A 461373-nucleotide genomic window follows, 5' to 3' on the forward strand; every position below is an offset into this window, starting at 1 on the left:
CATCACCATTTTGCGCCACAGGCTGCGTTTCGGACGTAACGCTGCGTCGATCACCGCTTCAACTTGCCCCTCTTCTTCCTGCGCTTCGTCGAGCGTGGCCGGGGCAAAATTTTGCGCCTGATTTTCGTCAAAGGTCTGCTGCGCCCTGAATTTTGGATTCTGATCGACCTCCAGTGGACCGTCGAAATCAATACGTGGTTTTAACGGTTCGGTCATCGCAATTTATCTCCTATTAAAAATTCCAGCGCAGCATCAAGACGAATATGCGGCAGCGGTTTGTCGACATCCATCACCTGCGGACGAAACGCCTCAAACTGGAAGCCTTGCTTATCCCAGAACGCCTGACCAGGTAAACGCGCGGGAACTTCGCCAGGATAAACCGTGAGCGGTGCGCCATCGCTGAGTCGATTACCGCGCAGCGCCGGGATTTTCTCACCGTTAACATCAATAATGCCGCTGGTGGTCGCCTGAACTGACGCCAGCCCCAGGCAATCCATGCTGATCCCTTCGAACGCCGCATTTTGCCAGGCATCCTGAATTAGTTGTTGCAGTAATGAAACCATATTGGCGTGCTGATCGATGGTCACATGGTCTGCTTTAGTGGCAGCAAACAATAGCTTATCGATAACCGGCGAAAACAAACGCCGGAACAGGGTTCGCTGCCCGTAGTGGAAACTTTGCATCAGCTGCGTCAGCGCCAGACGCATATCATTAAATGCCTGTGGCCCACTGTTGAGAGGCTGCAGGCAATCCACCAGCACAATCTGGCGGTCAAAGCGCAGAAAATGATTCTTATAGAACCCCTTCACCACTTTCTCGCAGTAATAATTAAACCGCTCGCGCAGCATTCCGGCATTGGTGTGCTTATCGGCCTGCGCCAGTTTGGACTCGCCCCAGGCATCGACATCCGGCCACGGGAAGAATTGCAGCGCGGGCGCACCTGCCATATCTCCCGGCAAGACAAAGCGCCCAGGCTGAATAAAGTGCAACCCCTGCTGTTTGCAGTGATGGAGATAATCGGTCCACGCGGCGGCAATGTCTGCCAGCCGGTTTTCGTCGGCAGGCGCTAGCGGGTCCAGCCCTTCGCACATCATTCGCCATTTCGCCGACCATTCGCCGCGCTGACCATTGAGTAAGCCCGTCATCTGGCGCGACCAGCTTAAATAGTCCTGCGCCAGCATCGGCAGGTCGAGCAACCATTCGCCGGGGTAATCCACAATTTCCAGATACAGCGTGGAGGTGTCCTTAAAGTGGCGTAGCAGCGAATCGTTCGATTTAAAACGTAACGCCAGGCGAATTTCACTGACGCCGCGCGTAGGCGTCGGCCAGGCGGGAGGATCGCCATATAACTGCGCCAACCCTTCATCATAGGTGAAGCGCGGAATGCCAAAGTCACGCTGGGGAATGCGTTTTACGCCCAGCAGGCGCTCTTCACGCACCGCACTTAAAAGCGGCAAACGTGCTCCGGCATGAATATTGAGCAACTGATTAACCATCGCGGTGATAAACGCTGTTTTGCCGCTGCGGCTAAGTCCAGTTACGGCGAGGCGCAGATGTCTGTCGACACCCCGATTCACCAGCGCATTAAGTTCATTTTTAAGTCGCTTCATTGCTGTCCTGTGCTGCTCTGAAGACCAGAAAAAAATCATTCGTAAGGATATGAATGTGGGGGCCAGGCCATTGATTATCAACTGCCCGTGTTGTCATCGACGGGCGAACTCCATAAGATGTGCAACATTCACGTTCGGACGGAGTTCCTGACCTATGTCCCCTACTATTTATGATATTGCCAGGGTTGCAGGCGTATCAAAATCCACCGTATCACGCGTGCTGAATAAGCAAACCAATATCTCCCCGGAAGCGCGCGAAAAAGTGTTACGGGCCATTGAAGAATTACAGTATCAACCAAACAAGCTGGCACGCGCGCTGACCTCTTCGGGTTTTGATGCCATTATGGTGATTTCTACCCGTTCGACCAAAACTACGGCGGGTAATCCGTTTTTCTCGGAAGTTTTACATGCCATCACCGCCAAAGCTGAAGAAGAAGGTTTCGACGTGATATTGCAGACGTCGCACAACCTGGCAGAAGACTTACAAAAATGCGAAAGCAAAATTAAGCAGAAAATGATTAAAGGCATTATTATGCTAAGTTCGCCAGCGGATGAGTCATTTTTTGCCCAACTCGATAAATATGATATTCCGGTGGTGGTAATTGGCAAAGTTGAAGGTCAATATGCCCATGTTTATTCTGTCGATACCGATAATTTTGGCGACAGCATTGCGTTGACCGATGCGTTAATTGAAAGTGGGCATCAAAATATTGCCTGCCTGCATGCTCCGCTTGATGTCCATGTTTCGGTTGACCGCGTTAATGGCTATAAGCAAAGTCTGGCTGCGCATAATATTGCAGTGCGTGATGAATGGATTGTTGACGGCGGTTATACCCATGAAACAGCCTTGCAAGCCGCACGGCAATTATTAAGCCAGTCGCCGTTGCCAGAAGCCGTATTTGCCACTGACAGCCTGAAATTAATGAGCATTTATCGTGCGGCAGCAGAGAAAAATATTGCTATTCCGCAGCAGTTAGCGGTGGTGGGTTATAGCAATGAAACACTGTCATTTATTTTAACGCCTGCACCGGGCGGCATCGATGTTCCGACGCAGGAGTTAGGGCAACAAAGCTGCGAGTTATTATTCCGCTTAATTGCCGGAAAACCGTCACCACAAAATATTACCGTTGCCACGCATATGTCGTTGAAATAAATGCATGCCGGATTTGGCGCTCGCACCGCATCCGGCAATTTAACCCATTATCAGAACGAGTAATTTACGCCGACACCTGCATAATGGAATTTATCGCTGTCGCCTTCGTCGTGATCCTGCCACTCAAACGCGTATTCCAGCGAAACGGAAAGACCATTCTGGAAATCATAACCGTAAAATAACCCCACACGGTTAAAATCATGGCCTTCACGTTCAATATCATCCTGCCAGTCCCAGTTACTCCAGCGATCCAGCCCAATGCGCGTATACGGCGTCACCGAGTGGTTGCCGAGCGTCAGCGGCAAATAGGCACGAATTTCTTGCGTGGAAAACTCACCGTTATTGCGGCTGTCGTCCATATTGAAGCCGCGCTCGAGATAATAGTTCACTCGCAAAGCAACCGTTTCGTTGAAGGTATATTGCAGACCTGTTTCCGTTTCGACTCGGGTATCAGCGTAACCGGTCGTGTTCAGATCGTTGGCAAATTTATACATCGATAACCAACCGTTGAAACGTAAATCGTCAGTCAGTTTCACATCCCAGTCTGGCACGATTTTCCAGCGCTGCATATTCGCCGTGTCTTTACCCGGTTCATCAACGTAGTGATAACCATAATTACGGAAACCGCCGGTCAGTCCGAAACTGAAATCATCGCTTTCGAGGAACTGATAATGCACCTCCAGCTCCGGGCGATCAAACCACGTTCCACGTTTACCCGCGCTATAATCTACCGGCCCTTCCTGATAATAGGCCAGAGAAATTCTCCACGGCCCGTTGGCGGCATTAAAATAGACAGAAGGCTCCGCAAGCCCATCCATATCTTCGCCATAACCCTCGACGTTTTCTATTTCGTACATCGCGCCGATATTAAAGTGCCAGTCGTTCTTTTCCTCGGCCTGTGCGCAGGCCATTCCCGCACACATCACCAGTGCGGTACAGGGTAATAACTTTTTCATTATTGTTCCTTGTATTATCCTGAGGGAATGCCTTCCCCCTGTATTTAGCGAATTGCTATTTCCGTTTCTGCATCAAAGAAATGACATTTAGTCATATCAAAATGAATAGTGATATTTTCTCCTGCATGATAATCATTTAACGCACCAGCACGGACCACCAGTTCGTGCCCCCCAACCGTGGTGTAGAGCATAAATTCAGCACCGGTTAATTCTGCCACGCTAATTTTGGCGGAAATGTTATTTTCCTCTTGCGCGTCCGGATGAATATCTTCCGGGCGTATTCCCATCACGATGGGCTTATGCAAACTTTCCTGTGTTTTCAGAACCGCTAATTTCTCTTCGGGAATGGTTAATTTAAGCGTTTCAGTAACGAATTTATCGCCATCGATCGTGCCGCGAATAAAATTCATCGCCGGTGATCCAATAAATCCGGCAACAAACATATTCGCCGGTTGGTTATAAACCGTTTTCGGCGCACCTACTTGCTGAACAATCCCATCCTTCATAATCACAATCCGCGTCGCCATGGTCATCGCTTCGGTCTGATCGTGGGTAACGTAGATCATGGTGGTGTTCAGTTTCTGATGCAGCTTGCTGATCTCTGCGCGCATTTGTACGCGCAGCTTGGCATCAAGGTTAGAGAGCGGTTCATCCATTAAAAACACGCCCGCTTCGCGCACAATCGCCCGCCCGAGCGCCACACGCTGGCGTTGCCCGCCAGAAAGCGCCCCCGGCTTGCGTTTCAGGTACTCACGCAGGCCGAGAATTTGCGCCGCCCAGTTCACCCGCTCATCAATCACCTCTTTGGCGATTTTTTGCATCTTCAGGCCAAACGCCATGTTGTCGTAGACCGTCATATGCGGATACAGCGCGTAGTTCTGGAACACCATCGCAATATTGCGCGCTTTGGCTGGAACGTCATTCATTCGTTTGCCGTCGATCAACAGATCGCCGCCGCTGATCTCCTCAAGCCCGGCAATCATGCGCAGGGTGGTCGATTTACCGCAGCCCGACGGGCCGACAAAGACAATGAACTCTTTATCGGCAATTTCCAGGTTGAAGTCCTTCACCACATGCACCTGGTTATCGTAGATTTTTTGAATATGTTGTAACGAAAGCTGAGCCATGTTGATTCCTTTGCTATACGTTTTGCCAGAAGGCCGATAACCGCGGCCAGGTGAGTGATTCCGTTGAGGGCAACAATAATTGCGCCCCGGTTAAGCCTGCGCCGATCCCCACCGAGCGCATACCGCTGGCGTTAATGGCGTCAATGCCCGCCTGCGCATCTTCAATGCCGATACATGCCTGCGGCGGCACGCCCAGTCCGGCACAGGCGGCGAGAAAGATTTCCGGGTCCGGTTTCGAGTTTTTAAGCTGTGAGGCATCCGCGCAGAAGGTGAAAAACTCGCGCAGCTCCAGCGCTGCTAAAATCGTCGGCGCATTCAGGGAGACAGAAGCCAACCCAACCGGAATCTGCTGTGCACGGAGATCTGCCAGCAAATTGCGAATGCCGGGCAGCACAGCATTAACCGTCAGTTCGCGCAGTGAGTGGACGTAGAGCAGATTTTTGCGATACGCCAGTTGCGCCCTCTCCTGCGGGTTAAAGTCGCCCTCTTTGCCCCCGTGTTGCAGAATGCGCCGCAGAGACTCATCGCGGCTGATCCCTTTTAGGGATTCGTTAAACTGCGCATCAATGCTGATGCCAATTTCAGCGGCAATCTGCTGCCACGCCTGGAAATGCAGATGCGCGGTATCGGTGATTACACCATCCAGATCGAAAATTACCCCTTGCAGTTTCATTCATCCTCCAGATGCGTGGTAGCGGTCCCATTGAAGGGCAAAATAAAATCACCCAAACAGAAAACAGATTCTTCAGCCACAGATATAAGCTGCCCGTTCAAACGCAGTGAAACGGGCGCAGAAGTTCGAATCGCAATACGCTGCGCGTCGAGAGTGACCTGTAATTCGCAGCCCTGCCAGAACAGAGGGAAAGACAACTGTTGCCACTGCACAGGTAACGCCGGATTCAAATTTAATTCACCGTCACGCACGCTCACCCCGGCAAAACCCTGAATCGCCCCCAGCCAGATAGCGCCAGTTGCGGCAGCATGGATACCGTCGTCGCAGCTATGCGGGTCAGCACCGAGATCGATTTCAGTCCCCTCCCGCCAGAACTGATAACTTTGCGCCAACAGGCCACAGCGTGCGGCAACAATGCCGTGGATCGCTTTACTCAGTGAAGAGTCGTGAATGGTGCGCGGTTCATAAAATTGCAGATTGGCAAGACACGATGCCGCTGAGTACTGCTCCGGCAGCATGTAATTGAGCATCACCACATCAGCTTGTTTGAGGATCTGCATCTCGTTCACTTCTGCGCGTGAATAATCCAGCAGAATGGTTTGCTTCCCCGCCGCCGCTTTGTATTTCGCCAGATTAATCGCTGGTTTCGCCATAAACGAATCATCCTGCGGCAAAACGCCGTCGGGCTGAATTTCTGGCAGCCGCAGTTCTTTGAGGAATATTTCGGCACGATGAATAAATGCGTCGTCGCTACAACCAAACTGACGAGCGATATTCAGCGCCTGCTGGACGTTGTAATACGCCATATAGCTGGTGAAGGCGTTATTATTGACATGTTCGGTATATTCGTCTGGCCCAATAACATTGTGAATTTCCAGACGATCGTTCACCCCCACAGCGCGGCTAATCCAGAACTTTGCGCTTTCCAGAAGTAGCGCCATACCTTCATGAGCAATGAAACTTTCATCCCCCGTGGTCTGCCAGTATTGAACAACCGCCCAGGCGATATCGGCGACCAGATGATGTTCCGCCTGCGCCGAGGCCACTTTTTGCCGCAGCCCGGTGCGAATGTTAATGGCGGCAAATTCCGGCGTCTCTTCTTCGCCGCTGCGCGCGCTTTCCCACGGAAATAGCGCGCCCTGCCAGCCGTTGCGTCGCGCTTTCTCCTGCGCGCCTGGCAAGTTGTGCCAGCGATAACGCAGTAAACTTCTGGCAATCGTCGGTTCGCTAAACAGATGGAACGGCAGTAAAAATACTTCCGTATCCCAGAAAACGTGGCCTTTGTAGCCTTCCCCGGTCAAACCTTTTGCCGCAATACTGCTGCGCTCGTCGTGAGCAGGCGTCATGATGCGTAGGTGATAAAGCGCATAATCTAACGCTTGCTGATCGTGCGCATCGCCACCGTTTACCGTGATACGACGTTTCTGCCACCATTGACGCCAGTTTTCTGTGGATGCTGCAAGAAGTTGGTCGTAACTCTGCTGTACACACATTTCAAGCTGACGAAGCGACGCACTGCCCCACTCGTCTAAAGCGACGTGCCTGTCATCCCGCCAGTCGATCCACACCAGTTTTTGCAGCGTCAGCGTTTCGCCTGCGTGAAGTTGCGCACTGGTATGTTGCAGCAAGCGGCGCTCTTTGGCGGTATAGCATTGCTGCACATCACCGCTCACCTTACAGCAACAGCTGATGGCCACATCACTGCGCCCATCCTGGGTGGTGTAGATCCCCTGCATCAGATGCTGACCAAATACCCGCACCTGGGTTTCGTCGAGATGTTGGCGACCGTGGTTGGTTTGCGTGGCGTCAATGCCTGTTGAAATCAGCACTAACGCGTCGGCGTCCAGTGGCGTAATAGTGATTTCCAGCGCAATGAGCGGCAGTTGGTCTGCCGAAACAAAGCGACGGCTGACGATGGTGTAACGCGCGCCGTTACTGGTACACCAGACAACGTTGCGGCGTAATTCGCCACTGGCAAAGTCAAGCTCACGCTGCCATGTTTCGCGGGATAACGAGAAAACCTCACCATTTATGGCAATCTCCATCCCCACGACATCAGGCAGGTTCACCAGTTCGTTGATTTCACCCTTACCCGCCCGATGATAAAGCCCTGCCAGATACATGCCGCGCGTCTGGCGCGTGTAATCTTCTTCATGGCTGGCGCGAAGCCCAAGATAGCCGTTCCCCTGCGCCATCAGTGAAGCATATTTGTTCAGGGTATGCTGGCTGAAATGGGGTTCTGATAACGTTACTGGCCTGGTCATAATTCCACACGCGTCCCTGTTTCTGCGGATTGATACAACGCCGCCACCAGTTGCTGGATGATGTATCCCTGCTCGGCGTCGGCTATCATCATGGGCTTGTCCTGTACGTGATTGATAAAGGCTTCCATACTGCGCAGATGACGGTTGTCGTCTGCCATTTCCCGTTGCATCAGCGTCATTAACTCACCGCTGTTATCGGTATAGATATGCGCCGGAAACAGCGTCGCCCCCGCTTTATCGCCACAAAAGCTGACGTTCATAATCGACTGTTCGCGGATGTTGAGTGCAAATGAGGTCTCAAGCCACAGAATGCCGCCGTTATGAAATTCAATGGTGCCAAACAGCGAATCTTCGACGCTGTAGGTTGCCGGGTCCCACTTGCCAAATTGACCGCAGCTCTTTTGTGTGCCGATCTTTTGAAAGCTATGCGCAGTCACGCTTTTCACCGCTGGAAAACCCAGCACATACATCGCCGCATCCAGCATATGAATGCCGATGTCGATAAGCGGGCCACCGCCCTGCAATTCTTTATTGGTAAAGACACCCCAGCCGGGAACACCGCAACGACGCAGGGCGCGGGCGGTGGTAACGTAAATCTCTCCCAAAACGCCGTTGGTCACCTGTTCACGCAGCTGTTGCGTATCGAGCGCAAAACGATGGTGAAAGTCGTAGGCCAGCACCTTGCCCTGTTTGCGCGCGGTATCGCACATTTCCCGCGCCTGTTCTGGCGTCATGGCGGGCGGTTTTTCGCACATCACATGGCAGCCCGCTTCCAGCGCCATCAGGGTATGTTCGTAATGAAAACGGTTAGGTGAGCAGACGCTAACCACATCAGGTTTCACCGCCAGCAGCATGGCCTGCGGATCGTCCCACACGGATGCATTACCGTATTTATCTGCCAGCGCCTGCGCCTGGGAAAGGCGGCTATCACAGACAGCCACCAGTTCCAGATCGTTGCGGGTGCAGTAGTACGAAGCATGAACTTTATCCGCCACCTGGCCCGCGCCTATGATCGCGACCCGCAGCGGAGAGCTTGTCATTGCACTTTTCACAAAGACCTCTTAGCAGGTACGCAACCAGGCCAAAGAATCACGGTACGCCTGGGCAGGATCTTCTGCCCGGATACGCCCTTCGTACACCACATAGCCCTGATAGTTATCCACGCGTAGCTGTTCAAACAGCGCGTGGAAATCCAGGGTGCCGCTGCCCGGCTGGTAGCGATGGTTATCCGCAATATGCACATGACCGAGCAGGTCGCGGTTGTCATGCAGCGCCTGCGCCAGGTTATCTTCTTCGATGTTCATGTGATAGAAATCGCCGATAATCTGTACATGTTTAAGATCGTTTTCGACGATGTAACGACGAGCATCGGCGAGAGTATTGATCATATGATCCTGATAGCGATTTAACGGTTCGAGATACACCACGGTTCCGGTACGCGCGGCTACCTGTTCCAGTACGCGCAGGGAATCACTCACCATTTTGCGGTCGCCGTCCAGGCTGCGCGGCGAGGTCATCGGCGGTAAGCGGAAGGTAAACATGCCCCATGCAGCCGGAACGACGATACCTTTACCGCCCACTTCTGCCAGCGCTTCAAGAATGCGTTCGATCTCTTTTAAGCCATTAAGACGACGCTCTTCGATAAAGTCGCCAATCCAGCCGTCATAGCCACCGCAGGCGGTGGTCACCGGTAAACCGGTTTCTTTGATCGCCGCTTTGACTTCTTCGAGATTGTTGACCAGCAGTTTGCCGTCGATCTCAAAACCATCGAAACCCATCTCTTTGATATAACGAAATTTCTCCAGAATGTTTTCCGGAAAGAACGCCTGATTCTGTGTGCCGATTTTCATTTTTTTCATTCCTTTGAATTAAAACGTAACGCCCATTTTGATGCTCTGTTCCGGATGCTGGTCGACATACTGCATGTAACTTTCCGGGCTATTGGCAAAGGTCACCACCGGGTCGATTAAATCTTCACAATTGAGATAACCGTTCATCAGCAGTTCCCAACAGGTTTCTTCGATACGTTTGCGGCTCCAGCGCGGATAATCCGGGTTCGGCTCGCTGCACGCACGGGAGAAAACAATTTTGGCGTTATTGAAATGCGCTTCGCGTCCGAGGTTAAAACCTTCGGCAAACGGTTTGGCAAACGCGACATACGAGATGGTGCCGCCATAAGCCAGACCTCGTAGCGCCGATTGCAGCGCGTCGGCATAGCCGCTGGTTTCGATAATCACATCGGCACCCTGCTTGCCGGTTAGCGTTTTGATCTCTTTGCCTACGTCAGTGCCAATGGGGTTAAGGCAGAAATCCGCACCGTGGCGACGAGCAATATCACAACGATGGGCAATAGGATCGACGCCAATCACCACCGACGCGCCAGCGCGTTTCGCCAGTTGGATGGCAATTTGACCTATCGCGCCAAGCCCCACCACCACTACAAAATCCCCTACGCGTACGTTGGCATCGCGCACGCCGCTCATGGCAAACTGCGCCGGGTCGTAACAGACGGCGTTTTTCCAGGAGCTGCCTTGCGGCATTTTGCGCAGCTTGTAGTTATTCACTGCGTTAATGATGACCGTCTCGGAGAGCGGGCCGTAGCCGCATACGCTGTCGCCCACCGCGTAGTCGGTAACGTCGCTGCCGCACTCGATAATGTCGCCAACCACCATGTTGCCAAGCTGGAATTTGCCAAACTCAATGCCGCGTGGCGCATCTGCCGGACGCGGGGTGAACATCTGCCATTCGCCGTTAAAGTCTTCATCGATAAACGGGCTGGCGGCGCGGAAGTCGACCACTTCCGTTCCGTGTTTCGGTGCGCCGAAACGCACGCGGATCTTAACTTCATTGGCTAAAATCGCCCGATCTTCATACTCAACCAGCGCAGCAACACGCGGTGCTGTGGCTACTAACTTTTTCATGTAAAACTCCTTGTAAAGAAACTGGCCGCTTTAGCCCTTCACGCCACCGGCGGTCAAACCACTCTTAATAAAACGTTCCGAAAGCGCATACATAATCACCACCGGCAATGCGGTCACCAGTGAGGCCGCCATCATCCGTCCCCAGATGTAATCAGGCGTACTGAACAGCGCGTTCAGGCCCACCGGTAAGGTGAAATTGCTGGCGCTGGAGAGGAAAATCGACGCAAACAGATAGTCGTTCCATGCCACCATAAAGCAGTAGACGAACACGGATATCAGCCCCGACATCGCCAGGGGCACGGTGATACGGAAGATGATTTGCAGACGGTTGAGGCCATCCATCATCGCCGCTTCTTCGATCTCATCAGGGATGGTGTCGAAGTAGCTTTTCAGCATAAACACGGCGGTGGGCAGGGTTTGCGTCACCATGGTAATGATCAGCGCCATCTCGGTGTCGTAAATGCCAAGCGCGGTGATGATTTTGAACAGCGGCACCACCAGCAAAATGCCAGAGAACATATACACCGTGTAAAAGCTGGCGTTGATGGTCATCCGGCCTTTAAAGCGCAGGCGGGAAAGCGAGTAAGCTCCGAGAATGCCGAGAAATACCGCCACCACGGATGAAACCACAGACACCACCATGCTGTTACGGAAGTAGTCGACAAACGGGAAAATCATCGGGTTAAAAATGTCGACGTAATGCTCCAGCGTCCACTGTTGCGGCAGCAGCGTAGGATGCAGCGATATCGCCTCTTTCGCGCTCTTAAACGAGGTCATCAGCATCACAAAAAACGGAAACAGCGTGATGATGAGAAACAGCGCCAGCCCGCAGTAAAAACCGATACGACTGAGTGTGCGTTTATTTGTTGCCATTGAGGTTCACCCGTTTCCTGGTCAGCAGAATGACAGCGAAAATAATGATGAAGAGCACCACCGAGATCGCCGCCGCTTTCCCTAAGTCATTAAAGGCAAAGGCGGTTTTGTAGAGATAGACACCGAGAATATCGACCTTGGTCGTCAGCAGATAAACATCCGCGAACATGTAGAACATCCAGATGGTGCGCAGCGTCACCACCGTCGCCAGGACCGGCATAATCGCGGGCAGCGTGACGATACGAAACCGTTGCCAGGCATTAGCGCCATCCATCTCTGCCGCTTCGTACAACGATTTATCAATGGTCTGCAAAATCGCCAGAAACGAAATAAAGGCATAGGGGAAGTAGCGCCAGATGGCGAACAGCACCACCAGCACAAAGCTACTGCCCGGATTATCGAACCACAGCGGTGCCTGCTCATAGAGATGCAGAAGATCGACGCCGAGGTAGTTCACAATGCCGTAACCGTTGTTGAACATGTATTTCCAGGCGAACACCAGCGAAATAGACGGCGTTACGTAGGAGAGGATCACCAGCGAACGCGCGGTTTTGCGCAGGCGGAACTCGCGGTTGAAAAACATCGCCACGGCCAGCCCGAGCACGGTGCTGCCCGCCACCACCAGCGTGGTATACCAGACCGTCATCCACAGCGAGTGCCAGAAGCCGGGATCGGAGAGAATACGCACGTAGTTGCTTACCCCAACAAACGTTGACTCGATGTTGGGATTGAGCGGCAGACGTAAAAAACTGATTTCGATATTCGACACCATCGGCCACGCCACCAGACCGCCCAGCAGTAATAAGCTGGGCGCGAGAAGCAACAGCGCAAAGGGCATATCGGAACGACCTGAAAAAAGCCTGTTCATTGCGGATTCCTGTCCTGGGTTTAGTGCTGTTCAACCAACTCATCCAGCTTTTTCTGGCTCGTTTGCAGCGTGGTAGAGAGGTCGGCTTTACCCACGGTGACGTTATGCACCATGGAGCTCACCACGCCAGAACCCGTCACATCGCCCATGCGGGTAAAATTTTTATCCCCTACTGCGCCAAAGACCTGAATATTTGGCAGTTCGCTGATTAACTGATTTGGCAGCTCACCCAGCGCCTTAATAACGTCGTTGTCTTTCCAGGTGGCGGTAGTGACAACCGCTTTGTTCACCGGCAGCGCCGCGCCTGGCGACATCATCACCCAGTCGGCAATGTTGTCTGCCTGCTCCATAAAGGTGACAAATTTTTCAGCCGCTTCGGTCTCTTCAGTCTTTTGCCCGGCGGTAATGGTCAGCGAGGTCAACATGCCGTAGACCGCAGAGTTTTTCTCCGTTGGCACCACGAAACCGACGTTTTTCGGATCGCCTTCTTTAATCACAGCCGGAAGGATATAGGTGGAGTAAATCGCCATCGGCGCGGTGCCGTTCATAAAGGCATCTTTCACTTCCATGATGTCGTTAGAACCCGGCATGGTGTTGGCGGCAAGGTCGCGGTAATAGGTCAGCGCCTGCATCATCTCTGGGGTATCAAGGGTGATTTTGCCTTCTGCGTTAAAGACGTTGGCCTGGTTGGATAAGGCAAACTGGGAAAATGATTGTTCCGTCAGCACACTTTCTGCCGTAGGCAGCGCAATACCGTATTTTTTATTCGCTGGATCATTCAGTTTCTGCGCGACATCCAGCAGTTGCTGCCAGTTTTTCGGCTCCTCCAGCCCGGCTTTTGCCAGCACATCTTTGCGATACCAGATGCCGCCAATCCAGGCGCTGACCGGAACACCGGTCCATGCGCTGCCATCTTCGGTGCGCACAATCCGCAGAACGCCATCGTAGAACGCGCCTTCACCCACGTTGCTGATGACCGTGGCAACCGCTTTACGATCGATAAGCTGCTCTTTGTCCATAACTTTGGCGTAGTCATGGCTGGTTTCGATCACTTCCGGCAGCGAGCCGCTACGTGACAGGGTTATGACTTTGGTGTTATAGGCATCTTCTTCCACTGGCACTTGTTTAACGGTGATGCCCGGGTTTTCTTTTTCAAAACGGGCAATCAATTTACTGATAACGGCCTGACGCTCCTGCTCCACCGAAGAATGCATAAATTCGATGGATACATGGGTTTTATTTTCTTCTTTACAGCCTGAAATCAGGGCGCAGGAAACCAGTGCTGATAACAGCACGATTTTTGATTTAATCATGAGATGTTCCTTTTTTATTTAATCCACATAACCTGCCAGGGGCGCAGCGTTATTTCATTACCCAATATATCAACTTCACTAATCAGATCCCGACCGTGCAGATCAGTAATATTTATATGCTGAATATTTTCACTGACATTAAACAATCCTGTCAGACAATTACCATCCGCGTTGTTTCTTTGAATACGCATTACGGATGAATTAACCGTATCGATGGTAAAATCATTATCCGGATGAAACTCGTTATGACTGCAACGAAGTGTAATTAAACGCGACAACTGATGATATACCGCATGCCTTAATGTATCTTCATCGTTCAGTTCTCGGGTTATCTCTTCATTGTGATATTTTTTACGGTTAATCGCACGGTTATATCCCAGTTTTTCGACACCTGCGTAATCATTACGCGAGCCAAGAATACTTTGAATATATATCGCTGGCACACCGGGGAAACTTAACAAAATCGCATGGGCAAGGATAAACCTGGCGCAACGTTCTACATCGCTACTCTCGCGGCGGCTTAACGCATCCATATAGGTCACATTTATTTCATACGGGCTACGCGTACCGTCGGGATTATTTTTCCAGTTTACTAATGCCCCTTCCTGCTGTAATGCCTCGACCAGCGCTAATATTTCGCTTTCGGGTAACAAGCCACGCAGTGGGTTCAGCCCGATGCCATCGTGAGAGGCGAGGAAGTTAAACCAGGTGGTGTTGCTGGAAGGTAGTGTCAGGTTTTGCGCCCACGCACAAAGCGCCTCAACGTTCTGTTTTTGCACCGCATGCAGCACCAGTGGCGGCAGCGAGAACTGGTACACCATATGTGCTTCGTCATCGCCTTCGCCAAAGTAAGCAATGTTGTCTTTATGCGGAACATTGGTCTCGGTAATGATCACTGTACCTGGTGCTACGTCATCAATAATCGACCGTAACAGCTTGATAATCAGATGTGTTTTTTCCAGATGGATGCAGCTTGTTCCCGGCTCTTTCCACATAAAGCCAACGGCATCCAGACGGACGTATTCCGCGCCCTTTTCCAGATAACACAGCAATACATCCACCATCGCCAGCAACACTTCAGGGCTACGGTAATTGAGGTCAATTTGATCGTCGCTAAAGGTGGTCCATAAATGGCGCGTGGAATTATCATCCATTTGAAACGGTGTTAATAGCGGTAACGCACGCGGACGGGTGACGGCGCTGAGATCGGTTTGCGGATCAACAGCAATAAAAAAATCTTCAAAACCTGGCTGCTGTTGTAAATAGTTTTTAAACCATTCACTTTTTGCCGACATATGGTTGCAGACAAAATCAAACATTAAATGACTGCATTCACCGAGTTGCTGAATATCCTGCCACTCCCCCGCTTCACTGGCGACCTGATGATAATCAATTACCGAAAAGCCATCATCAGATGACCATGGATAAAACGGCAACAAATGAACATGTGAAAAAATGCTTTGCAGCCATTGATGGTAAAACTGATTAAATGTGGGTAGTGGTTTTAAATCATTACTGTGAAATTGATCAGCATAGGTAATTAACACGACATCACTTTCATCCCAGTGTTTTTTACGTCGCTGTGTAATTAATCGTTTCGCACTCTCAAGACGCGTTACAAGTTTCTGTAAATGAGTTGCGGTAAATGTTCCACCGTAGATTTCGTCCAGGTAATCCGTAATTTTCTGTTTCATGTTGCCTTTCCGTGGTAGCGGTCCCATGAAACGAGAGACTACTCCGCAGAAAATAAACTGTCAATTGAGCACAAGGGTTTTAGTCACGCAGGAAATCATTTTTTACCAGGGAAAAAGCGTATTTGTGAGCTGACGCAAATAATCTATGGGGATGTAAATAAGGTGTGACAGAAAAAGTAAACGGCGCATAAGCGCCGCTTAGGGTGGATTCTTTTAACCTTTGACCTTCGGCATTGCGATGTCTTTCAGGCCACCGGCGTTCTCAACGTGGGTATATCCCATCTCGCTAAGGATCTCTTTTGCCTGCCCTGACTGGCGTCCGGCATTGCAATACACTTTCACGGTGTCGTTTTTATCCGGAACGGCGGTGGCAATGCGCTCTTTTACTTCCTTCAGGGGAATATTGATGGCCCCCTGAACGTGCTCTTGCTGATACTGCTCAGGAACACGAACATCGATCCAGTGTTCAGCGGCGAAAACGGGCAGTGAAAACACCAGTGTCAGAGCAAGTAAGCCTTTTTTAAACATGTAAGCGTCCTTCTATGGATGAAAATTGCCATCCATAATATGCCTTAGCTTTAACAATTTTTGCGAAACTCCCCTCACCTTTTATAACGCTGCGCCAGTTTATTGGCAGCCCGACTTAACAGCGGTTCCAGCGCCACGGCCAGCAACATTTTCAGTGGTCGGCGAGCAACTGATTTTATCGCCCAGCCAGCTACACCCGCCGGGCCATAGCGCAGTGCGGTAAGAAGTACCAGCTTGCCTGCTAATTTGAAACCAGGCTTCACCTTTTGCCCGGCCTGTTGCCAGCGAGTATTCATAACTTTCCTCACAGTTGACGGAAACGGCTACGTAACGTGAAAGTATCGGAAGTGACATAACGTTCCATCTCGCGTAAACGCGTTTCACTTGCCGCCAGTTCACGGTCGACTTCATCCAGCAATTCGCTGCTGGAAGGTAGCTGCTCACCAAAGGCCATGTTGTCCGGCATTGGATCAAGCGCAAATGACAAAATGATGTAAGCAACCAGGGTAAACAGCGCCAGACCGAAGAAAATCGACAGCACCACCAGGATACGCACCAGTTTTACTGGTACATCAAAATAGTTGGCAATCCCGGCGCAGACGCCGCGTACCATGCCCCGCTGTGGAATACGCCATAATTTTTTATTGAGATTAATGCCCGCCATTAGCGATCCCTCCAGTTCGGATGTTCTGCATCAAGAATGGATTCCAGCGCCTGAATACGTTCGCGCATCCGTTTTGCTTCATCAGCCAGTTGCGCTAATCGCTGCTGCTCACTTTGCGACAATTCACTGCGACCAGAACGATTGCTGTAATGCAGCCATAACCAGATCGGTAAAACAAACAGCACAAAAATGGTTAACGGAATAGCCAGAAATAGCGCGCTCATAAGGACTCCTTAGACGATGAGCGGCGGCGCGTTCGGACGCCGCCTGGATGTTATTATTGATTGTCTTGCTTCATTTTGGCTTTTAATTGTGCCAATTGTTCGCTGATTGCATCATCGGCTTTCAGTTCGGCAAACTGATCGTCCAGCGATTTTTGTTTACCGAAGCTGTGGCTTTCTGCTTCCGCTTCCATCTGGTCAATTCGACGTTCGAAAGATTCGAAACGAGCCATTGCTTCATCCAGTTTGCCACTGTCCAGCTGACGACGCACATCGCGCGACGAGTTTGCCGCCTGATGGCGTAACATCAATGCCTGCTGGCGAGCGCGTGTTTCGCTCAATTTGTTTTCCAGCTCGCCGATCTCTTTCTTCATGCGTGCCAGCGTATCGTCCACCAGCGTCACTTCATGTTCCAGGCTCTTAATCAGATCGGTCAGTTTCTGTTTTTCAATTAACGCCGCACGCGCCAGATCCTCTCTCTCTTTCAGCAGCGCCAGTTCGGCTTTTTCCTGCCATTCAACTTCACGCGCCGACGCTTGTTCAATACGGCGAGTCAGCTGTTTCTTTTCTGCCAGCGCACGCGCCGAAGTAGAACGCACTTCAACCAATGTATCTTCCATCTCCTGGATCATCAGACGCACCAGTTTCTGTGGATCTTCCGCTTTCTCTAACAGAGCGTTGATGTTGGCATTCACGATGTCGGCAAAGCGAGAAAAAATACCCATAATGTTGTCCTCTTGATTTCTGCGTTCAGGATTGTCCTGCTGAACTATTAATACAATTTGCGTGCCAATTTTTTATCTTTTTGATTTATAAAGATCTGATTGAAGAATCAACAGCAACATGCCAGGATGAGTTAGCGAATTACACTAACAAGTGGCGAATTTCATCATGGCAGAATACAAAGATAATTTACTCGGTGAGGCGAACAGCTTTCTCGAAGTGCTGGAACAGGTTTCGCATCTCGCACCGCTGGACAAACCGGTGCTCATCATCGGCGAGCGCGGCACAGGTAAAGAGCTGATTGCCAGCCGTCTGCATTATCTCTCCTCCCGTTGGCAAGGGCCGTTTATTTCCCTTAACTGCGCGGCGTTAAATGAAAATCTGCTGGATTCCGAACTGTTTGGTCACGAAGCGGGCGCGTTTACCGGTGCGCAAAAACGTCATCCAGGGAGATTTGAACGTGCCGACGGCGGTACGCTATTTCTTGATGAACTCGCTACGGCACCGATGATGGTGCAGGAGAAATTATTGCGCGTGATTGAGTACGGTGAACTGGAGCGCGTTGGCGGCAGCCAGCCATTGCAGGTGAATGTGCGGTTGGTATGCGCGACGAATGCCGATCTCCCGGTGATGGTCAATGAAGGTACTTTTCGCGCTGACCTGCTCGACCGGCTGGCTTTCGATGTAGTGCAACTGCCGCCCCTGCGCGAGCGCGAAAGCGACATTATGCTGATGGCAGAACACTTTGCCATTCAGATGTGTCGGGAAATCAAGCTGCCTCTGTTCCCGGGGTTTACGGAGCGCGCCAGAGAAACATTGCTGAATTATCGTTGGCCGGGAAATATTCGTGAATTGAAAAACGTGGTGGAACGTTCAGTGTATCGCCACGGTACCAGCGATTATCCGCTTGATGACATCATTATTGATCCCTTTAAACGGCGTCCGCCTGAAGACGCTATCGCCGTTTCAGAAACCACCTCGCTTCCAACACTGCCGCTGGATTTACGTGAGTTTCAGATGCAGCAGGAAAAAGAGTTGCTGCAACTCAGTTTGCAACAAGGGAAATATAACCAGAAGCGCGCGGCTGAATTACTGGGGTTAACCTATCATCAGTTCCGCGCGTTGTTGAAAAAGCACCAGATTTAGCGAAGTTGGGCAATACAACTTGCCGGATGCGGCGTGAACGCCTTATCCGGCATACATAATCAATACGTTGTTTGCAGGCCTGATAAGCGCAGCGCATCAGACATTATTGCGTTGGGCTATTAATCGCTCAGCGCATCCTGCAAAATTTTCATTGCCTCATCGAATTGCGCATCCGGGATGGTCAGCGGATACAGGAAACGAATCACGTTGCCGTATGCGCCACAGGTCAGCAGAAGCAGCCCCTGCGCCAGCGCGCGTTGCTGGATTTTCTGTGCAATCGCCGCTGACGGCTCGCCCGTTTGCGGATCGTTAAACTCTGCCGCAATCATAGACCCCAGACCGCGTACCGCCGCGATGGCCGGAACGCTTTCTTTGGCATCAATCAACGTGTTTGTCAGGCGCTGGCCCAGTTGATTCGCGCGTTCACAGAGTGATTCTTTGTCGATAATGTTGAGCACAGCGTGCGCGGCAGCCACCGCCAGCGGGTTCCCGGCGTAGGTGCCACCCAACCCGCCCGGCGCGGGCGCGTCCATAATATTCGCGTTACCGACCACGCCCGAAAGCGGCATCCCGCCCGCGAGGCTTTTCGCCATCGTCATTAAGTCCGGCTTATCGGCGTAGTGATCCATGGCAAAAAGTTTTCCGGTACGCGCAAAGCCGCTTTGCACTTCATCGGCAATCATCACAATGCCGTGCTCGTCGCACAGACGGCGAATGGCAGCAACCAGCTCTTTTGGTGCAACGTTGAAACCGCCTTCGCCCTGCACCGGTTCGAAAATAATCGCCGCCACCTGCTTCGCTTCAATGTCCGATTTAAACAAGAGTTCGATGGCGTCGAGGGAGTCCTGCGTTGAAACGCCATGTAAATCTGACGGATAAGGTACGTGATACACCGAACCGGGGAACGGGCCGAAGCCGATTTTGTACGGCGCGACCTTTCCGGTCAGCGCCATGGTCATATATGTACGACCGTGGAAGCCGCCGCTAAACGCAATCACGCCAGGGCGTCCGGTATGGGCGCGGGCGATTTTCACCGCGTTCTCAACCGCTTCCGCACCGGTGGTGAAGAACGCAGTTTTAGCCTGCCCGCTCACCGGGGCAAGGGCGTTAATTTTCTCCGCCAGGGTGACGTAGCTTTCGTACGGCACAATCTGATACGCCGTGTGGGTAAACTGTTGCAATTGCTGCTCCACCGCCGCGACCAGATCAGGGTGGCGATGCCCGGTATTCAGCACCGCAATGCCTGCGGCGAAATCGATATATTCGTTGCCCTCTACGTCCTTCAGCGTGGCGTTTTCTGCCGACTGGGCGAAGAAGTTACACATCACGCCAACCCCGCGTGGGGTAGCAGAAAGACGACGCTGATGGAATTCATTGTTGCTCATGTTTCACACCTTTTGACTCTTCACTGTTAATCGGAAATTAAACGCCCAGACGATCGCGCAGGCTGTAATAAGCCGCGCCCATCGCGGTAAATGGCACGCGCAGCGTGCGCCCGCCGGGGAACGGGTAATGCGGCAGATTGGCGAAGGCATCGAAACGTTCGGCGTCGCCGCGCAGCAGTTCGGCAATCAAACGCCCGGCAAGATGGGTACAGGTGACGCCGTGGCCGCTGTAACCCTGCATGTAATAGATGTTGGTATCAAGGCGACCGAACTGCGGCATGCGCGACAAGGTCAGCAGGAAGTTGCCCGTCCAGCGGTAATCAATTTTCACGCCCTTCAGCTGCGGGAAGGTTTTCAGCAGTTTCGGCACCACAAGGCGCTCAACGTCATCCGGGTCGCGCGCGCCGTAGACCACGCCGCCGCCGTACAGCAGGCGGTTATCGGCGGTAAGACGGTAGTAATCAAGCAGATAGTTACAGTCTTCAACGCAGTAGTTTTTCGGGATCAGCGAACGGGCTAAATCTTCCGACAGCCGCTCGGTGGTGATCACCTGCGTGCCGCACGGCATGCTGCGTTTCGCTAGTTCCGGCTCTACTTTATCGCCCAGATACGCATTCCCGGCGACAATCACATACTTCGCCGTCACCTGACCATTGGCAGTCCGCACCACGGCTGGCGTGGTGTGCTGGATCTGCGTCACGGCGGAAAGCTCATACACGCGCCCTCCGTTCAGGCGGATGGCATCGGCTTCACCAATGGCGAGGTTTAGCGGGTGAATATGCCCACCGCTGTGATCCAGCAGCGCACCAGTGTAGCGATCGCTGGCGACCTCGCGGCGAATAGCGTTGGCGTCCAGCAGCTCCAGCTGTTTATTGCCGTAGCGTTCCCAGTTCTCTTTCTGCTCTTCGAGTGTGGCGAGTTGTTTATCATTCATCGCCACAAACAGACCGCCGGGGCGATAGTCGCAGTCAATCTGATAACGTTTGATACGTTCGCGGATGATCTCGCCACCCTCGAACATCATGCTGCCGAGCATACGGGCGGTGTCCATGCCGTAGCTTTTTTCGATCACGTCGATGTCGCGGCTGTAGGAGTTCACAAGCTGCCCGCCGTTGCGTCCGCTTGCGCCGAAGCCGATGCGTGAGGCTTCAAGAACCACCACGTCAAAGCCCGCTTCCGCCAGATGCAGCGCGGAGGAAAGCCCGGTATAGCCGCCGCCAACCACGCAAACATCGCAGGAAATCGACTCATTCAGTGTGTCGAATGGCGCGTATTTATTCGCACTGGCGGCGTAATAACTGCTGGTATGTTCGGTCATTTCAGGCCTCCAGGCTTATCCAGATAGTTTTCAGTTCAGTGAATTTTTCAAGGGCGTGCAGGGATTTGTCGCGACCGTTGCCGCTCTGCTTATAGCCGCCAAACGGCACGGTCATATCGCCGTCGTTGTAGTTATTGACAAAGACGGAACCGGCTTTCAGGCGACGGCTCATGCGGTGCGCGCGGGAGAGGTCGCGCGTCCATACCGCCGCGCCGAGGCCGTACTGGCTGTCGTTAGCAAGCTGAAGCGCCTGATCTTCTGATGTGAAACGCGTGACCACCAACACCGGGCCGAAAATCTCTTCGCGGCTTAAGGACGCATTCGGGTCTACGTCTACAAAGATCGTCGGGCCGATGGCGGCAGCCAGCTCGGCGTTACGGCCATCCAGCAGCAGTTGCCCTTTGCTTTCGCCTTCACGAATAAAGCTATGGACCGAGTCGGCGTGGGCGCAGTCGATTAAGGTGCCCATGGTGGTTGCGGGATCAAGCGGATGGCCCGGCTGCCAGTTTTGCGCCTGCTGTTTTAACAGGGCTAAGAATTCATCGGCGATGCTCTCTTCCAGCAACAAACGCGTTCCGGCGATGCACACCTGGCCCTGGTTGTAGAAAATGCCTGCGGCGGTGGCGCTTGCCGCCTGTTGCAAATCCGGGCAGTCGGCGAAAACGATGTTGGCGCTTTTGCCCCCCGCTTCCAGCCAGACGCGTTTCATGTTGCTATCGCCCGCATCTTTCAGCAGCTGTTTCCCGGTACGGGTCGAACCGGTAAAGGCAATGGCGTCGATATCGTTATGGCGCGAAAGCGCCTGCCCGGCTTCATGACCAAAACCCGTCACCACGTTCAACACGCCATCCGGCAGACCTGCTTCTTTCGCCAGCCCGGCGAGACGAATCGCACTGAGCGGTGATTTTTCAGACGGTTTTAGAATCACGCTGTTTCCCGCCGCCAGCGCCGGGCCGAGTTTCCAGCAAGTCAGCAGCAGCGGGAAGTTCCACGGCACGATGGCGGCAATCACGCCGACCGGTTCACGCACGATCATCGCCAGCTCATGGCTACTGGTGGTCGCCACTTCGCCATACACTTTGTCGATAGCCTCGGCGTACCAGCGAATGGCGCGCGCCGCGCCGGGAATATCATCACGCAGGCTGTGACGAATCGGTTTGCCGGTGTCGAGCGTTTCCAGCAGTGCCAGCTCTTCGGCGTTGGCTTCCATTAAATCAGCGAGTTTATTCAGTACCGCTTTACGTTTTGCCGGAGAAGAGAGTGACCAGTCGCCGCGTTCAAATACGCCGCGTGCTGCGCTCACCGCACGGTCGATATCGACGCTCTTGCCGCGGGCAATTTTCGCCAGCGGTGCCTGGGTGACCGGATCAACGGTTTCAAAAGTTTCATTTTCCGCCGCAGCAGTATATTCACCGTTAATAAATAAGCGGGTTTCAATGGCGAGACTTAACGCTTTATCCTGCCAGTAAGCCAGATGATGAAAATTCATTATGACTCCTGTTTCACGTCTATCAGATATATGCAGTTTGTGAACGTCAGGGCGCAGAGAGCCCCGGGCCGTATGCCCGTTTATTTCTGGCGACATTCTTTATAGATTGCCGGGCGCATTGCGCTTACCCGGCTTACAGAACAAAAAGATTAAAACGTGGTGGGCGTATGGGCGCTGATAATTCGGCAAATACCTGCCGACGTATTACTGAAGCTGTGCGGGATGCCGGTATTAATGGCATAACTTTGCCCCGCGACGAGATGATAATCCTGACCATTAATCGTCAGAACAATTTCACCTTCCAGTACAGTGCCTATTTCCTCACCCTGATGCTTAATTCTTTCCCCAGTGGTTGTGCCCGGCTGGTACGTTTCAAAGATCATCGCCAGCGTGCGATTCGGGTTACCGTTATGAACCAGCTTCATTGACACACCCTGACTGCCCATCTCAATTAAGTCGTCCTGATTAATGACGACCTGCGGCTCATCAGGTTTTTCCGGCTCGGAAAAGAATTCCGAGAGTGACAGACCATACACCTTCAGCAGCTTTTGCAGCGTACTGATGGCAGGGCTGACTTTATCTTGTTCTATCGTACTGATAGCACTGTGAGTCAGCCCGGAGAGTTCGGCGGCACGACGTTGTGAAAGCCCCTGCTGCTGGCGGATTTCCGACAAGCGTTTTCCTGGCGCCAGTCCCTCATCACTCATATTTGCATTTCCTTAAACTGTAGTGGTCAGAGTCGCTGTTTTTCAGCGATATGGTGCTGACAAGCGGTGATAAAGCCCTCGAACAATATACGCGAAAGCGCGTACTCGCTACTGTTCCATTCCGGGTGCCACTGTACGCCCAGCGCAAAAGGATGATTGATGACGCTAACCGCCTCAACTAAGCCATCCGGTGAGCGAGCTTCAACACGCAACCGTGGGCTAACGACCTTCGCCCCTTGTCCATGCAGAGAGTTTACCCAAAAGTTGCTACATTCAGGTAACAACGCAGACAGTAATCCCCCCTCTTCAACCAGAACTTCATGCGACGGCGCATATTGCTGCTCCACCGGCAGTTCGGGATCTTCCCGATGTTCCAGCAATTCAGGCTGTTCGCACAGCTTGCGATGCAACGAACCACCGGTTGCCACCACCAGCTCCTGTAAACCCCGGCAGATGGCGAAAATGGGGATGCGCCTTTCGAGTGCGGCATTAATTAACGCCATGCTCAGAAGATCACGCCCGGGATCGGCGTCAGGCTCATCGCCGTTTTCACCATATAGGTGCGGCTGCACATTGCTGGGACTACCAGGAAGATAAATACCATCGAGTTTCGGCAAAAGTTGTTCAAGTAACGACGGTTCCGCCAGCGCATGTGGTAGCGCAATTGGCAAGCCGCCTGCGTGGATGATGGCATTCAGGTACTTTTCTTGCAGAGTCTGGGTCGCATGACCCTTAAGCCTGTTCCTGCACATTACGACACCGATAACCGGATTGTTCATTATATTTTCCATGCTCAATCTCACAAAGTGGACTAAATTATCGCCATTACTGCGCTTTAAATGACCTTTATGTTCAATATTTTTTCAATCTAGCAGTGGGTTTTCATTTTTGCAAACTCAATTTAACATTTGACAAACATTTAGTTTGCATACAGATTCGAATGGTGGTCATTATATTTTACGCTTTGATAACGAGCGGAAAACAAACCAAAGGCGAAGAATCATGGAAACCAATATCGTTGAAGTAGAGAACTTTGTTCAGCAGTCAGAAGAGAGGCGGGGTAGCGCCTTTACGCAGGAAGTGAAACGCTACCTGGAGCGCTACCCGAATACGCAATATGTTGATGTTTTACTTACCGATTTGAATGGTTGCTTCCGTGGAAAACGTATTCCTGTTTCAAGCCTGAAGAAGCTCGAGAAAGGGTGTTATTTCCCGGCCTCGGTGTTTGCAATGGATATTCTGGGCAACGTAGTAGAAGAAGCGGGCCTGGGTCAGGAAATGGGCGAGCCGGATCGTACCTGTGTTCCTGTTCTCGGTTCCTTAACCCCTTCTGCCGCCGATCCAGAGTTTATCGGTCAGATGCTCCTGACCATGGTCGATGAAGATGGCGCTCCCTTTGACGTTGAGCCGCGGAACGTTCTTAACCGCCTGTGGCAGCAGCTGCGCCAGCGCGGATTGTTCCCGGTCGTAGCGGTAGAGCTGGAGTTCTATTTACTGGATCGCCAGCGCGACGCTGAAGGATATCTGCAACCGCCCTGCGCGCCCGGCACCGATGACCGCAATACACAAAGCCAGGTTTACTCCGTTGATAACCTCAACCACTTCGCCGAAGTGCTTAATGATATTGATGAGCTGGCGCAGTTACAGCTGATTCCGGCAGATGGCGCGGTCGCCGAGGCCTCGCCAGGTCAGTTTGAAATCAATCTTTACCATACCGATAACGTGCTGGAAGCTTGCGATGATGCGCTGGCACTAAAACGCCTGGTGCGTCTGATGGCAGAAAAGCATAAGATGCACGCCACTTTTATGGCGAAGCCGTATGAAGAGCACGCGGGCAGCGGGATGCATATCCATATCAGTATGCAAAATAATCGTGGCGAGAACGTGCTTTCTGACGCGGAAGGCGAAGATTCGCCGCTGCTGAAAAAGATGCTCGCCGGGATGATTGACCTGATGCCGTCATCAATGGCGTTGCTGGCACCAAACGTGAACTCGTATCGCCGCTTCCAGCCGGGAATGTATGTGCCGACGCAGGCGTCGTGGGGCCATAACAACCGCACCGTCGCCCTGCGTATTCCCTGCGGCGATCGCCATAATCACCGCGTGGAATATCGCGTGGCGGGTGCCGATGCCAACCCGTATCTGGTGATGGCGGCGATTTTTGCCGGTATTTTGCATGGCCTTGATAACGAACTGCCATTACAGGAAGAAGTCGAAGGCAACGGGCTGGAACAGGAAGGCTTACCCTTCCCGATTCGCCAGAGCGATGCCCTGGGTGAGTTTATCGAGAATGATCACCTGCGCCGCTATTTAGGCGAACGCTTCTGCCATGTCTATCACGCCTGTAAAAATGATGAGCTGTTGCAGTTTGAGCGCCTCATCACAGAAACAGAAATTGATTGGATGTTGAAAAACGCGTAATACCCCTTGCGGGGTTGTTTCATCGGCCTGAGCGGAGCCAGGCCTGACATTTGCTGGTAATCCAGACATTTCCCGGATGTCGCGTTATGGAGCGCAGGCGGCAACGGGTTTCCGTTAACGATTAAGACTGTGACGAGGAAATGAGATGATGCCGATGATTAAATCCCCGCATGGCGAGGGAGGCTGCGTATGCGCCCCTCCTGCGACTGACTGGACTCCGCCCCCTTTGCTTCCCTTGCTAAACAGGTTTGATTTCAGGTCGACACGACTGCAAACCTTATTACGCAGGGGAGGCAGCAATTATGGCTATTAATTCACCACTGACTATTGCTGCGCAACCCGGCAAAACCCGTCTGCGAAAATCACTGAAATTGTGGCAGGTGGTGATGATGGGTCTGGCCTATCTCACGCCGATGACCGTATTTGATACTTTTGGTATTGTCTCCGGCATTAGCGACGGTCACGTTCCGGCGTCCTATTTGCTGGCGCTGGCGGGCGTGCTGTTTACCGCTATCAGCTACGGCAAACTGGTTCGCCAGTTTCCGGAAGCCGGTTCGGCCTATACCTACGCGCAAAAGTCGATTAACCCGCACGTCGGATTTATGGTCGGCTGGTCATCACTGCTGGATTATCTCTTTTTGCCAATGATCAACGTTTTGTTGGCGAAAATCTATCTATCCGCCCTCTTCCCGGAAGTGCCGCCGTGGGTGTGGGTGGTAACCTTCGTCGCCATTTTAACCGCCGCGAATCTGAAGAGCGTCAACCTGGTTGCTAACTTCAATACCCTGTTTGTACTGGTGCAAATCTCCATCATGGTGGTGTTTATCTTCCTGGTGGTTCAGGGACTGCATAAAGGAGAAGGCGTTGGCACCGTCTGGTCACTTCAGCCGTTTATCAGCGAGAACGCGCACCTGATCCCGATTATTACCGGTGCGACGATTGTCTGTTTCTCCTTCCTCGGTTTCGATGCGGTGACCACGCTTTCGGAAGAGACGCCGGACGCCGCACGCGTGATCCCGAAAGCCATCTTCCTGACGGCGGTATACGGCGGCGTTATCTTTATCGCTGCGTCGTTCTTTATGCAGCTGTTCTTTCCCGATATCAGCCGCTTTAAAGACCCGGACGCCGCACTGCCTGAAATTGCGCTGTACGTCGGCGGCAAGCTCTTCCAGTCGATTTTCCTCTGCACCACGTTTGTGAACACGTTAGCGTCTGGCCTGGCGTCGCACGCCAGCGTGTCGCGTCTGCTGTATGTGATGGGGCGTGACAATGTGTTTCCGGAGCGCGTGTTTGGCTATGTGCACCCAAAATGGCGGACTCCGGCACTGAACGTCATTATGGTCGGGATTGTTGCGCTGTCGGCGCTGTTCTTTGATTTAGTCACCGCGACAGCATTGATTAACTTCGGTGCTCTGGTGGCGTTTACCTTCGTTAACCTGTCGGTGTTTAATCATTTCTGGCGGCGTAAAGGAATGAATAAAAGCTGGAAGGATCACTTTCACTATTTGCTGATGCCGCTGGTTGGCGCGCTGACGGTGGGTGTGCTGTGGGTTAACCTCGAGTCAACGTCACTGACACTCGGTCTGGTATGGGCTTCGTTAGGCGGCGCATATTTGTGGTATCTGATCCGCCGCTATCGCAAAGTGCCGTTGTATGATGGTGACAGAACGCCGGTGAGCGAAACGTAATAGTCGGATGCGCGGCGCATTATCCTGCCTGAGGGTAATGCGCCGCGCCATTAACTATAAAAAGATGTATGACCCGGATCACGAGTGCTATCATCCGCCCTTATGCTTAGCGCATTAACCCCAGGGGCAAATAATGAACCACGATATCCCGCTAAAATATTTTGATATTGCCGATGAGTACGCGACCGAATGCGCAGAGCCTGTCGCCGACGCTGAACGCACACCGCTGGCCCACTACTTCCAGTTACTGCTCACCCGTTTGATGAACAATGAAGAGATCAGCGAAGAAGCCCAACATGAAATGGCTGCTGAAGCGGGGATTAATCCCGTACGCATTGATGAGATCGCAGAGTTTTTGAATCAATGGGGTAATGAGTAATTATTTCATTGCAGACGCTCGGTCAGTATCGTTGCCCGGATAAAGCGTTCACGCCGCATCCGGCTAAAAATGACACGCACTGCAGCGTGCTTTAATGGGTTTCTCACGATCGTACCGCTCTGCTCCTCGCTAAGTTGTTCTGTGAGTTATAGTTATAGAGAAATCACGGGTACGAATGTTGAACAGATGGCGACGTCACCTGTTCAACGACCAACCACACGGCCCTCATTACGACCCCTGAACACAAACGGTAATGGCAAATGTCATTAAATATTAGTAAGATAGCCTCTTTACATAAAATCCATTAATATTATGCGCCAGGTATTATCGTCTCTTTTGGTGATTGCTGGACTTGTGAGTGGTCAGGCAATCGCCGCGCCTGAATCCCCCCCGCATGCTGATATCCGCGATAGCGGTTTTGTCTATTGCGTCAGCGGGCAAGTCAACACCTTTAACCCATCCAAAGCGAGCAGTGGGTTAATTGTCGATACCCTTGCCGCCCAGTTTTATGATCGACTGCTGGATGTCGATCCCTATACCTATCGCCTGATGCCGGAACTTGCCGAAAGCTGGGAAGTACTCGACAACGGCGCGACCTATCGCTTCCACCTGCGTCGCGATGTTCCGTTTCAAAAAACCGACTGGTTTACTCCCACTCGTAAAATGAATGCCGACGATGTGGTGTTTACCTTCCAGCGAATTTTTGACCGCAACAACCCGTGGCATAACGTCAACGGCAGCAACTTCCCCTACTTCGACAGCCTGCAATTTGCCGATAACGTGAAAAGCGTCCGCAAACTGGATAATCATACGGTTGAGTTCCGACTCGCCCAGCCGGATGCTTCTTTTTTGTGGCACCTGGCGACCCATTATGCATCGGTCATGTCGGCAGAATATGCCGGGAAGTTAGAGAAAGAAGATCGTCAGGAACAACTCGACCGTCAGCCGGTCGGCACTGGACCGTATCAGTTGTCGGAATACCGCGCCGGGCAATTTATTCGCCTACAACGTCATGATGACTTCTGGCGCGGCAAACCGTTAATGCCGCAGGTGGTGGTGGATTTAGGCTCCGGCGGTACCGGACGTCTGTCGAAACTCCTGACCGGAGAGTGCGACGTTCTGGCCTGGCCTGCTGCCAGTCAGCTATCCATTTTGCGTGACGACCCACGCTTGCGTTTAACGCTGCGTCCTGGGATGAACGTCGCCTATCTGGCATTCAACACCGCCAAACCGCCGCTAAATAATCCCGCTGTCCGCCATGCGCTGGCACTGGCGATCAATAACCAGCGCCTGATGCAATCCATCTATTATGGTACGGCTGAAACGGCAGCCTCTATTTTACCGCGCGCCTCGTGGGCCTATGACAACGAGGCTAAAATTACTGAATATAATCCGGCGAAATCGCGCGAACAGTTGAAGGCGTTGGGGCTGGAAAACTTAACGCTGAAACTGTGGGTGCCAACACGTTCGCAGGCGTGGAACCCCAGTCCACTGAAAACTGCCGAATTGATTCAGGCGGATATGGCACAGGTTGGCGTAAAAGTGGTGATTGTGCCGGTAGAAGGTCGTTTTCAGGAGGCGCGGTTGATGGATATGAGCCATGATCTGACGTTATCCGGTTGGGCGACGGACAGTAACGACCCGGACAGTTTCTTCCGTCCGTTACTGAGCTGCGCAGCAATTCATTCGCAGACCAACCTCGCCCACTGGTGCGATCCGAAATTCGACAGCGTGTTGCGTAAGGCGCTCTCCTCGCAGCAGCTGGCGGCGCGTATTGAAGCCTATGACGAAGCGCAGAGTATTCTGGCGCAGGAATTACCCATTCTGCCGCTGGCGTCGTCATTGCGTTTGCAGGCCTATCGGTACGATATCAAAGGTCTGGTACTTAGCCCGTTTGGTAACGCCTCCTTTGCTGGGGTGTATCGCGAGAAACAGGATGAGGTGAAAAAACCATGATTATCTTCACCTTACGTCGCATTTTGTTATTGATTGTCACCTTGTTCCTGCTGACCTTCGTTGGCTTCAGCTTGAGCTATTTCACCCCACATGCGCCGTTACAAGGCGCGTCACTGTGGAATGCCTGGGTGTTCTGGTTTAATGGCCTGATCCACTGGGATTTTGGTGTTTCTAGCATTAACGGTCAACCGATTGCCGAACAGTTAAAAGAGGTCTTCCCGGCGACGATGGAACTGTGCATCCTCGCCTTCGGTTTTGCGCTGATTGTTGGCATCCCCGTGGGGATGATTGCCGGGATTACGCGCCATAAGTGGCAGGATAACTTGATCAACGCCATCGCCTTACTGGGCTTTTCCATCCCGGTGTTCTGGCTGGCGCTTCTGTTGACGCTGTTTTGTTCACTCACGCTAGGTTGGTTGCCCGTTTCAGGGCGTTTCGATCTGCTCTACGAAGTGAAACCGATTACCGGTTTTGCGTTGATTGATGCCTGGCTTTCGGACTCACCATGGCGGGATGAAATGGTCATGAGCGCAATCCGCCATATGATATTGCCCGTGATCACCCTGTCGGTTGCGCCAACAACTGAAGTGATCCGACTGATGCGTATTAGCACTATCGAAGTGTATGACCAGAACTATGTTAAAGCAGCGGCGACCCGCGGTTTGTCGCGCTTTACTATTTTGCGTCGCCACGTTCTGCATAACGCGTTACCTCCGGTTATTCCTCGCCTGGGCTTACAGTTTTCTACCATGCTGACGCTGGCGATGATCACCGAAATGGTTTTTAGCTGGCCGGGTTTAGGCCGCTGGTTAATTAACGCCATCCGCCAGCAGGATTACGCAGCCATTTCCGCCGGAGTGATGGTGTGTGGCTCACTGGTCATTATTGTTAACGTGATTTCTGATATTTTGGGTGCCATGGCTAACCCTCTGAAACATAAGGAATGGTATGCCTTACGATAGCGTATACAGCGAAAAGCGCCCGCCGGGCACGCTGCGTACCGCCTGGCGCAAATTTTATAGTGACGCCTCTGCGATGGTCGGCCTGTACGGCTGTGCGGGGCTGGCTGTACTGTGTATTTTTGGCGGCTGGTTTGCGCCTTACGGCATCGATCAGCAATTTCTCGGTTATCAATTATTGCCGCCGTCATGGTCGCGCTATGGCGAAGTTTCTTTCTTCCTGGGGACTGACGACCTCGGACGCGATGTTTTAAGCCGTTTACTGAGCGGAGCTGCGCCAACCGTAGGCGGCGCATTTGTGGTGACGCTTGCCGCGACGATCTGCGGCCTGATACTGGGCACCTTCGCCGGGGCGACGCACGGCCTACGCTCAGCCGTGCTTAACCATATTCTGGATACCTTACTGGCGATCCCTTCCCTACTGCTGGCAATTATCGTTGTAGCGTTTGCCGGACCGAGTTTGTCTCACGCCATGTTTGCCGTCTGGTTGGCGCTGCTGCCGCGTATGGTACGTTCGATTTACAGCATGGTGCATGACGAACTGGAAAAAGAGTACGTTATCGCCGCCCGTCTGGATGGCGCATCAACGCTGAATATTCTCTGGTTTGCTGTGATGCCTAACATCACCGCCGGGCTGGTCACCGAGATCACCCGCGCACTGTCGATGGCAATTCTCGATATCGCCGCGCTGGGCTTTCTTGACCTCGGCGCACAACTCCCCTCGCCTGAATGGGGCGCGATGCTCGGTGATGCGCTGGAACTGATTTATGTCGCCCCATGGACTGTCATGCTGCCAGGTGCGGCAATTATGATTAGCGTGCTGTTGGTTAACCTCCTTGGCGACGGTGTCCGTCGTGCAATTATTGCGGGGGTGGAATAATGCCATTACTCGATATTCGTAACCTGACCATTGAATTTAAAACCGGTGATGAGTGGGTTAAAGCCGTCGACCGCGTAAGTATGACCTTAACCGAAGGTGAAATCCGCGGTCTTGTTGGCGAATCCGGTTCCGGCAAAAGTTTGATTGCTAAAGCGATTTGTGGGGTGAATAAAGATAACTGGCGTGTTACTGCTGACCGTATGCGTTTTGATGATATCGATTTGCTGCGTCTCTCCGCACGCGAACGGCGCAAGCTGGTTGGTCACAACGTGTCGATGATTTTCCAGGAACCACAGTCGTGTCTTGACCCTTCAGAACGTGTGGGTCGCCAGTTGATGCAAAACATCCCTGCCTGGACCTATAAAGGCCGTTGGTGGCAGCGTTTTGGCTGGCGCAAACGCCGTGCCATTGAACTGCTGCACCGCGTGGGGATTAAAGATCACAAAGATGCGATGCGCAGTTTTCCCTATGAGTTGACCGAAGGCGAATGTCAGAAAGTGATGATAGCCATTGCACTGGCGAATCAACCGCGTCTGCTGATTGCTGACGAACCGACAAACTCAATGGAGCCAACAACCCAGGCGCAAATCTTTCGCCTCCTGACGCGTCTCAACCAAAACAGCAATACCACTATTTTGCTTATCAGCCATGACTTACAAATGCTTAGCCAATGGGCGGATAAAATTAACGTGCTTTACTGCGGTCAAACGGTGGAAACCGCGCCAAGTAAGGAGTTGGTGACGATGCCACATCATCCTTATACCCAGGCGCTGATCCGCGCGATACCAGACTTCGGCAGCGCGATGCCGCATAAAAGTCGCCTCAATACTCTGCCCGGCGCTATCCCACTGCTGGAACAGTTACCGATTGGGTGTCGTCTGGGGCCGCGTTGCCCGTATGCACAACGAGAATGCATTGTGACGCCACGTTTGACGGGGGCGAAAAATCATCTCTATGCCTGTCATTTCCCGCTGAACATGGAGAAAGAGTGAGATGATCGAAACGCTGCTTGAAGTGCGTAATTTAAGTAAAACGTTCCGCTACCGGACCGGCTGGTTTCGTCGTCAGACCGTAGAAGCGGTAAAACCCTTGAGCTTTACGCTACGTGAAGGCCAGACACTGGCGATTATTGGCGAGAATGGTTCTGGTAAATCCACGCTGGCAAAAATGCTGGCGGGAATGATAGAACCTACCAGCGGCGAGTTATTGATTGACGATCATCCGCTGCATTTTGGCGATTATTCCTTCCGCAGTCAGCGTATTCGCATGATTTTTCAGGATCCTTCGACCTCGTTGAATCCCCGTCAACGTATCTCGCAAATTCTGGATTTTCCACTGCGTCTGAACACCGATCTGGAACCTGAACAGCGTCGCAAACAGATTATTGAAACGATGCGTATGGTTGGGCTGCTACCGGATCACGTCAGTTACTATCCGCATATGTTGGCACCCGGGCAAAAACAGCGTCTGGGGCTGGCGCGCGCGCTGATATTGCGCCCAAAAGTCATTATTGCCGATGAAGCCCTCGCCTCACTGGATATGTCGATGCGTTCGCAGTTGATTAATCTGATGCTGGAGTTACAGGAAAAACAGGGCATTTCGTATATTTATGTTACCCAGCATATCGGAATGATGAAGCACATTAGCGACCAGGTGCTGGTGATGCATCAGGGCGAGGTTGTCGAGCGAGGCAGCACCGCGGATGTGCTGGCATCGCCGCTGCATGAACTCACCAAACGGCTGATTGCCGGTCATTTTGGCGAGGCATTGACGGCGGATGCGTGGCGTAAGGACCGTTAGTGTTTTGCACCTCATCCTGACAGGGCCCCCCTCAGGATGAGGTGTTCATTACTTTTGATTGTCGATTCTGGTGAGAGCAACCAGCAATGCCAGCGTATAACACACCGTAATTGCCAGACTCATTTTTAACAGTGTTTCTCCGCCAATTCCCGACAATGGCGCGGCTATACCGCCGAAGACAAACATGCTCATCCCCATCAACGCAGACGCCGTTCCAGATTCCTGCGTCCCTACTGCACTCATAGCCTCTGCCCCGCCAACAGTGCCGATGCCGCTACAAAATGCGATGGTGAAAAATAATGCCACCAGTGCCGGAATGGGCAATTGTGTCCATGCGCATAAGACCGTGAGCAATGCACACAAAATTGCCGCTATCAGGCCACCTCGCAACAATGTCATCGCGTTAATCCGTCGCGCCAGGCGCGAGAAGATCCATGAAGCAATGATAAGTCCGATGCCGTTAAGGCCAAACACCAGGCTAAATTGCATTGGATTAAAGCCAAATTCCTTCTGCAACACGAACGACGAAGAGCCGATATATGCAAACAAACCGGCCAGCATAAAACTTTGAATCAGGCAAAAGCGCATAAAACGGCGGTTCTGCACCACGCTTCGTCCGGTTAATAGCAATGATGAGCCCCTTTTATTTTCTGGCAAGGTCTCATTAATAAATAACACACAGCCCAGCAACAATACGGTGCTAATTTCAGCCATTACCCAGAATAAAGTGCGCCAGTCAAAAGTGCTAACAATGTACCCGCCCAGCACTGGCGACAACACCGGTGCCAGGCCATTCACCGTCATTAACAGCGCAAAAAACTGGGTCAACGTTACTCCCTGATATTTGTCACGAGCAATAGAACGAGAGAGCACCGAACCACCCGCCCCCGCGATCCCTTGAATAAAACGCCAGACCACCAGCCAGTAAATATTGTTCGTTGTCGCGCACAAAATGGAAGAAACAATAAACAATAGCAACGACAAGATTAACGGACGTTTACGCCCTATTTTGTCGCTCAGAGGGCCAAATAACAGTTGTCCGACGCCAAGACCGATCAGCGATGCGGTCAGGGTTAATTGCGTTATGGTCGTGGTTGCCGCCAGTTGCTCAGACATCTCCGGCAAAGCCGGCAAATAAAGATCGGTACACATCGGGCCGATACCGGCTAAAAGACCAAGAATCAATGCCCATGAAAGAGAGACTCTAGCCATATTATTCCTTACTTGAGTGATGACATGCCGCCGCCCAGCGACTGCCAGAGCGTGATTCGGTTTGTAAAATCAGTCAGTTGCAGTGCCAGCAGCTCCTGCTGTGCGCTCCACAAGCTGCGCTGCGCCGTCAACACGGTCAGGTAATCACCAACACCCGCCTGATAGCGACGCAAGCCAACATCGACCGTTTGTTGCTCAGCTTTAACATACTGGCGCTGTGCATCCAGTTGCTCTTCAAGCGTGGTCCGCCGCGCCAGTGCGTTAGCGACATCTTTAAATGCGCTCTGAACGGTTTTTTCATAGGTGGCAATGAGTCCACGCTTTTGTGCTTCTGCGTAACGGAGCTGCGCCAGATTACTTCCGCCAGTGAACAGCGGTAATGTGACCGATGGCGTAAATGACCAGATCTGCATTCCGTGGCTGAACAACGACGACAATGCGTCACTGCCAACACCAGCGCTGGCAGTCAGCGAAATCGTCGGAAAAAAGTTAGCCCGCGCCGCGCCAATATCGGCATTGGCGCTCTTCAAATTATGTTCCGCTTCCTGGATATCCGGACGACGCAGCAGAACGTCAGATGACACTCCCGCAGGAACCAGACTTATCATCTGTTCCGGCAGGCTTTCCAGTGTTCCCGGTAGCAAATTTTCCTCAAGCGTTGTACCTGCCAGTAAGTTCAGCGCATTTTTATCCTGCATCACTTGTGTCTGATAGCTGGCAACGCTGGCGCGTGCTTGCTGATAAACACTCATCGCCTCACTGACATCTGTCGCTGCCGCAGTGCCAACCTGTTGCTGGCGCTGGATAATTTTCAATGAGTTTTCTGCACTGGCCATCGTTTCTTTTGCCAGGGCCAGGTTGCTGTTATCGGCCGCCAGTGTCAGCCAGGCGGTGCTGATTTCAGCAATCAGCGTTAAACGGGTGTTCTGGGCTGTAAATTCACTGGCAAGCCAGGTTTCTCGCGCCGCCCGAGATAAACTCTGATTACGACCAAACAGATCTAACGTAAAACTGGACACCGTGCCGTCAGCCTCGGCAGTGGTTTCCGTACCATTCGCCAGCGAACGACTGCGGGTCGAACTTAAGGCCGCATTCACCGTCGGGAATAACGACGCATTAGTTTGCCCATAGAGCGCCCGTGCTGAGTCAATATCAGCAATCGCTTTTTGCACATCGCGGTTACTGTTCAGTGCAATAGTCACCACCTGCTGCAATCGGGGATCGTGGATCACCTGCTGCCAGTCATGGCTGATTGCCTTTCCCTGGCCCTGTGCTCCCGGCAAGGTCGCCGGGATTGGGGATTCAGGCGTATTGTAGTGGGGATCGAGCGAGACACATCCCGCACTCAACAGCACCAGAAAAATAAGAGAACGACGCAACATAACTTACTCCTGACGGCGCGCTTTACCGGCAAACAAACGTTTCACCAGTACAAAAAACAGAGGAACAAAGAAAATAGCCAGCAACGTAGCGGTCAGCGTACCGCCAATAATGCCCGTACCAATGGCGATGCGGCTGTTCGCCCCTGCGCCGGTTGCTATCGCCAGCGGCATTACCCCCGCAATAAACGCCAGCGAGGTCATGATGATTGGGCGTAAACGAGTCTGCGCCGCGCGTAATGCCGCACGACTCAAGGAATAGCCCTCTGCAACCGCCGCTTCAGCAAATTCCACAATCAAAATGGCGTTTTTCGACGACAAGCCGATAGTGGTTAATAGCGCCACCTGGAAGTAAACATCGTTGTTTAAATCACGCATCCAGGCCGCCAGCGCCGCGCCAAGAAGCCCCAGAGGGATCACCAGAATGACCGAGAACGGGACTGACCAGCTTTCGTACAGTGCTGCAAGGCAGAGGAAAACCACCAGAATAGAAACTGCATACAGACTCAATGCCTGACCGCTGGCCAGTTTCTCCTGCAATGACAAACCACTCCAGGCCCAGGTTGTTCCCGCAGGAAGACTGTTTGCCAGTTCCTCCATTTTTGTCATTGCATCGCCGGAACTAAAGCCAGTCGCATTTTCCCCCTGAATTTCATAGGCTGCAGAACCGTTGTAGCGCACCAGTCTTTCCGGTCCATACAGCCAGCGGGTGGTCGCAAAAGCAGAGAATGGTGTCATGGCGTTATCGCTACCGCGCACAAACCATTTACCTAAGTCTGACGGCGCGGAACGAAATTCACTGTCGCCCTGAATGTAGACTTTTTTCACACGACCACGGTCAATAAAGTCATTCACATAAGTACCGCCCCACGCACTGGACAGGGTGTCGGTGACATCATTCAAACTCAACCCTAATGACACCGCTTTATTACTATCAATATCTACCTGCAATTGCGGCATTTGTGGCAAATCATTGGCACGCACAGAATGTAACTCCGGACTTTGATTCGCTTTTTCTATCAACTGATTACGCATTTGCAGTAGTGTTTCGCGATCGGTTCCACCGTTAGCTAACAATTCAAACGTAAAACCATTGCTTTGCCCCAGCCCATCAACGGCTGGCGGCGTCATCGCAAATACCGTGGCATCACGAATTGTGCCCAGCTCTTTGGTTGCCCGTAGGGCGATAGCCTGGGCGGTGTTTTCTGCCCCTTTACGTTGAGACCAGTTTTTCAACGAAACAAACGCCATCCCGGTGTTCTGTCCGCTGCCGCTAAAACTGAAACCATCAACGGTAAAAATGACATCGGTATTTGCTTTCTCATTAATCAGGAACCAGTCAACAATCTGGCGATTCACTTCTGCTGTACGGGCAGCGGTCGCCCCGGCCGGCAGCGTGTACTGCACCATGATTTCGCCCTGGTCTTCAGTGGGTAAGAAACTGCCCGGCAGTTTCCACATCATCAGGGCCATTCCACCACCCAGCACGACATAAAGCCCCATCGTTCGGGCTGCACGGCGCAGGACATAAATTACGCCTCGCTGATATTTATCTTCAGTACGGCGGTAAAAGCGGTTAAATGCGCCGAAAAAGCCTTTTTTATGTGGCGGAACATGCTGGAGGACGGAACCGCACAGGGCGGGAGTCAAGGTCAATGCCACCACCACGGAAAGCAGCATTGCGGAGATGATGGTGATGGAGAACTGACGATAAATTACGCCAGTAGATCCCCCAAAGAAGGCCATAGGCAGGAATACGGCTGACAACACCAGCGCAATGGCAACCAGTGCGCCAGAAATCTCGCCCATTGATTTTTCCGTGGCTTCACGCGCGGGCAACCCTTCGTCACGCATAATGCGTTCGACGTTCTCCACCACCACAATGGCATCGTCCACCAGCAAGCCGATCGCCAGCACCATTGCAAACAACGTCAGGGTATTAATCGAATAGCCAAACAACGCAAGAACGCCGAATGTGCCCAGCAAAACGACGGGGACAGCTAACGCCGGAATCAGTGTGGCACGCAGGTTTTGCAGGAATAAATACATCACGCAAACCACCAATACGATGGCTTCAAACAGCGTCTGAATTACGTCCTCTACAGAGATTTTAATAAATTCAGTGCTGTCTTTCGGGTATGCGATGTCGTATCCCTGCGGCATGTTCCGCTGGAATTCGGCAATCTTATCCTTGACCAGCGTCGCCGTATTCAGCGCATTCGCACCGGGCGAAAGCATTACAGCAACCCCGGCAGACGGGTGACCGTTAAGTTTGCCGATAGCGGTATAATCTTCACTGCCCATCTCAACGCGAGCCACATCTTTTATACGAACAACTGCGCCGTCTGACTGGCTTTTCACGATAATATTTTTGAACTGATCCACCGTCTGCAAGCGAGACTGCGCACGTACCGTTGCGGTCAGTTGCTGAGTATTCGGTGAAGGCAATGCCCCTATTTTCCCGGCAGTAACCTGCACGTTTTGCGCTTCAATAGCACTTTGCACGTCTGAAGGCATTAGCGAGTAAGACGCCAGTTTGGCCGGGTCAAGCCAGATGCGCATAGCGTATTCCGCGCCAAAGACTTGCAGACTCCCCACACCTTCAACACGCGCCAGCGGGTCCTGAACGTTACTAACCAACCAGTCGGCGATATCCGAACTGGAGGCTTTGTCAGTGGTGTCATACACGGCAGCAATCAGCAAAAAGTTGCTTTGTGATTTCTCCACCGTAACACCCGTTTGCTGCACTTCGCTGGGTAGGCGCGACTCCGCCTGCTGAATTTTATTCTGCACCTGAACCTGTGCAGTATCTGGATCGGTACCTTGTTCAAAGGTCACATTAATACTGACCGAACCATCAGAGCTACTGGTTGAGCTGAAATAGAGTAAATTATCAAGCCCAGTGAGTTGTTGCTCGATAACCTGAGTCACGCTGTTCTCCAGCGTTTCGGCAGAAGCACCAGTATAAGTGGCTGAAATTTTAATGGTCGGCGGTGCAACGTCAGGATATTGCGCGACGGGTAATGTGCGAATAGCCAGAATCCCCGCCAACATAATCAAAATGGCGATAACCCAGGCAAAGACCGGGCGGCGAACAAAAAAGCGCGAAAACATCAGGCGTTGCCTCCATTAGCCTGAACTTCAACAGCCTTGACGGTCTGCCCTGAAGTGACTTTGGCAGAACCTTCAACAATCAGTCGGTCGCCGTTGTGCAGGCCGTTCAGCACCAGCCATTTATCACCATACGTTTCTCCCGTTTCGAGCGTTCGCTGCTCTACTTTATTGTCTTTATTGACCACCAGCGCAGTTGCATTGCCTTTAGCATCGCGCGTGACGCCCTGTTGCGGCGCGAGAATAGCGTCTTCCATCACGCCTTCATCGACACGAGCGCGAACAAACATTCCCGGTAATAACTGCTGTTGTGGATTGGGGAAAATCGCCCGTAATGTCACCGAACCGGTAGACTCATCTACAGCGACTTCGGTGAGTTCCAGACGCCCTTTTTCGCTGTAGGTTGTGCCATCTTCCAGAATAAGTGAGACGCTCATGGTGTCACTGTTGGTCGCCAGTGACTGTTTACGCAGACGTAATAAATCGACACTGGAGCGAGTGAGGTCGACATACATTGTATCCAGACCACGAATAGTCGTTAACGCTGTATCTTGCGACGCGGTCACCAGTGCGCCAGGGGTTACCGACGAAATGCCAATGCGCCCTGAAATCGGTGCGGTTACCGTGGTCCAGTCAAGATTAATGCGCGCAGTTTCCAGTGCGGCTTTTTTCGCCTCTACACTGGCTTTATCTTGTGCACAGGTAGACTGAGCATCATCAGCATCCTGTTGTGAAACACCGTTCTCTTTCACCAGTCGGGCATAACGCTGCGCTTTCTGGCAATCGGCTTTTACCAGTGCCTGTGCTTGTTGTAATGCTGCCCGAGCTTCATTCCATGCAGCCTGATAACTGGCCGCATCAATCTGGTAGAGCGGCTGTCCAGCCTTGACCAGATCACCTTCCTTAAATAAGCGTTTCTGGATAATTCCCCCAACCTGCGGACGTACTTCGGCACTGAGCGCAGCACTGGTGCGTCCGGTTAATTCACTGACTACCGAGACCGGTTGAGATTTGACTGTAACAACGCCGACTTCTGTTTCTGACGGGGATGAATTGTTACTTTGCGTATTATCACAACCAGATAAGAGCAGCATTGCCACTACAGATGTTGCTATATACTTCATTATTTTCTCCAGGGTGAGAAATACCCTCCTCATTAAAATTAATGAGGATATGTCAGGGATATTCAGTTATAACGAACCCGCATCGCGAAATGAATTTCGCAATGAAATAAGGGGGATTAATATCCCCCGCTATTGGTTAATTCTGTTCTTATTTATTTATCAACATACTAACAATATCCTGATATATTTCCTGCAGATGTTGTGGATCGCTTTTTTGCGGTGTTAAACGACGATAAACCGTACCTTCCATCATGGTAGCAAACACTTCAACGCAGCAACGAATGTGCTCGTCGCTAAGATGGGGATGCATTCTTTTCATATGTGCACAACCATTAGCGAACATTCTGGCGTCAGCTTCTTCAAGCATTGCCATAACCCGCGGGTTGCGTGTGGCTTCTGCAGCCACTTCCAGCATCAGCGCGTCGTCGTCCTCATTTAAGGATTTACGCAAGGCAAGGACTTCCGGGAAGTGATCGGTACGCGCGTCAATGTCCATTTGGGCAATACGAAAGTCGATGATACGGCGAACCATCTCTTCAATAATGGCGTCTTTGTTGGCGAAGTAACGATATATCTGACCCACGCTAAGCTGAGCTTCGCTGGCAATTTGCGACATACTGGCGGCATGAAACCCGCAGCGACGAAAACACCGACGGGCGGCGTTAATGATTTCATCCTGACGCTGTTTGTGGCGTATCTCCAGCTTGCTGGTCATTTCTGTCTCCTGGCCTATCACTTGGCGAGAATGATCGTTCTCATTTTTGCTGATTATACGTTTCTCCAAAGTAATGGAAAGTATTTTTATCTTATTCATGGTGCATATTCTGATAATGAAGAGATCGTGGAGATTCTGTGAAGATAGTTGACAATATTAAGTTGGGGTCAATTCATCAGAAAGGCAGCGACTTGTTGTCGCCGGTTCTGTTTTCATCATCAAACTTATCGGAGCTAATACGAATAGTTTCATAGTCAGATTCTATAAGATATTTCCCCAACCTACCCCTTGCAGGCGTCAAGAGTAGATAACGCAAAATGCTCTGTACCGCAGCTTCTCTCCGGTACAGAAAGCGCAACTATAGCCACCCACAGCCAGGTTGATTATAATAACCGTTTATCTGTTCGTACTGTTTACTAAAACGACGAATCGCCTGATTTTCAGGCACAACAAGCATCAACAATAAGGATTAAAGCTATGGGTTTTCTTTCCGGTAAGCGCATTCTGGTAACCGGTGTTGCCAGCAAACTGTCCATCGCCTACGGTATCGCTCAGGCGATGCACCGCGAAGGAGCTGAACTGGCATTCACCTACCAGAACGACAAACTGAAAGGCCGCGTAGAAGAATTTGCCGCTCAATTGGGTTCTGACATCGTTCTGCAGTGCGATGTTGCCGAAGATGCCAGCATCGACACCATGTTCGCTGAACTGGCGAAAGTTTGGCCGAAGTTTGACGGTTTCGTACACTCTATTGGTTTTGCACCTGGCGATCAGCTGGATGGTGACTATGTTAATGCCGTTACCCGTGAAGGCTTCAAAATTGCCCACGACATCAGCTCCTACAGCTTCGTTGCAATGGCAAAAGCTTGCCGCTCCATGCTGAATCCGGGTTCTGCCCTGCTGACCCTTTCCTACCTTGGCGCTGAGCGCGCTATCCCGAACTACAACGTTATGGGTCTGGCAAAAGCGTCTCTGGAAGCAAACGTGCGCTATATGGCGAACGCGATGGGTCCGGAAGGTGTGCGTGTTAACGCCATCTCTGCGGGTCCGATCCGTACTCTGGCGGCCTCCGGTATCAAAGACTTCCGCAAAATGCTGGCTCATTGCGAAGCCGTTACCCCGATTCGCCGTACCGTTACTATTGAAGATGTGGGTAACTCTGCGGCATTCCTGTGCTCCGATCTCTCTGCCGGTATCTCCGGTGAAGTGGTCCACGTTGACGGCGGTTTCAGCATTGCTGCAATGAACGAACTCGAACTGAAATAATCGTTCTGTTGGTAAAGATGGGCGGCGTTCTGCCGCCCGTTATCTCTGTTATACCTTTCTGATATTTGTTATCGCCGATCCGTCTTTCTCCCCTTCCCGCCTTGCGTCAGGATAACGATTTCCTTTACGACCAAGGAGCGCCCATGGAAAAACGCCACATTACCGGCAAAAGCCACTGGTATCATGAAACGCAATCCAGTACTGCGGAGTATGACGTTCTGCCTCTGGTCCCGGAAGCCGCAAAGGTCAGCGATCCCTTTCTGCTCGACGTGATCCTTGATGAAGAAACGCTGGCCCCCTTCCTTTCATGGCTGGTCCCTGCGCGCGTTCTTGCAGTGGAGTTGTTCCCTGACCAGCTTACCGTGACCCGTTCACAGACCTTCACCGCTTATGAACGCTTGTCGACGGCCCTGACGGTTGCTCAGGTTTGCGGCGTCCAGCGGTTATGTAACTACTATTCGGCGCGACTTACGCCGCTCCCCGGGCCTGATTCCTCCAGGGAAAGTAATCATCGGTTAGCACAAATCACGCAATATGCCCGCCAACTGGCTAGCTCGCCTTCTATTATCGACAACCGATCGCGCCAGCATCTGAATGACGTCGGTCTTACTGTCTGGGACTGTGTAATCATTAACCAAATCATTGGTTTTATTGGCTTTCAGGCGCGGTCAATTGCGACATTTCAGGCTTATCTCGGGCATCCGGTACGCTGGTTACCCGGTCTGGAGATACAAAACTACGCCGACGCGTCACTGTTTGCTGATGAATCATTACGCTGGCGAAGCAGCTATGAGGTGGAAAAACTACCTGAAGAGCACACAAAAAGTTCAACTGCAGAACTTTGCCAACTGGCCGAAATACTCTCTCTCCACCCTATTTCACTTTCCCTTCTCGAAAAGTTGTTAAACAGCACACGGGTCAATACACAGCCGGATAATCAGCTTGCGGCGTTGTTATGCGCGCGTATAAATGGCAGTCCTGCTTGTTTTGCCACCTGTATGGATTCATCAAATGAATATAAAAAAATCAGCACCCTTATGCGCAAGGGCGAAAATGAAATTAACCAATGGGCTGACCGTCATTCTGTTGAGCGCGCTACCGTTCAGGCGATACAATGGCTGACCCGAGCACCCGATCGCTTTAGCGCCGCCCAGTTCAGCCCTTTACTCGAACACGAAAAATCATCAACGCAGATTATTAATCTGCTGGTATGGAGCGGGCTGTGTGGCTGGATAAATCGCTTAAAAATCGCGTTGGGTGAGACATATTAACCTTGCCGCGTCAGACAGATTCGCGTAAAACTGTCAGCCGCTCTAATGGCCACCAAAATAGACAATTATGTTTCAGGACAACCCGCTGCTAGCGCAGCTTAAACAGCAACTGCATTCCCAGACGCCACGCGCTGAAGGGGTGGTAAAAGCCACAGAAAAAGGCTTTGGCTTCCTGGAAGTCGACGCGCAAAAAAGTTATTTCATTCCGCCGCCGCAGATGAAAAAAGTCATGCATGGCGACCGAATTATCGCGGTTATCCACAGTGAAAAAGAACGTGAATCCGCAGAGCCAGAAGAACTGGTTGAACCGTTTCTGACTCGTTTCGTGGGTAAAGTTCAGGGCAAAAATGACCGTCTGGCCATCGTTCCTGATCATCCACTCTTAAAAGACGCCATTCCTTGCCGCGCAGCCCGTGGCCTGAACCACGAGTTTAAAGAAGGCGACTGGGCGGTTGCCGAAATGCGCCGTCATCCGCTGAAAGGCGATCGTTCTTTCTATGCTGAACTGACACAATACATCACTTTTGGTGACGACCACTTTGTACCGTGGTGGGTTACACTTGCGCGCCATAATCTGGAAAAAGAAGCACCAGACGGCGTCGCTACCGAAATGCTCGATGAAGGTCTGGTTCGTGAAGATCTGACCGCGCTGGATTTTGTCACCATCGACAGTGCCAGCACAGAAGATATGGATGACGCCCTTTTCGCTAAGGCGTTGCCGGATGACAAACTTCAGCTGATTGTGGCGATTGCCGATCCAACCGCGTGGATTGCTGAAGGCAGCAAGCTGGACAAAGCCGCGAAAATTCGCGCATTCACCAACTATCTGCCTGGCTTCAACATCCCTATGCTTCCTCGCGAGCTTTCTGACGATCTCTGCTCACTGCGCGCCAATGAAGTTCGCCCGGTACTGGCATGCCGCATGACGCTCTCCGCTGATGGCACCATTGAAGATAATATCGAATTCTTTGCCGCCACCATCGAATCCAAAGCGAAGCTGGTGTATGACCAGGTTTCTGACTGGCTGGAAAATACCGGTGACTGGCAGCCTGAAAGTGAAGCAATTGCCGAACAAGTCCGTTTGTTAGCGCAAATTTGCCAACGCCGCGGCGAGTGGCGTCATAACCACGCACTGGTGTTTAAAGATCGCCCGGATTACCGCTTTATTCTCGGTGAAAAAGGTGAAGTGCTGGATATCGTCGCCGAGCCTCGTCGCATTGCCAACCGTATCGTCGAAGAAGCGATGATTGCCGCTAACATTTGTGCGGCCCGCGTACTGCGCGATAAGCTCGGTTTTGGCATCTATAACGTGCATATGGGCTTTGATCCGGCGAATGCCGACGCGCTGGCAGCGTTGCTGAAAACCCACGGTCTGCATGTCGATGCCGAAGAAGTGCTCACGCTGGACGGTTTCTGCAAACTGCGTCGTGAACTGGATGCGCAACCAACTGGTTTCCTCGACAGCCGCATTCGTCGCTTCCAGTCATTTGCTGAAATTAGCACTGAACCCGGTCCTCACTTTGGCCTCGGTCTGGAGGCATACGCCACCTGGACTTCGCCGATCCGTAAATATGGCGACATGATCAACCACCGTCTGCTGAAAGCGGTTATCAAAGGCGAAACTGCGACGCGTCCGCAGGATGAAATCACTGTCCAAATGGCCGAGCGTCGCCGTCTCAACCGAATGGCAGAACGTGATGTTGGCGACTGGTTATACGCACGCTTCCTGAAAGACAAAGCCGGGACCGACACCCGTTTCGCGGCGGAAATTGTCGATATCAGCCGTGGCGGCATGCGTGTGCGTTTGGTTGATAACGGCGCTATCGCCTTTATTCCGGCACCTTTCTTACACGCTGTGCGCGATGAACTGGTTTGCAGCCAGGAAAACGGCACTGTACAAATTAAAGGTGAAACGGCTTACAAAGTGACTGACGTTATTGACGTCACCATTGCCGAAGTCCGCATGGAAACCCGCAGCATTATTGCGCGCCCGGTCGCGTAATCTCCTTTCACGGCCCATTCCTCATGAATGGGCCGTTTATTTCCCCGCTCCACCTTCATCATATCCCGGCAGATTTTTAACTGACTTTCGTTTGAAAACTGGCGTTTTTCCAAAACTGGATTACAAATAAATATATAAAAAAACAATGCGTTTAGCCGCCGTTAATTTCATGTAAGTCATGTTGTTCCTTTTATTTAACCGCGGACTCCGCTGTTAACCGGAGGATATGCATCATGAAAACCGTTAGGGAGTCCACAACGTTGTACAACTTTCTCGGATCGCACAATCCATACTGGCGGTTAACGGAAGGCAGCGATGTTTTGCGCTTTTCTACCACCGAAACCACAGAACCTGAACGTACGTTGCAGTTATCTGCCGAACAGGCTGCTCGCATCAGGGAAATGACGGTCATCACCTCCAGCCTGATGATGAGTCTGACCGTCGATGAAAGCGATCTTTCTGTGCATCTGGTAGGACGAAAAATCAATAAACGGGAATGGGCTGGCAACGCGTCTGCATGGCATGACACACCAGCAGTTGCTCGTGATTTATCACACGGGCTTTCCTTTGCTGAGCAGGTAGTTTCTGAAGCACATTCCGCAATAGTGATTCTCGACAGCCGGGGGAATATCCAACGCTTCAATCGGTTATGTGAAGATTACACAGGGTTGAAAGAACATGACGTCATTGGGCAAAGCGTGTTTAAACTGTTTATGAGCCGTCGTGAAGCTGCGGCATCCAGGCGCAATAACCGTGTATTTTTTCGAAGCGGCAATGCATATGAAGTCGAACTGTGGATACCAACACGAAAAGGCCAGCGGCTGTTTCTGTTTCGCAATAAATTTGTCCACAGCGGCAGTGGCAAGAACGAGATTTTTTTAATCTGTTCCGGCACCGACATTACCGAAGAGCGCCGCGCTCAGGAGCGACTGCGTATTCTGGCAAATACCGACAGTATCACCGGACTGCCGAATCGTAACGCAATGCAGGAGTTAATCGATCACGCCATTAATCAGGCAGATAACAATAAAGTTGGGGTTGTGTATCTTGATTTGGATAATTTTAAAAAGGTCAACGACGCTTATGGGCATTTGTTTGGTGACCAGCTATTACGCGACGTGTCATTGGCCATTTTAAGCTGTCTCGAACATGATCAGGTGTTGGCGCGTCCAGGTGGCGATGAGTTTTTGGTACTCGCATCCAATACCTCACAAAGCGCGCTGGAAGCAATGGCATCACGAATTTTGACCCGCTTACGACTCCCCTTCCGCATTGGTTTAATTGAAGTTTATACCAGCTGTTCAGTGGGTATTTCACTCTCTCCCGAACATGGTTCGGACAGCGCGGCTATTATTCGTCACGCCGACACAGCAATGTACACAGCGAAGGAAGGCGGACGAGGACAATTTTGCGTTTTTACCCCAGAAATGAATCAGCGGGTATTTGAATATCTCTGGCTGGATACCAACTTGCGTAAAGCACTGGAAAACGATCAGTTGGTTATTCACTATCAACCGAAAATCACCTGGCGTGGCGAAGTGCGCAGTCTGGAAGCACTAGTACGTTGGCAGTCACCTGAACGTGGGTTGATTCCACCGTTGGACTTCATTTCCTACGCCGAAGAGTCAGGGCTAATTGTGCCTTTAGGCCGTTGGGTGATTCTCGATGTCGTACGCCAGGTGGCAAAGTGGCGGGATAAAGGTATTAACCTGCGAGTGGCGGTAAACATTTCTGCACGTCAGCTCGCCGATCAAACCATTTTCACCGCCCTTAAACAGGTTCTCCAGGAACTCAATTTTGAATACTGCCCTATTGATGTTGAACTGACGGAGAGCTGCCTGATTGAGAATGATGAACTGGCACTTTCTGTTATTCAACAATTTAGCCAACTAGGTGCGCAAGTGCATCTGGACGATTTTGGTACCGGCTACTCTTCACTTTCGCAACTGGCGCGCTTTCCGATCGATGCGATTAAACTTGACCAGGTTTTTGTTCGGGATATTCACAAACAGCCTGTATCGCAGTCGCTGGTCCGGGCGATCGTCGCTGTGGCCCAGGCATTGAATCTTCAGGTGATCGCTGAAGGAGTGGAGAGTAAAAAGGAAGATGCTTTTTTAACCAAGAACGGGATCAATGAGCGGCAAGGATTTTTGTTTGCCAAACCGATGCCCGCCGTCGCCTTCGAACGTTGGTATAAACGCTATCTGAAGCGCGCATAAGTAGATGAATATATATACTTAGCGATATATTCCGTAATTATATATCGTATTCCCGGATGATAATTAGCCGTTGCTGTTAAACACTTCTCTTTTAGCGGCAATTTTTGCATTATTCATTTTCCCCTTTTGCTATAAGGATGTCCTTGATGTCTGAATTTGATGCCCAGCGCGTTGCCGAACGTATTGATATTGTGTTAGATATCCTTGTGGCAGGCGATTACCACTCTGCGATCCATAATCTCGAGATACTTAAAGCAGAACTCTTGCGCCAGGTTGCTGAATCTACGCCAGACATCCCGAAGGCACCGTGGGAGATTTAACAATCGTGCCTTCAGGTTTTCCTATTTGAGGATGCCCGGCGCGTCAGTATTTTTTTATTTAGTATTATAACGTTATAAGAATTACAGCGATGAATTCCCGACAACAAACTATTCTACAGATGGTCATTGACCAGGGTCAGGTTAGCGTAACCGATCTGGCAAAAGCCACTGGAGTTTCTGAAGTTACCATTCGCCAGGATCTCAACACCCTCGAAAAACTGAGTTACCTCCGCCGTGCACATGGCTTTGCAGTATCGCTTGATAGTGATGACGTCGAAACTCGTATGATGAGCAACTATACGCTGAAGCGTGAACTCGCCGAGTTTGCCGCGTCACTGGTTCAACCGGGCGAAACCATCTTTATCGAAAATGGCAGCAGCAATGCCCTGCTCGCCCGGACTCTGGGCGAGCAGAAGAAAAATGTCACTATCATCACGGTCAGCAGCTACATCGCGCATTTGCTGAAAGACGCGCCTTGTGAAGTTATTTTGCTCGGTGGCGTGTACCAGAAAAAAAGCGAAAGTATGGTTGGCCCTTTGACACGCCAGTGCATCCAACAGGTGCATTTCAGCAAAGCATTTATTGGTATTGATGGCTGGCAACCTGAAACTGGGTTTACCGGTCGCGATATGATGCGTACCGATGTGGTCAATGCCGTGCTGGAAAAAGAGTGCGAAGCGATAGTCCTGACTGACAGCTCGAAATTTGGTGCTGTACATTCATACTCCATCGGCCCCGTTGAGCGATTCAATCGCGTGATTACCGATTCGAAAATACGCGCCAGCGATCTGATGCATCTTGAGCACAGTAAACTCACCGTTCACGTCGTTGACATTTAACCATTTCCCTTCTCTATGGATGATTTGCACTTTGGCAAATCATCCGCTCTAAGATGATTCCTGGTTGATAATTAAGACTATTTACCTGTTATTAACACTCTCAAGATATAAAATTATTATCAGCGATATAACAGGAAGTCATTATCACCTGCGTGATATAACCCTGCGCGCGAGCGGATTTCACGGAATAATTTCACCAGGCTTATTCTTAGCTATTATAGTTATAGTGAGCTTACTTCCGTGAATCATAAATTCAGGAGAGAGTATTATGTTTGTAACGAGCAAAAAAATGACCGCGGCTGTTCTGGCAATTACCCTGGCAATGTCTCTGAGTGCCTGTTCTAACTGGTCTAAACGGGATCGCAACACCGCAATCGGCGCGGGTGCAGGGGCATTAGGCGGTGCAGTACTGACCGATGGCAGTACGTTGGGTACATTAGGTGGCGCAGCTGTCGGTGGTGTTATTGGTCACCAGGTCGGTAAATAATCGTAAATAAATGTCGATTATCGACTCGCAATTATAATACGCTTGATTCTGTTCAGTACGAAATAACTGAATAATACACACAGTAAAATATTCGAAAGCCACGGATATATCCGTGGCTTTTTATGTTAACCGCCTGCGAGTTTTACCTTCATCCCTTTCGCTTCAAGCAGTGATTTTAATAAATCACGCTTATCGCCCTGGATTTCAATAATTCCATCTTTAACTGCCCCGCCGCAGCCGCATTTTTTCTTCAGTTCCGCTGCCAGTTTTGTCAGTTCGGCATCATCGAGATCGACACCGGTAATCAAGCAAACGCCCTTACCTTTACGTCCACTGGTCTGACGCTGAATACGCACCACACCGTCGCCTTTAGGGCGTACAGGGGCCGCTTTTGGCTCATCAATACGTCCGGTTTCCGTTGAGTAGACCAGACGGCTGTTGGAATCACTCATCATGCACTCCGCTGTAAAGAGGCGTTGATCGCTTTCAGCGTCTGCGCTGGATCTACCGATTGCGTTACCGGGCGACCAATCACCATATAATCAACACCAGCCGCCAACGCCTGTTCTGGCGTCATAATGCGGCGCTGGTCACCTGCTTCACTCCCCTGCGGACGAATGCCCGGTGTAACCAGTTTGAACTCCTGACCGAATACCTGTTTAAAGCGCACAGCTTCCTGAGCAGAACACACCACACCATCAAGGCCACATTTTTGCGTCAGTGCCGCCAGACGTTCTGCATAATCTGCAGGTGACAGTGTCACGCCAAGATCGGCCAGGTCGCTGGCTTCCATGCTGGTCAATACTGTCACCGCAATCAAAAGCGGTGCATCTTTGCCAAACGGAACCAGTGCCTCACGCGCTGCGGTCATCATACGCGCCCCACCGGAGGCGTGAACATTCACCATCCACACGCCTAAGTCAGCTGCAGCAGCGACAGCGTGCGCTGCAGTGTTGGGAATATCGTGAAATTTCAGGTCGAGGAAGATATCAAAACCACGCTGTTGAAGTTCGCGTACAAATTGAGGTCCAAACAGCGTAAACATCTCTTTGCCGACTTTCAGACGACAATCGCGTGGGTCGATCTTGTCGACAAAGGCCAGCGCGGCATCACGATTATGATAATCAAGGGCAACAACCACAGGAGAATTCGTAACAGCGCGGGAAGAAGATGAAGCAGTTAACGTCATGACCAGACCTTCTTGATGATGGGCACCGGAAGTGGCGCGAAACAGGTAAACGGCGAGCATTCTACCCGTGGAAATAAAAAATTAACAGTTGCGATTTCTCCCCTGGCAGGCTTTTCTGCGCCTGAGTTACCGGAGCACAATGGAACATCAACAATTAGTATGTTGTAACTAAAGTCGGATTTTTTTAAAAATTACAGGCCATCAAGACCGCGAATCGGTTTAATGGTTGACCAGGCCCGACAAGACGGACAATGCCAGTAGAGGGTGTATGCGGTAAAACCACATTTCTGGCAGCGATAACGAGGCTTACTACGCACCTTCTCGCCAACCATGTCACGCAGCACCATCAGACTCTCTTTGGCACGCCCTTCTTCCGCTTCATTTAAGTGGTAATCCATTAGCTTATGGAACACACGCATGGTCGGATGACGCTGAAGCTGACGCGTAATATAGACCTGTGCGGCCTCACTACCGTCGCGCGCTTCGATAATATCCGCAAGCATCAATTCAGCATCGGCACCGGTGTTCTCTTCCACCGCGCGCTGCAGGAATTCTGCCCATTCGGCAGTTTTACCCAACTGCTGATAGCAGGTTTGCAACATTTCCAGCGTTTCGCTGACCAGTTCTCTGTCCTGGGATATCACGCGTTGCAAACTTTCGACGGCTTTGGCGTATTCTCCTTTCGCCATAAACACGCGTCCCATCATGATGGATACGCGGGCGCTGTTTTTATCTGCCGCAGCCCCTTTTTTTAGCAAGGTCATGGCACGATCGAGATCGTCGCTGGCCATATGCTGCAGGGCTAACTCACAGTAGAAATGGGCAATTTCGACGCGCTGTTTATCTTTACCCAGCTTCACCAGGCGTTCGGCAACATCAATTGCTTTCTGCCACTCGCTGGTAGCCTGGTAGATTTGTAGCAACTGTTGCAGCGCGCCAATGCGGAAGTCAGTTTCATCGGTCAGCTGATTGAACATGTCTTCCGCGCGGTCGTATAACCCGGCGGCCATGTAATCACGCCCCAATTGTTGAATCGCCAACAGACGCTGTTCATAGGTCAGCGAGGCGCTTTCCATTAGGGTCTGATGGATGCGAATAGCGCGATCAACTTCGCCACGCGAACGGAACAGGTTTCCGAGCGTAAGGTGGGCTTCAACGGTACCCGTATCCTCTTTAAGCATATCGAGAAACAGGTCTACCGCTTTATCCTGTTGATTACTAAGCAGGAAGTTAACCCCCGCTACGTAATCACGCGACAAGCGGTTGGCTTCATCTTGCTTGTTTTGTTGCGCACTTCTGCGGCCCATATACCAGCCATAGGCAGCGGCTACAGGCAAAAGCAGAAACAACAACTCCAGCATAGAAAGTTATTCCTTCGCCGCTGACGAATGCGGCGCTACAGCCACGTCAGTCGCGGGTGAAAGCTGGTTTTCCAGTCGCTTTATTTTACGTTCAGCGCGCGCCAGGGAAACACGAACTCGCAGCCAGAACAGACCGCAAATCAGCCAACCGATAGCAAACCCCGCAGCAAACAATACCGCCAGCAATGTGGAAATACGGTACTCCCCTTGCGCTAACAGATAATTAAACGTCACCTGTTGATCGTTCTGCGCACCTAACGTGACCGAAATCACGAAGATCGCTAACACCAGTAAGAAAATGAGTAAATATTTCACATTACTTCCCGTTATGTGGTTAGAGCGAATAAATTATGGTCAACTTACCGCAATAGCCCTTTAAAGTACCATTTTCGCGCCGTCTGCGAAATGGCATCCACGCGCATTGTTGATGATTTAAGGGCTAAATTCGGAAAATCAACCAGCGTTAACTTTCTTGTTCTCGTTGTGCAATTTCGCGATTTTCTTCCGCAGGTGGTGTTAATGGCCCACAAATTCGTTGCGCAAGCCACGTTGCCACCGCCACCAGCGCCCACGAAATCAACGTAGCTACCACCAGATCGCGTGGCCAATGCATCCCGAGCAGCAGGCGGCTTCCCATGACTCCCGTTGCCCAGACCAACAAGATAGCAATGGTTAACGTTCGCCGACGCGGCCACAGCAAACCAACGGCCAGCAGCGCCCAACTGGCAGCAAACATCGTGTGACCGGAAGGAAAGGCAAACCCCGTCTCTTTCTGCCAGTGTGAACGCAAATATTGTGGGATATTTTTCTCTTCAGCCAACTGTTCTTTCACTAGATTTCCGCGTTCTGCTCGCTTTAAAGTGTAGAACTCATCAACCGGAATATGATGTGTTTTTTCCAGCCAGATAACAAAAGGTCGTGGTTCCTGGACTTTGCCTTTGATCCAGGATTTAACGCCTTGTCCCACAAGAATTGCCGCCGCCAGAATGGCAAATAACATAATGGCAGCCTTAATGCGAAAACGCAGACACCAGAGAAACCAACCGAATAAAATCAAATGTGTAATGACGCCCCAGGGCTGGGTGACAGTTTCAGTAACCCAAAAAGCCGCTTTTAGTAGCCAACTTTGTTCTCCAGGTTGCCAACGCCAGCCAGAAATCCATACGGCTACTGGCATAACAAGCAATAGTGCAGCTCCCACTGCGGTACGTCTGGCAATCGAACGCATGGCCTCTCCTTTTTGATAAGTCCCACAATCATAACTGAAAATGCCAGTTCCAGGAAAAATTGACAGATTTGTGCCATTCCGTGAACGATCGACGCGTCGTGATTAGGTGAACCCCTTCTCGTTATGGCAAAATAAGCCAATACAGAACCAGCATTATCTGGAGAATTTCATGCAGCTTAAACGTGTGGCAGAAGCCAAACTGCCAACCCCATGGGGCGATTTCCTGATGGTGGGATTTGAAGAACTGGCAACCGGACACGATCATGTCGCGCTAGTCTATGGCGATATATCCGGGCATACCCCGGTACTTGCGCGCGTCCATTCCGAATGTCTGACCGGTGACGCCCTGTTCAGCTTGCGCTGCGATTGTGGCTTCCAGCTCGAAGCGGCACTGACGCAAATTGCCGAAGAAGGCCGTGGTATTTTGCTGTATCACCGTCAGGAAGGTCGTAACATTGGTCTGCTGAATAAAATCCGCGCTTATGCACTGCAGGATCAAGGTTACGATACCGTAGAGGCTAACCACCAGTTAGGCTTCGCCGCTGATGAGCGCGACTTCACTCTTTGCGCTGATATGTTCAAACTCCTTGGCGTCAATGAAGTCCGCTTGTTAACCAATAACCCGAAAAAAGTCGAAATTCTGACCGAAGCAGGGATTAATATTGTTGAACGCGTACCGTTGATTGTAGGTCGTAACCCCAATAACGAACATTATCTCGATACCAAAGCCGAGAAAATGGGTCATTTGCTGAACAAATAACCCTCTTGCATTGTGTAATTCATTTGCTTGCCGGAAGCAAAATAACCGGCAAGCAAATACTCGTTACTTCAACATATTACGAATGACATAATGCAAAATGCCGTCGTTCTGGTAGTAAGTCAACTCCGTCGCGGTGTCGATACGACAACGGCAGGGTACGACTTCCTGGCTACCATCCGCGCGCGTAAACGTCACCGGAACCGTCGCGCCGGGTTGTAGACTTTGCAGATCGACAATATCAATCTTCTCTTCCCCGATTAGCCCTAACGTTTTACGCGTCACGCCTTGCGGAAATTCCAGCGGCAGGATGCCCATGCCAATTAAATTCGAGCGGTGAATTCGTTCAAACGATTCGGCAATCACCACACGAATTCCAAGCAGACGCGGACCTTTTGCCGCCCAGTCACGGCTGGAGCCTGATCCATACTCTTTCCCGGCAATCACCGCCAGCGGCGTTTGCGCCTGCTTATAGCGCATCGCAGCATCATAAATAGAGACTACGTCGCTGTCAGGTAAATGCCGCGTCATCCCCCCTTCAACACCAGGCACCATTTCATTACGGATGCGAATATTGGCGAAGGTGCCGCGCATCATCACTTCATGGTTACCACGCCGCGAACCGTAGGAGTTAAAGTCTTTTCGCTCAACACCCCGACCTTGTAGATATCGACCCGCTGGGCTGTCGGGCTTAATACTGCCCGCCGGAGAGATATGGTCAGTGGTGACTGAATCCCCCAGCATTGCGAGGATCCGCGCACCGTGAATATCTTCCACAGGTGCTGGTGTTGCCTGCATTTCATCAAAGAATGGCGATAAGCGAATATAGGTTGAATCTTCCTGCCAACCGTAGGTATCGGATCGTGTGACGTTAATTTCCTTCCACTCTGCTGTGCCTTCAAAAACTTCTGCGTACTCTTTGCGGAACATTTCTGTGGAGACTTGTTCTACCGCACGGGCAATTTCTTGTGCCGATGGCCAGATATCTTTCAGATATACCGGATCGCCTTTGCGATCATGGCCGATAGGCTCAGATGCGAGGTTGATATTCATATTTCCCGCCAGCGCATAGGCAACCACCAGCGGCGGCGAGGCCAGCCAGTTGGTTTTAACCAGCGGATGGATACGGCCTTCAAAGTTACGGTTGCCGGACAGCACTGCACCGACGGTTAAATCGCCTTTTTTGATTGCCGTTTCGATAGGATCGGGCAGCGGCCCAGAGTTACCAATACAGGTGGTACAACCATATCCCACAAGGTTAAACCCCAGTTCGTCGAGATACGGTGTCAATTTCGCTTTTGCCAGATAGTCAGAAACAACTTTCGAGCCTGGTGCCAGCGACGCTTTGACCCACGGTTGCCGCTTGAGGCCCAGAGTTACGGCTTTTTTCGCCAGCAAGCCTGCGGCCATCAGCACACTTGGGTTAGAGGTGTTGGTGCACGACGTTATCGCAGCAATGACCACCGCGCCATCAGGTAACTGATACTGATGTCCGTTCATAACATAATCGACCGGCTGGCGATCTTTATGCGTGGCATTCACTTCCAGTTCGTTACTGGCGGCAAATGCTTTTGGTACATCGGGCAGTGCAACGCGATCCTGTGGGCGTTTTGGCCCTGCCAGGCTCGCTTCAACGTCATTCATATCCAGTTCTAACGTACTGGTAAAAATCGGTTCATCGCCCGGGTTACGCCACATGCCCTGCGCTTTGGCATATATTTCGACCAACTCAACCTGATCTTCACTGCGCCCGCTTAAACGCATGTAATCGAGGGTGACAGCATCGATTGGGAAGAAGCCACAGGTGGCACCATATTCTGGCGACATATTGGCAATGGTGGCGCGATCCGCCAGCGGTAGTGAATCCAGCCCATCACCATAAAATTCGACGAATTTCCCCACCACGCCATGTTTGCGCAGCATTTGGGTAACGGTGAGAACCAGGTCTGTGGCGGTAATACCTTCACGTAATTTTCCGGTGAGTTTAAAGCCCACTACGTCCGGGATAAGCATGGAAACCGGCTGACCTAACATTGCGGCTTCTGCTTCGATCCCCCCCACGCCCCACCCCAGCACGCCAAGGCCGTTGATCATGGTGGTGTGCGAGTCAGTACCAACGAGTGTATCCGGATAAGCAATCCATTCACCGTCCTGCAATTCGCTCCACACTGCTTTGCCGAGATATTCGAGGTTAACCTGATGGCAAATGCCTGTGCCTGGCGGCACGACGCTAAAACGACTGAACGCCTGCTTTCCCCATTTCAGGAACACATAACGTTCGTGGTTGCGCTCCATTTCCAGGCGCACGTTTTCTTCAAATGCCTCATCATCACCAAAACGATCGACGGTCACCGAGTGGTCAATGACCAGGTCGACCGGTGAGAGCGGGTTAACCTTTGCAGTATCGCCACCGAGGCGTTTAACCGCTTCGCGCATTGCCGCCAGATCAACAACGGCAGGTACGCCGGTAAAGTCCTGCATCAGCACCCTTGCCGGGCGGTAGGCAATTTCACGGTCAGCATGGGCATTTTTCAGCCATCCCGCCAGCGCGTGGATATCCTCTTCGGTAACCGAGTTACCATCCTGCCAGCGCAGCAGGTTTTCGAGCAAAACTTTGAGTGACTTGGGCAGACGGGTGATATCGCCCAGTGATTTGGCAGCAAGCGGCAGGCTGTAGTAGTGGTAAGTTTTATCTTTGGCCTGCAACGTATCCTTACTGGCTTCTCGTAGGGTTGACGACATAGCTCCTCCTTAATGACAGGGTTGCGAAGCCCTGATTCTCTTCAGGGTGAATATTAAAGATAACACAAACATCGCGTAACGATTTGATAACAACCCAAATTGATAAAAGAGGAGAACCTTGTGGCAAAGCAAATGAAAACCCCGCCGCAGCGGGGTCAGGGATCAGTGAGTAATGATCCAGAGGAATTCGGCCCAGAAGAGCATCGACAGAGAAAACGCGCCCATCCAGGACCAATATTTCATATTTGTGTTGATCATAGGCTACACCTTTAACGGTTATTACTTTGTGTTGAGATAACTCAACCTGTTATTGCTGCGGTGTATTAAAAGCCCTTTAATTCATTAAAAATGGGTAATAAGAATGATGATAATTATTGTTTCGGCTGATCATCTTCAGCAAACAGTTCTATAAAGGCTTGCTGCTGCGTTGTTAGTTGCCAGTCGTCTGGAATAACGACGGAACATTCCCGTTTCGTTTCTGGTTCATTGTCACTATGCTGACATAATGGTGACGACTCCAGTTGCTCCTGACCGACCATAGTTATCCCCACACTTTCCAAATCAGCAGTGCGACAACCACCCAGAAAAGTGCAGAACCAAGAAATACCGCCAGCCAGGCTTTGCGTTTTAATTCAGGGTCCCGGCGGGGTTCCTGATTTCCAGAAGGCATTGCTAACCTCATATAATCGCCATCACTTATCAGCAAGACGTTGAACGATTGGTGTAATTAATCATACGATGAGACAAATCCTAAAGAAACTTTAGTCAAAAATCCAGCGAATTTACGAATCGTCTCCAGTGAATAATTCAATCTTTTGACCTGAAATAGATATTTGAAAACTGGAGTTTGCGAGGCGGGTAATTAGACACTACTTTACAAGTAATTTACCCTATAAATATGAGGGATAAAAATATTGTGCAGCGGATACAAATAAGCAACAAAAGAGAATATATTCCGGCACCTTCTCTACATAAAAGGTGCCGGAAATAACGCAAGAAATTATTTTTCCGGCAGTTTTATATCTTTAAACATGACCTCAATTTCTTCATTGGAGCGCAATGCGACAGCCGCATCAACGACATCACGCGTTAAATGCGGTGCAAAACGCTGAATGAAATCATACATATAACTGCGCAAAAAAGTACTACGGCGAAAACCAATTTTGGTTGTACTGTGGCTGAAGATATCGTGAGCATCAACACGCACAAGATCGGGATCGGCGACCGGATCCACCGCCATGCTGGCAATGACCCCTACTCCCAGCCCTAACCGGACGTAAGTTTTAATGACGTCAGCATCCGTTGCCGTGAAGACGATACGTGGCGTTAACCCTGCGCGGTTAAAGGCAGTATCCAGTTCTGAGCGTCCGGTAAAGCCGAAGGTATATGTCACCAACGGATATTGCGCCAGTTCTTCAATGGTAATGGCTTTTTTGCCTGCCAGCGGGTGATCCGGAGTGACTACAATAGCCCGATTCCAGTGGTAGCACGGTAACATCACTAAATCTTCATACAGATGCAGCGCTTCTGTGGCGATAGCGAAATCAGCATTGCCTTTAGAGACGGCATCAGCAATTTGTGTCGGCGAGCCCTGGTGCATATGCAAAGAAACGCGAGGATAACGTTCAATAAAGCCTTTGATGACGTTTGGTAACGCATAGCGTGCCTGGGTATGCGTGGTGGCGATATACAGCGAGCCTTTATCCGGCCAGGTGTGCTCTCCGGCGACCGATTTTATGGCATCGACTTTCGACAGAACTTCACGAGCGATACGAATTATTTCTTGTCCTGCTGGCGTTACCTGCGTCAGGTGCTTGCCGCTTCGGGAAAAAATTTGAATGCCTAGCTCGTCTTCCAGCATTCTGACTTGTTTACTGATCCCGGGTTGTGATGTGTAAAGTCCTTCCGCCGTTGATGAGACATTCAGGTTATGATTGACCACCTCAACAATATAGCGAAGTTGTTGTAATTTCATGTTAAACCATCCACTTAGACGCCATCAGAACATCGTTTTTTCGTCACACCTGGCGGGTGACTAATACGATTTAATAATAAAAAAGGTGCTAACTATAACCACTATATCATTTATAGCCTTAGTGTATAGGTGTGAAGAAAAAATAATATGCAATAAAAAAGGGCCGCTTTCGCGACCCTTTGCTTATAAAAACCTGACAGAATTAAAGGTTATTTTTTCGCTTCAACCCATTTGCCATCAACATAAAATGCTGACCAGCCAGTCGCCTTTCCGTCTTTTTCCGAAGAGACATATTGCTGTTTGGTTTTACGGCTAAAGCGAACCATGGTCTTATTACCTTCCGGATCCTGCTGTGGCGCATCGGCCAGATAACGCAGTTTTTCCGGCAGACGGTCGCGGAAGCGATAAAGCTCTTCCACCAGTGGCGCACGTGTTTCACGCGATTTCGGGAAGGTATTGGCCGCCAGGAACACACCGGCAGCACCGTCACGCAGCACGAAATAGGCATCTGATTTTTCGCACGGCAGCTCCGGTAATGGTACCGGATCTTCTTTCGGTGGAGCCACTTCGCCGTTACGTAAAATCTTACGCGTGTTTTTACACTCTTCGTTGGTGCAGGCCATGTATTTACCGAAACGCCCCATTTTCAGGTGCATTTCAGAACCACATTTTTCACACTCAACGATCGGGCCGTCATAACCTTTAATGCGGAATTCGCCCTCTTCGATCTCGTAACCGTCGCAGGTTGGGTTATTACCACAGACATGCAACTTACGTTTCGGATCGATGAGATAGCTGTCCATCGCCGTGCCGCATTTCGGGCAACGACGTTTTGCGCGCAGCGCGTTGGTTTCAGCGTCTTCGCCTTCCAGCACGTTCAGCACTTCGTTTTCCGGAACCAGGTTGATGGTGGTTTTGCAACGCTCTTTCGGTGGCAGCGCATAGCCAGAACAACCAAGGAATACCCCGGTGCTCGCTGTGCGAATACCCATTTTGCGACCACAGGTCGGGCAGTCGATGCTGGTCAGAACCATCTGGTTCGGGCGCATACCACCCTCTTCCGGATCTTTTTCAGCTTTATCTAACTGCTGGGTGAAATCCGAGAAGAAGTGATCCAGTACAGCTTTCCACTCTGCTTCGTGATTTGCCACCTGGTCGAGGCTGTTTTCCATCTGCGCGGTAAAGTCGTAGTTCATTAACTCACGGAAATTCTCTTCCAGGCGATCGGTGACAATTTCACCCATTTTTTCCGCGTAGAAACGACGATTTTCTACTCGCACATAGCCACGATCCTGAATGGTCGAAATGATCGACGCATAGGTAGACGGACGACCGATACCGCGTTTTTCCAGCTCTTTAACCAGCGATGCTTCACTGAAACGGGCTGGCGGCTTGGTAAAGTGCTGGGCTGGTGTCAGTTCAACGAGTGTCAAAGCATCGCCTTTATCGACTGCCGGTAAGATACGATCTTCATCGCCTTTACGCAGCGCAGGCATCACTTTCGTCCAGCCATCAAAGCGCAAAATACGACCGCGTGCTTTCAGGCGGAAATCGCCCGCACCAACGGTCAGCGTCGTGGAGTCATATTTCGCTGGGGTCATCTGGCAGGCAACGAACTGACGCCAGATTAACTGGTACAGTTTCTGCGCATCTGCTTCCATATCCTTCAGCGATTCCGCCATCACATTGACGTCAGAAGGACGAATCGCTTCGTGCGCTTCCTGTGAGTTTTCTTTGCTGGCGTACTGATTCGGACTTTCCGGCAGATATTTCTTACCAAAATTATCGCTGATATAACCGCGAACCATATTTACCGCGTCCTGACTCAGGTTGGTGGAGTCGGTACGCATGTATGTGATATAGCCAGCTTCATACAAACGCTGCGCCATCATCATGGTTTTTTTCACGCCAAAACCAAGACGGGTGCTGGCAGCTTGTTGCAGCGTAGAGGTAATAAAAGGAGCGCCAGGTTTACTGGTTGTCGGTTTGTCTTCACGTTCCAGCACGCTGTAGCGCGCTTTTTCCAGCAGACTTACCGCAGCCTGAGTTTGTTCTTTGTTGACCGGACGGAACGGTTTGTCGTTCTGATGAGTCACCTGCAACGCCAACGCTTCACCAGATGGCGTGGTCGTGCTGGCATCGACTTCCCAGAACTCTTCCGGTACGAACGCTTTAATTTCACGCTCACGCTCGACCACCAGGCGGACCGCCACCGACTGCACACGACCGGCAGACAGACCACGAGCGATCTTTTTCCACAGCAGCGGCGAAACCATATACCCCACCACGCGGTCCATAAAGCGACGCGCCTGCTGGGCATTAACACGATCAATATTCAGCTCACCTGGTTTGTTAAATGCCTGGCGGATCGCGTTTTTAGTAATTTCGTTAAACACCACTCGGCTATAGCGCGCATCATCACCACCAATCACTTCCCGCAGGTGCCATGCAATGGCTTCCCCTTCGCGGTCAAGGTCGGTTGCGAGATAGATGTGGTCGGCTTTTTCAGCCAGTTGTTTCAGTTCAGAGACGACCTTCTCTTTACCAGGCAACACTTCATAGTGCGCCTCCCAATTGTGCCACGGGTCAACCCCCATACGGTTGACGAGAGCGCCACGTTCATCCTTTTTAGGCTTTTTAGCCGTCTTGGTGGAGGTAGAGTCGGCACTCTTTTTGGCAGCTGAGCCACTGGTCGGCAAATCGCGGATGTGACCGACGCTGGATTTCACCACGTAGTCACTACCCAGATACTTGTTGATCGTTTTGGCTTTTGCCGGGGACTCAACGATGACAAGAGCTTTACCCATATTCACCTTACCTAATTTGATTCTTCCAGGAATGCGTCGCACGTTGATAAACCTTCCACTGGCAACGAGTTACCGATATGGACTCGCTCTCTGCGGATATCAACCCCTTGTCGTGACTCTGTTCACGAAAATTCAGGTGACTGAGTTAACAGGTCTTGGCCTACAGGCGCTATAGCACGACGGAATTTTGGTCGAATGTCAAGCAAATCTATTGCCAGATTGACGAAAGCGTCACACTGTACCTGATAAAATCCGATACGCAACTTTATTAGCATGCAAAATCCAAAGTTGCCAGTAAGGCGCTCTTGCCACCAGCGTGGTATATTTGTCTGCAAGCCATGCCTGGCGTAGACTAATGTCCTTGTTTAAGGAGTAAATAATGAACAAAGAGACACAACCCATCGACCGCGAGACGCTGTTGAAAGAGGCCAACAAAATCATTCGTGAGCATGAGGATACGCTCGCAGGGATTGAAGCCACCGGCGTCACGCAGCGTAATGGCGTGCTAGTATTTACCGGCGACTACTTTTTAGATGAACAAGGATTGCCAACAGCCAAAAGCACCGCGGTGTTTAATATGTTCAAACACCTGGCCCATGTGCTTTCAGAAAAATATCATCTGGTTGATTAAAGCAAAACGCGAGGTCTTACCCTCGCGTTTGTCTTTTACATCAATGGCTTTTGCCCTCGCTGCCACCAGCGTAACAACAATCGATCGGCGCTCTCTGCCGCGCTGCCGGTGAATCGGTCAATGAGTCGTTTACGTTGCATATAGCGTACATTGACCACTTCTCGGCCTTCCATCAGGCTAAGAATAACTTCATCACTGGTGTTGATTTCATCAACCAGGCCTTTCTCAACCGCCTGTTGTCCGTACCAGTGTTCACCCGTTGCCACATGTTCAATATCCAGAGAAGGACGCATACGCTTCACAAAATCTTTAAACAACTGATGCGTTTCGTTCAACTCTTCGCGGAATTTCTCCCGCCCTTCTTCGGTATTTTCACCCAGCAACGTCAGCGTGCGCTTATACTGCCCGGCGGTGTGCAGTTCGATATCAATATCTTTGCTTTTCAGGAAGCGGTTAAAGTTGGGCATTTGTGCCACCACGCCAATGGAACCCACAATAGCAAACGGTGCGGAAACAATTTTGTCCGCCACACAGGCCATCATGTAACCGCCGCTGGCAGCGACTTTGTCTACCGTAACAGTTAAAGGAATGTTTTTATCACGCAGACGCTGCAGCTGCGAAGCCGCCAACCCGTAACCATGCACCATGCCACCAGGGCTTTCCAGACGGAGCACAACCTGATCCTGCGGTTTGAATGCTGCGAGTACCGCCGTTATCTCTTCACGTAGCGAGTTCACTTCATGGGCGTCCATGCTGCCTTTAAAATCCAGCACCCAGACGCGAGGTTTACTGTCAGTTGCCACCTCGCCCAGTTTGGCTTTCGCTTTTGCTGCTTTCGCTTCTTGCTTGTGCTTTTTCTTCTGCGCTTTGTGCCACTGTTTTTGCTGATGTGAGTCCATCAGCGCCGCGGCCAGTTCTTCTTTCATCTCCTTATACTGTTCGCTGAGATTGTTGACCCGTAACTCGCCACGCTGGCGTTTATTACGTTGAGCAACATTGACAATAATGGCGGCAATCGCCGCAATCGCTAGCACAACGGTAACGATTTTCGCCAAAAACAAACCATATTCAGACAACAATTCCACGAGTCCCCACCTTGGTTAAACAACGCTTTGGCTCACAGTTTACAACAGGCATGTTAAGCCGTCTCGCAGAGATGTTATTGCAGCGAAAGTATGACAAAGTATCCATTTTGCGGTGTTATCGCCCCAGGCTGATTGAAATGCCCTTCTGTTTCAGGCATAAAGCCACAAAGTCATAAAGTACACTGGCAGCGCGACATACAACGTCGTTGAGGAGTAGCCATGCATTACCAGCCAACACAAGATTTACTCAATGATCGCATTATCCTGGTGACGGGAGCCAGCGATGGTATTGGTCGTGAAGCCGCGATGACGTATGCACGCTATGGTGCGACAGTGATTCTGTTGGGCCGTAATGAAGAAAAATTACGTCAGGTAGCCAGCCACATAAACGAAGAAACTGGGCGTCAGCCACAGTGGTTTATTCTCGATTTGCTGACCTGCACGTCCGAAGATTGCCAACAACTGGCGCAACGCATTGCCGTTAATTATCCGCGTCTGGATGGTGTTTTGCATAATGCCGGATTGCTCGGCGATGTTTGCCCAATGAGCGAACAAAATCCGCAGGTCTGGCAGGACGTCATGCAGGTCAACGTTAATGCCACCTTCATGCTCACCCAGGCACTGCTTCCTTTATTACTCAAATCGGACGCCGGTTCTCTGGTCTTTACTTCATCAAGCGTTGGACGTCAGGGGCGTGCAAACTGGGGCGCATATGCAGCGTCGAAATTTGCCACCGAAGGGATGATGCAGGTACTGGCTGATGAATATCAGCAGCGTCTGCGCGTCAACTGTATTAACCCAGGCGGTACGCGCACCGCAATGCGGGCCAGTGCATTCCCGACCGAAGATCCACAGAAACTCAAAACACCCGCTGATATCATGCCGCTCTACCTCTGGCTGATGGGTGATGACAGCCGCCGTAAAACCGGCATGACCTTTGACGCCCAACCGGGCCGTAAACCAGGAATTTCCCAATGAGTGATGAACGCTACCAACAGCGTCAGCAGCGAGTGAAAGAAAAAGTCGATGCTCGTGTGGCCCAGGCCCAGGATGAACGCGGTATTATCATCGTCTTTACCGGCAATGGAAAAGGCAAAACCACCGCGGCATTTGGTACGGCAACACGCGCAGTTGGTCACGGAAAAAAAGTGGGCGTCGTGCAGTTTATTAAAGGCACCTGGCCTAATGGCGAACGAAATCTGCTGGAACCACACGGCGTTGAATTTCAGGTGATGGCAACGGGCTTTACCTGGGATACACAAAACCGCGAGTCTGATACCGCCGCCTGTCGCGAAGTCTGGCAACATGCAAAGCGGATGCTTGCCGATCCTTCACTGGATATGGTTTTGCTCGATGAACTGACGTATATGGTGGCGTATGACTATTTGCCACTGGAAGAAGTGGTGCAGGCGTTAAATGAACGTCCACATCAACAGACGGTGATTATCACGGGTCGTGGTTGTCATCGGGATATTCTTGAATTGGCGGATACGGTAAGTGAGCTGCGCCCCCTCAAACATGCGTTTGATGCCGGTGTTAAGGCGCAAATAGGGATTGATTATTAAGTGAAAGCACCTCAAAAGATCGCCTCTTGAGGTGCTTTAATCATAATTATATTCAAGCGGCAATAGCAAAACTCAGAATCCGTTTAATCTCATTCAAATGTCCCGGATATGCTTCATGATTCTCAGCGTCAACATCTTCAATAAATAATATCAGTTCAGTAATTAACGCATTGGCATCTTCATAACTGATTCCGCTTAACTCTGGCGAAGTTTCAGTACCGTAGTTAATCGTCAGATTGTTCATCACCGTGAGGATAAGGATAAAATATTTATGACAAACCTTGCATGTGGTTTTGTTGCCCAGAGTATTATACAGCATATCAAGTAATGCCAATATTCTACGGTTTTGTACATCGTTCATAAAAAGCCCCTCCTATAACATTATTCCGCTGGCAATAAGTAGTTTTGCCAGCCCCTCAGACGCCTTTAACCCACTAATGACCTGTGCGCGTAATATTTCATTTAGCCTTTTTTGTTCAGCCGCTGTGCGTATTTTATTAGTGTATAAATCCTTAAGGTGATTCCCCTCGTCAAGAAATGAGTTCAGTGCTTGTATTGCTGGAATAGCTGGATCTGCTGCACGAAGACGTGTTTCATTAATACTGATAATCGCAGCCAGGAATTCTTGTCTGCTCTTCAATGTCTTAAATTCATTACCTCCTCCTTTTTTTAAGGAGGCATTGTAATAAACGAGATTATTATGTACCGTCGCAAAGGTATTTCTTCCAGTTTGTTTACCTTTTGTCGCGATATCGTTTCGTATATCAGTTAGATCATTTTTTATTCTTTGCCAATGATTATTTACCGTACTACCTATATTCCCTGCGCTTACCCTTGTATTATACAACCCATTGAAATAAACCACTAAATCTTTAACCGCTGCTGCAGATTTTGTTAATGTTCCACCATCATTGATGCCCAGAAGTGCCCCCGCATTATTCGCGTGATCCAGAGCTTGTTTAAGCAATATGAACTGTTTGCTGTCTTTAACATCTAAATCCTCATTCAAAAGTTCGACATAAGAACTCATACTGCTAATGATTTCCATAGAAGCCAGCAATCTTTCTTTTTCAGTAGCGACTATCTTTGTAATAAAAAGATCTTCTTGAGATTTTTTGTGCTTATCTCCAGGTTGCTGACATAATGACTCATCACTGGTACTGTTTTCAATAACTACCTCATAATCTGGTCGAGGTGCACAATCCGGATTAGTCGCATAAAAATTAACAAGGAAGTTTTCACGAGAAGCATAGTATTGTTTAAAGAAACTTGCATTCGCCGCTACTGCTTTGTTACCCGCAGTAATAACAGTTTCAGCTTGTTCGTTTTTCAATGCTTCAGTTGCACAACCTGAAAGCATTAACAGCGATAGAAATATTCCACTATATCTAATCATAACCCACCTCTTGACGTTGAGTTTATCTCAGATAATTAAATAGTAATGTGGCTATTTCCGGGTATTATTCATAAGCAAGTATGAAATTAAATTAAAATACTGCGACTATTTATCATGCTTCAAATGAAGAAAAGGCCCCGCAGGGCCTTTATTTTATACTTATCTTAAATTAACCGTTATTATTACGTCCACCAGAACGACGACCGCCGCTCACCTGACTGTGACGTTTCACCGCTCGACGAATCTGATTCGCCTTCATGCGACGACGGTCTTTTTCTACAGCGACTTTAGAGCTGGTTTCTGGCGGCAGTTCCACCAGTTCACGCAGATAGTTTGTCTGAGCGAGATCCAGCTCTGTCCAGCCGCCGCGTGGCAGACCTTTCGGCAGTGGAATATCACCGTAACGCACACGGATCAGGCGACTTACCTGCACACCAACCGCTTCCCAAAGACGACGAACCTCACGGTTACGACCTTCGGTCAGAGTCACGTTGTACCACTGGTTAATCCCTTCACCACCGCTGAACTTGATGGTTTTAAAGGCTGCCGGACCATCTTCCAATTGCACGCCACGGCTCAAATCACGCAGTTTCGCGTCGTCAACCTGACCAAATACACGCACGGCATATTCACGTTCAACTTCACGGCTTGGATGCATTAAACGGTTTGCCAGTTCACCGTCGGTGGTGAAGAGCAACAGACCACAGGTGTTAACGTCCAGACGACCTACGGCAATCCAGCGTGCGCCACGCAGCTTTGGCAGACGGTCAAACACCGTTGGACGCCCTTCCGGATCGTTACGGGTACACAACTCACCTTCCGGTTTGTAATAGGCCAGAACGCGACAAATTTGTTCAGCGGACTCACGTACCGAAATCAGGTGACCATCGATACGGATTTTCAATCCAGGGGTAATTTCAACACGATCGCCGAGTTTAGCAATTTTGCCATCAACACTCACACGACCGGCTTCAATAATAGATTCGATTTCACGGCGAGAACCGTGGCCGGCACGCGCCAGCACTTTCTGTAGCTTTTCGCTCATAGAGCTTCCTTTTGGTGTCGCCTTCCCAGGCGTCTGATATGCTTTTGTGCAACAGTGAGTCAGAACTTACATCTGACTCACTGATAGTAAAGTCTGTTTGAACTCGTCAGGCCTTAAGTAAACGACTCGACGTTTATCGGCCTGGCTTTGAGGCGCAACATACTACACTATCTTTATGGTTAAAGCTTGTTTCGATTAACGTCGATTTGGTTACCAACCACCACCGCCTCCGCCACCCGCACCGCCGCCAGCACCACCACCGGAATAGCTTCGCCCCAACAAACTGGTATAGGCCCCGCAACTCAGGTGCGTCTGCAATGAGAATAAAACGCCACTACGGGTTATTTCCGGGGCGCGAACAGCCGCTGCGAGTGATGGGGTGATACGTGCTGCCCATTCTCTGCCAAGGTTTGCCGAGACCGCCCAACCTAACAACGCGTAATCCAGTTTCCGTGTTTCCCCTTTCCGCCGCCGCCCACTGTGTGTTGCTGCCTCTTTACGCGCAAGATAGTTCACGATAGCTTCACCGTGGGCATAACGTTGCTGCCCAGTTTGGGTAAACTTTGGCAGAAAAATATACCCCATGCCAGTGAGATAACCGGTCAGGACAACAGCGCTAAAATAACCCGCTGGCATATACCAGTAAAAGAATACATCTCCGACATTGATATAGAGAGAATAAAAGGCCACGCCTGAACAAATCAGCGGTAAAAACAAAGTGATGATTACACGATTAACGCAAGGCTTGTCATCATCGCGGGCAAACAAAAGCTCAAGGGAACAAAATAAAAAAGGAAGAAGCCAGCAGATCATAATAAACATATCGCCAACCAGACTCATTCCTGCCCAACCTACGGGACTCAGGTTACCATAGAGAATGACCGCCAATATCTCCATTCCGCCCCATTGCAAAAACGTATCAGGCCGGTAAAACGAAGACTTTTTACGCGGCAGATAAAATTTCTGCATCCGTAAAAATGCCCTGCGTAAGACTCTGTTGCGTCTCCCCGTAAGAACGACCTTATCGCCTTTACGAAATAACGCTTCCAGTAATAACTGCTCTGCGGGCAGTAATACCGCATTATTTCTGGTCGCGCCTTCATTAACACGAATCAGGATTTGCTGGTTCTTATCATACTGATCTTCCAGATGAATTTTTCCTTTCACAATCAGATTTACGATATCGGCACAAAAACCTTTATCGTCGTAAACCAGCTTCGCATCGAGACGTAACATGCCGGGCGTGTAATCTGGCGGAATGACATCGGTTTCAATCACATCTACCGGCGTAAATTGCGGCCTGCGCTTCCAGAGATATAACCATCCACAAACCAGGAATAGACACGGAAACCAAATTAACAACGATGACGTGGAGGGTAAAAGAAGATGGCTGAAAATATTCGTCGTTTGTGGTGCTGGGGCATTACCAAGTAAAGCGTGAGGCCAGCGGTAGAGGACCGTGAAGTCTTCACGATAAAACGGATCGCGGGATTCAATTCTTCCGTCCTCAAGGATGCGGCCATTTCGATATGTGTCGCCCTCTTCTCCAGTAAAGAGATCAATTTCGCTAAATGGATTACCCGCCATATCAGGCAACTGGAGAGAAAATCGGGTCTTATAGATTTCAAACGGCCACTTGTTACCGGTCACGTTCCAGATTAACAGATCTGAATCTCCCTCACGCAGGAAAGCATTTTTAACCTGATAATGAATTTGATAATGATAGTCGCCTTGAGGCAAGAAACGTTGTTTATCGCCCACGACAATACTCATTAACCCGATATGCCAGTCAAGATGCCAGGGTTCAGGAATACCATCACGGGTGACGCCAACAATATGATAGTTCAGCAGTGCAGCGTCCCCATTAGGCTGCATCCATAGTCGTGGTAAATCACGATAAAATCCGTGCTTAATCTGCTGATTTCGCGCCTGAAAATGAATGTTCTCTTTGATGTCGAGCACCCCGTCCGGTTGCAGAGTGGCTTCAACATCAAAGAGCGAGATCCCTTCTTCATAAGAAGGGATCTCCGTGTTTTTCGGATAACTCAACGAAGAGAAAAAAAGCCCAACTATCAACAGCAAAATGCAGCGATATATCCCTGCCATAGTCTTCCATCCGTGGAACGCAATTTGTTATAAGAAAGGCTTCACATCACCTACGCCTTCACGCACCACGACCGGCGTATCATCAGTAAGATCGATAACCGTTGTTGGTTTCTGCCCGAGATAGCCGCCGTGAATAATCAAATCCACCTGTTTTTCCAGACGGTCTTTAATTTCTTCCGGATCGGATTCGGTAAATTCGCTGCCTGGCAGCATTAGCGAAGTGGAAAGCATCGGTTCGCCCAGTGCTTCAAGCAACGCCTGCGCAATCGGGTTAGAAGGCACACGCATACCGATTGTTTTGCGTTTTTCCTGCAACAGACGGCGTGGCACTTCCTTCGTCCCCTTCAGGATGAAGGTATAGTTGCCCGGCGTGTTGTTTTTCATTAAACGAAACGCAACGTTATCGACAAATGAATAGGTCGAGAGTTCAGAAAGATCGCGACACATCAGGGTAAAGTTGTGACCGTCCGGCAGCTGGCGAATACGACAAATACGCTCCATGGCGTTTTTATCTTCAATTTTACAGCCGAGCGCATAGCCGGAATCAGTTGGATAAACAATCACCCCGCCTTTACGCACGATCTCCACCGCCTGGTTGATCAGACGTTGCTGCGGGTTATCAGGATGAATATAAAAAAACTGGCTCATAATTCCCTCTCTGTGGTGTTCTGCGGCTGTTCCCATAGCTGCCAGACGCCTTCAACGCCTGCCGGCAGCCAGAGTTTACGACCCAGTTCGATCCACGGGCATGGCTGATGAAAATCAGATCCTTGTGATGCCCATAAATGATGCTGACGCGCAAGTGTGGCCAGCTGGGTGCGTTCATTGGGCGATTGCTGGCACTGCGCGACTTCCATCGCGTCGCCGTGGTGTTCGGCAAAATGCGCAACCAATCTTTTCAGCCATTTAGCACTAAGATTGTACCGCCCAGGATGAGCTAGCACCGCCTTACCGCCAGAATGATGAATGACATCAATAGCTTGTTCTATTGTACACCACTGTGGCGGAACGTATCCGGTTTTCCCGCGCGCCAGATATTTTTTAAAGACATCCGCCATTGAACTGGCTTTGCCGCACTCCACAAGGAAACGCGCAAAATGACCGCGCGTCACCGCACCGCCCTGCGCCAGTCGTTGCGCGCCTTCCAGCGCCCCAGGTATTTGCGCTTTTTCAAGTCTTTCGGCAATCAGCTGCGCCCGCTGATTGCGCCGTTCTGTCTGCTGCGCGAGGAACTCACACATTAGCGGATGAGTAATATCAATATTCAGCCCGACAATGTGAATTTCATGATTTTCCCAGACCGTGGAGATTTCCACGCCGGGAATAAGATTCAGCGCCAGTCCCGAACGTGAAATTTCCTCTCTTGCTGGTGAGATTGCAGCTGTGGTGTCATGGTCGGTGATCGCCAGGGTGCCGACGCGCATCTCGACTGCACGGTGCACCAATGCTTCTGGCGTCAGGCAGCCATCGGAAGCTGTGGTATGGCTGTGCAGGTCGTAAATCACTGCGTAATTCGTGTCGCTCAAGGCGCACTCCCGTTCTGGATAATGTTTTTTGCGCCGACATCATAACGGTTCTGGCAAATATTCTGAAATGAGCTGTTGACAATTAATCATCGAACCAGTTAACTAGTACGCAAGTTCACGTAAAAGGGTATCGACAATGAAAGCAATTTTCGTACTGAAAGGTTGGTGGCGCACTTCCTGAAACGGGCAGTGTATTCACCATGCGTAAAGCAATCAGATACCCAGCCCGCCTGATGAGCGGGCTTTTTTTTGAACAAAATTAGAGAATAACAATGCAAACACAAAAACCGACTCTCGAACTGCTAACCTGCGAAGGCGCTTATCGCGACAACCCGACTGCGCTTTTTCACCAGTTGTGTGGGCATCGTCCAGCAACGCTGCTGCTGGAATCCGCAGATATCGACAGCAAAGATGATTTAAAAAGCCTGCTGCTGATAGACAGTGCGCTGCGCATTACAGCATTAGGTGACACGGTCACAATTCAGGCACTTTCCGGCAATGGCGAAGCCCTGCTGGCACTACTGGATAACGCCCTGCCTGCGGGTGTGGAAAGTGAACAATCACCAAACTGCCGTGTGCTGCGCTTCCCCCCTGTCAGTCCACTGCTGGATGAAGACGCCCGCTTATGCTCCCTTTCGGTTTTTGACGCTTTCCGTTTATTGCAGGATCTGTTGAATGTACCGAAGGAAGAACGAGAAGCCATGTTCTTTGGCGGCCTGTTCTCTTATGACCTTGTGGCGGGATTTGAAGATTTACCACAACTGGCAGCGGAAAATAACTGTCCTGATTTCTGTTTTTATCTCGCTGAAACGCTGATGGTGATTGACCATCAGAAAAAAAGCACCCGCATTCAGGCCAGTCTTTTTGCTCCGAATGAAGAAGAAAAACAACGTCTCACTGCTCGCCTGAACGATCTTCGCCAGCAGCTGACCGAAACCGCGCCACCGCTGCCGGTGGTTTCCGTGCCGCATATGCATTGTGAATGTAACCAGAGCGATGAAGAGTTCGGTAGCGTAGTGCGTTTGTTGCAAAAAGCGATTCGCGCCGGAGAGATTTTCCAGGTGGTGCCATCTCGCCGTTTCTCACTACCCTGCCCGTCACCGCTGGCGGCCTATTACGTGCTGAAAAAGAGTAATCCCAGCCCGTACATGTTTTTTATGCAGGATAATGATTTCACCCTGTTTGGCGCGTCGCCGGAGAGCTCGCTCAAGTATGACGCCACCAGCCGCCAGATTGAGATCTACCCCATTGCCGGAACACGTCCACGCGGTCGTCGTGCCGATGGTTCGCTGGACAGAGACCTCGACAGCCGCATCGAACTGGAAATGCGTACCGATCATAAAGAGCTTTCTGAACATCTGATGCTGGTGGATCTCGCCCGTAATGACCTGGCGCGTATTTGCACCCCCGGCAGTCGCTATGTCGCCGATCTCACCAAAGTTGACCGTTATTCTTATGTGATGCATCTCGTCTCCCGCGTGGTCGGTGAGCTGCGCCACGATCTCGACGCCCTGCACGCTTACCGCGCCTGTATGAATATGGGCACGTTAAGCGGCGCGCCGAAAGTGCGCGCCATGCAGTTAATTGCCGGGGCGGAAGGTCGTCGCCGCGGCAGCTACGGCGGCGCGGTAGGTTATTTCACCGCGCATGGCGATCTCGACACCTGCATAGTGATCCGCTCGGCGCTGGTGGAAAACGGTATCGCCACCGTGCAAGCCGGTGCTGGCGTGGTACTTGATTCTGTTCCGCAGTCGGAAGCCGACGAAACACGTAATAAAGCCCGCGCTGTACTGCGCGCTATTGCCACCGCGCATCATGCACAGGAGACGTTCTGATGGCTGACATTCTGCTGCTCGATAATATCGACTCTTTTACTTACAACCTGGCAGATCAGTTGCGCAGCAATGGTCATAACGTGGTGATTTACCGCAACCATATTCCGGCGCAGACCTTAATTGAACGCCTGGCGACAATGAGCAATCCGGTGCTGATGCTTTCTCCTGGCCCCGGTGTGCCAAGCGAAGCCGGTTGTATGCCGGAACTCCTCACCCGCTTGCGTGGCAAGCTGCCAATTATTGGCATTTGCCTCGGTCATCAAGCGATTGTCGAAGCTTATGGGGGGTATGTCGGTCAGGCGGGCGAAATTCTTCACGGTAAAGCCTCCAGCATTGAACATGACGGTCAGGCGATGTTTGCCGGATTAACAAACCCGCTGCCAGTGGCGCGTTATCACTCGCTGGTTGGCAGTAACATTCCGGCCGGTTTAACCATCAACGCCCATTTTAATGGCATGGTGATGGCGGTGCGTCACGATGCAGATCGCGTTTGTGGATTCCAGTTCCATCCGGAATCCATTCTTACTACCCAGGGCGCTCGCCTGCTGGAACAAACATTGGCCTGGGCGCAGCAGAAACTGGAACCGACTAACACGCTGCAACCGATTCTGGAAAAACTGTATCAGGCGCAGACGCTTAGCCAACAAGAAAGCCACCAGCTGTTTTCAGCGGTGGTACGTGGCGAACTGAAACCGGAACAACTGGCGGCGGCGCTGGTGAGCATGAAAATTCGCGGCGAGCACCCGAACGAGATCGCCGGAGCAGCAACCGCGCTACTGGAAAACGCCGCGCCGTTCCCGCGCCCGGATTATCTGTTTGCTGATATCGTCGGTACTGGCGGTGACGGCAGTAACAGCATCAATATTTCTACCGCCAGTGCGTTTGTCGCCGCGGCCTGTGGGCTGAAAGTGGCGAAACACGGCAACCGTAGTGTCTCCAGTAAATCCGGTTCGTCGGATCTGCTGGCGGCATTCGGTATTAATCTTGATATGAACGCCGATAAATCGCGCCAGGCGCTGGATGAGTTAGGCGTCTGTTTCCTCTTTGCGCCGAAATATCACACCGGATTTCGCCACGCGATGCCGGTTCGCCAGCAACTGAAAACCCGCACCCTGTTCAACGTGCTGGGGCCACTGATTAACCCGGCGCATCCTCCGCTGGCGTTAATTGGTGTTTATAGTCCGGAACTGGTGCTACCGATTGCCGAAACCTTGCGCGTGCTGGGGTATCAACGCGCGGCAGTGGTGCACAGCGGCGGGATGGATGAAGTTTCATTACACGCGCCGACAATCGTTGCCGAACTGCATGACGGCGAAATTAAGAGCTATCAATTGACCGCTGAAGATTTTGGCCTGACACCCTACCACCAGGAGCAACTGGCAGGCGGAACACCGGAAGAAAACCGTGACATTTTAACACGTTTGTTACAAGGTAAAGGCGACGCCGCCCATGAAGCAGCCGTCGCGGCGAACGTCGCCATGTTAATGCGCCTGCATGGCCATGAAGATCTGCAAGCCAATGCGCAAACCGTTCTTGAGGTACTGCGCAGTGGTTCTGCTTACGACAGAGTCACCGCACTGGCGGCACGAGGGTAAATGATGCAAACCGTTTTAGCGAAAATCGTCGCAGACAAGGCGATTTGGGTAGAAGCCCGCAAACAGCAGCAACCGCTGGCCAGTTTTCAGAATGAGGTTCAGCCGAGCACGCGACATTTTTATGATGCGCTACAGGGTGCACGCACGGCGTTTATTCTGGAGTGTAAAAAAGCATCACCGTCAAAAGGCGTGATCCGCGATGATTTTGATCCGGCACGCATTGCCGCCATTTATAAACATTACGCTTCGGCAATTTCGGTGCTGACTGATGAGAAATATTTTCAGGGGAGCTTTGATTTCCTCCCCATCGTCAGCCAAATCGCCCCGCAGCCGATTTTATGTAAAGACTTCATTATCGATCCTTACCAGATCTATCTGGCGCGCTATTACCAGGCCGATGCCTGCTTATTAATGCTTTCAGTACTGGATGACGAACAATATCGCCAGCTTGCTGCCGTCGCCCACAGTCTGGAGATGGGTGTGCTGACCGAAGTCAGTAATGAAGAGGAACTGGAGCGTGCCATTGCATTGGGGGCAAAGGTCGTTGGCATCAACAACCGCGATCTGCGTGATTTGTCGATTGATCTCAACCGTACCCGCGAGCTTGCGCCGAAACTGGGGCACAACGTGACGGTAATCAGCGAATCCGGCATCAATACTTACGCTCAGGTGCGCGAGTTAAGCCACTTCGCTAACGGTTTTCTGATTGGTTCGGCGTTGATGGCCCATGACGATTTGAACGCCGCCGTGCGCCGGGTGTTGCTGGGTGAGAATAAAGTATGTGGCCTGACGCGTGGGCAAGATGCTAAAGCAGCTTATGACGCGGGCGCGATTTACGGTGGGTTGATTTTTGTTGCGACATCACCGCGTTGCGTCAACGTTGAACAGGCGCAGGAAGTGATGGCTGCGGCACCGTTGCAGTATGTTGGCGTGTTCCGCAATCACGATATTGCCGATGTGGTGGACAAAGCTAAGGTGTTATCGCTGGCGGCAGTGCAACTGCATGGTAATGAAGATCAGCTGTATATCGATACGCTGCGTGAAGCTCTGCCAGCACACGTTGCCATCTGGAAAGCATTAAGCGTCGGTGAAACCCTGCCCGCCCGCGAGCTTCAGCACGTTGATAAATATGTTTTAGACAACGGCCAGGGTGGAAGCGGTCAACGTTTCGACTGGTCACTGTTAAACGGTCAATCGCTTGGCAACGTTCTGCTGGCGGGGGGCTTAGGCGCAGATAACTGCGTGGAAGCGGCACAAACCGGCTGCGCCGGACTTGATTTTAATTCTGCTGTAGAGTCGCAACCGGGCATCAAAGACGCACGTCTTTTGGCCTCGGTTTTCCAGACGCTGCGCGCATATTAAGGAAAGGAACAATGACAACATTACTTAACCCGTATTTTGGTGAGTTTGGCGGCATGTACGTGCCACAAATCCTGATGCCTGCTCTGCGCCAGCTGGAAGAAGCTTTTGTCAGCGCGCAAAAAGATCCTGAATTTCAGGCTCAGTTCAACGACCTGCTGAAAAACTATGCCGGGCGTCCAACCGCACTCACCAAATGCCAGAACATTACGGCTGGCACTAACACCACGCTGTATCTCAAGCGCGAAGATTTGCTGCACGGCGGCGCGCATAAAACCAACCAGGTGCTCGGCCAGGCTTTGCTGGCGAAGCGGATGGGTAAAACGGAAATCATCGCCGAAACCGGAGCCGGTCAGCATGGCGTGGCGTCGGCCCTTGCCAGCGCCCTGCTCGGCCTGAAATGTCGCATTTATATGGGTGCCAAAGACGTCGAGCGCCAGTCGCCTAACGTTTTTCGTATGCGCTTAATGGGTGCGGAAGTGATCCCGGTGCATAGCGGTTCCGCGACGCTGAAAGATGCCTGTAATGAGGCGCTACGCGACTGGTCCGGCAGTTATGAAACCGCGCACTATATGCTGGGCACCGCGGCTGGCCCGCATCCTTACCCGACCATTGTGCGTGAGTTTCAGCGAATGATTGGCGAAGAAACGAAAGCGCAGATTCTGGAAAGAGAAGGTCGCCTGCCGGATGCGGTTATCGCCTGTGTTGGCGGCGGTTCGAATGCCATCGGCATGTTTGCTGATTTTATCAACGAAACCGACGTCGGCCTGATTGGTGTCGAACCAGGCGGTCACGGTATCGAAACTGGCGAGCACGGCGCACCGTTAAAACACGGTCGCGTGGGCATCTATTTCGGTATGAAAGCGCCGATGATGCAAACCGAAGACGGACAGATTGAAGAATCTTACTCCATCTCCGCCGGACTGGATTTCCCGTCTGTCGGCCCACAACACGCGTATCTTAACAGCACTGGACGCGCTGATTACGTGTCAATTACCGATGATGAAGCACTGGAAGCCTTCAAAACGCTGTGCCTGCACGAAGGGATTATCCCGGCGCTGGAGTCCTCCCACGCCCTGGCCCATGCGCTGAAAATGATGCACGAAAACCCGGAAAAAGAGCAGCTACTGGTGGTTAACCTTTCCGGTCGCGGCGATAAAGACATCTTCACCGTTCACGATATTTTGAAAGCACGAGGGGAAATCTGATGGAACGCTACGAATCTCTGTTTGCCCAGTTGAAGGAGCGCAAAGAAGGCGCATTCGTTCCTTTCGTCACGCTCGGTGATCCGGGCATTGAGCAGTCGCTGAAAATTATCGATGCGCTAATTGAAGCCGGTGCTGACGCGCTGGAGTTAGGCATCCCCTTCTCCGACCCGCTGGCAGATGGCCCGACGATTCAAAACGCCACACTGCGTGCTTTTGCGGCGGGAGTAACCCCGGCGCAGTGCTTTGAGATGCTGGCACTGATTCGCCAGAAGCACCCGACCATTCCCATCGGCCTGCTGATGTATGCCAACCTGGTGTTTAACAAAGGCATTGATGAGTTTTACGCCGAGTGCGAGAAAGTCGGCGTCGATTCGGTGCTGGTTGCCGATGTGCCAGTTGAAGAGTCCGCGCCCTTCCGCCAGGCCGCGTTGCGTCATAATGTCGCACCTATCTTTATTTGCCCGCCGAATGCCGACGATGATTTGCTGCGCCAGATAGCCTCCTACGGTCGTGGATACACCTATTTATTGTCACGTGCGGGCGTGACCGGCGCAGAAAACCGCGCCGCGTTACCCCTCAATCATCTGGTCACGAAGCTGAAAGAATACAATGCTGCGCCTCCATTGCAGGGCTTTGGTATTTCCGCCCCGGATCAGGTAAAAGCAGCGATTGATGCAGGAGCTGCGGGCGCGATTTCTGGTTCGGCCATCGTTAAAATCATCGAGCAACATATTAATGAGCCAGAGAAAATGCTGGCGGCACTAAAAGCTTTTGTACAACCGATGAAAGCGGCGACGCGCAGTTAATCCCACAGCCGCCAGTTCCGCTGGCGGCATTTTAACTTTCTTTAACGAAGCTGGAAAAATCCTAAATTCATTTATTATTTATCTTTTTACCGTTTAGCTTACCCCTGTCGAACGTCAACTTACGTCATTTTTCCGCCCAACAGTAATATAATCAAACAAATTAATCCCGCAATATAACACCAGTGAAATCAATAATTTTCTCTAAGTCACTTATTCCTCAGACAATTGTTAATATATCCAGAATGTTCCTCAAAATATATTCCCCCTCTTTCTTCTCGTTGCGCTTAATTTGACTAATTTTCATTAGCGACTAATTTTAATGAGTGTCGACACACAACACTCATATTAATGAAACAATGCAACGCAACGGGAGAAATAACATGGCCGAACATCGTGGTGGTTCAGGAAATTTCACCGAAGACCGTGAAAAGGCATCCGACGCTGGCCGTAAAGGCGGTCAGCATAGCGGCGGTAATTTTAAAAATGATCCGCAACGCGCATCTGAAGCGGGTAAAAAAGGCGGTCAACAAAGCGGTGGTAATAAATCAGGCAAATCCTGATTCACCGTTAATTATTAATATCAGCTGATAAAGATAATTGCATCTGCGGGCCGTATGGCTCGCAGTGATTTCACTGGAGAAAAATATGAATATGAAGACCATTGAAGATGTATTTATTCACCTGCTTTCAGATACCTACAGCGCAGAAAAACAATTAACCCGGGCACTGGCAAAACTCGCAAGAGCAACATCAAACGAAAAATTAAGTCAGGCTTTTCATGCGCACCTCGAGGAAACTCATGGACAGATTGAACGTATTGATCAAGTTGTGGAGTCCGAATCGAACCTGAAAATTAAGCGCATGAAATGTGTGGCAATGGAAGGTCTCATTGATGAAGCTAATGAGGTCATCGAAAGCACCGAGAAAAACGAAGTGCGTGATGCCGCACTGATTGCCGCTGCACAGAAGGTCGAGCACTATGAGATCGCCAGTTACGGGACCTTAGCAACGCTGGCTGAACAATTAGGTTATCGTAAAGCAGAGAAGCTTCTGAAAGAAACCCTGGAAGAAGAAAAGGCCACCGACATCAAATTGACTGATCTGGCACTTAATAACGTAAATAAGAAAGCCGAAAATAAAGCCTGAAATATGAACTTTAACTTTTAGTCATTTTATAAAGAGGACATTTTCATGAATCATATTGAACATTATCATGACTGGTTACGTGACGCCCACGCAATGGAAAAGCAAGCCGAATCTATGCTTGAATCCATGGCTAGTCGTATAGATAATTATCCTGAACTACGCGCTCGTATTGAACAACATCTTAGTGAAACCAAAAACCAGATTGTTCAACTGGAAACTATTCTTGATCGTAATGACATTTCACGTTCAGTCATTAAAGATTCGATGAGTAAAATGGCTGCGCTTGGGCAGTCAATCGGTGGTATATTCCCTTCTGATGAAATAGTCAAAGGCTCTATTAGCGGATATGTCTTCGAGCAATTTGAAATCGCCTGTTACACCTCACTATTAGCAGCAGCAAAAAATGCCGGTGATACAGCTTCAATTCCAACCATCGAAGCGATTTTAAATGAGGAAAAGCAAATGGCCGACTGGCTGATTCAGCATATTCCGCAAACAACTGAGAAATTTTTAATTCGCTCTGAAACTGATGGCGTAGAAGCGAAGAAATAATACCCTTTATGCCATGTCCTTATTGACCCCGTATATTACGGGGTCGTTTTTGTGCGGAATTAAAAACGATATCCTGCTGAGAACATAAACACCCACGGATCGAGGCGTACGCTATCGTGTTGCTGTGCACCGCCCAGCTTATAATTGGCGGTGGTATCGATATCCATGTACCACACTGACATGTTAACCAACCAGTCACGGTTAATCAGATAATCAACCCCCACCTGCCCGGCAGCTCCCCAGGAATCTTTCAGACTGAGATCGGAAAGCCCCGCCTCTTTGCCATGATCGTTAAATCCATTATCAAAGAAGGTGGTGTAGTTAATACCTGCCCCAACGTAAGGACGGAATTTGCTGCTGGCATCACCAAAATACCACTGCGCCATCAGTGTTGGCGGCAGATGATGAACGGTTGCAATATCGCCGGTCGCCCGGGTGCCGATTTTATGGCGGAACGGCGTCGCTGCCAGCAATTCCACACCAATGTTATCGGTCGCCATATAAGTAAACGTCAGGCCCAGTTGCGTGTTATTGGTCACGCTGAATCCACCCAGACTTCCTAACGTACCACCAGCACCTTCTGTTGGACGTACGGTTGCAGACCCTGCACGCATAAAAAATTCGCCTGCTTCATGCGCATAGGCACTGCCAGAGAGAAGAGTTGTTACTGCCAAAGCCGCCACTGTTAACTTTTTCATATCCGCTCCGTCGTTATGGTTATAAAAACGTGACGAATATACCTACATTGGAGTAACAAATGATCCTACATAGATCACATTACATATGATAATTCACCATTTATTGATCTGGATTAATTTAGAAGTTGCATTGAGAATCCTGGTTAATGTGATTTAAATCAATTTTTAAATATTTTCGCTACGCAAATGTTAACTCGATCGCCACTTGCCGCGATTTGCCCACGTCTGAAGGCCAGCAATTACCTCCGCTTTACAAAGATATGCTTTTCCATACAAGACCTGATGCTGCCACCCGAGGCTTAACCAGGGTACAATTGCCCGCTAATTAACACCTGCATAAAACTCAAGGAGAGTGCATGTCTATCACGGCGCAGTCCGTATACCGTGACACCGGAAATTTCTTCCGTAATCAATTTATGACCATTCTGTTGGTATCGTTGCTATGTGCGTTTATCACAGTGGTGTTAGGGCATGTTTTCTCACCAAGTGATGCACAGCTTGCGCAGCTCAATGACGGCGTGCCCGTTAGCGGCAGTAGTGGGTTGTTCGACCTGGTTCAGAATATGTCACCGGAACAGCAACAAATTTTGCTACAGGCTTCAGCGGCGTCCACTTTTTCAGGATTAATCGGTAACGCCATTCTCGCCGGAGGCGTAATATTAATTATCCAGCTGGTGTCTGCGGGTCAGAGAGTCAGTGCGCTGCGAGCTATTGGTGCCAGTGCGCCGATATTGCCAAAGTTATTTATTCTGATTTTTCTGACTACCCTTTTAGTACAGATTGGCATCATGCTGGTGGTCGTTCCGGGAATTATCATGGCCATTTTACTGGCTCTGGCACCGGTGATGTTGGTACAGGACAAAATGGGCATTTTTGCCTCGATGCGTAGCAGTATGCGGCTGACATGGGCGAATATGCGTCTGGTGGCACCCGCAGTACTGAGCTGGTTGCTGGCAAAAACACTGTTGCTGCTTTTTGCCTCTTCTTTTGCCGCATTAACCCCGGAAATTGGTGCCGTACTGGCGAACACCTTGAGCAACCTGATTTCAGCCGTACTGCTCATCTATCTGTTCCGCCTGTATATGTTGATTCGCCAATAACCTTAAGCATTTGATTACGGAATCGTAAAATGAAGCAGTTTCTTGATTTTTTACCGCTGGTTGTCTTTTTCGCGTTTTACAAGATTTATGACATCTATGCGGCTACTGCGGCGCTGATCGTCGCCACGGCGATTGTGCTTATCTATAGCTGGGTTCGCTTTCGTAAGGTTGAGAAGATGGCCCTGATCACTTTTGTTCTGGTGGTCGTCTTCGGTGGCTTGACCCTGTTCTTCCACAATGATGAGTTTATAAAATGGAAGGTTACTGTCATTTATGCCCTGTTTGCAGGTGCCCTGTTAGTCAGCCAATGGGTGATGAAAAAGCCGCTAATTCAGCGGATGCTGGGTAAAGAACTCACGCTGCCGCAACCGGTATGGTCGAAGCTGAATCTGGCCTGGGCTGTTTTCTTTATCCTTTGCGGTCTGGCAAACATCTACATCGCATTCTGGCTGCCGCAAAATATTTGGGTCAACTTTAAAGTGTTTGGCCTGACCGCTCTTACCTTAATCTTCACATTGTTAAGCGGTATCTATATCTACCGCCACATGCCGCAGGAAGATAAATCCTAACCAGACTGCCAGTCCTTCGGGGCTGGCGCTGTATCTCCTCTGTTCTCCTCAGGAAAATCATAGTAGCATCGCGCCTGTGATTTTCCTTTTAAGTCGGTTTTACCATGTCTACAACACATAACGTCCCTCAGGGCGATCTTGTTTTACGTACTTTAGCCATGCCCGCCGATACCAATGCCAATGGTGACATCTTTGGTGGTTGGTTAATGTCACAAATGGATATTGGCGGCGCTATTCTGGCGAAAGAAATTGCCCACGGTCGCGTAGTGACCGTGCGGGTTGAAGGAATGACTTTCTTACGGCCGGTTGCGGTCGGCGATGTGGTGTGCTGCTATGCACGCTGTGTCCAGAAAGGGACGACATCGGTCAGCATTAATATTGAAGTGTGGGTGAAAAAAGTCGCGTCTGAACCCATCGGGCAACGCTATAAAGCGACAGAAGCATTATTTAAGTATGTCGCGGTTGATCCTGAAGGAAAACCTCGCGCCTTACCTGTTGAGTAATAATCAAAAGCCTCCGGTCGGAGGCTTTTGACTTTATGCTTACTGAATTTCGGTGGTGCCGTTAATTTTAAACAGGATATTCACCACAATCCCACTGCCTGGCTTACCCGGCTCATAACGCCATCTGCGCATCGCATTTTTCACCTCACGCTCAAACATGTTCGCAGGCTTGGCTGAGAGGATTTGTACGTTATCCACGCGACCATCCGGCGTGACGTCAAATTTAACTTTAACCTGCCCTTCAATGCGCAATGCCTGTGCTCGTGCCGGATACTGCGGCTGATTACGGCTTAATGCGCGTGGTCCTGAAGCCACACTGGTAACCGGCTTGCTGGTTGCAGCCGTTGCTGTACTTGATGTCGGGCGTGCCGGTGCCGTATTTTCAAACGGTGATGCCGGACGCGACTCTACGGGTTTGACATCGCGTTTTGGCTGCTCCTGTACCTTTTTCACCGGCTTCGGTTTTGGCTTAGGTTTCGGCTTCGGCTTTTCAATGACCACCGGTGCTTCTTTTGGCGGTTCGGGGATCGGCTCAGGTTCCGGTTCTGGTTCTACCACCGGCTCCGGTGGCGGCTGAACGGCTTGTGGCGGTTCGAGATCCGCAGGCGCAACCATCGTGACAGAAATTGGCTGCGCAGGCGCAGGTAGTTCAATAACCTGATGTACCGAGGTATAGAGCAGACCCGCCACAACAGCACCATGAATGCAGACCGAAAGTAACGTCGGCCAGGGGAAGCGGCGAGGTAAATCAAGGGTCATTGAAGTCATAATCATTTCAGTAGAAAAACCAGGCCTCGATTTTAAATGCAAATAGCAATCATATTCAATAAGGCAAGACGATCAGGATCAGTGAAAATGTCATTTTTGGCGTAATTGACCTTACTTTTTAAATGGTCTTAACAAAGACATCATCTTTCCGTTGCAGATCTTCGCCCTTTCAAATAACGTACTTTACAACTTTCCCGAACAAGGAGTTGTGCCCGTGTTGTATGTTATTTACGCTCAAGACAAAGCTGATAGCCTCGAAAAACGCCTTTCCGTTCGTCCGGCACATTTAGCACGTTTACAGTTACTGCATGATGAAGGTCGTTTGTTGACCGCCGGTCCAATGCCAGCAGTAGACAGTAACGATCCAGGGGCTGCGGGATTTACTGGCTCAACCGTTATTGCTGAATTTGAATCGCTGGAAGCAGCTCAGGCCTGGGCCGATGCTGACCCGTACGTAGCGGCAGGAGTCTATGAACACGTTTCAGTGAAACCATTTAAGAAAGTGTTCTGAATAGAGATTCAATATTTAAGGGCACGGTTTTTGCAACCGTGTTCTTAGGTCAGTCATTGCATTTACCACCACAAGCAGATAATAACTTTATCTGTATTTCTTTATATGATGTGAGCATATTCAGGAAAAATGCTCTTTCCTGACGCAGAGTTGCTCACTCAAAACCTTTGATTACTGCGGATAAAGTCATCTACTATTGTTTAACACATTCACGCGCTGCATGTATGTTCAGAAAATGTGCACGCTAAGATAATTAAACAAAATTGTGGTTACAGAGGTATCAGTGAGTCACTGGGCTACATTCAAACAAACAGCAACTAATTTATGGGTGACCCTACGGCACGACATTCTCGCGCTGGCCGTCTTTTTAAATGGATTGCTTATTTTTAAAACAATCTATGGTATGTCGGTCAATTTGCTTGATATTTTCCATATCAAAGCATTTTCAGAGTTGGATCTCTCCTTGCTGGCAAACGCCCCACTCTTTATGCTCGGCGTCTTTCTTGTCCTGAACTCCATTGGCTTACTGTTCCGGGCAAAGCTCGCATGGGCAATCAGTATCATTTTGTTGTTGATAGCGCTAATTTACACCCTGCATTTTTATCCCTGGCTGAAATTTAGTATTGGATTTTGCATTTTTACGCTGGTGTTTTTGCTGATACTGCGCAAAGACTTCTCCCACAGTAGCGCCGCAGCCGGGACAATTTTCGCATTTATTAGTTTCACGACGTTACTGTTTTACTCCACCTACGGTGCGCTTTATTTAAGCGAAGGTTTTAATCCGCGAATAGAAAGTTTGATGACCGCGTTCTATTTTTCGATAGAAACCATGTCAACCGTCGGCTATGGCGATATTGTCCCTGTTTCTGAATCAGCACGATTGTTCACTATTTCGGTCATTATTTCCGGCATTACCGTTTTTGCCACCTCCATGACCTCAATTTTTGGTCCGCTTATCCGCGGGGGATTCAACAAACTTGTAAAAGGAAACAATCATACAATGCATCGTAAAGATCATTTTATTGTTTGCGGACATTCGATTCTCGCCATCAATACAATCCTGCAACTGAATCAACGCGGACAAAACGTAACGGTTATCAGCAACTTGCCTGAAGATGATATCAAGCAACTTGAGCAACGCTTAGGCGATAACGCTGATGTTATCCCCGGTGACAGTAATGACAGTTCAGTATTAAAGAAAGCGGGAATCGATCGTTGCCGGGCCATTCTGGCGCTGAGTGATAACGATGCAGATAACGCGTTTGTTGTACTCTCGGCAAAAGATATGAGCAGTGATGTCAAAACAGTTCTCGCCGTCAGTGATAGCAAAAACCTGAATAAGATTAAGATGGTACATCCGGATATCATTCTCTCGCCGCAACTGTTTGGCAGCGAAATTCTGGCGCGAGTTTTAAATGGTGAAGAGATTAATAATGATATGCTCGTTTCAATGTTGTTGAACTCCGGTCATGGCATTTTCAGCGATAACGATGAACAAGAAACGAAAGCTGACAATAAAGAATCGGCGCAAAAATAGAGTTTAAAGATGGAAGAGTAAACTTAATGGGCACCGCAATGGTGCCCAGAACATTTAGATATTGTAGATCGCAAACAATAACGAGTTACGCTGTTTGTTTAGAATGCACTTCCTGATGCTGTGGATACGCATATTTCGGCGCGACTGCCCCTCAAGCCAACGCGATTTACGTCGGCTAGCCTGACGCTGCATGCGCCAGCGCCCCACTTCCGTTCTACTCCGCTTCATGTTAACTACTCTATGCAATAACAGAATGGTCATTATACCCCCGCCCCCGACGCTGACCAGTGCTTTTCCCGCGTTTTTATTTGCCAGATGAATCCATATGCGTAAACTCATAACAATGCGCTTTCAAAAGGATTTCTAATCTATGACAACCGTTTATACGTTGGTGAGTTGGTTGGCCATTCTGGGATACTGGTTGCTCATTGCAGGCGTAACTTTACGCATTCTAATGAAACGACGCGCAGTTCCCTCCGCGATGGCCTGGCTGTTGATTATTTACATTCTGCCGTTAGTCGGAATTATTGCCTATCTTGCCGTTGGCGAGCTCCATTTAGGCAAACGCCGCGCTGAGCGCGCCAGAGCGATGTGGCCTTCCACCGCAAAATGGCTTAACGACCTTAAAGCCTGTAAGCATATCTTCGCCGAAGAAAATAGCAGTGTCGCTGCGCCATTATTCAAGCTTTGCGAGCGTCGTCAGGGGATCGCAGGGGTCAAAGGGAATCAGCTACAACTGATGACCGAGTCAGATGATGTGATGCAGGCGTTAATCCGCGACATCCAGCTCGCGCGCCATAATATTGAGATGGTGTTTTATATCTGGCAGCCCGGCGGCATGGCGGACCAGGTGGCTGAATCATTAATGGCCGCTGCGCGACGCGGCATTCACTGCCGATTGATGCTCGACTCCGCCGGGAGTGTGGCTTTTTTCCGCAGCCCCTGGCCCGAGCTAATGCGTAATGCCGGTATTGAAGTGGTCGAAGCCTTAAAGGTCAATCTGATGCGTGTGTTTTTACGCCGTATGGACCTGCGCCAACATCGCAAGATGATCATGATCGATAATTACATCGCGTACACCGGCAGCATGAATATGGTCGACCCTCGCTACTTCAAACAGGATGCGGGTGTAGGGCAATGGATTGATCTGATGGCGCGTATGGAAGGTCCCATCGCTACCGCGATGGGGATTATTTATTCCTGCGACTGGGAGATTGAAACCGGGAAACGTATTCTGCCGCCACCACCAGATGTCAATATTATGCCGTTTGAGCAGGCCAGCGGTCACACCATTCACACAATTGCTTCTGGCCCCGGCTTTCCGGAAGATCTCATTCACCAGGCATTACTGACTGCGGCTTATTCGGCACGTGAATATTTGATCATGACGACGCCCTACTTTGTGCCCAGCGATGATTTACTTCATGCGATTTGCACGGCGGCGCAGCGCGGGGTGGATGTCAGTATTATCCTTCCGCGAAAAAATGATTCAATGCTGGTTGGCTGGGCCAGTCGCGCGTTCTTTACGGAACTGCTGGCTGCTGGGGTTAAAATTTATCAGTTTGAAGGCGGGTTATTGCATACCAAGAGCGTGCTGGTCGATGGCGAATTAAGTCTGGTTGGTACCGTTAACCTTGATATGCGTAGTCTGTGGCTGAATTTCGAGATTACCCTGGCAATCGACGATAAAGGGTTTGGTGCTGACCTCGCCGCCGTTCAGGACGATTATATTTCGCGTTCTCGTCTGCTCGATGCCCGTTTATGGCTAAAACGCCCATTATGGCAACGTGTCGCCGAGCGACTGTTTTACTTCTTCAGCCCGTTGCTGTAAAACGTCGCCAACAGAGGTTAAACAGGTAGTGACTATGGATATGGATCTAAACAATCGCCTGACTGAAGATGAAACGCTTGAGCAGGCCTACGATATTTTTCTCGAACTGGCTGCCGACAATCTCGATCCAGCTGATGTTCTGCTGTTCAATCTTCAGTTTGAAGAGCGCGGCGGCGCGGAGTTATTCGATCCGGCGGAAGACTGGCAGGAACATGTTGATTTCGATTTGAACCCGGACTTTTTTGCCGAAGTGGTGATTGGTCTGGCGGACAGTGAAGATGGTGAAATCAACGATGTTTTCGCCCGCATTCTGTTATGCCGCGAAAAAGATCACAAACTTTGCCATATCATCTGGCGGGAATAAATAATCATTTTCGGCGTGAAAAAGGGCTGACAACTGTCAGCCCTTATTGTGTTTAAAGCGGATCGACTTTCAGGCAAGAAACGGCGTGTCTGAAACTCCCCTCCAGCACAGGACGTGTTTTGGCACACTCCGGACCGGCAATCGGGCAACGGGTACGGAAAACACAACCGGAAGGCGGGTTGATCGGCGACGGTAATTCCCCTTCCAGTAACTGGATGGTTTTGTTCTTCTCCAGATCCGGATCAGGTATGGGGACTGCCGACATCAATGCCCTGGTGTAAGGATGTAGCGGATTGTGATAGACCTCATCATAGGTCCCCAGTTCTACCGCATGGCCGAGATACATCACTAACACACGATCGGAAATGTGTTTTACCACGGCCAGGTCGTGAGCGATAAAAATTAATGACAATCCCATCTCGCGTTGCAGCTGCTGGAGCAGGTTGACCACCTGCGCCTGAATTGACACGTCCAGCGCCGACACCGGCTCATCACAGATAATCAGCTTCGGTTCAAGAATAAGTGCACGAGCAATCCCGATACGCTGGCACTGCCCACCGGAAAACTCATGCGGATAGCGGTTAATCAGGTTAGGCAATAACCCGACTTTCAGCATCATCGCCTTCACGCGCTCGCGAACTTCCTGGCGTGACATTTTCGGATGATAGGTACGCAGTGGTTCAGCGATGATCTCGCCGATGGTCATACGTGGGTTTAGCGATGCCAATGGATCCTGGAAAATCATCTGAATATCACTGCGAACGGCACGCCATTCATCGGGCTTCATGCCCAGCAACTCTTTACCTAACCAGGCAACATGACCGTCGGTCGCCTTGACCAAACCAATGATGGCGCGAGCAAAGGTGGACTTACCGCATCCCGATTCCCCTACCACACCTAATGTTTCCCCTTCATACAGGCGAAGAGTGACACCATCGACGGCTTTGAGCGTTTTCGGCGGTTGCCAGAACCACTGTTTGCCATCTTTGATTTCAAAGTGCACTTTCAGATCGGCGATTTCGAGGAGGACTTTTCTTCCTTCGGTTACAGCATTCATAACAGTTCCTCCACCGGTTTAAAGCAAGCACGCAGACGGCCAGGCGTAAACTCTTCCAGCGGCGGTGCGCTACTACAAATTTCCATCGCATGCGGACAACGTGGCTGGAACGGGCAACCTTTCGGTAATCGCAGCAGGTTTGGCGGATTACCAGGGATGGTCAACATTGTTTCACCTTCCGCATCGAGACGCGGCACCGCGTTGAGCAAACCGATAGAATAAGGATGAACGGGTTGATAAAAGACATCGCGCGCATTGCCATATTCCATCGTGCGCCCGGCGTACATTACCAGCACTTTGTCGCAGATCCCCGCCACCACGCCAAGATCGTGGGTGATCATAATGATGGCAGTATTAAATTCCCGCTTTAGCTCATTCAATAGCGTCATGATCTGCGCCTGTACGGTGACGTCCAGCGCAGTAGTGGGTTCATCCGCAATCAGCAGCTTAGGTCGACATAGCAATGCCATCGCAATCATGACTCGCTGACGCATGCCACCAGAAAATTCATGCGGGTACATTTTCATGCGTTTACGTGCTTCCGGCATTTTTACCGCATCGAGCATCCGCACCGACTCTTCAAACGCCTCAGCTTTGCTCATGTTCTTATGCAGCATCAGCACTTCCATCAACTGCTCACCGACGCGCATATAGGGATTCAACGAAGTCATTGGGTCCTGAAAAATCATTGAGATTTGTTCAGCGCGCAGTTTATTGAGTTCATGCTCTGGCAAATTGAGGATTTCACGCCCATTGAAGGTTGCCGATCCGCCAATACGTCCGTTGGCAGCCAACAGGCCCATCAACGCAAATGCAGTTTGCGATTTACCCGAACCAGACTCACCTACAATGCCCAGCGTTTCTCCGGCACGTAGGGAAAAATTCAAATCATTGACCGCCGTGACGTCGCCGTCCGGGGTACTAAAGGTGACACGCAAATCTTTCACGTTCAGCAGTGCGTCAGCCTGTTGTTGTGCGAGCGGCACAGTTGCAGTTTCAATTACGCTCATGGCTGCACTCCTTAACGATCTTTCGGGTCGAGGGCATCACGCAAGCCATCGCCGATAAAGTTGAAACAAAACAGCGTCACCACGAGGAATCCCGCTGGGAACAACAGTAACCATGGAGAGACTTCCATCGAGTTCGCGCCATCACTCAGCAATGCACCCCAGCTGCTTAACGGCTCTTGCGTCCCCAACCCCAGGAAGCTAAGGAAAGATTCAAAGAGGATCATGCTGGGCACCAGTAGCGATGCGTAGACCACCACCACACCGAGTACGTTCGGTACAATGTGGCGAATAACAATGCCCGGCGTCGATACACCGCCAACTTGTGCCGCCTCAATAAACTCTTTACGCTTCAGACTCAGGGTTTGCCCACGCACAATACGAGCCATATCCAGCCAGGAAACCATGCCAATCGCCACGAAAATCAGCAGGATGTTTTGACCGAAAAAGGTCACCAGCAAAATGACGAAGAACATGAATGGGAAGGAGTTGAGGATTTCCAGCAGACGCATCATTACCGAATCCACTTTACCGCCCAGATAACCGGAAAGCGAACCGTAAAGTGTCCCCACGACCACTGCCACCAGTGCCGCAGCAACACCGACCATGAGTGAGATACGCCCGCCAATCGCAACGCGCACAAGCAGATCGCGACCGGATGAGTCAGTACCAAAGTAGTGACCGGACTCCATATCCGGGGCGCTGGACATCATCGCCCAGTCAGTATCGTCATAGGCAAACTGCGAAAGCATCGGTGCCAGGATGACAAATAACGCGATCAGCACCAGCACTATCAGACTGGCAACCGCCGCACGGTTATGCATAAAACGTCGACGTGCGTCCTGCCACAAGCTGCGCCCTTCGACCTCCAGCTTTTCACTGAAATTTTCCAGCGTCTCGCTGTTTTTCTTACTTAACATCATCGCGAGCTCCAGTATCAGTAACGGATTTTCGGGTCGATAACCGCATATAGCACATCGACAATGGCATTAAACAAAATGGTTAACGCACCAACCAGAATGGTCAGACTTAACACTAAGGAATAGTCACGGTTCAATGCGCCATTAACGAACAATTGCCCAATCCCCGGTAAACCATAAATGGTTTCGATGACCATAGAACCGGTAATAATGCCGACAAATGCAGGGCCCATATAGGAGAGCACGGGTAACAGAGCAGGTTTTAATGCGTGGCGTAAAATGATCCGCCGCATAGGTAACCCTTTCGCCCGGGCAGTACGAATAAAGTTGGAGTGTAATACTTCAATCATAGAGCCACGGGTAATACGCGCAATACTGGCGATATAGGCGAGTGACAACGCCACCATTGGCAGTATCATGAATTTAAGCGCACCACCATTCCAGCCACCGCCCGGCAGCCAATGCAAAATGATCGCAAATATCATGACTAATAATGGCGCAACCACAAAACTGGGGATAACAACCCCGGTCATTGCCAGCCCCATCACGGTATAGTCCCATTTGGTGTTTTGTTTTAATGCGGCAATAACGCCAGCACTAACACCCAGTATTACCGCAAGGAAAAATGCTGCGGCTCCCAGTTTGGCAGAAACGGGAAAACTGGATGCAACCAGGTCGTTGACCGAATAATCTTTATATTTAAACGATGGACCGAAATCACCATGCGCCAGTTGTTTCAGGTAGCTGAAATACTGTGTCATGATCGGATCATTAAGATGATATTTCGCTTCGATATTGGCCATCACTTCTGGCGGTAAAGTACGTTCGCCGGTAAAAGGGCTTCCCGGCGCGAGGCGCATCATGAAGAACGAAATAGTAATAAGAATAAATAGCGTCGGAATCGCTTCCAGACAGCGACGTAGAATAAATTTTAACATTGCCCTACCTTCTGGCCTGTGCCTTCTGTAATGCGATAAAAATCAGACACCGTGGAGCAGGACACGCCTGCCCCACGTATTGCCATTAGTGCTTCACAATGTACATATTCCGGGTGTAGGTATTATCCAGCGGATCTTTGCCGGTATAGCCACCAACCCACGGTTTCACCAGACGCGCATTCACGTAGTAATAAACAGGAACAATGGCCGAATCCTTATCCAGCTGTTGTTCTGCTTTAGTGTACAGAGCTGTGCGCTGCGCCTCGTCAGTCGCTTTCAGCGTTTCCGCCATAATGCTGTCAAAGGCCGGGCTCTTATAATGCGCGGTATTCATCGAGCTGTTCGACAGCATGGTGTTCAGGAAGGAAGTTGGTTCGTTGTAGTCTGCACACCAGCCTGCACGGGCCACATCAAAAGTGCCCTGGTGACGGGTGTCGAGGAACGTTTTCCACTCCTGGTTAACCAGTTTGACGTTTACACCAATGTTTTTCTTCCACAATGAAGAGGCAGCAATTGCCAGCTTTTTATGCAGATCGGAGGTGTTATACAACAGGTTGATGGTTAACGGTTTGTCTGCGGTATAACCCGCTTCAGCCAGCAGTTTTTTCGCTTCTTCGTTACGTTTTTCCTGGCTCCAGCCAAACCATTCCGGCTGAGTCAATTTTGCGCCATCAGTATACGGTGGAGTGTAACCATAGGCGGGCATGTCGCCCTGCGCTTTCACTTTATTAACAATGATATCGCGGTCCATACCCAGTTTCAGTGCGGTACGCACACGTACATCGTTAAATGGCGGTTTCTGGTTGTTAATTTCGTAATAATAAGTGCACAGGTATGGATCAACGTGAACTTCGTCCGGGATCTCTTTTTTCAGCTTCTGGAACAATTCGATCGGCATGTTGTTATAAGTCATGTCGATTTCACCACTACGGTAGCGATTGACATCGGTAACTTCAGAAGCAATAGGCAAATAGGTTACCTGGTTAATAACGGTTTTCGCGTTGTTCCAGTAGGTCGGGCTGCGTTCAAGAACGATTCGTTCGTTTACGACCCAATCTTTTAAGGTATAGGCACCGTTGGTGACGATATTACCAGGCTGGGTCCATTTTTCGCCGAATTTCTCGATAGCGGCTTTTGGCACCGGTGAAGTTGACGGGTGAACAAGTAATTTATAGAAGTACGGAACGGGTTCACTTAAGGTGACTTCTAATGTGTGATCATCAATAGCTTTCACGCCGAGATCGGTAATCGGTTTTTTCCCTTCAAGAATTTCATCAATACCGGCGATATGCCCATATTGCAGATAACTGGCATACGGAGAAGCGGTGTTCGGATCAACAGAACGTTGCCAGCTATACACAAAGTCTTGGGCTGTGACTGGCGTGCCATCAGACCATTTCGCATCTTTACGCAAATGGAAGGTCCAGACTTTCGCGTCTTTATTATCCCAGGATTCAGCGACGCCAGGTGCCGGATGGCCGTCAAGATCGCTGACCAGTAAGCCTTCAAACAGGTCTCGGCTGATATTAGACTCCGGAACACCTTCAATTTTGTGCGGATCTAATGACTGAACTTCTGAACCATTGTTACGTACCAGCGTTTGTTTTTCCGCCAGTGTGACGCCTGCGGGTACATCAGCTGCCAGCGCGACATTCCCTGCCATAAGCGCAGCCAGAACGCTAGCTGCTACTAAACTTCTCTTGGTGATGTTGGTCATTGTTTTTTGGACTCCCTCATTATAATTACTGGTATTAACCAGCATGTGTAATCCCGGATTGGGACCCTGCACAGGCTCGGAGACTTTCTGCTGTCAGGTTACTTTATCGTTACGTATTTCTATCACCGACTTTATTTATTCTGGTGATTCAGACGATCACCTTATGTCGATTCGTACTGTGTCTCCCCTGTCGAGACACATTATTCTTTCGCGACGCTCTTTAATTGTTAATTATTCTCATTACCAATAAAGAATCGTCTGGCGGTTGCCCGGAAAGTACCAAATGCGCTTCTTACTCGCCAATACATTTTGCAAAATTGTTAAGCAATTCTCTTTTATTGACCGTATCAAAATCTATAGCTTGTATCCATGTCTTAACAAACATCTTTCAATTCAATCAAATAGAGATTGGTTAAGCATGTCTATCTTTTCTGATTACAGTTTCAGTAGTGAAATGCACAATAATTTAACAATTGATTGTTATTTAGCACTTTCCTCTACCAAAGGCAGTGGAATTACTAATATCATTTCAATTATTCTTCAGCAAGCCCAGGATTATGATGTGGCGAAAATAACATGATGGTGAGGAGAAGCAGTTAAGGAAATCCTTATAACCAACTGTAATTTAAGAAGAATATTTTTACCCATTCCTTTTGCTTTTGATAACTGCACCGGAACAAAGTAAAAATAATGACGAAGTAAACGGAGCATGGCAGCTCCGTTTCATTTGAAAGGAATTAATTAAGCAAGCCGGGGAAAATCCCCTTAATACCAGTAACGATAAATTCAATCCCCAATGCCATCAGCAATAGCCCCATAATACGCGTGATCACGTTGATGCCGGTTTGGCGTAAAACCCGTACCAGCCACGGTGCCATGCGGAACAATCCCCAGCAACATAAAGCGAACAATGCAATAGCCACAAAGAAACCAAACAGATAGCTAATGCTGTGATAACGCGTACCCCAGACGATGGTAGAACTGATCGCCCCTGGCCCCGCCATCAACGGCAACGCCAACGGCACCACACCAATGCTTTCACGTACCGCGGTTTCTGATTTTTCTTGCTTGTTCTGTTTATCCTCGCCAAGCTTGCCGCTGATCATCGACATCGCTATTGTCACCACCAGGATGCCACCGGCGATACGGAATGAATCAATTGATATACCAAAAAGTTGTAGAATCGTGTCGCCGAGAAAAAGCGAGATCCACAAGATAATGGCCACAGACAGGTTGGCTGTAAGGTTCGTTTTGTTTCGCGCTGCCGCTGTCTGATAACTGGTCATGCTGATAAAGACGGGAATAATCCCTACCGGGTTGACCAGCGCAAATAACCCGATGAAAAATTTGAAGTAAACGGGAAAATCAAAAAGGGTCTGAATCACGGTTAGCTCCGAAGCAAAAGCCGGATAATGTTAGCCATAAATAAGGTTAAAAAGACGCGCTGACAATACGCCTTTTGACAGCATTTTTCACCTCCTAACTACTTAAAATTGCTATCATTCGTTATTGTTATCTGGTTGTGCAAAACATGATAATGTAGCCAACAAATCATACTACAATTTATTAACTGTTAGCTATAATGGCGAAAAGCGATGCTGAAAGGTGTCAGCTTTGCAAAAATTTGATTTGGATCACGTAATCAGTACCCAGAAGTGAGTAATCTTGCTTACGCCACCTGGAAGTGACGCATTAGAGATAATAACTCTAATGTTTAAACTCTTTTAGTAAATCACAGTGAGTGTGAGCGCGAGTAAGCTTTTGATTTTCATCGGTTAAGCAAATCATCACCGCACTGACTATACTCTCGTATTCGAGCAGATGATTTACTAAAAAAGTTTAACATTATCAGGAGAGCATTATGGCTGTTACTAATGTCGCTGAACTTAACGCACTCGTAGAGCGTGTAAAAAAAGCCCAGCGTGAATATGCCAGTTTCACTCAAGAGCAAGTAGACAAAATCTTCCGCGCCGCCGCTCTGGCTGCTGCAGATGCTCGAATCCCACTCGCGAAAATGGCCGTTGCCGAATCCGGCATGGGTATCGTCGAAGATAAAGTGATCAAAAACCACTTTGCTTCTGAATATATCTACAACGCCTATAAAGATGAAAAAACCTGTGGTGTTCTGTCTGAAGACGACACTTTTGGTACCATCACTATCGCTGAACCAATCGGTATTATTTGCGGTATCGTTCCGACCACTAACCCGACTTCAACTGCTATCTTCAAATCGCTGATCAGTCTGAAGACCCGTAACGCCATTATCTTCTCCCCGCATCCGCGTGCAAAAGATGCCACCAACAAAGCGGCTGATATCGTTCTGCAGGCTGCTATCGCTGCCGGTGCTCCGAAAGATCTGATCGGCTGGATCGATCAACCTTCTGTTGAACTGTCTAACGCACTGATGCACCACCCAGACATCAACCTGATCCTCGCGACTGGTGGTCCGGGCATGGTTAAAGCCGCATACAGCTCCGGTAAACCAGCTATCGGTGTAGGCGCGGGTAACACGCCAGTTGTTATCGATGAAACTGCTGATATCAAACGTGCAGTTGCATCTGTGCTGATGTCCAAAACCTTCGACAACGGCGTAATCTGTGCGTCTGAACAGTCTGTTGTCGTTGTTGACTCTGTTTATGACGCAGTACGTGAACGTTTCGCAACCCACGGCGGCTATCTGTTGCAGGGTAAAGAGCTGAAAGCTGTTCAGGATGTTATCCTGAAAAACGGTGCGCTGAACGCGGCTATCGCTGGTCAGCCAGCCTATAAAATTGCTGAACTGGCAGGCTTCTCTGTACCAGAAAACACCAAGATTCTGATCGGTGAAGTGACCGTTGTTGATGAAAGCGAACCGTTCGCACATGAAAAACTGTCCCCAACTCTGGCAATGTACCGTGCTAAAGATTTCGAAGACGCGGTAGAAAAAGCAGAGAAACTGGTAGCTATGGGCGGTATCGGTCATACCTCTTGCCTGTACACTGACCAGGATAACCAACCGGCTCGCGTTTCTTACTTCGGCCAGAAAATGAAAACGGCTCGTATCCTGATTAACACCCCGGCTTCTCAGGGTGGTATCGGTGACCTGTATAACTTCAAACTCGCACCTTCCCTGACTCTGGGTTGTGGTTCCTGGGGTGGTAACTCCATCTCTGAAAACGTTGGTCCGAAACACCTGATCAACAAGAAAACCGTTGCTAAGCGAGCTGAAAACATGTTGTGGCACAAACTTCCGAAATCTATCTACTTCCGCCGTGGCTCCCTGCCAATCGCGCTGGATGAAGTGATTACTGATGGCCACAAACGTGCGCTCATCGTGACTGACCGCTTCCTGTTCAACAATGGTTATGCTGATCAGATCACTTCCGTACTGAAAGCAGCAGGCGTTGAAACTGAAGTCTTCTTCGAAGTAGAAGCTGACCCGACCCTGAGCATCGTTCGTAAAGGTGCAGAACTGGCAAACTCCTTCAAACCAGACGTGATTATCGCGCTGGGTGGTGGTTCCCCGATGGACGCCGCGAAGATCATGTGGGTCATGTACGAACATCCGGAAACTCACTTCGAAGAACTGGCGCTGCGCTTTATGGATATCCGTAAACGTATCTACAAGTTCCCGAAAATGGGCGTGAAAGCGAAAATGATCGCTGTCACCACCACTTCTGGTACAGGTTCTGAAGTCACACCGTTTGCGGTTGTAACTGACGACGCTACTGGTCAGAAATATCCGCTGGCAGACTATGCGCTGACCCCGGATATGGCGATTGTCGATGCCAATCTGGTTATGGACATGCCGAAGTCCCTGTGTGCTTTCGGTGGTCTGGACGCAGTAACTCACGCCATGGAAGCTTATGTTTCTGTACTGGCATCTGAGTTCTCTGATGGTCAGGCTCTGCAGGCGCTGAAACTGCTGAAAGAATATCTGCCAGCGTCCTACCACGAAGGATCTAAAAATCCGGTAGCGCGTGAACGTGTTCACAGTGCAGCAACTATCGCGGGTATCGCGTTTGCGAACGCCTTCCTGGGTGTATGTCACTCAATGGCGCACAAACTGGGTTCCCAGTTCCATATTCCGCACGGTCTGGCAAACGCCCTGCTGATTTGTAACGTTATTCGCTACAACGCGAACGACAACCCGACCAAGCAGACTGCATTCAGCCAGTATGACCGTCCGCAGGCTCGCCGTCGTTATGCTGAAATTGCTGACCACCTGGGTCTGAGCGCACCGGGCGACCGTACTGCTGCTAAGATCGAGAAACTGCTGGCATGGCTGGAAACGCTGAAAGCTGAACTGGGTATTCCGAAATCTATCCGTGAAGCTGGCGTTCAGGAAGCAGACTTCCTGGCGAATGTGGATAAACTGTCTGAAGATGCATTCGATGACCAGTGCACCGGCGCTAACCCGCGTTACCCACTGATCTCCGAGCTGAAACAGATTCTGCTGGATACCTACTACGGTCGTGATTATGTAGAAGGTGAAACTGCAGCGAAAAAAGAAGCCGCTCCGGCTAAAGCTGAGAAAAAAGCGAAGAAATCCGCTTAATCAGTAGCGCTGTCTGGCAACATAAACGGTCCCTTCTGGGGTAATGCCAGTCAGTTAAGCAACTGACTGGCTCTTTTTCGGGGCTGTGGGGTATTTCCAGGGCCTCTCTTTTACCACTCTCGGGAAGGCCCTTTCCCTTCTTGTCGGTAATTTCACAAGTTGTCCCATACTTGCAAGATCGCGCATCAGCTCCGGTATACGTCCCGGTGAAGCGCCCTGCAATGTCATCAGCATTCTCATCACCATTCCGCATGATTCTGAGAAACTCAGTTGATTCGGCCAGTAACCTTTCAGATGTTCCGCCATTTTAATCATCTGATATCTCACCAGATTATAAGCCAGTAAGACACCCCACAGCTCTTGCTCCACAAGCTCCGGCTTTTTACTTCTCAGCGTCAGCCTGCTCAGTTGCATCGTCTGTTTTATCTCCCTGTATCCCAGTTCGATTTCCCAGCGATGACTGTACAGATCCCCCATTTCTCCTCCGGGGAAGCGCATGGCGTCCGTCATCGACGTCAGCAGATGGCAGACTTTTCCTTTGCGCGTCACGGTCAGCAGGCGGGCTGTTACTTCATTTCCCAGTCCCGGCCACTTTTTTCGTGCCTGCGGGCTGGTTTTCAGCTTCACCAGATGATCGCCTTTACCCAGTTTTCTGATCTCTTCATATTGCGCTCCCTTTCTGAGAGGTATCATCCAGTGGCGGTGTTCTCCCGCCAGGCTCCAGGCATTTAACAGTCCCAGTGAGTAATAACCTTTATCCATTAACGTCAGAGTGTTATCGCCGGTTTGTTCTATAAGTTGCTCAGCAAGCTCATTTTCGCTGTTCTTCATCGTGCCGAAGGCTGCAGCCGTCAGCAGATGGCTGGTCAGTTCCATCTGGCAGACCATTTTGACCTGCGGGTAGAGCGCCGGGTTCCCGGCATGTGTCTGGCGGGGGAAGGCTGCATCGTTCTCTGGTGTATCCGGTGTGCGCCAGAACACACCATCGATGGCCAGCAGGGTCAGGCCGCACCAGTGCGGATGCGGCGTGGCGTTATGCCAGAGCTGCGCTGTTTTCGTGAACACGCGGCGGACAGCCTCACTTCCCAGGCGCTGGCGGGCCTGAATAACGGCACTGGGGGCAACGAAGGGGCGATTGCCTGGCAGCATGATGTCCAGGCGATTCACAATCTGGTGAAGAGGTTCTTTACGCTCAAGCGCCATGCCAACAATACACCAGACCATCATTTCGAGGGGAAGACGGCGCTTGCGTAGCGTTACAGTACCTGATTCGGCAAGGCAACGAGAGATGAGTTCGGGGTCGAGGTAATCCCCCAGAGAAGTCAGTGGGTTACGCAGAGAATCGTAACGGGATACCAGATCAAGAGCCTGTCCAATGTGCATAAAAAAATCCGGAAACAAGTGAGCGTTTCCGGATTCTTACACAGCCACTGGATCGGTCAACTGATCCTTAACTGATCGGCATTACCCTTCTGGGGCCGTTTTTTTGTTTTACCCAAAGCATCTTTCCCATAAACCGACAGCATTTGCCTTCATCATATTTACGGTGATGTATAACGCCTACACACAGCGATATTGTACTTTACAGGTCACTAGTCAACGTCACTGTAAAAGCGCTCTGTGAGGGGTATAGCGGCGTTAAAGAACTGTCGAGAAGGGTATATACACCGGATGTAGTGAGTAAAACGAACTGACAGGATAAAAGCGCCCTGCTCACCCTGTCAGTAAAGAAATTCTTATTAATCGTGGCGATGCCTTTCCTGAATAGCCGTTAATGAGCCGACTTCTAACGCTTCTTTATAGTGTTTACGGCATACAGAAACGTAGCGTTCATTACCACCAATAACCACCTGCTCACCTTCGTTATAAGGTCTGCCTGCTTGATCAAGACGCAGCACCATGCTTGCTTTGCGGCCACAAAAACAGATGGTTTTTAATTCAACCAGTTTGTCGGACCATGCCAGTAAGTATTGGCTGCCAATAAATAACTCACCTCGAAAATCGGTACGTAAACCATAACAAAGTACGGGTATATCGAGTTGATCGACAACCTCCGATAATTCATATACTTGTTGTCTGGTTAAAAACTGGCATTCATCAACCAGTACGCAATGAATTGCCTGCTGTTCATGTTCCGCACGAATCTCATCAAATAATGATGAATTTTGGTTAAATAATTTTGCAGGCGATGACAAACCTATACGCGAACTGACTTTCCCGGCACCAAAGCGATCGTCAATTTCTGCCGTATATACGACAGTGCGCATGCCGCGTTCCTGGTAATTGTATGAAGATTGCAACAATGCTGTAGACTTACCCGCATTCATTGCGGAATAGTAGAAATATAGCTGTGCCATCAGCCACAGGCCCTCAATGATATGAATTAAAGTTGGCTGGAGTTTATCATAATTCGTCAGTTTTTCAGCTCAACAGTATGCACAGAAGTGGTATATGCGTTCTCCCTTACGAAGCCTTGCATAATCCTTCTGAGCTATCATTACAACTGCCTCGCTTGTTATAAGCGGGTAAATGACTGCTGGTAACTATTCACAATCTTTAACCTGTTGCGCAAGTAATAGCCCTCTGTTGACCTCCTGGAGATAGTGCAATACTAAGTCCCTGCTCTTATTGCGACTGTTCTACTTTTCATCATTCGCTTAATAGGGAATTCTCGTAAACACGACTAATACAGAAGACTGAAAGGTCGTCAGCCTACGATAATCTCCCCATAAAATGTGACATGAATCAGGAAGTTTTAACCTCACGTGCTGCGAAATCATCGGCGCAAATAGGGCTATATGCCGCGTCTTTTCTGGCTAATTTTATGAAAAGATATTTATTGGCGGCACAAAATAAAGAACAATTTTGAATTCCTTACATTCCTGGCTATTGCACAACTGAATTTAAGGCTCTATTATTACCTCAACAAACCACCCCAATATAAGTTTGAGATTACTACAATGAGCGAAGCACTTAAAATTCTGAACAACATCCGTACTCTTCGTGCGCAGGCAAGAGAATGTACACTTGAAACGCTGGAAGAAATGCTGGAAAAATTAGAAGTTGTTGTTAACGAACGTCGCGAAGAAGAAAGCGCGGCTGCTGCTGAAGTTGAAGAGCGCACTCGTAAACTGCAGCAATATCGCGAAATGCTGATCGCTGACGGTATTGACCCGAACGAACTGCTGAATAGCCTTGCTGCCGTTAAATCTGGCACCAAAGCTAAACGTGCTCAGCGTCCGGCAAAATATAGCTACGTTGACGAAAACGGCGAAACTAAAACCTGGACTGGCCAGGGCCGTACTCCAGCTGTAATCAAAAAAGCAATGGATGAGCAAGGTAAATCCCTCGACGATTTCCTGATCAAGCAATAATCTTTTGTAGATTGCACTTGCTTAAAAATCCCGCCATCGGCGGGATTTTTTATTGTCCGGTTTAAGACAATTTAATAAGAATAAGCTATAAAAAAACGGCGTCGATTGCTCAACGCCGTTTCGTGGATAACACCGATACGGATGTTACTTCTTAATGCCCATCTCTTCTTCAAGCCAGGCTTTAAATTCCGTACCAAGGGTGTTATGACGAATACCGTATTCAACGAAGGCCTGCATGTAACCTAATTTATTACCACAGTCATGGCTCTTCCCTTTCATATGATAGGCTTCCACCGTTTCTTTTTCGATCAGCATATCAATTGCGTCGGTGAGCTGAATTTCATCACCAGCTCCCGGAGGGGTTTTTGCCAGCAACGGCCAAATATCCGCGCTAAGTACGTAACGACCCACAATAGCGAGATTAGACGGCGCAACATCCGCTTTTGGTTTTTCAACCACGCCAACCATAGGTACGCTTTCACCCGGCGCTAATTCAACGCCTTTGCAATCCACAACGCCATATGCGGTCACATCAGCAACCGGTTCAACCATGATCTGGCTATGACCCGTTTCATCAAAGCGGCGGATCATCTCTGCCAGGTTATCCTGTGACAAATCGGATTCATATTCATCCAGAATAACGTCAGGCAAAATAACAGCCACAGGTTCATCACCCACTACCGGGTGAGCACACAATACCGCATGTCCCAGGCCTTTCGCCAGCCCCTGACGAACTTGCATAATAGTCACGTGCGGCGGACAAATAGACTGCACTTCATCAAGCAGTTGACGTTTTACACGTTTTTCCAGCATTGCTTCCAGTTCAAAACTGGTATCAAAGTGGTTTTCAATAGAGTTTTTAGATGAGTGAGTAACCAGCACAATTTCAGTAATGCCAGCCGCAATACATTCATTCACGACGTATTGAATTAATGGCTTATCGACAAGTGGCAGCATCTCTTTCGGGATGGCTTTCGTCGCCGGCAACATCCTGGTTCCTAATCCCGCAACGGGGATAACGGCTTTTTTGACTTTCGTATTAATGGCAGCCATTTAAATTCTCCTGGACTGTTCGTGTTTTGAACGTGTTCATATTTCTGTATCGCATCCCAGTATATCAGCACCCCGAAGGGGCTAAGTTCTGAAAAGGATGCGAGTTAGCATAATTAAGACAATTACTTATACGAATGGCGACGATAGTACCACCAGCCGACATTAGCTGGTAATGCAAATTTAGCCCGCGTTATCGTTTGTTCATTCTGCAGACAACATCAAGCGCAGCCGACCACCGGTTCCCCATATTTGGCATTGCCAGGCATCGCCTCGCTGGCTCAATTGATTCAAATAAGCGTTACCTAAAGTGCCTAACGGAACACCATTACTGATTTGCACCTGGTGTTCGCCGGTATTTAACGTCGCATTCAGCCCCGCAGAAACCAGAATGAGATTTTTCAGTTCGCGATGATAATAGCCAACTAATAGCGGAAACTGACCCGGCAGATTGGCCTGACGGAGTAAATGGTTTACCTGCTTCAATAACGCGCCCAACTCTGGCAACCGTTGATTTTGATGTGCAAGCTGTTCCTGTAATAATCCGTTAAACAATGCGCGTAATAACAAGGCAGCAAGTACGCCATTATGTCCAGCTCTGGTGACATCAAGGCAATAAAATGCCAGATCGTTTTCCGAAAGTGCGGCAATATCAAGCACCAGGCCGGGTTTGTCCGCGGCAACCAATTGACGATAATTAACCCGGCAATGGGAAATCACCTGCTGAACCGGCGGTTGCAATTCCTGTAATAATTTCGCCGCTGCGGCAGGGTTATCAACCATTGCATCCCAGTCGCGAAAAAGCCTCTCCTCTTCCTCAACGCGGGAATTAAACATGCTGGGATAGAGACAGGCAAAAACCATCTCGCGCAAGCGATTCAGATCTTTAACTGGTTTCAGCAAAACATCTTCAACGCCCAGACGTAACGCTTTGGCAATATCTGCCATATTTTCAGTGGCAGATATCACGAGAACAGGTGTCTGGTCACCTCTGTTGCGTATATGTTCCAGCAGTTTAAGCCCGTTCATTCGTGGCATCGCGATATCACATATCATCAGGTCTGGAGTGAAACCTCCCAGCAACTCAAGGGCATCCACCCCATCAGCCGCCAGTACCGTTGTCGCTCCCAATGAGGAAAACCACGAATCCAGAAGCGAGCGAAATACCTGCTCATCTTCAACAATGAGAATCTGTTTTCCGACCAATGGCTGCGTCATGTTCTCTCCCCTGACTGGCTTTACTCAATAGTGGCATGCTATTGCCACCTGCGCCTGTCAGAATTAACTTAAGTGTAGATAAAAATTCTGGTCAAATGTTGGTGCGTACCAACGGCAAAAGTTCGTCCATTTTCTTTTCCACTGCCAGCTGCCCGGCCGCAATGGCAGCGTGCGCGCGATGGAAATCAAGCGTAGATATTTGCGGGCAAACAGGTTGAATCAGAATATCGGGCGGATCACCTGCCATGCGGTTCCTTTTAAGACGGTTCTCCAGCACCTGGATAGAAGTGGTCATAATCTCTGTTGCCGTTGGCGCTGTCACCGCCCGACGTGTCGTTATGCTGCCCAACCTTTCTTTCAGACGCGCATGCCACGGCAGAGAATCACCATTCTCGCTATTTTCTTCACTGACATTAAAGGAGAGCAGATCTTGTTGCATCAAATGAGCATCGTGCTGCAGGTCGACCGCTATCACAATATCAGCACCCAATGCACGCGTGAGCGAAATAGGAATTGGGTTAACTACAGCGCCATCAACCAGCCAGTAGCCGTTATGCGCAACGGGTGCCATTAGTCCTGGAATACTGCATGATGCACGAATAGCAAGATGGAGATCGCCTTCAGTAAACCATAATTCGCGCCCAGTACTTAAATTGGTGGCAACAGCCGCGAAGCGACGGGAACAATTTTCGATCTCTGTTTCCGGCATTATTTCGCGATATTGATTGAAGACACGCTCGCCGCGCAGTAACCCACCGCGCTGCCAGGAGAGATCCATCAGGCGTAAAACATCCCAATAACTGAAAGAGGTCACCCAATCTTCCAGCGCAGATAATCGATCGCATGCATAGGCAGCGCCCACCAGCGAACCAATTGAACATCCTGCAACGATATCAATTTCAATACCCACTTTTTTTAGCGCATTAATAACGCCAATATGCGACCAACCTCTCGCCGCGCCAGATCCCAGCGCCAGCCCTATTTTTATCTTTCTCATTATTCCCGCAAGATTCCCCTGGAATGCAATCGTAGCAACATCGCTACTGCTCGGTTAACATAGTGCTACTCAGGCGGTTAATACGCCGTTATTGTTTCCAGGGAGATTATTTGTGTCTCAGCTTTGTCCCTGTGGTAGTGCTGTCGAGTATAGCCTATGTTGCCACCCTTATGTGTCTGGTGAAAAGGTTGCACCTGATCCAGAACATCTCATGCGTTCGCGTTACTGCGCTTTTGTGATGAAAGACGCAGATTATTTAATAAAGACCTGGCATCCATCTTGTGGAGCGGCGGCGTTACGTGCCGAATTGATTGCCGGATTTGCGCATACTGAATGGTTGGGATTGACCGTATTTGAACATTGTTGGCAGGACGTCGACAATATCGGATTTGTCAGTTTTGTTGCGCGATTTACCGAAGGTGGCAAAACAGGTGCAATCATTGAACGTTCGCGATTTTTGAAAGAAAACGGTCAATGGTACTATATTGACGGTACACGTCCGCAGTTTGGCCGCAACGATCCCTGCCCTTGTGGTTCAGGTAAAAAATTTAAAAAGTGCTGCGGCCAATAATGGTTGACGGTACGGTTTAGCAAACACTCTCAACAAGGTTTTTCCAGCAATGCATTCACTCCAACGTAAAGTTCTGCGTACTATTTGTCCGGACCAAAAAGGTCTGATCGCACGTATTACCAATATTTGCTACAAGCACGAGTTAAATATCGTACAGAACAATGAATTTGTTGATCACCGTACCGGGCGCTTTTTTATGCGCACGGAACTGGAAGGAATTTTTAATGATTCCACCCTGCTGGCGGATCTCGACAGCGCATTGCCAGAAGGCTCCGTACGTGAGCTGAATCCTGCTGGTCGTCGCCGGATAGTGATTCTGGTCACTAAAGAGGCGCATTGCCTTGGCGATTTGTTGATGAAAGCCAATTACGGCGGCCTGGATGTCGAAATCGCGGCAGTTATTGGTAACCACGATACTTTACGTTCTCTGGTTGAGCGTTTCGATATTCCGTTTGAGCTGGTAAGTCATGAAGGATTAAGCCGCAACGAGCACGATCAAAAGATGGCGGATGCCATTGATGCTTATCAGCCTGACTACGTGGTGCTGGCGAAGTATATGCGGGTATTAACGCCAGAATTTGTGGCACGCTTCCCGAATAAGATCATCAATATTCACCATTCATTCCTGCCAGCGTTTATCGGCGCACGTCCTTATCACCAGGCCTATGAACGTGGCGTGAAGATTATTGGCGCAACCGCTCACTATGTGAATGACAATCTGGACGAAGGTCCAATCATCATGCAGGACGTTATTCATGTCGATCATACCTACACAGCTGAAGATATGATGCGCGCAGGTCGTGACGTCGAGAAAAACGTCTTAAGTCGCGCACTCTACAAAGTACTGGCGCAGCGCGTCTTTGTTTACGGTAATCGGACGATTATTCTTTAATCGCCAGCAAAAATAACTGGTTACCTTTAATCCGTTACGGATGAAAATTACCCAACCAGTTCATTTTTCTCAACGTAACACTTTACAGCGGCGCGTCATTTGATATGATGCGCCCCGCTTCCCGATAAGGGAGCTGGCCAGTAAAAAGCATTACCCCGTGGTGGGGTTCCCGAGCGGCCAAAGGGAGCAGACTGTAAATCTGCCGTCATCGACTTCGAAGGTTCGAATCCTTCCCCCACCACCATCTCAAACATTACCTCAAAATTTGAATTACCCCTGGTGGGGTTCCCGAGCGGCCAAAGGGAGCAGACTGTAAATCTGCCGTCATCGACTTCGAAGGTTCGAATCCTTCCCCCACCACCATCACTTTCAAAAGTCCCTGAACTCTCAAACGAATCCGTAATTAAATATTCTGCCCAAGCGGGGAAGGATGAGAAGCTTCGACCAAGGTTCGACTTGAGCGCCAGCGAGAGAGCGTTGCCGCAGGCAACGACCCGAAGGGCGAAGCGCGCAGCGCTGAGTAATCCTTCCCCCACCACCATCACTTTTCAAAAGTCCGTGAACTCTCAAACGAATCCGTAATTAAATATTCTGCCCATGCGGGGAAGGATGAGAAGCTTCGACCAAGGTGCGACTCGAGCGCCAGCGAGAAAGCGTTGCCGCAGGCAACGACCCGAAGGGTGAAGCGCGCAGCGCTGAGTAATCCTTCCCCCACCACCATCACTTCCTGTAAATACTCAAAACCTGTTACTCCGAGCTAATTCTACCCAATGGCACCGCGTTTACCGGACCTACAATATCCTCCCCTGTAGGTCGGATAAGCGAAGCGCATCCGACAACTCACCCCGTACCGTGCCCATAAAAAAACCCCGCCGAAGCGGGGTCTATGCAAACTAAAATTCGCTTAGTGACGAGCGCGCACCAGCTGATACTTACGTGTCAGATACTCCACCGGTACGCTCCAGATGTGCACCAGACGTGAGAACGGGAACAGCAAGAATAACGTCATCCCCAGCACCAGGTGCAGACGGAAGATAAACGCCACACCATCAAGGTGTTGAGAAGCGCCACCGTGGAAGGTCACTACCGACTGCGCCCAGCCAACCAGTTTCATCATCTCGCTACCGTCCATATGCTGGGCGGAGAACGGAATGGTCAGCAAGCCCAGAGCGCACTGGATAACCAGCAGAGACAGGATCAGGATATCCGCTCCGGTAGTCGTTGCACGCACGCGTGGGCTGAACAGACGACGTTTCAGCAACAGCACGCCGCCAATCAGACACAGCACGCCGCTGGCACCACCAGCAAACATCGCCATTTTCTGTTTCACTTCAATCGGCAGCCAGGCTTCATACATCCAGTGCGGCGTCAGCATACCGAAGAAGTGACCGACAAAAATCCCCAGAATACCGATATGGAACAGGTTCGACGCCAGGTTCATCCCTTTGCGATCCAGCATCTGGCTGGACGCCGCGCGCCAGGTGTACTGCCCGTAGTCATAACGCAGCCAGCTACCAATCAGGAAGACCGCCCCGGCTATGTACGGGTAGATATCAAAGAAGAACATATTCAGGAATTGCATTAGTGCTGTCCTCCGGTGGTGATATTCAGATATTGCGGCGCGACGGCACCGGCAAAGCGACGCTGATGAGCAGTGATTGCTGAATCACCGCAGCCTTTGTCAGCAAAGAATTTAACCTGCTCTTCTTCCCAGACGGCATCCAGCGCCTGCGGCGTATCGTCGCGCGCTTCGTCGGCAATTTTTTCCGCCACTTTGTCGCTGTCGATAGCGGTATTCGCCAGTTTCAGCAGCAGATCAAACAGCACGGCATAACGGCTTTCACGCTGTTGCAGACGCGCACTCAGCAATGCCAGAATCGGCGCAATATCTTTCAAACCCTCCACGGCTTCGATTTGCGGCAGCTGCGCCAGGTACTCCAGATACAGCGGCAGATGGTCGGGCAATTCGCGGCTGTTTAACTGCAAGCCGTGCTGCTCGTACTGTGCCAGCAGGTCAACCATTGCCTGACCACGGTCGCGGGATTCCCCGTGAACATGTTCAAACAGCAACAGCGACGTGGCACGACCACGGTCGAACAGTTCGCTGTACTGCGCCTGAGCATCGAGCGGATCCATCGCCGTTAAATCGCGCAGGAAAATGCCCAGCGCATGGGCATCTTCTTTCGACAGATTTTTCGACGCGGCAATCGCCTCAAACATCTCTTGTTGATGCTGCCATAAGGCAGCATCCGGATATTCAAGGAGACGCGATACAATCACGAGTTCGATCATGGGTGCGGCTCCGTTTTGCTCGTTACGTCAATGGCATCGATACGGCGGCTGTTGAACAGATTGAATTTGGTATCTGAACCGTGGCAGCCATCACCAAAGGTAAAGCCGCAGCCATTTTTCTCCGGGAAGGCTTCCCGCGCCAATTCACGATGACTGCTCGGGACCACAAAGCGATCTTCGTAGTTAGCAATCGCCAGATAACGGTACATCTCCTGTGCCTGGGTTTCGGTCAGACCGACCTCTTCCAGAGCACGGGTATCAACTTTACCGTCAACGGTTTCAGCACGTTTGTAATGACGCATCGCCAGCATACGTTTCAGCGCGCGCAGTACCGGTTTGGTATCACCGGCGGTCAGCAGATTCGCCAGATACTGTACCGGAATACGCAGGCTTTCGACGTCTGGCAGAATGCCGTTGCTACCCAGCTCACCCGCGTCTGCTGCAGACTGAATCGGAGACAGAGGCGGCACGTACCAGACCATCGGCAGTGTGCGATATTCCGGATGCAGCGGCAGCGCCAGTTTCCATTCCATCGCCATTTTATAAACCGGCGACTGCTGTGCGGCTTCAATAACGCTCAGCGGAATACCGTCTTTAATTGCCTGCTCGATGACTTTCGGATCGTTCGGATCGAGGAACACCTCCAGCTGACGCTGGTAGAGATCTTTCTCGTTCTCGGTGCTGGCTGCACGTTCAATGGCGTCCGCATCGTACAGCAGCACGCCGAGATAACGGATACGACCGACACAGGTTTCAGAGCACACCGTCGGCTGACCCGCTTCAATACGCGGATAGCAGAAGATGCACTTCTCAGACTTACCGCTCTTCCAGTTGAAGTAGATTTTTTTGTATGGGCATCCGGTGATGCACATACGCCAGCCACGGCATTTATCCTGGTCGATCAGGACGATGCCATCTTCTTCACGCTTGTAAATCGCACCGCTCGGGCAGGTCGCCACACATGCCGGGTTCAGGCAGTGTTCGCACAGGCGCGGCAAATACATCATGAAGGTGTTTTCGAACTGGCTATACATCGCCTTCTGGATGTTGTCGAAGTTCTTGTCTTTCGCCAGCTTGTCAAACTCACCGCCCAAGTCATCTTCCCAGTTCGGCCCTTTTTCGATTTTCGCCATACGTTCGCCGGTAATCAGCGAACGCGGACGGGCAATCGGCTGCGATTTGCTGCCTTCCGGCGCGGTATGCAGGTTCTGATAATCAAAATCGAACGGCTCGTAATAATCGTCGATCCCCGGCAGATGCGGGTTAGCGAAGATTTTACCCAGCAGCATGGCACGGTTACCCATGCGCGGCTGCAGTTTGCCGTTGATTTTACGAATCCAGCCGCCTTTGTATTTTTCCTGGTTTTCCCAGTCAGTCGGGAAGCCCTGGCCCGGCTTGGTTTCCACGTTGTTGAACCACGCGTATTCCACGCCTTCGCGGCTGGTCCAGACGTTTTTACAGGTAACTGAACAGGTGTGGCAGCCGATGCACTTATCGAGATTCAGCACCATGCCGACTTGTGAACGAATTTTCATTTTACGCTCTCCTGTACCTGGTCATTGCCTTCGCCATCTAACCAGTCAATGTTCTTCATCTTACGCACTACAACAAACTCATCGCGGTTAGAACCTACGGTGCCGTAGTAGTTAAAGCCGTATGCCAGATGGGCATAGCCGCCAATCATATGCGTCGGTTTCGGCGTGATACGGGTGACCGAGTTATGGATACCACCACGCTGTTGGGTAATTTCCGAACCAGGCAGGTTAACGATACGTTCCTGCGCGTGGTACATCATGGTCATCCCTGCCGGAACACGCTGGCTGACAACCGCACGGGCAGTCAGAGCACCGTTGCTGTTGAAGACTTCAATCCAGTCGTTATCGGCGATACCCAGCTCTTTGGCATCGGCTTCACTCAGCCAGACCACCGGACCACCGCGACCTAAAGTCAGCATCAGCAGGTTGTCGCTGTAGGTGGAGTGGATACCCCACTTCTGGTGTGGCGTCAGGAAGTTGAGCGCTTTTTCCGGGTTGCCATTGGATTTCTGGCCCATCACTTCTTTCACCGAACGGGTGTCGATCGGCGGACGATAAACCAGCAGGCTTTCACCGAAATCACGCATCCATTGGTGATCCTGATACAGCTGCTGACGGCCAGAGAGCGTACGCCACGGGATCAGCTCGTGAACGTTGGTGTAACCGGCGTTGTAAGAAACGTGTTCATCTTCAAGGCCAGACCATGTCGGGCTGGAGATGATTTTGCGCGGCTGTGCCTGAATATCGCGGAAGCGAATCTTCTCGTCTTCTTTATTCAGCGCCAGATGCGTATGGTCACGGCCGGTAAACTCGCTCAGGGCAGCCCAGGCTTTTACAGCTACCTGACCGTTGGTTTCCGGTGCCAGCGTCAGGATCATCTCTGCCGCATCAATTGCGGTATTGAGCATCGGCTGACCTTTTGCCGGACCTTCCGCTTTGGTGTAGTTGAGCTTACGCAGCAGATCCATCTCGCTCTGGGTGTTCCAGGCAATCCCTTTACCGCCGTTACCGATTTTCTCCATCAGCGGGCCGATAGAGGTAAAGCGCTCGTAAGTTGCCGGATAATCGCGCTCTACGACCATAATGTGTGGCGCGGTTTTACCTGGGATCAGGTCGCATTCGCCTTTTTTCCAGTCTTTCACATCCAGCGGTTGCGCCAGTTCAGCGGCAGAGTCGTGCTGGATAGGCAGCGTGACGATGTCAGTTTCTTTACCCAGATGACCAACGCACACTTCGGAGAATTTCTTCGCGATGGCTTTGTAGATTTCCCAGTCGCTTTTCGCTTCCCAGGCCGGATCGACCGCCGCAGACAGCGGGTGAATAAACGGATGCATATCCGAAGTATTCATGTCGTCTTTTTCGTACCAGGTCGCCGTCGGCAAAATGATGTCGGAATAGAGACAGGTGCTAGACAGACGGAAGTCCAGCGTCACCACCAGATCCAGCTTGCCTTCCAGACCGTTGTCCTGCCATTCCACTTCTTCCGGCTTCACGCCGCCCTGCTGCCCCAGGTCTTTGCCCTGGATACCGTGCTCCGTCCCCAGCAGGTACTTGAGCATAAACTCATGACCTTTACCGGAAGAACCGAGCAGGTTAGAACGCCAGATGAACAGGTTACGCGGGTGGTTTTTACCGTTTTCCGGCTGTTCCGCAGCGAAACGGATAGAACCCTCTTTCAGGGATTTCACCGTATAGTCCACCGGATTCATCCCGGCTTTTTCTGCTTCGCGAGCGATGGTTAGCGGGTTAGTGCCTAACTGCGGCGCAGACGGCAGCCAGCCCATACGTTCTGCACGGACGTTAAAGTCGATCAGATGTCCGGTATAACGGGATTTATCCGCCATCGGCGACAGCAACTCTTCTGCGGTCACGGTTTCATAACGCCACTGGCTGGAGTGGTTATAGAAATAAGAAGTGCTGTTCATGTGACGCGCCGGACGCTGCCAGTCAAGGGCAAACGCCAGCGGCTGCCAGCCGGTTTGCGGACGCAGTTTTTCCTGACCTACATAGTGCGCCCAGCCACCACCGCTCTGACCGACACAGCCGCAGAAAATCAGCATGTTGATCAGACCACGATAGTTCATATCGAGGTGATACCAGTGGTTCAGCCCCGCACCGACGATAATCATCGAACGACCGTGCGTCTTGTCAGCGTTATCGGCAAATTCACGGGCGATGCGAATAATCTGGCTGCGAGAAACGCCAGTGATTTGCTCGGCCCACGCAGGGGTGTAAGCTTTCACGTCGTCATAGCTGGTTGCACAATTAACGTCGTTCAGGCCACGTTCCAGACCGTAGTTTGCCAGCGTCAGATCATAAACGGTGGTCACCAGGGCGGTGCTGCCATCAGCCAGTTGCAGGCGTTTCACCGGCAGCTTGTGCAGCAGCACGTTTTCCAGTTCCACTTTGTTGAAGTGTTCCGTGCCGTCGCCACCAAAGTACGGGAAGCCCACCTCAGCGATCTCATCCTGGCTACCCAGCAGGCTCAGTTGCAGCTCGGTTTCTTCGCCAGTTTTGCCGTCGCGCTGTTCAAGATTCCATTTGCCCTTCTCGCCCCAGCGGAAGCCAATAGAACCGTTCGGCGCAACCATTTCGCCATTGGTATTAAAGGCGACAGTTTTCCATTCCGGATTGTTTTCCTGGCCCAGCGCATCCACCAGATCGGCAGCGCGCAGCATACGACCTGCGGCGTAGTAACCGTCGCGTTCTTCCAGCATCACCAGCATCGGCATGTCGGTGTAGCGACGCACATAGTCGGTGAAATACTGGCTTGGGTTGTCGAGGTGGAATTCACGCAGCATTACGTGGCCCATCGCCAGCGCCATTGCTGCGTCGGTGCCCTGTTTCGGTGCCAGCCACAGATCGCACAGTTTGGCGATTTCAGCGTAGTCTGGTGTGACGGCAACAGTTTTGGTGCCTTTGTAACGCACTTCAGTAAAGAAGTGAGCATCCGGGGTACGCGTCTGCGGCACGTTTGAACCCCAGGCGATGATGTAGCTGGAGTTGTACCAGTCAGCAGATTCCGGTACGTCAGTTTGCTCGCCCCAGGTTTGCGGAGACGCAGGAGGCAGGTCGCAGTACCAGTCGTAGAAGCTTAAGCAAGTACCGCCAATCAGCGAGAGATAGCGTGCACCCGATGCGTAAGAAACCATCGACATTGCCGGAATTGGCGAGAAGCCAGCGACACGGTCCGGGCCGTAGTTTTTGATGGTGTAAACGTTAGATGCGGCGATCAGTTCGTTCACTTCCTGCCAGGAAGAACGAACAAAACCACCGCGTCCACGCGCCTGCTTAAAGCTTTTCGCTTTATCGGCGTCTTCAATGATAGAAGCCCATGCCTCAACCGGATCGCTATGCAGCGCCTTCGCTTCACGCCACATTTTCATCAGGCGTTTGCGCATCATCGGGTATTTCAGGCGGTTGGCACTGTAAAGATACCAGGAGTAGCTGGCACCACGCGGGCAGCCGCGAGGTTCATGGTTTGGCAGGTCCGGGCGAGTACGCGGATAGTCAGTCTGCTGGGTTTCCCAGGTCACCAGACCGTTTTTAACGTAGATTTTCCAGCTGCAGGAGCCGGTGCAGTTTACCCCGTGGGTAGAGCGGACGATTTTGTCATGCTGCCAACGCTGGCGATATCCATCCTCCCAGTCACGGTTGGTATTGAGAAGCTGGCCATGCCCATCGGCAAAGGTTTCACCCTTCTGTTTGAAGTAGCGAAACCGGTCCAGGAATTTACTCATCGGTTTTCTCCTGTGGGAGCCTGTCGGCCCTCTGATAAATCGACATTGCTAATGTTTAAGGGCAAGGTAACGCTCTGAAACAGCGTGGGAATTGATAACGATCAAGAGTGATGGGGATGAAAAATAAAGTAAATTCCTAAGATACCCCTTTAGGATAATTAACAGCCACAACATAACAGACTGTAAATTAAGACGTTTTAGACCTGTAGTTATTTAAACCATTAAGATTTTTATGCAGATGGGTATTAAGGAGTATTCCCCATGGGTAACATATTAATGGCTCTTAATGAAATCCGGCGAAATAAACCACTCACACATGAGTATGTTGTAACTAAACGACAGATAAAAAAAGCGCGACATCATGCCGCGCAAAGGATAATCAAATATTAAGATTTATTTTTTAGAATGCCGACCATATACCGCCCAGGTAATCACTACACAGGCGATATAGAAAATCAAAAATACTTTCATTGCGCCGACTGGCGAACCCGTTAATGCCAGCGAGCTACCGAACGCTTTCGGGATAAAGAAGCCACCAATCGCGCCAATCGCAGAGATGAAACCCAGCGCCGCCGCCGTGTCGGTTGCCGCTTCACGCATCGCACGTTCGTCAGAACCCCCTTCTGCTTTCACGCGATCCATTGTCAGTTTACGGAAGATCACGGAAATCATCTGGAAAGTGGAACCACTACCCAGCCCAGCTGTCAGGAACAGCGCCAGGAAGACTGCGAAGAACGCCATGAAGCTTCCGCCCTGTCCGTCAGTCGGTAAGGTCAGGAACAGCAGGCCGCTGAAAATCGCCATCAGGATAAAGTTCACCAGTGTGACACGAGTTCCGCCCAGACGGTCAGATAATGCACCACCTGCAGAACGCGCCAGCGCACCAATAAACGGCCCGAAGAAAGCGTATTGCAGAATCTGAACATCCGGGAACTGCGTTTTTGACAGCATCGCAAAGCCCGCGGAGAAGCCGATGAAGGAGCCGAAGGTTGCCAGATACAGCAGGCTCATAATCCACAGATGACCCCGTTTGAGTACCGGCAACTGCTCCTTGATGGAGGCTTTCGAGGTAGCAAGATCGTTCATGCCAAACCACGCCGCAATGGTGAAGATGGCAAGGAACGGCACCCATACCCAGGACGCATTCGCCAGATACAGCTCAGTCCCATCCGGCTGTTTGACACCCTGGCTACCAAATACTGCGAAAATCGACAGTGATACCACCAGCGGAGCAACCAACTGCATGACGCTGACGCCCATGTTGCCCAGACCACCATTCAGACCCAGCGCGCCACCCTGCTTCTGTTTCGGAAAGAAGAAGCTGATGTTTGCCATACTGGAAGCGAAGTTCGCGCCAGCAAAGCCGCACAGCAGAGAGATGATGATGAAGACGCTATAAGGCGTGGAGGTATCCTGCACGGCAAAACCCAGCCAGACGCAAGGAATAATCAGAATACCGGTGCTGAACGCCGTCCAGCGACGACCACCGAAGATAGGAACCATAAAGGAGTATGGAACACGTAATAACGCGCCAGAAACCGAAGGCAGCGCAGTCAACATAAATAGCTGATCGGTCGTAAAATTAAAACCAACTTTTGGTAAGTTCACCGCAACAGCGCTGAACAACATCCATACGCAAAACGCCAGCAGCAGACAGGGAACGGAAATCCACAGGTTGCGGCTGGCAATACGTTGACCGCGTTGTTGCCAGAACGCAGGATCTTCCGGTCGCCAATCTGTAATGACAGCTCCAGTAGCCCTTTCGGGGGCGGATGAGTGACTCATAGACACCTCTGATACTCGTTTCGATGTCTGCCACCTTAGTGTCTGTAGCTAAAGGCAATTTGATGTAAATCAAACGATAAGATAACTTTATCTATCATTGATATTTATCATTACCCATAGTGAGTACAGTGATTTCATAAAAATTATGAGATTTTTCACGGTGCTGTAAAATCCCTACCCTTACCGATGTAAAGCGACTAACCACACGGCAAATAAGGAGTAACTCTTTCCGGGTATGGGTATACTTCAGCCAATAGCCGAGAATACTGCCATTCCAGAATGTATCGTCACATTCATTAAGGTTATTGCTCATTTAAAGCCTGAAGGAAGAGGTTTACATGCTTAAACGTTGTCTCTCTCCGCTCACCCTGGTTAATCAGGTTGCGCTTATTGTGTTGCTTTCTACTGCTATTGGACTGGCAGGGATGGCGGTTTCTGGCTGGCTGGTGCAAGGCGTTCAGGGCAGCGCGCATGCGATCAACAAAGCGGGATCGCTGCGCATGCAAAGTTACCGTCTGTTGGCAGCAGTGCCATTAAGCGAGAAAGACAAGCCCTTAATTAAAGAAATGGAACAAACGGCATTTAGCGCCGAGTTGACTCGAGCAGCGGAACGAGACGGACAACTGGCGCAATTACAGGGTTTACAAGATTACTGGCGTAATGAACTGATCCCTGCGCTGATGCGTGCACAAAACCGCGAAACGGTGTCAGCGGATGTCAGCCAGTTTGTTGCCGGGCTTGATCAGCTGGTATCTGGTTTTGACCGCACCACGGAAATGCGCATTGAGACAGTGGTGCTGGTCCATCGGGTAATGGCGGTATTTATGGCACTTTTACTGGTGTTCACTATTATCTGGTTGCGGGCGCGATTGCTACAACCGTGGCGGCAACTGCTGGCAATGGCGAGTGCCGTCAGTCATCGCGATTTTACCCAACGCGCAAACATCAGCGGGCGCAACGAAATGGCGATGCTTGGAACTGCGTTGAACAATATGTCTGCAGAATTGGCCGAAAGTTATGCCGTACTTGAGCAGCGGGTTCAGGAGAAAACCGCCGGGCTGGAGCATAAAAATCAGATCCTCTCTTTTTTATGGCAGGCCAACCGCCGATTGCATTCCCGCGCCCCGCTGTGTGAACGCCTGTCACCTGTACTCAACGGCTTACAGAATTTGACCCTGCTACGTAATATCGAACTGCGGGTGTATGACACTGATGATGAAGAGAATCATCAGGAGTTTACCTGCCAGCCAGATATGACTTGTGATGATAAAGGCTGCCAGCTCTGCCCACGCGGCGTATTACCCGTTGGCGATCGCGGCACAACCCTGAAGTGGCGGCTGGCTGACTCTCATACGCAGTACGGTATTTTGCTGGCGACTCTGCCGCAGGGGCGTCATCTTAGCCATGATCAACAACAACTGGTGGATACCCTGGTTGAACAACTCACCGCCACGCTGGCGCTGGATCGCCATCAGGAACGTCAGCAACAGTTGATCGTGATGGAAGAGCGTGCCACCATTGCGCGCGAACTGCATGATTCTATTGCCCAATCTCTCTCTTGCATGAAGATGCAGGTGAGTTGTTTACAGATGCAGGGCGATGCGCTGCCAGAAAGCAGCCGCGAACTGTTAAGTCAGATCCGTAACGAACTGAATGCATCCTGGGCGCAGTTGCGTGAATTGCTCACCACATTCCGCTTGCAGCTCACCGAGCCTGGATTACGTCCAGCGCTGGAGGCGAGTTGCGAAGAGTACAGCGCCAAATTTGGCTTCCCGGTGAAGCTGGATTATCAATTGCCACCTCGTCTGGTGCCTTCGCATCAGGCAATCCACTTGTTGCAAATTGCCCGTGAGGCATTAAGTAACGCCCTCAAACATTCGCAAGCGAGTGAGGTCGTGGTGACGGTGGCGCAAAACGATAATCAGGTCAAACTGACCGTCCAGGATAACGGCTGCGGCGTGCCTGAAAATGCCATCCGCAGCAATCACTACGGCATGATAATAATGCGCGACCGTGCGCAAAGTTTACGAGGCGATTGCCGCGTCCGCCGTCGTGAATCAGGTGGCACCGAAGTGGTGGTCACCTTTATTCCCGAAAAAACTTTCACAGACGTCCAAGGAGATACCCATGAGTAATCAGGAACCGGCTACTATCCTGCTGATTGACGATCACCCGATGCTGCGAACTGGCGTAAAACAGCTTATCAGTATGGCACCAGATATCACCGTGGTTGGCGAAGCGAGTAATGGCGAACAGGGTATTGAACTGGCGGAGTCTCTTGATCCCGATCTGATCCTGTTAGATCTCAATATGCCCGGCATGAATGGTCTGGAAACGCTGGATAAACTGCGCGAAAAGTCCCTCTCCGGGCGCATTGTGGTATTCAGCGTTTCTAACCATGAAGAAGATGTGGTCACCGCACTGAAACGCGGCGCGGATGGCTATCTGTTAAAAGATATGGAACCGGAAGATCTGCTGAAAGCATTGCATCAGGCTGCTGCTGGCGAAATGGTATTAAGCGAAGCATTAACGCCTGTTCTGGCCGCCAGCTTGCGCGCTAACCGTGCCACTACTGAACGCGATGTTAACCAGTTAACCCCACGCGAGCGCGATATTCTCAAGCTGATTGCCCAGGGTTTACCGAACAAGATGATTGCCCGCCGCCTGGATATCACCGAAAGCACAGTAAAAGTGCACGTCAAGCACATGCTGAAGAAAATGAAGCTCAAGTCTCGCGTGGAAGCAGCAGTATGGGTGCATCAGGAGCGCATTTTCTGATTACAGTTCCCAGCGCAGTTCGTCGTTTGACAATGCGTCGAACGGTTCGACAAGCGTTAGCGTGATCTCATTGGAGGAGACACGCTGCCCCTGGTTATCTTCCACCACTACAGATAATCGCCAGTGATTGCTTGCCCCTTCCCCGTTTTGCCAGTCAGGCATGATCAGCGTCCAGCCCTCCGCGCTGTTGGCTTGTGCACCCGGCGTCAAACTTAATATCTGCGTATCGCCCTGCCAAATCAGTTGCCGAATACCGTAACGACTGCGGATTTGTAATTTCAGCGGCACTGTTTCGCCAGGTTTTAGATCCCACGGAGGTGTCGCCAGAAACACCGTTAACGTTTTTCGCTGTCGGTACTCAAGAGTCGGTAGATTATTTCGCTGCGGATTGTCATAGCGACTACCACGTAACGACTGACTTTCGGCAACCTCGCCCGCAGAAAGTTGTTTTTTGAGCGGGACACCAAAGCGGTAGTTAAGATTCAGCCCGAGGTTATTTTGATTCTCACCACTTTCACCCTGTTTATGCTGGGCCGTCACAGTGACTAAGGGCACAGGGGTGTAATTTAATCCCAGACTCAATGCGACAGGATTGTGATAACCCGTACCAGAATTAAACAAATCAACACGTTCACCAAAATACTGTTCTACGCTGACACTGGTATTGAGGTGTTGATAAAACGGCATGCGCATCCGGGCTGTCAGGTCGTACCCGCGCGCCATCCGTTGTTCCTGCGTGGCTGTCTGTTCATGCCATGCAGCAAACGGCTGATAAAAGTTTGCCGATAGTCGCAAATATTCGCCCCACGCTTCGGCACCGAAGCCCGCTCGCTGAAGATTTTCGTCCAGCAAGTTGTCATAAAAAGTGTTATAACCCACCAGCCAGCTGCCGCGCGCCCAGCGTTGCCCAACGCCCACATTGCTCACCAACCCATCATCCTGCTGAGTAAGACCAAGCTGGCTCCAGGTGAGATAACGATCATTATCTTGTAACGGCACAAACCAGCTTCCACGACTGCCGGTGAAATGTCCTTCGTTATCCACTTTGACGTCAACACTGGCATTTCCCCACGGTGATAGCCAGGACTCTACGTGCTGATTAACCTGTTGACTAAGCGCGTCGCGGACTTTTCCCAATGCGAAAGCTTTTGCCTGCTCGCCAGTATCCAGCCCGTTATCATTCATACTGGTTTCGCCGAAATCTTTCACAATTTCAGCAAAGTGTTTTTCCCCATCATGATTTTCAGGTGCCATGCCTAAATCCGGCAGACCATCATTGTTATTATCAAAGGGATTTGCCGCTTTTTGCTCGAAGGTAGATTGTGCGTTAGCTGTACCGCCTGCCGCCAGCAAGAGTAAATAAAACGGAATAATGCGAAGAACGAAACGGCTCAAAACGTCGGTAACTTCCGGTAAAAAATGAAAAACCATAGCCCTAAAGAATAACGATTACTGGCAACTTTTGTCGTATTTTCTCGCGCTTTCAGGAAAATCCTTAAAAATGTGACCGATTGGTCAGACGCTGCAGAAGCAGTAAGATAGAAGATGAGTGTCTAATTCCCTGAATACAGGAGTAAATAATGCAAAAAATCGTGATCGTTGCCAATGGCGCACCTTACGGGAGCGAATCCTTGTTTAACAGCTTGCGGCTGGCCATTGCGTTACGAGAGCAGAAGAGCAATCTGGATCTGCGCCTGTTCCTGATGTCTGATGCGGTCACAGCCGGGTTGCGCGGGCAAAAACCAGGGGAAGGCTACAACATTCAGCAAATGCTGGAGATCCTTACCGCTCAGAATGTACCGGTGAAATTGTGCAAAACCTGTACTGACGGACGCGGGATTAGCACACTTCCTCTGATTGATGGGGTGGAAATCGGTACTCTTGTGGAACTGGCGCAATGGACGCTGTCAGCCGATAAAGTGCTCACATTTTAATGTTTGAGGGGGCGTCTGACGCCCCACTATGAGGGAAGTTTACTCAGGCGAATCCCGGCCGTAACACAGCATCCGGATAATTCTCCGCCAGCAGTTTTTTTACCGATACCAGCAAATCATTCAGCCCATCGTCCTGCATTCCCAGTTTGATAAGCTCCTGTTCCAGTGAAAACAGGTATTGTGCGTTGGTTCCCAGTGGACCGCTCGCCGCCGCAATCAACGGCGCGATGACCTGAGCGCGAGTGTCAGATTCATATTCTGGATGTCGCGGGTCCATAATAAACACAATGGCGTTTACTGTGCGTCCATCATCAAGATCAAGCTGACACCAGGTTGGCAGATAACAGCCGGTAATCATCTCGCGCTTCCACAACAGGGTTAGTTCCTGCTCCAGCGTCTCTTCTGGCAGTCGATAGGCAACGCCTGTGGTGCGTCCGCCCTCTTTCAGTGCAAGCATCCGTCCCGGCTGGTGCGCAGTCCCGCGCCCGGCGGTCAGGCGCAGGCAAAACGCACGATGCCATCCAACCAGTGTACCGGTGCACGACTCGGTAAACTCCAGTGCCGGATTCCACATCAACGATCCATAACCGAAGATCCACACCGGTCCCTCATCAGGTCGACAAGCCAGCGTCGCCGCCAGCGAAGCCGCCCGTTGCTCTGCTGACCATAAGAGTGATTCTTCAATGGCACCAAATGCCGTTTTACAATCGGCATTCATCAAGAAATCACGCGTTATCACCTTACACCTCCGCCACTGCATACTTCCCTGCGACAACTTTTTGGTGTCTTCCGGACATTTTTACTGCTCATTTTGAAACCACTAACGGGACAATATGCAATCCACGGACCACTTGCAAGGCAACACCGCACGAATAGCTTTAACTAAGCTACCGGTTTTACGATTTTTTATGCCATTTATCATCATCCCCTTTGGCATATTCATGCTTCACAGCAGCCCAGGCCACTTTATGCGCGGTTTCTTCGCGACTGGCGTCATCACGCCGATCTTCTTTATCTTTATATTGATCCCATGCGCTGTTAAACGCTTCTTTATAGATATCCTGGGCATGAGACGGAAGCACGTGCTTTACGCTTTCCGGCAGATCGCTTTTCGTTTTATACGGCATCGTTGACTCCTTTTACAAAGTTGAACATTAAGTGTGGTCAACAATATCCACTCTTGCCAAAACATAAGAATTTTCATGTCAGACTCTTCTTAAGAAACGCTAAAACAAACATTGTCTAAACGCATTGCTTATTTTTATGGCCAGATGGGTAAAAAATCGACAGCGGGGTAAAAATTCGTAAAATGTTACCGATATCCAGACACTTTCTGTTATTTTTCCTACCTATTTTTTACATTTTCGATAAATTCATCTGCAAAGGGATAACCATAATGTCAAATGCTCAAGAGGCGGTAAAAACCCGCCACAAGGAGACTTCGCTTATTTTCCCGGTTCTGGCGCTGGTAGTGCTGTTCCTGTGGGGAAGCAGCCAGACACTACCAGTGGTCATTGCCATCAATCTTCTTGCTCTTATTGGTATTTTAAGTAGCGCCTTTAGTGTTGTCCGTCATGCGGACGTATTAGCCCATCGCCTGGGAGAACCTTACGGTTCGCTTATTCTTAGCCTTTCAGTGGTTATTCTTGAAGTCAGTTTGATTTCAGCTTTAATGGCAACCGGCGACGCCGCACCAACGCTAATGCGTGATACGCTCTATTCAATCATTATGATTGTTACCGGTGGGCTGGTTGGCTTTTCATTATTGTTGGGCGGTCGTAAGTTTGCCACCCAATATATGAATCTGTTTGGTATCAAGCAGTATTTAATTGCGCTGTTCCCCCTGGCGATAATCGTACTGGTATTTCCAATGGCTCTGCCTGCGGCGAATTTTTCAACCGGTCAGGCGTTACTGGTAGCATTAATTTCTGCGGCAATGTATGGCGTATTTTTGCTGATCCAGACCAAAACGCATCAAAGTTTATTTGTCTACGAGCACGAAGATGACAGTGATGATGACGACCCGCACCACGGTAAACCGTCTGCCCATAGCAGCCTGTGGCATGCTATCTGGTTGATTGTCCATCTGATTGCCGTTATTGCGGTGACCAAAATGAACGCCAGCCCGCTGGAGACATTGCTCGACAGCATGAATGCCCCTGTCGCCTTTACTGGCTTCCTGGTGGCTCTGTTGATTCTGTCGCCGGAAGGTTTAGGTGCGTTAAAAGCAGTGTTGAACAACCAGGTCCAGCGCGCGATGAATCTGTTCTTTGGTTCAGTGTTAGCAACCATTTCGCTTACCGTACCTGTCGTCACGCTAATTGCCTTTATGACGGGTAACGAATTGCAGTTTGCACTTGGTGCGCCAGAAATGGTGGTGATGGTGGCCTCTTTAGTGCTGTGCCATATCTCCTTCTCCACCGGACGTACTAACGTGCTCAATGGCGCAGCGCATCTCGCACTGTTTGCCGCCTATTTGATGACGATATTTGCCTGACAGTTATATCTCCTCCGATGACAGAAATCGGGGGAGATAATATAAATTCCTGCTTATTGTATTTCTTCATACTACCTGAACAGGTTGTTAATCAGAATTGCGAGCCTGTACCAGAACCTGCACGAAACCACTGCAACAGCTGTTGAAAAGCCGGAATGTACTCTTTATTGCAAACATTTCAGGGATGAAGTGAAGATGAATTGAGACGTAGTATCCACACCAAGCCGGCGTTATCCGGTGAGGCGCAATGTTGCGGGGGCTTTATCCCTGGTGGCATTGGTTGCTGGAAAGAGAAAACCCCCGCACGTTGAGAGGTAAAACCTGACAACAGAACGGGGGCTAATCTTGAACCATCAACAATTCAAGAATAGCCGCAAAATGTTGTCATTACAACAAGGCGGCTATATGACGCTCGCGCAGTTTGCCATGATTTTCTGGCACGACCTGGCAGCACCGATCCTGGCGGGAATTATTACCGCAGCGATTGTCAGCTGGTGGCGTAACCGGAAGTAAGGTGAAAACGGGCGTCAGGCTGCCGTGATGGCAATATGCGCCCGAAACCGGCCGCAGGGGTAACAGCCTGCGGCCTTTTTTGTCTTTATCTCTTCCACAAGTAAATATTGGCAACCCGAGCTGGAAGCATCATCCAGAGCACTCATGAAACGACTGTAACAGCTGTTGAAAAACCGGAATGCACTCTTCATTGCATACATTTCAGGGATGAAGTGAAGATTAATTGAGTCGTAGTATCCACACCAAGCCGGCGTTATCCGGTGAGGCGCAATGTTGCGGGGGCTCTATCCCTGGTGGCATTGGTTGCTGGAAAGAGAAAACCCCCGCACGTTGAGAGGTATAACCTGACAACAGAACGGGGGCTAATCTTGAACCAGAACAATTCAAGAATAGCCGCAAAATGTTGTCATTACAACAAGGCGGCTATATGACGCTCACGCAGTTTGCCATGACTTTCTGGCACGACCTGGCAGCACCGATCCTGGCGGGAATTATTACCGCAGCGATTGTCAGCTGGTGGCGTAACCGGAAGTAAGGTGAAAACGGGCGTCAGGCTGCCGTGATGGCAATATGCGCCCGAAACCGGCCGCAGGAGTAACAGCCTGCGGCCTTTTTTGTATCCGGCCCCATGAAAAAAGCCTTAACGCAGAACGCTAAGGCTTTAGTTTTCAAGCAAAAAAGATTACTTGCTGGTATCCAGTTCTTCGAAACCTTTCACCAGATCATCAATCGCTTTCATCTGCTTGAGGAACGGTTCCAGTTTAGCCAGCGGCAGCGCGGATGGACCATCACATTTCGCATGTTCCGGATCCGGATGCGCTTCAATAAACAGCCCCGCCAGACCTACCGCCATACCGGCACGTGCCAGCTCAGCAACCTGGGCGCGACGACCGCCGGAAGCTGCGCCAAACGGATCGCGGCATTGCAGTGCGTGGGTAACGTCGAAAATCACCGGTGAATTACCAGACACTTTCTTCATGATGCTGAAGCCCAGCATATCAACAACCAGGTTGTCATAGCCGAAGTTAGCACCGCGATCGCAAAGAATCACTTTTTCGTTGCCGCCTTCTTTGAATTTATCAACGATATTACCCATCTGTCCCGGGCTGACAAACTGCGGTTTCTTGACGTTAATTACCGCACCGGTTTTCGCCATGGCTTCAACCAGGTCAGTCTGGCGAGCAAGAAACGCCGGCAACTGAATCACATCCACAACATCAGCAACGGGCTGAGCCTGGCTTGGTTCGTGAACGTCGGTGATAATTTTCACGCCAAAAGTCTGCTTCAACTCCTGGAAGATTTTCATCCCTTCTTCCAGGCCCGGTCCACGATAAGAGTGGATGGAGGAGCGGTTGGCTTTGTCAAAAGAGGCTTTGAACACGTAAGGGATACCCAGTTTCTGGGTCACGGTTACGTAGTGCTCGCAAATGCGCATCGCCAGATCGCGAGATTCCAGCACGTTCATACCGCCAAACAGTACGAACGGCAGGTCATTTGCTACGTTGATGTCGCCAATGCTAACCACTTTTTGTTTCATAGGATCGCCTTAATCTTGAGTAAAATGTCGATTAATTAATGCAGCACAATATGTTTATGCGCGATGTTATTTATTTGCGCACGGATCATTTCGCTGATCGGGTCTTCCGGACACTGTTCAACGAAATAACTTAAATCGTTCAACGCAACGTGTTCGCAATCCAGTTGCGCATAAATCAAACCGCGATCGCGAATTTCATAGGGATCTTCCGGGTTGAATTGTAATAAAGCTTCGCTGGTGCGTAACGCCAGCTCCATCTGATTTTCTTCCATCAATGAAGCTTTGAGTGTATCCAGCAATTTGCGGATTACCTCAATGTTATCAGCTTCATCAAGGTCTTCATAAAACAGTTCCGCCGACGGGCTGATATTTCCCTTTAACCATACGTCCAGCATATGTTCGCTTAACGATTCACCGTTAAAAGGATTAATCAGCCAAATTTCGCCATCCGGACATTCAATGCGCAATATCAGCTGCGTCGGGAAAATCACCGGCAATAGCGGCAAATCGAGACGATTCGCGACCCATAATAAAACGGCACCTAATGATACCGCACTGCCCTGTCGATTCTTTAACACCTGGTCCAGCCATAATGCATCGGAAAGACGATAAACGCCGCGTGAGGCTTTAAATCCCCAGTCGCCGTAAAACAGCGCGATCAGTTTTTCCAGCTGCTCTTCTAAAGGCAGAAGCTGGCTGATTTCTTCCTTCGCCAGACTAACGAGACGCTCCAGTTCGTCGTAAACATCTTGCGAGGGAAAATCGCGGCGGATTGCTTCGCAAGCCAGGATCATGCCTTCGCACAATGGCGCTTTATTAAATTCGAAATCAGCTAACGATCTCATGACTTACCCCAGTAACGGTACTTTTGTGGTGGCGAGTTTAATGATGATGTACAGCACCACCAACGCCAGCGGGAAGGCAATAATGCGCGCCTGCTGACTGTGCATACGACGATAATCGAGTGCAATAAAACCCAAAACGATATAAATGATAACTCCAAACAGCTTTTCAGTCAGCCACTGTGCCTGCCCGGAAAATGGCAGGATGTGCGCTTTAGCCATCAACGCAATGCCGCTTAACAATAACAGCGTATCGACAACCGGCGGCACAATGCGCGTCCAACGAGCAAATGCCTGTGGATGCTTCTGATAACGTAGCCAGAAACGTAAGGTTAATAGCCCTACAGAAAGCGCAATGCTAATGAGATGAACGCTAAGCAGTGTAGAAAAACTTGTCATTGATAATAGCGGCCGAGCGTTACGCGCTCGTTATCACCATAGTCCCGACAGGTTTCGACGTAATGATATCCCGCGTGGATAAATGCCTGTCGCACCGCTTCGCCCTGCTGCCAACCATGTTCCAGAAGCAGAAAGCCGCCGGATACCAGCGCGTTACGCGACTGTTCGATGATATGCACGATGTCTGCCATTCCACTGTCTGCCGCAACCAGCGCAGTGAGCGGCTCAAAGCGAACATCGCCTTGTTGAAGATGTGGGTCCTGCTCGTCAATATACGGAGGATTACTGACAATCATCGCAAACTGCTGCCCGGCTAGCGCGCTAAACCAGTCGCTTTGCAGAATATGGATGTTTTTGATCGCCAGATTCTGGGCATTACGTTGCGCCAGAGAGACAGCATCGGGCATACGATCTACAGCGGTAATTTCGCAGTCCGGGCGCTCGCTAGCCAGCGCCAGCGCAATCGCCCCGGTACCCGTCCCGAGATCGAGAATACGGCAAGGTTGTTCAGGCAACCGCGCCAGTGCCTGCTCCACCAGACACTCCGTATCCGGGCGCGGAATTAAGGTCGCTGGCGAAACAAATAACGGCAACGACCAGAATTCTCGCACCCCGGTTAAATGAGCAATAGGTTCACCATCGCGACGACGCGTCAGTAGCGCATCAAGTTGCTGACATTGTTCGTCAGTCAGCTGCGTTTCACCAAAGGCGAGAATAAAAGTACGCCCTTTGCCGGTAACATGCTCCAGCAGGATTTCAGCATCACGCCGCGGGCTTTCGCTCGCCTGAAGTTGGCTTATTGCTTCACGTAACCAGTGTTGATATTCCATTATTCCTGCTCGGACAACGCCGCCAGTTGGTCGGCCTGATGTTCCTGGATAATCGGTTCAATCAGCATATCCAGCTTACCTTCCATCACTTCATCCAGGCGGTAGAGCGTCAGGTTGATGCGGTGATCGGTAACGCGCCCCTGCGGGAAGTTGTAAGTACGGTTACGGTCGCTGCGATCGCCACTCCCCAGCAGGTTACGACGGGTAGACGCTTCGGCCTGTTGCCGTTTTGCCATTTCTGCAGCGTGGATGCGAGCACCGAGTACAGAAAGTGCTTTAGCTTTGTTTTTATGTTGTGAACGTTCGTCCTGACATTCAACAACAATCCCGGTCGGCAAGTGAGTAATACGAATTGCCGAATCGGTGGTGTTAACGTGCTGACCACCCGCCCCTGACGAGCGGAAAGTATCAATGCGTAAATCTGCCGGGTTGATGTCCGGCAGTTCTGCGTCAGGCAGTTCTGGCATTACCGCAACGGTACAAGCAGAAGTATGAATACGCCCCTGCGATTCCGTAGCAGGAACACGTTGCACGCGATGACCGCCAGATTCGAATTTCAAACGACCATATACACCATCACCGCTAATTTTGGCGATGATCTCTTTATAACCACCATGTTCACCCTCGCTGGCGCTCATGATTTCTACACGCCAGCGGCGGGCTTCGGCGTAACGGCTGTACATACGGAACAGATCGCCAGCGAAGAGCGCCGCTTCGTCGCCGCCGGTTCCGGCACGGACTTCGAGGAAGGCGTTACGTTCGTCATCAGGATCTTTTGGTAGTAACAGAACCTGTAATTGCTGTTCCAGTTGCTCGCTTTTTTCTTTAGCTTCGCGCAGTTCATCCTGCGCCATCTCACGCATTTCAGGATCGTCGAGCATCATCTGTGCGGTTTCGATATCTTCCTGAACCTGTTGCCAGTCGGTAAAACAGCGCGAAACATCACTTAACTGCGCATATTCGCGTGATAATGCGCGAAAACGTTCCTGGTCGGCGATAGTTTGCGCGTCACCCAGCAACGCCTGAACTTCTTCATGGCGTTCATGCAGGGCTTCCAGTTTGGCAACGATAGAAGGCTTCATAGGCGTAAATGCACCCTGTAAAAAAAGAAAATGATGTACTGCTACTCCAGCCCGAGGCCGTCGCGCAGAATATTCAGGCGTTCGTTATCCCCGTCACGGGCGGCCTGTTGAAGTGATTTCGTTGGCGCATGGATCAGGCGGTTAGTCAGTTTCCATGCCAGATCCTGCATAATGGCTTGCGCGTCGCCGCCCTGCTCAAGGGCCGCTAACGCTTTGGCGGTTAACTCATCGCGAACTTGCTCTGCCTGGCTGCGATACTCGCGAATGGTTTCGCTGGCGCTTTGTGCACGCAGCCACGCCATAAATTCGCTGGTTTCCTGGGCGACAATAGTTTCCGCCTCAACTGCTGCGGCTTTACGCTGCGCCAGGTTATGCGAAATGATGCTTTGCAGATCGTCAACGCTATAAAGATAAGCATTCGCCAGTTTACCTACTTCCGGCTCAACATCGCGCGGAACGGCAATATCCACCAACAGCATTGGTTGGTTGCGACGGCTTTTTAATGCCCGCTCCACCATGCCTTTACCGATAATCGGTAACGGGCTTGCAGTTGAACTAATGATGATATCGGCTTCGCGCAGACGCTCGTCGATATCGCTCAGGGCAATCACTTCCGCGCCGACTTCATCTGCCAGAATTTGGGCACGTTCGCGAGTGCGGTTGGCGATAATCATCTTCTGTACTTTGTGTTCGCGCAGATGACGCGCCACCAGCTCGATGGTTTCGCCCGCACCCACCAGCAGTACCGTCACCGTAGAGAGCGATTCAAAGATCTGCCGCGCCAGCGTACAAGCCGCAAAAGCGACAGACACAGCACTGGCACCGATATCTGTTTCAGTGCGAACGCGTTTCGCTACAGAGAAAGATTTCTGGAACATGCGTTCCAGTTCGCTGGCCTTCATATGACCTTTTTGCGAATCAGCAAAGGCTTTTTTTACCTGACCGAGGATCTGCGGCTCCCCAAGAACCAGTGAATCCAGGCCGCTGGCAACACGCATTAAATGGCTAACCGCGTCGTTATCCTGATGCCAGTAGAGGCTTTTGCGCAGGTCTTCTTCATTAAGATTGTGATAATCGCAAAGCCAGCGGATTAACGCCTCTTGCAGGTTATCCTGCTCTTCAACGCTAAGATAAAGTTCCGTGCGATTGCACGTCGACAGCACCACGCCGCCCTGCACCATCGGCTGCGCAAGCAGGCTGTCAAGCGCCTGATCGAGCTTATCCGGCGAAAACGATACACGTTCTCGCAGCGATACAGGTGCCGTTTTATGGTTGATACCGAGTGCTAAAAGGGTCATGTCTGCGGGAAATAATACCAACGTTGATAGGGTTAGTCTGCTTGCATCATACAGGATGCGTAAGATCAATAAAAGAGAGCGCCCCCTTTTGGAGTAATTGCCGAAAGCCGTTAGATTCTGGCAATTAAGACAACTTGAACATAGACGATAGCGGACGGTAACGCTAGCATTAAGGGTTATAACTGCAACGTATCTCAAGGACTTGTCATCACTATGCCCCTGCCCGATTTTCGTCTTATCCGCCTACTACCGCTGGCCGCTCTTGTGCTCACTGCCTGTTCCGTTACCACGCCCAAAGGTCCTGGCAAAAGCCCGGATTCGCCACAATGGCGTCAGCATCAGCAAGACGTGCGCAATCTTAATCAGTATCAAACTCGCGGCGCGTTCGCTTATATTTCTGACCAACAAAAAGTGTACGCCCGTTTCTTCTGGCAGCAAACTGGCCAGGATCGCTACCGTCTGCTGCTGACTAACCCATTAGGCAGCACGGAACTGGAGTTGAATGCTCAACCGGGTAACGTGCAGTTAGTCGACAATAAAGGTCAGCGTTATACCGCCGATGACGCCGAAGAGATGATTGGCAAATTGACCGGAATGCCAATTCCGCTCAACAGCTTGCGCCAGTGGATTTTAGGTTTACCGGGTGATGCAACCGACTACAAACTGGACGACCAGTACCGCCTGAGCGAAATCACCTACAGCCAGAATGGCAAAAACTGGAAAGTTGTTTACGGTGGTTATGACACCAAAACTCAACCTGCGATGCCAGCCAATATGGAACTCACCGACGGTGGTCAACGCATCAAGTTAAAAATGGATAACTGGATAGTGAAATAATGCGGACACAGTGGCCCTCTCCGGCAAAACTTAATCTGTTTTTATACATTACCGGTCAGCGTGCGGATGGTTACCACACGCTGCAAACGCTGTTTCAGTTCCTTGATTACGGCGACACCATCAGCATTGAGCTTCGTGACGATGGGGATATTCGTCTGTTAACGCCCGTTGAAGGCGTGGAACATGAAGATAACCTGATCGTTCGCGCAGCACGGTTGTTGATGAAAACTGCGGCAGACAGCGGGCGTCTTCCGACGGGAAGCGGTGCGAATATCAGCATTGATAAGCGTTTGCCGATGGGCGGCGGTCTCGGCGGTGGTTCTTCCAATGCCGCGACGGTTCTGGTGGCGTTAAATTATCTCTGGCAATGCGGACTAAGCATGGATGAGCTGGCGGAAATGGGGCTGACGCTGGGCGCAGATGTTCCTGTCTTTGTTCGGGGGCATGCCGCGTTTGCCGAAGGCGTTGGTGAAATACTAACGCCGGTGGATCCGCCAGAGAAGTGGTATCTGGTGGCGCACCCTGGTGTAAGTATTCCGACTCCGGTGATTTTTAAAGATCCTGAACTCCCGCGCAATACGCCAAAAAGGTCAATAGAAACGTTGCTAAAATGTGAATTCAGCAATGATTGCGAGGTTATCGCAAGAAAACGTTTTCGCGAGGTTGATGCGGTGCTTTCCTGGCTGTTAGAATACGCCCCGTCGCGCCTGACTGGGACAGGGGCCTGTGTCTTTGCTGAATTTGATACAGAGTCTGAAGCCCGCCAGGTGCTAGAGCAAGCCCCGGAATGGCTCAATGGCTTTGTGGCGAAAGGCGTTAATCTTTCCCCATTGCACAGAGCCATGCTTTAAGCCGGGCAAGCTGAGTTTCGGTGACAACGTCACCTTGTTCCAGACGTTGCATCGCGCTCTTTAATACACCGCCTGGAAAGAATCATGCCTGGCCCGCACAGTTTTCGGCAGATTCTTTCCACCAATGGACGCATGCCTGAGGTTCTTCTCGTGCCTGATATGAAGCTTTTTGCTGGTAACGCCACCCCGGAACTAGCACAACGTATTGCCAACCGCCTGTACACTTCACTCGGCGACGCCGCTGTAGGTCGCTTTAGCGACGGCGAAGTCAGCGTACAAATCAACGAAAATGTACGCGGTGGTGATATTTTCATCATCCAGTCCACTTGTGCCCCTACTAACGACAACCTGATGGAATTAGTCGTTATGGTTGATGCCCTGCGTCGTGCTTCCGCAGGTCGTATCACCGCTGTTATCCCCTACTTTGGCTATGCGCGCCAGGACCGTCGCGTCCGTTCCGCTCGTGTACCAATCACTGCGAAAGTGGTTGCAGACTTCCTCTCCAGCGTCGGTGTTGACCGTGTGCTGACAGTGGATCTGCACGCTGAACAGATTCAGGGTTTCTTCGACGTTCCGGTTGATAACGTATTTGGTAGCCCGATCCTGCTGGAAGACATGCTGCAGCTGAATCTGGATAACCCTATTGTGGTTTCTCCGGACATCGGCGGCGTTGTGCGTGCCCGCGCTATCGCTAAGCTGCTGAACGATACCGATATGGCAATCATCGACAAACGTCGTCCGCGTGCGAACGTTTCCCAGGTGATGCATATCATCGGTGACGTTGCAGGTCGTGACTGCGTACTGGTCGATGATATGATCGATACTGGCGGTACGCTGTGTAAAGCTGCTGAGGCTCTGAAAGAACGTGGTGCTAAACGTGTATTTGCGTACGCGACTCACCCGATCTTCTCTGGCAACGCGGCGAACAACCTGCGTAACTCTGTAATTGATGAAGTCGTTGTCTGCGATACCATTCCGCTGAGCGATGAAATCAAATCACTGCCGAACGTGCGTACTCTGACCCTGTCAGGTATGCTGGCCGAAGCGATTCGTCGTATCAGCAACGAAGAATCGATCTCTGCCATGTTCGAACACTAATCGAACCCGGCTCAAAGACCCGCTGCGGCGGGTTTTTTTGTCTGTAATATCCATTTGTATGACCTATGCCTCCTTCACCTGCCATTTAGTTGACAGATGATGCGCTCACGGATGAAACATTATTGTGAACAAAATATTTTCCTCACATGTGATGCCTTTCCGCGCTCTGATCGACGCTTGCTGGAAAGAAAAATATACTGCCGCACGGTTTACCCGTGACCTGATTGCCGGGATAACCGTCGGGATTATTGCTATCCCGCTGGCAATGGCGTTGGCTATTGGTAGTGGTGTGGCACCCCAGTACGGTTTATATACCGCAGCTGTTGCGGGGATTGTCATTGCTCTGACGGGTGGGTCACGCTTTAGCGTTTCCGGTCCGACTGCGGCATTTGTGGTAATTCTCTATCCCGTTTCGCAACAGTTTGGACTGGCAGGACTGCTGGTCGCGACACTCATGTCAGGTGTCTTTTTGATCCTGATGGGGCTGGCACGTTTTGGACGCTTGATTGAATATATTCCGGTTTCCGTGACCTTAGGTTTCACCTCGGGTATCGGGATCACCATCGGTACCATGCAGATTAAAGATTTTCTCGGTCTGCAAATGGCCCATGTCCCGGAACATTATCTACAAAAAGTCGGCGCATTATTTATGGCGCTGCCGACCATTAATGTGGGTGATGCAGCCATTGGCATTGTGACGCTTGGCATTCTGGTTTTCTGGCCGCGTCTGGGCATTCGTTTGCCTGGTCACCTTCCGGCCTTGCTGGCTGGTTGCGCGGTGATGGGGATTGTTAACCTGCTCGGCGGACATGTTGCTACCATCGGTTCGCAATTCCACTACGTTCTGGCCGATGGTTCTCAGGGTAACGGTATTCCGCAATTGCTGCCACAACTGGTGCTGCCGTGGGATCTACCTGATTCAGAATTCACGCTAACCTGGGATTCTATTCGCACACTGCTGCCTGCGGCATTCTCAATGGCAATGCTCGGCGCAATCGAATCTCTGCTCTGCGCCGTGGTACTGGATGGTATGACCGGAACGAAACACAAAGCGAACAGCGAACTGGTTGGACAGGGACTGGGGAATATCATCGCCCCGTTCTTTGGTGGTATTACCGCTACAGCTGCCATCGCGCGTTCTGCCGCTAACGTCCGTGCCGGGGCAACTTCCCCTATCTCGGCGGTGATCCACTCTATTCTGGTTATTCTTGCCCTGCTGGTACTGGCACCGCTGCTCTCCTGGCTGCCGCTTTCCGCCATGGCTGCCCTGCTGTTGATGGTGGCGTGGAACATGAGTGAAGCGCACAAAGTGGTCGACTTGCTGCGTCATGCGCCGAAAGATGACATCATCGTCATGCTGCTGTGCATGTCGCTGACTGTGCTGTTTGATATGGTTATTGCCATCAGCGTGGGGATCGTGCTGGCATCGCTACTGTTTATGCGTCGTATCGCACGTATGACTCGCCTGGCACCGGTAGTCGTAGATGTTCCAGACGATGTCCTGGTACTGCGCGTTATTGGTCCGCTGTTTTTTGCTGCCGCTGAAGGCTTGTTCACGGACCTGGAGTCACGTCTTGAAGGCAAACGGATTGTGATTCTGAAGTGGGATGCCGTTCCGGTACTTGATGCTGGTGGTCTTGATGCGTTCCAGCGTTTTGTGAAGCGTCTGCCCGAAGGATGTGAACTGCGCGTGTGCAACGTGGAATTCCAGCCACTGCGCACTATGGCTCGCGCAGGCATTCAACCGATCCCGGGACGCCTCGCGTTCTTCCCGAATCGTCGCGCGGCGATGGCGGATTTATAAGTACGAGATTGACCAGTCAGCGCAAACTGACTGGTCAGCAAACTGCATTATTTGTTAGCTATGACGGCGATTATCGCTACGGCGGCAACGTTTGTCATAGTGGCGAACCCACCAGTAACGGTCGCACACCTGTTCATGCCCGCCAACACGGGCACCCGCCAGCCAGAGAATGGCACCGACGAAAATACTTAGCACTGCACCATGTGCGAAATACTGGGGCATATTAAACTGTGGTAACTGGTTGAGGATTGAATACCCCACGCCGACCACCATTACCACCAGACCCAACCCCATGAGCACGTTACCGAGTAACGAAGCGTTTTTGCGTTTCATATGTCACCTCCGGAACTTTCTGGGTTGTAACAGGGAATACCCCTCTTCCTTATGTGTAAAGTATAGACAACACCCTGTGGGTTATGTGCGGGCGTGATCACAATTACAACCCTTATTTCAACAAAACTTTACAAATAAACGCCTGAACACCTTGACTTTCTAATAGTCCACTCAGGCAATTATTGCGTTATCTGCATTTGATACGCAGTTTTTTGTCAAGCGGGGCCGCAACCAGTAAACTACGCGCCAGTTATGTACACACTCAGGACAAAAAAACGTGACGATTAAATTGATTGTCGGCCTGGCGAACCCCGGCGCTGAATACGCCGCAACGCGACATAATGCTGGTGCCTGGTTCGTTGACTTACTGGCAGAGCGATTGCGCGCTCCGCTGCGCGAAGAGGCTAAATTCTTTGGTTATACTTCGCGAGTCACCCTTGGAGGCGAAGATGTCCGCCTGTTAGTCCCGACTACATTTATGAATCTCAGCGGCAAAGCCGTTGCGGCGATGGCCAGTTTTTTCCGTATTAATCCGGACGAAATTCTGGTGGCCCACGACGAACTGGATCTGCCTCCTGGCGTCGCCAAATTTAAGTTGGGCGGTGGCCATGGTGGTCACAATGGACTTAAAGACATCATCAGTAAATTGGGTAATAACCCTAACTTTCACCGTTTACGCATCGGAATCGGTCATCCGGGCGATAAAAATAAAGTTGTTGGTTTTGTATTAGGCAAACCGCCTGTTAGTGAACAGAAGTTAATTGATGAAGCCATCGACGAAGCGGCGCGTTGTACTGAAATGTGGTTTACAGATGGCTTGACCAAGGCAACGAACCGATTGCACGCCTTTAAAGCGCAATAAGTCGTTGTCTGCGGCATTTTTGCCGAGTGCCGTGTATAATAGGCAAAGTTATTTCCATTTCTGCAATCTGTTAGCAATAACAGGTTGATTATTAAGATATTAAGGTGATTTAAATCATGGGATTCAAATGCGGTATCGTCGGTTTGCCCAACGTCGGGAAATCTACCCTGTTCAACGCGCTGACCAAAGCCGGTATTGAAGCGGCCAACTTTCCATTCTGCACCATCGAGCCGAACACAGGCGTCGTACCAATGCCTGACCCTCGCCTGGATCAACTGGCTGAAATCGTAAAACCGCAGCGTACGCTTCCCACGACCATGGAATTTGTCGATATCGCCGGTCTGGTAAAAGGCGCATCGAAAGGCGAAGGTCTGGGTAACCAGTTCCTGACCAACATCCGTGAAACTGAAGCGATCGGTCACGTTGTTCGCTGCTTTGAAAATGACAACATCATTCACGTTTCCGGCAAAGTTAACCCGGCGGATGATATTGAAGTTATCAACACCGAACTGGCGCTGGCGGACCTCGACACCTGCGAACGTGCGATTCATCGCGTACAGAAGAAAGCCAAAGGTGGCGATAAAGACGCGAAAGCCGAGCTGGCGGTACTGGAAAAATGCCTGCCGCAGCTGGAAAACGCAGGTATGCTGCGCGCGCTGGATTTAAGCGCTGAAGAGAAAGCGGCTATTCGTTACCTGAGCTTCCTGACGCTGAAACCAACAATGTACATCGCCAACGTCAACGAAGACGGTTTTGAAAACAACCCGTATCTTGACCAGGTGCGTGAAATCGCGGCGAAAGAAGGTTCTGTTGTGGTTCCGGTTTGTGCTGCTGTTGAAGCAGACATTGCCGAACTGGACGACGAAGAACGTGACGAGTTTATGCAGGAGCTTGGGCTGGAAGAGCCGGGCCTGAACCGTGTGATCCGTGCCGGTTATAAGCTGCTGAACCTGCAAACTTACTTCACCGCTGGGGTGAAAGAAGTACGTGCATGGACCATTCCGGTTGGTGCAACCGCGCCGCAGGCCGCTGGCAAAATCCATACTGATTTTGAAAAAGGCTTTATCCGTGCACAAACCATCTCGTTTGAAGATTTCATCACTTACAAAGGTGAACAAGGCGCGAAAGAAGCAGGCAAAATGCGTGCAGAAGGCAAAGATTACATCGTTAAAGATGGCGATGTAATGAACTTCCTGTTCAATGTCTAATTAATTTGTTGTCTCATGAGGTTTCGCTAAATCTCATGAAGAGCGCAAAAGTATATAAAATCCACGCAATTGCGTGGATTTTTCATTTTACCGAGTCCTAACCATTCTTATAACATCCTACACTTTTGTGCTTATTGCCTATAGTGAACCACGAGAATAATTAAAGACATAAATGTTCAGATGGCAGATATCTCATTAGCAGTGATATAACGTAAGTTTTTGTTCCACTACACATCAGACACCTTTTACAGCAGATCAATATTGATTACGCTCCAGTATGCTGGCGAGAAAAGGACTTGCCTGAAGGGCAATATCCAGCAGATAAAGCCCCCGAATAACGTGATTACGTGCGATCCCGGCAAGATGAAAATGATAACCAGTAGCACGATAATAACGATAAGCCAGAAAATCCATTGATCAAAAATGAATATCGATGTTTTTTGCTTTTTCTTATTAGTAATGCAAAAATGGCTCATATTGTTTTTGTTATGCAGATACATCAAGCGAAAATCCCATAACTAATTAGGATTATTACCAAAAATATTCACCAAATTATTTAACCGCTGTTTGTTGTAATGTTTTTGTCATATTCATAGTAACGATTTGGAATAAGTAACGACAACTTAGGGAATAACTCGATCTAAACTCACCTTTGTAAGGAGGATGTTAAATATATATTAATTCCTGTGTTCCTGATTTTGCCCGGTAATAGAGAATTATTCTCAGAGCACCTCATCATGATTGCACCATACAAATATCATGATGATAAGAGGATATTATTCATTGACTTAAACAAAATGACAAAATCCATAGACCCATAGCCTGGGTACTATATAGGAGTGGTATGGGCATCAAACAACACAATGGGAATACCAAAGCCGATCGTCTCGCTGAATTAAAAATCCGTTCGCCCTCCATTCAACTGATAAAATATGGCGCTATTGGTTTGAATGCAATTATCTTTTCCCCCCTGCTGATAGCTGCTGATTTAGGAAGTCAAAATGGCACCAATATTACTATTAGTGATGGTGACAGAATTACAGGAGATACCGCCGATCCATCAGGAAACCTCTATGGTGTAATGACCCCAGCAGGAAACACGCCTGGCAATATCAACCTGGGTAATGATGTCACCGTCAATGTCAACGACGCCTCTGGATATGCAAAGGGAATCGTTATTCAGGGCAAGAACAGCTCCCTGACAGCTAACCGACTTACAGTAGATGTTGTTGGTCAAACCTCTGCCATCGGCATTAATTTAATTGGTGACTATACCCATGCTGACTTAGGCACAGGCAGCACCATTAAGAGTAACGATGACGGCATCATTATTGGACATAGCTCAACACTAACAGCCACTCAATTCACCATTGAAAACTCGAACGGTATAGGCCTAACCATCAATGACTATGGCACCAGTGTCGATCTTGGAAGCGGAAGTAAAATCAAGACCGATGGAAGTACAGGTGTTTATATCGGTGGTCTCAACGGCAATAACGCCAATGGTGCTGCGCGTTTTACGGCGACAGACCTGACAATCGATGTTCAGGGCTACAGCGCCATGGGAATAAACGTACAGAAAAACTCTGTTGTCGATCTCGGAACAAACAGTTCCATTAAAACCAATGGCGATAATGCACACGGCCTCTGGAGCTTTGGCCAGGTGAGCGCGAATGCACTCACTGTTGATGTAACTGGAGCCGCGGCAAATGGCGTCGAAGTTCGTGGTGGTACAACCACTATCGGTGCTGATAGCCATATTTCTTCCGCGCAGGGCGGTGGCCTCGTAACCAGTGGTTCAGACGCGACAATCAATTTTTCTGGCACGGCAGCGCAACGAAACAGCATCTTTTCCAGCGGTTCTTATGGTGCCTCAGCCCAGACGGCAACGGCTGTTATCAACATGCAAAATACCGATATTACGGTTGATCGTAATGGCAGTCTGGCGCTGGGTTTGTGGGCGCTCAGCGGCGGTAGAATAACCGGAGACAGTTTGGCTATCACCGGCGCGGCAGGAGCCAGGGGAATTTATGCCATGACCAACAGCCAGATCGATCTCACGAGCGCTCTGGTCATTGATATGAGTACACCCGACCAGATGGCCATCGCAACGCAACATGACGATGGTTATGCTGCCAGCCGCATCAACGCTTCGGGTCGTATGCTTATCAACGGTAGCGTTCTCTCCAAAGGTGGGCTAATCAATCTGGATATGCACCCTGGGTCGGTTTGGACAGGTTCCTCCCTCAGCGATAATGTCAATGGCGGGAAACTGGACGTTGCAATGAATAACAGCGTCTGGAACGTAACAAGTAATTCTAATCTCGACACGCTGGCGCTGAGCCATTCAACTGTCGATTTTGCCAGCCACGGGTCAACTGCCGGCACATTTACCACATTAAACGTAGAGAACCTGAGCGGTAACAGTACCTTTATTATGCGTGCTGATGTTGTTGGCGAGGGTAATGGCGTTAATAATAAAGGGGATTTATTGAATATCAGCGGGAGTAGTGCTGGTAATCACGTATTGGCTATCCGTAACCAGGGCAGCGAGGCCACAACGGGAAATGAAGTTCTGACAGTGGTAAAAACCACTGACGGCACGGCCTCGTTCAGCGCGTCTTCTCAGGTTGAGTTGGGAGGATATCTGTATGATGTGCGTAAAAATGGCACTAACTGGGAGCTCTACGCTTCCGGGACAGTTCCGGAGCCGACTCCTAATCCTGAGCCCACACCAGCCCCCGCTCAGCCCCCCATAGTCAACCCCGATCCTACGCCTGCCCCCGCTCCCACGCCTAAACCCACCACGACCGCAGATGCTGGCGGCAATTATCTCAATGTCGGTTACTTATTGAACTATGTTGAAAACCGTACGCTGATGCAACGGATGGGTGACCTGCGAAATCAGAGTAAAGACGGAAATATCTGGCTGCGCAGTTATGGGGGAAGTCTGGACTCCTTCGCCAGTGGCAAACTGAGCGGCTTTGACATGGGTTACAGCGGTATCCAGTTTGGTGGGGATAAACGTCTCTCTGATGAAATGCCGTTGTATGTCGGTCTGTATATTGGCTCAACACATGCATCGCCGGACTATAGCGGAGGCGACGGTACCGCACGTTCAGACTACATGGGAATGTACGCCAGTTACATGGCACACAACGGTTTTTACAGCGATCTCGTTGTAAAAGCATCGCGCCAGAAAAATAGTTTCCACGTACTGGACAGTCAGAACAACGGCGTTAACGCCAACGGCACTGCGAATGGAATGAGTATCTCCCTGGAAGCCGGGCAGAGGTTCAACCTGTCCCCTACTGGTTATGGGTTCTATCTAGAGCCGCAAACCCAGCTCACATACAGCCACCAGAATGGGATGGCTATGAAGGCGAGTAATGGTCTCAATATACATTTGAATCACTACGAATCGCTGCTGGGGCGTGCCAGCATGATACTGGGATATGACATCACCGCAGGCAACAGCCAGCTGAATATGTATGTGAAGACTGGCGCTATCCGCGAGTTTTCAGGGGATACAGAATATCTGTTGAACAACTCCCGGGAGAAGTACAGTTTCAAAGGTAATGGCTGGAATAACGGCGTGGGAGTCAGTGCACAGTATAACAAACAGCACACATTCTACCTCGAAGCGGATTACACGCAGGGTAACCTCTTTGATCAGAAGCAAGTCAACGGAGGATATCGCTTCAGCTTTTAAGTGCGGGATAGACAAGCCCTTAAACGATGCTGAAAAATGTTAGCGTGCGCCGGAATGAAATATAGATCACTCTGATGTATCAGAAATAGTTTCTGTCTTTCATACCCGGCGCTTAAACTGCCCTGCATCAATGCCATGTTGCTTCATTTTCCGCCACAGCGTAGTGCGGCCGATTCCAAGTAAAGCCGACATTTCCTGAATGCGACCGCCTGTGACCTGGGCTGCGTTAATAATTGCCTCTTTTTCAACTTCCGCAAATGACAGACTGGTGGAAAGGCGGGTGGCGCTGACATCATCTGTCGCCTGCTCGGTAAACAGATGTTCCGGCAAATCACTGACGCGAATGCGCCCATTATCACTACTCAGAGCAAGATTCTCGATGACGCTGTAAAGTTCAAAATCGTTGCCAGGCCATGCACAGGAAACCAGGCGAGCGAGGGCATCGTCATCAATTTTCAGCCGCGTAGAGAAGCGTTTTTCAAGACTGCGTAATTTGTTATTCACCAGAGCCGGAATGCTGCCACGCCTCATACGCAGAGGCGGGATGGTAATTTCAAATGCATGCAGCGCGTAATACAGCTGGCGACTAAAACGATTTTGTTCCACCAGCATTGCGAGGTCCGCGGTCGTTGTGGCAATCACTTTGACATCAATGGGTATTAAACGCCGCGCATCCAGTCGCGTGATAACACCCTGCTTGATAACCTGAAGCAAAGCAGACTGTAACTCCACCGCCAGATATTCAATCTTTTCAAGAAACAGCGTGCCACCGTGCGCCAGTTCCAGCCGACTCAGACGGCCATTTTCATTGTCCGTGCGATCGCCGCCAATAAATTCTTCCGCCAGCACCGCATCACCATATAACTCACAATTGACGGCGATATAAGGCCCCGCTGCACGCTCACTTTCATTATGAATTGCCTGACTTAGCAGTGCCTTGCCCACGCCCTCTTCTCCACAAAGCAGGACAGGAAAGCTACTGCGCGCCGCCTGGCGACCAAAATGAATCAAGCGGCGGGTTTGCGGATCGTCCTGTGGCATATGAGCGAAGGTATGGCTGACTTTTCCTAATTGACTGGTCATTAACTGCCGCATCTGTTCCACAGGATGGAGCAACAAAATAAAGCTGGTTCCCTGCGTTTCTATTATCGGTTTAAGGGTTATCACCGCATCAATAAACTGATGCTGACTTTCAAAGGTGGCTTCTACGTGTTTGAGCGGATGTGCCTGTTTTATTGCTTGTTGCAATACGGCGGGTAACGTTAAGAGTTCAGTGATTGCCCTTCCCTGACTTGCCGTCGCGTCAAGGCGCAAGACCCGCGCCGCCTGGGCATTGATAAATTGCAATTGACCCTGCTCGTCCCAGCTAATCACGCCATCATCCATACTTTCTAACAGGGCATTAAGTTGATTTAAATGACGGTTAGTTTCAGCGAGCAAACTGTCCGTCAGCAGTAAATTTCCGACCTCTCGGGCGATTGCCAACGTCAACGGCAAATCAGCTGCGGTAGTTTGCTCAACCGGACACGCCAGCGCTATTGTTCCCGTCAATCGGCCCTTGCTGTCAAACAACGGCGTTGCACAAAAGGCCCAGTTCCAGAGTGCCTGTTTGAAATGTTGATCGGCCATCGTTTTCACGGCCTGACCAGAGATAGCCGCTAACGATAGCGCACAAGTACCAATAATTCCCTCGGCGCAATACGTGCCGTCATTGAATCCCAGTGCACTTAGCTGCTGCAAGGTTTGCGGATCGCCATTACGGCTGAGAATGCAGGCGGTTTCATCGAGGATAAACAGCGCACACTCTCGCGGTGCCATATATTCCCAGGCATCTTCCAGCGCAGCCTGCCCGAGCGTCAGCATCGCTTTCTTACGCCGATAAATAGAAGCAAATGTCACGCCCTGGGCCTGATGTGGTACGTTCCATGTCTCCCGTTTCATCAGCTTATTGCATCGCTCCCAGGAGGTTGCAATTAAGGGAGATATGTCCCGACCATCGTTGTTAAAAGCGCTACTCATATCCCGCATCCCTTATGACAAAAGGTGTTCCGGCTCGCAATTTTAAGTATTAATACACGTAAAAGTTTCAATATGGAACATTAATTAAAGCATATGTTTCACTATGAAACATAATTTGGGCTAATTTTCTTTTCCCTTGCCTGATGCACAATGGATTCATCGGCAGTCAGTGGTCGCCGTGTCGTTGAACATCATCCATGCCCTACCGTAATTGCTGGAGCAAAATAATGAAAAAATTGATCAATGATGTGCAAGACGTACTGGACGAACAACTGGCAGGACTAGCGAAAGCGCATCCATCGCTGACACTGCATCAGGATCCGGTGTATGTCACCCGAGCTGATGCCCCCGTTGCAGGTAAAGTCGCCCTGCTGTCGGGTGGCGGCAGCGGACACGAGCCGATGCATTGTGGTTATATCGGTCAGGGGATGCTTTCGGGGGCCTGTCCGGGCGAAATTTTCACCTCACCGACGCCCGATAAAATCTTTGAATGCGCCATGCAAATTGATGGCGGCGAAGGTGTACTGTTGATTATCAAAAATTACACCGGCGATATTCTTAACTTCGAAACAGCAACCGAGTTACTGCACGATAGCGGCGTAAAAGTGACCACTGTGGTCATTGATGACGACGTTGCAGTAAAAGACAGTCTTTATACCGCCGGGCGGCGCGGCGTTGCCAACACCGTATTAATTGAAAAACTCGTAGGCGCTGCGGCGGAGCGTGGCGACTCACTGGACGCCTGTGCGGAGCTGGGGCGTAAGTTGAATAATCAAGGCCACTCAATAGGTATCGCTCTCGGTGCCTGTACCGTTCCTGCCGCGGGCAAACCTTCTTTTACCCTGGCGGACAATGAGATGGAGTTTGGCGTCGGCATTCATGGTGAGCCGGGTATTGACCGACGCCCCTTCTCATCTCTTGATCAAACCGTCGATGAAATGTTCGACACCCTGCTGGAAAATGGCTCATACCATCGCACTTTGCGTTTCTGGGATTATCAACAAGGCGGCTGGCAGGAAGAATCACAAACCAAACAACCGCTCCAGTCTGGCGATCGGGTGATTGCGCTGGTTAACAATCTTGGCGCAACTCCGCTTTCTGAGCTGTACGGCGTCTATAACCGCCTGACCACACGTTGCCAGCAAGCGGGATTGACTATCGAGCGTAATTTAATTGGCGCGTACTGCACCTCACTGGATATGACCGGTTTCTCAATCACCTTACTGAAAGTTGATGACGAAACGCTGGCACTCTGGGACGCCCCGGTCCACACCCCGGCCCTTAACTGGGGTAAATAAGGAGATAGCAATGTCACTGAGCAGAACTCAAATTGTTAACTGGCTCACTCGTTGTGGCGATATTTTCAGCACCGAGAGCGAGTATCTTACCGGACTGGATCGCGAAATTGGCGACGCTGACCACGGGCTAAATATGAACCGAGGCTTTAGCAAAGTGGTGGAAAAACTCCCTGCTATCGCAGATAAAGATATCGGTTTCATTCTCAAGAATACCGGTATGACGCTACTTTCCAGCGTCGGTGGTGCCAGTGGTCCGCTTTTCGGTACCTTCTTTATCCGCGCCGCACAGGCGACCCAGGCACGGCAAAGCCTGACGCTGGAAGAGCTTTATCAGATGTTCCGCGATGGCGCGGACGGCGTAATCAGTCGCGGTAAAGCCGAACCTGGCGATAAAACCATGTGTGATGTGTGGGTGCCGGTGGTGGAATCGTTACGTCAGTCCAGCGAGCAAAATCTCTCTGTTCCGGCGGCGCTCGAAGCTGCCAGTAGCATCGCCGAGTCCGCTGCACAAAGTACGATTACGATGCAAGCCCGCAAAGGCCGCGCCAGTTATCTCGGTGAACGCAGTATTGGTCACCAGGACCCCGGTGCGACCTCGGTGATGTTTATGATGCAAATGTTGGCGTTAGCCGCAAAAGAGTAAGGAATTGGTGATGGTAAACCTGGTCATAGTTTCACATAGCAGCCGACTGGGAGAAGGTGTCGGTGAACTAGCCCGTCAGATGTTAATGAGTGATAGTTGTAAAATCGCCATTGCCGCGGGAATTGACGATCCACAAAATCCCATTGGTACCGATGCCGTCAAAGTGATGGAGGCCATCGAATCTGTTGCTGATGCCGACCATGTGCTGGTCATGATGGATATGGGTAGCGCATTATTGAGTGCTGAAACTGCGCTGGAATTGCTGGCTCCCGAGATCGCCGCAAAAGTACGTTTGTGTGCTGCGCCGTTGGTCGAAGGTACACTGGCAGCAACGGTTAGCGCGGCCTCGGGGGCGGAGATCGACAAAGTTATCTTTGACGCCATGCATGCGCTGGAAGCCAAACGTGAACAACTGGGTTTACCCTCCTCCAACACTGAAATCTCTGACACATGTCCTCCGTACGATGAAGAAGCCCGTTCTCTGGCGGTGGTCATTAAAAACCGTAACGGCCTGCATGTACGTCCGGCCTCCCGGCTGGTTTATACCTTATCGACATTTAATGCCGATATGTTGCTGGAGAAAAACGGCAAATGCGTCACACCGGAGAGTATTAACCAGATTGCGTTACTACAAGTTCGCTATAACGATACGCTGCGCCTGATTGCGAAAGGGCCAGAAGCTGAAGAGGCACTGATCGCTTTCCGTCAGCTGGCTGAAGATAACTTTGGTGAAACGGAGGAAGTTGCTCCACCTATTCTGCGTCCCGTTCCGCCTGTTTCGGGTAAAGCCTTTTATTATCAACCGGTTTTATGTACGGTACAGGCAAAATCAACCCTGACCGTGGATGAAGAACAAGAACGATTACGCCAGGCCATTGACTTCACGTTATTAGATCTGATGACGTTAACAGCGAAAGCAGAAGCCAGCGGGCTTGACGATATTGCCGCAATCTTTTCTGGTCACCATACACTGTTAGATGATCCGGAACTGCTGGCGGCGGCAAGCGAACTCCTTCAGCATGAACATTGCACGGCAGAATATGCCTGGCAGCAAGTTCTTAAAGAACTTAGCCAGCAATACCAGCAACTGGATGATGAATATCTACAGGCTCGCTATATTGATGTGGACGATCTTCTGCATCGCACCCTGGTCCACCTGACCCAAACGAAAGAAGAACTCCCGCAGTTTAACTCGCCAACTATTCTACTGGCGGAGAACATCTATCCCTCCACAATACTGCAACTGGATCCGGCGGTTGTAAAAGGTATCTGCCTTAGCGCCGGAAGTCCGCTATCCCACAGCGCCCTGATCGCCCGTGAACTGGGGATTGGCTGGATTTGCCAGCAGGGTGAGAAACTGTATGCGATACAACCAGAAGAAACGCTAACGCTGGACGTTAAAACGCAACGTTTCAGCCGTCAGGGTTAAACCACCGTTCGGATGGCATCGTTCTGATGCCATCCGGCTATTTACTCTGCACGGATGATTTTTAACCACCTGTTATATTTTTCACCAATTTGTGATGATTTTTCTTCGCTAATCGCGAACCCAACGCCGCTGGCTGGCTAACAAACAGACGTTATTTGATCACTCTATTTCGCCGTTATTTATCCCTTTAATTCCCTTTTCTAAAATGCCTGACCGTTCGCAGAATGAGATTTCGATCATGCAGCTAGTGCGATCCTGAACTAAGGTTTTCTGATACTTGAATACCGTTTTATTCGGTTTCGCCAAAGGAGAATGATTGATGAAATCCCCCGCAGCTTCTCGCCCGCTAAAAATGGCGTTAATTCCAGCCTGCATTTTTTTGTGTTTCGCTGCGCTATCGGTGCAGGCAGAAGAAACACCGGTAACGCCACAGCCGCCTGATATTTTATTAGGGCCGCTGTTTAATGATGTGCAAAACGCCAAACTTTTTCCGGACCAAAAAACCTTTGCCGATGCCGTGCCGAACAGCGATCCGCTGATGATCCTTGCTGATTATCGGATGCAGCAAAACCAGAGCGGATTTGATCTGCGCCATTTCGTTAACGTCAATTTCACCCTGCCGAAAGAGGGCGAGAAATATGTTCCGCCAGAGGGGCAATCACTACGCGAACATATTGACGGACTTTGGCCGGTATTAACGCGTTCTACCGAAAATACCGAAAAATGGGATTCTCTGTTACCGCTGCCGGAACCTTATGTCGTGCCGGGCGGACGTTTTCGCGAGGTATATTACTGGGACAGTTACTTCACCATGTTAGGGCTTGCCGAAAGCGGTCACTGGGATAAAGTCGCGGATATGGTAGCCAATTTTGCTCATGAAATAGACACTTACGGGCATATTCCCAACGGCAACCGCAGTTACTATTTAAGCCGCTCGCAACCGCCCTTCTTTGCCCTGATGGTAGAGTTAATGGCGCAGCATGAAGGCGATGCCGCGTTGAAGCAATACCTGCCGCAAATGCAAAAAGAATATGCTTACTGGATGGACGGTGTTGAAAACCTGCAAGCCGGACAACAGGAAAAACGCGTTGTCAAACTTCAGGATGGTACCCTTCTCAACCGCTACTGGGACGATCGCGATACGCCACGACCAGAGTCATGGGTGGAAGATATTGCCACCGCCAAAAGCAATCCGAATCGACCTGCCACTGAAATTTACCGCGACCTGCGCTCTGCCGCTGCGTCTGGCTGGGATTTCAGCTCGCGCTGGATGGACAATCCGCAGCAGTTAAATACCTTACGCACCACCAGCATCGTACCGGTCGATCTGAACAGCCTGATGTTTAAAATGGAAAAAATCCTCGCCCGCGCCAGCAAAGCTGCCGGAGATAACGCGATGGCAAACCAGTACGAAACGCTGGCGAATGCCCGTCAAAAAGGGATCGAAAAATACCTGTGGAACGATCAACAAGGCTGGTATGCCGATTACGACCTGAAAAGTCATAAAGTGCGCAATCAGTTAACCGCGGCCGCCCTGTTCCCGCTGTACGTCAATGCGGCAGCGAAAGATCGCGCCAGCAAAATGGCGACGGCGACGAAAACACATCTGCTGCAACCAGGCGGCCTGAACACCACGTCGGTGAAAAGTGGGCAACAATGGGATGCGCCAAACGGCTGGGCACCGTTGCAGTGGGTCGCGACAGAAGGATTACAAAACTACGGGCAAAAAGAGGTGGCGATGGACATTAGCTGGCACTTCCTGACCAATGTTCAGCACACCTATGACCGGGAGAAAAAGCTGGTGGAAAAATATGATGTCAGCACCACCGGAACAGGGGGCGGCGGTGGCGAATATCCATTACAGGATGGCTTTGGCTGGACCAATGGCGTGACGCTGAAAATGCTGGATTTGATCTGCCCGAAAGAGCAACCGTGTGACAATGTTCCGGCGACGCGTCCACTCAGTGAATCAACAACACAGCCGGTAAAACAAAATGAGGCGGAACCTACGCCTTAACTTTACTGTATATCGAGCAATGCCATTACGTGCATAAAATTGGCATTGCTCTTTCTTCACCACGAAATACCACTCTTTCTACGGTCTATGCCTTTATTTTCTTTCATCAGAGAAGATTTTAATTTTATTTTATCAACTTGTTAATCATTACACCTCTATTTATATTTTCCCCCACTCCCCATTCTCCCTGACAATTTTCTTGTGGAACAAAGTGTTATTTAAGCAACAAGCAAATCATTCTGTCTCTTTAGACAAATTTTGACATCAAACATGATTTTTTTCGATATATATGTAAATATATAGCGGTTTTAATTATCAGGATATAACTTATGTCACTAACCAGACGGAGGTTTACACAGATTCTTGCGTCGACGTTGTTCCTGCATCATCTGCCTTCTTTTGCACAATCAGTCAAATTCTGGGCCTCACTGACGCTTCCCGAAGCCCAAAACATTACACGCATCGTCAGCGCAGGTGCGCCCGCCGATTTGCTATTGCTGGCTGTCGCGCCAGAAAAAATGGTCGGTTTTTCCTCTTTTGATTTTGCCCGTCAGGCATTAATTCCATTGCCAGAGCACATTCGCCAGTTACCCAGGCTGGGACGACTCGCCGGGCGCGCCAGCACACTCTCGCTGGAAGGGCTTATGGCGTTACATCCCGATTTGGTCGTTGATTGCGGCAATACGGATGAAACCTGGATCTCCCAGGCACGGCAGGTTAGCGAACAGACACAAATACCCTGGTTATTGCTTAACGGGAAACTGGCGCAATCAGCAGAACAGTTAACAACGCTTGGCAAAACGTTAGGCGAAGAGCACCGCGCCGCAGAACAAGCCAATCTCGCCAGCCGCTTCGTTGGTGAAGCTCAGGCATTCGCCACCTCACCCGCCGCTAACCTCAGCTTTTATGCTGCGCGCGGTCCTCGAGGGCTGGAAACGGGCTTACAGGGTTCGTTGCATACCGAGGCGGCGGAATTATTAGGTTTGCACAACGTCGCGCAAATAGCCGATCGCCACGGTCTGACACAGGTTTCCATGGAAAATCTCCTGCGCTGGCAGCCGGATATTATTCTGGTTCAGGAGGCCGTTACTGCAGATTTTATTCGTCGTGATCCTCTCTGGCAGGGCGTGAAAGCCGTTGCGGAACAACGCATCTTATTTTTAAGTGGCTTGCCCTTTGGCTGGCTGGATGCCCCACCGGGAATCAACCGTCTTCTGGGATTACGCAGACTTCACGCCTGGCTGGATCCCGCCATCAATCGCCAGTTTAAAAGTGACATGCAGCATTACGCCCAACTGTTCTGGCATTGTTCACTCAGTGACGTCGACTATCAAAAATTGGTGGCGAGCTAATGAGAACCGTAAACGGATGTATTTTGCTGCTGGCAGCTATCAGTATCACTTTTGCCGCCGTAAGTGGGGCTTATCATCTCGATATACAGCAACTGCTGGCGCTCATTCTTCGTCAAGAAAATGTTCCTGTGCAGGAACAAATTGTCTTCTGGCAAATCCGCGTGCCGCGTATTCTTGCTGCGCTGTTTCTGGGCGCGGCGCTGGCAGGGGCCGGAACCACCTATCAGGGAATGTTCCGTAATCCCTTAGTGTCACCGGATATTTTAGGCGTCTCCGCCGGTGCCGGACTTGGTGCCTGCGCGGCAATCCTGTGGGGATTATCCATTGTTTACATCCAGCTGTACGCATTTTGCGGCGGGCTGATGGTGGTCGCGGGCGTCTGGTTGATTACGCGTCGGGTGACCCGCCACGATCCGATCTTAACCCTGGTGCTGGTAGGCATTGCGTTAGGAACGTTGTGTGGAGCGGGGATATCGCTAATAAAAACGCTGGCCGATCCTTACACCCAGTTACCGTCAATTACCTTCTGGTTGCTGGGGGGGCTGTCCACCGTGACCTTACGCGATCTCTGCTATGCTGCACCGATCATTCTCATAGGCTCCTTGCCCCTGTTTTTTCTCCGCTGGCGCATGAATTTACTCACGCTTTCCGACGACGAAGCCCGTTCGCTGGGACTGAACGTGACACGTCTGCGCTTTGGATTAATTGTCTGCGCCACACTAATCACCGCCAGCACGGTAGCAATAGCGGGCATAATTGGTTGGGTCGGCCTGGTCGTTCCGCACATTGCCCGCTTGTTGACCGGTCATAACCATCAGCAGCTGTTGCCCATGGCAATGTGTACTGGCGCGATTCTGCTCCTGCTTACCGATACGCTGGCACGCAGCATTGGAACAACAGAAATCCCACTTGGCATTCTGACCGCTTTTGTTGGTGCCCCTTTTTTCCTGTTTTTGTTGTTACGCGGAGGTCGCCAGTGACTTTGCTTGCCGTCCGTCATGCGTCTCTGGGTTACTCCCGCCATCCGGTGCTACGCGACGTGTCCTTCACCCTGTCGCAAGGAACAATTTGTTGTCTGTTAGGAGCCAATGGTTGCGGCAAAACCACACTCATGCGCTCCATTCTTGGCGTTATACCGTTATTAAAAGGCGAGATCTTACTGGATAGCCTCCCTGTGCAGACACTCAGCCATCGCCAGCGCGCGCAGGCTATTGCCTGGGTGCCGCAGGCGCACGACGGCATTTTTGCTTTTAGTGTGCTGGATATGGTGTTGATGGGCCTGGCCCCCACCATAGGCGCTTTTTCCGTTCCCGGTAAGCTAGAACGCCTGAAAGCAACGGAGCAACTGGAAAAGCTGGGCATTTTGCATCTGGCGACACGACGCTGGAATACACTTAGCGGCGGTGAACGTCAGCTGGCTTTAATCGCCCGTGCACTCGTCCAGCAACCGCGCTTGTTATTACTGGATGAGCCTGCCTCCAGCCTCGATTTCGGTCATCAGATCCAACTTCTGGACACGCTGGCGCAGCTCAAAAATAACGGCATGACAATGTTAATGTCGACTCATCATCCTCTCCATGCCAACGCCATTGCCGACAGCATTATCCAGGTAGAGCCAGATGGACGAGTAACACAAGGCTTACCGACCGAACAGTTAACAACGAAAAAACTGGCTGCCCTGTACCGGGTTTCTGCCGACCAGATTCACCATCACCTCTCTGCAATTAAGCACTAAGGAAAAATCATGCTCATTGACGATATTGATTTTGCAGACCTTTACCTTCAGCAACTCAGGCTGGCCCATCGCACAGAAAAAACGCCGGATCACTGGGATCAACGGGCGGAAAAAATGGCGGAAAATTGCGCCTCGCCTACGGACAGCTACCTGCAACAACTGACCGCTAAAATTGATCTGCAAGGCGCGCAGACCTTATTCGATATGGGCTGCGGACCGGGTACCGTATCGCTGGCGCTGGCTGACAAACTCACGACGATTTATGGCGTTGATTACAGTCAGGGGATGCTGAAGGTTGCCGCCCGTCGCGCCGCCGCGCTAAAGGCAGACAATGTCCACTGGCTCCAGCGCGCATGGGAAGAGGACTGGAGTGACCTGCCACGCTGCGATATTGCCGTGGCTTCCCGCTCCACTCTGGTGGCTGATATGCGCCAGGCAATGAGCAAACTGAATAATCAGGCACGGCTTCGCGTCTATACGACTCATCTGGTCAGCACCTCGTTCGTCTCTCCAGCTATTCAGCGGGCGGCTGGTCGGGAAGTGATCGAATTACCCAACTATATCTTTGCGCTCAACGTCCTGTATCAGATGGGAATTTATGCTCACGTTGATTTTATCCGTGGACAAAATTGCCAACAGGATAACTGCACCTGGGAACGTTTTGAGCAGAACGTCAGCTGGAGTCTGGGCGCACTTAACGACGATGAGCGTGAGCGGTTATATCGCTGGTATCAACAACAAGATGCTCGTGCCCTCGCCCCTGCCAGCCGCGACTGGGCGCTCATCTGGTGGGATAGCGTACCGCAAGAGGCACTGCGATGATTTTCCTTTCTCAGGCACAAATCGATGCGTTACTTCTGGAAGATATCCAGGGCGGTGACCTGACCACGCGAGCATTAAATTTTGGACACCAGCATGGCTATATAGAGTTTTTTCACCGTCAGGGCGGCTGCGTCAGCGGCATTTCTGTCGCGTGTAAGATGTTAACTACGCTGGGATTAACTATTGATGACGCGGTCAGCGACGGTTCACAAGCGATCGCGGGTCAGCGGCTAATCCGTGCGCAAGGTAATGCCGCAGCACTTCATCAGGGATGGAAGGCAGTCCAGAATGTGCTGGAGTGGAGTTGCGGTGTTTCTGATTATCTCGCTCAAATGCTGGCGTTACTTCGTGAACGTTACCCTGATGGCAATATCGCCTGCACCCGAAAAGCAATTCCGGGCACCCGCTTACTGGCCTCGCAGGCAATTCTGGCTGCCGGAGGACTGATTCATCGTGCCGGATGTGCGGAAACCATATTATTGTTTGCCAACCACCGCCATTTTCTTCATGACAATCAGGACTGGTCAGGCGCAATCAATCAGTTACGTCGCCACGCACCCGAGAAGAAAATAGTTGTTGAAGCCGACACGCCGAAAGAGGCAATCGCCGCGTTACGCGCGCAACCAGACGTACTTCAGCTCGACAAATTTAGTCCGCAACAGGCAACTGAAATTGCGCAAATAGCACCGTCGCTGGCTCCCCACTGCACGCTGGCTCTGACCGGCGGAATTAATCTGACAACTCTCAAAAATTACCTCGACTGCGGCATTCGCCTTTTTATTACCTCCGCGCCTTATTACGCGACACCAGCTGACATTAAAGTCAGTCTGCAACCCGCAGCCTCTATTTAATTCTTTGTTAAACGGAATTTATTCTATGAGACTCAAAAAACGTTATCTCTGCACAGCATTATCACTTGCCTTTACCCAGCAGGCCGTAGCGGCTCAGGAGAGTGACACGCTGACCGTATGGTCCAGTCCGGTATCATCGACGACGACCACCGTTCTCGATCAACCCACCATGAAGGTCCTGGATAAACAGAATGTCGCTCAGGCATTAAGTGTCGTCCCCGGCGTGGTGCTGCAAAAGTCAGGTAGCCGCAACGAAGAACAGGTCAAAGTTCGTGGCTTTGATAGTCGTCAGGTGCCGGTCTATTTCGACGGTGTGCCCATTTATGTTCCCTATGACGGCAACCTCGATCTGGCGCGGATTCTGACCAACAATTTGGGGGCAGTTGAAGTTTCCAAAGGGTATTCGTCGCTGCTTCAGGGGCCTAATCAGATGGGCGGAGCTATTAATATCACCACCCAGAAGCCAACAAAACCTCTGGAAGCAAATCTGGGATATCGCCAGGGATGGAGCCGTAGCCAGGACAATGCCTACGATATGCATGCTTCATTTGCCGCCAGCAGCGATCTGGGGTATTTGCAAGTCAGCGGTAGTCAGCTAAAGCAGGATTTTCTCGGCCTGCCGCATGGTGTAAATAATGATATTGCAGGCAAACACGGCAAGATGATTAATTCATCGGCTGATGATAAACGCGGCATTGTGAAGCTCGGTTTTACACCACGCGAAAACGATGAATACACATTGACTTACATTAAGCAGGATGGTGAAAAAGATAACCCGCCATACAGTGGAAATAGTGGTCAAAAATCACGCTACTGGCAGTGGCCAGAGTATGACAAAGAAAGTTTTTATTATCAGGGAACGACCCAACTAAACGATCGTTTTACCCTGAAAAGTCGGCTGTATCGCGACACCTTTGAAAATACGCTGATGATGTACAACTCGCTGGCTGATTTGAAAAATAAAAAAGGCAGCTACAGCCATTATTCCGATTACAGCGACGGTGCCGGGTTACAACTGGCAGCCGATGTGCGTGAAAACGATCTGCTGTCGTTTGCCGTTAACTGGAAAGATGACGTACACCGGGAAAAAGGTGCGCCGCACGCCGCTTACGATCGCTATGAAGATCGTACCTGGTCGCTCGCCAGTGAATATCAATGGGCTGCTGCCGATAATGTCGATGTCGTGGCTGGAATCAGCTATGACTGGCGCGATAGCGTAGAAGCGAAAAAACATGAGAAAGATGGAAGCATCACCCATTATGACGACAACAATCAGTCAGCTTTTAACTGGCAGGTGATGGGGAAATACCACTTTGCCAATGAAGACACGCTGGCGCTTTCGTACTATGACCGCACACGCTTTCCGACGCTGAAAGAACGCTATACCACGTCCAAACCTGCGTATAACCAGATAGCGATTGTTAACCCGCAGCTCAAACCGGAACGCGCGCGCGGGGTGGATTTAACCTGGAATGGTGCCTTCACGCACGACTGGGGGTTTGAGGTCAGCGTTTACTATAACCGGGTGAGTGATGCCATCCTCTCGCACAATATCGATGCCGATACCATTCAAAATCAGAACAGCGGCACGGTGGATTACAGCGGTCTGGATGCCGGTATTAAGGGGAAAATCAGCAATATACTAGATGTAGGATTGAGCTACGCCCTGATCCACGCTGACGCCAAACGCAAAGACATCGGCAAGATAACCGATCTGCCAACGCAGACAATGACCGCATGGATGACTCTCAAACCGTGGGAGCCGTTAAGCGTAACGCTGTCGGAAGAGGCGCGTTCCTCCAGCTACAGCAACAGTGACGGTTCACAAAAAGCCGCCGGTTTTGCGGTGACCCACATTCGAGCCGATTACACCTTAGGTCATGGCTTCAGCGTCAATGCGTCGGTCAATAACCTGTTTGATACCCAATATGCCTACAGTGAAGGGTTTATTGAAGAAGGTCGCAATTTCTGGGCAGGTATCGAGTATACGTTCTGATGTGAAAGCGGATAGCGGCATCTGTATCGCTATCCGCCTTATGAAAATCTTATTCTCTTCGCAGGAGGCGGAATACGCCCAGCACCAGGATAGCGCCCACTACCGCCACCAGGAAGCTGTGCAGATTAAAACCACTGATGGAGCCGCCAATGCCAAACATGGTCGCCAGCCAGCCGCCGACCACCGCACCGACTATCCCGAGAATACAGGTCAGGAAAAATCCACCACCATCACGCCCCGGCATGATTAGCTTGGCGATAATGCCGGCTATCAGGCCAAAAATAATCCAGGCAATAATTCCCATGTTCAGGCCCTCGTTTCGATGAATCGGACGCAAGAAATGCTTACGTCAACGCTCTAAGTATAGGCAAGGGCGGAATCGATGCTGGGCGTATGTCGGCTGATTTAAGAACAACATGTAAAAAATATTCACGCATTTGTATTAAGTTTTGTTAACTGTGACCGATAAACCTAAGACAGTTTGTCAGTCAGGAGTTTTTCCGCGTGAGTCATTACCATGAGCAGTTCCTGAAACAAAATCCGTTAGCCGTCCTGGGCGTGTTACGCGATTTGCACAAAGCCGCAATTCCTTTGCGTATCAGTTGGAATGGCGGGCAGCTGATCAGCAAAATACTGGCAATAACCCCGGATAAACTGGTGCTGGATTTCGGCAGTCAAACCGAAGATAACAACGCTGTGTTAAAGGCGCAGCACATTACCATAACCGCCGAAACCCAGGGCGCGAAAGTCGAATTTACTGTTGAACAACTACAGCAGAGTGAATACTTGCAGCTTCCGGCATTTATTACCGTACCGCCTCCCACCTTGTGGTTTGTACAACGACGCCGATATTTCCGCATCTCCGCCCCACTCCATCCGCCTTATTTTTGCCAGACCAAACTGGCGGATAACAGTACGTTACGTTTCCGCCTGTATGATTTGTCGTTAGGCGGCATGGGCGCATTACTGGAAACAGCAAAGCCTGCCGGATTGCACGAAGGCATGCGCTTCGCTCAGATTGAAGTCAACATGGGGCAATGGGGTGTTTTTCACTTTGACGCCCAGTTAATCTCAATCAGCGAGCGCAAAGTGATTGATGGCAAGAATGAAACCATCACCACTCCCCGTCTGAGCTTCCGTTTTCTTAACGTCAGCCCGACGGTGGAGCGGCAATTACAGCGGATTATTTTCTCTCTCGAGCGGGAAGCCCGGGAGAAAGCGGACAAAGTGCGCGACTGATTTACATCGCGTCCAGTGCCTGCTCAAGTTTGTAGATATAGCGCGGAGCCTGCGGCGCAGGATGATTTCGCGCTACGTGATCGAGGAACTCGTCAGCATCCAGATCGTTGATTTTGCTGATCGCCTTTTTCCGATCTGACGAGAAAGTCCGTAGCAGCGCACCTGCCCCGTTAGCATATGACACCACCAGCGCATATTGCAGTACCTTCGGATCTTCAATGCCTGCCAGCGGGCCGGTTTCCAGAATATTCAGGTAAGCCGCCCCCATTGAAATATTACGCTCCGGATTTTTCAGCTCGCTGGTCGTCGGCTCACCACTCCAGCCCATACGGCGATAAACATCACGTCCGGAGGTTGAAGCTTTTAACTGCATCAAACCAATGGCATTCGATTTACTCACCGCGTTCGGATTACCACCCGATTCGATAGCGATAATCGCCGTGATCAATTGTGGATCGACGCCCCAGGCTGCACCGGCTTTCTGGCTTATTGGCATCCACTGCATCGCACGTTGCACCGGAACTTTCGCGTTCCACGGCGGGTTCGTGTAGTCATGCTTTGATGAACAACCCGCTAATAACACAATCAAAAAGGCAAACCATCTTAATTTCACTTCTTCTATCCTTATAGCCTGGAATCGCCGTTGAGGTGACAACGGCACACCTAAGCGGCATGATATACATTTCGTTTCTGTTGTCAGCAAGGAATTGCCATGTCTCTGTTTCACTTAATTGCCCCATCGGGTTACTGCATAAAACAACACGATGCGCTGCGTGGTATCCAGCGCCTTACCGACGCGGGGCATCAGGTCAATAACGTCGAGGTTATTGCCCGTCGTTGTGAGCGTTTTGCGGGTACGGAAACGGAGCGTCTGGAAGATCTCAATTCCCTTGCCAGACTGACCACCCCCAACACCATCGTGCTGGCTGTACGCGGCGGTTACGGTGCCAGTCGTTTACTGGCAGATATTGACTGGCAGGCACTGGTGGCTCGCCAACAACATGACCCGTTGCTCATTTGCGGACATAGCGATTTTACCGCCATTCAGTGCGGTCTTCTGGCGCATGGCAATGTCATCACCTTTAGCGGCCCCATGCTGGTAGCAAACTTTGGCGCGGATGAACTAAACGCCTTTACCGAACACCATTTCTGGCTGGCGTTACGCAATGAAACCTTCACCATTGAATGGCAAGGGGAAGGCCCGACATGTCAGACCGAAGGCACGTTGTGGGGAGGCAATCTCGCGATGCTGATTTCACTGATTGGTACACCGTGGATGCCACAAATCGAAAACGGTATTCTGGTGCTGGAAGATATTAACGAGCATCCTTTCCGCGTCGAACGTATGCTGTTGCAGCTCTATCATGCTGGAATTTTGCCACGTCAGAAGGCGATTATTCTCGGTAGCTTTAGTGGGAGCACGCCCAATGATTATGACGCAGGTTACAACCTGGAGTCAGTGTACGCGTTTTTGCGTTCCCGCCTGTCGATTCCACTCATTACCGGCCTCGATTTTGGTCATGAACAACGCACGGTTACGCTGCCGTTGGGCGCACATGCCATGCTTAATAACACCCGGGAAGGCACTCAGTTGACGATTAGCGGTCATCCTGTTCTTAAAATGTAAAAAAATCACGCTTCAGGGCTAAGTAAAACGCTGTCTCTGCCGCTAATATGGTAGGGTTTATATAAGAGACAGCGTAATCAGGAGTAACCGACCGTTGGATGCCACAACAATAATTAGCCTTTTCATCTTAGGATCCATCCTTGTCACCAGCAGTATATTACTTAGTTCATTTTCTTCCCGTCTTGGCATTCCTATTCTGGTTATTTTTCTGGCGATCGGCATGCTGGCGGGAGTCGATGGCGTCGGCGGTATCCCGTTTGATAATTACCCCTTCGCCTACATGGTAAGTAACCTGGCGCTGGCGATTATTTTGCTCGACGGCGGGATGCGCACTCAGGCCAGTTCCTTTCGTGTGGCGTTAGGACCGGCGCTGTCGCTGGCGACGCTGGGCGTGCTTATCACCTCTGGTTTAACCGGCATGATGGCGGCGTGGCTGTTTAATCTTGATTTGATTGAAGGCTTATTAATCGGCGCTATCGTCGGCTCCACCGATGCTGCGGCGGTATTTTCTCTGCTGGGTGGTAAGGGGCTTAACGAACGCGTTGGCTCGACGCTGGAAATTGAATCCGGCAGTAATGATCCAATGGCGGTCTTTCTGACGATTACCCTGATTGCGATGATCCAGCAGCATGAAAGCAGTGTCAGCTGGATGTTCGTGGTCGATATTTTGCAGCAATTTGGCCTCGGGATTGTCATCGGTCTTGGCGGTGGTTATTTACTGCTGCAAATGATTAATCGCATCGCCCTGCCCGCCGGTTTATATCCATTGCTGGCATTAAGCGGCGGTATTTTAATTTTTGCTTTAACCACGGCGCTGGAAGGCAGCGGTATTCTGGCTGTTTATCTGTGCGGTTTTCTGCTGGGTAATCGGCCGATTCGCAACCGCTACGGCATTCTGCAAAATTTCGACGGCCTCGCTTGGCTGGCGCAAATCGCCATGTTCCTGGTGCTGGGGCTGTTGGTTAACCCAAGCGATCTGCTGCCTATTGCCATTCCGGCGCTCATTTTGTCCGCATGGATGATTTTCTTCGCCCGTCCTCTTTCGGTATTTGCCGGATTGCTACCGTTCCGTGGTTTTAATCTGCGTGAGCGCGTGTTTATCAGCTGGGTGGGATTACGCGGCGCGGTGCCAATCATCCTGGCCGTGTTCCCGATGATGGCGGGGCTGGAGAATGCGCGACTGTTCTTTAATGTCGCCTTCTTTGTGGTTCTGGTTTCACTGCTCTTGCAGGGAACATCTCTCTCGTGGGCGGCGAAAAAAGCCAAAGTGGTGGTTCCGCCCGTCGGACGTCCGGTGTCACGCGTTGGCCTGGATATTCATCCGGAAAATCCATGGGAGCAGTTTGTTTATCAATTGAGTGCCGATAAATGGTGCGTGGGCGCGGCACTGCGCGATCTGCATATGCCAAAAGAGACGCGTATTGCGGCACTGTTTCGTGATAACCAGTTGCTTCATCCCACCGGCAGCACCCGACTGCGCGAAGGCGATGTGTTGTGTGTAATTGGTCGGGAACGCGATCTCCCGGCGCTCGGTAAACTGTTCAGCCAGTCGCCACCTATCGCGCTGGATCAACGCTTCTTTGGTGACTTCATTCTCGAAGCCAGCGCTAAATATGCTGATGTGGCGCTGATATATGGCCTGGAAGACGGGCGAGAATATCGTGATAAGCAGCAAACGCTGGGTGAAATTGTCCAGCAGTTGTTAGGCGCGGCACCGGTTGTCGGTGACCAGGTAGAGTTTGCCGGGATGATCTGGACGGTGGCCGAGAAAGAAGATAATGAAGTGTTGAAGATTGGCGTACGGGTGGCTGAAGAAGAAGCTGAATCTTAAATTTAATGCAGCATCTATCCCCGGATGCGATGCTTTGCAGAACGCAGCCTGAGCCTGTAATAAACTTGTCATTTCCTGATTTTGATATGCTCATCCCAACATCAGAAGAAGGTTAAATTATGGATGACAAACCATTGCAGGCTCTGGCTAATGAACTCAAAACACCGGCTCAAGAAAGTCAGCGTAAGGGCTTCTTCCGACTGCAACAGGTGAAGAAAAACCTGCCCCCATATTATCTGTATACCCGTCAACCATCAGGGGCCCCTGCCTGACATCGCCCGAACATATTCCCCCACGCAACCTGCCGCGCTGACGTAGCCCACAGAATACGCGTTTCAGGCTGCCCAGTATCTGCAGTGGCGTTTCATCCACCTGTAGCACCGGATGCATGAGCGATTTCTTATAGTTATTCCTTTGCTTAATAACGATTATTTCCGGGTCGTTCGCTTTCGTATTTTCACTAATACGTCAGAGCTGCCTGGGCCGTAATACAACTTGTTCAGGTCTGTTACGCATGTACCAGACCCGACACGGCATTTCTGACCAGGGAAAAAGTCAACGATGAGTCGTTATATCAGCGCAAATGACGTTCTGTGGCTCCTTTGCGGTGACCACATTCACGTCTCCGGCGCTGCCAGAGGATATTTATTTCAAGGATACGTAGCACTATGGCCAGCTTTAAAGACATCCCCCCCTTCGCCCCCGCCATTTCCCCATCTTCCGTTAACCCAGGCGTACGACGCCCGCCAGGGCGGCTCTTCCTGTCGGTGGAACTCAAGAATGAAATTTTGCGGAACATGAAGTATATCGGCCCGCAAATATTTAGCTGGGGTGATGACCACCGGCAGATCATTGACCTCAGTACCGCGGGCGAAGTGAAAATACATATGGTAGACAATACCATCATCATGTTGGAGCGCCTGAATCCGAATCCGCAACATAACGAGTTCATGATGGTTGCCGAATGGTGCCAATGGGCTATGGAGCGGGATGGTTTGCAAGAAAACCTGCAAAAAAACCTGTACAAAATCCTGGAAGAAAACCAGCAAAACAAACAGTCAGAAATTCCCCAAGAAGACCTGAAAGAAAGTCTGGAAGAAATCAAGGTAAATATCCTGGAAGAAAACCTGCCAGCAAGCCGGATTGAAAACCGGGCAGAAGCATTGCGCAGAATGAAGGAATGTCTCATTACAAGACGGAGTATGCTCAATCTTAGCAACCTTGGATTGACTTCACTCCCTGAAAATTTGCCTCCACATCTGATTGAATTTTATTGCAGTAAAAACGTGTTGACCGCGTTACCGAAGGTGATGCCAAAGTGGCTGCTGGTGCTTGACTGTACAGATAACGTCTTGATCTTGTTACCGAAGGTGCAGCCCTCAAAACTGATGGTACTGAATTGCTATGACAACTGTATTATCTGGCTGCCTGAGCTGTCGACTAACCTGAGAGTGATTAACTGTTCTGCAAACTTCTTGCAATTTTTACCGCCGTCGATGCCCCAGTACCTGTATAAACTATCCTGTGCTGGCAACAATATTCACTCAATACCTGATGAGATGCTGGAGAACTTGACTCGCCTGAAAGTATTTGACTGTTCTAGTAACGATTTGATCTCTTCACCACGGCTGCCGCCCAAACTAATAATTTACTACTGTGGAGAAAACAATTTTAAAACGGTACAGGTGCCGCAGCCCCAGAGCCTGAAGGTGTTTGACTGTAATGGTAACCCGTGGGACAAAGACAATTTACCGACGCTGCTCAAAGCCGTCGAGGGCCTGAAAAAACAGCAGGGCCTGAAGGACCTTTTGGGCTTTTTGCACAAGGAGGGCCAGATGAAGCTGGAGAAGCTGGAGAAGCTGGAGGATCTGGATGACCTTATGGATCTGGAGCTCCTGGATGACCCGGTACTCCTGGAGCGCGTGAAGGTACAGGAGGACCTGGAACTCCTGAATCAGCAGTTGGGCCTGTTGAGTCTGGAAAGACAACAGGACTCGCAGCCTGTTAATCAACATTCTGAACATGAACCCGAATCTGCATCAAGGGTGAAGCGTGATTTATCTGAAGTCGATTCCGAGTCAACAATGAAGCGTAAGCGTTTTATGTAGAACGCCTGTGCGGTGAGTTCAGGTTCCGGGGAAATAGTGTCCATCATTTTAATGGGCACTATCATGGGCAATGGCTCTGTCACATTAACAACTACAGTTGCTGACCAGCCGGATGGATGATTTTTTTTGCAACCAGAAGACGTTGCCTCCGATCCGGCTTACAACAAGTTACACCGTCACAACCGGGACACGTAACGCCAGCGCGCACATCAACTCATAGCCCACCGTTCCGGCAGCGGCGGCGACATCATCAATTTTGATCTCCTTGCCCCACAGCTCAACCGGCGTACCAATACCCGCCTGCGGGCAAGGCGTTAAATCGACCGCCAGCATATCCATCGAAACTGTCCCTACTGTCATGGTGCGCACGCCGTCAACTAAAACAGGGGTGCCGGTAGGCGCATGGCGCGGATAACCGTCGGCATATCCTGCGGCGACAATGCCGATTCGCTGTTCATCTCGCGCAGTATAGCGACCGCCGTAGCCCACACGCTCGCCCGCTTTTAGCGTCTGGACACCAATAATCTCACTGCTTAGCGTCATCACCGGACGTAATCCGGTATTGGCGATATCACGCCACTGACCGGACGGCGAAGCGCCATACAAAATAATGCCAGGCCGAACCCAGTCAAAATGCGCTTCCGGGTGCCACAGAGTCGCCGCCGAATTGGACAACGAACGCCGACACTCCAGCCCTTCCGCCGCCTGCTCAATACGCGCCATCGCGCTGGAAATTCCATCAGGATGTTCCGCCTCGGCAAAATGCGACATCAGGGTCATTTCGCCAACATTCGCCATCGCCCGCAACTGCTGCCAGACGGTAAGCACGCGATCGGGCTGGAAGCCCAACCGATTCATCCCACTGTTCACTTTAAGATAAATATCCAACGGGGCTTTTAGCCGTGCATTTTGCAGTGCTTTGAGCTGCCAGTTGCTGTGTACGCAGGTGGTCAGGCGGTGCTGGTCATAAATCTCCAGATCCTGAGCATGGAAAAATCCTTCCAGCATCAGGATCGGTCCTTTCCAGCCGCGCTCACGTAACGTTATTGCCTCTTCCAGGTTAAGTAATGCAAAGCCATCGGTGGCCCCAAGCGCGCTCCAGATACGCTCAATACCGTGCCCGTAAGCGTTCGCTTTTACCACCGACCAAACGCGCGCGTGCGGCGCGGCCTGGCGGACAATGGACAGATTCTGTTTTAATGCCTGCAGATCGAGGCTGGCCTGTATCGGACGGGTCATCTCGTTTCCTTAGCTGTGTGCGCCATGTAAATGGCCCGGGCGTGATGGCGTAAATCCACGGCTGTAGCGCGCTACGCTTAGATCTTCATACGGGATCGCTGGCGTGCGACCAGAGAGCAGATCGCTTAACAACTGACCGGAACCGCAAGCCATCGTCCAGCCGAGCGTGCCGTGACCGGTATTCAGCCACAGATTTTTAAAGCGTGTACGCCCGACAACCGGCGTGCCGTCTGGCGTCATCGGGCGCAGACCAGTCCAGAAAGTCGCCTGCTCGACATGACCGCCGCGTGGATAGAGATCGCGAACCACCATCTCTAGCGTTTCACGACGCGGTTGCAACAGCTCGGTATTAAAACCAACAATTTCCGCCATTCCGCCAACACGAATGCGGTTATCGAAACGGGTAATGGCGATTTTGTAGGTTTCATCAAGGATAGTAGACACCGGCGCACCATCTTCCTGCGCAATGGGAATGGTCAGCGAGTAGCCTTTCAAAGGATACACCGGAATATCAACTATGCCTTTGAGCATCGCCGTCGAGTAAGAACCAAACGCCATCACATACGCATCGGCCTTAATCACTTCATCGCCACACTTCACGCCGTAGATTTGCTCGCCGTCGCAAAGCAGTTGGTCAACGGGCGTATTAAAGCGGAATTTAACCCCCGCCTGCTCCGCCATCCGCGCCAGATTCTGGGTAAACAGCTGGCAGTCTCCGGTTTCATCATTGGGCAGCTGGAGCCCCCCCGTCAGTTTGTGCGCCACTTCTGCCAGCGCGGGCTCCACTTCCGCCAGACGGCTGGATTCCAGCAGCTGGTACGGTACGCCGGCATCTTCCAGCACGGCGATATCGCGGGTCGCATTTTCATACTGTTGTTCGGTACGGAACAGTTGCAGCGTCCCACCCTGACGCCCTTCATACTGAATATTGGTTTCGGCGCGCAATGCTTTCAGGCAATCACGGCTGTATTCCGCCAGACGCACCATCCGCCCTTTGTTTTCCATGTAGTGGCTGGTGTCGCAGTTACGTAACATTTGCCACATCCATTTCAACTGGAACTGCGTACCGTCGAGACGAACCGCCAGCGGCGCATGGCGCTGGAACATCCATTTAATCGCTTTTAAAGGCACACCTGGTGCCGCCCACGGTGCTGCATATCCGGGGGAGATTTGCCCGGCATTCGCGGCACTGGTTTCCAGGGCGGCCCCCGGCTCCCGATCAATGATGGTGACCTCATGTCCTGCCTGATTTAAGTACCAGGCGCTGGCAACGCCTACCACACCACTTCCCAGTATGACAACTCGCATAGCCACTCCGATAACGGTAGATACAGTAAAAGAATAATAATCTAATTACATCTTGATAACTCAGTTGAAAATATTATTCAACATACGGCTTTTTTATGGTGAGCTGGCTCACATCTCCCTGACTCTGCGGCAATATGACGTCTTTAGTATCTCCTGCTGAACGCCCTTTTTATCCAGCATAAAATTCCGTTCAGAAGCGGATTAGTGGCACTCTGATAATAAGAAATCGCAAAGAAAAAAATTCTCCGGCGACGCGGTTTTTAACAGGTGTTCTATGCTTGAAATGAGGTGCTCCACACAGAGAGCGCCGACAACAATGAGGTGCGCGTATGGCGACGATCGATTCTATGAATAAGGACACCACACGTTTGAGCGATGGACCCGACTGGACGTTCGACCTGCTGGATGTTTATCTGGCAGAGATAGACCGGGTGGCGAAACTCTATCGGCTGGATACCTACCCGCACCAGATTGAAGTGATAACCTCAGAACAGATGATGGATGCCTACTCCAGCGTCGGCATGCCAATTAACTATCCGCACTGGTCATTCGGTAAAAAGTTTATCGAGACTGAACGGCTGTATAAGCACGGTCAGCAAGGACTGGCCTATGAAATCGTCATTAACTCTAACCCGTGTATCGCTTACCTGATGGAAGAAAACACCATTACCATGCAGGCGCTGGTGATGGCACACGCCTGCTATGGACATAACTCTTTTTTCAAAAACAATTACTTATTCCGTAGCTGGACCGACGCCAGTTCCATTGTCGATTATCTGATTTTCGCCCGTAAATATATTACCGAGTGCGAAGAGCGTTATGGCGTTGATGAAGTTGAACGGCTTCTGGACTCGTGCCACGCACTGATGAACTACGGCGTGGACCGCTACAAACGTCCGCAAAAAATCTCGCTGCAAGAAGAGAAAGCCCGGCAGAAAAGTCGCGAAGAGTATCTGCAAAGTCAGGTCAATATGCTCTGGCGTACCCTGCCGAAGCGCGAGGAAGAGAAAACGGTTGCTGAAGCGCGCCGCTATCCGTCCGAGCCACAAGAAAACCTGCTCTATTTTATGGAGAAAAATGCGCCACTGCTGGAATCATGGCAGCGTGAAATCCTGCGTATTGTCCGTAAGGTGAGCCAGTATTTTTATCCGCAAAAACAGACTCAGGTGATGAACGAAGGCTGGGCGACCTTCTGGCACTATACCATCCTTAACCATCTGTATGATGAAGGGAAAGTAACGGAACGTTTTATGCTGGAGTTTTTGCACAGCCACACCAATGTGGTCTTCCAGCCGCCCTATAACAGCCCGTGGTACAGCGGCATCAACCCGTATGCCCTCGGGTTCGCCATGTTCCAGGATATTAAACGGATTTGTCAGTCGCCAACGGAAGAAGACAAATACTGGTTCCCGGATATCGCCGGTTCCGACTGGCTGGAAACGCTGCATTTCGCGATGCGTGATTTCAAAGATGAGAGTTTTATCAGCCAGTTCCTGTCACCGAAAGTGATGCGTGATTTCCGCTTCTTCACCGTGCTGGATGACGATCGGCATAATTATCTGGAGATTTCCGCTATTCATAATGAAGAAGGTTATCGGGAGATCCGTAACCGGTTATCGTCGCAATATAACTTAAGTAATCTGGAGCCGAATATTCAGATCTGGAACGTGGATTTGCGCGGCGACCGTTCGCTGACGCTGCGTTACATTCCACATAATCGCGCACCGCTGGATCGGGGGCGCAAAGAAGTGCTGAAGCATGTGCATCGCCTGTGGGGATTTGATGTAATGCTCGAACAGCAAAACGAAGATGGCAGCGTCGAGTTGCTGGAACGTTGCCCGCCGAGAATGGGAAATCTGTAAAAACAACAAAAAACCCCTCGTTTGAGGGGTTTGCTTTTTAAACGGAAGGGATTATCGCCCCTGAATGGCTAAATCACCCGGCAAATTTTTCTGCATCCGGTGCCAAATCTCGCCACTCTCATGCCCATAGCGACGCACTGTTTCGTATACCTGATCGTGTGCGCCTTCACTGCACAACGCCGACAGTTTGTGGTAGAAACCCAGCGCCAGACTGCGCGCTTCCGGATTGGCGAAATAGTGACGACCAATGCGCGTATACAGCCCTTTCATCCCGTTAAGGATCAGACCGTAAATCGGGTTGCCGGAAGCAAACGCCAGACCGCGGAATATGTTGTAATCCAGCTCGGCAAAGGCATCGGCGTGATCGGCCACTTCATTAGCGGTTGCCAGTACTTCCTGTGCTTTATCAGGATGCTGACGAAACGCGGTGCGAATAAAAATCGTTGAAATATTGGTACGCACCGACAGCAAATTATCAATAAGCTGCGGCACACTTTCGTGATCCAGTCGCGCCAGTGTTTCAAGGATATTTAAACCGGAAGTTTCCCAGAAATTATTCACCTTCGTCGGCTTGCCATGTTGAATGGTCAACCAGCCATCTCGTGCCAGGCGCTGTAACACTTCACGTAACGTAGTACGCGTCACGCCAATTAATTCTGAAAGTTCACGTTCTGCGGGCAAAATAGTCCCGGGAGGGAAGCGGTTATTCCAGATACTTTCAATAATGTACTCTTCCGCGAAACCCGCCGGGCTTTGCGCCTTAATGACCATAGTGAGATTTCCATAACACAGCAAAACAAAGTTGGACTCATCATACCAGAGGGCTAACTACGCTGATAGCAGACAAAAAGAAGAAAAAAGGGATCAAGGCTTCATTTTCCGCATCTCTTTCCCCTTGACTATCAAGACTTGCCTCACTCCTGCCTGACCGTTAAGCTTTGCGTTTAAACATAAAAACATCATTGATTATTTGTAAGGTAAGGGAAACCATCATGGAGATCTCCTGGGGCCGCGCGCTATGGCGCAATTTTTTGGGCCAGTCCCCCGACTGGTACAAACTCGCCCTCATCATTTTCTTAATCGTAAATCCGTTAATTTTCCTCATCAGCCCTTTCGTCGCGGGCTGGTTGCTGGTAGCGGAATTTATTTTCACTCTGGCGATGGCCCTGAAATGCTACCCGCTGCTCCCCGGTGGTCTGTTGGCTATCGAAGCGGTATTCATCGGCATGACCAGCGCGGAACACGTCCGTGAAGAGGTGGCGGCAAATCTTGAAGTCTTGCTGTTACTGATGTTTATGGTGGCGGGTATCTATTTTATGAAACAGCTATTGCTGTTCATATTTACCCGTTTGCTGTTAAGCATTCGCTCCAAAATGCTGCTGTCGCTCTCTTTTTGCGTGGCGGCGGCGTTCCTCTCCGCGTTCCTCGATGCCTTAACCGTCGTGGCGGTGGTGATCAGCGTTGCAGTCGGTTTTTATGGGATTTATCACCGCGTAGCCTCTTCCCGTACCGAAGATACCGACCTGCAAGACGATAGTCATATCGACAAGCATTACAAAGTGGTTCTGGAACAGTTCCGTGGCTTTCTGCGTAGCCTGATGATGCATGCCGGTGTCGGCACCGCATTAGGCGGCGTGATGACCATGGTGGGCGAACCACAGAACCTGATCATCGCTAAAGCGGCTGGCTGGCATTTTGGCGATTTCTTCCTGCGCATGTCGCCAGTGACCGTTCCGGTTCTGATTTGTGGCCTGTTAACCTGCCTGTTGGTAGAGAAGCTGCGTTGGTTTGGCTATGGTGAAACGCTGCCGGAGAAAGTCCGCGAAGTGTTGCAACAGTTTGACGATCAAAGCCGCCACCAGCGTACCCGTCAGGATAAAATCCGTCTGATTGTCCAGGCGATTATTGGCGTCTGGCTGGTGACTGCGCTGGCGTTGCATCTGGCGGAGGTTGGCTTGATTGGTTTGTCGGTCATTATTCTGGCGACATCATTGACCGGTGTCACCGATGAACATGCTATCGGTAAAGCCTTCACCGAATCTCTGCCATTCACCGCACTGTTGACGGTGTTTTTCTCAGTAGTCGCGGTGATTATCGATCAACAACTGTTTTCGCCGATTATTCAGTTTGTGTTGCAGGCATCGGAACATGCTCAGCTGTCGCTGTTCTATATTTTCAACGGTCTGCTGTCATCCATTTCGGATAACGTCTTCGTGGGGACGATTTATATCAACGAAGCGAAAGCGGCAATGGAAAGCGGCGCTATCACGTTGAAGCAATACGAGCTGCTGGCGGTCGCCATTAATACCGGTACCAATCTGCCCTCCGTCGCTACGCCGAACGGTCAGGCTGCGTTCCTGTTCCTGCTGACCTCTGCACTCGCGCCATTGATTCGCCTCTCTTATGGGCGCATGGTGTGGATGGCCCTGCCTTACACCCTCGTCCTGACACTCGTCGGACTGCTCTGCGTCGAGTTTACGCTTGCCCCTGTAACCGAATGGTTTATGCAAATGGGCTGGATAGCAACGCTTTGATAACAACTTACCGGGCATATAAATGCCCGGTTTGCCTTTTCGCCCGATAATTGTCCAATTGCGTCCTATTTTTGCTGCCTCCTGGTGGCGCAGCGAATGAATTGGTTTAAACTGCGCACTCTATGCATATTGCAGGGAAATGATTATGTTGCGATTTTTGAACCAATGTTCACAAGGCCGGGGCGCGTGGCTGTTGATGGCGTTTACCGCTCTGGCACTGGAACTGACGGCACTGTGGTTCCAGCATGTGATGTTACTGAAACCTTGCGTGCTCTGTATTTATGAACGCTGCGCATTATTCGGCGTTCTGGGTGCTGCGCTGATTGGCGCGATCGCCCCGAAAACTCCGCTGCGTTATGTAGCGATGGTTATCTGGTTGTATAGTGCGTTCCGCGGTGTGCAGTTAACTTACGAGCACACCATGCTTCAGCTCTATCCTTCGCCGTTTGCGACCTGTGATTTTATGGTTCGTTTCCCGGAATGGCTGCCGCTGGATAAATGGGTGCCGCAAGTGTTTGTCGCCTCTGGCGATTGCGCCGAGCGTCAGTGGGATTTTTTAGGTCTGGAAATGCCACAGTGGTTGCTCGGTATTTTTATCGCTTACCTGATTGTCGCGGTGCTGGTGGTGATTTCCCAGCCGTTTAAAGCGAAAAAACGTGACCTGTTCGGTCGCTAATCCATTCAGCGCTCCTGCGGGAGCGCTTTTTTCCTGCCACTATGTTTATTTGACCCGCAGTAAATCAGAACTTCGCGTTGTATAACGTGGTGAAAGCATGGCACGCTTCATCTGCCATTGTTGCTGGATCCCCTGCCCGGCAAAATAGAGTGTTCCTCTGCCCTCTTTAGCATTTAGCGTATCCATTACCGCCATCAATTGCTCACTCCCGGGGCGCGGTGCGTTGTCATCGAATAAATTGAGCTGCGCGACTCCCTGACTGAAGAAATCCCCCAGCATCACGCCCGCTTTTTGGTAACGATGGCCCGCTTGCCAGATGGCATCCAGAGATCGCGTAGCGGCGTTAATGATATCCCTGCTGTCCTGAGTGGGTGTCAGCAGTTTTACCGACGCGCTATTGCCGTAATAAGGTTCATTAAGCGCAAATGGTGACGTCTTAATAAACGTGGAAATAAACCGACAATATTGATGCTCACTGCGAAGTTTTTCCGCCGCCCGGGCAGCGTAACTACAAATGGCCTGCCGCATCGACGTATAATCCGTGATGCGTTCACCAAACGAACGGGAACAGATAATTTCCTGCTTTGTCGGTGCAAACTCTTCCAGTTGCAAACAGGGTTCACCGCGCAGTTCACGCACCGTTCTTTCGAGCACGACATTAAAATGTTTACGGATAAACCGGATATCTGTATCCGCCAAATCGAGAACGGTTTTGATCCCCATCGCGTCCAGTTTTTTGCTGATCCGCCGTCCAATCCCCCAGACGTCATCCACGGGGAGAGCAGACATTAATTTACGCTGGCGTTCCAGATTTGATAAATCCACCACCCCACCCGTCTGCCGCTGCCATTTTTTTGCCGCATGATTTGCAAGCTTAGCCAGCGTTTTGGTCTGGGCGATCCCCACACCAACAGTAAGATGGGTACGTTGTAGTACCGTTGCGCGAATTTCTCTGCCAAAATCAGTCAGATCGCGACAATTACGCACACCGGTCAGATCGCAGAATGCCTCATCAATACTGTAAATCTCGACGCGGGGCGATAGCTCTTCCAGCGTCGACATCACCCGATTGCTCATATCGGCGTAAAGCTCATAGTTACTGCTAAAGCAAACCACGCCACAGCGGCGAAACAGATCTTTTTGTTTGAACCAGGGATCGCCCATTTTAACGCCCAGCGCCTTTGCCTCAGCGTTTCGGGCGATAACGCAACCGTCATTATTCGATAGCACAACCACCGGTTTACCCCATAAATCAGGGCGAAACACCGTCTCACAGCTGGCATAAAACGCGTTTACATCACAGAGGGCAAACATCAGCGCATCGCCTTAACGACGTGGATCACCACACCAAAGACATCCAGCGTATCTTCGCTACTGATGGTAATGGGTGAATATGCACTGTTCATGGGAATAAGCTGCACTGTCGGGCGTAGTTGCAATTTTTTCACCGTAAACTCGCCGTCAACAGCAGCGATGACAATATCACCATGGCTGGCGGTAATAGCGCTATCGACAATCAGTAAATCACCGTCACTAATCCCACCGTCAATCATAGAATCACCACTTGCTTTGACGAAGTAAGTCGCGCTGGGATGCTGGATCAACAGTTGATTCAGATCGATGCGCTGTTCAACGTAATCTGCGGCCGGTGAAGGAAAGCCACACTGAACAAGATCGCTAAATAGCGGAAAAGTCACAATTTCGCGGAGATCCGCAGGCTTGATAAACAACATAATAATCTGCCTGAAGTTATACTGTTTTTATATACAGTAGTCTGTTCTTGCCAGCAGATCAATACTGATTCAGGCTATCAATATTTGTCGCTGCATAGACTGCTGATTTTTCGTTCTCTTATCCAGTGCTCACGCGGCCTTCTGGCGACGACGCTCATCCAGCAGAAATGAAAAATATCACCCGGCTAAAAAATAGAATAGAAGCATTCGCCATAATGACATTAAACATTGTTTGATATTTATCATATTAATAGAAATAAAGACATTGACGCATCTCGCCCGGCTAACTATGAATTAGATGAAGTAAAATTCATTAATAGTTGTAAAACAGGAGTTTCATTACAATTTATATATTTAAAGAGGCGAATGATTATGACTGAAATCGTTGCAGATAAAACGGTAGAGGTAGTTAAAAACGCAATCGAAACCGCAGATGGAGCATTAGACCTTTATAATAAATATCTCGATCAGGTCATCCCCTGGCAGACCTTCGATGAAACCATAAAAGAGTTAAGTCGCTTTAAACAGGAGTATTCACAGGCAGCCTCCGTTTTAGTTGGCGATATTAAAACCTTACTTATGGATAGCCAGGATAAGTATTTTGAAGCAACCCAAACGGTGTATGAATGGTGTGGTGTTGCGACGCAATTGCTCGCAGCATATATTTTGCTATTTGATGAGTACAATGAGAAGAAAGCATCCGCCCAGAAAGACATTCTCATTAAGGTACTGGATGACGGCATCACGAAGCTGAATGAAGCGCAAAAATCCCTGCTGGTAAGCTCACAAAGTTTCAACAACGCTTCCGGAAAACTGCTGGCGTTAGATAGCCAGTTAACTAATGATTTTTCAGAAAAAAGCAGCTATTTCCAGTCACAGGTAGATAAAATCAGGAAGGAAGCGTATGCCGGTGCCGCAGCCGGTGTCGTCGCCGGTCCATTTGGATTAATCATTTCCTATTCTATTGCTGCGGGCGTAGTTGAAGGGAAACTGATTCCAGAATTGAAGAACAAGTTAAAATCTGTGCAGAGTTTCTTTACCACCCTGTCTAACACGGTTAAACAAGCGAATAAAGATATCGATGCCGCCAAATTGAAATTAACCACCGAAATAGCCGCCATCGGGGAGATAAAAACGGAAACTGAAACAACCAGATTCTACGTTGATTATGATGATTTAATGCTTTCTTTGCTAAAAGAAGCGGCAAAAAAAATGATTAACACCTGTAATGAGTATCAGAAAAGACACGGTAAGAAGACACTCTTTGAGGTACCTGAAGTCTGATAAGCGATTATTCTCTCCATGTACTCAAGGTATAAAGTTTATCACATTTAAAAATACAGCCGTTTTTTAAAGATTGAGAGTTACCTGTTGATAATAAGGTATCGGGTAACTCTCATTATGACAGAGCGCTTTCAAAAACAGGGCTACGAAATGGCGAGTATCCAGACGTATATTAAGAAAGCCCCCATCAACATCTATTAAATTTATCACTGCGCCCAGTCAGGTTTATTTAAGATATGATCCTGCCAGTCAATCACTTCTGATTCTTTCACTGCGATATGACGCACAGAGATACGTTCGCCATGCATTGCCGCTTTCGAACCAGTAAGCAGCGGATGCCACGCAGGTAAATCTTTACCTTCCGCCAGCAAGCGATAAGCGCAGGTCATTGGCAGCCATTCGAATGTTGGCAGATTTTCACGGGTTAATTTAATGCAGTCAGGTTCAAACTCGAAACGACGTTCGTAGTTCCGACATTGACAGGTTTTAATATTGAGCTGGCGACAGGCGACGTTAGTGAAGTAGATTTCGTCGGTGTCTTCATCCATCAGTTTATGCAGGCAACACTGACCGCAACCATCACACAACGACTCCCATTCCGCATCGCTCATTTCGTCCAGGGTTTTACTTTGCCAGAAAGGTACATCGCTCATCAGGTGTTCCGCCATTACGTTAAAACGCACCTTATAACCAGTCTGGCACAGCGATGCAAGTTTTGCCGCCGCTTTCAGGCGGCAAAAAGTATTACAAAACGCGAGTTGTCAAAGAATGCCCATCGAAAGTGACTGTCAGCTCATCACCACTTTGCAACGGGCCGACGCCATCAGGCGTGCCTGTCAGCACAACGTCACCGGCCTTGAGGGTAAAGAACTTGCTCATATAAGCGATCAGCGGAACGATTTTATGGATCATGTCCGCAGTCGTACCTTGCTGGCGTTGTTCGCCGTTTACGCTCAGGCCCAGCGTTGTATTTTGCGGATCGCCGGTGAATTCCGCCGCGGGAATAAACCCGGAAAGCGGACAAGAGTTATCAAACGCTTTGGCCTTTTCCCACGGCTGCCCGGCTTTCTTCATTTTTCCCTGAACATCACGCAATGTCAGATCGAGCGCCACGCCGTAACCGGCAATGGCTTTACGGACATGCTCTTCCGTAGCCTGACGCAGCGTCGCGCCAATCAATACCGCCAGTTCGACTTCATGATGAACTGAACCGAAATCGGATGGGATCGCCAATGGCTGCCGCAGATCGCACAGTGCCGTTTCTGGTTTAATAAACAGCACTGGCTCTTCGGGCACTGCGCTGCCCATCTCTTTAATATGTTTGGCATAGTTACTGCCAACACAGACTACTTTACTCACCGGATAATCCAGCAGCGCACCTTGCCAGTTGTGATGTTGATACATAACGTTCCCCTCACCTTATCGTGGATATGAAAACCCGCGCCGACAAAGATAATGCCACCGCCGGATATCGGTTATTTGTTCGTGTCGTCTGTTTTCTGCCCCATGACGGAAAGATGTTGCTTCAGCAAATCTTCGGGTGGTGGCGGTAACTGCAAATAGTAACCTTGCTCGGTTAATGCCTGTTTAACCTTTTCAATATCGGCATTGACCAGTTTCTTCCGCCCATCCAGCGGCAGAATCATCGCTAACTGAGGCTGACCAAAACCTTTCATCAGTTCCTCAGGTACACGCGAAAAATCGTCTTTTTTTTCGACATATAAATAGGTCTGGTCACGCTTGCTGCTTCGATAAATCACACAAAACATACTTTTACTCTTTAAGATGCCAGGTTTTGGCATAAGCTAACATCAATGAAACCCGCGCCACAAGCCAGCCAGCTGTAGATTTCTGCGGTTTGTTCAGTCCATGCGCCCTTAATAAGTGATCCCCCGGCAAAAATGCCGCGCCGGGATTTAACCGAACGCAGGAAAGCCACTGGAATTCTCCTGTGATGAATTGTTATATTATAACAGTTCATCATCCTCATTCTGAACAGGAGACTACCTATGAAAATCAAGGGCATCAGTAAGGCTGTATTATTGCTTGCACTGCTAACCTCCACGAGCTTTGCTGCGGGTAAGAATGTCAATGTTGAGTTCAGAAAAGGCCATAGCAGCGCTCAGTACTCCGGCGAAATAAAGGGATACGATTACGATACATATACCTTCTATGCCAAAAAAGGTCAGAAAGTGCATGTGAGTATCTCTAATGAAGGCGCTGATACTTACCTCTTCGGGCCAGGAATCGATGATTCTGTTGATTTATCCAGATATTCCCCAGAACTCGATAGTCACGGACAATACTCACTCCCTGCTTCTGGCAAATATGAGCTGCGAGTGCTGCAAACCCGAAACGACGCCCGTAAAAACAAAACTAAAAAATATAACGTCGATATTCAAATTAAGTAAATGTCAACCGACGGGGACTCTCCCCGTCATAAACGTTAACGCCCCACTCCTCTCTGTCGCTCAAGAGGTTAATGACGAATAGCAGACAATGCCGAATAGAACATAATGTAAACAAGGCATCACTCACGACACATAAATAACATCTTTGTGGTGGTTTGATTGATTTTTCCACTCCGATTACCATCCACACCAAAATAACGATCATCACGACATAATTTTTCTTTAACATCGCAAAATACACCGTTAGCGAATGTAAATTCGCTGGGATCGTAGCCTTGTAATGATTGTAAGTTTTCAGCGGCTTTTTCGCCGAGATATTTCCTTGTTAACTCTGGGGAAATGCCATCTGAGTTCACACAAATATACGGGTCGCAAACAACGCCGCACGCCGGAGATTGAAGTCCGCCAGCGTCATGTCCAGACGCCATTGATGAGAACATCATCCCCACACCTGACAATCCGATATAAAAAATACGCATCATATTCATAGCACATCCTGATAATCCAACCGTACAACACTTATGCTCATTTCATCATCAATCCGTAATCAAAACCGCTGACCTGGACGAGTTACGATGACCTGACAGAAGTATCAGACGTCTTCTGCGGTTTCTATGATAGAGCAATTCTGTGGCGGATATTAAGATAACGGGTATCTGTTCTTTAATGATGCCGCAAAAAATGGAAAGTTAAGAAAGCCTGGCGTGGTGAAAAAATACACTCGCCTCAATACTGGATATTTAAACAGTTCTGAAGATGCTGTCACGATTAGGGTGCGGAAAAAGGAAGCGTAAATAAGAACAATCAAAAGTACGACGGCAATGGGTTGATTGACAAGGGTATTTTTTAAGCTATGAATCAGCGCCATTTATCACAGAATAGACTTTTACTCTGAATAAATGGGAGGGTGACTTGCCTCAATATAATCCAGACTATAACATGCCTTATAGTCTTCGGAACATCATCGCGCGCTGGCGATGATTAATAGCTAATTGAGTAAGGCCAGGATGTCAAACACGCCAATCGAGCTTAAAGGCAGTAGCTTCACTTTATCTGTGGTTCATCTGCATGAGGCAGAACCTAAGGTTATCCATCAGGCGCTGGAAGACAAAATCGCTCAGGCCCCCGCATTTTTAAAACATGCCCCCGTTGTACTCAACGTCAGTGCACTGGAAGACCCGGTAAACTGGTCAGCGATGCATAAGGCGGTTTCGGCAACCGGTTTGCGGGTTATTGGCGTAAGTGGCTGCAAAGATGCGCAACTTAAAGCCGAAATTGAAAAGATGGGGCTGCCTATCCTGACGGAAGGAAAGGAAAAAGCGCCGCGTCCAGCTCCCGCACCGCAGGCTCCAGCGCAAAATACAACGCCGGTCACAAAAACGCGTTTAATAGATACCCCGGTGCGTTCCGGTCAGCGTATTTATGCTCCACAATGTGATCTGATTGTTACAAGCCACGTTAGCGCTGGGGCCGAATTGATTGCCGATGGTAACATTCATGTCTATGGCATGATGCGCGGTCGTGCGCTGGCAGGGGCAAGTGGTGACCGGGAAACGCAAATATTTTGCACGAACCTGATGGCGGAACTGGTGTCCATCGCAGGTGAATACTGGCTGAGTGATCAAATCCCAGCAGAATTTTATGGCAAAGCGGCGCGACTGCAGTTAGTCGAAAACGCTTTGACCGTTCAACCGTTAAATTGATCCCTTTTTAACAAGGAATTTCTATGGCACGCATTATTGTTGTTACTTCGGGCAAAGGGGGTGTTGGTAAGACAACCTCCAGCGCGGCCATCGCCACTGGTTTGGCCCAGAAGGGAAAGAAAACTGTCGTGATAGATTTTGATATCGGCCTGCGTAATCTCGACCTGATTATGGGTTGCGAACGCCGGGTCGTTTACGATTTCGTCAACGTCATTCAGGGCGATGCAACGCTAAATCAGGCGTTAATTAAAGATAAGCGTACTGAAAATCTCTATATTCTTCCGGCATCGCAAACACGCGATAAAGATGCCCTCACCCGTGAAGGGGTCGCCAAAGTTCTTGATGATCTGAAAGCGATGGATTTTGAATTTATCGTTTGTGACTCCCCGGCAGGGATTGAAACCGGTGCGTTAATGGCACTCTATTTTGCAGACGAAGCCATTATTACCACCAACCCGGAAGTCTCCTCAGTACGCGACTCTGACCGTATTTTAGGCATTCTGGCGTCGAAATCACGCCGCGCAGAAAATGGCGAAGAGCCTATTAAAGAGCACCTGCTGTTAACGCGCTATAACCCAGGCCGCGTAAGCAGAGGTGACATGCTGAGCATGGAAGATGTGCTGGAGATCCTGCGCATCAAACTCGTCGGTGTGATCCCTGAGGATCAATCAGTATTGCGCGCCTCTAACCAGGGTGAACCGGTCATTCTCGACATTAACGCCGATGCGGGTAAAGCCTACGCAGATACCGTAGAACGTCTGTTGGGAGAAGAACGTCCTTTCCGCTTCATTGAAGAAGAGAAGAAAGGCTTCCTCAAACGCTTGTTCGGAGGATAAGTTATGGCATTACTCGATTTCTTTCTCTCGCGGAAGAAAAACACGGCCAACATTGCAAAAGAACGGCTGCAGATTATTGTTGCTGAACGCCGTCGCAGCGATGCAGAACCGCATTATCTGCCGCAGTTGCGTAAAGATATTCTTGAGGTCATTTGTAAATACGTACAAATTGATCCTGAGATGGTAACCGTACAGCTTGAGCAAAAAGATGGCGATATTTCTATTCTTGAGCTCAACGTGACCTTACCGGAAGCAGAAGAGCTGAAATAAGCCCGCTGTAAAAGCGCATTTATCTTCAAGGCAGAGTCATCTCTGCCTTGAGTTTTTCATCCCCCTCATCCACGTTTGATAAGAGCGGCGAGTATTCTTGCTGATGCTACTCATTCCTTCCCCCCCTTTACACCTTAATGCCGTTCCCCCCACACAGAACAAATTGTTTATACCTGGCTGAGTAAATAACCTTATTGTTAGTATTGGTATACTGGGAGATGATAACCCCGCAATTTCATTATTCATTGTTCTCCCATAGGATGAGGTTTCCCGCCGTAACTGGCGGGCTTTTTTTTGCCGCAGAATTTTCCCTTTTAACACCCTGTAAACGAAAACTGCGCCGAAGCGCAGTTTAATCGTTGATGGTCAGAACGACCAGTTCGCACCAGCCACCGCGTTCCATGGGGATTCCACACCGGCACCATGGCTATACCCCACCCCGAGATGCCCGCTTAACGAACTGCTGAATGAGGCTTTAATACCTGCCTGATATATTCCACGTCTGCCCGACAAATCATTGACAAAATTACCGTCATTATTCACTTTCACCCGGTTATCATCGACAAATTCTTTGCGCACAGCCGCCTTCAGCCACGGCTCAACTTCAATGCCGTTCCCCAGACGCATGTTGTAACTCAGCGTTGCGCCCAGTTCACGATATATACTGCGGGTATCGACTGATTTCGATTCCATGCCATTGGATAAATGATAGTAGCGTCTAAGTGACCTTAGCTCTGCTGCAACATCATCCCGCAGGCACCAGACCAGGGGATTGATCCTGAATAGGCAGCGCAAGTGTATTGTGTTCACCGCTCATCAAAGACATTATGATGAAATGATGATATCCCGCATAAGAAAAGGCATTTTTTAAACGCTGTGCGCTGAGGTGTGGTTGGATATAAAACACTCTTTTCTGATAATACTGTCGTACGCTTATTTTTCGACAATGAGGCCGTCGACAAAATAAAATGACTAATGTAATCATTGCTGATGAATATTTTCTTCTCACATAAAAATCACACAATAATATTCATAAATCAGATTATCTTACCTTTACAACATTGTATTAACACTCAATGACACTTCTTGAATAAAAATATTGTCAATCAATGAGTTATTTCTCATTTGAGATTATTCTTATTCCCGTAAAAAACATAATTCCTATCATCACAGTCACGCTCATTTTGAATTATCTGAATAATAGCGAGCGTTCTTTAGTTAAGCAGATCTTAATTGAAGACGAAATTATTGTGTGTGCAACTTACTTAATACCGGACATCTAAGTTGAAGAAAAAAATACTTGCCTTCGGGCTTATCTCAGCATTGTTCTGCTCCACGCCAGCGATGGCGGATATGAACCGCACCACGAAAGGTGCATTGCTAGGCGCAGGCGTTGGTTTACTTACTGGCAATGGTGTTAATGGCGTACTGAAAGGTGCAGCTGTTGGCGCTGGTGTTGGTGCAGTAACAGAAAAAGGCCGCGACGGTAAAAATGCGCGTAAAGGTGCAAAAGTGGGTGCCGCCGTTGGTGCTGTCACTGGCGTTCTGACCGGCAATGGCCTCGAAGGGGCGATTAAAGGTGCCGTGATTGGCGGTACGGGTGGTGCAATTCTGGGTAAAATGAAATAAGGAATGATGATGAAAAAATTTGCTTTACTGGCAGGTCTGTTTGTTTTCGCACCAATGACCTGGGCGCAGGACTACAATATTAAAAACGGTTTGCCGTCAGAAACCTATATTACTTGCGCAGAAGCCAACGAAATGGCAAAAACTGACAGCGCACAGGTTGCAGAAATTGTTGCGGTAATGGGTAATGCCAGCGTTGCCAGCCGTGATTTAAAAATTGAACAATCTCCGGAACTGAGCGCCAAAGTGGTAGAAAAACTGAATCAGGTTTGCGCTAAAGACCCGCAAATGCTGTTGATCACGGCAATTGATGACACCATGCGTGCTATCGGCAAAAAATAATATTTCATATGTTACCGCGTCGATGAATTCGACGCGGTTTTTTAGCTAATGGCGGGATCAGAACTTATATTTCAGGCCCACCATCATTGCGGTGTCATTGTAGCCATTATCACCCAGCTGCACGCCCACATTACCCCAGACGCTGACCGCCGGATTCAGATTGCCATTTACGCCAAGTTTAATTTCCCCCAGATTACGCGCCCCGTATTGTTCAACTTTCACACCGTTCATTGAGACAGCAAAATCTTTACTGTTATGGATCCAGTTCATTTCAACAAAAGGTTCAAAGTCGTCACCGTGCGGACCGCTGTTTTTCTCCTGAGTACGAATAAAGGTGCGGAAGCCGAGTCGGGTCTGGATGTTGTTATTTGCGTCATTCTCAATACGTGAGCCATTGGCTTCCGTGTGCGCATTATGATCGACGCCCATCCAGATAGCCTGTGCCTGTGGCTGGAAGATCCACGTATATTTCGCCGCTTCCAGACCAAAGGATTTATTCAGGGCAAAACCGTAACCCGCTTCCAGCGAGACGGTTGCACCTTTCGCACTATAGGATTCATAGGCTAATTCATCTCCTTTCACCGAGTTTTTAAACCAGCTATATTGCGCCCAGGCGTCAATGTATGCGCCTTTTTTACTGATGTCATCGGCAAACCAGGTGGCATACAGCCCTGCGCTATAGCCTCTGACACTCCCTTTCGAACGATAATCCGACACGCTGGAATGAGTTGAGTTGTAGTCGCGGGCATAACCAGCCATCACTCCCAAACGCCAACTGTCACTGTCGGTAAAACCACCGGTTAACAGATCCGCCCCTAACTGCGAGACGTAGCGATGCGAGGTCGTTCTCAACTGTCCGTTGCTGTCACGCCAGGCATTATGCCCGCCAATTTGACGTAGCCAAAGTCGGCTTGAACGCTCCTGTTCAGTTACAGGATCGATGTAGCGCGTTTCACCTGCACGATCGTTCAGACGCATAACAAAAAGAGTGTTAGCGGCTGCCAGGTTGGCGACGTAACTTCCAGCTTCGGGGCGCAGAACGGGGGTAGGAGTTTCTATTGATTCTGAATCTCCCTCTGAGCTGTTATCCTCCTCATTCAATGACTGATAACTTGTCAAATACCAGTTTTTGCCTTGTTGTTTTAGTTGATATTCGAAAGCTCCAGCTGCAATCCTTGCATCACCTTGTCTGAAGGCATCTGCTGGAGATTCATCGCCATTCACAGTTATGAGTTCGATCCCATTTAGCGTGGCCGCGCCGCTTCCTCCAGCATTTTTCACATAGACGGTAGTTGACCCCGAAGTATTACCCTCAACAATAAGTCTGTCCGTAGCCGATTTATCATCACCTAATACGGTGCGGATATTAAGCTGACCATTATCACCGACATAATTACCTTTTACGGTTAACGTTTTTCCCTGGGTAAATGTTTGACCATCATCATACGAAAGATTGATAATACTGTCTGAATTAGTCAGATGGGTAACAACGGAGTCATCTTTCATATTCCAGATTGTGTTTTCTGAAAGCTTCAGTGTGGTTGTGCCGCTAACGAGTTTAGTCGCTCCATTTAGAGTAGAGTCGGACGAAATTATGTTTAAGCCACCTCCAGTATTATTAACCAGAATATTATTACCAGGCGTGATAATACTTCGATTAAGGATGCTTACATCCGTTGTAGTTTTGTTAACATCAATACTATCCAAAGCACTTGAAAGTTCGACACTTGATAGTGCTATTTTGGCTTGAGAATCGATATTTGATGCATCAATTGATATTCCTTTATCTTGTTCTGATACCGCGGTGACATTGGAAAAAAATAACTCTCCACCATTGTATATTTTTGCAATGGGGGCTTTAGTGCCTTTTGTTGTAATAGAACTATTTTTATATCAATGTTACCTTGTCGAATAGCAACTGCATAACTTCCATGCTCCCCGGTTTCAAGTGCCACATAATCTAAATTAATATATGCTTTTTCCCCATTAGCATAAGCACCATAGCTATTAGTGCCATTAGTTGTTATGGAACCACCATTCATTTTTAAATCAGCACGGCTAATAACTTCGTAACTGTTAGAATCACTAACTTCATCATCTACAGCATCGACACATGTTCGAGACTCTCCAGGACTTGAACATGCAAGAACACCTACTGCATTTTCCCCATAGGTAACAATGTTCGTTTTATCTGTGGTTTCAAGACGGGTGTTATTTTCCACAATCCCAGAATCATTAACCTGACTTAAAAGTCCCGCTGAATATGCCCCCCTCGTCTCGACTGAATTATCACCATTCATAACGATGGTGCCACCAAATTCACTGACTACTGCGCTGGCTGTTATCCCTCCATTAACATCTTGGTTATTTCCTTTGTCAGATACGCTTCCAGAGGTCTTAATATCGCTATCGCTTATATATAATACTTTGTTATGACTATCAACAGAAATACCATAAGATCCATCACCACTAGTCATCACACTGGCATTATTTATATATCCAGTTACACCGTCATCCACTTTCACAGCATGGCTTTCGTCTTTAGTGGTTAGATACTCTCCATTACTTATCGAATTATTATCTTTGATTTCAATCGGCGATTCTTCATCATTTATATAGGAAAGTATACTATAATCATCCAACAATTGTGTTGCATATGCATTACCCACCGCCAAAGCAATAAGTCCTAAACTAAACCCGGGGAGTTTTTTCAGTTTCATAGATTAACCATCCATTCATTGGATTAACAAACATTCCTGGTCAAATAACCTATGAGTTCAGATTACCAAAACAGAGGGTAAAGACAAAAACAAAAGCACAAAAAATTTAAATAGATAAACAGCGACAATATATAAATGATAAATAAGGCGGCATTATCATTTTTCACCTTATTTTCATGACATTGATCACTTTGGGGTGACGATTTTGTTTAACAAATAACTCTTCGACATCAAAATTATTAATAGTTGCCATAGAAATTATTTCGATGATATATAAAACCAACTGTGATAACACCAGGGTTGACAACTATTTGCGCAATAATTCCTTTCCTTCAATGATCCAGGCGTTCACTGTCAGCACCCAATTCAGCCGCATACTGACAGTGAGAAACTGAAAGATTATTGCTGATCCCTGTGGCTGACGAGTCTTTCCCTTAATCGATTAATCAGATTGATCGCCAGCCAAACAAGGGCATTAAGCAAATTTATCGTCACAAGCACTTCTCCCAGCCCGGTACTGGGTTTTGCAATAAGGATGACCAGGAGAGTGATCAGCATAAATGCAATGGAAAAGATGATATAGAGAGTGAAATAATCCAGATTATTACTATTGTTCATGCTACTAATGGCAATCCTGTCAAAACTTTCAAACAATTATAGCAAACAAAATAATGAACAATAGTAACAAGAGGCAACGAGCTAATTAGCTGTCTATAATTACACCGCACTATGGCCTTACTGATCGATTTTCACTCAACCACAACCTTCACCTTCGGTTTAGAAAGGATAATTTTGACCAGGTCGATGTATGTTACCGGTTTATAGAAATAATAACCCTGCTGAAATGTGATATTATTTTGATTCAGATAGTCAAGTTGTTCTTTCGTTTCGACACCTTCAGCGACGATACTGATCGAAAGTTTACGCGCCAGATCCAATACACAATCCAGAATCCGAGTTGATTCTGGGTCTGCGTTTACGCGGCCAACGAAACTGTGATCAATTTTGATATAATCAATATGCAGGTCATGCAGATAAGAAAGCCCTGAGTAGCCAGTACCGAAATCATCCAGCGCGATGACAAAACCATTTTCATGCAGAATGTTCAACCGCTGAACCAGACTTTCATCAACATTTAATGGCTCACGCTCGGTAACTTCCAGAACGAGGTTTAAATCGCGACGGGTAAAACTGTCACGGTAATTTAAGCACTCGTCGACAAATGTCGGTGAAATAATATGCGAAGCGCTAAAATTAATTCCAATATGAAAACCTTCCGGCAGTTTACTCGCGATAGCGTTCATCTGTCTGGCAACCTGATTCATCAGGCTTTGCGTAAGCGGAACGATTAATCCGGATTTTTCAGCAAGTGGAATAAATGCCGCGGGTGATATATATCCACCGTGAGGTTGTTTCCAGCGGGCTAACACCTCAACTCCCCGCAATGTCCCTTCCCGACCATTTACCACAGGTTGGTAAAATGGGACGATCTCCCCATTATTTATAGCCCGTCGCAAGATCTCCTCAGGCGTTGCGCTTTTATTGAAATACCTATCAAGCAGGAAGGCAGCGGCGCAGGCGATTAACAGAATAAATATCAAAATCCCAAAGCCTTTATCGATAAGTCTGTAGAAGCTAAAGAGTGGCGGCGGGTTAAAGATAATAGTGAAATGATATTTTGTGGAGTGAACCTTCTCGGTATAGGGATAGTGTCCATTAAGCGTCATCACATCACCCGTAGGTCCAATAATGTCATCTGCCACGCGTAATACATACCTTACCCCTTTCAAGGGTACATTAAGCGCCCCGCGAATATGCTGATCACTTATCGTAACCAAAATGCGCGTATCTGCAAATTGGCTCTGATAGAGCAGGATAGGTAATCTATTAACGGTGTCGATTGCCGGAGCCAGCAGTAAATTACTGTCCGGGAAAACAGGAATACGAGACAGTAGGACCCGATTCCCCGGTAAGGATGTACACCAGACCGTTCCCTGTTTGAGAATGATGATTGTGCGCAGGTGAGGTTTCAGAGCTGCTTCAGTGCCAAGCTGATATTGCTCCTCGAGGTCGCATTCCTTCCCGGCAATGTTAACCGCCGTTTGAGTCGCCTGTGACGCTTCTTCAAGTATATGATTGATATTGTTGGCGGCATATCTTGCTCCCGCCAGGTACTCTGCTTTTGCGGAATACCAGAGCTGGATGTTCAAAATAGTGACACCGGTTATAAACAAGCATATCGCAATGAAGATGGGTATGAGTGTATTGCGCATTTGCTTGTCCCGGCCAAAGGGTTTAATACATGAAAATGCCATTCATTCGCTCGCACTGGCATCTACAGAGAGCATGGTAGAGAGCATAAGAAATATCCACGCCGAAGATAAAATTTTCTCCATCTTCATCTAACCTATTAATTATTGAGCACAATGTAGTCAGAATTAAACAAATTAGGTGGGATATCAGGCGTCAAGAATGGAAAACGAGCGCTCTCCATTCCTGTTTGCCCCCTGATATTGCGGATATATTAAGAAAGCATAACGCCTGAAATGCTCACTTTGCACCAGCATGATGATACAGCTGATGTTTATTCTATAACCTTACTCAAGTTCTAAGAGAGCACTGATTCCCTGTCATTAATAATGATATCCGTTAGTGTAGTCTTATGCATTTCAATGTACTGCAAGATTTGCAGATAGAGATCAGAAAGAATCACACTAGTTTCATCTTTTAAACGCAAGCGTAAAGCCTGATCAATAATATGACTATCAACATACCCGTGCGTCATGAGCACCTCCCTCTCGAGATTTTTAAACAAAGCACATTGAAAAATAAATCTCTCGGGGATTGAATTATTCATGTCAGCCTCGTAGGAATATTGACCCAATAAAATTATGCTGTGTATAGTCTAAAGCGACAGACAAAAATAAGATGACTGAGTTTTCTATAAACTTATACTTAATAATTAAAAGTTACATATCATCAGCTGTGTATCGCAACACGATTTCCAGTGTTTTTCTAATCACATCAGCTTTGAGAATATCACTTGTTGTTTCCAGAGAGTGTATCAGACTTAAGATAATATTTTTATTATTAACATTATCGCCTGAAAGCATTAAATTGGTCACAGCCTGCCCTAACACAGCTGACTCTTCTTCTAACAAATTACCTGAACTACGAAAGTAGCTTGATAACGCTTTATCAGTTATTGCATTATGAATTGTAGTATCTTCAAGCATGGTAACCTCTCATCTTACTTATGAAATTTTAATGTATTCTGTTTATTTTCTTACCATTGAACATACTTTTATTGTCAGCTATCGCTGTTCTTCTGTTTGGCTCTCCTGTATCACTGTTGCTAAAATCACGAATTATGCTGTCAATTAAATCTCGTCGGAAAGCAGTTTCCTCAGCCGATTTCATTACGAGTAATTGCTTAATAAGAGTCTGTAACGAAAAATTTATCTTCATGCGCAGTATATGGAGCACCGCCTGGCCAGTAATTTCATATTTTGTACTTTCATTATCAGATGTCTTCATAACGACTTCATAGCTAACCTGTTAAATAATCAGGCTGTTGCATTATTCAAAAAGCAACCCAATTAGTGCATTATAATGTTTCTGTTCCTCTTCCCCTGTCGCTTGTTCCAGTCGGCATAGAAGTTTGGCACAAAGCGACTTTCGACTCAGATTACGTCCATCTTTCAAAATCTCAGTCACAATTTCCCCGAGAGTTTCCTGCTGAGTAGGCAAGTTAGCTTTTGCAAAGTAACGAGTGATTGCTCCCGCAGAATCTAAAGTCACTGAATTTTGATGCATGCTACGCCTCTGTTAAAAATGTTAATCAATGTTAAGTGAGGTAACAATAGCAAACTTGTACGAAATATGTGTACAGAATGATAAATTAATTTTTTGCATTTAATGCTAATACATATAAAACAACAGGTTATGATAAAAAATATTGCATCATTTAAATGACAACCTATACAAGAATTTTCGCCAACTCATCTTCAACTTTTTCCATTTTTTATCAATGTAAAGAAACAGTTATGTTTTGGTATTAAAAGAAAGACACCGGAAGATATGTCTGTTACCGTCTTACTCTCGCCTCTCCCATTACCCTGGACAGTTAATGCTTACCACCCTTATTTATCGTAGCCATATACGTGACGACGAACCTGTCAAAAAAATCGAAGAAATGGTTTCGATAGCAAATCGCAGGAACATGCAGTCTGACGTAACAGGGATCTTACTGTTTAATGGATCTCATTTTTTCCAGCTTCTGGAGGGTCCGGAAGAACAGGTTAAAATGATATATCGGGCTATATGCCAGGATCCACGGCACTATAATATTGTTGAGCTGCTGTGCGATTACGCGCCTGCTCGCCGTTTTGGCAAAGCGGGAATGGAATTATTTGATTTGCGCCTGCACGAGCGAGATGACGTTTTACAGGCCGTATTCGACAAAGGCACATCAAAATTTCAGCTAACTTATGATGACAGAGCGCTACAATTTTTTCGTACTTTTGTCCTTGCAACCGAACAAGCAACCTATTTCGAGATCCCTGCCGAAGACTCCTGGCTTTTTATCGCTGACGGATCTGATAAAGAACTTGATTCCTGTACCCTTTCACCAAATATAAACGACCACTTTGCCTTTCATCCTATTGTCGATCCCTTATCGCGGCGGATAATCGCTTTTGAAGCCATTGTGCAAAAAAATGAAGACAGCCCGTCAGCTATAGCGGTTGGGCAGCGTAAAGAAGGGGAAATCTATACAGCGGATCTCAAAAGTAAGGCGCTTGCATTCGCGATGGCACACGCACTTGACCTCGGTGATAAAATGATTTCAATCAATCTATTACCTATGACCCTGGTTAACGAACCTGACGCAGTCTCTTTTTTACTTGATGAAATAAAGGCCAATGCTCTGGTGCCTGAACAAATCATCGTTGAATTTACTGAAAGTGAAGTCATATCTCGGTTTGATGAGTTTGCAGAAGCGATTAAATCGCTTAAGGCTGCCGGTATCAGTGTAGCAATTGATCATTTTGGCGCAGGTTTTGCCGGTTTGTTACTCCTGTCACGCTTCCAGCCTGACAGAATTAAAATCAGTCAGGAATTGATTACCAATGTTCATAAAAGCGGGCCACGGCAGGCAATTATTCAGGCGATCATAAAATGCTGTACATCACTTGAAATTCAAGTCAGTGCTATGGGCGTGGCAACACCAGAAGAGTGGATGTGGCTTGAATCCGCAGGAATTGAGATGTTTCAGGGAGATCTGTTTGCTAAAGCTAAATTGAATGGTATCCCTTCCATAGCGTGGCCAGAGAAAAAATAATTTTCAGCACATTCTTTCACATGATTTCAGTAAATCATCGTGAAAATGAATACGTTATGTTTAAATTTAATCCACATTAAAAATAATGTTTCATCCAATTTAGCTGAAATCTTATTTATACTTTGTACAATTTTAGCGTATATTGTACAAAGTATTATTGGGTCGTGTACAGGCGACGGAGATTTGTGACCGCAAGGAGGAATTGTGGCTTATTACAGCATTGGTGATGTTGCTGAACGTTGCGGGATTAATCCTGTCACTCTCCGGGCCTGGCAACGCCGCTACGGTTTGTTAAAACCACAGCGCAGTGAAGGCGGACACCGACTCTTTGATGAAGAAGACATACAACGCATCGAAGAGATCAAGCGTTGGATAAGTAATGGCGTCCCTGTAGGCAAAGTTAAAGCATTACTGGAAACCACCAGCCAGGATACGGAAGATGACTGGAGCCGCCTGCAAGAAGAGATGATGTCAATTCTTCGTATGGCTAATCCTGCCAAACTACGCGCGAGAATTATTTCACTGGGTCGAGAGTACCCGGTAGATCAATTGATTAATCATGTTTACCTTCCTGTTCGTCAGCGTCTCGTGCTTGATCACAACACCTCCCGCATTATGAGCAGTATGTTTGACGGCGCATTAATTGAATACGCAGCAGCCTCACTTTTCGAAATGCGCCGTAAGCCCGGTAAAGAAGCCATTCTGATGGCGTGGAATGTTGAAGAGAGAGCACGATTGTGGCTGGAAGCATGGCGTTTATCATTGTCAGGATGGCACATTTCTGTTCTTGCTGATCCCATTGAATCGCCGCGCCCGGAACTGTTCCCAACGCAAACATTGATTGTCTGGACAGGCATGGCACCAACGAGAAGGCAAAACGAACTTTTACAACACTGGGGTGAGCAAGGTTATAAAGTCATCTTTCATGCCCCCTAATTTTACCTTTATCCCGCCCCTTAGACAGAATCTTATAATCTGAACCCACAACAGCGTTTGTACCGGAGCTGGTCCGTTGCAAAATGCTCACCGGGAGAATTCAGGTAATCCCCCTTTCACACTTTGTACATATCACAGCCAAAGGACAGACCAGATTGAAGTGGTAAAACCGATCGTGCACACTACGCAGTCTCACAACTAACAAGAGGTTATTATCCTGATGGATCAGGTTGTTGTTTTTCAAAAGATGTTTGAGCAAGTGAGAAAAGAGCAAAACTTCTCCTGGTTTTATTCAGAATTAAAACATCACCGTATTGCACATTACATTTATTATCTGGCTACGGATAACATCAGAATTATTACTCACGATGACACGGTTTTGTTATTAAGAGGAACCAGGAACCTGTTAAAAGTTAGTACGACCAAGAACCCTGCTAAAATAAAAGAGGCCGCATTGCTTCATATTTGCGGAAAATCAACATTTCGGGAATACTGTTCAACACTGGCAGACGCGGGCGTTTTCCGGTGGGTTACTGATGTTAATCATAACAAACGCAGTTACTACGCCATTGATAATACGCTTTTATATATTGAAGATGTAGAAAATAATAAACCATTAATCTAGCTAAAGTTGGACGCTTAAAAAATGCTTCATAATTCAGTAAGGCATTAGCATAATGGAAATAAAAGTGCAGAGACTATTCATATGGATGAGTAATACTATCTTTTTATTGCCATCCATAAATAATCACCAGATCAATACTATCAACTTGATATTTGAAATGTGATCACTTGACTTTTGATACGTTATTTTATAGCGGTTAACATATTTATAAAAAACAACGGGCGTGCCATACGCCCGTTTCAATACTTAACGCACATGTGTTTTGGTTTAGTCATCATCCGGTTATATGTATTTTAGCCAGGAATGGGTTAAACCATTCCTATATAACTAAAAAATTGAAATCTTATTCTCATGTCATGCTTATATTCGTCATTATCGTTATATAAAAAGGCCAACCATAATGTTTAGCAAATTGGCACAAAGTAGTATAAAGGCTATGTTTTAATTACAGGATGTTCAGTCATTTGAATGTATAACATTTTAGCTAAACAAATCTAAAACGAAGTGAATAATTTAATGTTTTCACTAAATCTCATTTTGTTTAATCTCTATTGAGATTACTTGCTTTAAATTTTGTTTTATATAAACAATGGTTTTAATTTTTAATTAATTTGTTTTTTTGAGGGGGTAATATACTCATATGCAAAATCAAGAAATAAACATCCTAATGAACCATATTAAATACCGTGGGATAAGACATAACAAATGAAGTGGATAGTAATTGACACGGTAATTCAACCTACATGCGGTATATCTTTTTCAGCCATATGGGGTGATATGAAAATGATCATCTGGTATCAACCTACTACATTTCTCACTCCTGGAAGTATATTTACACCGGTTAAGTCTGGTATTATCTTTAAGGATAAAGAATACCCTATTACTATTTATAACATCACACCATTCAACAAGGATTTATGGAGTTTACTCAAAAGCAGTCAAGAGTGTCCTCCAGGAGAAAGCGCAATAACAAATAAATGTTTACATAATAGTTGTATTATAAAAATATGCCCATATGGACTCAAGTAATGGTCTTCATATAAATATTCTCGACATGATATTAATAATATCCACATAAATAAAACAACGGGCGTGTTATACGCCCGTTTCAATATTTAACACATGTAGAGATTACATGTTCTTGATGATCGCGTCGCCAAACTCGCTACATTTCAGCAATTTAGCGCCTTCCATCAGACGTTCGAAGTCATAGGTTACGGTCTTGGCATTGATTGCGCCTTCCATACCTTTAACAATCAGGTCAGCCGCTTCGGTCCAGCCCATATGGCGCAGCATCATCTCAGCGGAGAGAATAATAGAGCCTGGGTTTACTTTGTCCTGACCGGCATATTTCGGCGCAGTACCGTGGGTGGCTTCAAACAGGGCGCATTCGTCACCGATGTTTGCGCCTGGGGCGATACCGATACCGCCGACCTGTGCAGCCAGAGCGTCAGAAATGTAGTCACCGTTCAGGTTCATACAGGCGATAACATCATATTCAGCCGGACGCAGCAGGATCTGTTGCAGGAATGCATCAGCAATCACGTCTTTAATGACGATCTCTTTGCCGGTATTCGGGTTTTTAACTTTCAGCCACGGGCCACCGTCGATCAGTTCACCGCCAAACTCTTCACGCGCCAGTTGGTAGCCCCAGTCTTTAAATGCGCCTTCGGTGAACTTCATGATGTTGCCTTTGTGCACCAGGGTCACAGAGTCACGATCGTTAGCAATTGCGTATTCGATCGCTGCACGAACCAGACGTTTGGTGCCTTCTTCAGAACATGGCTTAATACCGATACCGCAATGTTCCGGGAAGCGAATTTTCTTCACGCCCATCTCTTCACGCAGGAATTTAATTACTTTCTCGGCGTCAGCAGAGTCAGCTTTCCATTCGATACCCGCATAAATGTCTTCCGAGTTTTCACGGAAGATAACCATATCGGTCAGTTCAGGGTGTTTAACCGGGCTTGGGGTGCCCTGATAGTAACGTACCGGACGCAGGCAGATGTAGAGATCCAGTTCCTGGCGCAGGGCAACGTTCAGAGAGCGAATACCGCCACCAACCGGAGTGGTCAGCGGGCCTTTGATGGCAACGCGATATTCACGAATCAGATCAAGGGTTTCAGCAGGTAGCCAGACATCCTGACCATAAACCTGTGTGGATTTTTCACCGGTGTAAATTTCCATCCAGGAGATTTTACGCTCGCCTTTATAGGCTTTCTCGACTGCAGCGTCGACCACTTTCAGCATGGCTGGGGTTACATCTACACCGATTCCATCACCTTCAATGTAAGGGATAATCGGATTTTCAGGAACGTTGAGTTTGCCGTTTTGCAGGGTGATCTTCTTGCCTTGTGCCGGAACAACTACTTTACTTTCCATTCACCTCTCCTTCGAGCGCTACTGGTTTGCTCGTCTGCCACCACGTTGCATATGCGTTTGCGTCCTGCGATACGGATGCATTAGAGCAATTTTTTGTTAATGATTTGTAATTGGCTTGTCAATACTACCCTATTGTTTGCCGTCATGAAAGATGCGCGTTATTAGGCTATAATGCGGCAATTCATAATCTCTGAAAATACCATGCAAAAAACTTCTTTTAGAAATCACCAGGTTAAGCGATTCAGCTCGCAACGTTCTACCAGGCGTAAACCTGAAAACCAGCCCACGCGTGTGATCCTGTTCAATAAACCCTACGATGTTCTTCCGCAGTTCACCGATGAAGCCGGACGCAAAACATTAAAAGAATTCATCCCGGTTCAGGGCGTTTATGCGGCAGGTCGTCTCGACCGCGATAGCGAAGGGTTGCTGGTGCTGACCAATAACGGCGCGTTGCAGGCGCGTTTAACCCAGCCGGGTAAACGCACCGGAAAAATCTATTATGTGCAGGTGGAAGGTATTCCCACACAAGACGCACTTGAAGCCTTGCGCAATGGCGTAACCTTAAATGATGGCCCTACCCTGCCCGCAGGCGTAGAGCTGGTTGACGAACCCGCGTGGTTATGGCCGCGGAATCCACCAATTCGTGAACGCAAAAGTATTCCCACCAGCTGGCTGAAGATCACCTTATATGAAGGACGTAATCGCCAGGTGCGCCGCATGACCGCCCATGTTGGTTTCCCCACGCTGCGACTGATTCGCTATGCGATGGGTGATTACTCTTTGGATAATCTTGCCAACGGCGAATGGCGAGAAGCGACAGATTAAGGACGCAAAATGTTTAAACCGCACGTTACCGTTGCTTGCGTGGTGCACGCAGAAGGCAAATTTTTAGTCGTTGAAGAGACGATTAATGGTAAAGCGTTATGGAACCAACCGGCGGGGCATCTGGAAGCGGATGAGACGCTAGTGGAAGCTGCTGCGCGTGAGCTGTGGGAAGAAACCGGCATCAGCGCGCAGCCGCAACACTTTATTCGTATGCATCAGTGGATTGCGCCAGATAAAACGCCGTTTTTGCGTTTCCTTTTTGCCATTGAGCTTGAGCAAATATGCCCGACCCAGCCTCATGACAGCGATATCGACTGCTGCCGTTGGGTTAGCGCCGAAGAAATTTTACAGGCGTCAAATCTTCGTTCGCCGCTGGTGGCGGAAAGTATTCGTTGTTATCAAAGCGGGCAACGCTATCCGCTGGAGATGATTGGCGATTTTAACTGGCCTTTTACAAAGGGTGTCATCTAAAAGGCTGCGTGATAGAATACGCCGCCTTGAAGTTCAATGTCGTGAGTGATCCAATGTCTGAAACCGCAAAAAAAGTAATCGTCGGCATGTCCGGCGGTGTCGATTCCTCCGTTTCTGCCTGGCTGTTGCAACAACAGGGATATCAGGTCGAAGGCCTGTTTATGAAGAACTGGGAAGAAGACGACGGTGAGGAATATTGCACAGCGGCAGCGGATCTGGCTGATGCCCAGGCTGTCTGCGACAAGCTCGGCATTGAACTGCACACCGTTAACTTTGCTGCCGAGTACTGGGACAACGTCTTCGAACTGTTCCTTGCCGAATATAAAGCCGGTCGCACGCCGAATCCGGATATTCTGTGCAACAAAGAGATCAAATTTAAAGCCTTCCTCGAATTTGCCGCCGAAGATTTAGGTGCCGATTATATCGCTACCGGTCATTACGTACGTCGGGCAGATGTCGATGGCAAGAGCCGCCTGCTGCGTGGTCTGGACAGTAATAAAGACCAGAGCTACTTCCTTTATACGCTTAGCCATGAGCAGATTGCGCAAAGCCTGTTCCCGGTCGGCGAACTGGAAAAACCGCAGGTGCGTAAGATTGCTGAAGATCTTGGTCTGGTCACCGCGAAGAAAAAAGACTCTACCGGCATTTGCTTCATTGGCGAACGTAAATTCCGCGAGTTCCTGGGCCGTTATCTCCCGGCGCAACCGGGCAAAATCATTACCGTCGATGGCGATGAAATTGGTGAACACCAGGGGCTGATGTATCACACCCTCGGTCAGCGTAAAGGTCTGGGTATCGGTGGCACCAAAGAAGGCACCGAAGAACCGTGGTATGTGGTCGATAAAGACGTCGAAAACAACATTCTGATTGTTGCGCAGGGCCATGAACACCCGCGTCTGATGTCTGTCGGTCTGATTGCCCAGCAGCTGCACTGGGTTGATCGCGAACCATTCACCGGCACTATGCGTTGCACGGTAAAAACCCGCTATCGCCAGACCGACATTCCGTGCACCGTCAAGGCGCTGGACGATGATCGCATTGAAGTGATTTTCGATGAGCCGGTTGCCGCCGTGACGCCGGGCCAGTCTGCCGTCTTCTATAACGGTGAAGTGTGCCTCGGTGGCGGTATTATTGAGCAGCGTCTGCCGCTGCCGGCCTGATTATTATCTTTACTTAAAACAAGGAAGCAGTGAACGTGGCAAAGAATTACTATGACATCACCCTCGCCCTGGCCGGTATTTGTCAGTCGGCACGCCTGGTGCAACAACTCGCTCACCAGGGGCATTGTGATGCCGATGCGCTACACGTCTCACTCAACAGCATTATCGATATGAACCCCAGCTCGACGCTGGCGGTTTTTGGCGGTAGCGAAGCCAACCTGCGCGTCGGGCTGGAAACCTTGCTCGGCGTGCTCAATGCCAGCAGTCGCCAGGGCTTAAACGCTGAGTTAACCCGCTACACACTCAGCCTGATGGTGCTTGAGCGCAAACTCTCCTCAGCGAAAGGTGCGCTCGACACTCTGGGCAACCGGATCAACGGCCTGCAACGTCAGCTCGAACACTTCGATTTACAGTCCGAAACGCTGATGAGCGCGATGGCTGCTATCTATGTTGATGTGATTAGCCCGCTTGGCCCACGCATTCAGGTCACCGGTTCCCCTGCTGTACTGCAAAGTCCACAGGTACAGGCGAAAGTCCGCGCTACCCTGCTGGCAGGCATTCGCGCCGCCGTGCTCTGGCACCAGGTCGGCGGCGGACGTCTGCAACTGATGTTTTCTCGTAATCGCCTGACCACTCAGGCAAAACAAATTCTTGCTCATTTAACCCCGGAGTTGTGATCTATGGAATTATCCTCACTGACCGCCGTTTCCCCTGTCGATGGACGCTACGGCGATAAAGTCAGCGCGCTGCGCGGGATTTTCAGCGAATATGGTTTGCTGAAATTCCGTGTACAAGTTGAAGTACGTTGGCTGCAAAAACTGGCCGCGCACGCAGCGATCAAGGAAGTTCCTGCTTTTGCTGCCGACGCAATCGGTTACCTTGATGCAATTGTCGCCAGTTTCAGCGAAGAAGATGCAGCACGCATCAAAACCATCGAGCGTACGACTAACCACGACGTTAAAGCGGTTGAGTATTTCCTGAAAGAAAAAGTGGCGGAGATCCCGGAACTGCATGCGGTTTCTGAATTCATCCACTTTGCCTGTACTTCGGAAGATATCAATAACCTCTCCCACGCGTTGATGCTGAAAACCGCGCGTGATGAAGTGATCCTGCCGTACTGGCGTCAACTGATTGATGGCATTAAAGATCTCGCCGTTCAGTATCGCGATATCCCGCTGCTGTCTCGTACCCACGGTCAGCCAGCCACGCCGTCAACCATCGGTAAAGAGATGGCTAACGTCGCCTACCGTATGGAGCGCCAGTACCGCCAGCTCAATCAGGTGGAGATCCTCGGTAAAATCAACGGTGCGGTCGGTAACTATAACGCCCACATCGCCGCTTACCCGGAAGTTGACTGGCATCAGTTCAGCGAAGAGTTCGTCACCTCGCTGGGTATTCAGTGGAACCCGTACACTACCCAGATTGAACCGCACGACTACATTGCCGAACTGTTTGATTGCGTTGCGCGCTTCAACACCATTCTGATCGACTTTGACCGTGACGTCTGGGGTTATATCGCCCTTAACCACTTCAAACAGAAAACCATTGCTGGTGAGATTGGTTCTTCCACCATGCCGCATAAAGTTAACCCGATCGACTTCGAAAACTCCGAAGGGAATCTGGGCCTTTCCAACGCGGTATTGCAGCATCTGGCAAGCAAACTGCCGGTTTCCCGCTGGCAGCGTGACCTGACCGACTCCACCGTGCTGCGTAACCTCGGCGTGGGTATCGGTTATGCGCTGATTGCATATCAATCCACCCTGAAAGGCGTGAGCAAACTGGAAGTAAACCGTGACCATCTGCTGGATGAGCTGGATCACAACTGGGAAGTGCTGGCTGAGCCAATCCAGACAGTTATGCGTCGCTATGGCATCGAAAAACCGTACGAGAAGCTGAAAGAGCTGACTCGCGGTAAGCGCGTTGACGCCGAAGGCATGAAGCAGTTTATCGACGGTCTGGCGTTGCCAGAAGAAGAGAAAGCCCGCCTGAAAGCAATGACGCCGGCTAACTACATTGGTCGCGCCATCACCATGGTTGATGAGCTGAAATAAGCCTCAAAACAGTGCCGGATGGCGATGCTGTCCGGCCTGCTTATTAAGATTATCCACTTTTTCTTTTTTCACTTTACCTCCCCTCCCCGCTGGTTTATTTAATGTTTACCCCCATAACCACATAATCGCGTTACACTATTTTAATAATTAAGACAGGGAGAAATAAAAATGCGCGTACTGGTTGTTGAAGACAATGCGTTGTTACGTCACCACCTTAAAGTTCAGATTCAGGATGCTGGTCATCAGGTCGATGATGCAGAAGATGCCAAAGAAGCCGATTATTATCTCAATGAACATTTACCGGATATTGCGATTGTCGATCTGGGATTGCCAGACGAGGACGGTCTGTCACTGATTCGCCGCTGGCGTAGCAACGATGTTTCACTGCCGATTCTGGTATTAACCGCCCGTGAAAGCTGGCAGGACAAAGTCGAAGTATTAAGTGCTGGCGCTGATGATTACGTGACTAAACCATTTCATATTGAAGAGGTGATGGCGCGAATGCAGGCATTAATGCGGCGTAATAGCGGTCTGGCTTCACAGGTCATTTCGCTACCCCCGTTTCAGGTTGATCTCTCTCGCCGTGAATTATCTATTAATGACGAAGTGATCAAACTGACCGCGTTCGAATACACCATTATGGAAACGTTGATACGCAATAATGGCAAAGTGGTGAGCAAAGATTCGTTAATGCTACAACTCTACCCGGATGCGGAGCTGCGGGAAAGTCATACCATAGATGTACTGATGGGACGTCTGCGCAAAAAAATACAGGCACAATATCCGCAAGAAGTGATTACCACCGTTCGCGGCCAGGGCTATCTGTTCGAATTGCGCTGATGAAAAAATTACTGCGTCTTTTTTTCCCGCTCTCGCTGCGGGTACGTTTTCTGTTGGCAACGGCAGCAGTAGTATTGGTGCTTTCGCTTGCCTACGGAATGGTTGCGCTGATCGGTTATAGCGTCAGTTTCGATAAAACCACGTTTCGGCTGTTACGTGGCGAGAGCAATCTGTTCTATACCCTTGCGAAGTGGGAAAACAATAAGTTGCATGTCGAGTTACCCGAAAATATCGACAAGCAAAGCCCCACCATGACGCTAATTTATGATGAGAACGGGCAGCTTTTATGGGCGCAACGTGACGTGCCCTGGCTGATGAAGATGATCCAGCCCGACTGGCTGAAATCGAACGGTTTTCATGAAATTGAAGCGGATGTTAACGATACCAGCCTCTTGCTGAGTGGAGATCATTCGATACAGCAACAGTTGCAGGAAGTGCGGGAAGATGATGACGACGCGGAGATGACCCACTCGGTGGCGGTAAACGTCTATCCGGCAACATCGCGGATGCCAAAGTTAACCATTGTGGTGGTGGATACCATTCCGGTGGAGCTAAAAAGTTCCTATATGGTCTGGAGCTGGTTTATCTATGTGCTCTCAGCCAATCTGCTGTTAGTGATCCCGCTGCTGTGGGTCGCCGCCTGGTGGAGTTTACGCCCCATCGAAGCCCTGGCAAAAGAAGTCCGCGAACTGGAAGAACATAACCGCGAATTGCTCAATCCAGCCACAACGCGAGAACTGACCAGTCTGGTACGAAACCTGAACCGACTGTTAAAAAGTGAACGCGAACGTTACGACAAATATCGTACGACGCTCACCGACCTGACCCATAGTCTGAAAACGCCACTGGCGGTGTTGCAAAGTACGCTGCGTTCTCTGCGTAGTGAGAAGATGAGCGTCAGTGATGCTGAGCCGGTAATGCTGGAGCAAATCAGCCGCATTTCACAGCAAATCGGCTACTACCTGCATCGTGCCAGTATGCGCGGCGGGACATTGCTTAGCCGCGAGCTGCATCCGGTCGCCCCACTGCTGGACAATCTCACCTCGGCGCTGAACAAAGTGTATCAACGCAAAGGGGTCAATATCTCTCTCGATATTTCGCCAGAGATCAGCTTTGTCGGTGAGCAGAACGATTTTGTCGAGGTGATGGGCAACGTGCTGGATAATGCCTGTAAATATTGCCTCGAGTTTGTCGAAATATCTGCAAGGCAAACAGACGAGCATCTCTATATTGTGGTCGAGGATGATGGCCCCGGTATTCCATTAAGCAAGCGAGAGGTCATTTTCGACCGTGGTCAACGGGTTGATACTTTACGCCCTGGGCAAGGTGTAGGGCTGGCGGTAGCCCGCGAAATCACCGAGCAGTATGAGGGTAAAATCGTCGCCGGAGAGAGCATGCTGGGCGGTGCGCGGATGGAGGTGATTTTTGGTCGCCAGCATTCTGCGCCGAAAGATGAATAAATATGTCCATACTTCACGCATTACGTTAAGCATCCGTTATAATCGGTTGCAGATACCAGCCTGTGGATGCTTAACATGGAATACCAACTCACTCTTAACTGGCCCGATTTTCTTGAACGTCACTGGCAGAAACGTCCGGTGGTGTTAAAACGCGGCTTTAATAATTTTATTGACCCGATCTCTCCAGACGAGTTGGCGGGTCTGGCGATGGAAAGCGAAGTCGACAGTCGACTGGTCAGTCACCAGGATGGCAAATGGCAGGTCAGCCACGGCCCGTTCGAAAGCTACGATCATCTCGGTGAAACCAACTGGTCGTTACTGGTACAGGCAGTGAACCACTGGCATGAGCCGACCGCCGCGCTGATGCGACCGTTCCGTGAACTGCCGGACTGGCGTATTGATGACCTGATGATCTCTTTTTCCGTACCTGGCGGCGGCGTTGGCCCGCATCTCGATCAGTACGACGTGTTTATCATTCAGGGTACTGGTCGCCGTCGCTGGCGAGTGGGCGAAAAGCTGCAAATGAAACAGCACTGCCCGCACCCGGATCTGTTACAGGTTGATCCGTTCGAAGCCATCATTGATGAAGAACTGGAGCCAGGCGATATTCTTTATATTCCGCCAGGATTCCCCCATGAAGGCTACGCGCTGGAAAATGCGATGAACTATTCCGTCGGTTTTCGCGCACCAAATACGCGGGAACTGATTAGCGGATTTGCCGATTATGTGCTGCAACGTGAACTGGGCGGCAACTACTACAGCGATCCGGATGTCCCACCTCGCGCTCATCCTGCGGACGTTCTACCGCAAGAAATGGATAAACTGCGTGAGATGATGCTTGAATTGATCAACCAGCCGGAACACTTTAAACAGTGGTTTGGGGAGTTTATTTCCCAGTCACGCCATGAACTGGATATCGCGCCGCCAGAGCCGCCTTATCAGCCGGATGAAATATACGATGCGCTGAAACAAGGTGAAGTGCTGGTGCGTCTGGGTGGTCTGCGCGTATTGCGCATTGGCGACGACGTGTATGCCAATGGTGAGAAGATCGATTCCCCGCACCGTCCGGCACTGGATGCACTCGCCAGCAATATTGCGCTGACCGCGGAGAATTTTGGCGATGCGCTGGAAGATCCGTCATTCCTCGCGATGCTCGCGGCGCTGGTCAATAGCGGGTATTGGTTCTTCGAAGGGTAAGTTTGAAGTTAAGCCGGATGCGGCATCACATGCCGCATCCCTTTTCGCTTACTTCCGTTGCGCCGTCAACTCGGCAATACGGACGATCACCTGCACCGCTTTTTCCATACCTTCCAGAGTCACAAATTCATGCTTACCATGGTAGTTGTAACCGCCAGTGAACAGGTTCGGGCACGGTAATCCCATAAACGACAACTGCGCGCCGTCGGTACCGCCGCGGATCGGTTTCAGTTCCGGTTCAATATCGCAGTCACGCATCGCCTGCTGGGCGATATCGAGAATATGCGGATGCTCAACCACTTTCTCGCGCATATTGTAGTAACTGTCTTCAATCACCAATTCAATGTAGCAATCAGGATGTAACCCTTTGCCCACTTTTTTGGCGATCTCCATCATTTTACGTTTACGCGCTTCAAACTGTTTACGGTCGAAATCACGGATGATGTAATGCATATCGGCCCGTTCAACGGTGCCTTTCATGCTCGCCAGGTGATAGAAACCTTCATAGCCTTCTGTCATTTCCGGGCTTTCATCCACCGGAACTTCCGCATGAATACGTGCCGCCAGCGACAGCGCATTTACCATCACTCCTTTCGCCGTGCCCGGGTGAACATTGTTACCGACAATTTTGATATTGACCGACGCGGCGTTGAAGTTTTCAAACTCCAGTTCACCTACGCCACCACCATCAACGGTGTAAGCCCAGCGGGCGTCGAAGGCGTCAACATCAAAATGTTTCGCCCCTTTACCCACTTCTTCATCCGGGGTAAAGGCGACGCGAATATCACCATGCGGAATGTTTTTCTGTTGCAATACCGCCAGCGCGGTCATGATTTCTGCAATACCTGCTTTGTCATCGGCACCTAACAAGGTTTTACCATCGGTGGTAATCAGCGTCTGACCCAGTAGCTGATGCAGCACCGGGAACATAACCGGTGATAAAACTTCATCGCCGATACCCAGCGCAATATCGCCACCGCGATAGTTTTCAACAATTTGCGGATTCACATTTTTGCCGCTGCAATCCGGTGAGGTATCCACATGAGAAATAAAGCCAATCGCCGGGATATCGCCAGGGACGTTAGCCGGTAACGTCGCCATCAAAGTGCCCTTCTCACTTAAGGTCACATTGATAAGCCCCATCTCTTCGAGCTGCTCTTTCAGCAGATGCAATAACTTCCATTGGCCTTCCGTGCTGGGAACCTGTCTCACCCCTGCCTTTGATTGGGTATCCAGAGACACGTAGTTCAAAAATCGCTCAAGTAGTTTATCCATGTAGTCACCCTCACTTTTTGTGACAACATTATTAAGAAGCAAGAAAAGACAAATATTGCGTCAGGTCACTTTTACCCCTGCAAGCGGGAATATTTATCAGCATTACCTTAATGAATATAAAGCTAAGCCAGTAATTCACAACAAAGATTGGCGATTCAAGCGGTTTGCCGTAGAATTACCGCCCTCATTAAGAGTCACCAAGGTGGTTAACCACAAACCCCGCATCGGTAAGCCATCCGTTGCGTTTACATGGGACAGAGTAAAAAATTGAATAAACAACCGAGTTCGCTTTCACCGCTGGTGCAATTGGCGGGAATTCGCAAATGCTTTGATGGTAAAGAGGTCATTCCCCAGCTGGATCTGACTATCAACAATGGCGAGTTCCTCACGCTGCTTGGCCCTTCTGGCTGCGGTAAAACAACCGTTCTTCGCCTGATTGCAGGTCTGGAAACTGTTGATTCCGGACGCATCATGCTGGATAACGAGGACATCACCCACGTTCCGGCGGAAAACCGCTATGTGAACACTGTTTTCCAAAGCTACGCACTTTTTCCCCACATGACCGTGTTCGAAAATGTGGCCTTTGGGTTACGCATGCAAAAAACCCCCGCTGCTGAAATTACGCCCCGCGTGATGGAAGCCCTGCGGATGGTGCAGCTGGAAACCTTCGCTCAACGTAAACCGCATCAGCTTTCTGGTGGTCAACAGCAACGCGTCGCCATTGCTCGCGCGGTGGTTAACAAGCCTCGTCTGTTGTTGCTGGATGAGTCGCTCTCAGCGCTGGATTACAAACTGCGCAAACAGATGCAGAACGAGCTGAAAGCGCTACAGCGTAAGCTTGGCATTACATTCGTCTTCGTGACTCACGACCAGGAAGAAGCACTCACCATGTCGGACAGGATTGTGGTGATGCGCGATGGTCGCATTGAGCAAGACGGCACGCCGCGTGAAATCTACGAAGAGCCGAAAAACCTGTTTGTTGCTGGGTTTATCGGTGAAATCAATATGTTTAATGCCACGGTCATCGAACGTCTCGACGAGCAGCGCGTACGCGCCAACGTTGAAGGCCGCGAGTGTAATATCTACGTTAACTTCGGCGTTGAACCGGGGCAAAAACTGCATGTTCTGCTGCGCCCGGAAGACTTACGTGTTGAAGAGATTAACGACGACAACCACGCTGAAGGGCTGATTGGTTACGTTCGCGAGCGTAACTACAAAGGCATGACGCTGGAGTCGGTTGTTGAACTGGAAAATGGCAAGATGGTGATGGTCAGCGAATTCTTCAATGAAGACGACCCTGACTTTGACCACTCTCTCGACCAAAAAATGGCCATTAATTGGGTAGAAAGCTGGGAGGTCGTACTGGCTGATGAAGAACACAAGTAAGTTCCAGAATGTAGTGATTGTCACTATTGTCGGTTGGCTTGTGTTGTTTGTCTTTCTGCCCAACCTGATGATCATTGGCACCAGCTTTTTGACCCGCGACGACGCCAGTTTCGTCAAAATGGTCTTTACGCTGGATAACTACACGCGTCTGCTCGATCCGCTCTATTTTGAAGTGCTATTGCACTCGCTGAATATGGCGCTGATCGCCACCCTCGCCTGCCTGGTGCTGGGCTATCCTTTTGCCTGGTTTCTGGCGAAGTTGCCACACAAGGTGCGTCCGCTGCTGCTGTTTCTGCTGATTGTTCCGTTCTGGACCAACTCATTGATTCGTATCTACGGGCTGAAAATTTTCCTCAGCACCAAAGGCTATCTCAACGAGTTTTTGCTCTGGCTGGGCGTTATCGATACACCAATTCGCATCATGTTCACACCCAGTGCGGTGATTATCGGTCTGGTTTACATTCTGCTGCCATTTATGGTGATGCCGCTGTACTCGAGTATCGAAAAACTGGATAAGCCGTTGCTGGAGGCAGCGCGCGATCTCGGTGCCAGCAAGTTGCAGACCTTTATCCGCATCATTATCCCACTGACGATGCCGGGAATTATTGCCGGATGTCTGCTGGTGATGCTGCCAGCGATGGGCCTGTTCTATGTGTCCGACCTGATGGGCGGTGCGAAAAACCTGCTGATCGGTAACGTCATCAAAGTACAGTTCCTCAATATTCGTGACTGGCCGTTTGGTGCAGCCACCAGCATTACGCTGACTATCGTAATGGGCCTGATGTTGCTGGTTTACTGGCGCGCTTCTCGTTTGCTGAATAAGAAGGTGAGTGATATAGATAATTAATCCTTTATATTCAATGAAATAAGTTGGTTTTTAAAGGGTTTTATTGTTGAAGGCAACCGCGTTGTGTCTTTCACCAAAATCAATCAGTTGCGTTCTGGTTTTGGAGAATGTTTTTTGAGGCTTTTTGTTAAAGCCTGTTATGCATTGCCTCAATTAATAACCGTTTCCCCAGCCCTCCCAACCTTCAAAAGTCGGGAGGGTTCTAAACACCAGTTGCGATTGATTTATTAGCCAATACCAAACGCTCGGATTGAACCCAAATCCTCCAGATTGTTCAGATCCTCTTTCATTTCACGCTGACGGCGATAAATCTCGTCATTGCGATCGACCTGTGCCTGCGCCATTGCTGTCGCCAGTTCTTCCAGTTCCGGCATTGACAGTTTCACCTGTTGATTATCGGCGTCACCCCACGCCATAACGTCCCGCGCCGTGTCAGATTTCGCCGCCATTACTACCGGATAAAGACGGGCCATTGAGTCGGGGCCAGCGTTCCAGGTGCGACCGTTCCATTCGAACGTGAACGGCTGCGCTTCCTGTTCTGTACGCCACACCTCGATTTCCCGCTTTTTGGCATCTTTTGCCGCTGCGATAAGTTCCGGCGTGACGGTGAACGGGGCGATTTCGCCCCATTTGCCGCTTTGCAGCTCCTGCCAGATTTGCTGACCTGTTGTTGCTGTGTCTTCTGGTGTGGCTGTGTACGGAACGGCTTCATCCATCCCTTCAAATAAAACTTCGCAGTCAATCGCACCGGATTCGGTGTAGCGGGGGCTGGTAATTTCTTTTATCTGCATCATGCAATCCTCATGAATAGCGCCACAAAAGCCTGGTCGCTGTATGTTGTGGGGGCTCCAGACAGTGAAATATAGGTTCCGGGGAGTGATTTGCTCTTGCAACCGGTAATATAGAATCGCGGTGTTGCCGCATACGTACCAGACGGGGTGAACGGGCACTCTATCGCCACAGGTGCAAGTCGTGAGCCGGGGTAAGTCTGACCACGGGATACTTTTATATTTGTGTCGCCGTCTGCGGTTCCCTGGTATGACGCCAGAATTAAACCTCCCAGCTCCGGGTCACGCCATTCTCTGTTGTAATTATTATAAATATATGAATACAGCATGGCCCTGACATCAGAGAGCGATGCCAGCTTGCGCCAGCTTATTGACCCGTTGCTCTGACCTGTGCGTCTGCCTATGTGCAGGTATCCGTCAGCATCGTAAAAAGCCAGTATTTTATGAACCTGCGAAGCGTCATTATATGCGTTACCGTTAAGCCACAGCGCATCAACAACTCCGTACGTGCCCCCGTCTGGTGTCAGATATTGTTTATCACTGGTTGTAACGTAATAACGCCCCGGCTTTACCCACTGTGACCACCAGGAACCAGTGTAACCTTCATTAAGGTTTATTCGTCCCTGGCTTTGGTCTTCAAATGTGTAGCCAAATCCGTAAGCCCCGGCGAGTGGCAGATGCACCCTTTGCTCATAGTCAGCTCTGGACGGCCATGTATAAGGGGTGGCTATTACCCGTTTATTTTTCACCCCGGAAATCTGTAAATTCTGTTGGGCCTGACCCAGTGCAGATGAGCCAGCATCAACAATTTCCTGAAGGTTGTTTTTTATCTTGAGATAGCCACCTTCCAGAATTTCGTCAATTTCGCCTTTGGCGTTCTCTGCGGATTCTGCGGCTGTCGCTGCATCCTGCGCATATTGTCTGGCCTGCTGCTCGTGTTGCTCTGCTTCCTGCGCGTGCTTTTGTGCATTCTGTTCGCTCAGTGCTGCGTTGTCAGCACTGTTTTTTGAGTCCTCTGCGCTGGATGCAGAATCATCTGCTGCCTGTTTAGCCTGCTTTACTGCATCTGTAACACTCTGCACCCCCTCCTGTACCTGCCCGGCGTTCAGCTCAACTTCTGAGGCCAGCTGTTCAACGCGCTGCGTGTTTTCCTCCACAGCATTTGTATTCTGCTGAACATTATCTGCCAGCGTCTGGCAATCACCCTTAATCTTCTGCGCATCAGCTGCGTGTTGCCCGGCCTGTCGTTCGCTTTCCGCTGCCGCTTCCGCGCTCTGCTGCGCCTGCGCCACCAGTTCTTCGAACCGCTTAACAACATCCGGTTTTAAATCGCCTTCATCGAGAGCGGTCAGAAAATCATTCAGTGTGCCGGGCTTTGAATCGTCGTAAACCGAAATGTCACCAACACAATATTCTCTTTCAATACACGACCGAAGATAAACGTCATATCTTCCGGTCTGAGCCTCAAATGCATATTCTCCTGCCGGCCCCGTCACCACTGTTGCCACCGTTCTCATGACCACTGCGGATGTATTCTGTCGGGCTTTCAGAATAATATGGTATCCGGACATGGGGAGTCCCGCGCCATCCGTCAGCACACCCGAAATTAATACAGACATTTTTATTTCCTGATTCAGAAAACATTAACCAAAATAATTGACGCCTTTTTTCTTGCCACTGGCTTTCCCCTTTGCAGAAATATCCGTGGTCAGCGACAGATTCAGCGAAAATCCCTGTCCCGGTGCCAGTGAAAACTCCACAGACTCAGCCTGCCAGTGATGGTCCTCACGCACACCAAATCCCTGCGTGATAAAACGCATCTCCGCCCCTGCTTTCAGCAGTTCCGGTCTGCAGGGCAACGTTATCGTCATCTGGCGTCCGGCTTTCTGCACACGTTTAACCTTCGACTCTGCACAGTGTTTTGCCGTGCTCTGGTCAGGCTGGGTAAACGGATGTCGTTTGTCTGTGGATTCAACATCCACTTTAACTTCACGCGTGCGTCCGTCACGGGCATCAAAATACCGGACCCCCACTTTCCCGCTCTTTTTATCCCCCTTCGCACCACCCGCAGCGCCCTGTCGCTCACCTTCACGATAATCCCAGTCTGATACCATACCCGGTGTAATGGTTATCTCAGGCGCATTTCTGCCCCCCGTACTCTGTGATGCCCCGTATTCCAGAAATAACCAGTAGCCATTGGTCGGTTTACTGGTGGCACCATACACCCCTGCAAGCCGGGAAAGCAGGGACGCATCCGATTCAGATGACTGCATCACCCACGGAATACGAATATCAGCAAGCGACGGAGAAACCCGCGCCACAAGATTATTTTCAGTGGCGATGGTTTTCACCAGGTCGCCCAGCGAGATATCACTGAAAGCGCGTGTTTTCAGTGCGGTCACGTCTGCGCCATGTTTTGACGCATTCATGGGGGCTGCGGTGGCATAAATGGTGATCCGGCGGGGAGGACCACCACTTGCCACCTGACAGACTGTAAAGGTACCTTTATTTATCAGATTTCCGTTGAACCCCAGTCCCAGCGTTAACACCGCGCCTTTCGGTGGTAATGCCAGCGTCTCGCTGAACAGCGTTATCATCAGTTCATCGGACCGCTTTGTGGCAGCACCATTATCGGTATATCGCAGTTCAGCCAGCCCCCGTTTTATGGCCTTCGTGATATCCTGACCTTCCGCTGTCAGGCTGAAATCCGGCTGATATTCATTCAGTCCCATAACTGAAACGTCTCCTTCACTTCCGGTTCATATACCCAGTCCGGCAACACGATTTCCACTCCCGCCGGATAGACCGGACCAAGGTCAGCCAGCCCGGGATTGGCTTCCAGTACCGCCGCCAGTGACTGGTTAAGCCCGGCACTGCCATAGTGTCTCTGACAGATGTCATCCAGCATATCGCCGTCAGTGGTCCGCCAGTTTTTCGCCATAGTATTTCAGCTCCAGTGTGAACGTTTTGTTCTTCGGCGCACCGCCGGGAAGAAAGGACGTGGTGTTATCTGAATAGGCGGTTGCCACGAAATACCCCATCACATCGCCTGTACTTGAGACCAGTAACTGCGGGGCCGGATTGTCATCCACCATCTGAACCAGCGTATCAAGGGCATCCATTCCCACACCGTCACGAAATCCCGCATGCACCATGCCTTCAAGGGTTATTGTTCTGGCCCCCTTACCGGTATACTGCAGCAGGTCGTTTTTTCCGATAAGCTGCTGTTCATCCCATCGCCATTCCATAGTGCGCTTCATGGCGTTATAGGCTGCCGTATCAATACTGAATTCAAACTCACCAAACGAGAGCATGACGCGGGAGGCGACATCCGTTAATGAGCCCACCGCGTCCCATGCTTCACGCTCAAGCCGGTTTACGCCCCAGCCCAGCAAATCCACCATATTCACCCCCAGAATGCATCACCATCGGTCATGCGAGAACGCTGACCAAAATTAATATCTCCCAGATTTTTCGTTACCCTGTCTGCCAGAAGCCCGGCATCCTCGCCGGGCTTCTGGGTGATGTTAAATTCCGCCCGTATCTGATACGTGGGTTTTACTTCCACCCGGCTGATACTGCCGGGGGTATGCTGAAGCGCTGAAAGGCGGTCAGCCTCCCCCGATGCGGGTTCCTGACGAGTTTTCTGTAGTTGATCGCGGGCAGCGCGAACACGCTCCCTCGCCCCATCAAAATCAGGTTCTTCCTTCGGTCCCAGCAAAGGATCGAGAAATGCATCAAACTTTTTATCGTCATGGTTCCAGGGGAGATAACCGCGGGTGTCTTTATAAGCCTGTACAACCTGTTTCGTCAGCTCCGGATTTTTCCTGAGCAGTTCATCAAACCATTCACCCTGACCGTTTTTCTGCGCCACCGCTCTCGCCAGCTCAGGCGAACCCATTTTTGCCAGATATTCCAGCACCTCTCGCCGGTCCTCTCGCGAATCATCCGCCAGCCCCCACTCAATGGCTTTCTGCGTTATTCCTGCAAGAACTTTTCCGAATTTCCACATCCACTCGGACAAATCGATCAACGCCGGCAGGGCATCATCAAGGATAAATGCCTGAATCTTCTCAAGGCCACCCTCCTTAAACCAGGCCGCAAGATCATCCGTCACCTGTTGGATACGTGGCGCAAGCTCATTACCCAGTTGTCCGCTGATTTCATCAATGGAAGAACTCAAAACATTACGGAGATTTGACAGCGCCACATGCCCCTGAACTGCGCCATCAGCCCCTTCTTTTGTCACCAGGTTATAGCGTTTCTGCTCACTGATAAGCTCCCGGAAGGTTTTTCCTGACAGACGCATCCAGGTCAGAATTTTATTGGCCTCCCCCCCAAACAGCGCATCTGCCATCCCCGCCGCCTGCTGCTCATTCTCCACCTGCAGTAAGCGATCAAACAAAAATTCGACCTGTTCCTGGTTATTTTTTCCGGCCATTACGCCCGCTTTCAGCCCCAGTTTACCGAATACCTCCTGAATGGCTCCTTTGTCCGTGGCACCATTATCATCGTCAAAAACCTTGTTCCGGTATTCCTCAAACAGATCACCAATGTTTTCGCCGTTTAACCCCATCTGACGGCCCAGTGAATCCCACGCCGCATAGGTTTCGTAATCCACCCCGTAACTCCGGGCTATCCCTGCCCGCTCTGCCGTTTCCGAATTCCGGTTCAGTACCGCGCTGGCACCTGCTGCCAGCGTCAGCCCGGAACCAACAGAGAGCCCGAGTCCGGTTTTAAGAAATGTCCCTGCCCGTCCTTTCCAGCGTTCCAGGCGCTCTGCCCGTTCAAGCTGGCGATTAAATCGCTCCTGCTCCGCTGCAGCATCATTGATTTTCCGTTTCAGCTTTTCATACTGCTTTCGCAGATCGGTAATATCCTGCCCTGCCAATACGCCAGCCTGAATTTTTCGCTTCAGTACATCCTGCTGACGCGTCAGGCGTGCCACTTCCTGTGTCGCACCAGCCAGACCTCGCTTCAGCCCCTCTGTCGATTTTTTCCACGACGGGTCAATAGTGCCGCCGATCCGGATATTCGCTCTGAGGTTATCGCCCACCGTTGCCATAACACTGCTTCCTCTCTTCCGCCTCTGCCAGCATTATTGCCACAAAATCCTCATACGGCAGTGCCATCACATCTCCGGGTGACCACCCGAACCATACTCCGGCACGCCGTATCGCCATCAGGATGTTTTCTTCTTCCGCCGGACCGGCGGCAGCAAAAAAACATTAAACTGCCGCTCCAGGGCCAGGTAATCACACGCTTCCATGTTCATCATGTCTGCCGCGTCCATCCCGCACAGACCGGCAATCATATCCAGATCAGCCTCTGCTTCCGGTTTGGTACTCCGGCGATGCAACAGACGATCGCGGACGGTGGGCGCACGCATGGTGACGTGCGTGATCGTCTGTCCTGATGCGGTGACATACGGCACGGATAACACAATTTCCACGCAGCTGGCAGGAACACTGTTTTTTTCCGACATAAGCATCTCCTAAAAAAAGAAAAGGCGGCCTGAGCCGCCTGAATGGCAGATCCCCGGATTAAACCCGGATGATTTTTTTCAGATCCGACAGAACATTAACGCCGTTAATACGACGCACAAATTCCTCCGGAATAATGCAGATGGTTTCCAGGCCATCGACAGCCTGACGGTAATAACTCAGTGACATTTCCACCGTCACCGAAGCCTCTGCCTGTGATGTTGCCGGACGTGCATCCGGCGTGATACTGGTGATCATCCCCTGCAGGGTTTCCACCAGTCCGCTGGTCGCATTTCCCACCTGATAAGCCTGGCGCACAACAATCTCCGGCGAATAAAGCCCGGCCTGCAATCCCAGCAGCGTAAGCATGGCAACATCATAACCATAAATCTTAAACGAACAGGTCAGCGCTTCCATGCCGTCATCCACTGCCACCGGTGCATCCATTGCGCCGGTTTTGATATCCACTGTCGTGATATTAATGGCAGGCGGCGTGTATTCATGCGCACCCTGAAGGCGGATCCCGCCAGGAAGAAATAACGCCCATGCGCGCAACAGTTTTTTTTCACCCGTAATCATACCGTCAGTTCCTCCAGCGCCAGTTTATTGTTAATCATTGCCCGCAGTGTCAGGCGCTCAAGTGGTGACTTCGGCCCAAAGTCATAATCGATATACAACTGCCCTGCCGCCAGGGTTTCTGCTGTATTCAGTTCATCATTCAGCCAGGCGCTGCCACCGTGGATCGCACCCAGATTTTTAAGCTGACGCATATAGGCATTAATGCTGCCAAGAATGTCGTCTGCCACATCCCGATCAAGCGGGCGATCGACATAAGGCAACATGGCCTCCTGGATACTGTCCTCAATCACATCTGCAGTGCGACGTACCGGTTCAAAGCGCCACTGACTGTGGGATGTGCACAGACGGTTACCCCAGTGTTTAAAACCGTCATGGCGAATAATGGTGGAGATATTTTCCATGTTCAGCAGGTTTGCCGTGCAGTTCTGCTCCCCGAGAATAAACGTATCCACCTGCTCCAGACCGGTGATATTCATCACGTCCTGGTTTGATTTGGACCACCACCACCCTTTTTCGTAATCAATACGGGCACGCAGCCCGGCAGCACGAGCCGAATATGGACGAAATACCGTTTGCCCGCTGGCATCCGTCACTGACACGCGCGGACGCAGCAGCTCCACACGTCCGCCAAATGACGCGCGCCGCTGAACCACATCCTGCGGCGTTGCCATTGAGGGCGAGTCAATATAGGCCACAGCCCGCAACTTCGCGGCATACGTTTCCAGCGCCTTTGCCACACCATCATCCTCACTGTACCCCGTGGCAATGAGGATGCGCGGTTGATAGCCTGTCACGCCTTTACTTTCTGTCAGCGCCTCCATGGCCTGAATCACCGCCGCACGCTGTTCGGCCTCTTTCGCCTTTGTTTTACTTTCTGCGCGCACCACAATCACCAGCGCACCAGTCTGGTCAAAAATATCACGCAGGGCCGGGTATAATGTTCCGGCTGTGCCCAGTTTCCCTGCCTGAGCAATGGCCCCTGCCACTACCACCGGTGTATTGACCGGGAACGCCTCATCTTCTCCGCCGGATAACGTCAGGCTGAACGGCAACACCACTTTATTTTCAGCGTCTCCTGCATTCAGGGTGCTGACAGCCGCCGTCACAGGCGAATCCCCCAGCGCATTCACCACTTCAGTCACACGGTCCGCCGTGGCGTTAACCTGGCTGTGTTCGTCCGTCCCCAGTGTTATCGTCAGGGTCGTACCTTTCAGCGAGGCCACTGTCTGCGCGTTTTGTTCTGTGGCAGCCACAGCAACAACCGAAATCTTATTACCGGCCCGACCTTCCTGTTTCGCCGTGAAATCCAGCGCCGTTCCCAGCAGCCAGGAGCCGGCTGTACCGGAAGCGCACACACCACCAGAGGCGTCCGGCGCAGTCCCCACCAGGCCAATCACTGCCGTGGAGATGGTCTGCACGGCAACCGTGCCTGTCGTCAGTTCAATGGTTTCAACACCATGTAATCCGGACATACATTTCTCCCATAAAAAAACCGCCCTCAGGCGGTCAGATGATTAACTTCTTTTTCAGGTATTTTGTGGCTGCTCAGGCCAGCTAATATTGTTGTATGTGGTCTTATCCGTAATAGCGCTGAAATCCATCGCCTGCAGCGATTTCGCGTAAATGCGGTACGCTTTCAGCCTCTCCCTGTCTTCGTCACTGATTAATCCCAGCAGCAGGTCTTTTTCCCATTCGCTGGTCATGATGCTGGCCTGTTGTAACAGGGCATCACGCTCATCTTCCGCTTTAAGTTTGTAGTCAAAAACAAATGCATCATTGCGGTAGAACCAGTAACCCGACGCCTCAATGCGACGATTGGCGGTAATATCCGGTAGCTCAATCACGCTTTTATTTTCCGGGCAGATTGAGGTGATGTCTTTTCCGACCCAGACCACCTCGCCAGTTTCAACATAAATAACTTTCAGAGTGTCTGGCTGAAATTTTTCCTGGGCTTCGTGCCATTCCTGACCATCATCGGAGAACAGCCACAATAAAAATTTATGCTGTCGCGCCAGCTGGTATTGCTCAATTGTTTTGGGATTTTGTGCCGTAATATTTTTTAAGTGCATCATAATTACAAACTCGCTACATTCCGCCAGACGCCATTAATCAGAACCTGCACCGGGCGTGCATTGGCCCAGTCCACACTTTCACCGCCATCAACACCACTCAGTAAATGACCTGATGGCGCATTTCCCCCACGCCCAATACCAATGGCACCGCCCAGACGTACATCCTGTACACCGCCTGTTTTGGTCTGATAACGGGCATCAAAGTTTCCGTAGTCTGATGGTGTTACTCGTCCGGTAGAAGTTATTGCACCGAAAATATTCATGTCGCCGGAAGCCATCGTGTCACCAGAAACGTTCAATGTACCGGAAACTTTCATTGCTCTGAGGCTTTGCACTTCGCCACTTCGGAAACGAAATACATGCTGTCCATTCGCATAAACATCCAGAATGCCGTCGCCGTTTTGTTTTATACCTGTATCGTTATCCCCGAAAGCAATTGAGTTTCCACCCAGCGCGTTCTGAACGCCGATACCCAGCGCACCATTGACCTGAGAACCGCCGCCAACAGACACTTTATGCGACATGGATATTTCACCCGTCCGCAGGTTAATGCTGAACGGTCGCAGTGGGCCAATATCGCCGTTTTCGCCCTGGTTTTCCTGGGTGGGAATGAGGTGCAGGCTCTCTTCCGAACGACGAAAAATCAGACCAAAGGCTTCGTTGAAAATCCTCAGCGCATTAACACCACGGATTTTCAGTTCCCCGGTCATGGTGTCACCATCACGCTGAACGGCATTTTTTGCCTTGTCCACCGTGGGTTTTAATCCGAGGTTTTCAACAGCCTCATCCTTGTCTTCCACATCCGAAAGATTCTTTTTTCGTTGCAGATAGCGTCTGTCTCCGATTTCCTGAGTAATAATGGCCCTGTCCGGATCAACTTCCAGCACCACGTTTTGTGCGTGCGTCAGCCCAAGAACCAGCGTCAGAATAACTTCCTTGATAACAGAGTCCGTCTGGTCTGGTAAAAAGGTGTCCGGATAACGTCCGTACGCGATAAGCGTACCTCTGTCGCTGATCATCCCCAGTTCACGAAGGGTTTTACCGGGGTATGATTTACAGTCAATCACAATATCCCCGCTGATGAAGCCCTCCTCCACCGCACCGTCGGAAAAGGGTTCCTGCCCGAATTCGCCGTACAACGATGTCATTGCTGCCATTTCATCCGGCGTGGATGGCAATGCCCGCCCGCCCCCGTCACCAAGCAGAACATGCCGGACGGTCACGGTTTGCCCGTTCTGATATGCTGCTTCAATTTCTGCAGCGCCGGACGTTGTCAGAATCAGTCCATTCATACACCTGCCTCACTCTGCCCGCCTGTGGGCACTGTCTTTGTTGTCACACCGGTACTTCTGATTTTTTCTGTCGCCATCACATAGCCGTAACCAAATCCACGCCCTGTGCTGTTCCCGTAAACGTGAATACTGAACCAGCTGCGCAGATTTTTGGCACGGAGCACCGCATGCTTCAGATCCTGATGATCATTCATCAGCACCGGTAAATCTTTCTGCTCCACGTTCAGACGGAAGGTATACGGCTCCCCGGGTGGGGTCTGCTCATACCACTCAACAATCTGCGACCGGAAGGGACTGTCAGCCAGCGATGCCATCAGCGCCGCTTTAGTCCCTCTGTGGCGGTGGATGTATGCAGCACGTTTTATCGCAGACCTTTTTTCCGCCTCCGTCCAGTGTTCATTCCAGGTGTCCACCGCCATTTCCCAGGCCAGCCATGGCAGCAATTCAGCAGGACATAAATCGGGATTTTTGACATAGCGGATCAGACATACTGCGATTTCCGCCAGCATATCACCGGCGGTACTGTCCACCACCCGCTCTGCCCGGCTGGCGCTGACAGGAAGTATGCTTCTGATTTTGTCATTCATCGGTTGTCTCCACCTTGTTCAGTGTGACTGAGCGACACCACGGTGCCTGCCCCATCGCAGGAACGATATCACTGCCCGGAGAGGTCAGATTCACCGTAATCACCCCGGTCTGGTGAAGGGCACCATCCATACCAGAACGGGATGCCACCGAGCCAATCCGGTGGACGCTGTCAGTGTATGACTGCAGCGCCTTGCGGGCATTTGCCATAACCAGTTCACCATCCAGTCCGTAGGGAATATGAATATCCGCCACCACATCGTAGGGAATAATTTCTGCCGTCCGAACACTGACAAAATCCGTCAGGGGACGGGTTTCATCATCACAAACTGATGCTGCCACCTTATCCAGCAGGGGTTGTGATGCAGTGCCATTTCCGGACCGGGATAACACATAAAGAAAAACCCGGCCTTCCTGCGAATGTGTTTCCGGCCCGTAAGCCTTCACATCCAGCACATCAGGATCAGCACTTTGTGCAAAATAGTGATACGCATTTTTCGCGCCTGCGGTGCTGAGCCGTGCCCATGACAACTGGATACGTTCGCGAAAAGCGTCATCATCTTCATACACCGCCGGCGTGGGCGGAATGGTGCTGTCGTCTGCCGGGGTAATAACCAGCCGCTGAACCTGATAATTCGCGCCAACCTGATCCAGATCGTTCCCACCGGCACTGGCAAGCAGTACAGCACGGACAGCATCATTTATCTGCTGGCACATCAGCGCCACCCGATAAGCCAGCGCCTCTGCCCATTTATACGCGGGATCAGATTCCACCAGAGCCGAAAACAACGTATCCAGCTCCTGATACTTCGCCACTATCTGAGTGACCAGCACAGCGGTGTCCGGCACCTCCACCGCATCCGGTACTGGTATCGCGGACAGATCAATAATTGCCTGAGACGTTGCCAATTTTTATCTCCTCGAGTCGAATCGTATCCTGAGTTTCGTTATTCACCCCGACAAGCGTCAGCCACGCGCTTCCTTCTCCTGTCCACGTCACTTCCACCCGCCGGAGAGTCAGGCGGGGTTCCCAGCGTTCAAGGGCGGTTACCGTTTCACGAATAATTCTCACCCGCGTGAAATCATCCTGTGGGTTATCAAGCAGACTGAAAAGTCTGCTGCCGTATTCCCTGAGCAGGACCCGGCTGCCGACCGGTGTTGACAAAATATCGGTGACGGACTGGCGCAGATGTTCGTTACCGTGCAGATATCTGCCGGTGGCTGAATCAATACCAATCATGTTGTTTATTCCGGAAAAAGAACTGAAAGGAGATTACATTTGCTGACCAGGCTGTCCGGTGCTGCCACCACTGTCGCCCCGGTGATTGTGACCGTTATAGACAATTCTGATTTGACTCATCGTTCCGTGATAATCAGAAACCTCACCACCGACCATCAGATCCGCCTTAACCACCGCCTCAGCATTCATGGTTGCTTTACCCTGTACGGTCAGGGTATCTGTGATTTCTACCGGACCGTCCAGGGTTCCCCTGCCGGTAATTTTATAGCTGCCGCCTTCAGCCAGCGTGATGGACAGAGCATTAGCCTGACGGTCGTAACGGATTTCCGTTCCGGTATCAAACAAAATAACATGTTCGTATTCACTGCCCTCAGGGACAGGAATGGCGTCAATATTAGCCCCCGGATACACCCGACCGTTACGCAGATCGCCCGCCTCCGATATCACTGTAACGGCATCTCCGGGAGCCGGGTAATTACTGACCTGCATGTAGCGTCCGGACTGTACCTGAATCCAGGGCAACGGAGGCGAAAGCACATCCCCGATATCCACCCGAACCATAACCGGGCTACCCGGGATCACCTCGTCCACCACGCCGCGACGGACCATGTCCGCCACCCTGCGGCGTAACTCTGCCACTTCATCTGCCAGACTCATCACCGGTGCCCTCCGATTTCCAGATAAGACGATAATCCTGCTCATGTCTCTTGCCGGTTTCCGGTACTTTACCCAGCCAGACTTCCTGTAACGGCGCACCTGCCGGAACCGCAAACGGATCTTCGCCGACCGGAATGTCCTGTTCAAAAGAGACACGGAAAACGATGTAGTCGTCCAGCAGCCGGTCGAAGGTATCCACCTCAGCATCGATAAAAACCGCCGGATCAACGTTATCCAGCCCGAACGTGGCTCCCTCAATCCAGTCAGATAAATCCATCGCCAGACAACGGGCAAAAATCTGCGGTTTTGGCACGTTTTCCGTCTTCCCGGCCCGGTCTGTCACCACAAACAGATCACATTTCAGCGTGACCCGCGTTTGCCCGTCAGCAAAATGAGCCTTGTCCCAGCCCGGTACATCCACAAACACAGCAGGCGTCACCAGTTGCGTCACTTTTTCCGGGTACTCATCGGCATCTTCCACCCAGGGAATTTGTTTCAGACTGTCAATCACCGCCTGATGCCAGGCGCCCATCATCAATGGCTCCATCACTCCAGCCCCTTAAATACCCGGAATTTCAGTTCATGCTCAAAATTTTTCAGGATCAGTGCTTCCGCATCCGGAAAAACAAAATCCTCTATACGGTTCAGCATGGCTTCATAAATATCAATTTCCGCTTCACGCACCCTCCGTCGTCCGGATGCCTGTCGGATCAGTATCGTTTTCCTTTTTGATATACGTCCGTTACGATTTTCCGCTTCGAACTGATTGATAAAGGCATCATCCGTTGACCAGGTGGTGACAGGCAGGGATTCCCCTGCAGGTTTAAAACGGATCTCCCGTGCCTTCCTGCGGCGGGAAGCTGGTGCAAAACGCCCCCGCTCATCGCGCAACTGATGGAGTTCGCCGCGTCGCCCCCCACTGATGCGTCCGCGCAGATCGCGTACTTTGATGGCATTCAGACCGAACCATACCTTCGCCTCATCAAACTCATCACCGTTACGACGAATGATAAAATTATGCAGAACACGCTTTTTGATCATTTTCTGACTGCGTGGGGCAACCTGTTTTTTAAACTCTGCCATAGCCTTCATCCGCAGTGCAGACGCGGCTCTTTTCAGCGCCACGCCCCAGGCTTTACGGATCTGACTTTTTGACCCACCCAGTTTAGCGATAATTTTCAGCACCTCATCTTCATCAATATCGACGACGAGGTTTCGTGCCAGCCGTCGCTGCCGGGCACTGCTTCGTTCATGCTCTCTGACTGCCATAACGTTTACTCGGTCGTTCCGGTGCTGCAGGTGTATTTCTCCCCGGCTCTCCACGCGCAAGGGTGATGGTAATCACCCCCTGACCCACAGTGCCTGACTCATCCCAGCCGGGATCGACTACCTGATAGGGTTCGCCGTGGATCATGACCCTGTCATATTTTTTCAGACCGGCGGCCCATGCGCTCCGGGTAAATAACACGGGCGCAGTATCACGAATTTCGCCGCTGCCAGTGTTCATCCCGGTGTTTTCTGCCGGGGCATCAAAAACGGCACGGATTCTTCTTTCCGTGCCGCCCGGATATATGCTGATTTCCGTCCCCATCGTATCCAGGATGATGTCATCCGCATCACTCATGGCCTGATCGAACAGATTATCGAACATCATCACTCCCGGATTTTTTCTGCCAGACCGTCCGCCAGCAACGCAGGAACTGCGGCTTCATTAACCAGCACAACACTGGAGGCCCGGGCAAACATCAACATTTTTCCCGTCACAGCATCACAGGCTGGCATATGCGCCGTTTTCAGCATACGCACCCGGGCGAGTCCCCGCTCAGAATGCATTCCGTCGCCGGATGCATCGTTGCCCACCTCTTCCTTCCCTGTCTCCTCCCCATCGAATCCGGCGGCCTCCTCTTCCCATTCCGCCAGGCGCTGCTCAAGATCGGCTTTTGAACCTGAAATATCTGCTTCACGCCCCAGAATAACTGCCAGCGCCTGAAGGCGTTCCGTCATCTGCTCTTTTGTCATCAAATCTCTCCCGTGCGCTAAAGAAAAAGGCGGGAATATCCCGCCCCGTCTTATTTCACCTGAACCACCACAAACGCATCCGGATCCGGCAGCACCATCAACGGCGCAGACTGCGTCATGGTATATTCGCAACCAGGATCCCCCACTTCCTCCCAGTGTTTCGGATAACGAATCGCAGAGGTGATCCCTTCACTCAGTGCCTGATTATCCTGAATGGCACCATAACAACGGACGCCTTCCGCCTGAGTGTTCCCCAGAATCAGTGTACCTTCCGGCAGATAACGCTGTTCATCCCCGTTTTCGTCAACATACGTTGTCTTCGCCACCACAATGGCCAGATCGCCGTAATGGCCTTTAAAGGAAACCACGGAGCCCAGGTCTTTCAGTGCCGTTTCCAGCTCAGATTTGGAGCCACGGCGGGTATCCAGTTTTTCACGGAACAGTTTAAAACCGTTCAGCATACGCCAGACCGTGCCGTCCATAATCGCGATATTGATGGTGCCGGAAGCGAAATCGCAGTACGCATCCAGATCATGCGTCGGATCGAAGGTGTCAGCATTCTGCTGTGACCATTCGCGTCCGCCAGCCTGCGTAATGTTATTGGCGGCAGAACGCCCAAAATCCACTTCCACCGTCTCAAACTGCTCGCCGCTCATGGTGTATTTACCCTGCAGAACGGCACTGACCGCCTGCATTTCTTCCACCTGCACAATCGCCTGCTCTTCCTGTTTCAGGTTGTCTGTCAGAATACGCAGACGGCGGTAAGCCGGGTCATTAAGGCGGGCCGGATCCTCTCCCGGAAGACGTTCCACTGCCTGCTGATAATCAAAGCGGTGTTTTGGTTTTACATAACCGGGACGTAACACGCGGGTTTCACCACCACGGCTGCGCAGCACTTTGCCTGACACCACCGGAGACACATACGCCGCGACCGGTGTTTTGCCGGTAATTTTATCCAGCATGACTTCCTGAGTATGGAAAGTGATCGTGCGACGAAAGAACAGCTCCAGAAACAGCGCACGAAATTTCACTTTCTGCTCGGTATACCCGAGTAACTGACGAGTGGTAAATAACCCCATAATTTATTTTCCTTCAGAAACACAAACGGGCCGCATCGCGACCCGTTTTTCAGTTAATCACTTCACCATCAGGCGTGGCTGATGGCACTTCCCACAAATGCGTTGGCTTTTTTCACCGCATCCACAGAGTCAGGCCAGACCAGCGACTCAGTGGCAAACGTACCGCTTTTGTAGTACGTCAGCATGGACTCGGTCCCGGTAAGCGCCAGAGCCAGCACGCCCACTGCCGTTCCGGCTTTCTGACCATCCCATGCCACCAGTTTACCGGTGGCGTCATCCAGCATCAGTGGCGTCAGTGCAGGCATGGCGGCACTGATACCACTGGTGGCTTTTGCGGTATGCGCCGGATCGTTTCCGGCAAAAATGTGCACATCCGCGCGCTTTTCCGTGGTGGTTTTAATCATTTTTCAGCCTCCTGATTTATCTGAATTCCGGATATCGCTTACGGCATACTCATCAGCAGGTCTTCCTCCCCGCGCCCGGCAGTTCCGCCACCGGAAACCGCACTGGCAGCATGCTGTGCCATAAAGCGATCAAAAAGTGTTTCCTGTGACGGTTGCGATGCCGCCGGCGCGGCTGCCAGCAGCGTTTTCGCCTGCGCCACCGTCATTCCCGGTTGTTCTGTCAGTGCCTGTGCAAGTTGCTCGCGCCCTTTTGCCTCCGGCAGCGCCATAATCTGATCGCCGACACTTGCAGAACCCGCAACCGGTGCCGCCGCCAGTAACGTTTTGGCCTGGTCAACGGTCATTCCCGGCTGTTCAGCCAGCGCCTGCGCGAGTTGTTCACGCCCTTTTGCTTCCGGTAACGCCATAATCTGATCGCCTGTGCCTGCAGCACCAGCAGCAGGGGCTGCCGCCAGAAACGCTTTCGCCTGCTCCACCGTCATCCCCGGCTGACCTGCCAGCATCTGTGCCAGTTGCTCACGCCCCTTTGCTTCCGGCAGCCCCATAATCTGATCACCTGTATTTGCCACACTGACAGCAGGCACAGCAGCCAGGAACGCTTTCGCCTGCTCTACCGTCATTCCAGGCTGACCTGCCAGCATTTGCGCCAGTTGCTCGCGCCCTTTCGCCTCCTGACAATTCAGGATCCCCATCACGCGCTGATTTTCCTGGGCCACCGCTTCAGCAACGGTGAGATTTTTAACAGTCATTGCATTCTCCTTCGTAACAGAGTCATTCAGTGCAGAAACCATCACTTCAACGGCATCTGCAGCATTAATCAGTTGATCAGCCAGGCCTGCATCAATGCCTGCCTGACCGTCATAAACGGCAGCCTCGGTATTCATCACCGCCTCTGAACTCAGCCCCGTATAAAGCGCCACCTTGTCGACAAACATCCGGCGGGCCTCATCAATACGGCGCTGAAAATCTGCACGCACACCTGCCGGCAATGCCTGAATACTGTTGCCGTCAACCTTGTGCTGCCCGGAGTAAATCAGCGTGATGTCCACCCCTTCCTGTGCCAGTTGTTTCTCATAACTGGTGTGCGCCATCATCACGCCAATCGAACCAATTTTTGCCGTCTGCGTGACCAGCCGACGGGTACAGGCTGCCGCCAGCAACATGGCGGCTGAACAGGCCATGTCATTACACAGCGCCCACACGGGCTTCTGTTCCCGCAGACGGTAAATCATGTCAGCACAGTCAAACGCCCCGGCAGCCTGACCGCCCGGGCTGTCGATATCCAGCAAAATGCCGCGCACATCCGGATCATTCACCGCCATCTGAAGACGAGCAGTCAGACCGTCATAGCCTGTCATGCCGGAGTAAGGCCGCAGGGTACCCAGTTTATGCACCAGCGTGCCGCTCACCGGCAGAATGGCAATGCCATTCTTCACCTGGTAACTCTTTGCCGGACGCTGACCGCCCGCCATATAGTCAGTCACCGCCAGTTGCATACCATCAGCATCAAGCTGAACAGCCTGCTGAGGAACGGCAAGGCTGCCGGCCCCTATCTCTTTACCCAGCGCGCAAAAGAAAACCCGCGCATAGGCGGGTTCCAGTAAAAGCGGCTCATTAAATGCCATGGCGGCAATATGCGATAAATTACGACGCATCGCCTTTTTCTCCCGTTGTCTGTCGGATCTGCTGCTGAAACGTGTCCTTAATCCAGATGGGGCGGGGAAGACCCGCTGCCTGTCGCTCCTGGCTTTCACGCAGTTGCTGACGGAAAATCTCCTGATAGTCATCGCCCATCAGAGCCAGCTCTTTCTCGTACGTGCTTAAACCACCTTCAATACGCATCACCGCTTCCTGCACTTCCTTAAGGCCATCAATCGCCATGCGACCGGCACCAATCCACTCGGCACGACACCATCCGGAACGGGCCTCCCAGAATGAAAAACGGGATTTCGGCGGGCGGATCACACCGCGAATAAGAGCTTCCTCCAGCCAGCAGGCAAACATCTGTGATGCCAGCCGGCTGGCCACAAATTTTCGTTTGCCCATAAAATACCGCCACGACTCATTAGCAGATGCCCTGGCACTGGAATAACTGACCTGTGAATAATCACGGGAAAGCTGTTCATAGGACACCCCCAGTCCGGCAGCGATGTAACGTAACAGCGCCTTTTCCAGTTCAGAGAAACCATTATCTGCATTCTGCGCTGTCTGCAGATTCAGTGAATCCCCCGGATAAAGATGTGGAATACGGACCCCACCCAGCTTTACCGTATTGGTGGCGTAATAACGCGCGTAGCCTTTCATGATGGTGTTCAGGGGATTTTTACCGCCATCTCCCACCCCGGCGATATATTCAAATGCTTTTTCCGAATCCAGCGTGGATTCAATCGTCGCGGCATACATCGCCCGCACCACCGCCGACTGCAGTTGCGTGGCCTGCAGTGTGTCGAGCATCTTGAGACGCTCCATGACAGAATAAAACTGGTTGGCCCCGCGCGTCTGCCCGTCCTCCTGCGGCTGAAACACATGGATCATTCCCGGTCGCCCGGAGGGCAGCGTCGCCGCAATCCGCGTCCAGTTGCTGACACCGTAACCGGGCCAGTCATCTTCCTGAACATGGTAGGCCAGTGCTTTTCCGTACCGGTTGATTTCCACCCCGGCACGCATAAAACGATCGCCGGTACCATAACCGGGTGTACTGACACGTTTCGGACTGATGGTCTTGAATTTCGTCCGGAATAATGACGTGGATTCCGTATCCCATACGGGCTGGACAAAAATTTCACCGTTAAATGTATGAACGCCCACCCCTTCACGAATAAATTCGGTAAACGAGCGACGCCCCTCCACATCCATCGAACCAAACACCGGATCGCAGAATTCCATCCACGCTGCCTCAACATCTTCAATAAAGACATGTGAATCGGCTTCCGACATCCCCAGCCAGCGCCAGTTGGGCCGGTAACTCAGACGAAACATGTGTCCGACGATATGGTCTTTATGAATTTCAACGGCGTTTGCGGCAATACCGTTATTGCGGACCAGATCATCCGCACGGGCGTTACCCAGCTGAATGGAAGGTAAGAGCGCCACGTCGGCACTTTCCGGTGCAGGCAGCCATTCCGCAAGCTGCCCGCCAAATCCGGTACCCCCTCCGGAATACCCCATACTCTGCCGCAGTGGCTGCCCGTGAAGATCCACCAGTTCCCCGTTCACAGCCCCACTCCTGCCGGGCCGCGACGCCGTCCGGATACACCCAGCGCACTTTCCAGCTCTTCAATATACTGACGCAGTTCACCAATCGTCGCCCGCGAATACTGAACCTGACGCCCGTCCTTGCTGACGGAAACCACAGCACGTCCGATCATCAGTTCATGTAATGCCCGTCGGGCATCACAAAGCATTTCATGCGTATAAACCATTCTTTATCCTCCACTCAGCGCAGCCGCGATTTCTTCCAGACTCATCTCATCGTCGTCCTGCTCATCTCTTCTGGCACGGGCCAGTGCTTCAAGATCAAGCTGCCACCGCTGAACTGAAATACGCAGGGCAGCATAGGCATATACCAGGCAGTCGAGGGCTTCGTTGCGTCGCCCTTTTTTATCCCACAGCAGTTTCACCCTGCCATTAACCACCTTCTCCACCAGCTCTTCCGCCACGATCTGACGCGCCTCTTCTTCCGAAAAAATGTCGGGGTTATCCGGAAAACGGAAGGTATACGGGGCGGCTTCATTGGCAGATACCACCGGCAGGGCAAAACGGGCGTACAGCATTTCCTTGACGGTATCGGAGCCCACCTCACACAAAAACACACCACGCTGGTTGCGCTTTTTGGGCATGGTGATCACCGGCTTGCCGTACACCGATGCCCCTTTTATGGGAAGCACAAAAAAAGTGCCGTGTTTCCTGGAACGCTGATACACAATGTCCTGGTCGATACCACCGGTATCCCAGCAGACGCGGGAAATGGAAATTTCAGTACCGTCAGCATGACGATATTTTTTCCGGATCACCGTATCAACACGTTTAAGGGTGTCCTCGTCTTCCGGTCGCCCCATGATAATTTGCTTATCAATCAGAAAGGCTTCTTCGCCGGGAGCCCAGCCCCAGACATAAATTTCATAGCGATCTTTCTGGGAGTCGATCCCGGCGGTCAGGTAAACCACCCGCAGGGGAACCTGCGCGCCATAGTGGCAGACTTTTTCCAGCAACAACTCAAAGCTCAGTTTTTCTGCCACGGCCTCTTCATAGGGCTCCCCGAGCGTGGTGTTAATAAACGTCTTGACGCCGTTCGGATCCTTCAGCGCATCCAGCCAGTCATAAACAATCTGCACCCAGGTGGTGAACGGACTATAGGCCGTCCACACGTGGTACGTGATTGAGCGCGGTGGTGGCACCTCCTCATCACCGGCGCTGTAAAATGTCAGGCCGTCACGCGTCCACATCCCGGTATTGTCACAAATCCAGCGTCCGTCGGTCTGGTCAAGTTCCGACTGCCGGATCACACAGCCATTATGTTCACACAGGTAATACACCGTTTCCGGTTTACCCTTCTCCCATTTCAGGCCAAACGGCGTCGCATCATCGCCAAACTTCAGATACTGGGCCTCCCCGCAATGAGGGCAAGGGACATAAAACCGCATGAAATGCGCAGATTCATTCGCGGCTTTCTCAATCTGACAGGAACCTTTGATTTTTGGCGTTGAGCCGCGTATGGATTTAGGCCATACCGAGCCTTCGATACGTTTATCGCCAAGCAGCGTCGGCGAACCTTCTTTTTCCACATCCGGTTCAAACGAGGAGAGTTCGTCATAGCAGACCACATCCACAGATTTTTCACGGTAGTTTTTAGCTGCGGCACCGCCCAGGCACCAGAAACCCACACCGGAGGAAAAACGCTTCAGGGTGAGTGTATTATCGCGGTGCTTTCTTCCGAACCATGGAGCCAGCTCCAGCAATGCAGGAACATCCCTGATCGTTGGCTCAACATGAGATTTCATGAAATCTTCTGCAGCAGAATCTGTTGGCTGAAAAAGCAGACTGTTACGGGATTTATGCTCAATAAAATAAGCCTCCACCCCCAACAGCATTTTGGTGTAACCAACGCGCGCCGATTTAATCAGATTAACGGTGCGGATCCGGTCATTTCCCATGCTGTTCATAATGGCAACCTGAAACGGCAGGGTTTCCCATTGTCCGGGAGTGTATGAAGATTCTTTCGGCAGATAATAATGTTGATCAGCCCACTGAACCGTCGTCAGTGGAACCGGAATATTGAGAGATAAAAGCCCTGTAGCTATCGCACCGGCTGCATTAGCTGCCTTCTGTGCGTCTGAAATCATCAATCCACCTGCCCACGTTTTCACCGGCTTTAGCTGCAACATTGGAGGCTTTCGCGATTTCAGTTTTCACCACATCAAGGTGTGACGGTGAAATATCCGGATATTTACGCTGTAATGTCAGCGGCACACGTACAAGTATCCCCGAAATCTCCTGTGCCACACGTTGCAGAATGAAGGTAAACAATTCCGTTTCCAGCACCAGCCCTTCTTCGCGGGCATTTTTCAGCTCCTGTGCGTCAGCCTGTGCTTTAGTGAGCCGGTAGCGTTCATAGTCAATGGTGCCGGGTTGTAAATCTGATTCTGCAGCCGCACGCGAATCTTCCAGTTCTTTGCGGAGCTTTTCATTTTCGATATCTTTTTCCCGCTGCGCATACCACTCAATGGCTTCTGCAGTATTGAACATGGCCTCGATACCTTTGCCTCCCCCCGACAAAACTCTCAGCCCCTGAGACTGCCAACGTTCAATCGTTCGTGGATCCACGTTGAAAATTTCGGCAAGCTTCTTTTTGTTAACTTTCACAATACATTTCCATATCAAATACAAGGTCCGACATGAAAACGCCTGAATAAGGCATTTTTGAGCGATATCATGTCGGACCTTTTACAGATACGATATCTGAAAAAACAAACAGTTACGCGCGAGAAGTACCGACATGCTTTTTCCTGGAAAATTTTCATAAATAGCGCGTTTTTGCGCGTCCCCAGACCCTCGGTGTTTCAGGTTCCAGAAAGGACCCGTTGAAATGGGAGTAATTATCATTTACACGCTCTAACACCTGCATTATCGCAACCCCTCACACAGAAGGGCTGCTGTAATGCCTGTTACTCACGAATCAGGCGAGCACTCTTACCATTCATTTCAATACGCGAATACTGCGGTTTACCATCAATGATGTCTGTCATCACGAACATCTCACCCGGCTGCAGTTCAACTACTGCGCCTTCCGGCAATTTCATGCAGGCAAATACCGGACAACCAGGATGACGATCATCTTCTGTTGCTTCCAGCATTGACTCACCAAACCACTCCGTCGTGGCGCGACCGTCAGCTGCCTTGTAGTGGATCAAGTACTGGTTTTCGCCATCCGCATACTGCGCACGGGCTTTAACCTCACCCCATTCATCACTGATGCGCATCTCCACCAGTTGAGACAACTCAAACTTAAACGGAGCAGCATCAGCACCAATTACAATCGGTTTGTTTTCTGTTTTTTCCATCATCGTCTCCTGATATCGAAGCCCGTCGCCGCACCGGGCACTGATCAACATTTAAGTATTCGCGGCGACAGAAAGAATTTATTTTATTGAATAGCCACTAACACAGAATTTCATGCTTTCCGGACGCTGGCGCACTCTTCATTTTTCAGCAAAATATTCTGCTATTACAGATGATCAGTTCTGCAGACACTGCCGAACGCCATCGATAAGCTGGCAGACCTGAGAAGCCGTATCGAAAAGCTGACGCGCTTTATCCAGGCTGACGCATCCCACCAGGAAAAAAGGTACCAGTATCGCTACCAGTGCCCATTTCGCCGCCGTTCGCGGCATTCTGTGTGTCCAGTGTTTTCGGCTCATAACACACCTGGTTATCAGCGTTTCAACTGAAAGTGAGGCCCGTCTTTCAGCGTTTTCCAGTCCCCGCCCCATTCGATGGCAGTTCCCAGCTCTGCGGCAGCCTGCTTAAATGCCTGCGCGATTTTCTCGTACAGAGGCCAGTCCCATGACACCTGGCTACCAATGTAGGCAACAACATCCACCGCATCACCGGTCAGGTGGCGGCTGTTCATGGTCTGGCTTTTCCCTTCCGCGACCAGCTGTTTCTGGCGTTCTTTCGTGCGCAGCCCTTCCGTAATACCGAAATCAACCTCCGTCAGCTCCAGCGCACGGCGAACGACAGCAACCAGCTGTGGTTTAACGCCCTCCAGATTTTTTTCACTGCGACGACTGAATCTGAATTTACCCGACATATTCACCTCAACAATGGAAAGATTCTTGCGACGTTCCCGCGTGCGCGTATTACCAGCACGCAGAACAGCAGGTTAAAAAACACTTCCAGCCAGCCCGTTGCTAACGGGCGACCACACAGATAGCTGAGGGGCGCAAAGGCATACAGCAGCATCAGCAGCCAGGCCAGCCATGACATCAGCGGTTTATGTCTGGAATCACGGCGACGATAAAAAAAGAGCGTCAGCACGATAACCGTGCATAACGCCACATTCAGTAATCCGGGAAGGCTACTTAACATTGTCGCCTCCTCCACTCTTCAGGCGGGAGAGCAGACAGGACATCAGTGATATAACGTCCTGCCTGTGCACAAAGGACAGCACTTTTACCGACAATACAGACACCACCACAGCACACAGCGCATCAGCAGAGGTGCCGTCATGCCCTGTTTTTACAGCAATCCAGGCTGACAGCACGCGCGCCCCCAGTACGCCCACGATAAACGACACCAGAAAATGCGCCGCAACACGCCAGGCTGAAAGCGTCTGCGGCATCGTTGCCACAAATAACGCCCCGGCGAACGCACCAAACACAATCCCGAAATCCGTTCCGGTAAACAGCCCGAATACCGTCGCCCCGCCGAGCGCCGCAGCCGTGCCGGAACCGGATAAGGGTTCAGACATACTTTTTTCTCCTGTAAATAAAAAAGGGCCACCAGCGGCCCGTAAAAAAACAACACCCCGTCAAAGGCACCCGCAGATGCCTTTTGTGTGGTGTTATTCAGATTTGCGCAGTAAAGGCCGGAGCACGACCAGCGCCATCGCCACCAGCACACCATCTGCCAGCACCGACATCAGTCGTCCGGTGAAATCCACCGCCACTACCAGAAACAGCAGGATGGCAGCCAGCACAAGGCGCGCACTTTTCACAGGTACTGCTCCAGCGGCAACTGCAGCGCCTGAGCAATTTTCTTGAGCTGTGCTTCTTCATCCGGACCAATGCCATCCTGGTCAGCGATATCAAGGCACAGGCACAGCACATTAACTGCGTCATCAGTACCGGCAACATCAGCCAGCTGACGAAGGGCTTCAGCATTGGCAGAGCGCGGCGACGCTTCATAACGGGCGCGGATATTTGCACTCATTTGTGCAATCTCACCGGAGAACGGCGCAAAGGCAGGAAGTGCTGCAATGGTTTTCTCCAGTACCGCGATTTCTTTCGCATCACAGGTGCCGTCAGCATATGCAATGGAATACGCGCCCCAGACGGTCGCCTCCACTGCGTCGCGGTTCTCCATCTTCTTAACTTCGGTAATGGCCTTGCGGGTTTTCTTTTTGAAAATACCAAACATCGTGACTTTTCCTTTTAGTGGGTGAGCCTGCGCCCGGGGGTGACCAGCCCACAGAGAAAGTCACACTGACCATCCCGTAAGCTCACCCCTGAAAGGCTCTGTGGTTTTTTTTGATGTGCGCCGGGCGTGGCGCGGATATAAAAAAGGCCCGCCGTAGCGAGCCATAAGAAACAGGATTGTGAATAAAAAAAACCGCCTGGTGCGGCGGTTAAGGATGTATTTCCTGGGTTTGATTGATTTCAACGTTATCTGAGCGATGTTTACAACATCGGGATGATGCATCACCGGCCCCTGCCAGAGACATTGCAAATCTCTACCGATAATGCACCATTCTGCTGCCGTAAAAAAATCAGCACTGAGGCTACACCCGGCCTCAAATCATAGCCAGAGAACAGAATGCTTTTTCAAAACAACCTGCTCCCACGTAATAAAAAATACGCCAGTGCTGCAATACAATAAGGCTTGTTCCTCTGGAGCGGGCAGCGGGAATCGAACCCGCATCATCAGCTTGGAAGGCTGAGGTAATAGCCATTATACGATACCCGCATATGGTGCCGGCTACCGGAATCGAACTGGTGACCTACTGATTACAAGTCAGTTGCTCTACCTACTGAGCTAAGTCGGCACTGGTTCCTCAAGAGAAATAAAAATGACCGCGCTTTACATCCCCCTCGGAACCGGAGACTGATATTAATAATACCGGCTCTCTTTTCAATGGAAAATTCCATCAAGATTTGTAAATATACATATATGTTTTTATTTTTTATGAAATAAAGAAATTATTAAATGCATATTTAACGATTCTTTTTTATTTCAGTTACAGTCTGATTAAATCTCTCTTCTTCCAGTTCCACGCCAATCGCACGGCGTCCCAGTGAAAGTGCCGCTTTTATTGTTGAGCCAGACCCCATAAAAAAATCAGCAACCAAATCACCGGGGCGACTGCTGGCCTCAATTATCTGCCGCAACATATCCGCCGGTTTTTCACAGGGATGTTTGCCCGGATAATACTGCACAGGTTTGTGCATCCAGACATCCGTATACGGAACGGCAACTGATACGGAAAAATAACGCCGCAGGGATTTGTACTCTTCCAGCAGGCTGGCATATTGCCGGTTCAGTTCACTGTATGTGCTGACCAGCTGGTGGTGTGGCTTTTCCAGCTCCCCTCGCTGATGTTTTTCTGCCGCAACACGCGCAAACAACGCCTGCAATTTGTTGTAATCACCCTCGTTCGGTAACTGCCACTGACTGGTACCAAACCAGTGCGAAGCCATGTTTTTCTTTCCGGTAGCTTCCGCTATCTGTTTTGACGTTATTCCCAGTGATTCACGCGCATCACGAAAGTAAGAAATCAACGGAGCCATGACGTGCTGCTTAAGTTCGCGCCCCTTTGCCGCATAGCCGTCATTTTTGGGCTGGTATGGCCCCTGATAATGTTCGGCAAACAGAATGCGCTCTGTTGCCGGGAAATACGCCCGCAGGCTTTCCTTGTTGCATCCGTTCCAGCGTCCGGACGGCTTCGCCCAGATAATGTGGTTCAGCACATTAAAGCGTTCACGCATCATGATTTCGGTGTCAGATGCCAGACGATGACCACAGAACAGGTAGAGACTTCCGGCAGGTTTCAGTACCCGCCAGAATTGCGCCAGACACTGATCCAGCCATTTCAGGTAATCATCGTCGCCCTTCCACTGGTTATCCCAGCCCTCGGGCTTCACTTTAAAGTATGGCGGGTCTGTGACTATCAGATCGACAGAGTTTTCCGGTAAGGTCTGGATAAATTCCAGGCAATCAGCGTTGATTAACTCACAACTGGATATTTTTACAGTATTAGCCATAGATCAATAAGCACTTCTCTGATAGGCTCATACCGCTTTTGCGCAAAGCAGATGGGCCTGAGGTTTGCTTGTGACCCCAACGCATGAGCAGATGGCTGGCAGGTGCCGCTAACACCCACCAGCCGCCCATTACCACAAATTAAAAAGCCTTCACTGCGGAAGGCGTCTGTAACAACCGAACTGATAATCTGCCAGACCCGCCATAACAAGCTGAGTCAGTATTAACTGGCAGCGTTCGCGTGAAAGGTACGTATTCTGCGCAATTTCCCCGACGGTCGCCGGTTCGGTGACGCTTAATTCATTAAACACTACTCTGGCAGTTTCGGTCATATCCTGCTGTTTTAGCATGTCTTTTTTCCTTTTCTGGTTAACGTGACATACCAATAACTCTTGTCGAAAAAGCCAGCAAGCTGAAAGACCAGTATTCGCAACCACCAGCGCATTTAACGTCCTGTGCCGCTTTTCAGACATAAAAAAACTCGCTTAGCGGCGAGTTTTTTATGTCTGAAATAAGGTTTTAGTACCTTTCTTTGATTTTACTCAACTTACCTGCATAAGGCTCAAGTATTGATTTAATTAATGCGCCGTTATCTGTAAGTTGCCTTACTGCCATATTGCATGCTTCGACAGACTCTTCACAACTCTTTTCAATTTTATTCTCCAGAAGAGAATAAATTATAAAGGATATCTTTAATGTTTTAGACTTATTTTGTTCTTTATAAGCTCTGTCAAAAATCGTTTTATATCTTTCTGAGATATTTTTAACTTTAGCATTTAAAGCGTAAGAATGACACTCCGCGCTTGGTGAGACTATTTTTTTCGCATTGGAGCACAAAAATTCTACACTATCGCCTTTGTTAAGTGATTCTAATTCATTCTCTGAGTCTTTATCGTAATAGGCAAAAAAAGGGCCATCTCCATCATCAAGAATGACATAAGGTCTGCCATTTAAACTTCCTTGCTTAATCGCCTTTACTGTTGAGTTTAGAATAAATGTGTCTTTATACTTTTTCTTTGCCCTCAACTCATTATCATTAAAATCGTTTATTATCTCAGTTATTGAATATCTTTTAAGCCCATCAATATACTGATCGGCCATCGCCACACCGGTCGGCAAGAAAAATGCAAACGCCTTGCTGTTGCTGGCACTTATGTATTCATTATCAGCGGCATAAGACTGAGACATCGAGAGTACAATAAAAAGTGAAAGCAATTTAATTAGTTTATGCATAAATATCACCTATTGAAACAACGGATTTTCAATAGTAATGATATTCATCATTCCATAATTTGATATCAGTCAATAACGAATTGACATCTTTTAACACATAGCAGCACACATTAACCAAGATTCACTGATGAATGCCACCTGGAATCTATCACAACAAAAAAACCCGCTCGGCGGCGGGTTGTAGAAATCTTTCTAACGTCAGGCATAAAACGCCCATCGTTAGGGCAAATTTACCACAGATTCGGGAAAAATCAACAACACTATCGCGTTACCCTCTTTAACTGCTGCTCTGCCCATGCCTCTTCAATGTCAAACCGAACCACCAATGTATCGTAAAAGCATTTCACTGATTTTTTCCACGTATCAAGCGTGATAGCACTCGTCACTTTGCATATGGCATTAAATGCCTCCGTTGATGGCAGCCTTTCATAGCCACGACCACCACAACGCTGACAGTTTCTGAAAACTGGTACGCCCTGTTTTTCCGACTCTTCACGATGAATGGCAACACCGCGTCCACGGCAATCTTTACAGGCAGTGGAAATCTCTCCTTTCCCCTTGCATACCGGGCAGGAAACTTTCACCAACTCCCGGATTTTTTTCCATTCTTCCCAGTAAGACGGATACACACCTTTCGTACACTTTGCCCATACTGGCGGCTTACCATCCGGATACTGAACCTTGTTTGTAAAAACCTCGCTTTCAATAAATTTTTCCCCTCGGCAACAAGGACATTGCTTTTTACTCGCTGCGCTGCGGGCATAATCCTCAAAAGCATACGAAGCCATAATGCGCATCACTGCCGGTTTTATTTCTGCCGGAAGCTTTCTTAACGCCGCGACGCGATCGCACTGACTTAATGCATAATCCGCCAGTAATTCTGTTGCCCGCGCCCTGTCATTCATACTAATGCCCATTTTCCCCAGGAACGCAGAAAACCCCATCTCAGCCCGGTTTTGTGTCATACCCTGCGCAGCCATCACATCAGTGATGCTCAGCGCATCTTTTGATGTCGAGGCGGACGCATCGGTCAGGCCAGGCGATTTCGGGGAATAGTATTTCGGTAAATCTTCCAGCTTCATTTTTTGACCTGCCCGTCATGCATTATTTCGTAAATTTTCACGCCCAACCGCCCACCGGGAACGATCTGACCGCGCACAATATTGATTTCATCAAACTGCTCGTCGTCTATGAGTAGTCCAGCATGCGTCAGCGCATCCAGTGGAGCTTTCAGAATATTGTCCAGGTCACGGCGACGCTTATCCGGTGGCTCTGCAATAATCTTTATCGCCAGCCTTCCGGACAGGTTTAATTTCAGTCGCTGCTGGCGAACAATTAGCGCCACATCCCGGCGATAACGCTCGCCGGCTTTTGATACAAAATATGTGCTGCCACGACGTCGCCAGTAGGTGTTCACCGTCGGCGGGTAAGGCAAAACAAATTCTATGCGTTCAGTCATTTCATGCTTTCCACTTCAGGACACCCGAATTTTTCGCGTGCATTAAAAAACGAATCAGCAACAACAGCTGGCTGCCGTGTTTTTCTTCAAAATCTTTTACCCCAGCATGCAGTTCGTTATGGCATTTGCGGCACAGCGGAATAACAAACAAATCGTCAGCCTTTGTTCCCATCCCTCCCAGCCCATGACCAATGATGTGGTGCGGATCATCTGCCTGATTGCCACACGTCACGCATTTCTGCGTTTTTACCCAGCGCGTGTATACGGGCATCTCTTCCCGTTGTGGTTTCTGGCGCTGGAGATACTGAGCCGGAGACTCCGGATCAACGGCAATGCTGACCACCGTCTTTTCCTGTGGCAGGCTCTGTTGCTGGTGGACGTGAGGCGGTAGCACAATATTTTTTGTGCGCTGCTTCAGTATGCTGGTGGCTGTCTGCTCTCCAGGTACGATGTCGCTGTCGCGGTACACTGAGAGGATTTTTTCCGTACGTAATCCCAACGAACGACGTAATACTGCCTCCGGTAGCGCGTCCGCCACCTGATTGCAGACCGCCCACCAGGATAACTCAGCCAGCGATAATTCCCGCTCTTGCGTACCATTCATTGCATTGCGTATGACGTCAATCATCCATGCAGACAGGTTTTGATGAGCAAGTTGCTCGAGTGATTCGGATGTCTGGTCACGCAACTGGTTGTCGCAGTGCCAGCACAACACCATTGCGCCGGTACCATAACGGTGAATGACGGTTTCGCTGTGATGATAATCGCCGTGTGGCCACTGGCAGGATTTAATATGGCGCAACAGCCAGTCAGACAATGCACCAGCACCACCAGCAGCACGAATCACCCGTGCGTTACTGAAAAATGGCAGCAATGATTTGTCTTCCGCCAGCGGCTGGCGAATGGCAGGAACAACTCCGGACGGCAGACCGCGCATGCTTTTCGGTTCCGGCTCCACCAGCACTCGAGGGTTATGAAATACCTGCATGGATTCACGACCAGGCTTAAGGACCACCAGCCCGAGTTCCGGTACCGGAACAGGTCGAAGCAATACCCGCACGTTACCTCCAGATCCGTTGCTGGAATGTGCGGGACGGACGCGGTGGGCGTTCGGAATAAGGGAGTCTGACGTAGATTATCCAGTGACGATAATCGAGGCTGAGGGCTTTCCTAAACTCATACCCACGTTTGCGGTAGTTATGAATCAGCCATTCGGCCTGTTCTTCAGTGCAGGGGTCATGCTGATACCAGTCATATTTGAATGTATGAGAACGCCGCCCGTGCCTGCTGGCAAGGTCGGTATCAGAATTGTGATGTTTGGTATTGTGCGCCATCGGTTTTCTCTGCTGGCGCAGCAGGTGCCAGTTGTTCAGGCTGGCCTGTGGATTGTAAACCAGAATACGTAAAACAAAAAACCCGCCGAAGCGGGTTAAGCGCGGGTGCGTTGAGGATGCCGACACATCAGAGGTGGCGGGAGATTACTCTCCCGCCTGGTCACTCTTACTTCTCAGATTCGTAGTCCACGAAGACAGCAACCTCCGTCTGGCCGGTTCGGATTCGTACCTCACAGAGGTCTTTCCTCGTTACCAGTGCCGTCACTATGACGGTTAAACAGATGACGATCAGGGCGATTAACATCGCCTTTTGCTGCTTCATAGCCTGCTTCTCCTTGCCTTTCGGCACGTAAGAGGCTAACCTAGATTTGCCGTTCATAGATTGAGCCTCAGATTAATGTTAAGCGTCTTGCAGGACGCGTAATGTTAACTGGGGCTTTTCTCTATCTGCCGTTGGTGTTCATGCCTGAGGCAGATAGCCTCAAGCACCCGCAGCAATTCTACTTAACTCTCCTTTTCCCGCAAACCGTTTTTATCCCCAACGGCAAATCGAATACACAACCAGCGCCACCGCCAGTGCAATTCCTACCGTTGTGAATGCTTCAGGCCAGGTCATCGTAAAATATCCTCCGCGCTTATCAGTCCGTTTCGCTTCAGGTAGACCATCGCCTTCTCCGGTAATTTGCAGTCCGGCTTCGCTTTCCTCAATTGGCTAACCAGTTGTTTAATCAACATTGTTAATTCCCGTACCTGAACGTCCCCTTTGGTATCCTCATTGGTGAGGATACCATCGCCTTTCCCCTGAAGCATGGCGGCGCAGCAGGCGTTCCATGAAATTTCCTGAAGGGAACGACGAATCTGTGTGCTGCATATACTCCTCCCTGACTCCTGGCTGTTAAACCATGTTTCAAATTCCGGCACTACTGGTGCTGGTTGGGTGGTGACATTGGCAAAGGCTGCACGCAACCCGGCCTTAATTTCCTCTACCTCATCAGCACCTGGCGATGAATCTGACAGTGCGCGATGGAATGCGTAAGCCATGTCGTCGTTGATTTCTACAGGCACACTATCAGCCTTGCGGCGCTCCTGTAGCTCGCGCAGAGCCGCTGCAACATAATGACTATTGTGCTGGTCAGCCCACAGAATGAGCCGAATCAACGTTGCATTTGAAACGTATTCGTCTGTTAGTTTGCTATTGGTAAAAGTGGTCATGCTGTAGCCCCTTCTTGATATTTTTCAAACCAGAACACAACCGGGTCAGGTTTCATTTCAACCAATCCCATACGAACCAGCGCTTTGCCTTTCCCGGACGCAAGGAATTCACGACGACCATCACTGATAATTCGCCGATAATCTTCCAGGCTACTGCAATGCTTGTGCAGATTGCATGGGTGGCATGCCGGAACCATGTTGGATATATCGTCACGCTCCTGGTGAAGCATATTTCCATCAAAACGAATGACCGGTCTTACATGGTCTGCATGCCACTTTTCGCCAAGTTCGCAGCCGCAATAAGCGCAGCGACCACCAAACTTCATGCGCAGTTCTGCACGTTGTTTTTTCGTCAGTGCCATATCAGCTTTCCTTATACGGATTAATTTTATTGTTTAGTGCGTTGAACGACGCCCATACCACGTCGTTATACAATTCAATAACTGGCTCAATTATTTTCCCGATTATCCAGACCAGTAATAGCGGGGATATCGGTATCATCAACACGATAAACAGAATGAGAAACAGGAATTCTGTCGTTCTACTCTTTCGCGGATATTTTTTTCTGAATAATGTGACCATTCATTACCGCCCTTTCGGGCGGCCTCCGGATGATTTGAGGGTGCAGGAATCCCTCCGGTTAAGGATTTAATAAAAACCACTTCTGATTTAAATTTTCAGTGTTTTGTTGCCAGGTGATTTATCGCCTTTACGCTTCAGCCTTATTTCGCAACCAGACACAAACCGGGCCATCTTCGGTGTCATGTATTGAACCAATAAACCATCCATCGCCCTCTGGTCGTTCCGGTTTCCAGGAGGCAATATCGGGACCATCTGCGTCCAGATTAAAATCATCTTCATCCATAGTTCTGATGGTCCATTGAAGATTATTTTCCTCCATCCATGCGTTAAACTCTTCCGTTGAAATATGTTCTCTACCATCACAGAATTTTTCATATTCAGGATGCGTCCAGCAGCCATATTCATCACGTTCTACCGGTACTTCTTTAATTGCGTGCATCACTTATCACTCCTAATGCTTTGTTGATTGCAGAATGGGTCATTTCGAATTCATCAGTTTTTCTGTGTATGTTGCATAGTAATACCTCCAGTTAAGGATTGAGTTAATAAAATGATGGCAATTAATTCATGTAATGCGAGCCATACTCCCAATGATGGCTAATTATTTCTGTAGCATCTCCATAACATAAGTTGCCCTGTTTCATATCCTTGTCTTGCCCGAATTTACTCTCGACAAAGTCATCAATATCCTGATGCGGAGCATTAGCTGGGACTGAAATAACAGTTGTCACAATTATTGTTCGATTCACTTTCTCCCCCTCCTTTGATGCGAGCGCCTGCAACAATAGCGCCTGATAGTTAATTTTGCTCACTGCTCGACCCCTTCTTGAGCAGTTTACGCAGGCGCTCCACAGCCACAGAGAATGCATCCATCGTTCGTTTATCCAGGCTCGGGGCCAGAGCAACCAGTTCATTTATTGCAATCTGAATACCCTGCGCTCGCGATTTTTCCAGAATGGCGTCAATAGCTGGCGTGTCGGGCATGAGTGGCGATTCATCCGCAGGCGAATATTCATCAGAAATGTCGGCCTGCTCTCCATGAAATACATAGCAACTGCCCTTGATAAACCGCTTCAATGCGGCATTCTCTGCCGCCAGTGCCGCAAGATTAACTTCCAGTTCAGCAATGCGTTTGTTTTGGGCTTCCCGTTCATCCAGCAGTTCCAGCACAACCTGAGGTGTGGCTTTCATACGAAATGCCAGCAATTTTTGTGGTGTGGCTGCTATTTTTATTGCTTCTGCCGCCCCACGCAGTGCCTGATAGTCAATCTTGCTCACTGGTTGCCTCCTGGCAAAGCTGGGCGACAATATCGCGATATTTATTCAGCTCCCGCAGCGCGGCACAGACTCGCTCCCACTTCTGGACATGATTTTTCGCCCGACGCAGTTCGCGGTTTGCCTGTCGCAGCGATGGCAGAACCAGATTATCCACTCGCTTCTCAAGCGGCTGCACAATGTCCGCCACAGTTTCTGTTTTAATTTCTTCCTGTGTTGCAGCCTCCTGTACTGGTAACGCAACACATGCAGGCTGAGGAAAGGCTTTACCATCAGTTTCCGCTACCGATGCCGCTTTCGGCTCTGCTGGTAAATTACCGCCCGGCATGCAGTAGCGAAATTTACCGTTCTGGTTTACGCGTGCCAGCCGCCCCGTTGCGGTTACTACCGCCAGCGTGGAAGCAACCTTGCGAGTGCTGACACCGAACTTACCCGCCAGTTCCTCACACGTTTTAGCTCCCTCCTGACCGATAAACTCAATCATCATGTCAGCGGTAACTTTTCGTTCGACCTCCCTGGTTAGCACATCCTGTACTTCAGATTGTGCTGGCTGCTCTTCGGCTACCCCGGATTCACCTTCACCAGCCACACGCCAGGTGTATACGCTTTTATCAACGAAGCCAGCCTTTTTCAGTTCCCACAGCTCGTTCAGTACTTCTTCACGACTGATATCAAGTCGCGCAGCCAGCTCTACCGACGTGGCTTTTCCCATCGCTTTCAGTGCGTCAAAAACAGTCTCCATAAATTTCCTCCCGGTAAAAATTACTTTTCAATACCTGGCTGACCAACATTCGGGCGCCAGCTCTCCCAGTTAAAATTCACCCAGCGCCCGCCGTTCATGGTCATGCGATCCATAATCCGCTCGCCGAGCAATGTTTTCATGGCCTCATAGTTCAAGTTTGTCAGCATTCCCACGCTACGCATCGACGCTGTCCGTCGATCAATAATCTGGTGCAGTACCACCTGCTCGTTTTTCGTCTCGCGCTGAATGCCAATTTCATCAAGAACCAGCAGATCCACTTCGCACAGTTCCCGCAAAAATTTTTCGCCTGACTGCCCGTCGTCATAGCTGGCGTGCAGGGCGCTCATAACATCAGCCACGGTAACCACAATCACTGTCTGGCCATCTTTCAGCAGGCGATTCCCGATAGCCGCCGCTAAGTGGTTTTTCCCGGTACCAGGTTTTCCGCTGAATGCGAAATTTGTGCATCCGGTCATCAGTTCATCGGCGATGGATTTCGCCTGGCTCAACGCGTATCGCTGGCCGTCATTCTGCACCTGGTAATTCGCAAACGAGCACTTGCGGTGCAACGGCTGGATGCCGGAGCGATTCAGAATTTTTTCCACCCGCAACTGACGATTCTGGCGGTTGATCTCCTCGCAACGCTTCTGGCCTTCTGCAAGTTGCCACTCGCGCCACTCGTCCACTGTTCGGTATGGCGCGGTTACATGCTGCGGAGCCAGCTTACGGATGCGTTCAAGAACACCGCCTGTCGCAATATTTTTCATGCTTCGTTACCCCCTGAATCCCGGCGGAATTTCGGTGTCCGGCTCGGAAATATGATTCACGCAACGCTGTACAGGCGAACGCCCCAGACGAATAACCAGCTCATCCCATTTTTCGCGAAGCTTTGACGGGCTCATGACGTTTTTTACCCAGAATGGATCCCGCTGTGCCCGACCAAACATTTCGCAAATTTGTCTGTGAGTTCTGCCATCCAGCATCCGCATTGTGCGCACATCATTGGCCCATGCAGTCCAGTTGGGTTCTTTCGGTCGCATGATTTCGCCATCATCGCTGGCAGCCTGCTCGTAAAGACTCACGATTCGTCCCCAGATCCACTGCGCACACGCTAAATCTTCCTGGCTGCCCCACTGGCGTTTTTTCGCACTGAACACAACCGCGTCAGGGTGTCGGGTTAAAAAATCCTGTTCAGCCGTCTGCGAGTCCGGTTGCGAAGCTTCCGGACGAAAAGATCTTTTATCTGACGGATCAGGTTTTAATACTGACGGATCGGGGCCAACCATCGCCCCCCTATCCGACTGTTTTTTATCAATGGTTGATCCATCAAAATTTGAGGGGTCAACCGTTGAGGGGGCAATATTTGACGGGTCATTTTTTGCCTGGCTAATTTTTCTTTTCGGTTTATATGCCTCACGCGCCGCCGCTGCTGCTGCTTCGAGTTTTTCCACATTAAGGCGGTAGATATTGCTTTCATTACGCCCACCGACCTTACGTTCCTCCTTCTTCAGCCAGCCGTTCTTTTCCAGTTCCGCTATCGCCGCTTTAACCGTTGATTCACTCTTTGCTCCAATCTGACGACGAATGGTCTCCACTGCAGGCCATGACACACCTTCGTCATTGCTGTAATCTGCAAGGCGAGCCATTACTGCCACCCTGGATAAGATCATGCCGGTGAAGGCACACCCTTCCCAGACAAGACCATGAAGCTTGCTGCTCATAAAAAACTCCGAACACCGTGCTTTTAGTGCATCACCACGGCATTTCCCGCCGGACCACCACGATTCATCTGATTGAAACCAGCGATCGCCACTGCGACAAAATCATCAGCGTCTCTCACCAGTCGTTCCCGCATCTCCACCAGCTCCCGAAAATAGGCTGAACTGTGGCTGCGCATTCGGGCCACCAGCAGAGGTGGCATTGCCTTTTCGATCGCCGGTAACAGCGCCTGAATTTTTTTAACCGCATCAGGGGTGTCTTTCTCCACCCAGCGGAAAATTTTCTGAGTATTGCGAGCCAGGGCTTCCGGATGCCTGTCGTCATATAGCTCCGGGAACGTCATACCAAGCTCAAAATAAGCCTGGGTTATTTCAGCTGCCGGAACTTTTTCACCGTCCGGATGCGCCCAGGCATTCATCGCCATGCGGATGTGTTCATGCTTGATTTTCATTAATCATTCTTTCCTTCGTTCGAGGTGCTATCCTGCTTCTTGTAAAGTTCTGGGTTGTATTTCAATTCACCGTTAGTAATTTCATCCAGTTCCATTGCGCGAAGTTTGGGAATAACTGCTTTCCACCGCACAACAGCCACATGTGAAATTCCAAGAGCCTCAGCTACTAGTCGCTTTTTTTTGAAATAGCGCAGAACATCATCTTTGAACATAAAACTCTCCTGTTATTTCGAGCGGGAGGGTAACAATAGTTACATAGCAATGTCAACCATAGCAACATCACTTGGTAGTAACATTGGTTACATGAAAAACACTATCAGCGAACGTATTCGGAATCGTCGAAAAGACGTTGGATTAACCCAACAGCAGGTTGCGAAAGCAATCGGCATATCTCGTGTATCCGTAACAAAATGGGAAAATGGCTCTTCAAAACCTGACGGTGAGAATTTGCATCTACTGTCAAAATTGCTTTCCAAATCTCCTGAATGGATTCTTTATGGAAAGGACTGTCACGATAAAACCGATGATCTGCGTCTGAATCAGTACCCTTACATTAGTGACAACATCGCCCGGTTGCCCGTTTTAACGTGGGAACAGGCTGGTTATTGGGATATGAGTTGTCCAGTAACCGAGATTCCTGGTATTAAGAATTGGGTTGATGTCATGACAAAAACCGCTGAAAACTCTTTTTTATTGCATGTTGAGGGAGATGCGATGACAAACTCTAACGGCCTCCCAACCATCCCCGACGGATCTACCGTGCTGATCACACCATGCTCAAGTAACATTAGAGAACTGGTGGGAAAAATAATCTTAATCCAATTGGAAGGAACGCCAAACGTAACACTAAAAAAAGTTGCGATTGACGGACCAAACATCTATCTGTTGTCACTGAATCCGCTTTACAAACCCATCGAACTGAATGGTGGTTACACCATTAAAGGTAAAGTTTCACAAATACATCAATACTTAGACTGAGTCAGAACCCGCATTCATTGCGGGTTTTTTATGCCCTCAAATGTACCTTTTGCAACATTGTATTGACTCGAAAGGTAACTCTTGTTACCTTAACGACATACCAACCCACCCCGCCCCACAGAACGCAGGGCAATACCTCGAGTTACCAGGCAGTGGTCAGGGGGTAAGTAGCCAGCCCGAGGCGTAAGAACATGACGGCAGGGTTCAACTTTAACTATGCAGCAGGTTTTTTGTTCCGCTACCCCGGCGTTAAGGGGAAATGAGGTCAGCATGGATACTATCGATCTTGGCAACAACGAATCTCTGGTATACGGCGTGTTTCCCAACCAGGACGGCACATTCACCGCGATGACGTATACCAAAAGCAAAACGTTTAAAACCGAATCTGGCGCACGTCGCTGGCTGGAAAGAAATTCAGGTGAGTGATATGGATTTCGACGCAATCATGAAAAAGGCTTACGAAGAATACTTCGAAGGCCTTGCCGAAGGCGAAGAAGCTCTCAGCTTCGGTGAGTTTAAACAGGCGCTTTCCTGTTCGACAAAATCTATCGACTAACGGGGTTAAAGATGGAATTTAAAGATTTACCTCCAGACACTCAGAAAATCGCCGCAGAAACACTGAAATCTCTCATTTTGAACGGGGAGACAGAAAAGGTAGAGCCAGCTAAAAAACTGGCTCAAGAAATCAGAGAAGCCTTTATTGCTCTTTATCAGTCTTCTCCATAGCGGCTTGTTTTTCTTCTTTTAATATATTGCGAATTGTAATAACTGAATTAGCCGCCTCTGAAGGGGATGACATTTTATCCTCCATTGAGGTTCTGGGTTAAAAATGGAGACCAACACGCTGCCACATGTGGTCGTGCGCCGGACACGGATAAGAATCCGGCACTGACAGTTTACTGAAAGGATATATCCCTGAAAAGTCAGGGCATAACGCGAAAGCGCACGGCGAAGTTCGTCTCACTGTACGGTGTCGTTAAATTTAATTCGACCGTGCGCTTCCGGTTGTGGCACTCCGCGAAATGGCGCGGCGGTACGTATGGCGGGGTTATTCCTTCCCCCTGTTGAGGACACCGGGTTGTCAGGTTGACCATACGCCTGAGTGACAACCCCGCTGCAACAACCCATGTTGATTACCTTTTGGCGGCATCAGTTTCATTGCTGGCTGATGTCCGCCCTTTTTAAAGTGAATTTTGTGATGCGGTGAATGCGGCTCAGCGCACGCGGAACAGTTAAAAAGGCCAGTTGACTTCCGTATTGGTTCTTATGGGTGGGTTCTCTGTATCCGGCGTTAATTGTTAACTGGTTAACGTCACCTGGAGGCACCAGGCACCGCATCACAAAATTCATTGTTGAGGACGCGATAATGGAAACGTTATTACCAAACGTTAATACGTCTGAAGGTTGTTTTGAAATTGGTGTCAGTATCAGTAACCCTGTATTTACTGAAGATGCCATTAATAAGAGAAAACACGAACGGGAGTTATTAAATCAAATATGCATTGTTTCAATGCTGGCCCGTTTACGCCTGATGCAAAAAGGACGCTGACAATGAATACAGCATTTGCACTCGTTCTGACAGTTTTTCTTAATACAGGCGAACCAGTCGATCTTGTTATTGGTATACATGACTCAATGAAAGAATGCATGGCTGCCGCAGCGGAACAGAAAATTCCCGGCAACTGTTATCCGGTTGATAAAGTTATTCGCATGGACAATAACGAAATCCCGGCAGGACTTAAAACAGCACCGTAATTAATATCCGGTTTCATTTTTATATGCCAGCAATGGCAGGGATTTGTTCACCCTTAAATCTGTAATGAGGTTAAAACAAAATGAGTAAAGTCTTTATTTGCGCCGCCATTCCGGACGAACAGGCAATAAAGGAAGAAGGTGCAGTCGCTGTAGCCACTGCCATTGAAGCCAGCGACGAACGCCGCGCCCGTGCCAAATTTACCTGGCAATTCCTGGAGCAATATCCGGCTGCTCAGGACTGCGCTTATAAATTTCTTGTTTGCGAGGATAAACCCGGCATGCCCCGCCCTGCCATCGACTCCTGGGATACCGAATATATGCTGGAAAACCGCTGGGATGAGGAAGGCGCTTCCTTTGTTCCGGTCGAACCAGAATCCGATCCGATGAACGTCAATTTTGACAAGCTGTCCCTTGAAGTACAGAACGCGGTCCTGGTTAAGTTCGGTACATGTGAAAACATCACCGTTGATATGGTGATTAGTGCACAGGAATTGTTGCAGGAGGACATGGCAACATTCGACGGGCATATCGTTGAGGCATTGATGAAAATGCCTGAAGTTAACGTCATGTATTCAGAACTAAAGCTGTTCGCCATCGGGTGGGTTAAACATAAATGTAAGCCGGGCGCAAAATGGCCTGAGATCCAGACAGAATTACGCACCTGGAAAAAACGTCGCGAAGCCGAACGCAAAGAAACCGGGAAATACACGTCTGTTGTTGATCTTGCCCGCGCCAAAGTCAACCGGCAGCACACTGAAAACTCAGCAGGAAAAATCAACCCCGCCACTGCCGCCATTCGTCGCGAATACAAACAGACATGGAAAACGCTGGATGAAGAACTGGCCTACGCTCTGTGGCCTGGCGATATTAATGCCGGAAACATTGACGGCAGCATCCATCGCTGGGCAAAAAATGAAGTTATCGACAAAGATCGCGAAGACTGGAAGCGCATTTCCGCATCAATGCGCAAACTACCCGATGCCGTCCGCTACGACCGTCAGACTATTTTTGGCCTTGTCCGTGAGCGTCCGATCGACATTCACAAAGATCCCGTAGCACTGAACAAATACATCACTGAATACCTGGCGACAAAGGGCGTGTTTGAGGATGAAGAAACAGACCAGAACGCTGCTGATATTCTCCAGCCGTCAGCAGCACAAACTGATGCAGTGGAAACTGAAGTATCTGATACCCAAAAAAATGAAAGCGCGCTGGAAACTGAACCATCTGTAGAGCGTGAGGGGCCGTTCTACTTCCTTTTCACCGATAAGGATGGCGAAAAATATGGTCGTGCAAACAAACTTTCTGGTCTGAATAAGGCGCTGGCTGCAGGGGCTACTGAAATCACGAAAGAAGAATATTTTGCCCGCAAAAACGGTACATACTCAGGCTCACAACAAAATACTGGTGCATCTGACACGACCGCACAACCAGAGCCGGTAAAAGTTACCGCTGACGAAGTAAACAAAATTATGCAGGCAGCCAATATCAGCCAGCCTGACGCTAATGAACTGCTTGCTGCCTCTCGCGGAGAATTTGTTGCAGGGATTAGCGATCCGAATGATCCGAAATGGGTGAAGGGGATTGAAACCCGCGATTCTGTGAACCAGAACCAGCAAGAAACGGAACAGAACGACCAGAAAGCGGAACAAAACAGCCCAAATGCGTTACAAAACGAGCCGGAAACAAAACAACCTGAGCCAGTAGCGCAACAGGAAGCGGAAAAAGTCTGCACCGCCTGCGGTCAGAGCGGTGGCGGCAACTGCCCTGATTGTGGCGCGGTGATGGGCGACGCAACATACCAAGAAACATTCGATGAAGAGAATCAGGTTGAAGTTCAGGAAAACGATCCGGAGAAAATGGAAGGCGCTGAACATCCACACAAGGAGAATGCTGGCAGCGCTCATGACCACGCCAGCGATAATGAAACTGGCGAGGCGGCAGATCACTCAATTAAGATGAACGGTCATCACGAAATCACATCCACCAGCAGGACGTGTGACCATCTAATGATCGACCTCGAAACCATGGGAAAAAATCCTGATGCCCCGGTTATCTCAATAGGTGCAATATTTTTCGATCCGCAAACCGGAGATATGGGACCGGAATTTAGTAAGACTATCGATCTGGAAACTGCTGGCGGAGTCATTGATCGGAACACCATTAAATGGTGGCTGAAGCAATCACGCGAAGCGCAATCTGCCATTATGACCGATGAAATCCCGTTAGATGATGCACTGTTACAATTGCGAGAATTTATCGACGAAAACTCCGGTGAATTTTTTGTTCAGGTCTGGGGAAATGGAGCCAACTTCGACAACACGATTTTGCGCCGTTCATACGAACGGCAGGGGATCCCCTGCCCGTGGCGTTACTACAACGATCGCGATGTACGCACAATCGTTGAGCTGGGGAAAGCCATAGACTTCGATGCCAGAACGGCTATTCCATTCGAAGGTGAGCGCCATAATGCACTTGATGACGCTCGTTACCAGGCAAAATACGTTTCAGCTATCTGGCAAAAACTGATCCCGAGTCAGGCTGATTTTTAATGTTCAACCGTCGCCAGTTGTCGTTGGTATTCTGCAACTGGCGCGTTCCGGAGTGATAGCCATGAGCGAACAGTACCTGATAACGCTCGATGAGTGGAAGCCAAAACGGTTCAGTCTCCCAATAACAAACACTACCCTGGTGAAATACGGAAAACTAGGATACATCGTTCCAAGACCACAAAAAATTCGTGGGCGTTGGCTGATAGATCGCCGAGCAGTATTTGTTGGACCTGGTGAAACAGGAATTGCGCCGGAAATTCATACTGGCGATGATGATGCACTGAAGGAGATTTTAACTCATGTCACCGAGGCCACGAAAAAACAGCACTGACGTAGCCGGACTTTACGAAAAATTTGATCGCAGAACTGGCAGAGTTTACTACCAGTATAAAAACCCTGTGACTGGAAAATTTCACGGGCTCGGAACAGACAAAGGTAAGGCAGAAAAAATCGCTTCCACAGCCAATCAGCGAATAGCTGCAGCAGAGGCTGAATATTTCATGCGCAAAATTGATGAAAGTCCGTCAGCAACAAAGCGTCGGGGTATCAGATTAAAGGCATGGGTTGATCGATATCTGAAAATACAGGACACGCGACTGAAAAATGGAGATATTGCAGCTACAACTCACAAAGAAAAAGCCAGAATGGCTGCATACCTGGTTTCCCGTCTGGGAAACCACCCATTGAAAGAACTGGAAGTAAGAGACTTTGCATTAATACTGGATGAGTGGCTGGATAAAGACATGGTCAGCACAGCGAGAGTAAATCGTGGATTATGGGTTGATATTTATAAAGAAGCACAGCATGCAGGGGAAGTTCCTCCTGGATGGAATCCTCCGGAGGCCACCCGTAAACCGATCCCTAAAGTAACCAGAGCCAGACTCACCCTGGAAGACTGGCAAAAAATTTACAACGCAACGCCAGAAAAACACTTTATCCGTAACGCAATGCTTCTTGCGATTGTTACTGGTCAGCGCCGTGATGACATTTGCCACATGCGTTTTTCAGATGTGTGGAACGAACACTTGCATATCACCCAGGGAAAAACCGGAATGCGTCTGGCGTTACCGCTTACACTACGCTGTGATGCCATTGGGATAACGTTAAAAGAAGTTATTGATGGGTGCCGAGACAGAATATTAAGTCCATATCTAATCCATAGTCGGCACCAGAAACAACCGAAGCCGATGAGTAAAGACAACCTGAGCGACTACTTTGCCAAAGCACGGGATCTGGCTGGGATAATTCCACCAGCAGGAAAAACTCCGCCAACATTTCATGAACAACGCTCTCTATCAGAACGGCTGTACCGTGCACAGGGTATCGATACAAAAACATTACTAGGACATAAAGTCCAGGCAACCACCGATCGCTATAACGATACTCGAGGTCAGGAATGGGTTAAGTTGGTTATTTGACAAACACCATATGGAATATCCGTCACCATCTCAGGAAAAAAGTGTTGTAAAATGCGTGGCCTAGTTTTGGGGAAACGTTTTGGAGAGATTTTGGAGAAAGGAAAAAATTGAATAAATTCAAAATCCTGAAAGTGTCCCGCCTTATGAATAAGAAGGTGGAACTCGAATGATCGGTCGACTGCTTCGCGGCGGTTTTATGACCGCTATCTACGCGTACCTGTATATCCCAATCATTATTTTGATTGTGAACTCCTTTAACAGCTCGCGCTTTGGCATCAACTGGCAGGGTTTTACCACTAAATGGTATAGCCTGCTGATGAACAACGACAGTCTGTTGCAGGCAGCTCAGCATTCATTGACGATGGCGGTGTTTTCAGCGACGTTTGCTACGCTTATCGGTTCACTGACGGCAGTTGCGCTGTACCGTTATCGCTTTCGCGGTAAGCCGTTCGTTAGCGGAATGCTGTTTGTGGTGATGATGTCGCCAGATATTGTGATGGCGATTTCTCTGCTGGTGCTGTTTATGCTGCTGGGTATTCAGCTTGGCTTCTGGTCGCTGCTGTTCTCGCATATCACCTTCTGCCTGCCATTTGTGGTGGTGACGGTGTACTCGCGCCTGAAAGGTTTTGACGTGCGAATGCTGGAAGCGGCGAAAGATCTCGGTGCCAGCGAATTTACCATTCTGCGAAAAATCATTCTGCCACTGGCAATGCCAGCGGTGGCGGCGGGCTGGGTGTTAAGCTTTACCCTGTCGATGGACGATGTGGTGGTTTCTTCGTTCGTCACCGGACCAAGTTATGAAATTCTGCCGTTAAAAATTTATTCGATGGTTAAAGTCGGCGTATCGCCGGAAGTTAACGCGCTGGCAACCATATTACTGGTGCTGTCGCTGGTGATGGTAATTGCCAGCCAGCTTATTGCTCGTGATAAAACGAAAGGTAACACAGGGGACGTTAAATGAAAAAATGGTCACGCCACCTGCTCGCGGCGGGTGCTCTGGCACTGGGCATGAGCGCCGCTCACGCCGATGACAACAACACGCTGTATTTCTACAACTGGACCGAGTACGTGCCGCCAGGACTGCTTGAACAGTTCACCAAAGAAACCGGTATTAAGGTTATCTATTCGACTTACGAGTCGAACGAAACCATGTACGCGAAGCTGAAAACGTACAAAGACGGTGCCTATGACCTGGTGGTTCCTTCAACCTATTACGTCGATAAAATGCGTAAAGAAGGGATGATCCAGAAGATCGACAAGTCGAAGTTAAGCAATTTCAGCAACCTCGATCCAGACATGCTCAACAAGCCGTTTGACCCGAATAACGACTATTCCATTCCGTATATCTGGGGTGCGACGGCGATTGGCGTTAACGGTGATGCGGTAGATCCGAAATCCGTTACCAGCTGGGCCGATCTGTGGAAGCCTGAGTACAAAGGCAGCCTGCTGCTGACCGACGATGCCCGTGAAGTGTTCCAGATGGCGCTGCGTAAGCTGGGCTACTCCGGTAACACCACCGATCCGAAAGAGATTGAAGCTGCATACAACGAGCTGAAAAAACTGATGCCAAACGTGGCAGCGTTTAACTCCGATAACCCGGCTAACCCGTACATGGAAGGCGAAGTTAACCTCGGCATGATCTGGAACGGTTCTGCTTTCGTTGCACGCCAGGCGGGTACGCCAATTGACGTGGTGTGGCCGAAAGAAGGCGGCATTTTCTGGATGGACAGTCTGGCAATTCCGGCAAATGCCAAAAACAAAGAAGGCGCGCTGAAATTGATCAACTTCCTGCTGCGCCCGGATGTGGCAAAACAGGTTGCTGAAACTATCGGTTATCCAACGCCAAACCTTGCGGCGCGTAAGCTGTTAAGTCCTGAAGTGGCGAACGACAAAACGCTCTACCCGGATGCTGAAACCATTAAAAATGGTGAATGGCAGAATGACGTTGGCGCAGCCAGCAGCATTTATGAAGAGTATTATCAGAAGCTGAAAGCAGGACGTTAATTCAGCAAGCGGGCGGTGGTATTACCGCCCGTTTTTTATTTAGCAAGGATGTGGCTAATGAGCCAGGACAGTAGAGTTTTCTTTCGTATATTCCTCGGTATCGGTCTGGTACTGATCCTCATTTCTGTTGTTGTCTTTTATAACCAGTTCACCTATAGCAAAGACGCGATTCATACTGAAGGCGTCATTGTTGATACCGTCTGGCACTCCAGTCATTCTCATCGCACGGGTAAAAATGGTTCGTGGTATCCCGTCGTTGCCTTTCGACCGACGCCTGATTACACGCTAATTTTCAATTCGAGTATCGGCAGCGATTTTTATGAAGACAGCGAAGGCGATAAAGTTAATGTTTATTATTCTCCAGGGCATCCTGAAAAGGCTGAGATAAATAACCCGTGGGTTAATTTTTTTAAATGGGGGTTTATCGGCATTATGGGCGTTATTTTTATCGCCGTCGGTTTATTAATCAGTATGCCCTCCTCTAAAAAGTCACGCAGGAAACGGAAGTCCCGTCCATGAAAAAAATCATAATACTGCTCAGTTTACTGATACTGCTGCCTCTGACAGCAACCAGTAAGCCCTTAATCCCAATAATGAAGACACTTTTTACGGATGTTACAGGTACTGTACCGGATGCTGAGGAGATTGCGCGGAAAGCGGAGCTTTTTCGTCAACAAACCGGGATTGCGCCGTTTATCGTGGTTGTACCTGACGTTAATGAAGCAAGCTTCAGGCAAAATGGCAAAGCGATGCTGGCGCATGCGTCATCTTCATTGAGTGATGTAAAAGGCAGCGTCCTGTTACTTTTTACCACCCGCGAGCCACGGTTAATTATGATAACCAACGGCCAGGTTGAAAGCGGTCTGGACGATAAACATCTCGGCCTTCTGGTAGAAAATCACACTCATGCTTATTTACATGCGGACCTCTGGTATCAGGGAATCAATAATGCATTGGCTGTTTTACAAGCACAGATATTAAAACAACCGACGCCGCCACTGACATATTATCCGCATCCCGGACAACAGCAGGAGAATGATCCTCCCGGCAGTACCACGATATTAGGTCTTTTTGCCTGGGCAGTTGCATTCATCTTCTTTACTGCATTTTTTTACTACACGACGCGCCTTAATTATGCATTAAAGTTTGCAGTGGCGATGACTATTGCCAATATGGGTTATCAGGCTTTATGTTTGTACATCGATAATAGCTTTGCGATTACCAGAATATCGCCGCTCTGGGCAGGGCTGATTGGTGTCTGTACGTTTATTGCCGCGTTGTTATTGACGAGTAAACGGTAAAAGAGGCAGTAAAGTGTGCGTCTATTATGCCGGATGCGGCGCGAACGCCTTATCTGGCCCACAAAACCCGCAAATTCAATTAATTGCGTCCCCTTGTAGGCCTGATAAGCGTAGCGCATCAGGCAATGCTTCCTGCTTTATAAGCCCTTCAGCAACTTTTCAACAAACTCTGGCACCACCTGGCTTGCCGGGCCGTAATATTTCTCGGCAAATTCATTACCAACCTGACTCGGTTCAAGATTCAGTTCCACGGTGTGTGCGCCATGCAGTTTCGCTTCGTGAACAAACCCAGCCGCCGGATAAACATGCCCGGATGTACCAATGGCAATGAAAATATCGGCCATTGACAACGCCATATAAATTTCATCCATGCCGAGTGGCATTTCGCCAAACCACACTACGTGCGGGCGCAAGGGTGCCGGGAACTGGCAACAATGGCATTTATCTTCTGGCGTAACGTCTCCGGTCCAGTCGAGAACCTGACCACTTTGCGAACAGCGAACTTTCAGCAGTTCCCCATGCATATGAATCACATTGGTATTACCTGCGCGTTCATGCAGGTTGTCTATATTCTGCGTCACCAGCAAAAAGCGATCGCCGAGGGCGTCTTGCAGTTTAGCCAGCGCAAGATGCGCGGCGTTAGGCTGAATTTCTGGCTGCTGTAGCTGTCGACGACGGGCGTTATAAAACGCTTGCACCAGTTCAGGATCGCGATCGAAACCTTCCGGCGTTGCCACATCTTCAACCCGATGTTCTTCCCACAGGCCATCTGCGGCGCGAAAGGTACGAATACCTGATTCCGCAGAAATCCCTGCCCCTGTCAGTACGAGTACTCTTGGTTTTTCCATTGCTTCCGGCACCACTTTATCTCTGAAAAAAATACGCTGACGCAAACGCTCGCGCAGACGGCGTTTATTTTTACGAAAACGACTTAACCGATGACCCCGACGCGACAGCATAGCAACCTCTGTTGTTTAATCGGTTAGATGTAGGAAGGCCGCACCACGCATTCCTCCCGCATCACCGTGGCGCGCGCGTTCAATGCGCGGAACACGAGCTACAGGTAAGAGATGACGAGGCAGCCTGTCCGCCAGTTGCGTTGTGATTGCCGGGAAATTCGATAAGCCACCACCAATGACGACCAGGTCAGGGTCAACAATGGTCAGGATATTTCCCAGACAAACCGCTAATAAATCCAGATAACGCTCAACGTGCGCCCTTGCCTGCTCATCGCCTTGATCATAAAGCGCAATAATTTCGGGAGCCTGCAACGGTTGATGATAATAGTGTTGATACAGCCACGCAAAACCGCGACCAGACAGATAATTTTCAATGCAGCCATGCTGACCACAGCCGCAGCGGCGTAACGGGAAATCCAGCCCCATCATGGTTAACGCATCAACCGGCAGACGCATATGGCCAAACTCGCCGGTAATATAGCTTTTACCGGTAATTGGTTTACCGTTGAAAATCAGCCCGCCGCCAACGCCGGTGCCGAGAATCAACCCCATCACCAGTGGATATTGAGTAAATTCATCATCCCAGGCTTCTGAAAGGGCAAAACAGTTGGCATCGTTATCAAGGCGGACATCGCGATCAAGACGTGCGCTCAGGTCGGCACGCAGCGGTTTACCGCTGGCAGCGGGGACATTGGCGGCATACAGCGTACCATCTTCTGTTTCCGGCATTCCCGGAATACCGATGCCGACAGAGCCTTTACAGCCAAAACGTTGGTCAGCTTCAGCTACCAGCTCACACACTGCATCTAAAAATGCGTCATAGCTGTCACGCGGTGTCGGCACCCGCTTTTCCCACTGCAACTGCCGACCGCTATCAAACACACCAAGCGCAATTTTTGTTCCACCAATATCAAACCCGTAATACATTGCCGCTCCTTGTTTTAATGTACTGCCTTTACTGGCCGCTAAGGACTCGCGCAGGGTCAATATTACTGGCGCGTCGCGCCGGATACCAACTTGCCAAAAGACTCAGCAACAATGCTGTGACCAGTACGTAGAAGACGTCCAGCCAGTGCAATTCCGATGGCAGGAAGTCAATAAAATAGATATCGCTGGAGAGGAACTGATGACCGATCAGCTTTTCAATCCGCTCAATAATCGGGGTAAGTTGCAGTGAAACCACTACGCCGATAATCACACCACACAGGCTACCTAACAGCCCTGCCAGCAATCCATACCAGACAAAGATGGCGCGAATTAAACCATCTTTCGCCCCCAGCGTTCTTAATACTGCGATATCGCCACTCTTGTCTTTCACCGCCATCACTAAGGTGGAGACGATGTTGAAACAGGCCACGCCAATCACCAGTACCATCGCCAGATACATAATGGCGCGGATCATCTGGATATCGCGATACATATAGCCGTAAGTACCAATCCAGCTTTTAATATAAACATAGCTGTTGGTCACTTCACCCGCATCGCGTACCAGCTTATTGGCGTTGAAAACATCCGTCATTTTAAGGGCAATACCTGACACGCTGGAACCCATATCAAGATATTGTTGGGCATCTGCCAGCGGGATCATGGCAAAACTGTGATCGAGTTGACCACTCAACTGCAAAATACCGGCAACGTGCAAACGCACACGTTTTGGCTGCATCAGTTTATGCTCAGGATTCGAGTTGGGGATCATAATCGACACCCAATCGCCCTGCTTCACTTTCAGCGCATCCGCCACGCCTTTGCCGATGATAATTTGCTGTTCGCCCGCTTTAAAATTGCGCCAGGCATCCCCCTGAACAAACGAGGGTAATGCGCTCAGACGCTGTTCCTGTTGCGGGTTAACGCCCTTCACCTGGATTGCGCGCAGATTGGCACCACTTTCTACCAGTCCGGTGAAATTGATATATGGCGCAGCGGCGGCAATACCCGGCACTTTCTGCACTTTATCTAGTGCTTCCTGCCAGTTAGTCCACGGCTGATCCACCGCTTCGATTTCACCATGCGGCACCACCGCCAGAATGCGGTTATTCAGTTCGCGTTCAAAGCCGTTCATCGCGCTTAAGCCGACGATCAATACCGCCACGCCGAGGGCAATGCCGATGGTAGAAATGACGGAGATCAGCGACACCATGCCGCCGCGCCGCCGTCCGCGACTAAAACGCAGGCCAATTAATAACGATAAAGGCATCGCCATTACTCCGCCCCCATCAGGCTCAGTTCCGCCGTCAGACGTCCATCACGCATTTCCAGTTGGCGGCTCATACGTTTCGCCAGTTGCAGGTCGTGAGTAACCACCAGGAAGGCGGTGCCCTGCAAGCGATTCAATTCCCCAAGCAACTGGAAGATGCTGTCGGCGTTACGTGCATCGAGGTTACCAGTAGGTTCATCCGCCAGTACCAGCCGCGGGTTATTGACCAGCGCACGGGCAATCGCCACACGCTGGCGTTCGCCGCCAGAAAGTTCAGATGGGCGGTGATTCGCACGATGCTCCAGCCCCACCGCTTTTAACATCTCCAGCGCACGGCTGTTGATTTCAGCGGGCTTTTTCTTGCCAATCAACAGCGGCATAGCCACGTTTTCCAGGGCGGTAAAATCCGGCAACAGGTGGTGAAACTGATAAATAAATCCCAGCTTCTGGTTACGCAGTTCCGCTTTGGCCGCCGACGACAGTTTGCTCATCGGTTGACCGTTAAAGATCACATCGCCGGAGGTTGGCGTATCCAGCCCGCCCAGCAGGTGCAGCAAGGTGCTTTTACCGGAACCAGAGCTACCGACGATCGCCATCATTTCACCTTCGCCGACGCTGAAACTGACATTGTGCAGTACATCGGTTTGCACACTGCCTTCCTGATAGCGTTTGCACAGGTTGTCGCATTGCAACAGGATCTTATTCATAACGTAAAGCCTCAGCGGGTTGAGTGGCGGCAGCGCGCCATGAAGGGTAAAGCGTAGACAGCAGCGCGATAGCCATCGCCACCAGCGCAATAACAATGACCTGTAAAGGTTCGATAGCGACCGGCAGCGCCGCGCCATCAAGCAGGACGCCGATTATCGGCATCAGATTATTTAACTGGCTGGCAAGCAGTGCGCCAAGCGCCGCTCCGAGGATCGCACCGATAATCCCGGCGCTGGCCCCTTGCACCATAAAGACCATCATGATTTGTCGCGGAGTTAAGCCTTGCGTTTGCAGGATCGCTACTTCGCCCTGCTTCTCCATCACCATCAGCCCTAGCGAGGTAATAATGTTAAACGCCGCTACGGCGACAATCAGGCTCAGCAGCAAGCCCATCATATTTTTTTCCATGCGTACGGCCTGGAACAGCTCGCCTTTACGGTCACGCCAGTCCTGCCATTTGCTGCCTTCAGGCAGTTTTTGCTGGCTTAAAGAATCCACTTTCAGTGGTTCATCCAGCCACAAACGCCAGCCGGTAATATTGCCTGCCGGATAACGCATCAGACGCGAGGCATCCTCAATATTCACCAGCATTTCATAGCCATCGACTTCACTGTTGGCGGCGAAAGTGCCAATCACATTGAACAGGCGCTGGCTTGGAATACGCCCCATCGGCGTGAACTGGCTGGCAGATGGCACCATCACGCGGATTTGATCACCGCGATTGACGCCCAACTGTGAGGCCAGCTGTTCACCGAGGATGACATTATATTTCCCCGGCTCGAGGTCAGTTTGTTTCACATTGACCAGATACGGCGTTAGTGGATCTTTTTGCGCCGGGTCGATACCCAGCATCACCCCGACCGCCACGCTGCGCGCGCTTTGCAGTACCACATCACCGGTAGTAATAGGTGCGACGCGATTAACGCCGTCCAGTTTGACTGCCGTTTCCGGGAGTTGCTGCGGGTTAAGAGAGCCATGCTCAGAAGAGAGAATTGCCTGTGGCATCAGGCCAAGGATGTTGTTTTGCAGCTCGCGCTCAAAGCCGTTCATCACTGACAATACTGTGACCAGCGCCATCACCCCGAGGGTAATGCCGATGGTAGAAAGCCAGGAGACGAAACGACCGAAGCGATCCGCTGCACGCCCACGCATGTAACGCAGGCCAATAAATAGAGCGACAGGTTGGTACATGAAATCCGTCTGGTTGCTGTAGCAAAGACACGAGTATATAAGCGAAAGCGGGATGGGTAAACGTCTGAACTGTAAGTGATCGTCAGGGCTAATCTGAAAAGTAGCAGCAAATCAATCGACTAAAGGGCCTCATTTTCTCATTGGCCTTGTGGCCTGATCTTTATCTGAAAAATAACCAAATACAGACAGATACGCATTACACCACGCGACTGGCCCCTCAGGATCAACAGCATGTTAAATAAAAAGAGCGTGTTGTCCTGATGAAACAAAAAGAGCTATGGATTAACCAGATCAAAGGATTATGTATTTGTCTGGTAGTGATTTATCACTCGGTGATTACCTTTTATCCGCATCTGAGCACTTTTCAGCATCCGTTATCGGAAGTCCTGAGCAAATGCTGGATCTATTTCAATCTTTACCTTGCACCCTTTCGTATGCCGGTTTTTTTCTTTATATCCGGCTATTTGATTCGCCGTTATATCGACAGCGTACCGTGGGGAAATTGTCTCGATAAACGGATCTGGAACATCTTCTGGGTGCTGGCGCTTTGGGGCGTGGTGCAGTGGCTGGCGTTAAGTGCGCTGAACCAGTGGCTGGCACCTGAGCGCGATTTAAGCAATGCCTCCAATGCCGCGTATGCCGATTCCACCGGTGAGTTCCTGCACGGGATGATCACCGCCAGCACCAGTTTGTGGTATCTGTATGCGTTAATTGTTTATTTCGTGGTATGTAAAATTTTTAGCCGTCTGGCGCTGCCACTATTCGCCTTGTTTGTACTGATGAGTGTGGCGGTTAATTTCGTTCCCACGCCGTGGTGGGGAATGAACAGTGTGATCCGCAATTTGCCTTATTACAGCCTTGGCGCATGGTTTGGCGCAACATTAATGACCTACGTTAAAGAGGTGCCGTTGCGCCGCCATCTGCTGATGGCTTCTTTGCTGACCGTTCTGGCGGTCGGTGCCTGGTTGTTTACTATCTCGCTGCTGTTGTCGCTGGTATCGATTGTGGTGATCATGAAGCTGTTTTATCAATACGAGCAACGTTTCGGTATGCGCTCCACCAGCCTGCTGAATGTGATTGGCACCAACACCATTGCTATCTACACCACCCATCGCATTCTGGTAGAGATATTCAGCTTAACTCTGCTTGCGCCAATGAACGCGGCACGCTGGTCGCCGCAAGTCGAACTGACACTCCTGATGGTTTACCCCTTTGTCAGTTTGTTCATCTGTACTGTTGCGGGCTTGCTGGTAAGAAAACTTTCACAGCGTGCATTCAGCGATCTGTTGTTCTCCCCGCCTTCACTGCCCGCTGCCGTCAGTTACTCCCGCTAAGCCATCGCCCCAGCCGGGGCGATTCAATTTGCTAAACCATGTCGATTACGGATAATGAACAGCATTGCTTATCAGAGATATGCCCCCATATGTTGAGGCATATCCTAACGAGAATCTGACAACCGTTATGCCTGAACAATATCGTTATACGCTGCCCGTCAAAGCGGGTGAGCAGCGTCTGCTGGGCGAGTTAACCGGCGCTGCCTGCGCGACGCTGGTAGCGGAAATTGCCGAACGTCACGCCGGTCCGGTGGTACTCATTGCACCAGATATGCAAAATGCTCTGCGTTTGCATGATGAAATCAGCCAGTTTACCGACCAGATGGTGATGAATCTGGCGGACTGGGAAACTCTTCCCTACGACAGTTTTTCGCCTCATCAGGACATTATTTCCTCGCGCCTTTCCACCCTTTACCAGCTACCGACGATGCAGCGTGGCGTACTGATTGTTCCGGTGAATACGCTTATGCAGCGCGTTTGCCCGCACAGTTTTCTCCAAGGCCATGCGCTGGTGATGAAAAAAGGTCAGCGCCTGTCACGAGATGCATTACGATCCCAACTGGACAGCGCAGGTTATCGCCATGTTGACCAGGTGATGGAGCACGGCGAATACGCCACGCGCGGCGCATTGCTGGATCTCTTCCCGATGGGGAGTGAGCTGCCTTATCGTCTTGATTTTTTTGATGATGAAATTGACAGTCTGCGGGTGTTTGACGTCGATAGCCAGCGCACGCTGGAGGAAGTAGAAGAGATCAATCTGCTTCCCGCGCACGAATTTCCGACCGATAAAGCGGCAATTGAACTGTTCCGCAGCCAGTGGCGTGATACCTTCGAAGTGAAGCGCGATCCGGAACATATTTATCAGCAAGTGAGTAAAGGCACATTACCTGCCGGGATCGAGTACTGGCAGCCGCTATTCTTCAGCGAACCGCTGCCGCCACTGTTCAGTTATTTCCCTGCCAATACGCTGTTGGTGAATACTGGCGATCTGGAAAACAGTGCCGAACGTTTCCAGGCTGACACGCTGGCGCGTTTTGAAAATCGCGGCGTCGATCCGATGCGTCCACTGTTGCCACCACAATCGCTCTGGCTGCGGGTAGACGAGCTCTTTTCAGAGCTGAAAAACTGGCCGCGTGTGCAGCTAAAAACTGAACATTTACCGACAAAAGCAGCGAATGCCAATTTAGGTTTCCAGAAACTGCCAGACCTGGCCGTTCAGGCACAACAAAAAGCGCCGCTGGATGCGCTGCGTAAGTTCCTCGAGTCTTTCGACGGTCCGGTGGTGTTCTCGGTAGAAAGTGAAGGTCGCCGTGAAGCGCTGGGTGAACTGCTCGCGCGAATTAAAATTGCTCCGCAACGCATTATGCGTCTTGATGAAGCCAGCGACCGTGGGCGTTATCTGATGATTGGCGCTGCCGAACATGGTTTTGTCGATACGGTGCGTAATCTGGCGCTGATTTGCGAAAGCGATCTGCTCGGTGAACGTGTTGCCCGTCGTCGTCAGGATTCTCGCCGCACCATCAACCCCGATACACTGATCCGCAACCTCGCGGAGCTGCATATTGGCCAGCCGGTGGTCCATCTGGAGCACGGCGTCGGTCGCTATGCCGGAATGACCACGCTGGAAGCGGGCGGCATTACTGGCGAGTACCTGATGCTCACCTATGCCAACGACGCCAAACTGTATGTTCCGGTGTCGTCACTGCATCTGATTAGCCGTTACGCCGGTGGCGCGGAAGAAAACGCCCCGCTGCATAAACTTGGCGGCGATGCGTGGTCACGCGCGCGGCAGAAAGCGGCGGAAAAAGTGCGTGATGTGGCGGCAGAATTACTGGATATTTACGCGCAACGCGCCGCCAAAGAGGGCTTCGCGTTTAAACACGATCGCGAGCAGTATCAGTTGTTCTGCGACAGCTTCCCGTTTGAAACCACGCCGGATCAGGCACAGGCCATTAATGCGGTACTTAGCGACATGTGTCAGCCGCTGGCAATGGATCGTCTGGTGTGCGGCGATGTTGGCTTTGGTAAAACAGAAGTGGCGATGCGCGCCGCTTTCCTGGCAGTAGATAACCACAAGCAGGTGGCGGTGCTGGTGCCTACCACCCTTCTCGCGCAGCAGCATTACGACAACTTCCGCGACCGTTTCGCCAACTGGCCGGTACGTATCGAAATGATCTCCCGTTTCCGCAGCGCCAAAGAGCAGACGCAAATCCTTGCGGAAGTAGCGGAAGGGAAAATCGATATTCTGATCGGTACGCACAAACTGCTGCAAAGTGACGTCAAGTTTAAAGATTTAGGCCTGCTGATTGTCGATGAAGAACACCGCTTCGGGGTGCGTCATAAAGAGCGCATTAAAGCGATGCGCGCGAACGTGGATATTCTGACGCTTACCGCTACGCCGATCCCACGTACGCTGAATATGGCGATGAGCGGAATGCGCGATCTGTCGATTATCGCCACACCGCCCGCCCGTCGTCTGGCAGTTAAAACCTTTGTCCGTGAGTATGACAGTCTGGTGGTCCGGGAGGCGATCCTGCGTGAAATTTTGCGCGGAGGACAGGTTTATTATCTCTACAATGATGTGGAAAACATCCAGAAAGCCGCCGAACGGCTGGCAGAACTGGTACCTGAAGCGCGGATTGCCATCGGTCACGGGCAGATGCGTGAGCGCGAACTGGAACGGGTGATGAATGATTTCCATCATCAACGTTTCAACGTGCTGGTTTGTACCACCATTATCGAAACCGGGATCGACATCCCGACAGCCAACACCATTATCATTGAACGCGCGGATCACTTCGGTCTGGCGCAGCTGCACCAGTTGCGCGGTCGCGTCGGACGTTCGCATCATCAGGCATATGCATGGCTGCTGACGCCGCATCCAAAAGCGATGACTACCGATGCGCAAAAACGTCTTGAAGCGATTGCCTCGCTGGAAGATCTCGGGGCAGGTTTTGCGCTGGCAACGCACGATCTGGAGATTCGCGGCGCGGGTGAACTGCTTGGCGAAGAACAAAGCGGCTCAATGGAAACTATCGGTTTCTCGCTGTATATGGAGTTGCTGGAAAACGCCGTCGATGCGCTGAAAGCCGGACGCGAGCCGTCGCTGGAAGATCTCACCAGTCAACAAACAGAAGTCGAGCTGCGGATGCCGTCGCTGTTGCCGGATGATTTCATTCCTGACGTGAATACGCGTTTGTCGTTCTATAAACGTATTGCCAGCGCCAAAACGGAAAACGAACTGGAAGAGATCAAAGTTGAGCTTATCGATCGCTTCGGCCTGCTGCCGGATCCGGCGCGTACCCTGCTGGATATTGCCCGTCTGCGCCAGCAAGCGCAGAAACTGGGGATCAGGAAGCTGGAAGGTAATGAGAAAGGCGGCGTGATCGAATTTGCCGAGAAGAATCACGTTAATCCGGCTTGGTTGATTGGTTTGCTGCAAAAACAGCCGCAGCATTACCGCCTTGATGGTCCGACGCGCCTGAAGTTTATTCAGGATTTGAGCGAGCGAAAAACGCGTATCGAATGGGTACGCCAGTTTATGCGTGAACTGGAAGAGAACGCGATCGCTTAATAGTAAATCGGGGGCGTTTCTTCGCCCCCATCTGCAACATTTACAAATTCTTTGCACTTCCCTGCACTATCCGACACTGTCACCATCCATAATTCAGGCTTATCTGTTTATTACAATAACCTTATATTTATTATGGATTTTTGGTGATGATCAAAACGCGTTTTTCTCGCTGGCTAACGTTTTTTACGTTCGCCGCTGCCGTGGTGCTGGCGCTGCCGGCAAAAGCCAACACCTGGCCGCTGCCGCCAGCGGGCAGTCGTCTGGTTGGCGAAAATAAATTTCATGTGGTGGAAAATGACGGTGGTTCTCTGGAAGCCATCGCCAAAAAATATAACGTCGGCTTTCTCGCTCTGTTACAGGCTAACCCCGGCGTTGATCCTTACGTACCGCGCGCGGGTAGCGTGTTAACGATCCCGTTGCAAACCCTACTTCCAGATGCGCCGCGCGAAGGCATTGTGATCAATATTGCGGAGCTGCGTCTCTATTACTACCCGCCGGGTAAAAATTCGGTAACCGTGTATCCCATCGGCATTGGTCAGTTGGGTGGTGACACGCTGACACCGACAATGGTGACCACCGTTTCTGACAAGCGTGCAAACCCAACCTGGACGCCAACGGCAAACATCCGCGCCCGTTATAAAGCACAGGGAATTGAGTTGCCTGCGGTAGTGCCGGCTGGACCGGATAATCCAATGGGCCATCATGCGATTCGTCTGGCGGCCTATGGCGGCGTTTATTTGCTTCATGGTACGAACGCCGATTTCGGCATTGGCATGCGGGTAAGTTCTGGCTGTATTCGTCTGCGTGATGACGATATCAAAACACTCTTTAGCCAGGTCACCCCAGGCACCAAAGTGAATATCATCAACACCCCGATTAAAGTCTCTGCCGAACCAAACGGTGCGCGTCTGGTTGAAGTACATCAACCGCTGTCAGAGAAGATTGATGACGATCCGCAGCTGCTGCCAATTACACTGAATAGCGCAATGCAATCATTTAAAGATGCAGCGCAAACTGACGCTGAAGTGATGCAGCATGTGATGGATGTCCGTTCCGGGATGCCGGTGGATGTCCGCCGTCATCAAGTGAGCCCACAAACTCTGTAAATCCTGGATAAAAAAAATCCCCGCGACACGGCATGTCGCGGGGAAAAATTCAGCAGTAGCAGGCATTAATGAGGGTTAATGCTTATTTATAAATTACTGCTGTTCCATGGAGGGTATTCGGACCGGTTACAGAAGTAATACGGAAAGATTTTGCGCCCATCTCATCCGCTTTTTGCGCCAGCTGCTCTTCCAGCGATCCCAGATTTGTCCCCGCGTTAGCACTGATAGTACCGACTTTTTGTTGGCCTTCTGGCGTTGACTGAACTTCGACAGCCGCAAAGCTGGCAAACGACATGGAGCTTAAAATCGCCGCAGCGATGAGGGTTTTTACGTTTTTCATAATAGTGGCCTTATGCAGATGAATGACGTCGCAAGCAATTACTTAACGATCGATAACTAAATGATAGATGTGATCTGGATCACATACAAGATATTTTTTATAACAATCATTAATTAATTTAAAAATCTTTAAATTTCAGTTAAATAGAAAGCAATTATTTTTATGGTTTGTGGACTGGTGAACGGAGGTGATTATTTTTATAATAACCTTTCATTCACAGTCACCAGGTACAACGGCATCATGGCAACTGACTCAACACAATGTGTAAAAAAAAGCCGTGGCCGCCCAAAAGTGTTCGACAGGGATGCCGCGCTTGATAAGGCCATGAAATTGTTCTGGCAGCACGGTTATGAAGCGACTTCTCTTGCGGACCTCGTCGAAGCGACCGGAGCCAAAGCGCCCACGCTATACGCGGAATTTACCAACAAAGAGGGGTTATTTCGCGCCGTACTCGACCGCTATATCGATCGTTTTGCCGCTAAGCATGAAGCACAGCTGTTTTGTGAAGAGAAAAGCGTGGAGACTGCGCTGGCTGACTATTTTGCTGCCGTCGCCAACTGCTTTACCAGCAAAGACACCCCGGCTGGCTGCTTTATGATCAACAACTGCACCACCCTCTCCCCGGATTCCGGAGATATCGGCAATACGCTGAAATCACGCCATGCGATGCAAGAGCGCACTTTGCAGCAGTTTTTATGTCAACGACAAGCGCGCGGGGAAATCCCGACCCACTGTGACGTGACGCATCTGGCAGAATTCCTTAATTGTATTATTCAGGGGATGTCGATCAGCGCACGCGAAGGTGCATCGCTGGAAAAACTGATGCAGATTGCCCGAACGACTTTGCGTTTATGGCCCGAACTGGTGAAATAAGTCGCAAAAAAAGCCCCTCAGCCTGAGCGAATGAGGGGCTAAATTGCAGAGTACAGCCTTGTTATACTTTGTTATTCAAAATCAGTTGCCCGTTGCTATCTAGCGGGATCTGCGTACCCGGATCGCGGTCCATGCGGATTTTGCCCTGCTGATCGCCAATCTTATAGGTCACATCATAACCGAGCATTTTTTCTGACTTGTCATACACCGTTTTACAACGCTGTTGCGTAGTCGTGTAAGTATCGCTTTCCTGGAGAGAGCCCTGGATCTGGTTACCGGCATAGCCACCTCCCAGCGCCCCCACAACAGTGGCGACATCTTTACCGCGACCACCGCCAAACTGATGCCCTATCACGCCGCCAGCAACAGCGCCGAGCACCGACCCGGTAATGCGATTTTCATCCTGCACCGGTCGACGATGGGTCACTGTGACGTTGCGACACTCCTGACGCGGTGTTTTAACCGTTTCCTTGATTGGGGTTGCAGAAACAACCTGAGCGTATTGCGGGCCACGTTCAAACACGTTCAGACTGGCCACTGCCGCTACGCCCAACGCAGCTGCGACACCAATCCCGATACCCGCCAACATTGATTTATTCACGGGAACACCTCCTTCTTTGCTGTTATGCCAATCATGCAAGCGAAGGAGAAAAGCAGCTATCAGACAGAAGATGAAAAGCGCGGGAATGGCTGGAAATACTTAGGGATTCGGAGGAGTCTGAAGGAATGCCTGATGCGACGCTTAACGCGTCTTATCAGGCCTACCGCTCGTACCATTTGTCCAGGGCGGATAAGGCGTTTACGCCGCATCCGCCAGTACAAGCCGATTAATGCAACTTCAAACGCGGACGGATAACGCGGTTAATACTCCCCACCAGCATCATTAATCCAGTTTTAAAGTAACCATGCAGCGCAATCTGGTGCATTCGGTATAGCGAGATGTATACAAAGCGCGCAATTCGTCCTTCAATCATCATTGAGCCGCGCGTCAGGTTACCCATCAGGCTACCGACGGTGGAGAAGTTCGACAGCGATACCAGAGAACCGTGATCTTTATACTGATAATTTTTCAGCGACTTACCGTTCATCTGTGCCAGAATGTTGTTCATTGCGCAGGTTGCCATCTGGTGTGCGGCCTGCGCACGCGGCGGAACAAAGCCCCCTTCCGGACGCGGGCATGACGCGCAGTCGCCAATAGCGTATATGTCTGGATCGCGGGTGGTTTGCAGCGTCGGTTCCACCACCAGCTGGTTGATACGGTTGGTTTCAAGACCACCGATATCTTTCAGGAAGTCTGGCGCTTTGATCCCGGCTGCCCACACCATCAGATCAGCCTCAATATATTCGCCATCTTTAGTATGCAGGCCGCCTTCATCAGCACTGGTGACCATGGTTTGCGTCAGCACGCGAACGCCAAGTTTCGTTAACTCATTATGGGCCGCAGCAGAGATACGTGGCGGTAATGCAGGCAAAATACGTTCGCCCGCTTCTACCAGCGTTACGTTCAGGGCTTCGTTGGTCAGACCTTTATAACCGTAGCTGTGCAGTTGCTTGACCGCGTTGTGCAATTCAGCGGAGAGTTCTACACCCGTCGCGCCGCCGCCGACTATCGCAATGTTCACTTTGCCATTCGCGCCCAGGTTGGCGGAGTATTTCAGGAACAGATTCAGCATCTCCTGGTGGAAGCGACGCGCCTGGTGCGGGTTATCGAGGAAAATGCAGTTCTCTTTGACACCTGGCGTATTGAAATCGTTGGAGGTGCTACCCAGCGCCATTACCAGGGTGTCATAGGCGATTTTACGTTCCGGAACCAGCAATTCACCTTTTTCGTCGCGCAGTTCTGCAATAGTGATTGTTTTCGCTTCACGATCAATATCAATGACGGAACCCAGCTGGAACTGGAAACCATGATTACGCGCATGGGCCAGATAGCTCAACGCATCAACGCCTTCATCAAGCGAGCCAGTCGCCACTTCGTGCAGCAGCGGTTTCCACAGGTGGCTGTGGTTACGATCGACCAGCGTGATTTTGGCTTTTTTCTTGCGTCCCAGCTTATGCCCCAGCTGTGTTGCCATTTCCAGCCCACCAGCACCGCCGCCGACAATCACAATTTTTTTCAATGGCGTAGTCAACGTGACCCCCTTAAATTTATTAACCAATTGTTAATTAATGGTTATTAACATAGCTCTTAATTAACAACAGGTTACAGCAATGAAAATGTTCTTCACTATTGAGAATAACATGAATGGTGCATTGGTCATACCAAAATTGATGTTAATCAAGTTTTGTTGCTGAAAAGATAGGCGACTTTACCGGGCGAGATCAAAAAACAGAGCCTATTGTTTATTATTTGAGCGAATTTATGAGAGTGGTATAGCGTGAGGGGTGTATGGAGGACGTTTGATAGGCCTGATAAAATGCGCATCAGGTACCGGCAAGGTTACCTGATGCGACGAGGGCATTTACCCGAGGGTTTTGAACGCTTTAATACGCTGTAAATGCGGGGAGATATTCTTGAATTTGTGCGTCTGCTCTTCGTCCCAGACAATCTCGTAATAATGATGCAGCTCTTCAGATGTCCGCTGGCTGTTAAGCGCTTCATCATTACGCGACAAAATCACCAAACAACGATCGCGATTCTTTTCGCGGAAGTTGGTCACACACTTAGTGGCAATATCGGCATACTCTTCCGGGCGATCAATCTTGCCTTCCATGTTCTCATAAGGGAACAAATTAGGGTTGAAGATCACCTGGCGGATATCGCAAAGAAAACCAATCCGTTCCGCCCAGTATCCGCCCAGACCAACGCCGCAAATCAGCGGACGCTCGTCGACGTTCAGTTGCAACATTTTGTCCACTTCTTTGAGCAGATGCTGCATATCATGTTTCGGATGCCGCGTACTGTAGCTTATCAAGCGTACATCCGGGTCAATAAACTGCAATTGTAAGACTTTCTCGTGGTTACCCGGACTGTTAGAGTCAAAACCGTGTAAATAGATAATCATCGCTTCCTCACATAAGCCAGGGTTAGTGACCTGCTTTCTCTTCCTGCCAGCGTTCATGTAACTGATTCAGACGGGTGCTGATCGCTTTCCAGCGAGCCGAGTCCATCAGTTCCTGTCGCGAAAATGAACCTTTATGATACAAACGTGTAACACGTTCTGCCTTGATCGGTGACAGATTATCTAACACGCTGACGGCCCCTTTACGATTATTGCAGACCAGGATCATATCGCAACCCGCGTCCAGTGATGCCTGCCCGCGTTCGGCATAACTGCCCATAATCGCGGCACCTTCCATCGATAAATCGTCAGAGAAAATCACGCCATCAAAACCCAGTTCCTGACGCAAAACGGTTTTCAGCCAATAGGGAGAACCGCTAGCCGGACGCGGATCGACATCACTGTAGATCACATGCGCAGGCATAATGGCGTCGAGTTTATTTTCGCGGATTAAGGAACTGAAGACCGACATATCTTTAGCGCGAATCTCCGCTTGCGGACGTGGGTCACACGGTGTTTCTTTGTGTGAGTCTGCCGTTACTGCACCGTGTCCTGGGAAGTGTTTCCCGGTAGTTTTCATTCCGGCTTCATGCATACCATCAATAAACCGGCTGGCAATTGCCAGGGCTTTTTCGGGATCGGCATGATAAGAACGCTCGCCAATCGCCGCGCTGATATGCCCGACGTCCAGCACTGGCGCAAAGCTGATATCAATATCCATAGCAATCATTTCGCTGGCCATCAACCAACCTGCCTCTTGCGCCAGTTTTCCGCCTTCTTCCATTCCCAACAGCGCAGCGAATGATTGTGCCGCTGGCAAGCGGGTAAAACCTTCACGAAAACGCTGCACGCGTCCACCTTCCTGATCTACCGCCACCACCAGATGATTGCGCGAAGCTGCGCGGATCTGTCGCACCAGTTCACGTAACTGGGCAGGATCATGATAGTTACGCGTAAAGAGAATCAGCCCTCCCACCAGCGGATGCGCCAGTATTTCACGCTCTTCCGCGTCCAGTTCGTAACCTTCGACATCCAACATTACTGGACCCACACTGCTCTCCTTATTGTTTTATTAATAGCTGCCGCCAGGTGTCATCGGCCAGCCTGATAAATTGTTGATCGCCGGTTTGTCCCCAGCGGTACTCAAACCACCCTGCTTTGAGCATCAGCAGCCAGGGAAACCATCGCCTGACCTGACGCCATAATTGCGCCGGGTAAATCTTCGCGCGAGTGGCATAGTCATTGACCAATTGCCGGTGCTGGTCAGTATTTTCCACCCACACCGCCGCCAGTTCCAGCGCGATATCACCATCTCCGGCATACTCCCAGTCGATGAGTTTTAACCCTGACGCGCTATACACTAAATTTCCGGCGTGGACATCCATATGCAATGGACTTAAGCGTAAAGGCCGTGGTTCCCGCGCTTTGCGCAGACGTTTTAACATTCGCAGCCAACCCACTGTCCGCCGCGCCGGATCGCTTTGCTGCCAGTACAGTTCCAGTAACGGCAACAGCGTTATTCGCCAGCCAAAACGCGGTTGTTGATGTAGATAATACAGCAAGCCTGCCAGTTCGTTAGTATCCGGCAAATACGTTTTTACCTCGCCGGGCAGATAGTCGACTACCATCCAGTCACGGAGATATAAATGCGGCTTCGGTGCAATGCATGCGGGTAGTTGTGATAAAGCCCGATACTGGCGCAAGAACGCGGACTGCGGCGCATCAGGATCGTGCGGCTGACGCACAACAAAACGCTGGCCCTGATGTTCAATGAGAAAACTCCCGCCACTAAGCCCACTATTAAACGTCGTGACGGGATGAAATTGCGGGAAAAAGCGCGACAGCAATTCGTCGCGCGTGATGGGATTATTGCTGCGAAACGGCACCTTTACCTGACCAGATAATTTCGCCCGTCTGCACCAGCATCAGCTGCATTTGTAGGGTCGGAGCGTTAACGTTGCCAGAGGCGCTGGAGTACAGCACGTAATGAGCGCCGACATTGCGGGCAATGCCTATGGCTTTACTACGGGTACCTAAACTGTCCTGCGGCGACAAACCTAACTGTTGCTTCGCCATCGACAGCTGCTGGGCGGAAACCAGGGTAAATTTACCGTTATTAGCCAGCGCATTTCGCAGCGTTTCGGTCGCTTCTGCGGCATTCAGCGAACCGTTAGTACGGTTGTTAACGCTATCAACCAGCAGGACGCTACCCGCAGTCACGCCGTCAGCCCCAAGCATCTTACTGACCATCGGCTGCATTGCGCCATTCCAGTCATAATGGCGAATATGCGGCGCAGGCGGTGCAGTTTGATCTTCGTGCTCAATTGGGCCTGGCTGTTGTGGGATTGTCGGCACCGATGGCACTGTGGGGACAGGCTGTTGCGGCTCGGCTGGTTGTTCCGGCGCTGGTTTCACTTCTTCTACCGGCGCAGGTTCACGTTGCCCCACACACCCGGCGAGAAACATCGCCAGCGCGGTAATCAAGGCGTAGCGACTCATTTTTGTCATCAAGATTCACCCCTTACAAATATAGATAAAGTCTGACTTTGTGCGCCCCCAGAAAATTGGCGCTGCCGTACAGCGTTACCGCCGAATGTGCGGGAATGGTAACGCTGCGTGGCCTTTCCAGAGGATGCATCTCCAGCCCTCTGGCGTCATACCAGTAAAAACGATAATGAACGGTAACGGGTTCTTGCCTTTCGTTATAAAGCGTTGAGGATGCTGAAGGTTGAATATCAGACGTCGAAAGGACGGGCTTTTCTGCACTGATGCCCGCAGCCAATAAAGATGACTCCATCACCAGCGATTGCTCATCATTCACCGGAATTTCCGGATGTGAACGACAGCCCACCAGCACTAACAACGCCAGAGACACCAGCCCAAAGCATCCTTTTCTCATCGTTACAGACCTTTATGCGCCAGCATTGGTCCCAGCGGACGGCCACCCAACAAGTGCATATGGATGTGGTAAACCTCTTGTCCGCCGTGGCGGTTGGTGTTCATGATCAGACGATAGCCATCTTCGGCAATACCTTCTTGCTCAGCAATTTTTGCCGCTACGGTGATCATGCGTCCCAGCGCCTGCTCATGCTCAGCAGACACGTCGTTCACAGTTGGAATGAGGATATTTGGAATGATCAGAATATGCGTTGGCGCTTGCGGCGAAATATCGCGAAACGCCGTTACCAGATCATCCTGGTAGACGATATCGGAGGGGATCTCACGACGAATAATTTTGCTAAATATAGTTTCTTCTGCCACGACATTTTCCTTTTTCAAATAGCCATGCGTTGCGCCATGCTACGCCGCGCCACACTGCGAGTATAGAGTATGGTCGAGTTAAACCTGCTCTTTCAACCTTAACTCACGATTTCTTAAGCAAAAAATCGTTTTGCTGCCGTATATATCGCCATTATTCCCATTTCTGCCTGCGAATGCGCTGAAAAGACATTCTCTGTTTGGTTTACACGTCAAATATGAATGCGTATATTTCTCATTTGCATTTACATGCAAAATTATTCGCACACTAAATATAACCGCTCATCACCCTGCTCCGGCATGAGCCTGACGACAACATAAACTAAGAGATTTCAAATGCTTTCAACACAATTTAACAGGGATAATCAATATCAAGCCATCACCAAACCGTCACTACTTGCCGGTTGCATTGTACTGGCACTATTACCTTCTGCCGCTTTTGCTGCACCAGCCACTGAAGAAACGGTGATTGTTGAGGGTTCAGCCACAGCTCCAGATGATGGCAAAAATGATTACAGCGTAACGTCTACCTCTGCAGGTACCAAAATGCAGATGACTCAACGTGATATTCCTCAGTCGGTCACTATTGTTAGCCAGCAGCGGATGGAAGATCAGCAGTTACAAACGCTGGGCGAAGTGATGGAAAACACGCTGGGGATCAGCAAAAGTCAGGCGGATTCCGATCGTGCTCTTTATTATTCCCGCGGATTCCAGATCGATAACTATATGGTTGATGGTATCCCCACCTATTTTGAATCGCGCTGGAATCTGGGCGACGCACTTTCTGATATGGCACTGTTTGAACGCGTAGAAGTAGTGCGTGGCGCGACAGGACTCATGACCGGGACGGGTAATCCATCTGCGGCAATTAATATGGTTCGAAAACACGCGACCAGTCGTGAATTTAAAGGCGATGTCTCGGCGGAATACGGTAGCTGGAACAAAGAACGGTATGTGGCGGATTTACAAAGTCCACTCACCGAAGATGGTAAAATCCGCGCGCGAATTGTCGGCGGCTACCAGAATAACGACTCATGGCTGGACCGCTACAACAGTGAAAAGACCTTCTTCTCCGGCATTGTTGATGCTGATTTAGGCGATCTTACGACGCTTTCAGCCGGTTACGAATATCAGCGCATTGATGTTAATAGCCCAACGTGGGGCGGTTTACCGCGCTGGAATACTGATGGCAGCGGCAACAGTTACGATCGCGCGCGCAGTACCGCACCTGACTGGGCGTATAACGATAAAGAGATCAACAAGGTCTTTATGACCCTCAAGCAGCGGTTTGCTGATACCTGGCAAGCGACACTGAATGCCACCCACTCCGAAGTCGAATTTGACAGCAAAATGATGTATGTCGATGCCTATGTAAATAAAGCGGATGGTATGCTGGTTGGGCCATACAGTAATTATGGACCTGGCTTTGATTATGTCGGCGGCACCGGTTGGAACAGCGGCAAACGTAAAGTTGATGCGCTGGATTTGTTTGCTGACGGTAGTTATGAATTGTTTGGTCGTCAGCACAATCTAATGTTTGGTGGCAGTTACAGCAAACAAAACAATCGTTACTTCAGTTCATGGGCAAACATCTTCCCGGATGAAATTGGCAGTTTCTACAACTTTAATGGCAATTTCCCACAAACCGACTGGTCACCACAGAGCCTGGCGCAGGACGATACCACACATATGAAATCGTTATATGCTGCCACTCGTGTCACCCTTGCCGATCCGCTGCATCTGATCCTCGGCGCACGTTATACCAACTGGCGGGTTGATACGCTGACTTACAGCATGGAGAAAAACCACACCACGCCTTACGCTGGTCTGGTGTTTGACATCAATGACAACTGGTCGACCTACGCCAGCTATACCTCTATTTTCCAGCCGCAAAATGATCGTGACAGTTCAGGCAAATATCTGGCTCCAATCACCGGTAACAACTACGAGCTGGGTCTGAAATCGGACTGGATGAATAGCCGTCTGACCACCACGTTAGCCATCTTCCGTATTGAGCAGGATAATGTCGCTCAGTCCACTGGTACACCTATCCCCGGCAGCAACGGCGAAACCGCCTATAAAGCGGTGGATGGGACAGTCAGTAAAGGTGTGGAATTTGAACTCAACGGCGCAATTACCGACAACTGGCAGCTGACGTTTGGCGCAACGCGCTATATTGCAGAGGATAACGAAGGAAACGCCGTTAATCCTAATCTGCCACGCACCACGGTTAAAATGTTCACCAGCTATCGGTTGCCTGTCATGCCAGAGTTGACGGTCGGCGGTGGTGTTAACTGGCAAAATCGCGTGTATACCGACACCGTGACGCCGTATGGCACCTTCCGCGCCGAGCAAGGTAGCTACGCGCTGGTGGATCTCTTCACCCGCTACCAGGTGACGAAAAACTTCTCGTTACAGGGGAACGTCAATAACCTGTTCGACAAAACCTACGATACCAACGTGGAAGGTTCTATCGTCTACGGCGCACCGCGTAATTTCAGCATTACCGGCACGTATCAATTCTGAATAACACCTGTAAAAAAGGCAGCCATCCGGCTGCCTTAGTCTCCCCAACGTCTTACGGATTAGTGGTTACGGATGTACTCATCCATCTCGGTTTTCAGGTTATCGGATTTAGTACCGAAAATCGCCTGAACACCAGAACCAGCAACCACTACGCCCGCTGCGCCCAGTTTCTTCAGGCCAGCCTGATCCACTTTAGACACATCAGCAACGCTGACGCGCAGACGGGTAATACATGCGTCGAGGTTAGTAATATTTTCTTTACCACCAAATGCAGCAACCAGAGCCGGTGCCATTTCGCTGGTACCTGTCGCTTTTGCATCTTCAGTCGCATCTTCACGACCCGGCGTTTTCAGATCCAGTGCTTTAATCAGCACGCGGAAGATGGTGTAGTAAACAATTGCATAACCGATACCGACGATCGGGAACAGCCACAGTTTGCTGCTGTTACCAGACAGAACAATGAAGTCGATCAGACCGTGCGAGAACGACGTACCGTCACGCATCCCCAGAAGAATACAGATTGGGAATGCCAGGCCTGCCAGAATCGCGTGGATGATGTACAGGATCGGCGCAACGAACATGAAGGAGAACTCGATCGGCTCGGTGATACCGGTCAGGAACGAGGTCAGCGCCGCGGAGATCATAATACCGCCCACTTTCGCGCGGTTTTCTGGTTTAGCAGAGTGCCAGATAGCAATTGCGGCAGCTGGCAGACCGTACATTTTGAACAGGAAGCCACCAGACAGTTTACCCGCAGTCGGGTCACCCGCCATATAACGCGGAATGTCGCCGTGGAAAACCTGACCTGCTGCGTTGGTGTATTCACCAATTTGCATCTGGAAAGGTACGTTCCAGATGTGGTGCAGACCAAACGGTACCAGGCAACGTTCGATGAAACCGTAAATGCCAAACGCAACTACCGGGTTCTGGTAAGCAGCCCACTGAGAGAAGGTCTGGATTGCAGAACCAATCGGCGGCCAAATGAAGGACAGCACAACGCCAGTAAAGATGGCAGCCAGGCCAGAAATGATCGGCACAAAGCGTTTACCGGCAAAGAAGCCAAGATACTCAGGCAGCTTAATACGGTAGAAACGGTTAAACATATACGCTGCAATCGCACCGGAGATAATCCCTCCGAGTACGCCAGTATCCGCCAGGTGTTTAGAGGCGATTTCTTCAGCAGGTAAATGCAGTACCAGTGGCGCAACCACGGCCATGGTTTTAACCATGATGCCATAGGCAACAACTGCAGCCAGCGCGGATACGCCATCGTTATTGGTAAAGCCGAGGGCGACACCGATCGCAAAAATCAGTGGCATGTTTGCAAAGACGGAACCGCCTGCTTCTGCCATAACATGCGATACAACGGCGGGCAGCCAGCTGAAATTCGCGGAACCGACGCCCAGCAGAATACCTGCGATAGGCAGTACGGATACCGGCAGCATCAGCGATTTACCGACCTTTTGCAGGTTAGCAAATGCATTCTTAAACATAATTGAGAGTGCTCCTGAGTATGGGTGCTTTTTTACGTTCTCACGCGTGGCAAGGGGGGAGAGCCTCGCCGTATACAGGGCATCTAAGCGCCCTTTATTTATTACACAGAGTAAAATAATTCAGTGCCAATTTGTTTGACGGCTATCACGTTTCAACTTCAGATCATTGGAGAAGTTGCACATTTTGACAAAACATATGTCACAATATTTCAAACGTGGTTATTCACCGCCCAATTTTCGGCGGTGAACTTTACTCGTTTTAGCCATTAATTACGAGCTTTAAAAAAACTCATTCAACGGATGGATTGAAGGCGGGAAGCATCGATGTGAAACAGACGGGCGAAGTTATCGGTGGTTACCTGCGCCAGTTCTTCAACGGCAACACCTTTCAACACAGCCATGTATTCTGCAACGTCACGAACCATCGCAGGTTGATTCTCTTTTCCTCGATGCGGAACCGGTGCAAGGTAAGGTGAGTCAGTTTCTACCAGTAACCGATCCAGGGGGACATAACGCGCGGCATCGCGCAGTTGCTCCGCATTACGGAAGGTCACAATGCCGGAAAAGGAGATGTAAAATCCGAGATCCAGTAATTTTCCCGCCGTTTCTCTGTCCTCTGTAAAACAGTGTAGTACGCCACCGCAATCCGTCACTTTTTCTTCGCGCAGAATTGCCAGCGTATCGGCGCGGGCGTCACGGGTGTGGACGATAACCGGCTTGTTCAGTTCACGACCAATCTGGATATGATGGATGAAGGACTCTTGCTGCCGTACTTTAGTTTCCGGCGTGTAATAATAATCCAACCCGGTTTCACCCAGCGCAACAACGCCCTCTTCTGCCGCCAGACGGCGTAAATCTTCTACATCGTAGGGATCATTCTGGTTGAGTGGATGCACGCCACAAGAAAATACGACGTTGTCACGTTCGCCTACCAGATCCCGCATGTGTAAATAACCCGGTAATGTTGTGGCGACTGCCAGACAAAATTTCACATCGCGTGCGGCGGCTTTCGCCAGAACGTCATCCACGTCCTTATGCAAAGATTCATAATCCAGTCCATCGAGATGGCAGTGTGAGTCGACTAAAAACATGATGTCTCTCTTAAAGATGAGGAACCGGTAGCACAACGCCCGGTTGCAGGTAATGCTCAATACGCAGTAAAAGATCGGTGATGAGAAGCTCGCGGTTGATGCCTGTGACAGACATTAACTGTTCACGAATGTGGCAAACATCCCCCAGTATAGCCTGCAGGCGCGAGGGAGAAAGATGATTTGCCAGTTCGACGACCAGGCCCGGCACATCAACATTGGTCACCTGCGCAGCGCCATGATGGCGTTTTAGCGCATCCATCAGCAACGTTGCCAGCCAGTGTAAACGCGCCGGAGCTTGTTCATGATTAAGGGCCGCTAGCAGCGAATACCAGTCGCCCGATTGCACGCTATATGCCAGCGCCTGACACAATGTTTCACGAGCCTGCCAGTTATCTCCCTGAAACAACGCCAGTGCCGCCCCAGGCGAACCGGCGCTTAAGCGCAATGCGGCAAGTAGTGCATCCTGTGACATTGTCACTTCGCGTGAAAGCCAGGTCACGGCGTACTGTTCCGGCGGCGGCGCAAGGTAATGTAACCGACAACGACTACGTAATGTTGCCAGTAAACGTTCAGGCTCGCGGGTAGCCAGGAAAAACCAGGTTTCTGCTGGTGGCTCTTCAAGCGTTTTCAGCAATGCGTTAGCCGCGGCGTCGGTCAGTAAGGCAGCATCGGTTACCCATACAACTTTCGCACCACCTAAGCGTGCGTGCTCATTTAACTTTTCGGTGACTTCACGTACCGCATCAATGCCCAGCGCATTTTTCCCTTTTTCGGGAGCCAGGGTGTAATAATCGGGATGCGTGCCAGCCTGCATCAACTGACATCCACGACAGTGACCGCAACTTTTGTGGCCCTGCGGTTGTTGGCAGAGTAAATAACGGCTCAGGGCGTAGATTAAAGCATCATCGCCCATGCCCGGTAACGCCTGAATGAGTAGCGCATGGTGACCTCTTCCGGCCTGATAGCTGGCTACCAGTTTTTCGAAATCAGGTCGTAACCATGGATACCATCTCATGCGTCCAACTCCTTCACCCAGTTGGTCACGGTAGTGCGGATTGCATCCATCACGGCCTCCAGCGGCTGGGTGGCATCAATGGTATGAATGCTTTTATCTTGTGCTGCCAGTTCCAGATAGCGGGCGCGGGTGCGATTAAAGAAATCGAAAGACTCTTGCTCAATACGATCCAGCTCGCCGCGCGCACGCGCGCGTTTTAAGCCAACCTCCGGGGTAACATCGAGATAGAGCGTTAAGTCGGGGCGAAAATCCCCGAGAACAGCATCACGCAGTGTTGCCAGCATATGTTGGTCAATACCACGTCCTCCACCCTGATAGGCTTGAGTGGAGAGATCGTGGCGATCGCCAATCACCCAGGTGTCGTTAGCCAGCGCAGGTTTGATGACCGTTTCTACCAGTTGAACGCGCGCGGCATAAAACATCAGAACTTCGGCTTTATCGGTAATGACTTCATCGCCTACCGATTTGATATCCAGCACCAGGCTTCTTAACTTTTCGGCAAGTTGCGTACCGCCAGGTTCCCGAGTGAAAACCATGTCGCGGATACCCAGTTGCTCGAGCGTCTCAACCACCACGTTACGCGCGGTAGTTTTGCCTGCGCCTTCCAGCCCCTCAATGACGATATACTTACTGCGCATTTTTTTCCTTAAGCACTTTCAGATAATCCTGCACAGACTTGTTATGACTGGCAAGATTGGTATTAAACGTGTGACCACCTTTACCATCGGCCACAAAATAGAGATACGGCGTTTTTGCCGGATGCGCAGCAGCCTTCAGCGAATCCGCCCCCGGCGTCGCTATCGCACCTGGCGGCAGACCGGTAATGGTATAGGTGTTATACGCTGTCGGCGTTTCCAGGTCTGCACGAGAAAGTTTGCCATTATAACGCTCTCCCATCCCGTAAATCACGGTCGGGTCGGTCTGCAGGCGCATACCAATGCGTAAACGGTTGATAAATACTGAGGCAACCTGATCGCGTTCACTGGCAACGGCGGTTTCTTTTTCGATAATTGATGCCATCGTCACCAACTGGTTTTTATCTTTATAAGGCAGACCGTCCGCACGCCCTTCCCAGGCGCTATCGACCGCTTTCACCATTTTCTTGTGCGCTCGCTTGAGTAACGCGACATCGGTGGTATTGGCGGTATACATCCAGGTGTCTGGCCAGAACCAACCTTCAATCCACTCCGGGTTTTCCAGTTCAAGTGCCTGCGCTACGGTGGCGTACTTATCGTCGCTCAGCGTGTGCTTGATATACGGGGCCTCACGCAATTGCTTGAGGTAATCGCTCAGACGCATCCCTTCTACCAGTCGCAGAGGGAACTGTGCTTCTTTACCGCTTTCCAGCAATTTCAGCATCTCGCGCACGGTCATCTGCGGTGTAAAGCGGTAAGTCCCGGCTTTAAAGTGAGAAAGATCCGGTTCGATACGCAGCAGCCATTGGAAAACCCGTGGGCGATTGATGATCTTATCGGCATAAAGATGTTCACCGAGCGCCAGACGTCCGGTCCCTGGCTTCAGGGTAAATATCGTCTCTTCTTTGATAAGCAATTTGCTGTCGGCAAGATGGCGAACCTTCCAGACGCCCACACCAGCGGCGATACCCAGTACCACCAGCAATAACAAGATAATCAATAACACTTTTTTCATGACTAATTCGGGCGCTCACAAAGTGGGGCTAAATATTCATATAACGTTGCTGACGAAAAGGAGACATCGCCACAGGCACGTACGGGTATCACTGGCATTAACGCATTACAAATAACCATCTCATCTGCCTGCAACGCCTCCTCCAGCGAGGCTTGCACTTCGACAAGCTGATAAGAGGATTGTGCCAGTAAACGGATACAGAATTGTCGCATAATGCCGTTAACACCTGCCTGATCCAGTCGCGGCGTATAAACTACGTTGCCCTTCCGCCAGAACAAATTAGCCGCACAGCATTCCGTAACCCACCCTTCGCTGTCAAGGACCAGCGCCTCATCAGCGTTTGTCTGCTCAAGATGAGAGCGGATCAATACTTGCTCAAGCCGATTAAGATGTTTAATACCTGCAAGATGAGGATTGCGCCCCAGCCGCACCGGGCTTAGCGCCAACGTCATCCCCTCGTTACGCAAACGGTCGTAATGTGCGGGATAAACCGTAACGGAGAGAATCCGCGTTGCCGGTCCACTGTTCAATGTGCTGTACCCTCGCCCGCCACTACCGCGACTGATCACGACTTTCAGTACACCATTTTGCTGTTCTGCTGCCAGCGTTTTCATCTCTTGTTCAAGCTGAGGCCAGAAGTCACAGGAAATCATCAACCGCTGACAAGCATCCTGTAGTCGCTGGATATGCGCCGATAACAAACTGACTTTACCGTCGATAACTCTGGCGGTGGTAAAACAACCATCACCAAACTGCGTTGCCCGATCGCTTACTGCCAGCGATTCCTGCTTATGACCGTTAATTAAGAACATACCGGCTCCTTATCAGAGAATTGTTAGTGTGGCAGCATGTTCACTACGGAACAAGTCGGAATAAAAGCTAAGAAAAAAGGCCCGCAAGCGGACCTTTTATAAGGGTGGAAAATGACAACTTAGATCTTTTTAAAGATCAAAGAACCATTAGTGCCACCGAAGCCGAAGGAGTTACACAGCGTGTATTCCATTCCGCTGACCTGACGCGCTTCGTACGGTACGAAATCCAGATCGCAACCTTCATCCGGGTTATCCAGGTTAATGGTTGGCGGAACAGCCTGATCGCGCAGCGCCAGGATGGAGTAGATAGATTCTACTGCACCCGCCGCACCTAACAGGTGACCGGTCATAGATTTCGTGGAGCTTACCAACACACGGCTTGCAGCTTCACCGAAGATGGTTTTCACCGCCTGCGCTTCAGCTTTATCGCCAGCCGGAGTAGAAGTACCGTGTGCGTTAACGTAGCCAATCTGACTCGCTTCAATGCCTGCATCACGCAAAGCATTTGCCATTGCCAGAGCTGCGCCTGCGCCATTTTCTGGCGGTGACGTCATATGATAAGCATCGCTGCTCATACCAAAGCCGACGAGTTCAGCGTAAATTTTCGCACCGCGTTTTTTCGCGTGTTCGTACTCTTCAAGTACCAGCATACCGGCACCATCGCCCAGTACGAAACCATCACGCTCTTTATCCCACGGGCGGCTCGCCGCTTGCGGGTTATCATTGCGGGTAGATAATGCACGTGCCGCGCCAAAACCACCAACGCCCAGCGGCGTACTGGCTTTCTCTGCGCCACCTGCAACCATCACGTCAGCATCGCCATACGCGATAATACGCGCAGCATGGCCAATGTTGTGCACGCCGGAAGTACAGGCGGTCGCGATAGAGATGCTTGGGCCACGCAGGCCATACATGATAGTCAGATGACCTGCCACCATGTTCACAATCGTTGACGGAACGAAGAATGGGCTGATCTTACGTGGACCACCGTTCATCAGAGATGTGTGGTTTTCTTCGATCAGTCCGAGGCCGCCAATCCCGGAGCCAATTGCGGCACCAATGCGGGTTGCGTTCTCTTCCGTTATTTCAAGGCCAGAATCCTGCATGGCCTGAACGCCAGCGACAATTCCATATTGAATGAAGGCATCCATCTTGCGCTGTTCTTTGCGCGAGATAATGTCCTCACAGTTAAAATCCTTTACTAAGCCAGCAAATTTCGTTGCATAGGCGCTAGTATCGAAATGGTCGATTAGGCTGATGCCACTCTGACCGGCAAGCAGAGCTTTCCAGGTAGACTCTACGGTATTGCCGACAGGAGACAACATGCCCAGTCCGGTCACAACTACACGACGCTTAGACACGTTTGTCCTCCAGGGAGGGAAAAAATGATTCTAGTGGGACAAAAAGATAAAACTCAGGCGGTCGAACGACCGCCTGGAGATGTTCACTTACGCCTGGTGGCCGTTGATGTAATCAATGGCAGCCTGAACGGTGGTGATTTTCTCAGCTTCTTCGTCCGGAATCTCAGTATCAAACTCTTCTTCCAGAGCCATTACCAGCTCAACGGTGTCAAGAGAATCCGCGCCCAGGTCTTCAACGAAAGAAGCATTGTTGGTAACTTCTTCCTGCTTAACGCCCAGCTGTTCGCCGATAATTTTCTTAACGCGTTCTTCGATAGTGCTCATACTCTTAAATTTCCTATCAAAACTCGCTTTCGCGATGGTTTTCGTAGTGTATAAAATGTTGAAAAATTTGCAACTAAATCCCGGCAGGTCTTACCACGATTTTACGTTATTTTGAGGCCTTACCCCCCAATAACGCAAATCATTTTGCACTAATTATTACTCATAACCACGCAGACTGCGCGCAACATGAGCATTTTGTGCAAATCGCGGTCAGACCATGTACATCCCGCCGTTCACATGCAAAGTTTCACCCGTGATGTAAGCTGCTTCGTCGGATGCCAGGAATGCAACCGCGTTGGCGATTTCCTGTGCGCCGCCGAGGCGACCCGCAGGAACCTGCGCCAGGATACCCGCACGCTGGTCATCGCTCAGCGCACGTGTCATGTCCGTTTCAATAAAGCCCGGAGCAACAACGTTTACAGTAATACCGCGTGACGCAACTTCGCGCGCCAGTGATTTACTGAAGCCGATCAAGCCCGCTTTCGCCGCAGCGTAGTTGGCCTGACCGCCATTTCCCATGGTACCAACCACAGAACCGATAGTGATAATACGACCATGACGCTTTTTCATCATAGCGCGCATTACCGCTTTTGACAGACGGAAAACAGATGAAAGGTTGGTTTCGATAATATCGTTCCACTCTTCATCTTTCATTCGCATTAACAGGTTATCACGAGTGATACCGGCATTATTGACCAGGATATCCACTTCACCAAATTCTGCGCGAATTTTTTCCAGAACAGATTCGATAGATGCCGGGTCGGTCACATTCAACATCAGACCTTTGCCGTTGGCACCTAAATAATCACTGATCGCCTGAGCGCCATTTTCACTGGTCGCAGTGCCAATAACTTTCGCGCCACGGGCTGCGAGCGTTTCAGCAATTGCGCGGCCAATTCCGCGGCTTGCACCGGTTACCAGTGCGATTTTTCCTTCAAAACTCATGATTTTCCTCTTTTAAAGCTCGAGCGCCGCTGCCATCGCTGAAGGTTCGTTCAGCGCCGAGGCGGTCAGGGTGTCGACAATGCGTTTCGTCAGGCCAGTAAGCACTTTGCCCGGGCCGACTTCATAGAGATGTTCTACGCCTTGCGCTGCCATGTATTCAACAGACTTCGTCCACTGAACCGGGTTATACAACTGACGTACCAGTGCGTCACGGATGGCATCACCATTGGTTTCGCATTTCACATCAACGTTATTCACAACAGGAACTGTTGGTGCGTTAAAGGTGATTTTCGCTAATTCTACTGCCAGTTTGTCGGCTGCTGGTTTCATCAGCGCACAGTGAGACGGTACGCTCACTGGTAACGGCAGAGCGCGTTTTGCGCCCGCAGCTTTACAGGCAGCGCCAGCACGCTCAACTGCTTCTTTATGACCGGCAATAACCACCTGTCCCGGAGAGTTAAAGTTTACCGGAGAAACGACCTGACCTTCTGCAGCTTCTTCACACGCTTTCGCAATAGACGCATCATCCAGACCGATGATTGCCGCCATAGCGCCCGTGCCTTCCGGTACGGCTTCTTGCATGAACTTGCCGCGCATCTCAACCAGACGCACCGCATCAGCGAAATCAATCACACCAGCGCAAACCAGCGCGGAGTATTCCCCCAGGCTGTGACCAGCCATCATTGCCGGTGCTTTACCGCCCTGCTGCTGCCATACGCGATACAGCGCAACAGATGCAGTCAACAGCGCTGGCTGGGTTTGCCAGGTTTTATTCAGTTCTTCAGCCGGCCCCTGCTGGGTCAGCGCCCACAGGTCGTAGCCCAGCGCCGCAGAAGCTTCAGCAAACGTTTCTTCGACAATTGGATAGCTCGCCGCCATATCAGCCAGCATTCCAACGGTTTGAGAACCCTGTCCAGGGAACACAAATGCAAATTGCGTCATGTTTTAATCCTTATCCTAGAAACGAACCAGCGCGGAGCCCCAGGTGAATCCACCGCCAAAGGCTTCAAGCAGAACCAACTGCCCCGGCTTAATGCGCCCGTCGCGTACAGCTTCATCCAGCGCGCACGGGACAGAGGCCGCAGAGGTATTACCGTGGCGATCCAGCGTCACCACGACATTGTCCATCGACATGCCGAGTTTTTTCGCCGTTGCACTGATAATACGCAGGTTAGCCTGATGCGGAACCAGCCAGTCCAGTTGAGAACGGTCAAGATTATTCGCCGCCAGCGTCTCATCAACGATGTGCGCCAGTTCCGTTACCGCAACCTTGAAGACTTCGTTGCCCGCCATCGTCAGATGAATTGAATTCTCTGGATTTACGCGGTCGGCGTTTGGCAGCGTCAGCAATTCACCATAACTACCGTCGGCATGCAGATGGGTGGAAATGATTCCCGGCTCTTCAGAGGCAGCCAGCACCGCAGCGCCCGCGCCATCGCCAAAAATAATAATAGTCCCACGATCTGTTGGATCGCAGGTGCGCGCCAGTACATCGGAACCGACGACCAGAGCATACTTCACCGCCCCAGATTTCACGTATTGATCGGCTACGCTTAATGCATAGGTGAAACCTGCGCAGGCTGCTGCAACGTCAAATGCCGGGCAACCTTTAATGCCCAGCATGCTTTGAATCTGACAAGCTGCGCTCGGGAAAGCGTGCGTAGCAGAAGTCGTTGCCACAACGATCAGGCCAATCTGGTCTTTCTCAATGCCCGCCATCTCAATTGCGCGTGTCGCCGCTTCAAAGCCCATGGTTGAAACGGTTTCGTTTGGCGCGGCAATGTGGCGTTCGCGGATACCGGTACGAGTGACAATCCACTCGTCAGAGGTGTCCACCATTTTTTCCAAATCGGCGTTTGTCCGCACTTGTTCGGGCAGATAGCTGCCAGTACCAATAATCTTCGTATACATGTACGCTCAGTCACTTTTCGGTTATATACCGTCACTTGCAAACTGCGAGTTCGCTGGCAGCGTCCTGCTACCGCAGAGTTCCGCTTTTGCCACCGTCCAGCAGCTCAAAACCAGCTGGGTATACAGATTCCAGGCGAGCGGCAATTCGCTGAGGAACTTGTCGCTGCACCGCCTGCACTGCCTGTTCAATCGCGACCGCAAAAGCTCGCTGATTGGCTGCACCATGACTTTTTATCACCGTGCCGCGCAATCCTAACAGACAGGCGCCGTTATACTGGTCGGGGTTGAGGTGACTGAATCGCCTCGTCAGGCTCTTTTGTAGCCAACGCTTTAATAACAGTAGCCACCACGACCGTTTTTTCCCTTCACCCTGAGATTTCAGCAGAGAAAGGAACATCCTGACAACACCTTCCATCGTCTTTAATGTGACATTTCCTGTAAAGCCATCACAAACCAGCACATCTGTCTTGCCAGTTAACAACTCATTGGCTTCAAGATAGCCGATATAATTGATAGAAGGGATTGTTTTAAGCACCGCTGAGGCATCCCGAATACTGTCGAGACCCTTTACTTCTTCTTCACCAATATTGAGCAACGCCACGCGAGGATTGGGAATTTCCACCACCTCTTCAGCCAGAACTGAGCCCATAATGGCAAATTGCACCAACATTGTGCTGTCACAATCGACGTTGGCCCCTAAATCGAGGACCACCGTTTTGCCCTTTTGCTGATGCGGTAATACCGTCACCAGCGCCGGACGCTCAATCCCCTCCAGGGGCTTGAGTAATAATTTTGCCAGCCCCATCAGCGCCCCGGTATTACCGGCACTAACACAGGCTTGCGCTCGACCTTCTTTCACCAGCTCCAGGGCCACGCGCATTGAACTCCCACGACTGGCGCGGATAGCTTGCGAAGGCCGGGCATCACTGGCGATAACTGACTGCGCAGGAATAATCTGCAGACGCGAACGTTGTTCAAAGTCAGCTTTAGCAAGTAATGGCGTGATGGCGTCGGGATTGCCGACTAAAAGAAGAGTGAGTTGCGAATTAGAATTCAGTGCCTGCAATGCTGCAGGCACTGTCACGGAAGGGCCAAAATCCCCTCCCATGACATCTAACGCCAGGGTTAGACGTGTCAAGGTATCGTCGCCGCCCGGTTTGGTCTTTCCCCAGTTGCCTGGGGAAAATCCTCACTAAGCTTCATCACGCAGACGCGTGATTACTTAGCGATGACCTTGCGGCCGCGGTAGTAACCGTCGGCAGTGATGTGGTGACGCAGGTGTTTTTCACCAGAAGTTTTGTCTACAGACAGGCTGGTGACTGCGGTCAGCGCGTCATGGGAACGACGCATGCCACGTTTGGAACGGGTTGGTTTATTCTGTTGTACGGCCATGGACCTTACTCCTCAATTACGGTTTATCCCCGATCCAACGGGGAGCACCAATTACTTACGCTTTAAGCTGGCTAATACGGCAAATGGGTTTGGCTTTTGCGCTTCTTCAGGCAGTTCACCAAAGACCATGTCCGCTTCGGACACTTCACAGTGTTCAGAATCATGCACCGGAACTACCGGCAAGGCGAGGATGATTTCATCTTCAACCATTGCAAGCAGATCGATTTCACCGAATTCGTTAACCTCAATCGGTTCATACGCTTCCGGCAGTGCTTCAGCCTGTTCGTCTGAACGCACAGGACTAAAACAATACGTTGTGTAGACCTGATGAGTAAACGGCTTCCCGCAACGCTGACACTCGAGCGTTACCGTCACCTTCGCATCGCCGTTTAACACTGCGAGACGTTGGTTATCGATAGCGAACGACATGGAGCATTCCACATCACTGTCCACACTGACTACGGATTCGGCGACGCGCTCAACCTGATCAGGAGTATAGATACCCTGGTAATCAAGGCGTTTTTGAGCCGTACGAACCGGATCGAGAGTCAGGGGTAATTTTACCTTTTGCATAGGGCGCGCATATTAACTTTGTAACGTCATAGAGTCAAAGAAAAAGGCAGCATGTGGTTGCCTTTTGCCAATAATTCGCACACATTGCGGGTTACTGCTTTATTTTCGTTCAGTGCTGATAACGAACATCAACCTGCAAAACGAAGCGCATAGTTTAAAATGGCTATCATCAATACGCTATATCTGATGGAAAAAAATATGCCTAAACTTATTTTAGCCTCCACCTCGCCATGGCGTCGCGCTCTTCTGGAAAAACTGCAAATCTCTTTTGAATGTGCAGCACCAGAGGTCGACGAAACCCCACGCAGCGACGAATCACCGCGACAGTTGGTGCTTCGACTGGCACAAGAAAAAGCGCAATCTCTGGCGTCACGTTATCCGGATCATTTAATTATTGGTTCAGACCAGGTATGTGTTCTTGATGGCGAAATCACCGGTAAACCGTTAACGGAAGAAAATGCCCGTCTGCAATTACGCAAAGCCAGCGGCAATATCGTCACCTTCTATACTGGACTGGCGTTGTTTAATTCGGCGAATGGGCATCTACAAACAGAAGTGGAGCCTTTTGACGTCCATTTCCGTCACCTGAGCGAGGCGGAGATTGATAATTACGTGCGTAAAGAGCATCCCCTGCACTGCGCGGGTAGCTTTAAGAGTGAAGGATTTGGCATTACTCTGTTTGAGCGTTTAGAGGGGCGTGATCCTAACACGCTGGTTGGTTTACCGCTAATCGCGCTGTGTCAGATGTTACGTCGGGAAGGGAAAAACCCGCTGATGGGATAGTTATTTGCGCCGGATGCGGTTACGTCGCATCCGGCAATCGGTGCTGGCAGCCTGATGCGGCGTAAACGCCTTATCAGGCCAACCGCCCATTATCATGCTTATATGCTCGTATTAGCGCGCGTTACGCAGTTTTTGCAAACAACGCTTCAAACCATCATCCATCGGCGCTTCGATACGCATCACCTCACCGGTCCCCGGATGGGTAAACTTCAACGCTGCGGCGTGCAGGAACAGACGATTTAATCCTGTGCCTGCTTCAGTGAGCTGTCTGTCAAATTCACGGTCACCGTAGCGATCGTCAAAGGCAATCGGATGACCCGCATACTGTGTATGCACACGGATCTGATGAGTACGCCCTGTTACCGGGCTACAACGCACCAGGGTGGCAAATGCATAGCGTTCTTCCACTTTAAAGCGTGTTTCCGACGGTTTGCCTTCCTGACTGACACGCACGATACGTTCGCCGCTTTGCAGAATATTTTTCAATAACGGCGCTTGAACGCTCTTCACATGCGACTGCCACTGACCGCGCACCAGCGCCAGGTAATCTTTTTGCATCCCTTTTTCACGTAATTGCTCATGCAGAGAACGCAACGCCGAGCGTTTTTTCGCTACCAGCAACACACCTGAAGTGTCCCGGTCGAGACGATGAACCAGTTCAAGGAACCGCGCTTCCGGGCGCAACGCCCGCAAACCTTCGATAACGCCGAAGCTTAAACCACTGCCGCCATGTACCGCCGTACCGGAAGGTTTATTCAGCACCAGGATATGGTCATCTTCATATAAGATGACGTCCGCCAGCGCTGCCACCTTTTGCAGATGTGGCGAAACCGCCTCTTCTTCCCGCTCAGCAACGCGAACCGGTGGGATACGCACCTCATCACCCGCTTCGAGTTTATATTCAGGCTTAATACGTTTTTTGTTCACCCGCACTTCGCCTTTACGCAAAATACGGTAAATCATACTTTTTGGTACGCCTTTCAATTGGGTACGCAAAAAGTTATCGATACGTTGCCCCGCTTCGTCAGCGGTGATAGCAACAATTTTTACGGATGGAGTCTCTGTTTTCATGGTGGGCGATTCTAATTAGCCAACAGGATTCGCGCCACTCATTTTTCTATGCTTATATTTAGTTTTGCACCTTATTACTTCACTACGTGATCACTTTATTGATGGTTATTAAACCAATCACCAGCAAGAAGTGAAAAAACTGTGAGTAAGCGGGTGATAAATGGTAAAAGTCATCTTGCTATAACAAGGCTTGCAGTGGAATAATGAGGCCGTTTCCGTGTCCATCCTTGTTAAAACAAGAAATTTTACGGAATAACCCATTTTGCCCGACCGATCATCCACGCAGCAATGGCGTAAGACGTATTGATCTTTCAGGCAGTTAGCGGGCTGCGGGTTGCAGTCCTTACCGGTAGATGGAAATATTTCTGGAGAGTAATACCCAGTCTGTTTCTTTGATAATTGCGCTGTTTTTCCGCATGAAAAACGGGCAACCGACACTCTGCGCCTCTTTGAGCTGACGATAACCGTGAGGTTGGCGACGCGACTAGACACGAGGCCATCGGTTCACACCCGGAAAGGCGTTACTTTGCCCGCAGCTTAGTCGTCAATGTAAGAATAATGAGTAAGTTACGATGAAAAGAATGTTAATCAACGCAACTCAGCAGGAAGAGTTGCGCGTTGCCCTTGTAGATGGGCAGCGTCTGTATGACCTGGATATTGAAAGTCCAGGGCACGAGCAGAAAAAGGCAAACATCTACAAAGGTAAAATCACCCGCATTGAACCGAGTCTGGAAGCTGCTTTTGTTGATTACGGCGCTGAACGTCACGGTTTCCTCCCACTAAAAGAAATTGCCCGCGAATATTTCCCTGCTAACTACAGTGCTCATGGTCGTCCCAACATTAAAGATGTGTTGCGTGAAGGTCAGGAAGTCATTGTTCAGATCGATAAAGAAGAGCGCGGCAACAAAGGCGCGGCATTAACCACCTTTATCAGTCTGGCGGGTAGCTATCTGGTTCTGATGCCGAACAACCCGCGCGCGGGTGGCATTTCTCGCCGTATCGAAGGCGACGACCGTACCGAATTAAAAGAAGCACTGGCAAGCCTTGAACTGCCGGAAGGCATGGGGCTAATCGTGCGCACCGCTGGCGTCGGCAAATCTGCTGAGGCGCTGCAATGGGATTTAAGCTTCCGTCTGAAACACTGGGAAGCCATCAAAAAAGCCGCTGAAAGCCGCCCGGCTCCGTTCCTGATTCATCAGGAGAGCAACGTAATCGTTCGCGCATTCCGCGATTACTTACGTCAGGACATCGGCGAAATCCTTATCGATAACCCGAAAGTGCTCGAACTGGCACGTCAGCATATCGCTGCATTAGGTCGCCCGGATTTCAGCAGCAAAATCAAACTGTACACCGGCGAGATCCCGCTGTTCAGCCACTACCAGATCGAGTCACAGATCGAGTCCGCCTTCCAGCGTGAAGTTCGTCTGCCGTCTGGTGGTTCCATTGTTATCGACAGCACCGAAGCGTTAACGGCCATCGACATCAACTCCGCACGCGCGACCCGCGGCGGCGATATCGAAGAAACCGCGTTTAACACCAACCTCGAAGCTGCCGATGAGATTGCTCGTCAGCTGCGCCTGCGTGACCTCGGCGGCCTGATTGTTATCGACTTCATCGACATGACGCCAGTACGCCACCAGCGTGCGGTAGAAAACCGTCTGCGTGAAGCGGTGCGTCAGGACCGTGCGCGTATTCAAATCAGCCATATTTCTCGCTTTGGCCTGCTGGAAATGTCCCGTCAGCGCCTGAGCCCATCACTGGGTGAATCCAGCCATCACGTCTGCCCGCGCTGCTCCGGTACCGGTACCGTGCGTGACAACGAATCGCTGTCGCTCTCTATTCTGCGTCTGATCGAAGAAGAAGCGCTGAAAGAGAACACCCAGGAAGTTCACGCCATTGTTCCTGTGCCAATAGCTTCTTACCTGCTGAATGAAAAACGTTCTGCAGTGAATGCGATTGAAACTCGTCAGGACGGCGTGCGCTGTGTGATTGTGCCAAACGATCAGATGGAAACCCCGCACTACCATGTGCTGCGCGTGCGCAAAGGGGAAGAAACCCCAACCTTAAGCTACATGCTGCCGAAGCTGCATGAAGAAGCGATGGCGCTGCCGTCTGAAGAAGAGTTCGCTGAACGTAAGCGTCCGGAACAACCTGCGCTGGCTACCTTTGCCATGCCGGATGTGCCGCCAGCACCAACCCCAGCTGAACCTGCCGCGCCTGTCGTAGCCCCAGCACCTAAAGCTGCACCGGCAACACCAGCAGCTCCTGCACAACCTGGGCTGTTAAGCCGTTTCTTCGGCGCACTGAAAGCGCTGTTCAGCGGTGGTGAAGAAACCAAACCGACCGAGCAACCAGCACCGAAAGCAGAAGCGAAACCGGAACGTCAACAGGATCGTCGCAAGCCTCGTCAGAACAACCGCCGTGACCGTAATGAGCGCCGCGATACCCGTAGTGAACGTACAGAAGGCAGCGATAATCGCGAAGAAAACCGTCGTAATCGTCGCCAGGCACAGCAGCAGACTGCCGAGACGCGTGAGAGCCGTCAGCAGGCTGAGGTAACGGAAAAAGCGCGTACCACCGACGAGCAGCAAGCGCCGCGTCGTGAACGTAGCCGCCGCCGTAACGATGATAAACGTCAAGCGCAACAAGAAGCGAAGGCGCTGAATGTTGAAGAGCAATCTGTTCAGGAAACCGAACAGGAAGAACGTGTACGTCCAGTTCAGCCGCGTCGTAAACAGCGTCAGCTCAATCAGAAAGTGCGTTACGAGCAAAGCGTAGCCGAAGAAGCGGTAGTCGCACCGGTGGTTGAAGAAACTGTCGCTGCCGAACCAATTGTTCAGGAAGCGCCAGCTCCACGCACAGAACTGGTGAAAGTCCCGCTGCCAGTCGTAGCGCAAGCTGCACCAGAACAGCAAGAAGAGAACAATGCCGATAACCGTGACAACGGTGGCATGCCGCGTCGTTCTCGCCGCTCGCCTCGTCACCTGCGCGTGAGTGGTCAGCGTCGTCGTCGCTATCGTGACGAGCGTTATCCAACCCAATCGCCAATGCCGTTGACCGTAGCTTGCGCATCTCCGGAACTGGCCTCTGGCAAAGTCTGGATCCGCTATCCGATTGTACGTCCACAAGATGTACAGGTCGAAGAGCAGCGCGAACAGGAAGAAGTACAAGTGCAGCCGATGGTGACTGAGGTCCCTGTCGCCGCCGCTGTCGAACCGGTTGTTAGCGCACCGGTTGTTGAAGAAGTGGCTGAAGTTGTAGAAGCCCCCGTTCAGATTGCCGAACCGCAACCGGAAGTGGTTGAAACGACGCATCCTGAAGTGATTGCCGCCGCAGTAACTGAACAGCCGCAGGTGATTACCGAGTCTGATGTTGCCGTAGCCCAGGAAGTTGCAGAACACGCAGAACCGGTGGTTGAACCGCAGGAAGAGACGGCAGATCTTGAAGAAGTTGCCGAAACTGCTGAGGTTGTGGTTGCTGAACCTGAAGTTGTTGCTCAACCTGCCGCGCCAGTCGTCGCTGAAGTCGCAGCAGAAGTTGAAACGGTAGCTGCGGTTGAACCTGAGGTCACCGTTGAGCATAACCATGCTACCGCGCCAATGACGCGCGCTCCGGCACCGGAATATGTTCCGGAGGCACCGCGTCACAGTGACTGGCAGCGCCCTACTTTTGCCTTCGAAGGTAAAGGTGCTGCAGGTGGTCATACGGCAACGCATCATGCCTCTGCCGCTCCTGCGCGTCCGCAACCTGTTGAGTAATAATTAGCTCAAGCAATCAAGCCCTGGTAACTGCCAGGGCTTTTTTATTTCATCTTTGAATCAACATATTAAAATTCATCGAATGGCATCCTTGCTAACCAACAATATAAAATAGGCAAAAAAATGCCCGCCCCGGCGATCCCAGAGCGGGCAGACAAAACATACCCAGTTTCATGATATGTTTTAAAGCGAGCTTATTTGTTGAGCTGGAACAGCGACAATCCCTGCATATCGGTAAATGCTTTATACGATGCCTGCAATGCCGTTTGCTGCATGATGTAAGATGAAATAGTTGCATTCCAGTCCACATCAACCAGATCGCTCATCTGCTGCGTTTGCCCTAAAGCGCGATCGCTACCTAATGAATCCAGCGACTCCAGTTCGTTCAGCTGCGTGCCTAATTCCGCGCGAATAGTCAGCACATTGTTCAGCGAGTTTTTCAGTCCGCGGTTGGTTTTATCCAGTGCCGCAGCGGCGGTTTCTTTATCCGCTTCGCTATCCGCGACCGGCGTTTTCAGGGCTGCGATGGCGCTATCCAGCATGGCAAAAAGATTGGTTTCAGAAGCGCTACCGTCTGGTTCCGCTACCGCGTTGCTGGTAATACTGTCGAAAATTTTGTCACCCGTGTGCCCTATCACCATCGAACGCGAAGCATCGACCTGTTGTTTAATACTTTCTGCTCCGCCAACATATTCGCCGTCTGCCTCACTAAACGGCGCAGTTTCTGTTTTATAACCGGCAAAAATGTAGCGCCCGTTACCGTCAGTGGTGTTCGCCAGATTCAGCAACTGGTCACGAAGCCCCTGAATATCCGTAGCCAGCGAGGCCCGGTCATCGTCACTCAAGGTGCCATTGCTGGCGTAGACAATTTTTTCCTGAGCATTCTGGATAGCGGTGGTGACCTGGCTAAGTACACTCTCTTCCAGTGACACTTTTTGAGTGGCGAAAGTACGCGCCAGCGTGTACTGGCTGTTTTGCGCCTGTGCCTGGGAGAGAACAACAGCTTGTGATGCAGCAATGGGATCATCTGAAGGGTTAACGACTCGCTTACCCGTCGACATCTGTTCACCGTACTTCATCCATTCTGCCTGAGAATTGGTGATGCCGCGCATGTTTTGCTGGTACATCATCTGGGTACTGAAACGCATTTTATCTCCCCTTAGCGAATGTTAATCAGCGCATCAAAAATCGCGTTTGCCGTCTGCAGAACCTGCGCATTCGCGAGGTAATACTGCTGAAAACGTTGCAGATTTCCGTACTCCTCATCGAGATTGACACCGGAAATCGACTGCTGCTGATTGGAAAGCTGCGTCACCACATTACCTTGCGTGGTGCTACTGGTTTTCAACGTCGCGGTTTTATTACCGATATCACTCACTAACGAGGCATAAGCGTCGTTAAAGGATTTCGCACCGCCCACCGTTTTACTGTTGCTTTGCAGATCGAGCAGGGCCTGACCGTTGCGGTTGTCGCTATCACCCGCATCTTCTGCGCTCGCCATGGCGATTTTCGCTTCGTCGGTGATTAATACATCCATGTTGACGATGGCGTCACTTACCGGTTTCAGTGTGAAGCTGTCGTTAACGGCAGGCGTTCCTGTAAACGTCAACTCCAGACCATCAAATGCCACTTTACCGTTGGCATCCGGCGTCACCGTAAAAGTGGTATTACTGGCAAGGCGGGTGACCTGCCACTGATTATTATCGAACGAGATTTTGTAATCTGTCGCCAGTACCGCGGAGGCATCAGTTACCGTGGCACCGATCGCAACGTCACCTTTGTTTTTCGTGTTTTGCAGTACCGCGGGCTTACCGATAGCAAAGAAATCTTCACCGGCATCGCCGTTAGCATCAAATCCGGCTTTGTGTTGGGTGTTGAAAGCCTCGGCAAATGCCAGCGCCAGTTGTCCAAGCGTATTACGCGTCTGGTCAAGATCCTGAGAACGGAATGTCAGAATGCCGCCCAGCGACCCGGTATTCAGTAATTTCTCCGGGATCTCAATATTGCCTGCCGTCCCATCAACATAAGCGACAGTCGTACGAGAAGGGTCAGCGCTGGAAGGAACTGCCGCAAGTTGCCGCGCCGTACTTCCCTGAACCAGTGAGTAGCCATTGGCCATCGTGATGTTATAAGTGCCACCATCCTGAACGCTGACTTCTACGCCAACAATCTGGTTTAATTCGCTCACCAGTTGATCGCGTTGATCCAGCAGATTGTTAGGTGACGCCCCTGCCCCCACGCCTGTCAGGCGGGAGATTTGATCGTTCAGGCTGGCGATTTGTTTAGCGTAATTGTTGATCTGATCAACACTGGCACCTATCGCGATATTGACCTGTTTGTCCTGGTCGCGCAGATATTGATCGGTGGTTTTAAACTGATTCACCAACCCTTCTGATTTCCCAATCAGCGCCTGGCGCGCTGCCGGATCTTCCGCGTTACTCACCAGCGTTTGCAGGCTGGTGAAGAAATCCTGCATCTGTGTTGCCAGCGAAGAGGTACTGGTGGAGAGCATATTGTCGATTTTCGACATCTGCTCATAGCGGGCAGTCAGGCCGCTACTTTGCGTCTGCGCCGCACGTAACTGGTTGGTAATAAACGCATCATACTCACGCTGCACACCAGAAACGTAGACGCCATTGCCAACCCAGCCGCCAGCGCCCAACGTGCTATTGGCCTGCGCCATAATAGTGGTTTGGCGGGTATATCCGGCAACGTTATAGCTGGAGATATTATTACTTGCCGTATTTAACGCCGCCTGGGCCGCGTTCAGTCCGCTCATGGCGTTATTGATCAAGCTGGACATGGAGGTTCCTTATAAGCCTTCAATTACAGAGTATTATCGGCAGCGACCCGCCGGACTTGAGTTATTCAGAACAGATTATCAATGTTCATGCTGTAGGTTTTGCTCACCTTGTCGCTTATCGATTTCATCTGCTGAATCATGTTGGTGAGTTTGCGGGCATAGTGAGGATCGGTGGCATAGCCCGCGTCCTGTAGGGCCTGCGCCCCCTGCTCCGCACTCGCGGCGGTCGTCACGGCGGCGTAGCGCGGGTTACGCGTTAACAGCCCAACGTAATCCGACAGTGCTTCCAGATACGAGCTGTAGACCCGAAACTTCGCTTTTACTTTCTTCGCTTCGCCATTTTCATATTCAGTCGTGGTGATTTCAGTGACTGGCCCTTTCCAGTTGCCAGAGGCTTTGACGCCAAATAGGTTATAGCTCGGCTCGCCGTTTTCACGGCGGATTTGCCGTTGTCCCCAGCCAGATTCCAGCGCGGCCTGAGCGAGGATCAAATGATGTGGCACACCGCTTTGCTGGCTTGCCAGTTGGGCTGGCAGCGAGAGTTGCGCGAGGAATGCTTTACTGTCACCCGGCAGCGAATCATCGTAGTTACGTGGTACGGCCTTTTGCACCAGCTGCGAAAGCGTCTGATTTTGATAACGCACCACGGTTTCGAGCGGGAATTTCATCGGTGCTGCTGGCGTGGACTCCTCTGGCAATGGTTGTTCTGGCGTCATCTGTTTAACCATCATCTCTGCCAGCCCCAGACCTTTGCCCGCCGTCATCTGTTGGGCAATCTGCTGGTCATACATACTGGTATACAGGCGAGTGTGCTCGCTGCTGAACAGGCCATCTTTTGGTAAAGCGTCGCGCATGCTTTTCAACATCATCTGCACGAACATCCCTTCCACCTGGCGGGCCACCGGACGGATATTTGCCGCCGGATCTTCGCCCGCTTTCGCCTTAAGTTCGTTGAGCGATTGTGCATCCCAGGCCGCACTTGCCAGTAGTTTGCTGTCGCTGATCATCAGATGATTTCCAGTTTTGCCCGCAGACATCCCGCACTTTGCATTGATTGCAGTATGGACATCAGATCCATCGGCGTTGCGCCCAGCGCATTGAGCGCACGCACCACGTTATTGAGGCTGGCGCTGGAACGTACGCTTTGCAGCGAACCGCCGCTCTGGCGTAAATCGATCTGCGTTTGTGGAGTAACCACAGTCTGTCCACCACCAAACGGTGTATCTGGCTGGCTGACATTGGCCTGACGATTAACTGTTACTGAGAGATTTCCCTGCGCTACCGCGCAGCTGTCGAGGGTCACTTCGCGATTCATCACCACCGAACCGGTGCGCGAGTTAATCACTACTTTAGCGTCCTGCGGGGTGACATTAACCTGCATATTCTGGATATCTGCAAGGAAACGGACCTGGGAACTGTTGCCACTTGGTACGCGCACCTGAATAGTCCGCGCATCCAACGCGGTGGCGCTGCCATATCCACGCACTCGGTTGATGGTGTCAGCGATTTGCTGCGCCATACTGAAATCTTCGTCGTTAAGTTGCAAATTAAGGGTATTCCCGACGCCAAACTGGCTGGGCAATTCACGTTCAATAACCGCACCATTGGTGATCCGTCCACCGTTCAGTTGGTTCACCTGAACACTGCTACCGCCAGCGGAGGCCCCTGCGCCGCCAACCAGAATATTGCCCTGCGCCAGCGCATACACCTGACTGTCAACGCCCTTAAGCGGTGTCATCAATAACGTACCGCCACGCAGACTTTTGGCATTTCCCATGGAAGAAACCACCACGTCAATGGTTTGCCCCTGACGTCCAAACGGAGGAAGTGACACTGTCACCATTACCGCAGCGACGTTTTTTAGCTGCATATTGGTGCCCGTCGGAACGGTAATTCCCAGCTGTGAGAGCATGTTATTAAGCGTTTGTGTGGTAAACGGCGTCTGAGTTGTCTGGTCACCGGTGCCATCCAGCCCCACTACCAGGCCATAGCCAATCAGTGAGTTTTGCCTTACCCCCTGAACACTGGTGAGATCGCGAATACGCTCAGCCTGAGCCGCCGTCGTAACCAGTAGAAGAATTAATGCAGAGAGAAATTTAATCACCACAGCCTCACTTACATTGGCGACAGGTTGAGGAAGAAACGCTGCAACCAGCCCATATTTTGCGCTTCGTTAATGTAGCCATTGCCTACGTATTCAATGCGCGCATCCGCCACCTGAGTAGACGGTACGGTACTGCTGCCGCTGATAGTGCGTGGATTAACTACACCAGAGAAGCGAATAAATTCGGTACCCTGATTAATGGCGATCTGTTTTTCACCCACCACATGCAGGTTGCCGTTGACCAGTACCTGGTCAACCGTCACCGTCAACGTGCCGCTAAAGGTATTGCTGGCATTGGCCCCGCCCTTTCCGTTGAACGTGTTACCACCGGAGGCTTCGACATCGGCACGAGCGTTACCAAACAGCCCCTGCAAATAGCGCGGCACAGTATCAAAGCCAAAATTAGTTTTACCGTCACGGCTGGCATTCGCAGAGGAGCTTTTGCTGGCGCTGACGTTCTCCTGCAACACGATGGTCAGCGTATCGCCAATATTGCGTGGTCGACGATCTTCAAACAGCGGTTGATAGCCATAGTTAATCGGCTGAGCAGACTGGAAAATAGAACCGTTGGCGACGGGCGTCGGACCGGGAACCGGTTGTGCACTGGTCGCCCCCTGTACCAGCGGCGTGGAGGGTATCCAGGCGCAGCCGGTTAGTGAAAGCACCAACAAGCTGGAAATGGCATAAGTATGCGCAGCGTTTTTTTGCATGGCTATCATCTTCAAAAATCAGTAAACCGGTGAATCTGCCACCGGTTATGCCTTAGAGTTGCGTCAGTTTTTGCAGCATCTGATCGGTGGTGGATACCGCTTTACTGTTGATTTCGTAAGCGCGTTGCACCTGAATCATATTGACCAGTTCTTCCGCCACGTTGACGTTAGACGTTTCAACATACCCTTGATACAGCAGTCCCGCGCCGTTCAGGCCCGGCGTGCTTTCGTTCGGTGCACCGGAGGATTGCGTTTCGGTGTAGAGGTTTTCGCCAATGCTCTCCAGTCCGGTGTCATTCATAAAGGTGGTGAGATTGAGCTGCCCAACCTGAACCGGAGCTGCCTGGCCTTGTTGGGTTACGCTGACCACGCCATCACGACCGATGGTGATACTTAGCGCATTCGCCGGAATGGTGATCGCTGGCTGCACCTGAAAACCACCTGCCGTCACCAGCTGCCCGTTCTGATCCACCTGGAAAGAGCCGTCACGGGTATAGGCTGATGAGCCATCTGGCAACATCACCTGGAAAAAGCCCTGCCCTTTAATCGCGACATCTTTGCTATTGTTGGTCTGCGACAGATTGCCCTGACTGTGTAAGCGCTCAGTAGCAACCGGACGCACCCCCGTGCCGATTTGTAACCCGGAAGGTAAGGTCGTTTGTTCGGAAGACTGAGCACCGGGCTGGCGAATGGTTTGATAAAGCAGATCTTCAAATACCGCGCGCTGACGCTTAAAACCGTTGGTACTGACGTTTGCCAGGTTGTTGGCAATGACGTCCATATTGGTTTGCTGGGCATCCAGGCCCGTTTTGGCGATCCATAATGAACTGATCATAAAATGTCCTGTAGTGGATTAGTGACAAGCAGAGCAGAAGCACGCGACGGTGCGAATTTCCCCTCACCCTAACCTCTCCCAAAATGGGCGAGAGAATAGTCCGCGCGCTTTTATTGCAATGTCATCAATCGTTTAATTAACTCATCGACAGCAGTTGGTTGGCACGGCCTGCGTTATCATCGACGCTGCTGATCACCTTCATCTGCATTTCAAAACGCCGCGCGCTGGCAATCATGTCGCTCATTGCCGCAACGGCATTGACGTTACTGCCTTCCAGAACACCCGACATCACACGCAAGGTTGGATCTGCCTGCAGTACCGGCCCACGCGTAGCCTGGCTTTCTGCGCTTAAACGAAAAATGCCATCGTCACCGCGCTGGACTTCGCTGCCCGTGGCTTTCACCAGCTTCAGACGCCCCACTGGCGCAACCGTATTTGCCGGATCGCCCGGATTCAGCGCCGAGATTGTGCCATCGGCAGCAATAGTGATTTCCGCCCCTTCCGGCACAGCAATTGGCCCCGCCTCGCCTATCACCGGATGCCCCTGAATTGTCAGTTGCCCGGTGGGATCAACCTGAATGCTGCCATTACGCGTATACCCTTCGCTGCCGTCAGCGGTCTGCACGGCCAGCCAGCCATCCTGCTGCAACGCAACGTCCAGCGGGCGCGAGGTGTAATCCATCTTGCCGGGCGTCATGTCTGCACCCGGCGTTGACGCCGTTACCAGCGTGCGCGTGGGCAGTGAAAGCCCTTCCACCGGCACTGCGCGCAAGGCGTTTAACTGCGCGCGAAAACCGGGCGTAGAGGCATTGGCCAGATTACTGGCGGTTACCGCCTGTTGATTCAACGTCTGGCTGGCTGCTCCCATCGCGGTATAAATTGCGTGATCCATTGAGCTATCCCGTCAGCGATTAGCGTAAGTTAACCAGCGTGTTGAGGATCTGGTCCTGGGTTTTGATGGTCTGGGCGTTAGACTGATAGTTACGCTGGGCAACGATCATATTGACCAGTTCTTTACTGAGATCGACGTTGGACGCTTCCAGCGCACCGTTGGTCAGGGTGCCAAAGTTGCCCGTCCCGGCTGTCCCCAACAGCGCCACGCCAGAAGATTGCGTCGCAGACCAGACGTTGTCGCCTTCGGATGCCAGACCTTCGTTGTTGGCAAAGTTCGCCAGTACAATCTGCCCCAGCAGTTGGGTTTGTTCGTTGGAATAGTTGCCGACAACCGTACCGTCATCATTGATTTGATAACTCACCAGATCGCCCGGTTTGTAGCCATTCTGGGTGGTTGCCACAATGTTGTTAGCGCCGGTATTTTGCTGCATGGAGTTGAGGAAGCTCAGGCTAAACGTGGCGGGTTCTGCGCCGTTAATTGCGCCAGTAGTAATATTCTCTGTTGGATTTGAGGTCAGAACGCCATTGGCATTAAACACCAGCGTCATTGCAGGCTCAGCTGTGCCTGTTGGATCACTGCTATCCTGGGTGTAGACCTGCCAGTTATTATCCCCGGTCTTCACAAAATACACGCTCATGTCATGAGCATTACCCTGACTGTCGAAAACAGTCACCGAACCTTTTTTGTTATAGCTATCCGCATTGCTGGCATCAAATGCGTTAACAGAGGGAAGCGGATCACTGGAATTCAGGTTGATCTGCATCGACGCCGTGGTGGTAGTTTTCGCTGCCATCAGGGTATTCGGAATCGAAATATTGGTCGGATTCGCCCCTTGCTGAATAGTCGGCGGCGTACCGGTTGCCGGGTAACCCGTCAGCTGTAAACCTTGCATATTCACCAGGTTACGGTTTTCATCCAGCTTAAATTGTCCGTTACGGCTGTAGAACACCGAACCGTTGCTGTCCACCAGACGGAAAAAACCGTTCTGGCTGATAGCAACGTCCAGACCACGCCCGGTGTTGGTGGTCGTGCCATCGGTAAAGTCCTGGGTGATACCGGCAACTTTTACCCCCAGTCCCACTTTCGAACCGGCAAACATATCGGCAAAAGAGGCCGTGCCTGATTTAAAGCCGTAGGTGGCGGAGTTGGCGATATTGTTGCCAATAACATCGAGGTTGGTGGCGGCAGCGTTTAATCCGCTAACCGCTTGAGAAAAGGCCATGACTGACTCCTGAAATGTGAAGGCTTAAATTATCTGCCGTACTTCGTCGAGGGTGGTGGTGCCGTAAGTGCCGAGATCCAGCGTATTACCGTTGTTGCCGCGGATCACACCCTGCACCAGAGCAAACTGCAGCGGCTGGGCAACCAGTTGTGTACCACCGTTACTGGCGCTAATCGCTACGTTGTAAGAACCGTTCGGCGCAGTGCTGCCGTCAGTCAACGTACCGTCCCAGGTGAAACTGTGGACTCCGGCGGTCAGTTCACCGATATCAATGGTACGGACAACCGCACCGTTTTTATCGGTGATGGTGGCCGTAACTTTGTCTGCCGCCTGTTGCAGCTCAACACCAAACGGCGTGGTCGTGGTCACAGCCCCTTCTTCACTGCCTGTTCCCGCAAGAACAGTGGTGCCGGGGATCATCACGCCGTGACCGATCAGGTTACTGGCCTGTAACGACTGGCTGTTATCAATCTGTCCGGAAATAGATCCGAGCGTGGTATTGAGTTTTTCAATCCCGCTGACCGTGCTGATTTGTGCCAGTTGCGACGTCAGCTCGTTGTTTTCCATTGGATTGGTCGGGTCCTGGTTTTTCAGCTGCGCCACCAACAAAGTCAGAAAACTGCTTTGTAAATCTGCGGCGTTGCTGCCCGTGAGCGAACTACTACTGGTGGTGCTGACGCCGGTATTTGTCGGATCGGTGGTGGTTACCGCAATGGACATAGCTTTCTCCTTTATTGACCGAGCGTAAGGGTTTTCAGCATCATGCTTTTCACCGTGTTGAGCACTTCAACATTGGCCTGATAGCTGCGTGATGCCGACATGGTGTTAACCATCTCCCCGACGACATCAACGTTTGGCATTTTCACGTAGCCCTTTGCATCCGCCAGCGGATTACCCGGTTCATAAACCAGTTTGTCCGGGGCCTGACTTTCTATAACATCGGCCACCTTTACGCCGCCTGTCGCAGCACCTGGTGCAGCGTTAACCTGAAATACCACCTGTTTTGCCCGATATGGCTGTCCATCGGGACCGGTCACGCTATCAGCATTCGCCAGATTACTGGCCGCCACGTTCAGGCGCTGGGACTGGGCAGTTAACGCCGAACCGGCGATATCAAAAATATTCAGCAGTGCCATCCGTTAATTTCCACTCTGTAAAACGTTCATCATGCCTTTGATTTGCCCGCTCAACGCGCTAAGGCTCATCTGGTATTGCAGGCTGTTATCGGCAAACTGGGTGCGTTCGCGATCCATATCGACGGTATTACCGTCAAGCGAAGGCTGGTCCGGAATACGGTATTGCAGTTCTGCGGTAGGAGGCGTCAGCGCCTGCGCCGGAATGTGTTGCGTTGAGGTCATCGTCAGTGCAACCACGCTTGTTGCATCCCGTCCACGTTGCATGACTTTTTTAAGTTCACTGGCAAAATCGATATCGCGAGCCTGATAACCAGGGGTATCGGCATTGGCGATGTTTGCTGCCAGCACTTCCTGACGCTGGGCGCGCAGATTGAGCGCCTCTTGTTGAAAACGTAAGGCGGCGTCGAGCTTATCGAGCATATCTCCTCCGCAGGTATCAAAATTCTGCCATCAGCTTAAATGCCTTTACGCGCGCGTTATCGGCGGAATAAACGCAAAATGGGTCGCTATTTATGCCGTTGATGGTCATTGCGGACAGGTACAATTCACGTTGTAGAAATGGCTGGGGGGCGAGAATGCTGGCAATAAAACGTAGCGTGGCGATCATCGCGATACTGTTCAGTCCGTTAAGTGCGGCGAGCAATCTCACATCGCAATTGCACACCTTTTTTAGCGCCCAGCTCGCGGGGGTAAGTGATGAGGTTCGTGTTTCTATTCGTACAGCGCCCAATCTACTACCGCCGTGCGAGCAGCCATTGCTTTCGATGAGCAATAATTCCCGCCTGTGGGGCAATGTGAATGTGTTGGCACGCTGCGGTAACGACAAACGATATTTACAGGTTAATGTGCAGGCCACAGGAAATTATGTGGTTGCCGCAATGCCCATTGTGCGGGGAGGAAAGCTGGAAGCTGGCAATGTCAAACTGAAACGCGGACGGCTGGACACCTTGCCACCGCGTACGGTGCTGGATATCAATCAACTTGTTGATGCCGTTAGCCTGCGCGATCTATCACCCGATCAACCTATCCAGTTAACCCAGTTTCGCCAGGCATGGCGGGTAAAAGCGGGACAACGCGTCAACGTGATCGCCAGCGGTGATGGGTTTAGCGCCAACGCAGAAGGTCAGGCGCTGAACAATGCTGCCGTCGCACAGAATGCGCGGGTGCGCATGGTATCGGGACAGGTGGTCAGCGGCGTTGTTGATGCAGATGGGAATATTCTTATAAACCTGTAAGCTGTTAAAGATTACCCGTCCCTTGCCGATAAATAAGCAACACATGATAAAAGCGCCCTCAATGAGGAATAAACCATGAGTATTGATCGCACTTCGCCTCTGAAGCCCGTAAGCACCGTTCAACCGCGCGAAACCACTGACGCGCTGGTAACGAACACCCGGGCGGCAAAAACAACCGCCCCCACCAGCACCAGTGTGACGTTAAGCGACGCGCAAGCAAAACTGATGCAACCCGGCAGCAGTGATATCAATCTTGAACGTGTCGAAGCGTTAAAACTGGCAATTCGTAACGGTGAACTAAAAATGGACACCGGCAAAATTGCCGATGCGCTGATCAACGAAGCGCAGCAAGACTTGCAGAGTAACTGATCGTATGACGCGTCTTGCAGAGATCCTCGACCAAATGTCCGCTGTGCTTAACGATCTCAAAACGGTAATGGATCAAGAGCAGCAACATCTCTCTATGGGGCAGATCAACGGCAGCCAGTTGCAATGGATTACAGAACAAAAAAGCTCACTGCTGGCGACGCTGGATTACCTCGAACAGTTACGCAGGAAAGAACCCAATACAGCAAATAGCGTTGATATTAGTCAACGCTGGCAGGAAATTACTGTGAAAACGCAGCAACTACGCCAAATGAATCAACATAACGGCTGGTTACTGGAAGGACAGATTGAGCGTAATCAACAGGCGTTGGAAATGTTGAAACCGCATCAGGAACCGACGCTATATGGAGCGAACGGTCAGACCTCAACAACCCATCGCGGCAGTAAAAAGATTTCGATCTGAAGATTATCTCCGGCCTGCACTGCAGGCCGGAATACATTGTTACACCGTCCGGCGGGCAAACTCTTTAACTTTGAAGCCCAGTACCGCCAGTGCAGCAAAGTACGCAGCAATCCCCGCCAGCACGACCGCCATTAAACGCAGTAAGCGCCAGGGCATGGTACCCAATGACCACTCCGGCATGATATGTAACATACCTAAAAGCACGCCCGACATCACCAGTACCGCCACTACCAGACGCAACAGAAACGCCATCCAGCCAGGTTGCGGGGTAAAGATTTTCTGCTTACGCAACTGCCAGTAAAGCAGCGAAGCATTCAGACACGCCGCCAGACCAATAGAAAGTGACAGCCCGGCATGTTTCAACGGACCGATAAACGCCAGGTTCATCAATTGCGTTAAAATCAGCGTAACGATGGCAATTTTCACTGGCGTTTTAATGTCCTGGCGGGAATAAAAGCCAGGAGCCAACACTTTCACTACAATCAGGCCAATCAAACCCACCGAGTAGGCAATTAACGCCCGCTGGGTCATCAGCGCATCAAAGGCGGTAAATTTACCGTACTGGAACAGCGAAACGGTTAACGGACCTGAAAGAATGCCCAACGCAACCGCACTCGGCAGCGCCAACAGGAAACAAAGACGCAGCCCCCAGTCCATCAAACGGTTGTATTCATCATGATTGCCACTGGCAAAACTTTTCGACAGCGACGGCAGCAAAATGGTGCCAAGCGCCACGCCCAGTACACCGGACGGAAACTCCATTAAGCGGTCGGCGTAATACATCCAAGACACCGAACCGGAAGCAAGAAACGAGGCAAAAATGGTGTTGATGATTAAGGAGATCTGACTCACAGAGACGCCAAGGATCGCCGGTCCCATCTGTTTCACCACGCGCATTGCTCCGGCATCGTGGAAGTTAATGCGCGGCAGGACCAGCATGCCGATCTTCTTCAGGTGCGGTAGCTGATACACCAGCTGCAGGACGCCGCCGACCGTAACAGCCCACGCCAGCGCCAGCACCGGTGGGTTAAAGTACGGTGCGGCAAACAGCGCGAAACCAATCATGCTGATGTTAAGCAGTGTTGGAGCAAACGCCGGAATCGAGAAGCGGTTCCACGTATTCAGAATCGCTCCCACCAGCGACGCCAGGGAGATCAGCAAGATATAGGGAAAGGTAATCTTTAGTAGCTGGCTGGTCAGGGCAAATTTGTCAGCTGTGTCAGCGAAGCCTGGCGCGGTCACCATGATCACCCACGGTGCGGCGAGCATGCCAGCGACCGTCACAACCGCCAGCGCAAGTGTCAGCAGGCCAGAAACATAAGAGACAAAGACCCGCGTGGCGTCTTCACCCTGCTTACTTTTATATTCCGCCAGAATCGGTACAAATGCCTGGGAAAATGCCCCTTCGGCAAAGATACGGCGTAACAAGTTAGGAAGTTTAAAAGCGACGAAAAAGGCGTCGGTTGCCATCCCTGCGCCAAAGATTCTGGCGACAATTGCGTCACGTGCGAAGCCAAGCACACGCGAAAACATGGTCATCGAGCTGACGGCGGCCAGCGATTTTAATAAATTCATCGGTGTTCTAATCCAGACCCACGGGCAAAACGCCTGCAAGGCAGGCGCTGAAAGAGGCGAATAGTCTACCTGGATTATGGTGAATTGCTACCGCCAGATGTTACAGGGTTTATTCACTCATCGCATCGCGCCAGATCTTGTCAACGATACGTTGCGCCAGCACAGCCTGTTCGCCGGCGGTTTGCGGAACTGTCTGATTTTGCACGCATTCAATGAAGTGCCGCGCACAGCCGACAAATCCACGTTGCTCAAGCGTACTCTGCCAACCAGGAATCGGTTTATGCACTACGCCCTGCCCACGCTCCTCACGCCATTCGCGCATATCTGTAATGTCGATGAGCGCACCGTCAGTCACGGCCTGCACGGTTTCACGCTGACTTCCGGCACGGCGATGCATACAGGTGGTGATCTGCAAAGGACCGGCCGAAAAATGGTGCTCGGCAAACAGCATTTCGCCAGCGTCATTAGTCAGTAGCGTACCGCCATCCAGAGAGGCTTTACCGCCCGACAACCACAGCGCGGTATCCACCACATGCAGATAATCATCCAGCAACGTGAAATAAAGATCGTGTGGCCCGACGCTATTGCTACGATGTTTATCCATTCTTAGCGAGGCTGCGGTGGCGAGTTGCGTTTTTAACTCACCGTAGAGTGGTGCGAAACGACGGTTAAAACCGACCATCAACGTCAGTTTTTTCCGTGCCGCAAGTTCCACCAGCCGTTCAGCATCGCGCAGATTTTCTGCCAGCGGTTTATCGACACAGACATGTACCCCCGCATTGAGTAACGTACTGACCACGTCAAAGTGGCTGGCGGTGCTGGAATGCACAAAAACCGCATCGCAACTGGCGGCAAGGCTGGATAACGAATCGGCATAAGGAATGCGCCAGCTTTCACAAATTGGCAAGGCTTTCGCGCGCGTAGGCGACCACGCACCTTGTAACGTCCAGTCAGACGCTGCCGCCAGCACCGGTAACCACGCCTTTTGCGCGATGCCGCCTAACCCCACTACGCCGATACGTAATTTTTTCACTTTAATCTCCCAGATGGGCCAGCAACGAATCAAGACGCTGTTTCAGTTCTGCCACTTCGATTTCCAGAGCTTCGACGCGGGCCTGTAAATCACCGTCAACCGCGTTCGACGTATCCGTTACCGCCGGCTGATCTTCAACCTCACCACTGAAAAGATGCATGTAGCGGCTTTCACGTTTACCCGGTTCGCGGGCCAGACGCACCACAAAAGGACCATCTTCGCGATTTGCCAGTTGTTCCAGCGTCGACTCCACTTCCGCCATATCGCTGAATTCATACATTCGCGCGGCGCGGCTGCGCAGTTCACCCGGCGTCTGGGCACCACGCAATAACAACGTGGTGATTAACGCCACTTCTGCGGCGCTCAGTTTCAGATCGCCAAATTCTGAATTACAAAAACGTTGCTCATATTTGGTGACCCGATTACCAAAACCGCTCACTGTGCGTAGATAATGACGTTTGACCAGATTATCCAGCTGTTCCTGCACTTCGGATTCACTCAGATTCATGACCGGTTCACGGTTCGTTTTCTGATTACAGGCCGTGACTACACCATTGACTGAGAGCGGGTATTGCTCCGGCGTGGTCACCTGCTTTTCCAGCAAGCAACCAATCACGCGAGCTTCAAGGGCAGTAAGTTGATATTTCATGAGATTCTCCTTAGCGGCCGGGCGTCCAGTCTGGGGTAGTTAATGCCGTCAGTACGTGATCGCGCCATTGTCCATCAATCAACAGATAGTCTTTCGCATAGCCTTCTTTTTCAAAACCCAGTCGCGCCAGTAAATCACCGCTGCGTTTATTGTGCGGCATATAATTAGCCATAATGCGATGAATATGTTGGGTGCGCTGCATATAACGAATGGCTGCGGTCAGGGCTTCAAACATGAGTCCTTTGCCCTGCCATTTTTGCCCAATCGAATAACCGAGATAGCAGGCATGAAAAGAGCCACGAACAACATTGGAAAAATTGGCAACGCCAATAATCTCTTTTTCGTCCGGGTCGAATAAGCCAAAGTAGAAAGCTGAACCTTGTTTATGAAATTCGTTAATCATCCCTAGCCTGGCCTGCCAGCCTGATGGATAACAGTGGCTTTCGTCGCGCACTGGCTCCCAGGGCTTGAGGAAATGGCGATTCTCTGCGTAATAATCCGCAAGACGCCAGGCATCACGATCATGCACCAGACGCACGACCAGTCGGTCTGTGGTTAAGCGCACTTTTGGCACGTTACTGCGATAGCCAAACATTCTATACCTACTCCTTCCCGTAACGTCTTTAATACGCTGTAAGTATTACTATACCTGCGCAACCAGACCCTGTGAAAAGTCCAGAATGCCATTTTCTGCATTATTCACATATTTGATAAAAACTCTCTATCAAAGCGACGTTTTGATAAAAAAATATTGTCCCCGAAGTGATGGGAAAAGTCTTAGCGGCAATGCAGAATAGAAAGTGCTCATCTTTTATTTCCCGGGAGGGGAAATGTCCCGCGTGTCGCAGGCGAGGAACCTGGGTAAATATTTCCTGCTCATCGATAATATGCTGGTCGTGCTGGGTTTCTTTGTTGTCTTCCCGCTGATCTCTATCCGCTTCGTTGATCAAATGGGCTGGGCCGCCGTCATGGTCGGTATTGCCCTCGGCCTACGCCAGTTTATTCAGCAAGGTCTGGGTATTTTCGGCGGAGCAATTGCCGACCGCTTTGGTGCCAAACCGATGATTGTTACCGGTATGCTGATGCGTGCCGCCGGATTCGCCACAATGGGTATCGCCCACGAACCGTGGCTACTGTGGTTTTCATGCCTGCTCTCGGGACTCGGCGGCACGTTGTTTGATCCGCCGCGTTCGGCGCTGGTGGTGAAACTAATCCGTCCACAACAGCGTGGTCGTTTTTTCTCGCTGTTGATGATGCAGGACAGTGCCGGTGCGGTCATTGGCGCATTGTTGGGTAGCTGGCTGTTGCAATACGACTTTCGCCTGGTCTGCGCCACAGGGGCAGTTTTGTTTGTGCTGTGTGCAGCGTTCAATGCGTGGTTGTTACCGGCATGGAAACTCTCCACCGTACGCACGCCCGTTCGCGAAGGCATGACCCGCGTGATGCGCGACAAGCGTTTTGTCACCTATGTCCTGACACTGGCGGGTTACTACATGCTGGCTGTACAAGTGATGCTGATGCTGCCAATTATGGTCAACGACGTGGCGGGCGCGCCCTCTGCCGTTAAATGGATGTATGCCATTGAAGCGTGTCTGTCGTTAACGTTGCTCTATCCTATCGCCCGCTTGAGTGAAAAGTATTTTCGTCTGGAACACCGGTTGATGGCTGGGCTGTTGATAATGTCATTAAGCATGATGCCGGTGGGCATGGTCAGCGGCCTGCAACAACTTTTCACCCTAATTTGTCTGTTTTATATCGGGTCGATCATTGCCGAGCCTGCGCGTGAAACCTTAAGTGCTTCGCTGGCGGACGCAAGAGCTCGCGGCAGCTATATGGGGTTTAGCCGTCTGGGTCTGGCGATTGGCGGCGCTATTGGTTACATCGGTGGCGGCTGGCTGTTTGACCTGGGCAAATCGACGCACCAGCCAGAGCTTCCGTGGATGATGCTGGGCATTATTGGCATCTTCACTTTCCTTGCGCTGGGTTGGCAGTTTAGTCAGAAACGCGCCGCGCGTCGTTTGCTGGAACGCGACGCCTGATTTGATACTCCCCCCTGACTCCTCCATACTGAAAGTGAACTGACAGCCAAATGGAGGAGTCACGTGAAGCTATACATTTACGATCACTGCCCTTACTGCCTCAAAGCCCGCATGATTTTCGGCCTGAAAAATATCCCCGTCGAATTACATGTTCTGCTCAACGACGACGCAGAAACACCCACCCGGATGGTCGGTCAAAAACAGGTTCCCATTCTGCAAAAAGATGACAGCCGCTATATGCCAGAAAGCATGGACATCGTTCACTATGTCGATAAACTCGACGGCAAACCGTTACTGACCGGCAAACGTTCCCCTGCCATTGAAGAGTGGCTGCGCAAGGTCAATGGCTACGCCAACAAACTGCTGTTGCCGCGTTTTGCCAAATCGGCATTTGATGAGTTTTCTACTCCCGCCGCGCGCAAATATTTCGTCGACAAGAAAGAGGCCAGCGCGGGTAATTTTGCCGACCTGCTGGCCCACTCTGACGGTCTGATTAAGAATATCAGCGATGATTTACGTGCGCTGGACAAACTGATCGTCAAACCGAACGCCGTGAATGGCGAACTTTCAGAAGATGATATTCAGCTATTTCCGCTACTGCGTAATCTGACGCTGGTAGCCGGAATCAACTGGCCAAGCCGCGTTGCTGATTACCGCGATAATATGGCGAAACAGACACAAATCAATTTGTTATCATCAATGGCGATTTAATCCTGACCCGCCGCGGCAGCCTGTATTCGCGGGTTGCCGCCGTTTTCAGTTTTTTCTGCTGGCGCGTTTATCGCTGGTGACACATGCTGCGTTGTGTCAGGATATTGACGCAGATTTCATGTCGAGGACTACCATGAACAAGTTTTTATTTGCCGCTGCATTGATCGTCAGTGGCCTGCTCGTTGGCTGTAATCAACTCACCCAATACACCATCACCGAACAAGAAATTAACCAGTCGCTTGCGAAACATAATAATTTCTCAAAAGATATCGGTTTACCCGGCGTGGCTGACGCCCATATTGTTCTGACAAACCTGACCAGCCAAATTGGTCGCGAAGAGCCGAATAAGGTTACCCTAACCGGAGGCGCCAATCTGGACATGAACTCCCTGTTCGGTAGCCAGAAAGCGACCATGAAACTGAAGCTGAAAGCGCTGCCCGTGTTTGATAAAGAAAAAGGTGCGATCTTCCTGAAAGAGATGGAAGTGGTCGATGCGACGGTACAACCGGAAAAAATGCAAACGGTGATGCAAACGTTGCTCCCCTATTTGAACCAGGCATTACGCAATTACTTTAACCAGCAACCTGCTTACGTCCTGCGCGAAGATGGCAGCCAGGGCGAAGCAATGGCGAAGAAACTGGCGAAAGGCATTGAAGTGAAGCCAGGCGAAATTGTCATTCCGTTTACTGATTAATCACGAGGGCGCATTCGCGCCCTTTATTTTTCGTGCAAAGGAAAACGTTTCCGCTTATCCTTTGTGTCCGGCAAAAACATCCCTTCAGCCGGAGCATAGAGATTAATGACTGCACCATCCCAGGTATTAAAGATCCGCCGCCCAGACGACTGGCACCTTCACCTCCGCGATGGCGACATGTTAAAAACTGTCGTGCCGTATACCAGCGAAATTTATGGACGGGCTATCGTAATGCCCAATCTGGCTCCGCCCGTGACCAGCGTTGGGGCCGCCCTGGCGTATCGCCAGCGTATTCTTGACGCCGTACCTGCCGGGCACGATTTCACCCCGCTGATGACCTGTTATTTGACAGATTCACTAGACCCTAATGAGCTGGAGCGCGGATTTAACGAAGGCGTGTTCACCGCTGCAAAACTTTACCCGGCAAACGCAACCACTAACTCCAGCCACGGCGTTACGTCAGTTGACGCAATCATGCCGGTACTTGAGCGCATGGAAAAAATCGGTATGCCGCTACTGGTGCATGGTGAAGTAACACATGCAGATGTCGACATTTTTGATCGTGAAGCGCGCTTTATAGAAAGCGTGATGGAACCGCTGCGCCAGCGCCTGACCGCGCTGAAAGTCGTTTTTGAGCACATCACCACCAAAGACGCTGCCGACTATGTCCGTGACGGAAATGAACGGCTGGCTGCCACCATCACTCCGCAGCATCTGATGTTTAACCGCAACCATATGCTGGTTGGTGGCGTGCGTCCGCATCTGTATTGTCTACCCATCCTCAAACGCAATATCCACCAACAGGCATTACGTGAACTGGTCGCCAGCGGTTTTAATCGCGTATTCCTCGGTACGGATTCTGCGCCGCATGCACGTCATCGCAAAGAGAGTAGCTGCGGCTGCGCGGGCTGCTTCAATGCCCCAACCGCGCTGGGCAGTTACGCTACCGTCTTTGAAGAGATGAATGCTCTGCAGCACTTTGAAGCATTCTGTTCTGTAAACGGCCCGCAGTTCTACGGGTTGCCGGTCAACGACACATTCATCGAACTGGTACGTGAAGAGCAACAGGTTGCTGAAAGCATCGCACTGACTGATGACACCCTGGTGCCATTCCTCGCTGGGGAAACGGTACGCTGGTCCGTTAAACAATAAAAATCGTAGCTTCCTGTTGTCATTAGGTTATTTTACCTGTATAAATAACCAGTATATTCAACAGGGGGCTATTATGCGAATTGAAGTCACCATAGCGAAAACTTCTCCATTGCCAGCTGGGGCTATTGACGCCCTGGCTGGCGAACTTTCCCGCCGTATTCAGTATGCGTTTCCTGATAATGAAGGCCACGTATCGGTACGTTATGCCGCAGCGAATAATTTATCGGTTATTGGCGCGACAAAAGAAGATAAACAGCGCATTAGCGAAATTCTCCAGGAAACGTGGGAAAGCGCCGATGACTGGTTTGTCAGCGAATAATATGCAGTGATTTTTGTTTTTGCCGGGTCGCCCCGGCTTTTTTATATTACTTACAAATTTCGAGTACAAAATTTCTACACTTCCTCAAAATAATTGCACAATATGCTAAAAAAATATGAATGACATGCTGTTTTATTGTTCATATAAATCTTAAAAGCAAAAATTTATCTGTTCCCCCCTTTAAAAATTCGGTGAATACCCTTACTTATTGGTATACTGAAGTTGCTTCAGATAAAAACGCATTGAACCTCGAATAACGTTGTCTAGTAACACGAATTAGGGGGCCATGATGGAAAAAAATAATGAAGTCATTCAGACTCATCCGCTCGTAGGGTGGGACATCAGCACCGTTGATAGCTATGATGCGCTGATGTTGCGTTTGCACTACCAGACCCCAAATAAGTCCGAGCAGGAAGGGACTGAAGTTGGTCAGACGCTCTGGTTAACCACTGATGTTGCCAGACAATTTATTTCGATATTAGAAGCAGGAATCGCCAAAATTGAATCCGGTGATTTCCCGGTAAACGAGTATCGGCGTCATTAACATGACATGACCATCCACCCAAAAGGCACCTCACCGGTGCCTTTACCATTTCTGGGTTGTATATCTGCATTCAGTTAATTACTCTGCTTAAACCATGAGAGCAGAGAGAAAAAAATGAAATACGATCTCATCATTATTGGCAGCGGTTCCGTAGGCGCTGCCGCCGGGTATTATGCAACCCGCGCCGGTTTAAACGTGCTAATGACCGACGCCCATATGCCACCGCATCAACACGGCAGCCACCACGGCGATACGCGATTAATTCGCCATGCTTATGGTGAAGGCGAAAAGTATGTCCCGCTGGTTCTCCGCGCGCAAACGCTGTGGGATGAACTCTCCCGCCACAACGAAGAAGATCCCATTTTTGTACGCTCTGGCGTCATTAACCTTGGCCCGGCTGATTCCACATTTCTCGCCAACGTCGCCCACAGCGCCGAACAATGGCAACTCAACGTTGAAAAGCTCGATGAGCAAGGGATTATGGCCCGCTGGCCGGAAATACGCGTCCCGGACAACTACATCGGCTTATTTGAGACTGATTCCGGTTTTTTGCGCAGCGAACTGGCGATTAAAACCTGGATCCAACTGGCGAAGGAAGCGGGCTGTGCGCAGCTGTTCAACTGCCCGGTCACCGCAATTCGTCATGACGATGATGGCGTAACTATTGAAACGGCTGACGGTGAGTATCAGGCGAAAAAAGCGATTGTCTGCGCGGGAACATGGGTAAAAGACCTGCTCCCGGAGCTGCCTGTCCAGCCCGTACGCAAAGTATTTGCCTGGTATCAGGCCGATGGTCGCTATAGCGTGAAGAATAAATTCCCGGCGTTTACCGGTGAACTGCCCAATGGCGATCAATATTATGGTTTTCCGGCAGAAAACGACGCGTTGAAGATTGGCAAACATAACGGAGGCCAGGTTATCCATTCAGCGGATGAACGTGTTCCGTTTGCGGAAGTGGTCAGCGATGGTTCGGAAGCCTTCCCGTTCTTGCGCAATGTCTTGCCGGGTATCGGTTGCTGCCTGTACGGCGCTGCCTGCACCTATGATAATTCGCCTGACGAAGATTTTATTATCGATACTCTACCCGGCCACGATAATACACTGCTCATTACCGGTCTGAGCGGGCACGGTTTTAAATTTGCGTCAGTTTTAGGGGAAATAGCTGCCGATTTTGCGCAAGACAAAAAAAACGATTTTGATTTGACGCCATTCAGGCTTTCCCGCTTCCAATAATCATCATTACGGCCTCCAGAATGAGGCCGTTTTTACAGGAGTATTTAATGCGTCGGCTGTTGCACTATCTCATCAATAATATTCGCGAGCATCTGATGCTTTATCTTTTTCTCTGGGGATTGTTGGCAATTATGGATCTGATCTATGTGTTTTATTTTTAGTTTTCCGTACTGACATAAACTGACAAATATTTAATCTCCCTTTCATTTAGCGTGAAAAATTGAATGAGATTCTTCCTGCCTCTACAGCACTCACCAGACCTTCCAAATGCTGAATCCACTAAACTTATGAAGATTCTTTCATTATTAATTCAAAATTATTGAAATAAAAATAAATATCATTCAATTTGTTATTTTTGTGTTGCATTTCATTCTCCGACACGCCATTTTCTTTCTCTCGCAAATTCGTTTTGGATGCACTTATGTCATTCACAAATACCCCTGAACGCTATGGTGTTATATCTGCGGCCTTACATTGGCTAAGCGCAATTATTGTCTACGGCATGTTTGCTTTAGGTCTGTGGATGGTCACGCTCAGTTATTACGATGGCTGGTATCACAAAGCACCCGAAGTGCATAAAAGCATCGGCATTTTGTTAATGATGGGGCTGGTTATTCGCGTTCTGTGGCGCGTCATATCTCCACCGCCGGGTCCGCTGCAGAGTTATTCGCCCATGACTCGTCTTGGCGCAAAGGCTGGACATCTCGCATTGTACTTATTGCTGTTCGCCATCGGCATCAGCGGCTATCTGATCTCAACTGCCGATGGTAAACCGATCAGCGTTTTTGGCTGGTTTGACGTCCCCGCGACCCTCGCCGACGCTGGCGCACAGGCTGACTTTGCCGGTGCCCTGCATTTTTGGCTCGCGTGGAGCGTCGTAGTACTGTCCGTTATGCATGGATTTATGGCCCTGAAGCATCATTTCATCGATAAAGACGACACTCTGAAGCGCATGCTGGGAAAGTCGTCATCTGACTATGGAGTATAAAAAATGAAAAAAAGCCTGCTTGGTTTAACCTTCGCTTCCCTGATGTTCTCTGCCGGTTCAGCGGTTGCCGCCGATTACAAAATTGACAAAGAAGGTCAGCACGCCTTTGTTAACTTCCGCATCCAGCATCTTGGCTATAGCTGGTTATATGGCACCTTTAAAGATTTCGACGGTACTTTTACCTTTGATGAAAAAAATCCAGCTGCCGATAAAGTGAATGTGACAATTAACACCACCAGCGTCGATACTAATCACGCCGAACGCGATAAACATCTTCGCAGTGCAGATTTCCTCAATACCGCAAAATATCCACAGGCAACATTCACCTCCACCAGCGTGAAGAAAGACGGTGACGAACTGGATATTACCGGCGATCTGACGCTGAATGGCGTAACCAAACCCGTCACGCTGGAATCGAAATTAATTGGTCAAGGCGACGACCCGTGGGGTGGTAAACGTGCAGGCTTCGAGGCCGAAGGCAAAATTAAGCTCAAGGACTTCAATATCAAAACAGATTTAGGTCCAGCTTCTCAGGAAGTGGATCTGATTATTTCAGTGGAAGGCGTACAGCAGAAGTAAGAGTGAAATGTTGCCGGATGACACGCATCCGGCAATGATATTTATTCTGTTGGATCAGGAATGCCCAGTGTTGTATTCAGACGTCCACGAGACTTATTAAAGATCTTATTGCCATTTTCACGTCCTGCCCGACGGCGTCGCTGTTCTTCAGGCGGTAACGCGCTTTCTTCGCAGCAAATCTCACTACAACAACCTTTGTATTTTTCCGCACATACTGGACACTGAATAAACAGCAGGTGGCAGCCATCATTTTTACAGTTGGTATGGCTGTCGCACGGCGCACCGCACTGGTGGCAATGCGCGATAATCTCATCAGATATACGTTCGCCCATCCGCTCGTCAAAAACAAAATTTTTGCCAATAAAACGTACCGGTAAACCCTGCTCGCGCGCCTTGCGGGCGTATTCAATAATTCCGCCCTCGATATGCCAGACTTTATTGAATCCGTTATGTTTCATCCAAGCACTGGCCTTTTCACAACGAATGCCACCGGTGCAGTACATAACGATTTTTTTATCTTTATGTGCCTGCATCATCTCGACTGCTTTTGGCAGCTGCTCACGGAAGGTATCTGCCGGAATTTCCAGCGCGTTTTCAAAGTGCCCCACTTCATACTCATAGTGGTTACGCATGTCGATAAACAATGCATCGGGATCGTCAAGCATGGCGTTCACTTCCGCCGCTTGCAGATACTCACCCACATTGCTGGCATCAAAGTGAGGATCGTCAATACCGTCGGCAACAATGCGATCGCGTACCTTCATGCGCAGAACCCAGAAGGATTTCCCGTCATCATCCAACGCGATATTCAGGCGTAAGCCCTCTAAAGCCGGGTCGAAGGCATAGAGCTGTGCGCGAAATGTTTCAACATTGCTCGCAGGTACGCTGATTTGCGCGTTAACACCCTCATGCGCCAGATACACTCGCCCAAAAACATTCAGCGCGGTAAACAGCTGATATAAAGCGTCACGGGTCGCCTTAGGATCGGCGATGTGGAAATACTTATAAAACGAAATGGTGGTTCGCTGTTCGCTCTCAGCCAACATTTTGGCTTTTAACGCGTCGTTGGAAATGCGGTTGTGTAACACTGGCATGGTGTACGGTTCCTGCGAGATGGGAAAGTAAAAATCCGCGGCATGATATAGCAATTATCGATAATTAACATCCACACATTTTACGCTACATTTGCGCATTAAAAATTATTTGTTATTTACAAGCGCGGCAATTTCGCCCAGTCTTCAGCCACAAATTTTGGTTGCGGGCGAAAAAATGCGACAATACATACAATTGCCCGTATAGGTTGAAAAACAGGATTGATATGACGAATCTACCCAAGTTCTCCACCGCACTGCTTCATCCGCGTTATTGGTTAACCTGGTTGGGTATTGGCGTACTTTGGTTAGTCGTGCAATTGCCCTACCCGGTTATCTACCGCCTCGGTTGTGGATTAGGAAAACTGGCGTTACGTTTTATGAAACGACGCGCAAAAATTGTGCATCGCAACCTGGAACTGTGCTTCCCGGAAATGAGCGAACAAGAACGCCGTAAAATGGTGGTGAAGAATTTCGAATCCGTTGGCATGGGACTGATGGAAACTGGCATGGCGTGGTTCTGGCCGGACCGCAGAATCGCCCGCTGGACGGAAGTGATCGGCATGGAACACATTCGTGACGTGCAGGCGCAAAAACGCGGCATCCTGTTAGTTGGCATCCATTTTCTGACACTGGAGCTGGGTGCGCGGCAGTTTGGTATGCAGGAACCGGGGATTGGCGTTTACCGCCCGAACGATAATCCACTGATTGACTGGCTACAAACCTGGGGCCGTTTGCGCTCAAATAAATCGATGCTCGACCGCAAAGATTTAAAAGGCATGATTAAAGCCCTGAAAAAAGGCGAAGTGGTCTGGTACGCACCGGATCATGATTACGGCCCGCGCTCAAGCGTTTTCGTCCCGTTGTTTGCCGTTGAGCAGGCTGCGACCACGACCGGAACCTGGATGCTGGCACGGATGTCCGGCGCATGTCTGGTGCCCTTCGTTCCACGCCGTAAGCCAGATGGCAAAGGGTATCAGTTGATTATGCTGCCGCCAGAGTGTTCTCCGCCGCTGGATGATGCCGAAACTACCGCCGCGTGGATGAACAAAGTGGTCGAAAAATGCATCATGATGGCACCAGAGCAGTATATGTGGTTACACCGTCGCTTTAAAACACGCCCGGAAGGCGTTCCTTCACGCTATTAAATCTCCCATGCCGGATGCTTCAGAAGGGTATCCGGCATTACCACAGCAAATCCCCCTGATTTAGCGATAAAAGCTCTCTGGATTGCGCCCCCTGGAAGTCGGGCGCATAATTAGTGTGCTTATCTTTTCTTCTTATGTTCACCGCGCCTGGCGCACCAACAGCGGATTGCTATGTCACCCTGTGAAAATGACACCCCTATAAACTGGAAACGAAACCTGATCGTCGCCTGGCTAGGCTGTTTTCTTACCGGTGCCGCCTTCAGTCTGGTAATGCCCTTCTTACCCCTCTACGTTGAGCAGCTTGGCGTTACCGGTCACTCCGCCCTGAATATGTGGTCCGGTATTGTCTTCAGCATTACATTTTTATTTTCGGCCATCGCCTCACCGTTTTGGGGTGGACTAGCCGATCGTAAAGGCCGAAAACTCATGCTATTACGCTCTGCCCTCGGCATGGGCATCGTGATGGTGTTGATGGGGCTGGCACAAAATATCTGGCAGTTTTTGATCCTGCGGGCGCTTCTTGGGTTACTTGGCGGATTTGTCCCCAACGCTAATGCTCTTATCGCCACACAAGTACCGCGTAATAAAAGCGGCTGGGCGCTGGGGACGCTTTCCACAGGCGGCGTTAGCGGTGCGTTGCTCGGCCCAATGGCTGGCGGCCTGCTCGCTGATAGCTACGGCTTACGTCCGGTATTCTTTATTACCGCCAGTGTGCTCATACTCTGCTTTTTCGTCACCCTGTTTTGCATCAGAGAAAAATTCCAGCCGGTCAGCAAAAAAGAGATGCTGCACATGCGGGAAGTGGTGACATCACTTAAAAACCCGAAACTGGTACTCAGCCTGTTTGTCACTACGTTAATCATCCAGGTGGCGACGGGCTCAATTGCCCCCATTCTGACGCTGTATGTCCGCGAACTGGCGGGTAACGTCAGTAACGTCGCCTTTATCAGTGGCATGATCGCCTCGGTGCCAGGCGTGGCGGCTCTGCTGAGTGCACCACGACTCGGCAAACTTGGCGATCGAATCGGACCCGAAAAGATCCTGATTACGGCGCTGATCTTTTCTGTACTGCTATTGATCCCAATGTCTTACGTTCAGACGCCATTACAACTTGGGATTTTACGTTTTTTGCTCGGTGCCGCCGATGGTGCACTACTCCCCGCCGTACAAACACTGTTGGTTTACAACTCGAGCAACCAAATCGCCGGGCGTATCTTCAGCTATAACCAGTCGTTTCGTGATATTGGAAACGTTACCGGACCATTGATGGGAGCCGCGATTTCAGCGAACTACGGTTTCAGAGCGGTATTTCTCGTCACCGCTGGCGTAGTGTTATTCAACGCAGTCTATTCATGGAACAGTCTACGTCGTCGTCGAATACCCCAGGTATCGAACTGATTTTTCGCCTTTCATACTTGCAAAAGCGGAGAATCAGCTATCCTTTTCCCTGAAACCTCATCAACTCAAAGGGAGAATCGTGATGACCATGTACGCAACGCTTGAAGAAGCCATTGACGCTGCACGCGAAGAATTTCTTGCAGACAACCCCGGCATCGACGCCGAAGATGCGAATGTGCAACAGTTCAATGCCCAAAAATACGTTTTGCAGGACGGCGACATCATGTGGCAAGTTGAGTTTTTTGCCGACGAAGGGGAAGAAGGTGAATGTTTACCTATGCTTAGCGGTGAAGCCGCGCAAAGTGTCTTTGACGGCGACTATGATGAGATAGAGATCCGCCAGGAGTGGCAAGAAGAGAATACATTACATGAATGGGACGAGGGGGAATTTCAGCTTGAGCCACCGCTGGATACCGAGGAAGGACGCGCAGCAGCTGATGAGTGGGATGAACGTTAATCACTCATACGGGCCATGATGAATGTCGATCGGCAGCAGTAAAGTATCAAAAACCAGGGAGAATGGCAGATCAAGGATCGTGACATAACGCCAGGCGGAGTCACGCACATCCCATTGCACACCGGGATAATATTGGTTGCCATGCCCCTGCCCCGGTATAGTGCGACTAATAATGCTGCCACAGCCACTCAGCAAGGTCACCATGATGCTCACCACAATTAAACGCATTTAATACCTCTTCCGTAAAAAAATACCGGCATAACGCCGGTATTTTTATTGGCTCGTTGTTTTTGCCAGATGTGGCGTGAACGCCTTATCCGACCTACAAAATCTTGCAAAATCAACACATTGCAGGAGCGATGTAGGCCTGATAAGCGTAGTGCATCAGGCAACTACGTTTTTATTGCGAAGCCGCATCCGGTTTACGCAATGCCAGTGGATTGAGCTTTATCCCTTCGTAATAACTCACCCATGAAGAATATCTCTCAGGGGAATTCCAGACGCGGAAATGCAGACGGGCCATCGTCACCGGATCGCTTAGCAGCACCAGGCGACGATCGCGATTCAGCTTCTCTGGCGTCTCGTTCAGCGCCTGTTCAACGTGGCGGTCACGGGCGATTTCCAGCACCTTACTGGCGCGGTGACGCGCGGTCGCCATTGCGGTTGCCAGAGCGTTAAATGACGGGTTAAACACCGCGTGCATAAAGCCATCGTCAAGGGAGCGTTGACGATTCATCTCAAGGAACCGATCGGTATCAACCAGCACCTGCGGCGGTGAATACTCTTCCGGGATCAGGAACAGTTTCCAGCGTTTGGTGCGCAGACCAACGGTGGCACGGCTGGAAATCACCGAAACAAACGGTGACAGGATCAACGAGAAGACAATCGGAGCCAGCCAGAACAGGAAACGCAGATCCAGCCACGCCATCCCAACAGCCCACACTAACCCTAACAGCAGCTGTGAGCCGTGGCGTTTGAACGCTTCACCCCAGGAAGTGGAGTCATCATCACGCTGCGGTGAATTCCACACCACTTCCCAGCCAAGGAACGCGCTGACGACGAAGACCGTATGGAACAGCATGCGTACCGGAGCCAGCAGCACAGAAAACAGCACTTCCAGCAGCAACGATAATGTAACGCGCCAGAAGCCGCCGTATTCTTTCGTTCCTTTGCACCAGATAAGCAAAATGCTCAATAGCTTTGGCAGGAACAACAGCACCATGGTCGAAGCAAAAAGTGCAATCGCCAGCTCAGGACGCCACTGCGGCCACACCGGGAACAACTGCCGTGGTTGTAGGAAGTATTGCGGTTCGGTTAACGCATGCACTACCTGCAATGCAGTAGAGAGCGCGAGGAACATAAACCACAGCGGAGCGGAGAGATAAGACATCACGCCCGTCAGGAACACCGCACGGTGAACCGGGTGCATACCCTTCACCAGGAACAGACGGAAGTTCATCAGGTTACCGTGGCACCAGCGGCGGTCACGTTTTAGCTCATCAAGCAAGTTAGGCGGCAATTCTTCATAAGAACCTGGGAGATCGTAAGCAATCCAGACCCCCCAACCTGCACGGCGCATCAACGCTGCTTCCACGAAGTCATGTGACAGGATTGAACCGGCAAAGGAACCTTCGCCCGGCAGCGGAGCCAGTGCGCAGTGCTCGATAAACGGTTTCACGCGGATAATCGCGTTATGTCCCCAGTAGTGCGACTCGCCAAGTTGCCAGAAGTGCAAACCGGCTGTAAACAGTGGCCCATACACGCGGGTCGCGAACTGCTGACAGCGCGCATACAGCGTATCCATACCGGACGCTTTCGGCGACGACTGAATGATCCCAGCGTTCGGGTTGGCTTCCATCAGGCGCACCAGGCCGCACAAACAATCACCGGTCATTACCGAGTCAGCATCCAGCACCACCATGTAGCTGTACTGGCTGCCCCAGCGACGGCAGAAGTCATCGATATTACCGCTTTTACGCTTCACGCGACGACGGCGGCGGCGATAGAAAATCTGACCTTCGCCACCGACTTCAGCGATAAGCTCCATCCAGGCTTTTTGCTCTGCGACGCAGATATCCGGGTTATAACTGTCACTCAGAATGTAGACATCAAAGTGTTTGGCATTCCCGGTGGCTTTTACTGATTCCCACGTTGCACGCAAGCCAGCAAAAACACGGTTCACGTCTTCGTTACAGATAGGCATGATCAACGCCGTGCGATGCTCCGGGTTTAATGGTTCATCGCCAACTGTTGACGCAGATATACTGTATTTATCGCGACCAATAAGCAGTTGCAGGAACCCCATCAACGCCGTCCAGAATCCGGCGGACACCCAACAGAACAGTACCGCAAAGAGGATCAGGATACCGGTTTGCAGCATATAAGGCAGAAGCTGCATAAAGGAAACCCACACATCCTGACCAACCATATCCATAGGATTAATCAGCGCCCACCCCTGATAAGGAAGAATGGTCTTCATATACCAGGTCGCGACAATAGTTTGCGCGAGCGTCAGGATCAACAGAATGTAACGGCGGATGGTACCGACGGTACGCCACTTTTGCTCGCTCTCCTGCTCTTCTTTGGTCAAACGAGCCAGATAGCGCGGCGTTACATCGCGTCCACGCAGGCGATCCCAGAAACGGCCTACCGGGTTGGTACGCCACGGGTCGGGAAACATCGAGGAGCGTTTTGCTTCTGGCATAGCCTTAAGCTGATCGCGCCCTTCGTCGTCTTTAATTAACTGTCCATCAGCAAGTGAATCTGGCCAGGCTTGTTCCAGACGCGCCTTTACCGAGCCTTGCGGGGAGTCATCCTCCCGCGCCCAGGTGCGGTGTTCGGCATCCAGCGCCTGATGAACGGCGCGGATATCAGTCTTCGGCAATGCCGCTTTCTCGCTTGCGGCGATGGGCATTGCGTCAATGTACTCAGTTGTCTTATTCATTGGCAGGTAACTGGTAGCTCCAGGTTTCACTCAACGTCTGATCGGCATTCACCAGCGCAGCACGCATTTCAGTGGTTTTCTTGGCATCTTTCACTTTCACACGCATCACCAGACGCCAGCCTTTGGTAACCGGGTTATAGCGCACCGTGCTTTCAACTATCTCACCATTATCACCAATGCTGGTTTGCGCTGTGACCGGGGTATCCTCTGGCAGTTTTTTCATCTCTGCGCCGGTAAAATCGACCACAAAGGCGATAGTACCGTCAGGCTGGCGAATCAGGTTCGACTGCTTCACATCCCCCGTTGAACGACGCGTTTGTTGCACCCATGCGTTATCTGGCGCATGCAGTTTGTCTTCATCACGGCTGAAGGTGATGGTGTATTTAAAGTTCATCTCTTTACCCGGCTCCGGCAGCTGATCCGGCGTCCAGTAAGCGACGATGTTATCGTTGGTTTCATCGTTGGTTGGAATTTCCACCAGCTCAACGCTGCCTTTGCCCCACTCCCCTTTCGGAGTCACCCATGCGCTTGGACGGAGGTCGTAACGATCATCGAGATCTTCGAAGCGGGAGAAATCGCGACCACGCTGCAACAGACCGAAGCCTTGCGGGTTTTCCATCGAGAAGCTGCTGACCGCTAAATGTTTCGGGTTATTCAACGGACGCCAGATCCATTCGCCATTACCAGCATGGATAGAGAGACCGTTAGAGTCGTGCAACTCCGGACGATAGTTATTTGCAGGCGACGGTTGGTTCGGCCCAAACAGGAACATACTGGTTAACGGTGCAACCCCCAGTTTGCCGACTTTATCGCGCAGATAGATTTTCGACTGCACATCCACAACCGTGTCACGCCCTGGCATAACTACGAATTTGTAAGCACCTGTCGCGCGCGGCGAGTCAAGCAATGCATAAATGGTTAAACGTTTATCAGTCGGTTTTGGACGCTCGATCCAGAACTCTTTGAAGCGTGGAAATTCTTCACCCGATGGCAAGGCGGTATCAATTGCCAGGCCGCGGGCAGAAAGGCCATAAACCTGACCTGCACCAATCACGCGGAAATAGCTGGCCCCGAGCATGCTGACGATTTCATCGTTTTTATCTTTGCTGTTGATCGGGTAAAGCACTTTAAAACCGGCAAAACCAAGGTCTTTTACCGTGTCTTTGTCATGCTGAACATCGCCGAAAGTGAAATAATCCGGGCTGTATTTGATTCGTTTGACTGCAGTAGCAGTCACTTCATTTATTTTGACCGGGGTATCGAAGTACATACCCTGATGGTAGAACTCGAGTTTGAATGGGGTCTTCAGATTGTTCCAGTACGCTTTGTCATGATTAAACTGGATCTGCTGATAGTCCGCATATTTCATATCGCGGAAAACGGAGGGCAAGTTGCTTTTGGGCGCCTCATAGCCTTTCCCGGCTAAGGATTGAGCTTGCTTTGCGACATCATCAATACTGAAAGCCCAGCTTGAAGATGTATACAGGGTTAACATTACTGCAGCACTCAACCAACGCATTTTCATCATTTGTAGTTTATGTTTCATAATTAGTAAGCACTTCCCCCTTTGTGTGCTTATATCGATCCGATCTATTTTAATGGATAACCAGCCATTCCGACAACAGAATCCCGGTATCGTTCAGCACGCTGGCTCATGGATTAAGCACCTGATTGCAACCGTTTTCACTTTCCGTGCTTCTCCTAAAGACAGAAGCATCGACTTCGTGTAGGGTTTGCCAGCAAATTTATTTATCAACCGTCTTACAGACGCTTCCATTCTGGTTAGTGGTAGCGATGATGCTATGCATAAAAACCTTGAAGCCTGCGCCTGGCGCGGTCAGGTCGGTGTCGCTATGGCAACAAGCCTAAAGGCATAACCCGACAGGGATAAGACGAAAAATCCGAGATTAGTTAACCATATATGAATCCAGTACCCGCGCAACGTGAATATTTCCTCGACTCCATCCGCGCCTGGCTGATGTTGTTAGGGATCCCTTTTCATATTTCTTTAATCTATTCGAGCCATACATGGCATGTGAATAGCGCCGAACCGTCATTGTGGCTGACCCTTTTTAATGACTTCATCCACTCGTTCCGCATGCAGGTATTTTTCGTTATATCCGGGTACTTTTCCTACATGCTTTTTTTACGCTATCCCTTGAAAAAATGGTGGAAAGTACGTGTCGAACGTGTAGGTATCCCGATGTTAACAGCCATCCCCCTACTGACATTACCGCAATTTATTATGCTGCAATACGTCAAAGGGAAAGCGGAAAGTTGGCCTGGGCTATCATTGTATGACAAATATAATACGTTGGCCTGGGAATTAATATCACACCTGTGGTTTTTACTGGTGTTAGTAGTCATGACGACGCTGTGCATCTGGATATTTAAACGCATCAGAAATAATTTAGAAAATTCTGATAAAACGAATAAAAAATTCTCGATGGTAAAACTATCGGTGATTTTTTTGTGCCTCGGCATCGGCTATGCGGTAATAAGAAGAACAATTTTTATTGTGTATCCGCCCATTCTGAGTAACGGCATGTTCAATTTTATTGTCATGCAAACGCTATTTTATTTGCCGTTCTTTATCCTCGGCGCACTGGCTTTCATTTTCCCTCATCTTAAAGCCTTGTTTACCACGCCGTCTCGTGGCTGTACCCTCGCAGCAGCATTGGCATTTGTCGCTTACTTACTCAACCAGCGCTATGGCAGTGGCGATGCCTGGATGTACGAAACCGAGTCGGTGATCACCATGGTCCTCGGTCTGTGGATGGTGAATGTGGTCTTCTCCTTTGGCCACCGTTTGCTTAACTTCCAGTCAGCGCGGGTGACTTATTTTGTTAACGCATCGCTGTTTATCTATCTGGTTCACCACCCGTTAACGCTGTTTTTCGGCGCATACATTACACCGCACATCACCTCCAACTGGCTTGGTTTTCTCTGTGGCCTGATATTCGTAGTAGGGATTGCGATAATTCTGTATGAAATTCATTTACGCATCCCGTTACTGAAGTTTTTGTTCTCTGGTAAACCGGTTGTTAAGCGTGAGAACGATAAAGCACCAGCCCGTTAAGCCACGCTTATAATAACCATTCCACGGGCAATATCGACGCCAGTCTGACCATAACCCGCTTCCAGAAACTGGTGGCGGGTTCTTTTTTGAGAATAATCTCTTTCTTTGCATGACGATCAACCCAGTTGATCCGTCCCCACCTGTCCAGACGGAGCTGCCAGGCCGCATCATACTGGCTCTGAATAAAGCGTTTATCAATTAACTGTGCCAGCGTTTCGCTCTCTATCACGAAGCCCATTTCAGTATTGAGCAATGTTGAACGCGGATCGAAATTGAAAGAGCCGATAAACACCGTTTTACCATCGATGCTAAAGGTTTTAGCATGCAGGCTGGCACCGGAATTACCGGTTATGCCGCGATCGTGTAACGTACTACTTTGTTCACGCGTCGGCTTGAGTTCATATAATTCCACGCCGTAGCGGAGCAATTTTTTGCGCCAGCGTGCGTATCCGGCATGGACGACAGCAACATCGTTAGCGGCAAGAGAATTGGTTAGGATCGCAATCTTTACCCCTTTTCTCACCATCCGTAAGAGTTGCGCCACACCTGCGCGTGTCGGTACAAAATAGGAAGAGATAATATCGATGCGTTCACTGGGTGAGCCCATGATATCGAACAGGCGCTGCGGTAACAGTGAATGCCGTTTTGCCTTGCCCTCCCCTTTCGCCGGATCATCACTTAATAAACGTGTTTTCGCCCAGATAAGCGGCAACGTTCCATCAACCAGATGATTTATAAACGGGCTGGATTCCATTTTGCGTAAGTAACGATGCGTCATGGCATCGTTATGCCAGGAGGCGGGTAACTCGATGCGATCCGCCATTTCACCTTCCGGGACATCCAGCACCTGCTGTAGGGGTGAAACCGATTTGCAATACCAGTAGCGGGCGAAATCATCGGCAACGTCCTCTACAACTGGTCCTATTGCCATGACATCTAAATCCGAAAAAAGTGGCTCTTCCCCTGCCCCAAAATAGGCATCACCAATATTTCGCCCCCCTACCAGCGTCACCACGCCATCGACAGTGAAACTTTTATTGTGCATACGGCGATTGAGACGGGAAAAGTCGGTGATATAACCAAGCGGACGTAGCAAGCGAAACGAGAAAGGATTAAAAAGCCGGACTTCAATGCGGGGATGACTGTCAAGCAAGCGTAAAATGTCGTCAAGTCCGGGTGTATTGTTGTCGTCCAGCAACAAACGGACGCGAACGCCACGCTTTGCTGCGGCTAACAGGGCGGAAAACAGTAACCGACCCGACATATCGTCCTGCCAGATGTAATACTGAACATCCAGCGTATGCTCTGCCATTTCGGCCAGACGATACCGGGCGGCAAACGCATCCAGACTTTTCTCCAGAGGAAAAAGGCCACACTGACCGGGATGTTGCGAACACAGTGGCAGCACCGCGCTCGCCAGCCGGGGCAAATCATTCATCTCCTTGTTGAGTAAGGAGTCTTTCGTAGAGGTGGGCGTTTTCTTCATCATAACAGACAAAGTATACCTGTTCGGGTAAAGCGTGACGGGTAATAAATTCTGAAACGGTTTTTACTGCGATTTCAGCCGCTGCCGCACGAGGGTAACCATAAACCCCAGTACTAATTGCAGGAAAAGCCACTGACGTATAGCTGTTTGCCGCCACCAGTCGTAGGCTATTGAGATAGGCATCCTGCAAAAGCTGGTCTTCGTTTTGTTCACCACCACGCCAGACTGGCCCGACGGTGTGCACTACGGCTTTAGCGGGAAGATCGCCTGCAAGCGTAATAACGGCATGCCCCGTAGGGCAATCGCCCTGCTGTTGCCTGACTTTTAAACAGGCATCCAGCAGCGCCGGACCCGCTGCGCGATGAATGGCCCCATCGACGCCGCCGCCTCCCATTAATGACGGATTAGCCGCATTCACAATCACATCAACGGCCAGTTTGGTAATATCACCCTGCACAACATGAATACGCGTTTTCATAACGCCTCCTTACACCTTCTTGTTTCTTAAGTGTACAGCAGGCTTTTTGGTTAAATCGCATTTTTCTGCTCAGCAAGGTGAGTTGTTCAGAAACTTAGTTATATTCGATGTTCATTACAGCCAGCTTTTTCTGTTTATCAAGATACTGCACTTTTACTGAGGCTATTTGCGCGTTTTTGACATTGCCGCTCATTAACGCTTTGCTGGAATAGGTTCTGCCCGGAACAGAGCCATTCTGTGGGCAGTTCATTTCTACGGGTGATGACTGGGTGCTGACGTCACATGCCGGTTCCACAATTTGGCCATAAAAGTGGATCACGCCCCCTTGCGCGCTGCTTCCTGCGATGGCAATAAAAGGAAAAAACATACTGCCGAGCATTAGAGAGTCTAAAAAAGGTCTGAACATTTATTCTATTTCCTCAATGATTAGTCATCCTTGAGGGTTGTGTTATCCATACTTTCAGGTTGGCTGATTCGCAGCAGACCATTCTCTCCAGATTCATCTTATGCTCGATATTTCAACAAATTAAGACTTTCCTGAAGAGGGCGGCCATTGTTGTGATAAATGAAGTGACTGTCCATCAGAAACAGTAACAACTATTTTCACCCGATCTTCCGGGGAAATATTTAAACTCAACTTCGTCAAAGCAATGGGTTGATTAGCAGGCAATGAGAGGGTCTTTTCTTGCTTCGTCTGACTTTGCCCTGAACTGCCTTCGCGCAGGGACAATATTTGTACTCTGCACAGACAAGATTGAGTAAGAGTGACTTCAGGAATAATGGTGTACATATCCCCTTGCTGGGTCGTATTAAAGGTTATCTGACTGGAAAGTGCCGCAAGGAGTAATAACGCATTCATATTCTTCTCCCGAAAAAAAACAGGGCTTGCGCCCTGTTTCTTTAATACAGAGGATGTATTAGTACTGATGAGCGGTCGCGTTGTTACCAAAGCCAACCTGAGTGACGTTAACGCTGGAGTTAGATGCAGTCTGGTCAACAGCAGCACCGTTACCGCCACCGAACTGTTTAACAGTCATAGTAGAATCTTTACCATTCCACTGATCAAGAGTAGCGCTGTTGCCGAAACCACGCTGAGTCAGATCGATTGAGCTGTCATCAGAACCTTGGCCAACATCTGCGCCGTTACCGCCGCCGTGCTGGGTAATGGTCAGATCAGAGTTACGGGCGTCAGCTTGCAGAGCAAGAGCAGAGTTACCGCCACCGTACTGGTAAATGTTCAGCTCTGAATTTGGGCCGCTATTATTACCGCCACCACCGTGGTTACCGCCGCCGCCGTACTGAGGAACAACACCTGCCAGAGCGCTACCAGAGAATACGATTGCTGCAATTGCTGCTACTTTTAAAAGTTTCATGTAAAACCCCCATCGGATTGATTTAAAAGTCGAATGGAAATTAACGTTGTGTCACGCGAATAGCCATTTGCGACTGTCTCTGCACTACAATTGCCGTTTTTTGAGTACCATACTGTGTAATATTTGCTTTATTACCAGAACCTTTCTGGATAATCATCGCAGTATTACCATAAGCACCTTGCGAAATACTGGCATCGTTGGCACTGCCCGCCTGATCAATATATGCAAGGTTATAATCTCCTGTCTGGTCAATCTTTGCCCGATTGCTACTACCTTCTTGCGCAACAACCGCCAAAAGTTTTGAGCCTCCCTGCCGTACCTGAGCACTATTATTAGTCCCAGCTTGACCAATTATGGCTGCCTGATTAAATGAAGACTTACTCAATTCATTTACCGCGAAGTTATATTCTGAATTAGCTAAATCATAACCTGCTGCGGCTGCAATCCCAGGCGCACCCAGTATTGTTAACATCATAAATAACAATTTGTTTTTCATGTTGTCACCCTGGACCTGGTCGTACATTTAAGAAATTAAATCATTTCAACTTGGTTGTTAACGCAACCTGTATTTTGTTAACGCTGCGTTACGATGGAAAGTATGTCTGCGGAAATATTTTTAATAACTCACCCGCGCGTTGTATTTTTCTTTTTTTGTTCATACCAAAGTATTAAAACCCACGTAAATACGCTGTTATCTACGCAAAAAAATATTTTGTTTTCTTTTAAATCTCCGTTTTCCGCAATCAAAAATCACCAGACAGCCATTCTTCTTGCCCGTCGCTGATTGCTGCGATATGTCTTGCGCACAAGCCGTGACAAACCTCGTCTTTTTGCAGTAAAAAATTGTCCACGGAGGTGTGAAGAAAAAACAAGAACGTTTTACATGACGAAAGGACTACACCGAAATATTTTTTATATGCATTATTAGTAAGTTAGCACCATTTGTATGATTTTTTAAAATTGTGCAATAAAAACCAAATGTACAACTTTTCTATCATTTCTAAACTTAATAAAACCTTAAGATTAACATTTTAATATAACGAGTTACATTTAGTTACATGTTTAACACTTGATTTAAGATTTGTAATGGCTAGATTGAAATCAGATGTAATCCATTAGTTTTATATTTTACCCATTTAGGGCTGATTTATTACTACACACAGCAGTGCAACATCTGTCAGTACTTCTGGTGCTTCTATTTTAGAGGCAGCTGTCAGGTGTGCGATCAATAAAAAAAGCGGGGTTTCATCATGTTTAATGAAGTCCATAGTATTCATGGTCATACATTATTGTTGATCACTAAACCTTCTTTGCAGGCGACAGCTCTCTTGCAGCACCTTAAACAATCGCTGGCAATTACAGGAAAATTACATAATATTCAACGTTCTCTGGACGATATATCTTCAGGCTCTATTATTCTTCTGGATATGATGGAAGCGGATAAAAAGCTTATCCATTATTGGCAGGATACTTTGAGCAGGAAAAACAACAATATCAAAATATTGTTGCTAAATACGCCTGAAGATTACCCGTACCGCGACATTGAAAACTGGCCTCATATCAACGGCGTTTTTTATGCCATGGAGGATCAAGAACGTGTTGTCAATGGGTTGCAAGGCGTCCTGCGCGGCGAATGCTACTTTACGCAAAAGCTTGCCAGTTACCTGATTACGCATTCAGGTAACTATCGTTATAACAGCACGGAATCAGCCCTCCTTACTCATCGGGAAAAAGAGATCCTGAATAAGCTGCGTATCGGCGCGTCTAATAACGAGATCGCTCGTTCGTTGTTCATCAGCGAAAATACGGTTAAAACGCATCTTTATAATCTTTTCAAGAAGATAGCCGTAAAAAACCGGACACAAGCGGTTTCCTGGGCAAACGATAACCTCAGGCGATAAAGCCATGAAACGTTATTTACGCTGGATTGTGGCGGCAGAATTTCTGTTCGCCGCAGGGAATCTTCACGCCGTTGAGGTAGAAGTCCCGGGATTGTTAACTGACCATACTGTTTCATCTATTGGCCATGATTTTTACCGAGCCTTTAGTGATAAATGGGAAAGTGACTATACGGGTAACTTAACGATTAATGAAAGGCCCAGTGCACGATGGGGAAGTTGGATCACAATAACGGTCAATCAGGACGTTATTTTCCAGACTTTTTTATTCCCGTTGAAAAGAGACTTCGAAAAAACTGTCGTCTTTGCACTGATTCAAACTGAAGAAGCACTAAATCGTCGCCAGATAAATCAGGCGTTATTAAGTACGGGCGATTTGGCGCATGATGAATTCTAAATAAAAAATTGTTCGGAGGCTGCAATGCGTGTCAAACATGCAGTAGTTCTACTCATGCTTATTTCGCCATTAAGTTGGGCTGGAACCATGACTTTCCAGTTCCGTAATCCAAACTTTGGTGGTAACCCAAATAATGGCGCTTTTTTATTAAATAGCGCTCAGGCCCAAAACTCTTATAAAGATCCGAGCTATAACGATGACTTTGGTATTGAAACACCCTCAGCGTTAGATAACTTTACTCAGGCCATCCAGTCACAAATTTTAGGTGGGCTACTATCGAATATTAATACCGGTAAACCGGGCCGCATGGTGACCAACGATTATATTGTCGATATCGCTAACCGCGATGGTCAATTGCAGTTGAACGTGACAGATCGTAAAACCGGACAAACCTCGACTATCCAGGTTTCGGGTTTACAAAATAACTCAACCGATTTTTAAGCCCCAGCTTCATAAGGAAAATAATCATGCAGCGCTTATTTCTTTTGGTTGCCGTCATGTTACTGAGCGGATGCTTAACCGCCCCGCCTAAAGAAGCCGCCAGACCGACATTAATGCCTCGTGCTCAGAGCTACAAAGATTTGACCCATCTGCCAGCGCCGACGGGTAAGATCTTTGTTTCGGTATACAACATTCAGGACGAAACCGGGCAATTTAAACCCTACCCGGCAAGTAACTTTTCCACTGCTGTTCCGCAAAGCGCCACGGCAATGCTGGTCACGGCATTGAAAGATTCTCGCTGGTTTATACCGCTGGAGCGCCAGGGCTTACAAAACCTGCTTAACGAGCGCAAGATTATTCGTGCGGCACAAGAAAACGGCACGGTTGCCATTAATAACCGAATCCCGCTGCAATCTTTAACGGCGGCAAATATCATGGTTGAAGGTTCGATTATCGGTTATGAAAGCAACGTTAAATCGGGCGGTGTTGGGGCAAGATATTTTGGGATCGGTGCCGACACGCAATACCAGCTCGATCAGATTGCCGTGAACCTGCGCGTCGTCAATGTGAGTACCGGTGAGATCCTCTCCTCGGTGAACACCAGTAAGACGATACTTTCCTATGAAGTTCAGGCCGGGGTTTTCCGCTTTATTGACTACCAGCGCTTGCTGGAAGGGGAAGTGGGTTACACCTCGAACGAACCCGTGATGCTGTGCCTGATGTCGGCTATCGAAACAGGGGTCATTTTCCTGATTAATGATGGTATCGACCGTGGTCTGTGGGATTTGCAAAATAAAGCAGAACGGCAGAATGACATTCTAGTGAAATACCGCCATATGTCGGTTCCACCGGAATCCTGATAGATAAAAATGCCGGAATTAATAATCCGGCATTTTACTGTTTAAGCGAAAGCGTGAGTGCCCCTCACGCTTTATTTTTGATTTGCTGCTCACGGTGAGCGGTCTTCGTACTACGCGCCGCCAGCCACAGGCCGCTGTTTTTCATTGCGTAACCAAATATCAACCCGAGCCCCAGCGAAGGTAACACCAGTTTCCAGTCACCCTGCCCGGCAAACGTCGCGCATGCGCCTATAAACGTTCCCGGAACAAATGAAAGCAGCAGCTGTTTGGCCTGAATACACATCAGAAACGCGACAATACCGGTTATGACATAACCGAGAATTTCCAGATGTGGTGCCAGTGCACTACCGTAAATAATGACCATCGCCCACACCACGCCACTAAGCAGGGTTGCAGCGGAGATCGCCAGCCCTTTCAGCCCACCTTGCGGGCAGGCAAAGTAGGCCGTACAGCCCAGGAAGCCCGCCCAGCTTAGTAAGCCCAGGGAAACAGCCACCCATCCCCAGATACCGGAGAGAATGCCTGTTGTGATTGCAATAGAGAGAAGTATGTTCATGCCGCGCATGATAGCAGAAAACGCGGCCATGAATGAGATCGAGCACACATTTTATGCAACAACAAATTATCTGTTGCAGTTATGAGTGATGCAGATCACATTTACTCTTCAGAATCTTCTTCCAGCTCGTCCCACATTGCACTAATAGCATCGCGGGTTAGCGGTGCCATGGTGCGCCAGAAAGGCGTAGTTGCATGGGCCTCCACTTTGCCAAGGAACGCACCACACCAGGGTAACAGATACTCACTGAACAGTGTTTCCAGTGCTTCGCTCTCATCTTCCGTTGACTGATCTTCCAGCCAGGAAGCCGCGAGCAGCAATGTGCCGATGTGATCGGCTGGCGTATCCGCTAATGGCATCCCCCTTTCGGAAAGAAAAGCGCGCACTTCCGCTTCCGTCGCGCCCTCAACCCATGCGCTACGATATGGCGGCACAGCACATTCATCGCCGATAAACAACGCATTGTAATCGGCAGAGACTTGCGCCATATCACAGCTTTTCTGTAAACGCGTCAGTAACTCATCCTGCTCCAGTGGCCAGTTCGCAGCCAGTTTCCCCTCACGAATCAGGGTAAACAGCGGCACCAGTAAAGGATCTTGCGGTTGGCGGTAATAGAGCGAACCCAGCACACGACAGAGGATAGAAAACTCGTTCATTAATATATTTCCATTACTAGTAATTAAAGGTCTGCAAATTCCGCAATCGGTGCCATACCGCGAGATTCAAGGAAGTTCAGTAAGCGGCGCGGAGAAACATTCAAAATGCGCTCTGGCGGAAAATCTACCGCGTCGAGGATTTTAAGACACTCTTCAAATTCCCCCATGGTAAACGCGGTGTGAGAATCCGAGCCTAATGCCACCCAACCTCCAGCGTCACGTACCGCTGCAGCTACCGCACGACAGTTGTCTTCACTGCCCTTACGTGAGTGTAAAAATGAGGAATTATTGATTTCCAGCGCCACCTGATGTTTCGCAGCTGCTTCAGCAACGGCTTTAACATCTATTTCATATTTCGGATTTCCGGGATGGCTTATTATATGCACATTGCCGCTGGCGATAGTGGCGATCATCGCTTGTGTATTGGTCGCTTTATCATGTGGCGCAAAAACCGGCTCATGAAAACCGGCAATAATCAGATCCAGCGAATCAAACATTTTGCCGCTGCAATCAATTTCACCATCAACATTTTTAATGTTAGCTTCGATGCCGCGCAGGATCCCTACCCCATCAACCACTCGCGGCCAGATACGCATGTTAATGAAGTGCCAGTGATGTGGCGCATCTTCCATATCCGGGCCATGATCGGTGATAGCAAAAAGTTTAATGCCCTTTTGTTTGGCCTGGGCAATGTAATCACTCAATGTGCTATATGCATGCGTGCTGGCAACGGTATGCATATGAAGGTCGACGGGATACATAACTCTCTCCTGTATTCAATTCCCGCCAAGGATAGCAGGAAACCTGATGCTTTATTAGTAGCCGCGTGCGCGGTCGACTTGCCCGCAAACCCTCTCCCCTTTTTCGAGCTGGGCAATGGTGCGAGAAATGTACTCCACTGCTTCAGCGGGACGGGTAATCGCGGCGACATGTGGTGTTATCGCCACGCCAGGATGTAGCCAGAGCGGACTTTCCGGCGGTAAGGGTTCGCGATTAAAAACATCCAGCATTGCACCTTTAACTTTGCCGCTATCCAGCGCCGCGAGCAGGTCATCTTCCACGACATGAACACCACGCGCCAGGTTGAGGAGATACGCGCCATCCGGTAATTTTTCGAGTAATTGTTGATTAATAATGCCGACGGTTTCAGGGGTATTCGGTAACAAATTAATCAATACCCGGCATTGGCTCAGAAATGCAGAAAGTTCTTCTTGTCCGGCAAAGCTTTGCACGCCAGGCCACGATTTACGGGTTCGACTCCAGCAACGCAGCGGGAAGCGCCAGGTTTGCAGACTCTGTGCAACTTTACTGCCCAGTACGCCTGCGCCCAAAATGCCGATGGTAAAATCTTCCCGATGATATTCAGGAAGCGGTTGCCAATGCGAACTATTTTGCTGGATGCGATAATCGTCAAAACGTCGAAACCAATGCAGCACCTGACTGACAGCATATTCCTGCATTTGCTCGCCCATACCGGTATCTTCCAGGCGAAAAAGTGGAACAGAAGGCTTCAGCATTTCAGGGTGTGCCTGTAGCTTGCTCAAAATAGAATCAACACCGGCCCCGAGTGCGAACACCGCTTTAAGATCGCGCCCTGCCAGCATTTCAACTGGAGGATGCCAGACTAAAGCATAATCAGCAGAGTCATTATCTCCGCTTTTCCATGCTCTGACTCTTGCCTGAGGAATAGCTTTGCGCAGTGCCTCAATCCACCATTGGGTATCGAACGTTGGGTGATAAAAGATGATGTCCATACTGACTCCCGAAAAGCGTTGCGCAAAATTTATTCGCACTTATCGTTATGATCTACAAAAGCCACCAGCATAACAAATCCGTGGTCGGTGGCAAAAAAAGCAGATTTCGCTTATTAAAACTGCACATTGATTGAAGTTTGAATAAACGCGCGATTTTTTAAAAAAGTTTGTTGACCTCAGGTCATGATTTCCCTAAATTAGCGCCCGTTCCAGCAAGACAGGAACGACAATTTGGTGAGGTGTCCGAGTGGCTGAAGGAGCACGCCTGGAAAGTGTGTATACGGCAACGTATCGGGGGTTCGAATCCCCCCCTCACCGCCATCTTTAAAGAAGAGCTCGTACGAAGGTACGGGCTTTTTTTTCGTATATTGCACACACCGGGGGGATGAGAAGCCCCGACCGGGGTTCGACAACTGGCGACAGCCAGTTGGACAGACCGTGAACGCAGTGAGCGGGCTGCCCGCAGGGCGAGCGAAGCGAGTCAATCCCCCCCTCACCGCCATCTTTAAAGAAGAGCTCGTACGAAAGTACGGGCTTTTTTTCGTATATTGCACACACTGGGTCCCCCCCCCCGCCCAAGTCTGTTAGGGCGAGGGGTAATCGTGCACATCAACTGTCTGATTGCTCAGTCAACAATCAAAATGCGCAATAGAGTACAGAACATATATGTATTATCTGGACACTTCCTATCACTTCCTCACTTATTAAAATGCCCCCAACGAAAATACATGTCACATGCCATCATAAAATCGTTATGCCAGAGGAATCGACAATGGAAAAAATAGTAAATTAAGCATGGTACATAGCAGAGTAAAAAATAGGCTTCAAACCAAATCCGCCATTCCACAAGCGTTGCCAATACCGACACCAGCGTAATCCACATCACTTCAATAACCAGCAATATGAATAACCGAAGCCAAAGCGGCTTGGCAAAAAAGGTCGACAACGCATTTTCACTGGAGAAAAACAGATCAATTTCCTGCAAAAAAAGCCTGCCCAGAAAAGCGTACCGCTTGGAGAAGCGCAGAAAAAACAGATTAATCGCCAACACTACGCCACAAAGAATGAGCAATGCAATTATCGATTTAAACGTTAACCACTGCCCCTCTGTCACAAAAGAATTACTGTTACGCAACGGGCTGATAGTAAGCAGGTTAACAACCGTTGAGATGCACACCGAAAGCAGCACATAGCGAGTCAGACTTTTATATTTTACCTTTTTCGCCACTGAAATAGCGACCTGCTTGACATAACTGGTGCGGATCATCCGAAACAGCAGAAAGATAACCAACGGCCCAAGTAACGAAATCAGGAACAGCGCATATAACGCGGGTAGAAGCTGGTATAGCCCCCAACTCATTGCACTCAACATGATTAGCGATAGAAATCCTGCCACCAGAGGTTGCGTAAGAAATAATTCTATTTTGTGGTTCTGCTTTTTCTTAAACCACGAAAAATCGATATTCTTCGTGACGCATTTATAAGCCCAGTACGCCTTGAGATCAAAAATAAAATTATACAGCACCAGGGCCAGAATCCCACTAACGACACCAATATCCTCAGATGGAAAAGTAAACCCTGCATTTTTCCAATAAAAGCCTATCAGAATTAGTCCAATAGCATAAATGTATATCAGATTTCGTTTATCCTGAAAGCGAATAAAAGTTAAATAATCAGGAATCATTTGAATACCTTCGCATCACTAAATGCTTTACGACAATGCATAACTCGTTGCTGATCCACGCCAGCAAAATCATTTAACATATTCCCCAAATAAGGCTTATTACTTATTTCAAGGAAAGCTACAGGGGTTGGCATATTCAGAAATGTATCGAGAGATTCAGTCCATTTCACCGTATGAGTTAAGTGTAATGAGAGATTTTCTTTGATAATTGACGGAGCGACCTCGCTTTTTGCTGTTACGTTCATCAGAACCTGATGCTCTGGTGAAGCGATATCCAGTCCGGCAAGATAATCGCGCATTGCCTGAACGCCGTCTTCCATCAAACGCGTGTGCCAGGCACCGCTCACACCGAGTTTAACCGGTTCGTATCCAGCGGCCATCAGCAGCGTGGCAAATTCATTCAACGCCGCCTGCGTTCCCCCAATAACCTGCTGGCGCGGCGTGTTATCACAGCTAATATCCAGCGCAATGCCTGATTCCGTAATCATCGTCTGCAGTTGTTCGCGGTTGATGCCTTTAACCGCCAGCATTGCGCCTTTATTTCTCTGGCTTTCGTCATGCATCAGGCTGGCTCTGAAGTGAATCATGCCAAATAGCGTCTCAAGAGAAATAGCTCCGGCGGCGTAGAGCGCACTGTATTCACCAACGCTGTGTCCGCAGGAGCCCACAACCGTTAAATTCTCAAGACGCTCACGGCACAGGGTATAGAGCGTTACATTAATTGCGGTCACCGCCAGTTGTTGTACCGTCGTTTGAATAAGGCGATTCATCGGCCCTTTCTGACACAGGCGACGCAGGTTCAGCCCGGAAATATCGCTGGCACAATCCCAGATATGTTTTGTACTGGCATTGAGATCCCAAAGATCGCTGCCCATGCCAATAACCGGATTACCCTGACCGGCAAAAAGCAGTACTGTCGGTTGTGAAGCATTATTCATCATCTCTTTATCCTTATAGATAGTATTTAAAGCCCAAATAAAGGCCTAACGTGTCGCCAAAAAGCGCAAATTCGGAGTACCGGCTTCCCAGCGCGCTATAGCCACCAGCATAGGCTTCAAGCTGGTTACTGATAGCGCTGAGCGGCGTGGAATAATGCAGGCCCAGCAACGTGCTGCCATCAACGAGATTGACCACCAGCGAAGGCTGCAGCGTCGACTCTCCCGCCAGCGGCAGACTGGCCCAGGCGTTCAGATAGTGCTTACCCTGCAGCATCCCCTGATTGGCGGTATTGCTGATTTCTGAAGCCATCAGGTATTTGTAAGAATCAAATGCCTGATCCAGTGGCGCATAGCCGGTTGTGGTATTGAGGAAGTCAATTAACTCACGCTGCTGACGCTGTTCAGCGCGCGAATAACCCTCGCTCTGAAAGTAATACTCAACGCCAAACACGCTGAAATTATCACTGGTGTACTGCCCACCCAGGGCCAGCTCCACGCCGCTTTCATCTTTCGTTTCATAGAGCGAATCCGGAAACTGATATTCCTCGACCTGCGCCGTCTCACGGTGGGAAAGATGCCGCCATTGCTGGGAGCGGTGGTAGGCTGCGTCGACATTCAGCGTAAGCTGCGGGGTGTAGTGATAACTGTCAGACAGCGCGAGTGACGGCGATGGCCCGAGCCGCACATTGACTGTCGGCGTGTGCTCACCAAAGCGATGATCGCTGTAGCTCAGCAGATAGGCTTCATCGCTGTTTCCCTGCTGATTAGCCGACCAGTTGCCAGACGTCACATAGCGTTTGTCGATGGTGGCTAACTTCGGTATGACGCTCGCCGAAAACGCATAATCGCGTGTATCCACGCTCATTTTTGCGCCCCACGATGACGCCTGATACGCCGATGTCATTTTGGGATCGTGCAAACGCGTCGACTGGAATCCGGTGTAATAATGCGTTTGCAAATCAGAAGGCGAACGCAAAAAGAACATTCCTGACGGCGCGGCAAATTTGCCTGCTTCAAATTGAACGCTGTCCGAAGCGCTATAGACCAGACTGAGGCGGTTAATTAACGCACGCGTGCGGCTATCATCCGTTTCGAATTTCCCTGCGGGTTTAAGCGCATATTCGTTTATTCCATACAGATTGAGCTTAAGGTCCAGCGTATTGTCGATTATCGAACAGCCACTGTTGATGCCAATCCCCGCCTCCTGATAACCGTTGTGACGAGTGTAGGGATTTTTGCCTGCAATCTGCCAGGCCGAAGCCTGTTTATTGACATAAGACACCTGCTCGTAGAGCGTCACATCGCTGTTTTGTGCCACCTCGTCACCTGACAGGCAATCCGCCTGTACCGTCAACGGCAGCGCAACACACAGCAACGAAGAGATCTTCAGCGTGCGTTTCATTTCGCACCTCGCTGAATATACTCTTTGGTGAAATGAAACTCTGGCAGCGATTCCAGACGAACATCGCTGTACTCCATCACTGAATAGTTATTGCCGTGACGGACATCGGTAACGGTTATTTTCATGGGTCGCGTTTTCCCCAGCACCGGCTGGAAATCCTGATACAACACTTCTTTTATTAACTGGTCATCCTGCGAATAATAGGCCGCCTTCCACGGGCGATTATCACCGTCTTTTTCAACGTAATAGATAACCTTCGGCCAGGTGATATCCGCCGATTTACGCACCAGCGCGAGCTTGTAACACTGCTTTTCAGCACAAGAGACTTCCCCCACCAGGGTCGAGTCATAGGCATATTCAAAGTTAGTGACAATGACATCGCCATTAGAGATTTGCCCAATTAATCTTTGTTGCCGTGAAATAGGCATCGGACGTCGCAATTCCGGCGTGTAAAACCATAAATCGTACCAGTCGGAAAGCATGATTTTTCCTTTGTCTCGCGGCGGATAAATAAAACGCACCAGCGAGCGTGCATCCGCTTTTTCATTACCCTGCGGTTTCATAAAACGCATGGAAATATCGAGGATCTGTTTATTCTCTAGCTGGGTTGCGCCCGCTTTATATTCCGTTACCGTCAGCGTGTAACGAAACGGTTTATTCGGCGAACGAATTTCGTCAGCGCGACGAATTATCTCCAGCGCCTTATTATCTGTGCTCGCCGCCTGAACGCACGACGTAGCGAGCCACAGGCAAGCAAACCACTTGCCGTAAAAAGCCATATTCATAATCAGTCCTACGAGAATTTAAATGCGTCAGAAATATTCAGCCGGGAAGCACGTAAAGCCGGTAACACAGAGGCTCCTGTTGCTGTCAAAATGGGTAATACCACCGTCACCCAAATCAATTCCGGGTTACTGGTTTTTATAAAGGCGGTATAGCCGATGGTTTGTCCAGGCGATGGCGGCATCGCAATACCATAAAGATTAATAATCCAGGCTAGCACGCCCCCCACCATCAGGCTACCGACTGCGCCAATCACACCAATAAAAATACCTTCCGTCAGAAACAAGCGCGTGACATGAAGAGGCTTCAGACCTATGGCACGCAGAGTGGTTATTTCACGGGTGCGCTCAACAATGTTCATTGCCATCGAATTGCCGATCATGAAGATGACAATCAGCGCAACAATCAGCTTGATGAAGAAATAGATCCCCGACAGTAACCCCTCAACCTGTTGATAAAAGAGTGAAACATCACGCCAGTCTTTGACCACCAGCGGCAAATGATTGCGTTCTATAAACTGACGCAGCTTCGCGCTAAACGCCGCGGTGTCATCCTCTTTAAGCAGAATAAGCACTTTGCTGACGCCATCCGTACCCATCATGCGCTGCGCAGTGTCCAGCGGGATCTTCATCGCGACATCGTCATAATCTTTAATGCCTGACTCAAAAATGCCACGCAGTTTTAGCGACAATGCGCCCTGCCCGCCCGCCGTGTTGACGACCATCACATCCAGCCAGTCGTCGTATTTCGCATTCAACGTTTTCGCCAGGCCGCTGCCCAGGGTGATTTCATCACCTTTTACCCGGGAAAGATCGCTCCCCGCGATAATCTTATCGAACGATCCCAGCTTTAAAGCGGGTAACGGCTCGACACCCAGCGCAGAGAAATAGCTGGAGGTTTCGCTCTCGTAATGTGAAATTACGCCAGTAAACTCAAGTTGCCCGGAGAGCGTGGAAATATCTGTCGCCAGCGTCGGGTCCGACAAAATAGCTTTCTTTAACGCCGCATAATCGGCAATCAGGCTCTTATTTTTATTCGACGTTTCAAAATAGTGCTGATTGTAAATCTGTACATGACCAATATTGGTACGAATCGTCTGCTCTTTCAGGATCCAGAAAGAGTAATCAATAAATCCGCCATATAAAAAAATTGCCACGCCGCCCAATACAATGGCAGTTATAGTAGAAAAAGAGCGACGCTTGTGGCGAAAGAGATTCAAAAATGCAAATTTGACATCTCGTGAATAAAACAGAAGCTGATAAAACACAAAAAACAGAATCAGCAGGAGAACGCAATTAACAGCTAAAATTTCCCCGGACATTTACTCACCTTTCATCAGCGGCAGCAGTACCTGGGTTAACTCTTCACTATCCCATTCTGGTACAACATTAAAATTCTGCGTCAGCGACTGCGCAAGCGCGGCGTTTTGCCCTTTAATTTGCGCCAACAACGCATTCGCGCGGGTGGTGTCCTTGCAGTGACGTAATGCACGATAACGCATCGCCAGAATATGGTCGCGAATCGTTGTCGCCCATATCGCCGGGTCAGCCAGCATGTGCTCGGTGTCTTGGACTGTCACCACGCAACGCCCTGAATCTGCGGGTAAATAGGCATCTACGCGGGCACGTAAATAACGTACGCGTTGATTTTTCTCCTGCAAATCCACCGCTTCATCCAGCCAGAAAAAGCCGCTTTTTGCGTATTCTGAGGCATGGATAAAATCGTTTGTTGCCGCATAACCGTCCGCCTGACGCAGTAAGCCATAGGCGTAAAAAACCAGCGCCACCACATTGTGCCTGGCTTCATACTCTTTCTTTAACGCTTCGGTCAGCGTCGCCAGCGCGGCAGGCTGCGCCGGAAGCCCTTGTTGCAGAACCTGGTTAACGGCGTCGGGAGTTGCCGCGTAAATCTTCGGGGCCAAAAATGCCGCATACAAAAAGACGCCGATGAACAAAAATCCTTTATGCATCTGAGTCATGAATCAATACTCCATCCTGAATTTCAACCACTCGCCGTGCCCGCGCTTTTAATTCGCTGGAGTGCGTGGAAATAACAAATGTGGTGCCGGTCTGCTGATTAATCGTCAACAGCAGGTCCAAAATAGCCTCGCCGGTTGCCAGGTCTAAATTTCCCGTTGGTTCATCGGCAATGACCACCATCGGTTCGTGGGCCAGTGCCCTGGCGATGGCGACACGCTGTTGTTGACCGCCCGATAATTGCCCAGGTTTGCGATCGCCAAAACCGCTTAATCCGACGCTATCGAGATAATGCAGCGTCCGTTCAGTGGCTTCTTTTTTACTGAACTGGCCATTAAGCACCAGTGGGAAATAAACGTTATCGAAAACATTTAATACCGGCATAAGATTAAAAAACTGAAAAATAAAACCCAGATGTTTTCCACGAATCACAGCTAACTGCTCTTCCGGCAGTTGGTTCAGTAATTTATTTAAAAATATCACCGTTCCGCTGGTCGGTTTATCAATACCCGAGAGAATATTCAACAGAGTACTTTTACCACTGCCTGACGGCCCACACAGTGCGAGAAATTCGCCTTTATTGATATCAAGATTAATGCTTTTAAGCGCATCAACCTTTCCTGCCCCGGCACCATAACACTTGTAAATGTTGCTAAGCGAAATAGCGGGCAACGATTTAATAGTAGATTGCATACGACTGTCGTTATCCTTCAAGGTATTCAAGGTCAAAGTAGTGATAACCAAACTGTTTATCGGCAATGACCGTACGCATTTTTCCACCGGGCTGAATATGACGGGTTAAATAATCCATACTCAGCGCGGGCGTCAGACAACCGCTTTCTCCGTAATGGGCTACCAGGTCGATAACGCCAGCAGCAGGCCGGGACGGCATTTGTCGCCGTTCGCTGAAGGCCATGACATCAATATCCGTAGCATGCTGTGGCGAAGTGCCGGAATGATATTCCCCGCATTGCAGCCTGATGGCGCTCTCACGCTGGCTGAGAATAAAACAACCCACTCGTTCAACAGATAAATTCACCTCATCAGCGCGACGGGGGAATAAACGCTTAGGCGGTTTACCCATATCCTCTTCAGAGAATACCAGTACCGGAATTGCCCGATAGGCAGCGCAAATAACCACGTTATCGAATACATCCCAGGCGAGATAATCCTGCGCCATACGCAGCGCCTGAACGAATGCCTGTTTTTCGCCACGAATTTTGCAAGTCGGCTCCGTTATCGAAAACTTCTTAAGTAAATTCTTGGGAAGCGTATCAATAGTGGCGATATGCAGCGCACTGGAAATTTTTTCAAACGGACCGGATTCGCCCCAGGAATCGGCATAAATAAATGCCGTGCGCGATTTCATTAACTTCATGCGCTCTTTAGTCGGCATTTGTTGTAATGCAGAATCGGTTACCTGCTCCATCGCCTCAAGGTAAGGCATATATTGCGGATTACGGATCCGTTCTGGCGCATAAATATCGTTCTCCACGCCAAAGCGCTTCAGCCCCCAGCCATTAGCACGGGTGCCGTATAATCCTCTTTCGTACATATGTGCTTCCCAGGCGTTGAGCCAGGTCGGCTGATAAAAATAAAAAATGTCGTCCGGTTCCGTAAGCGCCCAGGAAGACAGGTAGATACTCTTTTCCGTCATTTCGCGCGCCCCGCTTGCATATTTGTCATGACAACGCCAATAACTGAACCATCGACACCCACACCAACCTTCAGCAAATGGCGTTTGCTATGGTTTGTCACGCTGCCGTCCGTAAGTACCAGCGAAGCCATGCTGTCGATAATGACGTCGTTGCCAACAGGTGCGATCAGTTGGTGATGCGTCAACGAATGGTGGCCAATGATCAGATCGACAACACCAGATCCGGTTGCGGTATAGCCGATCTGCCCTTTATAGGCGAGAACGGGGATCTGCCGCTCCCCTGCGAACATGATGATGGCTTTGGCTTCCGCGTTATCGCTCACTGCCGAACCGTTGCCGTGTGGAAGAATGGCTGCAAGATCATCCAGCGCAATTTCAGCCTGCTTCATCGCGGCCTGCATGACCTTGTGCACGTTAGTGCTAAGCCAGGAGGCATCGTTGCTGCGGCCCGCGCTGATTTGGGTGTAAGTCGTTTGCACCCTTACGCCCTCACTTTGTTGACGCGCCCGGCGGTGATGAGCGCTTTCCAGTAGGAGCGCGCTAAAACCTTCTGCGAACGCCACACCTTTACTGTTTTCACCAAACGGCTGAACCTGTTCGCTGTCCAGCATCGATTGAGTTTCCAGGAACCAGATGTCCTGGGTTTTAATTTTCGAACAGTTCAGCACAATCGCGAGATCAATCCCGCCCTGCTCAATGCCCTGCGTCGCCAGATGCACCGCAGTCAGTGACGAGTTACTGGTGCAGTTCATGTTAGGCGGCAAATACTGCAAGCGATATTTGCGCGCAAGATGGCTTGAGATCGTGTCCTGCGACATCTTTGAGGCATGCAGATTTGTGATGGATTGCGTTAAGTTGATATCTTCTACATCGTTGTAATTATAGAAAGATTTGTAATCCAACCCGTCGATACGCGGCCCAATACCGGTCAGGTAAACGCGAACGTTGCGCCCGGCCAGGCAATGCTTATCCAGCATTGCCTGTTCCAGGGCTTCGTCGATCAACTGAGACAGCAGGTCCAATGCGCTATCGTCCACCTGTTTCAACGTCGCCACTGACGGATTACCCTTAAACCCGCATTTAATGGCTTCCTCGTTGGAGGTAAACCAGGGTGTACGCGCAACGCGTTTCCCCTGTTTCAGATTGTCAATTAACTGCGAACAGTCTTCGGCATACGGCATCCACACGCTGTAACCCGAAATAATAGCGGCATTGTCCACAGTCTTATCCCTTAATGACGAACGCGTAGTAGTTGCCGCCTTCCGTTGCGCCAACAAGCAGGACATGGTTCAGCGCAAGTTTCATCGACTGGCGTACAAAATTCACACGCTCATCAAAGAATTCCACCGTATTTGGAATCGCAGGTACTGCCTGCTTCTTAATGCAGTCAGTAATCACGGCGAGGTTAAGCAAACCAGCGGCAGAGGCGACAAAACCAAAGCAAGCGTTGTAGTTCACTACCGGCACCGCCGGGTTTTGCGCGGCGAAGGTGTTATAGATCGCGTCAATTTCGATACGAGAATGGTCATCGCTACCGTTGCTGGTACCACATACCAAATCAATATCGCCAGCAGAGATGCCCGCATGGGTAAGGGCGCGTTCAATGGCCAGCGCCATCGACGCGGATTTTTCTTCCAACAATGAGGCGTCGAAGTAGGTATTGCTACATGACTTGCCGTAGCCCACCACTTCCGCGAGAACCTCAACGCCACGCGCCGCAGCCAACTGCGGATCTTCCAACAGCAGCATGCAGGCACCTTCGCCCGGAACATAGCCCTGCGGATCTTTACCGTAAATCTGATAGTCACACGCCTCAGCCGTCATGTGGATCTTTTGCGTCACCGCATCCATATACAGCGACATAGACGGGAAGTACTCATCCGCGCCGCCAACTAATACCTGCGGTTGCAGGTTCTGCCGGACGATTTCATAACCGTAGGTCAGCGCGCCCAGCGCCGAGTTTTCCCCTGTCGCAAGCGTAGTGGTATACCCTTTGATCCCTTCAGAGATCCCGCAGAACGTTGGGATCGCATTCATCAGCGAGCCAGGAAATTCCGACGTACGTACTTTGCGTGGATCGGGTTTCAGGCTTTGCAGATATTTGTAGGTGGTTTCCTGCGGACCACGGGACATCCCCATGATCATGCCCAGCTCATCGCCGTCGCGTTTGATTTTACGCTTCGCCTGTTCCAGCGCTTCGGTGAGTGCGATCAGGGCAAACGTGCCGCCACGGGTCGCTTTACGCGGGTCAAAACGACGCAGGTGTTTACGCGGCTCCAGCCCGGAAACCTGGAACGTTTTGAAGTTGCTTGCCGTTTCCGGAAGCGTAGCGTCGCTGAAGCTGTACTCTTCATCAAACAGCTCGGCAAACTGGTTTGATTCATCCAGCACGGCCAGCAGCTCTTTGGCTTCTTCCAGCGTATCGTCCGGGAAGGTTACGCTACCCAGTTCAACGTGGTGGTCCTGCGCCCAGATGTTTTCCAGAACCTGGTTGAGCGTGTGGCCAATTGCGGATACTGCACCGACGCCCGAGATAGCCACACGCTTCGAATCATAGGTACTGACCGGAATGGACGCGGGCTCCATGCTCAGGATCATGCAGCAATTGTTGCCGCCGAAGGCATAGTTATTCTTCATGAAGATGTTCACTTTGCGATCGCGAAATTCATTCGGCACATAGTCCAGATCGCAATTCGGGCGTGCCTGGCTGAAATTCAGCGTCGGCAGTACGCGGTTGTCCGGCAGTGTTGCCAGACAGGCAATCAGTTCCACAATCCCCGCTGCGCCAATGTTGTGGCCAAAGTAAGATTTGGTGGAGCTCACCAGCAGTTTATCGTGGTTAGCGAAGACCTTTTTCATTGCCAGCGTTTCGATACGGTCATTGGCTTCGGTACCTGTACCGTGCGCGTTGACGTAATCGATTTGCTCTGGGGTTACGCCCGCATTTGCCATTGCCTTGTTCATGACCTGCACCGCTCCGCTGGCACGCGGATCTGGCCCGGTTTCATGGAAAGCATCGCAGGAAGTGGCGTAAGAGAGGATCTCACCATAAATGGTCGCCCCACGGGCTACGGCATGCTCATACTCTTCCAGCACGATAGCGCCCGCACCTTCACCAATCGACATACCGGACTGACCCGAGAACGGCGTACAAGTGTCTGGATGCATGACATTCAGTGCGTAGAATCCGGCAAAGGTCGGCAGATAGATGGGCTCAGTGCCCACTGCCAGCATGGTTTTGCTTTTACCATTCTGGATGTAGTCAAAGGCCATCCCCACGGCGTTCGGGCTGGCGGTACACGCGGTCGCCACCAGTTCAACCCCACCCTGTAAGCCCAGCAGCGTTGAAACGCTGGAACAACAGGATGAGAATGCGCCGGAAAAGAGTGCTTTACGCAGCGAGAAATCTTCCATGCGCTGTTCGAACAGCGGCAAAAATGCCTCTGTTCCCGCGGACGAAACACCGACGATCATGCCTGTTTCTTTGAGGGTGTCACGGCTATCCATCAGGCCGGCCTGACTCAGCGCATCTTTACCCACTTTGTAGGCCCAGAGCGCTGCGTTATCCAGTGAATCGATAACATCATCGTTCAGATCGGAGTACTCAATGTCATGCAACACTTCTGCCGCACGCGCATTTTCAAACCATTTTGCAAAGCGTTCGCTATCCTTAACGCCATTTTTTTTATTTAATAATGCTTCCCGGAAATCCTGAATATTTTCCGCCAGTGAGGACAAAATCCCCAGCCCGGTAATAACAACTCTTTTCCTGTTCGTTTTCATGAATAATACCTGGCTATCCCGCCAATTGGGGTTAATTTAAGCCGCGTAAGCTATGGTCACGCGGCGATATTCATTACGCTGCGCTTTTATTTTTTGACGCGTCGATATAACTGTGCTCAGTTGGGCTAACCAACATGCTCAGGTTATAAATAAACGGCATACATTTTGATTGCGCCGGAATAATTCCGTGGGCAGTTTGAATTTCGTAGCCGCTGATATCAGACCAGGCGTAATCCTTTTCCAGCAGGGTCAGGGCAATGAAACGCTGCAATGCCGGGGAAAATACCGCTTTCACGACATAACCCACGTCTTGACCTTCCACCAGCACGCGATCGCCAGCCTCAATGCCTTCGCATTCTTCCTGAGCGATCATGCCGATGAGTTTATTACCGGTATACTCCTGGGAAAGCTCTGTCACCGCGCCCTTGCCAATAAAATCATCTTTGTCGTACTGCACCGCCCACTGCATCTGCAACTGAACCGGATTCACTGCCTGACCTTCCCACAGGCTGGCATCCCAGCATGGATTTTCGAGGCGTACGATTTTTTGATAATCCAGGCCGCCGGTCTGCATCAGGTATTTCTCGCCGACGGTTAACAGTTTTTCCCACTGCTCCGCCAGTTTCGCCTGCTCACCGATGGTCATGTATGCATACTCACCGTGTTTACCACAGCGGAAGATCAGCAGATCCTCATCGGTATTCATGTATTCGTAGTAAGGCAGGCCAATCACGTCAAAGCCATGAATTTCAGACATGATCTCCCAGGAGTATGGGCCTTCGAGCAGGATTGCCCCCCAGTTGTTTTCCCGCATATCCTGAATTTCAGGCAGCGATTGAATATCCAGTTCTTCCGCTTTTTCGAGAATGGTATTCATGCTGGCGATCAGTTCGGCAGCCGAAATATCTTCAGACAGCAGGTAATAACCGTCGATGCTGCACAGCACATAGACGTCTCCGCGAATGGTGCCCTCTTCATTCAACACCAGTGAGTAGATTGCCTGCTCATCACGAATGATGGAGACATCTGCGGAAACCAGCTGGTTGATCAGCGCCCAGGCATCATCGCCCATGACGCTAACAATAGAGAGGTGAGAATAGTCCACCAGCAGCGCGTTTTCACGAACGGCTTTATATTCGGTGATAGCATCGTGATAAGAAGAAGGTAGGGTACGGTTGTTATATACCCCCATTACCGCATTATTTTTCAAGTGAAATTCAGCAAGAGATTTCATAAAAGTGTCCTGATAATTAATTCTTTAATAAGTAGTTAATCGTTTTTCTTTTGAATAACGAAGGTGGCCAGACTATTGATACTGCGCATATAGGACGGGTCGTCACTTTCGCTGATCTTGATATCAAAAACTTTATCCAGCAGGACGACAATTTCCGTGGCATCGACGGAGTCCAGTTTAAAACCATTACCAAACAGCGCAGTATCATCATCAATTTGCGCTTCATCGCGTTGAATATTCAGGCGCTGGATGATCTCAGTTTTAATGGTCATCAGAACTTCTTTACGCTGTTCAATAGCGTCATTCATGGTAGACATAATATTTACTCTCTTATTGGATTACTTGGTTTCACGGAAATTGATAATGGTGCCCTGACTAATCAGCTTTTTACCGACGTACGCGGTCACGGAATAGTGTTTAAAGCCACTGGCATCCGAAAAAGCCAATTTGCTGACAACATCAATAGAATCACCCGGATAGGCGATGTCTTTAAATTTCAGGTTCTGAGCAGCCAGCACGCCGCGTACCTGGCTGCGCCGGGTACGGATAATTTCCAGCATTTCAGGGCGGTGAATACGTGCGTGAATATCACGTAACGACTTCAGTTCTTCCTCAAAACGTTCGCGCCAGATGTCGCAAATGTCGGTCAGGAAAGAGAGATACTCGCTGGCCTGGCCGAAGATTTCCGAAATAATCACCCCGGGCATAATCGGATCTTCCGGGAAATGCCCCAGCAGATACGGTTCGTTATAGGTGACGTGTTTCACGACACTGACAAAGCCATTTTCGCCGTATTTATAATCTGCAATTTTATCGACCATCAGCAGTGGCTGACGCCAGCCGCCCATTTCGAGGAAGATTTTCGAAGGAATCGTGTATTTAGACATAAATCACCGCATGACCAGGCCGCCATCGATAACGATGGTCTGGCCGACAATGTAGCTGGACGCAGAGGAACTTAAGAAGACGATGGTGTTTGCCACTTCTTCACATTTCCCCAGACGGCGTAACGGGATGGTACTGGTTACCGCACGGACCACTGCGCGGGATACTTTTTTCACCATTTTCGATTCAATCATTCCCGGTGCGACCGCGTTGACGCGCACGCCCCAGGGTGCCATTTCTGCTGCCAGCGTGCGGGTGAAGCCGAGGATCGCCCCTTTTGACGCACTGTAATTCGCCTGACCGACGCTGGGGATCAGCGCTGCAATAGAGGCAACGTTAATAATGGCGGGATTTTCTGCCGCACGAAGCAGCATCAGCGCGTCTTTCGTCAGACGGAAAATGCTGAACATGTTGGTTTCGATAACCTGGGTGAAATCCTCATAGCTCATCGAGGCAAACAGGCTGTCTTTAACGATGCCCGCGTTATTCACCAGCACATCAATCTTGCCAGCTTCGCGCTCTATCTGTTCGCACAATGCGCTCACGCTCTGTGGGCAGGCGAGATCGCACTGCACAATATGCAGTTTATCGCCTGCAGGATGGCTTGCTTTCAGCGCCGTTAATTGCACGTCGTTGGATTTATAGAGCGCATAAACATCGCAGTTCTGCTCCAGATATTTTTCGCAAATACCCAGTCCAATATCACCACTGGCTCCTGTCACCAGTACGGTTTTTTCATTTAAATCATTATATTTGTACATATTCATCACATATGTTGAGTTAATAAACGATGACAGTCGCAATGGCGTGGGTACGGCAATGCGAAATACTCAGGGAGTTATTTTGCAACCCCTGCCCGATAAAAATTTCTTGTAGTCTTCCGGAAATAACGAAATAAGGTGCTTTGGCCGCATCATGCTTTATTTCAATATCCTGGAAACGTACGCCATCACGAAAACCACAACCAATCGCTTTAACTAACGCTTCTTTCGCCGCCCAGAATCCAGAGGCCCGTTCATAATCAGGTTCTGCAGGGTTAATGAGTAAGCGCTCATGAGCAGTATAAACACGCTCATAAAAAGCCATCTCTCCATTAATAATGGCTTTGGTTATTCTGGCAATTTCAACAATATCTGTCCCTATTCTCATTAATCTCGTTATCCTTTACATTTGGTACGAAAAATTAAAATTCACATTCACCCGATCAATATCTAATGTCGCCGGATACTTTAATGGGGTAGAAACGGAAAAGTTATACTCAAGACTTTTAATGTTTCCATCAATACCAACTGCCGCGCCCATCAGTGATTCATCGCCATAAGAAGCGTCCTGATACACTTGCCCAAAATCAAGACCGGCATAATAGTTAGCTTTCATTCCAGGCAAAGGAAATGCCAGCGTATTTTTTATATAAAAACCATCATTCCCTGACAAACCTACGCTATTTTCAAACCCGCGAATACTCCAACGATCGCCAACTGTAATTTGATCTTGCAAAGTCAGTTCACGCGGTGCGTACTGGGCAAAAAAAGCAGTATTGTAATATCCATTTTTTATTTGTCGGGTATAGTTACCCTCAAAATTAAAGATATTGCTTACCGGACTAACGTCGCCATATTGCATATCTGGCGTTTTTTCACCACCGAACCAGGTTAAAAAGCGTTGCCACGAGAGGGTTGAATCCCAGAACGCGCCGGGTAACTGTTGCTTATAATTTAGCCCCAGTTTGATATTTCCCATATCCCGCGCCTGTAATGTCAGCTCCTCACCATTAAGCGTGTAATTCGACTTTCGACGAATGAGTTCTGCACTACCGGCGAATTTTTTTGTTTTATCGCGATAAACGGTACGTGTCGCCTTTGCGCTCAAGTATTCGCTGGTGCCAACATAATCCAGCGAGATGTACGAAAGCGGAATCACCTGCTGCGATTTACTTTTGCTATAGAAAAAGCCGTACTCCCAGTAACCCACCGGAATGGAATAATAACTACTGACGTTTTCATACTGTCCTGTAGTACTACGCGTACCGGCGAGATAAAACAGATCCCCCATTTTCGCTGGATTAAACAGATAACCCACCGCGGTTGTCTGGTAACGGCCCGTTTCTTCATCGCCCCAATTGTTGTAACTTGCCCGAACGCTCCAGTTTTTCCCCCGGTGTGTATCAATATGAACGATGCTATAACCATCCCGTGTTCCCGGTTCAATATTAATTTTCACATCAACGTCAGGTACTCGCTGAAGATTTTCCAGCCCCTGTTCAATATCGCGAATATTGAGAATATCGTTACGCTGAAAAGGTAACATCCATTCACTGATGTCATTACCTTCCACAATCGTTTTTTCTATCTTCCCGGCATTAACCTGGAAACGTAGCTTGCCTTTAGAAATATCCTGCGAAGGGATACTAATTCGCGTTGTGATATATCCGGCATTAATATAATAATCCTGCAAGGCAGCAGCAATTTTTTGCACACCAGCACTACCGACACAACGTCCGGCAATCGCTTTTTGCACTTCAGAAATCAACTGACCACCCAGAAAGTTATCTTCCAGTTCTACCCGATTAATGATAAAGCAATTCTTTTCCTGCGGCAGATCACCCAGAGTAAACGCATCACGTTGTGCATTTGAGTAAACATCTTTTTTTTCTAATTTATGCGCGCGTAACGTGCTTTCATCTGCATTTTTTTGCTGCTTGATCAAATGATCAAGACTGTCTTTCGCTGCAACCTGAAAACAACAAAGAATGAGCAGCAAACCAAAATTAAATCGTAAGTGCATTATCTTCTCAAACTAAATAAAGACAGCAGCAACCCCTGCGTGACATGACGCATTAATATTAAAAGCCACTGCTGTCTTTGGTTACATCTTACATGCCGACAATAGTACCGGTGTTATCAGTTTCGTTTGCTTCTAACGCTAAACCGTAGAAGCCACCGAGAACAGCGTCTTTACCGCTATTCGTAACCTTATTTGCCGATACGCCAGCGACACTATAACTCAGCATATTGAGGTAGTTATAAATATTACCGGTGGTCTTAACCCCCAGAGAATAATCACCCACAATATTTCCACGGTTATTAATGTCATTCACGGCATTGATCGCGATGGTTTGCCCCAACATATTACTGTTGCTGTTGTTGGTAACATACTTCTGCGTATCAATAGTCAGCGCAGTTCCCGCCACAATGTCTTTAAAGTTCTCAACACCGTTCAGGGCATTAATGGTCAGCGCGTTGTCCGCTGCGATGGCATTACGGTTATACAGCGTGCCTTTCAGAACATTGAAATGCACATCCCCTTTACCGCTGATCCAACCATAGTTGGTGACGCTGTTATCCACGTTCAGATCCAGGTTTTTGTCAGACGCAATCACGCCCGTGGCGGTATTGTCTTCCAGGCGACCATCGCTGGCGTTGTTCAACGACGCCGCATAAACGTCGAGATTACCGGCGCTGTAAGTGGTGGCATAGTTGTTGTAGAACATACCAGCCGCACGGATGATGGCATCAGCCCCACTGCTAAGAAGCGCGCGGGTATTATCCAGCGTTCCCCTGGACAGCAGATTAAGCGGACCATTTTCAGCGATGATGCTGCTGTTATTGTTGTAGACGTTCTGAGCAGAAAGCGTGACACCTTCTTTACCTACGATGCCGCCAACGTTGTCGGTAATTCCAAACAGCGCGCCGTTATTACGCAGGAAGTTATTCCCGTCGCGGTTTTCGAGGTTGCCGCCAGCGTTAATAACCAGCTTTTTATTCGCCGCGATCAGCGCAGTGTTGTTGTAAATCGTCGATTTAGCATCGACAGAAACATTCTCACCGGCAATCAGACCATAGGCGTTGTCTATGATGTTCGCTGTCAGAGTCACGTCGCCCGTTTCAGAGGTCAGCGAGCCCTTAAAGCTGTCGTAGTTGCCCGTCAGTGCCAGCGTGACATCGTCATAACCACGAATTTCACCGTAGTCGTTGTTCAGATTGCTGCCTTTTACAGACAACACGCCGTTCAACGCATGCAGATTACCGCGGTTGTTACCCACGTTGCCCTTCGAATCGATAATCAGATCGCCTGTCGCTTCGATGGTCGCGTTATTGTTCGCCACGCTATTTGCCGTTAATGCGACATCCCCATAACCCACCATATAGAGATAGTTATACAGGTTGCCTTTGGTCGTCACGTTCAAGTCAGCGTCACTGACAATGTTGCCACGGTTGTTGATATCGTTAACCGCGTTAATAACGATATTCTGCCCCACCATATTGCTGTTGGAGTTGTTGGTCACATGGCGATTGGTGTTCATCGTCAGGTCGCCGCCAGCAGAAATATCCTTCCAGTTTTCAATACCGTTCAACGCGGCAATATCCAGCCCCTTTTCAGCCGCAATGGTATTGCGGTTATACAGGTTGCCGTTATTCACCGTGACATCAACATCGCCTTTACCGCTGATCCAGCCGTAGTTGGTAAGGCTATTCACCACTTCCAGTGACAGATTTTTATCAGATGCAATAAACCCGGTCGCATTGTTATCGATCATCGTACCGCTGCTGCTGTTTTGCAGCGTGGTCGCGTCGATATCCAGGTTGCCCGCACTCCAGGTGGTAGCGTAGTTGTTGTAATACGTTCCGCCAACTTGAATAGATGCATCCGCCCCGCTGGTGACCAGAGCACGCGTGTTGTCGAACGTGTTCTGTGCCTGGAGAGTCAGAGGACCATCCTCAGCGATAAGACGACTGTTGTTGTTATAGATGTTCTGCCCGGAAAGCTCGATGCCTTCCTTGCCGACCATTCCACCCGTTTGCTGAGGCATGCCGAAGTACAGACCATATGCATTACCGAAGCTATTGCCATCGCGGTTTTCAATATTACCGAACGCGTTTATCTTCAGTTTTTTGCTGGCCACGATCAGCGCTGTGTTGTTATTGACGCCAGACATCGACTCCATCGTGATGTTCTGCCCCATCATGAAGCCGCCGTGGTTGTCCACTGAGTTGGCTAACAGGGAGATATCACCCTCTTCAGAGCTGATCACGCCAATGTTATTGGTCAGGCTGCCGCCAACGGCGACTTCAATACCCTGCTTACCGCTGATCCCCCCGGTATCGTTACGCAGTGAGCTTCCCTTGATAATCACTTTGCTGTTGGACAGAATTTTGCCCGCATAATCGTCGACCGTGCTGTAACTTGACAGGGAGACGTTGCCATTAGACGCAATCTGTCCGCCATTGTTATTGATGTTGTTCGCACCAATTTCTACGCCGGTATCTGCAATAATGCCCAGAGAGTCAGAACTGCCGGTATCGGCGGTTTTGGTTGAACCATTATTTACGCTACCTGCCGCACCAATAACGATATGCCCGGTGGAGGAACGGATCAGACCTTTGTTGTTATCCACATTACCGTTACTGATAATGGCGATGTCGCCAGTGGTCTGAATATCACCGTTGTTGTTATTCAACGCGCCTGATTCAAGCCCCACATAACCGCCTCGAATCTGACCATTGCTGTTGTTGAGCGTCCCGGTTTTCAGCGCCACGATACCCGCTTCAATCCCGACAGAACTCCCTTTACCAGAGTTAATCAGCGTGGCGTTATTGGTATCGACCGCCAGCATACCTGCTGCCGCAAGCTTGCCGTTGGTATTGTCAATCGTACCGCTGTTAACGTAGATATCGCCCATCGTAGAGATGTTACCCGCACGGGTATTCACGATAGTATTCTTGTTGGTATTGAGCGAGATAGTGCCTACAGATGTCACCGTACCGGTGGTGTTATCCAGAGTACCATTTGTCGTCAGGTTGATCGTGCTTGCAGACTGAATCTGGGCATTGCTATTTAACAGGTTACCTTTGGAATCGATGCTGACACCATTAACACCCCCAGCAATAACGCCAAGGTTGCGAACCCCTACACCTTTCTCGGTGCTAACCAGACTGATTTTGTTCGCATACATTCCGCCCAGTTTGGCAACATCTACGCTGTAACCGTTACGGGAACCCGTGGCGGATACGCTACCGGTCACCTGGCCTGCGGCGTTAACATAGTTATTGCCAGCAACAACGTTCAGCTCATCGGCAGACACTTTGCCGTTAACCACCACGTTACGGGACAGAATTTCTGTCGGGCTAGCGTTATCCAGTTTACCGAGCGTAATGGTACCGCCGTTCACGGAATAACCGGCCAGCTTGTCATCCTGGATATCCGGCGTCCCGGTGGTTAAGGTCAGTTTACCTGTATTGATTGAACCACCACCGTTTACAGTAATACCATTCGGGTTGGCAATAATCAGATCCGCTTTATCCCCTGCAACTTCCATCATCCCATTAATGGTTGAAGGATTTTTGGAAGTAACTTCATTCAGGATCACCTTCGCCGACCCGGAGGTCAGATTACTGTTTCCCTGAATATTTCCGGCAAGTGAAGTACTGGATTCATTAGCGCTGTTATTGAAAACGACACCATTTTTATCAACGTTTAGGTTATCCCAGACATTATGAGATAAACCGCTACCGTTAGGTTTGTTGATGTCAACGACTGGCACACCATTGGCGTTATATACCGTTCCATTTTTTATGACTAATCCCGCCGCTTGAGAAGCTACAGGAAAAGACAACATCATAAGTATAGCAATAGGGGTTAATGCTTTACCCACCGTTGCTTCCTTACTTAAATTTATCATCGCCACTAACGTTTTCCTTATTGATGCTATTCATTTTGGACATGCAGATCACTTTTGATGACTCACGGAATATCAGCAAAAATGATTGCGGCAAATCCTATCACCTGGCGCAATAAAAAATCACGGAAAATAAGCTGAAATAAGGACTCAAAAAAAACAACTAAGAGTTATTGTTTTTTCATCGAACGGCGAAGTACCTAACTTACTAAAACTCAATAATTTAAAAGTCCCCCCTCCTTCCTCCGTGGGTGAAAAAAATCCAATTTAGAGGATGTCTGAAATGATATGTAGTTTTCTGTACGACATCATTTCAGACATCCGAATAAAAAAACAAAGTTGATGAGTTACAATTAATTTAAATCTTGTTATTTGATTAACAAAGCATCATCATTACTGCATCTTATTCTCTATATCTTTTACGTCGGGGTAGATTCTTTATGGTCATTACGGGCAGGCGACATTTCATTATATTACCACTTGCATTCACGCTTGTAACCCTTAAGAGTTATATAAAAAGGAAATAGTTCTTGCTCATGGTATTACTGAGATCGGATTAACCATGAGGTTAGCTATATAGAGAGCTTTGGCTTTGCGACAATTGGCTTAAGCAGCCACATTATGCCTGGCTTATCGTTGAAAGGGAGAAAGAAGAGCAAAACGGTTTGGCAAGCTTTCATTCCCATCTAATAGCAATCACCGCTATACATCATCCCTTAACGTACTCTGGCCTTCATAAAAATGTTATTCTAAATTAAAGATTGTAATGATTTTAATAATATTGTTATTATTTTGCAACAAATCAATCTAAAACAATGATTATTAGCGATTTTTTATTAGTTAAGAGAAATTGTTTTTACAGATTGCGCTACAATTCCGCTCATTTTTCACCACAGGAAAAGCTGAAGTAATCTTAAATGACTGTATTAGCCCTTTTCTCCGCTGCCAGCACTCTTAAATATCGTTGTTTTATTCTTATAAAAACGGCTTTTTTGACATAAAAAGTAATAGGTTCAGCCATTATGCAGAATTTACAACCTAAGAAAATCGCAAAAAACACTCTTATTCAGAATAAAACTCTGTTCATCATCTTTCGGTAAGAATTAAATTACTATATTACCGTTCAACATCAGTATGAATGAAAATTCAATTGTTATACATGTGATGAATGTCATATATTGTGCTCATCGATTGCAGGACATTGCTATTCTTTTAGAGATACAGATATCACGCTGTTACTCTCTGTATAAAGCACACGCAAAGATTAGTTGTGTTACTGCAGTTGTTATGTCGCATATGGAAAGCCCATTGTTACATCTTTAGTAATAAGTTTTATTCACTTTCAAAATTTTTACTCCATGAAGATGGGCTGTTTTGCTGCAAGCAATTGAGTTAGTGCTATGAACAAGAACTTACTAACAAGGGTAATTATCATTTCGGATGATCTATATTACCTTCAGGGATTAAGTGCAAAACTAGGTAACCATTATCGTTTTTTTATTGAGTGTTTTTTTTGTTCTCAAAATGCATGTAATAATGACCTAAGTACACTTAGATTTGATAACCGCTTTACCAAAAACGTACTTCTTGTCGCAGTGGATGACGTAAGTATACTTGCAAAACTGCCAGATTTGGCCAGGTTTTTAATGATTGTTTCACTCAGAAAGATGAAAAACAGAAATATCTTCTTTTCACTTTCAGAGCAAACATTCATTAGCCGATATATAAAATTGAATAAACTCATTACTTTGATTAAAAGTACTGATAAAGACCAGCAAGTCAGACAGGTGACTCTGACAAGGTATGAGTGGGATATCTATTACTTATATTTTAAGATAGATAATAAAAGAATATTGCACACCCTGCTAAAAAAGGATGTCAAGTACATTAGTCACTATAAAATATCGGTTTTCAACAAGTTTGAAATTGCTTGTGATAGTGATGGCTTTTACATTTTCAAGGCACTTATACAGTTAAGGAGATTTACCGGTTTTAAAAACGTCAGATTGTATCAATTGCATTAATTATCTCGTTCTATATTAACTCTAAATTTCAAGGATATTAATATGTTTTCTACTTTCAAAAAAGCAGCTCTGCTGGCAGCTATCGCATTACCTTTTTCTACCATGGCTGCACCGACAGTCACTTTTCAGGGTGAAGTAACCGATCAGACCTGTTCCGTAAATATCAACGGTCAAACCAATTCAGTAGTATTGCTGCCGACCGTAGCCATGGCTGACTTCGGTGCAACTTTAGCTGATGGCCAGAGCGCAGGCCAGACGCCGTTTACGGTTTCTGTGTCTAACTGCCAGGCTCCGACTGGTGCAGATCAGGCAATCAACACCACTTTCCTGGGCTACGACGTGGACGCTAGCACGGGTGTTATGGGAAACCGTGATACCAGCAGCGACGCGGCGAAAGGCTTTGGCATTCAGTTAATGGATTCCAGCACTTCTGGTAACCCAGTAACTCTGGCTGGCGCGACTAACGTACCGGGTTTGACCCTGAAAGTTGGCGATACTGAAGCCAGCTACGACTTCGGTGCGCGTTACTTCGTTATCGATAGCGCAGCTGCCACTGCCGGTAAAATTACCGCTGTCGCAGAATACACCCTGAGCTACCTCTAATTAATCTACTGGCTGGCAGTAAATGTCAGCCAGTATTTCTTCGCACAATTAATAGTGATTTTTCATGGACATGGAAAAGATAAGAATGAACATTTTTGCATATTTACTGGTACTTGTATTTTCCATGAGCATGAGCAGCAGCGCGTTTGCCAGCGTGGTAATGACCGGAACCCGTATTATTTTCCCTGGTGACGCAAAGGAAAAAACCATCCAGTTGCGAAATACCAGCGATCAGCCCTATATCATTAATATCCATGTTGAGGATGAACGTGGTTCTGACAAGAATGTACCGTTTATGCCAACCCCGCAGACATTTCGCATGGAAGCTGCCGCAGGTCAGGCGTTACGCCTGCTCTACACTGGTGATAATTTACCGCAGGATCGCGAGTCTGTTTTCTGGTTTAGTTTCAGTCAACTACCTTATCTGAATAAGAACGATAAAAGTCAGAACCAGCTCATCCTGGCCCTGACTAATCGAGTCAAAATTTTCTATCGTCCCAGCTCGATTGTCGGTAAATCCAGTGACGCGCCAAAAAACCTGACTTACCAGGTAAAACAGAACCGCATTGAAGTGACGAATCCCACGGGCTATTACGTCGTGATTCGCGCCGCTGAACTGCTTAATAACGGTAAAAAAGTCCCCCTCGCGAATTCCGTCATGATTGCACCTCAAAGCACAACTGAATGGACACTACGCTCTGGCATCAGCGTCGCTCCCGGTGCGCAGATTCATTTAGTGACCGTCAATGACTATGGCGTAAATGTCACGTCTGAGCATGCCTTATAAGCTCTTTCCCCTTTTTTGAGCGGTATCCTTTTTCACGCACGAGTATGTCGAGATGAATAAATCCGTTGTGTCAATTTCTGCGGCAATATTGGTTTTACTCTGCCAGCCGGTTATGGGGAAAGAAATCTCACCCGCTACACCGTCAGATGAAGACAACTACACCTTTGACCCGCAACTCTTTCGCGGCAGCAGATTTAGTCAGTCGTCATTGGCAAAACTGACAACTCGTGAGTCTGTTGCACCGGGCAATTATAAAATGGATATCTACACCAACAATAAGTTGTCAGGTAGTTGGAATGTCACGTTTAAAGAAGCCGCTGATGGTCGCGTTCTGCCCTGCCTGACGCCTGAAGTCGCGGACGCGATAGGCCTCAAAACAGGGGAAGATAAGGGGGAAAAAGATCCGGTCTGTACCTTTGCTCAGGAACTCGCTCCCGGCATCACCAGCCAGACACAGTTGTCACAACTGCGCCTTGACTTGTCGGTGCCTCAGAGTCAATTGATTAGTCGCCCTCGCGGCTATGTCCCTCCCAGCGAGCTGGATACCGGAGCATCGCTGGCGTTCATGAATTATATTGCCAACTATTACAACGTTGCCTATTCAGGGCAGAATGCTCATAGCCAGCGTTCGCTATGGGCATCATTTAATGGTGGCATCAACCTTGGTGCCTGGCAATATCGTCAGTTATCCAACATGACCTGGGATAATGACAAAGGGAATCAGTGGAACAATATTCGTAGCTATTTGCAACGCCCGCTGCCCGCCATAAATAGCCAGTTAATGATGGGGCAGCTTATCACCAGCGGAAGATTTTTCTCTGGACTCAGTTATCACGGCGTTAGTCTCGCGACCGATGAACGTATGCTGCCGGACTCCATGCGCGGCTATGCGCCGACTATTCGCGGGGTGGCAGCAACAAACGCCAGAGTCTCGGTAATGCAAAACGGTCATGAAATTTATCAGACTACCGTGGCTCCTGGGCCTTTCGAAATAAACGACCTATACCCCACCAGCTACAGCGGCGATCTGGATGTCACCGTTACGGAAGCTAACGGCGCTGTCAGTCGATTCAGTGTCCCCTTTTCAGCCGTACCAGAATCGATGCGTCCCGGAACCTCCCGTTATAACGTAGAAGTAGGGAAAACGCAGGATAGCGGTGATGACTCGATGTTTGGTGACCTCACCTGGCAGCACGGGCTGACTAATACGCTAACATTTAACAGTGGCTCGCGTATTGCTGATGGCTACCAGGCGCTGATGCTTGGCGGAGTCTATGGCAGTTCGCTGGGGGCATTTGGGGCAAACCTCACTTGGTCCCATGCGCGTGTTCCTGAAAGCGAAGCGCAGAGTGGTTGGATGTCGCAATTAACCTGGAGTAAAACTTTCCAGCCCACGTCAACCACCGTCTCCCTGGCAGGTTATCGATACTCTACCAGCGGCTATCGTGATCTGGCTGATGTGCTGGGAGAACGCCATGCTGCCAGCAATAAACAGTCATGGGACTCCAGCCAGTGGCGTCAACAGTCGCGCTTTGATCTTACGTTAAGTCAGAGCCTTGCGAATTACGGCAACCTGTTTGTGTCAGGTTCAACACAGAATTACCGTGGCGGCAAGAGCCGTGATACACAGCTTCAGTTAGGTTACAGCAATAGCTTTAGCCATGGCATCAGTATGAACCTTTCCGTCGGACGCCAAAGAATGGGCGGCTATAAAGACAATTCTGATGATATGCAGACGGTAACGTCCCTTTCATTCTCATTCCCACTTGGCGGCAATGGACCTCGTGTACCAAGTCTTAGCAACAGCTGGACCCATTCAACTGACGGTAGCTCGCAATTACAAAGCTCGCTAACCGGAATGCTTGATGAAGCACAGACCACCAACTACAGCCTGAACGTCATGCGCGATCAACAATATAAGCAGACGACGCTTAGCGGAAACATGCAAAAACGTTTTTCACAAACTACCGTCGGATTGAACGCATCGAAGGGCCAGGATTACTGGCAGGCTTCCGGAAACGTACAAGGCGCGATGGCCGTACATGGCGGTGGCGTCACTTTTGGACCTTATCTGGGTGAAACGTTCGCCCTGGTCGAAGCAAAAGGCGCAGAAGGTGCAAAAGTCTATAACTCCAGTCAGCTGGAAATTAATGACAGTGGTTATGCGCTTGTTCCGGCAGTAACGCCCTATCGCTACAACCGTATATCTCTCGATCCACAAGGAATGGATGGCGATGCCGAGCTGGTCGACAGTGAAAAACAGGTAGCACCGGTTGCAGGTGCGGCGGTGAAAGTAGTCTTCCGTACCCGTCCCGGTAAAGCGCTGCTGATTAAATCCCGCATGGCAGATGGTTCGGAACTGCCAATGGGAGCCGATGTGCTGGATGAGAATAATACGGTCGTCGGTATAGCCGGTCAGGGGGGACAAATTTACCTCCGCACAGAACAGACAAAAGGCCATTTGTCAGTTCGCTGGGGTGAAGGCGCTAACGATAGCTGCCAGTTGCCCTTCGATATCAGCGGGAAAGACAGCAATAGCCCTATCATCCGCCTGAATGAAACCTGTCAGTCTTGATACAGAGAAAACCCGATGTCTAAATCGACTTTTTTACACATTCTGATTAGCTCCATCATATTGGTGGCACTAATACAATCATCCGCCTGGGCCACTTGTTCTAATACACGTGTCGGACAAACGGAGGACGGAAGATCGGCACTCATTGAGTTCGGAAAAATTAATATGACCGACACCTATTTTGCGCCAGTAGGCTCGCTACTCGCGACAACGGTCGTCCCTTCCACTAACTACACATCAGGTGGCGCGTCAGGAAGCTCCGTACTGTGGGAATGTGACGCAACAGATTTGCCAAACATCTATTTTCTGGTCGCTACCAATGGCGATGACCGCGTGGGTGGCTTTCACAATGCAGGCGGGCCTGATGGTCTGAGTGATGTCTATGCCACCTGGTTTGCTTTTGTCGGTCTCAAGCAGACCATGGCGGGTGTGACGCTTGGTCGTTACTGGAAGAAAGTGCCCATCACCAGTTATGCCACTCAGGGAACTAAAATCCAGATCCGTTTACAGGATATCCCTCCTCTTCATGCTGAACTTTATCGTATTAGTACTCTGCCTGATACCGCAGGCGCAACCAGTTACTGCGGTAATAACAATACTGATGGCGACGGTGTGGGGTATGCTAAACCCTCCGGCACACCTTATAACTGCACTCAGCCTAATGCCTATATTCAGCTTTCCGGTACCAGTGGTATTCCATTTGCTCATGATGAAGTGGGAGAGGACAGTGCGGATCACTATGATTTTTGGGGTGTTGATAATGGTTTTGGTTACGGAATGCGATCGGCAAATCGACTCTACAACAATGCAACCTGCGTTGCCCGCAGCGCCACGCCGCTAGTATTGCTGCCGACAATTGCAGAAGCACAACTGAATGCGGGCATGGAAAGTACCGCTAATTTTAATGTCCGCGTCGAATGCAGTAACTCAGTTCAATCAGGGATTAGCGATACTCAGACAGCATTAGGAATCCAGGTGTCTGAAGGTGCATATACAGCAGCGCAAAAACTGGGGATTATCAATAGCAACGGCGGCGTCAGCGCCCTGGTCTCTGATAATTATGACGCAGCAGAGATGGCAAAAGGCGTTGGGATCTATATTTCTAACAGTGCTCACCCCGATACGGCGATGACGCTGGTTGGTCAACCAGGCATCGCGAAGTTAACCCCCGGAGGAAATTCAGCGGGGTGGTATCCTGTATTTGAAGGGGCAACATTAGAAGGGGCGACTCACCCCGGATACTCCAGCTATAGTTACTCTTTTATCGCCCGGTTGAAGAAACTGCCAAATCAGACAGTCAGTGCGGGAAAAGTGCGGGCAACGGCGTATATATTGGTGAAAATGCAATGAAATCCGTTTTGCTGCTCTTAACCGTCTTGTTCGTACAGTCAGTGGAAGCCGGCATCATGCCGGCTTCTTCACGGATTATTTATCGCGATGGCGATCGGGAAAAGACACTGATGCTGGTCAATACCAATGACTACCCGGTACTGGTGCAAAGTTGGGTAGATAATGGTGAAGGCTCCCCAGAAGCTGCTTCTCCCCCCTTTGTGGTGCTGCCACCTGTTTTCCGCCTGGCAGCGAAACGAACCCAAGGGTTGCGGATTATCTATAATCATGACCCACTTCCCCAGGATCGCGAATCTGCATTCTGGTTAAATCTTTATGAAATGCCGCCAGAAACTCCCCATCAAGATCCCACACATTTAACGCTGGCAATGAATACGCAACTTAAAATCTTTTACAGGCCTAAATCTGTAACTATGACACCTGAAGAAGCTATGCGTAAAATAAGTTGGCATCTGGGTAACGACGGCAGCAGCAGCTATATTGAGCTTAATAACCCAACACCACTGAATATCTCTTTCACCTCCATTAGCATTGGGGCTACGAAGGTACAGCAAGAAAGCGATATGATGATAAAACCCTTCAGTCAACGACGGTACTGGTTAGCAAGTAATAACGTTAGTGGTGTGGTTGCCGCGACATATCTCGATGATAATGGTTCACAGATAAAGCAACAATTAGCGCAATAATGCTCTGAGTGGTATGTAAACTCATCGCGATGGTTCAACGCTAACGAATAACCACTATACCTACCTGAAGTACCGGAAGTGGAGAAATGACAAAATCTCTCCACTCCATTTTCCAGTCAAAACACCTCAACGCAGCCAAAAATCGTTAACGAATTGAATATCCACCATCAATAACTAATAGTTGTCCATTGACATAATCTGAAGCGGCACTGGCGAGGAACACCATTGCACCCATAAGATCCTGTGCCCTTCCCCAGCGTTGAGCTGGTATACGCCCTTTTATTAACTCTTTTATTTTAGGGTTATTATAAATAATCGCTGTCATTTCACTCACATAATATCCTGGGGCGATACCATTGATCTGAATATTATATTCCGCAAAATCATCGGCATACGCTTTGGTCAGCCCCGCTAAAGCATGTTTAGTCGCAGCATACCCTGGCGACCAACGTCCCCCATGAAATGACAATACTGAACACATATTAATAATTTTTCCTTTTTTTTGCGGGACAAATATATTCAATGCGGCCTGGCTCATATCGAATGCAGCATTCAGGTTGAGATTAATCATCGGATCCCAGTCGTTTCGATTGAAATCGATAGGACGATTAATGTTACACACGCCCGCGTTATTGACCAGAATATCTAACTGACCGAAACGCTCCAGACACCTATTAATAATGGTACATGCTGCATCAGGTTTTGTTATGTCTATTGTCATAAACTCAACTTCAACGCCTTCATGAGTTAAATGCTTTAAATATCTATTATCAGGCTCTTTGATGTCTACCAACAACAGATTAGCCCCTGCTTTGGCCAGAGCCGAGCATAAGCCTCTCCCCAGTTCACCCGCGGCCCCAGTTACGATGGCCACCTTGTTATGTAATGAAAAAAAATCCAATGAAAAATCTTCAATAGAAAAGCTCATATCACACATTGCTCCTTATGAGTAAGTAATATTTAAGGTATAATTTAAGTAATTTTTAGATTTCAATAAAAAAATATAAACGTTAAAACTCAGCATGAATAATAAACATCAAATCTTATATACATTTAAGTAGTGATGCATCACTTAAAAATATAGCCATCATAGATGTTATGCAGTACGCACAAAAATACAGACTGGATTTGCTTGCTGACCTATAATCTTTATCTAAATTACTATTGGCGCTTTGGATAATAACATAAGCATATATTACCTCCTAGCAATAATAGACATCACCTCATATCAAGGTGTCACTGGTAAATAATCGGATAAAAGACAGTATCGGTCGGCGCATAGAGCTTCTTCTATTTCACCAGAAGTGCACAGCAGGGAACTACCAATCACACGGTTAGTGTCATGGGTGGAGGATGCGACCCGTTCTTTCCCTATAACGGGGATACGCAGTTTCTATCAGTACATGCAGAAAACCCCTAATTCACATCACTGCAGAAAGCATTTAATAGAAATATACATCGTTTAAGAATTTCAATTAAATCAAGATTATTCTTAAAAATCAGATAATTCACATTTGCATTTCTAGGAAATTATACTATAGTGCACTTAATGTTCTTGCCTTTATTTTCTGAGTAATACTGGATTTGTAATACACAACTAAGGTATAAAATGTAATGATCTACATTATAAATGATGAAGTAAGATTCAACTCATCATCTAATAAGTTAACATCACTCCTTACATCAGAGGAAGTGATACTCACTTATCCTGCGGAAAAATGCTTAAAGTTACTTTTAGATAACGCTTATAGTGTCGTGTCACACAATCAATTCTTTGAAAAAGTCTGGAGCGATAGCAGTGCCGAAGTCGCAACCAACACTTTATATCAAAATATATCGATGATAAGGCGTTCCTTTCGTGAAATCAGCTCAGCGACGATATTTAATGATGTTATCAGAACGGTGCCACGTAAAGGCTTCAAAATCAATGAAGAAATCAACATAACTGTTCTCGACAATAATCACAATGAGAATGAAAGTGTTGAGAGCGAAGAGAGTGAAGAGAATGGCACCCACACTGAAAATATAAATAAAAATCACGTTGCAAAAGGTATATTTACCACAAAGAATACATTACTTATAGTTTGTTTTTTTGCTGCATGGGGGATAGTGTATATATCTTCTTATTTTTTCGATATGGCTTTTCAAAGCAAATCCCACACTATAAAAAAAATAGATGCTTTCTCAAATTATGCTCAATACCCTACTCAGGAAGGATGCAGTTATTTCTATGATAATAAATACTTTAATTCCGTAGACATGCTATCACCGATTATTGAAAAATTGCAGAAAATGGAAGTCAACTGCAAAATACATCCTTACATTTACATTGCAACAAATGATAGCATGAGCGGGTTTTATGCTTTCACCTGTAGTCAAATGTTAAACTCTGAATCACCAAATAATTGCAACTCTCTCTATTATAAAGCGGAGTAATCATATGACTCAAAGATATTTTCTGTTTGCGGGAATAATTTTATGTGCTTTTATTGCAGCAATTCTGAGCCATATTGCGTTTCATCATGCTAATGAACCAGCAGAGCAAAACATATCATGTAATGCCCATGTTATTAATTTCACCGATCATACAAAAATGGATCAATATTTTTCGTTAAATATGATTTCTGAAAATAACACAGGAAACATGTATCTCACGGGTGCATACACGGTAGATGGAAAAAAGATGGGCTTCATCCGCCGATATGTGAGTTTTACATACAAGAAATTCCGTGATACCGTTTATCTCACCACAGTTAAAATCCAAAAAATACAAAAAGATGATAACATTAGCGATGAAGTCCTTGAAAATATCACTTCTGATTTCTTCATAAAAGCAGACACTTCAATTAATTATTATGTTACGCGTCAAAATGATTATAACTACGTATTCTCTACAGGCAGGACACCACGCTTCATATGTATTACTCACTAACAGCATTGTTGCTCCTGGCGTTTGTCACCAGTTAATAGCATTCTGATTGCTTTGTTTATACTTTAAGACAATAAAATACCATTCTAATATAAGGTGATTCTTTATCTGTTTATATACCACTGATAAAACTCTGTCGCTTTCATTGGTTTTGCATATAAGTATCCCTGAACTAATGTCACGTTATTATGAATAAGATATTCTGCCTGGTGAGGAGTACTGACACCTTCTGCAATCGTTATCAAATTTAGTCGATTACTCAGCTTAATAATAATATCTAAAACTGGCGTTTCGTCTTCCGCTGTAGTGAGTGTGTCTATAAAGCTTTTATCTATTTTAAGATAATCAACAGACAACTTTTGTAGAAGGCCAAGTGAACAATATCCCGTGCCAAAATCATCAACTGCAAATTCACAGCCATGGATCCTTAATTCATTTATTTTCTGTAATGCAAGATCAGTATCTTCAACCAGATTGCGTTCGGTAATCTCAAGGACAATGTTAAATTTATCAGATATTGCATTTTTAATATGTAAAACATCAGCAACAAAATCAGGATGTGCAAGATGTTCCGCGGCAATATTTATCCCAAGGTGAAACGGTTTTTTCACTTTCCAGCTTTGTACATCCTGAATAATCAGTTCAAAGAGATGTTTAGTTAACGGTATTATTAAATTTTCCTCTTCTGCAGCGCGGATAAAAACTACCGGAGATATATTTTTACCATCTTCGCGTTGCCAGCGCATTAACGCTTCAACCCCCAGACACGCTTTGGTTGTCGTGTCGCACACTGGTTGATAATGCACTGAAAATTCTCCGGATGACATTCCTTTTTTAATTTCTTCTGCCAGCGACATTTTCCGTGACATCCAGTGCTGCCATAAGAAATAGAGAATAAAAGAAAGAATAATAGATAACGGCAAAATATAAAGCACATTGCTAATGATATAGGGATATAACGAAATCATCGGCGTAGTAACTGTAAGACGAGCCTGACTGATCGCAGAATTAAAATCTCTTTTTAACATATATAACCTGTCATTATTATTTACACCACTAATAATTGCAGGCCCTTCAGTAAAACGAAGAGAAAATGAATCATCATTCTCATCATCAAGAACATCCATTAGATCATAGATATATCGTGACTCTACAATACTAAAAGCTGTCATATCATTCCCTATTGGCATAAGGAACACTATTGCTGTTTTACCTGGCACAAAACTTGTACCGCTAATTGATACTATACGTGATTCTTTATTTTTATTGTGAAAGCTCGTACCGTAAACATCGTTAACATTCATTTTTTTGAAACCGCTAACTGAAGAACATATTTGGAAATTATTTTCTATAAGACCCGTTGTTCGAACATAGGGAGTCAATGCTCCGTTAACAATCAATTGTTCCAGGATATCTTTGCAGGGTTTCATCACCAGAATAGAAGTAAGCTTTGTCGTATGTTTGACAATTTGCGTAACATTATCAAGCTGTTTTAACAGAATACCGGCGGTAATTGTCGTATCTCGATTCATTTGAAATATTGACATAGCAAACGATAGTAACACCCCCAGAATGCCTGGTATTATAATGAGTACAAACATTTTTTTGTTGAATACCATACATGTTTCCCCACGCATCAGGGTGATGCAACCTAAGAAATTATAGTACAATTGCCAGTAAAAGCGGGTGATAGCAGACTGATCAATGATAAGCATTTAAGATCATATAGTACTATGATATTTCTGAAAATTGTTACGCATGTCTGCGAATAGCTATTTAGCGCTTACCAAAATCACCCGCTAAAATGCCGCTTTATGGTGACTCACAAAAATTCACCACATCCCTCACAACCACCTTATTACGCCCGGTCTCTTTCGCCTCGTATAGTGCGTTATCAGCCAGTCGATAGATCTCATTCGGGTTTAACGCATTTTCCTGAGTCACAACAGCGCCAATACTAATCGTCACTTTTTGTGGTATGGCGTATTCAGGATTATCACCAGTTAAACGCTCAACATTTTCCCGAATCCTTTCCGCTAAAGCTTTCGCACGTTCAGTATCGATGTCCGTCAGCAAGACGCCAAACTCTTCGCCGCCGACGCGCGCAAAAAGGTCATCTGGCCGTATGCTTTTCCCAATGATACTCACCACTGTTTTTATCACCTGATCGCCAACCGGATGCCCCCAGGTGTCGTTGACTTTTTTGAAGTGGTCGATATCCATAATCATGACGCAATAAGGCGTTTTTTTGGCCGATGCTGATTGAACTGTCAGTTCATTAAAAAAATAATTTCTGTTAAATATATTGGTTAAGGAATCGCGATGTGCAATGTCCTTTGTTACTCGTAGCGCACTGAATATATGGCACATAAATATTACCATAACGGTTAACTTACTGACTACTTCAATAGTGCGACTAATATACCAAATGGACACGCTATACCTGCTCATAAATAAAAGAGAGACATTGTACAGTACGGCACAAAAAGCAATCACCGTCACTCCATTCCAGATATCACAGCGTAAACCATTAAAGTATAGATTAACTGAAAGCAAGGTTAACCACATGAAAATCATTATGGTAACATATGATGTTTTCCAAACCACCTGATCATTTTCATTGGTCAACTCGGCAATGTGTAAATTGTAGCTCTCATAATGACTAGAAAGTATGTGAGCAACTATCGGCCCCCCAACAACAAAAAACAAACTTATGCACAAAGTCATTTTTTTGGAAAATAAATTACGCTGTTTTGTGTTTTCACTAACTTTATTCACCAATGCCAGAAATATTAATATACACAAACTCATCTGACGAAACAAATAATAGATTGCAATGTCATTTTGAACAACACTGCTTGTCAAACGCCCCTCAATAATTTGCTGAATGATAATGACGGTTTTAACAAAGTAAATCAAACAACTCAGAAAAGCCAAACTAAGTATACAGTTTGAAAATTGCCTACGGTCATAAATGAAATACAACTGCATAAAAATAAATGCAACAGTATCGATAAAAAATAAAGCAATCATTACCATCAGATAGGTTGATCGTGGAACAACTTCCTCAACGCCTGGCTGATTAAACCAACTATTCACCAAAACCAAAGCAAGCCCAAACAATAAGCTCACTAATACAGTACTACTAATTCTCAAATAGTCTTTTTCCATAAAGCTACACCAATCTGTAGGTTGTAGATCCCTTTCTATTATTAATAGATATAAGAACTGTACTGTTGTCAATATGAAATTCCGCCCACAAACAATACCGATGATGATAGTTGCAGACCGCAATTATTATTACCTTAGTGCTTTATACATTCTTCGCGACAAGACAGGCTTGCAAATACATATAAATGGTTATAAGGAAATCCTTATAAAACATTAATTCATAGATATATTAGGAATAACAATTGAATCCGTGAGTACAGTAACGCTGCACTTCATCAGGACTTTCGAAAAATCCGATATCATGCATCGGAATTTACTGATTTAATTATTTTAATCCTAATTTATTTTGAAAAAGGCATTGGGATTTATGCCGTATTCCTGAAGTTCCTCATCATTGGAATGGATTTTCAGGCGAGAAAAGGATTTTATATGGATACTCTACTCATCATTTCTTCTTCTCATCATCAACAATTCACGTCTCTCTTCCGCGTTTAATAACGGATTATGATGTGCAAAAAAAATATCTTTCGTTTCAGTTACCTGTAATTAGATACAGAGAGAGATTTTGGCAATACATGGAGTAATACAGGATGTATTCAAGTAGCAGAAAAAGGTGCCCGAAAACCAAATGGGCTTTGAAAATTCTTACTGCCGCATTTTTAGCAGCGAGTCCCGCGGCGAAGAGTGCTGCTAATAATGCCTATGATGCATTGATTATCGAAGCTCGCAAGGGAAATACTCAGCCAGCTTTGTTATGGTTTGCACAAAAATCAGCACTCAGTAATAACCAAATTGCTGACTGGTTACAGATTGCCTTATGGGCCGGGCAGATAAACAGGTTATTACCGTTTACAACCGCTACCGTCATCAGCAATTACCAGCGCGTGGTTATGCAGCTGTCGCCGTCGCTTATCGTAACCTGCAACAATGGCAAAACTCGCTTACACTGTGGCAAAAGGCACTCTCTCTGGAGTCGCAAAATAAGGATTATCAACGGGGACAAATTTTAACCCTGGCAGATGCGGGTCACTATGATTCTGCGCTGGTTAAACTTAAGCAGCTTAACTCTGGAGCACCGGACAAAGCTAATTTACTCGCAGAAGCCTATATCTATAAACTGGCGGGGCGGCATGAGGATGAATTACGGGCGATGACAGGGTCATTACCTGAAAATGCCTTAACGCAACAATATCCCACAGAATACGTGCAGGCATTACGGAATAATCAACTTGCTGCCGCGATTGACGATGCCAATTTAACGCCAGATATTCGCGCTGATATTCATGCCGAACTGGTCAGACTGTCGTTTATGCCTACGCGCAGTGAAAGTGAACGTTATGCCATTGCCGATCGCGCCCTCGCCCAATACGCTGCATTAGAAATTCTGTGGCATGATAACCCTGACCGCACTGCCCAGTACCAGCGTATTCAGGTTGATCATCTTGGCGCGTTATTAACTCGCGATCGTTATAAAGACGTTATTTCTCACTATCAGCGTTTAAAAAAGACGGGGCAAATTATTCCGCCCTGGGCGCAATATTGGGTTGCGTCGGCTTATCTCAAAGAACATCAGCCAAAAAAAGCACAGTCAATAATGACAGAGCTCTTTTATCACAAGGAGACCATTGCCCCGGATTTATCCGATGAAGAACTTGCGGATCTCTTTTACAGCCACCTGGAGAGTGAAAATTATCCCGGCGCGCTAACTGTCACCCAACATACCATTAATACTTCGCCGCCTTTCCTTCGGTTAATGGGCACGCCTACGAGCATCCCGAATGATACCTGGTTACAGGGGCATTCGTTTCTCTCAACCGTAGCAAAATATAGTAATGATCTTCCTCAGGCTGAAATGACAGCCAGAGAGCTTGCTTATAACGCACCAGGAAATCAGGGACTGCGCATTGATTACGCGAGTGTGTTACAAGCCCGCGGTTGGCCTCGTGCGGCAGAAAATGAATTAAAAAAAGCAGAAGTGATCGAGCCACGTAATATTAATCTGGAGGTTGAACAAGCCTGGACAGCATTAACGTTACAAGAATGGCAGCAGGCAGCGGTCTTAACGCACGATGTTGTCGAACGTGAACCGCAAGATCCCGGCGTTGTACGTTTAAAACGTGCGGTTGATGTACATAATCTTGCAGAGCTTCGTATCGCTGGCTCAACAGGAATTGATGCCGAAGGTCCGGATAGTGGCAAACATGATGTCGACTTAACCACCATCGTTTATTCACCACCGCTGAATGATAACTGGCGCGGTTTTGCTGGATTCGGTTATGCCGATGGACAATTTAGCGAAGGAAAAGGGATTATTCGCGACTGGCTTGCGGGTGTTGAGTGGCGGTCACGTAATATCTGGCTTGAGGCGGAGTACACCGAACGCTTTTTCAATCATGAGCATAAACCCGGCGCGCGCCTGTCTGGCTGGTATGATTTTAATGATAACTGGCGTATTGGTTCGCAACTGGAACGACTCTCTCACCGCGTTCCATTACGGGCAATGAAAAATGGTGTTACAGGCAACAGTGCACAGGCTTATGTTCGCTGGTATCAAAATGAGCGGCGTAAGTACGGTGTCTCTTGGGCTTTCACTGATTTTTCTGACAGTAATCAGCGTCATGAAGTCTCACTTGAGGGTCAGGAACGCATCTGGTCTTCACCATATTTGATTGTCGATTTCCTCCCCAATCTGTATTACGAACAAAATACAGAACACGACACTCCATACTACAACCCTATAAAAACGTTCGATATTGTTCCGGCATTTGAGGCAAGTCATTTGTTATGGCGTAGCTATGAAAATAGCTGGGAGCAAATCTTCAGCGCAGGTGTTGGTGCCTCCTGGCAAAAACATTATGGCACGGATGTCGTCACCCAACTCGGCTACGGGCAACGCATTAGCTGGAATGACGTGATTGATGCTGGCGCAACGCTACGCTGGGAAAAACGACCTTATGACGGTGACAGAGAACACAACTTATACGTTGAATTCGATATGACATTCAGATTTTAAGGATAAATATGTTACGTAATGGAAATAAATATCTCCTGATGCTGGTGAGTATAATTATGCTCACTGCGTGCATTAGCCAGTCAAGAACATCATTTATACCGCCACAGGATCGCGAATCTTTACTCGCCGAGCAACCGTGGCCGCATAATGGTTTTGTGGCGATTTCATGGCATAACGTTGAAGACGAAGCTGCCGACCAGCGTTTTATGTCAGTGCGGACATCAGCACTGCGTGAACAATTTGCCTGGCTGCGCGAGAACGGTTATCAACCGGTCAGTATTGCTCAAATTCGTGAAGCACATCAAGGAGGAAAGCCGCTACCGGAAAAAGCAGTAGTGCTAACTTTTGATGACGGCTACCAGAGTTTTTATACCCGCGTCTTCCCAATTCTTCAGGCCTTCCAGTGGCCTGCTGTATGGGCCCCCGTCGGCAGTTGGGTCGATACGCCAGCGGATGAACAAGTAAAATTTGGCGATGAGATGGTCGATCGAGAATATTTTGCCACGTGGCAACAAGTGCGAGAAGTTGCGCGTTCCCGGCTCGTTGAGGTCGCTTCTCATACATGGAATTCTCACTACGGTATTCAGGCTAATGCCACCGGCAGCTTATTGCCTGTATATGTAAATCGTGCATATTTTACTGACCACGCACGGTATGAAACCGCAGCAGAATACCGGGAAAGAATTCGTCTGGATGCTGTAAAAATGACGGAATACCTGCGTACAAAGGCTAAGGTAAATCCACACGTTTTTGTTTGGCCTTATGGCGAAGCGAATGGCATAGCGATAGAGGAATTAAAAAAACTCGGTTATGACATGTTCTTCACCCTTGAATCAGGTTTGGCAAATGCGTCACAATTGGATTCCATTCCGCGAGTATTAATCGCCAATAATCCCTCATTAAAAGAGTTTGCCCAGCAAATTATTACCGTACAGGAAAAATCACCACAACGGATAATGCATATCGATCTTGATTACGTTTATGACGAAAACCGCCAGCAAATGGATCGCAATATTGATGTGCTAATTCAGCGGGTGAAAGATATGCAAATATCAACCGTGTATTTGCAGGCATTTGCTGATCCCGATGGTGATGGGCTGGTCAAAGAGGTCTGGTTTCCAAATCGTTTGCTACCAATGAAAGCAGATATTTTTAGTCGGGTTGCCTGGCAATTACGTACCCGCTCAGGTGTAAACATCTATGCGTGGATGCCGGTATTAAGCTGGGATTTAGATCCCACATTAACGCGAGTAAAATACTTACCGACTGGGGAGAAAAAAGCACAAATTCATCCTGAACAATATCGCCGTCTCTCTCCTTTCGATGACAGAGTCAGAGCACAAGTTGGCATGTTATATGAAGATCTTGCCGGACATGCTGCTTTTGATGGCATATTGTTCCACGATGATGCTTTGCTTTCAGATTATGAAGATGCCAGTGCACCGGCTATCACGGCTTATCAGCAAGCAGGCTTTAGCGGGAGTCTGAGCGAAATTCGACAAAACCCGGAGCAATTTAAACAGTGGACCCGCTTTAAAAGTCGTGCGTTAACTGACTTCACTTTAGAACTTAGTGCGCGCGTAAAAGCCATTCGCGGTCCACATGTTAAAACTGCACGAAATATTTTTGCACTTCCGGTAATACAACCTGAAAGTGAAGCCTGGTTTGCACAGAATTATGCTGATTTCCTAAAAAGCTATGACTGGACCGCTATTATGGCTATGCCTTATATGGAAGGTGTCGCAGAAAAATCGGCTGACCAATGGTTAATACAATTGACCAATCAAATTAAAAACATCCCTCAGGCTAAAGACAAATCTATTTTAGAATTACAGGCACAAAACTGGCAGAAAAATGGTCAGCATCAGGCTATTTCTTCGCAACAACTCGCTCACTGGATGAGCCTATTACAACTGAATGGAGGGAAAAACTATGGTTATTATCCCGACAATTTTCTGCATAACCAACCTGAAATAGACGTTATTCGTCCTGAGTTTTCAACAGCCTGGTATCCGAAAAATGATTAATCGCATCGTATCGTTTTTTATATTATGTCTGGTGTTATGCATCCCCCTATGCGTAGCGTACTTTCACTCTGGTGAACTGATGATGAGGTTCGTTTTCTTCTGGCCGTTTTTTATGTCTATTATGTGGATTGTTGGCGGCGTCTATTTCTGGGTCTATCGTGAACGCCACTGGCCGTGGGGAGAAAACGCACCAGCCCCCCAGTTGAAAGATAATCCGTCTATCTCCATTATCATTCCCTGTTTTAATGAGGAGAAAAACGTTGAGGAAACCATACACGCCGCTTTAGCACAGCGTTATGAGAACATTGAAGTTATTGCCGTAAATGACGGTTCAACAGACAAAACCCGTGCCATCCTGGATCGCATGGCTGCACAAATTCCCCACCTGCGGGTCATTCATCTGGCGCAAAACCAGGGGAAAGCCATTGCGCTTAAAACCGGAGCTGCCGCGGCGAAAAGTGAATATCTGGTGTGCATTGATGGCGATGCGTTATTAGACCGCGATGCGGCGGCATATATTGTGGAACCGATGTTGTACAACCCGCGTGTGGGTGCCGTAACCGGTAATCCTCGTATTCGAACACGTTCTACCCTGGTGGGTAAAATTCAGGTTGGCGAGTATTCCTCAATTATTGGTTTGATCAAGCGAACCCAGCGTATCTATGGAAACGTATTTACCGTTTCCGGTGTTATTGCCGCATTTCGTCGCAGCGCCCTGGCAGAAGTGGGTTACTGGAGTGACGATATGATCACCGAAGATATTGATATTAGCTGGAAGCTGCAGTTGAATCAGTGGGCGATTTTTTATGAGCCACGGGCGCTGTGCTGGATATTAATGCCTGAAACGTTAAAAGGGCTGTGGAAACAGCGCCTGCGCTGGGCTCAGGGCGGTGCAGAAGTATTCCTCAAAAATATGACAAGGTTGTGGCGCAAAGAAAACTTTCGAATGTGGCCGCTGTTTTTTGAATACTGCCTGACGACAATATGGGCCTTCACTTGCCTGGTCGGTTTCATTATTTACGCAGTCCAACTTGCCGGTGTACCGTTAAATATTGAATTGACACATATCGCTGCGACACATACTGCCGGAATATTATTGTGTACGTTATGTTTACTGCAATTTATTGTCAGCCTGATGATCGAGAATCGCTATGAGCATAATCTGACTTCATCGCTTTTCTGGATTATTTGGTTCCCGGTTATTTTCTGGATGCTGAGTCTGGCAACGACATTGGTATCATTTACACGAGTCATGTTGATGCCTAAAAAGCAACGCGCCCGTTGGGTAAGTCCCGATCGCGGGATTCTGAGAGGTTAATATGAACAATTTAATTATTACGACCCGACAATCGCCAGTACGTTTACTGGTTGATTATGTTGCCACAACCATCTTATGGACATTATTTGCTTTGTTCATATTCTTATTCGCCATGGATCTGCTGACGGGTTATTACTGGCAAAGCGAGGCCAGAAGCCGACTTCAGTTCTATTTTTTGCTGGCAGTGGCGAATGCCGTCGTGTTAATTGTCTGGGCGCTGTACAATAAGCTACGTTTTCAAAAACAGCAGCATCATGCAGCCTACCAATATACGCCGCAAGAATATGCTGAGAGCTTAGCAATACCTGATGAGCTCTATCAGCAACTACAAAAAAGCCACAGGATGAGCGTACACTTCACCAGCCAGGGGCAAATAAAAATGGTGGTTTCAGAAAAAGCGCTAGTCCGGGCGTAAACACCCAAAACAAAGCCCGGTTCGCCCGGGCTCTGCGCCGATAATACACTTAACTGTATGCATGTAGCGTACGTTGGCAAAGTGCCGAACGTACGCAATCCTCTTTACCGAATCGGACGATCCCGACCATTTCATCTTCTTCGAAACGTTCCAGCGCGTCACTTAATCCGGAGCGCACGCCGCGAGGCAAATCGCATTGCGTGATATCACCGTTGACGATAACCGTCACGTTCTCCCCGAGGCGGGTTAAAAACATTTTCATTTGCGCGGCAGTCACATTCTGCGCCTCGTCAAGAATGACGACTGCATTTTCAAAGGTACGTCCACGCATATAGGCGAACGGCGCAATTTCCACCTTCCCTATTTCCGGTCGCAGGCAGTACTGCATAAAGGAAGCCCCTAAGCGCCGAACCAGCACGTCGTAGACCGGGCGAAAATAGGGAGCAAACTTTTCTGCGATATCACCAGGTAAGAAGCCAAGATCTTCATCGGCTTGCAGAACTGGACGGGTGACGATAATCCTGTCGACATCCTTATGTATCAGGGCCTCTGCCGCTTTTGCTGCGCTGATCCAGGTTTTTCCGCACCCGGCTTCGCCCGTGGCAAATATCAGCTGCTTACTCTCAATAGCCTTCAGATAGTGCAATTGCGCTTCATTTCGCGCGAGGATGGGCGAGGTATCGCGACTGTCGCGGGCCATACCAATGGCTTCTACGCCGCTCATCTGCACAAGCGAGGTGACCGATTCTTCTTCACGCTGCTTATGGCTGCGCGAATCCCGTCTCAGCACACGTTTTGCCTCGCGACGAGCTTTGATCACTGCTTTTTGTCTTCCCATGGAGAGCACCTTGAGTTGTTTGTATTCATCACACGCGCCGTTGGCAGCGCGATTATGCGCACGAACATCAGAGGGTTGGCTTCCTTGTAAGCCATAGTTTGCTTTTGGATAAAATGCCGAAAAACGGCTACGCACACCGTTTGCGGCGTCGGTAACACGAGTAAAGAGAGGAAGTGAGAAAAATACAGAGTGACGAAGTTGCTACCGGAGGAGAAATCTCCGCAAGTGGTGGAGCGTTGCTTAACAAAACATTGTCCAGAACAGGACGTTACCATCCGCGATCTCCATAGTGACTGACTATCACTGCCGGGAACTTCCGCTGCTACTTAATAATTACAACAGATCTCGCATTCATTGCAACAATATATTCACTTATATTTAACGACAAACACCCATTTCGGTGACATTAGTTTCTACTGGAAAGATGACAGAGTGATGACAGAGATGAAAAAAGCTGTGTGCTTTCAGCAGGATTCGCAGTACTGGTAAAAGCTTGCCGGATGCGGCGTGAACGCCTTACCCGACCTACAAGTGATTAATAATTTGTGCACCAAACTCATGCCCGATAAACCTGCGCATCGGGCATATTTGCGTCGTTCAAACCTGTAATAGCGCCCTTCCAAGATAATCGTTCGTGTCCTTCACCCCCGGCAGCGCAAAAAAATAACCGCCGCCGATAGGTTTAACGTATTCCTCCAGCGCTTCGCCATTGAGCCTTTTTTGTACTGTCAGGAAGCCTTTTTCCAGATCGTGTTGGTAACAGACAAACAGTAGCCCCATATCCAGTTGTCCGGAGTTGGTGACGCCCAACGAATAACTGTAGCCACGACGCAGCATCAGACTTGACTCACTCTCTGGCGTGCGGGGATTCGCCAGCCGGATATGGCTGTCCAGCGCGATCACCTTCCCTTCCGGATCGCTGGCGTAATCGGGAACATCATGCTCATGCTGCATTCCCAGCGGCGCACCGGTTTGTTTGTCGCGACCAAAAATCGTCTGCTGTTCTTTCAGTGGCGTTCTGTCCCAAAACTCCACCCGAAACTGAATCAACCGCACCGCCTGGTAGCTGCCGCCGATTGTCCACGCAGGCTCCTGCTGATCTGCCGTCACCCACACCACTTGTTGCATCAACTTATCATTCTGGCTATCGGGATTGGCAGTGCCGTCTTTGAAACCCAGCAAATTTATCGGCGTCTCTTTGCCTTTACTACGCGCCGCGTGATCGGAAATAAACCCTTCCCGCTTCCAGCGCACACTGAGCAAATCCGGCGTGTGTTTGATGATATCGCGCAGCGCATGGATCACCGTATCCTGGGTGTTGGCGCAAATTTGTAGCAACACATCACCATGACATAATGCTGCATCAAGCGAGTCGTTGGGGAAACGCGTCATCTTCTGCAACTTTTTCGGCATCTGTGGCGCAAGACCAAACCGTTCATCAAACAACGAGTGACCCACCGATAACGTGATGGTGAGATTATCGGGCGCAATGTAGCCGCCAAGAATGCCGGAATCGAGTGGTGGCAGGCGCGGATTTGGCGTTTCTGGTGCCGCTCCGCCCTGAGTCAGAAAAGCAAAACGCTGAGTCAACAAGCGAAACAACCGTTCAAGATCGGCTTTATCGCTGGCAAGCACATCAAACGCCACCAGCATCATTGCAGCCTGTTGTGGTGTCAGGATCCCTGCCTGATGCTCACCATAAAACGGCTGTTTCTCATTGCGTGCATCCGGTGAAAGCGTACCCGGCGTACTTTGCGTTTTTTGTGCATGAGCGACCGGACAACTTCCCGCCAGCGCCAGTGCACCAATCCCTTTCAGTAAACGTCGGCGTGACGGTTCATTCACGCCGTTTTCATCTTTATACTGCATAACGTTTAATCCAGTCCCAGCACACCGCGAAGTTGCGCCAGATCTTCCGCCAGCGCAGTAATCGGTCCTTTCAGTGCATTCCGGTCGGCATCGGTCAATTTGTCGTAGGTTTCAAAACCGTCTTTAGTACGGTATTTCGCCAGAATGGTATCGACCTTTTTGAAATTGGCATCGACTTTTGCCAGCAGTTCCGGGTTGGCCTTTTGCAGTTGTGGACGCAGCAGATCGACTATTTTCTGCGAGCCTTCAACGTTAGCCTGGAAATCCCACAGATCGGTGTGGCTGTAGCGATCTTCTTCACCGCTGATTTTGCTGGCTGCCACTTCCTCAATCAGTCCGGCTGCGCCGCCGACCACTTTTGACGGAGGGAAAGCCAGTTCACTGATGCGTTTTTGCAAATCGACCACATCGGTATAAAGCTGGTCGGCATACTTATCCATCCCTTTAGTGGTGTTATCGCCAAACAATGCTTTTTCCAGACGGTGGAAACCGGTGAATTTTGGATCGGCGGCTTTTTGCTCGTAATCATCTTCACGGGCGTCAATGCTACCATCCAGATCGGAGAACAGTTCAGCAATCGGTTCAATGCGCTCATAGTGCTGGCGCGTCGGCGCATACAGTGCTTTCGCTTTTTCGATATCGCCTGCTTTAATCGCGTCGGTAAAGGCTTTGGTGTCGGTCACCAGCTGTGTGGTTTCCGCCATGACATACGCTTTATATGCAGTAATTGCACCACCAAGACTTAACAGCGCATCACTTTGCGCCGCATCCGCCGTTGCCTCACCTTTGACGATCAACTTCCCTTTCGGGTTAGTCAGCAGACCGCAGGTCATATCGTATTCGCCAGGCTGTAAATTCGCCGTCATTTTCTGGCTAAAACCAGGGGCGATATTTTCCCGCTCTTCCACCACCATCACGCCTTTGAGGATCTCCCACTCCAGCGCCTTCTGGCTGTGGTTCTGAATAATGAACTGTGTTTTCCCGGCGTTAACCGTAATGGTCATCGGTTCGCACTGCTTATCCGTCACGGTCACTTTGACCTGCGGCACATCAGCGGCGTTAGCCATAAAAGCAGAAGAAAACAGCGCAGCCACGCTCAACTGCAATGCGTTACGGCGGAAGTTAATGGTCATGACGAGACTATCCCTTTAAAGTATGTTGTAACTAAGCAAGAGTTTGCGTCGTATTTGTTACGCGGAGCGAGACGCTGTCGCCCCTGCGCGTGGTGGCAGAGCAAATGCCACCAGCGCCGGGATGAGATAAATAAACCAGACGGCGACTTCGCTGACACTTGGCGCTTCCTGATAGCCAAAAATCCCTTCCATCAGCGTGCCAAACAGCGAGTGAGTTGAGAGCACCGCACTCATATCGAAGGCGATTTCCTGAAAGTGGTTCCACAATCCGGCTTCATGAAATGCGCGAATGGCACCAGCCGCCAGCCCTGCGGCGACGAAGAGAATAAACAGGCTGGTCCATTTAAAAAATGCACCAAGATTGAGGCGAATACCGCCCCAGTAGAGCAGGAAGCCGAGCACCACGGCTGTAGCAAGACCGAGCATTGCACCCAGCGGCGGCCAGATCCCGACATCTTGTTGAAATGCCGCCAGCAGGAAAAAGACCGACTCCAGCCCCTCCCTTGCAACGGCAAAAAAGACCATCATCACCAGCGCCCAGCCATGATGATTTCCACGCTGCAATGCGCTATCGACTGCCTGCTCCAGTTGTACTTTGACGTTGCGCGACACTTTGCGCATCCAGAAAACCATCCAGGTAAGGATCACCACGGCGATCACCGCCACGATACCTTCAAACAGTTCCTGTTCTTTTTGCGGAAATTCGCCGGTGGTTTCGTTAATGAAGATACCCAAGCCCAGGCACAACGCAGCGGCAAGCAACACGCCAATCCACATCACACCAATCCATCGGCCTCGCTGGGTACGCTTAAGATAGCTGGCGATCAAACTGACAATCAGCGCGGCTTCAAGTCCTTCGCGCAACATAATGAGAAATGGAACAAACATGCCACCCACCCTTAAACGTTTTTCTGAGTCAATCTATGCAAAGAAAAGTAAATCGCAGTGATAGCGATTATCATTACGGCAAAGAAAAATACAAGCGGAATGTTTATAAAATGATGTTGGAATGTAAACAAAGAGAGGTAATGGCAGGGGATATAAACGATTATTCCAGGTACAAAGATGGGATTGTTTACAACGAGCCATGTGTTCTTGCCAGATGCCGCGTAAACGCCTTATCCAGCCGACAAAACTGTCCAGACTCAATGCATCAGAGCTTCCATGTAAAACTGATAAGCGGGTGTATCAAGCAATTTCGTCCATCCGCGATTATCAAATCTAACTTTTTGCCCGGAACATAATAACAGCTCGGGTGTTGGTGGCGTCAAAGTCGCTGAAGCGTTCCCCGAAGGCCGGGGCAGCCCACATGGATGTGGGCTGAGGGCGCGTCTTACAGGACATTACCTCGCGCCCGACCCGGTAGCCGAAGGGGATAAGCTGAAGGTACCGCGCAGCGGCGATTTTGTTCGCCAGAGCCCGGGGTGCAGGGGGTGGCGGCGATTGGCCGCCCCCTGCACCATTCAATTTATATGGCGAGGCACATTAAGGGAGCGCAACCCGCTGCTGAAGCCAAACAAAACCGCCGCAGGCTAAGTCCCTTAGCTTTCCTGCAACCGTGACGGCGGAGCCGAATGATAGTGCGCATCGGCCTCGGCAAAGCGTTTTTGCATCGCCGCTGACGGCGCTTTACCCAGCAAACTAAACACTACAATCCCGATACTGCCGAAGATGAAGCCCGGAATAATTTCGTACAGACCCAGCCAGCCGAACTGCTTCCAGACGATAACCGTCAGCGCACCGATGATCATCCCCGCCAGCGCACCGTTGCGCGTCATGCGTGACCACATCACCGAGAACAGCACCACCGGACCAAACGCCGCGCCAAAGCCTGCCCACGCGTAGCTCACTAAGCCCAGCACGCGGTTTTCCGGGTTTGCCGCCAGCGCAATCGCCACCAGCGCCACCACCAGCACCATCACACGCCCTACCCACACCAGCTCTTTCTGGCTGGCCTGTTTACGCAGAAACGCTTTGTATAAATCTTCGGTAATCGCGCTGGAACATACCAGCAGCTGGCAACTTAAGGTTGACATTACCGCCGCCAGAATCGCCGACAGCAAAATCCCGGCAATCCACGGGTTAAACAGAATTTGCGCCAGTTCGATAAACACGCGCTCGGCGTTCTGGTTTACCGCACCTGCTACCGCCGGGTGCTCATTAAAGTAAGCAATACCAAAGAAGCCGACAGCCACCGCCCCTGCCAGGCAGAGGATCATCCAGGTCATACTGATACGACGCGCATGGACGATACTGTGGTGAGAATCCGCCGCCATAAAACGCGCCAGGATGTGCGGCTGCCCGAAATAACCCAGTCCCCAGCCCATCAGCGAGATAATGGCAACAAAGTTCAGCCCTTTGAGCATATCCACGTTTTCGATGCTCTTTTGTTTGATTACTTCCAGCGAGTCACCAAAGCCACCGACACTGATAATGACGATAACCGGCGTCAGGATCAGGGCAAAAATCATCAGGCTGGCCTGTACAGTGTCAGTCCAGCTCACCGCGAGGAAACCGCCAATAAAGGTGTAAAGGATCGTCGCCGCAGCGCCCGCCCACAGAGCCGTTTCGTAGCTCATGCCAAAGGTACTTTCAAACAGACGCGCGCCTGCCACGATGCCCGAAGCGCAATAAATGGTGAAGAACAGCAAAATCACCAGCGCGGAGATAATGCGCAAAATACGGCTTTTATCTTCAAAGCGCCCGGTGAAATAATCCGGCAATGTTAAGGCGTTATTGTTGTATTCGGTATGCACACGCAACCGCCCGGCCACCAGCTTCCAGTTGATCCACGCGCCTAATGTCAGGCCAATGGCGATCCAGCTTTCGGAAATCCCGGAAAGAAAAACAGCGCCCGGCAACCCCATTAACAGCCAGCCGCTCATATCCGATGCACCCGCCGATAATGCCGTCACGAATGGCCCAAGGCTACGACCGCCCAGAATATAGTCGTCGAAGTTTTTCGTTGATCGCCAGGCGATAAACCCAATCAATATCATGCCAAAGATATAGACACAAAATGTCACCAACATCGGTGTGCTAATAGCCATCTAAAGTCTCCAAAAAATTATTATCGGCAATGTCGAAACTTGCCGTTATATCTGCCACCGGAACGGGGTAACAGAGTTTATGTTTTACCAGGGCGACCGTATCCTGCCGGAAGCGCTGGTTATTCACAATCGATTTAACACACCATTTACATTAAATTTTAGTGCTCAGCGACACTATTTTTCATCAGGTTGCACTCTCTCACATTTTTTGCGGTTGCACCTTTCAAAAATGTTAACTGCCGCAGAGAAAAAGTCTGAGTTATTTTTTTAATCCCTGTCATATCGATTTCTTTTATTAACATTTCATTCATTTTTAAGCTTGCTACGCAGGTCACATTTAACATGGTTGCACAAAGTTGCAACATCATGGATATTTCACGATAACGTTAAGTTGCACCTTTCAGAACAACAGGAGTAATGGCATGGGAACCACCACCATGGGGGTTAAGCTGGACGACGCGACGCGTGAGCGTATTAAGTCTGCCGCGACACGTATCGATCGCACACCACACTGGTTAATTAAGCAGGCGATTTTTTCTTATCTCGAACAACTGGAAAACAGCGATACTCTGCCGGAGCTGCCTGCGCTGCTTTCTGGCGCTGCCAATGAGAGCGATGAAGCACCGGCTCCGGCAGAGGAACCACACCAGCCTTTCCTCGACTTTGCCGAGCAAATTTTGCCCCAGTCGGTTTCCCGCGCCGCGATCACCGCTGCCTATCGCCGCCCGGAAACCGAAGCGGTTTCGATGCTGCTGGAACAAGCCCGCCTGCCGCAGCCAGTTGCTGAACAGGCGCATAAACTGGCATATCAACTGGCCGATAAACTGCGTAATCAAAAAAATGCCAGTGGTCGCGCAGGTATGGTCCAGGGGTTATTGCAGGAGTTTTCGCTGTCATCGCAGGAAGGCGTGGCGCTGATGTGTCTGGCAGAAGCGTTGTTGCGTATTCCCGACAAAGCCACCCGTGATGCGTTAATTCGCGACAAAATCAGCAACGGTAACTGGCAGTCACACATTGGTCGTAGCCCGTCGTTGTTTGTTAATGCCGCCACCTGGGGGCTGCTGTTTACTGGCAAACTGGTTTCCACCCATAACGAAGCCAGCCTCTCCCGCTCGCTGAACCGCATTATCGGTAAGAGCGGTGAACCGCTGATCCGCAAAGGTGTGGATATGGCGATGCGCCTGATGGGCGAGCAGTTCGTCACTGGCGAAACCATCGCGGAAGCGTTAGCCAATGCCCGCAAGCTGGAAGAGAAAGGTTTCCGTTACTCTTACGACATGCTGGGCGAAGCCGCGCTGACTGCCGCAGATGCACAGGCGTATATGGTTTCCTATCAGCAGGCGATTCACGCCATTGGTAAAGCGTCCAATGGTCGTGGCATCTATGAAGGTCCGGGCATTTCAATCAAGCTGTCGGCGCTGCATCCGCGTTACAGCCGCGCCCAGTATGATCGGGTAATGGAAGAGCTTTACCCGCGTCTAAAATCACTCACCCTGCTGGCGCGTCAGTACGATATTGGTATTAACATCGATGCCGAAGAGGCCGATCGTCTGGAGATCTCCCTCGATCTGCTGGAAAAACTCTGTTTCGAGCCGGAACTGGCAGGCTGGAACGGCATCGGTTTTGTTATTCAGGCTTATCAAAAACGCTGTCCGTTGGTGATTGATTATCTGATTGATCTCGCCACCCGCAGCCGTCGCCGTCTGATGATTCGCCTGGTGAAAGGCGCGTACTGGGATAGTGAAATCAAGCGTGCACAGATGGACGGCCTTGAAGGTTATCCGGTTTATACCCGCAAGGTGTATACCGACGTTTCATATCTCGCCTGTGCGAAAAAGCTGCTGGCGGTGCCGAATCTAATCTACCCGCAGTTCGCAACGCATAACGCCCATACGCTGGCGGCAATTTATCAACTGGCGGGTCAGAACTACTACCCGGGTCAGTACGAGTTCCAGTGCCTGCACGGTATGGGCGAGCCACTGTATGAGCAGGTCACCGGGAAAGTTGCCGACGGCAAACTTAACCGTCCGTGTCGTATTTATGCTCCTGTCGGTACCCATGAAACGCTGCTGGCGTATCTGGTGCGTCGCCTGCTGGAAAACGGTGCTAACACCTCGTTTGTTAACCGTATTGCCGACACCTCTTTGCCACTGGATGAACTGGTCGCCGATCCGGTCACTGCTGTAGAAAAACTGGCGCAACAGGAAGGGCAAACTGGATTACCGCATCCGAAAATTCCCCTGCCGCGCGATCTTTACGGTCACGGGCGCGACAACTCGGCAGGGCTGGATCTCGCTAACGAACACCGGCTGGCCTCGCTCTCTTCTGCCCTGCTCAATAGTGCACTGCAAAAATGGCAGGCCTTGCCAATGCTGGAACAACCGGTAGCGGCTGGTGAGATGTCGCCCGTTATTAACCCTGCGGAACCGAAAGATATTGTGGGCTATGTGCGTGAAGCCACGCCGCGTGAAGTAGAACTGGCGCTGGAAAGTGCGGTTAATAACGCGCCAATCTGGTTTGCCACGCCTCCGGCTGAACGCGCGGCGATTTTGCATCGCGCTGCCGTGCTGATGGAAAGCCAGATACAGCAACTGATTGGTATTCTAGTGCGTGAGGCCGGAAAAACCTTCAGTAACGCCATTGCCGAAGTGCGCGAAGCGGTCGATTTTCTCCACTACTACGCCGGACAGGTGCGGGATGATTTCGCTAACGAAACCCACCGTCCATTAGGGCCTGTGGTGTGTATCAGTCCGTGGAACTTCCCGCTGGCTATTTTCACCGGGCAGATCGCCGCCGCACTGGCGGCAGGTAACAGCGTGCTGGCAAAACCGGCAGAACAAACGCCGCTGATTGCCGCGCAAGGGATCGCAATTTTGCTGGAAGCGGGTGTACCGCCAGGCGTGGTGCAGTTGCTGCCAGGTCAGGGGGAAACCGTGGGCGCGCAACTGACGGGTGATGATCGCGTGCGCGGGGTGATGTTTACCGGTTCAACCGAAGTCGCTACGTTACTGCAACGCAATATCGCCAGCCGCCTGGACGCTCAGGGTCGCCCTATTCCGCTCATCGCGGAAACCGGCGGCATGAACGCGATGATTGTCGACTCCTCCGCCCTGACCGAACAAGTAGTAATAGATGTGCTGGCCTCAGCGTTCGACAGTGCGGGCCAGCGTTGTTCGGCACTGCGTGTGCTGTGCCTGCAAGATGAGATTGCCGACCACACGTTGAAAATGCTGCGCGGCGCAATGGCCGAATGCCGGATGGGTAATCCTGGTCGCCTGACCACCGATATCGGTCCGGTGATTGATAGCGAAGCGAAAGCCAATATTGAGCGTCATATTCAGACTATGCGTAGTAAAGGCCGTCCGGTGTTCCAGGCAGTGCGGGAAAACAGTGAAGATGCCCGTGAATGGCAAAGCGGCACCTTTGTCGCCCCGACGCTGATTGAACTGGATGACTTTGCCGAATTGCAAAAAGAGGTCTTTGGTCCGGTGCTGCATGTGGTGCGTTATAACCGTAACCAGCTGCCGGAGCTGATCGAGCAAATTAACGCTTCCGGTTATGGTCTGACGCTTGGCGTCCATACGCGCATTGATGAAACCATCGCCCAGGTCACTGGCTCGGCCCATGTCGGTAACCTGTACGTTAACCGTAATATGGTGGGCGCAGTGGTCGGGGTGCAGCCATTCGGCGGCGAAGGGTTGTCCGGCACCGGGCCGAAAGCAGGCGGTCCGCTCTATCTCTACCGTCTGCTGGCGAATCGCCCGGAAAGTGCACTGGCAGTGACGCTCGCGCGTCAGGATGCAGAGTATCCGGTCGATGCGCAGTTGAAAGCCGCATTGACTCAGCCGCTAAATGCACTGCGGGAATGGGCGGCAAACCGTCCAGAATTGCAGGCGTTATGTACGCAATATGGCGAGCTGGCGCAGGCAGGAACACAGCGATTGCTGCCAGGGCCGACGGGTGAACGCAACACCTGGACGCTGCTGCCGCGCGAGCGCGTGTTGTGTATTGCGGATGATGAGCAGGATGCGCTGACTCAGCTCGCCGCCGTGCTGGCGGTGGGCAGCCAGGTGCTGTGGCCGGATGACGCGCTGCATCGTCAGTTAGTGAAGGCATTGCCATCGGCAGTCAGCGAACGTATTCAACTGGCGAAAGCGGAAAATATAACCGCTCAACCCTTTGATGCGGTGATCTTCCACGGTGATTCGGATCAGCTTCGCGCATTGTGTGAAGCCGTTGCCGTGCGGGATGGCGCAATTGTTTCGGTGCAGGGTTTTGCCCGAGGCGAAAGCAATATCCTTCTGGAACGGCTGTATATCGAACGCTCGCTGAGTGTGAATACCGCTGCCGCTGGCGGTAACGCCAGTTTAATGACGATCGGTTAAACAGGTAGCCGGAGGATGTTACAACCTCCTCCGGCATCTTTAACGTGGTCGAATCCCCTCAATAATAATCCGCTGCACGTTTTCAACCGTTTGATTGAAAAATACCTCATCGCGCAACGTCGCGCCTGTCACCGCCTCCACCTGAGGGGCGAAATCGGCGTAATGTTGAGTGGAAGCCCAAATCATAAAAATCAAATGCTGCGGGTCAATCGGCGCGAGTTTGCCGCTTTTGACCCAACCGGCAATCAGCGCCGATTTCTCATCAATTAATGCCTTCAAATCGCCCGTCAGTTCATCCATTAACAACGGCGCGCCTGCCAGCATCTCCATACAAAACAGACGTGAAGCCTGCGGATAATCGCGTGAGACTTCCAGCTTCAGACGGATGTACTCTTTGATCGCCGCCAGCGGGGCGAAATCTTCACGAAACGCTTTTAACGGTGCCAGCCAGATATCGAGAATCTGCCGCAGTACGGCTATATACAGCGCCTCTTTTGACGGGAAGTAATACAGCAGATTGGTTTTTGAAACGCCTGCCAACTCTGCGATCTGCTCCAGCCTTGTGCCGTGAAAACCGAATTGCGAAAAAGTGTCCAGTGCTGCGCTAAGAATCGCTTTTTTCTTCGCGCTCACTGCGCGCGAACGTTTACCCGTTGTTTTCACTGCGCCTTGCGTCATGCGCTCTCCCCTCTTGTAGATTGGCAACAGGATAGCAAAACCCCTGCCCGGCCTCGACCTTCTGCACTTTCATCGCGCACGGATGCATGTTTTATGTGCAACTGTTTTGACCGTTTAGTCCACTTTTTTCCAGATATTTTAGACAACTTAACATTAACATATTAATAACATTCACTTTTTAAAAACTGGCATCCGCTTTGCAAACAAACCATTACGCGGCTGAAAAGGATATGCAGGATGCAGCGCCCCGTCTGACTTTCACTTTACGAGACGAAGAGAGGTTGATGATGAAAATTGGCGTATTCGTACCTATTGGCAACAACGGCTGGCTCATTTCGACCCACGCGCCGCAGTACATGCCGACCTTTGAACTGAATAAAGCCATTGTGCAAAAAGCGGAGCACTACCATTTCGACTTCGCCCTGTCGATGATCAAACTGCGTGGCTTTGGCGGCAAAACTGAGTTCTGGGATCACAACCTTGAGTCGTTCACCTTGATGGCGGGGCTGGCGGCCGTCACCTCGCGCATTCAGATTTACGCCACTGCCGCCACCTTAACGTTACCTCCGGCAATCGTCGCCCGTATGGCCGCAACCATTGACTCCATCTCTGGCGGGCGTTTTGGCGTCAACCTCGTGACTGGCTGGCAAAAGCCTGAGTATGAGCAGATGGGTATCTGGCCTGGCGATGACTATTTCTCCCGTCGTTACGACTATCTCACCGAATATGTTCAGGTGCTGCGCGACCTGTGGGGCTCGGGGAAAAGCGATTTTAAAGGCGATTTTTTCACTATGGATGATTGTCGCGTCAGTCCGCAACCGAGTGTCCCCATGAAAGTGATCTGCGCCGGGCAAAGCGACGCTGGCATGGCGTTCTCCGCCCGGTATGCCGATTTTAACTTCTGTTTCGGCAAAGGCGTAAATACACCTACGGCTTTCGCCCCGACCGCTGCGCGGATGAAACAGGCCGCAGAGCAAACCGGACGCGACGTTGGCTCTTATGTGTTGTTTATGGTGATTGCCGATGAAACCGACGATGCCGCTCGCGCCAAATGGGAACACTACAAAGCGGGCGCGGATGAAGAGGCGTTAAGCTGGCTAACCGAACAAAGTCAGAAAGATACCCGCTCCGGTACTGACACCAACGTCCGTCAGATGGCCGATCCCACTTCGGCGGTAAACATCAATATGGGGACGTTAGTCGGTTCTTACGCCAGTGTCGCGCGCATGTTAGATGAAGTCGCAAGCGTGCCTGGTGCCGAAGGCGTGCTGTTGACCTTCGATGATTTTCTGTCGGGAATCGAAACCTTCGGCGAGCGCATTCAACCACTGATGCAGTGCCGCGCCCATCTCCCTGCGCTGACTCAGGAGGTGGCATGATGACAATCTTAACCGCTCGACCGGAAGCCATTACCTTCGATCCGCAGCAAAGTGCGCTGATCGTGGTGGATATGCAAAACGCTTATGCCACGCCAGGCGGCTACTTAGATCTCGCCGGGTTTGATGTCTCAACCACTCGCCCGGTCATTGCCAACATTCAAACCGCCGTGACCGCAGCGCGAGCAGCAGGGATGCTGATCATCTGGTTTCAAAATGGCTGGGATGAACAGTATGTCGAGGCTGGCGGCCCCGGCTCACCGAATTTTCATAAATCGAACGCCCTGAAAACCATGCGTAAGCAGCCGCAGCTACAGGGGAAATTGCTGGCGAAAGGCTCCTGGGATTATCAACTGGTGGATGAACTGGTGCCGCAGCCTGGCGATATTGTGCTGCCTAAGCCGCGCTACAGCGGTTTCTTCAATACACCGCTGGACAGCATTTTGCGCAGCCGCGGAATACGCCATCTGGTTTTCACCGGTATCGCTACCAACGTCTGCGTCGAATCGACGCTACGCGACGGCTTTTTTCTGGAGTATTTCGGCGTGGTGCTGGAAGACGCAACACACCAGGCGGGGCCGGAATTTGCACAGAAGGCCGCGTTGTTCAATATCGAAACCTTTTTTGGCTGGGTCAGCGACGTCGAAACGTTCTGCGACGCACTTTCTCCCACGTCCTTTGCTCGTATCGCTTAAGGAGTTTAACGATGCCAAAATCCGTAATTATTCCCGCTGGCAGCAGCGCACCGCTGGCCCCCTTCGTTCCCGGCACGCTGGCTGATGGCGTGGTGTATGTCTCCGGTACGCTGGCTTTTGATCAACATAATAACGTGCTGTTTGCCGATGACCCAAAGGCGCAAACCCGCCACGTTCTGGAAACCATCCGCAAGGTGATCGAGACGGCGGGTGGCACGATGGCGGATGTGACCTTCAACAGCATCTTTATTACCGACTGGAAAAATTACGCCGCGATTAACGAAATCTACGCCGAGTTTTTTCCGGGTGATAAACCGGCGCGATTCTGCATTCAGTGCGGACTGGTAAAACCTGACGCGCTGGTGGAAATCGCCACAATTGCGCATATCGCCAAGTGAGGCCGCGATGAAACTTTCACTCTCACCTCCCCCTTATGCTGATGCGCCCGTAGTGGTGTTGATTTCGGGTCTTGGCGGTAGCGGCAGTTACTGGTTACCGCAACTGGCGGTGCTGGAGCAGGAGTATCAGATAGTCTGTTACGACCAGCGCGGTACCGGCAATAATCCCGACACGCTGGCAGAAGATTACAGTATCACCCAGATGGCAGCGGAACTGCATCAGGCGCTGGTAGCCGCAGGGATTGAGCGTTACGCGGTGGTCGGCCATGCGCTCGGTGCGCTGGTGGGAATGCAGCTGGCGCTGGATTATCCCGCGTCGGTAACTGTGCTGGTCAGCGTTAACGGCTGGCTACGAATAAACGCCCATACGCGCCGCTGTTTTCAGGTTCGCGAGCAGTTACTACATAGCGGCGGCGCGCAGGCATGGGTGGAAGCTCAGCCATTGTTCCTCTATCCCGCCGACTGGATGGCGGCCCGCGCACCTCGCCTGGAAGCTGAAGACGCGCTGGCACTGGCGCATTTTCAGGGCAAAAATAATTTACTGCGTCGACTTAACGCCCTCAAACGCGCTGACTTTAGTCGCCATGCGGATCGCATTCGCTGCCCGGTGCAAATCATCTGCGCCAGTGATGATCTGCTGGTGCCATCAGCATGTTCCAGTGAACTTCATGCCGCCCTGCCCGATAGCCAGAAAATGGTGATGCGCTATGGCGGACACGCCTGCAACGTGACCGATCCCGAAACGTTTAATGCTCTGTTACTCAACGGGCTTGCCAGCCTGTTACATCACCGTGAAGCCGCCCTGTAAGGAATTGCTATGAACGAAGCCATTAGCCCAGGTGCGCTTAGCACCTTGTTCACCGATGCCCGCACTCACAACGGCTGGCGGGAGACACCCGTCAGCGATGAGACATTACGGGAGATTTATGCCCTGATGAAATGGGGGCCGACATCAGCTAACTGTTCTCCGGCACGGATCGTGTTTATCCGCACTGCAGAAGGAAAAGAACGTCTGCGCCCGGCGCTTTCCAGCGGCAATCTGCAAAAAACCCTGACCGCGCCCGTCACCGCGATCGTCGCCTGGGACAGTGAATTTTATGAACGGTTACCACAGCTGTTTCCTCACGGCGATGCCCGCAGTTGGTTTACCTCCAGCCCACAACTTGCCGAAGAAACAGCGTTTCGCAACAGTTCCATGCAGGCGGCCTATCTGATCGTCGCCTGCCGGGCGCTGGGGCTGGATACCGGCCCGATGTCCGGCTTTGACCGTCAACACGTGGACGACGCCTTTTTTACGGGCAGCACGCTGAAGAGCAATCTGCTGATTAATATCGGCTATGGCGATAGCAGCAAGCTTTATGCGCGCCTGCCACGTCTGTCCTTTGAAGAAGCCTGCGGGCTGTTGTAAGGAGCAAACTATGAACATTGTCGATCAACAAACTTTTCGCGATGCGATGTCCTGCATGGGCGCGGCGGTCAATATCATCACCACGGACGGTCCAGCCGGGCGCGCCGGGTTCACCGCCAGCGCCGTCTGCAGTGTGACCGATACGCCTCCCACATTACTGGTGTGCCTGAATCGTGGGGCGTCCGTCTGGCCGGCATTCAATGAAAATCGAACGCTGTGTGTAAATACACTTAGCGCCGGGCAGGAGCCGCTTTCAAACCTTTTTGGCGGCAAAACGCCCATGGAACACCGCTTTGCCGCCGCCCGCTGGCAGACTGGTGTGACCGGATGCCCGCAACTGGAAGAGGCACTGGTTTCGTTTGACTGCCGTATCAGCCAGGTGGTGAGCGTCGGCACCCACGACATTCTGTTTTGCGCCATCGAAGCGATTCATCGTCACGCCACCCCCTACGGGCTGGTGTGGTTTGATCGCAGTTATCACGCGCTGATGCGCCCTGCTTGTTAACCTCCTTAAGGAGACAGCTGATGGCAATGTTCGGTTTTCCTCACTGGCAGTTAAAATCGACCTCTACAGAGAGCGGCGTGGTCGCGCCGGATGAACGATTGCCGTTTGCTCAGACGGCAATAATGGGCGTTCAACACGCGGTGGCGATGTTTGGCGCGACGGTGTTAATGCCGATTCTGATGGGGCTGGATCCCAACCTTTCCATTTTAATGTCGGGGATCGGCACGTTACTGTTTTTCTTTATTACCGGCGGGCGCGTCCCCAGTTATCTCGGTTCCAGCGCGGCTTTTGTCGGCGTGGTGATCGCCGCGACGGGCTTTAACGGTCAGGGCATTAACCCGAATATCAGCATTGCGCTGGGCGGGATTATCGCCTGTGGGCTGGTTTATACCGTCATTGGCCTGGTGGTGATGAAAATCGGTACGCGCTGGATTGAACGACTGATGCCGCCAGTGGTGACGGGTGCGGTGGTGATGGCGATTGGCCTGAACTTAGCGCCTATCGCAGTGAAAAGTGTATCGGCTTCGGCCTTTGATAGCTGGATGGCGGTAATGACGGTGCTGTGTATTGGGCTAGTGGCGGTGTTTACCCGTGGCATGATCCAGCGATTATTGATTCTCGTAGGATTAATTGTCGCCTGTCTGCTGTATGGCGTAATGACCAACGTTTTAGGGCTGGGAAAAGCCGTCGATTTTACTCTCGTCAGCCATGCTGCCTGGTTCGGTTTGCCACATTTTTCCACTCCTGCTTTTAATGGTCAGGCAATGATGCTGATTGCGCCCGTGGCGGTGATTCTGGTGGCAGAAAACTTAGGTCATCTCAAGGCGGTCGCCGGGATGACCGGACGCAATATGGATCCATATATGGGGCGGGCATTCGTGGGCGATGGGCTGGCGACGATGCTTTCCGGCTCTGTCGGCGGTAGCGGCGTGACCACCTATGCTGAAAATATCGGTGTGATGGCCGTGACAAAAGTCTACTCGACGCTGGTGTTTGTTGCTGCTGCCGTCATCGCCATGCTGTTGGGCTTTTCGCCGAAATTTGGCGCGCTGATTCATACCATTCCAGCACCGGTGATTGGTGGTGCATCAATTGTTGTGTTCGGGCTGATTGCCGTCGCAGGCGCAAGGATCTGGGTACAAAACCGTGTCGATTTAAGCCAGAACGGTAATTTGATTATGGTCGCAGTAACCTTAGTGCTGGGCGCGGGTGATTTTGCTCTCACGCTAGGCGGTTTTACGTTGGGAGGGATCGGTACAGCAACCTTTGGCGCGATTTTACTCAATGCGTTGTTAAGCAGAAGGTTGGTTGACGTTCCACCGCCAGAAGTTGTTCATCAGGAGCCATAAACAGAAAACCGCCGGGGTAACCGGCGGTGATGACTTTTTGACGAGCTTCAGACAAAAATACATTCGTCATTGATTAGCCCGGCTAGTTGTCGCTTTTGCCGTGACTGCTCTTGCCACCTTTTTTACCTGCTTCAGATGCGCGCTGCGGGTCATTTTTGAAATTACCCCCGCTGTGCTGTCCACCTTTTTTACCTGCTTCTGATGCTCTTTCGCGGTCTTCTGCAAAATTGCCGGAACCGCCTCGATGGTTTGCCATTACTGACCTCCGTCTGGGTATAGACATCATATTGCATAGAATTAACGCGGCGTATGGCGGCTGCCATATTTTCGCTACGTGGGACTAAGCTTAGTGAACTGACGCGGGCAGACCCGCGTTTGGTAATATCCTGCAACAGCTTCTTAGCGAGAATAGATATCATCTCCAATAATTATCCATAAGCCGCTCTTATGATTAAAAAAACGCGATGAGATAAAAATGTGTCATTTTGCGACAAAATTACGTGCTTGTGAAAGTTGTTATAAATCAAATAAGTGGTTGTGAAATTTGCACTCTGAAAAGGACGTCTTATCTTTAAATAAGTGGTAGCGAATCGCTACGGAATAGAGATAACACGAGGAGTGGTTAGAAATGGCTAAAGTTCTGGTGCTTTTACATAGCTAAACACGTACATTCAACTACCTGTTAATAACAGGACAATATCAGGTGAATCCCTATTCAATTTAAAGGCATTTTCCCAAGTATCTAAGCAGTTTTACACAGATTCTATGCAGTATTGATATAGTCTCTTTTTATCATAACTTATTGAAATATATAGAGAATCTGTGAAGTCTCTTTTCAGGATAAACTGTATCGTGTTAGTCGTCCCTCTCTCGACTCCTAGAAAAGTGCTATATACAGGAGTATATAACGCTATTCATGCAGTTGGTCACATGGTGTAACTATCAAGAAACTTAACGATATCCTGCGTGAATATTGAAAAGTGATGGTTATAGTTGATTCGGTTGTTCTAGGAATCAACCTCATAGTTACCTTGTCAAATCTTCGTAGCTCCTCTTAAAAAATCACTTACAGACACCTTAATCTCTATACAGATTTCATGTAGAACACGATTAGTGCGTAAAACAGCTATTATGTTAAAAACGAACTGTATACATATCAGTACTGATTTATAAGGGTTTTGTGTATTGGCTGATAAGAGGCTATACAGCACCTTGAGAGCATGTCTTCTAAGTCATTGATACATAAGGTCACAGAAGTTTGTGTCTGTTACAGAGAAAACTGGGGAGTACTTCACAGAACTATAAAATGTTACAGCTATTGATAGGTTAAATCTTCTTGATAGATGCTTTGAAGTGTGGTGAAGGTTTCTTGAGGTGGAGCTAAACAGATGCTATGAAGAAAGTCAATAGTTGATTCGGTTTATCGAATAAACCTCATAGATATTTTAAAATTCTGCAAAGGGGGTCACATAGCTGGTGTGACGGGTACTTAGCAGGTATAGACCTGTGATAGATATTTTTGAAGATTCGGGGAAGATGAGATTCAAAGAGGGCTAGTCATTTTTTATAAAAATTTTCAGAGTCTGAAAAGTTACTGTACAGAATATATACAGACATCTTTAAAGTATCTATAAAAGCTTTTAAGATAAGAGATAGATATCCCAGAAAGGATATCCGTTTAGAAAACCTGTTAAGTATCTCTTAAAAGAGAGTAAACCTTGTCAATAGTGATTGCAATAAAAATTTTTATTTCTTATGTCAATTGAGCATATTTTAATCGGGAAGCATCATGGGGGTTCTGATTGCTGGAGAACTCCATTTTTGTTATTCAAGAACTTAAACCATGAATTTGGTCTTACGCTAGATGGCGCTGCAACTGAGCATGATACGTTATTACCCCGCTTTACCGATGATATCCACAATCAGTCATGGGTTGGTGAAAAGGTATTCTGTAACCCACCATACAGCGATATTCCGTCGTTCCTCATAAAAGCGTCTGAGGCAGATTTAGCGGTATTCCTGATACCGTACCGACCCCACACCACATACTGGCTTGAGCACATCTTCACAAACCCGCTTTGCCATGAAATCCGTATTCTTCATCGCGCAGTTCGATACCTCCCACCAGCAGGGCATAACGGGCTTGTTGTTCGTGCGCCGTTTCCTGCTGCAATTGTCATCTTTAAATCTGAGCCACGTAAGCATGAAATTACGCAGATGGTTTGCTGTGCTGATACATTGCTACCGTTAACCATCATTAACAGAGGAGGCTTAAGAGGAAGACCCACCATTTACCCACCTGAGACGCTCGACATCTTCATAAAACTATACATGCAAGGCAAAACCATTAAGTACATTGCAGATGCTCTCAGAATGCCTCTGAGCACGTCATACAGAATTGCTCAAAGGTTGAGCTAAAATTCTCATAAATATGGTCATTTACAAGACAGGTGATTCAGATATTAAGAAGCATCCCTGTGAACAATAAATGACCAATCAGTAATTATTCTGTGAAATAATTGTTGCAATTTATAATCACATCTGTTATAGTTTCTATATGGGCTGATAAAAGAACTCAGAACATTAAGAGGTTACAACGTTGGGAGGCGTCAGGGTATTGACGGATTTTCACAGCCTCTTATTCATTCAAGGCTTTTCCTTTTGCTGTTAATACTCGCGTAATCGCTCAGGCTTCTGAGTTCCTTTATCAGTCCATCTTCTAATTAATTCACTCCCTCTGGGGTTGGTCACTATACGTGGTCAGCCCTTTCTTTGTTTTATTTTTAAAAAGGAAAATATAATGGAAAAATTTCACATGTTTGATGACCGTATTTATCAGATGACTAATGGCGTTAAAGCTGCCGACCGTATTATTTACACTGTCATGCTGAATGAACAAAAGTTTTATCACGATAAGGGGCAATATTATACCCCTTCATATGCTCATCTTGGTCAGTATGCTGGAATCACAAGAACATCCGTGATTGCATGTATGAAACGACTTGAGGCACATGGTTTAATCAAGAAAACTAACGTTGCAAGCAATCAGTGTGTTATTAAAGTTTATTCACTTGATGAAGTACCGGAAGTTTTAACAGAGCTTACAGCTAAAGAAGCCAGAAAGGCAAAGCTGGAGTCTAAAGTTACTCAGTCAGTCAAGAAAGATGACCCACTGAGTCAAAATTCTTTACCCACTGAGTCAAAATTTTTTACTCAGTCAGTCAAAATCTTTGACACGTATAATAACAGTAATAACAAAGAAGAACTTACTAATAACAATAAAGAAGATGACTTTGAAGGAGAATCTCTTAAGAGGGGAGCTTCGCTCTGTGATTCACATGAATGTGATTCTCTTGGTATTGAAGAGACTGTTAAAGAGACTGTTAAAACATCTGACTTAGATGACCTCGAAGTAAGCTCTAAAAAGACTTCTAAACAAGACAAAGAAATCTCTGATGTGAATGTTGATAGTGACCATAAAAACACACAGTGCCCCGCCACTGATGATGAGATGGACCCCTTCGATGATTACCTTGATGAAGAGTCAGAGCGTGAAGAGGCTATTAAAAAAGCACAACAACGCAAAGCAGAGATTAAATCACGCATTGAAATGGCGAAGCTAAAGAACAAGGTTAATGACCTCGATGACTTTGATGATGGTGACGATGATGACTTTTCTTTCACACCAAAGAAGAAAGTAGTTAGTGAAAATAAGAAGCAAAGGATTAAGCCTAAAATGTACTATGCAGGTGGAGGTATCCAATGAGAGAATATAACGGTGAAAAACGATACAAAGATTATCTATTAAGGCGCTACAGCATTTCTCGTGAAGGTCATCTTCTGAAAGATACTCATGGGGAGGTTTACCGGATTCGACCGAAGAAGGAAGGAAAGAATTATTTCTTTTTTGATGGTGTGACAGATTTAAAGATTGACGCTTTGAGGTTTGCAGTGATGTATCATTTTGATGTCTGGGATTCAGTCCACCAGCTACGACTAAAAGACGGTGACCCCGGTAATCTGAGGGCCACCAATATTATCAAGGGAAAGTGCCGGTAAGTCCACCAGCTATTTATTTATTGAAATCTCTATCTCAACACGAAGAAGTTTAAGTCGAATTGTAAGCTTTGTCTTTTTTGTAATGACTCGATTCATAACGCAAAACACCAATAGCACAATAAATACCGCAAAGCCCAACGAGCTAAAACGATGAGATTCAATAATTGCTGTGAAAAAATCATGCATTAATTTTCCTTTTGTGAAAGGAAACAGCACCTGTATCAGCCCCTATAACCATATTAACATGTAAATGAGATGTTGACAATATGTTAAATAGATGTTAAGATTGTAGTATGAGTAAGAGATTTAAGGAGATTTGCAATGGCACACACAGTTACGCGCCTTTTGCCAGAGGCATTTGAACGACTGGCAGCAATCAAAGCCAAATATCCCGATATGAAGCACACAGCGCTTGTTGGGGAGATTTTAAAAGAGTCGGTAAACCTTAGCCCTTTCGATAACGTTAAGGGCGTTGCAGAGGGTTCTAAGGCCATCCGAATCACAACGGGCCAACTGGAACTACTCAAAGCACAGTCCGCTGTAACAGGTTGCTCAATGATTCAGGTGCTAAGCGCTAAGGTTCATCAATTAGCGGATAAATTGGGGGTTTAATGCTACCTAGATACAAATTTTATAAACTGGCATCACATCTAATCAGGCAAGATACCCGCTCAAAAGAATATGAAGATGTTACGCTTGACCGTAACAAGAAAAGACTAAAGCCACATCAAATTGAGCAGTTACGCTATGAATTAAAGTCACTGGATATCGAGCTTGATTATAGTGACCAGACTCAATTTAAACGGGCCTATGAACTCATTAAGAATTGGGGGAAGAATGAAGAAAGTATTCACCCTCAAACTTAAAACAGACAAAGCCTTTAAATATTTTCGAAATCTAATTGATGTACATAATGGATGGGGTGACATTGATAATGATGACATCTATCTGATTATGCAATCCCCATCTTTCACGTTAAAAACCTCAGTAACAAAAAGCTGGTTTAGCCAATTTCATAGTGAGATGGGTTTAATAGTCTCAGACTAAAGGCAAAAAACGGTTTTACCCACTCTCAGACGCTCTCAATCGCATTCTAACGCAAAAAACTATCTTATTTTAGGGTATGTGGTACACCCCTACAGGCTACCCCTGAAAAAGACTGTTTAGCTCGTTACAGAGCGATTGAGGAGGTCTGGTAAAAAGAGGATTTTAAAAATGAACAACTTCCCACTACAGATTTTTATTGATACCGACACCGCCATGATGATTCAGGCTTTCACTGATGTAGGTGTTAGCATTGACTTTGATAAGTTGTTAGAGTTAATGACTGATAATGCGGAAAGCATCTCTGACTTTATTCAGTCGGTGGAGTTTAACGAGCCTCGAATGATGCTACCAATTAAAGACAGCAACATGAAAAGATTGGTTATCGAGCAAACGAACAAATACAGCGTTAGCCCTGAAAGATATCTCAAGGCAGCTATAGCAATTTTGTACGCTGACAATATTTTGGTGACGGATTCGAAGGTGGTGCATTAATGGAATTGGTGATTATCTGTTTTGTATTGATTGGTATGATTGCAGGTGCATCTATTAAAGTATAAATGTTACCAATCTGTTAAAAAGCTGTTGACAAATAACCTTAAGCATGACATAATTTTAATTATAGAGAGAATTTCTCTCTTATTTCTTTCAACAATTCCATCTACATCTAGGGATAGTTATTCTGAAAGGTGCAATGCTTTTCGCTACATGGCCTCTTATACAACCTGAGAGGTCATCTCGAAAAGTCTTTGTTCATTCGTTTGAATCCTTCAGAAGTTTTAATTTCTTCACCTTATGAATAGCCCTTTATAAGAAATTATCTAGGGCTATTCAGTTTTTAAAAAGCATACTTGGCAAACCGCCTTTTAAGCCTCTTCTAAGTTCGTAGGCTGTCAGGTGTGCTTTTTAAAAACTGAAACACTTTCGCTTAGAAGAGGAATGAAATGGAAAATCTATATATTAACGGTAAAAAGGTTGACAGCTTCGGTGACTGGTCGCCACAGACTGAACATCCAGCTATCGCTATTCAGCGTAAAGAACACGATGAAAGAATTAAGCTTGAGCAAGAAATCCGAATGTCACCAAAGGTAATTTCCTTTGTGTCCCCTGAGCCTCAAGAGATGCCTGATGTTTGCAAGGGTGAAGCATTACTTGAGCTTGAAAAGAAATATTACCCACTGCTGAAAGCACAGCGTATTAAACTTGATGACGCTTACAGCAAAGTTACCTTGATGCAATCAGCTATTGAGCCGTCAGAATTTGAGATTCAGGATGAATTGTCACAGAAACCATTTGTCTATTACCAATATGAAGACAATGATGGTTTTGGTACTTTTCCAGAAAACATCCCAGCCGTGATTAGTAGTCTTCCTGATGGATATCGAATTGTGAAGATGGTTAAAGCTTCAAGGGGTGCTGGTCAGTTTATTTACATGACCGATAAGAGCGATGAAGAACTCTGTGAACTTGCCAGACAGAACATCTTGGCATCACGTAACAAGCAGCTTGATAGTGCTAAGTTGTATCTCTCAAGAGAGCTTCAGGCTATGAAAGAGCTTGTTAGTGAATATGAATCACAGAAGAAAATTGCTATGCAGGCTGATATTGAGCAGCTTACGAAGATTTCTCAGAAGTATAGCAAGGTACTTTAACTATGAATTAAAAAGGAGGTGGTGAATGATTGATTTAACAGAACGCTATGAACTTATTAAAGCAATTAGCGAACGATTGAAAGAACAACCCAACAAACCAAAACGAATCAAATCATCCACCTCTAGGCAAAATAGCAGAATCAGAAGAATCGCTAAATGGTGTCTTGATAAATTACCAAGTGATTGTCAGATTGTCGGTGAAGATGGCAATTATTATCTGATTAGGTAAAGAATTGGTTGGGTGAAAATCTACGGGAGAGATTATCGAGTGACATCGGTAGTTTCTCCCTTTTTTGTATGTGTGCTACGTGAAATCTGTAAAGCTAATACCCACACTGAAAAATAGAATTTACGTACAACACGCTTAAAGAGGTGAAATATGAACAATGAGCAAATTTACAGTTGATAGTTTTATCGTTGAGCTAGGCTTCAGTGAAAACGTTGTTAAAGGCTTGCAAAGAGTTGAAAAGGCAGCTTTGCAGTCAGCACAAAGAATTGAACGTAATTTGAATAGAGCGTTTAAGGTCGATACCAAGCAACTTGACAGCAATTTAACGGCTTCTTTAAAGTCAATGGAAGGAAAAATTAATAAGACCTTTGACCGTCTGGAAGCTAGAGCAAAAAATACTAAAGCTTTCCGTTTCACAAGTCAGGTTAATGACGCTATTAATCCTCCAAAACAGCCAAGACAGCCACGAATTAGCGGCAACAGAGCAATCACAGCAGCGCATAGCGTGAATATGTCTAAGCTTGGTGATATTAATCCGCTGATGGCTAAAATGTTTAAAGCACAGTATTACAGCTTAAGCGGTAAGGCTGGTAATATTGGAAGTGAAAAGTTTAACGCTGAACTTGCAAAATTAAATCAATCTCTTCGTGAAACGTTGAATAAACTCAGGTCACAGACAAAGACCACCAGCATTAACAATACAAGCGACGCATTTAATAATCTTGCAAGCAATGCAATTAAGTTATCTGGTGCATTTTACTCTGTGATGGGTGCTCTTAACGCTTACAAGGCCATTATGAATGCAGGTCTTAAACGAGATTCCGCACAGAGAGCCGCTAAGTTTGTACTTGGTGATAAAGCATCTGAAGCTGAAACATTTATCAGGGGACTGGCTGACAAGACAGGTCTTAATATCTCTGAAGGGCTGTCAAGCTACGCTAAGTTTGCAGCAGGTGCTCAGGGTTCTATGTCACAGGAACAGACACAGGAGCTATTTGGTAATGCAACGGCTATGAGCCGTTTAATGGGGCTTTCTAACGATGAGCTAAACGGCATTTTGAAAGCATTTGAGCAGATGGCGAGCAAGGGCAAGATTCAGGCTGAAGAATTACGTGGGCAGTTAGGTGACCGTATGGCTGGTGCATTTAAGCTATTCGCTGAAGCATTGGGTATGACTGCTACAGAGCTTGATAAAGCCATGAAAGACGGGAAGATTTTAAGTAGTGATACTCTCCCTAAAGTCGCTAAACAGATGGGCTTGATGATTGATAAAGCGGGTGGCTGGGCTGAAGTCGCTAAGAGCACCCAAACAGCTTTAGGGAAACTGGCTAACAACTGGGATGATACGATGGTGAAAATCTTCTCAGGTTCACAGGATGAGCTAAACGGCTTCTTATCCAGCCTGGGTAACCTGCTTCGTGAAATGGGTATGAGTTCTTCTATCGCTGGTGATGCTATCGGTGGACTTATCGACATGCTTAAAGCTGGTGTAGATGACATCCGTATCTTTAACAATCACCTTGAAGGCTGGATTCTACAGACTAAGAAGTTCTATTACAGCCTTGATGACACTAAGCGAAAGCTACTTGATGAAGTCGGTGATGGTTTTATCAATTTTGTCAAAGGTCTTGCTATAGCGTTATCTGCAAAGACACTATTCAGTGCTGCTACAGGGGTTATGAGCCTGACAAGAGCAATCACAACGTTAGGTACAAGAGCTAATCAGGTGGCTGGTCAGGTAGCTACTGGTAAAGGTGGTGGAAAACTGAAAGGTGTAGCTGGTGGTGTAGGTAGTGCTCTTGCAATTGGTTATGCTGATGACGGTTATGAAACAGCGTTAGCATTAGCTTCAATGATTCCACAAATCAGAGGCGTCACTCTTGGTTTATATGCATTGAAGAAAGCTCTTGATTTTATGAATCAGGAAGTAGTCAAAAACGCTAATATGCATCCATCTGGGGTAGGTGTGGGTAGTGACTTTAATCCTGTGTATTCTGGTGACCCTAATAAACCGAATATGATTAACGAAGGATGGAGTAGAATTTTTAGTTCAATGGGTGAATTGTTTAACAATGCCACAATGAATATTGCAAGATTCAATCATCCAGAATTAATTACCATGAAACAAGATGCATCATTAACGAGTGCAGATATTCAGGGTCTGAGGGATGAAATCTCTGCTTTAAGTAAGCGTATTCAGGAGCCTGTGAAAGTTTCACTTGGTGGTGAAGTTGCCATTAAACCAGATGAAACCAGCTTTATGACCTTTAGCAGTAATATCTACGACCAATATGCAGAAGCTACGTTATTAAGTTCATCATTCCCAGAAGATGATTGATTTAACGGTGTTCTACGTGAATAAAGCAAAGTTAATACCCGCACTGAAAAATAGAATTTACGTAGCTCACGCTTAACAGAGAAAATACTTATATATCAAAGGCTTGGTTAAAAATGATTAAAATACACTAAGCCTTTGAAATCAAAGGAGAATTTAATGATTTACACTAATCAGCTTCGTTACACTGGCAAAGATGGTGTTTACTTTCATCTACAAGGCCAACCAGATAATTTCTTGTCACTATCAGCAACTGAGAACATGGAATTTGATAGCCCTATGATGGTTACCACTCAAAATATGCAATCAGGGCAAACCGTCACAGATAATGTTCAAAGAGCACCCAGAACAATCACTATCAGTGGTGTGGTTGTAGTTGGTGAATCCGGCAGTATCCTTATCTCACGAGATAATAAGCTGGTGGAGAACTTCATCGACACGCTTGAAAGCTGGAGAGACCAGAAGCAAATTATTTCGGTCATTTGTAAAGATGGAATTAAAATTGATGACTCCATTATTACGAGCTTTAAAGCCTCTAAAGATGTTGGTATTTCAAACGGTCTAAGAATCCAATTAACTTTTCAGGAAATTAACTTTAAAGCAATCGTAGGTCAAACTGATATTTCAGCAGCAACTGGAAAGACCGCTACTACAAATGACGGTGGTGTGACCAGTAAGAAGAATGCAGGTAACGTGACCACTGAACGCAATAACGCGCCTATGCTATCGTGCAAAGAGCTAATGAGTATTAACGATGTATCCGGTTACGCTCCAGCTATCAGAAATGATATTCTCGATGCTCAGATTAAATGTAATAAGGCTTGGAAGCTGGACTATTCAGACTTAACAGAAGCTGAAAAAACCAACGTCACCAATGCTAACAGTAACGCTGGTCGGGTAGCTTCAAAGCTTAAAAAGTACTCAGTGAACCCTAACAAAAAATACTAAGCGTCCACCTCTTCCATATCACCAGCAGGATAAATCCTTGTTACTGGTTCACCAAAAATAAGCATATCATCTAATGACTGCATCTCATCGGTTGCTTCTTCAAGCGTTAAGGTGTGGTCATCTTTACCATCAAGAGGGAAACCACGAATCATATTTCCATTGTGAAGATATATATCCACCAGCTTTTCATTACCAGAAACAACAATCTCTTTCACCAGACGCTTAATGATAATCTGGGCTTCAGTTCTCCCCTCTACAGACTCCATATCAAGACCGCTTAAATCCAAGCTTGATACAGATTTTACCCTCGCCTTTTCTCGTGATAACTGAACTATCAGTTCATCTTTTTCTTCCTGTTTAACCCGTAGTGCTTCCTGAATCTGAGTGATGTTAGGAAGCTGTATCAGCGTCTCAGTAAGTTTTTCAAGTTCACTATCAACGGTGTTTAATCTTCTTTGTAGTTCATCCAATTTAGCTGTGTCAGTAGCTTCATCGTGTAGCTGTGATAGTTTGCTAAACAGACGACTGCAAAGCTGTGTATCAAGTAACTTTCTGGACACTGTACCGTAGCTACAACGGGACTCCTTATTACCATTGCAACGGTAAGTACCTTGATAAACGGGTTTACGTATCCCTGTAGGAGTCATTACAAGCCCACACTTACAACGGATAAGCCCCTTCAGTATGTTCACATATAGCCAGTGTTCACCGCTGGATGTTTTCCCCTTCCCTGTTTCCTCTAACAGTTGCTGTACAGCGTAAAACTTAGAATCTGTGACAATCTGAGGATAGAACCCTTCAATTTCTTCACGTAACACTGTTTTACGGTCTTCTGTAGAAATCTTAGCGGGAAGGTAACCTAATACACTTCGTGAAGTCAGGATGTGTTTAACGCTTAATGCTGACCAGTTGCCATCCGGTTTCTTAGTCTTGGATATTCTGACCTTACGCTGATTAATGGTCGGGTAACCTTGTTCGTTTAGCCATTTGCAGATAGCAAACATCGACATACCAGAAAGACGCTTGTCATAGATGATATTCACCAGTGACGCTTTATCTTCATCAACGATGTAGTGTGAACCGTCTTCTGATAGCTCTAACCATCCGGGGGCTTGCTTACCCATAGGCTTCTTAAGTTCTCTTGCAAGCTGTGTTTTATGGTTCCAGACCTGAGCTATACGCTTTTGCTTAACAAGAGATTCTTGGTGTGCTCGCTCAGCTATGATGATGTGCTTAATCAACTTCACAGGGTCTGTTAATGCTGATTTGTCGTAGAGTTCACCATCTCCCAGAGTCAGTATAGAGACTCCTTTCCTCAGTATCTGCCTGACATCATCTATAGCTGTGTCGATATCAGCCCTACTGAAGCGGTCAAAGTTCTCTACAACAATCAAGGAACCTTCTGGAATAGCCCCAGACATAACATTTTCAAACATACGTCTGAAGTCAGAACCTTGATTCTTATGTTGCTGGTGAAAACCAGATTTACCCTTATCAACATATCTGTGAGCAGGAAGAAGGTAATAATCGTTTTTGTGCTTAGAGTAGAAAGCATCAATGAGGTTTGTTTGCCGTCTTAAGGAGTCTCCTGAGTCTTGCTCTTTAGTACTCCACCTGATGTATGTCACTAGCAGCTTCATATCTTCGGACTATGCTTATCTAAGTGGTTCATTGAACAGGAGAACAATGATATGAGTGTTAAGGCAAGAATACTAGTGCTTTATTATTCCATGTACGGACATATTGAAACGATGGCACGCGCAGTCGCTGAGGGTGCAAGCAAAGTGGATGGCGCAGAAGTTGTCGTTAAGCGTGTACCGGAAACCATGCCGCCGCAATTATTTGAAAAAGCAGGCGGTAAAACGCAAACTGCACCGGTTGCAACCCCGCAAGAACTGGCCGATTACGACGCCATTATTTTTGGTACACCTACCCGCTTTGGCAACATGTCCGGTCAAATGCGTACCTTCCTCGACCAGACGGGCGGCCTGTGGGCTTCCGGCGCACTATACGGAAAACTGGCGAGCGTCTTTAGTTCCACCGGTACTGGCGGCGGTCAGGAACAAACCATCACATCCACCTGGACGACCCTTGCGCATCACGGCATGGTGATTGTCCCCATTGGCTACGCAGCGCAGGAATTATTTGACGTTTCACAGGTTCGCGGCGGTACGCCGTACGGCGCAACCACCATCGCAGGCGGTGACGGCTCACGCCAGCCAAGCCAGGAAGAACTGTCTATTGCTCGTTATCAAGGGGAATATGTCGCAGGTCTGGCAGTTAAACTTAACGGCTAATCTTCAACAGGAGGATACGCATGCCAACTCAAGAAGCGAAAGCTCATCACGTCGGTGAATGGGCATCTCTGCGCAATACGTCGCCGGAAATAGCCGAGGCCATTTTCGAAGTCGCCGGGTACGACGAAAAAATGGCGGAAAAGATTTGGGAAGAAGGTAGCGATGAAGTGTTAGTCAAAGCCTTTGCTAAAACCGATAAAGATTCGCTTTTTTGGGGCGAACAGACCATCGAACGTAAAAACGTTTAACCAGCGACTCCCCCGCTTCTCGCGGGGGTGTTTTCTGTTATTTCACCGCTTCATTCAACACGCTATCAAACTTATCCATCGGGCAGAAACCGTTGGCATCTATCGGGCAACCGCTTAATTCCAGCGTCACACGCTGCGCAGGTGCCTGCAGGGTTAACGCATCGGCATTACGTAACTGTTCCGCACTCTGGTACACATATTCAATTTTCATCAAATCGCGATTGGCTTTGTTGTCATGCCAACGCTGGAAAACGATTTTGCCGCCAATCGGCGTGCGTTCGTTCTGGTCATGCAACTGATACGGTTTGAAATCCAGCGCCGTTAACAGAGAGGCAATGTTGGAGTCGTGCCCAACTAACACCGTGATTTTCGGTGCGCTGGTGCGATCGGTGACCAGGGCTTTGTCGATATAACTGACCAGCGGTTTCGCAACATTGCGCGCCACTTCCGGTGAGGTAAACAGGCTGTCCTGGTAACCGTTTTTCAGCTTCGACAACACCTTCCACTGCTGGTCAGATTTGATTTCTCCCCAGGCCACCTGATCCATCGGAAAACCTTCGTAATATTGCAAAGTAAACGCATCTACCAGCGAGTTGCCGACTTTCAGCGGCCCGGAAACACCTGGTTCTTGTTGATACTTCGCGCTAAAGGTATTTTTGCCATCCACCAGCGAACACTGTTGTTTCTCTTTACAGGCAGGGGAATCTTTATAGTTAACGATTTTTTCCAGTAGCTGGTAGCTGTCGGTAAGCTGGAGTTTGCTGAGCTCTTTCTCCATTGCCGCCACCGCCTGTTCACTGAATGCGGCGGAATCATCGGTGATCACCGGGTTAAAGGTTGGGTCCATAGTGCCCATTTTTTCCTGATGATGAACAGGAATATCACAGCCGGGGAATGCGCCGGTAATAAAGAACTGTGCGGTCGCAACGGTACGTTGCAGACTATTGGCATAGGCATAAACGGTGTCCGGCGGCGGGCATTCCCCCGATTTCACCATCCCCTGTTCTGCCAGCCATTCACGCATGTAATGGCCCATATACACTTCGAGCACGCCACCTTTGGTGGTGAGTTGCCCACCGGGGACGTCCCATTCTGGCCATTTATTCGGCGTTGACTGCTCCAGCACGCTGCCATTATTGGCCAGCGGCGCACGTAAGTTATGGCGGCTCATCATAAGGACTTGCTGCAGTTGATAGCCTTCCGGTACGGTTTGTGCCTGAGCATTTGAAGCGAGTAAAACTATCCCTGCCACAGCTGCGGCGATTAGCGTTTTGTTCATTCCTGGCACCTCTTTTGTTATCAATCCCTAAAGAGTGTGACAGAAATATGACATTTTTCCGGGAACAGGTTCGCAAAATGGCTTGTTGAGCGCCTGTTTTTGTATCTTCATCTTTAAAAACAGGCAAGTTATGACGCAAAACTATACCTGATTAGCCCCTGCCTCATGCACGCCGCTGATGATTACACCTGTGGCTAAACAGAATATCAGCGGCGTTACCAATACAGAGGCAATATTTACCAATAAAAAAGTGTGAGACTAATAACAATGGTTTTTAGCACATGCCCTTGTCAGTAAATTGCATAACGATTTAAATAGTCGAGTTGCGCATTCATTTCCTTATTGTTTAACTTGTAAGCCTGAGCAAAAAGTTCAGGAGGGAGGTAAACATCATAATGATTGCCAGTGTTCATCAAATAACCATACTCAAGATCTTCATCTGTTGAAAAGGATTCATTCCCCAAGGAGATTGATGCCACATTACTATTAACAATAAATAATGAGCAAATGCTATCTGAAAGAGCAGTGAGGAAATTTTTCACCTCATTAATCCTCTTCTCTGGGTCGGTGTCTAAAACAAGGTGTGTCTTGTTATCATTAAATATAAACTCGGGTAAATGCAGTATGCATTTTTTGTCATTCAAGCAACTATCAATAAATTCTTTTTTAAAAAACAAAAAACTCCATGATAAAAAACTACCCCGCCCCTGAATTTTGTTGTCAGATTGTAGATCAACGCCAAATAACGTCTTTACATCTTCCCTGAGATTATAGAATGCCGTATCAACAAGAACCTCGATCGTTTTTTTATCAACCATTTTAATGAATTCGTCGTAAACTTCCTTTTGCGTCTTATAACTGACCAGCGCCCATGAATAATCATGTTGTTTTAAAACCAGTATAGCTCTTAACAGACAATATCCATCGCCATCTACAGGAGCATATTTTAATCCTAATGCCTGGTTAGTTTCACTCTGAATAAAAGATATACCAGACAAATCAATGCCAGAATCCAAATCAGATATTCCCGGCGTATTTATCCGCTCTGGCTGGATACTCATATTTTCATTATCATCTAAACAATACTCAGAAAAAACATCATCACACGCAGTAATGTTTTCAATATATTCCATAAAGCCATACCAATAATAACCTTTAAAATCTGTGATAGACTCTGACCCTCTGCCCGGTAAGGACACTCTAACAATATTAACATCTTCAACATATTGTATAGTATATGTAATACCTCCTGAAACCCCTGAATAAATTTGTTTATCATTAGTACGCAATGTTTTCATAAATAATGATAAATCATTATCATTCTGTATTTCCTCAAATTCTTTTTCTAGTGAATCGCATTCCAGGCATGGAATGTAGTCTTCAGCTTGTTGACGTCTGATTTCTTTATACAACTGAATAAAACACACAAGTGTGTTTTCAAAAAGCGTGATTGAATATTTTTGATTTTTTTCGTGCTCATTTTTTATATTGCTCCATGCTTCTTTCAAATAATTATTTGCAGTGCAACTAATTCCATGTATATTACTACTCATATATAGCGCCTATAAAATTTAATAAATAATGACGCCCCAGTTAAACTTAAAGTGCCTGTTTCAACTATCAAAAATCGCTCACCCTTTTTCACCTGTTTAAAATATGTTCAACACCCCACCTTGAGGCGACCTCCTCTCCGCGATGATTTCAATAACATATTCTGTGTTGGCATATGAAATTTTGAGGATTACCCTACACTTATAGGAGTTACCTTACAGGGGTTCCTTCAATTTGAGTTGATTTACGCGAGATAACGCTATGGAATTAAAGGATTATTACGCCATCATGGGCGTGAAACCGACGGACGATCTCAAGACAATCAAGACCGCCTATCGTCGACTGGCCCGCAAATACCATCCTGATGTCAGCAAAGAACCGGATGCCGAAGCCCGCTTCAAAGAGGTCGCTGAAGCCTGGGAAGTGTTAAGTGATGAACAACGTCGCGCTGAGTATGATCAGATGTGGCAACATCGCAACGATCCGCAATTTAGCCGTCAGTTCCAGCATGGCGACGGTCAGAGTTTTAACGCCGAAGATTTTGACGATATCTTCTCGTCAATTTTCGGTCAGCATGCCCGCCAGAGCCGTCAACGCCCCGCCACACGCGGCCACGATATTGAAATCGAAGTGGCGGTATTCCTCGAAGAAACGCTTACTGAGCATAAGCGTACCATCAGCTATAACCTGCCGGTTTATAACGCCTTTGGCATGATCGAACAGGAAATCCCGAAAACGCTGAATGTGAAGATCCCGGCGGGCGTCGGCAATGGTCAACGCATCCGCCTGAAAGGCCAGGGGACGCCGGGCGAAAACGGCGGTCCAAATGGCGATTTGTGGCTGGTGATTCATATTGCGCCACATCCGCTGTTCGATATTGTCGGCCAGGATCTGGAAATTGTGGTGCCGGTTAGCCCGTGGGAAGCGGCGCTGGGTGCTAAAGTCACCGTTCCAACACTGAAAGAAAGCATTTTGCTGACTATCCCACCTGGCAGTCAGGCCGGGCAACGATTGCGCGTTAAAGGCAAAGGTCTGGTGAGCAAAAAACAGACCGGCGATCTGTATGCGGTACTGAAAATCGTGATGCCGCCGAAACCGGATGAAAACACTGCCGCGCTGTGGCAACAACTGGCAAACGCCCAGTCGTCTTTTGATCCACGTAAAGATTGGGGGAAAGCATGATGGCTAATGTTACGGTGACTTTTACTATTACCGAATTTTGCCTGCATACCGGCATCTCTGAAGAGGAGTTGAATGAAATTGTCGGTTTGGGAGTGGTTGAACCGCGTGAGATCCAGGAAACAACCTGGGTATTTGACGACCATGCCGCCATTGTGGTGCAACGCGCAGTACGCCTGCGTCATGAACTGGCTCTGGACTGGCCGGGGATCGCGGTGGCGCTGACGTTAATGGATGATATTGCGCACCTGAAGCAGGAAAACCGCCTGCTACGCCAGCGGCTTTCCCGGTTTGTAGCTCATCCGTGATGTGTGTTTGCCGGATGTGATGACGCATCCGGCAACTGCGCCCTGATGCCTGATGCGACGCTAAACGCGTCTTATCAGGCCAACAAACGACGTTATCTGTTTTGGTGGTCGCATTCCACTAACAACAGCAATAACTGGCTTAGTGCCGCGTAAAAACCGAAACTGTCGTACTGATGGCAACGCGCAGCAAACTCTGGTAACCATTGTCGCAGCGCCGTCAGTGTTTTTTGCCGCAAATTGTCGATTCTTCGCGCAGGAACGGTCCCCTCTCCCAGCGAAAAATGCAGATGACTCAATAACTCGAGATAGATCGCCAGATGATCTGCCGGTTCGTTGAAATTGCCGCTGGTTTCCATCCCTGCCTCAACTAACAAGCGTTTAATCTCTTGCTCGTCCTGTTTGTAGGCCGATGCATACGGCAGCGCAGCTTGTTTGTCGGTCATCAGAAACAGGCCGCAAAAGTCAGCGGCCAGTTCCAGACGGGCATCGTCACGTACGGTCAGGGCTGCAATACGGTTTTCCAGCTCATTCACCGCCGCAGTGAGCGGCGGTTCACTTTTCAGCAACGAAAACCATTCAGCCATCTGCGCACTGGCGATTTGCGTCAGTTGTTCATCGTCCAGTTCACGGGAGAACAACTGCGCCAGCCAGGCGTAAACACAGGCAATCTGTTGTGCTGTCAGCGTGGTCATGATTTCACCTGCGACGCGGGAACATATTCGCACTGCGCCACCATCTCCACGGGGCCGTTAAACGCCGTCACCTGCTCCACTGTTCCGTTGTACTTCTCAATTTCCACCAGCGTAGTGTGCGCACTGGTCGCCTGCGCCAGCTGCGAAGTACCGATGTCGATGGTCAACACGTTGGGGTTACCGTATTTGCACAGCGCACCAGGCTCGCCGCCTTTATCTGGATCGTACCATGCCCCTTCGTGAATTCGCGCCACGCCGGGTGCATAGCGGTCAGAAACTACTGCTCCTGCTAACACCTGACCGCGAGCGTTAAATACGCGTACCACATCACCGTGACGAATACCGCGCGCGCTGGCATCCTGCGGGTTAATGAACACTGGCTCTTTACCCGCTACCGTATATTGCTGACGCAGAGTTTCCGACTCACATAACTGCGAGTGAAGTCGGAAATCCGGATGCACAGATTGCAGATGCAACGGATACTTCTGCGAGCCAGGCCCACCGTGGGAGCGTTCGATTTTCTCAAACCACATCGGATGCCCCTGACAATCGTCGTAGTTCATATCGGCGATGGTTTTCGAGTAGATCTCAATCAGGCCACTCGGCGTGCCCAGCGGTTCGAGATCCGGATCTTCGCGGAATGCCTGGTGGCGAACAAACATCTGCGGATGGTCAAACTCGACATACTCTTTGTTATTCCAGAAGTCATCAAACGCTGGCAGATGAACGCCGCGTCCTTTGCCCTGTTGTACACCTTCCTGCCAGATGCGTTTCAGCCAGCCCATTTCGTCCAGCCCTTCGGTAAAGGCTTCTTCGCGATTAAAGCGACGGCACAGCTCGCGGAAAATATCAAAGTCGTTGCGCGCCTCGAACTGCGGCGGCACGACCTGTTTCATGGCGATAATGCCACGGTTGGAGTGGTTGCCATACTGGTCGAGATCGTTACGCTCAAACTGCGTGGTCGCAGGCAGCACGATATCGGCAAAGCGGCAGGTTGAGGTCCACTGGTTATCTATGGCGATAACCGTTTCCAGCTTGCGCCAGCCTTCGATAATGCGGTTAATCTGCTGATGGCGATGGAACGGGTTAGTTCCGGCAAAAATACACATTTTCAGCGGCGGCAGTTTTACTGATTTACCGTTCCAGTTGATCACTTTCCCCGGTTCGAGGATCGCATCGACAAAACGGGCAATCGGAATGGTACTGCTGTAGCCTTTGTAGTCACTGTTGTCGTAAACAGGCGGAATCGACGTAGAGCCGGAGAAACCACTCAGAATAACGCCTTTACGTCCCGGCGTGCCTGCGCCGTTATAGTGCCAGCCAAAACCAAAGCCACCACCTGGCAGGCCAATTTGCCCCAGCATCGCCGCCAGAACCACAATCATCCACGCCCACTGTTCACCGTGCTGCATACGCTGTACGCACCAGCCAGCAATAATCTGCGTTCTGTTCGCCGCCATCTGCCGCGCCAGCCCACGAATGGTTTCGGCATCAATGCCGGTCAGTTTTTCAGCCCATGCGGCATCTTTCGGCTGACCGTCTTTCTCACCCAGCAGATACGGCAGGAATTGCTCAAAACCTACACAGTAGTTAGCGAGGAAGTTTTTGTCGTACAGGTTTTCACTGTACAGCGTATGCGCCAGCGCCAGTTGCAGCGGCACGTCAGTTTGCGGGTTAACCGCAATGTGCTTCACATGCTCGCGCCCCAGATACTCATGGGTGGATGTGACAACCGGATCGATGCTGATGACCTCAATTTCACCGGCGGCGACTTTCGCTTTCAACTGCTCGTAATATTCATAAACATCGTGATCCGGGCACCACCAGTTCGCTTGCTGGTTTTTCAGCAAATCGGAGCCCCACAGCACAATGGTTTTGCTGTTCTGCAATACCAGCGGCCAGGAGGTTTGCTGTTCATACACTTCCATCGAACCGACTACGCGCGGCAGGATCACCTGCGCAGCACCGGTAGAGTAATCTCCGCCCGTACCAACGCTATTACCATGCAAGGCAATAGCTTTCGCCAGCATCCCCGAAGCGTTATGGAACATCCCCGTCGATTGCCAACCACTGGCGGTCAGCAAGGCACTCGGCCCGTGAGTTTTCTGTACGCGTTCCAGTTCTTCATAGAACATGTCGAGGGCTTCATCCCAGCTCACGCGCACAAAACGGTTATCACCGCGCTGGGAAGTGTCGCTCAGATGGCGCTTACGCAGCCAGTCCACGCGTACCATCGGGTAACGAATACGCGCCGCGTTGTGTACATGATCCGGCAATCCGGCGATCATTTTCGACGGATATTTATCCAGTTCGAACGGTTTTGCTGCCACAAAGCGACCATCCTTCACCGTCGCGCGGATAGCCCCCCAGTGCGACCCGGTAAGAATGCCCTCTTTCGAGATGACAGCCTCAGTCGCCGCTTGCGCCGCAGTCGCACGGCGCGGCGTTAACAATGACGGCCCCAGCATCCCGGCGACGGTTAAGCCGCCGAGTTGTGCCAGAAAACGCCGACGTGATGCCTGAAAGAGATCGTTATTGTTCCTTATTTTTCTTCCTTCTTATCGCCGTGAGCCTTACCTGCGGTGTCAGACGCATTCATTTGCAGATATTTCAACAAGGTGCGTTCTTCACGTTTATCGAGGCTGGTAAAGCCAATCATGCCGTTGAGCGTGCCGATCCAACCGTTAGCGTCAAAGTGAGAGATTTCCGGTGCGCCGTGGCACTGGTTACAGGTGCCGTTGTACAACGAATCCGCATAAGCCCAGATCGGTTTGATATCGTTCACCATGTCACCTTTCTTCATCCACGCAGTGGCCTGCAATTTGCTCCACTCAGTATTGGTGTCGGCAACGGTAGTTTTCTCCAGCGTTTTCACCTGCTGCTGCACATCACCACGAATCGAGGCAACAAAGATGCGTTTGCCAGGGAACTGGGTGAGTACACGCTGACGTCCGGCGCTTTCTGTCCAGCCGGTAATTTCAATTTGCAGCCAGTCGCCGTCACGTTTAAGGACTTTCACTTCCGAGGCAGGCAGCAGAGAACCAGAGGCTTCTTTATCGCCTTTCGCCGCATAAATCGGCTTAATATCAATGGAGTACAGTGTGTCGCCACTGTCATTAGCACTGGCGCGCAGCTCATCGAACTGCTTACGGAAGCCGCTACTCATATCCGGCAACTGGTGGGCAATACCTTTATGACAGTCGATGCAGGATTGATTATCTTTCGCTGCCACCTTCATCTGACGTGCCGCTTCAGGATGCTGCTTGGCATGATCCATCGCATCGTAGTTATGGCAGGAGCGACAGGTTGCCGAGTTGTTTTCTTTCATTCGCGCCCATTCACGCTCGGCAAGTTCCGCGCGTTTGGCTTCGAATTTTTCAGGTGTATCAATAGAGTGGGCAATAAAGGTCTGGTAGATATCGTTGCTCGCTTCCAGTTTGCGCTTCACCATGCCTGGAATATCCGGCGGGATATGACAGTCATGGCATTCAGCTCGCACGCCAGAGGCGTTCTGGAAATGCACCGACTGTTTATATTCTTCATACACCGGTTGCATACTGTGGCAACTGACACAAAATTCGGTTGTGCTGGTGACTTTGATCCCAACGTGTGGCAATACAATCAGCGCAATGCCAATCACAATCCCAATAGCGACCAGCGCCAGTACCGACCAACGAGCACTGGGTCGGCGTAGCGCGTTCCAGAGTTTCCGCATAATAGCCCCTGTAAAATTATGGTTTAGTGAAGCGATCTTAATGAGTAAATATGAACAGCGGCACTGGTCAGGATGAACGGCTTACGGCAGAATATGAACAGATATGAACAGAATGAGTAAAACCCTCTGATGCCACATCACATTGTTATTGTTGAAGATGAGCCGGTTACCCAGGCGAGATTACAATCCTACTTCACTCAGGAGGGGTATACCGTTTCCGTTACGGCGAGCGGTGCCGGGCTGCGGGAAATTATGCAGAATCAGCCGGTGGATTTAATTCTGCTGGATATCAATTTGCCCGATGAAAATGGCCTGATGTTAACCCGCGCCCTGCGAGAACGCTCAACGGTGGGGATTATTCTGGTTACGGGACGCAGCGATCGGATTGACCGTATTGTTGGGCTGGAAATGGGCGCAGACGATTACGTCACCAAACCGCTGGAACTACGCGAACTGGTGGTACGAGTGAAAAATCTGCTCTGGCGAATCGACCTCGCGCGGCAGGCGCAACCGCACACTCAGGACAACTGCTATCGCTTTGCGGGTTATTGCCTGAATGTGTCGCGCCATACGCTGGAGCGGGATGGCGAACCGATTAAACTGACCCGCGCAGAGTATGAAATGTTGGTGGCATTTGTGACGAATCCGGGCGAAATTCTTAGCCGTGAACGTCTGCTGCGTATGCTTTCTGCGCGTCGGGTGGAAAACCCTGACCTGCGCACCGTCGATGTGTTAATTCGTCGTTTACGCCATAAACTCAGCGCGGATTTACTGGTGACACAACATGGCGAAGGTTATTTCTTAGCCGCTGATGTGTGCTGATAAAAATAGACCGGACGAAATCCCCCTGGCGACAGCGAGCGGCGGATATGTTCACGGTCGGCATTTTTCGGCGTCAGAACTAAAATCGGTGGGCTGACATTATCAGACACCGATTGCCCCTGTAATTGCCTGATGGCCTGCTCAACCGCCAGTTCCCCCTGCCAGACCATCTGATCGCTGGCAGCCATAATCACTCTTCCCCGCTTCAGCCCGCGATACACCTGATGTGAAAGATATAACGACACCACGGTAAGCGGTGTTTTCAGGTTACGCCCTTCCCCCATTGCCGCCTCTGCCGCAATGGCCGTTCCGGCAACGACGTCGATTTCTGGATGGCGCTCCAGCATCTCCTGCAACAGGTTACGCTGGATTTCAATATCGTTATCGCCAAGCGCAATATCAACAATACGTACCGGGCTTCCGGCAATGGCTGCGCGAAAACCCTCGACCATCTCCTTACTGCCCCCGGCGTTATCGGGTCCGGGCATCAACAGCACGTTCAGTGGTTTACCGTGGCTCCATTGCACCAGATATCGTCCTGGTTGATAGCCCATCTGAAACCAGGGCACACCAACGCGGCTTTTCACGTGGGGAGCATCAATAGCATTTACCAGTTCGATCACCGGCAGACTTGCTACCTGCTTTTGCAGATCGGGAAATGACGTCGTGCTACTACCGAGCAAAATGGCCTCTGCGCCCCACTGTTTACACTGGTCGATTTGTGCTTGCTGGGTAGCCAACTGGCTGTAGCCGCCTGCCTCCAGCACTTTTAAATCCACACCGTAGCGGCGAGCAGCCTCCTGCATACCATAGTTCAACGATAACCAGTATGAATCTTTCAGGCTGGGATAAAGCGCGCACAGTTTCCATGCACGTTTGGCTTTAAGCGGCGTAGAGGGTTGCACCGAGAAATGCTGCGCATCATGCCAGCGCAACAGGTTATCAGCCGAAAAACCAGGCAACATGAAAAGGGAAAGAAGTAACAATAGCAGTACGCGCATGATAGCCTCATCAATAATAAGGCTTTATGCTAGATGCATTCCGCTTTGCGACTCAACCTTTTTCACCTTAAGTGCACCGACCGTGAATTTAACCCTGACCCGAAGACTCTGGATGGGCTTTGCCCTGATGGCGCTGTTAACCCTGACCAGTACCCTGGTGGGATGGTACAACCTGCGCTTTATCAGCCAGGTGGAAAAAGACAACACTCAGGCATTGATTCCTACCATGAATATGGCGCGCCAGTTGAGCGAAGCCAGCGCCTGGGAACTTTTCGCCGCGCAGAACCTGACCAGTGCCGATAACGAAAAGATGTGGCAGGCGCAGGGGCGAATGCTCACCGCACAAAGCCTGAAGATTAATGCGTTGCTGCAAGCGTTACGGGAACAAGATTTTGACACCACCGCTATTGAACTACAGGAGCAGGAGATCTCCCGTTCGTTACGTCAGCAAGGGGAACTGGTGGGACAGCGTTTGCAACTGCGCCAGCAACAACAGCAACTCAGTCAGCAGATAGTCGCCGCCGCCGATGAAATCGCACGCCTGGCGCAAGGTCAGGCGAATAATGCGGCAACCTCCGCCGGAGCGACCCAGGCCGGGATTTACGATTTGATCGAACAACATCAGCGTCAGGCCGCAGAAAGTGCACTCGATCGGCTGATTGATATCGATCTTGAGTATGTTAACCAGATGAATGAACTGCGCCTTAGCGCCCTGCGGGTGCAGCAAATGGTGATGAATCTGGGGCTGGAACAGATCCAGAAAAATGCGCCAACGCTGGAAAAGCAGCTCAATAATGCGGTGAAAATTCTGCAACGTCGGCAAATACGCATTGAAGATCCGGGAGTTCGTGCTCAGGTCGCAACAACGTTAACTTCCGTTAGCCAATATAGCGATTTGCTGGCGCTGTATCAGCAGGACAGTGAAATCAGCAATCGCCTGCAAACTCTCGCCCAAAATAACATCGCCCAGTTCGCGCAGTTTAGTAGCGAAGTCAGTCAGTTGGTCGACACCATTGAGCTGCGTAATCAGCACGGACTGGCGCATCTGGAAAAAGCCAGTGCACGCGGGCAATACAGCCTGTTATTGCTGGGGATGGTTTCACTTTGCGCACTGATTCTGATCCTCTGGCGCGTGGTTTATCGCTCAGTCACGCGTCCACTTGCCGAACAAACGCAGGCGCTGCAACGGCTGCTGGACGGTGATATCGACTCCCCTTTCCCGGAAACCGCTGGCGTACGGGAGCTGGACACCATCGGGCGGCTGATGGATGCGTTTCGCAGCAGTGTTCATGCACTGAATCGCCACCGCGAACAGCTGGCGGCGCAGGTCAAAGCGCGTACAGCTGAATTGCAGGAACTGGTAATAGAACACCGACAGGCACGGGCGGAAGCAGAAAAAGCCAGCCAGGCAAAATCGGCGTTTCTGGCGGCGATGAGTCATGAGATCCGCACACCGCTGTACGGTATTCTCGGCACCGCACAGCTGCTGGCAGATAACCCCACACTTAACGCCCAGCGCGATGATTTGCGCGCAATTACTGACTCTGGTGAATCGTTGCTGAACATCCTCAACGATATTCTCGATTATTCGGCTATCGAAGCAGGTGGCAAGAATGTTTCAGTCAGCGATGAACCCTTTGAACCGCGCCCGCTGCTGGAAAGTACCCTGCAATTAATGAGCGGACGGGTGAAAGGTCGCCCGATTCACCTGGCAACAGCAATTGCCGACGATGTACCGACTGCGTTAATGGGCGATCCGCGGCGTATTCGTCAGGTCATTACCAACCTGTTGAGCAACGCTCTGCGTTTCACCGACGAAGGGCACATTATCCTGCGTAGTCGCACTGATGGCGAGCTGTGGCTGGTCGAAGTGGAAGACAGCGGCTGCGGTATTGATCCCACGAAACTGGCTGAAATCTTCCAGCCATTTGTTCAGGTTAGCGGCAAACGCGGCGGCACCGGGCTGGGGCTGACCATCAGTAGCCGTCTGGCCCAGGCGATGGGCGGCGAACTGAGCGCCACCAGCACGCCGGAGGTTGGAAGCTGTTTTTGTTTACGCTTGCCGTTACGTGTTGCCACTGCTCCCGTGCCAAAAACAGTCAATCAGGCGGTGCATCTGGACGGTTTACGTTTGCTGTTAATTGAAGATAACCCGCTAACCCAGCGAATTACCGTTGAGATGCTGAACAACAGTGGGGCGCAGGTCGTTGCTGTTGGCAATGCCGCGCACGCGATAGAGACGTTGCAAAATAGCGAACCGTTTGCTGCCGCACTGGTGGATTTTGATCTGCCGGATATCGACGGTATTACCCTTGCCCGACAACTGGTACAGCAATATCCGTCGCTGGTTTTGATTGGCTTTAGCGCCCATGTCATCGACGAAACGTTGCGCCAGCGTACCAGTTCGCTATTTCGCGGGATTATCCCTAAACCGGTGCCGCGTGAAGTGCTCGGTCAGTTACTGGCGCACTATCTCCAACTGCAAGTCAATAACGATCAACCGCTGGATGTATCGCAACTCAATGAAGATGCTCAGTTGATGGGGACGGAGAAGATCCACGAATGGCTGGCATTATTTAAACAACATGCCCTGCCGCTTCTCGATGACATCGACATCGCCCGCTCCAGTCAGGATAGCGAGAAAATAAAGCGTGCCGCACATCAGCTAAAAAGCAGTTGCTCGAGCCTGGGAATGCGTAGCGCCAGCCAGCTATGCGCACAACTGGAGCAGCAGCCATTATCTGCCCCCCTTCCACACGAAGAAATTACACGCAGTGTTGCCGCTCTGGAAGCATGGTTGCATAAGAAAGACCTGAACGCGATTTGAATCAATATCAGCCAGTTAAGAATAACTAGAATAGTGGCATTTGGTATGCAACTTAACGGACTGGCAAAATCATGGCAGAGAAAAAAAGAACCCGCTGGCAGCGGCGGCCAGGCACGACGGGCGGCAAATTACCGTGGAATGACTGGCGCAATGCCACGACCTGGCGTAAAGCGACGCAATTATTACTGTTGGCAATTAATATTTATATTGCCATCACGTTCTGGTATTGGGTGCGCTATTACGAAACGGCAGGTAGTACGACATTTGTCGCCAGGCCCGGGGGCATCGAAGGCTGGCTACCGATTGCCGGTCTGATGAATCTGAAATATAGCCTTGCAACAGGCCAGTTACCGTCCGTCCACGCCGCCGCGATGCTGTTATTGGTCGCTTTTATCGTCATCAGTCTATTACTAAAAAAGGCCTTTTGTTCATGGTTATGCCCGGTTGGTACGCTTTCTGAATTAATCGGCGATCTCGGTAACAAACTGTTTGGTCGGCAATGTGTCCTTCCCCGCTGGCTGGATATTCCTCTGCGCGGCGTGAAGTATTTGCTGTTGAGTTTTTTTCTCTATATTGCGTTATTGATGCCCGCTCAGGCGATTCACTATTTTATGTTGTCGCCCTACAGCGTGGTGATGGACGTTAAAATGCTCGATTTCTTTCGTCATATGGGGACCGCGACATTAATCAGCGTGACCGTTTTGCTGATTGCCAGCCTATTTATTCGCCATGCCTGGTGTCGTTATCTTTGCCCATATGGCGCGCTGATGGGCGTGGTTTCGCTATTATCGCCGTTTAAGATTCGTCGCAATGCCGAAAGTTGTATCGACTGTGGCAAATGCGCAAAAAATTGCCCATCACGGATCCCGGTCGATAAATTAATTCAGGTACGAACAGTGGAATGTACCGGCTGTATGACTTGCGTAGAGTCATGTCCGGTAGCCTCAACATTGACCTTTTCACTGCAAAAACCTGCGGCAAATAAAAAAGCCTTTGCGTTGTCTGGCTGGTTAATGATGCTACTGATTCTGGGGATTATGTTTGCGGTGATTGGTTACGCAATGTATGCGGGAGTATGGCAAAGCCCGGTGCCGGAGGAATTGTACCGACGCTTAATTCCACAAGCGCCAATGATTGGCCACTAAATTAGCAACAAGCGGAACATCACCTCGCACGGGTGATGTTCACAAAATCACATTATTTTGATTTTGACATCATAACTTTCAAGCCCGGTCATTTTTTCTCGTGCGGTGAAGCGAATTTCAGAGACTTCTTTCCCTGTATTCTTGTTCAACTCGGCGATTTTTTGCGCGATAAAGTCGGCGATTTCCGTTTCGGCTTGTTTTTTTAACTCTTCAATATTCACTGTTAACCTCTTCTGGTCTTAAAAGACAGCAACACGCCAGTAAGGTGTTGGTTCCCGGTACCCTGGTCAGGTAAGAAATGTTATAAGCCATCTCCCCGAAAGATTCAATAATCAACAGGTTATCGCTTACTATACATACAGCGTTGAAGAAAAATAAGGCAGATATAAAAAAGGCTCCACGAGGGAGCCTGATATTATTTTGTGAAATCCAGCGGCGCATGCTCAGTGCGTATTTGCAGCGCGACGTTATCAAAGGTGATCATCGTCGATTTACAAAAAATACACTTTGCCCCTAAAGGATTTCGCTCCGTCACATCGAATGCCGATGTGCGGTACTGTGAACCATGACAACATGGACAGCGGAAATGGAGATGTTGAGTAATAACGGCAACCTTAGAGCGTAACAACGTTCGCTGCCGCGGGACCACGTTGCCCCTGCTCAATAGAAAATTCAACTTTCTGATTTTCGTTCAGCGTGCGGAATTCATTGCTCTGGATGGCGGTGAAATGGACGAAAACGTCTTTGCTGCCATCATCAGGAGTGATAAAGCCAAAACCTTTATCTGCGTTAAACCATTTTACTAAACCAGTCATTTTATTAGACATATTTTACTTCCTTCATTTTGGGCCTTTCGGCAAACAGGGCTTTAATACAGAAACTACTTAGTGTTCAGGAGAGAGACTCAAAAGAAGGGGATAATGCCTGATAATGAGAACTGCTTTAGTAAACTACTTTGTATGCTGTCTGTCTTTCAAACCGACGCAGCTATTAACGCATGATAATTGAGATTAAGCAAATTTTATTTTAGCCGTCCGGCGGTCTTAAATATCGCTGGCTTTATTTTATTAACCCCGTATAGTGCAGCGCAGTATTTTCAGTAAGGAATTTGTTTGTCCCGTAAAATGACAGGAATTGTCAAAACCTTTGATCGCAAAAGCGGCAAAGGATTCATTATCCCCTCCGACGGTCGTAAAGAAGTCCAGGTCCATATTTCCGCATTCACTCCCCGCGACGCAGAAGTGCTTATACCAGGATTACGCGTGGAATTTTGCCGCGTAAATGGCCTGCGAGGACCAACAGCGGCAAATGTTTATCTCTCTTAATATGAGTTGCTTGTTTAAAGTTGGCTGGTTTTATTGGAATAGCTCAATAGTCAACACCATAAATTATAACACAAGTTACTTTTTCACCGGGCAACAAATCCATTTAAGCGAATATCTCTGCACCTAATAGTTATAAATGCCACTTAACAGCCAGTTATAGTACCACTTGAAACTATATTACCAACAATAGTTAATAGCTTTCTTAACAATTTTCTTATCTTTAATTTGTATTTTGCTAAGATTTATCTTATGCTCACAAGTCGTATTTCCAGAGGGGAATAGTTAACAATCTTATATTTCCCTCTGCGCGCCTTTCCCTCCCGCAGTATATAGTGCTGGCGGTATGAGGAAAGGGAGATTTCACAAGGATGTTATACTCAAAGTAGATAATCCTGATCTCAAGCGTACGTATTGTCCATGCGATGAATAAAGGAAAAGTTATGAAACACAAGCTTTCTGCAATCCTTATGGCCTTCATGTTGACGACGCCAGCTGCATTTGCTGCCCCTGAAGCAGCAAACGGGACCGAGGCAACGACGGGTACTACTGGCACCACAACGACCACTACAGGTGCAACCACGACTGCTGCTACCACTGGTGGCGTGGCTGCTGGCGCTGTCGGCACGGCGACGGTTGTCGGTGTGGCAACGGCTGTTGGTGTGGCGACGTTGGCAGTAGTTGCAGCAAATGACAGTGGCGATGGCGGTTCTCATAACACCTCAACCACCACGTCCACTACGCGCTAATACTGCTTTAACGCGTCAAAATTAAAGTTAAATGATACCCGGTTGCGATATTCGTACCGGGCTTTAGAGATTTGCATTTTTTTAATTAACCTTTCAAGGATTAAAGGTGCGCCCTCTTATTTTATCGATTTTCGCACTATTTCTTGCGGGATGTACACACAGCCAGCAGAGTATGGTCGATACATTTCGCGCCAGCCTTTTCGATAATCAGGATATCACCGTAGCGGATCAGCAGATCCAGGCGTTGCCTTATTCCACGATGTATTTACGCCTTAATGAAGGGCAACGAATCTTTGTGGTACTGGGATATATAGAACAAGAACAAAGCAAATGGTTATCCCAGGATAACGCCATGCTGGTTACCCACAATGGACGTCTTTTAAAAACCGTCAAACTTAATAATAATCTGCTGGAAGTAACAAATTCCGGGCAGGACCCTCTGCGTAACGCGCTGGCAATAAAAGACGGCAGCCGCTGGACGCGCGATATTCTCTGGAGTGAAGACAACCATTTTCGCTCTGCGACCCTGAGTTCCACTTTTTCCTTTGCTGGATTAGAGACGCTGAATATTGCGGGTCGCAATGTGCTGTGTAATGTCTGGCAGGAAGAGGTGACTTCCACGCTGCCAGAAAAACAGTGGCAAAACACATTCTGGGTCGATTCGGCTACTGGCCAGGTTCGTCAAAGTCGGCAAATGTTAGGCGCAGGGGTTATTCCCGTAGAAATGACGTTTCTTAAACCCGCACCATGAATAAATTACAGTCGTATTTCATTGCCAGCGTACTTTACGTAATGACACCCCATGCCTTTGCGCAAGGAACGGTGACTATTTATCTGCCTGGCGAACAACAGACACTTTCCGTTGGCCCCGTGGAAAATGTTGTCCAGTTGGTGACACAACCGCAACTGCGCGATCGCCTCTGGTGGCCTGGTGCCTTGCTGACCGACTCTGCGGCGAAAGCTAAAGCGCTTAAAGACTACCAACATGTCATGGCACAGCTTGCTTCCTGGGAAGCAGAAGCTGACGACGATGTGGCGGCAACGATTAAATCCGTGCGCCAGCAGTTACTCAATCTCAATATCACTGGTCGCTTACCGGTCAAACTGGACCCTGATTTTGTACGAGTGGATGAGAACAGCAATCCCCCGCTGGTCGGGAACTATACGCTCTATACCGTACAGCGTCCGGGGACTATTACTCTGCTGGGTGCGGTTTCTGGGGCTGGGCAATTGCCCTGGCAGGCAGGCCGTAGCGTTACCGATTATCTGCAAGATCACCCCCGCCTTGCAGGCGCGGACAAGAATAACGTTATGGTGATTACGCCTGAGGGTGAGACTGTCGTCGCCCCTGTTGCCCTGTGGAATAAAAGACATGTGGAACCACCGCCTGGCAGCCAGCTTTGGTTGGGCTTTTCTGCGCATGTACTGCCCGAAAAATATGCTGATTTAAATGACCAGATTGTGTCTGTTTTAACGCAACGTGTTCCTGACTGATGAAGAAGAACTCTTATCTTTTAAGCTGCCTGGCCATTGCCGTCTCCAGTGCCTGTCATGCTGAAGTATTAACCTACCCGGATCCGCTGGGTTCGTCGCAATCAGACTTTGGCGGCACAGGATTGTTGCAGATGCCAAATGCGCGCATCGCACCGGAAGGTGAATTCAGCGTCAACTACCGGGATAACGATCAATACCGTTTCTACTCCACCTCCGTGGCGCTGTTCCCATGGCTGGAAGGCACCATTCGTTATACGGATGTGCGCACACGCAAATATAGCCAGTGGGAAGATTTCAGCGGCGATCAGTCATACAAAGACAAATCTTTCGATTTTAAACTTCGCCTGTGGGAAGAAGGTTACTGGCTACCGCAAGTGGCATTTGGTAAACGTGATATTGCTGGTACGGGTCTGTTTGACGGTGAGTATCTGGTGGCCAGCAAGCAAGCGGGCCCGTTCGATTTCACCTTCGGGATGGCCTGGGGCTACGCCGGTAATGCGGGCAATATTACCAACCCGTTTTGTCGGGTAAGCGATAAATATTGCCATCGCGCAGAGTCTCACGATGCGGGAGATATCAGCTTTAGCGATATCTTTCGTGGTCCAGCCTCTATTTTTGGCGGTATTGAGTATCAAACGCCGTGGAATCCCCTGCGTCTGAAACTCGAATACGACGGCAACAATTACCAGAATGATTTCGCTGGCAAACTGCCTCAGGCAAGCCATTTCAACGTCGGCGCAGTTTATCGCGCTGCCAGCTGGGCAGATCTCAACCTGAGTTATGAACGCGGTAACACGTTGATGTTTGGCTTCACGTTACGGACCAATTTCAACGATCTGCGCCCTGCCCTGCGCGATACGCCAAAACCGGCATATCAACCTGCGCCGGAATCTGAAGGATTGCAGTACACCACAGTAGCGAACCAACTTACCGCGCTGAAGTACAACGCAGGTTTTGAAGCACCGGAAATTCAGCTGCGCGATAAGACGCTGTATATGTCTGGTCAACAATACAAATACCGTGACTCTCGCGAAGCGGTCGATCGTGCCAACCGGATTCTGGTGAATAACCTGCCGCAAGGCGTTGAGAAGATTAGCGTGACGCAAAAGCGCGAGCATATGGCGATGGTGACTACCGAAACCGACGTAGCCAGCCTGCGCAAACAGCTGGCCGGTACAGCGCCTGGTCAATCAGAGCCACTGCAACAACAACGTGTTGAAGCTGAAGATCTTTCTGCCTTTGGTCGGGGCTACCGTATTCGTGAAGATCGCTTTAGCTACTCTTTCAACCCAACACTTTCACAGTCGCTGGGCGGCCCGGAAGATTTCTATATGTTCCAGTTGGGGCTGATGTCCAGCGCCCGCTACTGGTTTACTGACCACCTGCTGCTTGATGGCGGTATTTTCACCAATATTTACAATAACTACGACAAGTTTAAGTCTTCGCTATTACCCGCGGACTCTACCCTGCCCCGCGTGCGCACGCATATCCGTGATTACGTTCGCAATGACGTTTATCTCAACAACTTGCAGGCGAACTACTTTGCCGACTTAGGCAATGGTTTCTATGGCCAGGTGTATGGCGGTTATCTGGAAACGATGTACGCAGGTGTCGGTTCCGAGCTGCTTTATCGCCCGCTAGATGCCAGCTGGGCGCTGGGTGTGGACGTTAACTACGTGAAGCAGCGTGACTGGGACAACATGATGCGCTTCACCGATTATTCCACACCCACAGGTTTCGTGACGGCTTACTGGAACCCGCCGACGCTCAATGGCGTACTGATGAAACTTAGCGTTGGGCAATATCTGGCAAAAGATAAAGGCGCAACGATCGACGTCGCCAAGCGCTTTGACAGCGGCGTGGCGGTAGGGGTATGGGCGGCAATCAGTAACGTATCTAAAGATGACTACGGCGAAGGCGGCTTTAGTAAAGGTTTTTATATCTCGATTCCGTTCGACTTGATGACCATTGGACCTAACCGCAACCGCGCGGTGGTTTCGTGGACACCATTGACGCGTGATGGTGGACAAATGCTGTCACGCAAATACCAGCTCTATCCAATGACGGCAGAGCGAGAAGTACCGGTTGGACAATAACCTGACGTAATTCATAACATTACAATGACTGATAAATATAAACCAATGAAAAAGAACATTTTTAAGTTTTCGGTACTGACATTGGCTGTTCTGTCTTTGACAGCATGTACCCTTGTTCCTGGTCAGAATTTATCGACCAGTAACAAGGATGTCATTGAACTACCTGACAATCAGTATGACCTGGACAAAATGGTCAATATCTATCCCGTCACGCCAGGATTGATTGATCAGCTGCGCGCCAAACCGATTATGTCGCAGGCTAACCCGGAGCTGGAGCAGCAAATCGCGAACTATGAATATCGTATCGGCATTGGGGATGTGTTGATGGTTACGGTCTGGGATCACCCGGAACTAACCACACCCGCAGGGCAATACCGTAGCGCCAGTGATACCGGCAACTGGGTTAACGCCGATGGTGCGATTTTCTACCCCTATATTGGTCGCCTGAAAGTGGCCGGGAAAACACTTACCCAGGTACGCAACGAGATTACAGCGCGTCTGGATTCAGTCATTGAAAGCCCGCAAGTCGATGTCAGCGTCGCGGCGTTCCGCTCGCAAAAAGCGTACGTCACCGGCGAAGTCAGCAAATCGGGTCAGCAGCCGATTACCAATATTCCTCTGACCATCATGGATGCGATTAACGCCGCGGGGGGGCTGACCGCAGATGCAGACTGGCGCAACGTGGTGCTCACCCAGAATGGCGTAAAGACCAAAGTGAACCTCTATGCGCTGATGCAGCGTGGCGACTTGCGCCAGAACAAACTGCTGCACCCGGGCGATATTTTATTTATTCCGCGCAACGATGATCTGAAAGTCTTCGTGATGGGTGAAGTGGGTAAACAGAGCACGCTGAAAATGGACCGCAGCGGTATGACCCTGGCGGAAGCGCTGGGTAACGCTGAGGGTATGAATCAGGATGTCGCTGATGCGACGGGGATTTTTGTTATTCGTGCAACGCAAAACAAGCAGAATGGCAAAATCGCCAATATTTATCAGCTGAATGCGAAGGACGCATCGGCAATGATACTCGGAACGGAATTCCAGCTTGAACCTTACGACATTGTTTATGTCACTACTGCGCCGCTGGCTCGTTGGAACCGTGTGATTTCTCTACTGGTACCGACGATTTCCGGGGTGCATGACCTGACAGAGACTTCACGGTGGATTCAAACATGGCCCAACTAAAATTTAACTCAATCCTGGTGGTTTGTACCGGCAACATTTGCCGTTCGCCCATTGGCGAGCGCTTGCTGCGTAAACGTCTGCCAGGCGTAAAAGTCAAATCGGCAGGTGTTCATGGTCTGGTAAAACACCCTGCAGATGCGACAGCAGCAGATGTTGCCGCAAATCATGGCGTATCTCTTGAAGGACATGCCGGACGTAAGCTCACTGCTGAGATGGCACGAAATTACGATCTGATTCTGGCAATGGAGTCGGAACATATTGCTCAGGTTACCGCAATCGCTCCCGAGGTCCGCGGGAAGACAATGCTGTTTGGGCAATGGCTGGAACAGAAAGAGATCCCGGATCCCTATCGTAAAAGTCAGGACGCATTTGAACATGTCTACGGTATGTTGGAGCGCGCCAGTCAGGAATGGGCGAAGCGCCTCAGCCGGTAATTTGAGTTTATAAAATACGATGACAACTAAAAATATGAATACGCCACCAGGCAGCACTCAGGAAAATGAGATCGATCTGCTTCGTCTGGTCGGCGAGTTATGGGATCACCGTAAGTTTATTATCAGCGTGACCGCGTTGTTCACGCTGATCGCTGTCGCTTACTCGCTGTTAAGCACGCCAATTTATCAGGCAGATACTCTGGTCCAGGTTGAGCAGAAACAGGGCAACGCCATTCTCAGCGGCCTGAGCGATATGATCCCTAACTCATCGCCCGAGTCAGCACCGGAGATCCAACTGCTGCAATCGCGCATGATTCTCGGTAAAACCATTGCTGAACTGAATCTGCGCGACATAGTTGAGCAAAAGTATTTTCCGATTGTGGGTCGCGGCTGGGCGAGATTAACCAAAGAGAAACCAGGTGAGCTGGCGATCAGCTGGATGCATATTCCACAACTGAATGGTCAGGATCAGCAACTGACACTCACGGTTGGGGAAAACGGCCACTATACGCTGGAAGGTGAAGGGTTCACCGTCAATGGTATGGTCGGCCAGCGTCTGGAAAAAGACGGCGTTGCGCTGACTATCGCGGACATTAAGGCCAAACCAGGAACGCAGTTTGTCCTGAGCCAGCGTACCGAACTGGAAGCGATTAACGCGTTGCAGGAAACCTTTACCGTTAGCGAACGCAGTAAAGAAAGCGGGATGCTGGAACTTACCATGACCGGTGATGATCCCCAGTTGATTACCCGTATTCTGAACAGCATCGCTAACAACTATTTGCAACAGAATATCGCTCGCCAGGCGGCGCAGGATTCACAAAGCCTTGAATTCTTACAGCGCCAGTTGCCAGAAGTGCGCAGCGAGCTGGACCAGGCGGAAGAAAAACTCAACGTTTATCGCCAGCAGCGCGATTCGGTTGACCTTAACCTGGAAGCCAAAGCCGTTCTTGAGCAGATTGTTAACGTTGATAATCAACTCAATGAGCTGACCTTCCGCGAGGCAGAGATCTCCCAGCTGTATAAGAAAGATCACCCAACTTATCGTGCGCTGCTGGAAAAACGCCAGACGCTGGAGCAAGAACGCAAACGCCTGAATAAGCGGGTATCGGCAATGCCTTCCACCCAACAGGAAGTGTTGCGTTTAAGTCGTGACGTAGAAGCGGGCCGTGCGGTATATCTGCAATTACTTAACCGCCAGCAGGAGTTGAGTATTTCGAAATCCAGTGCGATTGGTAACGTGCGGATTATCGACCCGGCAGTCACTCAGCCGCAGCCAGTGAAACCGAAAAAAGCGTTGAATGTGGTGCTTGGTTTTATTCTTGGCCTGTTTATTTCGGTGGGTGCAGTGCTGGCGCGTGCGATGTTGCGTCGTGGTGTAGAAGCACCGGAACAACTGGAAGAGCACGGCATCAGCGTTTATGCCACTATCCCGATGTCCGAGTGGCTGGATAAACGTACCCGTCTGCGTAAGAAAAATTTATTTTCTAATCAGCAGCGCCATCGTACTAAAAATATCCCCTTCCTGGCGGTGGATAACCCGGCGGATTCTGCTGTGGAAGCCGTACGTGCGCTACGAACCAGTCTGCACTTCGCTATGATGGAGACAGAGAATAACATTCTGATGATCACCGGTGCGACGCCAGACAGTGGTAAAACGTTCGTCAGTTCAACTCTGGCAGCGGTGATCGCCCAGTCCGATCAAAAAGTGTTATTTATTGATGCCGACTTACGTCGTGGTTATTCGCATAACCTGTTTACCGTGAGTAATGAACATGGCTTGTCGGAATATCTGGCAGGTAAAGATGAGCTCAACAAAGTGATCCAGCATTTTGGCAAAGGAGGCTTTGATGTGATTACTCGCGGTCAGGTGCCACCTAACCCGTCTGAACTGCTGATGCGCGATCGGATGCGTCAATTACTGGAATGGGCGAACGACCATTACGATCTGGTGATTGTCGATACGCCGCCGATGCTGGCGGTGAGCGATGCTGCGGTCGTGGGACGCTCTGTCGGCACCAGCCTGCTGGTTGCGCGTTTTGGCTTGAACACCGCCAAAGAGGTGAGCTTGTCAATGCAGCGTCTGGAACAGGCTGGCGTCAATATTAAAGGCGCAATCCTCAATGGTGTGATTAAACGCGCCAGCACCGCTTACAGTTACGGCTATAACTATTACGGTTATAGTTACTCCGAGAAAGAGTAAAACTGAAGGTAAGATGGCCGGATGCGGCGTAAATGCCTTTTCCGGTCTACGCATCAGACAGTTCTTCGTTTATCATCAGCTTCAGAGCATTCAGGTAACTGAATGCTCTTTTTTTATGCATTACAAACTGCACGCCGGTATGCGTGCTTCATTCACGATTTGCGTAAAACTGGCCAACGAACACATGCCCTGCGCATTTCGCTCTTCACATCCTGCCAGGGTCAGTTTCACCTCTCCGGGCGGCGTATTTAATGATAGCGGCGTTTTATCACGCATCTGCTGTAAAGTCTGGAAGACCAGCGAAACCTGAATCCAATGGCTGTTATCGCTTAGCCTACGCCAGCGTTCAAACACCAGTTCACCCCCTGGCGGTGTGTTATCCGGCTGACCTGGAAGCGTCCAGTTGAGCTCCAGTGCGCCGCCGAGATTTGCCAGATTAGTATCGTGTCCGGCGATAAACAGCACTGAAGTGGGTAATGTCACACCATACGCCTGTTTTTGCGGTGGATGGGGCGTCAACGCTGTCATGATCAAATCCAACAACGGGGTGGCGCGGCTGCGGGCAACCTCTGGCGTGCGTTGTAGTAAATAAAATTGCGCGTTATGCAAACTTAGCAACGTGTTCCACTGGTGTGAATCAGTGATCCTTCCCCACCCCGGCTCCGGCATTCCCTGTGCTTGTTGCAGGAGAAATATTTCCGTCAGCATTGATGCGAGGCTTACCGCACCGGTTAATGAGACATTGTCGGCGCTCACCTTGAGTTCCGATGGTAATGCCTGCGTTAATGAACAGCTTTCGTCCTGTTTCTCACGGTTAAGGCACAAGTTTGATTGTGGAAAATTAAGCACCTGTTCCAGTTCGCGAAACGCCGTTTGTCGATGCCCGGTAAAGTCAGCAATTGACCCTCCTGCCCTGCTGAGGATCGCGTCAGTCACATTCGCGTTATCCAGTTGGCAAACGCCAGTTTTTAGAGGATTAAATAACGGATCGGGACTGGACGTATCTGCCTGGGTATGTATGGTTATTGCACAGTCAGGTGCCAGCCCGGCGGCGAAGGCTTCGCCTGTTTTACGGGTACGCTCGTCGACATCAGCAATAATCGCGACCTGACCAGGCTGCGGGCAGCCCTTTTTCGCCAGCAATCCGTCAGCCACCAGACGCTGGCGTTGGTAATGTCCGAGATAAGCGATTAGCTCACCACCGCGCGGTGTCAGCCACCCCAGTTTTACCGGCCATGTTGGCCATGCGTCTGGGGTGACATCCTGCATCAGTTGCGTGGCCTTGGTTGGGGCACGCACACCATGACGACTGACAATCACCACACTTTCCAGCTTCAGCTCCGGCTCACTCTGAGCGAATGCAGATTGCGGGGTGAACGGAATCAGAAGAGATAAGAATGGGATCAAGATCGCTTTCATCGATATGTTTCCGCTTTTCATATCCGACATTATTGATTGCCTGATGCGACGCTAATGCGCCGCATCAGGCTTACGTTCGTTAACTTTTCAGACGCGGGTCCAGCCATACCAACACAAGGGTGGAGAGCGAACACATCAACAAAATGCCGACGAACCAAAGTAAATACCACATTGTTCCTGCTCCTTAGTACAACTCGTTTTCGTTACGGCGGAGAGTTTCTGTTGTCATGCGCCCCCACATTTTGTAGTAGCTCCAGAGAGTGTAGAGCAACACAATGGGCAAAAATATCAGCACGATTACCAACATAATGCTCAGCGTCAGCTGACTGGAAGTACTGTCCCACAACGTCAGGCTGGAGATCGGACTCACGCTTGACGGCATGACAAAGGGGAACAGCGTGATGCCTGCCGTGAAAATCACGCCAAATTGCATCAATGACGCCATCAAAAATCCCCAACCCGGGCGACCACGATAAATCGCCATCACCGTCAGCAATGGGCAGAAGAACCCCAGCAGCGGGAAGATCCACAGAACGGGCGATTCGACGAAATTATTCATCCAGGCACCAGGTAGCACTGCCACCAGTTTCATTAACGGATTGGAAGGACCGTTAGCATCCTGGGCGAGCAGTACAAAGCCATCAATACCGACCCACAGCCAGTAACCCGCCAGCAAAAAGCACAGCATCACCAACAGTGCAGCCCGTTTAGTCGCCAGCTGTGAACGCAGATGAATCACACCAACAGTTTTCAGTTGTAACCAGACGCCACCTTGCAAAATCACCATTCCAAGGCTGAGCAATCCGCACAATAAAGGGAATGGCGTCAGCAGTTGCCAAAAGCTGCCGAGATATTCCACGCGTAATTGCGGTGTGAAGGCAAACGGCACGCCGAGCAGCAAGTTGCCGAAGGCAATACCGAAGACTACCGGCGGCACCAGACTGCCGATGACCAGTCCAGCATCCCACATTTTACGCCAGCGTGCATCGGCGATTTTTCCGCGATAATCAAAGGCCAGCGGGCGGAAGAATAGCGAGCACAGCACCAGAATCATCGCCACATAAAAGCCGGAAAACGCCGCTGCATAAACTCTGGGCCAGGCGGCAAATAATGCCCCACCTGCGAGGATTAACCAGACCTGATTGCCTTCCCAGTGCGCGCCAACGCTGTTTATCACTATCCGGCGTTCATCATCATTACGCGCCACCAGAGGCAGCAGACAGCCGATCCCCATGTCAAATCCGTCGGAGATCATAAAGACCACCAGGATCACGCCAATCAGCAGCCACCAGATGAAGCGCAATGTTTCATAATCAAACATGATTTTCTCCTTTACCCCTGTTGCTGCGTCGGTTGTTCACTCTGCATCGCGCTCGGCCCCAGACGGGCATATTTCTGCATCAGGTAGACTTCGGCGATTAAGAACAGGGTGTAAAGCCCTACGATCATGATCAGTGAGAAAGCCAGTTGTCCTGTGGTTAAGGCGGAGTGCGCGGAGTATGTCGGTAAGATGTCCTGTATCGCCCACGGCTGACGACCAAACTCGGTCATAAACCACCCGGCTTCAATCGCAATCCACGGCAGCGGCAAACTCCAGAGCGCCATTTTCAGCACCCAGCGATGCTGGTCGATTTTGCCACGCAGCGTCTGGACAAGCGCAATCAGCATCACCAGTAGCAGCAGAGAACCACAGCCCACCATGATGCGGAAACTCCAGAATACCGGCGCAACCTGAGGTATCGCGCCACGCATCGCCGCCTGGTACTGTGCAGCTGTGACATGGTTCATATCCGGCGCATAGCGGGAGAGCAACATGCCGTAACCCAGGTCGCCTTCCAACTCCCGAAATGCCTGCAACACATGCGGCTCACGATTGCCTTGCGATATTTCCTGCATTAACAGCCAGGCCATACGTCCGCGTTGCAAGCGTGGGTAGGTTTCAGCCATCAAATTCTTCAGACCCGGCACGGGCTTATCTAATGAGTGAGTGGCGAGGATCCCTAGCAGCGCGGGAATTTTGATAGCAAAGGCGTTACGCTCTTGATCCTGTTCCGGCCAGGCAACCACATGGAACGGTGCAGGTGCAGGTTCCGTTTGCCATTCCCCTTCCATCGCCGCCAGTTTTACCGGTTGTACTTGCGCGACTTCATACGCAGAACTGTCTCCGAGTTGCAGCGTGCCGATAATCGCCAGAGTACCGAAGACGGAACCGATGGCAAACGAGCGTAATGCGACATCGCGCTCCCGTCCGCGCAGTAAATACCAGGCGCTGATCGCCATAATAAACATGGCCCCAGTCACGTAGCCCGCCATTACGGTGTGCACAAATTTCACCTGGCTGACCGGGTTAAAGACCAGCTCGCTGAAGCTGGTCATTTCCATACGAAGGGTGTCGATATCAAAATGCGCACCGGTCGGGTATTGCATCCAACCGTTGGCATTCAATATCCACAACGCAGAGAGATTTGAACCGAACGCCACCAGCCACGTCACCAGCAGGTGCTGGTATTTATTCAGCCGTTGCCAGCCGAAGAAGAACAGCCCGACAAAAGTGGATTCGAGGAAGAAGGCCATTAATGCTTCCATCGCCAGCGGTGCGCCAAAAATATCGCCCACATAGTTGGAATAGAATGACCAGTTAGTACCAAACTGAAACTCCATGGTCAGGCCGGTAGCCACGCCAAGAGCAAAGTTGATACCGAAGAGCTTACCCCAGAAGCGCGTCATATCGCGGTAGATTGTTTTGCCGGTGACCACGTAAATGGTTTCCATGATAGCCAGCAAAAAAATCAGCCCCAGGGTAAGGGGTACAAATAAAAAGTGATACAGCGCGGTCAGAGCAAACTGCCAGCGCGATAAATCAATGACATCCCACATGCGCACTCCTGTAGGCGAAGAGAGAAAAATAACCCGTTAATGGTAGATCTCCCTCTTTATCCTGAAACTCTACGACCAGAGGTATTCGCCGATTGCGATATTCATAAGCCTGAAAGCGATACTTACCGTCTTTTTACGACGGTGCCCCTTCCGCCAGCCACTGACATACCTCACTAAGCCGCTGCGCAGAGTCGACCAAATCTTCTGGCGCTGCCAGAACCACTTCCGGTATCGGGCAGATTTCATAACTTTCCAGTAACGGGCCTTTTAAGGTGTCCGTACAGCGTAAATGCCAGACATGGCGTAACCCCGTGGCGTTGATATAGCTCTCGCCATAGCCAATGGTACGAATCTGAATATTTCCCGGCCCACAGAGACGTGAGAGAAAAAGCCGATCAGCCTCGCTGATGGGTAATTGCGTCAGATTAATGCTGTGCGGCTGCGCGTCGGGGTTACGTACATGCGCCAGTAACTCATGCGCCAACGGTAGGCCATTCATCAGGCCATCAATGGGCGGCGGTAACAGCGAATCTGTCGGCAAGACGTTTTGCGTTGCCGCCTGCCACAATGCCAGCGGCGCGCAGCCAGCCTCCAGTTTGTCCTCCAGCAACTTGTCGCCGCGACGTCTGCGCACCCGCCATAATCCGCAGAAGATCGCCTCCTGTATTTCACTTTCACTGTCGTCAGCCTGCTGCATGCGCACTGACACTTCCCCTTCCCCGAGAAGCGTATTGATAAAGTGACGATCGTCGGCGTTGAGATTTAACAGATCGACTGCCAGCACCTCGCCCAACGGCGGCTGGCATTCGCTTAGTTGATGTTGTAACTCGTTTAACAGCGCAATCACCTGCGGGCTGTGAGCACATTGCTCCAGGGCCGCCATACTCGGTTCATCATTCACCTGACAGGTGATCGGCAGTGGATTCATGCTGAAACTGTCATCGTTCGGTTGCGTTCCTGGCCCCAGCAGATGGAAAAAAGTTTCGCTCATGAGGCACGCTCCTGCTGCGGTTCGACAAGTCCGCGCATCAGGTTTATCAGTTCCGCCCACGGGTGAATACCATTCAGCACGCCGCGATAGTTTCCGCCGGTAAATACTAATGTGGCGGGAAAGCGAAAGACGCCAAAGCGATCGCCGATGGCTTCGCTCTGCTCAAGGTCAGCAATCGCCACCTGCCATGTGTAGTCGGGAAACTCGCGCAGTAATTCGCCAATCATTACCGGATTATCGCTGACCTCTGGCGTGCGTTTCGGATCGCTGCTTAATAACACCACGCCGTCTGGCGCTTGCGTAAGCCAGTCGTCGAGACGGGATTCACTGACCGGCGTCCAGCCGCGCGCCAGCATTCGTTGCCACAACGCATCAAATGGTGTGTCGTTGCTCATCCCTGCTCCTCCAGTGTCATCCGGTACTGACGCAAGCGAACGCCTTCGTAATTTTCCATCGACAGACAGTCATAATTGAGACAGCGCGATTCATTAGCCGGTTGCGGCACAATTCCCCAGGCCGCCAGCTGTACCAGCGCCGCCTGTTCCGCGGCGGGCAGTTGCTCCCGCGCCAGTTCGCTCAGGCTGCCGCCGTAGTCGTCGAGCATCGCGGGTTGCAGACCGACGAGGGCAATATGTGCTGGCAGATGTCCGCGGATATCTGCCAGCGCCAGCACTTCGGAGAAACTGTTCTGGTGCAGGCTCATTTTCTTCGCGCTGAGATAAGCCGGAATGCGTTCTCCGGCATACGTTCGTAGCGTTCCGGGTTCCAGCCCGTAATCAATGGCATCGAGGATCAACAAGTGACTGGCGCTTTCGACATACCCCAGCAAGTTCAGTCCCTGAGTACCGCCATCTACAATCTCCACATCCTCAGGCCAGTGGTAATGGGCATACAGCCGTTCCGCCACCCGCACGCCGAAGCCTTCATCGGCCCACAGCAGGTTGCCCAGCCCCATTACCACCACGCGTTGCTCACTCATGAACGCTCCTTGTTACTTATTTTGCCAAATTTGTGGCTACGGTAGCCGTTGACCATGGTGGAGATCACCGTGTCGTCGGACATGATGTCTTCACGCAGCGCCATGTAGACATGACCTATCACAAACGCGCCAATCAGCCACATCCCCAGCCGATGCCAGCTGTGAATGTCCATTGAGTTGCCACCCGTCCAGTAGAAAAATTCCACCACATAACGGAACGGCGCAAAAATAGCGTACTGACTATGTTCGCTGTACAGCGCAAAGCCGGTGACGATCATAAATACCGACATCAGGAAATAGCCGAACATCGCCGCCTGGGCGATGGGGTTATGGCCAATATCGGCACTCGGACGTTTTGCCAGAAACAGATACCAGCGGATTTCATACCACACGCCCTGCCACCAGCTTTTACGCCATACTGGCACGATAAACAGCTCGCGTGAGTAGCGATTGCCGACAAAAGCCCAGTAGATCCGCATCAGCAAGACCACGGTAAAAATCATCCCGGCGCTGAAGTGAATCAACCTGATATAGCCCATGTAAAACAGATACGTCGCCTCGCCGCTGACGGAAGGTAGCGGCTTGCCGATAAAGTATCCGGTGACCATCAACACCGCCATGCATAACACCGTCAGCCAGTGCCAGATACGCACTGGCGCTTCAAAGACATAATGGCTGACAACGTTGTCGCTTTTCTGTTGCATGATGATTCTCCTTCGCTGTTAACGCACCTGCACGGAGATCAGCTCGCTACCGTCGTCGCCCAGCACGTGTGTTGAACAGGCGAGGCACGGGTCAAAGCTGTGCAGAGTACGCAGGATCTCCAGCGGTTGCTCGGGGATCGCCATTTTGGTGTTCATTAACGCTGCTTCATAAGCGCCAATTTGGCCTTTGGGATCGCGCGGGCTGGCGTTCCAGGTGGTCGGTACCACGCACTGGTAGAGATCAATCTTGCCATCGCGAATGGCGGCCCAGTGGCCTAACGCCCCGCGCGGCGCTTCGGTAAAACCGACACCACGGCACTCTGTCGGCCAGGTTGCTGGTTCCCATTTTTCAGTAGAGGCGGTGGCGAGATTGCCGTTTTTGAGATTGGTCATCAGCTTGTCGAAGAAATATTGCAACTTGCCTGCGGCCCACTGCGCTTCGTGCGCGCGACACAAAATGCGGCCTAACGTTGACTGGATGCCGGAAAGCGGCAGGTTCAACGCCGACATCATGCGATCGACCGACTCAACGGTCGCCGCATCGCCTTTGTGATAAGCGATTAACGTGCGTGCCAGCGGCCCCACTTCCATCGCATTACCGCGCCAGCGTGGCGCTTTGATCCACGAGTAGCGTTCCTGTTCATTCAGCTGCTGAATGTTGGTATCGCTGCCTTTGACATCGCCGGGGTTGTACCACGGGTCGGTGATGCCATCGAACGGATGACGCCCGACCTGATCGTTGGGATATCGATACCAGGCGTGGTCGACAAACTCCTGCACCTGCTGCGGATCAACCAAATCCACTGGCAGCACATTGTTGAAGTCGCCGTTAATCACCGCGCCGCCAGGCATCAGCAGACTTTTCTCGCCAAAGTCGTTGGCAATATCCGGGAATGCGCCGTAGCTGAGGACACATTTATCAGAAAGACCCGTGCCGATTTCGCTCCACGGTTTGTTGAACTGACCAATGGCTAAGGCGTCGGGGATCATCACGTTGTTAATGAAATCCGCCGTGCGGGTGATAATCGACTGCACCAGGTTCAGGCGTTCCATATTGACCGCCCCGACCGCGCCGCTTTCGTCAATGTTAATGGCGCAAGGCATCCCGCCGACAATCCAGTTTGGATGCGGGTTTTTACCGCCAAAGACAGCGTGGATTTTGACAATTTCACGCTGGAAATCGAGAGCTTCGAGATAGTGGGCAAAGCCCATCAGGTTGGCTTCTGGCGGCAGTTTGTACTGCGGGTGCCCCCAGTAGCCATTGCGGAAGATCCCCAACTGGCCGCCTTCAACGAATTTCTTCAGGCGATTTTGTACGTCGAAGAAATAGCCAGGGGATGATTTCGGCCAAGAGGAGAGACTTTGCGCCAGTTCGGAGGTTTTCCGCGGGTCGGCTTTCAGCGCATCTAACACATCGATCCAGTCCATCCCGGCAAGCTGATAGAAGTGCACCAGATGATCGTGGCACCAGAGCGTTGCCAGCATAATGTTGCGGATGATATTGGCGTTGTCCGGCACTTTAATACCGATGGCATCTTCGATGGCGTAAACCGAAGCCAGAGCGTGTACGCCAGTACAGACGCCGCAGATACGTTCAACGAACGCCCACGCATCGCGCGGGTCGCGCCCTTGCAGGATGATCTCCAGCCCGCGAAACATGGTGCCGCAGGAGACGGCATTGGTGATCACATTCTGATCGTTAATATTCACTTCGCAGCGCATGTGGCCTTCAATGCGCGTAATCGGGTCGACCACCAGGCGGCGTCCGGCATTATTGATGGTGTATCCTTGAGTTTCGTACTGAGTGCTCATGCCTGTTTATCCTCATTGCCTGGCTGATGTTCGGTTTCTGTAGGTTGCTGGTTATGACGTCTGCGCTGGTCAACGGCGCTGGCGACTGCGTGCACACCAACAGCCGCTGCCACCACGCCAAGTGCGGTTAAACCGACGGCATCGGCGGTGGAATGGGTACCCATTTGCGGAATATCGACCACGCGGCTGTAGAACGAACCGCGATCCCAGAAACCATTTTCCGCACAGCCCAGGCAGCCGTGACCAGACTGGATTGGGAAAGAAACGCCATCATTCCAGCGTGTGGAGGAACAGGCGTTATAGGTGGTAGGCCCTTTGCAGCCCATTTTGTACAGGCAGTAACCTTTGCGGGCAGCGTCATCATCCCAACTCTGCACGAACTCTCCGGCGTCGAAGTGAGCACGGCGATAGCATTTATCGTGGATACGCTGACCATAAAACATCAGTGGACGGCCCATTCTGTCGACATCTGGCAAGCGATCAAAGGTCACCATGTAAGTAATGATGGCGCTCATCACATCCGGGATCGGCGGGCAGCCAGGTACTTTGATAATAGGTTTGTCGGTGATGACTTTGTCGATAGGCGTTGCCTGCGTCGGATTGGGTCGCGCGGCCTGCACGCAGCCCCAGGACGCGCAGGTTCCCCAGGCGATAATCGCACTGGCTCCGGCAGCGGCACGTTTGAGTTTCTCAATAAACGGTCGACCGCTGCTGATACAGAACATCCCCTGCTCGCCCAGCGGCGGATTACCTTCTACTGCGAGGATATATTTGCCATTGTATTGCGTGATGATGTCTTCAAAGACTTCTTCCGCCTGGGTTCCGGCGGCAGCCATCAAAGTATCGTCGTAATCGAGGGAAATCAGGGAAAGGATGACGTCCTTTGCCAGCGGGTGAGCGGAGCGGATAAAAGATTCGGTACAGCAGGTGCATTCCAGACCGTGGATCCATACCACTGGAATGCGGGGTTTGTTCTCCAGCGCCCAGGCAATCTTTGGTGCCATTCCCGCGCCTAATCCCAGCGACGTGGCAGCCAGACTACAATATTTGAGAAAGCTGCGCCGGGTAACGCCCTGACGCCGCATGGCCTGGTAAAATGTTTCCTCGTTATTCATATCGCACGTCTCTTCTCCTTGCGACACCGGCAGGACACCGGGCGCTTATGGTCGGCAAGCGACGTCCCTGTAGCAAGGCAAACCATCGCTTCACGTGAGATGCTGAAAACGAAAGCTCATCCTTCTGCACTGGCGCACGTCGCCAGAAAGTATTGTTAATAAAGCGTAGTGAAACTTTTGCACAAAACAATACAAACTGTATGGATTTATCTTTTAGCGATAAAAATGGACCTATTTTTCTTTTTGCCGGGCAGTGGGGATGTTTAGCCGGTTGCTAAACGAGTAAAAGAGAAGGAATTCATGGTGATGAAATGATCAATCTGCTGTTATTTCACGCTATCAATGCACTTTTGGCTGTTTTTCAGGCAAACAAACAAATTAGGGGTTTACACGCCGCATCGGGATGTTTATAGTGCGCGTCATTCCGGAAGTGTGGCCGAGCGGTTGAAGGCACCGGTCTTGAAAACCGGCGACCCGAAAGGGTTCCAGAGTTCGAATCTCTGCGCTTCCGCCAAATAAGATAAGGGGTTAGCTAAATGCTAACCCCTTTTTCTTTTGCCTGTCGAAATTCTCAGGGCGTTATATTTGCTTAATGACCTGATAATCCGCTGTTAAACCTGTTCCAGATCAAATGCGTAAAGATGGGTAAAACTTCTGGGTGCCCTTACGCATTATCATTATGCTGCTTAATTAATTACATCTGTCATAGAGAGTGACTCAATGGATCGTATTGTTAGTTCTTCACATGACCGTACATCGCTGCTTAGCACCCATAAGGTGCTGCGTAATACCTATTTTCTGCTGAGCCTGACGCTGGCCTTTTCTGCGATTACCGCAACTGCCAGTACGGTGCTAATGCTGCCATCTCCGGGTCTGATTCTGACGCTGGTGGGTATGTATGGTTTGATGTTCCTGACCTATAAAACGGCGAATAAGCCGACCGGGATTATCTCCGCATTCGCCTTTACCGGTTTTCTGGGTTATATCCTCGGACCAATTCTGAATACCTATCTGTCTGCCGGAATGGGTGACGTAATCGCTATGGCACTGGGCGGAACGGCGTTAGTGTTCTTCTGCTGCTCTGCATATGTGCTGACCACCCGCAAAGATATGTCGTTCCTCGGCGGTATGCTGATGGCGGGTATTGTGGTGGTGCTGATTGGTATGGTTGCTAATATCTTCCTGCAACTGCCTGCTCTGCATCTGGCGATCAGCGCGGTCTTCATTCTGATCTCCTCTGGCGCTATTTTGTTTGAAACCAGCAACATCATTCATGGCGGTGAAACGAACTATATTCGTGCCACGGTTAGCCTGTATGTTTCGCTGTACAACATCTTCGTCAGCCTGCTGAGCATTCTGGGCTTCGCCAGCCGCGATTAATCTCGCCCAGGGTTACTTACCGAGCCTCGCTTTATGCGGGGCTTTGTTTTTTGTTACACTGCCGCCAGTCTGATTAAGGTAGTAATAATTATGCTGATCTTCGAAGGTAAAGAGATAGAAACGGATACCGAAGGCTATCTCAAAGAAAGCAGCCAGTGGAGTGAGCCGCTGGCAGTGGTGATTGCAGAGAACGAAGGGATTTCGCTGTCGCCAGAACACTGGGAAGTGGTGCGTTTTGTGCGTGATTTCTATCTGGAATTCAATACTTCTCCGGCGATTCGTATGCTGGTAAAAGCGATGGCGAATAAATTTGGCGAAGAAAAAGGTAACAGCCGCTATTTATACCGACTGTTTCCGAAAGGTCCGGCTAAGCAAGCCACCAAAATTGCTGGCCTGCCAAAACCGGTAAAATGTATTTAACGGATACGAAAATCGGTTAATTCCCCCGAGGGATGATGCGGCTCGCTGAGCACCCGTTCTACACGCGCAGAACGCGGGCCGCCACTCTTTAACCACTGCATTAATTTTTCTACCTGCCCTTCTTCACCGCAGGCAACCACTTCCACGCTGCCATCGTCAAGATTTTTGGCGTACCCGGCTAATCCCAGTTTTTTCGCTTCGTACTGCGTGGTATAGCGAAATCCAACGCCCTGAACTCGCCCGTAAACCCAGGCGATTATGCAGACTTTCGACATTGCTGCTCTCCTTATCCTTAATGGACGCGTTGCAAATCCATGGAAAACTCCGGACAATGACGCCCATTTCTTTGCATCGACAGAAAAGTAAATTATGAGTGTACGTTTAGTGTTAGCCAAAGGGCGCGAAAAATCATTACTTCGTCGCCATCCGTGGATCTTTTCCGGGGCCGTTGCCCGCATGGAAGGTAAAGCCAGCCTCGGTGAAACCATCGATATTGTTGATCATCAGGGAAAATGGTTAGCACGCGGCGCTTATTCGCCAGCTTCGCAAATCCGGGCGCGCGTCTGGACGTTTGACCCGAATGAATCTATCGACATTGCTTTTTTTTCCCGCCGTTTGCAACAAGCACAAAAATGGCGTGACTGGCTGGCGCAAAAAGATGGCCTCGACAGTTATCGTTTAATCGCCGGAGAATCTGATGGCCTGCCGGGTATTACTATCGATCGTTTCGGTAATTTTCTGGTGCTGCAACTACTGAGTGCTGGCGCAGAATATCAGCGCGCGGCATTAATTAGCGCCCTGCAAACGCTGTACCCGGAATGTGCGATTTACGATCGCAGCGATGTTGCGGTACGTAAAAAAGAAGGGATGGAGCTGACCCAGGGCCCCGTCACCGGCGAGTTGCCGCCTGCCCTGCTGCCGATTGAAGAACACGGCATGAAGCTGCTGGTGGATATTCAACACGGACACAAAACGGGCTACTACCTGGATCAGCGTGATAGCCGCCTGGCTACCCGCCGCTACGTTGAAAATAAACGCGTACTGAACTGTTTCTCCTATACCGGTGGTTTCGCCGTATCGGCACTGATGGGCGGTTGCAGCCAGGTTGTCAGCGTTGATACCTCCCAGGAAGCCCTGGATATTGCACGGCAGAACGTTGAGCTGAACAAACTGGATCTGAGCAAGGCTGAGTTTGTCCGTGATGATGTCTTTAAATTGCTGCGTACCTATCGCGATCGCGGTGAAAAATTTGACGTTATCGTGATGGACCCGCCGAAGTTTGTTGAGAATAAAAGCCAGTTGATGGGCGCGTGTCGTGGCTATAAAGACATCAACATGCTGGCGATTCAGTTGCTGAATGAAGGCGGAGTTCTCCTGACTTTCTCCTGTTCCGGTCTGATGACCAGCGATTTATTTCAGAAAATCATCGCGGATGCCGCAATTGATGCCGGTCGTGATGTACAATTTATAGAGCAGTTCCGTCAGGCAGCCGATCATCCGGTGATCGCTACCTACCCGGAAGGGCTATATCTGAAAGGGTTTGCCTGTCGCGTCATGTAACTTGAAATGTGGAATTTTACCCTTATATCAAAGGTAAAGATTTCCCGGGAGGTGACTATGATTGCCAGCAAATTCGGTATCGGCCAGCAGGTCCGCCATTCCCTGTTAGGTTATCTCGGAGTGGTCGTGGATATCGACCCGGTTTATTCGCTCTCTGAACCGTCGCCTGATGAGCTGGCGGTGAATGACGAGCTTCGCGCCGCTCCGTGGTATCACGTGGTGATGGAGGACGATAACGGCCTACCGGTTCATACCTACCTGGCTGAAGCCCAGCTAAGTAGCGAATTGCAGGATGAACATCCTGAACAGCCATCCATGGATGAGCTGGCGCAGACCATCCGCAAACAACTCCAGGCCCCGCGTCTGCGTAACTAATCCCTGAACAAATCCCCGGAAGGTTTTTGCCTTCCGGGGATTTTTTATTTGGCCAGGCCCAGGCGAGGGATCTCAATAGCCGGGCAGCGATCCATCACCACATTTAATCCGGCATCCCGTGCCAGTACTGCCGCTTGCTCATTAATCACCCCCAGTTGCATCCAGAGAGTTTTCGCGCCAATGGCGATCGCTTCCTGCGCCACGCCCCACGCCGCTTCTGAATTACGGAAAACATCGACCATATCGACTTTTTCAGGAACTTCTGCCAGCGTGCCATACCCCTGCTGGCCCAGCAGCGTTTTGCCGGCAACTTTTGGTGAAACCGGAATGACGTGATACCCCTGGTCGAGTAGATATTTCATCACGCGATAGCTGGGACGATCGGGTTTGTCGCTTGCCCCCACCAGCGCAATGGTGTGAGTGGACGTTAAAATGCCTGCAATATCGGTTTCTTTCATTATTTCCTCCAGACTGTTTAACAAAGTGTACGACAAAGCCGACATGCCAACCATGCAGCTAATACGAATGAATGAGAGCAAAAGCGGGAAATATGTCTATATGTTAGTAAGTATGATTAAAGAAAAATTTTGACACATTATTATTCGGGCGGTCTTTTGACAGGAGCTACCTATGAAAACCGGCATCGTGACCACCTTGATTGCATTATGTTTGCCGGTATCCGTTTTTGCCACCACGCTGCGGCTTTCAACCGATGTCGATCTTCTGGTACTCGACGGCAAGAAGGTTTCCAGCTCTCTGCTGCGCGGTGCGGACAGCATTGAACTGGATAACGGACCGCATCAGTTATTGTTTCGCGTTGAGAAGACGATTCATCTTTCCAATAGTGAAGAACGGCTGTATATCTCCCCACCGCTGGTGGTCAGTTTTAATACCCAGCTCATCAACCAGGTCAATTTTCGCCTGCCTCGCCTGGAGAATGAGCGGGAAGCTAACCATTTTGATGCCGCGCCGCGCCTTGAATTGTTGGATGGCGATGCGATGCCGATTCCGGTAAAGCTGGATATTCTCGCCATTACCTCAACGGCAAAAACGATTGATTATGAGGTCGAGGTTGAACGCTATAACAAATCCGCGAAACGCGCTTCACTACCGCAATTTGCCACGATGATGGCAGATGACAGTACGCTGCTTTCGGGTGTTTCCGAGCTGGATGCTATTCCACCGCAGTCTCAGGTGCTCACAGAACAACGGCTGAAGTATTGGTTTAAACTGGCTGACCCACAAACGCGAAATACTTTCCTGCAATGGGCGGAAAAACAACCATCTTCCTGAGATTTTTGTGCCTGTGCGCAGGCTTTTTCGGTCTTTCTCTTGCAGCGATAAGTGCTTACAGTAATCTGTAGGAAAGTTAACTACGGATGTACATTATGGAACTGACGACACGTACTTTACCTGCGCGGAAACATATTGCGTTGGTGGCACACGATCACTGCAAACAAATGCTGATGAGCTGGGTGGAACGGCATCAACCGTTACTGGAACAACACGTACTGTATGCAACAGGCACTACCGGTAACTTGATTTCCCGTGCAACCGGCATGAACGTCAACGCGATGTTGAGTGGCCCAATGGGGGGTGACCAGCAGGTTGGCGCATTGATCTCAGAAGGGAAAATTGATGTATTGATTTTCTTCTGGGACCCACTAAATGCCGTTCCGCACGATCCTGACGTGAAAGCCTTGCTGCGTCTGGCGACGGTATGGAACATTCCGGTTGCCACCAACGTGGCAACGGCAGACTTCATTATCCAGTCGCCGCATTTCAACGACGCGGTCGATATTCTGATCCCCGATTATCAGCGTTATCTCGCGGACCGTCTGAAGTAATATTGCACAGGTGGCAAACGCCACCTGTTTCTTACGGTTTTCTCGCCACCGGCACATCCAGATTTTTCAGTATTTCCACAAAGGGAGAGGGATTCTCTTTGTTAAACAGTGCCCATACCCGATGGCGTGCCCGGGTCAGCGCCACGTACATTAACCGCCGTTCTTCAGCGTCCGGGAAATCCTCAACCGGTGGCAGTAGCGCCTCTTCCATAATCGACTCCCGCGCCGCAGCCGGAAAACCATCACTTCCCTCCTGCAAGCCAACGATGATGACGTAATCCGCCTGTTGCCCTTTGCTGGCATGAATGGTCATAAAGTCGATTTGCAACTTCGGCCAGCGTGTTGCCGCTTTTTCCAGGCTGGCAGGCCTCATGTGATGGTAACGCGCCAGGATCAGAATGCGCTCTTCCGGTTTGGCATAACCAGAGAGCTTATCCAGCAAAGCGTCAAGTTGACTCTCATCCAATAACGTGACGGCTTTTTTGTCTCCATTGGTTAAGCTGTTTAGCGGCTTTTTCAGCTGGCCTGGGTTCTGCTGAATAAACCGGTTTGCCACCTCACCGATACGACTGTTAAAACGGTAAGTCGTGTCTAAATCGCAGCGATCACCTTCACCAAAGTTTTCATGGAAAGCGGTGGTGAGCGACATTTGCGCACCGCTGAAGCGATAAATCGCCTGCCAGTCATCACCAACGGCGAACAACGTCGTCTGACTGTTTTGCTTGCGTAATGCCGCTAACAACGCTGCGCGCTGCGGCGAGATATCCTGAAATTCATCAACCAGAATATGCTTCCACGGGCTGATAAAGCGACCTTTCTCCAGAATCACAATCGCCTGGTGAATAAGGCCCGAAAAATCGACAGCGTTTTCTGCCTTCAGCGCACCTTTCCAGGCTTTTAATAACGGGGCCATCAACTTGATACGTTTACTGAACAGATCGCGAATCTCTTCGGGTACACTGGCAATCATTTCTGCCTGTGCACCACCGTGCATCCGCATCAGACTTACCCAGCGATCGAGGCGAGAGGCAAGACGACGCTGTAATTTTTCATCATCCCAGAAATTACCTTCTGGCACTGACCACTGCATTTCTTCCGTCAGCCATTGCCGCCAGCCCTTCGCCTGCGCTTTCTTTTCGCTGCATTGCTTGCACCACTCAGCAATAAAAAGTTCATGACGGGCAGCGGTATCATTTTCCAGTTTGCTGACTATCGGAACTTTTTTGCTACCCTGCTGAATAATATGCAGCGCCAGCGCATGAAATGTGCGTGCGGTAATGTCTTCGGTATGTAGTCGTTCTCGAATACGCTCGTCCATCTCTTCAGCGGCTTTGCGACCAAACGCCAGCAATAAAATTTGCTCAGGGGACGCTTCACCACGCGCCAGCAACCAGCCTGCACGGGCCACCAGCACCGACGTTTTTCCGCTTCCTGCACCAGCCAGCACTAACAAAGAATGCTCGCCATTAACGACTGCCCGGGCCTGCGCCGGATTCAGCGGTGAAGACTCGACCTGGCGGAAAAAATCCGCATACTCGGTAAGCATGGCTTCGGTATACGCCTGATTATGCTGCAACCGAGCGCTTTCAATATCTTTCAACCAGGCCTGACATTTACGCCACGCCTCACGGCAGTTATCGAATTCTTCCAGTCGGTTAACCGGCAACGGCAACGCCGACAAAGCCTGGCGGATTTGTTGCTGCACGCCAGAGGTTTGCTCACGCGTCAGCCATTTATTTTCTCCGGTGCGCGTGGCAATTAAATCCAGTTGCTGCTGTAAAACACCAGATGCAATTTCGCTCATCTCGCCACTCCACCGCCGCCAGTGAGCATCAAGATGATGGTAAAAACGCTGCGTCTCGCCCCATTCGGTACCGTGCAGACGCACCACTTTTTCGCCCGGCAGTACAAATTCCAGCTCGCCCCATACCAGACCGCGCTTACAGTGAATCGCCAGTAATTGATTGAAAGGAATAAGGTATTCGTGGCGATCGCCGGAGACTTTAATCCCGGCATTGAGGATCACCGCCCGATCGTAAGGGTGCTGTGCCAGACGTTTTCCAAGCGTTGTCGCTTTCAGTTCCATGACTCTGTAGATCCACACGAAATGATTTCTTATCAGTGTAACCGTCAGAGAAAACGTGCTCCAGCCCAAAAAAACGTTACAATTGCCGCCCATTACTGAAAACCACAGTAAAGCGAGGTTTTATGCGTACCGTTTTGAACATTCTGAACTTTGTGCTTGGCGGATTTGCCACCACTCTGGGCTGGCTGTTGGCGACTCTGGTCAGTATTGTGCTGATTTTTACCTTACCGCTGACACGATCCTGCTGGGAGATCACTAAACTGTCTCTGGTGCCTTATGGCAATGAAGCTATTCATGTCGATGAACTGAACCCGGCTGGCAAAAATGTGCTGCTAAATACTGGCGGTACGGTATTGAATATTTTCTGGCTGATTTTCTTTGGCTGGTGGTTATGCCTGATGCACATTGCAACGGGCATCGCACAATGTATTTCAATCATTGGCATTCCTGTCGGCATTGCGAACTTTAAAATTGCCGCTATTGCACTATGGCCGGTTGGTCGTCGCGTGGTATCGGTAGAAACAGCGCAAGCTGCGCGTGAAGCCAATGCACGTCGTCGTTTTGAATAATCCACTAATATGGCCTTTATGCTAAGTCCTTTGCTCAAACGCTATACCTGGAACAGCGCCTGGCTGTATTACGCGCGTATTTTTATTGCGCTTTGTGGAACCACAGCGTTTCCGTGGTGGCTGGGTGATGTAAAACTGACGATTCCGCTGACGCTGGGGATGGTGGCAGCGGCGCTGACCGATCTCGATGACCGGCTGGCGGGACGTTTGCGTAACCTCATCATTACGCTGTTCTGCTTTTTTATCGCCTCGGCCTCAGTAGAACTGCTGTTTCCCTGGCCCTGGCTATTTGCGATTGGCTTAACGCTCTCAACCAGCGGCTTCATTTTGCTCGGCGGTCTGGGTCAACGCTATGCAACAATTGCCTTCGGTGCATTGCTGATCGCCATTTACACTATGTTGGGGACGTCACTGTATGAGCACTGGTATCAGCAGCCGATGTATCTGCTGGCCGGTGCCGTCTGGTACAACGTCCTGACACTTATTGGTCATCTACTGTTCCCGGTCCGCCCGCTGCAGGACAACCTGGCCCGTTGCTATGAACAACTGGCGCGTTACCTTGAGCTCAAGTCGCGCATGTTTGATCCTGATATTGAAGATGAAAGCCAGGCACCGCTATACGATTTGGCTCTCGCCAACGGTCAGCTGATGGCGACATTGAATCAGACGAAACTCTCGCTGCTGACCCGCTTACGTGGCGATCGTGGTCAACGGGGAACGCGTCGCACGCTGCATTATTACTTCGTCGCGCAGGATATTCACGAGCGTGCCAGCTCTTCTCATATTCAGTATCAAACATTGCGTGAACATTTTCGCCACAGCGACGTGCTGTTCCGTTTTCAGCGGCTGATGTCGATGCAGGGCCAGGCGTGCCAGCAACTGTCACGCTGTATTTTGTTGCGTCAGCCTTATCAACATGATCCGCATTTCGAGCGCGCTTTTACGCATATTGATGCTGCGCTGGAGCGGATGCGCGATAACGGCGCGCCTGCCGATTTACTCAAAACACTGGGATTTTTGCTGAACAATTTACGCGCTATTGATGCCCAACTGGCAACAATTGAATCAGAACAGGCCCAGGCACTGCCCCATAATAATGACGAAAATGAGCTCGCTGATGACAGCCCGCACGGATTGAGTGATATCTGGCTGCGTCTTAGCCGTCACTTCACGCCGGAATCCGCCCTCTTCCGTCATGCGGTAAGAATGTCGCTGGTGTTGTGCTTCGGCTACGCCATCATTCAGATAACCGGAATGCATCACGGGTATTGGATCTTGCTGACAAGTTTGTTTGTCTGCCAGCCAAACTATAACGCCACGCGCCACCGCCTGAAGTTAAGGATTATTGGTACGCTGGTAGGTATCGCCATTGGCATTCCTGTGCTGTGGTTTGTACCGTCACTGGAAGGGCAACTGGTGCTACTGGTTATTACCGGCGTGCTCTTTTTTGCCTTCCGTAACGTGCAATACGCCCATGCAACGATGTTCATCACACTTTTGGTGCTACTTTGTTTTAACTTGCTGGGTGAAGGTTTTGAAGTGGCGTTACCTCGCGTAATCGATACGCTGATTGGTTGTGCCATTGCGTGGGCGGCGGTGAGCTACATCTGGCCTGACTGGAAGTTTCGCAATCTGCCGCGAATGCTCGAACGCGCCACAGAGGCCAACTGTCGCTATCTCGATGCCATACTGGAGCAATACCATCAGGGGCGTGATAACCGTCTGGCGTATCGTATTGCCCGCCGCGATGCACACAACCGTGATGCTGAACTGGCGTCGGTGGTATCAAATATGTCCAGCGAGCCGAACGTTACCCCGCAAATTCGCGAGGCCGCGTTTCGGTTGCTGTGCCTTAACCATACGTTTACCAGCTATATCTCAGCCCTCGGTGCTCACCGGGAGCAGTTAACTAATCCTGAAATTCTGGCGTTTCTTGATGACGCAGTTTGCTATGTTGATGACGCGCTACATCATCAACCTGCTGATGAAGAACGCGTCAATCAGGCATTAGCTGGACTGAAACAGCGAATGCAGCAACTTGAACCGCGGGCAGACAGCAAAGAACCTCTGGTCGTACAACAAGTCGGGTTATTGATTGCATTACTGCCAGAGATTGGTCGTCTGCAACGCCAGATTACTCAAGTTCCGCAGGAAACTCCTGTTTCGGCGTAAGAGAGTCAGCCCATTCTGCAAGCTCCTGGCGGCGTGCCACCGGGAGCGCAGCTTCATGAATGCCGATAATGGCCCCTTCAAGCATAAACAGAATCTTTTCTGTCACCAGACTGTTTTGCTGCCGCAGTCGCAACCAACACATTTTTGCCCCAAGTATACGTAACGCCCGTACATCCTTAATCCCCACCTCCCCGAGAATCGCTTCCAGATGAAAAGAAATATTGGGCAAATCTTTCAGTCTTTCCCGGGTATTGCGCGTGCTTTTCTCTTTCAGCGCTGCATCGAGAGAATATTTCGACAGACGCACCAGCTTCAGTTGATTTCGCCATAGACTTTCATCAACCCGATAGTAATTGAGGGTAACGGATCGGCCACACTTTTTATATGTCAGCCAGACAGGCGGATGTTTTACACAGTACTGTGCACTTTGCTCACAAGCCCGAAGATACAACTCACCATCAGAAACCATCGCAAACACCGTGTCGTCAACGGTCAGGCTGTAACTACCAAACAATGATCGGTATTCAATTGTGCCCAACGTTGCCAGGTATTCTTGTGATTTATAGATCCGCTTATAGGAGAGGCTTTTCATAAAATTCCTTTTAAAATCATAACATAAAAGAATGATTCACATTAACGGATCCGTTAACTACGAAAATAGGCAACTTATTCTTAAGGGGCAAGATTAATTTATGTTTTCCCGTCACCAACGACAAAATTTGCGAGGCTCTTTCCGAAAATAGGGTTGATCTTTGTTGTCACTGGATGTACTGTACATCCATACAGTAACTCACAGGGGCTGGATTGATTATGTACACTTCAGGCTATGCACATCGTTCTTCGTCGTTCTCATCCGCAGCAAGTAAAATTGCGCGTGTCTCTACGGAAAACACTACAGCCGGGCTTATCAGTGAAGTTGTCTATCGCGAAGATCAGCCCATGATGACGCAACTTCTACTGTTGCCATTGTTACAGCAACTCGGTCAGCAATCGCGCTGGCAACTCTGGTTAACACCGCAACAAAAACTGAGTCGGGAATGGGTTCAGGCATCTGGGCTACCCTTAACGAAAGTGATGCAGATTAGCCAGCTCTCCCCTTGCCACACTGTGGAGTCAATGGTTCGCGCTTTACGCACGGGCAATTACAGTGTGGTGATCGGTTGGTTGGCAGATGATTTGACTGAAGAAGAGCATGCTGAACTTGTTGATGCGGCAAATGAAGGTAACGCTATGGGGTTTATTATGCGTCCGGTAAGCGCATCCTCTCACGCAACGAGACAACTTTCCGGGCTAAAAATTCACTCTAATTTGTATCATTAAGTAAATTTAGGATTAATCCTGGAACTTTTTTTGTCGCCCAGCCAATGCTTTCAGTCGTGACTAATTTTCCTTGCGGAGGCTTGTCTGAAGCGGTTTCCGCGATTTTCTTCTGTAAATTGTCGCTGACAAAAAAGATTAAACGTACCTTATACAAGACTTTTTTTTCATATGCCTGACGGAGTTCACACTTGTAAGTTTTCAACTACGTTGTAGACTTTACATCGCCAGGGGTGCTCGGCATAAGCCGAAGATATCGGTAGAGTTAATATTGAGCAGATCCCCGGTGAAGGATTTAACCGTGTTATCTCGTTGGAGATATTCATGGCGTATTTTGGATGATAACGAGGCGCAAAAAATGAAAAAGACAGCTATCGCGATTGCAGTGGCACTGGCTGGTTTCGCTACCGTAGCGCAGGCCGCTCCGAAAGATAACACCTGGTACACTGGTGCTAAACTGGGCTGGTCCCAGTACCATGACACTGGTTTCATCAACAACAATGGTCCGACCCATGAAAACCAACTGGGCGCTGGTGCTTTTGGTGGTTACCAGGTTAACCCGTATGTTGGCTTTGAAATGGGTTATGACTGGTTAGGTCGTATGCCATACAAAGGCAGCGTTGAAAACGGTGCATATAAAGCTCAGGGCGTTCAGCTGACCGCTAAACTGGGTTACCCAATCACTGACGATCTGGACGTATACACTCGTCTGGGTGGTATGGTATGGCGTGCAGACACTAAATCCAACTTTGATGGTAAAAACCACGACACCGGCGTTTCTCCGGTCTTCGCTGGCGGTGTTGAGTATGCGATCACTCCTGAAATCGCTACCCGTCTGGAATACCAGTGGACCAACAACATCGGTGACGCACACACCATCGGCACTCGTCCGGACAACGGCATGCTGAGCCTGGGTGTTTCCTACCGTTTCGGTCAGGGCGAAGCAGCTCCAGTAGTTGCTCCGGCTCCAGCTCCGGCACCGGAAGTACAGACCAAGCACTTCACTCTGAAGTCTGACGTTCTGTTCACCTTCAACAAAGCAACCCTGAAACCGGAAGGTCAGGCTGCTCTGGATCAGCTGTACAGCCAGCTGAGCAACCTGGATCCGAAAGACGGTTCCGTAGTTGTTCTGGGTTACACCGACCGCATCGGTTCTGACGCTTACAACCAGGGTCTGTCCGAGCGCCGTGCTCAGTCTGTTGTTGATTACCTGATCTCTAAAGGTATCCCGGCAGACAAAATCTCCGCACGTGGCATGGGCGAATCCAACCCGGTTACTGGCAACACCTGTGACAACGTGAAACAGCGTGCTGCACTGATCGACTGCCTGGCTCCGGATCGTCGCGTAGAGATCGAAGTTAAAGGTATCAAAGACGTTGTAACTCAGCCGCAGGCTTAAGTTCTCGTCTGGTAGAAAAACCCCGCTGCTGCGGGGTTTTTTTTCGCCTTGCGTAAATTGAACTGACTTTCGTCAGTTATTCCTTACCCAGCAATGCCTGCAGATCCTGCTTCAAAGAAGACATTTTATTCGCGTATTTCTCTTTGTTTTCCGCATCTTCAATCAGCTGAACAATCGTTTCAGAAAGCGTTTTACCGCGACGCTGCGCAAGACCAGCCAGACGTTGCCAGACAATAAATTCCAGATCGATCGATTTTTTGCGCGTATGCTGGTGTTCCGCATTAAAATGGCGCTTCCGTCTGGCCCGAATGGTTTGCTTCATGCGATTGACCAGTTCCGGATTCATATGCTTGTCAATCCAGCCATTTACCAGCACGGGTTCATTTTCCAGCGAGAGCAACACATCGACGGCTTCCTGGGCGGCACTGGCTTCTATGTAACGGGTGATTAACTCCCCTTCGCGATGCTTCTTCACCAGATACTTCCATTTCCAACCGCTTTCAAGATTTTCAAGTTGTTGATATTTCATAGCGATCTCAATGTTACCGTGTAACTCTTTACAGAATATCAGCTTTTTAGGCCAGTGAAGAAAAGAATCTCCATCCTGTGAGCTTTAACGCCCATGCCAGGAGTATTGTCGGTGCTTTCTACGTGTGCTGTAGTGCCGGTTACGGTATAATCGCGGCTTTGACAACAGACTAAAAAACATCAACTTTGACCATTACGAAACTTGCATGGCGTGACCTGGTTCCTGATACCGATAGCTATCAGGAAATATTTGCTCAGCCACATTTGATTGACGAAAACGATCTTTTATTCAGTGATACTCAACCGCGACTGCAATTTGCGCTGGAGCAGTTGCTGCATACGCGAGCATCCTCCTCTTTTATGCTGGCGAAGGCCCCGGAAGAGTCTGAGTATCTGAATCTTATTGCCGATGCCGCGCGTGCGCTACAAAGTGATGCAGGCCAACTGGTGGGCGGTCACTATGAGGTTTCCGGCCACACCATCCGCTTACGTAACGCAGTGAGTGCAGATGATAATTTTGCGACTTTAACGCAAGTTGTCGCTGCCGACTGGGTAGAAGCAGAGCAACTCTTTGGCTGCCTGCGCCAGTTTAATGGCGACATTACCCTGCAGCCTGGTCTGGTGCATCAGGCAAATGGCGGTATTCTCATCATCTCTTTGCGTACACTGCTGGCGCAACCTCTGCTGTGGATGCGGCTGAAAAATATCGTTAACCGCGAGCGTTTTGACTGGGTTGCGTTTGATGAGTCGCGCCCTCTCCCCGTCTCTGTGCCTTCGATGCCATTGAAGCTGAAAGTCATTCTGGTAGGCGAACGCGAATCATTGGCTGATTTCCAGGAGATGGAACCAGAGCTTTCAGAGCAGGCTATTTATAGCGAATTTGAAGATACTCTGCAGATTGTCGATGCGGAGTCAGTAAGCCAGTGGTGTCGCTGGGTAACATTGACCGCCAGACATAATCACTTACCTGCACCGGGAGCGGATGCCTGGCCGGTACTTATCCGCGAAGCAGCCCGCTACACCGGTGAACAAGAAACACTTCCGCTTAGCCCGCAGTGGATCCTCCGCCAGTGTAAAGAGGTCGCCTCCCTGTGCGATGGCGACACCTTCTCCGGCGAGCAGCTAAACTTAATGCTACAGCAGCGTGAATGGCGCGAAGGTTTCCTCGCTGAACGCATGCAGGATGAGATTCTTCAGGAGCAAATCCTGATTGAAACCGAAGGCGAACGCATCGGGCAAATTAACGCCCTTTCGGTCATTGAATTTCCGGGTCATCCACGCGCTTTTGGCGAACCTTCTCGCATTAGCTGCGTTGTGCATATTGGCGATGGTGAATTCACCGACATCGAACGCAAAGCGGAGCTTGGCGGCAATATCCATGCGAAAGGGATGATGATCATGCAGGCGTTCCTGATGTCGGAACTACAGCTTGAGCAACAGATCCCCTTCTCAGCATCGCTGACATTTGAGCAGTCATACAGTGAAGTGGATGGCGATAGCGCCTCGATGGCTGAACTCTGCGCCCTGATAAGCGCCCTCGCCGATGTGCCGGTGAATCAGAGTATCGCTATCACAGGTTCAGTCGATCAGTTCGGTCGTGCCCAGCCGGTCGGTGGTTTAAATGAGAAAATCGAAGGCTTCTTTGCTATTTGCCAGCAACGTGAGTTAACCGGGAAACAAGGTGTCATTATCCCCACTGCTAACATTCGCCATTTAAGTCTTCACAGTGAACTGGTGAAAGCGGTAGAAGAAGGCAAATTCACCATCTGGGCAGTAGACGATGTGACTGACGCACTGCCGTTATTATTAAATCTGGTGTGGGATGGCGAAGGCCAAACGACGCTGATGCAAACCATCCAGGAACGTATCGCGCAAGCATCGCAACAGGAAGGACGTCACCGTTTTCCATGGCCATTACGTTGGCTGAACTGGTTTATTCCGAACTGATCGGACTTGTTCAGCGTACACGTGTTAGCTATCCTGCGTGCTTCAATAAAATAAGGCTTACAGAGAACATGGTAGATAAACGCGAATCCTATACAAAAGAAGACCTTCTTGCCTCTGGTCGCGGTGAACTGTTTGGCGCTAAAGGCCCGCAATTGCCAGCACCGAACATGCTGATGATGGACCGTGTGGTCAAAATGACCGAAACGGGTGGTAACTTCGACAAAGGGTATGTTGAAGCAGAACTGGATATCAATCCGGATCTGTGGTTCTTCGGATGCCACTTCATTGGCGATCCGGTTATGCCAGGATGCCTGGGCCTGGACGCAATGTGGCAGCTGGTAGGGTTCTACCTCGGCTGGCTGGGCGGCGAAGGTAAAGGCCGCGCGCTGGGCGTTGGCGAAGTGAAATTCACTGGTCAGGTACTGCCGACAGCGAAAAAAGTGACCTACCGTATTCACTTTAAACGCATTGTTAATCGTCGTCTGATTATGGGTCTGGCAGATGGCGAAGTGCTGGTTGATGGTCGTCTGATCTATACCGCCAGCGACCTGAAAGTCGGTCTGTTCCAGGATACGTCTGCCTTCTGATTATAATCAGACAGAGTATCAAAAGGCGAAACCTCCGCAATGCGGAGGTTTCTTTTTAAAGAGACAGAATCAGGCCATTACTACCCTGTCCGCCATGGCTTCTCGCCAGCCTCCCAGCCATTGTGACCTTTGATTCAGCGTCTGATAGGGACACATTTCTTTTGAGCGTCCGGCTATGCCGGCCTGATAACCACGTTGATGTGCCCGTTCCAGGCGATCTCGTTTTTGTCTCTTCATGCCTCGTTTCCCTCATACTGGTTTCTGGTGGAAAAGAAAACAGTGATTACTAAATGTGCAATCACAGTTAAGCAATACCGCGAATCATAACTGCCGTCAATGCGCAAAATTCACGCCACTGTCATATTTGTGAGCTACACGGGCATGTCAGTTGTACAAAAAATGTGAAGAGGAACAACTTTTTCCGCAAGTTAGAAACAAAAAAACCGCCTCAGGCAACATACCGGAGACGGTTATATTTACAAATCTTTATGATTACGGTAGACGCTTTATCTCTTGCGCAATAGAAGCGGCTTCCTGACTCCAGACACCGGCCAGCACTTTAACCATCTCATCGTAACCATCCTGAGTTTGCACTCCTTCCAGACGGAACGGACGTTTGATCAGTTGTCCCTGGTGGTTCAACAGCCACTCACCACTGACAATGACCTTGCCATCATAGCGACCGTTAAACTCCGTTACGGTAACATTGAGCGTGTCCTGGGCGCTTCCCAGAGGCTGGGAGGCAACCACCCAGCCGGGCAGTTGCGTGCTCAGGTTGGCTACCAGGGTGTTGCGCAACTGTTGATCCAACGGGCTGGCCCACAAGTTGTTGTTGGCAATCACATACTTCACATCACTGGTTTGATAAACCACACCATTTCCGGCCAGATAGTCAGGAACAGCGACCTGCTCTACCCATAACAGGCGATTACCCTGGCTGGCGGTACTTTGTGTACCGCTCTGCACCACAGGTAACTGGTAATAGTTTTTATTAATTTCGCCGGAGCTGCATCCGGCCAGCCACAGTGCCGCAATCGTCACTAGCCACTTTTTCATTGTTTCGCCCTCTTCGGCTCTGGATCTTTTTTGTCCTTCGCTTCAAATACCAGCGCGTTACTCTTCTCGTTGAGCGTTTTCAGCACCGGTTGCAGTTCTCGCAACACCTGATCAAGTCGCTGCATATCCGCCACCATCTTGTTGTAGGCTGCGGAGCCAGGCTGGAAGCCCTGCATACTGCGATTCAATTCACGCAACGTTGACTGCATATCCGTCGGCAACTGCTGCATCGACTGGCTGGCGAGGATCTTGTTCATGCTATCCAGCGTCGTTTGCAGGTTTTTCATTGTGCGCTGACTTTCAGAAAGCGTACTGGTTGCCTGTTCAATCATCGGATTCAATGGCAGTTTGTTGATCTTATCCAACGCTTCCATCAGTCGTTGCTGGATTTGCGCCAGACCGCCGCTAACGGTCGGGATAATCTGATAACCATTAAATTCACGAATACCGGTTATTGCAGGCGTATTTGGATAGAAATCGAGATCAACATACAGTGCGCCAGTGACCAGGTTTCCGGTTTTCAGCGATCCGCGTAAACCACGTTTCAACAATTCGCCAAGGTGCTCAACAACATCCGCATTTTCGCCAAGCTGCATTTTCAGCCGCTCTGGCTCGATACGAATCAGTACCGGAATACGGTAATCATCGTTAAATGTCTGACGCATATTCGGCGCAAAGAATGGCACTTTGCTTACGGTACCCAGGCGAATACCCCGGAATTCTACCGGAGCTCCCGGTTGCAGACCGCGTACCGAATCTTTAAAGAACATCAGATAATCAATGTGATCGGTGTACAACGAATCCTGAATGCTCTTCTGATCATCATACAAAACGAAAGCTGTTTTCGGTGCCACTGGCTGCCCTAAATCCAGACCTTCCGGCACATCAAAGCTGACACCGCCACTAAGCAGCGTTGTCAATGAGCCCATCTCCACACGCATTCCCGCTGACGTCAAATCAACCGCAATGCCACTATCTTTCCAGAAGCGAACATTGCTGGTCACCAGACGGTCATAAGGTGCATTGATGAACAGTTGATAGCTGATATTGCGTTTTTGCGTATCGAAGGTGCTGGTTTCAACCGAACCTACCCGATAGCCACGGAACAGCACGGGATCTCCTGGCGAGAGCTGCCCGGCTTTTTTGCTATCGAGAATCACACGGATACCTTTCGCATCAGGCGGGGCCAACGGTGGCGAGTCCAGCAAATCGTATTTATCCATTTTGCTGCCTTTCGCGCCTGGCTGCAGTTCGATATAAACCCCAGACAGCAGCGTTCCCAGGCCGCTAATCCCTTCTCGACCAATCTGCGGTTTCACCACCCAAAAGACGGTATCTTTATGCAGCAATTTTTCCATACCGGAATTCAGCCGCGCTTTGATTTCAACGTGCGTCAAATCATCAGCCAGTGTGGCGCTTTCAACCACGCCGACGTCAACGCTACGGCTTTTAATTGTGGTTTTACCACCTTCTATTCCTTCCGCATTCGCGGTGATCAGGGTCACTTCCGGCCCCTGATGGCTGTAATGATAAAAAAGAACCCAGGCCCCAATGAGCGCCGTGACGATAGGAAATATCCACACGGGAGACCAGTTCTTCACTTTCTGGATTTTGGCTTCCCCATTATTAGATTCCATACTGTCAGGACTCCTCATGCTCTGATTCAGGTTGACGATCCCACGACAAACGCGGGTCAAACGTCATAGCAGAAAACATTGTCATTATGACGACTAAAGCAAACATTAATGCACCCATTGCCGGATAAATACTCATTAAACCTCCCATACGCACCAGCGCCGAGAGCACCGCGATAACGAAAACGTCAATCATCGACCAGCGGCCTACAAACTCAACAACTTCATAAATCAAATGCATTCTTTCACTATCGCGCTTGCCATGCCCTTTGGCATCCCAACACAACCACGCTATGGCGATCATTTTTAACGTTGGCACCATAATACTGGCCAGAAAGATAACCGCAGCGACGGGATAAGATCCTTCGCTCCATAACAGGATGACCCCAGCGAGAATCGTCGATGGCATCTTCGAGCCTAATAAATCCGTCACCATGATGGGCAAAATATTAGCCGGAAGGTACAGCATGATGGACGTTACAAGCAGCGCGAGTGTCCATTGCAGGCTGTTTCTACGTCGAACGTACCCTTTGGTACTACAACGCGGGCACACGGGTTCGTCAGCAGGAAGGATTGCCGTACAACAGGAGCACGAACGCAGCCCCTGACGTATCCCCGTGACGCCAGGTTTTAGCGGCTGGCGCAGTTCTGGCATCGGGGCGATATCGTCCCATAACCAGCGACGATCAACGCACTGAAAGGCGCGCAGTTGCAGGACACAAAATAAACACCAGGGGAGAAAGCTGCTGCCTACGCCAATGCTGCCGTAAGCCATCAGTTTAACGAAACTGACCAGCACACCCGCGAGGAAAATCTCCGCCATTCCCCAGGTTTTGAGTTGAAAAAGCACCCGTGCCAGTTGCTCTTTTAAACGGACCGGTAATTCCGCGCGATTCACCAGTAACAGAATGGTTATCAGACAAAACGCGGGAACCAGTTGCACAAACAACAGGAAAAAGGTGCCGAGGCTGGCGTAGTCCTCAGAAAAAAGCACGCCGGGAATTTCCAGTAATGTAATTTCACTGGTAACTCCTGCAACGTTCATATTCACAAAAGGAAACAAGTTGGACAGCAACAGCATGAACAGTGCAGCCAACGCATAAGCGGTGGGACGCTGCCGAGGGGCATCCCACGCCACGGTTAACGTTGTGCCACACCGGGGACATGCCGCTTTCTGACCATGCTCAAGGCGCGGTAACGCCACCAGCATGTCACACTGCGAGCACAGGATGTGCTTCGCGGCATGATGATGTTCGCACATTGGTACTCCTTAATGATGCGCTATTTTACAGATGACGAACAAAGTGTTGGTTTTCATGCCTGATAAACCCAGTTCATCAGGCAATTTTACCGTTGTCAGCTGTCTCTGTTTAAATCGACTATTTTGCGATCAGCCACCATTTTTTAACGCTTCAAGATACTCCCAGCGTTCAAAGGCTTGCTCCAGCTCCTGCTCTGCAGCAGCCATATCGGCGAGCACTTTTTGTGTCTGCTCATGGGGCTGACTGAAGAAGGAAGCATCCGCCACCTGCGTCTGTAGGGCTTCCAGCTTCGCCTCCAGATCTTCGAGCAATTGCGGTAGCTGCTCCAGTTCGCGCTGCAATTTATAGCTTAGTTTGCTACTGCTGCGTTTTACAGTTTCTGCTTTTGGCGCGGCGGCTTCTTCGATTTTTTTCACCGCAGGCTGTTTGAGCGCCACATACTGTTCTTGCTGACCACGGGCATCATGATAACCGCCGACATAACGACCAATTTTACCGCCGCCTTCGAAGATCCAGCATTCTGTAACGGTGTTATCGACAAACTGACGATCGTGGCTCACCAGCAATACCGTGCCCTGGTAGCTGTCGATCAGTTCTTCCAGCAGTTCCAGCGTTTCAACATCAAGATCGTTGGTCGGTTCGTCAAGAATCAATAAGTTGCTTGGTTTGAGGAACAAACGCGCCAACAACAAGCGGTTACGCTCACCGCCAGAAAGCGCACGTACCGGCGTCATCGCCCGTTTCGGATGGAACAGGAAGTCCTGCAAATAGCCCAAAACATGGCGTGGCTTGCCGTTAACCATCACCTCTTGCTTACCTTCAGCAAGGTTATCCATCACCGTTTTATCGGGATCCAGTTCCGCACGGTGCTGATCGAAATAAGCCACTTCCAGTTTGGTGCCAACGTGAATACGCCCGCTGTCCGCCTGAAGCTGACCGAGCATCAGTTTCAGCAGCGTGGTTTTGCCGCACCCATTAGGACCAATCAGGGCAATTTTGTCGCCACGTAGAACCTGGGCAGAAAAATCTTTCACCAGTTGCTTACCGTCGACCTGGTAGCAAACGTCTTCCATTTCGAAAACGATCTTACCGGAGCGGCTGGCCTCTTCCACCTGCATCTTTGCGGTACCCATCACTTCGCGACGTTCGCCACGCTCGCGACGCATTGCTTTCAGGGCGCGTACGCGGCCTTCATTACGGGTACGGCGTGCTTTGATCCCCTGGCGGATCCACACCTCTTCCTGCGCCAGTTTGCGATCGAACTCGGCATTTTGTAGTTCTTCCACGCGCAGGGCTTCTTCTTTTTCCAGCAGGTACTGGTCGTAATTCCCAGGATAGGTCACCAGCTTGCCGCGATCGAGATCAACAATGCGCGTCGCCATATTGCGGATAAACGAACGGTCGTGGGAGATGAAAATAATCGTCCCATTGAAGGTTTTGAGAAACCCTTCCAGCCAGTCGATGGTTTCGATATCCAGGTGGTTAGTCGGTTCGTCGAGCAGCAATACGCGCGGATTGCTCACCAGCGCGCGTCCTAATGCCGCTTTACGCAACCAGCCGCCGGAAAGCGACGACAGCGCAACGTTAGGGTCTAACCCCAGTTGCGCCAGCACTTCGTTAATGCGGTTTTCCAGCTGCCACAGGTTGTGGTGATCCAACTGTTCCTGAACCTTCGCCAGTTCGTTGAGATTTTTCTCGCTCGGGTCGTTCATCACCAGGCGCGAAATATCGTGATAGCGTTTCAGGTATTCCGCTTGTTCTTCAATGCCTTCGGCAACGAAATCATAAACGCTACCCTCAACGTTACGCGGCGGATCCTGTTGCAGACGAGCTACAATCAAATCTTGCTCGTAAATAATGCGACCGTCATCCAGCCCTTGTTCACGGTTGAGGATTTTCATTAACGTCGATTTGCCTGCGCCGTTACGGCCTACCAGACAAACACGTTCGTTATCTTCGATATGCAGTTCTGCGTTATCGAGAAGCGGCGCGTCGCTGAACGACAGCCATGCGCCATGCATACTGATTAATGACATTACTATTCCTTTCAGGCTGCGGTAATCAGCCAGCAGTTGTGGATCTGGCGGTTACGGGCGAAATCCTGGGAGAGCGTTTTTTGCGTAATTTCTTGTGCTTTCAGTCCCAGTTTTGCCAGGCCGTCGAGATCCATACGGAAGCCACGTTTGTTGTTCGAGAACATGATCGTCCCACCTGCACGCAGCAGACGTTTCAAATCTTTCATCAGCGCCAGATGATCGCGCTGAACATCAAACGCATCTTCCATTCGTTTTGAGTTAGAGAAGGTTGGCGGATCGATAAAGATCAGATCGAACTGTTCATTTGCCTCACGCAGCCACGCCAGGCAATCGGCTTGAATCAGGCGATGCGCACGCCCGGTTAGGCCATTCAGACGCAGGTTGCGTTCTGCCCACTCCAGATAAGTACGTGACATATCCACGGTGGTGGTGCTGCGTGCACCGCCTAATCCCGCATGCACGGTGGCGCTGCCGGTATAAGAGAACAGGTTGAGGAAATCTTTGCCTTTGCTCATCTGACCGAGCATACGACGGGCGATACGGTGATCGAGGAACAGACCGGTATCGAGGTAATCCGTCAGGTTCACCCACAAGTGAGCGTTATATTCGGTGACTTCGAGAAACTCGCCCTTCTCGCCCAGTTTCTGGTACTGATTTTTGCCCTTCTGGCGTTCGCGGGTTTTCAGTACCAGTTTGTTTGGCGCAATCCCCAGTACCGAAATGGTTGCAGCGATAATATCGAACAGACGCTGACGCGCTTTGTGCGCATCAATAGTTTTTGGCGGCGCATACTCCTGCACCACCACCCAGTCGGCATAACGATCAACGGCAACGTTATATTCCGGCAGATCGGCGTCGTACAGGCGGTAGCATTCAATCCCTTCCTGGCGAGCCCACTTCTCGAATTTTTTGAGATTCTTACGCAGGCGGTTAGCGTAGTCTTCCGCTACCATCGCCGGTTTGCTGTCTGGAGTGCTTTCGGCAACGTGGTAATTTTTCTGTACGCAGTCCAGCGGGCCGTTTTTCGCCTTGTACTGTTTGTCTGCACGCAGCTGCAGGCAACTTAGCAGATCCGGCGAGGCACTAAACAAAGAGAGATTCCAGCCACCGAACTGGTTTTTCATGATTCGGCCCAGCAGACTATGCAGCGCAATCAGCGCCGGTTCGCTGTCCAGACGTTCACCGTATGGCGGGTTGCTCAACACTGTACCGTACGGCCCTTTCGGCAGCGGATTGGTCAGTTGCGCGACATCTTTCACCTCAAAGGTGATCAGTTCACCAATCCCCGCAAGACGGGCGTTAGTGCGTGCACGTTGAATCACCCGTGCGTCGCTGTCCGAACCGTAAAAATGAGAGCTATACTCAGCCAGGCCTTTACGGGCGCGAGTTTGCGCTTCCGCTTTCACTTCCTGCCAGATAGCTTCATCATGCTGCGCCCAGCCGCTAAAGCCCCAACGCCCACGGTGCAAGCCTGGTGCGCGATCGGTCGCCAGCATCGCCGCTTCAATCAGCAACGTACCGGAACCACACATCGGATCGAGCAGCGGTGTTCCTGGCTGCCAGCCGGATCGCATAACAATCGCGGCTGCCAGGGTTTCTTTGATCGGCGCAATACCAGCACGATCGCGATAGCCACGCAGATGTAAACCATCACCACTGAGATCAAGGGCAATACTGGCGGTTTCTTTATGCAGCCAGACGTTAACGCGGATATCCGGCGCATCGCGATCAACATTTGGACGCGGCAGATTTTTCCGCGTGAAAGCATCGACGATCGCGTCTTTCACTTTCATCGCACCGTACTGACTGTTGCGGATGGTGTCATTCAAACCACTGAAGTGGACAGCGAAGGTCGCGCCAGGATTAAACATCTCTGTCCAGTTGATC

Annotated in this window: 463 protein-coding genes, 6 tRNA genes, 3 other RNA genes, 9 pseudogenes and 1 other annotated feature (2 of these 482 only partly in view); of the genes and pseudogenes, 204 read left to right on the top strand and 277 right to left on the bottom strand. The window is 49.8% G+C overall.

Translation table 11 applies throughout. The features are described 5' to 3' along the window. Positions 1–216 carry the beginning of a YcjF family protein gene (locus ACK8NJ_RS12770; protein WP_000138723.1) on the bottom strand. It extends 846 nt beyond the left edge of the window, so only the first 216 of its 1062 coding nucleotides appear in the window; its start codon is at positions 214–216; its stop codon lies off the left edge, out of view. Then, positions 213–1610, bottom strand: a complete 1398-nt coding sequence (locus tag ACK8NJ_RS12775) for a YcjX family protein (RefSeq protein ID WP_000825763.1) — start codon at positions 1608–1610, stop codon at positions 213–215. The genes ACK8NJ_RS12770 and ACK8NJ_RS12775 overlap by 4 nt, the downstream gene beginning before the upstream one ends. A gap of 154 nt (positions 1611–1764) precedes the next feature. Here ACK8NJ_RS12775 and ACK8NJ_RS12780 point away from each other — a divergent pair, with 154 nt between their 5' ends. Continuing rightward, complete coding sequence (locus ACK8NJ_RS12780) at positions 1765–2763, top strand: LacI family DNA-binding transcriptional regulator (RefSeq protein WP_001559042.1); 999 nt, start codon at positions 1765–1767, stop codon at positions 2761–2763. Between the two features lie 50 nt (positions 2764–2813). On the opposite strand, the gene ompG is transcribed toward ACK8NJ_RS12780, so the two are convergent. The 16 genes from ompG to pspA form a co-directional block, all read right to left on the bottom strand. Then, the gene (ompG, locus tag ACK8NJ_RS12785; protein ID WP_411961678.1) at positions 2814–3719 is read right to left on the bottom strand and encodes a monomeric porin OmpG; all 906 of its coding nucleotides are present in this window, start codon (positions 3717–3719) and stop codon (positions 2814–2816) included. A gap of 44 nt (positions 3720–3763) precedes the next feature. Continuing rightward, complete coding sequence (locus tag ACK8NJ_RS12790) at positions 3764–4846, bottom strand: ABC transporter ATP-binding protein (RefSeq protein WP_000057972.1); 1083 nt, start codon at positions 4844–4846, stop codon at positions 3764–3766. 13 nt (positions 4847–4859) lie between these two features. Next, on the bottom strand, positions 4860–5519 hold the full coding sequence (pgmB, locus tag ACK8NJ_RS12795) for a beta-phosphoglucomutase (protein WP_000775778.1): 660 nt from the start codon (positions 5517–5519) through the stop codon (positions 4860–4862). Further along, positions 5516–7783 carry a kojibiose phosphorylase gene (gene ycjT / locus ACK8NJ_RS12800; protein WP_411961679.1) on the bottom strand — a complete coding sequence of 756 codons (2268 nt, stop codon included), beginning with the start codon at positions 7781–7783 and terminating at the stop codon, positions 5516–5518. The genes pgmB and ycjT overlap by 4 nt, the downstream gene beginning before the upstream one ends. After that, complete coding sequence (locus ACK8NJ_RS12805) at positions 7780–8835, bottom strand: Gfo/Idh/MocA family protein (RefSeq protein ID WP_411961680.1); 1056 nt, start codon at positions 8833–8835, stop codon at positions 7780–7782. Before ACK8NJ_RS12805 ends, ycjT begins: the two co-directional genes overlap by 4 nt. A gap of 9 nt (positions 8836–8844) precedes the next feature. Continuing rightward, on the bottom strand, positions 8845–9633 hold the full coding sequence (locus ACK8NJ_RS12810) for a sugar phosphate isomerase/epimerase family protein (RefSeq protein ID WP_411961681.1): 789 nt from the start codon (positions 9631–9633) through the stop codon (positions 8845–8847). A gap of 18 nt (positions 9634–9651) precedes the next feature. After that, the gene (locus tag ACK8NJ_RS12815; protein WP_000737347.1) at positions 9652–10704 is read right to left on the bottom strand and encodes a zinc-dependent alcohol dehydrogenase; all 1053 of its coding nucleotides are present in this window, start codon (positions 10702–10704) and stop codon (positions 9652–9654) included. Positions 10705–10734: 30 nt separating this feature from the next. Next, positions 10735–11577, bottom strand: coding sequence for a carbohydrate ABC transporter permease (locus ACK8NJ_RS12820; RefSeq protein WP_411961682.1), 843 nt, complete (start codon positions 11575–11577; stop codon positions 10735–10737). Further along, positions 11564–12445 (bottom strand): carbohydrate ABC transporter permease, encoded by an 882-nt coding sequence (locus ACK8NJ_RS12825; protein ID WP_001080798.1) that lies wholly within the window; start codon positions 12443–12445, stop codon positions 11564–11566. The genes ACK8NJ_RS12820 and ACK8NJ_RS12825 overlap by 14 nt, the downstream gene beginning before the upstream one ends. Positions 12446–12465: 20 nt before the next feature. Beyond that, positions 12466–13758 (bottom strand): ABC transporter substrate-binding protein, encoded by a 1293-nt coding sequence (locus ACK8NJ_RS12830; protein WP_033869986.1) that lies wholly within the window; start codon positions 13756–13758, stop codon positions 12466–12468. A 14-nt stretch (positions 13759–13772) separates the two neighbouring features. Beyond that, entirely contained in the window at positions 13773–15452 is a 1680-nt protein-coding gene (gene ycjM, locus ACK8NJ_RS12835) for a glucosylglycerate phosphorylase (RefSeq protein WP_001559031.1), read from the bottom strand. A 213-nt stretch (positions 15453–15665) separates the two neighbouring features. Beyond that, complete coding sequence (gene pspE / locus ACK8NJ_RS12840; RefSeq protein ID WP_000473128.1) at positions 15666–15980, bottom strand: thiosulfate sulfurtransferase PspE; 315 nt, start codon at positions 15978–15980, stop codon at positions 15666–15668. A gap of 74 nt (positions 15981–16054) precedes the next feature. After that, positions 16055–16276 carry a phage shock protein PspD gene (pspD, locus tag ACK8NJ_RS12845; protein WP_001295585.1) on the bottom strand — a complete coding sequence of 74 codons (222 nt, stop codon included), beginning with the start codon at positions 16274–16276 and terminating at the stop codon, positions 16055–16057. 8 nt (positions 16277–16284) lie between these two features. Then, entirely contained in the window at positions 16285–16644 is a 360-nt protein-coding gene (gene pspC, locus ACK8NJ_RS12850) for an envelope stress response membrane protein PspC (protein WP_000907396.1), read from the bottom strand. Beyond that, entirely contained in the window at positions 16644–16868 is a 225-nt protein-coding gene (gene pspB / locus ACK8NJ_RS12855) for an envelope stress response membrane protein PspB (RefSeq protein WP_001274963.1), read from the bottom strand. The genes pspC and pspB overlap by 1 nt, the downstream gene beginning before the upstream one ends. A 53-nt stretch (positions 16869–16921) precedes the next feature. Further along, on the bottom strand, positions 16922–17590 hold the full coding sequence (pspA, locus tag ACK8NJ_RS12860) for a phage shock protein PspA (RefSeq protein WP_000511025.1): 669 nt from the start codon (positions 17588–17590) through the stop codon (positions 16922–16924). A gap of 166 nt (positions 17591–17756) precedes the next feature. On the opposite strand from pspA, the gene pspF reads away from it, so the two are divergent. After that, a complete protein-coding gene (gene pspF / locus ACK8NJ_RS12865) occupies positions 17757–18734 on the top strand; it encodes a phage shock protein operon transcriptional activator (RefSeq protein ID WP_001345599.1) in 978 nt (325 codons plus the stop codon). 119 nt (positions 18735–18853) lie between these two features. Here pspF and puuE read toward each other — a convergent pair whose 3' ends face one another. From puuE to puuD, 5 genes are all read right to left on the bottom strand, one after another. Beyond that, a complete protein-coding gene (puuE, locus tag ACK8NJ_RS12870) occupies positions 18854–20119 on the bottom strand; it encodes a 4-aminobutyrate transaminase (protein WP_328116146.1) in 1266 nt (421 codons plus the stop codon). A 37-nt stretch (positions 20120–20156) separates the two neighbouring features. Then, positions 20157–21437, bottom strand: a complete 1281-nt coding sequence (gene puuB / locus ACK8NJ_RS12875; protein ID WP_000134848.1) for a gamma-glutamylputrescine oxidase — start codon at positions 21435–21437, stop codon at positions 20157–20159. 1 nt (position 21438) lies between these two features. Next, entirely contained in the window at positions 21439–22926 is a 1488-nt protein-coding gene (gene puuC, locus ACK8NJ_RS12880; RefSeq protein ID WP_085008017.1) for an aldehyde dehydrogenase PuuC, read from the bottom strand. A gap of 149 nt (positions 22927–23075) precedes the next feature. After that, positions 23076–23633, bottom strand: coding sequence for an HTH-type transcriptional regulator PuuR (gene puuR, locus ACK8NJ_RS12885; RefSeq protein ID WP_001278727.1), 558 nt, complete (start codon positions 23631–23633; stop codon positions 23076–23078). Between the two features lie 26 nt (positions 23634–23659). After that, positions 23660–24424: a gamma-glutamyl-gamma-aminobutyrate hydrolase gene (gene puuD / locus ACK8NJ_RS12890; protein ID WP_001308626.1), complete on the bottom strand. Its 765-nt coding sequence runs from the start codon at positions 24422–24424 to the stop codon at positions 23660–23662. A 211-nt stretch (positions 24425–24635) separates the two neighbouring features. Here puuD and puuA point away from each other — a divergent pair, with 211 nt between their 5' ends. From puuA to sapF, 9 genes are all read left to right on the top strand, one after another. Further along, positions 24636–26054: a glutamate-putrescine ligase gene (gene puuA / locus ACK8NJ_RS12895; protein ID WP_328116150.1), complete on the top strand. Its 1419-nt coding sequence runs from the start codon at positions 24636–24638 to the stop codon at positions 26052–26054. 148 nt (positions 26055–26202) lie between these two features. Then, positions 26203–26367, top strand: a complete 165-nt coding sequence (locus ACK8NJ_RS12900) for a hypothetical protein (RefSeq protein WP_122986712.1) — start codon at positions 26203–26205, stop codon at positions 26365–26367. Then, the gene (puuP, locus tag ACK8NJ_RS12905; RefSeq protein WP_001361676.1) at positions 26357–27742 is read left to right on the top strand and encodes a putrescine/proton symporter PuuP; all 1386 of its coding nucleotides are present in this window, start codon (positions 26357–26359) and stop codon (positions 27740–27742) included. The genes ACK8NJ_RS12900 and puuP overlap by 11 nt, the downstream gene beginning before the upstream one ends. Before the next feature lie 133 nt (positions 27743–27875). After that, a complete protein-coding gene (locus ACK8NJ_RS12910) occupies positions 27876–28121 on the top strand; it encodes a YmjA family protein (protein WP_001015099.1) in 246 nt (81 codons plus the stop codon). Between the two features lie 312 nt (positions 28122–28433). Further along, on the top strand, positions 28434–30077 hold the full coding sequence (gene sapA, locus ACK8NJ_RS12915) for an ABC transporter substrate-binding protein SapA (RefSeq protein ID WP_001250200.1): 1644 nt from the start codon (positions 28434–28436) through the stop codon (positions 30075–30077). Beyond that, the gene (gene sapB, locus ACK8NJ_RS12920; protein ID WP_000583281.1) at positions 30074–31039 is read left to right on the top strand and encodes a putrescine export ABC transporter permease SapB; all 966 of its coding nucleotides are present in this window, start codon (positions 30074–30076) and stop codon (positions 31037–31039) included. The genes sapA and sapB overlap by 4 nt, the downstream gene beginning before the upstream one ends. After that, positions 31026–31916 (top strand): peptide ABC transporter permease SapC, encoded by an 891-nt coding sequence (gene sapC, locus ACK8NJ_RS12925; RefSeq protein WP_001146161.1) that lies wholly within the window; start codon positions 31026–31028, stop codon positions 31914–31916. Before sapB ends, sapC begins: the two co-directional genes overlap by 14 nt. Then, positions 31916–32908: a peptide ABC transporter ATP-binding protein SapD gene (sapD, locus tag ACK8NJ_RS12930; RefSeq protein WP_001128858.1), complete on the top strand. Its 993-nt coding sequence runs from the start codon at positions 31916–31918 to the stop codon at positions 32906–32908. The genes sapC and sapD overlap by 1 nt, the downstream gene beginning before the upstream one ends. Before the next feature lies 1 nt (position 32909). Beyond that, a complete protein-coding gene (sapF, locus tag ACK8NJ_RS12935) occupies positions 32910–33716 on the top strand; it encodes a peptide ABC transporter ATP-binding protein SapF (protein ID WP_000573407.1) in 807 nt (268 codons plus the stop codon). A 48-nt stretch (positions 33717–33764) separates the two neighbouring features. Here the strand turns inward: sapF and ACK8NJ_RS12940 are convergent, their stop codons facing one another. The 5 genes from ACK8NJ_RS12940 to ACK8NJ_RS12960 all read right to left on the bottom strand — a co-directional run bounded on the left by ACK8NJ_RS12940 (position 33765) and on the right by ACK8NJ_RS12960 (position 41257). After that, entirely contained in the window at positions 33765–34928 is a 1164-nt protein-coding gene (locus tag ACK8NJ_RS12940) for a multidrug effflux MFS transporter (RefSeq protein ID WP_411961683.1), read from the bottom strand. A gap of 8 nt (positions 34929–34936) precedes the next feature. Beyond that, a complete protein-coding gene (locus ACK8NJ_RS12945; RefSeq protein WP_411961684.1) occupies positions 34937–36310 on the bottom strand; it encodes an efflux transporter outer membrane subunit in 1374 nt (457 codons plus the stop codon). A gap of 3 nt (positions 36311–36313) precedes the next feature. Beyond that, positions 36314–39421: an efflux RND transporter permease subunit gene (locus tag ACK8NJ_RS12950; RefSeq protein ID WP_225393133.1), complete on the bottom strand. Its 3108-nt coding sequence runs from the start codon at positions 39419–39421 to the stop codon at positions 36314–36316. Then, positions 39421–40542, bottom strand: coding sequence for an efflux RND transporter periplasmic adaptor subunit (locus ACK8NJ_RS12955; RefSeq protein WP_000873810.1), 1122 nt, complete (start codon positions 40540–40542; stop codon positions 39421–39423). Before ACK8NJ_RS12955 ends, ACK8NJ_RS12950 begins: the two co-directional genes overlap by 1 nt. Before the next feature lie 148 nt (positions 40543–40690). Continuing rightward, positions 40691–41257 carry a TetR/AcrR family transcriptional regulator gene (locus tag ACK8NJ_RS12960; protein WP_000202113.1) on the bottom strand — a complete coding sequence of 189 codons (567 nt, stop codon included), beginning with the start codon at positions 41255–41257 and terminating at the stop codon, positions 40691–40693. Between the two features lie 477 nt (positions 41258–41734). On the opposite strand from ACK8NJ_RS12960, the gene fabI reads away from it, so the two are divergent. From fabI to rnb, 3 genes are all read left to right on the top strand, one after another. Further along, positions 41735–42523: an enoyl-ACP reductase FabI gene (fabI, locus tag ACK8NJ_RS12965; protein WP_000506485.1), complete on the top strand. Its 789-nt coding sequence runs from the start codon at positions 41735–41737 to the stop codon at positions 42521–42523. 143 nt (positions 42524–42666) lie between these two features. Further along, complete coding sequence (locus ACK8NJ_RS12970; protein ID WP_411961685.1) at positions 42667–43794, top strand: carboxymuconolactone decarboxylase family protein; 1128 nt, start codon at positions 42667–42669, stop codon at positions 43792–43794. A 67-nt stretch (positions 43795–43861) separates the two neighbouring features. Next, positions 43862–45796, top strand: a complete 1935-nt coding sequence (gene rnb / locus ACK8NJ_RS12975; protein WP_000484983.1) for an exoribonuclease II — start codon at positions 43862–43864, stop codon at positions 45794–45796. Between the two features lie 76 nt (positions 45797–45872). On the opposite strand, the pseudogene ACK8NJ_RS12980 reads toward rnb, so the two are convergent. After that, positions 45873–45976: pseudogene (locus tag ACK8NJ_RS12980) on the bottom strand (hypothetical protein). A gap of 53 nt (positions 45977–46029) precedes the next feature. On the opposite strand from ACK8NJ_RS12980, the gene pdeR reads away from it, so the two are divergent. Then, a complete protein-coding gene (gene pdeR, locus ACK8NJ_RS12985; protein ID WP_411961686.1) occupies positions 46030–48015 on the top strand; it encodes a cyclic di-GMP phosphodiesterase in 1986 nt (661 codons plus the stop codon). Here the strand turns inward: pdeR and ymiD are convergent. Then, on the bottom strand, positions 47997–48125 hold the full coding sequence (ymiD, locus tag ACK8NJ_RS12990; protein ID WP_212735859.1) for a protein YmiD: 129 nt from the start codon (positions 48123–48125) through the stop codon (positions 47997–47999). The two genes, pdeR and ymiD, sit on opposite strands and share 19 nt — an antisense overlap. A gap of 36 nt (positions 48126–48161) precedes the next feature. Here ymiD and yciZ point away from each other — a divergent pair, with 36 nt between their 5' ends. The 3 genes from yciZ (at position 48162) to osmB (ending at position 49661) form a co-directional block, all read left to right on the top strand. Then, on the top strand, positions 48162–48335 hold the full coding sequence (gene yciZ, locus ACK8NJ_RS12995) for a protein YciZ (protein WP_001288368.1): 174 nt from the start codon (positions 48162–48164) through the stop codon (positions 48333–48335). 89 nt (positions 48336–48424) lie between these two features. After that, positions 48425–49174: a DNA-binding transcriptional regulator YciT gene (locus ACK8NJ_RS13000; RefSeq protein ID WP_001088621.1), complete on the top strand. Its 750-nt coding sequence runs from the start codon at positions 48425–48427 to the stop codon at positions 49172–49174. A gap of 268 nt (positions 49175–49442) precedes the next feature. After that, positions 49443–49661: an osmotically-inducible lipoprotein OsmB gene (osmB, locus tag ACK8NJ_RS13005; protein ID WP_000498253.1), complete on the top strand. Its 219-nt coding sequence runs from the start codon at positions 49443–49445 to the stop codon at positions 49659–49661. Positions 49662–49786: 125 nt separating this feature from the next. On the opposite strand, the gene yciH is transcribed toward osmB, so the two are convergent. The 5 genes from yciH to pgpB form a co-directional block, all read right to left on the bottom strand. Further along, complete coding sequence (gene yciH, locus ACK8NJ_RS13010; RefSeq protein ID WP_001353236.1) at positions 49787–50113, bottom strand: stress response translation initiation inhibitor YciH; 327 nt, start codon at positions 50111–50113, stop codon at positions 49787–49789. Beyond that, positions 50113–50850, bottom strand: a complete 738-nt coding sequence (pyrF, locus tag ACK8NJ_RS13015; protein ID WP_000176265.1) for an orotidine-5'-phosphate decarboxylase — start codon at positions 50848–50850, stop codon at positions 50113–50115. The genes yciH and pyrF overlap by 1 nt, the downstream gene beginning before the upstream one ends. A 191-nt stretch (positions 50851–51041) precedes the next feature. Next, positions 51042–52211 carry a lipopolysaccharide assembly protein LapB gene (gene lapB, locus ACK8NJ_RS13020; protein ID WP_000891353.1) on the bottom strand — a complete coding sequence of 390 codons (1170 nt, stop codon included), beginning with the start codon at positions 52209–52211 and terminating at the stop codon, positions 51042–51044. Positions 52212–52217: 6 nt separating this feature from the next. Next, entirely contained in the window at positions 52218–52526 is a 309-nt protein-coding gene (lapA, locus tag ACK8NJ_RS13025) for a lipopolysaccharide assembly protein LapA (protein WP_000876284.1), read from the bottom strand. 148 nt (positions 52527–52674) lie between these two features. Continuing rightward, entirely contained in the window at positions 52675–53439 is a 765-nt protein-coding gene (gene pgpB, locus ACK8NJ_RS13030; protein ID WP_001599754.1) for a phosphatidylglycerophosphatase B, read from the bottom strand. 169 nt (positions 53440–53608) lie between these two features. On the opposite strand from pgpB, the gene ribA reads away from it, so the two are divergent. After that, positions 53609–54199 (top strand): GTP cyclohydrolase II, encoded by a 591-nt coding sequence (gene ribA, locus ACK8NJ_RS13035; protein WP_001176295.1) that lies wholly within the window; start codon positions 53609–53611, stop codon positions 54197–54199. A 63-nt stretch (positions 54200–54262) separates the two neighbouring features. Here the strand turns inward: ribA and acnA are convergent, their stop codons facing one another. The 6 genes from acnA to topA form a co-directional block, all read right to left on the bottom strand. Next, positions 54263–56938 carry an aconitate hydratase AcnA gene (gene acnA / locus ACK8NJ_RS13040; protein WP_328116160.1) on the bottom strand — a complete coding sequence of 892 codons (2676 nt, stop codon included), beginning with the start codon at positions 56936–56938 and terminating at the stop codon, positions 54263–54265. Positions 56939–57100: 162 nt separating this feature from the next. Continuing rightward, positions 57101–57196: a small membrane protein YmiC gene (gene ymiC, locus ACK8NJ_RS13045; RefSeq protein WP_001590092.1), complete on the bottom strand. Its 96-nt coding sequence runs from the start codon at positions 57194–57196 to the stop codon at positions 57101–57103. Positions 57197–57309: 113 nt separating this feature from the next. Beyond that, a complete protein-coding gene (yciX, locus tag ACK8NJ_RS13050) occupies positions 57310–57477 on the bottom strand; it encodes a protein YciX (RefSeq protein ID WP_001469241.1) in 168 nt (55 codons plus the stop codon). A 2-nt stretch (positions 57478–57479) separates the two neighbouring features. Beyond that, complete coding sequence (locus tag ACK8NJ_RS13055; protein ID WP_001300896.1) at positions 57480–57620, bottom strand: YmiA family putative membrane protein; 141 nt, start codon at positions 57618–57620, stop codon at positions 57480–57482. 318 nt (positions 57621–57938) lie between these two features. Then, the gene (gene cysB, locus ACK8NJ_RS13060) at positions 57939–58913 is read right to left on the bottom strand and encodes an HTH-type transcriptional regulator CysB (protein WP_000776253.1); all 975 of its coding nucleotides are present in this window, start codon (positions 58911–58913) and stop codon (positions 57939–57941) included. A gap of 209 nt (positions 58914–59122) precedes the next feature. Next, positions 59123–61720: a type I DNA topoisomerase gene (gene topA, locus ACK8NJ_RS13065; RefSeq protein ID WP_411961687.1), complete on the bottom strand. Its 2598-nt coding sequence runs from the start codon at positions 61718–61720 to the stop codon at positions 59123–59125. A gap of 379 nt (positions 61721–62099) precedes the next feature. On the opposite strand from topA, the gene ACK8NJ_RS13070 reads away from it, so the two are divergent. After that, positions 62100–62351 carry a YciN family protein gene (locus ACK8NJ_RS13070; protein WP_001031530.1) on the top strand — a complete coding sequence of 84 codons (252 nt, stop codon included), beginning with the start codon at positions 62100–62102 and terminating at the stop codon, positions 62349–62351. A gap of 35 nt (positions 62352–62386) precedes the next feature. Here the strand turns inward: ACK8NJ_RS13070 and sohB are convergent, their stop codons facing one another. Next, a complete protein-coding gene (sohB, locus tag ACK8NJ_RS13075) occupies positions 62387–63436 on the bottom strand; it encodes a protease SohB (protein WP_328116164.1) in 1050 nt (349 codons plus the stop codon). A gap of 219 nt (positions 63437–63655) precedes the next feature. On the opposite strand from sohB, the gene ACK8NJ_RS13080 reads away from it, so the two are divergent. Together ACK8NJ_RS13080 and cobO are read left to right on the top strand one after the other, a co-directional pair. Next, positions 63656–64414 carry a YciK family oxidoreductase gene (locus tag ACK8NJ_RS13080; protein ID WP_128880473.1) on the top strand — a complete coding sequence of 253 codons (759 nt, stop codon included), beginning with the start codon at positions 63656–63658 and terminating at the stop codon, positions 64412–64414. Continuing rightward, on the top strand, positions 64411–65001 hold the full coding sequence (cobO, locus tag ACK8NJ_RS13085) for a cob(I)yrinic acid a,c-diamide adenosyltransferase (RefSeq protein ID WP_411961688.1): 591 nt from the start codon (positions 64411–64413) through the stop codon (positions 64999–65001). Before ACK8NJ_RS13080 ends, cobO begins: the two co-directional genes overlap by 4 nt. A gap of 52 nt (positions 65002–65053) precedes the next feature. Here cobO and ACK8NJ_RS13090 read toward each other — a convergent pair whose 3' ends face one another. From ACK8NJ_RS13090 to rnm, 6 genes are all read right to left on the bottom strand, one after another. Further along, a complete protein-coding gene (locus tag ACK8NJ_RS13090) occupies positions 65054–65362 on the bottom strand; it encodes a hypothetical protein (RefSeq protein ID WP_001000709.1) in 309 nt (102 codons plus the stop codon). Between the two features lie 12 nt (positions 65363–65374). Continuing rightward, entirely contained in the window at positions 65375–66397 is a 1023-nt protein-coding gene (locus tag ACK8NJ_RS13095; RefSeq protein ID WP_000622028.1) for a hypothetical protein, read from the bottom strand. 169 nt (positions 66398–66566) lie between these two features. Beyond that, positions 66567–67442: a 23S rRNA pseudouridine(2605) synthase RluB gene (rluB, locus tag ACK8NJ_RS13100; RefSeq protein WP_001291206.1), complete on the bottom strand. Its 876-nt coding sequence runs from the start codon at positions 67440–67442 to the stop codon at positions 66567–66569. Between the two features lie 210 nt (positions 67443–67652). Beyond that, on the bottom strand, positions 67653–69548 hold the full coding sequence (locus ACK8NJ_RS13105) for a DUF2207 domain-containing protein (RefSeq protein ID WP_411961689.1): 1896 nt from the start codon (positions 69546–69548) through the stop codon (positions 67653–67655). Positions 69549–69575: 27 nt separating this feature from the next. Further along, positions 69576–70196 (bottom strand): L-threonylcarbamoyladenylate synthase, encoded by a 621-nt coding sequence (locus ACK8NJ_RS13110; protein WP_001295575.1) that lies wholly within the window; start codon positions 70194–70196, stop codon positions 69576–69578. Then, positions 70193–71074 (bottom strand): RNase RNM, encoded by an 882-nt coding sequence (gene rnm, locus ACK8NJ_RS13115; protein WP_001285692.1) that lies wholly within the window; start codon positions 71072–71074, stop codon positions 70193–70195. Before rnm ends, ACK8NJ_RS13110 begins: the two co-directional genes overlap by 4 nt. Before the next feature lie 136 nt (positions 71075–71210). Between rnm and trpL the strand changes: the two genes are divergently transcribed. From trpL to ACK8NJ_RS13160, 9 genes are all read left to right on the top strand, one after another. After that, positions 71211–71255, top strand: a complete 45-nt coding sequence (gene trpL, locus ACK8NJ_RS13120; protein ID WP_001700591.1) for a trp operon leader peptide — start codon at positions 71211–71213, stop codon at positions 71253–71255. After that, positions 71232–71325 (top strand) — a sequence feature (Trp leader region). It overlaps the preceding gene by 24 nt. 21 nt (positions 71326–71346) lie before the next feature. After that, complete coding sequence (trpE, locus tag ACK8NJ_RS13125) at positions 71347–72909, top strand: anthranilate synthase component I (protein ID WP_411961690.1); 1563 nt, start codon at positions 71347–71349, stop codon at positions 72907–72909. Next, positions 72909–74504: a bifunctional anthranilate synthase glutamate amidotransferase component TrpG/anthranilate phosphoribosyltransferase TrpD gene (trpD, locus tag ACK8NJ_RS13130; RefSeq protein ID WP_000763524.1), complete on the top strand. Its 1596-nt coding sequence runs from the start codon at positions 72909–72911 to the stop codon at positions 74502–74504. Before trpE ends, trpD begins: the two co-directional genes overlap by 1 nt. Beyond that, entirely contained in the window at positions 74505–75866 is a 1362-nt protein-coding gene (gene trpCF, locus ACK8NJ_RS13135) for a bifunctional indole-3-glycerol-phosphate synthase TrpC/phosphoribosylanthranilate isomerase TrpF (protein WP_073268445.1), read from the top strand. Between the two features lie 11 nt (positions 75867–75877). Further along, complete coding sequence (gene trpB, locus ACK8NJ_RS13140; RefSeq protein ID WP_000209512.1) at positions 75878–77071, top strand: tryptophan synthase subunit beta; 1194 nt, start codon at positions 75878–75880, stop codon at positions 77069–77071. Then, positions 77071–77877: a tryptophan synthase subunit alpha gene (gene trpA / locus ACK8NJ_RS13145; protein WP_001559009.1), complete on the top strand. Its 807-nt coding sequence runs from the start codon at positions 77071–77073 to the stop codon at positions 77875–77877. The genes trpB and trpA overlap by 1 nt, the downstream gene beginning before the upstream one ends. A gap of 380 nt (positions 77878–78257) precedes the next feature. After that, entirely contained in the window at positions 78258–78437 is a 180-nt protein-coding gene (locus tag ACK8NJ_RS13150) for a general stress protein (RefSeq protein WP_089646683.1), read from the top strand. An 85-nt stretch (positions 78438–78522) separates the two neighbouring features. Continuing rightward, positions 78523–79023, top strand: a complete 501-nt coding sequence (locus ACK8NJ_RS13155; RefSeq protein WP_083575820.1) for a ferritin-like domain-containing protein — start codon at positions 78523–78525, stop codon at positions 79021–79023. Positions 79024–79068: 45 nt separating this feature from the next. Continuing rightward, positions 79069–79575 carry a ferritin-like domain-containing protein gene (locus tag ACK8NJ_RS13160; protein WP_097485065.1) on the top strand — a complete coding sequence of 169 codons (507 nt, stop codon included), beginning with the start codon at positions 79069–79071 and terminating at the stop codon, positions 79573–79575. A 59-nt stretch (positions 79576–79634) separates the two neighbouring features. Here the strand turns inward: ACK8NJ_RS13160 and ompW are convergent, their stop codons facing one another. Further along, positions 79635–80273, bottom strand: a complete 639-nt coding sequence (gene ompW, locus ACK8NJ_RS13165; protein ID WP_000737245.1) for an outer membrane protein OmpW — start codon at positions 80271–80273, stop codon at positions 79635–79637. Between the two features lie 239 nt (positions 80274–80512). Between ompW and ACK8NJ_RS13170 the strand changes: the two are divergent. From ACK8NJ_RS13170 to yciA, 4 genes and pseudogenes are all read left to right on the top strand, one after another. Next, positions 80513–80602 (top strand): annotated as a pseudogene (locus ACK8NJ_RS13170) (YkgJ family cysteine cluster protein); the annotation flags it as partial. A 27-nt stretch (positions 80603–80629) separates the two neighbouring features. After that, the gene (locus tag ACK8NJ_RS13175) at positions 80630–81373 is read left to right on the top strand and encodes a YciC family protein (protein ID WP_000028541.1); all 744 of its coding nucleotides are present in this window, start codon (positions 80630–80632) and stop codon (positions 81371–81373) included. A 29-nt stretch (positions 81374–81402) separates the two neighbouring features. After that, on the top strand, positions 81403–81942 hold the full coding sequence (locus ACK8NJ_RS13180) for a septation protein A (RefSeq protein ID WP_000808667.1): 540 nt from the start codon (positions 81403–81405) through the stop codon (positions 81940–81942). A 104-nt stretch (positions 81943–82046) separates the two neighbouring features. After that, positions 82047–82445 (top strand): acyl-CoA thioester hydrolase YciA, encoded by a 399-nt coding sequence (gene yciA, locus ACK8NJ_RS13185; protein ID WP_000108160.1) that lies wholly within the window; start codon positions 82047–82049, stop codon positions 82443–82445. A gap of 39 nt (positions 82446–82484) precedes the next feature. Here the strand turns inward: yciA and tonB are convergent, their stop codons facing one another. Next, the gene (gene tonB / locus ACK8NJ_RS13190) at positions 82485–83204 is read right to left on the bottom strand and encodes a TonB system transport protein TonB (RefSeq protein ID WP_000171276.1); all 720 of its coding nucleotides are present in this window, start codon (positions 83202–83204) and stop codon (positions 82485–82487) included. A 223-nt stretch (positions 83205–83427) separates the two neighbouring features. Between tonB and ACK8NJ_RS13195 the strand changes: the two genes are divergently transcribed. Together ACK8NJ_RS13195 and kch are read left to right on the top strand one after the other, a co-directional pair. After that, entirely contained in the window at positions 83428–83724 is a 297-nt protein-coding gene (locus tag ACK8NJ_RS13195) for a YciI family protein (protein WP_000967595.1), read from the top strand. A 283-nt stretch (positions 83725–84007) separates the two neighbouring features. After that, entirely contained in the window at positions 84008–85261 is a 1254-nt protein-coding gene (gene kch, locus ACK8NJ_RS13200) for a voltage-gated potassium channel protein (protein WP_001306570.1), read from the top strand. A 54-nt stretch (positions 85262–85315) separates the two neighbouring features. On the opposite strand, the gene ACK8NJ_RS13205 is transcribed toward kch, so the two are convergent. Next, the gene (locus ACK8NJ_RS13205) at positions 85316–85489 is read right to left on the bottom strand and encodes a YciY family protein (RefSeq protein WP_001309467.1); all 174 of its coding nucleotides are present in this window, start codon (positions 85487–85489) and stop codon (positions 85316–85318) included. A gap of 142 nt (positions 85490–85631) precedes the next feature. Between ACK8NJ_RS13205 and cls the strand changes: the two genes are divergently transcribed. Both cls and ACK8NJ_RS13215 read left to right on the top strand, forming a co-directional pair. Then, on the top strand, positions 85632–87092 hold the full coding sequence (gene cls, locus ACK8NJ_RS13210) for a cardiolipin synthase (protein ID WP_000214516.1): 1461 nt from the start codon (positions 85632–85634) through the stop codon (positions 87090–87092). Between the two features lie 34 nt (positions 87093–87126). Further along, positions 87127–87456 carry an HI1450 family dsDNA-mimic protein gene (locus ACK8NJ_RS13215; protein ID WP_000366959.1) on the top strand — a complete coding sequence of 110 codons (330 nt, stop codon included), beginning with the start codon at positions 87127–87129 and terminating at the stop codon, positions 87454–87456. Between the two features lie 52 nt (positions 87457–87508). Here ACK8NJ_RS13215 and oppF read toward each other — a convergent pair whose 3' ends face one another. The 5 genes from oppF to oppA all read right to left on the bottom strand — a co-directional run bounded on the left by oppF (position 87509) and on the right by oppA (position 93095). Continuing rightward, positions 87509–88513: a murein tripeptide/oligopeptide ABC transporter ATP-binding protein OppF gene (oppF, locus tag ACK8NJ_RS13220; RefSeq protein WP_000994905.1), complete on the bottom strand. Its 1005-nt coding sequence runs from the start codon at positions 88511–88513 to the stop codon at positions 87509–87511. Further along, positions 88510–89523 carry a murein tripeptide/oligopeptide ABC transporter ATP-binding protein OppD gene (gene oppD / locus ACK8NJ_RS13225; protein ID WP_000110945.1) on the bottom strand — a complete coding sequence of 338 codons (1014 nt, stop codon included), beginning with the start codon at positions 89521–89523 and terminating at the stop codon, positions 88510–88512. Before oppD ends, oppF begins: the two co-directional genes overlap by 4 nt. Before the next feature lie 11 nt (positions 89524–89534). Next, entirely contained in the window at positions 89535–90443 is a 909-nt protein-coding gene (gene oppC, locus ACK8NJ_RS13230; RefSeq protein WP_000979659.1) for an oligopeptide ABC transporter permease OppC, read from the bottom strand. 14 nt (positions 90444–90457) lie between these two features. Then, positions 90458–91378 carry an oligopeptide ABC transporter permease OppB gene (gene oppB, locus ACK8NJ_RS13235; RefSeq protein WP_000911112.1) on the bottom strand — a complete coding sequence of 307 codons (921 nt, stop codon included), beginning with the start codon at positions 91376–91378 and terminating at the stop codon, positions 90458–90460. A gap of 85 nt (positions 91379–91463) precedes the next feature. Continuing rightward, positions 91464–93095 carry an oligopeptide ABC transporter substrate-binding protein OppA gene (gene oppA / locus ACK8NJ_RS13240; RefSeq protein WP_220418188.1) on the bottom strand — a complete coding sequence of 544 codons (1632 nt, stop codon included), beginning with the start codon at positions 93093–93095 and terminating at the stop codon, positions 91464–91466. A gap of 283 nt (positions 93096–93378) precedes the next feature. Here oppA and ACK8NJ_RS13245 point away from each other — a divergent pair, with 283 nt between their 5' ends. After that, the gene (locus tag ACK8NJ_RS13245) at positions 93379–93675 is read left to right on the top strand and encodes a hypothetical protein (RefSeq protein WP_024044064.1); all 297 of its coding nucleotides are present in this window, start codon (positions 93379–93381) and stop codon (positions 93673–93675) included. 157 nt (positions 93676–93832) lie between these two features. Here the strand turns inward: ACK8NJ_RS13245 and ychE (ACK8NJ_RS13250) are convergent, their stop codons facing one another. Together ychE (ACK8NJ_RS13250) and ychE (ACK8NJ_RS13255) are read right to left on the bottom strand one after the other, a co-directional pair. Then, the gene (gene ychE, locus ACK8NJ_RS13250) at positions 93833–94480 is read right to left on the bottom strand and encodes an NAAT family transporter YchE (protein ID WP_000616773.1); all 648 of its coding nucleotides are present in this window, start codon (positions 94478–94480) and stop codon (positions 93833–93835) included. 30 nt (positions 94481–94510) lie between these two features. Continuing rightward, the gene (gene ychE / locus ACK8NJ_RS13255; protein WP_211180492.1) at positions 94511–94564 is read right to left on the bottom strand and encodes a protein YchT; all 54 of its coding nucleotides are present in this window, start codon (positions 94562–94564) and stop codon (positions 94511–94513) included. A 392-nt stretch (positions 94565–94956) separates the two neighbouring features. Here ychE (ACK8NJ_RS13255) and adhE point away from each other — a divergent pair, with 392 nt between their 5' ends. Further along, the gene (gene adhE / locus ACK8NJ_RS13260; RefSeq protein WP_411961693.1) at positions 94957–97632 is read left to right on the top strand and encodes a bifunctional acetaldehyde-CoA/alcohol dehydrogenase; all 2676 of its coding nucleotides are present in this window, start codon (positions 94957–94959) and stop codon (positions 97630–97632) included. Positions 97633–97686: 54 nt separating this feature from the next. Here adhE and ACK8NJ_RS13265 read toward each other — a convergent pair whose 3' ends face one another. Then, positions 97687–99033, bottom strand: a complete 1347-nt coding sequence (locus ACK8NJ_RS13265) for an IS4-like element IS4 family transposase (protein ID WP_024195936.1) — start codon at positions 99031–99033, stop codon at positions 97687–97689. Positions 99034–99371: 338 nt separating this feature from the next. After that, a complete protein-coding gene (gene tdk, locus ACK8NJ_RS13270; protein ID WP_000068076.1) occupies positions 99372–99989 on the bottom strand; it encodes a thymidine kinase in 618 nt (205 codons plus the stop codon). Positions 99990–100592: 603 nt separating this feature from the next. On the opposite strand from tdk, the gene hns reads away from it, so the two are divergent. Continuing rightward, positions 100593–101006, top strand: a complete 414-nt coding sequence (hns, locus tag ACK8NJ_RS13275) for a histone-like nucleoid-structuring protein H-NS (RefSeq protein ID WP_001287378.1) — start codon at positions 100593–100595, stop codon at positions 101004–101006. A 144-nt stretch (positions 101007–101150) separates the two neighbouring features. Here the strand turns inward: hns and galU are convergent, their stop codons facing one another. The 3 genes from galU to rssA all read right to left on the bottom strand — a co-directional run bounded on the left by galU (position 101151) and on the right by rssA (position 104271). Next, positions 101151–102059, bottom strand: a complete 909-nt coding sequence (gene galU, locus ACK8NJ_RS13280; protein WP_000718995.1) for a UTP--glucose-1-phosphate uridylyltransferase GalU — start codon at positions 102057–102059, stop codon at positions 101151–101153. Positions 102060–102260: 201 nt separating this feature from the next. Next, positions 102261–103274 carry a two-component system response regulator RssB gene (gene rssB / locus ACK8NJ_RS13285; RefSeq protein WP_411961695.1) on the bottom strand — a complete coding sequence of 338 codons (1014 nt, stop codon included), beginning with the start codon at positions 103272–103274 and terminating at the stop codon, positions 102261–102263. A 91-nt stretch (positions 103275–103365) separates the two neighbouring features. After that, entirely contained in the window at positions 103366–104271 is a 906-nt protein-coding gene (gene rssA / locus ACK8NJ_RS13290; protein WP_001226476.1) for a patatin-like phospholipase RssA, read from the bottom strand. Positions 104272–104383: 112 nt separating this feature from the next. Between rssA and ACK8NJ_RS13295 the strand changes: the two genes are divergently transcribed. From ACK8NJ_RS13295 to ACK8NJ_RS13320, 6 genes are all read left to right on the top strand, one after another. Next, positions 104384–104842 (top strand): YchJ family protein, encoded by a 459-nt coding sequence (locus ACK8NJ_RS13295; protein ID WP_001310025.1) that lies wholly within the window; start codon positions 104384–104386, stop codon positions 104840–104842. A 49-nt stretch (positions 104843–104891) separates the two neighbouring features. Beyond that, the gene (gene purU, locus ACK8NJ_RS13300) at positions 104892–105734 is read left to right on the top strand and encodes a formyltetrahydrofolate deformylase (protein ID WP_000555849.1); all 843 of its coding nucleotides are present in this window, start codon (positions 104892–104894) and stop codon (positions 105732–105734) included. Positions 105735–105893: 159 nt separating this feature from the next. Beyond that, a tRNA-Tyr gene (locus tag ACK8NJ_RS13305) sits at positions 105894–105978 on the top strand. Positions 105979–106012: 34 nt separating this feature from the next. Further along, positions 106013–106097, top strand: a tRNA-Tyr gene (locus ACK8NJ_RS13310). Between the two features lie 46 nt (positions 106098–106143). Continuing rightward, positions 106144–106275: non-coding RNA, RtT sRNA (locus ACK8NJ_RS13315), on the top strand. Positions 106276–106322: 47 nt separating this feature from the next. After that, positions 106323–106454: non-coding RNA, RtT sRNA (locus tag ACK8NJ_RS13320), on the top strand. 184 nt (positions 106455–106638) lie between these two features. On the opposite strand, the gene narI is transcribed toward ACK8NJ_RS13320, so the two are convergent. The 5 genes from narI to narK form a co-directional block, all read right to left on the bottom strand. After that, the gene (gene narI, locus ACK8NJ_RS13325; RefSeq protein WP_001160110.1) at positions 106639–107316 is read right to left on the bottom strand and encodes a respiratory nitrate reductase subunit gamma; all 678 of its coding nucleotides are present in this window, start codon (positions 107314–107316) and stop codon (positions 106639–106641) included. Then, positions 107316–108026, bottom strand: coding sequence for a nitrate reductase molybdenum cofactor assembly chaperone (narJ, locus tag ACK8NJ_RS13330; protein ID WP_000571693.1), 711 nt, complete (start codon positions 108024–108026; stop codon positions 107316–107318). The genes narI and narJ overlap by 1 nt, the downstream gene beginning before the upstream one ends. After that, on the bottom strand, positions 108023–109561 hold the full coding sequence (narH, locus tag ACK8NJ_RS13335; RefSeq protein ID WP_024243739.1) for a nitrate reductase subunit beta: 1539 nt from the start codon (positions 109559–109561) through the stop codon (positions 108023–108025). Before narH ends, narJ begins: the two co-directional genes overlap by 4 nt. Beyond that, positions 109558–113301: a nitrate reductase subunit alpha gene (locus tag ACK8NJ_RS13340; RefSeq protein ID WP_411961696.1), complete on the bottom strand. Its 3744-nt coding sequence runs from the start codon at positions 113299–113301 to the stop codon at positions 109558–109560. Before ACK8NJ_RS13340 ends, narH begins: the two co-directional genes overlap by 4 nt. Positions 113302–113694: 393 nt before the next feature. Further along, the gene (gene narK, locus ACK8NJ_RS13345; protein WP_000019836.1) at positions 113695–115086 is read right to left on the bottom strand and encodes a nitrate transporter NarK; all 1392 of its coding nucleotides are present in this window, start codon (positions 115084–115086) and stop codon (positions 113695–113697) included. Positions 115087–115424: 338 nt separating this feature from the next. On the opposite strand from narK, the gene narX reads away from it, so the two are divergent. Beyond that, on the top strand, positions 115425–117221 hold the full coding sequence (narX, locus tag ACK8NJ_RS13350; RefSeq protein WP_077477958.1) for a nitrate/nitrite two-component system sensor histidine kinase NarX: 1797 nt from the start codon (positions 115425–115427) through the stop codon (positions 117219–117221). Then, the gene (narL, locus tag ACK8NJ_RS13355) at positions 117214–117864 is read left to right on the top strand and encodes a two-component system response regulator NarL (RefSeq protein WP_000070491.1); all 651 of its coding nucleotides are present in this window, start codon (positions 117214–117216) and stop codon (positions 117862–117864) included. Before narX ends, narL begins: the two co-directional genes overlap by 8 nt. Here narL and ychO read toward each other — a convergent pair whose 3' ends face one another. Continuing rightward, entirely contained in the window at positions 117865–119259 is a 1395-nt protein-coding gene (ychO, locus tag ACK8NJ_RS13360; protein WP_411961697.1) for an inverse autotransporter invasin YchO, read from the bottom strand. A gap of 185 nt (positions 119260–119444) precedes the next feature. On the opposite strand from ychO, the gene ychN reads away from it, so the two are divergent. Beyond that, on the top strand, positions 119445–119798 hold the full coding sequence (gene ychN, locus ACK8NJ_RS13365) for a DsrE/DsrF/TusD sulfur relay family protein (RefSeq protein ID WP_205933703.1): 354 nt from the start codon (positions 119445–119447) through the stop codon (positions 119796–119798). 43 nt (positions 119799–119841) lie between these two features. On the opposite strand, the gene chaC is transcribed toward ychN, so the two are convergent. Together chaC and chaB are read right to left on the bottom strand one after the other, a co-directional pair. Then, complete coding sequence (gene chaC, locus ACK8NJ_RS13370; RefSeq protein ID WP_012311798.1) at positions 119842–120537, bottom strand: glutathione-specific gamma-glutamylcyclotransferase; 696 nt, start codon at positions 120535–120537, stop codon at positions 119842–119844. A 157-nt stretch (positions 120538–120694) separates the two neighbouring features. Further along, the gene (chaB, locus tag ACK8NJ_RS13375) at positions 120695–120925 is read right to left on the bottom strand and encodes a putative cation transport regulator ChaB (RefSeq protein WP_001146444.1); all 231 of its coding nucleotides are present in this window, start codon (positions 120923–120925) and stop codon (positions 120695–120697) included. A 269-nt stretch (positions 120926–121194) separates the two neighbouring features. Here chaB and chaA point away from each other — a divergent pair, with 269 nt between their 5' ends. The 3 genes from chaA (at position 121195) to ACK8NJ_RS13390 (ending at position 123343) form a co-directional block, all read left to right on the top strand. Then, positions 121195–122295 (top strand): sodium-potassium/proton antiporter ChaA, encoded by a 1101-nt coding sequence (chaA, locus tag ACK8NJ_RS13380; RefSeq protein WP_000063608.1) that lies wholly within the window; start codon positions 121195–121197, stop codon positions 122293–122295. A 405-nt stretch (positions 122296–122700) separates the two neighbouring features. Next, on the top strand, positions 122701–122808 hold the full coding sequence (locus ACK8NJ_RS13385) for a type I toxin-antitoxin system toxin Ldr family protein (RefSeq protein WP_000170955.1): 108 nt from the start codon (positions 122701–122703) through the stop codon (positions 122806–122808). A gap of 427 nt (positions 122809–123235) precedes the next feature. Next, positions 123236–123343 carry a type I toxin-antitoxin system toxin Ldr family protein gene (locus tag ACK8NJ_RS13390; protein WP_000176713.1) on the top strand — a complete coding sequence of 36 codons (108 nt, stop codon included), beginning with the start codon at positions 123236–123238 and terminating at the stop codon, positions 123341–123343. 147 nt (positions 123344–123490) lie between these two features. Here the strand turns inward: ACK8NJ_RS13390 and kdsA are convergent, their stop codons facing one another. The 6 genes from kdsA to hemA are packed head-to-tail and all read right to left on the bottom strand — an operon-like array spanning position 123491 to position 128796. Then, entirely contained in the window at positions 123491–124345 is an 855-nt protein-coding gene (gene kdsA, locus ACK8NJ_RS13395) for a 3-deoxy-8-phosphooctulonate synthase (RefSeq protein ID WP_000811065.1), read from the bottom strand. Between the two features lie 35 nt (positions 124346–124380). Further along, a complete protein-coding gene (gene sirB1, locus ACK8NJ_RS13400; RefSeq protein ID WP_001257044.1) occupies positions 124381–125190 on the bottom strand; it encodes an invasion regulator SirB1 in 810 nt (269 codons plus the stop codon). Positions 125191–125193: 3 nt separating this feature from the next. Further along, positions 125194–125586, bottom strand: a complete 393-nt coding sequence (gene sirB2 / locus ACK8NJ_RS13405; protein WP_000200374.1) for an invasion regulator SirB2 — start codon at positions 125584–125586, stop codon at positions 125194–125196. After that, entirely contained in the window at positions 125583–126416 is an 834-nt protein-coding gene (prmC, locus tag ACK8NJ_RS13410; protein WP_411961698.1) for a peptide chain release factor N(5)-glutamine methyltransferase, read from the bottom strand. Before prmC ends, sirB2 begins: the two co-directional genes overlap by 4 nt. After that, on the bottom strand, positions 126416–127498 hold the full coding sequence (gene prfA, locus ACK8NJ_RS13415; protein ID WP_000804726.1) for a peptide chain release factor 1: 1083 nt from the start codon (positions 127496–127498) through the stop codon (positions 126416–126418). The genes prmC and prfA overlap by 1 nt, the downstream gene beginning before the upstream one ends. A gap of 41 nt (positions 127499–127539) precedes the next feature. Further along, positions 127540–128796: a glutamyl-tRNA reductase gene (hemA, locus tag ACK8NJ_RS13420; protein ID WP_001327855.1), complete on the bottom strand. Its 1257-nt coding sequence runs from the start codon at positions 128794–128796 to the stop codon at positions 127540–127542. Positions 128797–129009: 213 nt separating this feature from the next. Here hemA and lolB point away from each other — a divergent pair, with 213 nt between their 5' ends. The 4 genes from lolB (at position 129010) to dauA (ending at position 133386) form a co-directional block, all read left to right on the top strand. After that, on the top strand, positions 129010–129633 hold the full coding sequence (lolB, locus tag ACK8NJ_RS13425) for a lipoprotein insertase outer membrane protein LolB (RefSeq protein WP_001130692.1): 624 nt from the start codon (positions 129010–129012) through the stop codon (positions 129631–129633). Further along, positions 129633–130484 (top strand): 4-(cytidine 5'-diphospho)-2-C-methyl-D-erythritol kinase, encoded by an 852-nt coding sequence (gene ispE, locus ACK8NJ_RS13430; RefSeq protein ID WP_001260341.1) that lies wholly within the window; start codon positions 129633–129635, stop codon positions 130482–130484. Before lolB ends, ispE begins: the two co-directional genes overlap by 1 nt. Before the next feature lie 150 nt (positions 130485–130634). Next, the gene (gene prs / locus ACK8NJ_RS13435) at positions 130635–131582 is read left to right on the top strand and encodes a ribose-phosphate diphosphokinase (protein WP_001298109.1); all 948 of its coding nucleotides are present in this window, start codon (positions 130635–130637) and stop codon (positions 131580–131582) included. Positions 131583–131733: 151 nt separating this feature from the next. Further along, positions 131734–133386, top strand: coding sequence for a C4-dicarboxylic acid transporter DauA (gene dauA, locus ACK8NJ_RS13440; RefSeq protein ID WP_001558991.1), 1653 nt, complete (start codon positions 131734–131736; stop codon positions 133384–133386). A gap of 54 nt (positions 133387–133440) precedes the next feature. On the opposite strand, the gene ychH is transcribed toward dauA, so the two are convergent. Continuing rightward, the gene (gene ychH / locus ACK8NJ_RS13445; RefSeq protein ID WP_000823885.1) at positions 133441–133719 is read right to left on the bottom strand and encodes a stress-induced protein YchH; all 279 of its coding nucleotides are present in this window, start codon (positions 133717–133719) and stop codon (positions 133441–133443) included. A gap of 277 nt (positions 133720–133996) precedes the next feature. Here ychH and pth point away from each other — a divergent pair, with 277 nt between their 5' ends. The 3 genes from pth (at position 133997) to ACK8NJ_RS13460 (ending at position 139501) form a co-directional block, all read left to right on the top strand. Next, positions 133997–134581: an aminoacyl-tRNA hydrolase gene (gene pth / locus ACK8NJ_RS13450; RefSeq protein WP_000152933.1), complete on the top strand. Its 585-nt coding sequence runs from the start codon at positions 133997–133999 to the stop codon at positions 134579–134581. Between the two features lie 116 nt (positions 134582–134697). Beyond that, positions 134698–135789 (top strand): redox-regulated ATPase YchF, encoded by a 1092-nt coding sequence (ychF, locus tag ACK8NJ_RS13455; protein WP_000505866.1) that lies wholly within the window; start codon positions 134698–134700, stop codon positions 135787–135789. Between the two features lie 844 nt (positions 135790–136633). After that, complete coding sequence (locus tag ACK8NJ_RS13460; RefSeq protein WP_411961699.1) at positions 136634–139501, top strand: autotransporter outer membrane beta-barrel domain-containing protein; 2868 nt, start codon at positions 136634–136636, stop codon at positions 139499–139501. A gap of 99 nt (positions 139502–139600) precedes the next feature. Here ACK8NJ_RS13460 and dhaR read toward each other — a convergent pair whose 3' ends face one another. Then, complete coding sequence (dhaR, locus tag ACK8NJ_RS13465) at positions 139601–141520, bottom strand: dihydroxyacetone kinase operon transcriptional regulator DhaR (protein WP_411961700.1); 1920 nt, start codon at positions 141518–141520, stop codon at positions 139601–139603. 227 nt (positions 141521–141747) lie between these two features. Here dhaR and dhaK point away from each other — a divergent pair, with 227 nt between their 5' ends. From dhaK to ACK8NJ_RS13515, 10 genes are all read left to right on the top strand, one after another. After that, complete coding sequence (gene dhaK / locus ACK8NJ_RS13470; protein WP_115424226.1) at positions 141748–142818, top strand: dihydroxyacetone kinase subunit DhaK; 1071 nt, start codon at positions 141748–141750, stop codon at positions 142816–142818. Between the two features lie 10 nt (positions 142819–142828). Then, positions 142829–143461: a dihydroxyacetone kinase subunit DhaL gene (gene dhaL / locus ACK8NJ_RS13475; RefSeq protein ID WP_001300421.1), complete on the top strand. Its 633-nt coding sequence runs from the start codon at positions 142829–142831 to the stop codon at positions 143459–143461. Between the two features lie 10 nt (positions 143462–143471). After that, entirely contained in the window at positions 143472–144890 is a 1419-nt protein-coding gene (gene dhaM, locus ACK8NJ_RS13480) for a dihydroxyacetone kinase phosphoryl donor subunit DhaM (protein WP_001550991.1), read from the top strand. A 319-nt stretch (positions 144891–145209) separates the two neighbouring features. Continuing rightward, the gene (treA, locus tag ACK8NJ_RS13485) at positions 145210–146907 is read left to right on the top strand and encodes an alpha,alpha-trehalase (RefSeq protein WP_411961701.1); all 1698 of its coding nucleotides are present in this window, start codon (positions 145210–145212) and stop codon (positions 146905–146907) included. 329 nt (positions 146908–147236) lie between these two features. Then, positions 147237–148259, top strand: coding sequence for an iron ABC transporter substrate-binding protein (locus tag ACK8NJ_RS13490; protein WP_411961702.1), 1023 nt, complete (start codon positions 147237–147239; stop codon positions 148257–148259). Then, positions 148259–149239: a FecCD family ABC transporter permease gene (locus ACK8NJ_RS13495; RefSeq protein ID WP_001261254.1), complete on the top strand. Its 981-nt coding sequence runs from the start codon at positions 148259–148261 to the stop codon at positions 149237–149239. The genes ACK8NJ_RS13490 and ACK8NJ_RS13495 overlap by 1 nt, the downstream gene beginning before the upstream one ends. Then, complete coding sequence (locus tag ACK8NJ_RS13500) at positions 149236–149994, top strand: ABC transporter ATP-binding protein (protein WP_411961703.1); 759 nt, start codon at positions 149236–149238, stop codon at positions 149992–149994. The genes ACK8NJ_RS13495 and ACK8NJ_RS13500 overlap by 4 nt, the downstream gene beginning before the upstream one ends. 9 nt (positions 149995–150003) lie before the next feature. Next, positions 150004–150816, top strand: coding sequence for a class I SAM-dependent methyltransferase (locus tag ACK8NJ_RS13505; RefSeq protein WP_411961704.1), 813 nt, complete (start codon positions 150004–150006; stop codon positions 150814–150816). Further along, the gene (gene modD, locus ACK8NJ_RS13510) at positions 150813–151667 is read left to right on the top strand and encodes a ModD protein (protein ID WP_220418178.1); all 855 of its coding nucleotides are present in this window, start codon (positions 150813–150815) and stop codon (positions 151665–151667) included. Before ACK8NJ_RS13505 ends, modD begins: the two co-directional genes overlap by 4 nt. A gap of 25 nt (positions 151668–151692) precedes the next feature. After that, the gene (locus tag ACK8NJ_RS13515) at positions 151693–153663 is read left to right on the top strand and encodes a TonB-dependent receptor plug domain-containing protein (protein WP_411961705.1); all 1971 of its coding nucleotides are present in this window, start codon (positions 151693–151695) and stop codon (positions 153661–153663) included. A 49-nt stretch (positions 153664–153712) separates the two neighbouring features. On the opposite strand, the gene ACK8NJ_RS13520 is transcribed toward ACK8NJ_RS13515, so the two are convergent. After that, positions 153713–153967 carry a GlsB/YeaQ/YmgE family stress response membrane protein gene (locus tag ACK8NJ_RS13520; RefSeq protein ID WP_000511315.1) on the bottom strand — a complete coding sequence of 85 codons (255 nt, stop codon included), beginning with the start codon at positions 153965–153967 and terminating at the stop codon, positions 153713–153715. 200 nt (positions 153968–154167) lie between these two features. Between ACK8NJ_RS13520 and ycgR the strand changes: the two genes are divergently transcribed. Next, positions 154168–154902, top strand: coding sequence for a flagellar brake protein YcgR (gene ycgR, locus ACK8NJ_RS13525; protein WP_000020143.1), 735 nt, complete (start codon positions 154168–154170; stop codon positions 154900–154902). Position 154903: 1 nt separating this feature from the next. On the opposite strand, the gene emtA is transcribed toward ycgR, so the two are convergent. After that, positions 154904–155515 carry a membrane-bound lytic murein transglycosylase EmtA gene (gene emtA / locus ACK8NJ_RS13530; protein ID WP_001295616.1) on the bottom strand — a complete coding sequence of 204 codons (612 nt, stop codon included), beginning with the start codon at positions 155513–155515 and terminating at the stop codon, positions 154904–154906. A gap of 99 nt (positions 155516–155614) precedes the next feature. On the opposite strand from emtA, the gene ldcA reads away from it, so the two are divergent. Further along, positions 155615–156529: a muramoyltetrapeptide carboxypeptidase gene (gene ldcA / locus ACK8NJ_RS13535; protein WP_001558982.1), complete on the top strand. Its 915-nt coding sequence runs from the start codon at positions 155615–155617 to the stop codon at positions 156527–156529. A gap of 94 nt (positions 156530–156623) precedes the next feature. Then, positions 156624–158360 carry a potassium/proton antiporter gene (locus ACK8NJ_RS13540; protein ID WP_000340203.1) on the top strand — a complete coding sequence of 579 codons (1737 nt, stop codon included), beginning with the start codon at positions 156624–156626 and terminating at the stop codon, positions 158358–158360. Here the strand turns inward: ACK8NJ_RS13540 and ACK8NJ_RS23875 are convergent. Further along, positions 158295–158432, bottom strand: a pseudogene (locus ACK8NJ_RS23875) (hypothetical protein); the annotation flags it as partial. The gene ACK8NJ_RS13540 and the pseudogene ACK8NJ_RS23875 sit on opposite strands and share 66 nt — an antisense overlap. A gap of 47 nt (positions 158433–158479) precedes the next feature. Here ACK8NJ_RS23875 and ACK8NJ_RS13545 point away from each other — a divergent pair. Both ACK8NJ_RS13545 and ACK8NJ_RS13550 read left to right on the top strand, forming a co-directional pair. Beyond that, the gene (locus ACK8NJ_RS13545) at positions 158480–158632 is read left to right on the top strand and encodes a hypothetical protein (RefSeq protein WP_179151330.1); all 153 of its coding nucleotides are present in this window, start codon (positions 158480–158482) and stop codon (positions 158630–158632) included. 396 nt (positions 158633–159028) lie between these two features. Further along, on the top strand, positions 159029–160468 hold the full coding sequence (locus ACK8NJ_RS13550; RefSeq protein ID WP_115424222.1) for a hypothetical protein: 1440 nt from the start codon (positions 159029–159031) through the stop codon (positions 160466–160468). A 168-nt stretch (positions 160469–160636) separates the two neighbouring features. Here ACK8NJ_RS13550 and dadX read toward each other — a convergent pair whose 3' ends face one another. Further along, positions 160637–161707: a catabolic alanine racemase DadX gene (gene dadX, locus ACK8NJ_RS13555; RefSeq protein WP_000197840.1), complete on the bottom strand. Its 1071-nt coding sequence runs from the start codon at positions 161705–161707 to the stop codon at positions 160637–160639. 9 nt (positions 161708–161716) lie between these two features. Then, positions 161717–163015 (bottom strand): D-amino acid dehydrogenase, encoded by a 1299-nt coding sequence (gene dadA / locus ACK8NJ_RS13560; RefSeq protein ID WP_328114907.1) that lies wholly within the window; start codon positions 163013–163015, stop codon positions 161717–161719. Between the two features lie 329 nt (positions 163016–163344). On the opposite strand from dadA, the gene ACK8NJ_RS13565 reads away from it, so the two are divergent. Beyond that, the gene (locus ACK8NJ_RS13565) at positions 163345–164877 is read left to right on the top strand and encodes a SpoVR family protein (RefSeq protein ID WP_000190855.1); all 1533 of its coding nucleotides are present in this window, start codon (positions 163345–163347) and stop codon (positions 164875–164877) included. Between the two features lie 51 nt (positions 164878–164928). Here the strand turns inward: ACK8NJ_RS13565 and fadR are convergent, their stop codons facing one another. Next, positions 164929–165648, bottom strand: a complete 720-nt coding sequence (fadR, locus tag ACK8NJ_RS13570; RefSeq protein ID WP_000234823.1) for a fatty acid metabolism transcriptional regulator FadR — start codon at positions 165646–165648, stop codon at positions 164929–164931. Between the two features lie 221 nt (positions 165649–165869). Between fadR and nhaB the strand changes: the two genes are divergently transcribed. Both nhaB and dsbB read left to right on the top strand, forming a co-directional pair. Next, the gene (nhaB, locus tag ACK8NJ_RS13575) at positions 165870–167411 is read left to right on the top strand and encodes a Na(+)/H(+) antiporter NhaB (RefSeq protein ID WP_000406391.1); all 1542 of its coding nucleotides are present in this window, start codon (positions 165870–165872) and stop codon (positions 167409–167411) included. A gap of 145 nt (positions 167412–167556) precedes the next feature. After that, complete coding sequence (gene dsbB / locus ACK8NJ_RS13580) at positions 167557–168087, top strand: disulfide bond formation protein DsbB (protein WP_000943459.1); 531 nt, start codon at positions 167557–167559, stop codon at positions 168085–168087. Positions 168088–168132: 45 nt separating this feature from the next. Here the strand turns inward: dsbB and umuC are convergent, their stop codons facing one another. Both umuC and ACK8NJ_RS13590 read right to left on the bottom strand, forming a co-directional pair. Continuing rightward, positions 168133–169401, bottom strand: coding sequence for a DNA polymerase V catalytic protein (gene umuC / locus ACK8NJ_RS13585; protein WP_000457622.1), 1269 nt, complete (start codon positions 169399–169401; stop codon positions 168133–168135). Further along, the gene (locus ACK8NJ_RS13590; protein WP_000897378.1) at positions 169401–169820 is read right to left on the bottom strand and encodes a translesion error-prone DNA polymerase V autoproteolytic subunit; all 420 of its coding nucleotides are present in this window, start codon (positions 169818–169820) and stop codon (positions 169401–169403) included. Before ACK8NJ_RS13590 ends, umuC begins: the two co-directional genes overlap by 1 nt. Before the next feature lie 372 nt (positions 169821–170192). Between ACK8NJ_RS13590 and hlyE the strand changes: the two genes are divergently transcribed. Beyond that, entirely contained in the window at positions 170193–171104 is a 912-nt protein-coding gene (gene hlyE / locus ACK8NJ_RS13595; protein ID WP_001306826.1) for a hemolysin HlyE, read from the top strand. Between the two features lie 206 nt (positions 171105–171310). On the opposite strand, the gene ACK8NJ_RS13600 is transcribed toward hlyE, so the two are convergent. From ACK8NJ_RS13600 to ACK8NJ_RS13615, 4 genes are all read right to left on the bottom strand, one after another. Continuing rightward, positions 171311–171757 (bottom strand): YcgN family cysteine cluster protein, encoded by a 447-nt coding sequence (locus tag ACK8NJ_RS13600; RefSeq protein ID WP_001306825.1) that lies wholly within the window; start codon positions 171755–171757, stop codon positions 171311–171313. A 91-nt stretch (positions 171758–171848) separates the two neighbouring features. Beyond that, positions 171849–172508: a fumarylacetoacetate hydrolase family protein gene (locus tag ACK8NJ_RS13605; protein WP_000284277.1), complete on the bottom strand. Its 660-nt coding sequence runs from the start codon at positions 172506–172508 to the stop codon at positions 171849–171851. Positions 172509–172579: 71 nt separating this feature from the next. Next, positions 172580–172873 carry a YcgL domain-containing protein gene (locus tag ACK8NJ_RS13610; protein WP_001295992.1) on the bottom strand — a complete coding sequence of 98 codons (294 nt, stop codon included), beginning with the start codon at positions 172871–172873 and terminating at the stop codon, positions 172580–172582. A gap of 11 nt (positions 172874–172884) precedes the next feature. Then, a complete protein-coding gene (locus tag ACK8NJ_RS13615) occupies positions 172885–173043 on the bottom strand; it encodes a hypothetical protein (protein WP_000874955.1) in 159 nt (52 codons plus the stop codon). A 70-nt stretch (positions 173044–173113) separates the two neighbouring features. Here ACK8NJ_RS13615 and pliG point away from each other — a divergent pair, with 70 nt between their 5' ends. Then, positions 173114–173515: a g-type lysoyme inhibitor PliG gene (pliG, locus tag ACK8NJ_RS13620; RefSeq protein WP_000693755.1), complete on the top strand. Its 402-nt coding sequence runs from the start codon at positions 173114–173116 to the stop codon at positions 173513–173515. 119 nt (positions 173516–173634) lie between these two features. On the opposite strand, the gene ACK8NJ_RS13625 is transcribed toward pliG, so the two are convergent. Continuing rightward, entirely contained in the window at positions 173635–174003 is a 369-nt protein-coding gene (locus ACK8NJ_RS13625; RefSeq protein ID WP_411961706.1) for a YcgJ family protein, read from the bottom strand. 519 nt (positions 174004–174522) lie between these two features. On the opposite strand from ACK8NJ_RS13625, the gene minC reads away from it, so the two are divergent. From minC to minE, 3 genes are read left to right on the top strand one after another with little or no spacing between them, the layout of a single operon-like run. Continuing rightward, positions 174523–175218, top strand: coding sequence for a septum site-determining protein MinC (gene minC / locus ACK8NJ_RS13630; protein ID WP_000072536.1), 696 nt, complete (start codon positions 174523–174525; stop codon positions 175216–175218). A 23-nt stretch (positions 175219–175241) separates the two neighbouring features. Next, positions 175242–176054, top strand: a complete 813-nt coding sequence (gene minD / locus ACK8NJ_RS13635) for a septum site-determining protein MinD (protein WP_000101055.1) — start codon at positions 175242–175244, stop codon at positions 176052–176054. Between the two features lie 3 nt (positions 176055–176057). Continuing rightward, a complete protein-coding gene (gene minE / locus ACK8NJ_RS13640; protein WP_001185665.1) occupies positions 176058–176324 on the top strand; it encodes a cell division topological specificity factor MinE in 267 nt (88 codons plus the stop codon). 366 nt (positions 176325–176690) lie between these two features. Here minE and ACK8NJ_RS13645 read toward each other — a convergent pair. The 3 pseudogenes from ACK8NJ_RS13645 to ACK8NJ_RS13655 all read right to left on the bottom strand — a co-directional run. Continuing rightward, positions 176691–177035: pseudogene (locus tag ACK8NJ_RS13645) on the bottom strand (autotransporter outer membrane beta-barrel domain-containing protein); the annotation flags it as partial. A 34-nt stretch (positions 177036–177069) separates the two neighbouring features. Then, positions 177070–177180 (bottom strand): annotated as a pseudogene (locus ACK8NJ_RS13650) (ATPase); the annotation flags it as partial. Then, a pseudogene (locus ACK8NJ_RS13655) lies at positions 177150–177333 on the bottom strand (hypothetical protein). The pseudogenes ACK8NJ_RS13655 and ACK8NJ_RS13650, both read right to left, overlap by 31 nt. Before the next feature lie 100 nt (positions 177334–177433). Here ACK8NJ_RS13655 and ACK8NJ_RS13660 point away from each other — a divergent pair. Genes ACK8NJ_RS13660 through ACK8NJ_RS13670 form a run of 3 tightly spaced genes read left to right on the top strand, consistent with a single transcriptional unit; the run spans position 177434 to position 178292 of the window. After that, positions 177434–177607, top strand: coding sequence for a hypothetical protein (locus ACK8NJ_RS13660; protein ID WP_000120099.1), 174 nt, complete (start codon positions 177434–177436; stop codon positions 177605–177607). Between the two features lies 1 nt (position 177608). Further along, positions 177609–177953, top strand: coding sequence for a YMGG-like glycine zipper-containing protein (locus tag ACK8NJ_RS13665; protein ID WP_000726974.1), 345 nt, complete (start codon positions 177609–177611; stop codon positions 177951–177953). A gap of 3 nt (positions 177954–177956) precedes the next feature. Continuing rightward, on the top strand, positions 177957–178292 hold the full coding sequence (locus ACK8NJ_RS13670; protein WP_000979977.1) for a YmgD family protein: 336 nt from the start codon (positions 177957–177959) through the stop codon (positions 178290–178292). A 57-nt stretch (positions 178293–178349) separates the two neighbouring features. Here the strand turns inward: ACK8NJ_RS13670 and ycgH are convergent. The 7 genes and pseudogenes from ycgH to ycgZ all read right to left on the bottom strand — a co-directional run bounded on the left by ycgH (position 178350) and on the right by ycgZ (position 184828). Further along, positions 178350–181012: pseudogene (ycgH, locus tag ACK8NJ_RS13675) on the bottom strand (autotransporter YcgH). Positions 181013–181411: 399 nt separating this feature from the next. Beyond that, positions 181412–181630, bottom strand: a complete 219-nt coding sequence (ymgF, locus tag ACK8NJ_RS13680) for a cell division-associated protein YmgF (RefSeq protein WP_001306821.1) — start codon at positions 181628–181630, stop codon at positions 181412–181414. Positions 181631–181761: 131 nt separating this feature from the next. Next, complete coding sequence (locus tag ACK8NJ_RS13685; protein ID WP_001246461.1) at positions 181762–183285, bottom strand: EAL domain-containing protein; 1524 nt, start codon at positions 183283–183285, stop codon at positions 181762–181764. A gap of 335 nt (positions 183286–183620) precedes the next feature. Continuing rightward, positions 183621–183869, bottom strand: a complete 249-nt coding sequence (ymgC, locus tag ACK8NJ_RS13690) for a protein YmgC (protein ID WP_001065757.1) — start codon at positions 183867–183869, stop codon at positions 183621–183623. 112 nt (positions 183870–183981) lie between these two features. Then, entirely contained in the window at positions 183982–184248 is a 267-nt protein-coding gene (gene ariR, locus ACK8NJ_RS13695; RefSeq protein WP_000888778.1) for a biofilm/acid-resistance regulator AriR, read from the bottom strand. Positions 184249–184276: 28 nt separating this feature from the next. Beyond that, positions 184277–184549 carry a hypothetical protein gene (locus ACK8NJ_RS13700; protein WP_000858018.1) on the bottom strand — a complete coding sequence of 91 codons (273 nt, stop codon included), beginning with the start codon at positions 184547–184549 and terminating at the stop codon, positions 184277–184279. A gap of 42 nt (positions 184550–184591) precedes the next feature. Beyond that, a complete protein-coding gene (ycgZ, locus tag ACK8NJ_RS13705; RefSeq protein WP_000554146.1) occupies positions 184592–184828 on the bottom strand; it encodes a regulatory protein YcgZ in 237 nt (78 codons plus the stop codon). A 313-nt stretch (positions 184829–185141) separates the two neighbouring features. On the opposite strand from ycgZ, the gene bluF reads away from it, so the two are divergent. The 6 genes from bluF to ACK8NJ_RS13735 all read left to right on the top strand — a co-directional run bounded on the left by bluF (position 185142) and on the right by ACK8NJ_RS13735 (position 188943). Continuing rightward, on the top strand, positions 185142–186353 hold the full coding sequence (bluF, locus tag ACK8NJ_RS13710) for a blue light-responsive regulator BluF (protein WP_025210395.1): 1212 nt from the start codon (positions 185142–185144) through the stop codon (positions 186351–186353). Positions 186354–186557: 204 nt separating this feature from the next. Next, positions 186558–187289, top strand: coding sequence for a DNA-binding transcriptional repressor BluR (gene bluR, locus ACK8NJ_RS13715; RefSeq protein ID WP_000332300.1), 732 nt, complete (start codon positions 186558–186560; stop codon positions 187287–187289). A gap of 220 nt (positions 187290–187509) precedes the next feature. Then, a complete protein-coding gene (locus ACK8NJ_RS13720) occupies positions 187510–187914 on the top strand; it encodes a DUF1398 domain-containing protein (protein ID WP_000373096.1) in 405 nt (134 codons plus the stop codon). Positions 187915–187966: 52 nt separating this feature from the next. Further along, positions 187967–188077: a hypothetical protein gene (locus ACK8NJ_RS13725; protein ID WP_411961707.1), complete on the top strand. Its 111-nt coding sequence runs from the start codon at positions 187967–187969 to the stop codon at positions 188075–188077. Between the two features lie 237 nt (positions 188078–188314). Further along, the gene (locus ACK8NJ_RS13730) at positions 188315–188359 is read left to right on the top strand and encodes a protein YmgK (protein WP_120795380.1); all 45 of its coding nucleotides are present in this window, start codon (positions 188315–188317) and stop codon (positions 188357–188359) included. Positions 188360–188619: 260 nt separating this feature from the next. Beyond that, positions 188620–188943, top strand: coding sequence for an anti-adapter protein IraM (locus ACK8NJ_RS13735; RefSeq protein ID WP_411961708.1), 324 nt, complete (start codon positions 188620–188622; stop codon positions 188941–188943). 102 nt (positions 188944–189045) lie between these two features. Here ACK8NJ_RS13735 and icd read toward each other — a convergent pair whose 3' ends face one another. Beyond that, a complete protein-coding gene (gene icd, locus ACK8NJ_RS13740; protein WP_000444487.1) occupies positions 189046–190296 on the bottom strand; it encodes an NADP-dependent isocitrate dehydrogenase in 1251 nt (416 codons plus the stop codon). Between the two features lie 171 nt (positions 190297–190467). On the opposite strand from icd, the gene rluE reads away from it, so the two are divergent. From rluE to roxA, 8 genes are all read left to right on the top strand, one after another. Further along, positions 190468–191121, top strand: coding sequence for a 23S rRNA pseudouridine(2457) synthase RluE (rluE, locus tag ACK8NJ_RS13745; protein WP_001248702.1), 654 nt, complete (start codon positions 190468–190470; stop codon positions 191119–191121). Between the two features lie 9 nt (positions 191122–191130). Continuing rightward, positions 191131–191592, top strand: a complete 462-nt coding sequence (gene nudJ / locus ACK8NJ_RS13750; protein WP_000476093.1) for a phosphatase NudJ — start codon at positions 191131–191133, stop codon at positions 191590–191592. A gap of 53 nt (positions 191593–191645) precedes the next feature. After that, positions 191646–192752, top strand: a complete 1107-nt coding sequence (gene mnmA / locus ACK8NJ_RS13755; RefSeq protein WP_000004751.1) for a tRNA 2-thiouridine(34) synthase MnmA — start codon at positions 191646–191648, stop codon at positions 192750–192752. Positions 192753–192787: 35 nt separating this feature from the next. Next, positions 192788–193429: a high frequency lysogenization protein HflD gene (gene hflD, locus ACK8NJ_RS13760; RefSeq protein ID WP_001297479.1), complete on the top strand. Its 642-nt coding sequence runs from the start codon at positions 192788–192790 to the stop codon at positions 193427–193429. 3 nt (positions 193430–193432) lie between these two features. Continuing rightward, positions 193433–194803 (top strand): adenylosuccinate lyase, encoded by a 1371-nt coding sequence (gene purB / locus ACK8NJ_RS13765; RefSeq protein ID WP_000423742.1) that lies wholly within the window; start codon positions 193433–193435, stop codon positions 194801–194803. 168 nt (positions 194804–194971) lie between these two features. Beyond that, positions 194972–195643 (top strand): two-component system response regulator PhoP, encoded by a 672-nt coding sequence (gene phoP / locus ACK8NJ_RS13770; protein ID WP_001265481.1) that lies wholly within the window; start codon positions 194972–194974, stop codon positions 195641–195643. After that, positions 195643–197103 carry a two-component system sensor histidine kinase PhoQ gene (phoQ, locus tag ACK8NJ_RS13775; RefSeq protein ID WP_000735412.1) on the top strand — a complete coding sequence of 487 codons (1461 nt, stop codon included), beginning with the start codon at positions 195643–195645 and terminating at the stop codon, positions 197101–197103. The genes phoP and phoQ overlap by 1 nt, the downstream gene beginning before the upstream one ends. 75 nt (positions 197104–197178) lie before the next feature. Next, complete coding sequence (gene roxA / locus ACK8NJ_RS13780; RefSeq protein ID WP_000456506.1) at positions 197179–198300, top strand: [50S ribosomal protein L16]-arginine 3-hydroxylase; 1122 nt, start codon at positions 197179–197181, stop codon at positions 198298–198300. Between the two features lie 48 nt (positions 198301–198348). Here the strand turns inward: roxA and pepT are convergent, their stop codons facing one another. Next, complete coding sequence (gene pepT / locus ACK8NJ_RS13785) at positions 198349–199575, bottom strand: peptidase T (protein ID WP_000359452.1); 1227 nt, start codon at positions 199573–199575, stop codon at positions 198349–198351. A 249-nt stretch (positions 199576–199824) separates the two neighbouring features. Here pepT and potA point away from each other — a divergent pair, with 249 nt between their 5' ends. Continuing rightward, on the top strand, positions 199825–200961 hold the full coding sequence (gene potA, locus ACK8NJ_RS13790) for a spermidine/putrescine ABC transporter ATP-binding protein PotA (protein WP_000531596.1): 1137 nt from the start codon (positions 199825–199827) through the stop codon (positions 200959–200961). Then, positions 200945–201808 (top strand): spermidine/putrescine ABC transporter permease PotB, encoded by an 864-nt coding sequence (gene potB / locus ACK8NJ_RS13795; RefSeq protein WP_000799403.1) that lies wholly within the window; start codon positions 200945–200947, stop codon positions 201806–201808. The genes potA and potB overlap by 17 nt, the downstream gene beginning before the upstream one ends. A 227-nt stretch (positions 201809–202035) precedes the next feature. Here potB and ACK8NJ_RS13800 read toward each other — a convergent pair whose 3' ends face one another. The 55 genes from ACK8NJ_RS13800 to ACK8NJ_RS14070 all read right to left on the bottom strand — a co-directional run bounded on the left by ACK8NJ_RS13800 (position 202036) and on the right by ACK8NJ_RS14070 (position 238701). After that, the gene (locus ACK8NJ_RS13800) at positions 202036–202602 is read right to left on the bottom strand and encodes a DUF4376 domain-containing protein (protein ID WP_411961710.1); all 567 of its coding nucleotides are present in this window, start codon (positions 202600–202602) and stop codon (positions 202036–202038) included. Continuing rightward, positions 202599–204215, bottom strand: a complete 1617-nt coding sequence (locus ACK8NJ_RS13805; protein ID WP_411961711.1) for a prophage tail fiber N-terminal domain-containing protein — start codon at positions 204213–204215, stop codon at positions 202599–202601. The genes ACK8NJ_RS13800 and ACK8NJ_RS13805 overlap by 4 nt, the downstream gene beginning before the upstream one ends. Positions 204216–204239: 24 nt before the next feature. Further along, entirely contained in the window at positions 204240–205328 is a 1089-nt protein-coding gene (locus tag ACK8NJ_RS13810) for a late control protein (protein WP_282644183.1), read from the bottom strand. After that, positions 205319–205537: a tail protein X gene (locus tag ACK8NJ_RS13815; RefSeq protein WP_033813283.1), complete on the bottom strand. Its 219-nt coding sequence runs from the start codon at positions 205535–205537 to the stop codon at positions 205319–205321. The genes ACK8NJ_RS13810 and ACK8NJ_RS13815 overlap by 10 nt, the downstream gene beginning before the upstream one ends. Beyond that, complete coding sequence (locus ACK8NJ_RS13820; protein WP_000228002.1) at positions 205512–206000, bottom strand: phage tail protein; 489 nt, start codon at positions 205998–206000, stop codon at positions 205512–205514. The genes ACK8NJ_RS13815 and ACK8NJ_RS13820 overlap by 26 nt, the downstream gene beginning before the upstream one ends. A 2-nt stretch (positions 206001–206002) precedes the next feature. Continuing rightward, the gene (locus ACK8NJ_RS13825) at positions 206003–207661 is read right to left on the bottom strand and encodes a hypothetical protein (RefSeq protein ID WP_089601347.1); all 1659 of its coding nucleotides are present in this window, start codon (positions 207659–207661) and stop codon (positions 206003–206005) included. Next, positions 207642–207779, bottom strand: coding sequence for a hypothetical protein (locus ACK8NJ_RS13830; RefSeq protein WP_156841731.1), 138 nt, complete (start codon positions 207777–207779; stop codon positions 207642–207644). Before ACK8NJ_RS13830 ends, ACK8NJ_RS13825 begins: the two co-directional genes overlap by 20 nt. Beyond that, the gene (locus tag ACK8NJ_RS13835) at positions 207779–208081 is read right to left on the bottom strand and encodes a phage tail assembly protein (protein WP_001291419.1); all 303 of its coding nucleotides are present in this window, start codon (positions 208079–208081) and stop codon (positions 207779–207781) included. The genes ACK8NJ_RS13830 and ACK8NJ_RS13835 overlap by 1 nt, the downstream gene beginning before the upstream one ends. Positions 208082–208139: 58 nt before the next feature. Beyond that, positions 208140–208658: a phage major tail tube protein gene (locus tag ACK8NJ_RS13840; protein ID WP_064578972.1), complete on the bottom strand. Its 519-nt coding sequence runs from the start codon at positions 208656–208658 to the stop codon at positions 208140–208142. Continuing rightward, a complete protein-coding gene (locus ACK8NJ_RS13845; RefSeq protein ID WP_411961712.1) occupies positions 208655–210130 on the bottom strand; it encodes a phage tail sheath C-terminal domain-containing protein in 1476 nt (491 codons plus the stop codon). Before ACK8NJ_RS13845 ends, ACK8NJ_RS13840 begins: the two co-directional genes overlap by 4 nt. A 54-nt stretch (positions 210131–210184) precedes the next feature. Beyond that, a complete protein-coding gene (locus ACK8NJ_RS13850) occupies positions 210185–210730 on the bottom strand; it encodes a tail fiber assembly protein (RefSeq protein ID WP_411961713.1) in 546 nt (181 codons plus the stop codon). Between the two features lie 2 nt (positions 210731–210732). Next, the gene (locus ACK8NJ_RS13855; RefSeq protein WP_411961714.1) at positions 210733–212022 is read right to left on the bottom strand and encodes a phage tail protein; all 1290 of its coding nucleotides are present in this window, start codon (positions 212020–212022) and stop codon (positions 210733–210735) included. Next, on the bottom strand, positions 212019–212609 hold the full coding sequence (locus tag ACK8NJ_RS13860; RefSeq protein WP_096095869.1) for a phage tail protein I: 591 nt from the start codon (positions 212607–212609) through the stop codon (positions 212019–212021). The genes ACK8NJ_RS13855 and ACK8NJ_RS13860 overlap by 4 nt, the downstream gene beginning before the upstream one ends. Further along, positions 212602–213516, bottom strand: coding sequence for a baseplate assembly protein (locus tag ACK8NJ_RS13865; RefSeq protein ID WP_411961715.1), 915 nt, complete (start codon positions 213514–213516; stop codon positions 212602–212604). Before ACK8NJ_RS13865 ends, ACK8NJ_RS13860 begins: the two co-directional genes overlap by 8 nt. Further along, positions 213491–213847: a GPW/gp25 family protein gene (locus tag ACK8NJ_RS13870; protein WP_411961716.1), complete on the bottom strand. Its 357-nt coding sequence runs from the start codon at positions 213845–213847 to the stop codon at positions 213491–213493. Before ACK8NJ_RS13870 ends, ACK8NJ_RS13865 begins: the two co-directional genes overlap by 26 nt. A 33-nt stretch (positions 213848–213880) precedes the next feature. Continuing rightward, complete coding sequence (locus tag ACK8NJ_RS13875; protein ID WP_000049989.1) at positions 213881–214504, bottom strand: phage baseplate assembly protein V; 624 nt, start codon at positions 214502–214504, stop codon at positions 213881–213883. Next, positions 214488–215039 (bottom strand): hypothetical protein, encoded by a 552-nt coding sequence (locus ACK8NJ_RS13880; protein ID WP_063103807.1) that lies wholly within the window; start codon positions 215037–215039, stop codon positions 214488–214490. The genes ACK8NJ_RS13875 and ACK8NJ_RS13880 overlap by 17 nt, the downstream gene beginning before the upstream one ends. Before the next feature lie 11 nt (positions 215040–215050). Next, complete coding sequence (locus ACK8NJ_RS13885; protein WP_411961717.1) at positions 215051–215773, bottom strand: hypothetical protein; 723 nt, start codon at positions 215771–215773, stop codon at positions 215051–215053. Next, positions 215754–216158 carry a head-tail joining protein gene (locus tag ACK8NJ_RS13890; RefSeq protein ID WP_411961718.1) on the bottom strand — a complete coding sequence of 135 codons (405 nt, stop codon included), beginning with the start codon at positions 216156–216158 and terminating at the stop codon, positions 215754–215756. Before ACK8NJ_RS13890 ends, ACK8NJ_RS13885 begins: the two co-directional genes overlap by 20 nt. Next, a complete protein-coding gene (gene gpFI, locus ACK8NJ_RS13895; RefSeq protein ID WP_097728354.1) occupies positions 216158–216523 on the bottom strand; it encodes a DNA-packaging protein FI in 366 nt (121 codons plus the stop codon). Before gpFI ends, ACK8NJ_RS13890 begins: the two co-directional genes overlap by 1 nt. Positions 216524–216573: 50 nt before the next feature. After that, a complete protein-coding gene (locus ACK8NJ_RS13900) occupies positions 216574–217602 on the bottom strand; it encodes a major capsid protein (RefSeq protein ID WP_046788667.1) in 1029 nt (342 codons plus the stop codon). A gap of 68 nt (positions 217603–217670) precedes the next feature. Next, positions 217671–218006, bottom strand: coding sequence for a head decoration protein (locus ACK8NJ_RS13905; protein WP_000598338.1), 336 nt, complete (start codon positions 218004–218006; stop codon positions 217671–217673). Between the two features lie 38 nt (positions 218007–218044). Continuing rightward, on the bottom strand, positions 218045–219661 hold the full coding sequence (locus tag ACK8NJ_RS13910; RefSeq protein ID WP_411961719.1) for a S49 family peptidase: 1617 nt from the start codon (positions 219659–219661) through the stop codon (positions 218045–218047). Next, positions 219651–221174 (bottom strand): phage portal protein, encoded by a 1524-nt coding sequence (locus ACK8NJ_RS13915; RefSeq protein WP_050412876.1) that lies wholly within the window; start codon positions 221172–221174, stop codon positions 219651–219653. The genes ACK8NJ_RS13910 and ACK8NJ_RS13915 overlap by 11 nt, the downstream gene beginning before the upstream one ends. A gap of 44 nt (positions 221175–221218) precedes the next feature. After that, positions 221219–221428 carry a phage head-tail joining protein gene (locus ACK8NJ_RS13920; RefSeq protein WP_000263126.1) on the bottom strand — a complete coding sequence of 70 codons (210 nt, stop codon included), beginning with the start codon at positions 221426–221428 and terminating at the stop codon, positions 221219–221221. A gap of 3 nt (positions 221429–221431) precedes the next feature. Continuing rightward, the gene (locus ACK8NJ_RS13925) at positions 221432–223348 is read right to left on the bottom strand and encodes a phage terminase large subunit family protein (RefSeq protein ID WP_411961721.1); all 1917 of its coding nucleotides are present in this window, start codon (positions 223346–223348) and stop codon (positions 221432–221434) included. Further along, entirely contained in the window at positions 223320–223868 is a 549-nt protein-coding gene (locus ACK8NJ_RS13930) for a terminase small subunit (RefSeq protein WP_053289463.1), read from the bottom strand. The genes ACK8NJ_RS13925 and ACK8NJ_RS13930 overlap by 29 nt, the downstream gene beginning before the upstream one ends. Before the next feature lie 302 nt (positions 223869–224170). Beyond that, positions 224171–224566, bottom strand: a complete 396-nt coding sequence (locus ACK8NJ_RS13935; protein WP_124353693.1) for a hypothetical protein — start codon at positions 224564–224566, stop codon at positions 224171–224173. Positions 224567–224740: 174 nt separating this feature from the next. Then, entirely contained in the window at positions 224741–224923 is a 183-nt protein-coding gene (locus ACK8NJ_RS13940; RefSeq protein ID WP_225520989.1) for a hypothetical protein, read from the bottom strand. Positions 224924–224937: 14 nt separating this feature from the next. Further along, positions 224938–225315, bottom strand: coding sequence for a M15 family metallopeptidase (locus ACK8NJ_RS13945; RefSeq protein ID WP_062887077.1), 378 nt, complete (start codon positions 225313–225315; stop codon positions 224938–224940). A 2-nt stretch (positions 225316–225317) separates the two neighbouring features. Next, positions 225318–225593: a phage holin family protein gene (locus tag ACK8NJ_RS13950; RefSeq protein WP_021558840.1), complete on the bottom strand. Its 276-nt coding sequence runs from the start codon at positions 225591–225593 to the stop codon at positions 225318–225320. Next, entirely contained in the window at positions 225583–225975 is a 393-nt protein-coding gene (locus tag ACK8NJ_RS13955) for a putative holin (protein ID WP_021558741.1), read from the bottom strand. The genes ACK8NJ_RS13950 and ACK8NJ_RS13955 overlap by 11 nt, the downstream gene beginning before the upstream one ends. A gap of 93 nt (positions 225976–226068) precedes the next feature. Beyond that, on the bottom strand, positions 226069–226221 hold the full coding sequence (locus ACK8NJ_RS13960; protein ID WP_000833645.1) for a DUF3927 family protein: 153 nt from the start codon (positions 226219–226221) through the stop codon (positions 226069–226071). Continuing rightward, positions 226218–226643, bottom strand: coding sequence for a tellurite resistance TerB family protein (locus tag ACK8NJ_RS13965; protein ID WP_000466940.1), 426 nt, complete (start codon positions 226641–226643; stop codon positions 226218–226220). The genes ACK8NJ_RS13960 and ACK8NJ_RS13965 overlap by 4 nt, the downstream gene beginning before the upstream one ends. A gap of 471 nt (positions 226644–227114) precedes the next feature. Beyond that, positions 227115–227189 (bottom strand) — tRNA-Gly (locus tag ACK8NJ_RS13970). Between the two features lie 3 nt (positions 227190–227192). Further along, positions 227193–227268 (bottom strand) — tRNA-Thr (locus tag ACK8NJ_RS13975). Positions 227269–227437: 169 nt separating this feature from the next. Next, the gene (locus ACK8NJ_RS13980; RefSeq protein ID WP_411961722.1) at positions 227438–228484 is read right to left on the bottom strand and encodes a DNA-methyltransferase; all 1047 of its coding nucleotides are present in this window, start codon (positions 228482–228484) and stop codon (positions 227438–227440) included. Positions 228485–228634: 150 nt separating this feature from the next. Beyond that, positions 228635–228832 (bottom strand): hypothetical protein, encoded by a 198-nt coding sequence (locus tag ACK8NJ_RS13985; protein ID WP_000917767.1) that lies wholly within the window; start codon positions 228830–228832, stop codon positions 228635–228637. A gap of 169 nt (positions 228833–229001) precedes the next feature. Next, complete coding sequence (locus ACK8NJ_RS13990; RefSeq protein ID WP_063100517.1) at positions 229002–229715, bottom strand: OB-fold protein; 714 nt, start codon at positions 229713–229715, stop codon at positions 229002–229004. A gap of 260 nt (positions 229716–229975) precedes the next feature. Then, a complete protein-coding gene (locus ACK8NJ_RS13995; protein WP_063100518.1) occupies positions 229976–230797 on the bottom strand; it encodes an antitermination protein in 822 nt (273 codons plus the stop codon). Continuing rightward, on the bottom strand, positions 230794–231174 hold the full coding sequence (locus ACK8NJ_RS14000; protein WP_095374195.1) for a RusA family crossover junction endodeoxyribonuclease: 381 nt from the start codon (positions 231172–231174) through the stop codon (positions 230794–230796). Before ACK8NJ_RS14000 ends, ACK8NJ_RS13995 begins: the two co-directional genes overlap by 4 nt. A 1-nt stretch (position 231175) precedes the next feature. Beyond that, positions 231176–232234, bottom strand: a complete 1059-nt coding sequence (locus tag ACK8NJ_RS14005) for a DUF968 domain-containing protein (protein WP_411961723.1) — start codon at positions 232232–232234, stop codon at positions 231176–231178. Position 232235: 1 nt separating this feature from the next. Then, positions 232236–232508 (bottom strand): hypothetical protein, encoded by a 273-nt coding sequence (locus ACK8NJ_RS14010; RefSeq protein ID WP_161620825.1) that lies wholly within the window; start codon positions 232506–232508, stop codon positions 232236–232238. Between the two features lie 166 nt (positions 232509–232674). After that, positions 232675–232830 carry a Hok/Gef family protein gene (locus tag ACK8NJ_RS14015; RefSeq protein WP_000813258.1) on the bottom strand — a complete coding sequence of 52 codons (156 nt, stop codon included), beginning with the start codon at positions 232828–232830 and terminating at the stop codon, positions 232675–232677. Positions 232831–233120: 290 nt separating this feature from the next. Then, entirely contained in the window at positions 233121–233720 is a 600-nt protein-coding gene (locus tag ACK8NJ_RS14020; protein ID WP_001605314.1) for a hypothetical protein, read from the bottom strand. Then, positions 233717–234082 carry an HNH endonuclease gene (locus tag ACK8NJ_RS14025; RefSeq protein WP_325893294.1) on the bottom strand — a complete coding sequence of 122 codons (366 nt, stop codon included), beginning with the start codon at positions 234080–234082 and terminating at the stop codon, positions 233717–233719. Before ACK8NJ_RS14025 ends, ACK8NJ_RS14020 begins: the two co-directional genes overlap by 4 nt. Position 234083: 1 nt before the next feature. Continuing rightward, positions 234084–234302, bottom strand: a complete 219-nt coding sequence (locus tag ACK8NJ_RS14030; RefSeq protein ID WP_411961724.1) for a DUF4014 family protein — start codon at positions 234300–234302, stop codon at positions 234084–234086. Positions 234303–234429: 127 nt separating this feature from the next. Next, positions 234430–234741, bottom strand: a complete 312-nt coding sequence (locus ACK8NJ_RS14035; protein ID WP_157709477.1) for a hypothetical protein — start codon at positions 234739–234741, stop codon at positions 234430–234432. A gap of 121 nt (positions 234742–234862) precedes the next feature. Continuing rightward, positions 234863–235114 carry a hypothetical protein gene (locus ACK8NJ_RS14040; protein WP_262253273.1) on the bottom strand — a complete coding sequence of 84 codons (252 nt, stop codon included), beginning with the start codon at positions 235112–235114 and terminating at the stop codon, positions 234863–234865. Continuing rightward, positions 235101–235580 (bottom strand): ead/Ea22-like family protein, encoded by a 480-nt coding sequence (locus ACK8NJ_RS14045; RefSeq protein ID WP_274429460.1) that lies wholly within the window; start codon positions 235578–235580, stop codon positions 235101–235103. The genes ACK8NJ_RS14040 and ACK8NJ_RS14045 overlap by 14 nt, the downstream gene beginning before the upstream one ends. Beyond that, positions 235567–236319 carry a DUF1627 domain-containing protein gene (locus ACK8NJ_RS14050; RefSeq protein ID WP_411961725.1) on the bottom strand — a complete coding sequence of 251 codons (753 nt, stop codon included), beginning with the start codon at positions 236317–236319 and terminating at the stop codon, positions 235567–235569. The genes ACK8NJ_RS14045 and ACK8NJ_RS14050 overlap by 14 nt, the downstream gene beginning before the upstream one ends. Positions 236320–236339: 20 nt before the next feature. Continuing rightward, positions 236340–237086 carry an ATP-binding protein gene (locus ACK8NJ_RS14055; protein WP_086625358.1) on the bottom strand — a complete coding sequence of 249 codons (747 nt, stop codon included), beginning with the start codon at positions 237084–237086 and terminating at the stop codon, positions 236340–236342. Positions 237087–237092: 6 nt separating this feature from the next. Then, positions 237093–238040, bottom strand: a complete 948-nt coding sequence (locus ACK8NJ_RS14060) for a helix-turn-helix domain-containing protein (protein ID WP_411961726.1) — start codon at positions 238038–238040, stop codon at positions 237093–237095. Between the two features lie 23 nt (positions 238041–238063). Beyond that, positions 238064–238489, bottom strand: coding sequence for a toxin YdaT family protein (locus ACK8NJ_RS14065; protein ID WP_000693830.1), 426 nt, complete (start codon positions 238487–238489; stop codon positions 238064–238066). After that, positions 238489–238701 (bottom strand): Cro/CI family transcriptional regulator, encoded by a 213-nt coding sequence (locus ACK8NJ_RS14070; RefSeq protein WP_000471548.1) that lies wholly within the window; start codon positions 238699–238701, stop codon positions 238489–238491. The genes ACK8NJ_RS14065 and ACK8NJ_RS14070 overlap by 1 nt, the downstream gene beginning before the upstream one ends. Positions 238702–238750: 49 nt before the next feature. Between ACK8NJ_RS14070 and ACK8NJ_RS14075 the strand changes: the two genes are divergently transcribed. From ACK8NJ_RS14075 to ACK8NJ_RS14135, 13 genes are all read left to right on the top strand, one after another. Then, entirely contained in the window at positions 238751–239467 is a 717-nt protein-coding gene (locus ACK8NJ_RS14075; RefSeq protein ID WP_000103683.1) for a LexA family protein, read from the top strand. 270 nt (positions 239468–239737) lie between these two features. Beyond that, complete coding sequence (locus ACK8NJ_RS14080) at positions 239738–239893, top strand: DUF1391 family protein (RefSeq protein WP_000379577.1); 156 nt, start codon at positions 239738–239740, stop codon at positions 239891–239893. 1 nt (position 239894) lies between these two features. Beyond that, positions 239895–240023, top strand: a complete 129-nt coding sequence (locus tag ACK8NJ_RS14085; protein WP_256481866.1) for a hypothetical protein — start codon at positions 239895–239897, stop codon at positions 240021–240023. A gap of 11 nt (positions 240024–240034) precedes the next feature. Then, positions 240035–240193: a hypothetical protein gene (locus ACK8NJ_RS14090; RefSeq protein WP_157839737.1), complete on the top strand. Its 159-nt coding sequence runs from the start codon at positions 240035–240037 to the stop codon at positions 240191–240193. Positions 240194–240833: 640 nt separating this feature from the next. After that, the gene (dicB, locus tag ACK8NJ_RS14095; RefSeq protein WP_112015954.1) at positions 240834–241016 is read left to right on the top strand and encodes a cell division inhibition protein DicB; all 183 of its coding nucleotides are present in this window, start codon (positions 240834–240836) and stop codon (positions 241014–241016) included. A gap of 2 nt (positions 241017–241018) precedes the next feature. Continuing rightward, positions 241019–241222, top strand: coding sequence for a DUF1482 family protein (locus ACK8NJ_RS14100; RefSeq protein ID WP_001090192.1), 204 nt, complete (start codon positions 241019–241021; stop codon positions 241220–241222). Between the two features lie 80 nt (positions 241223–241302). Further along, the gene (locus ACK8NJ_RS14105; RefSeq protein ID WP_411961727.1) at positions 241303–243774 is read left to right on the top strand and encodes an exonuclease; all 2472 of its coding nucleotides are present in this window, start codon (positions 241303–241305) and stop codon (positions 243772–243774) included. A 61-nt stretch (positions 243775–243835) separates the two neighbouring features. Continuing rightward, a complete protein-coding gene (locus tag ACK8NJ_RS14110) occupies positions 243836–244105 on the top strand; it encodes an excisionase (protein ID WP_000003742.1) in 270 nt (89 codons plus the stop codon). Beyond that, on the top strand, positions 244074–245192 hold the full coding sequence (locus tag ACK8NJ_RS14115) for a phage integrase Arm DNA-binding domain-containing protein (RefSeq protein ID WP_059239312.1): 1119 nt from the start codon (positions 244074–244076) through the stop codon (positions 245190–245192). Before ACK8NJ_RS14110 ends, ACK8NJ_RS14115 begins: the two co-directional genes overlap by 32 nt. 166 nt (positions 245193–245358) lie before the next feature. Then, the gene (potC, locus tag ACK8NJ_RS14120; protein ID WP_000580316.1) at positions 245359–246153 is read left to right on the top strand and encodes a spermidine/putrescine ABC transporter permease PotC; all 795 of its coding nucleotides are present in this window, start codon (positions 245359–245361) and stop codon (positions 246151–246153) included. Continuing rightward, positions 246150–247196 (top strand): spermidine/putrescine ABC transporter substrate-binding protein PotD, encoded by a 1047-nt coding sequence (potD, locus tag ACK8NJ_RS14125; protein ID WP_000759309.1) that lies wholly within the window; start codon positions 246150–246152, stop codon positions 247194–247196. Before potC ends, potD begins: the two co-directional genes overlap by 4 nt. A 57-nt stretch (positions 247197–247253) precedes the next feature. Further along, positions 247254–247715 (top strand): DUF3592 domain-containing protein, encoded by a 462-nt coding sequence (locus tag ACK8NJ_RS14130; RefSeq protein WP_001366277.1) that lies wholly within the window; start codon positions 247254–247256, stop codon positions 247713–247715. Next, complete coding sequence (locus tag ACK8NJ_RS14135) at positions 247712–248497, top strand: TPM domain-containing protein (protein WP_000720222.1); 786 nt, start codon at positions 247712–247714, stop codon at positions 248495–248497. The genes ACK8NJ_RS14130 and ACK8NJ_RS14135 overlap by 4 nt, the downstream gene beginning before the upstream one ends. A gap of 137 nt (positions 248498–248634) precedes the next feature. Here the strand turns inward: ACK8NJ_RS14135 and cobB are convergent, their stop codons facing one another. Genes cobB through lolC form a run of 5 tightly spaced genes read right to left on the bottom strand, consistent with a single transcriptional unit; the run spans position 248635 to position 253549 of the window. Beyond that, a complete protein-coding gene (gene cobB / locus ACK8NJ_RS14140; RefSeq protein ID WP_000952736.1) occupies positions 248635–249456 on the bottom strand; it encodes a Sir2 family NAD+-dependent deacetylase in 822 nt (273 codons plus the stop codon). A 15-nt stretch (positions 249457–249471) separates the two neighbouring features. Further along, complete coding sequence (gene nagK, locus ACK8NJ_RS14145) at positions 249472–250383, bottom strand: N-acetylglucosamine kinase (protein WP_000291270.1); 912 nt, start codon at positions 250381–250383, stop codon at positions 249472–249474. A 28-nt stretch (positions 250384–250411) separates the two neighbouring features. Next, positions 250412–251656 (bottom strand): lipoprotein-releasing ABC transporter permease subunit LolE, encoded by a 1245-nt coding sequence (lolE, locus tag ACK8NJ_RS14150; RefSeq protein WP_247840715.1) that lies wholly within the window; start codon positions 251654–251656, stop codon positions 250412–250414. Then, positions 251656–252357 (bottom strand): lipoprotein-releasing ABC transporter ATP-binding protein LolD, encoded by a 702-nt coding sequence (gene lolD / locus ACK8NJ_RS14155; protein ID WP_001033695.1) that lies wholly within the window; start codon positions 252355–252357, stop codon positions 251656–251658. The genes lolE and lolD overlap by 1 nt, the downstream gene beginning before the upstream one ends. Beyond that, positions 252350–253549, bottom strand: coding sequence for a lipoprotein-releasing ABC transporter permease subunit LolC (lolC, locus tag ACK8NJ_RS14160; RefSeq protein WP_000284714.1), 1200 nt, complete (start codon positions 253547–253549; stop codon positions 252350–252352). The genes lolD and lolC overlap by 8 nt, the downstream gene beginning before the upstream one ends. A gap of 260 nt (positions 253550–253809) precedes the next feature. On the opposite strand from lolC, the gene ACK8NJ_RS14165 reads away from it, so the two are divergent. The 3 genes from ACK8NJ_RS14165 (at position 253810) to ldtC (ending at position 259563) form a co-directional block, all read left to right on the top strand. Beyond that, a complete protein-coding gene (locus ACK8NJ_RS14165; protein ID WP_000810221.1) occupies positions 253810–254883 on the top strand; it encodes an acyltransferase family protein in 1074 nt (357 codons plus the stop codon). A gap of 127 nt (positions 254884–255010) precedes the next feature. Further along, positions 255011–258457, top strand: a complete 3447-nt coding sequence (gene mfd, locus ACK8NJ_RS14170; RefSeq protein ID WP_411961728.1) for a transcription-repair coupling factor — start codon at positions 255011–255013, stop codon at positions 258455–258457. Between the two features lie 143 nt (positions 258458–258600). Beyond that, a complete protein-coding gene (gene ldtC, locus ACK8NJ_RS14175) occupies positions 258601–259563 on the top strand; it encodes a L,D-transpeptidase LdtC (protein WP_001469339.1) in 963 nt (320 codons plus the stop codon). A gap of 82 nt (positions 259564–259645) precedes the next feature. Here the strand turns inward: ldtC and bhsA are convergent, their stop codons facing one another. Beyond that, positions 259646–259903: a multiple stress resistance protein BhsA gene (bhsA, locus tag ACK8NJ_RS14180; protein WP_000800153.1), complete on the bottom strand. Its 258-nt coding sequence runs from the start codon at positions 259901–259903 to the stop codon at positions 259646–259648. A gap of 240 nt (positions 259904–260143) precedes the next feature. On the opposite strand from bhsA, the gene comR reads away from it, so the two are divergent. After that, positions 260144–260776: a TetR family copper-responsive transcriptional repressor ComR gene (gene comR / locus ACK8NJ_RS14185; protein WP_001578163.1), complete on the top strand. Its 633-nt coding sequence runs from the start codon at positions 260144–260146 to the stop codon at positions 260774–260776. 61 nt (positions 260777–260837) lie between these two features. Here comR and ACK8NJ_RS14190 read toward each other — a convergent pair whose 3' ends face one another. The 8 genes from ACK8NJ_RS14190 to hinT all read right to left on the bottom strand — a co-directional run bounded on the left by ACK8NJ_RS14190 (position 260838) and on the right by hinT (position 267039). Beyond that, positions 260838–261377: a glycine zipper 2TM domain-containing protein gene (locus tag ACK8NJ_RS14190; protein ID WP_001043459.1), complete on the bottom strand. Its 540-nt coding sequence runs from the start codon at positions 261375–261377 to the stop codon at positions 260838–260840. Between the two features lie 226 nt (positions 261378–261603). Next, positions 261604–262908, bottom strand: coding sequence for an NADH-quinone dehydrogenase (ndh, locus tag ACK8NJ_RS14195; protein ID WP_044782039.1), 1305 nt, complete (start codon positions 262906–262908; stop codon positions 261604–261606). A 330-nt stretch (positions 262909–263238) separates the two neighbouring features. After that, a complete protein-coding gene (gene ycfP, locus ACK8NJ_RS14200) occupies positions 263239–263781 on the bottom strand; it encodes an alpha/beta hydrolase YcfP (protein WP_000587933.1) in 543 nt (180 codons plus the stop codon). Positions 263782–263803: 22 nt separating this feature from the next. Next, positions 263804–264829, bottom strand: coding sequence for a beta-N-acetylhexosaminidase (nagZ, locus tag ACK8NJ_RS14205; RefSeq protein WP_000529285.1), 1026 nt, complete (start codon positions 264827–264829; stop codon positions 263804–263806). A gap of 10 nt (positions 264830–264839) precedes the next feature. Beyond that, a complete protein-coding gene (thiK, locus tag ACK8NJ_RS14210; RefSeq protein WP_001116573.1) occupies positions 264840–265664 on the bottom strand; it encodes a thiamine kinase in 825 nt (274 codons plus the stop codon). After that, on the bottom strand, positions 265645–266286 hold the full coding sequence (lpoB, locus tag ACK8NJ_RS14215) for a penicillin-binding protein activator LpoB (protein WP_000164439.1): 642 nt from the start codon (positions 266284–266286) through the stop codon (positions 265645–265647). The genes thiK and lpoB overlap by 20 nt, the downstream gene beginning before the upstream one ends. Positions 266287–266299: 13 nt before the next feature. Further along, positions 266300–266677: a YcfL family protein gene (locus tag ACK8NJ_RS14220; RefSeq protein ID WP_001225291.1), complete on the bottom strand. Its 378-nt coding sequence runs from the start codon at positions 266675–266677 to the stop codon at positions 266300–266302. Positions 266678–266679: 2 nt separating this feature from the next. Continuing rightward, on the bottom strand, positions 266680–267039 hold the full coding sequence (gene hinT, locus ACK8NJ_RS14225) for a purine nucleoside phosphoramidase (protein WP_000807125.1): 360 nt from the start codon (positions 267037–267039) through the stop codon (positions 266680–266682). Positions 267040–267372: 333 nt separating this feature from the next. Here hinT and fhuE point away from each other — a divergent pair, with 333 nt between their 5' ends. Then, positions 267373–269562: a ferric-rhodotorulic acid/ferric-coprogen receptor FhuE gene (gene fhuE / locus ACK8NJ_RS14230; RefSeq protein ID WP_000953476.1), complete on the top strand. Its 2190-nt coding sequence runs from the start codon at positions 267373–267375 to the stop codon at positions 269560–269562. A 59-nt stretch (positions 269563–269621) separates the two neighbouring features. Here the strand turns inward: fhuE and ptsG are convergent, their stop codons facing one another. The 14 genes from ptsG to yceD form a co-directional block, all read right to left on the bottom strand. Then, positions 269622–271055, bottom strand: coding sequence for a PTS glucose transporter subunit IIBC (ptsG, locus tag ACK8NJ_RS14235; protein WP_000475719.1), 1434 nt, complete (start codon positions 271053–271055; stop codon positions 269622–269624). A gap of 293 nt (positions 271056–271348) precedes the next feature. Then, positions 271349–272146: a metal-dependent hydrolase gene (locus ACK8NJ_RS14240; protein WP_000480245.1), complete on the bottom strand. Its 798-nt coding sequence runs from the start codon at positions 272144–272146 to the stop codon at positions 271349–271351. Positions 272147–272156: 10 nt separating this feature from the next. Continuing rightward, positions 272157–273161 carry a DNA polymerase III subunit delta' gene (holB, locus tag ACK8NJ_RS14245; RefSeq protein WP_001267922.1) on the bottom strand — a complete coding sequence of 335 codons (1005 nt, stop codon included), beginning with the start codon at positions 273159–273161 and terminating at the stop codon, positions 272157–272159. Beyond that, a complete protein-coding gene (gene tmk, locus ACK8NJ_RS14250) occupies positions 273158–273799 on the bottom strand; it encodes a dTMP kinase (protein ID WP_328180695.1) in 642 nt (213 codons plus the stop codon). The genes holB and tmk overlap by 4 nt, the downstream gene beginning before the upstream one ends. Next, on the bottom strand, positions 273789–274811 hold the full coding sequence (gene yceG, locus ACK8NJ_RS14255) for a cell division protein YceG (RefSeq protein ID WP_411961731.1): 1023 nt from the start codon (positions 274809–274811) through the stop codon (positions 273789–273791). The genes tmk and yceG overlap by 11 nt, the downstream gene beginning before the upstream one ends. Positions 274812–274813: 2 nt before the next feature. Beyond that, complete coding sequence (gene pabC, locus ACK8NJ_RS14260; RefSeq protein ID WP_411961732.1) at positions 274814–275623, bottom strand: aminodeoxychorismate lyase; 810 nt, start codon at positions 275621–275623, stop codon at positions 274814–274816. 119 nt (positions 275624–275742) lie between these two features. After that, positions 275743–276984, bottom strand: coding sequence for a beta-ketoacyl-ACP synthase II (fabF, locus tag ACK8NJ_RS14265; RefSeq protein ID WP_000044681.1), 1242 nt, complete (start codon positions 276982–276984; stop codon positions 275743–275745). An 87-nt stretch (positions 276985–277071) separates the two neighbouring features. Further along, on the bottom strand, positions 277072–277308 hold the full coding sequence (acpP, locus tag ACK8NJ_RS14270) for an acyl carrier protein (RefSeq protein ID WP_000103754.1): 237 nt from the start codon (positions 277306–277308) through the stop codon (positions 277072–277074). Positions 277309–277518: 210 nt separating this feature from the next. After that, positions 277519–278253: a 3-oxoacyl-ACP reductase FabG gene (gene fabG / locus ACK8NJ_RS14275; protein ID WP_000007233.1), complete on the bottom strand. Its 735-nt coding sequence runs from the start codon at positions 278251–278253 to the stop codon at positions 277519–277521. A 12-nt stretch (positions 278254–278265) separates the two neighbouring features. After that, complete coding sequence (fabD, locus tag ACK8NJ_RS14280) at positions 278266–279195, bottom strand: ACP S-malonyltransferase (RefSeq protein ID WP_000191372.1); 930 nt, start codon at positions 279193–279195, stop codon at positions 278266–278268. A 15-nt stretch (positions 279196–279210) separates the two neighbouring features. Beyond that, positions 279211–280164 carry a beta-ketoacyl-ACP synthase III gene (fabH, locus tag ACK8NJ_RS14285; protein WP_000288132.1) on the bottom strand — a complete coding sequence of 318 codons (954 nt, stop codon included), beginning with the start codon at positions 280162–280164 and terminating at the stop codon, positions 279211–279213. Between the two features lie 67 nt (positions 280165–280231). Further along, complete coding sequence (gene plsX, locus ACK8NJ_RS14290) at positions 280232–281302, bottom strand: phosphate acyltransferase PlsX (RefSeq protein ID WP_000197578.1); 1071 nt, start codon at positions 281300–281302, stop codon at positions 280232–280234. Between the two features lie 80 nt (positions 281303–281382). Next, entirely contained in the window at positions 281383–281556 is a 174-nt protein-coding gene (gene rpmF, locus ACK8NJ_RS14295; RefSeq protein ID WP_000290727.1) for a 50S ribosomal protein L32, read from the bottom strand. 51 nt (positions 281557–281607) lie between these two features. After that, positions 281608–282129, bottom strand: a complete 522-nt coding sequence (gene yceD / locus ACK8NJ_RS14300) for a 23S rRNA accumulation protein YceD (protein WP_001174481.1) — start codon at positions 282127–282129, stop codon at positions 281608–281610. A 198-nt stretch (positions 282130–282327) separates the two neighbouring features. Here yceD and yceF point away from each other — a divergent pair, with 198 nt between their 5' ends. Beyond that, complete coding sequence (gene yceF, locus ACK8NJ_RS14305; RefSeq protein ID WP_001125202.1) at positions 282328–282912, top strand: 7-methyl-GTP pyrophosphatase; 585 nt, start codon at positions 282328–282330, stop codon at positions 282910–282912. 111 nt (positions 282913–283023) lie between these two features. Here yceF and rluC read toward each other — a convergent pair whose 3' ends face one another. Further along, positions 283024–283983, bottom strand: coding sequence for a 23S rRNA pseudouridine(955/2504/2580) synthase RluC (gene rluC / locus ACK8NJ_RS14310; protein WP_000846342.1), 960 nt, complete (start codon positions 283981–283983; stop codon positions 283024–283026). A 572-nt stretch (positions 283984–284555) separates the two neighbouring features. Between rluC and rne the strand changes: the two genes are divergently transcribed. Beyond that, positions 284556–287741, top strand: a complete 3186-nt coding sequence (gene rne / locus ACK8NJ_RS14315; RefSeq protein WP_411961733.1) for a ribonuclease E — start codon at positions 284556–284558, stop codon at positions 287739–287741. Positions 287742–287935: 194 nt separating this feature from the next. Here the strand turns inward: rne and flgL are convergent, their stop codons facing one another. The 11 genes from flgL to flgB all read right to left on the bottom strand — a co-directional run bounded on the left by flgL (position 287936) and on the right by flgB (position 297866). Beyond that, a complete protein-coding gene (gene flgL, locus ACK8NJ_RS14320) occupies positions 287936–288889 on the bottom strand; it encodes a flagellar hook-associated protein FlgL (RefSeq protein WP_001212766.1) in 954 nt (317 codons plus the stop codon). An 11-nt stretch (positions 288890–288900) separates the two neighbouring features. Beyond that, complete coding sequence (flgK, locus tag ACK8NJ_RS14325; RefSeq protein ID WP_000096478.1) at positions 288901–290544, bottom strand: flagellar hook-associated protein FlgK; 1644 nt, start codon at positions 290542–290544, stop codon at positions 288901–288903. A 65-nt stretch (positions 290545–290609) separates the two neighbouring features. Then, on the bottom strand, positions 290610–291551 hold the full coding sequence (gene flgJ, locus ACK8NJ_RS14330; protein WP_001305885.1) for a flagellar assembly peptidoglycan hydrolase FlgJ: 942 nt from the start codon (positions 291549–291551) through the stop codon (positions 290610–290612). Further along, entirely contained in the window at positions 291551–292648 is a 1098-nt protein-coding gene (gene flgI, locus ACK8NJ_RS14335; protein WP_000589332.1) for a flagellar basal body P-ring protein FlgI, read from the bottom strand. The genes flgJ and flgI overlap by 1 nt, the downstream gene beginning before the upstream one ends. 11 nt (positions 292649–292659) lie before the next feature. Next, positions 292660–293358, bottom strand: a complete 699-nt coding sequence (locus ACK8NJ_RS14340) for a flagellar basal body L-ring protein FlgH (RefSeq protein WP_411961734.1) — start codon at positions 293356–293358, stop codon at positions 292660–292662. Between the two features lie 52 nt (positions 293359–293410). Then, a complete protein-coding gene (gene flgG, locus ACK8NJ_RS14345) occupies positions 293411–294193 on the bottom strand; it encodes a flagellar basal-body rod protein FlgG (RefSeq protein WP_000625837.1) in 783 nt (260 codons plus the stop codon). A gap of 136 nt (positions 294194–294329) precedes the next feature. Continuing rightward, a complete protein-coding gene (gene flgF, locus ACK8NJ_RS14350; protein ID WP_000349311.1) occupies positions 294330–295085 on the bottom strand; it encodes a flagellar basal-body rod protein FlgF in 756 nt (251 codons plus the stop codon). 19 nt (positions 295086–295104) lie between these two features. Next, positions 295105–296310 (bottom strand): flagellar hook protein FlgE, encoded by a 1206-nt coding sequence (gene flgE / locus ACK8NJ_RS14355; protein ID WP_229989061.1) that lies wholly within the window; start codon positions 296308–296310, stop codon positions 295105–295107. Positions 296311–296334: 24 nt separating this feature from the next. After that, positions 296335–297030: a flagellar hook assembly protein FlgD gene (gene flgD, locus ACK8NJ_RS14360; RefSeq protein ID WP_000020484.1), complete on the bottom strand. Its 696-nt coding sequence runs from the start codon at positions 297028–297030 to the stop codon at positions 296335–296337. 11 nt (positions 297031–297041) lie between these two features. Beyond that, positions 297042–297446 carry a flagellar basal body rod protein FlgC gene (gene flgC, locus ACK8NJ_RS14365; RefSeq protein ID WP_001196460.1) on the bottom strand — a complete coding sequence of 135 codons (405 nt, stop codon included), beginning with the start codon at positions 297444–297446 and terminating at the stop codon, positions 297042–297044. Between the two features lie 3 nt (positions 297447–297449). Beyond that, positions 297450–297866: a flagellar basal body rod protein FlgB gene (gene flgB / locus ACK8NJ_RS14370; RefSeq protein WP_000884702.1), complete on the bottom strand. Its 417-nt coding sequence runs from the start codon at positions 297864–297866 to the stop codon at positions 297450–297452. Positions 297867–298021: 155 nt separating this feature from the next. On the opposite strand from flgB, the gene flgA reads away from it, so the two are divergent. The 3 genes from flgA to flgN all read left to right on the top strand — a co-directional run bounded on the left by flgA (position 298022) and on the right by flgN (position 299471). Beyond that, positions 298022–298681 carry a flagellar basal body P-ring formation chaperone FlgA gene (gene flgA / locus ACK8NJ_RS14375; protein WP_000879689.1) on the top strand — a complete coding sequence of 220 codons (660 nt, stop codon included), beginning with the start codon at positions 298022–298024 and terminating at the stop codon, positions 298679–298681. A gap of 75 nt (positions 298682–298756) precedes the next feature. Further along, on the top strand, positions 298757–299050 hold the full coding sequence (gene flgM, locus ACK8NJ_RS14380; protein WP_134317539.1) for a flagellar biosynthesis anti-sigma factor FlgM: 294 nt from the start codon (positions 298757–298759) through the stop codon (positions 299048–299050). A 4-nt stretch (positions 299051–299054) separates the two neighbouring features. After that, entirely contained in the window at positions 299055–299471 is a 417-nt protein-coding gene (gene flgN / locus ACK8NJ_RS14385; RefSeq protein ID WP_021577328.1) for a flagella biosynthesis chaperone FlgN, read from the top strand. A gap of 39 nt (positions 299472–299510) precedes the next feature. Here flgN and murJ read toward each other — a convergent pair whose 3' ends face one another. The 4 genes from murJ to rimJ form a co-directional block, all read right to left on the bottom strand. Next, on the bottom strand, positions 299511–301046 hold the full coding sequence (murJ, locus tag ACK8NJ_RS14390) for a murein biosynthesis integral membrane protein MurJ (protein WP_001050683.1): 1536 nt from the start codon (positions 301044–301046) through the stop codon (positions 299511–299513). A gap of 109 nt (positions 301047–301155) precedes the next feature. Continuing rightward, on the bottom strand, positions 301156–302079 hold the full coding sequence (locus ACK8NJ_RS14395) for a Gfo/Idh/MocA family protein (RefSeq protein ID WP_000736158.1): 924 nt from the start codon (positions 302077–302079) through the stop codon (positions 301156–301158). A 1-nt stretch (position 302080) separates the two neighbouring features. Beyond that, positions 302081–302728, bottom strand: coding sequence for a YceH family protein (locus tag ACK8NJ_RS14400; RefSeq protein WP_000877119.1), 648 nt, complete (start codon positions 302726–302728; stop codon positions 302081–302083). Between the two features lie 10 nt (positions 302729–302738). Then, the gene (rimJ, locus tag ACK8NJ_RS14405) at positions 302739–303323 is read right to left on the bottom strand and encodes a ribosomal protein S5-alanine N-acetyltransferase (protein WP_000468186.1); all 585 of its coding nucleotides are present in this window, start codon (positions 303321–303323) and stop codon (positions 302739–302741) included. Between the two features lie 235 nt (positions 303324–303558). Between rimJ and mdtH the strand changes: the two genes are divergently transcribed. The 10 genes from mdtH (at position 303559) to ACK8NJ_RS14455 (ending at position 310987) form a co-directional block, all read left to right on the top strand. Continuing rightward, complete coding sequence (mdtH, locus tag ACK8NJ_RS14410) at positions 303559–304767, top strand: multidrug efflux MFS transporter MdtH (RefSeq protein ID WP_256270086.1); 1209 nt, start codon at positions 303559–303561, stop codon at positions 304765–304767. Between the two features lie 63 nt (positions 304768–304830). Further along, positions 304831–305478, top strand: coding sequence for a glutaredoxin 2 (gene grxB / locus ACK8NJ_RS14415; RefSeq protein ID WP_000780912.1), 648 nt, complete (start codon positions 304831–304833; stop codon positions 305476–305478). Between the two features lie 133 nt (positions 305479–305611). Next, positions 305612–306172, top strand: coding sequence for a lipoprotein (locus ACK8NJ_RS14420; protein ID WP_328180691.1), 561 nt, complete (start codon positions 305612–305614; stop codon positions 306170–306172). Positions 306173–306277: 105 nt separating this feature from the next. Further along, entirely contained in the window at positions 306278–307324 is a 1047-nt protein-coding gene (gene pyrC, locus ACK8NJ_RS14425) for a dihydroorotase (RefSeq protein WP_328180690.1), read from the top strand. A gap of 73 nt (positions 307325–307397) precedes the next feature. Further along, positions 307398–307643 (top strand): DNA damage-inducible protein I, encoded by a 246-nt coding sequence (dinI, locus tag ACK8NJ_RS14430; RefSeq protein WP_001217754.1) that lies wholly within the window; start codon positions 307398–307400, stop codon positions 307641–307643. Between the two features lie 289 nt (positions 307644–307932). Continuing rightward, positions 307933–308187, top strand: a complete 255-nt coding sequence (bssS, locus tag ACK8NJ_RS14435; RefSeq protein WP_000414437.1) for a biofilm formation regulator BssS — start codon at positions 307933–307935, stop codon at positions 308185–308187. Positions 308188–308301: 114 nt separating this feature from the next. Then, positions 308302–309420: an N-methyl-L-tryptophan oxidase gene (gene solA, locus ACK8NJ_RS14440; protein ID WP_411961737.1), complete on the top strand. Its 1119-nt coding sequence runs from the start codon at positions 308302–308304 to the stop codon at positions 309418–309420. A gap of 47 nt (positions 309421–309467) precedes the next feature. Continuing rightward, positions 309468–309581 (top strand): YceO family protein, encoded by a 114-nt coding sequence (locus ACK8NJ_RS14445; RefSeq protein ID WP_001253418.1) that lies wholly within the window; start codon positions 309468–309470, stop codon positions 309579–309581. Positions 309582–309841: 260 nt separating this feature from the next. After that, complete coding sequence (locus ACK8NJ_RS14450) at positions 309842–310408, top strand: cytochrome b (protein WP_000011129.1); 567 nt, start codon at positions 309842–309844, stop codon at positions 310406–310408. Positions 310409–310411: 3 nt separating this feature from the next. Next, on the top strand, positions 310412–310987 hold the full coding sequence (locus ACK8NJ_RS14455; RefSeq protein ID WP_411961738.1) for a YceI family protein: 576 nt from the start codon (positions 310412–310414) through the stop codon (positions 310985–310987). 41 nt (positions 310988–311028) lie between these two features. Here ACK8NJ_RS14455 and ACK8NJ_RS14460 read toward each other — a convergent pair whose 3' ends face one another. Then, on the bottom strand, positions 311029–312081 hold the full coding sequence (locus ACK8NJ_RS14460; RefSeq protein WP_328180689.1) for a rhodanese-related sulfurtransferase: 1053 nt from the start codon (positions 312079–312081) through the stop codon (positions 311029–311031). 224 nt (positions 312082–312305) lie between these two features. On the opposite strand from ACK8NJ_RS14460, the gene lpxL reads away from it, so the two are divergent. The 3 genes from lpxL to ACK8NJ_RS14475 all read left to right on the top strand — a co-directional run bounded on the left by lpxL (position 312306) and on the right by ACK8NJ_RS14475 (position 315081). Beyond that, positions 312306–313226 (top strand): kdo(2)-lipid IV(A) lauroyltransferase, encoded by a 921-nt coding sequence (gene lpxL / locus ACK8NJ_RS14465; protein ID WP_000183364.1) that lies wholly within the window; start codon positions 312306–312308, stop codon positions 313224–313226. 171 nt (positions 313227–313397) lie between these two features. Beyond that, positions 313398–314624 carry a multidrug efflux MFS transporter MdtG gene (gene mdtG / locus ACK8NJ_RS14470; RefSeq protein WP_000074172.1) on the top strand — a complete coding sequence of 409 codons (1227 nt, stop codon included), beginning with the start codon at positions 313398–313400 and terminating at the stop codon, positions 314622–314624. 82 nt (positions 314625–314706) lie between these two features. Next, positions 314707–315081 carry a MysB family protein gene (locus ACK8NJ_RS14475; RefSeq protein WP_000180056.1) on the top strand — a complete coding sequence of 125 codons (375 nt, stop codon included), beginning with the start codon at positions 314707–314709 and terminating at the stop codon, positions 315079–315081. Here the strand turns inward: ACK8NJ_RS14475 and ACK8NJ_RS14480 are convergent, their stop codons facing one another. The 3 genes from ACK8NJ_RS14480 to mdoG form a co-directional block, all read right to left on the bottom strand. Then, a complete protein-coding gene (locus ACK8NJ_RS14480; RefSeq protein ID WP_001237205.1) occupies positions 315082–315309 on the bottom strand; it encodes a YceK/YidQ family lipoprotein in 228 nt (75 codons plus the stop codon). 172 nt (positions 315310–315481) lie between these two features. Beyond that, positions 315482–318025, bottom strand: a complete 2544-nt coding sequence (gene mdoH / locus ACK8NJ_RS14485) for a glucans biosynthesis glucosyltransferase MdoH (protein WP_089703508.1) — start codon at positions 318023–318025, stop codon at positions 315482–315484. Continuing rightward, positions 318018–319553 (bottom strand): glucans biosynthesis protein MdoG, encoded by a 1536-nt coding sequence (mdoG, locus tag ACK8NJ_RS14490; RefSeq protein WP_001300662.1) that lies wholly within the window; start codon positions 319551–319553, stop codon positions 318018–318020. Before mdoG ends, mdoH begins: the two co-directional genes overlap by 8 nt. A gap of 393 nt (positions 319554–319946) precedes the next feature. Between mdoG and mdoC the strand changes: the two genes are divergently transcribed. After that, positions 319947–321104 carry a glucans biosynthesis protein MdoC gene (gene mdoC, locus ACK8NJ_RS14495; protein ID WP_119171389.1) on the top strand — a complete coding sequence of 386 codons (1158 nt, stop codon included), beginning with the start codon at positions 319947–319949 and terminating at the stop codon, positions 321102–321104. Positions 321105–321111: 7 nt separating this feature from the next. Here mdoC and clsC read toward each other — a convergent pair whose 3' ends face one another. From clsC to csgB, 6 genes are all read right to left on the bottom strand, one after another. Next, on the bottom strand, positions 321112–322593 hold the full coding sequence (gene clsC / locus ACK8NJ_RS14500) for a cardiolipin synthase ClsC (RefSeq protein ID WP_001548398.1): 1482 nt from the start codon (positions 322591–322593) through the stop codon (positions 321112–321114). Continuing rightward, complete coding sequence (gene ymdB / locus ACK8NJ_RS14505; protein ID WP_000857405.1) at positions 322535–323068, bottom strand: O-acetyl-ADP-ribose deacetylase; 534 nt, start codon at positions 323066–323068, stop codon at positions 322535–322537. The genes clsC and ymdB overlap by 59 nt, the downstream gene beginning before the upstream one ends. Positions 323069–323162: 94 nt before the next feature. Further along, entirely contained in the window at positions 323163–323474 is a 312-nt protein-coding gene (locus tag ACK8NJ_RS14510) for a type 1 fimbrial protein (protein ID WP_000489565.1), read from the bottom strand. A gap of 120 nt (positions 323475–323594) precedes the next feature. Beyond that, entirely contained in the window at positions 323595–323927 is a 333-nt protein-coding gene (gene csgC, locus ACK8NJ_RS14515; protein WP_000992822.1) for a curli assembly chaperone CsgC, read from the bottom strand. Between the two features lie 58 nt (positions 323928–323985). Further along, positions 323986–324441, bottom strand: coding sequence for a curli major subunit CsgA (gene csgA, locus ACK8NJ_RS14520; protein WP_000771435.1), 456 nt, complete (start codon positions 324439–324441; stop codon positions 323986–323988). Between the two features lie 40 nt (positions 324442–324481). Further along, complete coding sequence (gene csgB, locus ACK8NJ_RS14525; protein ID WP_001469343.1) at positions 324482–324937, bottom strand: curli minor subunit CsgB; 456 nt, start codon at positions 324935–324937, stop codon at positions 324482–324484. Between the two features lie 754 nt (positions 324938–325691). Between csgB and csgD the strand changes: the two genes are divergently transcribed. The 4 genes from csgD to csgG are packed head-to-tail and all read left to right on the top strand — an operon-like array spanning position 325692 to position 328037. Continuing rightward, positions 325692–326342: a biofilm master transcriptional regulator CsgD gene (csgD, locus tag ACK8NJ_RS14530; RefSeq protein ID WP_000481500.1), complete on the top strand. Its 651-nt coding sequence runs from the start codon at positions 325692–325694 to the stop codon at positions 326340–326342. A gap of 4 nt (positions 326343–326346) precedes the next feature. After that, positions 326347–326736: a curli production assembly/transport protein CsgE gene (csgE, locus tag ACK8NJ_RS14535; protein ID WP_000833288.1), complete on the top strand. Its 390-nt coding sequence runs from the start codon at positions 326347–326349 to the stop codon at positions 326734–326736. Positions 326737–326760: 24 nt separating this feature from the next. Beyond that, entirely contained in the window at positions 326761–327177 is a 417-nt protein-coding gene (csgF, locus tag ACK8NJ_RS14540) for a curli production assembly/transport protein CsgF (RefSeq protein ID WP_001264088.1), read from the top strand. 26 nt (positions 327178–327203) lie between these two features. Further along, complete coding sequence (gene csgG, locus ACK8NJ_RS14545; RefSeq protein ID WP_001189321.1) at positions 327204–328037, top strand: curli production assembly/transport protein CsgG; 834 nt, start codon at positions 327204–327206, stop codon at positions 328035–328037. A 64-nt stretch (positions 328038–328101) separates the two neighbouring features. Here csgG and ACK8NJ_RS14550 read toward each other — a convergent pair whose 3' ends face one another. The 4 genes from ACK8NJ_RS14550 to ghrA all read right to left on the bottom strand — a co-directional run bounded on the left by ACK8NJ_RS14550 (position 328102) and on the right by ghrA (position 331003). Further along, positions 328102–328593 carry a DUF1097 domain-containing protein gene (locus ACK8NJ_RS14550; RefSeq protein WP_032140678.1) on the bottom strand — a complete coding sequence of 164 codons (492 nt, stop codon included), beginning with the start codon at positions 328591–328593 and terminating at the stop codon, positions 328102–328104. Positions 328594–328694: 101 nt separating this feature from the next. Beyond that, the gene (ycdY, locus tag ACK8NJ_RS14555) at positions 328695–329249 is read right to left on the bottom strand and encodes a molecular chaperone YcdY (protein WP_001001909.1); all 555 of its coding nucleotides are present in this window, start codon (positions 329247–329249) and stop codon (positions 328695–328697) included. Between the two features lie 23 nt (positions 329250–329272). Then, entirely contained in the window at positions 329273–330010 is a 738-nt protein-coding gene (gene ycdX, locus ACK8NJ_RS14560; protein ID WP_000283664.1) for a zinc-binding phosphatase, read from the bottom strand. Positions 330011–330064: 54 nt separating this feature from the next. Continuing rightward, positions 330065–331003, bottom strand: coding sequence for a glyoxylate/hydroxypyruvate reductase GhrA (gene ghrA, locus ACK8NJ_RS14565; RefSeq protein ID WP_097336446.1), 939 nt, complete (start codon positions 331001–331003; stop codon positions 330065–330067). 233 nt (positions 331004–331236) lie between these two features. Here ghrA and ACK8NJ_RS14570 point away from each other — a divergent pair. After that, positions 331237–331324: transfer RNA gene (locus ACK8NJ_RS14570), tRNA-Ser, on the top strand. 44 nt (positions 331325–331368) lie between these two features. Beyond that, a non-coding RNA gene (locus tag ACK8NJ_RS14575) (RtT sRNA) lies at positions 331369–331505 on the top strand. Positions 331506–331700: 195 nt separating this feature from the next. Here ACK8NJ_RS14575 and ycdU read toward each other — a convergent pair. From ycdU to ACK8NJ_RS14660, 17 genes are all read right to left on the bottom strand, one after another. Further along, positions 331701–332687 carry a protein YcdU gene (gene ycdU / locus ACK8NJ_RS14580; protein ID WP_411961739.1) on the bottom strand — a complete coding sequence of 329 codons (987 nt, stop codon included), beginning with the start codon at positions 332685–332687 and terminating at the stop codon, positions 331701–331703. After that, the gene (locus ACK8NJ_RS14585; protein WP_001389577.1) at positions 332684–333625 is read right to left on the bottom strand and encodes an ACP S-malonyltransferase; all 942 of its coding nucleotides are present in this window, start codon (positions 333623–333625) and stop codon (positions 332684–332686) included. Before ACK8NJ_RS14585 ends, ycdU begins: the two co-directional genes overlap by 4 nt. Positions 333626–333638: 13 nt before the next feature. After that, positions 333639–335027: a hypothetical protein gene (locus ACK8NJ_RS14590; RefSeq protein ID WP_115429371.1), complete on the bottom strand. Its 1389-nt coding sequence runs from the start codon at positions 335025–335027 to the stop codon at positions 333639–333641. Then, entirely contained in the window at positions 335024–335812 is a 789-nt protein-coding gene (locus tag ACK8NJ_RS14595) for an outer membrane lipoprotein-sorting protein (protein WP_001055488.1), read from the bottom strand. Before ACK8NJ_RS14595 ends, ACK8NJ_RS14590 begins: the two co-directional genes overlap by 4 nt. A gap of 8 nt (positions 335813–335820) precedes the next feature. Then, complete coding sequence (locus ACK8NJ_RS14600) at positions 335821–337131, bottom strand: ABC transporter permease (RefSeq protein WP_000012260.1); 1311 nt, start codon at positions 337129–337131, stop codon at positions 335821–335823. Then, positions 337132–337788: a hypothetical protein gene (locus ACK8NJ_RS14605; RefSeq protein ID WP_000192884.1), complete on the bottom strand. Its 657-nt coding sequence runs from the start codon at positions 337786–337788 to the stop codon at positions 337132–337134. It abuts the gene before it with no gap. Continuing rightward, positions 337772–338479 carry an ABC transporter ATP-binding protein gene (locus ACK8NJ_RS14610; protein WP_001192027.1) on the bottom strand — a complete coding sequence of 236 codons (708 nt, stop codon included), beginning with the start codon at positions 338477–338479 and terminating at the stop codon, positions 337772–337774. The genes ACK8NJ_RS14605 and ACK8NJ_RS14610 overlap by 17 nt, the downstream gene beginning before the upstream one ends. Before the next feature lie 10 nt (positions 338480–338489). Next, entirely contained in the window at positions 338490–339443 is a 954-nt protein-coding gene (locus ACK8NJ_RS14615; RefSeq protein ID WP_411961740.1) for an ATP-binding protein, read from the bottom strand. Then, positions 339440–340663 carry a beta-ketoacyl synthase gene (locus ACK8NJ_RS14620; RefSeq protein ID WP_115429373.1) on the bottom strand — a complete coding sequence of 408 codons (1224 nt, stop codon included), beginning with the start codon at positions 340661–340663 and terminating at the stop codon, positions 339440–339442. Before ACK8NJ_RS14620 ends, ACK8NJ_RS14615 begins: the two co-directional genes overlap by 4 nt. Before the next feature lie 4 nt (positions 340664–340667). Continuing rightward, positions 340668–343226, bottom strand: coding sequence for a beta-ketoacyl-[acyl-carrier-protein] synthase family protein (locus tag ACK8NJ_RS14625; RefSeq protein WP_096930587.1), 2559 nt, complete (start codon positions 343224–343226; stop codon positions 340668–340670). A gap of 73 nt (positions 343227–343299) precedes the next feature. Then, a complete protein-coding gene (locus ACK8NJ_RS14630) occupies positions 343300–344460 on the bottom strand; it encodes an aminomethyltransferase family protein (protein WP_247840610.1) in 1161 nt (386 codons plus the stop codon). Positions 344461–344495: 35 nt separating this feature from the next. Next, positions 344496–344777, bottom strand: a complete 282-nt coding sequence (locus ACK8NJ_RS14635; protein WP_000106017.1) for an acyl carrier protein — start codon at positions 344775–344777, stop codon at positions 344496–344498. A 21-nt stretch (positions 344778–344798) separates the two neighbouring features. Next, positions 344799–345347: a 3-hydroxyacyl-ACP dehydratase FabZ family protein gene (locus tag ACK8NJ_RS14640; protein ID WP_000049966.1), complete on the bottom strand. Its 549-nt coding sequence runs from the start codon at positions 345345–345347 to the stop codon at positions 344799–344801. Positions 345348–345350: 3 nt separating this feature from the next. Continuing rightward, positions 345351–346112, bottom strand: a complete 762-nt coding sequence (locus ACK8NJ_RS14645) for an SDR family NAD(P)-dependent oxidoreductase (protein ID WP_001389574.1) — start codon at positions 346110–346112, stop codon at positions 345351–345353. A gap of 13 nt (positions 346113–346125) precedes the next feature. Next, positions 346126–346494, bottom strand: coding sequence for a holo-ACP synthase (gene acpS / locus ACK8NJ_RS14650; protein WP_001219669.1), 369 nt, complete (start codon positions 346492–346494; stop codon positions 346126–346128). Between the two features lie 15 nt (positions 346495–346509). Next, complete coding sequence (locus ACK8NJ_RS14655; RefSeq protein ID WP_024230241.1) at positions 346510–348129, bottom strand: ShlB/FhaC/HecB family hemolysin secretion/activation protein; 1620 nt, start codon at positions 348127–348129, stop codon at positions 346510–346512. Between the two features lie 88 nt (positions 348130–348217). After that, a complete protein-coding gene (locus tag ACK8NJ_RS14660; protein WP_411961741.1) occupies positions 348218–352030 on the bottom strand; it encodes a filamentous hemagglutinin N-terminal domain-containing protein in 3813 nt (1270 codons plus the stop codon). A gap of 1391 nt (positions 352031–353421) precedes the next feature. On the opposite strand from ACK8NJ_RS14660, the gene ACK8NJ_RS14665 reads away from it, so the two are divergent. The 6 genes from ACK8NJ_RS14665 to ACK8NJ_RS14690 all read left to right on the top strand — a co-directional run bounded on the left by ACK8NJ_RS14665 (position 353422) and on the right by ACK8NJ_RS14690 (position 360046). Beyond that, complete coding sequence (locus ACK8NJ_RS14665) at positions 353422–354045, top strand: hypothetical protein (RefSeq protein ID WP_077782660.1); 624 nt, start codon at positions 353422–353424, stop codon at positions 354043–354045. Positions 354046–354087: 42 nt separating this feature from the next. After that, positions 354088–354648 carry a fimbrial protein gene (locus tag ACK8NJ_RS14670; RefSeq protein ID WP_000493082.1) on the top strand — a complete coding sequence of 187 codons (561 nt, stop codon included), beginning with the start codon at positions 354088–354090 and terminating at the stop codon, positions 354646–354648. Positions 354649–354733: 85 nt separating this feature from the next. Further along, entirely contained in the window at positions 354734–355435 is a 702-nt protein-coding gene (locus ACK8NJ_RS14675) for a fimbrial biogenesis chaperone (RefSeq protein WP_001602202.1), read from the top strand. Between the two features lie 52 nt (positions 355436–355487). Next, a complete protein-coding gene (locus ACK8NJ_RS14680; protein WP_024229592.1) occupies positions 355488–358010 on the top strand; it encodes a fimbria/pilus outer membrane usher protein in 2523 nt (840 codons plus the stop codon). 15 nt (positions 358011–358025) lie between these two features. Then, positions 358026–359360, top strand: a complete 1335-nt coding sequence (locus tag ACK8NJ_RS14685) for a fimbrial protein (RefSeq protein WP_411961742.1) — start codon at positions 358026–358028, stop codon at positions 359358–359360. After that, positions 359357–360046 (top strand): fimbrial biogenesis chaperone, encoded by a 690-nt coding sequence (locus ACK8NJ_RS14690; protein ID WP_064226651.1) that lies wholly within the window; start codon positions 359357–359359, stop codon positions 360044–360046. Before ACK8NJ_RS14685 ends, ACK8NJ_RS14690 begins: the two co-directional genes overlap by 4 nt. Positions 360047–360191: 145 nt before the next feature. On the opposite strand, the gene ACK8NJ_RS14695 is transcribed toward ACK8NJ_RS14690, so the two are convergent. Beyond that, a complete protein-coding gene (locus ACK8NJ_RS14695; protein ID WP_024229589.1) occupies positions 360192–360974 on the bottom strand; it encodes an SDR family oxidoreductase in 783 nt (260 codons plus the stop codon). A gap of 686 nt (positions 360975–361660) precedes the next feature. Between ACK8NJ_RS14695 and ACK8NJ_RS14700 the strand changes: the two genes are divergently transcribed. Next, a complete protein-coding gene (locus tag ACK8NJ_RS14700) occupies positions 361661–362482 on the top strand; it encodes a winged helix-turn-helix domain-containing protein (protein WP_411961743.1) in 822 nt (273 codons plus the stop codon). A 4-nt stretch (positions 362483–362486) separates the two neighbouring features. Further along, positions 362487–362978, top strand: coding sequence for a hypothetical protein (locus tag ACK8NJ_RS14705; RefSeq protein ID WP_000194262.1), 492 nt, complete (start codon positions 362487–362489; stop codon positions 362976–362978). Positions 362979–363079: 101 nt separating this feature from the next. On the opposite strand, the gene ACK8NJ_RS14710 is transcribed toward ACK8NJ_RS14705, so the two are convergent. Together ACK8NJ_RS14710 and ACK8NJ_RS14715 are read right to left on the bottom strand one after the other, a co-directional pair. Beyond that, on the bottom strand, positions 363080–364690 hold the full coding sequence (locus tag ACK8NJ_RS14710) for an EAL domain-containing protein (RefSeq protein WP_122999254.1): 1611 nt from the start codon (positions 364688–364690) through the stop codon (positions 363080–363082). 97 nt (positions 364691–364787) lie between these two features. Beyond that, positions 364788–366146 (bottom strand): GGDEF domain-containing protein, encoded by a 1359-nt coding sequence (locus ACK8NJ_RS14715; protein WP_024230451.1) that lies wholly within the window; start codon positions 366144–366146, stop codon positions 364788–364790. Positions 366147–366736: 590 nt separating this feature from the next. Between ACK8NJ_RS14715 and pgaA the strand changes: the two are divergent. From pgaA to pgaD, 4 genes and pseudogenes are all read left to right on the top strand, one after another. Beyond that, positions 366737–369159: pseudogene (gene pgaA, locus ACK8NJ_RS14720) on the top strand (poly-beta-1,6 N-acetyl-D-glucosamine export porin PgaA). A gap of 8 nt (positions 369160–369167) precedes the next feature. Next, positions 369168–371186, top strand: a complete 2019-nt coding sequence (pgaB, locus tag ACK8NJ_RS14725; RefSeq protein WP_411961744.1) for a poly-beta-1,6-N-acetyl-D-glucosamine N-deacetylase PgaB — start codon at positions 369168–369170, stop codon at positions 371184–371186. After that, positions 371179–372504, top strand: a complete 1326-nt coding sequence (gene pgaC / locus ACK8NJ_RS14730; protein ID WP_000610446.1) for a poly-beta-1,6-N-acetyl-D-glucosamine synthase — start codon at positions 371179–371181, stop codon at positions 372502–372504. Before pgaB ends, pgaC begins: the two co-directional genes overlap by 8 nt. Position 372505: 1 nt before the next feature. Continuing rightward, on the top strand, positions 372506–372919 hold the full coding sequence (gene pgaD / locus ACK8NJ_RS14735; RefSeq protein ID WP_001061095.1) for a poly-beta-1,6-N-acetyl-D-glucosamine biosynthesis protein PgaD: 414 nt from the start codon (positions 372506–372508) through the stop codon (positions 372917–372919). 49 nt (positions 372920–372968) lie between these two features. Here pgaD and phoH read toward each other — a convergent pair whose 3' ends face one another. From phoH to ACK8NJ_RS14765, 6 genes are all read right to left on the bottom strand, one after another. Next, positions 372969–373757, bottom strand: a complete 789-nt coding sequence (gene phoH / locus ACK8NJ_RS14740) for a phosphate starvation-inducible protein PhoH (RefSeq protein ID WP_000533536.1) — start codon at positions 373755–373757, stop codon at positions 372969–372971. Positions 373758–374354: 597 nt separating this feature from the next. Continuing rightward, complete coding sequence (gene efeB / locus ACK8NJ_RS14745) at positions 374355–375626, bottom strand: iron uptake transporter deferrochelatase/peroxidase subunit (RefSeq protein WP_411961745.1); 1272 nt, start codon at positions 375624–375626, stop codon at positions 374355–374357. Positions 375627–375631: 5 nt separating this feature from the next. Continuing rightward, complete coding sequence (efeO, locus tag ACK8NJ_RS14750) at positions 375632–376759, bottom strand: iron uptake system protein EfeO (protein ID WP_000154395.1); 1128 nt, start codon at positions 376757–376759, stop codon at positions 375632–375634. Positions 376760–376816: 57 nt separating this feature from the next. Further along, complete coding sequence (gene efeU / locus ACK8NJ_RS14755; protein WP_000497942.1) at positions 376817–377647, bottom strand: iron uptake transporter permease EfeU; 831 nt, start codon at positions 377645–377647, stop codon at positions 376817–376819. A gap of 653 nt (positions 377648–378300) precedes the next feature. Next, positions 378301–379809: a sodium/proline symporter PutP gene (gene putP / locus ACK8NJ_RS14760; protein WP_001018496.1), complete on the bottom strand. Its 1509-nt coding sequence runs from the start codon at positions 379807–379809 to the stop codon at positions 378301–378303. A gap of 158 nt (positions 379810–379967) precedes the next feature. After that, on the bottom strand, positions 379968–380177 hold the full coding sequence (locus ACK8NJ_RS14765) for a hypothetical protein (protein WP_000979516.1): 210 nt from the start codon (positions 380175–380177) through the stop codon (positions 379968–379970). A 54-nt stretch (positions 380178–380231) separates the two neighbouring features. Between ACK8NJ_RS14765 and putA the strand changes: the two genes are divergently transcribed. After that, entirely contained in the window at positions 380232–384194 is a 3963-nt protein-coding gene (putA, locus tag ACK8NJ_RS14770) for a trifunctional transcriptional regulator/proline dehydrogenase/L-glutamate gamma-semialdehyde dehydrogenase (protein ID WP_411961746.1), read from the top strand. 39 nt (positions 384195–384233) lie between these two features. Here the strand turns inward: putA and rutR are convergent, their stop codons facing one another. After that, on the bottom strand, positions 384234–384872 hold the full coding sequence (gene rutR / locus ACK8NJ_RS14775; protein ID WP_000191701.1) for an HTH-type transcriptional regulator RutR: 639 nt from the start codon (positions 384870–384872) through the stop codon (positions 384234–384236). 287 nt (positions 384873–385159) lie between these two features. Here rutR and rutA point away from each other — a divergent pair, with 287 nt between their 5' ends. From rutA to rutG, 7 genes are read left to right on the top strand one after another with little or no spacing between them, the layout of a single operon-like run. Continuing rightward, positions 385160–386251 (top strand): pyrimidine utilization protein A, encoded by a 1092-nt coding sequence (gene rutA, locus ACK8NJ_RS14780; protein WP_001313729.1) that lies wholly within the window; start codon positions 385160–385162, stop codon positions 386249–386251. Continuing rightward, a complete protein-coding gene (rutB, locus tag ACK8NJ_RS14785) occupies positions 386251–386943 on the top strand; it encodes a peroxyureidoacrylate/ureidoacrylate amidohydrolase RutB (RefSeq protein ID WP_001446784.1) in 693 nt (230 codons plus the stop codon). The genes rutA and rutB overlap by 1 nt, the downstream gene beginning before the upstream one ends. Positions 386944–386954: 11 nt before the next feature. Then, positions 386955–387341: a 3-aminoacrylate deaminase gene (gene rutC / locus ACK8NJ_RS14790; protein WP_001126780.1), complete on the top strand. Its 387-nt coding sequence runs from the start codon at positions 386955–386957 to the stop codon at positions 387339–387341. 7 nt (positions 387342–387348) lie between these two features. After that, on the top strand, positions 387349–388149 hold the full coding sequence (rutD, locus tag ACK8NJ_RS14795) for a pyrimidine utilization protein D (RefSeq protein WP_411961747.1): 801 nt from the start codon (positions 387349–387351) through the stop codon (positions 388147–388149). 9 nt (positions 388150–388158) lie between these two features. Then, positions 388159–388749, top strand: coding sequence for a malonic semialdehyde reductase (locus ACK8NJ_RS14800; protein WP_001001058.1), 591 nt, complete (start codon positions 388159–388161; stop codon positions 388747–388749). A gap of 10 nt (positions 388750–388759) precedes the next feature. Continuing rightward, positions 388760–389254, top strand: coding sequence for an NADH-dependent FMN reductase RutF (rutF, locus tag ACK8NJ_RS14805; RefSeq protein ID WP_001028082.1), 495 nt, complete (start codon positions 388760–388762; stop codon positions 389252–389254). A gap of 20 nt (positions 389255–389274) precedes the next feature. Beyond that, positions 389275–390603 (top strand): pyrimidine utilization transport protein G, encoded by a 1329-nt coding sequence (gene rutG / locus ACK8NJ_RS14810; protein WP_001240613.1) that lies wholly within the window; start codon positions 389275–389277, stop codon positions 390601–390603. An 82-nt stretch (positions 390604–390685) separates the two neighbouring features. Here the strand turns inward: rutG and ACK8NJ_RS14815 are convergent, their stop codons facing one another. Beyond that, the gene (locus ACK8NJ_RS14815; RefSeq protein WP_001273658.1) at positions 390686–390859 is read right to left on the bottom strand and encodes a general stress protein; all 174 of its coding nucleotides are present in this window, start codon (positions 390857–390859) and stop codon (positions 390686–390688) included. Between the two features lie 1499 nt (positions 390860–392358). On the opposite strand from ACK8NJ_RS14815, the pseudogene ACK8NJ_RS14820 reads away from it, so the two are divergent. From ACK8NJ_RS14820 to ACK8NJ_RS14865, 10 genes and pseudogenes are all read left to right on the top strand, one after another. Beyond that, positions 392359–392577, top strand: a pseudogene (locus tag ACK8NJ_RS14820) (DNA N-6-adenine-methyltransferase); the annotation flags it as partial. Between the two features lie 826 nt (positions 392578–393403). Next, complete coding sequence (locus ACK8NJ_RS14825; protein WP_411961749.1) at positions 393404–394369, top strand: helix-turn-helix domain-containing protein; 966 nt, start codon at positions 393404–393406, stop codon at positions 394367–394369. Beyond that, entirely contained in the window at positions 394366–394662 is a 297-nt protein-coding gene (locus ACK8NJ_RS14830; protein WP_065553537.1) for a hypothetical protein, read from the top strand. Before ACK8NJ_RS14825 ends, ACK8NJ_RS14830 begins: the two co-directional genes overlap by 4 nt. Before the next feature lie 321 nt (positions 394663–394983). Beyond that, positions 394984–395274, top strand: coding sequence for a hypothetical protein (locus tag ACK8NJ_RS14835; protein ID WP_096880414.1), 291 nt, complete (start codon positions 394984–394986; stop codon positions 395272–395274). Next, a complete protein-coding gene (locus ACK8NJ_RS14840; protein ID WP_034169421.1) occupies positions 395274–395528 on the top strand; it encodes a hypothetical protein in 255 nt (84 codons plus the stop codon). Before ACK8NJ_RS14835 ends, ACK8NJ_RS14840 begins: the two co-directional genes overlap by 1 nt. A 349-nt stretch (positions 395529–395877) precedes the next feature. After that, positions 395878–396201: a hypothetical protein gene (locus ACK8NJ_RS14845; protein ID WP_219330550.1), complete on the top strand. Its 324-nt coding sequence runs from the start codon at positions 395878–395880 to the stop codon at positions 396199–396201. Positions 396202–396650: 449 nt separating this feature from the next. Further along, positions 396651–397358 carry a transposase gene (locus ACK8NJ_RS14850; RefSeq protein WP_411961750.1) on the top strand — a complete coding sequence of 236 codons (708 nt, stop codon included), beginning with the start codon at positions 396651–396653 and terminating at the stop codon, positions 397356–397358. Positions 397359–397383: 25 nt separating this feature from the next. Beyond that, a complete protein-coding gene (locus ACK8NJ_RS14855) occupies positions 397384–397587 on the top strand; it encodes a hypothetical protein (RefSeq protein ID WP_042193748.1) in 204 nt (67 codons plus the stop codon). 157 nt (positions 397588–397744) lie between these two features. Then, positions 397745–399925 carry a tape measure protein gene (locus ACK8NJ_RS14860; RefSeq protein WP_411961751.1) on the top strand — a complete coding sequence of 727 codons (2181 nt, stop codon included), beginning with the start codon at positions 397745–397747 and terminating at the stop codon, positions 399923–399925. Between the two features lie 156 nt (positions 399926–400081). Next, positions 400082–400870: a phage baseplate protein gene (locus ACK8NJ_RS14865; protein WP_411961752.1), complete on the top strand. Its 789-nt coding sequence runs from the start codon at positions 400082–400084 to the stop codon at positions 400868–400870. Here ACK8NJ_RS14865 and ACK8NJ_RS14870 read toward each other — a convergent pair. Continuing rightward, positions 400867–402510, bottom strand: coding sequence for a recombinase family protein (locus ACK8NJ_RS14870; RefSeq protein ID WP_097431365.1), 1644 nt, complete (start codon positions 402508–402510; stop codon positions 400867–400869). The two genes, ACK8NJ_RS14865 and ACK8NJ_RS14870, sit on opposite strands and share 4 nt — an antisense overlap. Positions 402511–402561: 51 nt before the next feature. Between ACK8NJ_RS14870 and wrbA the strand changes: the two genes are divergently transcribed. After that, positions 402562–403167: an NAD(P)H:quinone oxidoreductase gene (wrbA, locus tag ACK8NJ_RS14875; RefSeq protein WP_000111568.1), complete on the top strand. Its 606-nt coding sequence runs from the start codon at positions 402562–402564 to the stop codon at positions 403165–403167. A 20-nt stretch (positions 403168–403187) separates the two neighbouring features. Continuing rightward, positions 403188–403415 (top strand): YccJ family protein, encoded by a 228-nt coding sequence (locus ACK8NJ_RS14880; protein ID WP_001143120.1) that lies wholly within the window; start codon positions 403188–403190, stop codon positions 403413–403415. A 37-nt stretch (positions 403416–403452) separates the two neighbouring features. On the opposite strand, the gene agp is transcribed toward ACK8NJ_RS14880, so the two are convergent. Then, positions 403453–404694 carry a bifunctional glucose-1-phosphatase/inositol phosphatase gene (gene agp / locus ACK8NJ_RS14885; protein WP_085458651.1) on the bottom strand — a complete coding sequence of 414 codons (1242 nt, stop codon included), beginning with the start codon at positions 404692–404694 and terminating at the stop codon, positions 403453–403455. A 290-nt stretch (positions 404695–404984) separates the two neighbouring features. Next, positions 404985–406247, bottom strand: coding sequence for a YccE family protein (locus tag ACK8NJ_RS14890; protein WP_411961753.1), 1263 nt, complete (start codon positions 406245–406247; stop codon positions 404985–404987). Between the two features lie 259 nt (positions 406248–406506). On the opposite strand from ACK8NJ_RS14890, the gene cbpA reads away from it, so the two are divergent. Together cbpA and cbpM are read left to right on the top strand one after the other, a co-directional pair. Then, the gene (gene cbpA, locus ACK8NJ_RS14895; protein WP_411961754.1) at positions 406507–407427 is read left to right on the top strand and encodes a curved DNA-binding protein; all 921 of its coding nucleotides are present in this window, start codon (positions 406507–406509) and stop codon (positions 407425–407427) included. Continuing rightward, positions 407427–407732 (top strand): chaperone modulator CbpM, encoded by a 306-nt coding sequence (gene cbpM / locus ACK8NJ_RS14900; RefSeq protein WP_000024560.1) that lies wholly within the window; start codon positions 407427–407429, stop codon positions 407730–407732. Before cbpA ends, cbpM begins: the two co-directional genes overlap by 1 nt. Positions 407733–407824: 92 nt before the next feature. On the opposite strand, the gene torD is transcribed toward cbpM, so the two are convergent. From torD to torC, 3 genes are read right to left on the bottom strand one after another with little or no spacing between them, the layout of a single operon-like run. Continuing rightward, positions 407825–408424 carry a molecular chaperone TorD gene (gene torD / locus ACK8NJ_RS14905; protein WP_411961755.1) on the bottom strand — a complete coding sequence of 200 codons (600 nt, stop codon included), beginning with the start codon at positions 408422–408424 and terminating at the stop codon, positions 407825–407827. Then, positions 408421–410970, bottom strand: a complete 2550-nt coding sequence (torA, locus tag ACK8NJ_RS14910; protein ID WP_411962539.1) for a trimethylamine-N-oxide reductase TorA — start codon at positions 410968–410970, stop codon at positions 408421–408423. Before torA ends, torD begins: the two co-directional genes overlap by 4 nt. After that, a complete protein-coding gene (torC, locus tag ACK8NJ_RS14915; RefSeq protein ID WP_001230244.1) occupies positions 410967–412139 on the bottom strand; it encodes a pentaheme c-type cytochrome TorC in 1173 nt (390 codons plus the stop codon). The genes torA and torC overlap by 4 nt, the downstream gene beginning before the upstream one ends. 129 nt (positions 412140–412268) lie before the next feature. Here torC and torR point away from each other — a divergent pair, with 129 nt between their 5' ends. Further along, on the top strand, positions 412269–412961 hold the full coding sequence (gene torR / locus ACK8NJ_RS14920) for a two-component system response regulator TorR (protein ID WP_001120112.1): 693 nt from the start codon (positions 412269–412271) through the stop codon (positions 412959–412961). Here the strand turns inward: torR and torT are convergent. After that, positions 412934–413962 carry a TMAO reductase system periplasmic protein TorT gene (gene torT, locus ACK8NJ_RS14925; protein ID WP_411961756.1) on the bottom strand — a complete coding sequence of 343 codons (1029 nt, stop codon included), beginning with the start codon at positions 413960–413962 and terminating at the stop codon, positions 412934–412936. The two genes, torR and torT, sit on opposite strands and share 28 nt — an antisense overlap. An 82-nt stretch (positions 413963–414044) precedes the next feature. Here torT and torS point away from each other — a divergent pair, with 82 nt between their 5' ends. Together torS and ACK8NJ_RS14935 are read left to right on the top strand one after the other, a co-directional pair. Further along, on the top strand, positions 414045–416789 hold the full coding sequence (gene torS / locus ACK8NJ_RS14930) for a TMAO reductase system sensor histidine kinase/response regulator TorS (RefSeq protein WP_411961757.1): 2745 nt from the start codon (positions 414045–414047) through the stop codon (positions 416787–416789). A 71-nt stretch (positions 416790–416860) separates the two neighbouring features. Then, on the top strand, positions 416861–417934 hold the full coding sequence (locus tag ACK8NJ_RS14935; RefSeq protein WP_001558937.1) for a 4Fe-4S binding protein: 1074 nt from the start codon (positions 416861–416863) through the stop codon (positions 417932–417934). A gap of 47 nt (positions 417935–417981) precedes the next feature. Here the strand turns inward: ACK8NJ_RS14935 and ACK8NJ_RS14940 are convergent, their stop codons facing one another. The 4 genes from ACK8NJ_RS14940 to cspG are packed head-to-tail and all read right to left on the bottom strand — an operon-like array spanning position 417982 to position 418761. Continuing rightward, the gene (locus tag ACK8NJ_RS14940; protein ID WP_001019197.1) at positions 417982–418155 is read right to left on the bottom strand and encodes a GnsA/GnsB family addiction module toxin; all 174 of its coding nucleotides are present in this window, start codon (positions 418153–418155) and stop codon (positions 417982–417984) included. Beyond that, entirely contained in the window at positions 418145–418375 is a 231-nt protein-coding gene (ymcE, locus tag ACK8NJ_RS14945; RefSeq protein WP_001309400.1) for a protein YmcE, read from the bottom strand. The genes ACK8NJ_RS14940 and ymcE overlap by 11 nt, the downstream gene beginning before the upstream one ends. Next, on the bottom strand, positions 418350–418538 hold the full coding sequence (locus ACK8NJ_RS14950; protein WP_071528143.1) for a cold-shock protein: 189 nt from the start codon (positions 418536–418538) through the stop codon (positions 418350–418352). Before ACK8NJ_RS14950 ends, ymcE begins: the two co-directional genes overlap by 26 nt. A gap of 10 nt (positions 418539–418548) precedes the next feature. Next, the gene (gene cspG / locus ACK8NJ_RS14955; RefSeq protein WP_000066490.1) at positions 418549–418761 is read right to left on the bottom strand and encodes a cold shock protein CspG; all 213 of its coding nucleotides are present in this window, start codon (positions 418759–418761) and stop codon (positions 418549–418551) included. Between the two features lie 285 nt (positions 418762–419046). Between cspG and cspH the strand changes: the two genes are divergently transcribed. The 8 genes from cspH to etk all read left to right on the top strand — a co-directional run bounded on the left by cspH (position 419047) and on the right by etk (position 427414). Then, positions 419047–419259: a cold shock-like protein CspH gene (gene cspH / locus ACK8NJ_RS14960; protein WP_000087763.1), complete on the top strand. Its 213-nt coding sequence runs from the start codon at positions 419047–419049 to the stop codon at positions 419257–419259. Between the two features lie 440 nt (positions 419260–419699). Beyond that, positions 419700–420005 (top strand): threonine-rich inner membrane protein GfcA, encoded by a 306-nt coding sequence (locus ACK8NJ_RS14965; protein ID WP_001299283.1) that lies wholly within the window; start codon positions 419700–419702, stop codon positions 420003–420005. Between the two features lie 106 nt (positions 420006–420111). Continuing rightward, positions 420112–420756: a lipoprotein GfcB gene (gene gfcB / locus ACK8NJ_RS14970; protein ID WP_001247609.1), complete on the top strand. Its 645-nt coding sequence runs from the start codon at positions 420112–420114 to the stop codon at positions 420754–420756. Beyond that, a complete protein-coding gene (locus ACK8NJ_RS14975; protein WP_411961758.1) occupies positions 420753–421499 on the top strand; it encodes a capsule biosynthesis GfcC D2 domain-containing protein in 747 nt (248 codons plus the stop codon). Before gfcB ends, ACK8NJ_RS14975 begins: the two co-directional genes overlap by 4 nt. Next, positions 421499–423595: a YjbH domain-containing protein gene (locus ACK8NJ_RS14980; RefSeq protein WP_411961759.1), complete on the top strand. Its 2097-nt coding sequence runs from the start codon at positions 421499–421501 to the stop codon at positions 423593–423595. Before ACK8NJ_RS14975 ends, ACK8NJ_RS14980 begins: the two co-directional genes overlap by 1 nt. Before the next feature lie 45 nt (positions 423596–423640). Beyond that, positions 423641–424780, top strand: coding sequence for a polysaccharide export protein (locus tag ACK8NJ_RS14985; protein ID WP_001295357.1), 1140 nt, complete (start codon positions 423641–423643; stop codon positions 424778–424780). Then, positions 424768–425214, top strand: coding sequence for a protein-tyrosine-phosphatase Etp (etp, locus tag ACK8NJ_RS14990; RefSeq protein WP_000057871.1), 447 nt, complete (start codon positions 424768–424770; stop codon positions 425212–425214). The genes ACK8NJ_RS14985 and etp overlap by 13 nt, the downstream gene beginning before the upstream one ends. A gap of 19 nt (positions 425215–425233) precedes the next feature. Next, positions 425234–427414, top strand: a complete 2181-nt coding sequence (gene etk / locus ACK8NJ_RS14995; protein WP_000208659.1) for a tyrosine-protein kinase — start codon at positions 425234–425236, stop codon at positions 427412–427414. A gap of 120 nt (positions 427415–427534) precedes the next feature. Here the strand turns inward: etk and appA are convergent, their stop codons facing one another. From appA to hyaA, 10 genes are all read right to left on the bottom strand, one after another. After that, a complete protein-coding gene (appA, locus tag ACK8NJ_RS15000) occupies positions 427535–428833 on the bottom strand; it encodes a bifunctional acid phosphatase/4-phytase (RefSeq protein ID WP_247149672.1) in 1299 nt (432 codons plus the stop codon). 79 nt (positions 428834–428912) lie between these two features. After that, positions 428913–429005: a cytochrome bd-II oxidase subunit CbdX gene (gene cbdX / locus ACK8NJ_RS15005; RefSeq protein ID WP_000270305.1), complete on the bottom strand. Its 93-nt coding sequence runs from the start codon at positions 429003–429005 to the stop codon at positions 428913–428915. Positions 429006–429017: 12 nt separating this feature from the next. Next, the gene (gene appB / locus ACK8NJ_RS15010; protein WP_000460803.1) at positions 429018–430154 is read right to left on the bottom strand and encodes a cytochrome d ubiquinol oxidase subunit II; all 1137 of its coding nucleotides are present in this window, start codon (positions 430152–430154) and stop codon (positions 429018–429020) included. 11 nt (positions 430155–430165) lie between these two features. After that, positions 430166–431710 (bottom strand): cytochrome bd-II oxidase subunit 1, encoded by a 1545-nt coding sequence (gene appC / locus ACK8NJ_RS15015; protein ID WP_000263563.1) that lies wholly within the window; start codon positions 431708–431710, stop codon positions 430166–430168. Between the two features lie 133 nt (positions 431711–431843). After that, positions 431844–432701, bottom strand: a complete 858-nt coding sequence (locus ACK8NJ_RS15020) for a hydrogenase expression/formation protein (RefSeq protein ID WP_000004887.1) — start codon at positions 432699–432701, stop codon at positions 431844–431846. Further along, the gene (gene hyaE / locus ACK8NJ_RS15025) at positions 432698–433096 is read right to left on the bottom strand and encodes a hydrogenase-1 operon protein HyaE (RefSeq protein ID WP_000063978.1); all 399 of its coding nucleotides are present in this window, start codon (positions 433094–433096) and stop codon (positions 432698–432700) included. Before hyaE ends, ACK8NJ_RS15020 begins: the two co-directional genes overlap by 4 nt. Beyond that, the gene (gene hyaD, locus ACK8NJ_RS15030) at positions 433093–433680 is read right to left on the bottom strand and encodes a hydrogenase 1 maturation protease (RefSeq protein ID WP_000003642.1); all 588 of its coding nucleotides are present in this window, start codon (positions 433678–433680) and stop codon (positions 433093–433095) included. The genes hyaE and hyaD overlap by 4 nt, the downstream gene beginning before the upstream one ends. After that, entirely contained in the window at positions 433677–434384 is a 708-nt protein-coding gene (gene hyaC, locus ACK8NJ_RS15035; RefSeq protein WP_024043656.1) for a Ni/Fe-hydrogenase b-type cytochrome subunit, read from the bottom strand. Before hyaC ends, hyaD begins: the two co-directional genes overlap by 4 nt. Positions 434385–434402: 18 nt before the next feature. After that, positions 434403–436196: a Ni/Fe-hydrogenase large subunit gene (gene hyaB / locus ACK8NJ_RS15040; RefSeq protein ID WP_000107384.1), complete on the bottom strand. Its 1794-nt coding sequence runs from the start codon at positions 436194–436196 to the stop codon at positions 434403–434405. Beyond that, on the bottom strand, positions 436193–437311 hold the full coding sequence (gene hyaA, locus ACK8NJ_RS15045) for a hydrogenase 1 small subunit (protein ID WP_057108217.1): 1119 nt from the start codon (positions 437309–437311) through the stop codon (positions 436193–436195). Before hyaA ends, hyaB begins: the two co-directional genes overlap by 4 nt. 426 nt (positions 437312–437737) lie before the next feature. On the opposite strand from hyaA, the gene ACK8NJ_RS15050 reads away from it, so the two are divergent. The 3 genes from ACK8NJ_RS15050 to tusE all read left to right on the top strand — a co-directional run bounded on the left by ACK8NJ_RS15050 (position 437738) and on the right by tusE (position 439111). Next, a tRNA-Ser gene (locus ACK8NJ_RS15050) sits at positions 437738–437825 on the top strand. 206 nt (positions 437826–438031) lie between these two features. Next, positions 438032–438691, top strand: coding sequence for an FtsH protease modulator YccA (gene yccA, locus ACK8NJ_RS15055; protein ID WP_000375136.1), 660 nt, complete (start codon positions 438032–438034; stop codon positions 438689–438691). 90 nt (positions 438692–438781) lie between these two features. Next, positions 438782–439111, top strand: coding sequence for a sulfurtransferase TusE (tusE, locus tag ACK8NJ_RS15060; RefSeq protein WP_000904442.1), 330 nt, complete (start codon positions 438782–438784; stop codon positions 439109–439111). Here tusE and yccX read toward each other — a convergent pair. Continuing rightward, positions 439108–439386, bottom strand: coding sequence for an acylphosphatase (yccX, locus tag ACK8NJ_RS15065; RefSeq protein WP_000048225.1), 279 nt, complete (start codon positions 439384–439386; stop codon positions 439108–439110). The two genes, tusE and yccX, sit on opposite strands and share 4 nt — an antisense overlap. Positions 439387–439480: 94 nt before the next feature. Here yccX and rlmI point away from each other — a divergent pair, with 94 nt between their 5' ends. Together rlmI and hspQ are read left to right on the top strand one after the other, a co-directional pair. Further along, complete coding sequence (rlmI, locus tag ACK8NJ_RS15070) at positions 439481–440671, top strand: 23S rRNA (cytosine(1962)-C(5))-methyltransferase RlmI (RefSeq protein WP_019842299.1); 1191 nt, start codon at positions 439481–439483, stop codon at positions 440669–440671. Between the two features lie 57 nt (positions 440672–440728). Next, complete coding sequence (gene hspQ, locus ACK8NJ_RS15075) at positions 440729–441046, top strand: heat shock protein HspQ (RefSeq protein WP_001295356.1); 318 nt, start codon at positions 440729–440731, stop codon at positions 441044–441046. 44 nt (positions 441047–441090) lie between these two features. Here hspQ and ACK8NJ_RS15080 read toward each other — a convergent pair whose 3' ends face one another. Further along, positions 441091–441504 (bottom strand): CoA-binding protein, encoded by a 414-nt coding sequence (locus tag ACK8NJ_RS15080; protein ID WP_000665218.1) that lies wholly within the window; start codon positions 441502–441504, stop codon positions 441091–441093. Positions 441505–441676: 172 nt separating this feature from the next. On the opposite strand from ACK8NJ_RS15080, the gene ACK8NJ_RS15085 reads away from it, so the two are divergent. Further along, entirely contained in the window at positions 441677–442339 is a 663-nt protein-coding gene (locus ACK8NJ_RS15085) for a DUF2057 family protein (protein ID WP_411961762.1), read from the top strand. A gap of 95 nt (positions 442340–442434) precedes the next feature. Next, complete coding sequence (gene mgsA, locus ACK8NJ_RS15090) at positions 442435–442893, top strand: methylglyoxal synthase (protein ID WP_000424181.1); 459 nt, start codon at positions 442435–442437, stop codon at positions 442891–442893. Positions 442894–442924: 31 nt separating this feature from the next. On the opposite strand, the gene helD is transcribed toward mgsA, so the two are convergent. Next, complete coding sequence (gene helD / locus ACK8NJ_RS15095; RefSeq protein WP_024211660.1) at positions 442925–444979, bottom strand: DNA helicase IV; 2055 nt, start codon at positions 444977–444979, stop codon at positions 442925–442927. Positions 444980–445101: 122 nt separating this feature from the next. Between helD and ACK8NJ_RS15100 the strand changes: the two genes are divergently transcribed. Beyond that, positions 445102–445548: a YccF domain-containing protein gene (locus tag ACK8NJ_RS15100; RefSeq protein WP_001261235.1), complete on the top strand. Its 447-nt coding sequence runs from the start codon at positions 445102–445104 to the stop codon at positions 445546–445548. 9 nt (positions 445549–445557) lie between these two features. Next, on the top strand, positions 445558–447720 hold the full coding sequence (gene yccS, locus ACK8NJ_RS15105; RefSeq protein ID WP_000875041.1) for a YccS family putative transporter: 2163 nt from the start codon (positions 445558–445560) through the stop codon (positions 447718–447720). On the opposite strand, the gene sxy is transcribed toward yccS, so the two are convergent. Continuing rightward, a complete protein-coding gene (sxy, locus tag ACK8NJ_RS15110; protein ID WP_032204873.1) occupies positions 447683–448312 on the bottom strand; it encodes a CRP-S regulon transcriptional coactivator Sxy in 630 nt (209 codons plus the stop codon). The genes yccS and sxy overlap by 38 nt on opposite strands. 218 nt (positions 448313–448530) lie before the next feature. On the opposite strand from sxy, the gene sulA reads away from it, so the two are divergent. Together sulA and ompA are read left to right on the top strand one after the other, a co-directional pair. Beyond that, positions 448531–449040 (top strand): SOS-induced cell division inhibitor SulA, encoded by a 510-nt coding sequence (sulA, locus tag ACK8NJ_RS15115; RefSeq protein ID WP_000288710.1) that lies wholly within the window; start codon positions 448531–448533, stop codon positions 449038–449040. A 355-nt stretch (positions 449041–449395) separates the two neighbouring features. Beyond that, on the top strand, positions 449396–450436 hold the full coding sequence (gene ompA / locus ACK8NJ_RS15120) for a porin OmpA (protein WP_001314606.1): 1041 nt from the start codon (positions 449396–449398) through the stop codon (positions 450434–450436). Positions 450437–450512: 76 nt separating this feature from the next. Here ompA and matP read toward each other — a convergent pair whose 3' ends face one another. Next, positions 450513–450965, bottom strand: a complete 453-nt coding sequence (gene matP, locus ACK8NJ_RS15125; protein ID WP_000877161.1) for a macrodomain Ter protein MatP — start codon at positions 450963–450965, stop codon at positions 450513–450515. Between the two features lie 185 nt (positions 450966–451150). Between matP and ACK8NJ_RS15130 the strand changes: the two genes are divergently transcribed. Both ACK8NJ_RS15130 and fabA read left to right on the top strand, forming a co-directional pair. Beyond that, entirely contained in the window at positions 451151–452911 is a 1761-nt protein-coding gene (locus ACK8NJ_RS15130; RefSeq protein ID WP_411961764.1) for an AAA family ATPase, read from the top strand. 68 nt (positions 452912–452979) lie between these two features. Continuing rightward, positions 452980–453498 carry a bifunctional 3-hydroxydecanoyl-ACP dehydratase/trans-2-decenoyl-ACP isomerase gene (fabA, locus tag ACK8NJ_RS15135; RefSeq protein WP_000227927.1) on the top strand — a complete coding sequence of 173 codons (519 nt, stop codon included), beginning with the start codon at positions 452980–452982 and terminating at the stop codon, positions 453496–453498. A 69-nt stretch (positions 453499–453567) separates the two neighbouring features. Here the strand turns inward: fabA and rmf are convergent, their stop codons facing one another. The 6 genes from rmf to rlmKL all read right to left on the bottom strand — a co-directional run. Next, positions 453568–453735: a ribosome modulation factor gene (rmf, locus tag ACK8NJ_RS15140; RefSeq protein WP_000828648.1), complete on the bottom strand. Its 168-nt coding sequence runs from the start codon at positions 453733–453735 to the stop codon at positions 453568–453570. 255 nt (positions 453736–453990) lie between these two features. Next, entirely contained in the window at positions 453991–454554 is a 564-nt protein-coding gene (gene pqiC / locus ACK8NJ_RS15145) for a membrane integrity-associated transporter subunit PqiC (RefSeq protein WP_000759107.1), read from the bottom strand. Continuing rightward, a complete protein-coding gene (pqiB, locus tag ACK8NJ_RS15150) occupies positions 454551–456191 on the bottom strand; it encodes an intermembrane transport protein PqiB (RefSeq protein ID WP_000445541.1) in 1641 nt (546 codons plus the stop codon). Before pqiB ends, pqiC begins: the two co-directional genes overlap by 4 nt. Positions 456192–456195: 4 nt before the next feature. After that, positions 456196–457449, bottom strand: coding sequence for a membrane integrity-associated transporter subunit PqiA (pqiA, locus tag ACK8NJ_RS15155; RefSeq protein ID WP_000333176.1), 1254 nt, complete (start codon positions 457447–457449; stop codon positions 456196–456198). Positions 457450–457578: 129 nt separating this feature from the next. Further along, positions 457579–459486 carry an ABC transporter ATP-binding protein gene (locus tag ACK8NJ_RS15160; protein ID WP_000053080.1) on the bottom strand — a complete coding sequence of 636 codons (1908 nt, stop codon included), beginning with the start codon at positions 459484–459486 and terminating at the stop codon, positions 457579–457581. A gap of 11 nt (positions 459487–459497) precedes the next feature. Then, positions 459498–461373: the 3' portion of a bifunctional 23S rRNA (guanine(2069)-N(7))-methyltransferase RlmK/23S rRNA (guanine(2445)-N(2))-methyltransferase RlmL gene (gene rlmKL, locus ACK8NJ_RS15165; protein ID WP_001086527.1), read on the bottom strand. Its footprint extends 233 nt past the window's final position; only the last 1876 of its 2109 coding nucleotides appear in the window; its start codon lies beyond the right edge, outside the window; it ends in the stop codon at positions 459498–459500.

Source organism: Escherichia sp. F1, assembly GCF_046764225.1.
Taxonomy (GTDB): Bacteria; Pseudomonadota; Gammaproteobacteria; order Enterobacterales; family Enterobacteriaceae; genus Escherichia; species Escherichia coli.

Excerpts from the sequence above, each read along its gene's own strand:
- ACK8NJ_RS12775 (WP_000825763.1), bottom strand. The coding sequence starts at position 1,610 with ATGAAGCGACTTAAAAATGAACTTAATGCGCTGGTGAATCGGGGTGTC.
- ACK8NJ_RS12780 (WP_001559042.1), top strand. The coding sequence starts at position 1,765 with ATGTCCCCTACTATTTATGATATTGCCAGGGTTGCAGGCGTATCAAAA.
- ompG (WP_411961678.1), bottom strand. The coding sequence starts at position 3,719 with ATGAAAAAGTTATTACCCTGTACCGCACTGGTGATGTGTGCGGGAATG.
- ACK8NJ_RS12790 (WP_000057972.1), bottom strand. The coding sequence starts at position 4,846 with ATGGCTCAGCTTTCGTTACAACATATTCAAAAAATCTACGATAACCAG.
- pgmB (WP_000775778.1), bottom strand. The coding sequence starts at position 5,519 with ATGAAACTGCAAGGGGTAATTTTCGATCTGGATGGTGTAATCACCGAT.
- ycjT (WP_411961679.1), bottom strand. The coding sequence starts at position 7,783 with ATGACCAGGCCAGTAACGTTATCAGAACCCCATTTCAGCCAGCATACC.
- ACK8NJ_RS12810 (WP_411961681.1), bottom strand. The coding sequence starts at position 9,633 with ATGAAAATCGGCACACAGAATCAGGCGTTCTTTCCGGAAAACATTCTG.
- ACK8NJ_RS12815 (WP_000737347.1), bottom strand. The coding sequence starts at position 10,704 with ATGAAAAAGTTAGTAGCCACAGCACCGCGTGTTGCTGCGCTGGTTGAG.
- ACK8NJ_RS12820 (WP_411961682.1), bottom strand. The coding sequence starts at position 11,577 with ATGGCAACAAATAAACGCACACTCAGTCGTATCGGTTTTTACTGCGGG.
- ACK8NJ_RS12825 (WP_001080798.1), bottom strand. The coding sequence starts at position 12,445 with ATGAACAGGCTTTTTTCAGGTCGTTCCGATATGCCCTTTGCGCTGTTG.
- ACK8NJ_RS12830 (WP_033869986.1), bottom strand. The coding sequence starts at position 13,758 with ATGATTAAATCAAAAATCGTGCTGTTATCAGCACTGGTTTCCTGCGCC.
- ycjM (WP_001559031.1), bottom strand. The coding sequence starts at position 15,452 with ATGAAACAGAAAATTACGGATTACCTGGACGAAATCTACGGTGGAACA.
- pspE (WP_000473128.1), bottom strand. The coding sequence starts at position 15,980 with ATGTTTAAAAAAGGCTTACTTGCTCTGACACTGGTGTTTTCACTGCCC.
- pspD (WP_001295585.1), bottom strand. The coding sequence starts at position 16,276 with ATGAATACTCGCTGGCAACAGGCCGGGCAAAAGGTGAAGCCTGGTTTC.
- pspC (WP_000907396.1), bottom strand. The coding sequence starts at position 16,644 with ATGGCGGGCATTAATCTCAATAAAAAATTATGGCGTATTCCACAGCGG.
- pspB (WP_001274963.1), bottom strand. The coding sequence starts at position 16,868 with ATGAGCGCGCTATTTCTGGCTATTCCGTTAACCATTTTTGTGCTGTTT.
- pspA (WP_000511025.1), bottom strand. The coding sequence starts at position 17,590 with ATGGGTATTTTTTCTCGCTTTGCCGACATCGTGAATGCCAACATCAAC.
- pspF (WP_001345599.1), top strand. The coding sequence starts at position 17,757 with ATGGCAGAATACAAAGATAATTTACTCGGTGAGGCGAACAGCTTTCTC.
- puuE (WP_328116146.1), bottom strand. The coding sequence starts at position 20,119 with ATGAGCAACAATGAATTCCATCAGCGTCGTCTTTCTGCTACCCCACGC.
- puuB (WP_000134848.1), bottom strand. The coding sequence starts at position 21,437 with ATGACCGAACATACCAGCAGTTATTACGCCGCCAGTGCGAATAAATAC.
- puuC (WP_085008017.1), bottom strand. The coding sequence starts at position 22,926 with ATGAATTTTCATCATCTGGCTTACTGGCAGGATAAAGCGTTAAGTCTC.
- puuR (WP_001278727.1), bottom strand. The coding sequence starts at position 23,633 with ATGAGTGATGAGGGACTGGCGCCAGGAAAACGCTTGTCGGAAATCCGC.
- puuD (WP_001308626.1), bottom strand. The coding sequence starts at position 24,424 with ATGGAAAATATAATGAACAATCCGGTTATCGGTGTCGTAATGTGCAGG.
- puuA (WP_328116150.1), top strand. The coding sequence starts at position 24,636 with ATGGAAACCAATATCGTTGAAGTAGAGAACTTTGTTCAGCAGTCAGAA.
- ACK8NJ_RS12900 (WP_122986712.1), top strand. The coding sequence starts at position 26,203 with ATGCCGATGATTAAATCCCCGCATGGCGAGGGAGGCTGCGTATGCGCC.
- puuP (WP_001361676.1), top strand. The coding sequence starts at position 26,357 with ATGGCTATTAATTCACCACTGACTATTGCTGCGCAACCCGGCAAAACC.
- ACK8NJ_RS12910 (WP_001015099.1), top strand. The coding sequence starts at position 27,876 with ATGAACCACGATATCCCGCTAAAATATTTTGATATTGCCGATGAGTAC.
- sapA (WP_001250200.1), top strand. The coding sequence starts at position 28,434 with ATGCGCCAGGTATTATCGTCTCTTTTGGTGATTGCTGGACTTGTGAGT.
- sapB (WP_000583281.1), top strand. The coding sequence starts at position 30,074 with ATGATTATCTTCACCTTACGTCGCATTTTGTTATTGATTGTCACCTTG.
- sapC (WP_001146161.1), top strand. The coding sequence starts at position 31,026 with ATGCCTTACGATAGCGTATACAGCGAAAAGCGCCCGCCGGGCACGCTG.
- sapD (WP_001128858.1), top strand. The coding sequence starts at position 31,916 with ATGCCATTACTCGATATTCGTAACCTGACCATTGAATTTAAAACCGGT.
- sapF (WP_000573407.1), top strand. The coding sequence starts at position 32,910 with ATGATCGAAACGCTGCTTGAAGTGCGTAATTTAAGTAAAACGTTCCGC.
- ACK8NJ_RS12940 (WP_411961683.1), bottom strand. The coding sequence starts at position 34,928 with ATGGCTAGAGTCTCTCTTTCATGGGCATTGATTCTTGGTCTTTTAGCC.
- ACK8NJ_RS12945 (WP_411961684.1), bottom strand. The coding sequence starts at position 36,310 with ATGTTGCGTCGTTCTCTTATTTTTCTGGTGCTGTTGAGTGCGGGATGT.
- ACK8NJ_RS12950 (WP_225393133.1), bottom strand. The coding sequence starts at position 39,421 with ATGTTTTCGCGCTTTTTTGTTCGCCGCCCGGTCTTTGCCTGGGTTATC.
- ACK8NJ_RS12955 (WP_000873810.1), bottom strand. The coding sequence starts at position 40,542 with ATGAAGTATATAGCAACATCTGTAGTGGCAATGCTGCTCTTATCTGGT.
- ACK8NJ_RS12960 (WP_000202113.1), bottom strand. The coding sequence starts at position 41,257 with ATGACCAGCAAGCTGGAGATACGCCACAAACAGCGTCAGGATGAAATC.
- fabI (WP_000506485.1), top strand. The coding sequence starts at position 41,735 with ATGGGTTTTCTTTCCGGTAAGCGCATTCTGGTAACCGGTGTTGCCAGC.
- ACK8NJ_RS12970 (WP_411961685.1), top strand. The coding sequence starts at position 42,667 with ATGGAAAAACGCCACATTACCGGCAAAAGCCACTGGTATCATGAAACG.
- rnb (WP_000484983.1), top strand. The coding sequence starts at position 43,862 with ATGTTTCAGGACAACCCGCTGCTAGCGCAGCTTAAACAGCAACTGCAT.
- pdeR (WP_411961686.1), top strand. The coding sequence starts at position 46,030 with ATGAAAACCGTTAGGGAGTCCACAACGTTGTACAACTTTCTCGGATCG.
- ymiD (WP_212735859.1), bottom strand. The coding sequence starts at position 48,125 with ATGCAAAAATTGCCGCTAAAAGAGAAGTGTTTAACAGCAACGGCTAAT.
- yciZ (WP_001288368.1), top strand. The coding sequence starts at position 48,162 with ATGTCTGAATTTGATGCCCAGCGCGTTGCCGAACGTATTGATATTGTG.
- ACK8NJ_RS13000 (WP_001088621.1), top strand. The coding sequence starts at position 48,425 with ATGAATTCCCGACAACAAACTATTCTACAGATGGTCATTGACCAGGGT.
- osmB (WP_000498253.1), top strand. The coding sequence starts at position 49,443 with ATGTTTGTAACGAGCAAAAAAATGACCGCGGCTGTTCTGGCAATTACC.
- yciH (WP_001353236.1), bottom strand. The coding sequence starts at position 50,113 with ATGAGTGATTCCAACAGCCGTCTGGTCTACTCAACGGAAACCGGACGT.
- pyrF (WP_000176265.1), bottom strand. The coding sequence starts at position 50,850 with ATGACGTTAACTGCTTCATCTTCTTCCCGCGCTGTTACGAATTCTCCT.
- lapB (WP_000891353.1), bottom strand. The coding sequence starts at position 52,211 with ATGCTGGAGTTGTTGTTTCTGCTTTTGCCTGTAGCCGCTGCCTATGGC.
- pgpB (WP_001599754.1), bottom strand. The coding sequence starts at position 53,439 with ATGCGTTCGATTGCCAGACGTACCGCAGTGGGAGCTGCACTATTGCTT.
- ribA (WP_001176295.1), top strand. The coding sequence starts at position 53,609 with ATGCAGCTTAAACGTGTGGCAGAAGCCAAACTGCCAACCCCATGGGGC.
- acnA (WP_328116160.1), bottom strand. The coding sequence starts at position 56,938 with ATGTCGTCAACCCTACGAGAAGCCAGTAAGGATACGTTGCAGGCCAAA.
- ymiC (WP_001590092.1), bottom strand. The coding sequence starts at position 57,196 with ATGATCAACACAAATATGAAATATTGGTCCTGGATGGGCGCGTTTTCT.
- yciX (WP_001469241.1), bottom strand. The coding sequence starts at position 57,477 with ATGGTCGGTCAGGAGCAACTGGAGTCGTCACCATTATGTCAGCATAGT.
- ACK8NJ_RS13055 (WP_001300896.1), bottom strand. The coding sequence starts at position 57,620 with ATGAGGTTAGCAATGCCTTCTGGAAATCAGGAACCCCGCCGGGACCCT.
- cysB (WP_000776253.1), bottom strand. The coding sequence starts at position 58,913 with ATGAAATTACAACAACTTCGCTATATTGTTGAGGTGGTCAATCATAAC.
- topA (WP_411961687.1), bottom strand. The coding sequence starts at position 61,720 with ATGGGTAAAGCTCTTGTCATCGTTGAGTCCCCGGCAAAAGCCAAAACG.
- ACK8NJ_RS13070 (WP_001031530.1), top strand. The coding sequence starts at position 62,100 with ATGAACAAAGAGACACAACCCATCGACCGCGAGACGCTGTTGAAAGAG.
- ACK8NJ_RS13080 (WP_128880473.1), top strand. The coding sequence starts at position 63,656 with ATGCATTACCAGCCAACACAAGATTTACTCAATGATCGCATTATCCTG.
- cobO (WP_411961688.1), top strand. The coding sequence starts at position 64,411 with ATGAGTGATGAACGCTACCAACAGCGTCAGCAGCGAGTGAAAGAAAAA.
- ACK8NJ_RS13090 (WP_001000709.1), bottom strand. The coding sequence starts at position 65,362 with ATGAACGATGTACAAAACCGTAGAATATTGGCATTACTTGATATGCTG.
- ACK8NJ_RS13095 (WP_000622028.1), bottom strand. The coding sequence starts at position 66,397 with ATGATTAGATATAGTGGAATATTTCTATCGCTGTTAATGCTTTCAGGT.
- rluB (WP_001291206.1), bottom strand. The coding sequence starts at position 67,442 with ATGAGCGAAAAGCTACAGAAAGTGCTGGCGCGTGCCGGCCACGGTTCT.
- ACK8NJ_RS13105 (WP_411961689.1), bottom strand. The coding sequence starts at position 69,548 with ATGGCAGGGATATATCGCTGCATTTTGCTGTTGATAGTTGGGCTTTTT.
- ACK8NJ_RS13110 (WP_001295575.1), bottom strand. The coding sequence starts at position 70,196 with ATGAGCCAGTTTTTTTATATTCATCCTGATAACCCGCAGCAACGTCTG.
- trpE (WP_411961690.1), top strand. The coding sequence starts at position 71,347 with ATGCAAACACAAAAACCGACTCTCGAACTGCTAACCTGCGAAGGCGCT.
- trpD (WP_000763524.1), top strand. The coding sequence starts at position 72,909 with ATGGCTGACATTCTGCTGCTCGATAATATCGACTCTTTTACTTACAAC.
- trpCF (WP_073268445.1), top strand. The coding sequence starts at position 74,505 with ATGATGCAAACCGTTTTAGCGAAAATCGTCGCAGACAAGGCGATTTGG.
- trpB (WP_000209512.1), top strand. The coding sequence starts at position 75,878 with ATGACAACATTACTTAACCCGTATTTTGGTGAGTTTGGCGGCATGTAC.
- trpA (WP_001559009.1), top strand. The coding sequence starts at position 77,071 with ATGGAACGCTACGAATCTCTGTTTGCCCAGTTGAAGGAGCGCAAAGAA.
- ACK8NJ_RS13150 (WP_089646683.1), top strand. The coding sequence starts at position 78,258 with ATGGCCGAACATCGTGGTGGTTCAGGAAATTTCACCGAAGACCGTGAA.
- ACK8NJ_RS13155 (WP_083575820.1), top strand. The coding sequence starts at position 78,523 with ATGAATATGAAGACCATTGAAGATGTATTTATTCACCTGCTTTCAGAT.
- ACK8NJ_RS13160 (WP_097485065.1), top strand. The coding sequence starts at position 79,069 with ATGAATCATATTGAACATTATCATGACTGGTTACGTGACGCCCACGCA.
- ompW (WP_000737245.1), bottom strand. The coding sequence starts at position 80,273 with ATGAAAAAGTTAACAGTGGCGGCTTTGGCAGTAACAACTCTTCTCTCT.
- ACK8NJ_RS13175 (WP_000028541.1), top strand. The coding sequence starts at position 80,630 with ATGTCTATCACGGCGCAGTCCGTATACCGTGACACCGGAAATTTCTTC.
- ACK8NJ_RS13180 (WP_000808667.1), top strand. The coding sequence starts at position 81,403 with ATGAAGCAGTTTCTTGATTTTTTACCGCTGGTTGTCTTTTTCGCGTTT.
- yciA (WP_000108160.1), top strand. The coding sequence starts at position 82,047 with ATGTCTACAACACATAACGTCCCTCAGGGCGATCTTGTTTTACGTACT.
- tonB (WP_000171276.1), bottom strand. The coding sequence starts at position 83,204 with ATGACCCTTGATTTACCTCGCCGCTTCCCCTGGCCGACGTTACTTTCG.
- ACK8NJ_RS13205 (WP_001309467.1), bottom strand. The coding sequence starts at position 85,489 with ATGAAGCGGAGTAGAACGGAAGTGGGGCGCTGGCGCATGCAGCGTCAG.
- cls (WP_000214516.1), top strand. The coding sequence starts at position 85,632 with ATGACAACCGTTTATACGTTGGTGAGTTGGTTGGCCATTCTGGGATAC.
- ACK8NJ_RS13215 (WP_000366959.1), top strand. The coding sequence starts at position 87,127 with ATGGATATGGATCTAAACAATCGCCTGACTGAAGATGAAACGCTTGAG.
- oppF (WP_000994905.1), bottom strand. The coding sequence starts at position 88,513 with ATGAATGCTGTAACCGAAGGAAGAAAAGTCCTCCTCGAAATCGCCGAT.
- oppD (WP_000110945.1), bottom strand. The coding sequence starts at position 89,523 with ATGAGCGTAATTGAAACTGCAACTGTGCCGCTCGCACAACAACAGGCT.
- oppC (WP_000979659.1), bottom strand. The coding sequence starts at position 90,443 with ATGATGTTAAGTAAGAAAAACAGCGAGACGCTGGAAAATTTCAGTGAA.
- oppB (WP_000911112.1), bottom strand. The coding sequence starts at position 91,378 with ATGTTAAAATTTATTCTACGTCGCTGTCTGGAAGCGATTCCGACGCTA.
- oppA (WP_220418188.1), bottom strand. The coding sequence starts at position 93,095 with ATGACCAACATCACCAAGAGAAGTTTAGTAGCAGCTAGCGTTCTGGCT.
- ACK8NJ_RS13245 (WP_024044064.1), top strand. The coding sequence starts at position 93,379 with ATGCGCTTCTTACTCGCCAATACATTTTGCAAAATTGTTAAGCAATTC.
- adhE (WP_411961693.1), top strand. The coding sequence starts at position 94,957 with ATGGCTGTTACTAATGTCGCTGAACTTAACGCACTCGTAGAGCGTGTA.
- tdk (WP_000068076.1), bottom strand. The coding sequence starts at position 99,989 with ATGGCACAGCTATATTTCTACTATTCCGCAATGAATGCGGGTAAGTCT.
- hns (WP_001287378.1), top strand. The coding sequence starts at position 100,593 with ATGAGCGAAGCACTTAAAATTCTGAACAACATCCGTACTCTTCGTGCG.
- galU (WP_000718995.1), bottom strand. The coding sequence starts at position 102,059 with ATGGCTGCCATTAATACGAAAGTCAAAAAAGCCGTTATCCCCGTTGCG.
- rssB (WP_411961695.1), bottom strand. The coding sequence starts at position 103,274 with ATGACGCAGCCATTGGTCGGAAAACAGATTCTCATTGTTGAAGATGAG.
- rssA (WP_001226476.1), bottom strand. The coding sequence starts at position 104,271 with ATGAGAAAGATAAAAATAGGGCTGGCGCTGGGATCTGGCGCGGCGAGA.
- purU (WP_000555849.1), top strand. The coding sequence starts at position 104,892 with ATGCATTCACTCCAACGTAAAGTTCTGCGTACTATTTGTCCGGACCAA.
- narI (WP_001160110.1), bottom strand. The coding sequence starts at position 107,316 with ATGCAATTCCTGAATATGTTCTTCTTTGATATCTACCCGTACATAGCC.
- narJ (WP_000571693.1), bottom strand. The coding sequence starts at position 108,026 with ATGATCGAACTCGTGATTGTATCGCGTCTCCTTGAATATCCGGATGCT.
- narH (WP_024243739.1), bottom strand. The coding sequence starts at position 109,561 with ATGAAAATTCGTTCACAAGTCGGCATGGTGCTGAATCTCGATAAGTGC.
- ACK8NJ_RS13340 (WP_411961696.1), bottom strand. The coding sequence starts at position 113,301 with ATGAGTAAATTCCTGGACCGGTTTCGCTACTTCAAACAGAAGGGTGAA.
- narK (WP_000019836.1), bottom strand. The coding sequence starts at position 115,086 with ATGAGTCACTCATCCGCCCCCGAAAGGGCTACTGGAGCTGTCATTACA.
- narX (WP_077477958.1), top strand. The coding sequence starts at position 115,425 with ATGCTTAAACGTTGTCTCTCTCCGCTCACCCTGGTTAATCAGGTTGCG.
- narL (WP_000070491.1), top strand. The coding sequence starts at position 117,214 with ATGAGTAATCAGGAACCGGCTACTATCCTGCTGATTGACGATCACCCG.
- ychN (WP_205933703.1), top strand. The coding sequence starts at position 119,445 with ATGCAAAAAATCGTGATCGTTGCCAATGGCGCACCTTACGGGAGCGAA.
- chaB (WP_001146444.1), bottom strand. The coding sequence starts at position 120,925 with ATGCCGTATAAAACGAAAAGCGATCTGCCGGAAAGCGTAAAGCACGTG.
- chaA (WP_000063608.1), top strand. The coding sequence starts at position 121,195 with ATGTCAAATGCTCAAGAGGCGGTAAAAACCCGCCACAAGGAGACTTCG.
- ACK8NJ_RS13385 (WP_000170955.1), top strand. The coding sequence starts at position 122,701 with ATGACGCTCGCGCAGTTTGCCATGATTTTCTGGCACGACCTGGCAGCA.
- ACK8NJ_RS13390 (WP_000176713.1), top strand. The coding sequence starts at position 123,236 with ATGACGCTCACGCAGTTTGCCATGACTTTCTGGCACGACCTGGCAGCA.
- kdsA (WP_000811065.1), bottom strand. The coding sequence starts at position 124,345 with ATGAAACAAAAAGTGGTTAGCATTGGCGACATCAACGTAGCAAATGAC.
- sirB1 (WP_001257044.1), bottom strand. The coding sequence starts at position 125,190 with ATGAGATCGTTAGCTGATTTCGAATTTAATAAAGCGCCATTGTGCGAA.
- sirB2 (WP_000200374.1), bottom strand. The coding sequence starts at position 125,586 with ATGACAAGTTTTTCTACACTGCTTAGCGTTCATCTCATTAGCATTGCG.
- prmC (WP_411961698.1), bottom strand. The coding sequence starts at position 126,416 with ATGGAATATCAACACTGGTTACGTGAAGCAATAAGCCAACTTCAGGCG.
- prfA (WP_000804726.1), bottom strand. The coding sequence starts at position 127,498 with ATGAAGCCTTCTATCGTTGCCAAACTGGAAGCCCTGCATGAACGCCAT.
- hemA (WP_001327855.1), bottom strand. The coding sequence starts at position 128,796 with ATGACCCTTTTAGCACTCGGTATCAACCATAAAACGGCACCTGTATCG.
- lolB (WP_001130692.1), top strand. The coding sequence starts at position 129,010 with ATGCCCCTGCCCGATTTTCGTCTTATCCGCCTACTACCGCTGGCCGCT.
- ispE (WP_001260341.1), top strand. The coding sequence starts at position 129,633 with ATGCGGACACAGTGGCCCTCTCCGGCAAAACTTAATCTGTTTTTATAC.
- dauA (WP_001558991.1), top strand. The coding sequence starts at position 131,734 with ATGCCTTTCCGCGCTCTGATCGACGCTTGCTGGAAAGAAAAATATACT.
- ychH (WP_000823885.1), bottom strand. The coding sequence starts at position 133,719 with ATGAAACGCAAAAACGCTTCGTTACTCGGTAACGTGCTCATGGGGTTG.
- ychF (WP_000505866.1), top strand. The coding sequence starts at position 134,698 with ATGGGATTCAAATGCGGTATCGTCGGTTTGCCCAACGTCGGGAAATCT.
- ACK8NJ_RS13460 (WP_411961699.1), top strand. The coding sequence starts at position 136,634 with ATGGGCATCAAACAACACAATGGGAATACCAAAGCCGATCGTCTCGCT.
- dhaR (WP_411961700.1), bottom strand. The coding sequence starts at position 141,520 with ATGAGTAGCGCTTTTAACAACGATGGTCGGGACATATCTCCCTTAATT.
- dhaK (WP_115424226.1), top strand. The coding sequence starts at position 141,748 with ATGAAAAAATTGATCAATGATGTGCAAGACGTACTGGACGAACAACTG.
- dhaL (WP_001300421.1), top strand. The coding sequence starts at position 142,829 with ATGTCACTGAGCAGAACTCAAATTGTTAACTGGCTCACTCGTTGTGGC.
- dhaM (WP_001550991.1), top strand. The coding sequence starts at position 143,472 with ATGGTAAACCTGGTCATAGTTTCACATAGCAGCCGACTGGGAGAAGGT.
- treA (WP_411961701.1), top strand. The coding sequence starts at position 145,210 with ATGAAATCCCCCGCAGCTTCTCGCCCGCTAAAAATGGCGTTAATTCCA.
- ACK8NJ_RS13490 (WP_411961702.1), top strand. The coding sequence starts at position 147,237 with ATGTCACTAACCAGACGGAGGTTTACACAGATTCTTGCGTCGACGTTG.
- ACK8NJ_RS13495 (WP_001261254.1), top strand. The coding sequence starts at position 148,259 with ATGAGAACCGTAAACGGATGTATTTTGCTGCTGGCAGCTATCAGTATC.
- ACK8NJ_RS13505 (WP_411961704.1), top strand. The coding sequence starts at position 150,004 with ATGCTCATTGACGATATTGATTTTGCAGACCTTTACCTTCAGCAACTC.
- modD (WP_220418178.1), top strand. The coding sequence starts at position 150,813 with ATGATTTTCCTTTCTCAGGCACAAATCGATGCGTTACTTCTGGAAGAT.
- ACK8NJ_RS13515 (WP_411961705.1), top strand. The coding sequence starts at position 151,693 with ATGAGACTCAAAAAACGTTATCTCTGCACAGCATTATCACTTGCCTTT.
- ACK8NJ_RS13520 (WP_000511315.1), bottom strand. The coding sequence starts at position 153,967 with ATGGGAATTATTGCCTGGATTATTTTTGGCCTGATAGCCGGCATTATC.
- ldcA (WP_001558982.1), top strand. The coding sequence starts at position 155,615 with ATGTCTCTGTTTCACTTAATTGCCCCATCGGGTTACTGCATAAAACAA.
- ACK8NJ_RS13545 (WP_179151330.1), top strand. The coding sequence starts at position 158,480 with ATGGATGACAAACCATTGCAGGCTCTGGCTAATGAACTCAAAACACCG.
- ACK8NJ_RS13550 (WP_115424222.1), top strand. The coding sequence starts at position 159,029 with ATGGCCAGCTTTAAAGACATCCCCCCCTTCGCCCCCGCCATTTCCCCA.
- dadX (WP_000197840.1), bottom strand. The coding sequence starts at position 161,707 with ATGACCCGTCCGATACAGGCCAGCCTCGATCTGCAGGCATTAAAACAG.
- dadA (WP_328114907.1), bottom strand. The coding sequence starts at position 163,015 with ATGCGAGTTGTCATACTGGGAAGTGGTGTGGTAGGCGTTGCCAGCGCC.
- ACK8NJ_RS13565 (WP_000190855.1), top strand. The coding sequence starts at position 163,345 with ATGGCGACGATCGATTCTATGAATAAGGACACCACACGTTTGAGCGAT.
- fadR (WP_000234823.1), bottom strand. The coding sequence starts at position 165,648 with ATGGTCATTAAGGCGCAAAGCCCGGCGGGTTTCGCGGAAGAGTACATT.
- nhaB (WP_000406391.1), top strand. The coding sequence starts at position 165,870 with ATGGAGATCTCCTGGGGCCGCGCGCTATGGCGCAATTTTTTGGGCCAG.
- dsbB (WP_000943459.1), top strand. The coding sequence starts at position 167,557 with ATGTTGCGATTTTTGAACCAATGTTCACAAGGCCGGGGCGCGTGGCTG.
- umuC (WP_000457622.1), bottom strand. The coding sequence starts at position 169,401 with ATGTTTGCCCTCTGTGATGTAAACGCGTTTTATGCCAGCTGTGAGACG.
- ACK8NJ_RS13590 (WP_000897378.1), bottom strand. The coding sequence starts at position 169,820 with ATGTTGTTTATCAAGCCTGCGGATCTCCGCGAAATTGTGACTTTTCCG.
- hlyE (WP_001306826.1), top strand. The coding sequence starts at position 170,193 with ATGACTGAAATCGTTGCAGATAAAACGGTAGAGGTAGTTAAAAACGCA.
- ACK8NJ_RS13600 (WP_001306825.1), bottom strand. The coding sequence starts at position 171,757 with ATGAGCGATGTACCTTTCTGGCAAAGTAAAACCCTGGACGAAATGAGC.
- ACK8NJ_RS13605 (WP_000284277.1), bottom strand. The coding sequence starts at position 172,508 with ATGTATCAACATCACAACTGGCAAGGTGCGCTGCTGGATTATCCGGTG.
- ACK8NJ_RS13610 (WP_001295992.1), bottom strand. The coding sequence starts at position 172,873 with ATGTTTTGTGTGATTTATCGAAGCAGCAAGCGTGACCAGACCTATTTA.
- pliG (WP_000693755.1), top strand. The coding sequence starts at position 173,114 with ATGAAAATCAAGGGCATCAGTAAGGCTGTATTATTGCTTGCACTGCTA.
- ACK8NJ_RS13625 (WP_411961706.1), bottom strand. The coding sequence starts at position 174,003 with ATGAATATGATGCGTATTTTTTATATCGGATTGTCAGGTGTGGGGATG.
- minC (WP_000072536.1), top strand. The coding sequence starts at position 174,523 with ATGTCAAACACGCCAATCGAGCTTAAAGGCAGTAGCTTCACTTTATCT.
- minD (WP_000101055.1), top strand. The coding sequence starts at position 175,242 with ATGGCACGCATTATTGTTGTTACTTCGGGCAAAGGGGGTGTTGGTAAG.
- minE (WP_001185665.1), top strand. The coding sequence starts at position 176,058 with ATGGCATTACTCGATTTCTTTCTCTCGCGGAAGAAAAACACGGCCAAC.
- ACK8NJ_RS13660 (WP_000120099.1), top strand. The coding sequence starts at position 177,434 with ATGAGTTATTTCTCATTTGAGATTATTCTTATTCCCGTAAAAAACATA.
- ACK8NJ_RS13670 (WP_000979977.1), top strand. The coding sequence starts at position 177,957 with ATGATGATGAAAAAATTTGCTTTACTGGCAGGTCTGTTTGTTTTCGCA.
- ymgF (WP_001306821.1), bottom strand. The coding sequence starts at position 181,630 with ATGAACAATAGTAATAATCTGGATTATTTCACTCTCTATATCATCTTT.
- ACK8NJ_RS13685 (WP_001246461.1), bottom strand. The coding sequence starts at position 183,285 with ATGCGCAATACACTCATACCCATCTTCATTGCGATATGCTTGTTTATA.
- ymgC (WP_001065757.1), bottom strand. The coding sequence starts at position 183,869 with ATGAATAATTCAATCCCCGAGAGATTTATTTTTCAATGTGCTTTGTTT.
- ariR (WP_000888778.1), bottom strand. The coding sequence starts at position 184,248 with ATGCTTGAAGATACTACAATTCATAATGCAATAACTGATAAAGCGTTA.
- ACK8NJ_RS13700 (WP_000858018.1), bottom strand. The coding sequence starts at position 184,549 with ATGAAGACATCTGATAATGAAAGTACAAAATATGAAATTACTGGCCAG.
- ycgZ (WP_000554146.1), bottom strand. The coding sequence starts at position 184,828 with ATGCATCAAAATTCAGTGACTTTAGATTCTGCGGGAGCAATCACTCGT.
- bluF (WP_025210395.1), top strand. The coding sequence starts at position 185,142 with ATGCTTACCACCCTTATTTATCGTAGCCATATACGTGACGACGAACCT.
- ACK8NJ_RS13720 (WP_000373096.1), top strand. The coding sequence starts at position 187,510 with ATGGATCAGGTTGTTGTTTTTCAAAAGATGTTTGAGCAAGTGAGAAAA.
- ACK8NJ_RS13725 (WP_411961707.1), top strand. The coding sequence starts at position 187,967 with ATGGAAATAAAAGTGCAGAGACTATTCATATGGATGAGTAATACTATC.
- ACK8NJ_RS13735 (WP_411961708.1), top strand. The coding sequence starts at position 188,620 with ATGAAGTGGATAGTAATTGACACGGTAATTCAACCTACATGCGGTATA.
- icd (WP_000444487.1), bottom strand. The coding sequence starts at position 190,296 with ATGGAAAGTAAAGTAGTTGTTCCGGCACAAGGCAAGAAGATCACCCTG.
- rluE (WP_001248702.1), top strand. The coding sequence starts at position 190,468 with ATGCGGCAATTCATAATCTCTGAAAATACCATGCAAAAAACTTCTTTT.
- nudJ (WP_000476093.1), top strand. The coding sequence starts at position 191,131 with ATGTTTAAACCGCACGTTACCGTTGCTTGCGTGGTGCACGCAGAAGGC.
- mnmA (WP_000004751.1), top strand. The coding sequence starts at position 191,646 with ATGTCTGAAACCGCAAAAAAAGTAATCGTCGGCATGTCCGGCGGTGTC.
- purB (WP_000423742.1), top strand. The coding sequence starts at position 193,433 with ATGGAATTATCCTCACTGACCGCCGTTTCCCCTGTCGATGGACGCTAC.
- phoP (WP_001265481.1), top strand. The coding sequence starts at position 194,972 with ATGCGCGTACTGGTTGTTGAAGACAATGCGTTGTTACGTCACCACCTT.
- phoQ (WP_000735412.1), top strand. The coding sequence starts at position 195,643 with ATGAAAAAATTACTGCGTCTTTTTTTCCCGCTCTCGCTGCGGGTACGT.
- roxA (WP_000456506.1), top strand. The coding sequence starts at position 197,179 with ATGGAATACCAACTCACTCTTAACTGGCCCGATTTTCTTGAACGTCAC.
- pepT (WP_000359452.1), bottom strand. The coding sequence starts at position 199,575 with ATGGATAAACTACTTGAGCGATTTTTGAACTACGTGTCTCTGGATACC.
- potA (WP_000531596.1), top strand. The coding sequence starts at position 199,825 with ATGGGACAGAGTAAAAAATTGAATAAACAACCGAGTTCGCTTTCACCG.
- potB (WP_000799403.1), top strand. The coding sequence starts at position 200,945 with ATGAAGAACACAAGTAAGTTCCAGAATGTAGTGATTGTCACTATTGTC.
- ACK8NJ_RS13800 (WP_411961710.1), bottom strand. The coding sequence starts at position 202,602 with ATGATGCAGATAAAAGAAATTACCAGCCCCCGCTACACCGAATCCGGT.
- ACK8NJ_RS13805 (WP_411961711.1), bottom strand. The coding sequence starts at position 204,215 with ATGTCTGTATTAATTTCGGGTGTGCTGACGGATGGCGCGGGACTCCCC.
- ACK8NJ_RS13810 (WP_282644183.1), bottom strand. The coding sequence starts at position 205,328 with ATGGGACTGAATGAATATCAGCCGGATTTCAGCCTGACAGCGGAAGGT.
- ACK8NJ_RS13815 (WP_033813283.1), bottom strand. The coding sequence starts at position 205,537 with ATGGCGAAAAACTGGCGGACCACTGACGGCGATATGCTGGATGACATC.
- ACK8NJ_RS13820 (WP_000228002.1), bottom strand. The coding sequence starts at position 206,000 with ATGGTGGATTTGCTGGGCTGGGGCGTAAACCGGCTTGAGCGTGAAGCA.
- ACK8NJ_RS13825 (WP_089601347.1), bottom strand. The coding sequence starts at position 207,661 with ATGGCAACGGTGGGCGATAACCTCAGAGCGAATATCCGGATCGGCGGC.
- ACK8NJ_RS13830 (WP_156841731.1), bottom strand. The coding sequence starts at position 207,779 with ATGGCGATACGGCGTGCCGGAGTATGGTTCGGGTGGTCACCCGGAGAT.
- ACK8NJ_RS13835 (WP_001291419.1), bottom strand. The coding sequence starts at position 208,081 with ATGTCGGAAAAAAACAGTGTTCCTGCCAGCTGCGTGGAAATTGTGTTA.
- ACK8NJ_RS13840 (WP_064578972.1), bottom strand. The coding sequence starts at position 208,658 with ATGATTACGGGTGAAAAAAAACTGTTGCGCGCATGGGCGTTATTTCTT.
- ACK8NJ_RS13845 (WP_411961712.1), bottom strand. The coding sequence starts at position 210,130 with ATGTCCGGATTACATGGTGTTGAAACCATTGAACTGACGACAGGCACG.
- ACK8NJ_RS13850 (WP_411961713.1), bottom strand. The coding sequence starts at position 210,730 with ATGATGCACTTAAAAAATATTACGGCACAAAATCCCAAAACAATTGAG.
- ACK8NJ_RS13855 (WP_411961714.1), bottom strand. The coding sequence starts at position 212,022 with ATGAATGGACTGATTCTGACAACGTCCGGCGCTGCAGAAATTGAAGCA.
- ACK8NJ_RS13860 (WP_096095869.1), bottom strand. The coding sequence starts at position 212,609 with ATGAATGACAAAATCAGAAGCATACTTCCTGTCAGCGCCAGCCGGGCA.
- ACK8NJ_RS13870 (WP_411961716.1), bottom strand. The coding sequence starts at position 213,847 with ATGATTGGTATTGATTCAGCCACCGGCAGATATCTGCACGGTAACGAA.
- ACK8NJ_RS13875 (WP_000049989.1), bottom strand. The coding sequence starts at position 214,504 with ATGAGTCTGGCAGATGAAGTGGCAGAGTTACGCCGCAGGGTGGCGGAC.
- ACK8NJ_RS13880 (WP_063103807.1), bottom strand. The coding sequence starts at position 215,039 with ATGATGGGCGCCTGGCATCAGGCGGTGATTGACAGTCTGAAACAAATT.
- ACK8NJ_RS13885 (WP_411961717.1), bottom strand. The coding sequence starts at position 215,773 with ATGGCAGTCAGAGAGCATGAACGAAGCAGTGCCCGGCAGCGACGGCTG.
- ACK8NJ_RS13890 (WP_411961718.1), bottom strand. The coding sequence starts at position 216,158 with ATGATGTTCGATAATCTGTTCGATCAGGCCATGAGTGATGCGGATGAC.
- gpFI (WP_097728354.1), bottom strand. The coding sequence starts at position 216,523 with ATGACAAAAGAGCAGATGACGGAACGCCTTCAGGCGCTGGCAGTTATT.
- ACK8NJ_RS13900 (WP_046788667.1), bottom strand. The coding sequence starts at position 217,602 with ATGGGGTTATTTACCACTCGTCAGTTACTCGGGTATACCGAGCAGAAA.
- ACK8NJ_RS13905 (WP_000598338.1), bottom strand. The coding sequence starts at position 218,006 with ATGATTAAAACCACCACGGAAAAGCGCGCGGATGTGCACATTTTTGCC.
- ACK8NJ_RS13910 (WP_411961719.1), bottom strand. The coding sequence starts at position 219,661 with ATGCGTCGTAATTTATCGCATATTGCCGCCATGGCATTTAATGAGCCG.
- ACK8NJ_RS13915 (WP_050412876.1), bottom strand. The coding sequence starts at position 221,174 with ATGGGGTATTCCGGAGGGGGTACCGGATTTGGCGGGCAGCTTGCGGAA.
- ACK8NJ_RS13920 (WP_000263126.1), bottom strand. The coding sequence starts at position 221,428 with ATGGTTTATACGCATGAAATGCTTTGTGATGCCCGACGGGCATTACAT.
- ACK8NJ_RS13925 (WP_411961721.1), bottom strand. The coding sequence starts at position 223,348 with ATGATTTCAGACGCACAGAAGGCAGCTAATGCAGCCGGTGCGATAGCT.
- ACK8NJ_RS13935 (WP_124353693.1), bottom strand. The coding sequence starts at position 224,566 with ATGGAAAAAACAGAAAACAAACCGATTGTAATTGGTGCTGATGCTGCT.
- ACK8NJ_RS13940 (WP_225520989.1), bottom strand. The coding sequence starts at position 224,923 with ATGAGCCGAAAACACTGGACACACAGAATGCCGCGAACGGCGGCGAAA.
- ACK8NJ_RS13945 (WP_062887077.1), bottom strand. The coding sequence starts at position 225,315 with ATGTCGGGTAAATTCAGATTCAGTCGTCGCAGTGAAAAAAATCTGGAG.
- ACK8NJ_RS13950 (WP_021558840.1), bottom strand. The coding sequence starts at position 225,593 with ATGTTAAGTAGCCTTCCCGGATTACTGAATGTGGCGTTATGCACGGTT.
- ACK8NJ_RS13955 (WP_021558741.1), bottom strand. The coding sequence starts at position 225,975 with ATGTCTGAACCCTTATCCGGTTCCGGCACGGCTGCGGCGCTCGGCGGG.
- ACK8NJ_RS13965 (WP_000466940.1), bottom strand. The coding sequence starts at position 226,643 with ATGTTTGGTATTTTCAAAAAGAAAACCCGCAAGGCCATTACCGAAGTT.
- ACK8NJ_RS13980 (WP_411961722.1), bottom strand. The coding sequence starts at position 228,484 with ATGGCTAATACTGTAAAAATATCCAGTTGTGAGTTAATCAACGCTGAT.
- ACK8NJ_RS13985 (WP_000917767.1), bottom strand. The coding sequence starts at position 228,832 with ATGCTAAAACAGCAGGATATGACCGAAACTGCCAGAGTAGTGTTTAAT.
- ACK8NJ_RS13990 (WP_063100517.1), bottom strand. The coding sequence starts at position 229,715 with ATGCATAAACTAATTAAATTGCTTTCACTTTTTATTGTACTCTCGATG.
- ACK8NJ_RS13995 (WP_063100518.1), bottom strand. The coding sequence starts at position 230,797 with ATGAAGCTGGAAGATTTACCGAAATACTATTCCCCGAAATCGCCTGGC.
- ACK8NJ_RS14000 (WP_095374195.1), bottom strand. The coding sequence starts at position 231,174 with ATGACTGAACGCATAGAATTTGTTTTGCCTTACCCGCCGACGGTGAAC.
- ACK8NJ_RS14010 (WP_161620825.1), bottom strand. The coding sequence starts at position 232,508 with ATGGCGCACAATACCAAACATCACAATTCTGATACCGACCTTGCCAGC.
- ACK8NJ_RS14015 (WP_000813258.1), bottom strand. The coding sequence starts at position 232,830 with ATGAAGCAGCAAAAGGCGATGTTAATCGCCCTGATCGTCATCTGTTTA.
- ACK8NJ_RS14020 (WP_001605314.1), bottom strand. The coding sequence starts at position 233,720 with ATGACCACTTTTACCAATAGCAAACTAACAGACGAATACGTTTCAAAT.
- ACK8NJ_RS14025 (WP_325893294.1), bottom strand. The coding sequence starts at position 234,082 with ATGGCACTGACGAAAAAACAACGTGCAGAACTGCGCATGAAGTTTGGT.
- ACK8NJ_RS14030 (WP_411961724.1), bottom strand. The coding sequence starts at position 234,302 with ATGGTCACATTATTCAGAAAAAAATATCCGCGAAAGAGTAGAACGACA.
- ACK8NJ_RS14035 (WP_157709477.1), bottom strand. The coding sequence starts at position 234,741 with ATGCACGCAATTAAAGAAGTACCGGTAGAACGTGATGAATATGGCTGC.
- ACK8NJ_RS14050 (WP_411961725.1), bottom strand. The coding sequence starts at position 236,319 with ATGGAGACTGTTTTTGACGCACTGAAAGCGATGGGAAAAGCCACGTCG.
- ACK8NJ_RS14055 (WP_086625358.1), bottom strand. The coding sequence starts at position 237,086 with ATGAAAAATATTGCGACAGGCGGTGTTCTTGAACGCATCCGTAAGCTG.
- ACK8NJ_RS14060 (WP_411961726.1), bottom strand. The coding sequence starts at position 238,040 with ATGAGCAGCAAGCTTCATGGTCTTGTCTGGGAAGGGTGTGCCTTCACC.
- ACK8NJ_RS14065 (WP_000693830.1), bottom strand. The coding sequence starts at position 238,489 with ATGAAAATCAAGCATGAACACATCCGCATGGCGATGAATGCCTGGGCG.
- ACK8NJ_RS14070 (WP_000471548.1), bottom strand. The coding sequence starts at position 238,701 with ATGTTCAAAGATGATGTTCTGCGCTATTTCAAAAAAAAGCGACTAGTA.
- ACK8NJ_RS14075 (WP_000103683.1), top strand. The coding sequence starts at position 238,751 with ATGTCAACCATAGCAACATCACTTGGTAGTAACATTGGTTACATGAAA.
- ACK8NJ_RS14080 (WP_000379577.1), top strand. The coding sequence starts at position 239,738 with ATGGATACTATCGATCTTGGCAACAACGAATCTCTGGTATACGGCGTG.
- ACK8NJ_RS14085 (WP_256481866.1), top strand. The coding sequence starts at position 239,895 with ATGGATTTCGACGCAATCATGAAAAAGGCTTACGAAGAATACTTCGAA.
- ACK8NJ_RS14090 (WP_157839737.1), top strand. The coding sequence starts at position 240,035 with ATGGAATTTAAAGATTTACCTCCAGACACTCAGAAAATCGCCGCAGAA.
- dicB (WP_112015954.1), top strand. The coding sequence starts at position 240,834 with ATGGAAACGTTATTACCAAACGTTAATACGTCTGAAGGTTGTTTTGAA.
- ACK8NJ_RS14100 (WP_001090192.1), top strand. The coding sequence starts at position 241,019 with ATGAATACAGCATTTGCACTCGTTCTGACAGTTTTTCTTAATACAGGC.
- ACK8NJ_RS14105 (WP_411961727.1), top strand. The coding sequence starts at position 241,303 with ATGAGTAAAGTCTTTATTTGCGCCGCCATTCCGGACGAACAGGCAATA.
- ACK8NJ_RS14110 (WP_000003742.1), top strand. The coding sequence starts at position 243,836 with ATGAGCGAACAGTACCTGATAACGCTCGATGAGTGGAAGCCAAAACGG.
- ACK8NJ_RS14115 (WP_059239312.1), top strand. The coding sequence starts at position 244,074 with ATGTCACCGAGGCCACGAAAAAACAGCACTGACGTAGCCGGACTTTAC.
- potC (WP_000580316.1), top strand. The coding sequence starts at position 245,359 with ATGATCGGTCGACTGCTTCGCGGCGGTTTTATGACCGCTATCTACGCG.
- potD (WP_000759309.1), top strand. The coding sequence starts at position 246,150 with ATGAAAAAATGGTCACGCCACCTGCTCGCGGCGGGTGCTCTGGCACTG.
- ACK8NJ_RS14130 (WP_001366277.1), top strand. The coding sequence starts at position 247,254 with ATGAGCCAGGACAGTAGAGTTTTCTTTCGTATATTCCTCGGTATCGGT.
- ACK8NJ_RS14135 (WP_000720222.1), top strand. The coding sequence starts at position 247,712 with ATGAAAAAAATCATAATACTGCTCAGTTTACTGATACTGCTGCCTCTG.
- cobB (WP_000952736.1), bottom strand. The coding sequence starts at position 249,456 with ATGCTGTCGCGTCGGGGTCATCGGTTAAGTCGTTTTCGTAAAAATAAA.
- nagK (WP_000291270.1), bottom strand. The coding sequence starts at position 250,383 with ATGTATTACGGGTTTGATATTGGTGGAACAAAAATTGCGCTTGGTGTG.
- lolE (WP_247840715.1), bottom strand. The coding sequence starts at position 251,656 with ATGGCGATGCCTTTATCGTTATTAATTGGCCTGCGTTTTAGTCGCGGA.
- lolD (WP_001033695.1), bottom strand. The coding sequence starts at position 252,357 with ATGAATAAGATCCTGTTGCAATGCGACAACCTGTGCAAACGCTATCAG.
- lolC (WP_000284714.1), bottom strand. The coding sequence starts at position 253,549 with ATGTACCAACCTGTCGCTCTATTTATTGGCCTGCGTTACATGCGTGGG.
- ACK8NJ_RS14165 (WP_000810221.1), top strand. The coding sequence starts at position 253,810 with ATGAAACAAAAAGAGCTATGGATTAACCAGATCAAAGGATTATGTATT.
- mfd (WP_411961728.1), top strand. The coding sequence starts at position 255,011 with ATGCCTGAACAATATCGTTATACGCTGCCCGTCAAAGCGGGTGAGCAG.
- bhsA (WP_000800153.1), bottom strand. The coding sequence starts at position 259,903 with ATGAAAAACGTAAAAACCCTCATCGCTGCGGCGATTTTAAGCTCCATG.
- comR (WP_001578163.1), top strand. The coding sequence starts at position 260,144 with ATGGCAACTGACTCAACACAATGTGTAAAAAAAAGCCGTGGCCGCCCA.
- ycfP (WP_000587933.1), bottom strand. The coding sequence starts at position 263,781 with ATGATTATCTATTTACACGGTTTTGACTCTAACAGTCCGGGTAACCAC.
- lpoB (WP_000164439.1), bottom strand. The coding sequence starts at position 266,286 with ATGACAAAAATGAGTCGCTACGCCTTGATTACCGCGCTGGCGATGTTT.
- ACK8NJ_RS14220 (WP_001225291.1), bottom strand. The coding sequence starts at position 266,677 with ATGAGAAAAGGATGCTTTGGGCTGGTGTCTCTGGCGTTGTTAGTGCTG.
- fhuE (WP_000953476.1), top strand. The coding sequence starts at position 267,373 with ATGCTTTCAACACAATTTAACAGGGATAATCAATATCAAGCCATCACC.
- ptsG (WP_000475719.1), bottom strand. The coding sequence starts at position 271,055 with ATGTTTAAGAATGCATTTGCTAACCTGCAAAAGGTCGGTAAATCGCTG.
- ACK8NJ_RS14240 (WP_000480245.1), bottom strand. The coding sequence starts at position 272,146 with ATGTTTTTAGTCGACTCACACTGCCATCTCGATGGACTGGATTATGAA.
- holB (WP_001267922.1), bottom strand. The coding sequence starts at position 273,161 with ATGAGATGGTATCCATGGTTACGACCTGATTTCGAAAAACTGGTAGCC.
- tmk (WP_328180695.1), bottom strand. The coding sequence starts at position 273,799 with ATGCGCAGTAAGTATATCGTCATTGAGGGGCTGGAAGGCGCAGGCAAA.
- yceG (WP_411961731.1), bottom strand. The coding sequence starts at position 274,811 with ATGAAAAAAGTGTTATTGATTATCTTGTTATTGCTGGTGGTACTGGGT.
- pabC (WP_411961732.1), bottom strand. The coding sequence starts at position 275,623 with ATGTTCTTAATTAACGGTCATAAGCAGGAATCGCTGGCAGTAAGCGAT.
- acpP (WP_000103754.1), bottom strand. The coding sequence starts at position 277,308 with ATGAGCACTATCGAAGAACGCGTTAAGAAAATTATCGGCGAACAGCTG.
- fabG (WP_000007233.1), bottom strand. The coding sequence starts at position 278,253 with ATGAGTTTTGAAGGAAAAATCGCACTGGTAACCGGTGCAAGCCGCGGA.
- fabD (WP_000191372.1), bottom strand. The coding sequence starts at position 279,195 with ATGACGCAATTTGCATTTGTGTTCCCTGGACAGGGTTCTCAAACCGTT.
- fabH (WP_000288132.1), bottom strand. The coding sequence starts at position 280,164 with ATGTATACGAAGATTATTGGTACTGGCAGCTATCTGCCCGAACAAGTG.
- rpmF (WP_000290727.1), bottom strand. The coding sequence starts at position 281,556 with ATGGCCGTACAACAGAATAAACCAACCCGTTCCAAACGTGGCATGCGT.
- yceD (WP_001174481.1), bottom strand. The coding sequence starts at position 282,129 with ATGCAAAAGGTAAAATTACCCCTGACTCTCGATCCGGTTCGTACGGCT.
- yceF (WP_001125202.1), top strand. The coding sequence starts at position 282,328 with ATGCCTAAACTTATTTTAGCCTCCACCTCGCCATGGCGTCGCGCTCTT.
- rluC (WP_000846342.1), bottom strand. The coding sequence starts at position 283,983 with ATGAAAACAGAGACTCCATCCGTAAAAATTGTTGCTATCACCGCTGAC.
- rne (WP_411961733.1), top strand. The coding sequence starts at position 284,556 with ATGAAAAGAATGTTAATCAACGCAACTCAGCAGGAAGAGTTGCGCGTT.
- flgL (WP_001212766.1), bottom strand. The coding sequence starts at position 288,889 with ATGCGTTTCAGTACCCAGATGATGTACCAGCAAAACATGCGCGGCATC.
- flgK (WP_000096478.1), bottom strand. The coding sequence starts at position 290,544 with ATGTCCAGCTTGATCAATAACGCCATGAGCGGACTGAACGCGGCCCAG.
- flgJ (WP_001305885.1), bottom strand. The coding sequence starts at position 291,551 with ATGATCAGCGACAGCAAACTACTGGCAAGTGCGGCCTGGGATGCACAA.
- ACK8NJ_RS14340 (WP_411961734.1), bottom strand. The coding sequence starts at position 293,358 with ATGCAAAAAAACGCTGCGCATACTTATGCCATTTCCAGCTTGTTGGTG.
- flgG (WP_000625837.1), bottom strand. The coding sequence starts at position 294,193 with ATGATCAGTTCATTATGGATCGCCAAAACGGGCCTGGATGCCCAGCAA.
- flgF (WP_000349311.1), bottom strand. The coding sequence starts at position 295,085 with ATGGATCACGCAATTTATACCGCGATGGGAGCAGCCAGCCAGACGTTG.
- flgE (WP_229989061.1), bottom strand. The coding sequence starts at position 296,310 with ATGGCCTTTTCTCAAGCGGTTAGCGGATTAAACGCTGCCGCCACCAAC.
- flgD (WP_000020484.1), bottom strand. The coding sequence starts at position 297,030 with ATGTCCATTGCGGTAACCACCACCGATCCGACAAATACCGGCGTCAGC.
- flgC (WP_001196460.1), bottom strand. The coding sequence starts at position 297,446 with ATGGCACTGCTGAATATTTTTGATATCGCCGGTTCGGCGTTAACTGCC.
- flgB (WP_000884702.1), bottom strand. The coding sequence starts at position 297,866 with ATGCTCGATAAGCTCGACGCCGCCTTACGTTTTCAACAAGAGGCGCTC.
- flgA (WP_000879689.1), top strand. The coding sequence starts at position 298,022 with ATGCTGGCAATAAAACGTAGCGTGGCGATCATCGCGATACTGTTCAGT.
- flgM (WP_134317539.1), top strand. The coding sequence starts at position 298,757 with ATGAGTATTGATCGCACTTCGCCTCTGAAGCCCGTAAGCACCGTTCAA.
- flgN (WP_021577328.1), top strand. The coding sequence starts at position 299,055 with ATGACGCGTCTTGCAGAGATCCTCGACCAAATGTCCGCTGTGCTTAAC.
- murJ (WP_001050683.1), bottom strand. The coding sequence starts at position 301,046 with ATGAATTTATTAAAATCGCTGGCCGCCGTCAGCTCGATGACCATGTTT.
- ACK8NJ_RS14400 (WP_000877119.1), bottom strand. The coding sequence starts at position 302,728 with ATGAAATATCAACTTACTGCCCTTGAAGCTCGCGTGATTGGTTGCTTG.
- rimJ (WP_000468186.1), bottom strand. The coding sequence starts at position 303,323 with ATGTTTGGCTATCGCAGTAACGTGCCAAAAGTGCGCTTAACCACAGAC.
- mdtH (WP_256270086.1), top strand. The coding sequence starts at position 303,559 with ATGTCCCGCGTGTCGCAGGCGAGGAACCTGGGTAAATATTTCCTGCTC.
- ACK8NJ_RS14420 (WP_328180691.1), top strand. The coding sequence starts at position 305,612 with ATGAACAAGTTTTTATTTGCCGCTGCATTGATCGTCAGTGGCCTGCTC.
- pyrC (WP_328180690.1), top strand. The coding sequence starts at position 306,278 with ATGACTGCACCATCCCAGGTATTAAAGATCCGCCGCCCAGACGACTGG.
- dinI (WP_001217754.1), top strand. The coding sequence starts at position 307,398 with ATGCGAATTGAAGTCACCATAGCGAAAACTTCTCCATTGCCAGCTGGG.
- bssS (WP_000414437.1), top strand. The coding sequence starts at position 307,933 with ATGGAAAAAAATAATGAAGTCATTCAGACTCATCCGCTCGTAGGGTGG.
- solA (WP_411961737.1), top strand. The coding sequence starts at position 308,302 with ATGAAATACGATCTCATCATTATTGGCAGCGGTTCCGTAGGCGCTGCC.
- ACK8NJ_RS14445 (WP_001253418.1), top strand. The coding sequence starts at position 309,468 with ATGCGTCGGCTGTTGCACTATCTCATCAATAATATTCGCGAGCATCTG.
- ACK8NJ_RS14450 (WP_000011129.1), top strand. The coding sequence starts at position 309,842 with ATGTCATTCACAAATACCCCTGAACGCTATGGTGTTATATCTGCGGCC.
- ACK8NJ_RS14455 (WP_411961738.1), top strand. The coding sequence starts at position 310,412 with ATGAAAAAAAGCCTGCTTGGTTTAACCTTCGCTTCCCTGATGTTCTCT.
- ACK8NJ_RS14460 (WP_328180689.1), bottom strand. The coding sequence starts at position 312,081 with ATGCCAGTGTTACACAACCGCATTTCCAACGACGCGTTAAAAGCCAAA.
- lpxL (WP_000183364.1), top strand. The coding sequence starts at position 312,306 with ATGACGAATCTACCCAAGTTCTCCACCGCACTGCTTCATCCGCGTTAT.
- mdtG (WP_000074172.1), top strand. The coding sequence starts at position 313,398 with ATGTCACCCTGTGAAAATGACACCCCTATAAACTGGAAACGAAACCTG.
- ACK8NJ_RS14475 (WP_000180056.1), top strand. The coding sequence starts at position 314,707 with ATGACCATGTACGCAACGCTTGAAGAAGCCATTGACGCTGCACGCGAA.
- ACK8NJ_RS14480 (WP_001237205.1), bottom strand. The coding sequence starts at position 315,309 with ATGCGTTTAATTGTGGTGAGCATCATGGTGACCTTGCTGAGTGGCTGT.
- mdoH (WP_089703508.1), bottom strand. The coding sequence starts at position 318,025 with ATGAATAAGACAACTGAGTACATTGACGCAATGCCCATCGCCGCAAGC.
- mdoG (WP_001300662.1), bottom strand. The coding sequence starts at position 319,553 with ATGATGAAAATGCGTTGGTTGAGTGCTGCAGTAATGTTAACCCTGTAT.
- mdoC (WP_119171389.1), top strand. The coding sequence starts at position 319,947 with ATGAATCCAGTACCCGCGCAACGTGAATATTTCCTCGACTCCATCCGC.
- clsC (WP_001548398.1), bottom strand. The coding sequence starts at position 322,593 with ATGATGAAGAAAACGCCCACCTCTACGAAAGACTCCTTACTCAACAAG.
- ymdB (WP_000857405.1), bottom strand. The coding sequence starts at position 323,068 with ATGAAAACGCGTATTCATGTTGTGCAGGGTGATATTACCAAACTGGCC.
- ACK8NJ_RS14510 (WP_000489565.1), bottom strand. The coding sequence starts at position 323,474 with ATGTTCAGACCTTTTTTAGACTCTCTAATGCTCGGCAGTATGTTTTTT.
- csgC (WP_000992822.1), bottom strand. The coding sequence starts at position 323,927 with ATGAATGCGTTATTACTCCTTGCGGCACTTTCCAGTCAGATAACCTTT.
- csgA (WP_000771435.1), bottom strand. The coding sequence starts at position 324,441 with ATGAAACTTTTAAAAGTAGCAGCAATTGCAGCAATCGTATTCTCTGGT.
- csgB (WP_001469343.1), bottom strand. The coding sequence starts at position 324,937 with ATGAAAAACAAATTGTTATTTATGATGTTAACAATACTGGGTGCGCCT.
- csgD (WP_000481500.1), top strand. The coding sequence starts at position 325,692 with ATGTTTAATGAAGTCCATAGTATTCATGGTCATACATTATTGTTGATC.
- csgE (WP_000833288.1), top strand. The coding sequence starts at position 326,347 with ATGAAACGTTATTTACGCTGGATTGTGGCGGCAGAATTTCTGTTCGCC.
- csgF (WP_001264088.1), top strand. The coding sequence starts at position 326,761 with ATGCGTGTCAAACATGCAGTAGTTCTACTCATGCTTATTTCGCCATTA.
- csgG (WP_001189321.1), top strand. The coding sequence starts at position 327,204 with ATGCAGCGCTTATTTCTTTTGGTTGCCGTCATGTTACTGAGCGGATGC.
- ACK8NJ_RS14550 (WP_032140678.1), bottom strand. The coding sequence starts at position 328,593 with ATGAACATACTTCTCTCTATTGCAATCACAACAGGCATTCTCTCCGGT.
- ycdY (WP_001001909.1), bottom strand. The coding sequence starts at position 329,249 with ATGAACGAGTTTTCTATCCTCTGTCGTGTGCTGGGTTCGCTCTATTAC.
- ycdX (WP_000283664.1), bottom strand. The coding sequence starts at position 330,010 with ATGTATCCCGTCGACCTTCATATGCATACCGTTGCCAGCACGCATGCA.
- ghrA (WP_097336446.1), bottom strand. The coding sequence starts at position 331,003 with ATGGACATCATCTTTTATCACCCAACGTTCGATACCCAATGGTGGATT.
- ycdU (WP_411961739.1), bottom strand. The coding sequence starts at position 332,687 with ATGATTCCTGATTATTTAACTTTTATTCGCTTTCAGGATAAACGAAAT.
- ACK8NJ_RS14585 (WP_001389577.1), bottom strand. The coding sequence starts at position 333,625 with ATGAATAATGCTTCACAACCGACAGTACTGCTTTTTGCCGGTCAGGGT.
- ACK8NJ_RS14590 (WP_115429371.1), bottom strand. The coding sequence starts at position 335,027 with ATGAAACGCACGCTGAAGATCTCTTCGTTGCTGTGTGTTGCGCTGCCG.
- ACK8NJ_RS14595 (WP_001055488.1), bottom strand. The coding sequence starts at position 335,812 with ATGAATATGGCTTTTTACGGCAAGTGGTTTGCTTGCCTGTGGCTCGCT.
- ACK8NJ_RS14600 (WP_000012260.1), bottom strand. The coding sequence starts at position 337,131 with ATGTCCGGGGAAATTTTAGCTGTTAATTGCGTTCTCCTGCTGATTCTG.
- ACK8NJ_RS14605 (WP_000192884.1), bottom strand. The coding sequence starts at position 337,788 with ATGACTCAGATGCATAAAGGATTTTTGTTCATCGGCGTCTTTTTGTAT.
- ACK8NJ_RS14610 (WP_001192027.1), bottom strand. The coding sequence starts at position 338,479 with ATGCAATCTACTATTAAATCGTTGCCCGCTATTTCGCTTAGCAACATT.
- ACK8NJ_RS14615 (WP_411961740.1), bottom strand. The coding sequence starts at position 339,443 with ATGACGGAAAAGAGTATCTACCTGTCTTCCTGGGCGCTTACGGAACCG.
- ACK8NJ_RS14625 (WP_096930587.1), bottom strand. The coding sequence starts at position 343,226 with ATGAAAACGAACAGGAAAAGAGTTGTTATTACCGGGCTGGGGATTTTG.
- ACK8NJ_RS14630 (WP_247840610.1), bottom strand. The coding sequence starts at position 344,460 with ATGAAATCTCTTGCTGAATTTCACTTGAAAAATAATGCGGTAATGGGG.
- ACK8NJ_RS14635 (WP_000106017.1), bottom strand. The coding sequence starts at position 344,777 with ATGTCTACCATGAATGACGCTATTGAACAGCGTAAAGAAGTTCTGATG.
- ACK8NJ_RS14640 (WP_000049966.1), bottom strand. The coding sequence starts at position 345,347 with ATGTCTAAATACACGATTCCTTCGAAAATCTTCCTCGAAATGGGCGGC.
- ACK8NJ_RS14645 (WP_001389574.1), bottom strand. The coding sequence starts at position 346,112 with ATGAATATGTACAAATATAATGATTTAAATGAAAAAACCGTACTGGTG.
- acpS (WP_001219669.1), bottom strand. The coding sequence starts at position 346,494 with ATGAGAATAGGGACAGATATTGTTGAAATTGCCAGAATAACCAAAGCC.
- ACK8NJ_RS14655 (WP_024230241.1), bottom strand. The coding sequence starts at position 348,129 with ATGCACTTACGATTTAATTTTGGTTTGCTGCTCATTCTTTGTTGTTTT.
- ACK8NJ_RS14665 (WP_077782660.1), top strand. The coding sequence starts at position 353,422 with ATGAACAAGAACTTACTAACAAGGGTAATTATCATTTCGGATGATCTA.
- ACK8NJ_RS14670 (WP_000493082.1), top strand. The coding sequence starts at position 354,088 with ATGTTTTCTACTTTCAAAAAAGCAGCTCTGCTGGCAGCTATCGCATTA.
- ACK8NJ_RS14675 (WP_001602202.1), top strand. The coding sequence starts at position 354,734 with ATGAACATTTTTGCATATTTACTGGTACTTGTATTTTCCATGAGCATG.
- ACK8NJ_RS14680 (WP_024229592.1), top strand. The coding sequence starts at position 355,488 with ATGAATAAATCCGTTGTGTCAATTTCTGCGGCAATATTGGTTTTACTC.
- ACK8NJ_RS14685 (WP_411961742.1), top strand. The coding sequence starts at position 358,026 with ATGTCTAAATCGACTTTTTTACACATTCTGATTAGCTCCATCATATTG.
- ACK8NJ_RS14690 (WP_064226651.1), top strand. The coding sequence starts at position 359,357 with ATGAAATCCGTTTTGCTGCTCTTAACCGTCTTGTTCGTACAGTCAGTG.
- ACK8NJ_RS14695 (WP_024229589.1), bottom strand. The coding sequence starts at position 360,974 with ATGAGCTTTTCTATTGAAGATTTTTCATTGGATTTTTTTTCATTACAT.
- ACK8NJ_RS14700 (WP_411961743.1), top strand. The coding sequence starts at position 361,661 with ATGATCTACATTATAAATGATGAAGTAAGATTCAACTCATCATCTAAT.
- ACK8NJ_RS14705 (WP_000194262.1), top strand. The coding sequence starts at position 362,487 with ATGACTCAAAGATATTTTCTGTTTGCGGGAATAATTTTATGTGCTTTT.
- ACK8NJ_RS14710 (WP_122999254.1), bottom strand. The coding sequence starts at position 364,690 with ATGCTTATCATTGATCAGTCTGCTATCACCCGCTTTTACTGGCAATTG.
- ACK8NJ_RS14715 (WP_024230451.1), bottom strand. The coding sequence starts at position 366,146 with ATGGAAAAAGACTATTTGAGAATTAGTAGTACTGTATTAGTGAGCTTA.
- pgaB (WP_411961744.1), top strand. The coding sequence starts at position 369,168 with ATGTTACGTAATGGAAATAAATATCTCCTGATGCTGGTGAGTATAATT.
- pgaC (WP_000610446.1), top strand. The coding sequence starts at position 371,179 with ATGATTAATCGCATCGTATCGTTTTTTATATTATGTCTGGTGTTATGC.
- pgaD (WP_001061095.1), top strand. The coding sequence starts at position 372,506 with ATGAACAATTTAATTATTACGACCCGACAATCGCCAGTACGTTTACTG.
- phoH (WP_000533536.1), bottom strand. The coding sequence starts at position 373,757 with ATGGGAAGACAAAAAGCAGTGATCAAAGCTCGTCGCGAGGCAAAACGT.
- efeB (WP_411961745.1), bottom strand. The coding sequence starts at position 375,626 with ATGCAGTATAAAGATGAAAACGGCGTGAATGAACCGTCACGCCGACGT.
- efeO (WP_000154395.1), bottom strand. The coding sequence starts at position 376,759 with ATGACCATTAACTTCCGCCGTAACGCATTGCAGTTGAGCGTGGCTGCG.
- efeU (WP_000497942.1), bottom strand. The coding sequence starts at position 377,647 with ATGTTTGTTCCATTTCTCATTATGTTGCGCGAAGGACTTGAAGCCGCG.
- putP (WP_001018496.1), bottom strand. The coding sequence starts at position 379,809 with ATGGCTATTAGCACACCGATGTTGGTGACATTTTGTGTCTATATCTTT.
- ACK8NJ_RS14765 (WP_000979516.1), bottom strand. The coding sequence starts at position 380,177 with ATGATGTTGCAACTTTGTGCAACCATGTTAAATGTGACCTGCGTAGCA.
- putA (WP_411961746.1), top strand. The coding sequence starts at position 380,232 with ATGGGAACCACCACCATGGGGGTTAAGCTGGACGACGCGACGCGTGAG.
- rutR (WP_000191701.1), bottom strand. The coding sequence starts at position 384,872 with ATGACGCAAGGCGCAGTGAAAACAACGGGTAAACGTTCGCGCGCAGTG.
- rutA (WP_001313729.1), top strand. The coding sequence starts at position 385,160 with ATGAAAATTGGCGTATTCGTACCTATTGGCAACAACGGCTGGCTCATT.
- rutB (WP_001446784.1), top strand. The coding sequence starts at position 386,251 with ATGACAATCTTAACCGCTCGACCGGAAGCCATTACCTTCGATCCGCAG.
- rutC (WP_001126780.1), top strand. The coding sequence starts at position 386,955 with ATGCCAAAATCCGTAATTATTCCCGCTGGCAGCAGCGCACCGCTGGCC.
- rutD (WP_411961747.1), top strand. The coding sequence starts at position 387,349 with ATGAAACTTTCACTCTCACCTCCCCCTTATGCTGATGCGCCCGTAGTG.
- ACK8NJ_RS14800 (WP_001001058.1), top strand. The coding sequence starts at position 388,159 with ATGAACGAAGCCATTAGCCCAGGTGCGCTTAGCACCTTGTTCACCGAT.
- rutF (WP_001028082.1), top strand. The coding sequence starts at position 388,760 with ATGAACATTGTCGATCAACAAACTTTTCGCGATGCGATGTCCTGCATG.
- rutG (WP_001240613.1), top strand. The coding sequence starts at position 389,275 with ATGGCAATGTTCGGTTTTCCTCACTGGCAGTTAAAATCGACCTCTACA.
- ACK8NJ_RS14815 (WP_001273658.1), bottom strand. The coding sequence starts at position 390,859 with ATGGCAAACCATCGAGGCGGTTCCGGCAATTTTGCAGAAGACCGCGAA.
- ACK8NJ_RS14825 (WP_411961749.1), top strand. The coding sequence starts at position 393,404 with ATGGAAAAATTTCACATGTTTGATGACCGTATTTATCAGATGACTAAT.
- ACK8NJ_RS14830 (WP_065553537.1), top strand. The coding sequence starts at position 394,366 with ATGAGAGAATATAACGGTGAAAAACGATACAAAGATTATCTATTAAGG.
- ACK8NJ_RS14835 (WP_096880414.1), top strand. The coding sequence starts at position 394,984 with ATGGCACACACAGTTACGCGCCTTTTGCCAGAGGCATTTGAACGACTG.
- ACK8NJ_RS14840 (WP_034169421.1), top strand. The coding sequence starts at position 395,274 with ATGCTACCTAGATACAAATTTTATAAACTGGCATCACATCTAATCAGG.
- ACK8NJ_RS14845 (WP_219330550.1), top strand. The coding sequence starts at position 395,878 with ATGAACAACTTCCCACTACAGATTTTTATTGATACCGACACCGCCATG.
- ACK8NJ_RS14850 (WP_411961750.1), top strand. The coding sequence starts at position 396,651 with ATGGAAAATCTATATATTAACGGTAAAAAGGTTGACAGCTTCGGTGAC.
- ACK8NJ_RS14855 (WP_042193748.1), top strand. The coding sequence starts at position 397,384 with ATGATTGATTTAACAGAACGCTATGAACTTATTAAAGCAATTAGCGAA.
- ACK8NJ_RS14860 (WP_411961751.1), top strand. The coding sequence starts at position 397,745 with ATGAGCAAATTTACAGTTGATAGTTTTATCGTTGAGCTAGGCTTCAGT.
- ACK8NJ_RS14865 (WP_411961752.1), top strand. The coding sequence starts at position 400,082 with ATGATTTACACTAATCAGCTTCGTTACACTGGCAAAGATGGTGTTTAC.
- ACK8NJ_RS14870 (WP_097431365.1), bottom strand. The coding sequence starts at position 402,510 with ATGAAGCTGCTAGTGACATACATCAGGTGGAGTACTAAAGAGCAAGAC.
- wrbA (WP_000111568.1), top strand. The coding sequence starts at position 402,562 with ATGAGTGTTAAGGCAAGAATACTAGTGCTTTATTATTCCATGTACGGA.
- ACK8NJ_RS14880 (WP_001143120.1), top strand. The coding sequence starts at position 403,188 with ATGCCAACTCAAGAAGCGAAAGCTCATCACGTCGGTGAATGGGCATCT.
- agp (WP_085458651.1), bottom strand. The coding sequence starts at position 404,694 with ATGAACAAAACGCTAATCGCCGCAGCTGTGGCAGGGATAGTTTTACTC.
- ACK8NJ_RS14890 (WP_411961753.1), bottom strand. The coding sequence starts at position 406,247 with ATGAGTAGTAATATACATGGAATTAGTTGCACTGCAAATAATTATTTG.
- cbpA (WP_411961754.1), top strand. The coding sequence starts at position 406,507 with ATGGAATTAAAGGATTATTACGCCATCATGGGCGTGAAACCGACGGAC.
- cbpM (WP_000024560.1), top strand. The coding sequence starts at position 407,427 with ATGGCTAATGTTACGGTGACTTTTACTATTACCGAATTTTGCCTGCAT.
- torD (WP_411961755.1), bottom strand. The coding sequence starts at position 408,424 with ATGACCACGCTGACAGCACAACAGATTGCCTGTGTTTACGCCTGGCTG.
- torC (WP_001230244.1), bottom strand. The coding sequence starts at position 412,139 with ATGCGGAAACTCTGGAACGCGCTACGCCGACCCAGTGCTCGTTGGTCG.
- torR (WP_001120112.1), top strand. The coding sequence starts at position 412,269 with ATGCCACATCACATTGTTATTGTTGAAGATGAGCCGGTTACCCAGGCG.
- torT (WP_411961756.1), bottom strand. The coding sequence starts at position 413,962 with ATGCGCGTACTGCTATTGTTACTTCTTTCCCTTTTCATGTTGCCTGGT.
- ACK8NJ_RS14935 (WP_001558937.1), top strand. The coding sequence starts at position 416,861 with ATGGCAGAGAAAAAAAGAACCCGCTGGCAGCGGCGGCCAGGCACGACG.
- ymcE (WP_001309400.1), bottom strand. The coding sequence starts at position 418,375 with ATGCGCCGCTGGATTTCACAAAATAATATCAGGCTCCCTCGTGGAGCC.
- cspG (WP_000066490.1), bottom strand. The coding sequence starts at position 418,761 with ATGTCTAATAAAATGACTGGTTTAGTAAAATGGTTTAACGCAGATAAA.
- ACK8NJ_RS14965 (WP_001299283.1), top strand. The coding sequence starts at position 419,700 with ATGAAACACAAGCTTTCTGCAATCCTTATGGCCTTCATGTTGACGACG.
- ACK8NJ_RS14975 (WP_411961758.1), top strand. The coding sequence starts at position 420,753 with ATGAATAAATTACAGTCGTATTTCATTGCCAGCGTACTTTACGTAATG.
- ACK8NJ_RS14980 (WP_411961759.1), top strand. The coding sequence starts at position 421,499 with ATGAAGAAGAACTCTTATCTTTTAAGCTGCCTGGCCATTGCCGTCTCC.
- ACK8NJ_RS14985 (WP_001295357.1), top strand. The coding sequence starts at position 423,641 with ATGAAAAAGAACATTTTTAAGTTTTCGGTACTGACATTGGCTGTTCTG.
- etp (WP_000057871.1), top strand. The coding sequence starts at position 424,768 with ATGGCCCAACTAAAATTTAACTCAATCCTGGTGGTTTGTACCGGCAAC.
- etk (WP_000208659.1), top strand. The coding sequence starts at position 425,234 with ATGACAACTAAAAATATGAATACGCCACCAGGCAGCACTCAGGAAAAT.
- appA (WP_247149672.1), bottom strand. The coding sequence starts at position 428,833 with ATGAAAGCGATCTTGATCCCATTCTTATCTCTTCTGATTCCGTTCACC.
- cbdX (WP_000270305.1), bottom strand. The coding sequence starts at position 429,005 with ATGTGGTATTTACTTTGGTTCGTCGGCATTTTGTTGATGTGTTCGCTC.
- appB (WP_000460803.1), bottom strand. The coding sequence starts at position 430,154 with ATGTTTGATTATGAAACATTGCGCTTCATCTGGTGGCTGCTGATTGGC.
- appC (WP_000263563.1), bottom strand. The coding sequence starts at position 431,710 with ATGTGGGATGTCATTGATTTATCGCGCTGGCAGTTTGCTCTGACCGCG.
- ACK8NJ_RS15020 (WP_000004887.1), bottom strand. The coding sequence starts at position 432,701 with ATGAGCGAAACTTTTTTCCATCTGCTGGGGCCAGGAACGCAACCGAAC.
- hyaE (WP_000063978.1), bottom strand. The coding sequence starts at position 433,096 with ATGAGCAACGACACACCATTTGATGCGTTGTGGCAACGAATGCTGGCG.
- hyaD (WP_000003642.1), bottom strand. The coding sequence starts at position 433,680 with ATGAGTGAGCAACGCGTGGTGGTAATGGGGCTGGGCAACCTGCTGTGG.
- hyaC (WP_024043656.1), bottom strand. The coding sequence starts at position 434,384 with ATGCAACAGAAAAGCGACAACGTTGTCAGCCATTATGTCTTTGAAGCG.
- hyaB (WP_000107384.1), bottom strand. The coding sequence starts at position 436,196 with ATGAGCACTCAGTACGAAACTCAAGGATACACCATCAATAATGCCGGA.
- hyaA (WP_057108217.1), bottom strand. The coding sequence starts at position 437,311 with ATGAATAACGAGGAAACATTTTACCAGGCCATGCGGCGTCAGGGCGTT.
- yccA (WP_000375136.1), top strand. The coding sequence starts at position 438,032 with ATGGATCGTATTGTTAGTTCTTCACATGACCGTACATCGCTGCTTAGC.
- tusE (WP_000904442.1), top strand. The coding sequence starts at position 438,782 with ATGCTGATCTTCGAAGGTAAAGAGATAGAAACGGATACCGAAGGCTAT.
- yccX (WP_000048225.1), bottom strand. The coding sequence starts at position 439,386 with ATGTCGAAAGTCTGCATAATCGCCTGGGTTTACGGGCGAGTTCAGGGC.
- rlmI (WP_019842299.1), top strand. The coding sequence starts at position 439,481 with ATGAGTGTACGTTTAGTGTTAGCCAAAGGGCGCGAAAAATCATTACTT.
- hspQ (WP_001295356.1), top strand. The coding sequence starts at position 440,729 with ATGATTGCCAGCAAATTCGGTATCGGCCAGCAGGTCCGCCATTCCCTG.
- ACK8NJ_RS15080 (WP_000665218.1), bottom strand. The coding sequence starts at position 441,504 with ATGAAAGAAACCGATATTGCAGGCATTTTAACGTCCACTCACACCATT.
- ACK8NJ_RS15085 (WP_411961762.1), top strand. The coding sequence starts at position 441,677 with ATGAAAACCGGCATCGTGACCACCTTGATTGCATTATGTTTGCCGGTA.
- mgsA (WP_000424181.1), top strand. The coding sequence starts at position 442,435 with ATGGAACTGACGACACGTACTTTACCTGCGCGGAAACATATTGCGTTG.
- helD (WP_024211660.1), bottom strand. The coding sequence starts at position 444,979 with ATGGAACTGAAAGCGACAACGCTTGGAAAACGTCTGGCACAGCACCCT.
- ACK8NJ_RS15100 (WP_001261235.1), top strand. The coding sequence starts at position 445,102 with ATGCGTACCGTTTTGAACATTCTGAACTTTGTGCTTGGCGGATTTGCC.
- yccS (WP_000875041.1), top strand. The coding sequence starts at position 445,558 with ATGGCCTTTATGCTAAGTCCTTTGCTCAAACGCTATACCTGGAACAGC.
- sxy (WP_032204873.1), bottom strand. The coding sequence starts at position 448,312 with ATGAAAAGCCTCTCCTATAAGCGGATCTATAAATCACAAGAATACCTG.
- sulA (WP_000288710.1), top strand. The coding sequence starts at position 448,531 with ATGTACACTTCAGGCTATGCACATCGTTCTTCGTCGTTCTCATCCGCA.
- ompA (WP_001314606.1), top strand. The coding sequence starts at position 449,396 with ATGAAAAAGACAGCTATCGCGATTGCAGTGGCACTGGCTGGTTTCGCT.
- matP (WP_000877161.1), bottom strand. The coding sequence starts at position 450,965 with ATGAAATATCAACAACTTGAAAATCTTGAAAGCGGTTGGAAATGGAAG.
- fabA (WP_000227927.1), top strand. The coding sequence starts at position 452,980 with ATGGTAGATAAACGCGAATCCTATACAAAAGAAGACCTTCTTGCCTCT.
- rmf (WP_000828648.1), bottom strand. The coding sequence starts at position 453,735 with ATGAAGAGACAAAAACGAGATCGCCTGGAACGGGCACATCAACGTGGT.
- pqiC (WP_000759107.1), bottom strand. The coding sequence starts at position 454,554 with ATGAAAAAGTGGCTAGTGACGATTGCGGCACTGTGGCTGGCCGGATGC.
- pqiB (WP_000445541.1), bottom strand. The coding sequence starts at position 456,191 with ATGGAATCTAATAATGGGGAAGCCAAAATCCAGAAAGTGAAGAACTGG.
- pqiA (WP_000333176.1), bottom strand. The coding sequence starts at position 457,449 with ATGTGCGAACATCATCATGCCGCGAAGCACATCCTGTGCTCGCAGTGT.
- ACK8NJ_RS15160 (WP_000053080.1), bottom strand. The coding sequence starts at position 459,486 with ATGTCATTAATCAGTATGCATGGCGCATGGCTGTCGTTCAGCGACGCG.